The sequence below is a fragment of the Xenorhabdus thailandensis genome, assembly GCF_037996785.1.
Classification (GTDB): Bacteria; Pseudomonadota; Gammaproteobacteria; order Enterobacterales; family Enterobacteriaceae; genus Xenorhabdus; species Xenorhabdus griffiniae.
The window spans coordinates 1-327,500 of sequence record NZ_JBBMXF010000007.1 but is presented as its reverse complement, the minus strand read 5'-3'; the positions used below and the strand labels follow the sequence as shown (position 1 = coordinate 327,500).

The window sequence follows — 327,500 nt, the reverse complement described above, 5'->3', positions numbered from 1 at the left end:
GCGGGTGAAAAACCCGCTCGCCGGAAGACCAAGGGTTCCTGTCCAACGTTAATCGGGGCAGGGTGAGTCGACCCCTAAGGCGAGGCTGAAAAGCGTAGTCGATGGGAAACAGGTTAATATTCCTGTACGGGCCCGAATTGCGATGGGGGGACGGAGAAGGCTAGGCAAGCCGGGCGACGGTCGTCCCGGTTTAAGTGTGTAGGTGGGCTAACTTGGCAAATCCGGTTGGCCATGACACTGAGGCACGATGACGAGGCACCACGGTGCTGAAGTTGCTGATGCCCCGCTTCCAGGAAAAGCCCCTAAGCTCCAGATTCGGGTCCATCGTACCCCAAACCGACACAGGTGGTCAGGTAGAGAATACTCAGGCGCTTGAGAGAACTCGGGTGAAGGAACTAGGCAAAATGGTGCCGTAACTTCGGGAGAAGGCACGCTGGCGTTAGGTGAAGGAACGTGCGTCCGGAGCCGAGGCCAGTCGCAGATACCAGCTGGCTGCAACTGTTTAATAAAAACACAGCACTGTGCAAACACGAAAGTGGACGTATACGGTGTGACGCCTGCCCGGTGCTGGAAGGTTAATTGATGGGGTTATCGCCTCGGCGAGAAGCTCTTGATCGAAGCCCCAGTAAACGGCGGCCGTAACTATAACGGTCCTAAGGTAGCGAAATTCCTTGTCGGGTAAGTTCCGACCTGCACGAATGGCGTAATGATGGCCAGGCTGTCTCCACCCGAGACTCAGTGAAATTGAACTCGCTGTGAAGATGCAGTGTACCCGCGGCAAGACGGAAAGACCCCGTGAACCTTTACTATAGCTTGACACTGAACATGGAGCCTTGATGTGTAGGATAGGTGGGAGGCTTGGAAGTGTGGACGCCAGTCTGCATGGAGCCATCCTTGAAATACCACCCTTGAATGTTTGATGTTCTAACGCCGGCCCGTTATCCGGGTTGCGGACAGTGTCTGGTGGGTAGTTTGACTGGGGCGGTCTCCTCCCAAAGCGTAACGGAGGAGCACGAAGGTTAGCTAATCACGGTCGGACATCGTGAGGTTAGTGCAAAGGCATAAGCTAGCTTGACTGCGAGAGTGACGGCTCGAGCAGGTACGAAAGTAGGTCTTAGTGATCCGGTGGTTCTGCATGGAAGGGCCATCGCTCAACGGATAAAAGGTACTCCGGGGATAACAGGCTGATACCGCCCAAGAGTTCATATCGACGGCGGTGTTTGGCACCTCGATGTCGGCTCATCACATCCTGGGGCTGAAGTAGGTCCCAAGGGTATGGCTGTTCGCCATTTAAAGTGGTACGCGAGCTGGGTTTAGAACGTCGTGAGACAGTTCGGTCCCTATCTGCCGTGGGCGTTGGAAGATTGCAAGGGGCTGCTCCTAGTACGAGAGGACCGGAGTGGACGCACCACTGGTGTTCGGGTTGTCATGCCAATGGCACTGCCCGGTAGCTAAGTGCGGAAGAGATAACCGCTGAAAGCATCTAAGCGGGAAACTTGCCTTAAGATGAGTCTTCCCTTACCCCTAGAGGGTACTGAAGGGACGTTCGAGACGAGGACGTGGATAGGCCGGGTGTGTAAGCGTTGCGAGACGTTGAGCTAACCGGTACTAATGAACCGTGCGGCTTAACCTGACAACACCGAAGGGGTTTTCGGGAGTGGAAAGAGAGACGGGTTTCAGCGTAGAAAAGCAGCTTGTTCGGGATTGAAAACAGGATTTGTCTGGCGGCAATAGCGCGGTGGTCCCACCTGACCCCATGCCGAACTCAGCAGTGAAACGCCGTAGCGCCGATGGTAGTGTGGGGTCTCCCCATGTGAGAGTAGGGCACTGCCAGACATCAATTTATAAGTGTTGCCGATATAGCAACACTTTTATTTTTAGCATTTGCTGATATGGCTCAGTTGGTAGAGCACACCCTTGGTAAGGGTGAGGTCCCCAGTTCGAATCTGGGTATCAGCACCATGAATAATATGTTCGGCGAATAAAACAGAATTTGCTTGGCGGCAATAGCGCGGCGGTCCCACCTGACCCCATGCCGAACTCAGTAGTGAAACGCCGTAGCGCCGATGGTAGTGTGGGGTCTCCCCATGCGAGAGTAGGGAACTGCCAAGCTTTAATATCCAGTCAAAAGGCCACTCATATGAGTGGCCTTTTGCGTTTTTAGCAAAAACTACTTACTTATCTTTCAAATATAGAGTCTGATAGACTACGACTTAAATTACCCTATTGAGTTTGAAATGAATGTCTGTCTGTCAATCTACTCAACTAAAAGCGTTTAACACGTTTAGCATTTCAGCCAGTGCTGATCATATTGGAATAGCGACTTCTATTGAATCGCTTTTGGCATTATGGCAAGAAGCAATGGAAAAGAATCATCCTATTTTATTATTGGGGGGAGGGAGTAACATCCTTTTCACCGAAAATTTTAAAGGTACTGTGATCTTAAATCGTATTCTTGGTATCAATATACAAGAGTCAGATACTGCATGGCATATTCATGTTGGTGCAGGTGAAAATTGGCATGAACTGATTACTTATTTATTTAAACAACGGATTTATGGCTTGGAGAATTTAGCCTTAATACCTGGAAATGTTGGTTCTGCTCCAATCCAGAATATTGGAGCATATGGCGTTGAATTTAAACATGTCTGTGAATATGTGGATTTTGTTGAGCTGAAAACCGGTAATTCAATTCGTCTAACGGCGAATGGGTGTCAATTTGCGTATAGAGACAGCATCTTTAAGCATCAATATAAAGATGGTTATGCTATCACAGCGGTTGGTTTATGTTTGAATAAGAAGTGGGAACCCATTTTAACGTACGGTGCCTTAGCGCAGTTCTCACGAGAAAAAGTGACACCAGAGCAAATATTCGACGCTGTGTGTGAAATGCGCCAGAGTAAGTTGCCAGATCCTGCGTTGATGGGGAATGCAGGCAGTTTCTTCAAAAACCCTATTGTACCAATCGAGTTAGCAGACAGGATTAAGTCTGAATATCCCAATTGTCCTCAATACCCTCATGATGAGCATAGCGTAAAGATTGCTGCGGGTTGGCTTATAGAACAATGTCAATTGAAGGGTTATGCTATTGGTGGCGCTGCCGTACACCTGAAACAGTCATTGGTATTAATTAATACAGGTAATGCAACGGGACAAGATGTCATTACCTTAGCTTCTTATGTACGTAATAAGGTTGCAGAAAAATTTAATATCTTCTTAGAGCCTGAGGTACGCTTCATTGGTAGTGCAGGTGAAATAGACGCAGTGGAATGTATTTCATGAAAGATCTTAGTATCCCATTAAAATTAATTAAAGTGTTATCTGATGGCGAAATTCATTCAGGCCAACAACTTGGTCAGGAATTGGGAATGAGCCGAGCAGGAATCAATAAACATATTCAAACTATTCGTGAATGGGGAGTAGAAGTTCTCACTCTTCCAGGTAAAGGTTACCGCTTTCCTGCCCCAATGAATCTTCTGGATAAAAAAGTTATTGAAAATTATCTTCCTAATGATCGTATTGAAGTGATACCTGTCATTGATTCTACGAACCAATATGTTCTGGAAAAATTAGCAGAACTCGATTCAGGAGATGCCTGTGTTGCAGAATATCAATATGCCGGTAGAGGGCGCCGTGGTAGAAAGTGGGTTTCTGCTTTTGGCCGTAACTTATATCTATCTATGTATTGGCGTTTGGAACAAGGACCAGCAGCAGCGATAGGTTTAAGTTTGGTCGTTGGTATTATCATTGCTGAAGTTCTTAATCGCCAGGGAGCAGAAAGCGTAAAAGTAAAATGGCCAAATGACTTATACTTAGATGATAAAAAACTTGCTGGAATATTGGTTGAGTTGACGGGAAAAACGGGAGATGCAGCCCATGTTGTTATCGGAATAGGCATGAATATTTCGATGAGTAGCGATCAACAGAGATCAATTAATCAAAATTGGACTAATTTACAGCAATCAGGAACGATTATTGAACGGAATAAGTTGGTTGCTGAAATCATAGTGGAACTTAAAAAAGCGTTAATCCAGTTTGAAAATGAAGGGCTAAATTCTTTCATTCCTCGGTGGTTTGAATTAGATAATTTTATTAATCGTTCAGTGAAATTAATTATTGGTGATCAGGAAGTTCATGGGATAGCTCGTGGAATAGATCAACAAGGGGCTTTATTACTTGATATTGACGGAGTTGTTACACCTTATATCGGTGGTGAAATTTCCTTGAGAGGTTGTTGAATATAAAGCCGGAAATATTTCCGGCTTTTTGTTTTATTTTCTTAATCTGACGCTTTCAATCGTGTGATTAATGCCTTTCGTCATAATTAAGCTAGCTCGTTCTCTCGTTGGTAAGATGTTTTGCTGTAAGTTTAATCCATTAATTTCCCGCCAAATATTCGATGCTACTTTTATCGCTTCTTCTGTCGTTAGTTTGGAATAATTGTGAAAATAAGAATCAGGATCGGAAAACGCGCCTTGTCGAAACTTAAGAAAACGATTGACGTACCATTGTTGGAGTAATTCTTCCGGCGCATCTACATAAATAGAAAAATCAACAAAATCAGAGACAAATACATGGTGTGGCTCATGTGGATAATCCATGCCACTTTGTAATACGTTTAAACCTTCAAGGATAAGAATATCGGGCTTTTCGATAATAAGTTGTTCATGAGGAACGATGTCATAGCTTAAGTGAGAATATACCGGTGCGATGACTTTGTCTGCACCTGATTTTATATCGGAGACAAATTTGACCAAGCTACGCATATCATAGGATTCAGGGAATCCCTTTTTTTTCATTAACCCACGTTCATTTAATATATTGTTGGAGTGTAAAAAACCATCTGTTGTCACTAACTTGACACGACGATGTTCTGGCCAACGACTTAGCAGCGCCTGTAATAAGCGTGCGGTTGTACTTTTTCCGACAGCAACGCTGCCTGCTATACCAATAACATAAGGTATTTTTTGTTCATCCGTCCCCAAAAACTGTTCAAGAACAGCTTGCCGTCGTAAATTGGAGCTAATGTAAAAATTGAGTAGACGTGACAATGGAAGATAGATTTCAATCACTTCATCTATTGAAATTTCTTCGTTGATCCCTTTTAAAGCAGCGACTTCTTCTTTTGTTAATGTTAACGGCACCGAGTCACGCAATGTGGCCCAATGTTTGCGATCAAATTGTAAATATGGAGTCGTCAAAAAAGATTCTTTCTTATTCATAAGCCAACATCTGCCTGTCTATGCAGGTTGGACAGGTTGTTGAGAACACCCGTATCCGACAAAAAAATAAATCTCATCATATCGGTTGCGCTATCGTAGGCGTAGAATTTTTTATGATTTTAGTCATTTTTTTGATGGCAAATGCAAAAATGTATTATTTTTTAGCCTATTATGACCGTCAGTGTCTTTCTTTCATAAAGAGAAAGACAACTGTGATTCAACTAACTTTCAAAAAAATAATTGTCAGATGCATTTACGGGTTCTTCCTGCACAAGAGTTGTTTGTTGGATATTTAAACTGAAACTATTGAAAAAAACACCAGAAGCACCAAAAATGGCTGTTTTGTGAGCGAAAGAACAAAAAAAGCAATTTTTTTGTTGCATCGAGGGCCAACTCTTCCTAGAATGCGCAGCACTTGATGCCGGCATAGCTCAGTTGGTAGAGCAACTGACTTGTAATCAGTAGGTCCCGAGTTCGACTCTTGGTGCCGGCACCATTAAAAAATTGGAAAGGTGGGGTTCCCGAGCGGCCAAAGGGAGCAGACTGTAAATCTGCCGTCACAGACTTCGAAGGTTCGAATCCTTCCCCCACCACCATTAACCAGTTTCGATCTTGAGTGTTCTGCTCGAGTTATACTCTAGAAAAAACACTTAAGATATAGTATACAGCTGATTAAAGTCAGGTAGCCGAGTTCACGCGGGCATCGTATAATGGCTATTACCTCAGCCTTCCAAGCTGATGATGCGGGTTCGATTCCCGCTGCCCGCTCCAAGATGTGCTGATATAGCTCAGTTGGTAGAGCACACCCTTGGTAAGGGTGAGGTCGGCAGTTCGAATCTGCCTATCAGCACCACTTCTCCTGTTCTTACCTCCTGATTTTCTTCCTGTAAATATCTCGCAAGCAATTGCTTGGTTGATGTGGTGAAACCACCGATTCCGTGTCTTAGAGGGACAACCTAATGTCTAAAGAAAAGTTTGAACGTTCAAAACCGCACGTTAACGTTGGTACTATCGGCCACGTTGACCACGGTAAAACTACCCTGACTGCTGCAATCACTACCGTTTTGGCAAAAACTTACGGCGGTAACGCGCGTGCATTCGACCAGATCGATAACGCACCAGAAGAAAAAGCGCGTGGTATCACCATCTCTACTTCTCACGTAGAGTACGATACCCCAACTCGCCACTACGCACACGTTGACTGCCCAGGCCACGCCGACTACGTGAAAAACATGATCACCGGTGCTGCTCAGATGGACGGCGCGATCCTGGTAGTTGCTGCAACTGATGGCCCAATGCCACAGACTCGTGAGCACATCCTGCTGGGTCGTCAGGTTGGCGTTCCTTACATCATTGTGTTCCTGAACAAATGTGACATGGTTGATGATGAAGAGCTGCTGGAACTGGTGGAAATGGAAGTCCGTGAGCTGCTGTCTCAGTACGATTTCCCAGGCGACGACACCCCAATCATCCGTGGTTCTGCGCTGAAAGCGCTGGAAGGCGATGCTGAGTGGGAAGCGAAAGTTATCGAACTGGCTGAAGCACTGGATTCTTACATCCCAGAACCAGAGCGTGACATTGACAAGCCATTCCTGCTGCCAATCGAAGACGTATTCTCTATCTCTGGCCGTGGTACTGTAGTTACCGGTCGTGTAGAGCGTGGTATCGTTAAAGTTGGTGACGAAGTTGAAATCGTAGGTATCAAAGAGACGACTAAAACCACTTGTACCGGCGTTGAAATGTTCCGCAAACTGCTGGACGAAGGCCGTGCGGGTGAGAACGTGGGTGTTCTGCTGCGTGGTACTAAGCGTGATGACGTTGAGCGTGGTCAGGTTCTGGCGAAGCCAGGCTCTATCCACCCACACACTCAGTTCGAATCTGAAGTGTATATCCTGAGCAAAGATGAAGGTGGTCGTCATACGCCATTCTTCAAAGGTTACCGTCCACAGTTCTACTTCCGTACAACTGACGTAACCGGTACTATCGAACTGCCAGAAGGCGTAGAGATGGTAATGCCAGGCGACAACATCAACATGAAAGTGACTCTGATTGCGCCAATCGCAATGGACGAAGGTCTGCGTTTTGCAATCCGTGAAGGTGGCCGTACTGTAGGCGCCGGTGTTGTTGCTAAAGTTATTGCTTAATCTGTAATTATCAAAAGATTATGAGAAAGAGGAGCCTTGGCTCCTCTTTTTTTATTTTGAGCCACCGAAATTGGTGGTTTTTTGTTATTCAACAAAATAAAAACAATAATTGAAATGATATTTATTTCTATTTACAATTCCGGGGTGTCGCTTATTTTATAAGCGTAGACCATTTTGGGTAGGGGGTTACTCGACCTAAATAGTCATCAAGAGTGTGTAAATAGTTAGAAGAGTGCTTCCATGTATGTTTGTCTCTGCAATGCAATAAGCGATAAAACCATACGCAATGCTGTTCATCAGCAACATATTCGTTCTATCAGAGAGTTGAGGAGTTTTGTTCCTGTAGGAAGCGACTGCGGAAAATGTATACGTCAAGCACGTGAAATAATGAATGAGGAGATTGCCCTGTTACCTCCAATAAATAATGTTGCCTAAAATAAGCACAATTTTCTTGCAATTACTCTGCCAAATTAGTACTACACTTTATGTGACTGGAAGCGGAGGAACTTGCTATGAAAGGTGATAAAAAAATAATTGCACATTTGAATAAACTTCTCGGCAATGAACTTGTCGCCATCAATCAATATTTCTTGCATGCCCGAATGTTTAAGAACTGGGGATTGATACGTTTGAATGACGTCGAGTATCACGAGTCCATTGATGAGATGAAGCACGCAGATAAATTTATCGAACGTATTCTTTTTCTGGAGGGGGTGCCAAATCTACAAGATCTGGGCAAACTCAATATCGGAGAAGATGTAGAAGAAATGCTGAAATCTGATCTGGAATTAGAATTACGTGGTGCAAAGGATCTCAGAGAAGCAATCGCATATGCCGATTCAGTTCATGATTATGTTAGTCGAGACTTGATGATAGAGGTGCTTGCCGATGAAGAAAATCATATTGATTGGTTGGAAACTCAACTTGAACTGATAGCTAGAATTGGAATACAAAATTACATTCAATCTCAGCTTAGTGAAGAAGAATAACTATAGTTTGTCGCCCTATAATTTGATGTATATAGGGCGTTTTCCTTCCATTTCCTTTCTTGCTTTCCCCTTTCTTGTCTGTACTTTTGCATAGATTTCACTCTTAATATTGCTTTGTGGGTAAATTCACGTATAATGCGCGGGCTTACCTACACAGAGTAGGACTGATTTATTAATCAGTAATGAGCGGTGAGTAACCGCCATTTAAAATACCTCCGATATGGGGGTTATGCACAGAACGATTACACTCCCCCATCAACCGAAATGGGTGCGAGGAGTAATTATTTACGTTTATAAAATAGTTGGAGCTCTGGTCTCATGCAGAACCAAAGAATCCGTATCCGCCTGAAAGCATTTGATCATCGTTTGATCGATCAATCAACTGCGGAAATCGTAGAGACTGCGAAGCGCACTGGTGCGCAAGTTCGTGGCCCGATCCCTCTGCCAACTCGTAAAGAGCGTTTTACCGTTCTGATTTCTCCACACGTTAATAAAGATGCGCGTGATCAGTACGAAATTCGCACTCACAAACGTCTGGTTGACATCGTTGAGCCAACCGAGAAAACCGTTGATGCTCTGATGCGTCTGGATCTGGCTGCCGGTGTAGATGTGCAGATCAGCCTGGGTTAATCAGGTCATTGAACGATTGAGAGGTTGAAACAATGATTGGTTTAGTCGGTAAAAAAGTGGGCATGACTCGTATCTTCACTGAAGATGGCGTTTCAATCCCTGTAACTGTTATCGAAATCGAAAATAACCGTGTAACTCAAGTTAAAAACAAAGAGACTGACGGTTATCGTGCAATTCAGGTAACGACTGGTAGCAAAAAAGCTAGTCGTGTTAAGAAAGCTGAAGCGGGTCATTTCGCTAAAGCTGGCGTTGAAGCTGGCCGCATTCTGCGTGAATTCCGCCTGTCAGAAGACGACGCTGAATTCACTGTAGGTCAAAGCATTAGCGTTGAAATTTTCGCTGACGTTAAAAAAGTTGACGTTACTGGTACATCTAAAGGTAAAGGTTTCGCGGGTACTGTTAAACGCTGGAACTTCCGTACTCAGGATGCTACCCATGGTAACTCCTTGTCTCACCGCGTTCCGGGTTCTATCGGTCAGAACCAGACTCCGGGCAAAGTGTTCAAAGGCAAGAAAATGGCAGGCCAACTGGGTAATGAGCGCGTAACCGTTCAGAGCTTAGATGTAGTACGTGTTGACGCTGAGCGTAACCTGCTGCTGGTCAAAGGTGCTGTTCCAGGTGCAACGAACAGTAACCTGATCGTAAAACCGGCTGTCAAGGCGTAACGTCGAGGAGATAGGAATGGAATTGGTAATCAAAGACGCGCAAAGCGCGCTGACTGTTTCCGAAACTACCTTCGGGCGTGATTTCAATGAAGCGCTTGTGCATCAAGTAGTTGTTGCATATGCAGCTGGTGCTCGTCAAGGTACTCGTGCTCAGAAAACTCGTGCCGAAGTTTCTGGTTCAGGTAAAAAACCATGGCGTCAGAAAGGCACTGGCCGTGCGCGTTCTGGTTCTATTAAGAGTCCAATTTGGCGCTCTGGTGGTGTAACTTTCGCAGCGAAACCACAGGACCACAGTCAAAAAGTTAATAAAAAGATGTACCGCGGTGCCCTGAAAAGCATCCTGTCTGAACTGGTACGTCAAGATCGTCTAATCGTTGTCGAGAAGTTCTCTGTTGAAGCACCTAAAACTAAGTTGCTGGTACAGAAACTGAAAGAAATGGCTCTGGAAGACGTGCTGATTGTCACTAGCGAAGTTGATGAGAATCTGTTCTTAGCAGCTCGTAACCTGTACAAGGTTGACGTTCGTGACACAGCAGGTATCGATCCTGTAAGCTTGATTGCCTTCGACAAAGTGGTTATGACTGCTGAAGCTGTGAAGCAAGTTGAGGAGATGCTGGCATGATCCGTGAAGAACGTCTGCTGAAAGTACTGCGCGCGCCGCACGTATCTGAAAAAGCTTCTACAGCGATGGAAAAAAGCAACACCATCGTTCTCAAAGTTGCGAAAGACGCGACTAAAGCAGAGATCAAAGCTGCCGTACAGAAACTGTTTGAAGTTGAAGTTGAAGGTGTAAACACTTTGCTGGTTAAAGGCAAAGTTAAGCGCCACGGACAGCGTATTGGTCGTCGTAGCGACTGGAAAAAGGCTTACGTCACCTTGAAAGAAGGCCAGAACCTGGACTTCGTTGGCGGCGCTGAGTAAGTCGGAGGAGTAAAGAACAATGGCAATTGTTAAATGTAAACCTACGTCTCCGGGCCGTCGCCACGTTGTTAAAGTGGTTAACCCTGAGCTGCATAAGGGTAAACCTTATGCTCCGTTGTTGGAAAAAAACAACAAAACCGGTGGTCGTAACAACAATGGTCGTATTACCACTCGTCACATTGGTGGTGGCCATAAACAGCATTATCGTCTGATTGACTTTAAACGTAACAAAGACGGTATCCCTGCTGTTGTTGAGCGTCTGGAATATGATCCAAACCGTTCAGCAAACATCGCACTGGTTCTGTACAAAGACGGTGAGCGTCGTTACATCCTTGCGCCTAAGGGCCTGAAAGCGGGTGATCAAATCCAGTCTGGTGCTGATTCAGCAATCAAAACTGGTAACGCTCTGCCAATGCGCAACATTCCGGTTGGTTCTACTGTTCACAACATAGAAATGAAACCAGGTAAAGGTGGCCAGTTGGCTCGTTCAGCAGGTGCTTATGCTCAGATCGTTGCTCGTGATGGTTCTTATGTAACCCTGCGTCTGCGTTCTGGTGAAATGCGTAAAGTTCTGTCTGATTGCCGCGCTACTTTAGGTGAAGTTGGTAACGCAGAACATATGCTGCGCGTTCTGGGTAAAGCTGGTGCAAGCCGCTGGCGTGGTATTCGTCCTACCGTTCGTGGTACGGCGATGAACCCAGTAGACCATCCACATGGTGGTGGTGAAGGTCGTAACTTTGGTAAACACCCTGTAACTCCATGGGGCATCCAGACCAAAGGTAAGAAGACCCGTAGCAACAAACGTACTGATAAATATATCGTACGTCGCCGTTCTAAAAAATAATTAGAGGATAAACCATGCCACGTTCTCTCAAGAAAGGTCCATTTATTGACCTGCACTTGCTGAAGAAGGTAGAGAAAGCGGTGGAAAGCGGAGACAAAAAGCCTATTAAGACTTGGTCCCGTCGTTCAACGATCTTTCCTAACATGATCGGTTTGACCATCGCTGTCCATAATGGTCGTCAGCATGTACCAGTTTTTGTTTCCGACGAAATGGTTGGTCACAAACTGGGTGAATTCGCGCCGACCCGTACTTATCGCGGCCATGCGGCCGATAAAAAGGCTAAAAAGCGCTAAGGTAGGAGGAAGAGATGGAAACTATCGCTAAACATCGCCACGCTCGTTCTTCTGCTCAGAAGGTTCGCCTTGTGGCTGACCTGATCCGCGGTAAGAAAGTGTCGCAAGCTCTGGAAACTCTGACCTATACCAACAAAAAAGCTGCTGGTTTAGTGAAGAAAGTACTTGAGTCTGCTATTGCTAACGCAGAACACAACGATGGCGCTGACATCGATGATCTGAAAGTCACGAAAATTTTCGTAGACGAAGGCCCAACTATGAAGCGTATTATGCCTCGTGCCAAAGGCCGTGCAGATCGTATCCTGAAGCGCACCAGCCACATCACTGTGGTTGTGTCCGATCGCTGAGACTCTGGAGACTAGCAATGGGTCAGAAAGTACATCCTAATGGTATTCGTCTGGGTATTGTCAAACCTTGGAACTCTACCTGGTATGCGAATACCAAAGAATTCGCTGACAACCTGGACAGCGACTTTAAAGTTCGCCAGTACTTGAACAAAGAACTGGTTAAAGCATCTATTTCACGTATCGTTATCGAACGTCCTGCGAAAAGCATCCGTGTGACTATTCACACTGCTCGTCCAGGCATTGTAATCGGTAAAAAAGGTGAAGACGTTGAAAAACTGCGTAAGGCTGTAGCGGATATCGCTGGCGTTCCTGCGCAGATCAATATTGCCGAAGTACGTAAACCTGAACTGGACGCAAAACTGGTTGCTGACAGCATCAGTTCACAGCTGGAACGTCGTGTCATGTTCCGCCGTGCTATGAAACGTGCTGTACAGAACGCTATGCGTTTGGGCGCTAAAGGTATCAAAGTGGAAGTCAGCGGCCGTCTGGGCGGTGCTGAAATTGCACGTACTGAGTGGTATCGCGAAGGTCGTGTACCTCTGCATACTCTGCGTGCAGACATCGACTACAATACTTCTGAAGCGCACACCACTTATGGTGTAATCGGCGTTAAGGTATGGATCTTCAAAGGTGAGATCCTGGGTGGTATGGCTGCAGTTGAACAGGCGGAAAAACCGGCTGCTCAACCTAAAAAGCAGCAGCGTAAAGGCCGCAAGTAAGGAGAGTCGCTGATGTTACAACCAAAGCGTACGAAATTCCGTAAAGTGCACAAAGGCCGCAACCGTGGTCTGGCTGCAGGTGCGGATGTTAGCTTCGGCACTTTCGGTCTGAAAGCTGTAGGCCGTGGTCGTCTGACTGCTCGTCAGATCGAAGCGGCACGTCGTGCTATGACCCGTGCAATTAAACGTCAAGGTAAAATCTGGATCCGTGTGTTCCCAGACAAACCTATCACCGAAAAGCCACTCGAAGTGCGTATGGGTAAAGGTAAAGGTAACGTAGAATACTGGGTTGCCTTGATCCAGCCCGGTAAAGTCCTGTATGAAATGGACGGTGTGCCTGAAGAGCTGGCTCGTGAAGCATTCAAGCTGGCAGCAGCGAAACTGCCTATCAAAACCACCTTTGTAACTAAGACGGTGATGTAATGAAAGCACAAGAGCTGCGCGAAAAAAGCGTTGAAGAGCTGAACACTGAGCTGCTGAACCTGTTACGTGAACAATTCAATCTGCGTATGCAGGCGGCAAGTGGCCAGCTGCAACAGTCTCACCTGTTGAAACAAGTGCGTCGTAATATTGCACGCGTTAAGACTTTACTGACTGAGAAGGCGGGTGCGTAATGACCGATAAAATCCGTACTCTGCAAGGTCGTGTTATTAGCGACAAAATGGAAAAATCCATTGTTGTTGCTATTGAGCGTAAGGTGAAACACCCATTGTATGGTAAGTTCATCAAACGTACGACTAAACTGCACGTACATGACGAGAACAATGAATGTGGAATTGGTGATGTAGTGGAAATCCGCGAAACCCGTCCACTGTCTAAGACTAAATCTTGGACTTTAGTTCGCGTTGTAGAGAAAGCGGTTCTATAATAGATCGCTGTATCGTACGAAATAAACGGCCCAAAAAATAACGGGGCCGTTTATTTTTCTGTCCATCGCGAAGATGTGGTGTTATAATGCCGCGCCCTCGTAGTATGGGATATTGAAACGGCCTCTTTAAAAATAAAGTGGCTCAGTAGTAGTTGACATTTAGCGGAGCACTAAAATGATCCAAGAACAGACTATGCTGAACGTGGCCGACAACTCCGGTGCACGTCGCGTAATGTGTATCAAGGTTCTAGGTGGCTCGCACCGTCGCTACGCAGATGTCGGTGACATCATCAAGATCACTATCAAGGAAGCAATTCCTCGCGGTAAAGTGAAAAAAGGTGATGTCCTGAAAGCGGTAGTGGTGCGCACCAAGAAGGGTGTTCGTCGCCCGGACGGTTCTGTCATTCGCTTCGATAGCAATGCTTGTGTATTGTTGAACAACAATAGTGAGCAAGTTATCGGTACGCGTATTTTTGGGCCGGTGACTCGTGAACTTCGTAATGAAAAGTTCATGAAAATTATCTCTCTGGCACCTGAAGTACTCTAAGGAGCAGGCAATGGCAGCGAAAATCCGTCGTGATGACGAAATTATCGTGCTGACTGGTAAAGACAAAGGTAAGCGCGGTAAAGTAAAACAGGTTCTTTCTTCTGGTAAAGTTATTGTTGAAGGCATCAACCTGGTTAAAAAACATCAGAAACCAGTTCCGGCTCTGAACCAACCAGGTGGCATCGTTGAAAAAGAAGCAGCTATCAATGTTTCTAACGTTGCGATCTTCAACACAGCAACCGGCAAGGCTGACCGTGTAGGTTTTAGATTCGAAGACGGCAAAAAAGTCCGTTTCTTCAAATCTAATAACGAAACTATCAAGTAATTTGGAGTATACGATGGCGAAACTGCATGATTACTACAAAGACGAGGTAGTCAAAAAACTGATGACTCAGTTTGGTTACCATTCTGTCATGCAAGTCCCTCGGGTCGAGAAGATCACCCTGAACATGGGTGTTGGTGAAGCAATCGCTGACAAAAAACTGCTGGATAACGCAGCAGCTGACTTGGCAGCAATCTCTGGTCAGAAGCCATTGATCACCAAAGCACGCAAATCAGTTGCAGGCTTCAAAATCCGTCAGGGCTATCCAATCGGCTGTAAAGTAACCCTGCGTGGAAAACGCATGTGGGAGTTCTTTGAGCGCCTGATTTCTATTGCTGTACCACGTATCCGTGACTTCCGTGGTTTGTCCGCTAAATCATTCGATGGTCGTGGTAACTACAGCATGGGTGTTCGTGAGCAAATCATCTTCCCTGAAATCGATTACGATAAAGTGGATCGCGTACGTGGTTTGGATATTACTATCACCACTACTGCGAAATCTGATGATGAAGGCCGCGCACTGTTGGCTGCGTTTAACTTCCCGTTCCGCAAGTAAGGCAGGGTACTCATGGCTAAGCAATCAATGAAAGCACGTGATGTAAAACGTGCGAAATTAGCTGAGAAATTCTTCGCAAAACGCGTTGAACTGAAAGCGATCATCTCTGATGTAAACGCATCTGATGAAGACCGTTGGAATGCTGTTCTGAAACTGCAAACACTGCCACGTGATTCCAGCCCTTGCCGTCAGCGTAACCGCTGCCGTCAGACTGGGCGTCCGCATGCATTTTTGCGGAAGTTTGGGTTGAGCCGTATTAAAGTCCGTGAAGCCGCTATGCGCGGTGAAATCCCGGGCCTTAAAAAGGCTAGCTGGTAATTGTCACCAATTGAATCACGGGAGTAAAGACAGATGAGCATGCAAGATCCGATCGCGGATATGCTGACCCGTATCCGTAACGGTCAGGCCGCGAATAAAGTTGCGGTCACCATGCCTTCCTCCAAGCTGAAAGTGGCAATTGCCAAGGTGCTGAAGGAAGAAGGTTACATTGAAGATTTTAAAATCGAAGGCGACACTAAGCCAGAACTGGAAATCACTCTGAAGTATTTCCAAGGTAAGGCTGTTGTAGAAAGCATTCAGCGTGTAAGCCGCCCAAGTCTGCGCATCTATAAGAAAAAAGATGAGCTGCCACAAGTTATGGCTGGTTTGGGAATCGCTGTTGTTTCTACCTCTAAAGGTGTAATGACTGATCGTGCAGCTCGCCAGGCTGGTCTGGGTGGCGAGATTCTCTGCTACGTAGCTTAATTCGGGAGGAAAGAATGTCTCGTGTTGCAAAAGCACCCGTCGTCATTCCTGCCGGCGTAGAGGTTAAACTCGACGGTCAGGTTATTTCGATTAAGGGTAAAAACGGCGAGCTAAGTCGTAAAATCCACAACGCAGTTGAAGTTAATCATGCGGACAGCCAACTGACTTTCGCTCCGCGCGAAGGTTTTGCTGACGCTTGGGCGCAGGCAGGCACAACTCGTTCTCTGCTGAACGCTATGGTTATTGGTGTTAACGAAGGTTTCACTAAGAAACTTCAGCTGGTTGGTGTTGGTTATCGTGCAGCAGTTAAAGGCAACGTAGTTAGCTTGTCTTTAGGCTTCTCGCATCCGGTTGAGCATCAGCTGCCAGCAGGCATAACTGCGGAATGCCCATCACAAACTGAAATCGTACTGAAAGGTGCTGATAAGCAAGTGATTGGTCAGGTTGCGGCAGATTTGCGTGCCTATCGTCGTCCTGAGCCATATAAAGGCAAGGGTGTTCGTTACGCCGATGAAGTCGTGCGTACCAAAGAGGCTAAGAAGAAGTAAGGTAACACTATGGATAAGAAAGCAGCTCGTATCCGTCGTGCGACCCGCGCACGCCGCAAGCTCAAAGAACTGGGTGCGACTCGCCTGGTGGTACATCGTACCCCTCGCCATATTTATGCGCAGGTTATCGCACCAAATGGTTCTGAAACTCTGGTGGCCGCTTCTACAACAGAAAAAGCTATCAGTGAACAACTGAAATTTACTGGAAACAAAGAAGCCGCAGCATTAGTTGGCAAGATTGTTGCTGAACGTGCTCTGGAAAAAGGTATCAAAGATGTATCCTTTGACCGTTCTGGTTTCCAATATCATGGTAGAGTCCAGGCACTGGCAGATGCTGCCCGTGAAGCTGGCCTTCAGTTCTAAGGTAGAGGTGTAAGATGGCTCACATCGAAAAACAAGCTGGCGAACTGCAGGAAAAGCTGATCGCGGTAAACCGCGTATCTAAAACCGTTAAAGGTGGCCGTATTTTCAGCTTTACAGCACTGACTGTAGTTGGTGATGGTAACGGTCGCGTTGGTTTTGGCTACGGCAAAGCACGCGAAGTTCCGGCAGCAATCCAGAAAGCGATGGAAAAAGCACGTCGCAATATGAAAACCGTCGCACTTAACAGCGGCACTTTGTACCACCCAGTGAAAGGCTCACACACCGGTTCTCGCGTGTTCATGCAGCCTGCTCACGAAGGTACTGGTATCATCGCCGGTGGTGCGATGCGTGCTGTTTTGGAAGTGGCTGGAGTTCGTAACGTACTGGCTAAAACCTACGGTTCCACGAACCCAATCAACGTGGTTCGTGCAACTCTGGACGCTTTAGACAGCATGAAGTCTCCAGAAATGGTCGCAGCTAAGCGTGGCAAATCCGTCGAAGAAATTCTGGGGTAATGACCATGGCTAAGACTATTAAAATTACTCAGGTTCGCAGTTCAATTGGTCGTTTGCCTAAACATAAGGCAACTTTGACTGGTTTAGGTCTGCGTCGCATTGGTCATACTGTTGAGCGTGAAGATACACCAGCTATTCGCGGTATGGTCAACTTGGTTTCCTATATGGTTAAAGTTGAGGAGTAACAGATGCGCTTAAATACTCTGTCTCCGGCTGAAGGTGCCAAGCACGCACCTAAACGTGTAGGTCGTGGTATTGGTTCTGGTCTGGGTAAAACCGGCGGTCGTGGTCACAAAGGTCAGAAGTCTCGTTCTGGCGGTGGCGTTCGTCGCGGTTTTGAAGGTGGCCAGATGCCTTTATACCGTCGTCTGCCAAAATTTGGTTTCACTTCACGTAAGGCAATGATCACCGCAGAAATTCGTCTGTCTGATTTTGCCCGTGTTGAAGGCGATGTTATCGATCTGAATGCACTGAAAGCTGCTAACATTATTGGCCCTCAAATTGAATTCGCAAAAGTAATGCTTTCTGGCGAAGTCAATCGCGCAGTAACTGTGCGTGGCTTGCGTGTTACTAAAGGCGCCCGTGCTGCAATTGAAGCTGCTGGCGGTAAAATTGAGGAATAAGTAACAGATGGCTAAACAACCAGGATTAGATTTTCAAAGTGCCAAAGGCGGATTAGGCGAGTTAAAACGCAGACTTTTGTTTGTCATTGGAGCTCTAATTGTTTTCCGTATTGGCTCTTTTATTCCAATCCCTGGTATTGATGCCGCTGTGCTTGCCAAATTGCTCGAGCAGCAAAGAGGCACCATCATTGAAATGTTTAACATGTTCTCTGGTGGTGCTTTAAGCCGTGCTTCTATCTTTGCACTGGGTATAATGCCGTATATTTCTGCATCTATTATTATCCAGTTGCTAACTGTGGTTAACCCCCGTTTAGCAGAGATTAAGAAGGAAGGGGAAGCTGGTCGTCGTAAGATCAGTCAGTACACCCGTTATGGCACATTAGTGCTGGCAATATTCCAGTCAATCGGTATTGCTACTGGGTTGCCGAATATGCCTGGAATGCAAGGATTAGTTATTAATCCTGGCCTTGCATTCTATTTCACGGCTGTTGTAAGTCTGGTCACGGGAACCATGTTCTTGATGTGGTTGGGTGAGCAGATTACTGAGCGAGGTATCGGTAACGGTATTTCAATCATAATCTTTGCTGGTATCGTTGCGGGTCTACCGCCTGCAATTGGTCACACCATCGAGCAAGCTCGGCAAGGCGACCTGCACTTCCTCCTGTTGCTGTTGGTTGCAGTATTAGTGTTTGCCGTAACTTTCTTCGTTGTTTTCATTGAGCGTGGTCAACGTCGTATTGTTGTTAACTATGCAAAACGTCAGCAAGGTCGTAAAGTTTTTGCGGCACAAAGTACACATTTGCCGTTGAAAGTGAATATGGCTGGGGTTATCCCTGCAATTTTTGCTTCCAGTATTATTTTGTTCCCTGGTACCATAGCTTCTTGGTTCGGAGGGGGAACAGGCTGGAATTGGTTGACAACTATTTCTATGTATTTGCAACCAGGTCAACCGCTTTATGTGTTATTATACGCATCTGCAATCATCTTCTTCTGTTTCTTCTACACGGCTTTGGTTTTCAATCCAAGAGAGACAGCAGATAACCTGAAGAAGTCTGGTGCATTCGTACCAGGAATTCGTCCGGGAGAGCAAACGGCTAAGTACATTGATAAAGTAATGACTCGTCTGACCTTAATTGGTGCGTTATATATTACTTTTATCTGCTTAATCCCGGAGTTCATGCGTGATGCAATGAAAGTTCCATTCTATTTTGGTGGTACTTCCCTACTGATTGTAGTCGTCGTCATCATGGACTTTATGGCTCAAGTGCAAACTCTGATGATGTCGAGTCAATATGAGTCTGCATTGAAGAAGGCAAACCTGAAAGGATATAACCGCTAATCGGTTTGCTTGAGAAGTTACGGAGAGTAAAAATGAAAGTTCGTGCTTCCGTCAAGAAATTATGCCGCAATTGCAAAATTGTTAAACGTAACGGTATCGTTCGTGTAATTTGCAATGCAGAGCCTAAGCACAAACAGCGCCAAGGCTAATTAATCGCATATTTTTCTTGCAAAGTTGGGTTGAGCTGGCTAAATTAGCCAGCCAATCTTTTTTATCTGACAGCAACATTGTTTGAGTATCCTGAAAACGGGCTTTTCAGAATGATGTTGCAGTGAATAAATATTGTAGGAGTGCATAGTGGCCCGTATAGCAGGCATTAACATTCCTGATCAGAAACATACTGTAATCGCATTAACTTCGATCTACGGTATCGGTAAAACCCGCTCACAAGCAATTTGTGCAGCAGCGGGCATTGCTGAAAATGTTAAGATCAGTGAGCTGTCTGAAGAGCAAATTGACAAGCTGCGTGACGAAGTTGCCAAATACGTTGTAGAAGGTGATCTGCGTCGTGAAGTAACCCTGAGTATCAAACGTCTGATGGATCTTGGTTGCTATCGTGGTTTGCGTCATCGTCGTGGTCTGCCAGTTCGCGGTCAGCGTACTAAGACCAATGCACGTACCCGTAAGGGTCCGCGTAAACCGATCAAGAAATAATCGGGGTATTGAATAATGGCAAAAGCACCTATTCGTGCACGTAAGCGTGTAAGAAAACAAGTCTCTGACGGTGTGGCTCATATCCATGCTTCTTTCAACAATACCATCGTTACTATTACTGATCGTCAGGGTAACGCTTTGGGTTGGGCAACTGCCGGTGGTTCCGGTTTCCGTGGTTCTCGTAAATCTACTCCGTTTGCAGCTCAGGTTGCGGCAGAGCGCTGCGCTGAAGCAGTAAAAGAGTATGGAATTAAGAACCTGGAAGTTATGGTTAAAGGACCTGGTCCTGGCCGTGAGTCAACTATCCGCGCATTAAACGCGGCTGGTTTCCGCATCACTAATATTACTGATGTGACTCCGATCCCTCATAACGGTTGTCGTCCACCGAAAAAACGTCGCGTTTAGTACGTCTTCGTTTTTTAGGATTGTTGGAGAAAGAAAATGGCAAGATATTTGGGTCCTAAGCTCAAGCTGAGCCGTCGCGAGGGTACAGACCTTTTCCTGAAGTCTGGCGTTCGCGCGATTGACACCAAGTGTAAATTAGAACAGGCACCAGGCCAGCACGGCGCACGTAAACCGCGTCTGTCTGACTATGGTGTACAGTTACGTGAAAAACAAAAAGTTCGTCGTATTTACGGTGTTCTGGAGCGTCAATTCCGTAACTACTATAAAGAAGCGACTCGTCTGAAAGGCAACACAGGTGAAAACCTGCTGAACTTGCTGGAAAGTCGCCTGGATAACGTCGTTTATCGTATGGGTTTTGGCGCGACTCGTGCCGAATCACGCCAGATGGTAAGCCACAAGGCTATCATGGTAAATGGTCGCGTTGTTAACATCGCTTCTTATCAGGTATCCCCGAATGACGTAGTCAGCGTTCGTGAAAAAGCGAAGAAGCAGGCTCGCATTAAAGCAGCTTTAGAGCTGGCTGAGCAGCGTGAGAAACCAACTTGGTTGGAAGTTGATGCTGCGAAGATGGAAGGTGTGTTCAAGCGTATTCCTGAACGTACTGATCTATCCGCTGACATTAACGAACACCTGATCGTCGAGCTTTACTCTAAGTAAAGCTTAGCACCAAAGAGAGGACACAATGCAGGGTTCTGTGACAGAGTTTCTAAAACCGCGCCTGGTAGATATCGAGCAAGTCAGTTCGACGCACGCCAAGGTGACCCTTGAGCCATTAGAGCGTGGCTTTGGCCATACTCTTGGCAACGCACTGCGCCGTATTCTGCTTTCGTCTATGCCGGGTTGTGCGGTGACTGAGGTTGAGATTGATGGTGTACTGCATGAGTACAGCACCAAAGAAGGTGTACAGGAAGATATCCTGGAGATTCTCCTCAATCTGAAAGGGCTGGCGGTGAAAGTTCAGGGTAAAGATGAAGTTATCCTTACTTTGAATAAATCTGGCATTGGCCCTGTGACTGCAGCCGATATCATCCATGACGGTGATGTCGAAATCGTCAAGCCGCAGCACGTAATCTGCCATCTGACTGACGAAAGCGCTTCCATTAGCATGCGTATTAAAGTTCAGCGTGGTCGTGGATATGTGCCGGCTTCTGCCCGAATTCATTCGGAAGAAGATGAGCGCCCTATCGGTCGTTTGTTAGTAGATGCTTGCTATAGCCCAGTAGAGCGTATCGCCTACAATGTTGAAGCAGCTCGCGTAGAACAGCGTACTGACCTGGACAAGCTGGTTATCGAGATGGAAACTAACGGTACAATCGATCCTGAAGAGGCGATCCGCCGTGCAGCTACCATTCTGGCTGAACAACTAGAAGCTTTCGTTGATTTACGTGATGTACGTCAACCAGAAGTAAAAGAAGAGAAGCCAGAGTTTGATCCGATCCTGCTGCGCCCTGTTGACGATCTGGAATTGACTGTCCGCTCTGCTAACTGCCTTAAAGCAGAAGCTATCCACTACATCGGTGATCTGGTACAGCGTACTGAAGTTGAGTTACTTAAAACACCTAACTTGGGTAAAAAATCTCTTACTGAGATTAAAGACGTACTGGCTTCACGTGGACTTTCTCTGGGCATGCGTCTGGAAAACTGGCCACCAGCAAGTATTGCTGATGAGTAACTAGATCACAGGTTAAGGTTTTACTGAGAAGGATAAGGTCATGCGCCATCGTAAGAGTGGTCGTCAATTGAACCGCAACAGCAGCCATCGCCAAGCTATGTTCCGCAACATGGCAGGTTCTTTAGTTCGTCATGAAATCATCAAGACGACTCTGCCTAAAGCGAAAGAACTGCGTCGCGTCGTTGAGCCGCTGATTACTCTTGCCAAGACCGACAGCGTAGCTAATCGTCGTCTGGCATTCGCCCGTACTCGTGATAACGAGATCGTGGCAAAACTGTTTAATGAACTGGGCCCGCGTTTTGCGAGCCGTGCAGGTGGTTACACTCGTATTCTGAAGTGTGGCTTCCGTGCTGGTGACAATGCACCGATGGCATACATCGAGCTTGTTGACCGTGCAGCAGAGTCTCAGACAGAAGTAGCATCTGCAGAGTAATCTGTAGGAGCGTAAAAAGCCGGGTATTATCCCGGTTTTTTATTGCTTTTTAATTTTGATCCTCTCACTCTTCGTTTTATAATTCACCAGCTAATCTGTAAATTTTTCCTGTTCAGATGATCTCTTAGCCTATTCTGGTAGTATTGTGATTACTTTCTACTTGATAGGAAAATCTTATGTATCGTATCGGTCAGTTGGCAAAATTAGCAGGTGTAACACCTGATACTATCCGCTTTTATGAAAAACAGGGGCTGATGCTTCATGGAGAGAGAACAGAAGGTGGTTATAGACTATATACTGAACAAGATCTACAGCGATTACGTTTTATCCGTTATGCAAAACAATTAGGTTTTACACTCGAAGCAATTGTAGAACTACTATCTATTCGGGTTGATCCTGAGCACCATACATGTAAGGAATCAAAATATATTGTTGATTCTAGATTGCGAGAAGTGGAAGAAAAATTATTAGAAATGCAAAAAATGCGCGATTCTTTGAAAATGTTGAGTGATGCTTGTTGTGGTAGCACTCACGTCAGTACATATTGTTCTATATTGGAAATTTTAGAAGAAGGTGCGACAAACAGATAATTTTTCTTTCTTGTTCTGAGTGCTAAGAGTACAATCGCACTGTTTTTAATCGTAAAACGATTTTATTAATTAATTTAGAGGTTATTATGACAACATATCGCCATAAAAAAGGTGTTATCAAAGATAATGCTATAGAAGCCTTACTACATGATCCTTTGTTTCGACAGAGAGTAGAGAAAAATAAAAAAGGTAAGGGAAGTTATAATCGTAAAGAAAAACATGGTAAAAACCATGGCTGGGAGGCCAATGATAATAATTTTTTCAAGTTGTTATCATTGGCCTTCTAGTTTTTTAAGTAGATTCTATTAATCGAATAAGTTCGAATTGATGTTTCTACAGGAAGAAAGGGCTTGGCTGGAAAAGTTTTTCTACTTCAGGCACGAATTTTTTATCAGTAATAAACATGATTACATGATCACCTTGTTGGATGATACTGTAATCATTAGCAATGATGACTTCTTCATCGCGGACAATGGCACCTATTGTTGTTCCTGGTGGTAATTTGATATCACCTATCTTACGCCCAACAACTTTTGAAGTATGTTCATCGCCATGTGCTATGGCCTCAATAGCTTCAGCAACTCCTCTTCTTAATGAGAATACACTGACAATATCTGCTTTACGGACATGGCCAAGTAGCGCCGATACTGTTGCTTGTTGAGGCGAAATTGCAATATCAATGACTCCACCTTGTACTAAATCAACATATGCACTGCGTTGAATAAGAACCATCGCTTTTTTAGCCCCCATTCGTTTTGCAAGCATGGCTGACATAATATTGGCTTCATCATCATTTGTTAGTGCTATAAAAACGTCAACTTGTTCAATATGTTCTTCAGCTAGCAATTCTTGGTCTGACGCATCACCATAAAACACGATGGTATCGTGCAATAGTTCAGCTAATTCAATGGCTCTTTTTTGGTTATGCTCAATTAGCTTGACGCTGTAATCTTTTTCAAGTCGCAAGGCTAAGCCCGCACCAACATTACCGCCACCAACAATCATGATGCGTTTATACGGTTTTTCAAGGCGTTGTAATTCACTCATTACTGCCCTGATATGTTGTGATGCTGCAACGAAAAAGACTTCATCTCCAGCTTCAATAATCGTTGAACCTTGTGGTCTAATGGGACGATCTTGACGAAATATTGCAGCAACTTTGCTATCAATATGTGGCATATGTTCTCGGAGTGAGGATAAGGCGTTACCTACCAGCGAACCACCATAATAGGCTTTAACCGCGACAATACTGACACGCCCTTCAGCAAAATTAACAACTTGTAATGCTCCTGGGTATTGGATTAATTTATAGATGTAATCAATAACCAGTTGTTCAGGTGATATTAGATAATCAATAGGAATATCATCAGGTTGAAATAACTTTTCTGACTCTCGGATATATTCTGATGAGCGTATCCTGGCGACTTTATTAGGTGTGTTAAATAGAGAGTAAGCAATTTGGCATGCAACCATATTGGTTTCATCTGAATTTGTGACAGCTATTAACATATCAGCATCTTCAGCACCAGCTTCCTTCAATACTCTGGGATGGGAACCATGGCCATTGACAACTCGGAGATCGAATTTATCCTGTAACTGGCGTAGACGATCTGTATCGGTATCAACGACAGTAATATCATTGTTTTCATCAACTAAATTTTCAGCTAATGTTCCACCAACCTGGCCAGCACCCAGAATGATTATCTTCATAGCATTCTCTTCTCAATTGGAAGCCATCTTCTATCTTGATATTTTAGCAAAACCATAAAATTCTCTCGTTCAATTGAAACGAGAGAGCATTATTATTGCTTAGTTAGTCGGGCATAAAAGAAACCGTCACCACCCGTAGCTTCTGGAATAATTTGTGTTCCAGGAGTATCCAAATTACCTGGTTTTGATAATACAGCATCGGGATGACGGGCCAAAAATGCCTTTATTTGCTCACTATTTTCCTGAGGTAAAATTGAACAGGTGGCATAAACCAGTGTGCCATTACGCTTCAAATATGGCCAAATAGCTTCAAGGATTTCAGATTGCAATGTAACTAATTGATTTATATCTTCGTTCCTGCGTAGCCATTTTATGTCAGGATGACGGCGAATAACCCCTGTGGCAGAGCACGGAGCGTCAAGAAGAATACGATCAAATCGTTCATCAGCAGCCCACTCGTGTGGAAGGCGACCATCACCTGTTTTAACGACAGCATGTAAGTTAAGCCGTTGTAAATTCTCTTTTACTCGCTTAATCCGTTGCTCATCAATATCGATAGCGAGAACCTTAGATTTTGGTGCTATTTCGAGGATATGAGTGGTTTTTCCGCCAGGTGCAGCACAAAGATCCAGTATGGATTCACCGTCACGTGGTTCTAAAAGTTCTGCACATCCCTGTGCGGAGCGATCCTGAATGGTTACCCAGCCTTGGCTAAATCCGGGTAGTGTACTGACAGGACAGGGATTCAGAAGACGAATAGCACTAAGATGGTTGGTATCTAATTCTGCTTCTATATTAGCTTCTTCTAATAGTGCAAGATATTCTTTCGTCGTGTGATGGGATTGGTTAACTCGTAGCCACATAGGGGGCTTTTGGTTGTTGGCATCCACTATAGTTTGCCAATTTTGTGGATATGCTTTTTGAATGCGTTCTAGCAGCCATTTGGGGTGTAGGTGTTTATTATTTGCCCGTTCGATTAATTCTTGTTGTTGGCGCTGAAACTGGCGAAGGACACCATTAATGACACCTTTCAGCTGTGGTCGTTTTAAATTAGTTGCGCCATTGACGGTTTCGGCAAGTACAGCGTGTGCAGGTATACGTGTATATATCAGCTGATATATACCCACCATGATTAGGTAGTGGAAAATACGTTGTTTTCCTTTCAATGGCTTTGCCATGAGTTGACTGATAAACCACTCAAGCTGAGGTAATACCCTCATCACACCAAAACAGATCTCTTGTAACAATGCTTTATCTTTATCAGAAACTTTTTGTTGGAGTTCGGGTATAACGGTGCTGAGGGATTGCCCTTGCTCAAGCACTTGAGTGATTGCTTTTGCAGCGATGCTTCTCAGGTTATATGTATTTTTCATGCTATGGTCAAAAAGCTGACTTTCGTCAGCATGGTAAAATAGGAAGAAGCCTGAATGCTAAAATATTCAGGCAAAGTCAGGTTAGTATCAGTTGATTTTGCTACCAGGTGTAAACCACTCACGTTTGGAGTTTAAGAGATCAGCAGCCGACATTGCTTTCTTGCCCGGAGGTTGTAATTGAACAATATTTAATATCCCATCCGCAGTTGCAATTTGAATACCTCTTTTATCTGCGTTGATAATTGTTCCAGGAGATTGGGTGGTTTGCTCTGCAATGACTTCTGCCTGCCAGATTTTAATTGGTTGATCATCAACTGAGAAGAAGCTCATAGGCCAAGGGTTGAAGGCACGAATACAACGCTCAATTTGGCTTGCCGATAAATTCCAATCTATTTTTGCTTCATCTTTACTCAGTTTTTCGGCATAGGTTGCAAGTGTGTCATCCTGAATTTCAGGCTGGTGTGTTTCCGATGTGATTAAATCTAGGGTATTGAGTAAGGCTTTTGGCCCAATATCGGCAAGTTTTTCGTATAAGCTAGCACTGGTATCTTCGTTTGTAATTGGGCAAATGGCTTTCAATAGCATATCACCAGTATCAAGTCCTGCATTCATCTGCATGATAGTTATGCCAGTTTCTTGGTCGCCGGCCCAAATGGAGCGCTGAATGGGAGCTGCACCACGCCAGCGAGGTAGCAAAGAACCGTGGACATTTAAGCATCCTAAACGTGGTATATCTAAAATGGCTTGGGGAAGGATTAAGCCATAGGCAACAACGATCATAATATCAGCTTGCTGCGCCATGACCCATTGTTGGCTTTCTTCTGTACGTAAGGTTTTTGGCTGGAAAACAGGAATATCATGTTCTTCAGCCAATACCTTTACAGGACTTGGTGTCAGTTTCTTACCTCTTCCTGCCGGCTTGTCTGGTGGAGCGAGCACTCCGACAACTTGGTGTTGAGAGTTTAATAAAGCAGCCAAATGGCGAGCCGCGAAATCAGGCGTTCCGGCAAAAATAATACGTAAAGAATCAGACACTGTTATTTCCTGCGATAATAAAAGTTATTTGTTTTTGGCTCTCAGTCGGTCAATTTTTTCAACTTTCTGACGGATGCGTTGACGTTTCAATGGTGATAAATAATCAACAAAGAGTTTACCGACTAAATGATCCATTTCATGTTGAATACAGATTGCCAGTAATCCATCAGCTTCTAATTCAAATGGTTGGCCGTTATAGTCTAAGGCCTTAATTTTTACTTGCTCAGAGCGAGGCACAAATCCACGCTGTTCAGGAACAGATAAACAACCTTCTTCTATTCCTGTTTCACCGGCTTTATTAATCAATTCCGGGTTAATCAGAACAAGACGTTGATCACGATCCTCAGAGACGTCAATGACAATAATTCTCTGATGTATATCGACTTGTGTTGCCGCTAAACCAATACCTTCCTCTGCATACATCGTTTCAAACATATCATCAACGATACGCTGAATTTCTGCATCGACTTTTTCTACTGGCTTGGCAACTGTGCGAAGTCGCTCGTCTGGATAATGTAATACTTGTAAAACTGACATATATGTTTAGAACTGCATCCAAAAAGTGAGTGATAATTGATGCCTATTCTAGACATTTCCCATTTAGATTGACAGTATTGAGCATAAATTAATCATGAGAGGGTGCTCTCAACCTCAGGTCAGGATGACGATATGGAAGCGATGGAAGCGATGGAAATGTGGTTAAGAATGAAAATGGTCTCTCATCTTTCAGCAGCGAAGGCCATGCTTATTATGGATCGTCTGTTACAAACGAAAAATTGCAGTATATCCTCCCTTAAAGCATGTGGTCTGTCATCTGCACAATGCTTGCAATTTATGAAAGCTAACACTTCCGCGCTAATTTCGGCTCTCAATTGGTTAGAACAGCCAGATCATCATTTGTTGACTTTCTCTCATCCCGCATATCCGCCTTTATTAAAACAAATACACTCTCCACCTCTTGTTCTTTTTGTTGTTGGTGATGTATCGGTTTTATCTCAAAAGCAAATTTCAATAGTGGGTAGCAGGGCTGCAACTTTTTATGGCGAAAAATGGGGAAAGATATTTGCTAGTGGTTTGGCTAAAAATAATCTGGTAATAACGAGTGGATTGGCGATTGGTATTGACGGTATCTGCCATCAGGCAGCATTGGATTCGGGAGGCAGAACAATCGCCGTACTTGGTAGTGGGCTTAAAAATATTTACCCCAGTAGACATAAGTCCTTAGCCGATCATATTAAAGAAAATGGCGCATTAGTTTCCGAATTTTTTCCTGATGTGCCACCTAAGGCCAAGCATTTTCCAAGACGAAATCGGATTATTAGTGGGTTAAGTTTGGCTCTTCTTATTGTGGAAGCTCATAAGAATAGTGGTTCATTAATTACAGCGCGTTGTGCTCTTGAACAAGGGCGAGACATCTTTGCATTACCTGGTCCATTAGGCACTCCTACGAATGAAGGCAATCATTGGTTGATTAAACAAGGGGCTTATTTGGCAACAAATGTAATGGATATCATGGAACATATTAGTTCGTCTTTTCAATGGGTTAATATAGAAGAAAAAGGTCAGGAGGAAGAAAATAAACAATTTGAACAAACAGAGTTGCCATTTGTGGATGTGCTGGTTAACGTAAGTAGTGAAGTTACACCTATTGATGTGATTGCCCAGCGTTCTTCCCTGCCTGTTACCGAAGTTATGACCAAATTACTGGAGTTGGAACTCATGGGAAAAGTTGCTGTTGTTGCTGGTGGGTATGTCCGAACTAATTAAGCGATTTAATTTGTGCTTTTTCTAATGTTATGGCGGCTGCCGATATTCAGCGAGTGAGATATGTTTAAGAAAGTGCCTTTTACTATAAAAGAAAGAGAGCATTGCCCTGAGTGTAATGCTGAGTTAGTGATCCGCAATGGCGCTCATGGCCCATTTTATGCGTGTTCCAGTTATCCATCTTGCCATTATCTCCGTCCTTTGAAAGCACAAGTAGATGGACATATTGTTAAAGAATTGGATGGTCAACGCTGTCCCAAATGCGGTTTCACTTTAGCCTTGCGTCAAGGGCGTTATGGTATGTTCATTGGCTGTAGCCATTATCCTGAATGTGGATATACAGAATTAATTGATAAACCAGATGAAACGTCAATTAATTGTCCTCAATGTCAGCAAGGAAAATTACTCCAGCGTAAGTCTCGCTTTGGTAAGACATTTTATTCCTGTAGTCGCTATCCAGAGTGTCAGTTTGCACTTAATAATAAGCCAACTTCAGGTGAATGTATGTTTTGTCACTATCCATTGTTAATAGAAAAGCGCACTTCCCAAGGCGTAAAATTATTCTGTGCCAGTAAATTGTGTAGTAAGCAGCAAGTTAACGAAATTGAGAAATGAAATGAGTTACGTAATCTCACCAGTATTTGATGAAGTTATCACGGCCTTAAAAGAAGAAAAAGTTATTGCCTATCCAACTGAAGCCGTTTTTGGATTAGGGTGTGATCCTGATAGTGAAAATGCAGTGCAAGAGCTATTAGCGTTGAAAAATAGGCCATGGGAGAAAGGACTAATTCTTATTGCTGATAAGTATGAAAGATTATGTCCTTATATTGATGATGAACAGCTAAATGATGCACAGAAAGAAACCATATTCTCATCTTGGCCTGGCCCTGTTACATGGGTAATCCCTGCGAAAGCAGCCACACCAAAATGGTTGACTGGCAAATTTTCAACGTTGGCCGTTCGAATTACGGATCACCCTTTGGTTCAGCAGCTGTGCGCTATATATGAAAAACCACTTGTTTCGACCAGTGCGAATCTAAGTGGGTTAGAACCATGTCGTAGTGTAGAAGAAGTAAGACAGCAATTTGGCAATCGTGTCCCAATATTAGAAGGAGAAGTTGGTGGGCGTAGGAATCCATCAGAAATCAGGGATGCGTTAACGGGTAAATTATATCGGCAAGGATAGATAATTATGGATAAATTTGCTGTTTTTGGGAATCCAATCGCACATAGTAAATCTCCTTATATTCATCGATTGTTTGCTGAACAAACAGGTATCGAACATCAGTATGGGAGAATACTTGCTCCAGTAGAAAATTTTGAACAAACCCTAACTCATTTTTTCGAGCAGGGGGGATTAGGAGCGAATATCACCGTTCCTTTTAAAGAGAGAGCCTATAAATGCTCTGATGAATTAACTGAACGGGCGAGTCTCTGCGGTGCAGTTAATACATTAAAACGAATTGAGGGAAACCGATTGCTTGGTGACAATACTGACGGGATGGGATTATTAGTAGACTTGCAGCGACTCAAATTCCTCTCTCAAGGACAGAAGATTCTGATTATAGGTGCTGGTGGGGCAGCGAAAGGTGTATTGTCTCCTTTGTTGTCACTGGGCTGTTCAGTCACTATTACTAACCGAACATTTGAACGTGCTCAAATAATCGCAAATACATTTTCTCTATTAGGTGATATCCAGGCCATTGAAATGAGTGCTCTTGGCCTTATTACTCCAGATTTTGATATTATCATTAATGCAACAGCTTCTGGCCTTGATGGGCAAATTCCTGCCATCTCTCCGTTGATTTTTCAAAATAATAGTGTGTGTTACGACATGTATTACCAGCATGGATTAACGCCTTTCCTTACGTTTGCTCATCAAAATGGTGTTTCACGTTTGGCTGATGGCCTAGGAATGCTGGTTGGGCAGGCTGCGTATTCTTTTGAATTGTGGCATGGAGTATTGCCCGAAATAGAACCTGCTTTAACGGCCTTAAGACAGGAGTTACATGTATGAACCAATCAATTCAATTTCCTGATCGTGAAGAGTGGGATGAGGCAGAAAATAAGGTGATATTTCCAGCAATGGTGGATGGTTTGCTGGTGGAATGTATGATGAGTTCTGATGAAATAAGCGAGCGTTATGGCAAGGATCATCACCCACTCGATTTGTTTCGCCAACATCGCTGGGATTTGGAAGAAGAGTTTGAAACAGCCATCTTGAGTGGGCATGATGATCAATTTGGACGCTACTCTTTGCTTTCTGCTTGTGTTGATAGGTAGTCATTTTTCCAGCTAACGTAATTATTAGCGGAATAAAGCAGCCCTTCCAATTCTTCAGGTTTGAGTTTTCGTACTTGTTTGGCAGGGCTACCGACATACAGATAACCGCTTTCTAATTTTTTACCTGGAGGAACTAGACTACCAGCTCCAATCACAACATCGTCTTCAATAGTTACCCCATCAAGTAAAATGGAACCCATGCCAACTAAGACTCGATTTCCAATTTTACATCCATGCAGCATTGATTTATGACCTACGGTGACATCTTCGCCAATGATTAGTGGGAAGCCATTTGGATTATCAGGAGATTTATGCGTCACATGCAAAACAGAGCCATCTTGAATATTTGTACGTGAACCAATTGAGACATAATTTACATCTCCCCTGATAACTACAAGGGGCCAAATGCTGACATTGTCTGCTAATCTGACATCTCCAATTACAACAGAAGAAGGATCTAAAAGAACTTTTTGACCGATTTGAGGATAGAAATTTAGATATTGACGTAAAACAGTAGGCATAAAAACCTCAATAGTTAGAGTGGATCGCAAACATATAGGCAATTATATAGGAATGTTATTGAGGAAAAAAACGCCATGCAATGGAGTGGGATGTATTAATATTAGCCTATTTGAGTGATTTTTATATTTAAAAGGGCAAAAAATACTCATTTGAAAATAAAATTGCAAAAAACTATTGCCAGTATCAAAAAACTCCCTATAATGCGCCACCACTGACCGACGCTAAGCTGAAACACGCGGCGACGGCGGTAAGAGAAAAGTGAAAATAATCGCTTGACTCTCAAGGCGAAAAGCGTAAGATACGCAGCCTCGCAACCCGGAAGACGCTTCCGGTTGCCAACGCTCTTTAACAAGTTAATCAGACAATCTGTGTGGGCACTCGCAAGAGACTATCGAATTGCCGCAAGGCAAAAAAGATTCAAGTCTTAAAGAGTGACTAAGCAGTTAATTCATTATGAACTAACAGTGAAATTCTTTGAGCATCAAACTTTTAATTGAAGAGTTTGATCATGGCTCAGATTGAACGCTGGCGGCAGGCCTAACACATGCAAGTCGAGCGGCAGCGGGGGAAAGCGTGCTTTTCTGCCGGCGAGCGGCGGACGGGTGAGTAATGTCTGGGGATCTGCCCGAGGGCGGGGGATAACCACTGGAAACGGTGGCTAATACCGCATAATCTCTAAGGAGCAAAGTGGGGGACCTTCGGGCCTCACGCCTTCGGATGAACCCAGATGGGATTAGCTAGTAGGTGGGGTAATGGCTCACCTAGGCGACGATCCCTAGCTGGTCTGAGAGGATGACCAGCCACACTGGGACTGAGACACGGCCCAGACTCCTACGGGAGGCAGCAGTGGGGAATATTGCACAATGGGCGCAAGCCTGATGCAGCCATGCCGCGTGTATGAAGAAGGCCTTCGGGTTGTAAAGTACTTTCAGTGGGGAGGAAGGCACAAGGTCGAATACACCTTGTGATTGACGTTACCCACAGAAGAAGCACCGGCTAACTCCGTGCCAGCAGCCGCGGTAATACGGAGGGTGCAAGCGTTAATCGGAATTACTGGGCGTAAAGCGCACGCAGGCGGCCAATTAAGTTAGATGTGAAATCCCCGGGCTTAACCTGGGAATGGCATCTAAGACTGGTTGGCTAGAGTCTCGTAGAGGGGGGTAGAATTCCACGTGTAGCGGTGAAATGCGTAGAGATGTGGAGGAATACCGGTGGCGAAGGCGGCCCCCTGGACGAAGACTGACGCTCAGGTGCGAAAGCGTGGGGAGCAAACAGGATTAGATACCCTGGTAGTCCACGCTGTAAACGATGTCGATTTGGAGGTTGTGGCCTTGAGCTGTGGCTTCCGGAGCTAACGCGTTAAATCGACCGCCTGGGGAGTACGGTCGCAAGATTAAAACTCAAATGAATTGACGGGGGCCCGCACAAGCGGTGGAGCATGTGGTTTAATTCGATGCAACGCGAAGAACCTTACCTACTCTTGACATCCACGGAATTCTGCAGAGATGCGGGAGTGCCTTCGGGCACCGTGAGACAGGTGCTGCATGGCTGTCGTCAGCTCGTGTTGTGAAATGTTGGGTTAAGTCCCGCAACGAGCGCAACCCTTATCCTTTGTTGCCAGCACTTCGGGTGGGAACTCAAGGGAGACTGCCGGTGATAAACCGGAGGAAGGTGGGGATGACGTCAAGTCATCATGGCCCTTACGAGTAGGGCTACACACGTGCTACAATGGCAGATACAAAGAGAAGCGACCTCGCGAGAGCAAGCGGACCTCATAAAGTCTGTCGTAGTCCGGATTGGAGTCTGCAACTCGACTCCATGAAGTCGGAATCGCTAGTAATCGCAGATCAGCATGCTGCGGTGAATACGTTCCCGGGCCTTGTACACACCGCCCGTCACACCATGGGAGTGGGTTGCAAAAGAAGCAGGTAGCTTAACCTTTTGGAGGGCGCTTGCCACTTTGTGATTCATGACTGGGGTGAAGTCGTAACAAGGTAACCGTAGGGGAACCTGCGGTTGGATCACCTCCTTACCAAACGATAGTGATTGTGCAGTGCCCACACAGATTGTCTGATGAAAAAACAGAGCAAGCGTCTGCGAAGAAGACTTTACGTCCCCTTCGTCTAGAGGCCTAGGACACCGCCCTTTCACGGCGGTAACAGGGGTTCGAATCCCCTAGGGGACGCCATCTTGCTCAGGCAGCGGGTGAAAGACGGTGCCACCGAAATATTGCTAAGCGGGCGTGCGCGTCGGTTTAGCAATATTCGCTCTTTAACAATCTGGAACAAGCTGAAAATTTGAAACCGTCAATGTTATGGAATGATAACATTGGTGAAACTCTCAACACTCCGACCGGAAGACTTCTTCGGGTTGTGAGGTTAAGCGACTAAGCGTACACGGTGGATGCCTAGGCAGTCAGAGGCGATGAAGGACGTGCTAATCTGCGAAAAGCGCCGGTGAGCTGATATGAAGCGCTATCAGCCGGCGATGTCCGAATGGGGAAACCCGGTGCAATCCGTTGCACCATCATTAACTGAATCCATAGGTTAATGAGGCGAACCGGGGGAACTGAAACATCTCAGTACCCCGAGGAAAAGAAATCAACCGAGATTCCCCCAGTAGCGGCGAGCGAACGGGGAGGAGCCCAGAACCAGCATCAGTGTGTGTGTCAGTGGAAGCGCCTGGAAAGGCGCACAGTAAAGGGTGATAGTCCCGTACACGAAGAGCACAGGCTGTGGGTTCGATGAGTAAGGCGGGACACGTGTTATCCTGTCTGAAGAGGGGGGGACCATCCTCCAAGGCTAAATACTCCTGACTGACCGATAGTGAACCAGTACCGTGAGGGAAAGGCGAAAAGAACCCCGGCGAGGGGAGTGAAAAAGAACCTGAAACCGTGTACGTACAAGCAGTGGGAGCCTTGATTTATCAGGGTGACTGCGTACCTTTTGTATAATGGGTCAGCGACTTATATTCTGTAGCAAGGTTAACCGTATAGGGGAGCCGCAGGGAAACCGAGTCTTAACTGGGCGAATAAGTTGCAGGGTATAGACCCGAAACCCGGTGATCTAGCCATGGGCAGGTTGAAGGTTGGGTAACACTAACTGGAGGACCGAACCGACTAATGTTGAAAAATTAGCGGATGACTTGTGGCTGGGGGTGAAAGGCCAATCAAACCGGGAGATAGCTGGTTCTCCCCGAAAGCTATTTAGGTAGCGCCTCGTGAACTCATCTTCGGGGGTAGAGCACTGTTTCGGCTAGGGGGTCATCCCGACTTACCAACCCGATGCAAACTGCGAATACCGAAGAATGTTATCACGGGAGACACACGGCGGGTGCTAACGTCCGTCGTGAAGAGGGAAACAACCCAGACCGCCAGCTAAGGTCCCCAAGTCATGGTTAAGTGGGAAACGAAGTGGGAAGGCTCAGACAGCCAGGATGTTGGCTTAGAAGCAGCCATCATTTAAAGAAAGCGTAATAGCTCACTGGTCGAGTCGGCCTGCGCGGAAGATGTAACGGGGCTAAACCATGCACCGAAGCTGCGGCAGCGACACTAAGTGTTGCTGGGTAGGGGAGCGTTCTGTAAGCCGTTGAAGGTCCACTGTGAGGTGGGCTGGAGGTATCAGAAGTGCGAATGCTGACATAAGTAACGATAAAGCGGGTGAAAAACCCGCTCGCCGGAAGACCAAGGGTTCCTGTCCAACGTTAATCGGGGCAGGGTGAGTCGACCCCTAAGGCGAGGCTGAAAAGCGTAGTCGATGGGAAACAGGTTAATATTCCTGTACTGGTGACTGCGAAGGGGGGACGGAGAAGGCTAGGCCATCCGGGCGACGGTCGTCCCGGTTTAAGCGTGTAGGTGGGCTAACTTGGCAAATCCGGTTGGCTGTACACTGAGGCGTGATGACGAGGCACCACGGTGCTGAAGTGGCTGATGCCCCGCTTCCAGGAAAAGCCTCTAAGCTCCAGGTGACATTGAATCGTACCCCAAACCGACACAGGTGGTCAGGTAGAGAATACTCAGGCGCTTGAGAGAACTCGGGTGAAGGAACTAGGCAAAATGGTGCCGTAACTTCGGGAGAAGGCACGCTGGCGTTAGGTGAAGGAACGTGCGTCCGGAGCCGAGGCCAGTCGCAGATACCAGCTGGCTGCAACTGTTTAATAAAAACACAGCACTGTGCAAACACGAAAGTGGACGTATACGGTGTGACGCCTGCCCGGTGCTGGAAGGTTAATTGATGGGGTTATCGCCTCGGCGAGAAGCTCTTGATCGAAGCCCCAGTAAACGGCGGCCGTAACTATAACGGTCCTAAGGTAGCGAAATTCCTTGTCGGGTAAGTTCCGACCTGCACGAATGGCGTAATGATGGCCAGGCTGTCTCCACCCGAGACTCAGTGAAATTGAACTCGCTGTGAAGATGCAGTGTACCCGCGGCAAGACGGAAAGACCCCGTGAACCTTTACTATAGCTTGACACTGAACATGGAGCCTTGATGTGTAGGATAGGTGGGAGGCTTGGAAGTGTGGACGCCAGTCTGCATGGAGCCATCCTTGAAATACCACCCTTGAATGTTTGATGTTCTAACGCCGGCCCGTTATCCGGGTTGCGGACAGTGTCTGGTGGGTAGTTTGACTGGGGCGGTCTCCTCCCAAAGCGTAACGGAGGAGCACGAAGGTTAGCTAATCACGGTCGGACATCGTGAGGTTAGTGCAAAGGCATAAGCTAGCTTGACTGCGAGAGTGACGGCTCGAGCAGGTACGAAAGTAGGTCTTAGTGATCCGGTGGTTCTGCATGGAAGGGCCATCGCTCAACGGATAAAAGGTACTCCGGGGATAACAGGCTGATACCGCCCAAGAGTTCATATCGACGGCGGTGTTTGGCACCTCGATGTCGGCTCATCACATCCTGGGGCTGAAGTAGGTCCCAAGGGTATGGCTGTTCGCCATTTAAAGTGGTACGCGAGCTGGGTTTAGAACGTCGTGAGACAGTTCGGTCCCTATCTGCCGTGGGCGTTGGAAGATTGCAAGGGGCTGCTCCTAGTACGAGAGGACCGGAGTGGACGCACCACTGGTGTTCGGGTTGTCATGCCAATGGCACTGCCCGGTAGCTAAGTGCGGAAGAGATAACCGCTGAAAGCATCTAAGCGGGAAACTTGCCTTGAGATGAGTCTTCCCTTACCCCTTGAGGGTACTGAAGGAACGTTCGAGACGAGGACGTGGATAGGCCGGGTGTGTAAGCGTTGCGAGACGTTGAGCTAACCGGTACTAATGAACCGTGCGGCTTAACCTGACAACACCGAAGGGGTTTTCGGGAGTGGAAAAGAGAGACGGGTTTCAGTGTAGAAAAGCAGCTTGTTCGGGATTGAAAACAGGATTTGTCTGGCGGCAATAGCGCGGTGGTCCCACCTGACCCCATGCCGAACTCAGCAGTGAAACGCCGTAGCGCCGATGGTAGTGTGGGGTCTCCCCATGTGAGAGTAGGGCACTGCCAGACATCAATTTATAAGTGTTGCCGGCACAAAAGGCAGCAAAGAAAAAAGAAATTCGGTGGTGCGGTAGTTCAGTTGGTTAGAATACCGGCCTGTCACGCCGGGGGTCGCGGGTTCGAGTCCCGTCCGCACCGCCACCGTATTTAGGGGCGTAGTTCAATTGGTAGAGCACCGGTCTCCAAAACCGGGTGTTGGGAGTTCGAGCCTCTCCGCCCCTGCCAGTTAACAAATAAGTAATAATTGATATAGCTATTCAAATTAATAGCCCAGCTAATTTTAGCTGGGTTTTTTCTTATTTATCATTTTCTTGCTCAGTTCTAACGTATTATCGTTCTGACATAGGGTTTTAACTTCTAGTCTCGTGTCATTCTAATTTCTTTGTGGGCGCTACCTTATAGTGCTCTATAACCGTACATCAATCCTTATTTTTTTCTATAAAAGTTGTTTTTGGGTAGTTAGAGGTGCTTTCTCAACAGGAATTTTTAATAATTGTTGGATAAGCGCTTGTTGGTCACTATTTTGTAGCCATACAGCGTACAATGGTCGCTCTATTAACTGATTATTAGGTAAGGCAATGAGTTTTGGATATTGTTCTTGCCAATGTACAGGAAGGAAGGTAGCAGCATTAACACTATCCAATAACTCTTTGGCAATATGTGCTGATGTGGTTGTAATGATAGGGGGATGATCGTTCTTTAAGATTTGTTGTTCTTGTTGGTGAAAATCAGCTCCCCACTCTAATTTAATATAATTTTCTACGCCCTTATCAAGATTATGCTGGGTTGTTAATAAAATAAGCTGGATATTACCTATCAACTGACTTTGAAACTCATCCATTTTGGGGGGTTCAGTAGTAATTAAGAGATCCAATTCACGAGAATGTAATTGTTTGACTAGCGACTGGCGTGTCGAAACGAGAGACTCGATTCTTGTTTCCCGATGGAGTTGATAAAATGTATTTATCCAGGATGTTAGATAGCTGTCCCATAGGGATGCTGTAGCGCCGATAGAGAGTTTTGAATGCTGGGCGACATAATTGATTTCTTTCTTCGCTAATTGCCAGGTATTCATTAGTGATTCTGCATAAGGTACCAGACGTTCTCCGGCTGCAGTTAGGCGGATATTATTACGATGTCGTGTGAATAGATTGGTACCCAATTGATTTTCTAGTTGGCGGATACGAAAACTAACAGCGGATTGTGTTAAATAGAGCGATTCAGCTGCCCGACCAAAGTGACGAGTCTTACTGACTTCCAAAAAGGTTTTCAGTAATTCAGTGTCCACATGTATCTCCAATAGTTTTTGTCGTTAAGATTTAAATATTTTGTTTTACAGAATGTCAAGCCTCCCTAATACTCCGCGCCATAAATTAGTATGACTTAGAGTTAGGAGTGTGTCAGATGGCTGAAAGCTTCATCACGACTAATCGTTTTTTTGATAATAAAAATTATCCACGTGGATTTTCCCGTCATGGTGATTTCACCATCAAAGAGGCTCAATTGCTAGAACGTTATGGTCATGCGTTCAATGAATTGGACCTTGGTAAACGTGAACCTCAAACAGAAGAAGAAAAACTGTTTGTTGCAGTTTGCCGTGGTGAACGTGCACCTGCAACAACAGAGGAAAAGGTATGGACTAAGTATTTGGAAAAAATTAGCCGTCCAAAACGTTTTCATACTCTTTCCGGCGGAAAACCGCAGATTGATTCTTCAGAGGACTATACCGATACTGATGATTAATACCATCATTGTTATTAATCACCTACGCAAGAGGGGCGATTGCCTCTCTTTTAGCCAATAACTTATCCAGCCTGCTTCTGTAATTGAATAAGTAACCTATCCATACTTCGATAGCTGAGTGCTTCCATAATATCTGGTTTTTCTATTCTTGCTTGTTCTTTTAAGTCTGCAATTGTGCGAGAAACCCTAAGTATTCTGTGCCAAGCACGTATAGATAGTCCTAATTTCAATAAAGTATTTTCCAGAAAAACGGCATTTTCCATACTAATTTTGCAAATAACTTCGGTTTGTTTGCTACTGAGATGGGCATTGATGTGCCCACAGCGCTCTACTTGTATTTTTCTTGCCCTTGCTACGCGTTTTTTGATTTCTTGACTACTTTCTCCATATTTTGTTGATGATTGACTTAAAGTTCCTGGAGGGAGCAGAGGAACTTCAATAGAGAGATCAAAACGATCTAAAAAAGGGCCTGATAGTTTAGAGAGGTAACGTAATACTTGGTGTGGGCTACTTCGGTTATGCATTCCTTGATGATAACCGGTTGGGCTAGGATTCATAGCTGCAATCAATTGAACTTGGGCAGGAAAACGGACTTTTGCTCTGGCACGGGATATTACTATTTCGCCGGATTCTAGCGGTTCCCGCAGGGCATCAAGGACACTGCGATTAAATTCAGGTAATTCATCTAGAAATAACACCCCATTATGGGCGAGAGAAATTTCTCCCGGCTTAGGTATTGAACCTCCTCCAACAAGAGCTGCCATTGAAGAACTATGATGAGGGGCTCTAAATGGGCGTATATGCCATTTTTGAGGATTAACTGGACATCCAGCTAAGCTATTGATTGCAGCGACGTCTAGCGCTTCCTGATGCGTTAATGGTGGTAATAAGCCACATAATCGGCTGGCAAGCATAGTTTTGCCAGTGCCTGGAGGGCCGAGTAGCAGAAGATTATGACCGCCAGCCGCGGTGATCTCCAATGCGCGTTTAGCTTGTTCCTGCCCAATAATATCCTGTATATCCAGAATAAATGCTTCAGTCTGTAGTTCGCCAAGAGGAGGAGAGGATAAAGCCGCTGTTTCTCCCTGTAAGAAGTGGCAAACTTGTAGCAAATGATTTGCCATTAATGTTTCGTTCTGAGACAAAATTGCCAGTTCAGCTTGATTTTCTGAGGAGAGGATTAGCTGTCTTCCTGCTCTTTTTGCACTCAATGCGGCGGGAATTGCTCCCGTAATTTTCCGTATTTCACCAGAGAGTGCTAACTCACCTAAAAACTCGTAATTATGTAGCTTATCTGTCGTGATTTGCTCTGATGCGGCTAAAATTGCAATCGCGATGGGTAAATCGTATCTTCCCCCTTCTTTGGGGAGATCTGCTGGTGCTAAATTGACAGTGATCCTTTTGGGAGGATAAGTAAAACCACTATTGATCAGAGCGCTTCGGACACGATCTCTGGCTTCTTTTACGGTAGTTTCAGGTAAACCAACAAGGGTGAGACCGGGTAAACCATTACTGATATGTGCTTCTATCGTGACGATAGGGGAATCAATACCAATTGTTGCCCGTGTATGAATAACGGCCAGTGCCATGATGCTCTCCTTAGCAAGAAAGCTGTTATCATGGATTGATAAAAAATAATGAAAAGTTGCCTTTCATTGTTTTGTGAAAAGGTTCGTAAATATATTTCTCATTATGAGAATACTGACACTATTCAGTCGGTTGAGTTTTAATAATAACATAGTGTTATATATGAAAATTCTAAAAATATTGAGTTCTTATGATAAAAAAATATAACGATAATAAGAGGTATTCGTTGATGATTATAATCATATAAAATACATAATATTAATTTAATAATTTTTAGTTCTATATACTGTTTATCGTGGTAATCATTAACCATAAGAATTAATTTCGATCACATTTTTGTCATGTTATCGAGACTTAGACGATTAACACATTTTTTTATTATTTTATTGTTTAATAATTTTATTAAACAAATAGATAGTAATTTTTTCTGAGCTAAAAATGAATGAATTCCAGTGGATTTAACTGTTTCTTAGTTATCTAAATGAAAAATATAAATAAAATAATTTAATTATAAAAAAACAAAAATAATCGTTGTCAACAATCATAGAAAGTGATAACTCTTAAATATACGTCAAGCATACGAATTAAAAACGAATAAAGTAAATTATGAACGCATTTGTCCTAGTGATTAGCCTAATTATTGTGAGCGTGGTGGTGATTATCCCACCGTGCGGGGCGGCACTTGGACGAAGAACGGCTTAGACAGAAGAATAGCCAGATTCCAAAAACCCCCGCACCGAAAGGCGCGGGGGTTTTTTTTAGGTCTGATACTGGGTTCGATAAGCAGAAGTCATAAAACATCACAACAGCCAATGACAAGGTAAACATAACAGGGGAGACGGCAATGAACGGGGCACAATCGGTTGTAGAGGCATTACGAAAACAGGGAATTGAAAAAGTTTTTGGTTATCCAGGTGGAGCCATCATGCCAGTTTATGATGCGCTGTATGATGGCGGTGTTGAGCATATTTTGTGCCGCCATGAACAAGGCGCTGTTATGGCAGCAATTGGCTATGCAAGGGCAAGTGGCAAGCCGGGTGTTTGCATCGCGACATCAGGGCCTGGAGCGACAAACCTAATCACGGGGTTGGCTGATGCATTATTGGATTCTGTGCCTGTTGTTGCGATTACCGGACAGGTGAGCTCTGAATTTATCGGGACGGATGCTTTTCAGGAAATTGATATACTGGGAATGTCTCTTTCTTGTACAAAACACAGCTTTCTTGTTGATTCACTGGAAAAATTACCTCAAATCATGGCCGATGCCTTCTCCATTGCCATGAGTGGTCGCCCAGGCCCTGTTCTGATTGATTTACCAAAAGATATTCAGTTAGCTCAAGGTGATTTTGCTCCCTATTTAATACCGACATCTCCCCTGTTTTCTCTTCCAAAACAAGAGATTGAATTAGCCCGTCAATTGTTAGCTTCATCTCGAAAACCTATTTTGTATGTGGGTGGTGGGATTGGCATGTCTGGCGCTGTTCCTGAATTACGTCATTTTGTCTCTGAGACGGGTATTCCCGTTGTTTCCACATTGAAAGGGTTGGGAGCAGCAGATTTTGAACATGAATGTTATTTGGGCATGTTAGGGATGCATGGTACTAAAGCAGCTAATCTTGCTGTTCAATCCTGTGATTTGTTAATTGCTGCTGGCGCGCGTTTTGATGACCGTGTTACAGGAAAGCTGAATACCTTTGCACCTCATGCCAACGTTATTCATTTGGACATTGATCCTGTTGAATTCAATAAATTACGCCAAACCCATGTGTCATTATTGGGTGATTTAAAAACGCTATTGCCTCATTTACAACAACCTTTATCTATCCAAGCCTGGCAGCAAGAAATCAAACAATTAAAAAACGAACATGCATGGCGTTATGACTATCAGGGTGAAAGTATTTATGCTCCGTTACTGTTAAAGCAGGTTTCTGAACGTGCTTCGTCCAGTACGGTTATCACAACCGATGTTGGTCAGCATCAGATGTGGGCGGCTCAGCACATGACTTTTAGTCAGCCAGAAAACTTCATCACATCAAGTGGATTAGGCACGATGGGATTTGGCATTCCGGCGGCGATTGGCGCCCAGATGGCTCGTCCTGAAGATATGGTTATCTGCATATCTGGTGACGGCTCCTTCATGATGAATGTTCAGGAATTGGGCACGATTAAACGCAAGCAATTGCCGGTCAAATTGATCTTATTGGATAACCAAAGATTGGGTATGGTTCGCCAGTGGCAAGAGCTGTTTTTTGACAAACGTTATAGCGAAACGATCTTAACTGATAATCCTGATTTTCTTACGTTGGCGCAGGCGTTTGGTATTCCGGGACAGAGAGTAACTCACAAAGCACAAGTGGATGAAGCATTGGATGCTTTGTTCAACAGCGAGGGCGCGTATTTATTACATGTGTCTATTGATGAATTAGAGAATGTCTGGCCATTGGTTCCACCGGGTGCAAGCAACGAAACCATGTTGGAGAAATCATTATGATACAGCATCAACTTGCTATTAAGGCGCGGTTCTGTCCTGAGATTTTGGAACGAATTTTGAGAGTTACCCGCCACCGCGGATTTCAGATATGCGCATTGAATATGGATCATATAACAGATAGTGATAATGTAAATATTGAACTCACCGTGTCTAGCCAACGTCCAGTTAATTTACTTTTTTCCCAACTGCTGAAATTGGTGGACGTTGCGGGTGTTGAGATCAAACATAAAGAATCACGATTAATAAGCGCATAATGCGCCCTTGAAGGAAAACTGAGAATGACAAAGCAAGCTGATTATATTTGGTTCAATGGGGAAATGGTGCCGTGGGCAGAGGCTAAAGTTCATGTTATGTCCCATGCATTACATTATGGTACTTCGGTATTTGAAGGGATTCGTTGCTATGACTCTCACAAAGGGCCTGTTGTTTTTCGTCATCGTGAACATATGCAGCGCTTGCGTGACTCAGCCAAGATTTACCGTTTTCCCGTCAGTCAAAGTGTGGACGAATTGATGGACGCTTGCCGTGAAACGCTGCGTAAAAATAAATTGGTCAGTGCTTATATTCGCCCATTGGTATTTGTGGGGAATGTTGGCATGGGAGTAAACCCACCTGCTGGTTATCAAACAGACGTTATTATTGCCGCTTTCCCGTGGGGCGCTTATCTCGGTGAGGAAGCCCTAGAGCAGGGTATTGATGCGATGGTTTCTTCATGGAATCGCATGGCAGCAAATACGATCCCTACAAGCGCAAAAGCGGGAGGTAATTATCTCTCTTCTTTACTGGTGGGAAGTGAAGCACGACGCCATGGTTATCAGGAAGGTATTGCACTGGATGTGCATGGTTATATTTCAGAAGGTGCGGGTGAAAACCTATTTGAAGTGAAGGATGGAATTCTATTTACACCGCCATTTACTTCATCTGCCCTGCCAGGGATCACCCGTGATGCCATCATCAAGTTAGCCCGGGATCTTGGTCTGGAAGTTCGTGAACAGGCACTTTCTCGCGAATCGCTTTATTTAGCGGATGAAGTTTTTATGACAGGAACGGCTGCGGAGATCACTCCGGTTCGTAGTGTAGATGGTATTCAGGTGGGTATTGGTAAATGCGGCCCAATTACTAAAAAAATCCAAAGTGCGTTCTTTGGCTTATTTGATGGTACGACAGAAGATAAATGGGGTTGGTTGGATCCGATTAATCCGTAATAAAAAATATAAAACCCAACGGGCGGTCGTTCCCCGCCTGTTTTAGTTAATTGATAAGACTTGGGAGTGAAGACAATGCCTAAATACCGTTCTGCCACGACGACTCATGGCCGCAATATGGCGGGAGCCCGCGCCTTATGGCGAGCCACAGGTATGACAGATGCAGATTTTGGAAAACCTATCATTGCGGTTGTTAACTCATTCACCCAGTTTGTACCAGGACATGTACATCTGCGTGATCTCGGTAAGCTGGTGGCAGAACAGATTCAGGCATCAGGAGGGGTTGCGAAAGAGTTCAATACCATTGCTGTTGATGATGGTATCGCAATGGGGCATGGTGGAATGCTCTATTCGTTACCTTCGCGGGAGTTGATTGCTGACTCAGTGGAATACATGGTCAATGCCCACTGTGCTGATGCTATGGTATGTATTTCCAACTGTGACAAAATCACGCCAGGCATGTTGATGGCATCTTTACGCTTAAATATTCCGGTTATTTTCGTTTCTGGTGGCCCAATGGAGGCGGGTAAGACGCGATTATCCGATCAGCTGATCAAACTGGATTTGGTTGATGCCATGATTCAGGGTGCCAATCCCAATGTCAGTGACGAACAGAGTGAACAAATCGAACGTTCTGCCTGTCCGACGTGTGGCTCTTGCTCAGGGATGTTTACGGCGAATTCGATGAATTGTTTGACCGAAGCACTTGGACTTTCACAGCCAGGTAATGGGTCACTGCTCGCTACTCATGCTGATCGTAAGACCCTGTTTATCAATGCTGGTAAACGCATTGTTGAACTGACTAAACGCTATTATGAACAAGATGATGCCAGCGCTCTCCCGCGTAGTATCGCGACCAAAGCGGCATTTGAAAATGCCATGATATTGGATATTGCGATGGGGGGATCAACTAACACCGTTTTGCATTTGTTGGCCGCAGCACAGGAAGCTGAAGTTGACTTCACGATGGCGGATATTGATCGTCTGTCTCGTCAGGTGCCGCATTTATGTAAAGTTGCTCCGAGCACCCAGAAATACCACATGGAAGATGTCCATCGTGCTGGCGGAGTGATTGGGATACTTGGTGAGCTTGATCGGGCGGGGCTTTTGCGCCGTGATGTGAAAAATGTTTTGGGTTTGGATTTGCCACAAACGTTGGCCCAATACGACATCATGCTGACAAAAGATGAAAGCGTTAAAAGGATGTATGCCGCGGGGCCAGCAGGCATTCGTACCACACAAGCTTTCTCACAAGATTGTCGTTGGCCGTCGTTGGATGCCGATCGTGAGACAGGATGTATTCGTGAACGTAACCATGCTTACAGTCAGGATGGTGGATTGGCTGTTTTGTTCGGCAACATTGCAAAAGATGGCTGCATTGTAAAAACAGCAGGCGTTGATAAAGAAATCCTGACTTTCCGTGGCCCAGCCAAAGTTTACGAGAGCCAGGAGGAGGCAGTAGAAGCCATTCTCGGTGGAAAAGTCGTGGCGGGCGACGTAGTTGTTATTCGTTATGAAGGGCCGAAAGGTGGTCCAGGTATGCAAGAAATGCTCTATCCCACCACTTATCTGAAATCGATGGGATTGGGGAAAAGTTGTGCATTGATTACGGATGGACGTTTCTCAGGCGGAACATCGGGTTTATCTATTGGTCACGTCTCTCCAGAAGCGGCAAATGGTGGCTTGATTGGTCTGATTTATGACGGTGATATCATCAATATTGATATTCCAAACCGTAAAATTCAGTTGGATGTGACGGAAACAGAACTGGCAGAGCGTACACAGGCTGAATTATCTCGCGGAGATAAAGCATGGACACCTAAGTCCCGTGAACGTCAGGTTTCTTTGGCATTACGTGCTTATGCTTCATTGGCGACCAGTGCTGACAAAGGCGCTGTGCGCGATAAAACCAAACTGGGGAGTTGATTGTGGCGGTTTATCCTCTTAATACTGAACCCAAGGGAGCGGAATATCTCAAGGCGGCACTGAGTGCGCCAGTTTATGATATTGCTCAAGTCACTCCCTTACAGGAAATGAAAAAAATCTCTGCGCGTTTAGGCAATACGATTTTGGTTAAACGGGAAGATCGCCAGCTGGTACATAGTTTCAAATTGCGCGGTGCGTACGCGATGATCGCAGGTTTGACGGAAGAACAAAAAAGTAAAGGTGTCATCACGGCTTCCGCGGGCAACCATGCGCAAGGCGTTGCATTATCGGCCAGTAAGGTTGGCATAAAAGCCACTATTGTCATGCCGATAGCGACAGCGGATATTAAAGTCGATGCAGTCCGTAGTTTTGGTGGCGAGGTGCTGTTGCATGGTACGAACTTTGATGAAGCGAAAGCAAAAGCCATTGAGATGGCAAAAGAGCACGGTTACACCTTTGTTCCACCCTTTGACCATCCTGTCGTGATTGCAGGCCAGGCGACACTGGCAATGGAGTTGCTACAGCAGGATGTTCATCTTGATCGTATCTTTGTTCCGGTTGGTGGTGGCGGATTGATTGCAGGGGTTGCTGTTCTCATTAAACAGCTTGTACCTGAAATGAAGATCATTGGTGTGGAAGCCGAGGATTCTGCCTGTTTGAAAGCCGCACTGGAAGCTGGGCATCCGGTCGATTTGCCGAGAGTTGGATTATTCGCGGAAGGTGTGGCGGTTAAACGCATTGGCGACGAAACGTTTCGCTTATGCCAGCAATATGTCGATGAGGTCATTACAGTAGACAGTGATGCTATCTGTGCTGCCATGAAAGATATCTTTGAAGATGTTAGGGCTGTGGCCGAACCTTCTGGTGCTCTGGCGCTGGCAGGCTTGAAGAAATATGTCCAGCAACACCAGATTCAGGGAGAACGGCTGGCACATATTCTTTCTGGGGCTAATGTGAATTTTCATGGATTGCGTTACGTTTCAGAACGCTGCGAACTTGGAGAGCAACGCGAAGCTTTGTTGGCGGTGACTATCCCTGAACAAAAGGGGAGTTTCTTACAGTTTTGCCAGATATTGGGTACTCGTGTCGTCACTGAATTTAGCTATCGTTATTCGGATGCAACAGATCCAAACCAAGCCTGTATCTTTGTTGGTATCAGATTGAGTCGGGGAAATACTGAACGTCATGAAATCATTGAAGAATTAAAAACATCGGGGTATCAAGTTGCTGATTTTACGGATGATGAAATGGCGAAGCTGCATGTTCGTTATATGATCGGTGGCAGGCCATCTAAGCCGTTGCAGGAGCGATTGTTTAGTTTTGCCTTTCCTGAATCTCCGGGCGCTTTGCTGAAATTTTTGCAAACATTAGGGACGCATTGGAATATCACACTGTTTCATTACCGCAGTCATGGCACGGATTATGGGCGCGTATTAGCTGCCTTTGAACTTTCAGGACCAGAAGTCTGTTTTGATCGCCATTTGGATGTGCTGGGCTATGAATATCATGATGAAACCGATAATCCTTCATTTAAATTATTTCTGACTTAATCATCAATCAGTTAAAGAAATAAACAGCAAAATATCTTCTAAAAATACCAATTGCCTTTCAAGATGCGTCTAATATCTCCCCGCGTAGAGGGGGAGATATTAGCAATTGCAAGCTAGCCAAATAATAACGATAGTCAGACTACAATAGTTCCCAAAATGCCTTAATCAACGGTTCGTTTAAGCGTTTACTCAACGCACAGACACCCAATTCAAACGGTTCGACCAGTGCAATATTTTCCAGCAGTGAAATTCGGTTACGTACAGGTTCAGGGCTATTTTCGACCACAACCGTAGGGATCAGTGCAATCCCGCAACCTAGTGCTACCATAGAAACAATCGCTTCATGGCCGGAAACTGTTGCGTAAATGACGGGGTGCAGGATCTTATGCCGCCGAAACCACAGTTCAATGCGCCTGCGGGAAGGCCCATGCTCAGGCAGGATAAAAGGGATGTTATTCCAGTCGGGATGTTCTTGTATAGCGAGATTTCTCACGATACAAGGCAGAGCAGGGGCAATCAATACCAATGGTACTTCGCCTATTTTGGTAAAGCTGACATTATCAGCCAGTTTCTCTGGCTTGCCCGCAATCCCCAAATCTACAGCATCGGATTGAACTTTATCAACAGCATCAGCAGCATCTCCTGTTGTCAGTTTAATTTCCACCAACGGATGTTCTGCCCGAAATTTATCCAATACTTGTGGAAGATGGCTATACGCAGCCGTGACTGAACAGAATAGACGTAACTCTCCTGTCAGTGATGGGCTTTGGTGGTTTAATGAATGCTGTAACTGTTTATATTGCAGGAGAGTTTGCTGGGCAAATTGTTTGAATTGTTCACCGGCGGCGGTCAATTTTACTGTTCGGTTATCCCGCAGAAAAAGCGGATGCCCCAATAACTCCTCAAGGCGCTGGATCTGGCGTGAAAGTGTGGATGGGCTGACGTGCATGGCTTTGGCTGAGCGGCCAAAATGACAACTTTCTGCAAGGTGTAAAAACAGTTTTAAATCACGTAGATCCATCGTTTTTAGGCCCTTTATTGAGAGGTTGTTTGTCGTGAAAAAGTTTGTTGCATAAACTGCAATGTAGTCTTGTTAATATATCAATTTCAGCAATGGCTCGCATGTCATATATTGTTTCTATGCAAACGACCTCACACCTAATTATTATATCGGAGTCACCATGGCTAATTATTTTGATACGTTGAACTTACGCCAACAATTGGCGCAGTTAGGCAAATGTCGGTTTATGGCGCGGGAAGAATTTGCTGACGAAGCAGGGTATTTGAAAGGCAAGAAAGTGGTGATCATCGGTTGTGGTGCGCAAGGGCTAAACCAGGGACTGAATATGCGTGATTCTGGTTTAGATATTGCTTATGCCTTGCGTAAAGAAGCGATTGATGAAAAGCGACCATCATGGCGTAAAGCAACCGAAAATGGCTTCAAAGTTGGCACTTATGAAGAGTTAGTTCCACAGGCTGATTTGGTTATCAACCTGACGCCAGACAAACAGCATTCCGCGGTGGTTCAAGCAGTGCAACCCTTGATGAAAGAAGGGGCAGCGCTGGGCTATTCTCACGGCTTCAACATCGTCGAAGTGGGTGAGCAAATACGCAAAGATATTACCGTTGTGATGGTTGCACCTAAATGTCCGGGTACGGAAGTGCGTGAAGAGTATAAGCGTGGATTCGGTGTACCCACTCTGATTGCTGTACATCCAGAAAATGATGCAAAAGGCGAAGGGATGGCGATTGCGAAAGCATGGGCAGCCGCAACAGGAGGACACCGCGCTGGCGTACTGGAATCTTCCTTCGTAGCGGAAGTTAAATCAGATTTGATGGGAGAACAAACCATCTTGTGTGGCATGTTACAGGCAGGTTCTTTGTTGTGCTATGACCAACTGGTTGCTGATGGTGTTGATTCCGGTTATGCCGGAAAATTAATCCAGTTTGGTTGGGAAACTATCACTGAAGCGCTGAAACAAGGCGGCATTACATTAATGATGGATCGTCTTTCCAACCCAGCGAAATTGCGTGCTTATGCTTTGTCTGAACAACTGAAAAACATTTTAACTCCGCTGTTCCAGAAACATATGGATGACATCATTTCTGGCGAATTCTCTTCCACAATGATGGCAGATTGGGCAAATGGGGATAAAAACTTGCTGGCTTGGCGTGAAGAAACGGGTAAAACGTCATTCGAAAATTATCCGAACTATACAGGGCAGATCAGTGAGCAAGAATACTTTGATCATGGTGTCCTGATGATTGCCATGGTCAAAGCAGGGGTAGAACTGGCATTTGAAACGATGGTAGATACTGGCATCGTTGAAGAGTCTGCTTATTATGAATCTTTGCATGAACTGCCATTGATTGCGAATACCATTGCTCGCAAGCGTCTGTATGAAATGAACGTGGTAATTTCTGATACTGCGGAATATGGTAACTATCTGTTCTCATACGTCGCTGTTCCGTTGCTGAAAGAGAAATTCATGGCAACCCTGCAAGCCGGAGATTTAGGAAAAGCAGTTGCAGATCGTAGCATTGATAATGCGCAGTTGCGTGATGTGAATGAGGCGATCCGTAACCACCCGATTGAAGTTATCGGCCGTACTTTGCGTGGTTATATGACGGATATGAAACGCATTGCAGTTGGTGGTTAATACAATGTTATCCTGCCCGAAGTGACTTTATCGGGCAGGTAGCTCTTTCATTCTTACAAATTGAATTTCAGTTTTAATTCATCGATGGCTTGTCGCTGACATGCTTCAAATCGTTCTTTCGGTTGTTGTGCTTGGATCATGTTCAGGGCCGGATCGTTAACTTTAGTGCGCACACCGCTTAATTCCTCCATGACAGCTAATCCACAGAAAGGTACATAGGCTTCGGAATACCCCCCTTCGTGAACGATAACTAATTTGCCATGGCATAGTTTATCGGCTGCTTGCTGTACCCTGCGGGTCATTTCACGGAAGCTGTCACTATGCAATTGCATTCGTGCCAGAGGATCAAAGGCATTGGCATCATAACCGCAGGCAATGATGATCAATTCTGGTTGGTAACGTCGCAATGCCGGGAGCACAATCTGATCCATAGCATAAAGATAACTATTGTGCCCAGCTCCCGCCATCAATGGGATATTGAGATTGAAACCTTCTCCTTTGCCGGCGCCAATATCTTCCTCGCCACTGTAGCCTTCGGGATAGCAGCCATCTTGATGCAGAGAAATAGTCAAAACATCATCACGTTCCCAGAAGATATGTTGGGTTCCATTGCCGTGGTGGACATCCCAGTCAATGACTGCGACTCGGCCAACTCCAAGCTGCTCTTTTGCGTGCTCAATGGCGAGGGCAATATTGGCAAGGAAACAAAATCCCATTGCTTGATCTGGCAGGCAGTGGTGTCCGGGGGGACGGGAAAGGCTGTAGGCATTATCCAACTCGCCTTGTAACACCGTTTTTACTGCGGCATAAGTGAGTCCGGCGGATAGTTTAGCGATTTCATAGCTGCCTTGTCCTATTGGTGCTTCTGAACCTAATATTCCTCCGCCATTATCACTCACGGACTTAAAGCGCTGTAAATACTCTTCGGTATGCACCAGTCTCAGCGTTGCATCATCAAGAGGTTCAGCACCACGCAGTTGCAACGAATGACTTAATCCCGAAATATCCATTAAGTTTTTCATTCTGCGTTTTGTTTCCGGTGATTCTGCATGTCCTGCACCATTGGGAGGTTGTACCCATCCTCCAACAGGAAATGTCATAACGTGTGATAATCCAGAATTGTGCCAGAAACAGAGTTCATCAAAGAAAAAGCCCGTTTTACGTAACATATTACATCCTCTTTGATTTTCTTTATCTTTCAAACTATAGCTTGAAATCTATTGGGTATATTGATTGTATGTCAGCAAGCGTAATTAGCTGTTATAACATTAATGTAGTTAAATAGATCCTATGTATTTCAATGACAGTAGCATCAAAATTGATATAGTTTTCGAAACAATATGCGATTAAATCCAAACCAACAACAAGCGGTTGAATTTGTAACAGGGCCTTGCCTGGTTCTGGCAGGTGCAGGCTCTGGCAAGACACGAGTGATCACCAATAAAATTGCCCACCTGATCCGCACCTGTGGTTATCAGGCTCGCCATATTGCGGCAGTCACTTTTACTAATAAAGCGGCACGTGAAATGAAAGAACGTGTTGCCCAAACCTTGGGTCGTAAGGAGACACGGGGGCTGATGATCTCGACTTTCCATACTTTGGGGTTGGAGATTGTTAAGCGTGAACACAAAGCGTTGGGAATGAAAAGTAACTTCTCATTATTTGATGATCAAGATCAGATGGCTTTGCTAAAAGATCTTACTGCGGATTTGCTGCAAGAAGACAAAGATCTGCTACAAAAACTGACTTCGAACATTTCTAACTGGAAGAGTGACTTAATGTCGCCGGAACAAGTGATGAGAATGGCACGCTCAGCGCAAGAACACCAGTTTGCAGAATGTTACCGTCGCTATGACTTACACTTAACTAGTTGTAATGTCCTCGATTTTGATGATCTGATTACCAAACCAACTTTGCTGTTAATGCATGATGAAGAAGTTAGGGAGCGTTGGCAGAATAAAATTCGCTACTTGCTGGTGGATGAATATCAGGATACGAATACCAGTCAATATCAACTGGTGAAATTATTAGTGGGTAATCGCGCACGTTTTACTGTGGTCGGGGATGATGATCAATCCATTTATTCATGGCGTGGTGCTCGTCCACAGAATTTGATTTTATTGAAGGACGATTTCCCGCAGTTGAATGTGATTAAGCTGGAACAAAATTACCGTTCATCAGGGCGGATATTGAAAGCAGCGAATATTCTGATAGCTAACAATCCCCATGTTTTTGAAAAAAAACTCTTTTCGGAATTGGGATATGGTGATCCACTCAGGGTGATCGAAGCGAACAATGAAGATCATGAAGCTGAGCGTGTAGTGGGGGAGTTGATCGCTCATCACTTCATCAATAAAACGGACTATAAAGATTACGCTATTTTATATCGCGGTAATCATCAATCCCGTATCTTCGAAAAAATGTTGATGCAAAACCGCATTCCTTACCGAATTTCAGGGGGAACATCGTTCTTTTCTCGGCCTGAAATTAAAGACTTGCTCTCTTATTTGCGTGTTTTGACCAACCCTGAGGATGACAGTGCGTTTCTACGTATCGTCAATACACCACGGCGAGAAATCGGTGCAGTGACGATCCAGAAATTGGGCGAATGGGCGAATAGTCGCAGTAAGAGCTTATATCAAGCCAGTTTTGATCTTGGGCTGGAACAGTATTTAACCGGACGTGGTTTGGCGGCATTACAGCGTTTTACCCACTGGATGGCCGAAATAGCTCGTCAGGCGGAGCGGGAGCCACTGCTGGCTGTGAGAGACTTACTGCGTGGCATGGATTACGAAAGCTGGTTATATGAAACCTCCCCCAGCCCAAAAGCGGCTGAAATGAGAATGAAAAACGTCAACCAACTTTTCACTTGGATGAGTGAAATGCTTGAAGGAGATGACTTGAATGAGCCAATGTCTCTTTCCCAAGTTGTGGCGCGTTTTACGTTGCGGGATATGCTGGAGAAAGGCGAGGAAGATACAGAGTTGGATCAAGTTCAGTTAATGACGTTACATGCTTCCAAAGGACTGGAGTTTCCCTATGTTTTTTTGGTTGGTATGGAAGAAGGTTTATTACCACACCAAAGCAGCATTGATGAGGACAACATTGAGGAAGAGCGTCGTTTGGCTTATGTCGGCATCACACGGGCACGGAGAGAACTTTTTTTCAGCCTCAGCAAAGAGCGCCGCCAGTTTGGTGAACTTATCCGTCCAGAACCGAGCCGATTCTTGCTTGAATTGCCCCAGGATGACTTGGCTTGGCCACAAGGTAAGCGAGTGATGAGCGCAGAAGAAAGAATGAAACAGGGGCAATCGCGCCTTGCCGACATTAAATCCCGTCTGGGGCTCGGACTGAGAAACGGCAAATAGATAGCTCGATAATAATCCCCTGCATTTACGGATAACTACAGGGGAATAAAGTAAAAATTTCAGCCTAAACGAGAGTTATTTTGTTCCTCTAGCAACAACAACCATTGGACATAACTCTGCCATTTCATTTCTTGCTGTAATGCTTCAGTTCTGAGTGGATGTTTTATCTGCCATTGATAAGGCAAAGTGATAATGAGCGTTTCATTTTCCGCCTGTAATCGTAATGCAGGCAAAGTGTCATCCCGCCGACGGTTAGCGAAAATAATTGCCAGACGCAATAAGCGACATAACCGTTGTGCCTGTATCAATGGCACAGCATTTTGCTGACTGAGCGATGCTAAATCCACCGGGCCGCTTTGATTTCTCAATAGCGTAGCCAACAGTCGTTTTTGGGCAGGAGTATAGCCGGGCAGATCCAGGTGGCTTATCAAATAAGCGGAATGTGCAGGCCCCTGACGGAAATCAATAAACAGGCCTATTTCATGGAGCAAACAGGCACCACCTAATAATTCGCGACAACGTTTGTCCAATTTCCATGACTTGGCAACTTGTTGGAAAAAATTTTCGGCTAACTGTTTGACACGTTGTGCCTGCTCAATATCCAATTGAAAGCGATGCTGAATATTGCACAGGGTTCTTGCGCGAATATCCTGTTCAATCGGCGCATCCAGCATCCCGTAAACCAGGCCTTCACGTAGCGCGCCGCCTGCCAGTATCATATTTTCGATATTCAATGCCTGAAAAATAGCGATCAAGATGGCCAATCCACTTGGAAAAACCAACGTCCGTTCCAGTGTCAGCCCATCAATTTCCAACTCTTCCAGCTTGCCGCATTCAATTGCCTGATGTTTAAGTTGCTGGAGTTTGGGTAGGGTGATCAATTCATCCATACCTTGGGCAATCATGATTTCCTGCAAGGCTTGTACTGTGCCGGAAGCTCCTACGCAAATGTTCCAGCCTTGCTTAAGCAGCTTAGCAGTAACTGGGCTGAGAATATCGTGCGCAGCAGCTTCTGCGCTGGCAAAGTTTTCTGCTGTCAGGCGGCGATCATTGAAATAACGTTCCAGCCAGGTAACACAGCCCATTTCAAGGCTGAAAAGCTGATTGGTTTTGGCTCCAACACCAGTGACCAACTCGGTACTGGCACCACCAATATCTACGACAAGCCGATTTTCAGACCCACCAGTTGTGTGAGCAACACCTTGATAAATTAGCTGAGCTTCTTCTTCGCCGCTGATCACATGAACGGGCTTGCCTAATATTTCTGAGGCCTTTTTGACAAACTCATCTGAATTTTCAGCCAGCCTCAAGGTTGCGGTAGCAACAACACGGATTTGTGAGGCAGGAATATTTTGCAAATATTCGGAAAAGAGGTGCAAGCACTGCCATCCCCGTTCCATTGCCTGTTGTGATAAATGATTATTTTTATCTAATCCGGCAGCTAGCCTGACTTTGCGTTTTATGCGAGTAACGACTTGAATGCTGCCGGATACTTCACGGATGACCAGCATATGAAAACTGTTTGAGCCTAAATCAATAGCCGCATAAAGAGAAGAAGTACTCAGCATAGTATTTATTCCGGCCTGTGTTGTTTCAGCATCGTGTTATTTCAATTTTTAGCTTGGGCGTTTACTGTTACGTGTTGTATTGCCACGGCGTGGTATGCCGGTACGCCGAGGATGTCCCCCTGAGCGTGTGCGATTACGGCGCTTAGGTACTGGCAGATCTTTTAGTAATGCATCACTGTTATATTTGCTAACAGGTATCTGGTGCTGAATATATTCTTCAATGGCCGTTAAGTTCAGCGCGTATTCTTCACACGCCAGGCTGATGGAATGGCCGCTTTCTCCAGCACGGCCTGTCCGGCCAATCCGGTGAACATAATCTTCACAATCATCCGGTAGATCATAATTAAATACATGTGTCACCGATGGGATATGCAGACCACGGGCGGCAACATCTGTGGCAACCAGAATGTCCAGATTACCCAGGCTGAATTCTTCAAGAATACGCAGACGTTTTTTTTGTGCAACATCACCAGTCAGTAAACCAACTCGATGACCATCAGCAGCCAGATGGGCCCAGATATCTTCGCAACGGTGTTTGGTATTGGCAAAAATGATGCAGCGATCAGGCCATTCTTCTTCCAGCAGAGTCTGTAGCAGGCGCATTTTTTCTTCGTTGGAAGGATAAAATAGCTCTTCCTGAATGCGGTGTCCTGTCTTTTGCAGCGGTTCCACTTCCACATACTCAGGATTATTCATCTGCTCAAAAGCCAGTTCACGCACTCGATAAGAGAGAGTTGCGGAAAACAGCAAATTCATTCTTTCTGAGGCCGCAGGGAGTCGGCGGAACAACCAACGAATATCTTTGATAAAGCCTAGATCATACATGCGATCTGCTTCATCAAGTACCACAACTTGAATGGCACCAAGATGGATATGGCCCTGTTTTGCGTAATCGATCAAACGCCCTGTTGTGCCAATGACGATATCGACGCCAGCTTCCAAAACCTTAAGCTGTTTATCATAGCCATCGCCGCCGTAGGCAAGACCCATTCTCAACCCAGTGGCTTGTGCCAATTCTTCTGCGTCAGAGTAGATTTGCACCGCCAATTCACGGGTAGGTGCCATAATCAACGCTCTTGGCTGATTAGTTTTACGCTCTTTCTTTGCAGGATGAGTCAACAAGTAATTAAAAGTAGACGCCAAAAATGCCAGCGTCTTGCCCGTTCCGGTTTGTGCTTGCCCCGCAACATCTCGGCCTTCGACAGTTAAAGGCAATGTTAGCGCCTGTATCGGCGTGCAGTTGGAAAACCCCTTTTTCTCAAGGGCTTCTAAGACCTTGGGGTGCAATGCGAAGTCGGAAAACTTCTTTTCTGTCAAATGTGTTTTGCTCATAGTAAGGTAGAATATCAGTTAACTATTGCTTTAAGAAAGTGTATCCGTTGAAATAAAGACACCCTTATGTTGGTTAATGTACACTGACACTGTAAAAGATATTACTTTTGGAGCAAAAAATGAGTGCGAATATTATTTCTCTGACTGATGCTGGCTTTGGAAACGATGTTTTGAAAGCACAAGGTCCTGTTCTCGTTGAATTTTGGGCTGAATGGTGCGGTCCTTGTAAAATGATAGCCCCTATTCTGGATGAAATTGCTACAGAATACGAAGGAAAGCTGACAGTTGGCAAGCTGAACATTGATGATAATCCAGCAACAGCACCAGAATACGGTATTCGTGGTATTCCAACACTGATTCTGTTTAAAGGTGGTGAAAAGGTTGCAGTAAAAGTAGGTGCTTTGTCAAAAACTCAATTGAAAGAGTTTTTGGAACCACACCTCTAATTTAGAATCAGGTCACAGTAATTACGGACGTTTGGCGTATGAGATGATTTATCTCATTGACCGCTAGACGTCCGCTACGAAGCATGGTAAGTTAGCGGCCATATGCTTGTATGATGCTTAGTTTGAATAAATTCTTTATTCGGTATAAAGGCTTATTGATATAAAGAGTTGACATTAAGCATGTTACATACTAAATAATTTGTAGTGTCTGATAAATCTGTTATCTCTGGGTCACCTGAAGTATCTGATGACATATCGCATTTGGTAAAATTTCTGAGTCTATATACGATTAACCCAGTATATAGCTTAGTACACTCATAGCGTCCTAATGCTAACTATCTTTAAGCAGGGTGTTTTTATCCTAGGCATTTTTATGTCGAACCTTCTCCTTCTTGTGCTAGGTGTTAGGTCTAGAATTTGCTAACAGTGCTTATGTTAAAAAGACGTTTATGCTGAAAGATGTGTATGCTGAAATAGTGTCCACTGTTAAACTTTAATAGTGTTTGCACTGTAAAATTGTATCTATATTATAGATAGTTATAACATATGGTACATAGATAATTAGAAGATAGTTTTGACAGTTTGTCAGCCTTATTTTGAAATCAATCTGAGTACTTCAAACTTATTGCCTTGTAATGTAATTTAATATGTTAGCAGGTGTTATTCGTTTCTGGTACAAATAAACAGGCATCGATAATGCTGCCATACCATTCACGTTCATAGTTCGAGATATACCCCGAGTTAAAGAACCCACCATTATGAATCTTACCGAATTAAAGAATACGCCGGTATCTGAGTTGATTACTCTCGGCGAAAATATGGGGCTGGAAAACCTGGCTCGTATGCGTAAGCAGGACATCATTTTCTCTATTCTCAAACAGCATGCGAAAAGCGGAGAGGATATTTTCGGAGATGGTGTGCTGGAGATATTGCAGGATGGATTTGGTTTCCTCCGCTCCGCAGACAGCTCTTACCTTGCAGGTCCTGATGATATCTACGTTTCTCCTAGTCAAATCCGCCGCTTTAACCTCCGTACCGGTGACACCATTTCAGGGAAAATCCGCCCACCAAAAGAGGGTGAACGCTATTTTGCTCTGTTGAAAGTTAATGAAGTCAACTTTGACAAACCTGAAAATGCCCGCAGTAAGATCCTGTTTGAAAACCTGACTCCACTTCATGCTAACAACCGTTTGCGAATGGAGCGTGGTAATGGTTCAACTGAAGATTTGACAGCCCGTGTTCTGGATCTGGCCGCACCGATTGGCCGTGGTCAGCGTGGCCTGATTGTTGCCCCACCAAAAGCGGGTAAGACCATGCTACTGCAAAATATTGCGGCTAACATCGCTTATAATTATCCAGATTGTGTTTTGATGGTATTGCTGATTGATGAGCGTCCAGAAGAAGTCACCGAAATGCAGCGTCTGGTAAAAGGTGAAGTTATTGCTTCTACCTTTGATGAACCCGCTTCTCGCCATGTTCAAGTGGCTGAAATGGTGATCGAAAAAGCAAAACGTCTGGTTGAACACAAGAAAGACGTTATTATCCTGTTGGATTCTATCACCCGTCTGGCTCGTGCATATAACACTGTTGTTCCTGCTTCCGGTAAGGTCTTGACGGGTGGTGTGGACGCGAATGCTCTGCATCGTCCAAAACGTTTCTTTGGTGCCGCACGTAATGTTGAAGAAGGCGGTAGCCTGACCATCATTGCGACTGCGCTGGTTGATACTGGCTCCAAGATGGATGAAGTTATTTACGAAGAATTTAAAGGTACAGGTAACATGGAATTGCACCTGTCCCGTAAGATTGCTGAAAAACGCGTCTTTCCAGCCATTGATTACAACCGTTCTGGGACACGTAAAGAAGAGCTGCTCACTGCGCAGGATGAGCTACAGAAAATGTGGATCTTGCGTAAGATTATTCATCCGATGGGTGAAATTGATGCGATGGAATTTCTTATCAACAAACTGGCTATGACAAAAACAAATGAAGAGTTCTTCGACTTTATGAAACGCTCATAGTGTTTGTAAAATAGATAATTCCGTAGTGATCCGTAAATAAATAATATTTACTACCTAAGACGCCACAAAAAAGTGGCGTTTTTTTTTATCGATTACTTATTCTACTCTGTTTCCCCAAAATGGTCTATTTTTTGCATGGTTTTGGGGTGGTTAGATGCGTTTTTCTTAACTAACCATTTTATAATTATGAGTCATGCATGACAGGTCGTATGGTCCATTTTGAGTAATTTTATAAGTCAGGATGTCTTGTTTTGTTAACAGGAAACTTATGGATTTGGTGTCAAGTGGGACATCCATAAGTATATGAATAATAGATGCCCCATCATTAATTTTGATAGAGAGTTGTTATTGTGAATATTCCCAGTATGAGTATCGAAATTTTCTACGTATTTATATTCTCATTTGTATTTTTATTTGTAGCTCGTAAAGCAGCAAAAGAAATCGGTTTGGTTGATAAACCTAATTATCGTAAACGTCATCATGGTTTAGTTCCTTTGGTAGGGGGGATATCTGTTTTTTTTGGTGTTTGTTTCGCATTTGTTATTACAAAAGAGTTTATACCTCATAAGTGGTTGTATTTGGCTTGTGCGGGAATATTAGTGTTTATCGGTGCCTTAGATGACCGTTTTGATATTAGCGTGAAGATTCGGGCTACTATCCAGGCTTTGGTTGGTATCAGTATGATGTATTTTGCTGGCCTGAAGCTTAATAGCTTGGGACATACATTCGGACCATGGGAAATGACACTCGGGCCATTCAGCTACGTTGTGACACTATTTGCTGTTTGGGCCGCTATCAATGCTTTCAATATGGTGGATGGTATTGATGGGTTGCTGGGTGGTTTATCTTGTGTCTCTTTCGGTGCATTGGGTATTTTGTTGTACGAAAGTGGCAATACGGCATTAGCGTTTTGGTGTTTTGCATTTATAGCAGGGATATTGCCTTATATCCTCCTTAATCTTGGCATATTAGGAAAACGTTTCAGGGTATTTATGGGGGATGCAGGAAGTACTTTGATCGGTTTTACCATTATTTGGCTATTGACTGAAGCGACGCAAGGTGCAAATGCTTCTATTAGTCCTGTGACAGCATTATGGGTCATAGCGATCCCACTGATGGATATGGTTGCTATTATGTACCGTCGGTTGCGTAAGGGAATGAGCCCATTTTCTCCAGATCGTCAGCACATTCATCATTTAATTATGCGTTCTGGATTTACTTCCCGTCAGTCATTTATTTTGATTACTTTGTCTGCGGCTCTATTAGCATCAATTGGAATCATTGGAGAGAAGCTCAGTTTTGTTCCTGAGTGGATAATGTTGGCATTATTTTTGCTTGCATTTATTTTGTATGGCTATTGCATCAAAAGAGCGTGGAAAGTAGCTCGCTTTATTAAGCGGTGTAAACGCCGTATGAATCGGGCAGCAAGCCATCATTAAAAAATCGACAATCAAAGGGGTTTTGTGCAGTGATAATCTCAGAAACGAAATCTAAACAGGATCAACCTGCTATAGAGCATGAACTGGATATTCAGGCTTTGTGTTATGCTTTGTGGCATGGAAAGATATGGATTATCGCACTGGCAATCATTTTCGCTGCCGTCGCTCTGGGGGCATCTTATTTGATGCAACAAAAATGGAGCGCAACCGCTATTGTGGATTTACCAACAACAAATAATTTGGGTAGCTATTATTCGCAACAACAATTTTTGCGTAATTTAGATACCCATATCAATGCTTCGCCAGAAGCGCAATTACCGACCATTCCAGACGGTGCATACAAAGAATTCATGACGCAGGTTTCTGCGTATGATACCCGTCGTGAATTTTGGCTTCATTCTGAGTATTACAAACAACGTAAGGAAGGGCATGCCAAAGCGGATGCTGTATTGTTGGATGAATTAATCAACGATATTAAAATCATGCGCAGTGATGATAGAACATCATCAAATGACAGTATCAAATTGACAGCAGAAACTGCCATTGATGCCAATCAACTTCTGCGTCAGTATATTGCGTTTGCCAACCAACGGGCGAGCACTCACTTGAACAACGAAATCAAAGGGGCGTGGGCGACGCGGACTCAGTCAATGAAAGCGTTAGTGAAACGTCAGGAGATGGTGGCAAAGGCGATATATAATCGTGAATTGAATGTCTTGCAGCAGTCACTGAAAGTAGCTGATAAGCAAGGTATTCACCGTAATCAGACAAACATTCCTATCGAAGAACTGCCTGAATCCAAAATGTTTATGTTGGGTACATCATTATTGCAAGCCCAAATTGAAACTTTGGAAGCCACGGGTCCTGATTACAGCATCGATTATGATCAAAATATCGCGATGCTGGCTACATTAAATGTTGGTCCGACTTTGCAGGACGCTTTCCTAACTTACCGCTATCTTAGAACACCGGAAGAACCGGTTAACCGAGACAGTCCTCGCCGTGTTTTCATGATGATTTTATGGGGAGCTGTAGGCATGTTGATTGGCGCAGGTGTCGCGTTGGTAAGACGTCCTCGTCCCGATAGTTCATATAAGTAACTATAAACGATAGGTTTTTGATTCCCATTCTTGGAAGTATCTGCAATGATTGACAAAATAAGAGAGTCACTGTGAAAGTGTTGACTGTGTTTGGTACTCGGCCGGAGGCCATTAAAATGGCTCCGTTGGTACATGCGTTGGCTATGGATGCTGCCTTTGAAGCAAAAGTGTGTGTCACAGCTCAGCATCGGGAAATGCTGGATCAGGTATTGCATCTGTTTGGGATAACGCCGGATTTTGATCTGAATATCATGCAAAAAGGGCAGGATCTGACGGATATCACATGTCGTATCTTGCAAGGTATAAAGCCTGTATTAGAAGAATTCAAACCCGATGTGGTATTGGTGCATGGTGACACAACAACCACCATGGCAACGAGTCTGGCCGCTTTCTATCAGCATATTCCAGTAGGTCATGTTGAAGCTGGCTTAAGAACAGGGGATCTTTATTCTCCATGGCCGGAAGAAGCCAACCGTAAGATTGCTGGGCACTTGGCCATGTACCATTTTGCACCGACGGAAAACTCCCGGAATAATCTCTTAAAAGAATCCATTGCGGAAAACCGTATTTTTGTTACAGGCAATACGGTAATTGATACCCTGTTATCAGTGCGTGATCGCATCATGAATGATGAAGCCATGTATGGGCAGTTTAGCGAGCTTTATCCTTTCCTTAACCTAAATAGAAAAATGATCTTGGTAACAGGTCATCGTCGGGAAAATTTTGGTAAAGGGTTTGAGCGTATTTGTGAAGCATTGGCACAGATTGCCAGAACGCATCCTGATGTCCAGATAGTTTATCCGGTTCATTTGAATCCGAATGTCAGTGAACCTGTTAAGCGCATTTTGCATGACATTGATAACGTTGTCCTTATCAAACCACAGGATTATCTGCCCTTCGTCTATTTGATGAATCATGCCTATTTAATCTTGACCGACTCAGGGGGGATTCAGGAAGAAGCGCCTTCTCTGGGAAAACCGGTTTTAGTGATGCGTGATACCACTGAGCGACCTGAAGCGGTTGATGCGGGGACAGTACGACTGGTGGGAACAGGAACACAAACCATTGTTGCGGAAGTTACGCGTCTATTGACGGATGTTAACGCCTACCAAAAAATGAGCCATGCCCATAATCCTTATGGTGATGGCCGGGCTTGCCAGCGAATTCTTGATGCATTAAGAAAAAATCAGGTGACATTATGAGTTTTGAAGCAATTTCTGTTATCGGTCTGGGTTATATCGGTTTACCTACCGCAGCGGCATTCGCCTCCCGACAAAAGAGGGTGATTGGCGTGGATGTTAATCAACATGCGGTAGAGACGATTAACCGTGGTTCGATTCATATCGTTGAACCTGATTTAGATAAGATAGTAAAAATTGCGGTAGAAGAAGGCTTTTTGAAAGCCGTGACGGTTCCACAAGCTGCGGATGCTTTTTTGATTGCTGTTCCGACGCCCTTCAAAGGGGAGCATGAACCCGATATGGCCTATGTGCGTTCTGCGGCGGAATCAATAGCACCCGTCTTGAAAAAAGGCGATTTGGTTATTTTGGAATCCACTTCTCCTGTTGGTGCGACAGAGCAGATGGCTGAATGGTTAGCCGCGGTACGTCCAGATCTTTCATTCCCTCAACAAGCGGGTGAACACTCAGATATCGATATCGCCTATTGCCCTGAGCGTGTTTTGCCGGGGCAAGTGATGGTGGAGTTGATCAAAAATGATCGTGTCGTAGGGGGCATGACAGCCAAGTCTTCCCGCAGGGCGAGTGAGTTGTACAATATTTTCCTTGAAGGTGAATGTGTTATCACCAATGCCAGAACAGCGGAAATGTGCAAGCTGACAGAGAACAGTTTCCGAGATGTTAATATCGCTTTTGCCAACGAACTTTCCTTGATCTGTGCCGAACAGGGAATCAATGTGTGGGAGTTGATTAGTCTGGCAAACCGCCATCCACGTGTAAATATTTTGCAACCTGGCCCTGGTGTAGGGGGACATTGCATTGCTGTCGATCCGTGGTTCATCGTATCCCAGAACCCTGAGCAGTCCCGTTTAATTCATACTGCGCGTTTGGTGAATGATGGCAAGCCGCTGTGGGTTGTGGATCAAGTGAAAGCCGCAGTTGCTGACTGTTTAGCTGAAAGTGGCAAACGGGCAAATGAAATTAAAATTGCCTGTTTTGGCTTGGCCTTCAAGCCAAACATTGATGATTTGCGGGAAAGCCCAGCCGTTTATATTACAAAAATGGTTTCGCAGTGGCATGTAGGGCAAACTATCGCGGTTGAACCCAATGTGCATGAGCTGCCTAATTTACTGAAAGATAAGGTGGAATTGATGGATGTCAATCAGGCATTAGAAGAAGCGGATGTTGTCTTGATGCTGGTGGATCATAGCCAGTTTAAAGCCATTCATGGTTCTGCCATAAAACAAAAATGGGTTGTTGATACAAAAGGAGTTTGGCGTTGAAACGTATTCTTATTACAGGTGGTGCAGGTTTTATCGGTTCTGCGGTTGTGCGCCACATTATTAATCAAACTGAAGATAGTGTCGTTGTCGTTGATAGCCTGACTTATGCTGGTAATCTTGAATCACTGGCTCCCGTTGCCAAGCATCCCCGCTATGCGTTTGAGCAGGTTGATATCCGCCAGCGTGATGCTTTAGATCGTGTATTCCAGCAATATCAACCGGATGCTGTCATGCATTTGGCCGCAGAAAGCCATGTCGACCGTTCCATTGATGGGCCGGCCGCTTTTATCGAAACCAATATCATCGGCACTTATACTTTGTTGGAAGCGGCTCGTGCATTTTGGCAACAGTTGGATCAGGAAAAACAAGCCCAATTCCGCTTCCACCATATTTCAACAGACGAAGTATATGGCGATTTGCACGGTGAAGATGGTTTCTTTACGGAAACCACACCTTACGCGCCAAGCAGCCCTTATTCTGCATCAAAAGCGTCCAGCGATCATCTGGTTAGGGCATGGCGCCGTACTTATGGCTTACCGACCGTGATCACCAATTGTTCAAATAACTATGGTCCTTATCATTTCCCTGAGAAATTGATCCCATTGGTAATTCTGAATGGGCTGGCAGGCAAGCCTTTGCCGGTTTATGGCAAGGGAGAGCAAATCCGTGATTGGCTCTATGTGGAGGATCATGCGCGGGCGTTGCACTTGGTGGTCACCAAGGCGGAGCCTGGCAAAACCTACAACATCGGTGGACATAATGAACGCCGAAATATCGAAGTTGTGGAAACAATTTGTGAATTACTGGAGGAGCTGCGCCCCGAAAAACCTGCTGGGGTAGAACATTATCGCGATCTTATTACTCACGTAACGGATCGCCCAGGGCATGATATGCGTTATGCAATTGATGCAGCGAAAATTGAGCGTGAATTAGGGTGGACTCCTGAAGAAACGTTCGAATCCGGCATTCGCAAGACTGTGCAATGGTATCTGGAAAATGAGAAGTGGTGGAAAAGAGTTCAGGATGGCTCTTATACAGGGGAACGACTTGGGTTAGGAAATAAATAAGCCTATCGGGGGAACAGATGAAAGGAATTATACTGGCTGGGGGTTCTGGCACCCGTTTGTATCCAATAACACGTGGCGTATCAAAGCAGCTATTACCGATTTATGACAAGCCGATGATTTATTATCCGCTGTCAGTGTTAATGCTGTCGGGCATACGCGATATCCTGATCATCTCGACACCGGAAGATTTACCCGCTTTTAAACGATTATTAGGCAGTGGTGAACAATTTGGTATCCACCTTAGTTATGCCGAACAGCCTTCACCTGATGGCCTGGCGCAGGCATTTCTGATTGGCGAAGAATTTATCGGCAATGATGCTTGCTGTCTGGTATTGGGTGACAATATCTTTTTTGGTCAAGCATTTAGCCCGAAACTGCAACATGTCGCCGGCCGAAAAACAGGGGCGACAGTATTCGGTTACCAAGTGATGGATCCTGAACGATTTGGTGTCGTGGAATTTGACGAGCAGTATCGGGTACTTTCCATAGAAGAAAAACCTGTACGGCCTAAATCCAATTGGGCGGTGACTGGTCTCTATTTTTACGACAACAAAGTCGTGGATTTCGCCAGACAAGTAAAACCGTCTCCGCGTGGGGAACTGGAAATCACCAGTATCAACCAGATGTATCTGGAATGCGGTGAATTGAATGTTGAATTATTGGGGCGTGGTTTTGCCTGGTTGGATACAGGGACGCATGACAGCCTGATTGAAGCCAGCACTTTTGTTCAGACCGTCGAAAAACGGCAAGGCTTTAAGATTGCTTGTCTGGAAGAGATCGCATGGCGTAATGGTTGGCTCAGTGAGGAGCAATTGAAAATAGCGGCCACGGATTTGGCGAAAACAGGTTACGGCAACTATCTGATGGATTTGCTCAATGTCTATTCACGCCAACCTTGAACCTTTGGTCTGGGAAAGCCAGTTTTTTGATTTATCTACGGCTCGCCTGAATTTTTCGGCGGAAGCGGCAGTGTTGACGGTTGCTGATTTGGACCAATATGCATTGGTACAAGCCAAAGTGTCGGCCCAGCAAACGGACATTATCGATGGGCTTTCTGCCTTCGGATTTTCACTGGTTGAAGGTGAGGTTGATTTACGGTTATCGGTTGAGGCGGGAGATATTCCTGGCATTCATACGGGAAGAACAGCTATTTCGGCAAAACAAGAAAATATCCCTGTATTGAAGGCTGTTGCAGTGCGTGCATTTACCGCCAGTCGCTTCCGTGCACCCTGGTATCAACAGGATGACAGTGGCAGGTTCTATGCTGCTTGGGTTGAAAAAGCTGTTTTAGGTACATTTGATCATGAATGCCTGCTTATCCATGATGAACGAGGTCAAATAGCGGGCTTTGTCACCTTAAGGGACATAGGTAACAGCGAAGCACGCATTGGCTTACTGGCTGCTGTACCGGGCAATTATCATCAAGGGATTGGCAAAACATTAATGTCGGCGGCGCAACAGTGGTGTCATAACCATCAGATACAATGGCTGAGAGTGGCTACGCAAATAAGTAATATCGCTGCGTTGTGTCTTTATACACGTCGTGGTGCCATCATTGAAAGCACCGCATATTGGTTATACAGAGGACGAAATGATTCCATTTAATAAACCACCGGTGGTCGGCACTGAACTTGAATACATGCAACAGGCGATGGCTAGCGGTAAGTTGTGTGGTGATGGAGAATTTACCAAACGTTGTGAAGCGTGGATGGAACAGCGTTTTAATTGCCCGAAGGTATTACTGACACCCTCTTGTACAGCTTCACTGGAAATGGCGGCAATATTGTTGGATATCCAGCCAGGTGATGAAGTCATCATGCCGAGCTACACCTTTGTTTCGACTTCCAATGCTTTTGTTCTGCGTGGTGCAACTATTGTGTTCGTGGATATTCGTCCTGATACCATGAACATTGATGAGAACAAAATTGAAGCAGCCATTACAGAAAAGACCCGTGTTATCGTACCCGTGCATTATGCGGGTGTAGCCTGTGAAATGGATACCATCATGGCACTGGCAAAAAAATATAACCTGTATGTAGTAGAAGATGCCGCACAGGGCGTCATGTCTACCTATAAAGGCCGTGCATTAGGCACAATTGGACATATTGGCTGTTTTAGCTTTCATGAAACCAAAAATTATTCAGCCGGTGGTGAAGGTGGGGCAACATTAATCAATGATAGTTCCATGATTGCCCGCGCCGAAATCATTCGGGAGAAAGGCACTAACCGCAGTCAATTCTTCCGCGGACAGGTCGACAAATACACATGGCGTGATATCGGTTCCAGCTATCTGTTGTCTGATTTGCAAGCGGCTTACCTGTGGGCACAACTGGAACTTGCTGAAAAAATTAACCAGCGTCGTCTGACCTTGTGGGATAACTACTATCAATCCCTGAAACCATTAGCAGACGCGGGGCATTTAGCTTTGCCAATTGTCCCGGAAGGCTTGGAACACAATGCCCATATGTTCTATATCAAGCTCAAAGATGTAGAAGAGCGTGGTGCATTCAATAGTTACATGAAAGAGAATGGTATCCTGAGCGTATTCCACTACGTGGCATTGCATACCAGCCCAGCGGGGGAGAAATGTGGCCGTTTCCACGGCGAAGATCGCTTTACCACCCGCGAAAGTGACCGCTTAGTTCGCTTACCGATGTTCTACAACATCACTGATACAGAACAGCAAATCGTTATCGATCGTATCAAGGAATTTTTCGCCTGATATGTCACTTGCTAAAGCTTCTATTTGGACAGCGGGCTCCACATTGATCAAGATCGGTGTGGGGTTGCTGGTCATTAAACTTCTGGCGGTATCTTTTGGTCCAACAGGTGTTGGGCAAGCAGGTAATTTTCGCCAGCTCATTACTGTATTAGGTGTGCTCTCTGGGGCAGGGATTTTTAATGGTGTTACTAAATATGTGGCGGAACATCATCAGCAACCGGAAAGGCTCAGGGCAGTATTAGGCACATCGTCCTTGATAATTTTGGGTTTTTCGACCTCACTGGCAGTGATCTTCCTTTTGTTCAGTGAAATTATCAGTATTGGCCTATTTGGTCACACCCATTACAAAACTGTTGTGCAGGCGCTCGCATTTATTCAAATGGGTATCGCTTACGCCAACTATTTTCTGGCAATCCTGAAAGGGTTCAGAGATGCTAAAGGAAATGCGTCAGCCATTATTTTAGGCAGTCTGACAGGCGTGTTGGCTTATAGCCTCTGTTATTGGCTGGGAGGCTACGAAGGGGCATTGGCAGGCTTGGCATTGGTGCCTGCATTGGTGGTTTTACCTGCCGGCATGATGATACTGCATCGCAAGGTGATTACATTTTCTGCCTTGAAACCTATGTGGGATCGTGCGATTGCCAGCCATCTGGGGAAATTTACCCTTATGGCGTTGCTAACTTCCATTACATTGCCCGTTGCATATGTCATGATGCGAAATTTGCTGGCAGCGCGTTATAGCTGGGAAGAGGTCGGGATTTGGCAGGGGGTAAGCAGTATTTCGGATGCTTATTTACAATTTATTACCGCCTCCTTCACTGTCTATCTATTGCCGACCCTTTCGCGTCTGGAGAGTAAGCAAGCAATTACCAGTGAGATTGTGAAAGCGCTGAAATTTGTCTTGCCTGCTGTGGTTGCTGCCAGTTTCTCTGTTTGGTTGTTGCGTGATTTTGTGATTTGGCTGTTATTTTCAGACAAATTCATCGCCATGCGGGAACTGTTTGCGTGGCAATTAGTGGGCGATGTGTTGAAAGTTGGCGCTTATGTTTTTGGATATCTGGTGATAGCGAAAGCTGCACTGCGTTTTTATATATTGACTGAAGTGAGCCAGTTCCTTTTACTGACAGGTTTTTCTCATTGGCTGATACCGGTAAATGGGGCATTGGGTGCTGCCCAGTCATATATGGTAACTTACATTGTTTATTTCATTCTTTGTTGTAGCGTATTTATTATTTATCGCAGGCGAGCATGACAACCCTAATTCACGTTTTGGGATCGGATATCCCACATCACAATCAAACGTTACTACGTTTCTTTAATGACGTCTTGGCACAGGAAATACATTTTTCCGCCAAACCGTGTTTTATGGTGGTGTCTAAAGACCACACATGGCTATCGAACTACCCTAATTTGGCTATTTCTCTTTATAACAGCAAATCCACTTTGTCGCAGGCGGTGATAGAGAAAGCGCAAGCAAATAGAACCGTCCGCTTCTTTTTCCACGGGCAGTTTAATGCTGCTTTGTGGTTGGCATTATTAATTGGCAAAATTCAGCGACACCAATTCTTCTGGCATGTTTGGGGCGCTGATCTCTATGAAGAATCCCGCCAACTGAAATTCCGTTTGTTCTATCTGATTCGTCGTTTGGCACAAAAGCGGGTGGGGCATATTTTCGCTACGCGCGGTGATCTGCGGCACTTTTTTCAGGATAATTCGTGTTCAAGTCGGGTCAAACCTGATGTGCCATCATCATTGCTCTATTTCCCAACTCGGATGGAGCCTGCATTGACAGTGACAGAGAAAGCGTGCTCACCGCAAGGAATTACCATCTTATTGGGCAATTCAGGGGATCAGTCCAACCGTCATATTGAAGCCTTACAGAAGATCCACCACCAATTTGGTAATGAGGCTAGGGTGCTAATCCCAATGGGCTATCCTGATAATAACCAAGCCTATATCCAGAGCGTGGAGCAAACTGCGTTGTCGTTATTTCCAGCGCAAAATATCCGTATCTTAAAAGATCAAATAGCCTTTGATGAATATTTGTCATTGTTACGCCAATGCGACTTAGGTTATTTCATTTTCAAACGTCAGCAAGGAATTGGAACACTCTGTTTGCTGATTCAATTTGGTATTCCGTTTGTTTTGAGCCGTCAAAATCCATTCTGGCATGATTTAACGGAACAGCAGATCCCTGTTCTGTTTGACGGTGATGAACTCAATAAACACTGGGTGCAGGAAGCACAGCGCCAGATGCTATCCCTCGATAAAAAGGCGATTGCTTTTTTTGATCCCCATTTCATTGAGGGGTGGAAAACCGCCCTGTCGGCAGCATCTGGAGAGTAGCAATGACTTTGACACAATTCGGTGGGCTTTTTGTTGTTTACGTGATTTCGGTGGCCTTTATCCTGACCTTGACGTATCAGGAGTTTCAGCGTGTCCGTTTTAACTTTAATGTTTTTTTCTCATTGTTATATCTGCTGACATTCTATTTTGGCTTTCCACTGACTAGCTTGTTGGTATTTCAGTTTAATGTGGAAGTAGTGCCGGTAGATTCATTATTACATGCGATGTTGGCGTCTGGTTGTTTTTATGCCATTTACTATGTTGCTTATAAAACACGCCTCACTTATAAGATACGGCCAAACGATAATATCAGACCTGAAAACTTAGCGGTGACTGTACCGCGTAATCCCCTATTTACGATGAATCGGGTAGAAACTAATTTGACGTGGTTACTACTTGCTGGCGTTGCTATCGTTACGGTAGGTTCGTTCTTTATGCAAAATGGTTTTTTGTTGTTTAAGTTACAGTCCTATAGCCAGATATTTTCCAGCCAGGTTTCCGGCGTGGCGCTCAAGCGATTCTTTTATTTCTTTATTCCTGCCATGCTAGTGGTCTTTTTTCTGAAACCGACCAAAGTACGATGGCTGTGTTTTTTAGTAGGAACGGTGGGATTTGGCATCCTGACATATGTGATCGTTGGTGGAACGCGGGCTAACATCATTATCGCATTTGCATTGTTCCTGTTTATCGGGATTGTTCGCGGTTGGATCACGCTGTGGATGTTGTTTACTGCGGGTGCGATGGGAATTGTCGGTATGTTCTGGCTGGCGTTGAAGCGCTACAGCTTGGATGTAAGCGGGGCAGAGGCATTTTATACTTTCCTGTATCTCACGCGAGATACTTTCTCGCCGTGGGAAAATTTGGCCTTGTTATTGGATAATTACAGCAAAATCGATTTTCAAGGATTGGCACCGATTATCCGTGATTTTTATGTCTTTATTCCTAGCTGGGTATGGCCGGACAGACCCAATTTGGTCTGGAACACCGCTAACTATTTTACGTGGGATGTATTAGATAACCACTCTGGTCTTGCGATATCCCCAACACTGATTGGTTCTCTTGTGGTGATGGGGGGGGTATTCTTTATCCCTCTGGGAGCGATCGCAGTCGGTTTTATTATTAAATGGTTTGACTGGATTTATGAAGCAGGAAAACAGGAAAGTAATCGCTATAAGGCAGCAATTTTGCAGGCTTTCTGCTTTGGTGCCATCTTTAACATGATTGTGTTGGCCCGTGAAGGTGTAGATTCTTTTGTTTCTCGGGTGGTGTTCTTTTGTGTTGTTTTTGGCCTATGTCTGGTTGCGGCGAAGTTGCTGTATTGGCTGTTTGAAAGTGCTGGGCTGATTCGAAAATTTATGGTTAATAATTTGGCAGCCTCGCGAAAAGCATCTGTTGTTTTGGATGTAAGGAAAAAAAATGGCGTTGAATAATATTCCCAAATACCGCATTCGTGGTCTCAGCATCTGGGGATTCCGCGGTATGTCGCATTTCCTCGACTACCTTTTTCTGGCTGAGCAGGTGAAAACAGGTACATTGATTGCGATTAACGCAGAAAAAGTGCTCACGGCGGAGAAAGACAATGCGCTGAATGCATTACTGGATGAAGCCGAATATTTATACGCAGATGGTATTAGCATCGTACGCGCCATTCGTCGTAAATACCCTGATGCGAATGTATCGCGTATTGCGGGTGCTGATTTATGGGAAGCCCTGATGGAACGGGCAGGACGTGAAGGTACACCGGTCTTTCTGGTTGGTGGAAAACCCGATATCCTGGCACAGACCGAGAACAAACTGCGTACCCAATGGAATGTCAATATTGTGGGCAGCCAGGATGGATATTTTACACCCGATATGCGTGATGAAGTATTTGAGCGGATTTGTGCCAGTGGTGCTGCGATCATTACTGTTGCGATGGGATCACCCAAACAGGAAATCTTTATGCGTGACTGCCGCAAGGTACATCCAGATGCACTGTATATGGGGATTGGAGGAACCTATGATGCCTTTACTGGTCACGTTAAACGTGCACCGAAAGTCTGGCAGGATCTGGGCTTGGAATGGTTGTATCGCTTACTCTCTCAGCCAAGCAGAATTCGTAGACAGATAAAGCTATTGAGATTCCTTGGTTATTATTACGGTGGCAAGCTCTAATCCCGAAATTTCTCTGTTTTGCCTGCTGTATTGCGCATATGCAGCAGGTTTTGCCTTATTGTATTACTGTCTTTGGGTTGAACAATGGCTTGTTGTTTGACTGCTTGTTTTTAAATCCCCATGTTCGCAATCTTCAATTTTATCATTTTTTTATTTCACTGATTGGCAAAACGTGTTTTGATCCCAGCCTTTTTTACAACGATTGATTATCAATTCCTGTATTTTTCTGTTTGCAAGTATAGACATCATAAAAGTGGATAGGGAGTTTTATGAGTGATTCAAAACAGAGCCTGCAAAGGGGACTTGAGGCACGTCATATTGAGCTGATTGCGCTAGGTGGCACAATCGGTGTAGGGCTGTTCATGGGATCAGCCAGTACCTTGAAATGGGCCGGCCCTTCTGTTTTGCTGGCTTACATTATTGCTGGGCTTTTTGTCTTTTTCATTATGCGTTCCATGGGAGAAATGTTGTTTCTTGAACCTGTAACGGGTTCATTTGCTGCTTTTGGGCATAAGTATTTAAGTCCTTATTGGGGCTGCTTGACCGCATGGGGTTACTGGTTCATGTGGGTTTCTGTCGGGATTTCAGAGATTACTGCGGTTGGCGTCTATGCTGAATTTTGGTTTCCGGAGTTGCCTCAATGGATTTCGGCACTGGTAGCGGTTGGATTGGTTGCTTTGGCAAACTTGGCGGCAGTCAGGCTGTATGGCGAGCTGGAGTTTTGGTTTGCCATGATCAAAGTCACAACGATTATTGTGATGATCCTGATTGGCATTGGTTTGATTTTCTTCGGGTTGGGTAATGACTGGCAACCCATTGGTTTGGATAACTTGACCACACATGGTGGTTTCTTCTCCGGTGGGTGGAAAGGCTTTTTATTTGCCCTTTGTATTGTGGTTGCTTCCTATCAAGGGGTAGAGCTGGTTGGTATTACTGCCGGTGAAGCGAAAAAACCACAAGTGACGCTTAGAAAAGCGATCAACAATATCTTGTGGCGTATCCTGATTTTTTATGTTGGTGCCATTTTTATTGTTGTTACATTGTTCCCGTGGACAGAAGTAGGTGCTCATGGCAGCCCGTTTGTGATGACTTTTTCTAAAGTCGGTATCACTTCTGCGGCTGCGGTAATTAACTTTGTTGTGTTGACTGCTGCATTGTCAGGTTGTAACAGCGGGATGTACAGCGGTGGCAGAATGTTGTATGCCTTGGCGCAGAACCGTCAATTGCCTGCTTCATTGCTGAAATTGTCGAAAAATGGTGTGCCGGTAAGATGTATTGCAATTACCATTGCTTGCTTGATTGCAGGTTCTAGCCTGAATTACCTAATACCAAATCCGCAGTCAGTATTTGTTTATGTTTATAGCGCCAGTGTATTGCCTGGTATGGTGCCATGGTTTGTGATTCTGGTCAGTCAATTGCGTTTCCGCCAGCATCATGAGGAAGCCATAAAACAGCATCAGTTTAAATCAATTCTGTTCCCTTATGTCAATTATCTGACACTGATTTTCCTGAGCTGTGTATTAGTGGGGATGGCAATTAACACGGATACCCGTTTTTCCTTGATAGTCGGGGGCGTATTTTTGCTGATCGTGTCACTAATTTATTGGTTAATGAAATGGTATTTACCTAAAAAATCGACATAGCTTTATTGGTTGATTTTTGAACGTAAAACTGTTTTTGCTAATACTCCGGTGGAAAAAGTGCTGCCTTTATCATCCAAATGAGCAAAGCATAATCAAACGCATCATTTCTTTTAAAAAAGCACTGGACAGTACGACATTAAATCCGTACTATCCTCCACCGCAACGGCGTTAAGCGCCCGTAGCTCAGCTGGATAGAGCGCTGCCCTCCGGAGGCAGAGGTCTCAGGTTCGAATCCTGTCGGGCGCGCCATTTAAAGCGTGCAAGAGCAGTGGTAATGAGTTATCGTGGTCGAGCATCGTTGTATGTAAAAAGATAGCTGTTATGGTGGCTATAGCTCAGTTGGTAGAGCCCTGGATTGTGATTCCAGTTGTCGCGAGTTCGAGTCTCGTTAGCCACCCCATCTTTTTTATGAAACGCGAGGGTGGCGGAATTGGTAGACGCGCTAGCTTCAGGTGTTAGTGTCCTTACGGACGTGGGGGTTCAAGTCCCCCCCTTCGCACCATAAGAAAGATAAAAAAATATATTTCGGCGAGTAGCGCAGCTTGGTAGCGCAACTGGTTTGGGACCAGTGGGTCGGAGGTTCGAATCCTCTCTCGCCGACCAGATTCTGAGAAAACCCTCGCAATAGCGAGGGTTTTCTCTTTCTAACAACTGCTTAGTGATTTCTTTTTTCTCCTCTTGTTTTTTTCTGTTAATAAAAAGTTTTCCCCTTTTTATTTTCCCATAATTTCTGTTTTATTTTTACTCAATAGATTGAGTGTTATTGTTTTTTTAATGCATTAACATTATGTTTTTAAATATATTTTTTTATTGATGTTGTATTTCAACGACAAACCACACTACTTGATGTCTCAAATAGGAGACGTTCAACTATATGATTTATATATACTATATATAAATTACTTAAATGGCGTCTCAAATGAGAGACGGTATTTTTAACGATATTTGATGAAAGTCAGGTTATCTATTATGGAAAGCTATCCAAACCGTGGGTAAGGAAAGTTTATCCTGATTAAAAAAGTTGGCACGTAAAATGCTAGATTAAAATCGTAGATACTCATCTCACTCCTTATGACAGCATATGGCTTCATAAACCTAGGGATGATGTAGAGCTGATTGTCGGTGCCTATGGTCCATGTTATAGATGAGTAAGCATTTTTTCATCGCAAACCGGACACAACGTTGAGTGAGGCACTATCCGTCTGTAGACCTGATTGTATTTATACACCTGTCTTTTTTGATAGGTGTTTTTTTTGTCTGTAGAAAAATGAGGATAGGCTTCAGGCGGTTTGCCATGAGCTGTAATGATGAATGCACCTCAGTTAACGATTCAATGACATTCCATATATTGCATCGTTAACTGAGGTGTGTCTCTGTGCTGTTATACTTCGACGTCGCTATCACGCTTCAAGGTCAGCATAAAGCCTTTATTGCGGGTTTGGGTAGCTTCTTCATGCTTTTGCAATCTGTCCAGTGCATCGGCAAGCCATGCGTAATCATGAGCATCTGGTCGCTGAGCAAGGGCGGCTTTAAATGCCGATTCAGCATTCGCCCATTGCCCATGGTGCAAGGCAACTTGTCCCAGCGTACTATTGAGCAGTGGGGTTGCGCCATGTTGCTTTAACAGGTGAGAGAGAGCCTTTTGTATGGCGTCAGAATGACTTGCCTTAAGATGCGGAATTAATAGTAGCAAACGTTCGTCATACTGTTGTTTTAATCCGTCTAAAATGATTTGTTGGGCAGTTTCGTGATCATTGCATTCAATCAAATGCTCGGCCATGGCAACCTGCAGCACAATGTCATGGCGAATTTTGCGGCTTTGATCTTTCCACCATATTTTTAGCCCCGTACTGCCTTTCTCTGCCATAACCTGATTCATCAATCCACTATAGGCTTGCTGACGCAATTTAAAGAGTTCTTCTTCACTGTGCAGGTTAGCTTTCAGCATAGAAGGCAAGATATCAATCAAGGATTGGTAAGCACCTGAAAGAGTGTAAGCCTGTTCCGCCAATCGCAACGCTTCAGGATGACGAGGGGCATGATCCAACAGTTTGTCCACACCAACGCGCGCGGCATGAGTTTCACCTTGTGCTAATTGAACACGGATGCGGGTAATATCAACAGGGAGTTGGTCTTTATCAGCAACTTCTGCTGCTTGTTCAATATATTGGTTGGTGCGGAAATAATCGCCGCGTCGTTGGGCTGCCTCTGCCGCCAGAAGATAATTCACGACAGGAAGTTCCGCATGGTCAGCATTACGCGCCATCAGGCGTTCAACTTGCTTGAAGTCCCCTTCGACGAATTTCAGCAGTGCCTGTTTGGTTTGTGAACGAGCACGATTACGTTTATATCCACCAAAGATCCAGCTATGGGTAAACGTGCTGGTACGTTTTAAGCGCCGATAACACCAGCCGATGAAAATCAGCAGGAATTGTAGCAGAAGGAAGATAATCACTAGCCCGGTGATACTGGTAGTAATATTGGACTTGTCCGTCTGGATCAAAACATATCCTTGATGACCTGACATCAAGGGGCCTACTACGATCCCCACGATAAGGATAATGAACAGTAAGAATATTTTTAACATGCTCAGCTCTCCCCAACAGATATTTTTGCCTGATCGGTGGTTCCTGTTGATGACTGTGATTGTGCCTCAGGCTGAATTTCAGGTTGGGAACCTATTTGGGATTGCTTGGAATTCGGTAAATTATAAATACGCTTACGGACCAGCTCTGCCAATATTGGCTGGCTGTTCAATTGTTCAGGGACATCGATGGATAACGGTCTCTTTTGTAGTGAAACAACATTATTTAAAAAGTTTTCTGCCTCTGGGTAAGAGGTATCAAAATAGGCTTTCACCCAAGATTGAACGTCTTCCAATGCGCCCTGATAAATTTTAACTTGATGGCGAGGAATTGCCTGCGCAGCAATCAGAAGTTTGGAACGAATGTTCTCGCGCAGGTAAACGCCTTGATTAGGTGCCAGCAACGGCTCTTTGCTGTTATCACGTGGAGTAATGGTAATGAAATTATCCATAAAGCTGTGCCAGCTATTGCTCAGGTTCTGGCGCCAATCAGAGAGGGAAGCCGTGATCCCATGATCATTTGCCTTCTCCGAAGCGGCTTGTTCTATTTTATTGGCAAGGTGTAGGTTATCGACTTGGTTTGATAGCTGATTTAGCATCAGGATAATACCATCTAAATCAATTTGTTTGATTTTAGACAGGGAATCGATATCTGCCATGATAGCTTTACGGGCATAGAGCAGGCTGGGATCATCCATTTCAGCCAGGTTCTGGTCGGCATCTTTCAGCAAAGCGATGGCAGTGGTAATATCCTGTTCGCTCCATACTTTTCGGCCCGCCATCTTAACGAGGGAGCTTGCCTGCGCCAGGCGCCAGTTTTCGATATCCGTATTTGAAAATGCCGAAACACGGTCTTGAAGCTCTGCAATACTGCTATCTAGCCGTTGGCTTTGTGAGTTGGTTTGTTGTAAAGCAGTTTCCAGCTCTTGGAATTTGGCGTCAAAGTTTTGCTTATCGGCAGAGTGCCGTTGTGTCAGAGACGCTATCTCTTGTTGAAGAGCAACATTTTCGGTTTTTAATGCAGCATTCTGTTGTTGACCATGATAATAAATATAAAGACCACCAACACCTATCGCCAAAGAAATGGCAATTGAGAGCGTATTACCTAACCATCCATAACTTTTAACCGCATCGGTAGGTTGCTTTTGTTCCGTCTTTTTTTGTTCCGTCATAATAGACATCCCATATTAATTTATTCCAGTGCCTGGATTAAGGCGTCATTATCTGCACTCTTGGCGACTTGTATTGTTTGCCAGCCCAAAGTTTGGGCGATATGAGCAAGACGTTCGCTGACCACAATCAGCTTGCAATTCAATAACCATGCTTTTCCGTCGCTATCAGTGACTAAGTTATATAACAGTTGTAGCATTTCGCCACTTGTGACAACGATGGTTTTTATACCACATTGCTGCCAGTGACGACTGAAATCGGCTGTATCGTATTTAACTGGCTGGCGTGAATAACATTCACAGTAATCGACGACACCTCCACGGAGCCTTAATGTAGAGGCGATCACTTCACGGCCGCCATTACCTCGGAGCAATAAAATCTTTTTATTGTCCACTGATTGTAAAGTGGGGAGTTGCAGTAGATCTTCACTGGTTTCACCTTGCTTAGAATAGAAGATTTCCAATCCAGTTAATTGATGAAACATCAGGGAAGTTGATTTGCCGATCCCATAATAGGATAGCTGTTCAGGCCATGACTGGCCTGCTTGAATAAGCTGTTCATTGGCATAATGAACAGCATTTTTTGATAATAGAAAAACCCGATCTCCCGCAGATAGCCATTGCAGTTTTTGTGGCAGTAATGGCAAATCTGCCCCCGGCTGAATTTCGATGAGGGGGGCGCTGAAGGCTGATTTTCCAATAGACCGCAGTCGCGTGACCAATTCCTCTCCTGCGGGGACAGGGCGGGTGATCAAAATGCTCATTTCGGTAGGTTCCTCTGGTATACGCTAGCCAGGATCTGGCGTGCGCCCTTCTCCAATAACTCTTCCGCCAATGCGATACCCGCTTGACGAGCTTCTTTGGGTGAAACCACTCTTTCACCGCGTACGATCACCGTGCCATCCGGGGAACCCACGAGCGCGCGTAGCCAAATCTTCTCTCCCTGCCAGATAGCATAACTGCCAATCGGTACCTGACAGCCCCCTTCAAGGTGGGTGTTCATCGCTCTTTCAGCGAGAACGCAAACTTCTGTTCTTGCATGGTTCAAGGGCGACAGCAGTTCACGGGTTTGCTGATCATCGAGCCGACACTCAATACCTACCGCCCCTTGGCCGACGGCTGGCAGCAATAATTCAGGCTCTAATGGCATACGAATGCGTTCTTCCAGCCCCAGCCGTTTCAGGCCCGCTGTTGCAAGAATAATGGCATCATAATCACCGTTATCGAGCTTGTTCAGACGGGTCCCGACATTACCGCGTAAGTCACGAACGACAAGATCAGGACGTCGCTGACGGATTTGGCACTGGCGTCGTAAACTGGACGTACCCACAACACTGCCAGTTGGTAAGTCATCGAGCGAGGCGTATTCTACTGAAACAAAAGCATCCCGTGGATCATCCCGTTCGCAGATTGTGACCAATCCCAAACCATCAGGAAATTCGACAGGGACATCTTTCATGGAATGGACGGCAATATCAGCTCGCTTTTCGAGCAGAGCTAATTCCAATTCCTTCACAAACAGCCCCTTGCCTCCCACCTTTGCCAATGGGGTATCGAGGATAATATCGCCGCGTGTCACCATTGGAACCAGCTCTACTTGCAGTTCTGGATGAAAGTGTTTCAGTTGTTTTTGAACATATTGCGCTTGCCACATAGCTAATGGGCTTTGGCGGGTAGCGATGCGAATGGTTTTCATTGTCATGGATAAATCTATTAGGTAATAAGTATGTTGGGTAACTGTATTAACTAATGGTTTCTATATTCTTCATCTTGCAATTTTTTGTCGCTTTATTGACCGCTGTATTAACGATTACGCAACTTGACTTGATGGAAAATAAGGGTTTTTAGCCACCGGTTAGTCACCAATTAGTGAGAAAATAGTGCCAGTTTTAACATCTCAATGATTTTTTTTCCAGTTACGAAAAAGCCAGAAAAAATCAAAATAGTATATAGATATACAGTTTATGAAATAAAAATAATTTTAAATATTAAAATAATATTTTATTTAAATAGATAAAATAAACAAAGAGATTGATTTAAAAGCAAATTGAAATTTGTGATTATCTTAATGATAAAAAGCGGTGAGAATATTTAACAATAAGAAAAATATTATTCAGTTAAATATTGATGAAAGAGTGATGTATTTACAATGCTTTACAACTGCGATATGAAAAATAATCAACGATAATCGTTATGCTAAAAAAGTATATTATTGTGTCTGTTTCGTGATTAACTTAATATTTTACAAGGAGTTAATTGTGTTTCGGCTATTGCAGGTGAAGAGAAAAGATGGTATTGCGTACTTTACGCTTTGATTGCAAGGTGTTAAATTGATCACGTTTCCGACAATAATTTTGTAAAAATAATTTTAAATAATCTTGTAATACCATGTGTTATCGGAAACAGGGGACTACTTTAGGCACTGGAACTGATATCAGGCGAAACTCTTGTATCTCTATATTGAAACGCTGAAGCAGCGACTGGATGCAATTAACCAACTTAGATTAGAGCGCGCTACGAGCTTAATGAGTGACGCTTTCAAGCAAGTTTATAGTTTAATTCCAGTATTATTACATTATCATCATCCAATGATGCCAGGTTATATCAAAGGCGATGTTCCTCATGGCGTTTGCTTTTTTATACCTGATGAAGCACAGCAGTTTTGGATTAATGATCTGGATAGCCAGCTTACTGGTGTCCTGCCAGATGTATCGTCACCTACGTCTAATGGTGAATTGCCGATTACGGGAATTTATTCCATGGGCAGTACTTCTTCTATTGGGCAAAGTTGTTCTTCTGACTTAGATATTTGGGTTTGTCATCAATCTTGGTTAGATAGTGACGAGAAAACTTTGCTGGAACAAAAATGTACCTTGATAGAACAGTGGGCGGCGTCACTGGGGACTGAAGTTACTTTTTTTCTGATTGATGAAAACCGTTTTCGGCATAATGCCTGTGGTAGTTTGAACGGTGAAGATTGCGGTTCTACCCAACATATCCTTCTGCTTGATGAATTTTATCGCACAGCGGTTTGTCTGGCTGGCAAGCGCTTGTTATGGGCAATGGTTCCCGTGGAAGAGGAGACTCATTATGATGAGTACGTCCTTTCTCTCTATGCACAGGGTGTGTTGACGCCAAATGAATGGTTGGATCTGGGTGGCTTGGGGGAATTGTCCGCAGAAGAATATTTTGGGGCGAGCCTCTGGCAACTTTACAAGAGTGTGGACTCTCCTTATAAGGCTGTCTTGAAAAGCCTGCTGTTGGAAGCTTATTCATGGGAATATCCCAATGGAAAGCTTCTGGCGATGGAAATGAAGCAATATTTTCATGACGGCGCGATTGTTTCTTTTGGCCTCGATGCTTATAGCATGATGCTGGAACGTGTAACCCGCTACCTGACTGCCACGAACGACCTTGCGCGCCTTGATTTGGCGCGTCGTTGTTTTTATCTGAAGGTATGCGAGAAATTATTGGCAGGCCAGAATGATAAAGGTTGTACAGGATGGCGTCGTCAGGTTATGTCCCAGTTGGTGCGCGAATGGGGTTGGGATGAGAATAAACTGGCTATGCTGGATAACCGTAATGCATGGAAAATTGAGCAGGTGCGTGATGCCCATAATGAATTGCTTGATACCATGATGCAGAGTTATCGCAACTTAATCCGCTTTGCCCGCCGTAATAATTTAAGTGTGAGTGCCAGCCCACAAGATATTGGTGTATTGACCCGTAAATTGTATGCGGCTTTTGAAGCATTGCCCGGTAAAGTGACTTTGGTGAATCCTCAGATATCACCGGATCTGTCGGAAAAGGATCTGACTTTCATCTATGTCCCTCCGGGGCGAGTAAACCGCAGTGGTTGGTATCTTTACAATCATGCCCCCACGATTGAATCGATCACTGGTCATCAACCATTGGAATACAATCGCTATCTGAATAAATTAGTTTCCTGGACCTATTTCAATGGCCTGTTGTCTAAAGAAACTCGGCTCCATATTCATCACGGCAGATCTCAGTGTGACAGGCAGAAATTATATGATTTGGTGGATGACATTGCCGCTCATTTCCCAATCCGTTTACCAGCCCCTACACCAAAAGCACTATACAGCCCGTGTGAAATTCGCCACTTGGCGATCATTGTCAATTTAGAACAAGATCCAACAGCTGCATTTTCTGATCAAATCGTTCGTTTTGACTTAAGGAACTTGAATGTTTTCAGTTTTGGTGAGTTGCAGCAATGTTTGGTAGGTAGCATTGATTTGCTTTACCGTAATTCATGGAATGAAGTGAGAACCTTGCATTTCAATGGCGAACAATCGGTATTGGAAGCATTGAAAACCATATTGGGAAAAATGCATCAAGATGCAGCGCCACCATCTGATGTTGAAGTTTTCTGTTATAGCAAACACTTACGTGGATTGATCCGCACGCGTATCCAGCAATTAGTTTCGGAGTGTATAGAGTTACGCCTGTCTAGCAACCGACAAGATCCAAACCGTTTCAAGGCATTACGCATCTCAGGGCAAACATGGGGATTATTCTTCGAACGGTTAAACGTTTCGGTACAAAAATTGGAAAATGCAGTGGAATTTTATGGTGCCATTTCCAACACCAAATTGCATGGACTGCCAGTCAAAATTGACACCAAAGAAAAACACTTACCGCCTGTAATAGATGGTTTCGCCTGCGAAGGCATCATCCAGTTCTTTTTCGAAGATATTGAAAACAAACAAGGGTTCAATATTTATATTCTTGATGAATCAAATCGAGTGGAAATTTATTCCCATTGTGAAGGCAGTAAAGAAGAGTTGGTGCGAGATATCAGCCGATTTTATTCATCATCACATGATCGTTTTACTTATGGCTCTAGTTTTGTCAATTTCAACTTGCCGCAGTTTTATCAAATCGTTAAGAAAGGTGAGCGTACCCATGTCACTCCATTTATAGAGGGAGTGTACCCAGTGGATGATGTAGAAGCGAATGATACCAGGCTTCATATTGACGAGCGCCTTGATAAAACCTGTGGGGCACATGCACACGATCCTTATCGTTCATTGTACCACTATTAATATAGTCAATTAGTTAAGCGCCTGTTTTATCAGGCGCTTTTATTAGATCTCTTTCGTTGACTCATTGTGTTTATTTGGTTTTGATGAAATTGGATTTTAATGAAACATGGTCACGAAAATTGGAATGGCTCACCACTTTGCTCAGTAATGGCTTGTGCCAGCATGGAAATAAAATCATGACCACTGCGGTCACAAATCCACTGGTTATCCTGATAATTAAAATGGTAACCACCATTTTTGGTTGCCAGCCATATCTGATGAAAAGGTTCTTGACGGTTAATAATGATTTTGCTGTCGTTTTCAAAACTCAGCGTCATCACACCGCCGTTTGTTTCATAGTCGATATCCGTATCACCATCGTAATTATCCAGTTGCTCTTCGAGATGAAACATCAATTGATCGGCCAATTGATGAAATTCGCTATCGTTCATGTTTATTTCCTATTTGCTTTTCAGGGCCTAGCTGCGATTATAGAGAGTATTGGCGCATGAATCACAGGCATTAATATAATGAAAAAACAACTTCGTTGGTCACTGGCTATCATAACATTACTTTCTCTGGCTGGTTGTGGCTTGAAAGGGCCTCTCTATTTTCCTCCTGCGGAAACATCTGCAACACAGCTACCTATGCACAAAACAGATAAGGTACAGTCGGAAAAATTGTTAGAAAACAATTTATTAAAAGACAATATATCGATGAATGCATGATAGTGATTGGGTAATGTGATTTCTCCTGGAGTCGTATATGCAGTTCTCCAAAATGCATGGTCTTGGTAATGATTTTATGGTCGTTGATGCAGTGACCCAAAATGTTTATTTTTCTCCAGAGTTAATTTGCCGTTTGGCTAATCGGAATACTGGGGTGGGTTTTGATCAACTTTTGATTGTTGAAGCACCCTATGATCCTGACTTAGACTTTCATTACCGCATTTTTAATGCTGACGGCAGTGAAGTTTCCCAGTGTGGTAACGGGGCACGTTGCTTTGCTCGTTTTGTCCGTCTCAAAGGGTTGACTAATAAGCGTGATATCAAGGTCAGTACACAGGCCGGCCGAATGATATTAAGCATCACAAATGATGAGCAAGTTTGTGTCAACATGGGCGAGCCGGACTTTGAGCCGCAGCGTATTCCATTTCGTGCCAATAAGGCTGAAAAAACCTATATTATCCGTGCTATTGAACGGACAGTGCTTTGTGGCGTTGTGTCGATGGGTAACCCTCATTGCGTCATACAGGTTGAGGATGTGGACACTGCCGAAGTGGAAATATTGGGACCGGTGTTGGAAAGCCATGAACGTTTTCCTGAACGCGCCAATATTGGTTTCATGCAGGTAATCAATCGAGGTCATATTCGATTGCGTGTCTTTGAGCGAGGAGCCGGTGAGACACGGGCATGTGGCAGTGGCGCGTGTGCAGCAGTAGCAATCGGTATTCAGCAAGACCTGTTGGATAACCAGGTTCGGGTTGATCTTCCAGGAGGGACACTGCAAATTTGCTGGGATGGGTCGGGAAAACCCCTTTTTATGACTGGGCCTGCAACTCATGTTTATGATGGTACGATTCATTTGTGATTGATTCTGTATTTGTTGAGTCTCTCTTGAAATATGGGGCATTGGAAAATGGGTGAAAAAAACGATCCATTGCACATTGAAAACAGACTGGATGATCAGACTGTCGTGGATTATTTGTTGAATAATCCGGATTTTTTTATCCGTAATGCCAATATGGTCGATCAGATAAGAGTTCCCCATCCGGTACGAGAGTGTGTCTCTTTGATGGAATGGCATATGAACCGTCAGAGAAAACGTATCTGTTATTTGGAAGACGATCTGAACTATTTGGTAGCGCAGGCGAAACAGAATGAAGTGCTGTTCAGTAGCCTATTGCAATTACTTTCGGATCTCTCTGGTGCCAAGAGTTTGCAGGACTTTCTTTCCTGCTTAAGTTCATGGTCAAAAACACTGGGGTTAAGTAACAGTTATATTCGATTGTTCAGTGATAAATGGCGTCTGGGAGCACCATTGAATGTGCCGGAGCTGGCTATTTCTCGTCAGGCTTTTGAATCCGTCCGCATTAAGAGATTTTGGGAAAAAAATCACTACCTTGGCCGACTGCACGGCCCAGAGATTTTATTGTTAATGCCACAGGCACGCCATGTGGGTTCAGTGGCGATTTCCCTTTTAGGAACACGAGGGGATTTGGGCATGGTAATCTTCAATAGCCATGATAAACAGCACTATCACGAAGGCATGGGAACGGATATTCTCGACCATTTGGCGAAGCTGTTGCCGGGTTTGTTGTCCCGTTGGATTGAACGCGCATGACTCAGCCGATTGATTTACTGTTAGCTCCCGTAGAAGATTTCTTGCACTATTTGCGTGTTGAACGACGTTTAAGCCCTGTGACGATCACTCACTATCGACGTCATTTGGTAATTTTGGCGGAAATGTCACTGGAGATGGGGATACGTGAGTGGCAAGAGTTAGATCCGGCTAAAGTCAAAATGTTTGCCTCTCGTAGTCGGCGGGCAGGCTTGCAGTCTGCCAGCCTTGCTTTGCGCTTGTCTTCTTTGCGTAGTTTTCTTGACTGGATGGTAATGAAAAATAAGTTGGTAGCTAACCCTGCTAAAACAGTCAGTACTCCGCGTAAAAAACGTCACTTACCTAAAAACATGGATGTGGATGAAGTTAACCAACTGCTCAATATTAATTTGAACGATCCGTTGTCAGTGCGTGACAGAACCATGCTGGAAGTGATGTATGGCGCGGGATTGCGTTTGTCTGAGCTGGTAGGTCTGGATTGCCACCATTTGGATCTGGAAGGCGCGGACGTTTGGGTACATGGCAAGGGCAGCAAAGAGCGTAAAGTGCCGTTCGGCCGTATGGCGCAGGAATGGCTCCAGCGTTGGCTAGAAATGCGGGAATTACTTGAGCCAGAAGATGATGCGGTTTTTATTTCCACCAAAAGCGGAAAACGTCTCTCTGCCCGTAATGTACAGAAACGATTTGAACAGTGGGGGATTCGGCAAGGTGTGAGTAGCCATGTTAACCCTCATAAATTGCGACACTCTTTTGCCACACATATGCTGGAGTCCAGTGGAGATCTGCGTGCAGTTCAGGAATTACTGGGGCACGCTAACCTGTCGACCACCCAGATTTATACCCATTTGGACTTTCAGCACTTGACCAAAGTCTATGATGTGGCTCACCCTAGAGCCAAACGAGGGAAATCATAATGCGTTTTTATCGGCCTATCGCGCCGTTTGCGGCGATGACATTCGATCTGGATGATACGCTTTACGATAATCATCCTGTAATCGATAAAACCGAAAAAGAAGTGTTGTGTTTTATCAGGCAGTACGATGCCAAATTCGGTCACTTTGAGCATGAAGATCTGCATTTATACCGCCAGGCGGTTCTTGAACGGGAACCTGATATTTATCATGATGTGACTTCATGGCGTCGGCAATCCGCAGAACTTATGTTTACCCACCAGGGTTTCAATGATGAAGAAACCGTACGTGGGACGAATGAAATTATGTCTTGCTTTACGTACTGGCGTAACCAAATCACTGTTCCAGAATCCACCCATAAGGTTTTGTCCCTATTAGCGGAAAAAATGCCGTTAGTGGCGATTACCAATGGAAACGCTGAACCTGCCGCCTGTGGGCTTGCCCGTTACTTTGAATTTGTTTTGAAAGCGGGCATAGATGGACGTTCTAAACCTTACCCTGACATGTACCAGACCGCGGCAGATCGGCTCAACCTACCTATAAATCAAATCTTGCATGTGGGGGATAATTTGAATACAGATGTTGAAGGGGCACTTTGCAGTGGTATGCAAGCCTGTTGGATCAACATTGAGAATAAAAACTTGATGCAGGAACCAGAGGGGCGTCTGGTGCCACATATTGAGATTTCTGATTTGGCTTCTTTGGTAGCACTGATATAATTTCAAATCGAAATCTATATAAAAATATTAACAACTGACGGTAATTATGGACGTTTCTTATCTGCTCGAAAGCCTCAATGATAAACAACGTGAAGCGGTCGCAGCTCCCCGTAGTAATATGTTGGTACTGGCTGGTGCTGGCAGTGGTAAAACGCGCGTGCTGGTTCATCGGATTGCCTGGTTACTGTCAGTTGAAAATGCCTCGCCGTTTTCCATCATGGCGGTCACGTTTACTAATAAAGCGGCTGCTGAGATGCGGCACCGAATTGAAAACCTGATTGGCACCAGTCAGGGGGGCATGTGGATCGGTACATTCCATAGCCTTGCTCATCGCTTGTTGCGCGCCCATCACCTTGATGCAAATTTGCCGCAAGATTTCCAGATCCTCGATAGTGAAGATCAGCACCGCCTCATCAAACGCCTCATTAAAGCGATGAATCTGGATGACAAACAGTGGCCAGCCCGTCAGGGAATGTGGTACATCAATGGCAAAAAAGATGAAGGACTGCGTCCACAACACATTGAAATTTACGGTAATCCGGTAGAGGCAACCTGGCTGAAAATTTACCAGGCTTATCAGGAAGCGTGTGACCGCGCAGGGCTGGTGGATTTTGCCGAATTGTTACTACGCGCCCATGAACTTTGGCTGAACAAGCCACAAATTCTGCAACATTATCGTGAACGCTTCACGAATATTCTGGTGGATGAATTTCAGGATACTAACAGTATTCAATATGCCTGGATTCGTCTTCTGGCTGGTGATAGCGGTAAGGTCATGATTGTCGGGGATGATGACCAGTCCATTTATGGCTGGCGTGGTGCGCAGGTAGAAAATATCCAGCGTTTCCTCAAGGATTTTCAGGGAGCGGAAACGCTCCGTCTGGAACAAAATTACCGTTCGACCAGCAATATCCTTAAAGCGGCCAATGCCCTGATTGCTCATAACAGTGATCGTTTGGGTAAGAATTTGTGGACAGAAGGCAGCGAGGGAGAGCAAATTTCACTTTATTGTGCCTTCAATGAATTGGATGAGTCCCGTTATGTTGTCGGCCGTATCAAGCATTGGTTGGATAATGGCGGTGCACTGAAAGAGTGTGCGATCCTGTATCGAAGCAATGCTCAATCCCGCGTTCTGGAAGAAGCCTTGTTGCAGGCTTCCATGCCTTATCGTATTTATGGCGGACAGCGTTTCTTCGAACGCCAGGAAATCAAAGATGCCTTATCCTACTTGCGTCTGGTCGCAAACCGTCACGATGATGCAGCTTTTGAGCGCGTGGTGAATACACCCACACGTGGCATTGGCGACAGAACACTTGATGTTGTGCGCCAGGTTGCGCGAGATCAGCAAAAAACTTTGTGGGAAAGTAGTCTGGTATTGATACAGGAAAAAGTGCTGGCTGGACGTGCGGCATCTGCACTGCAACGCTTCATCGAATTGATCGATGCGCTGGAAACGGAAACACAGGAGGTGTCGTTGCATGTGCAGACCGATCGCATTATCCGTGATTCTGGCCTATGGGCGATGTATCAACAGGAAAAAGGCGAAAAAGCACAAGCACGTATCGAAAACCTCGAAGAATTGGTCACGGCAACCCGTCAATTTAGTTATCAGGACGAGGACGAAAACCTGCTGCCATTGCAGGCTTTCCTCTCCCATGCTGCGCTTGAATCGGGGGAAGGTCAGGCGGATGCCTATCAGGATGCGGTGCAACTGATGACCTTGCATTCAGCGAAGGGCTTGGAATTCCCGCAAGTTTTTATTGTCGGTATGGAAGAGGGCATGTTTCCGAGTCAGATGTCCATCGAAGAAGGCGGTCGGCTGGAAGAAGAGCGTCGCCTGGCCTATGTAGGCGTTACTCGGGCGATGGAAAAATTGACGCTGACTTATGCGGAAAGCCGTCGTTTGTATGGCAAGGAAGTCCATCACCGTCCGTCTCGTTTTATTGGAGAATTACCGACAGAATGCGTGGCAGAAGTTCGTTTGCGAGCAACGGTATCCCGCCCGGTCAGCCACAAACGGCTGGGCACACCTATCAGTGCCAATGACAGTGGTTATGCTCTTGGACAGCGTGTACGTCATCCCAAATTTGGTGAAGGGACGATTATCAATATAGAAGGTAGTGGGGAACATTGCCGCTTGCAAATCGCGTTTCAGGGTGAAGGTATTAAGTGGCTGGTGGCCGCTTATGCCAGACTCGAAACAGGCCAATAATCCGGTCGAATGTTGACAGGCTTTTTCTTCTAAGCGTAACATTCGCGCCTTACGATAAGCGTAGGGAGTATAAGGAGACTTATGGTACATGCTGAACGCATTTAAATTAGAGAACAATCGCCTGCTCCGTCTTGAATTTGAAGAAGGTGATAAGTTATCTGACTCCATGTGGGTAGATTTAGTGGGGCTGGGGGATAATGATCGCCTCCGTGTCCAGAATGAGCTGGGACAAGTCCTGGCGACCCGCACCGAGTTGGATGACATTGAGGCATCAGCCCGTTTTTTTGAAGATGAAGATGGTATGCACGTCCATTCATTCTTCTACTTTGAAGATGCCGAAGACCATGCTGGCAACTCGACAGTCGCATTTACTATCCGTGACGGTCGTCTCTACACATTGCGAGAGCGTGAACTCCCTGCATTTCGATTATACCGAATGCGTGCCCGTAACCAGACGATGGTTGATGGAAATGCTTATGAGCTGTTGATGGATTTGTTCGAAACTAAAATCGAACAATTGGCTGATGTTATTGAAAACATCTATAGCGTGCTGGAATCCCTGAGCAGGGTCATTATGAATGGTAAACAGGGCGATGAGTTTGATTCTGCGTTATCTAACCTTGCTGAACAGGAAGATATTGGCTGGAAAGTCCGCTTGTGTTTGATGGATAGCCAGCGCGCCCTGAACTTCCTTGTGCGCCGTGCCCGCTTGCCGGCCAATCAGTTGGAACAAGCTCGTGAAATCCTGCGAGATATTGAATCCTTGCTGCCGCACAATGAATCCCTGTTCCAGAAAGTGAACTTCTTGATGCAGGCGGCGATGGGCTTTATTAACATCGAACAGAGCCGCATTATCAAGATCTTCTCCGTTGTCTCTGTGGTATTCCTACCACCCACGCTGGTCGCATCCAGCTATGGAATGAACTTCGAATTTATGCCGGAGTTGCATTGGACATTCGGCTATCCTGCGGCGATTGGATTGATGATAGCAGCGGGTTTGGCTCCTTACCTTTACTTCAAACGCAAAAACTGGCTATAGCCATCTCACCCGCTATCTATTTTCTAATGAATTGCTTTGTCGGCTGTTTCCACTACCCCAAAAGCTAAACTTCAAGAACACTATATGAAACTTGATATCTCCCCGCGAAGCGGGGGAGATATCACACGCATCTTGACGTTAGATTGGTATAGATATTTTAGATAACACCTTGGGCAGTTTAGGAATGTTGTTGAAAAAATTGAGCTATTTCCGTAAACGGCGTTGCGTATAGAGCGCATCCAGAGTAAACAGAATCAAGGCAGCCCAAATAAAGCCAAAAGTGATTAAACGATCTGGTCCTATTTCCTCACCATAAACTAACGTTGCCAGCAAGAACATCAATGTTGGGCCAAGATACTGGAAGAAGCCCAGCGTGGACAAACGCAGATGCGCAGCGGCCGCGGTGAAGAGCAGCAGAGGCACCGTTGTAATAATACCGGCAGCAATCAACATAAGGTTCAAAGAGTACGTATTATCCAGCATATTACTTGTTGGACTATGGGTGAAAAACAGCAGGTAAATCAAGGCGACAGGGAATACCCAGGTTGTTTCAACCAACATACCTGTCTGTGCATCAACGCCCAATTTTTTGCGGATCAGACCATAGACCGCAAACGTCGTCGCTAAATATAAACCAATCACGGGGATAGAACCAAACTGCCATAGCTGGATCAAGACACCGGTAAAGGCCAATCCTACAGCAACCCACTGCATACGGCGGAAACGTTCACCAAGAAATATCATACCAAACAGGACATTAACCAACGGGTTAATAAAATACCCCAGACTTGCTTCCAGTAAATGCCCATTATTGACTGCCCAAATATAGGTGAGCCAGTTACTGGTAATAGTGAAGGCTGTGATGCCTAGCAGCAGCAGTATCTTCGGCTGGCGAACAACAACCCAAACCTGGCGCCAGTGACGAGTCAGTGTCAACATCAGTACCATAAAAAAAACTGACCATATAACACGATGAGACACGATTTCATCGGGAGGTACATATTGTATGGTCTTGAAATATATAGGGGCCAATCCCCAGATAAGATAAGCCCCCAAGGCATACAAGATACCTTTGGCAGTCTGTTGGTTACTCATAATATCCTTGAATGTTTAGAGAATGTTCAGAAAATTAAGAAGAGCTTGCTAAGGTGATAGCTCATGGACCTATACAATGTGTCATTTGAATAAATGATTTACAAGTAGTTAATAACATGAATAATAAATTAAACGTTTCTACTTATCAGCCAATTAGCACTATATGCTAAATTTTTATGTTTAACTAATTGAGATGTCTATATTTATACAATTTAATAATGATTACGAAGGTGTGAGAGGAGAAAAGCGAAATTATATATTTCCCATCAGCACCTTCAATTTGTAAGATCAAAAATATAAAACCAAAAGTATAAGTCCCAAAATTCTAGCCAACCAAATAAGTTCCCACCGCACTGGCGATATGCATTTGTTTTTCATTATGCAATTCAATTCTGGCGACAGAAACTTTATTGCCTGCACGGATAAGATTGCAACTGGCAGTAAATATTTCACCACGTCCGGGGCGTAGGTAATCCACTCGCAAATCAATAGTCCCTAATGTCGTTAGGCGTTTTTGGATCTCCGCGATGGTAATTGTTTCAATTGATGTCAATGTATTGCCTGCACAAACCAGCCCTCCAGCAACATCTAATATGGAAGCGATTGCACCACCGTGTAAAATTTTATGGATCATATTGCCGATTAATTTCTCTTGGTAACAAAATTGTAGTTCTGCGTAGTCTTGTTCGAAGCGGAGCAGTTCGAGACCCAATAGGCGATTGAATGGCATATGATAAACAAAGATTTCACCTATAAATTTACGGGCTTCTTCTGAGGTTAAGATGGTGTCTACTGGTTGAATATTTTCCATGTGATTTTCCTGATAACCTGATAATGAAAAGTAAAATCAACAGGCATTAAATGGGCTAATATAGTTAATGGATTGTTAAGTTTATGCTTTCATGATCGACTTTGCCAGCCTGTGAAGCGCTTCGAGAAACAATTCATGGGAAAAAAAACGGGCTACAAAAAATAATCATATAGCGTGTAGAATAAGCGGTAATTTTTTATATACAGGTGATTGGATCGCAACTGTATTTTTATAGCCTATTTTTAGGCTTTTTCAGGGATTAGCTTCTAACGATCGAGGAAAGTCGTGTCTACCGCAGAACTTATCAGCACGGCATCGCTGGCTGAACAAGCATTACGAAAAACATTCGGATACCAGCAATTTCGTCCGGGACAGCAGCAAGTTATTGACGCCGTTCTTGACGGACGAGATTGTCTGGTGGTTATGCCAACAGGAGGCGGTAAGTCACTGTGCTACCAGATCCCTGCATTGGTTAAAAATGGGCTGACTCTGGTTGTATCTCCACTCATTTCATTGATGAAAGACCAGGTTGATCAGCTACGTGCGAATGGCGTTGAAGCGGAATGTCTGAACTCAACTCAAAGTCGTGAACAGCAATTTGATATCATTCAACGTTGCCGTAATGGGAGTGTTAAACTGCTTTATATCGCCCCTGAACGGTTAGTAACGGATAATTTTCTTGACCAACTTCGCGACTGGCAGCCTGTTTTATTGGCTGTCGATGAAGCTCATTGTATTTCTCAATGGGGGCATGATTTTCGCCCAGAATATCGAGCATTAGGGCAACTTCGTCGTCGCTTCCCCGATCTTCCGGTGATCGCATTAACAGCCACAGCAGATAAAGCGACCCGCCAGGATATCGTGCGTTTATTGGAGTTGCATGATCCGATTATCCATATCAGCAGCTTTGATCGTCCGAATATTCGCTATACCTTAGTTGAAAAATACAAACCGCTTGATCAGCTCTGGTCATTTGTCCGTGGCCAGCAGGGAAAAAGTGGCATTATCTATTGCAATAGTCGTAATAAAGTAGAAGAAACTGCGGAGCGTCTGCAAAAGCGGGGGGTAAGTGTTGCGCCTTACCATGCAGGGTTAGAAAACAGCCAACGGGCATGGGTACAAGATGCTTTCCAGCGAGATGATTTGCAGGTCGTTGTAGCAACGGTTGCATTTGGTATGGGAATTAATAAACCTAATGTGCGTTTTGTCGTGCATTTTGATATTCCCCGTAATATCGAATCTTATTATCAGGAAACTGGCCGGGCTGGGCGAGATGGTTTACCGGCGGAAGCGGTGCTGTTTTACGATCCTGCGGATATGGTATGGCTGCGTCGCTGTTTAGAAGAAAAGCCCGCCGGTGAACAACAGGATATTGAGCGGCATAAACTCAATGCTATGGGTGCATTTGCACAGGCACAAACCTGTCGGCGTTTGGTATTGTTGAATTATTTCGGAGAAAGTCGCCAAACAGCGTGTGGCAACTGTGATATTTGCCTTGATCCTCCCAAACGTTACGACGGTCTGGTAGAAGCACAGAAAGCGCTGTCTTGTATCTATCGCGTTGGACAACGTTTTGGTATTGGCTATATTGTAGAAGTGCTACGTGGTTCAAATAATCAACGCATTAGAGATTTTGGACACGACAAATTGCCTGTTTATGGCATTGGTAAAGAACAGAGTCAGGAACATTGGATGAGCGTCTTGCGTCAGCTTATTCACTTGGGGCTTATCAGCCAAAACATTGCCAACTATTCTGCTCTGCAATTGACCGAAGCTGCTCGGCCGATATTACGTGGCGAAGTGTCTCTACAACTTGCCGTACCACGTATCCAAAACTTAAAAAGCCGTAATCAGCAAAACAAATCGTACAGCGGCAACTACGATCGCAAATTATTTGCTAAGTTGCGAAAATTGCGTAAGTCCATTGCTGATGAAAACAATATTCCACCTTTTGTTGTTTTCAATGATGTCACGTTAATTGAGATGGCAGAACAGTGCCCAATAACACCGGATGAACTTTTGCTGATTAATGGCGTTGGTCAGCGGAAATTGGAGCGTTTTGGTGATGCCTTTATGACCTTAATCCGAGAGCATTTTGAAGAATTTGAGTAACTGAAAGATTTGAAAAACTATCCAATCGCCTTTCAATATGCGTCTTATATCTCCCCGCTTTGCGGGGAGATATAAACAATCACATTGATTTGCAAGCTGCAACTTGAAGTTGGATTGGCATAAAGGACAATGAACTAAGGGTAAAGAATGGTATCTGAGATCTTGAAAGCTAGCTGGTTAAACCGTGAACCTCAGTTCTCAGCCTTTACGAATGGACTATTATTGGATTTTTGGCAAACAAGAGAAGAACGGCAATTTGTAGGAATTGATGATATTCCCATCCATTATGTCTCCTTTTGTTCCCCCCATCATGACAAAACACTCGTCATTTTGCCTGGCCGTAGTGAAAGTTACGTGAAATACCCTGAAGTGGCCTATGATTTTTATCATCTGGGTTACGATGTTTTCATTATAGATCATCGTGGGCAAGGCCGTTCAGGGCGTATGTTGGATGATCGGCAAAAAGGCCATGTTGAAGCGTTCGATCATTATGTGGATGACTTAGTGAAATTTATTGAACTTGAAGTAGTGCCTCGTCAGTCTCATCGTTGTTATGCTCTGGCCCATTCGATGGGTGGCGCGATTTTGAGTCGTTTTCTGATACGTTACCAGGAGCCGATTTTTCGTGCTGTGGCGTTATGTGCGCCGATGTTTGGTATTAATTTACCAATGCCTCGCTGGTTGGCAAATTTTCTGGTTAACCAGGCAGAACCCAATGTCAAAAGACGTAACGCTTATGCCCTATCAACGGGGCAATGGCGGCCATTACCCTATTTTATCAATCTATTAACGCACAGTTATGCGCGTTATCAGCGTTATTTGCGCTACTATGCTGATTATCCTGAATTGCGCCTTGGAGGGCCAACTTACCATTGGATGCGTGAAAGTATGCTGATGGGCGATAGTCTGATTGAAAATGCGGGCAAAATTCAAACTCCACTCATCGTATTACAAGCAAGTGAAGATAAGATAGTAAGTAATCGGGAGTTATTGGCTTTTTGTGCATCTCACCAAAATCCTCTGATTATCCAGGGGGCTCATCACGAAATTTTGTTCGAAAAAGATGCATTGCGAGCGCAGGCTCTTAATGCAATTTGTGATTTTTTTGACCAGAATTGATTTAGTTTAGGAACTATAACCATGTATCATGTTGTTGCTTCAGATTTAGATGGCACTTTGTTATCTCCCGACCATAAATTAACCCCATACACCAAGGAAACGTTGAACTTATTAACGGAACAAGGGATTCATTTTGTTTTTGCAACAGGGCGGCATCATATTGATGTGGGACAGATCCGTGATGGATTGGGTATTGATGCTTATATGATCACTTCCAACGGTGCAAGGGTTCACAATACCCAGGATGAATTGATATTTAGCCATAACTTAGATCCTGATATTGCCCATGATTTGTGTTTATTGGAGTTTGATAATCCTGATATCCTGACTAATTATTTTAATAACGATGATTGGCTAATAAATCGAGAATCCCCTGAACAGACAGAATTTTTCCAAGAGTCTGTTTTCCATTACCAACTTTTTCAGCGCGATAATTTTCCCACAGATGGCGTATGCAAGGTTTACTACACCAGTGAAGACCATGATTATTTGATGGATTTGGAAGAGAGGATTAAAGCCCGTTGGGGGGAAAGGGTTAATGTCAGTTTTTCACTGAGAAATTGTTTGGAAGTAATGGCTGGTGGTGTTTCTAAAGGCCATGCATTAGAGCAAGTTTGCCAATTGATTGGATATCAATTGAATGACTGTATTGCATTTGGCGATGGTATGAACGATCAGGAAATGTTAAGTGTGGCCGGTAAAGGCTGCATTATGCAGGGAGCGCACCAGCGTTTAAAAAATATTTTACCTGAGATGGAAGTCATTGGTTCCAATGCGGATGATGCTGTTTCTGGTTATTTACGGAAAATGTATCAGGTTTAAAGACGCTAATTGTTTGAAAACAGCATCCGTGTGATGCTGTTTTCTTATTGATAAGTGATTTTTCCAGTCAAATAATCAACCATGCTGGTGGGAACTTGTATTTAAACTCCAATTTATTTGAGTGTGGTTCTCTTTTTTATTAAATATTGGGCATGAGATGGTTGTTTAAAGGAATACTCACGCGTTTACTTCGTTCATAACGGTATTGCATTTATTATGTTAATGCAAGTTATTTTTTTAAAGTGATATTATTAATGGGGAGAAATCATATGCATCTTGAAGTTATATTGGTATATTTTGAATTATCTGATCGTGTCCTTCGTAAATAATGTTGAAAGTTATATTTATTTAACATTGTTGTATTTCTGGCCATTATAGTATTGGGTTCAGAAATTAATGATACTACTGGTTTTGCATTGTTGCTAATGCATATCATTGTTACCTTTATTCCAAGTCTTGCCGTAACAATACGTCGACTTATTTTATTCGTATTTACTCTTTTGGGAGATACTCAGGATGATAATGAGTACGGCACTGATCCAAGAAGAAAGTATTAATATCGGATATATCGCTAAGAATTTTTAATTTATTGTATAAATCAGTAAGTTAAAATTAGAGTGTGAAAAAATTAATTGTTTAGTTTGCCACGTAATATAAAATTCCACTTATTCCTTTTGTGGCATTTTTGTTAATTATCTAATTAAATGATTATCGTAGTAAATTATATAAATTTTAATCAATTCTCCTTTTATGCTTTTTTAACTTAGATAAAGTAGTTATTATAAAAAATAATGCTTTCCTTTACTTAAAGTAATCATTTTTAATATAGTTCCTTTAGATATTAATATAATGAGTATTATTGATGAGTAAATTACGCCTTGCTTACTACAACTTATCTCCAGAGTTACTTCAAGGTTTTCGTTCTGTAAAAGAAGGTCTGGAAAATAGTCAGTTAGGTTTGCAATTGGTTGAATTGATCTATTTGCGAGTATCTCAAATCAATGGTTGTTCTTTCTGCTTAAATAAACATTCTCAAGTTTTGCGCGAAAATCAAGAGGCAGAACGTCGGTTAGCTGAATTAGCCGGATGGCGAGTGAGTAGTCAGTTTACTCCCCGTGAAAAAGCGGCGTTGGAGTGGGCCGAAGCGCTTACTCACGTTATAACGACACATGCAGATGATAATGCTTATTTACCCTTGAAAGATCACTTCACGGATCAGGAAATTTCTGATTTGACCTTTGCGATTGCGCTTATGAATGGGATGAATCGATTAGCAATCGGTATGCGTCATTAATGTTATTTGATTTCATCGTAGTTATTTTGAGCGAGTTAAAAGGAAATTTTTCTTCTGGAAGTTGGGAGTACGCTCCCTCCTTTTAAAAGGAAATATTATCCAAATCAAAAATCATAGATATTAGGCATAACGAACTGACATATCCTCGGCTTTATTTAATTCTCTTGCACATTACCCAATAAATTATTAATCCCCCTGATACCACAAAAGCCATTAGTAATGGCGTTTGCTTGGCAAGGCTGGATTCCAGTATCGTACCAAAACAGAGATACCCAACAGGCACAGCAAGAAATCGTGTGGAGGAGAATAGCGTCATTATTCTGCCAAATAGATTTTCGGGTACTTGACGTTGAATCAGAGTCATTTCAACGGGAGCAGAAAATCCGATGCAAATACCAATAGCGAAAAGCTGAATGAAAAAAGCATATTGTCCGTTAAATAGCGCCAAAGATATTAGGCATAGGACAAATAGACTGTAGCTGATAATGATAATACGGTTGCTGGGAAAATATTTGCCATAAACACCATAGAGTAGTGAAGAGAGCGTTGTTCCTATGCCAAAGCTGGTCATTGAGATACCGAGGCTTAATACAGAATTAAATTCTTGTTTATTCACATAGGGTAAATAGATGATCAGAAATGGTGTAATCACAAAATTTACTATTGCACTAATGAGTAGTATGGCGAGAAGTTCTTTCTCAGATGTCATGTATCTGAATGCTTCAAGGAAATAATGGTGTGGTTGTGAGGGAATTTCAGTCACTTCATTGATATTGGCGACAAAATGTTTTTTCAGAATAATCAGTCCTAATGTAGTTATCAAAAAACTTACCGCATCGAAATACAGGGCATTGAGTGTACCGAGCGTGGCAATAATCAATGAACCAACGATGGGACCGATCAGATCACAAATATTCTCAACCGTACTGTTGATACCATTGATCAATTCATGTTCGCTTTTATTCTGTTTGATTTCTTTTGCCAGCATGACGTCTTTCGCTAAACGTCCAGGGGAATCCAAAATGGTGGAGAATATCAGTAAGACCGCCAACAGGTAAAAATTCAGGACGTCCATGGTGTAAAACAGAGGAATTAACAACACACTGAAAAAATTGACTAAATCAGATAATAAGGAAATGCGATATGCTCCATATTTATCCACTAATTGAGCACTAAAGAAAATGGAAAAGAGCAGGGGAAGGATTTTTGCAGACATTATGGCAGCAACTAATAGTGGGCTGCCCGATATTTCCAAAATCAACCATGGGATAGCAATTTCAGTAATGGCATTTCCTAGAATAGAAACGCCATTGAATGCCAGTAATCCACTAAGTTGAAAAGGTATACGTTTGGTCATGTGGTTATATAGGCTTACAGTTCTCCCGGCCTGCGTGGGGGATTACGGCCCGTGAAGTTAGTTGTAGCACTGCGGATCTCTTGTCCAAAAATATCAACCCGTGCCTGAAATGGTGGGAATGGCAAGGTGATATCATGTTTGTGGAATTCCTGCAAAATATGTTGATGTACTTCATGACGGGCAGGCATACGATGCCCCATCTCGGCAGCATAGGCACGTAGTTCATAAATCTGAATACCTTGTTGCAAATCCACTAAATACACTTCCGGCATTGGGTTATCGAGAATAAAGGGTGAGCTTTTGGCGGCAGACATCAATATGTCGGTGGCGTTTGCAGAGTCCACATCAGCCGGCACAGGGATTGTCAGGACGATACGCGTGATCGTGTCAGACAATGACCAGTTGATAAATTGCTCTGTAATAAAGGCCTTGTTGGGAACAATAATCTCTTTTTTGTCCCAGTCAGACAGGGTTGTTGCCCGTGTATTGATCTTCGTGATGCTGCCTGTCAGGCCACGGATAGTCACGGTATCACCAATGCGGATCGGTTTTTCAAATAAGATGATCAGACCAGAAATAATATTGGTGAAAATTTCCTGTAAGCCAAAACCAAGCCCAACCCCCATTGCAGCAATTAGCCATTGTATTTTTGACCATTCAATACCCACCAGAGAAAAACCTACCAAACCACCAATGAGGGTAATGCTATATTTGGTGAGTGTCGTAATGGCATAACCTGTTCCCGGTGTCAGCACTAAATGCTGTAACAGGGCGAGTTCCAGCAGAGCGGGTAAGTTACGGACGAGTTGCGTAGTAATAACAATAACTAAGATTGCAATTAATACGGAACCCAGAGTAATTGGTTGAATGCTATCAACACCATTGATGGTTGTACTCACGTCCCAAAGCCGGATATTTTCAAGGAAAGAAAAGGCTGAATGCAGTTCAGACCACAATAGAATAAGTGAAACCAGTGCTGTCATTGTCAGAATTGAGCGTACCAACCCTAACGACTGGGCACTGATGGCATCCAAATCGATGACTGGCTCTTCAATCTCGATTGATCCCTCTACGCTGCTATTGATATTGCCAGAATCTTCTTCACTTTTGGCGCGTTGGGCCAATATTTCTGCGCGGCGTTGTTTTGCCCGTTCAAAAGCGATCTTACGGCGCTGGATTAGCATCCATCGACGTATAATGTGGTAAATGACCAGCAGGAAGAACCAGATAGCGACAGAGGTTTCCAGACGACCTAATAGTGCCTGTGAGGTTTGCAGATAACCCAGGATTGAAGCAAGTGCCGCTAAGATTGGGGCAGAGAGCAGTATCCACCATAGAACAGAGCTAACAATATTTTCGCCTGAACCATGTTTGTCCATATAGAGTGGAATGCCGGCGCGTTTTAAGCTACTGGTGACCAAACTCAGCGAGATACAGAGCATGATGAAACATAGCCTGCCGAGGGTTGCGATAAAGTCCTGGTCTTTGTAATGATTAAAAGTGATCAATGCCATCATCAGAGGCACGATCAGGAAAATGGAAAGGCGATAGAAACGCATCGCTCGTTTGATGCGTTCTTCCGGCCAGCGAAAATGGGCGATAAATAGACCATTGGGATGGGCAAAGGCCGCACTGAGCATAAAGATCCACAGAACGGGGGTGGTTTCACGGACACCGTTACCTATTGCGGTAGCCATCGGATACTGCCATGCATTTTGTAACCCATAACCAATGGCTGACCAAAGCATTGGCAACGGTAATGCCGCGACAACAGACCAAAAAACGGTGCGCATAGTCAAAGAGAAATGATCTTGTGTCACTTTCCCGATGCGATTACTCGAACGCTCAAGAAAAGCATGATACTGGCGGTGTGAACTAACACTAAAAATAACCAGTAATAAAGTACCCAGCAAATAGAGCAGAGTATCTTGTTTGGTTAACATGCTGTGGATAGAGGCGCCCAACTGAGAGAATGTGTCCAGAGATAACAGACGCGTCAGATTTTGCACCACCTTCAATGGATAATTGAGCGATATAGGATTGACATCGGCTACCCAGAACAGATAGCGGTGGGTAGCATCCTGAACTTCTTTCAGGGCATCATTTAATTTGTTGGTGATAACCTTGAATTGTGTCTGTTCCAGGATCTCATTGTCATATCCTGATAGCAGGGAATTTAATAGTTCTTTCCTGGTGCGGATAAGTGACTCATAGACCTTTTTTTGCTCTGGCGTCAGAGTGTGATATGAGGGCAATGTTTGCTCAAGAGGCCGTTGCAACTGGTCCAGCATTTCCTCATATTTCAGTCTTTCGACCCGCAATTCGACAATATCTCTGTCAATTTGCTGGGATTTTGACATATCGGGAATATGGGTGACTCTCGCCCTCAAGGTTTCACCAAGGGCAGTGGAATCGTTTAGCCATTGTGCTTGTTCACGGATAGTATTGAGTGTTTGGAGGACAAAAAGAATTTCGCTGTTGGCCTTGCGCTGTTTTGAACCAATGGCTTCCATTCTCTGGGTTTGCTGGTTGAGCATTTGTGACAATTGGCGGTTTTGCTGGAGTTCTTCCTGCAAAAACTTTGGCAGTTTTTCACCACTCTGCTCCGCCAGCATTTCTGTATATTCCAGCGCAGATTCCGTTTTCTGCTGGCGTTGGGTATTTAACTGGCTGCGTAATCGCTGGAGTTTAACATCCAGTCGTTGATAACGTTTTTTGTATAATTCTGCGCGTATGCGCGCAATTTCCTGACGATTATTGACAGAAAGTTGAGCCATCTCCAGTTCATCAACCATCGCCTTACGGGCATTGACTTCTGCTTGCGCCAGCGCCAATTGCGCTTTGGCCAGTGGCGTGGAAGGTGAATCCAGAGACTGGAACCGAGAAGTTGCCTCAGTTAGCAAACGCTTCGCTTCAGCCTGCTGTTGAGGTAATTGACTCATGGAATCACTGATTTCTCGGAGCTTATCCTGTTCGTGCTGTAATTGGTGTCCTTGTTCCTGTAATTTGTTATTTGTCTGGATAATTTGCTGTTCTAAATTGCTGATAGGTTGGTTAGCCGGAATGGGGGTAGCGGCATTGTCTTCAGCAAGGATTTTTTGGCGTAGTTCTTTGATGATTTTAGGAAATTCATCAATTGCTTGTCGATATTTCTGGGAACGCTCATTGGCGGATTTTGTATCATTAACCCAATTTATTGCCCCTTGAAGTGCATGTGCGATTTCAGAATCTTGTGAGCGTTTACTGCCTCCAACCTGCTTCAGTTCTTGTTTTAGTTGGGTTTCATCCAACTGAGGCACAGAAGCAAAAGCCGGACTCGTAATTAAGAGGCTGAGAAGTAAACTGATAATCAGGCGCACAATAAGGGGCTCCTTGGTTATAAATTAGCTGATGATATCTTTAATTCATTGATTCATCGTTATTTACTGTGGGTTCTTCTGATGTAACAGTTTGCGCCATCACGTCTCCCATACGGGTTTGGGAACCACTGTATAAGTTGTTAGCAAAATTAATCTGATTAGCCGCAAACAAGTTGATCACAGTTGAACCCAGCTTGAAGCGACCCATTTCCTCGCCTTTTTTGAGGGAAATGATGCTTTCTTGACCTTCTGTAGGGTAGGTCCAGCGCTTGATGATGCCTTCACGCGGAGGTGTGACACAACCACTCCAGACAGTTTCAATACTGCCAACAATGGTCGCACCAACCAGAATTTGCACCATGGGGCCGAATTTCGTCTCAAATAAACAGATGATGCGTTCATTACGCGCAAATAAATTTGGCACATTGGCTGCCGTCAAGGGATTTACTGAGAACAGATCGCCAGGGACATAGATCATCTCCTTGAGCACGCCATCGCATGGCATGTGGACACGGTGATAATCCCTTGGCGATAAGTAAGTCGTGATAAATTGACCATTACGGAACTGTTCGGCCAGTTGATACTGTCCTGCCAGCAGTGCTTCTATAGTGTAATAGTGGCCTTTGGCCTGAATAATCTGATCTTCGCGGATCGCCCCAAGCTGGCTGACGGTGCCGTCTGCTGGCAGGGCCAATTGGTGGGCTTCATTGGCGATAGGGCGAATGCCTTCCTTAAGGGGGCGGACAAAAAATTCATTGAATGTTGAATAAGCAGTGAATGCAGGATCTTGCGCCTCATTCATATCCACTTTATAGGCCTTCGCGAAAGCCTTGATGGCAAGCTGCGTCAGCCAGCCTGCTTTTTTATTGGCAAACCAACCTGCCAGTTTTGTAATACATTGTTTTGGCAGTAAATATTGTAAGTTAATTTTAAAATTATCCAGCACGTCAACCTCTTGGTTCTTTTCTTGGCAAATTGGACATCTTGGCAAATTGGACAAAAGTCGACTATTGTACCTGCCATTATTTTTAATGTCAGGGTATCGTTAATTATTGTCTTATTTTTGAGCGCTTGTGAAATTTCGGCGTGGTTTAACCTGTGCCATGCTTTCCAGAATCCGGTGGTAATTTTCGAAACGTTCCTGAGCAATGGTGCCTTGTTCCAATGCTTCTTTTAGGGCACATCCAGGATCGTCTAGATGTTTGCAATCACGGAACTTGCACCCTCCCAGATATTCGCGGAATTCGACAAAACCTTGTGTAACCTGTTCTGGCGTTAGATGCCACAAGCCAAACTCACGGACACCTGGAGAGTCGATCACATCTCCCCCCAGTGGAAAATGGTAAAGGCGTGCTGTGGTCGTGGTATGCTGACCGAGGCCTGAGTTATCTGAGACATTATTGACCAGAATATCTTCGTTCATGTCGGGCAACAGGGTATTGAGCAAGCTGGATTTCCCGACACCAGATTGGCCAGCAAAGATACTGATTTTGTTAGCCAGCAGTGCGGTCAGTTCAGGGATACCCTCGCCGGTGTAGCTGGAAACCTCCAGTACGCGATAGCCGATATGGCGATAGATCTCCATGACTTCGTTAACCCATTCACGGCTTTCGGCATCTAACAGGTCAATTTTATTGAGTACAATCAGCGGCTCGATATTGAGTGTTTCACATGCGACTAAATAGCGATCGATAATATTCAGCGAAAGCTCAGGTAAGATAGCGGAAACTATCACAATTTGGTTAATATTTGATGCGATGGGTTTGATGCCATCATAGTAGTCAGGACGAGTAAGAACGGAAGTGCGCTCATGAACCGCTTCTACGATACCATTTACTTTGACATCAGACTGGAGTTGTAGCGCGGGGCGCCATACAACGCGATCACCTGTGACCAATGAGTGGATTGTTCTGCGGATATTGCAACGCTGTATAGAAGAATCGGCTGCTTCAATATCAGCATGTTGCCCGAATCGGCTGATCACCAACCCTTCTTGTGGCTCACCAAACTGGCTGTCATCCATTTCTGACTTTTGGGCATTGGCCTTATTCAGCTTGCGCTGATGATTCGCTTGCACACGGCGCTGTTGCCCTTTAGAGAGTTTACTTTTAGCCACCGAACCTCACTTATTTTTTGTTTATCTTTCATCTATCTTGCTGATCATCGCTGTGAGTGATCAAAAACGTTATGATACCTCACAGATACAGACTACCTCTTTTGAAGGAAACTAGGATATATCATGTCAAAAAGTGAGAACAATCTTATCTGGATAGATTTAGAGATGACGGGCCTAGATCCCGAGCGCGATCGCATAATTGAAATTGCGACTATTGTCACCGATTCGGAATTGAATATCCTTGCAGAAGGGCCTGTAATTGCGGTTCATCAGCCGGATGCGCAATTGGCATTAATGGATGAATGGAATGTGCGGACGCATACTGCGAGTGGATTAGTCGAACGTGTAAAGCAGAGCCAGTTTGGTGATGCGCAAGCTGAAAAAGCAACCATTGCTTTTCTGGAACAATGGGTGCCGGCAGGAAAATCACCTATTTGTGGCAATAGCGTGGGGCAAGATCGTCGTTTCCTGTTTCGCTATATGCCAGAGTTAGAAAAGTATTTTCACTACCGTTACTTGGATGTCAGTACCCTGAAAGAATTGGCCCGTCGTTGGAAACCTGAAATGTTGTCGGGATTTAGTAAGAAAAATACCCACCAGGCCTTGGATGATATTCGGGAATCCATTGCTGAATTGGTGTATTACCGCGAACATTTTATCCAGAAATAAAATGTGGTCCAAAAGTAAAGAACGGCATTTGATATAAGATTCGTACGTAAATCAATCTCTGCATTGGTGGTTAAGCGGATTGTTTGCTGGTTTAATCATCAATCAGAGGAAAAATACAATTTTTTGTGTTGTGGGACTTGCCAGAGGAATAATTTCTCGTATAATGCGCTCCCCGTACCGGTGAAGAATTTCAACCGTACGATATACCAGAATATATGCGGGAATAGCTCAGTTGGTAGAGCACAACCTTGCCAAGGTTGGGGTCGCGAGTTCGAGTCTCGTTTCCCGCTCCAAATTAAGATTTATTCGGGTATGCCAAGTCAGGCTTAATGCAAGCCACACAAAATGCGGGAATAGCTCAGTTGGTAGAGCACAACCTTGCCAAGGTTGGGGTCGCGAGTTCGAGTCTCGTTTCCCGCTCCAAATTCAGGACTGTAGATGTGATAAAAGTCTGCAAGTCATAGAAAAAAGGGCCTGATGGCCCTTTTTTCGTTATAAGAGAATAAATTACCAACTTATTTTATAACGTTTTCAACAACGCTTCTTTACTTTCCAACATGCGTTTCATCGCTTTTTGTTTCACATGACCAAAACCACGTACTTGATCAGGCAGTTCGGCGAGTTGCAGGCAAGTTGCCAGATTATTGCGTTCCATTTTTTCGATTAAAAAATCAATTAATCGCTCATACTCAAGCAGCAAATTTCTTTCCTGTTTACGCTCTTCCTGATAGCCAAAAATATCGAAAACAGTACTACGTAGTGATTTACATGCGGCAAGAAAGCGCAATACAGGAACGATCCACGCACCATATTCTTTTTTTCCACGTTGGCCTGTACGGGGATCTTTGCGATTAAAGAGAGGAAGGCTAAGGTGAAAACGGATGGTATCTGTATTATCAAATTGCGAGCGGAGCTTATCGAAAAAACCGGTTTTAACGTAGAGTCGGGCGACTTCATATTCATCTTTATATGCCATTAACTTGAATAAGTTTTTCGCAACGGATTGAGTAATTTCTTCTGCGTCGATCTGCTGAGCCACCATTTGAACCTGGGCAATACGGCTGAGATAACGCATCGCATATCTTTCATTTTGATAATCAACCAGCAATTGATACCGATGCATGATGAGATCGTCCAGACTTTTTATATTTTCTTGCGGCATAATATTAAGGTGTTTTTGCAGTATTTCGGGTTGTGCTGCCGCGATGCGGCCTATACAGAAAGCTCGTCGGGCATTATCCGCTGAAGCTCCTAGTTCTTGCATGGCATTGTCGATGGCTGATAGTGTGATTGGCAGTTTGCCGAGCTGCCAGGCATAACCCATTAATATGATATTGGTTTGGTCTTTGTCACCGACTAAATGAGTCGCCATTATTTCTGCATCAATGGGGAGTAATGTCTGTGTATGCTGATTCAGGATATCTAACATTTTAGGGTGATCCAGATCCAGCATAGGAGAGCGAAGCATCGTACCGATTTGGGTTTCATGAGTGTTCAGTATGCATTTTGTTGATCCCCTCGACATCACTTCCAGTGCGTTTTGCCCGGTGGCAGCCACTAAATCAGCGGCGATAACCAGATTAGCACGTCCGCGATCAATCCTGACTTGATGCAGTGTATCCTTGTTATGGCATAGCCGAACATGGGTTATAGCTTCCCCGCCTTTTTGCGCAAATCCGGTAAAATTGAGCAGACTCACAAAGCAATTATCTAATTGTGCAGCATTTGCCAGTAGGTGCCCTGCGGTGACGATACCTGTACCACCGATACCGACTAATAGGATTTCATAAGGTGTTTTAGCAGAAGCCAGTGTTGGCTGAGGTAGTTTGTGGATAATTTTATCTAACTCAGCTTGTGTGATGATCTTACTGAGATCTGCACGTGGGTTGGCATTTTCGACAGTGATAAAGCTGGGGCAGAATCCTTTCAGACAGGACAGATCTGTGTTGCAAACGTGTTGGTCTATCTTGCGTTTAGTGCCTAAAGGCGTTTTGACTGGAATGACGGCGAGGCAATTTGATTGTATTTGACAGTCGCCACATCCCTCACAGACCAATTCATTGATGACGGCGCGCCGCGTCACTTTTGGCGCTAACCCCCGTTTCCTTTTACGACGGAGTTCTGTGGCACAGGCTTGATCGTAGATGAGTACCGTTACGCCAACGATATCTCGAAGACGTTTCTGTACATCTTCCAGATAATCTCGTTCATAGATCTTTACCTTGGCAGGGAGGTGGTTTTTATATTTATCCATGTCATCCGTCACGACAACCACTTCTTTCACACCTTCAGCAATCATTAAAGAAACAATTTGCGATAGGGTGATATTCCCATCCAGCGGTTGCCCACCTGTCATTGCCACAGCATCATTGAACAGCAATTTGTAAGTAATGTGGCTTCCTGCGGCGACTGATTGGCGAATGGCTAAGTGACCAGAATGGAAATAGGTGCCATCGCCCAGATTTTGAAAGACATGGGAACGATTGACAAATGGAGAGTGTCCTATCCAGTCGACGCCTTCTCCCCCCATTGGCAAGAGGCCGTTTCCGGTATTGCGATCCATCCACGTAGCCATAACATGGCATCCAATACCAGGCTGAGCTTGGCTACCGTCTGGCAAGCGAGTTGACGTGCTATGAGGGCATCCGGCGCAAAAATACGGTGTGCGTTTAGGTAAGCTTGTATCGTGCTGAATGGTAGTCGTTGACCATTCGGGTGGCACGGAGAGAAATAAATTGAATTGGTGTAACCATCCAGAAAGTGGGGTGGCAACCCGTGAAGGGCGTAGTTCAACATCAGTAGGTAATAACCTCTGACCAAGCTGGTTATGCTTACCTATCAGATTGGTCATTTTCTGTAACTTAACTAATTGATGAGCCAGCAGCATCTCAACGATGGCGGCTTTTTCTTCAATAATAAAAATATGACTGACTTGGGTAGCAAGTTCGCTGAGAAGTGGTGATAAAGGATAAACTAAACGGACATGGAGAAAAGCGACGCCTTGTTGGGCCAGATCAGAAGGCGTAAGGCCTCCGATACGCAGGGCTTCCATAACATCCTTATGGGCCTTGCCAACCGTTACCAATAAAGCCTGTGGCTGTTCGCAGGGAGCGAGCAGGTAATCAATGGGGTTTAGTTTAGCGAACTCTTCGACGGCTTTTAGTTTATAGGCCAGGCGCTTTTCAATTTGTGGACCTGGGAGATCTGGCCAGCGCCAATGCAACCCATCGGGGCCAGGATCAACGTGGGGAATTTTATAATCAGGGAATGGCTTGCTTTCTCTGACAGCACCGCTTTCCACAACTTCACTGATTGCTTTAAAACCAAACCATGCACCGCTGACACGTGATGCCGCCCAGCCCCATAAACCGACACTCATATAATCGGCAACCGATGCTGGGTGCAAAATAGGCATACTCCATGCCATCATCGCGAGATCGGATTGGTGGGACATGGAAGAAGAAACACAACCGTGATCGTCGCCGACGATAACCAGTACACCACCGGTTGGTGAGGAGCCGTAGGCATTGCCATGTTTAAGTGCATCACCGGAACGATCGACACCTGGCCCTTTGCCGTACCACATACCAAAAACACCGTTAACCTGTCGGTCTGGATCTGTTTCGACTTTTTGTGTACCTATCAGTGCATCGGCTGCGAGATCTTCATTAATGGCTGGTTGAAAACGAATGTTAGCTTGGATAAGTGCTTTGCTGTGTTGCCATAATGTTTGATCTAAGCGGGCTAAAGGAGAGCCACGATAACCTGAAACGAACCCCGCTGTGTTGAGATTGTGGATTTCATCCAACTCAGCTTGAGCGAGTAGAAGGTCAACCAGCGCCTCATTACCCGTGACAAATTTAGATTGATAATATCGAGCCATGTTCCTGACCCTCTCTTAAGAGAATAATTATCTAATTAACAACGAAAATTGTTGTTAATCTATTTCCACAAAATCGTTAGGACAAGCATAAATCTTATTAGATGTTGGTTAATTGTTTATTTAATGTTAACTCTGTGCTGTTTGGTATTCCAGATAACTGTTGGGGTTACGGTAGGGATTTTTTGTGTCAAACTGGGGCGAATATCTTTTGAGCGTTTAACTCGGGAGTAAAGCAAAGGACTTGCCATCTTATCTGAAGGCGTTCATAATGGCGCCCATTCCTGATATGTAGGATTTAGAAATTTCCTGTAACTCATAAGGTTACCGGGCTTCAAAATCAGTATTCAGGCATCTCAAGCTAATCATATTAGCTGTCAGCGACGCGGGAATAGCTCAGTTGGTAGAGCACAACCTTGCCAAGGTTGGGGTCGCGAGTTCGAGTCTCGTTTCCCGCTCCAATTTTTGATCTTCAGACGCCTATTTCTATCTGTAATTCATTGAAAAACTTCCTTTATTCCTTAAAACTCCTTGACGCAACGGTGCCTGATGAGAAGTCGTGGCGTAAGTTTTATACCAATAAAACGTAGGCTATTCTCTTGCCGGACAGGATGTAGGAACATGCTTCACGTTTTTGAGGCAGACCATCTGTCTTTCCTGATTCTGGGATTGGTCGAATGGTGAGAGGGATTCTGGGTTGCACGTATGTTTGTCGGGGCTGATATGCTCGACGCAGGGTGTCTATGTACAACGGCTAACTTCGTACGCACTGGCGCCGTAGCGTTGTAAGGCCTTGTGAATTCTGCGTGCTTACCAGCACTTTGTTAAGTGACTTAAAAATTAACTTCACTGTAGAGGGACATGCAACTGTCGAATTACGACAGGCATGCCTAAAAGTATTTCATATTAATAAATACAAAATAAATTAGTGAAATTAATCATTTGTCCATTCATTTGCTAATTTTTTTGCGCTACATTTGGCTTCGGTTTTTGTTTTTGTATAGTCAGCATTCATGACAGTAGGTGCTACATGGAGATGTTCCACTGTTTCCACACCGATAAATTTGAGCCAGTCCTCTAGATATGCAGTGGCAAAATCTGAACCAAACGCTTCGGGAATGCCATCGTAGTACACACCGCTGGCATGGACGACGATAGCTTTTTTCCCTGTCAGTAGACCGGAATAACCTTTCGCAGGATCAAAGCCAAAAGCCCAGCCTGGCTGTGTTACTACGTCAATGAACTGTTTGAGTTTATAGGGAATGCTGTTATTCCAGAGGGGTACGTTAAAGATATAAGCATCCGCTGAGGCGAAGCGATCGAAGACTTTCTTGATGTTTTCCCATGCCTGCTTTTGGTCTGCGCTGAAATCACTAGCCGAGAATAATGCCATCTTTGCGCCAACGGCAAGGCCATCGAATTCAGGCAGCTCATCCTCAAAAAGATTAAATGTATCAATTTGAAGATTGCTGCTGTTTTTGCCCAACTCGTTGATAAAGGTATTCGCAACGTCGAGTGATTGGCTGTCGGAAGCACGTGTTGATGCATTGATGTGTAATAACTTCATGAACTCTTTCCTTAAATTGATCAGCAGAAAGCCTTATGGCTGTCTTGCCATAAGTGGAATAACGAGATTTCGTTATTAAATGAATTTCTGAGAATAACCTATCTGTAACCGGGCATATTTTTTTATATCATTTTTAATTTGCCAACTAAAACGTTGGCGTTTTTATTAAGTTTATTGATTGGTTTTGGCTAAGTCAAGAATATTAATTGGGTTAGGATCTAAAATTATTTCAAGTTTGTAAGGAGCATTCAGTCCACATTCATGAAGCATTCTATCTGTATGAAATAATAGGTCATTCGTTAGGCCGTGGTGTCGGGTCCGTATCGTGAAAACTCGACCACGGGCGTCTCAAGAATTCTGCGTTTTGTTCCTAAGCTATTAGCACCTTTCCCGTTCAAAGTGAGTTGTCGCGATACCAAAATGAGACTAATATAAACTCCAACGTTGTAGTTGGATTGGGGAATTTGAACAGGAGAGTGAACTATGAAACATACCATCGTTATCTGCGGGTACGGGCCTGCCATCGCTGATGCCGTTGCTCGGCGATTCGGCGCCGAAGGTCATCCAGTGGCTCTGATAGCCCGAAATGCACAGCGACTATCTGACGCTGTAGCATCGCTTCAGGCCGACGGCATCAGGGTGCAGTCCTATGTCGCCGACCTTGGTGATACGGCAGCAGTATCACGTGTCATGGAGGATATTCGTGCCGATATGGGGCCTGTGGGTATCCTACACTGGAATGCTTTCAGTGATATTGATGGAGATTTACTCTCCACGGCACCGGAAGCTCTCTCCCAGAGTCTTGCGGTACGTGTCGTCGGGTATATTGCCGCTGTGCAGGCGGTTCAGCCCGATCTTGAAGTTACCCGGGGCGCTGTTCTGGCCACCAGTGGGGTGATGGCCTTCTACGGTTCGGATATCGACAGCTTTGCCAAGGATTTCGGTGCATTGGCTGTTTCTGTGGCTGCACAACATAAAGCAACCGGTGTGCTGACACAAACTCTTGCGCAGCACGGTGTCTATGTAGGTGAAGTTGTGGTTAACGGTTTTGTGAAGAAATCGGCAGGTTCTGTACAGCACGAAGCCTCGGTGGATCCAGAAGACGTTGCTGAACAGTTCTGGCAGATGAATGCTGCCCGTACCACACATTCCATGATCTTTGGTGGAAAGCTTTCATTCGGAGCAGCTTCATGACAGGACTTCGGGCGTGACACGGGTATTGACGGGAGACAAAATTTGATGTTGGGAAAAGTCAGGATCAAGTGGGTCCTTCGTTTTACGTTGATTGGTGCACTGATATTTGCTGGCGCCAGCTGGGGGTGGGACTGGTTTAATGCCGGTCGTTACGAATTAAGGATCGACAATGCTTATGTCAGGGGTGACATTACCGCAATCGCCCCGAGAGTTTCGGGTCATGTGGTTGAATTGCAAGTGACGGATAACCAGCCTGTGCGTCAAGGAGATGTATTATTCCGGATAGATGATCACAATTATCGGGCGATGGTGGCCTCCGCGGAAGCCGCTGTTGCTCAGGCTGAAGCGGCAATAGGGACTTTGGCAGCCCAGAGAAAGGTTCAGGAATCTATCATTGATCAATCGGAGGCAACTATTGCTGAGGTTCAGGCAAACTTGGATCTGGCTAGAAGAACGTTCAATCGGACCAATACTTTAGTGGATTCCCGGGCAGTTTCGGTTGCAAGCGTGGACTTGGCTCGGGCTGATCTGGGGCAGGCAGAAGCAAGGCTGCGCGCCGCGCAGGCATCACGGCTGGCAGCGCAGAGACAACTGGAATATCTCGACAGTCAGCGTGCAGCAGTTGCCGCAACCCTCGCGTTGGCTAAAGCGTCGCTCGATGCGTCGAGAGTTGATTTGGACTCCACCGTGGTGCGTGCACCGGTTGACGGTGTGGTTGGTAGCCGTGATATTCAGGTTGGCCGCTACGTTTCGGCTGGGACGCGGATGCTAGATTTGGTTCCCATACATCGTCTCTGGGTAGAGGCAAATCCGCGTGAAACTTATGTCGGGCAGGTGCTTCCCGGCCAGCCGGTGCGCATTTCGGTTGACGGATTTCCTGATGCGCGGATAGCCGGGGTGGTCGAAAGTATCGCCCCGGGTTCTGGAGCCGCTTTTAGCCTGATCCCACCGGACAATGCCACCGGCAACTTTGTAAGGATTGTCCAGCGCGTACCAGTAAAAATCCGGCTAACTGATGTACCGAAGGAGGTGCGGCTGGTTCCCGGACTTAGTGCACGTGTCGCTATTCGCACTAATGGGCTCGTTCAGATCGTTGATGAAAGCAGTGAGACAATGAAGCTCAGCATGACCCGTCAAACCCGCGATCAGGAGATGGCACGATGATGATCGCGGTCCACAGATTGGTAGGGCAGAAGGGACTGACTTCGCCTAGAATGCAACGCCGTGGTAAGGTGCTATTGAGCATCGGTGTGTTGATTGCCCTGCTTACGGATGGCGTGGGTTCGACTATCCTGAGCCTGGCACGCAATGAAATCAATGGCGATCTTTCTACAACTCCGGATGAATTTGCCTGGCTTACCATTGTCTATCTGGCCGCAAAGATTTTGGGATTTCTGGTTGCCCCCTGGTTTTGTGGATGGATAGGTACACGGGAAGCGATGACAGCAAGTGTGTCGCTGATGGTGACGTTTTTCTGCCTGTCGACTCTGACCGGATACTGGCCTCTACACCTGGCTATTTTCACCGGTCTCGGCCTAGCGGGTGGTGTGATGCTTGTCTCCGCCCAGGCTCTTCTTTTCCAGACGTTTGTCCGTCCCTCGCAACCAGGATTTCAGCTTCTCTATGCGCTGGGTTCCTCTGCCGGTGCTGCTGCACTGGCGCCAGGTATGCAAGGCTGGATACTTGACAGTTTTGATTGGCGCTGGATTGCGGCAGGGGCAACCAGTGCCGGAGTGCTGGCACTGGTGCTGCTACGGATGACACGTATCGGTATCCGTTCTACATCGGTCAAGGTTCCGTTTGATGGTTTGCTTGTACTGATGATCGCAGTTGCATCTATGTGTTTAACCTATGTGTCAACCCAGGGAGAACGTTGGAACTGGTTCAGTGAACCCCGGATCGTTATTGCTGCGGTAGTCGGAGGGATCCTGGTCTTGTTGGCGGGTTTACGGGTGATACGGCAGATGCCGCAATCCCGGATGCTTGATTTATCGATTTATGGGCATTTGAATTTCTCGTTTGCTTTTCTCGCCAGTTTTGTGGCCGGCTTTGCATTGTTCGGTACAGCATACCTGATCCCGGCCTATGCAATCGGTGGGCTGGGGATGAATTCGCGCCAGGTCGGTGAGCTGCTTTTACCTGGAGCGGCTAGCTTTGCCTTGGCAATGTGTCTTTCTGCTTATGTGTTGCCTAAGCTCAGGATCCCGGCAGTCCTTACCGTTCCGGCCGGAATTGTTCTTCTGATGATTGCAACCTGGCTTCTCGGTCATCAGGCTCGTGGGGCGGGAGTGGATGCACTTTTTCTGCCGGTTTTGCTGAGAGGTAGCGGACTGGGTTTTCTATTCCTCGCGATCACGCTATTGGCACTGATGTGGATGCCGGGGCCACAGATCCCGCATGGCGCAGCGCTGATGTCGGCAGCCCGTCAGTTGGGTGGGCTGGCCGGGATCGGATATCTGGGGGCCGTGGTGACGCGCCAGACTGAACTGAACAACCAAATGCTCAGCGCGTACCTGACTTCCGGTGAAGTCCTGCTGAATGGACGGCTTGACAGCCTAACCGCGCAGTTTGTTCGAGGCGGGTTGTCATCAGTTGATGCCGCCGCAGCTGCCATGGGACAGATAGGACAGCAACTGACCTCACAGGCGGCTGCGGTGGCATGGAATCGCGCGTTCCTAACTGTAACTCTCTTTTTCTGTTTCGCTGCGCCGACACTCATCATCTCCCGTTTCTTCTTGTTGAAGGTGTTGGAGCCACCACCGAAATCGCCGGCAAAGCGATGATATTGAAAACGGCCTGAAAAGGGAACGGACAGTATGTATATAGTCCCTGACCTACAGGCCATTACCACTAACTTGGAAAGTCAAAGGAGTTTTTTATGAAAGCTGTAGGTGTAGTAAAGGCACTACCCGCTGAAGATCCCGAGTCTCTTGTGGATCGGGACATCCCTGATCCCGTGCCTGGACCCGGTGATTTGCTAGTTCGTGTCCAGGCTATTTCTGTTAACCCGGCCGATTACCGTCAGCGTCGTCGCAAACCAGATGACGGACGTTTCGAGGTGATCGGTTGGGATGTTGCGGGCGAAGTCGTTGCAACTGGCGAGAAAGTAACGGAATTCTCTATTGGTGACGAGGTGTATTACGCTGGTGACTTGACCCGGCCTGGAGCAAACAGTGAGCTGCATGTTATCGACGCGGCCATTGTGGGCCATCGTCCCCGCTCCATCGATGCTCCCAGTGCTGCCGCACTTCCGCTAACAGCACTTACCGCATGGGAGGCTTTGATCGACTGCATGGGATTGTCCCTCAAACATGACGCTGGAGAAAAAACACTGCTTATTGTTGGTGGTGCCGGTGGTGTTGGCTCGATAGCAATACAGCTTGCACGCTTGATCCCTGGCTTAAAGATTATTGCCACAGCGTCCAGGCCCGAATCACGTGCCTGGTGTAAAAAACTCGGTGCTCATGCAGTTATCGATCATTTCGGCGACATGAAGGCACAAATTCAGAACCAGAATCTACCCGCACCAGACTTGATCCTGCTGCTGAACGATCCGGATCATCACTATCCAGCACTGGCTGACCTTATCGCCCCACAGGGTAAGCTGTGCTGTATCGTGCCATTTGACCAAAATCCAGATCTCAACCTGCTGATGCGCAAAAGCGCGAGCTTCCTTTGGGAATTTATGTTCACCCGTTCCATGTTCTCGACTCGAGATAAAGCACGGCAGGGCGCAATCCTCAATGCTGTCGCTACCATGATTGACAACGGGCAGCTAACCTCAACTGCAACTCAGATCATCGGCAAAATCAATGCCGAAAATCTTCGCGCCGCGCATCGACAGCTTGAGGGGGGGCGTACCGTCGGAAAATTAGTACTGGCTGGATTCTGATCCCCAACTTTCAATCTCAATTTCTTAAGGTATTTTATGACAACTCTCAGTACTGTTCAGGCGTTTCTCGACCACATTTTTTCAGGACGAATGGAAGATGCCCTGGCGCTTGTGGCTCCGGACGCCCGCTTTGTTTCCATGTGGCCGGAAGCCAACCCTCATAATTCCCTGCATGATACTTTTATTGGTCCGGAGGGCGCCAGGCGTTTCTTTGGTGGTTTCATTGATCTACTTGAGCCTGGTGAATTCAACGTTGAAGCAAAATTTACTGAAGGCGAGCATGTGGCCATGTATGGAACACTACATCATAAAAGCCGGCAGACCGGCAGGGATTTTCGTAGTGACTGGGCGCTTATTTGCAGGATCCGTGGCGGACGGCTCACGTACTATCACATCTATGAGGATACTGAAGCATTGAGGGATGCCTTGCTTCCCGCTTAGCCAGGTGTGTTTCTGTTGTATTGACAGTATTTGAAAAGAATAACTCCGGCCACTCCTCTGTTGTCAGGCCGTTGTGGGAATCGAAGATAAGCAGCTTCACCCTGAAAGATTTGTACTTTAGCAGGGAGCTTAACCCGAACGCTTTCATTTCTTCGATCCCCATCCCAATACTTTCCCGGTGTCCATCTAGGTAACTATGCAGGTGATTATCACGGCTATTAATTAAGAAGATAAGAATGCGTTAATTTGGAATATGGAGAGCGAGTTGATAAGGAAAAATGCCAGCGCGGAATGTTGGGACTTATTGTAAACCTTATCAAAATAAATTGTCGATAAAGCGCTTGCTATCCTGCTCCAACAGGTCCATAATGCCGCCTCATTTTTGAGTGGGCAGAGGAAAATTTCTCCACTAGCGTCTAGAATGGATGAGTGGGCTGTTATTTTGCTGCTGATTTCTGGTATTTGTGACTAGAACTCAATTCTTGTTTTTTATCCACAGTTTTTAACATTATCACCCGATTTAGTCACCTGATGATACTCTACTTGTTACACAGAGTTATCCACAGGAGGCATCTTTGTGTCTGCTTTTTTTGACTTACCATTTACAACAACAGTTCAAACTTAACTTATTGATTAGTTAAATTAATTAACCTAATTTAAAAATAACATGATCAACATTTATTCTCTGTTTGTTAGTTGATCAGCAAAGCATTTTCATTTTATTCACAAGAAAATGAACGGCTTTTTTTGCCATAAATTTGCTTGGTTAATTATTAGGCGTCTCTAGGTAAGCCTTTGGTTATTGCTCGTATCAATCGTTTTTGTTGTGAGGTTTGAACCTCAATAGCGTTAGCATTCCGACGGATCATTTGTTGGGTTATCGCCCAGTGGATATGTTCATCCAAAACTTCGCTTAAGCCGAACCTTTTTTCCAATGCTAGCACGATGTCGTCTTGATACGGGGCATTCCCCAGGGCGACGGAAATGTTGCGTAACCAGCGCAAATATCCAATACGGCGAATTGCCGAGCCTTCCGTGATACGCAGAAACTTTTCCTCGCTCCAATTGAATAGTTCTAGCAGGTCAGGGGAGTGCAGTGCGGCACGTGGGCTAAAGCCAGCTTCATCTGTTAATTGAGAAAAACGGTTCCAGGGGCAAATAAGTTGGCAATCATCGCAACCATAAATCCGGTTACCCATCAGTGGGCGAAGTTCTTCTGGAATGGCACCTTCTAATTCAATGGTCAGATAAGAGATGCAGCGTCGGGCATCAATGGTGTAAGGCTCAACAATGGCACCAGTTGGACAAGTTGTCATGCAGGCTACGCAGCGTCCGCATTGTTCCTCTTGTGGAATATCAATGGGCAGGGGAAGATTAATCAGTAATTCACCAAGGAAAAACCAGGAGCCAGATTCACGATTTAATATAAGTGAGTGTTTACCAACCCAGCCAAGCCCCGCTTTTTCTGCCAGAGGACGCTCCATAATCGGAGCGGAATCGACAAAAGGTCGAAAATTCAAAGTTCCCTGGTATTCATGAGTGCTGCAATATTCTTGGATCTTGTCACCCAGTTTTTTAAGACGCTGACGCAGCAGTTTATGATAGTCTCGGCCCAACGAATAGCGGCTAATATAACCCATTTGTGGATTGTTAAGCGTACTGGCAAATGCTGCCTTAGCAGGCAGATAATTCATGCGTACACTGATAACCCGCAAAGTTCCCGGTAGAAGCTCGTGAGGACGGGCGCGCATCATGCCGTGACGAGCCATCCAGTCCATTTCGCCATGATATTGCTTATCAAGCCATTCCTGTAGCTTTGGTTCTTCTGCCGATAAATCGGTGTCACAAATGCCGACTTGCTGGAAGCCAAGGGAAAGGCCCCATTGTTTGATGTTGGTTGCCAAAAGATTCAGATCGAGGAGGGTTGCCATGAAATATCAAATTACTGCTGAAAGAGGAGGTTTAGCTTAACACAGAGGGAATTGAATACAAAAAATGCGGTATATAGTTGTTACGGTAGCACAGAAGAGACTCAATGATGATGTCTGAATTATGTTATGGTTACGGGTTAAGCTATTTAACTGATATGTCTACCTGATTAGTTTCTCATTCAATCAATCAAAACAGATATTTTTCAATGAAAGAACTCGTTTTATCACTTCCAAATGAAAATGCCACAGTTGCATTGGGTAATGCAGTGGCGGCAGTTGGCGATCGCGGCTATGTTATTTATCTATATGGCGATCTTGGTGCGGGAAAAACCACATTCAGCCGTGGTTTTCTGCAAGCTCTCGGCCATCAGGGGCATGTGAAGAGTCCGACTTATACGCTAGTCGAGCCTTATGCCTTACAACCACGGCCTGTCTACCATTTTGATCTTTACCGTCTGGCTGATCCTGAAGAGCTGGAATTTATGGGAATTCGGGATTATTTCCATCAGGACTCTATTTGTCTGGTGGAGTGGCCTCAACAGGGGGCTGGCGTTTTGCCTGATGCAGATATTGAGTTGCACCTGAGTTATGACAGTGAAGGGCGCCAGGCACGTTTTGTTGCGTTATCTGAATATGGTGAAAGTCTGTTGGATAATTTGAAGTCCTTATGAAGGAATACCCGACCATGATGAATGCCTTTTTCGTGGATGTGATAAAAAAATGGCGTGCCTATTGGGTAATGGCCTGTGTTTTGTTTTTCATGTTAAGCCAGTTGGTTATGACGGCAGCGTCGGCGGCTACGTTGTCGAATATTCATGTGAAGAATGCTCCCGCTGAGGCTGTAGTAACGCTGGAATTCGCTGGTGGGCATCCTGATTATCGGTTCTTTTCTTTGCATTCTCCTGAACGGTTGGTGGTAGACATTCGCCAACCCGGCAAAGTTATTGGATTACCGATGCTTTTATCCGGCCAGAATCTGGTAAAACGGGTTCGCTCCAGCCAGCCCGCTGATGCACATCATCAGCGGGTGGTGTTGGAATTGGTACATAAGGCCACAGTGACCTCTACGGTGAAAAATGTCGGCAATAAATCGCAAGTGGTGATGACACTGAAAGCCCATGGAGTAGCGAAAAATTCACCTGTATCGAATCATCATGCCCTACAAAATGAAAGTAAGCGGTTACTTACAAAAAATGCTCAACTGACGGGAAAAGAGACTCAGCCAGTATCGAACCACCGTGAGCAAAGTGTGAAAAAGCAGGCTAACCAATCTGTGCAAGGAAGCGTATCTCGTCCGATTGTTGTTGCTATTGATGCGGGGCATGGAGGGCAAGATCCTGGGGCGATTGGGCAACGGGGGTTGAAAGAAAAAAATGTCACGATTAATGTTGCTCGTAAATTGGAAGTCCTTTTGCGTAACGATCCCATGTTCACGCCTGTGTTGACGCGAAATGGCGATTATTTTATCTCTGTGGCAGGACGTTCTGAAGTCGCCCGTAAACATAAAGCCAATATACTGGTATCAATTCATGCCGATGCCGCTCCCAACCGTAGTGCCAGAGGTGCTTCTGTCTGGGTGCTCTCCAACCGTCGTGCAAACAGTGAATTGGGGAATTGGTTGGAGCAGCATGAAAAACAATCGGAATTATTGGGCGGTGCCGGCGATGCTCTCGCCAATGGCACAGATCCGTATCTGAGTAAGGCCGTGCTGGATTTGCAGTTTGGGCATTCACAGCGGGTTGGCTATGACGTTGCCATGCAGGTATTGAATCAGTTATCCAGAATTGGTTCCCTGCATAAACGTACACCAGAACATGCAAGCCTTGGTGTTTTGCGCTCGCCGGATATTCCGTCCATTTTAGTGGAAACCGGTTTTATCAGTAACGTATCTGAAGAAACGTTATTAGGTTCCAGTCAGTATCAGGAAAAACTGGCACAGGCTATTCATGCGGGATTACGTCACTATTTTCTGGCTAATCCATTGCAGTCTGCACCAAAGTAACCAAATATAGCCTATCAAGGCTCTGAATTGTAAGTAAGGTCACATTATGGCTATCAAGATATTACCCCCACAATTGGCAAACCAGATCGCTGCCGGTGAAGTGGTTGAACGCCCTTCTTCTGTAGTGAAAGAGTTAGTGGAAAATAGCCTTGATGCCGGTGCAACCCGTATTGATATTGATATTGAACGGGGTGGCGCAAAGCTTATCCGAATTCGCGATAATGGCTGTGGGATAGCCAAACAGGATTTGATGCTGGCATTGGCGCGCCATGCAACCAGTAAAATTGCTTCATTGGACGATTTGGAAGCAATTGTCAGCATGGGTTTCCGTGGGGAAGCCTTAGCGAGTATCAGCTCTGTTTCAAGGCTGACATTAACTTCCCGCCCTGAAAACCAGGCAGAAGCATGGCAATCTTATGCCGAAGGCCGTGATATGGATGTCACGGTAAAACCCGCTGCTCACCCTGTGGGAACAACGGTTGAAGTGTTGGATCTGTTTTATAACACCCCTGCTCGCCGCAAATTTCTGAGAACAGAAAAAACAGAATTTGGCCATATTGATGAAGTCGTACGTCGGATAGCTTTGGCGCGGTTGGATGTCGCCATTAACCTCAATCACAATGGGAAATTAGTGCGCCAGTATCGTCCCGCTAAAGATGAATCTCAGCATGAACGGCGTCTGGCCGCCATTTGTGGCACTGCTTTTGTGCAACAGGCGCTGGCGTTGTCATGGCAGCATGATGCTTTGTCTATTAAGGGTTGGGTTGTAGATCCCGTGAATACGGCAGTAAGCGAGATCCAATATTGCTATGTGAATGGGCGTATGATGCGGGATCGCCTGATTAATCATGCAATTCGTCAAGCTTATCAGGATTTGATTAAGGGGGAGCAACAACCCGCTTATGTTTTGTATCTCGAAATCGATCCGCGTCAGGTGGATGTCAATGTACATCCAGCCAAACATGAAGTGCGTTTCCATCAGGCTCGCCTGGTACATGATTTTATTTATCAGGGAGTGGCTACAGTATTGAAACAACGCGGTACGGGCGATGAATTGGCGCTCGGCTGTCAGGAGAGTGCGACAAGGTGGGTGCCGGAAAATCGCCCTTCGGCGGGAGAAAACCATTTTATCCGTAAGCGTGTTGAGCAAGTGGATGAATCCTCTTCACGACGTCATGAGCATCATGATCGTGGTACGCAACAAGTACAGCATGGGGAAAGCTACCAGAAAAAACAGGGGGAGTTGTACCAAAAAATGATGCAATTCTCTCCGGAAGAAAAACGCCCGTTATTTCCAGAGCGGGGTACGCGGGAAAGTGTATCGGTTTCTGCTACGCCTGTGCCAACGGGGCAGGGGAAACATAGCTTTGGAAAAGTATTGTGTATCTATGCAGGTTGTTATGCTTTGATTGAATCCCCATTGGGAATCGGGCTGCTTTCCCTGCCCGTTGCTGAACGCTGGCTGAAACAGGCGCAACTCACCCCCGGAGAACAGGGGCTTAAATCCCAGCCGTTATTGATCCCGCTGAAACTGGCTCTCAATCAGTCAGAAATGAATGTCTTAAAGCAGAATAGCGACTTATTAAAGACTTTTGGCATTGAATCGACAGTCGCACATGGAAAAGTAACCATTCATGCGGTATCGTTGCCTCTGCGTCAACAGAACCTGCCGAAACTCTTGCCGGAACTGTTGGGCTATCTTGGGGAACAGTCAGCCGCTTCTGTTGAGCAGGTTGCCAGTTGGCTTTCCCGTCACGTGGATAGCGAGCATGAAACGTGGAACATCGCGCAAGCTGTCCAGCTTTTGGCTGATGTCGAACGTCTTTGCCCTCAGCTGGTGAGATCGCCGCCAGATGGGTTATTACAGTTAATTGATTTACAAGCAGTGGTGGCATTCCTTAATCATGAGTGATTTAAAAACTCAACATCTGCCGACAGCTATTTTTATCATGGGGCCGACGGCTTCAGGGAAAACAGCGTTATCGATCGCTTTGCGTCAGCATCTTCCGGTTGAATTAATCAGTGTCGATTCTGCCTTGATTTATCGTGGAATGGATATTGGGACAGCAAAACCCTCAGCAGAAGAGCAGGCACAGGCACCGCATCGTTTGATCGATATTCTTGATCCTTCGGCAGTCTATTCTGCTGCCGATTTTCGTCGTGATGCATTGCAAGAAATGGCAGAAATCACCGCGGCTGGGAGAATACCACTCCTGGTTGGTGGAACCATGCTATATTTCAAAGCATTGTTGGAAGGATTATCGCCTTTGCCTTCTGCAAATCCGGTGGTGAGGGAGCAGATTGAGCAGCAGGCAGCAGAGCTGGGATGGGACGCGTTACATCGACAATTACAGGAAATTGATCCCGTTTCTGCGGCAAGGATTCATCCTAATGATCCACAACGTCTTACTCGTGCACTGGAAGTTTTTCGAATTTCGGGTAAAACTCTAACTGAGTTGACTGAAACGTCTGGAGAAATATTGCCTTATCGAGTTCATCAATTTGCGATTGCGCCGGCAAGTCGTGAAATGTTGCATCAGCGTATCGCAGCCCGTTTTGAACAAATGATCAAATCAGGGTTTGAAGATGAGGTAAAAGCACTTTATGCTCGTAGTGATTTGCATACAGATTTACCCTCCATTCGTTGTGTTGGTTATCGTCAGATGTGGTCCTACCTCGCGGGCGAAATCTCCCATGATGAGATGGTTTATCGTGGTATCTGTGCGACACGCCAATTGGCGAAGCGTCAGATTACCTGGCTCAGAAGTTGGGACAATGTGACCTGGTTGGATAGCGATCAACCTAAACAAAACCTAAACACAGTCATGCAGGTTGTTAGTACATAAATTCATTGATTGTGTACAATTGATCAGTACCCGTTATCAGTACAAAGTATCATTTTTGAGTAGTTACTTTTCGAACCAATCGGTTCTTAGTTAAAAACAACAAATAAGGAAAATATAGAATGGCTAAGGGGCAATCTTTGCAAGATCCATTCCTGAACGCTTTACGACGTGAAAGGGTCCCGGTTTCTATTTATTTGGTAAACGGCATCAAGTTGCAGGGTCAGATTGAATCTTTTGACCAATTTGTCATTTTACTGAAGAACACGGTTAGCCAGATGGTTTATAAACATGCCATCTCTACTGTTGTGCCTTCCCGTCCTGTGTCTCATCATGGTAACAACCAGAATGTACCAACTAGTGTTGGAAATTATCATGCTGGCACTAACCCGGTAGTACAACAGGAAGGCGATGGCGCTGAATAAATCAGCAGCCGTGCCTGAGAATAAAAACATAGGTAGGGAGACTTTACCTATGTTTTTTCTTATTGGATTTTTACTCAGCCTGAGGGGTTGCACCGTTGTTTGATCGTTATGAAGGCGGAGAGTTAGCCGTTCTGGTGCATGTTTTCTTCTCACAGGAAAAAGATACGGAAAATCTCAGTGAATTCGAATCATTGGTAACTTCCGCGGGTGTTTCTCCTGTGCAGATTGTAACGGGAAGCCGGAAGGCACCTCATCCGAAATATTTTGTCGGAGAGGGCAAGGCAGAGGAAATTGCTGAAGCTGTCAAAAACAGCGGTGCAGATGTGGTGTTGTTTGACCATGCCCTCAGTCCTGCTCAGGAACGTAATCTTGAACGCTTGTGCCAATGCCGTGTCGTTGACCGCACGGGGGTGATTCTGGATATTTTTGCCCAACGAGCAAGAACGCACGAAGGCAAGTTGCAAGTCGAATTGGCACAATTGCGTCATCTGTCCACCCGTCTGGTTCGAGGCTGGACTCACCTTGAACGCCAAAAAGGGGGGATCGGGCTGCGTGGGCCTGGGGAAACCCAGTTGGAAAGTGACCGCCGTATGCTGCGTGACAAAATCAAACAGATTTTGGGACGCCTCAACAAAGTTGAGAAGCAGCGTGAACAGGGGCGCCAGGCACGTAATAAAGCCGATATCCCAACCGTCTCCCTTGTCGGTTACACCAATGCGGGGAAATCCAGTTTATTCAATAAAATTACTTCTGCCGACGTTTATGCGGCTGACCAGCTTTTTGCCACCTTGGATCCGACACTGCGTCGAATAGAAGTGGATGATGTTGGTACGGTTGTTTTGGCTGATACAGTCGGTTTTATTCGCCATTTACCCCATGATTTGGTGGCAGCGTTCAAGGCGACTTTGCAAGAAACTCGGCAGGCGAGATTATTGCTGCACGTGGTTGATGCGGCTGATCCTCGCTTCGATGAAAACATTATTGCTGTTGACAGTGTTCTTGAAGAGATTGAATCCAATGAGATCCCTTCGCTGATGGTGATGAATAAAATCGATATGTTAGAAGATTTTATTCCCCGTATTGATCGTGATGAAGAAAATCGGCCGGTCAGAGTCTGGTTATCTGCACAAACTGGCGCAGGTATTCCTCTGTTACTGCAAGTATTGACTGAGCGTCTTTCAGGTGAAATTGCGCACTATAAATTGCACCTTCCACCTGAAGCAGGACGTCTGCGTAGCCGTTTTTATCAGCTTCAGGCCATTGAGCGTGAGTGGTTGGAAGAAAATGGCCAGGTTGGTGTTGAAGTCAGGATGCCAATGGTTGATTGGTGTCGTCTGTGTAAACAAGAACCAAAATTACCCGACTATGTTGTCTGATTGATTGGCGCAAGACAACAAACAAGGTATCATTTTATCCGTCATTTCAAGGTGCTTATAGTTATGGAGTGGCAGAGATGAAATGGCGGTGATGAAATGATTGTGCCAGAATTGCAGTGACAGGTCAGCACTGTCAAAAATTATCACCCAATAATATTGGTTGCTTACAAAAACGATGAAGTTTGTCGTTTCTGCCCACGGAGGCCGCTGCCAAACCTGTCAGGGACAGGCAATGGCCTGTGAAGTGGGAAGCCTCACCCATCTGGGTGGAGAGCAGTCACCTCTGAAAAACCAGTAAAAACTAGAAAGTGGAGCTAAAACATGGCGTGGAATCAGCCCGGTAATAACGGACAGGACCGCGACCCGTGGGGAAGCAGCGATAATAATGGCGGCAACTCCGGCGGCAACAATAAAGGTGGTCGTAACCGTGGGGCAACTGATCTCGACGATCTGTTCCGTAAGCTGAGTGAAAAACTCGGTGGTTTCGGTGGAAACAAAGGTGGAAATGGTTCTGGACAGAACCCTAAATTTGGCGGGCGTCTTATTGGTCTTGCCGTTGCTGCTGCAATTGCTGTTTGGGTTGTAAGTGGTTTCTATACGATTAAAGAAACAGAACGTGGCGTAGTAACTCGGTTTGGTAAATTTAATCATGTTGTACAGCCTGGTTTGAATTGGAAAATGACGTTCATTGATCATGTCAGGGCGGTTAACGTTGAATCTGTTCGCGATTTGGCAACAACGGGTGCCATGCTGACTTCAGATGAAAACGTGGTATTGGCAGAAATGAACGTTCAATATCGTGTTACCGATCCAGCGGCTTATCTTTTCAGTGTGACTAATCCTGATGATAGCTTGCACCAAGCTACAGACAGTGCTGTGCGTGGTGTTGTTGGCAAATATTCGATGGAAACCAATCTGACGGAAGGGCGTACTATTGTCCGTAACGATACTCAGAAGGTACTGGAAGAGACTATCCGTCCATACAACATGGGTATTACTGTGGTCGATGTAAACTTCCAGGCTGCTCGTCCACCAGAAGAAGTGAAGGCTGCATTCGATGATGTGATCGCAGCGCGTGAACAGAAGCAGCAAACCATTCGTGAAGCTAAAGCTTACGAGAACGAAGTATTACCTAAAGCGAAAGGTGAAGCTCAGCGTATTATTGAGGATGCCAAAGCCTATAAAGTTAGCGCGGTATTGAATGCTAAGGGTGAAGTGGCCAGTTTTGCCAAAATCTTACCTGAATATAAGGCGGCTCCAGAAATTACGCGTGAACGTTTGTATATCGAGACGATGGAACGTGTGTTGAGCAATACACGTAAAGTCATTGCAAACGAGAAGAGTAACAACATGCTGTTATTGCCATTGGATCAAGCTGTGAAAGATCAGGCACATGTTCAGCAAAATACGTCGAGTAACACAGCAGTACAGAAAGTGATTCGTCAGAATCAACCTGCGCCACAACGGGAATCTAGCACTTATGGTGGTAGCGATAACCTGCGCGGTGATACGGTCAGAATAGGGAGACCATAATCATGCGTAATTCATTTATTGTTGCGATTATTGCGGTATTGGTTGTTCTCTATTCATCAATCTTTACTGTCAAAGAAGGTGAACGTGGCATTGTGTTGCGTTTTAGTAAGGTCGTACGTGATGCAGAGAATAAACCGATCATTTATGAGCCGGGTCTGCATTTCAAAATACCGTTTGTGGAAACGGTTAAGACACTTGATGCCCGTATCCAAACTATGGATATCAAGGCGGATCGTTTCTTAACACGTGAAAATAAAGACCTGATCGTTGATTCTTACTTAAAGTGGCGCATTAATGATTTCAGCCGTTACTATCTGGCAACAGGTAACGGTGATATTAACCGAGCTGAAGTGATGCTGAGACGTAAGTTCAGTGACCGTTTGCGTTCTGAAATTGGTCGTCTTGATGTGCGTGGTATTGTGACTGATTCCCGTGGTCGTTTAACTACCGATGTGCGTGATGCCCTGAATCGGGGAACCCACGAAGAAAATGATGCAACAGATGTCGATAATGCCATTGCCTCTGCTGCGGCCTTGGTAGAAAAAGAGACAAAAGGCAAGCAACCAGCCGTTAATCCAAACAGCATGGCTGCGTTAGGTATTGAAGTTGTTGACGTTCGTATCAAACAGATCAACTTACCACAGGAAATTTCAGAAGCTATTTACCAGCGTATGCGTGCTGACCGTGAAGCTGAAGCGCGTCTCTTGCGTTCAGAAGGTTCGGAAGAAGCAGAAAAGATCCGGGCTGCTGCTGATAAAACAGCAACTGAAATCAGGGCTGGAGCACAGAGCGAAGCATTGGTATTACGCGGTGAAGGTGATGCGGAAGCCACTAAACTATTCGCGGATGCATTCAATCAAGATCCTGAATTCTATGCGTTTATCCGTAGCTTGCGTGCTTACGAAAAGAGCTTCAAGAATAACGGTAATGATGTAATGGTTCTTAGTCCAGATACTGATTTCTTCCGTTATATGAAAGCACCTACGAAGTAATATCCTCTTAACTTACTGTAAGCCACTGTAAAAAAACGACAGTGGCTTTTTTATAGCCCACTATAATTACCAATTGTTTGCTTTCTGTCACATTTATATAACGAAAAGAAATAACAAGAAGTAATAAAAAATACTGAAAGGTGCTAAATGAGATGGTAGAATCCATTTTTAAGCAACCGAGTGAACTTTTGAAATGGGTAAGAACGTTGTCGTATTGGGCACCCAATGGGGTGACGAGGGCAAGGGTAAAATCGTCGACTTGCTGACTGAACGAGCTAAATACGTAGTTCGTTATCAAGGGGGCCACAACGCGGGCCATACACTAGTCATCAACGGTGAAAAAACCGTTCTCCACTTAATCCCATCCGGGATCTTACGTGAAAATGTCATTAGCATTATCGCAAATGGGGTCGTTTTAGCACCAGATGCTTTGATGAAAGAGATGAAAGCGCTTGAATCACGTGGGGTTCCTGTACGTGAGCGCCTGCTTATTTCTGAAGCTTGTCCGCTGATCCTGCCTTACCATGTTGCATTGGATAACGCCCGCGAAAAAGCGCGTGGAGCCAAGGCGATTGGTACAACAGGTCGTGGTATTGGTCCTGCGTACGAAGACAAAGTTGCACGTCGTGGCTTGCGTGTGGGTGATCTGTTTGATAAAGAAGCTTTCGCTGTCAAACTGAAAGAAATCATCGACTACCACAACTTCCAGTTAGTTAACTATTACAACGAACCTGCCGTCGATTACCAGAAAACCTTAGATGACATTTTGGCGGTTGCCGATATCCTGACGGGCATGGTAGTTGACGTTTCTGACTTGCTGTACAAAGCAACCCAGAAAGGTGAATTGGTCATGTTTGAAGGTGCGCAGGGGACTTTGCTGGATATCGACCACGGTACTTATCCTTATGTGACTTCTTCTAACACCACGGCAGGTGGCGTTGCAACAGGTTCTGGCCTGGGTCCACGTTATGTTGATTATGTACTGGGTATTATCAAGGCTTACTCTACCCGTGTAGGAGCCGGCCCATTCCCAACTGAGCTGTTTGATGAAACAGGTGAATACCTGCGTCAGAAAGGTCAGGAGTTTGGTGCGACTACAGGTCGTAGCCGTCGTACTGGCTGGTTGGATATCGTTGCTATTCGTCGCGCGATCCAAATCAACTCTCTGTCTGGCTTCTGCATGACTAAACTGGATGTGCTGGATGGCTTGAAAGAAGTGAAAATCTGCGTTGGTTATCGCCTGCCTGATGGCACTGTCATTGACACAACGCCACTGGCTGCCGAAAACTGGGAAGGGCTTGAAGCCGTCTATGAAACCCTGCCTGGCTGGGATGAAAGCACTTTTGGCGTGAAAGATCACAGCCAATTGCCACAAGCAGCATTGAACTACATCAAACGTGTAGAAGAGCTGACAGGCGTTCCTGTTGATATTATTTCTACAGGCCCAGATCGTGCGGAAACGATGATCCTGCGTGATCCCTTTGATGCTTAATCGATAAATTCATCTTTTATGCACACATGGCCGGGCTTATTGCCCGGTTTTTGTTTTTTCCCGTTTTGCTTAATTTTTAAAATACCCACATAATGATGATTAACTAACGAAAACCAACAAACATACATTTTTTGGTGCCAAATAAGCTCCGTTATATTCAGTCTCCCAGAGGTGAGTGTGCAGTTAACCAGTTTTACCGATTATGGATTACGTGCCTTGATTTATATGGCCTCGTTACCAGAGGGCCAAATGACGAGTATTACAGAAGTCACTGAAGTTTATGGTGTTTCGCGTAACCATATGGTAAAAATCATCAATCAACTGAGTCACTTAGGATTAGTGAATGCTGTCAGGGGAAAAAATGGCGGCATTAGTTTAGGGAAACCTGCCAACGAGATCAAAATTGGTGATGTGGTTCGTTCATTAGAACCTTTGTCATTGGTTAACTGTAGTGCCTGTCAAATCACGCCTGCATGTCGCTTAAAGTCGGTCTTGAATCAAGCGGTAGAAAATTTTTTGGAAGAGTTGGATAAACATACTGTGGCCGACATGGTCAATGACAATCGTCCCCTTTATCAATTACTTTTGGTTAAGTGAAGCAAGGGGATAAACAGCTTGCTGATGACAATAGAGGAATGATGATGTCAAAAGATCCTTTTCAGGAACGAGAGGCTGCAAAATACGAATCTCCTATCCCAAGCCGTGAATACATCTTGGATATCATTTCTAAACACGCCACGCCGGTAAGCCGTCAGGAATTAGCACAGGAACTTCAGTTAACCACTCCAGATGCACAGGAAGCACTGCGCCGCCGTTTGCGGGCAATGGAGCGTGACGGACAGTTGGTTTTTACCCGCCGGCAATGTTATGCATTACCAGAGCGGCTGGATTTATTGAAAGGTACAGTGATTGGACACCGCGATGGTTATGGTTTTCTGCGTGCGGAAGGGCACAAAGAAGACTATTACCTGCCAGCCGATCAGATGAAAATGGCGATCCACGGTGATGTGGTACTGGCACAGCCCTTGCGACCAGACAGAAAAGGCCGCGTTGAAGTGCGTATCGTGCGGGTTTTGGAACCCAAGAGTAGCCAGATTGTTGGCCGGTATTTTATGGATGCTGGCATGGGATTTGTCGTCCCAGATGATAGCCGTCTCTGTTTCGATATCTTGATCCCGAAAGAAGTCACTTGCGGGGCAAGAATGGGTAATGTTGTGGTGGTTGAATTGACAAATCGCCCGACTCGCCGGACTAAAGCCATTGGCAAAATTGTTGAAGTGTTGGGTGAGACGATGGGAACGAACATGGCGGTTGAGATCGCACTGCGTACCCATGAAATTCCCCATAGCTGGCCGCCGATGGTAGAAAAACAGATTGCGGGTTTGGCTGAGCATGTACCGGAATCGGCCAAGCAAGACCGGGTAGATTTACGGGCCTTGCCGCTAGTGACAATCGACGGTGAAGATGCACGAGACTTCGATGATGCGGTGTATTGCGAAAGAAAACGGGGTGGTGGTTGGCGGTTGTGGGTAGCGATTGCTGATGTCAGCTACTATGTTCGTCCGCAAACTGCTTTGGATATGGAAGCACGCAGCCGCGGTAACTCGGTTTACTTCCCATCCCAGGTTGTCCCTATGCTGCCGGAAGTGCTATCTAATGGCTTGTGCTCCCTCAATCCAGAAGTTGATCGCCTATGTATGGTGTGTGAAATGACCGTTTCCGCCCAAGGCAAGCTCTCTTCCTACAAGTTTTATGAAGCGGTGATGAATTCACACGCCCGTTTGACCTATACCAAAGTTTGGAAGATTTTGCAGGGTGATCAAGAACTACGTGAGCACTACAAGCCGCTGGTGCAACATATTGAGCATCTGCATGAGCTTTATCAGGCACTGGAACATGCGCGTGAACAGCGTGGCGCTATTTCGTTTGAATCGGAAGAAGCCAAGTTTATCTTTAATGCAGAACGTCGCATTGAACGTATAGAACCCGTTGTACGTAACGATGCACATAAACTTATTGAAGAGTGTATGATCTTGGCGAACATTGCCGCAGCTCGCTTTGTGGAAAAACACCATGAGCCTGCGTTATACCGCATCCATGATCGACCAAAAGAAGAGAGTATCCTGAACCTGCGTTCAGTCTTCAATGAATTGGGATTGAGCTTGTTGGGGGGCCTGACGCCAGAACCAAAAGATTATGCGCAATTGATGAAACAAGTTGCGGATCGGCCCGATCACGAGTTACTACAAACGATGCTGTTGCGTTCTATGAAGCAAGCGATCTATGAGCCGGAGAATCGCGGGCATTTTGGTCTGGCATTACGCTCTTATTCTCACTTCACTTCGCCAATCCGCCGCTACCCTGACCTGGCTCTGCATCGTGCGATTAAGTACTTATTGGCACAAGAAAAGGGTGCTATTGAGCAGAACGGGACGCCAACAGGGGGTTGGCACAATGACATGGAGCAGATGCTGCAATTGGGTGACCACTGTTCCATGACCGAGCGCCGTGCTGACGAAGCGACAAGGGATGTGGCTGACTGGTTAAAATGTGATTTCATGCAAGATCAAGTGGGTAATGTTTTCACTGGATTGATTACCAGCGTGACAGGTTTCGGTTTCTTTGTCCGCTTAAATGATCTGTTTATTGACGGCTTGGTACATGTTTCAACGTTGGATAATGATTATTATCGATATGATAACGTCGGCCAGCGTTTGATTGGTGAGTCTTCTGGAACAACTTATCGCCTCGGTGATGAAGTCGAGATTCGGGTGGAAGCGGTTCATATGGATGAACGTAATATTGATTTCACCCTACTTTCAACAACCCGTAAAGCGCGTAATCAAGGGAAGACAGCCCGCAATAAAGCGAAAAAAGGTACGCCAGAGCGTAAAAATAGTAAAAAAGGTCGTGATCATAAAAAATCAGCCAATTTTGAGCCAGATAACGCCTTTCGTAAAAAGAAAAGTGCGGAAAAGTTTACAGAGCCTAAGTCAGGCAAAAAGAAAAAACCGTCAAGCAAGACTAAAAAAATTGCGGCAAAACTGAAAGCGAAGCGTGCGAAAAAAAGCGTAAGCTAATCGCGAGTAAAGTGAATCCATACAATCATCAAACAGGGCGGGTTTTGCCGCCCACTATTTTCGGTATCTTAACGATATCAGTGAGTCAGGTATCAGTCAGTCATGAGTGAAATTATCTACGGTATCCATGCCGTTAAAGCCTTGCTGGAGCGCGATCCACAACGTTTCATGGAAGTTTATGTGTTGAAAGGGCGTGAAGATCGCCGTTTAACCCCATTATTGCAAGAGTTGGAAAGTATCGGTATCGCGGTACAAATTGCCAACCGTCAATGGTTGGACTCCCAAACAGAAGGTGCCGTCCATCAGGGGATCATTGCACGAGTCAAGCCAGGACGTCAGTATCAGGAAAATGATCTGCCGGAATTGTTAGCTCGGCTAGAGCGTCCATTTCTGCTGGTATTGGATGGTGTCACCGATCCGCATAATCTGGGAGCTTGCTTACGTACCGCGGATGCTGCGGGAGTTGATGCCGTTATTGTTCCTCGTGATCGTTCTGCACAATTGAATGCCACCGCCAAAAAAGTGGCCTGTGGCGCGGCAGAAAGTGTACCGCTGATCCGAGTGACTAACCTTGCGCGGACATTGCGCTTACTGCAAGAACACAATATCTGGATTGTCGGCACTGCCGGTGAAGCCACGCATGATTTATACGCAAGCAAGTTGACGGGACCGATGGCGCTGGTGATGGGCGCGGAAGGTGAAGGTATGCGTCGATTGACTCGCGAACATTGTGATGAATTAATCAGTATTCCCATGGCGGGTTCCGTCTCTTCTTTAAACGTATCGGTTGCGACAGGGGTATGCTTGTTTGAAATCGTGCGCCAGAGAAGTGCCCGATAATTCTTTATTGAGTTTTTTGTATTGTACGGGTATAGTGACGCGTCGATTTTTCAGCCGTACTAAACACGTTCCTTGCCTCCATGGGCCACGGCTGACCCTGACAGGAGGCTGAATAATCCGTAAGGAGCAATGCTAATGCGTCATTACGAAATCGTTTTTATGGTCCATCCTGACCAAAGCGAACAGGTTCCGGGCATGATCGAGCGTTACAGTGCGACTATCACTAACGCGCAAGGTCAGATTCACCGTCTGGAAGACTGGGGTCGTCGTCAACTGGCTTACCCAATCAACAAACTGCACAAGGCTCACTACGTTCTGATGAACGTTGAAGCGCCACAAGAAGCGATTGATGAGCTGGAAACTAACTTCCGCTTCAACGACGCCGTTATCCGTAGCATGGTTATGCGCGTTAAGCACGCAATAACTGAAGCATCACCAATGGTTAAGGCTAAAGACGAACGTCGCAGCCGTGATCTGGTCTTGGAAGAAGACCTGGTTGATGATGCTGATGAAGCTGGGGATTCTGAAGAGTAATTACCGTGACAACCAATCGTTTGGTGCTCACAGGCACAGTGTGCAAAGCACCGATACGAAGAGTCAGTCCATCTGGTATTCCGCATTGTCAGTTTGTGCTTGAACATCGTTCACAGCAACAGGAAGCCGGATTCAGCAGGCAATCATGGTGCAGAATGCCCGTTATTGCCAGCGGACAGTTGTTACAGGAATATACTCACAGTATAACGGTCGGCAGTCGAATAATGGTTTCAGGATTCATTAATTCCCATTATGGGCGCAATGGTCTTAGCAAACTGGTTCTACATGCCGAGCAGATTGAATTGATAGATTCTGGAGACTAGCCAAATGGCACGTTATTTCCGTCGTCGCAAGTTCTGCCGCTTCACCGCGGAAGGCGTACAAGAGATCGATTATAAAGATATTGCTACGCTGAAAAACTACATTACCGAAAGCGGTAAAATTGTACCAAGCCGTATTACCGGCACTCGTGCAAAATACCAGCGCCAGCTCGCTCGTGCTATCAAGCGTGCGCGCTACCTGTCTCTGTTGCCTTACACTGATCGTCATCAGTAATAGGCTCAGTCCATTAACGACTTTGAGAGGATAAGGTAATGCAAATTATTCTGCTTGATAAAGTAGCGAACCTGGGTAGCCTGGGTGACCAAGTTAACGTTAAAGCGGGTTATGCCCGTAACTTCTTAGTACCACAGGGCAAAGCTGTTCCTGCAACTAAGAAAAACATCGAATTCTTCGAAGCTCGTCGTGCTGAACTGGAAGCTAAACTGGCTGACGTTCTGGCAGCAGCACAAGCTCGTGCAGAGAAAATCAGTGCGCTGGGTTCTGTCACTATCGCTTCTAAAGCGGGTGACGAAGGTAAACTGTTCGGTTCTATCGGTACTCGTGATATCGCTGATGCAGTGACTGCAGCTGGCGTTGAAGTATCTAAGAGCGAAGTTCGCCTGTCTAACGGCGTTCTGCGTACTGTTGGTGAACACGAAGTTCACTTCCAGGTACACAGCGATGTATTTGCACAGTTGAACGTTAACATCGTTCCAGAAGCTTAATCGTTGATTAGCTGAAGAACATGTGACAAAAAACGCTGGCATTGCCGGCGTTTTTTGTTTTTACCCACTTTCCCGCGTTTACCCATCCATATAGTGCTGTTATGCTTGAGCTTTCACTCATTTAATAACAGGTACTTTCATGACAAAACCTTCTTTTGAGTCTATTGAAGCGCGCGCAAGTTACGGTATTGGTTTGCAGGTTGGACAACAATTACAGGAATCCGGTTTACAAGGGTTGGAACCAGAAGCCCTGTTGGCAGGGTTGTGTGATGCGTTGGAAAGCCGTTCTCCTGCTATTCCGGTAGAAGAACTACATCGTGCGCTACGTGAGATACATGAACGTGCTGATAGCGTTCGCCGTGAACGTCAGCAGGCGATGGCAGAAGAAGGCAAAAAATTCCTGGCAGAAAATATTCAGCGTGAAGGTGTCAGTAGCACAGAGTCTGGTCTGCAATTTTCTGTCCTGACACAAGGTAATGGCGCTATCCCTGCCCGTACTGACCGTGTTCGTGTCCACTATACAGGCCGCCTGATCGATGGCACGGTATTTGATAGTTCAGTGCAGCGCGGTACGCCAGCAGAATTCCCTGTTAGCGGCGTGATCCCGGGTTGGATTGAGGCGTTGACCTTGATGCCAGTTGGTTCCAAATGGGAACTCTATATTCCGCATAATCTGGCTTATGGTGAGCGTGGCGCTGGAGCATCCATCCCGCCTTATAGCACGTTGATCTTTGAAGTGGAATTATTGGAAATTCTGTAACTTATTGAATAGCCGGTTAACCGGCTATTTTTTAGCTGAATTTGGAATGGTGGATGAATAAAATATTCGCCATTCCGGTAAAAAATGCGTTAAAAATGGTACTTCAAGTGGTATAGCCAAACAACAAACGCAGAGGTGTATGATGCTACAACAGATCTGCCAATTGGCACGGGAAGCAGGCGCGGCGATCATGGAGGTCTATCAGGCTGAACAGCCGCTGCAAGTTAAGCATAAAATGGATGATTCACCTGTTACTGCTGCGGATATTGCAGCTCATCAGATCATTAAAGCGGGATTGTTACGCATTGCACCTGATATTCCGTTGTTATCAGAAGAAGATCCACCAGCATGGGAAGAGCGGAAAAATTGGCAGCGTTATTGGCTGGTTGATCCATTGGATGGTACGAAAGAGTTTATTCGCCGTAATGGGGAATTTACCGTTAATATCGCATTGGTAGAAAATGGTGTGCCTGTGATGGGAGTTGTCTATGTCCCGGTACAGAATGTCTTATATTCAGGGCAAGGGCGGCAGGCATGGAAAGAAACCAATGGTCAGACGCTTCCCATTAAAGTTATGCCGGCAAAGCCGCCAGTGGTGGTAGTCAGCCGTTCTCACAAGGACGATGAGGAGTTGCAAGACTATCTTTCCCAGCTAGGGGTGCACGATACACTTGAAGTAGGTTCTTCACTTAAGTTCTGTATGGTTGCAGAGGGAAAAGCTCAACTTTACCCACGCTTTGGGCCAACCAACATCTGGGATACGGGAGCTGGCCATGCCATTGCTATTGCTGCGGGGGCATATGTGACGGATTGGGAAGGGAAAACACTCGATTACACGCCGCGTGAATCTTTTCTTAATCCAGGATTCAGGGTCAGAGTTTTTTAATACGAAAGCGATAATGTGAAGGTGATAATGGCTCACAATATGGGAGAACCATTATCACTGTACGGTATTGAATCGGCTATTTTTGCAATTCTTCTTTAATTAGGCTGATAACGTGTGTAATGTCTTCGTGACTTAATTTGCCATCTTTGACGAATTTCACCTTACCATTTTTATCCAGTACAATGATTGCCGAACTTTTGGGTTCCAGTCCCCAAGCCTTTTTAACCAGCCCGTGACTATCGACAATAAATTGTGACCACGGGAACTGTTTTTTACTGTCTTCGATACTATTGCGAACAAAAACACCAGTGCCAAAAATAGCCTCATCGGTATTCACGATGCTGGTGGTTTGGTATTTATCCTTGGGTAAATCCGCATCCTTCAATGCCTGGATCAAGGGATCATTCATCTCTTTTGCGGAACTACGACCGGCAATATGCTGGATCGTTCTGACTTTTCCCGTAAGTTCAGTACTGCTCCAATTTTGGTAGTTGAACTTACCATCGTTTAGCAACAGCTCACCTTTATCTGTCACACTGACAGCGGGAACAGGTTGTTCTAAGGTGATGTTATGGGCGAACGCAAATATTGACGTGATACTCAATATTGCAGATAACACGATTTTAATTAAAATATTGTTTTTTAACATGTTTATTCCTTATTTGTCATGGTGTGGCATGTTATCAGGGAATGACATATTCAGCATAGCGCTTGTTAACTGGTCTGTCCTCAATAAAATAAACAATTTGATAACATTTAGAGTGATGTATAAGTAAACAAGAGGATGATGTAATATAATGCTCATTAATATCATTATGTTATATCAAAATAGTGATTGAATCTGAATGTTGGGGGAACAAATTTCCATATACGTAGTCTATACAGTTGGCATAACAGTGACGCATTGACTCGTTATGTAATGAATAAATGTTATGCAGTAGTCATAAAATCATATCGTAAGAAGCATGGGAGGAAAAAACAGAGATGAAAATCTTTCGCCATTATAACCCACTGAAAATTGCTCTCTACGTGAAAACCCTATTCCGTGGGCGGTTATATATTAAGGACATGGGCGCTTTTGAATTTAATTATGGAAAGATTTTACCCCCGAAAATCAAAGATAAACGCCATTTCCATGTAATGAGTGAAGTTAATCAGCAAGTATTGCGCTTACAGACCGAAATAGGGTGATTGTTTGTAACTGCTCATCGACTAATGACAATGTAATAAGATCAATATGATACATCGCATTAGTATAATCAACGGCCTTGTGGCCGTTTTTTGATCGTGAGTTATTTATACTGTTGCGGTCATTACAGAAATTCCCACATTGCGGTTTAGTTGGTGTAATGCCAATTCGACGGTTTCAATTTTTGATGAATGCTCAACATCAAGTAATCGATCGATTTGTGCGGGTTTTTGTCCCATTTTTCTGGCTAATTCAGCTTTGCGTGTGCCAGTTTCTATCATGGCATTATGCAAAGCGGCTTTCATTGCTACCAGCACAGGTACATTAACAACGTATTCACCATCAAGTGGAGCACTACCCAGAGGAATAGGGCGGCGTTCCTCAATTTCTATTGCTATAGCTGTTACCACACCTTCAACAGCCTCCAAAAGAGCCTCATCAATAGAGTCACCCACTGAGTTCATCAGGGGTAAGTCACGGCATGATACGACGTAAGCTCCTGTCGATTTATCATGCTCTAATTTAACTGGGTAATGGAATATGGACATTTGACTACCTTTGTTTGATTTTTCGGCTAAAATTACCAAAATATATTGATATTAATTTTTTATTTTGAAGCTCATAGTCCCAGATCCTTTAATATCTTCTTGCGGAGCGGCTCTGGCATTTCTTTGGAACCGAGATCAGGAAAAACTGAACGCCGGCCATTCAAACTAACTTTTTGGTGACTGCCACCGCCAGACGCTTTTTTGAATGCAGCTCCCTGTTGTAGTAACCATCGCTTAAACTCACTGTACTTCATTTGTTCTCCTGAACCAACGTTATAATTATAACGTATACGTTAAATAAATTAACAATAAAGTGAAAAAGAAAAACAAAAATGTTTATTTTAAGGATGGGATGCCGATTTTTCCAGAATTACGGTCAGTGTCATAAAAACTAATTTGGCTGAGTAGTAAATTCGAATCTACGACGGGTTCTTTGGCAGTTAACCCAATAGTCATACCATTGGGCTAACTCAATCAGCTAATTCCTAAGTGTTGGCGGGAAGCAGATACCAGTACCTCCCAGGCCACAATACCCTTCGGGGTTTTTGTGGAGGTATTGCTGGTGATAATCCTCGGCAAAGTAGAATGGCCCCGCTTCACGAATTTCCGTTGTGATGGTACGTTGGTCGTTATTTTGCGTCAGCGCTTGTTGGTATTGGTCACGGCTGGCAATGGCCTGTTCATACTGTTGTGGTGAAACCGTGTACAGGGCGGAACGGTACTGAGTACCAATATCGCCATGTTGACGCATACCTTGGGCGGGATCGTGATTTTCCCAGAACAGGGTGAGTAATTGCGAATAGGTAATTTTGGTTGGATCAAATACGATCCTGACCACTTCTGCATGACCCGTTAAGCCAGTGCATACTTCTTCATAAGTTGGGTTTGGCGTAGTGCCGCCACTGTAACCGGCGGAAGTGGTGTAAATGCCTTCCTGTTGCCAAAAAAGGCGTTCCACGCCCCAGAAACATCCCATTCCTACATAGGCAATTTCCATATTTTCAGGAATGTTCTCTATCGCATGCTGTGTGATGACATGGTAGGGTGATACGGTTAATGGAGTGGTTCTACCCGGTATGTCATCTGGTGAAGAAACAGCTTGTCTTTCATTAGTTGAATTTGGCAAGATTCTCTCCTGTATATTCAAAGTCTTATGATCATATGTTGCTTGTATATTGTTAAAACTTTACCAGAATTAATTCATTACGGCATTTTTATGTTGTTGAATTTTATTCAACAGGTAGATAAATATTAGGAGTTCGAGTGTCACGATATCCCCTCATCTGTGCGCTTTTTGTCTCTATCATCACTCCATCGGCTTATAGTGCAAACTTACGATTAAAGTTGGAAGGACTTTCTGGCGAATTAGAAAAAAATGCCAGAGTACAACTTTCTAATATCAGTACCGATGAAGTTTCTCCTGATGGCCGTTTTCGTGCCCGGGTGGAGAAAGCGATACGGCAAGGGCTTCGTCCATTGGGATATTATGCTCCCACCGTTGAATTCACTTATCAAGAGAACATGCCTCCTGCCCGTCCTGTTTTAACTGCAAAGGTTACGCTTGGTGAACCTGTGCGTGTCGCTGAAGTGAATGTTGATTTGGAAGGTGGCGCGAAAACAGATAAAGATTATGCTGCCCTGATTAAGAAAAATATGCCAAAAGACGGGACAATACTCAACCACGGTGAATATGAAGATTTTAAAAATTCATTGACAAATTTGGCGGTTAAGAAAGGCTATTTTGATGCCGTCATGAAAAAAAGTGAGTTAGGGGTAGCAAAGGATCTGCATGAATCTATATGGGACTTTGATTTTGATAGCGGACAACGTTATCGTTTCGGCCCTGTGACATTCTCTGGATCGCAAATTCGTGAAACCTATCTGGATAACCTTATTCCTTTCAAACCAGGTGAATACTATACCTCGGAACAATTAGCCGAGTTTAACCGTCGTTTGGTTGATACCGGATGGTTCAATTCTGCGGTTGTTGTGCCCGATTTTAAAACAGGACGTGAGAGTAAAGATAAGGTATTGCCATTAAATGCGTCTTTAGTGCCTCGCTCTGCTAACTATGTTGAATTGGGGGGCGGTTATGGAACGGATGTCGGGCCTCGTGTTCAGGCTAAATGGAAAAAACCGTGGCTGAATTCTCGTGGACACAGTTTAAGTAGTAGCCTTAACCTTTCTGCACGCGATCAAGTCATTGACGCAGCCTACAAAATGCCGCTTAAAGCCAACCCACTGGAAGAATATTACCAACTACAAACAGGTTATCGACGCAAAGATATTAACGATACCATTTCGGATACAGCAACCTTGAACCTTTCCCGTAATTGGGATCGTTTTACGGGTTGGCAGTACGGCGTTAATTTGCGCTGGAGCCTGAGCCACTTTACCCAGGCTAAAGTCACCAATACCACCATGTTACTTTATCCGGGACTGAGTCTCAGCCGCATTCGCCAGCGTGGCGGCACGATGCCTTATTGGGGGGATAGCCAGCGTTACTCAATTGATATTTCTGATAAAACCTGGCAATCCAATGTCGATTTTTTGGTGTTACAGGCCCACCACGTCTGGATAAGAACGTATCGGGAGAATCATCGTTTTGTGGTACGGGCAGATTTGGGCTGGATAGAGACTAATGAATTCGACAAAGTACCACCGGATCTGCGCTTCTTTGCCGGGGGTGATCGCAGTATTCGTGGCTATAAGTACCAGAAAATCTCACCAAAAAACAGTGAAGGTAAATTAGTCGGGGCATCAAAATTGGCGGTTGGCTCGCTGGAATATCAATACAATATTTATGGCAATTGGTGGAGTGCATTGTTTGTTGATTCCGGTGAAGCGGTGGATGACATCAGAAAAAGTAATTTTAAAACCGGTGCGGGCATTGGCGTGCGCTGGGCTTCACCGGTTGGGCCGATAAAATTTGATTTGGCAACGCCAATCGGAGATCCAGATAGTCATAATATTGAATTTTATATTGGTTTAGGGGCTGAACTATGAAGTGGGCAAAAAGGGTGAGTATTGCTTTCCTGCTGATTGTCGGCCTGTTATTGGTGGCAGTTACTGGACTGGTTGGCACGCAAACGGGCTTGCATTTTGTGATCAACAGTGCGGCACGTTGGGTTCCAGGATTGGATATTGCGAGTGTCAGCGGAGGTTGGCGCAATTTAACGTTAAAAGGCGTTAAATATCAGATGCCAGGTGTTAACGTTAATGCGGATAATTTACACCTTTCTATCCAGCTTTCCTGCCTGAAACACAGTCAGGTATGTGTCAATGCTTTGACCACTGAAGGTGTTACTGTTTCGGTGAATACCGCTGAATTGCCGCCACCGGCACCTGCGACTGAATCGGAACCATTGACTGAATTGCAAACACCGTATCCTATTTCACTGGATTTGCTTTCCTTGAAAAACATTCATGTGCAGGTAGATGGTATTGCTATTGCGTTGGATGAGTTTAAAACGGCAGCTCAGTGGCAGGAAAAACAACTGATATTAAAACCGACGGAAATTAATAACCTGTTAGTGGCATTGCCAAAAAGTGCACCTGAAAAAATCGGTACAGCACAAAAAGTTAGCCAGCAGGCTAAATCGGAAAAGTCTCTGGGTGAAACGTTGAAAGCGCTGTTTGCCCAACCGCTGTTAACAGAGTTACCCAATATTCCCATTCCGCTTGATATCACGCTGGAAAGCATCCACGGCAGTCAGCTTCATTTAACCGGTGATACCGATATCAAGATTAACGATTTGCGGCTACAGGCCAGTAATCAGGGGCAGGCAGTCGAGATAAAAACATTAAGTTTGCAGGCACCGGAAGGTTCACTGGCGATACAGGGGACGGCAAAACTTGCTGAACAATGGCCAGTAAACCTGGAGGTTAAGGGTAAGGTCGATAATTTAAAACATATCAATCTGGATGACTTAACCGGCCAACAGATCGATTTGACGCTAAAAGGTGCGTTATTACAGCAGCTTAATCTCGCGTTGAATCTTTCCGGCCCTGTTGCCGCCAGTTTGGATGCTCAGACTGAATTGGCAAAAGCCGACTTGCCTGTACGTCTGACATTGAAAAGCCAGCAACTGCAATGGCCGCTGCAAGGCAAGCCAGACTATCAGCTTGATGGCGTCAAGTTGCGCTTGAATGGTCAAGCAAGCCACTATGATCTTTCTCTCCGTTCAGATATTAAAGGTAATAATCTTCCGCCGGCATCGTTAATGTTGGATGCAAAAGGCAATGAAGAATTACTGAAGTTAACGCGCTTGCGTTTGGCGGCCTTGCAGGGGAAAGCCGATATTGTCGGTGTGGTTGATTGGCGTCAGGCCATTAGCTGGAATGCCAAATTAATGTTGGATGGTATCAATACAGCCAAACAGTGGCCGGAATGGCCCGCTGAAATCACCGGGCAAATAGCTGTGCGTGGTAGCCTATATGGAGGAAGCTGGCAGCTCCAGATCCCTGAGATTGCCCTTGATGGTCATGTGAAGCAGAATGTCATCAAAGCGCGTGGCAAGGCATCGGGTAATGCAGCAGGTCAGTGGGATATTCCTCAGCTTGATCTTGCCGTTGGGCGTAATACGCTCAATGTACAGGGGCAGCTTACGGATCAGGTGTGGAAACTGGATGGGGAAATTCATGCACCACAATTAACGGGCTTACTGCCGGGTTTGGCTGGCTTCATTACAGGCGAAGTCAAACTGCGTGGCAATATGCAATCCCCCCAAATCATGGCAGATTTGAATGCACGTGGGCTGCGCTGGCAGGATGAGTTAAGCGTGGATAGCGCCACGATCAAAGGTGATGTACGTTCGGCTGAGCAGATCCAGGGGCAATTGTCGATTATTGTGCGGCAATTGCAGCAGGCGGATTTAACTATCAGGAACCTGACACTCAACGCGAAAGGCACAGAAAAGAAACATGATTTACAACTGAAAATTGAAGGCACGCCGGTATCAGGCCAATTGGCACTTCATGGCAGCTTTGATCGTCAAAAGGAGCATTGGCAAGGCAGTATTAACGATACTGACTTTAATACACCGGTTGGTGAGTGGCGTTTAAGCAAAGCGATAGCCATTGATTATTTCAACTTGCAGCAAAAGGCCATCGTGGGGCCTCATTGCTGGCTTAATCCCAATGCTCAGCTTTGTATCTCAAAACCCATTGAGGCGGGGAGTAGCGGTCATGCCCAAGTGGCACTTGAACGCTTTGATCTGGCTATGATCCGACCATTCCTTGATAAAAGTACCCAACTTAAGGGCGTATTCAATGGTAATGCTGAGATCAGATGGACAGCAGGGCAGGGGTTGCCCCAGGCAAAAGTGGCTCTCCAAGGGTATGGGGTACAAGTTCGTCAGGTTGTGGAAGGTAATACATTACCGATTAATTTTGACACACTCACCTTGAATGCAGGTTTGGCAGATGGCAAAGCGAATTTGGCATGGTTATTCAAGTTAGCGGGCAATGGAATATTGAAAGGCGATGTGCAGGTCGCTGATTTAGAAGGCAGCCGAAAATTAGCGGGCAATGTCGATATTCAGGCACTTTCTTTAGGCTTGGTTAAACCCATTTTAGGTAAAGGCGAAAAAGCGGAAGGGGGATTAAGTGCCAATTTACGTATTGGTGGTAATGCCAGAGATCCGCTGCTATTTGGTCAACTTAACGCTGATACCCTGCAACTGAGCAGTCATTGGCTGCCATTCGATATCACCCAAGGCCAGTTAGCCGTTCACTTTGCCGGTGCCAGCTCTGATATGCATGGCATGATTAGAACCCCCAAAGGGCAACTCAATCTAAATGGTTATGCTGACTGGCGCAACCTGAATGCCTGGTACGCCAGAGTGACAGCCGATGGTGACCAGTTACGTGTCACAGTTCCACCGATGGTGAAGGTGGATGTCAGTCCAAATTTGGTGTTGGAGGCAAAACCAAACCTGTTAAAACTTGACGGTAATGTAGATATCCCGTGGGCACGTATTACTGTTCAGGAGTTACCGGAATCAGCGGTAGGTGTTTCTGCGGATGAAGTGATGCTGGATAATAATCTCCAGCCAATCGAGAAGAAAAAATCACCTATTTTGATTCAAAGTAACTTAAATGTTCATATTGGCAATGATGTGCACCTGAGTGCATTTGGTTTGAAGGCGCAGCTTAAAGGAAATTTGAAAGTCCTTCAGGATAATCAGGGACTGGGGTTGAATGGTCAGATTGATATCCCGGAAGGGAATTTCCATGCTTATGGGCAAGATTTGCAAGTGCGTAAGGGAACCATTATGTTCTCTGGCTCGCCAGATCAGCCATTGTTGAATATTGAAGCTATCCGTAATCCAGAATCGACAGCGAACAAAGTTATCGCGGGTGTACGTGTTACCGGATTGGCAGATAAACCGAAAGTGGAAGTTTTTTCTGATCCGGTAAAATCCCAACAGGAAGCCTTGTCTTACTTGTTACGTGGCGAAGGGTTAGAAAAAGGGGATTCTGACAACTCGCAGATGGCGGCTATGTTGATTGGATTAGGGATTGCTCAGAGTAGTCAATTAGTCGGTAAGATTGGGGAAACTTTTGGTGTCTCTGATTTGGCTTTGGATACCCAAGGAGTCGGTGATAAATCTCAGGTGGTTGTCAGTGGCAGAATTACCAATGACTTACAGGTGAAGTATGGTGTGGGTATTTTTGACTCTTTGGCGACATTGACGTTGCGTTATCGTGTAATGCCAAGATTGTATCTGGAAGCGGTATCTGGTATTGATCAGGCTTTAGATCTGCTCTATGAGTTTGAGTTTTAAAGATGCGAGTTATTGTTTATGGTAGCCTGAGGCGAAAACAAGGCAATCATCACTGGATGACGGATGCCCAATTGTTGGGAGAACACAGATTAGAAGGTTATGAAATTTATGATCTGGGGCACTATCCGGCGGTTATCCGTGGTGAAGGAACAATCGAATGTGAAGTTTATCGTATTACGCCATCCATCCTGACAGAGTTGGATGAGTTGAAAAAAAACGTTCAGGAGTACGAAAGGGAACTGATTGAAACACCGTATGGCAAGGCCTGGATCTACCTCTACAAATTACCTGTTGAGGGGTTGCACCGGATAACCTGTGGTGACTGGCTGAAACGCCATGAAGAAGAGTAAAAATTAGACAGTCGAAAGACAAACAAAAACCTCTGTTCCTGATTGGGACAGAGGTTTTTTGGGATTAAAACCCGCAATTACCTGTCAGGGATTACTTTTTAGCAGCGCGCTCGAAAGAAGACAGGATCTCAGCTTTAGCGGCTTCAGCATTATCCCAGCCTTCAACTTTAACCCACTTGCCTTTTTCCAGATCTTTGTAGTGCTCGAAGAAGTGAGTGATTTGGGAACGCAGCAATTCTGGCAGATCGTTCACATCTTTGATGTGATCATATTCTTTGCTCAGTTTGGTATGAGGAACGGCGACCAGTTTTGCATCTTCACCGGATTCGTCAGTCATTTTCAGGACACCAACTGGACGGCAGCGGATCACAGAACCTGGCTGCAATGGGTAGGGTGTTGGCACCAATACATCAACTGGGTCACCATCGAGAGACAGGGTATTGTTGATGTAGCCGTAGTTACATGGGTAGAACATGGCGGTTGACATGAAACGGTCTACAAACAGGGCACCAGACTCTTTGTCTACTTCATATTTGATGGGATCGGCATTTGCTGGGATCTCAATGATGACATAAATATCTTCAGGCAGCTCTTTGCCAGCCGGTACATTATTCAGGCTCATAAAACGGTTTCCTTCAATGTTAAACCAAAATGGAGTGCGGGGTATTATAGCCAAAACAGGCCAAAATTCCTCGGATTTTTCGGTGGTTGGCGGTGGCTTAAAAGCATAATAAAAAAGCACAGACCCAAGTTTAATTGAGTCTGTGCTGATTTATATTAAACGTAGTTTAATATGGTGAAACTTGTCCATAACCATCAACGCGTATTACACAAAGGAGCATTGACGAAGGAGCAGATAGACTTGCCTTTTTAGCTTCCCTTGTATCGTAGTTATATCCATAATAAAGTCCTCCCTCTGATGGAGTATGTATTTTCAATATATTAGTCCCCGCCGTGTGATTCCGCAGATATTCCAATCCAAAGTAAGGGAACTGCGCTTTGTCATATTCATAACTAATTGAAGTTAGAGTCGTCGTTTGCGGAGTTGCGCCTATATCAGTCAAGTTCGGTGTGACAGCGTTCTGGCCATAGAGATTGATATTATCTTTGCCAGTCCAATCCAAATCTTGACAGTCTGGAGAGCCATTCAAGGGAACAGTTTTCGAATTCGAACCACTCGTATCAGGATGGTCAGGGATAAGTAGGTATCTCCGTGGGTTGAAGGTATAGTAATAACTGGATTTTACTCCCGTATCCATAACTGTTTTGGTGAGTGTCACTGTTACCGGCCATTGCTCAATGGAGAAACTATTTATAGGGAATGTTATTTCCCCTGTTTGTGTATCTACTTTCACTAAGTTAGGGTTGGAAGATTTGATACTTGATGGACTGTTCGAAGTCTGCGTACCATCTGAGTGGTTAGTTGCCGTGTAATCATACAACTGCGTTCCATCCTGCGCCAGTTGAATAATCAGATCTCCATGTACGTTATAGGGCCTTCCCTGCTCAGCGATATATTTCGTAACATTTGAACCTTTCGCACCCATCAGAATTCCCACTGGTACTGGAACAGAATCGAAGCTTACCGGTACGGATTGTATGCTATTTGCATCATTTTCACTGGCTGCATCTGGCATTAGTTTGAAATAAAGTCCATCTATACCGACAAGACTTGACATAGAAAGAGTCACATAACCCTCGTTATCGGTAGTTGGATTTGTAGGAATCTCAAGTTTAATTTCTTCTACAGGCGGAGTGATATTAGAAGCAGCATTCATTATTTCCGCTTTAAGTTTAACAAGAGACTGATTTTTAAGAGGCAGTCTGCTTTCTGCGTCGATGACTGGCACCTTATAGGTATAGCGTTCTTTTCCGCCAGCGGTTATTGGTCCCACAGGTGATTGCGATATTGCACCGAATGCAAACTTCAGGCTTTCTGGTGTGACAAAATCGAGTGGCTCAGAGAAGCTTTGATGTTTGTCATTAATCAATACCTCAACTTTAGCACCTTTCACTACCTGGGTACTGGTTACAATCGCCTTGATTTTACCTTCCTGATCAGAGGAGTTCTCATAGCCAGGCGCGGGCTTAACCGATAATCCCGGTAGATCAGCGGGTTCGATGCTCCATTGTAAGTTCATATCCATTTTTTTATTGATAGGATAACCATTGAGATCGAATACAGTCGCAGTCACAATGATTGGTTTGCGTTCTGTTGCCTCATAAGGCCCTTTTTGGTCGAATACAAAATCTTTGGCCTGAATAGCATCACTAAGATTAGTGAAATAAAATGGCTTATCACCTTTTATCTCCAATTTAGGTTGCTCATCCATTGACAGATAAATCTTTGTTTTCGGATCAATCGGTTGAGTACTGCTCAACATGGCAGTTAACTGGCCTGCATCATTAGTCATGCCTGCTGAGTCCCAGGTTAATGTTGCATGTTTATCTGGTGGATCGATGCTCCATTTTACGTTCGATATTGCCTTGTTTTTAATTGGCGGGTTGTTTTTATTGCCATAGGTGATTGTGGCTGCCAGGTCATAAGCCGGTTTGCCATTGGAAATTATAGGGCCTGTGCCATTTGGCTTGATGCTTTGGTCTTTAATGGCAAAAGGTTCAACAACCACATTCATGTATGATGTCATGGGCTTATTGTTGCCCGTGACTTCAGAAATAGCAGACAGGGTATAGCTGTTTATCCCCTTGGCAGAATATTTCGGCAAGTCCAGTTCAACAGATCTGCCATGAGGTGTGATAGCTCCCCCGTTTTTATGGAACTCTTCATTAGCCTGCCATGATAACTTCTTCAGTTTTTGCTCAGCGGTAATATTAGGGGTGATTTGAACATGTTGGGCACTATATCCACTTAATGTATTTGGCAAAGCAAGGTTGAACACGGGTTTTTTCTTGTAGTCCAGCACGATATGGTTGTTTCTTTGCACGATATCATAACGGCTTCCCATCAGTGTGCGCATAGCAGCAACGCTATTCGGTGAAATTTGATCCGCAAAAGGTATACCAAAACGATAATTCAGATTGGCCTGGAAGAGAGCCTCACTGTGTCCACTGCTTCCGAGTTTATAATCCACACCCATTGTCATCAGTGGAATCGGGGTATAATTTAGGCCAAGTCGGGCAAGGTTAGGGTTTTTTTGCTTGGTTTTCCGATTGAACAGGGCAACGTTATCGCCGAAGTACTGTTCATAACTCAACTTACCCCCAATGTTTGGATAAGCGGGTAAGAAAAATTCACCATTGATATCGTAGCCGTTGGCTGGCCGTTCTTCATATTCCAGTTCTTTGGGGGATTGGCGCCATTTGCTCAAGCGCCAGTATGTGTTGGCAGACAATTTAATATAATCAGTCCAGATTTCTCCGCCAACACCCAACCGTTGATGTTGTCCTGTGAAATCATTGTCAAGGAAGGTATTTAAACCATACATCCAATCGGGTGTGAAATAACGTCCACCAAGACCGAGGTTTAGGGTATTGCGGCTATCGTGTCTGCGATAACCTAACTGAGAGAAAAATAGCCAATCCGCTTTATTATCATAAAGGGGTAACAGCAGATCCAGAGAGCTGCTATCCAGTTTTCCTTTTTTATCGACGGAAAGATTAATATTGGCTGTACCAAATCTGGATAACCATTTTTGCGTTTCCGTGGATATTGCACCATTAATTTTCCCCAAAGCGTAGGATTTTGCCTGTTCGGTTAATTGGGATGGGGAAGAGGATAAAATATTACTCACCCTATGGATATTTTGTGCGATGACTCCTGCTTCTTTATCGAGAGCAGCTTGCTTATCTTGCGCCTGATTGGTGTTCTTTTCATTTTCTGATCCCTGTAAGGACATTCTATTCTCTTGAATCTTTTCACCCGCTGAAAGCGCACTCGTCGGAGTAAAGGGTAAAAAAAGCGAATACATGAGAATAGAAAGCCGAAAAACTTTATGATTTATATACGAGTCCATATATGAATTCCTCATAAAATATGGGCTGTCGCCAGCGCTTTAGCGTTACATCTTTGATGTTCCAACTTTCAGTTTTATTGGGTATAGCTATCTCATTAATATAAAAAAGATAATATTTCCCATACCTACATACATTAGGAAAACTTTTATTGTTGTGCGTAATGAAAAATGATTATCAATTGATAGCAAAAAGTTATCAGTTTATTTCCGCTGAAATTAGGTTTCATTTTTTAAAAGGTTTTTCATGCAAGAGAGGTATTTTTTCAGGAATGACTATGGTGTATCAGTGGGAATATATAATTAAATGGTTGCAGGCTTAACAAGACTGTGGTTTGAAAAATAAATGGAATAAGAGGTGGAAACCCACCTCTTTAAATTAGAGCATTAATAGTGCTGCTTATTGCTCAGGAAACTCCGCCATAAAACTTTCGGCTTTTTCTACCATAGATTTGGTGCCGACAAAAAAAGGTACTCGTTGGTGCAGCTTATTTGGCACGATATCCAGAATACGGTTTGCACCATCGCTGGCTTTACCACCGGCTTGTTCAGCCAGGAGTGCAATTGGGTTGCACTCATAAAGTAAGCGGAGTTTGCCCGTTGGATGGCTTGCCGTACTTGGGTAGATATAGATCCCACCTTTTAACAAATTGCGGTGGAAATCCGCAACCAGAGAACCGATATAACGGGTTGTATAAGGGCGCTGGGTTGCTTCGTCTTGTTCCTGGCAATATTTGATGTATTTTTTCACGCCCATCGGGAACTTAATGTAGTTCCCTTCATTGATAGAGTACATATTGCCCTTTTCTGGGAATTGGACTTTCTCATGGGTCAGACAGAATACACCGAGGGAAGGATCATAAGTAAAAGTATGGACACCACAGCCTGTTGTATAAACCAACATTGTGGATGAACCATAAACCACATAACCCGCTGCAACCTGACGATTGCCCGGTTGCAGGAAATCTTCTTCAGTTACAGGTTGCCCGATCGGAGTTACTCGATGGTAAATTGAGAAAATAGTCCCGACGGAAACGTTTACATCAATATTCGAAGAACCATCCAGTGGATCCATCAAAACAACATACTTCGCATTTTCTGCTCGGTCGCCATCAAAAATAACGATGTCGTCTTCCTCTTCGGAAGCAATGCCTGCAACTTCGCCGCGTGCTTTCAGTGCTGCCTTGAGTTTTTCATTGGCATACAAATCCAGTTTCATCTGGACTTCACCCTGAACATTAGAGACGCCACTTGTGCCTAAAATATCCACCAGACCGGCTTTATTGATATCTCTATGGATGATTTTGGCACCTAACTTTATGGCAGACAGTAGTGCAGTCAGTTCACCTGTAGCATGCGGAAAATCTTGCTGCTTTTCGACGATGAATTCGCCCAATGTTTTCATGACAAAGGCCTTGAATTGGTTGTGGTTTTAGGAAGCGTGCTTCACTGATGTGTTGCACTTATGTGCCGCACTTAGGCGCGGGCAGTTTAGCTAAAGAATCCGATGATTCATAGGTTATTGCATTTTTAATCTCTGATTTGAGGGGTAGAATAGTGATACAGTTCATGAATCAGGTAGAAATAAATGCGTATTCATATTCTTGGCATTTGCGGTACTTTCATGGGTGGGCTAGCGATCCTCGCTCGTGCACAGGGGCATGAAGTGACTGGCTCTGATGCCAATGTCTATCCCCCAATGAGCACTTTGCTGGAAAAACAGGGCATTGAGCTGATCCAGGGGTACGATCCGGCACAGCTTGATCCTGCTCCAGATAGGGTGATCATTGGTAATGCCATGACACGTGGCAATCCCTGCGTAGAAGCCGTGCTAGATCGTGGCATTCCTTATACTTCTGGCCCGCAATGGCTGCATGATCATATATTGCCGGAGCGTTGGGTATTGGCAGTCGCGGGAACCCACGGCAAAACAACGACAGCAGGTATGGTAGCCTGGATATTGGAAGAGTGTGGCTATAAACCCGGGTTTCTGATCGGTGGCGTGCCAGGGAATTTTGACGTTTCAGCACACATCGGTGAAAGCCCATTTTTTGTGATTGAAGCGGATGAATACGACAGCGCTTTCTTTGATAAGCGTTCAAAATTTGTCCATTACAGCCCCCGTACATTGGTCATGAACAATCTTGAGTTTGATCATGCCGACATTTTCGAAAATTTGGGCGCGATTCAAAAACAGTTCCACCATCTCGTCAGGGTTGTGCCGAGTACCGGCAAGATCATTGTTCCTGATAATGATATTAATTTGAAGCAAGTGCTTTCAATGGGATGTTGGAGTGAATTGGAACAGATCGGAGAAAGTGGTCACTGGCAAGCGAAGAAAGCCAGTCAGGATAGCAGTCACTATCAGGTATTCCGTCAGGGTGAGCAGGTTGGGGAGGTGAAGTGGTCATTAGTCGGTGAACACAATATGCATAATGGTTTGATCGCAATTGCGGCAGCCCATCATGTAGGCGTTCAACCTGCGGATGCCTGTCAGGCACTTGGCAAATTTATTAATGCCCGTCGTCGCCTTGAATTGCGCGGCGAAGTTAATGGTATCTCAGTGTATGATGATTTTGCCCATCATCCAACGGCTATCTTAGCCACACTGGAAGCATTGAGAAGTAAAGTGGGTGGCGTGGCTCGCATTCTTGCCGTGCTGGAACCGCGTTCGAATACCATGAAAATGGGCATGAGCAAAAATGACATTGCTCCTTCTTTGGGACGCGCCGATGAAGTTTTTCTCTATCAACCCACCAATATTCCGTGGCAGGTTGTTGAAATTGCTGAACAGTGCGTCCAGCCTGCCCGTTGGAGTGCGGATATTGATACTTTGGTGAAAATGATTGTAGAAACGGCACAGCCCGGTGATCATATCCTGCTGATGAGTAATGGTGGATTTGGTGGTATTCACGAAAAACTACTGGCTGCATTAGCGCAAAAAGTAAGTGTAGCGTAGCATCCATATGAAAAGGCCGCATTAAGCGGCCCGTTGATTTTAATCTAAAGTTAATTGTGTAGGTCTACATTCATAGAGCGTCGCCAATTTTTCCAACGTTGCCTGGCGTGGTCGTTCTGATTTTTCAAATTGAGAGACTGCCGCTTGCTTTATTCCCAGCTTTTCAGCCACGTCTGTCTGTGATAAACCTCGATATATACGCCATGCTGCATGAAGTGTGATTTCTTCATCAACCATGATGCTAATGATTTCATGTGGAATGGTTTCATCGTCATTAACGTCTTTGGTGTAAGGGATGCTGACATAATCTTCATCACGATCCACCGCTGCAAGTAAACGTTCATATTCTTCAATAGGAAGCACTACAGCCTGCTTGTTGCCGTTCTCATCTGTAATAAACTGAATACCAGCCATATTATCTCCGATATTGTATTGACCCTTACGTGAATAGTGGAAAAAGCTGGTGGTATACCCGCTATGCTGGTCAATATGTATTTGTTTGTCTTCGCTTAATTTCCTGCACTTCTAAAATCTTCGGTTCTTGGTCAGAAAGCTCAAACAAAATTCGGTAGTCACCTACTCTTAATCTGTATTTAGCTTCTGTTCCCGTTAATTTTTTAATATCCAAATCGACGAATGGGTAACCAGTAAGTAAACTAATTTTGTTTTTTATCACCTTCTGGTATTTCGTGTCGATCCTGATTAGCTGCTTGGTTGCTGCTTTAGACCAAATCACTTTGACCATTATTTCCCCTATTTAAAGCACATCGCCATTTTCAGGATATTTAAAATATAAGAATTAAGGCTTATATTGTCAATGTGTTACTATGAATATAAGTCTTGATATAAGATTTTTGTGGCTAATCTTAAAATGTCATTCTTACCGTAACATTTTAGCGGTGGGGCATGTCGTATTTGCCCTTTAAGGCGAGGAAAGGTGTTAAGATTCGGTCTGCTAATTGTATATCTTAATTGGCATGGCAGACCGACCCACAAGATTAAAGTTCCTGTTCAAACAGGTTGAGAATGGCTTCGTAAAGTTGTTTTGTCGTAAAGTCTTGCGCTGGGGTGGAAAAAATAGTGTCATCCCCTGCAATGCTGCCAAGTATCCCTTCTGCTTTTCCCAATGAATCTAATAGTCGGGCAATGAGTTGTGCTGCGCCAGGGCTGGTTCGTATGACGACAATGCTGTGATTATAATCGACATCTAATACCAGATTTTTTAATGGGCTGGTGGCAGTAGGAACACCCAATTCTGCGGGTAAGCAGTAAACCATTTCCATTTTTGCATTACGGGTTCGGACAGCACCAAATTTCGTCAGCATTCTGGAAACTTTAGATTGGTTGATATTTTCAAACCCCTGCTCTTGAAGTGCCGAAACAATTTCGCCTTGAGAGCTGAATTTTTCTTCTTTCAATAATGCCTTGAAAGCTTTTACCAAATCTTCATGTTTCGAAGGAATACGCATATTTCACCATCGTTGAATCCGTTATCAGGCGGATATTATGCGAAAGAGTGCATTTTTATTCAAGAAAGAGGAAGAAGAAACCAACATACAGAGCATAGGGAATTAAACAGAGTAAATGTATTGTTAATTAAATGGTGGTATTTGGGGATTGTTTGGTCTGAAAGGGAAGAGTAAGGTAATCCGTTAATTGATGAGGAATACAGCTGAAATAATTCTTGAAAAAGTGTCCATTATCTCATTAACAGATAAGCATTTTGTTTAGAATAAAACGACTTTGGTGTTCCATCGTCAGGCTATTAAGTGGATAATCTGACTGTTAACAGATTGTTTTTAATGCATGGTGTTTTTAATACATAGTGTATATAAATAGATCGTATTTACAGTACTTAATTTAAGGAGTATCAGGATGAAAGTTGCAGTTCTCGGTGCAGCCGGTGGTATTGGTCAGGCACTTGCCCTTCTACTCAAGACCCAGCTTCCTTCAGGTTCAGAACTTTCCTTGTATGACATTGCTCCGGTGACTCCAGGCGTGGCAACCGATCTGAGCCATATCCCAACGGAAGTCAAAGTCGCTGGTTTTGCTGGTGAAGATGCAACTCCTGCACTGGTAGGTGCAGATGTCGTATTAATTTCTGCAGGTGTGGCGCGTAAACCTGGTATGGATCGTTCCGATTTATTCAATATCAATGCGGGTATCATTCGTAATCTGGTTCAGCAGGTTGCTAAAACTTGTCCAAAAGCATTAATTGGAATTATTACCAACCCAGTTAATACCACGGTAGCAATCGCCGCTGAGGTACTGAAAAAAGAAGGGGTATACGATAAGAACCGCCTGTTTGGTGTCACAACCCTGGATATCATTCGCTCCAACACCTTTGTGGCTGAACTCAAGGGCAAGAAAGTAGAAGAAATAGAAGTTCCTGTTATTGGTGGGCACTCTGGTGTGACTATTCTGCCTCTGTTGTCGCAAATCCCAGGTGTTAGCTTCACTGATGAAGAAGTTGAAGCATTGACCAAGCGTATCCAGAATGCGGGTACTGAGGTTGTTGAAGCGAAAGCGGGTGGCGGTTCTGCAACACTCTCTATGGGACAAGCAGCGGCTCGTTTGGGACTGTCACTGATCCGTGGCTTGCAAGGTGAAAGCCATGTTGTTGAGTGCAGCTATGTTGAAGGTGATGGCAAATATGCCCGTTTCTTCGCACAGCCTGTTCGCTTAGGTAAAAATGGTATCGAAGAACGTTTAGATATTGGCAAGTTGAGTGACTTCGAACAGAAAGCATTGGATAACATGCTGGATGTTTTGAAGAAAGATATCGAATTAGGCGAAAAGTTTATTAATGGCTAATTCATTTATTAATGATTTATTAATATACGAATTAAGTTAAATATATTAGATAACTAAAACCGCTAGTTAGAAATAACTAGCGGTTTTTCTTTCAATAGTTATATTGATAGCTAATTATTCTTTTTCTCTCTCTCTAACTTTTCTTTCCAATAGTTCTCCTGTATGGGGATCGAAATAGCGGCTTGGCCATATTTCAGACGGATGTAGTTCTAAGTAATTCGCTATTATCCATTCTCCCTTGGGCCACGGGCGAGAAAGTGTATTCGCCAAAGTTGATGAACTCAGTCCTGCCGCACGAGAAACGGCAGCTAATGTCGTTCCTCGTTTACGTAAAGCGGCAATAATATCAGCAGGATGCCAATCCGATTTCATAGAAATCATTTTTTTAATCCTTTTCTATTAAATTTGAAGCCACATTAGTGGTATAACTAAAGCGTTAATGTGAAATTAATAACGAACATGAACCTGTTATTAAGAAAGTAAAATAACATTATTTTTTCTAAAAATGTTTCTAATTTTTTCTTAATAACTTCTTTTTTGAACTTGGTTACAAAAATAGAGAAACATTATGAAAAAAGAGTGGTATACGGCAATGGAGCTGACCGGTGTAGGTGAGTTACCTAGATCACCACAAGGAGTTAATGCCAGGGCAAAACGTGAAGAGTGGTTAAGGCAAAAACGGTCAGGTATCCAGGGAAGAGCGATTGAATACCATTACTCTTGTTTTCCTAAATCAACGTTAGAAGCTTTAGAGCTTCATGAAACACCAGCGGAATATCAGGTTCAGAAACAAGATCCTTTATCCGTTTGGGTAAGTGCATTTAATTTACTCACCGAGGAAGAGAAGGAGGCCATTACCGAAGTGATATTACGAGACGGCATAAGAAGCTTTTTGGAAAAAATCATAGCTACTCGAGACAGCTTTTGAAAGGCCAAGTGCTTAAAATTTGGTTTTATCGTCACTGCTCCAGTATCAAGCGAGGAGAAAGAGATGAAAAAAGAGTGGTATTCTGCAAAAGAACTCATCGGCCTCGCAGGGCTGCCATCATCTCCCCAAGGAGTCAATCTGATGGCAAGACGCGAGGGCTGGGAACAACGCCGTAAGCGTGGCGTACAAGGTAAAGCGCTTGAATATAATGTCAACAGCTTGCCCGAAGAAGTCGTGAATGTACTGACAGTCAGTGAAAGTTCGGTCGAATATTACCGTAATAAGCGACAAGACCCATTTATGATCTGGGTAGAGGCTTATTACCAGTTGAGTAAATCCGAAAGAGAACGAATGGTTAAATTTATTTTGAGAAAAGGGCTTGCCAGCCTTGTCCAATATGTCGGCATTCATGATTTTGATAATAAAGACAGCGCCCTAGATTGAATGATCTGGGGCACTGATTCAGTTTTAGGAAAGTCGCTGTACAGCGACATGAGCCAATCCCTCAAGAGCCGCCTTGTATGGAGAATCTTCCAGTGACTGCAATGCTGAAATGGCCTTATCAGCTTCTTCTTCTGCCCTCTGGCGGGTGTATTTAAGTGAACCACACTGTTTCATCGTTGCCAGAACAGTATCCAGCAAATGGCGGCCATTACCTTGTTCAATAGCACTTCGGATCAACGCGGATTGTTCCGGTGTTCCGTGATTCATGGCGTGCAAAAGAGGCAATGTGGGTTTGCCTTCGTTTAAGTCATCTCCGGTATTCTTACCAAGCGTACTGTTATCTGAATCATAATCCAGCAGATCATCAATTAATTGAAATGCGGTGCCAAGATAACGGCCATAATCACGTAGTGCTATTTCTTGTTCAGGAGTGGCATTGGCGAGAATGGCGGCTGAATGCGCAGCGACTTCAAACAGGCGGGCGGTTTTACTGTAAATGACCCTCATATAGTCATCTTCTGAAATATTAGGATCATTGCAGTTCATCAACTGCATGACTTCGCCTTCAGCGATGACATTGGTAGCATCAGACATCAATTTTAATACGCGCATGGAGTCGAGATCGGTCATCATTTGAAATGAACGCGTATAGATAAAATCGCCCACCAAGACACTGGCTGCATTGCCATAAATGGAATTGGCTGTTGCCTTACCACGGCGCATGTCAGATTCATCAACGACATCATCATGTAGTAGTGTTGCCGTGTGGATGAATTCAATCAAAGCAGCAACTTTGATGTATTTTTCGTCTTGGCAATGAAGAGCCTGACCTGCCAGTACGGCAATCATTGGCCGAATGCGTTTGCCACCGCCGCTGATGATGTAATATCCAAGTTGGTTGATCAGCGCAACATCAGAATTTAATTGGTTAAGAATGGTTTCATTAACCGCTGCCATATCATCAGCGGTGAGTTTAATTATCGATTCTAAATTCATGTTTTGGCTTTGGACTCTGATTCAGAGCTGTGCTCATTAATTAGCATATCAATAGATATCAAGATATATTGATTGTACTTGAAAAACCGTTCAAATAAATGACAATTGAAAAACTCTGTTTTTTTCTCATCTGTTCTAATTCTGCACTTGTCTTCCAAGTGGTTTTTGCGTAGAATTCGCGCCCTATTGTGAATATTTTATAGCGCGCTCTGGAAAGCATTTTTAGGGGGTGCGCGGAAAGCGGAGTTTATATGTACGCAGTTTTCCAAAGTGGTGGTAAACAACACCGAGTAAGCGAAGGCCAAACAATTCGCTTGGAAAAGCTGGACATCGCAACAGGTGAAACTGTTGAGTTTGACCAGGTGCTGATGGTCGCTAACGGCGAAGACATCAAAATCGGCGCTCCAGTAGTTGAAGGCGTTAAAGTTAAAGCTGAAGTTGTAGCTCACGGTCGTGGCGAGAAAGTTAAAATTGTTAAGTTTCGTCGTCGTAAACACAGCCGTAAGCAGCAGGGCCACCGTCAGTGGTTCACCGATGTTAAAATCACTGGCATCGCTTAAGATTTTAGGAGAGCAGATTAATGGCACACAAAAAGGCTGGCGGCTCGACTCGTAACGGTCGCGATTCTGAAAGTAAACGTCTGGGTGTAAAACGCTTTGGTGGTGAGTCTGTTTTGGCAGGTAGCATCATCGTTCGTCAACGTGGTACTAAATTCCACGCAGGCAACAACGTAGGTTGTGGCCGTGACCACACCCTGTTCGCATTAGCTGACGGGAAAGTTAAGTTCGAAGTTAAAGGTTCAAAAAACCGTAAATTTATCAGCATCGAAGCTGAATAAGTTTTTTGCATCTTGATCGAATCAGAAGCCCTGCAATGTGTGTTGCGGGGCTTTTTATTATTTTGGATTACGCCATCTCTGGGTACTAGCTGCCATCCAGCTTTACAGTGGCTATCCTACGGAGAAAAATGATGAAATTTGTAGATGAAGCCAGGATTCTGGTTGTAGCGGGAGATGGTGGCAATGGTTGCGTCAGCTTCCGTCGTGAGAAATATATTCCAAAAGGTGGACCGGACGGCGGCGACGGTGGTGATGGCGGTGATGTCTACCTGCTGGCAGACGAAAACCTTAATACGCTGATTGATTACCGTTTTGAAAAATCCTTCCGCGCTGAACGTGGTCAGAATGGACAAAGCCGCGATTGTACGGGTAAACGTGGTCAGGACATTACGATTAAGGTTCCGGTCGGCACTCGTGTACGTGATGTTGCTACGGGCGAAGTGCTTGGGGATATGCTGCGCCATGAACAGCGTTTTATGGTAGCCAAAGGGGGTTTCCACGGCCTTGGCAATACCCGTTTTAAATCTTCGGTAAATCGTGCCCCACGTCAAAGAACGATGGGAACGCCCGGAGAAAGTCGTGAGCTGATGTTGGAACTGATGCTGTTGGCTGATGTGGGAATGCTGGGGATGCCAAATGCAGGCAAATCTACCTTTATTCGTGCTGTATCGGCCGCAAAACCGAAAGTCGCTGATTATCCATTTACAACCTTGGTGCCAAGCCTTGGCGTTGTGCGTATGGATAACGAGCAAAGTTTTGTCGTCGCCGATATCCCTGGGCTGATTGAAGGTGCATCAGAAGGCGCTGGATTGGGTATTCGTTTCTTGAAGCATTTGGAACGTTGCCGCGTATTGCTACATTTGATTGATCTCTTCCCGATCGATGAATCCGATCCGGTTGAAAACGCCCGTATCATCATCAAAGAGCTGCATAATTACAGTGAAAAACTGGCAGGAAAACCACGCTGGTTGGTTTTTAACAAAGTCGATCTTGCTGATCCAGAAGAAGCCAAGCAGCGGGCAAAAGCTATCGCTGATGAGCTGGGTTGGGAAGGTGATTATTATATGATTTCAGCCGTGAATCGTCAGGGAGTGAAAGAGCTTTGCTGGGACATTATGGAGTTCATGAAGGCGCAGCCTCGCAGTATGGAAGCGTCGGAAGAGTCCCAACCTGAAAAAGTTGAATTTATGTGGGATGACTACCATAAAGAGCAGTTACAGCAAGCATCTGACGACGAAGATTGGGATGATGACTGGGACGAAGAAGATGACGAAGGCGTTGAGTTTATTTATAAACGCTAATCTTCCGTAACTATTTGAATATAAAAAAAGGGCGCTGTATTTGGCGCCCTTTTTTGATCAAGTTTTTCTTACCAAAACTGAGCCAACTCAGTGACTTTGATATAACGATTTATATAAATTGTGTTCAAAACGCGATAATGGAACACGGCGGGTTCGTTGATCTTCTGGAGGAACAGAGTATGCAGAGACAAACTGGACAAAAGCAATTTGTTGTCCACTGGCGGCAGTCATAAACCCTGCAAGATTATAAACCCCTTGTAATGATCCCGTTTTGGCAAAGACTTTACCATCAAGCCCCGATTCATGCAGGCCAGGACGGTAGGCCAACGTGCCATCATATCCCGCTTTGGGCAACATGGAGATGAAGTCCAATTCATCATTGTGTTGAGCAATAAATTGCAATATTTCCATCATGGTTGTGGCAGCGATTAAATTGTGGCGTGAAAGGCCAGAACCATCCACCATGATAGTATTGCCTAAGTCAATACCCGCTTTCTGTTTCAGGATCTGGCGGACTGCGTCGGAACCTGCTCGCCATGTCCCTGGAATGTTGAAATAGCGGTGGCCGAGGGTACGAAAGAGGGTATCCGCAATCATGTTATCTGATTTTTTCAACATGATTTCGAGCATCTTATGTAGTGGTGCAGATTGATTTACAGCGAGGATCTTTTCTGGTTGCTTAGGCGTTGACTGGAGCCGGATATGGCCTTTTAACTCAATACCGGCAATTTTCAGTTCATTCTTGAGTATCTTACCGGCATAGCTGGACCCATTCTGGATAGCAAATGCCAATGGCAGTGGTTCGTCACGTTGTGTCAGGCAACCTGTAAGGGTATATCGATTCAAATCACCCGATGTAACATCAAATTCACAATACTTCGCTTCTGGAGAACCCTTAGCCAAAGTTTTGACTTCACTCAGTACATTAACGGGATAAAAAGAGGGGACACGGACAGATGCCAGTTCGCCAGGTTGTTCTGAGCTGTAGAGTGAAACAGAAAAGCAGTTTTTATCCACGATGGCTGCTGATGGAGGGGCGCTGAAACATTGGGTCATATCGTTCCATATCCAGCCTGGGGCTTTATCATGGCTGGAGAAAATCGAAATATCTATAACGAGGTCTCCATCAATCTGTTTTATGCCAGATTGTTTTAAGGACTCCACCATGTTGCGCAGTTGTGAACGTGTTAGCATGGGATCACCAACAAAGCGAGCCGTTAGATTACCTTCTAATACGCCATCTGAAACATTAGCATCACTTTCCAGTGTTGTGATAAAACGGTAATCCTTACCAAGCTGTAGTAGTGCTGCTAATGCTGTCACAATTTTTTGTGTACTGGCAGGTAAAGCCATTTGTTGCCCGTGATAATCAATTAAGGGATTTTTTGCGCCAACGGTTTGGGCAATAAATGAAAAATTAGTCCCTGTAGGCAAATATTGGGCGCTTTTCTCAATAGGAGAGATATCAGAAGAGGCGTTTGCGCTGAAAATGCTTAGGCTCAAACTGAGCATACAAGCTATTCTGCTGGTCATTTTTAAAAGAGCCATAGATCCCGCATATGAAGGTGATGTATTCCAGAAATATTTGTATTAATCATACTAAGGTACAATTGAAAGGAAAAGTAAACGATGATCCATCATCAACTCTACGTTAGAATGATAGATCGACAGGTAAGTATGCCTGTGGACTTCAGATTGTGCTGAATTACACTTCTTTTTTTAAGTATCTATAAGCCTGCCTGATAAGGTGTGCTCATTGTGCTGTTATTAAAAAATGCGCTGTTATTACAAAAAATCAGGAAGATGTTGTTTGGGCTTAGGATTAATTTAGAGGTTGAATAAATGAAACAAATTCCGATGACGGTACGTGGCGCGGATAAATTGCGCGAAGAATTAGAGCATTTGAAAAATGTACGTCGGCCTCAAATTATTGCCGCAATTGCTGAGGCTCGTGAGCACGGTGATTTGAAAGAAAATGCGGAATATCATGCTGCTCGTGAGCAGCAAGGTTTCTGTGAAGGCCGTATTCAGGAAATTGAGGCTAAACTTTCCAATGCACAGGTGATTGATGTTACAAAGATGACTAACAATGGCCGAGTGATTTTTGGAGCAACGGTAACGGTATTGAACTTGGATTCCGATGAAGAGCAGACCTACCGTATCGTCGGTGATGATGAAGCCAATATTAAAGAAAATCTTCTTTCAGTGAATTCGCCGATTGCCCGTGGTTTGATTGGTAAAGAAGTGGATGATGTTGCTGTAATTTCTACTCCTGGCGGCCAAGTGGAATTCGAAGTTTTGAACGTAGATTATATCTAATACACCATGAGCAAATAAAAAAGGCCAGATTTTGGCCTTTTTTATCAAGGTAAATATACCCATCGTCTTTCAAGATGCATTTTATATCTCCCCGCTACGCGAGGAGATATAAACAATTACATTGATTTGCAAGCCGCAACTTGAAATTCATTGGGTATAAATTAATATGGCACTTTTGTATAAATATGCCGTGATTATTTAGGTAGACTAATCTTGCGTTCTTCTGATGGACGGTAGAGAACTAACATTTTGCCAATGATCTGCACGTTATGTGCACCAGTTTCACGAACAATCGCTTCAGCGATCAAAGTTTTTATTTCGCGGTCTTCGCCTGCGACTTTGACTTTGATAAGCTCGTGATGCGAAAGAGTTTGTTCAATTTCAGCCAATACGCCTTCGGTCAGCCCATTGTTGCCGATCATAACGACAGGCTTTAATGAATGAGCGAGACTTTTCAGGTATTGGATTTGTTTCTTGTTAAGAGTCATCGTTTTTTTGCTTAGTTGGGATTGAAAACGATATATTCTACCGCCATCTCATATCTATCACCATAAAAGTATGGTGTGGTTTGATAAGAGAGCGCAAAAAATAAGGCGCCTATTAGTAGAGTTGGAAAAAACAATGGCCAATAAAAAACGCTCAGCAAGCTCAAGTCGCTGGTTACAGGAACATTTTAGTGATAAATATGTTCTCCAGGCACAGAAAAAGGGGCTTCGCTCTCGCGCTTGGTTTAAACTTGATGAGATACAGCAAAGCGACAAAATCTTTAAACCGGGCATGACCGTTGTTGATTTAGGCGCTGCTCCAGGTGGTTGGTCTCAGTACGTAGTGAGTCAAATTGGTAATAGTGGGCGAGTCATTGCTTGCGATCTTTTGCCGATGGATCCGATAGTTGGAGTCGATTTCCTGCAAGGAGATTTTCGTGATGAACTTGTATTGAAAACATTACTTGAGAGAGTTGGTGATAATAAAGTCCAGGTCGTCATGTCGGATATGGCTCCTAATATGAGTGGAACCCCCGCGGTCGATATTCCCCGATCCATGTATCTGGTTGAGTTAGCGTTGGATATGTGTCGTGATGTGCTGGCCCCTGGGGGTAGTTTTATTGTCAAAGTATTTCAGGGAGAGGGCTTTGATGAATACCTGAGGGAAATACGCTCCCTTTTTGCGAAGGTAAAAGTTCGTAAACCAGAATCTTCGCGGGCACGATCACGTGAAGTATACATTGTAGCGACAGGGCGGAAAGTGTAGTACCCTGACTACTATTTGTTAACACAGTTGTAATATGAGGTTAATCCCTTGAGTGACATGGCGAAAAACCTGATTCTCTGGTTAGTCATCGCAGTTGTCTTGATGTTATTGTTCCAGAGTTTTGGTCCCGGCGATTCCAGTGGTCGTAGGGTTGATTACTCTAATTTCATCAATGAGATATCGCAGAATCAAGTAAGCGAAGTACGTATTTCGGGTCGTGACATTGATTTCACTAAGAAAGACAACAGTGGAAAATACAGCACTTATATGCCAATTCAGGATGAAAAGTTGCTGGATACCCTACTCAATAAGCAGGTAAAAGTTGTTGGTGAACCACCAGAACAGCAAGGCCTGTTGGCGACCCTCTTTATTTCATGGTTCCCAATGTTACTGCTCATTGGCGTCTGGATCTTCTTTATGCGCCAAATGCAAGGTGGTGGCGGTAAAGGGGCGATGTCTTTTGGTAAAAGCAAAGCCCGTATGTTGACGGAAGATCAGATCAAAACCACGTTTGCCGACGTTGCGGGTTGTGATGAAGCAAAAGAAGAAGTAGGCGAATTGGTTGAATACCTGCGTGAACCAGGCCGTTTCCAAAAACTGGGTGGTAAGATCCCGAAAGGCATCCTGATGGTTGGTCCTCCAGGTACGGGTAAGACATTGTTAGCGAAAGCGATTGCTGGCGAAGCGAAAGTCCCTTTCTTCACTATCTCTGGTTCTGATTTTGTTGAAATGTTCGTTGGTGTTGGTGCTTCCCGTGTTCGTGATATGTTTGAACAGGCGAAAAAAGCTGCGCCATGTATTATCTTTATTGACGAAATCGATGCAGTAGGTCGTCAGCGTGGTGCTGGTCTGGGTGGTGGACATGATGAACGTGAACAGACACTGAACCAAATGTTGGTTGAGATGGATGGTTTTGAAGGTAACGAAGGCATTATTGTTATCGCAGCGACTAACCGTCCTGATGTTCTTGATCCAGCTTTGTTACGTCCTGGCCGTTTTGACCGTCAAGTCGTTGTTGGTCTGCCGGATGTTCGTGGCCGTGAGCAAATCCTGAAAGTTCATATGCGCCGCATTCCGCTGGATACTGATATTGATGCATCAGTCATTGCGCGGGGTACACCCGGTTTCTCTGGCGCAGATTTGGCAAACCTTGTGAATGAAGCTGCCTTGTTTGCCGCTCGTGGTAACAAGCGTGTTGTTTCTATGGTTGAGTTCGAAAAAGCCAAAGATAAGATCATGATGGGCGCAGAGCGTCGTTCAATGGTTATGACGGAGGAACAGAAAGAAGCCACGGCATACCATGAAGCAGGGCATGCTATTATTGGTCGCTTAGTTCCAGAACACGATCCTGTGCATAAAGTGACGATTATTCCGCGTGGCCGTGCGTTGGGTGTGACGTTCTTCTTACCTGAAGGCGATCAAATCAGTGCAAGCCGCCAGAAGTTGGAAAGCCAAATTTCAACCCTATACGGTGGCCGATTAGCGGAAGAAATTATCTATGGTGTAGATAATGTTTCTACTGGTGCGTCCAACGATATTAAAGTGGCGACCTCTATTGCGCGTAACATGGTGACACAGTGGGGCTTTTCAGAAAAACTGGGGCCATTACTGTATGCGGAAGAAGAGGGTGAAGTTTTCCTCGGCCGCTCGGTTGCTAAGGCAAAACATATGTCTGAAGACACCGCACGTTTAATCGATCAGGAAGTGAAGGCTATCATCGATCGTAACTATTTACGTGCTCGTCAGATTCTGACGGATAATCTGGACATTCTTCATTCAATGAAAGATGCACTGATGAAGTATGAAACTATTGATGCTCCACAGATTGATGATCTGATGAATCGTACAACAGTACGTCCACCAGCAGGCTGGGAAGGTGATAAAAATGGCGGTAATAGCAATCGTCATGATACGCCATCTCCGCAGCAAACTTCAAAGCCTGCGGATGGTAATCCAACCGCATAACGTGGCTAACAATCTTGTATTAAACCCCAGGCTTGTCCTGGGGTTTTGACATTAAGGCACTTAGCGATGAAACTCACAGCCAGAGGCAGCGTCCTCGATCTTTCCTGCCCACAAGTAATGGGAATTTTAAACGTTACCCCTGATTCCTTCTCTGACGGTGGAACCCATAACACTTTTAATGCAGCATTAGAGCATGCCGCCAGGATGATCAAAGAAGGGGCAACTATTATTGATGTGGGAGGAGAATCGACTCGTCCCGGAGCAAATGAGGTAAGTGAGCAGGAAGAATTGGATCGTGTTATTCCAGTGATTGAGACGCTGGTGCAACGATTTGATACCTGGATTTCTGTTGACACTTCAAAAGCTGTTGTTATGCGAGAATCAGCCAAGGCGGGAGCGCATATTATCAATGACGTCCGTGCATTGCAGGAACTTGGAGCACTTGATGCGGCAGCCCAAAGTGGCTTGCCGATTTGTCTGATGCATATGCAGGGGCAACCTCGCACAATGCAAACAGAACCTCACTATGAAGATGTTGTTTCGGAAGTAAAAACCTTCCTGATACAGCAAATTGAACGCTGTGTTGCGGCGGGTATCGCAAAAAACAACCTGATCCTTGATCCTGGCTTCGGTTTCGGTAAGAACTTATCGCATAATTACCAGTTATTGGCTCACTTGCAAGAATTCCATCATTTGGGATTGCCTATTCTGGCAGGGATGTCACGTAAATCCATGATTGGCCAACTACTTGATGTACCACCACAGGAGCGTGTGACAGGAAGTGTTGCCTGTGCTGTGATTGCAGCCATGAAAGGTGCCCAGATTATCCGTGTGCACGATGTAAAAGAAACCGTTCAGGCAATGCAAGTCGTTCACGCAACACTGTCTGCTAATAATACCTGTACGACATACGGTATCTGAAAAGAATACATGTTCATAGAATACAGAGTTTGTAGAATACAGAGTTTGTAAAGAACATGGTGTCAGCAAAAAACGCTGAGAGCAAAAGATTCGTTCAGCAAAGGAAAAAGAAATTTATGAGTAACCGTAAATATTTTGGTACTGACGGTATCCGTGGCAGAGTGGGAAATACTCCAATTACTCCTGATTTTGTATTAAAACTTGGTTGGGCCGCGGGAAAAGTGCTGGCGCGTCATGGTTCTCGAAAAATCATCATTGGTAAAGATACCCGAATCTCAGGTTATATGTTGGAATCTGCCCTCGAAGCTGGATTGGCGGCTGCGGGATTATCGGCATCTTTTACCGGTCCAATGCCCACTCCTGCGGTGGCATATCTGACACGTACTTTTCGTGCAGAAGCTGGCATTGTTATTTCTGCTTCCCACAACCCTTACTATGATAACGGCATTAAATTTTTCTCCATTGACGGGACTAAATTACCGGATGATGTTGAAGAAGCGATTGAAGGAGAAATGGAAAAACCTCTAACTTGTGTGGAATCTGCTGAGTTAGGGCGAGCGAGTCGGATCGTTGATGCTGCGGGTCGTTACATTGAGTTTTGTAAAGGGACATTCCCCAGTGAACAAAGTTTAAGTGGGTTGAAAGTTGTTTTGGATTGCGCCAATGGTGCGACCTACCATATTGCCCCGAATGTGCTCAGAGAGCTGGGAGCGGAGGTGATTACCATTGGTTGTGAACCTAATGGCATCAACATCAATGAAGAATGTGGTGCAACAGATGTTCGTTTATTGCAACAGCGCGTATTGGAAGAACAGGCGCACGTTGGGCTGGCATTTGATGGCGATGGTGACCGTATCATCATGGTTGATCATCTGGGGCAAAAAGTTGATGGCGATCAGATCCTTTATATCATTGCACGTGAAGCATTGAGACAAGGACAGCTACGTGGTGGTGCAGTGGGTACGTTGATGAGCAATATGGGGCTAGAGTTGGCATTGAAACAGCTTGGCATTCCATTTGAACGTGCGAAAGTTGGCGACCGCTATGTGCTGGAGAAATTGCAGGAAAAAGGCTGGCGTCTGGGGGCAGAAAATTCAGGCCATGTGATTTTGCTAGACAAAACCACAACAGGAGATGGCATTGTGGCTGGGTTGCAAGTCTTGAGTGCAATGGTACGCAATAATATGAACCTGCATGATCTGTGCAGTGGCATGAAACTTCTGCCACAAATTTTGGTTAACGTTCGCTTTGCAGGTAATGCCGATCCTCTGCAATCAGAATCAGTTCTTGAAACCGTAAAATCAGTTGAGACTGAATTAAATGGCCGTGGTCGTGTTCTGCTGCGTAAATCAGGTACAGAACCATTGATTCGTGTCATGGTGGAAGGTGAAGATGAAGAGCAAGTCACGGCATTGGCGCATCGTATTGCTGATGCTGTGAAAAAAATCGGTTGATTTGTTGATTTTTTACTCGAACAGCGCCAGGATTTAAAATTAATCTTGCGTGTCTGATACGCTTTGGTTAGTATTCACACCCGCTCAATAAGTTAATTTTTCTAATTTTGTGAGCGGGTGATGCAACATAAGGTCGCTATGAAATTGTGGTAAACACCACGAGGAAACGGGTACAACATATGTATGAAGCTCTTTTAGGTATATTCTTGCTGGTTGGCATCGGGCTAATAGCTCTGGTTCTGCTACAGCAGGGTAAAGGTGCTGATATGGGTGCTTCTTTCGGCGCGGGTGCATCTAACACGCTATTTGGTTCATCGGGTTCCGGTAATTTTATGACCCGCATGACAGCGGTTTTTGCCACGTTGTTCATTGTTATCAGTTTGATTCTTGGTAACATGACCAGCAACAAAACGGGTTCTGGCAGCAAATGGGATAACCTTGCCGATCCTGTGAAAGTTGAAAAACAGGCAGAAGTTCCGGTAACGCCAGCAAAACCAAATAGTGATATCCCACAGTAACAGAATTGAAATAGGATTGTTGGTTTTAACGATGTGTTTAGATAACCATTAAAATAACAAACCTATAAAATCAGTGCCGAGGTGGTGAAATTGGTATACACGCTACCTTGAGGTGGTAGTGCCTAAACAACGGGCGTACGGGTTCAAGTCCCGTCCTCGGCACCATTAATCTAGAAACTTGCGTTTTTAGTATTATCAGCGTAAGATTTGCCACGTTTTCGAACGCGGGATGGAGCAGCATGGTAGCTCGTCGGGCTCATAACCCGAAGGTCGTCGGTTCAAATCCGGCTCCCGCAACCACTTCTTAACAACCTGTATCTTTTCAACAGAAATAATTCAGCAGCCATTGAAATATCGATCCCTGATTTGACAGGTTGCTTTGGAAGGTATAGAAAAGAAGTAGGTTGAGACCGCTGGCAGTAAATAGGGTCCAGTTGCATAAAGCCCCGGGTGTCGGGGTTTTTTGTTATTTGACAGCAGAATTACTGGGCTAATATAGCCCTTTTTTTATGTCTTGGGGGTGGGCTTGTCCACATTAGAGCAAAAATTAACAGAGATAATTTCAGCACCAGTTGAAGCTTTGGGTTTTGAATTAGTTGGCCTGGAGTTTATTCGCGCTCGTGTATCAACGCTGCGGGTCTATATCGATAGTGAGGAGGGTATCACTGTTGATAATTGTGCTGATGTTAGCCACCAGGTCAGTGCAGTGCTTGATGTTGAAGATCCGATTCCAGGGCTTTATAACCTGGAAATATCTTCACCAGGGCTTGAACGTCCACTGTTTAAGGCTGAACATTACCAGCGCTTTATTGGTGAAGATGTCAGTTTGGTTTTACGCATGGCAATGCAGAACCGTCGCAAATGGCAAGGTATCATCAAGTCAGTTGATGGTGAAATGATTACGGTTACGGTGGATGGAAAAGACGAAGTGTTCGCACTGAGCAACATCCAGAAAGCGAACCTGGTACCCCACTTTTAAAGTTCGGATGAGGCAACTAGGATGAATAAAGAAATTCTGGCTGTTGTGGAAGCGGTTTCTAATGAAAAATCACTCCCTCGCGAAAAAATCTTCGAAGCATTAGAGATTGCACTGGCGACAGCCACCAAGAAAAAGTATGAGCAGGAAATCGACGTCCGCGTTTGTATCGATCGTAAATCAGGTGATTTTGATACCTTCCGTCGCTGGTTAGTTGTTGACGAAGTGACTCAGCCAACGCGCGAAATTACGCTGGAAGCGGCAAAATTTGATAACCCAGAGATTGAACTGGGTGGTTATATTGAAGATCAAATTGAATCAGTGACCTTTGACCGCATTACGACTCAAACGGCAAAACAGGTTATTGTACAGAAAGTACGTGAAGCTGAGCGTGCGATGGTTGTTGATCAATTCCGTGAGCAGCAAGGCGAAATCGTGACCGGTCAGGTCAAAAAAGTGAACCGCGAAAATATTACCTTGGATTTAGGTAATAATGCTGAAGCGGTCATTTTACGTGAAGATATGTTGCCACGGGAAAACTTCCGCCCAGGTGACCGCGTGCGTGGTGTTCTGTATGATGTTCGTCCTGAAGCGCGTGGGGCACAGCTTTTCATTACTCGTTCTCGTCCTGAGATGTTGGTTGAGTTGTTCCGCATCGAAGTGCCTGAGATCGGTGAAGAGATCATTGAGATCAAAGCGGCTGCTCGTGATCCGGGTTCCCGTGCAAAGATCGCAGTGAAAACCAACGACAAGCGTATTGATCCTGTTGGCGCCTGTGTTGGTATGCGTGGTGCGAGGGTACAAGCCGTTTCCAGTGAACTGGGCGGTGAAAGAATTGACATTGTGTTGTGGGACGATAACCCTGCGCAGTTTGTCATTAATGCAATGGCTCCGGCAGATGTTGCATCTATTGTGGTTGACGAAGACAGCTGTACTATGGATGTTGCCGTAGAAAACAGTAATCTTGCTCAGGCGATTGGACGTAATGGTCAGAACGTTCGTCTGGCGGCGCAACTGTTGAAAAAACATCGTGGTGATGACAAATGGGAACTCAATGTCATGACTGCGGAAGAGCTACAAGCAAAACATCAGGCAGAAGCACATGCTTCTATTGATACATTTACTAAGCATCTCGACATTGATGAAGATTTCGCCACTGTATTGGTCGAGGAAGGTTTCTCTACACTAGAAGAACTGGTTTATGTGCCAATCAATGAACTTCTGGCAGTAGAGGGCCTTGATGAAGAAACCGTTGAAGTTCTTCGTGAACGTGCTAAAGCGGCCTTGACGACGCTGGAACTGGCTCAGAAAGAGAGTCTTGGTGATCAGCAACCTGCCGAAGATTTATTGAATCTGCCTGGCATGGAGCGTACTTTGGCGTTTAACCTGGCTGCCCGTGGCATCTGCACTCTGGAAGATCTTGCCGAGCAGGGTATCGACGACTTATCTGATATCGAAGGACTGAATGATGAGAAAGCAGGAGAACTCATTATGGCGGCCCGAAATATCTGTTGGTTTGGCGATGATGCATAAATAAACTGTAGCAGGAAGGAACAGAATGACAGAGGTAACCGTAAAAATACTGGCAGAAGAGATCCAGACATCGGTGGAACGTCTAATCCAGCAATTTGCTGATGCTGGCATTCAGAAAACCGCAACTGACTCTGTTTCCCAGAAAGAAAAAGAAGCTTTGCTGGCTCACCTGAACCGCGAACAAGGCGGTTCTGGCGGTCAGCCAGGTAAATTGACACTACAGCGTAAAACGCGCAGTACACTGAACGTTCCTGGCACCGGTGGCAAAAGTAAATCGGTAGCGATTGAAGTCCGCAAAAAACGCACATATGTAAACCGCGATGCCATTGAACAGGCTAAAGCGGAAGAGCAGGCAAAGCGTGAGGCGGAAGAGCAGGCTCGGCGCGAGGCAGAAGAGAAGGCGCGGCTTGAAGCTGAAGCGAAAAAACTCGCGGAAGAGCAAGCTAAACGTGAAGCTGAAGAAAAGGCAAAACGTGAAGCGGAAGAGAGCGCTCGACGTGAAGCAGAAGAAAAAGCCAAACGTGAAGAGGCTAAACTGTCTCAGCGTGAGGCGGCGGAAAAAGAAAAAGTGACTAAGCAACATACCGAAAACAATCAAAAATCAGTTCAGAATCATTCTGCCGCGCTAAATGAAAAAGCGCGTCGTGAGGCTGAAGCTGCAACTTTAAAACGTAAAGCTGAAGAAGAAATGCGCCGTAAGGTGGAAGAGGAAGCGAAACGTGTTGCAGAAGAAGCGCGTCGAATGGCAGAGGAGAACCAAGACAAATGGTCTTATGACTCTGATAACAGTGACAATAGTGACTACCACATAACCACTTCCCGCTATGCCCGTGATGCGGAAGATGAAAATGACGCCAAAGTAGAAGGCGATCGTCGTTCCCGCTCCCGCGGCGGTAAATCCCGCCAGAAGAAGAATAATAAACATTCTGAATCGAAAGCTGATCGCGAAGAAGCTCGTGCTGTGGGTCGTACCAAAGGTAAGCAACGTAAGCCTAGTGCTTTACAACAGAGCTTCACGAAACCTGTTGCTGCGGTTAACCGCGACGTTGTGATTGGTGAGACAATTACTGTTGCCGAACTGGCTAACAAAATGGCCGTTAAAGGTGCTCAGGTCATTAAGACCATGATGAACATGGGCGCAATGGTCACCATCAACCAAGTGATCGACCAAGAAACCGCGCAACTGGTTGCCGAAGAAATGGGGCACAAAGTTATCCTGCGTCGTGAAAACGAACTGGAAGAAGCGCTGATGAGCGATCGTGATACGGGTGAAACACAGGCGGAACCTCGTGCGCCAGTTGTGACCATCATGGGGCACGTTGACCACGGTAAAACTTCTCTGCTGGACTATATTCGTTCCACTAAAGTGGCGTCTGGCGAGGCAGGTGGTATTACCCAGCACATTGGTGCGTATCATGTGAAAACTGAAAAAGGCATGATCACTTTCCTGGATACCCCAGGCCATGCTGCGTTTACCTCCATGCGTGCACGTGGTGCAAAAGCAACAGATATCGTTGTTCTGGTTGTCGCAGCGGATGATGGTGTGATGCCACAGACCGTAGAAGCTATCCAGCATGCTAAAGCGGCCAACGTACCTGTTGTTGTTGCTGTGAACAAGATCGATAAACCAGAAGCTGATCCGGATCGCGTGAAGAATGAATTATCGCAATACGGCATCATTTCAGAAGAGTGGGGCGGTGAAAACCAGTTCATCAATGTATCTGCTAAAGCTGGTATTGGTATCGATGAGTTGTTGGAAGCCATTTTGCTTCAATCTGAAGTGCTTGAACTGAAAGCGGTACGCACTGGTATGGCGAATGGTGTGGTCATTGAATCCTTCCTGGATAAAGGCCGCGGCCCAGTTGCAACCATTCTGGTTCAATCCGGTACGCTGAACAAAGGCGATATCGTTCTGTGTGGCTTCGAATATGGCCGTATCCGTGCGATGCGTAACGAACTTGGCCGTGAAGTGACCTCGGCTGGCCCATCTATCCCAGTGGAAATTTTGGGGCTGTCCAATGTGCCATCTGCGGGTGATGAAGCAACTGTTGTTCGTGATGAGAAAAAAGCGCGTGAAGTGGCCTTGTATCGTCAGGGTAAATTCCGCGAAGTGAAATTGGCTCGTCAGCATAAAGCTAAGTTGGAAAATATCTTCGCTAACTTAGAAGAAGGCAAGGTATCTGAACTGAACATTGTTCTGAAAACGGATGTTCAAGGTACATGTGAAGCAATCAGTGATTCACTGCTGAAATTGTCTACTGATGAAGTTAAAGTGAAAATCATCGGTTCTGGTGTGGGTGGTATCACTGAAACTGATGCGACACTGGCAGCGGCATCTGAAGCAATTATTCTGGGCTTTAACGTTCGTGCTGATGCTTCTGCACGCCGTATCATTGAAAACGAAAACCTGGATCTACGTTACTATTCCGTTATCTATAACCTGATTGATGAGATCAAACAGGCGATGAGCGGTATGCTGGCACCAGAATACAAACAGCAGATCATGGGTCTTGCCGAAGTTCGTGATGTATTTAAGTCACCGAAATTTGGTGCGATTGCGGGTTGTATGGTGACAGAAGGTTCCATCAAGCGTAATAATCCGATCCGCGTACTGCGTGATAACGTTGTTATTTACGAAGGTGAGTTGGAATCCTTGCGTCGCTTTAAGGATGACGTTAACGAAGTCCGTAATGGTATGGAATGTGGTATCGGTGTGAAGAACTACAATGATGTTCGCGTTGGTGACATGATTGAAGTCTTTGAAGTGATTGAAGTTAAACGCTCCATCGATTAATACCGTTATTTATCAATAGATTCATTCCATTCTTGGGGGGCTTCATGCCCCCCAAAATGTCAGGAGATATAACAATGGCAAGAGAATTTAGTCGTACTCAGCGCGTTGCACAGGAAATGCAAAAAGAAATTGCCATCATTTTACAGCGTGAAATCAAAGATCCCCGTATTGGAATGGCGACAGTCTCTGGTGTTGAGGTTTCTCGCGATCTGGCTTATGCCAAAGTATTTGTTACCTTTCTGAATGTGCTGGTGGATGGGCATGATTCAGAGATGGTTAAAGAGGGTATCAAGGCATTGAACGAAGCCTCTGGTTTTATTCGTTCCCTGCTGGGTAAAGCGATGCGCCTGCGTATCATTCCTGAACTGACATTCTCTTATGACAGTTCTTTGGTGGAAGGGATGCGGATGTCGAATTTGGTTAGTAACGTCGTTAAAAACGATGAGAAGCGTCGCGCATTTGCGGATCACAATGAGGAAAAATGATGGGGCGCCGTCGTAGAGGCCGTGCTATACACGGTGTACTGTTGCTGGATAAGCCGCAGGATATTTCCTCCAATGATGCGTTACAGAAAGTCAGACGTATTTTCAATGCCAGTAAGGCGGGCCATACTGGTGCGTTGGATCCATTAGCGACAGGCATGTTGCCGATTTGTCTGGGGGAAGCGACTAAGTTTTCCCAATTCTTGCTGGATTCTGACAAACGCTATCGTGTGATTGCCCGTTTAGGGCAGCGCACGGATACGTCGGATTCACATGGAACAATCATCAGTGAGCGTGACGTAAAAATCACCGAATCTCAGCTTAATGCTGCATTGGAGCAATTCCGTGGTGATACCATGCAGGTTCCTTCCATGTACTCTGCATTGAAACATCAAGGAAAACCGCTATACGAATATGCCCGTCAGGGAATTGAAGTGGAGCGGGAAGCGCGTCCTATCACTGTTTATGAATTGCAATTCATTCGCTGGGAAGGGAATGAATTGGAATTGGAAATACACTGTTCCAAGGGAACTTACATCCGTACCATCATTGATGATTTAGGGGAGCTTTTGGGCTGTGGCGCGCATGTCATTTATCTGCGTCGTTTGCAGGTTGCCAACTATCCCAATCAAAGAATGGTAACGTTGGAACAGTTATATGAGTTAAAACAACAGGCTGAAGATCAAGAAATTGAGGCGTGGGAATTGCTTGATCCATTATTGTTACCCATGGATACCGCCGTGGTTCATTTTCCTGTCATTCACTTAACATCTGTCGTTGCGTCGTATTTCAAACAAGGCCAGCCGGTTCGCAGCAAACATAATTTGGCTTCAGATGAATGGGTGAGGGTGACCGAAGGAGATGAAAATAAATTCATCGGCATTGCCATGATCGATGATGATGGACTCGTGGCTCCACGTCGTCTGGTTGTTGAAACGGAATAATGATAGCAATAGACAAGGAATTACAGCAGGTAAATTGAATTGGGGCGCAGAATGACGGTGATTGTGCTGTCTTGCGCTTCATCTATTTGCAGCGTAGAATACCGCGTCTGTACATGAGTGGCTGAATTAGAGATCGGCACTCGTCATTTTAAATTACTTATTTGGAGTTATACTATGTCTCTAAGTACTGCTGCAAAAGCGCAAATTATTGCTGAATTTGGCCGTGGCGCTAACGACAGTGGTTCCAGCGAAGTTCAGATCGCATTGCTGACTGCTGACATCAACCACCTGCAAGGCCACTTTGCAGAGCACAAAAAAGATCACCACAGCCGTCGTGGTCTGCTGAGAAAGGTTGCACAGCGTCGTAAGCAGCTGGACTACCTGAAGCGTAAAGATGTTGCACGCTATACTGCTCTGATTGAGCGTCTGGGACTGCGTCGCTAATTGATGAGTTTCAGTGGAAAGGGGCCTAATCGGGCCCCTTTTCTTCTAGAAAACGGAATTGATAGGTAACAGAAAATTTAATCCACTGTTTTTATACCGTTTCTAAAATTTGAACCTCTTCCGCTACAGTGACTCGCGCGGCTAATGAGAGTCCTCAAAGCAGTGAGCACTGTCATTAGTCGTGAGGGTGTAGCAAGAAGAAAAAATCCATTGTTGCCAGTTTCTTAAATTGGCAACACTAACAAAGGAAAATTATTTTGCTTAATCCGATTGTTCGTAAATTCCAGTATGGTCAGCACACTGTGACCATCGAAACTGGCATGATGGCTCGTCAGGCGACAGCTGCTGTTATGGTAAATATGGATGACACAGCGGTATTTGTCACCGTTGTCGGTCAAAAGAAAGTCAAAGCAGGTCAGGATTTCTTCCCTCTGACCGTTAACTATCAGGAGCGTACTTACGCTGCTGGCCGTATTCCGGGAAGTTTTTTCCGTCGCGAAGGCCGTCCGGGGGAAGGTGAAACATTAGTTGCCCGTCTTATCGACCGTCCTCTACGCCCTCTGTTTCCAGAAGGTTTCCTGAATGAAGTTCAAATCATCGCGACCGTCGTTTCTGTTAACCCACAAGTTAACCCTGATATCGTTGCCATGATCGGTTCTTCTGCTGCACTGGCATTGTCTGGTATCCCATTCAATGGCCCAATTGGTGCTGCACGCGTGGGTTATATTAACGATCAGTACGTACTGAACCCAACCAGTGATGAACTGAAACACAGCCGTTTGGATCTGGTCGTTGCAGGTACAAACAACGCGGTGCTGATGGTTGAGTCCGAAGCGGAACTGCTGACTGAAGAGCAAATGTTGGGTGCGGTTGTGTTTGGTCACGAGCAGCAACAGATTGTGATTGATAACATCAATGCACTGGCTGCTGAAGCAGGTAAAGAGAAATGGGACTGGGCGCCAGAGCCTGTTAATCAACCTCTGCACGATCGTATTGCAGAATTGGCTGAAAGTCGTCTGGGTGATGCTTATCGCATTACTGAGAAGCAGGAACGTTACGCTCAGGTTGATAATATCAAAGAAGAAGTCACTGCGGTTATCCTGGCAGAATTTGCAGAAAAAGGCGTTGAACTGGAAGAAACTGAGGTGCTTGAAGTTCTCGCTACTCTGGAGAAAAATGTTGTTCGTAGCCGTGTTCTGCGTGGTGAACCGCGTATTGATGGCCGTGAAAAAGACATGGTTCGTGCTCTTGACGTTCGCACAGGTGTGCTGCCACGTACTCATGGTTCATCCCTGTTTACCCGTGGTGAAACTCAGGCACTGGTAACAGCAACATTAGGCACAGAGCGTGATGCTCAAGTTATCGATGAGCTGATGGGTGAGCGTACCGATCGCTTCCTGTTCCACTATAACTTCCCTCCGTACTCTGTCGGTGAAACGGGTATGGTCGGTTCACCAAAACGTCGTGAAATTGGTCACGGTCGTCTGGCGAAACGTGGTGTATTGGCTGTGATGCCAGGCATCAACGAATTCCCATATACCGTTCGTGTGGTATCTGAAATTACTGAATCCAACGGTTCTTCCTCTATGGCTTCTGTCTGTGGTGCATCACTGGCGTTGATGGATGCCGGTGTACCGATTAAGGCAGCCGTTGCGGGTATCGCGATGGGGCTGGTGAAAGAAGGCGAAAACTTTGTTGTTCTGTCTGACATTTTGGGTGACGAAGATCACCTGGGTGACATGGACTTTAAAGTTGCGGGTAGCCGTGATGGTATCAGCGCATTGCAAATGGACATCAAAATCGAAGGTATCACCCGTGAAATCATGCAGATTGCGCTGAATCAGGCTAAAGGTGCTCGCTTGCATATTCTGAGTGTGATGGAGCAGGCAATTCATAGCCCACGCAATGATATTTCTGAATTTGCACCACGTATCCACACTATCAAGATCAATCCAGACAAGATCAAAGATGTGATTGGTAAAGGCGGTTCTGTGATCCGCGCATTGACGGAAGAAACCGGGACAACCATTGAAATTGAAGACGATGGTACAGTGAAGATTGCAGCGACTGACGGTGACAAAGCACGTCATGCTATCAGACGTATCGAAGAAATCACTGCGGAAGTTGAAGTGGGTCGTATTTATGCTGGTAAAGTAACTCGCATTGTTGATTTTGGTGCATTTGTTGCTATCGGTGGTGGTAAAGAAGGACTGGTACACATTTCTCAGATCGCTGAAAAACGTGTCGAGAAAGTCACTGATTATCTGCAAATTGGGCAAGAAGTTCCGGTGAAAGTGCTGGAAATTGATCGTCAGGGACGTATCCGCCTGAGCATGAAAGAAGCTGTGATTACCACTGATGTGGAACTGCAATCACCGGAATCATCAGTAGAATAAATTTGACGTAAAGAGCGGCGTCCTGTAAAAAGGGCGCCGTTTATCTCAGTAAATTTTGAATTATTGTTCTTAGTAATAGTTCGAAAGATGAGAGGGAGTTAATTTTGGGTAGGAAGCCTGAAATATACAATGTGGGTGGAGTAATAGGGCATTTTGATTGATGTCTGGCTTCGGGAGTGGGAAATGAATTCTTTTCTGCGCTGGTGTTATGTTGCGGCTATTTTTCTCCTTGTGGGATGTAGCGGCACTGGGTGGCGTAAAAATGAAGTTATTGCTATTCCATTACAACCGACATTGCAACAAGAGGTTATTCTGGCTCGTATGGAGCAAATACTTGCGAGTCGGTCACTGACGGAAGATGAATATGCACAGCTTTTATATGAACGAGGTGTGCTGTATGATAGCCTCGGGCTGAGGGCATTGGCACAGAATGATTTTTCAGTGGCTTTGTCTATCCGCCCTGATATTCCTGAAATTTTTAATTATTTAGGAATTTATTTTACGCAGGCAGGCAATTTTGATTCTGCCTATGAAGCGTTTGATTCTGTTTTAGAGCTTGATCCAACTTACAACTACGCGCGAATGAATCGCGGCATCTCACTGTATTACGGTGGCCGCTATCGATTGGCGCAGGATGATCTGCAGGCGTTTTATCAAGACGATCCAAATGATCCCTTCCGTTCGTTGTGGTTGTACCTTGTGGAAGACAAACTTGATCCTAAGGCTGCAATGACTAATTTGTCGCACCATTTTGACAAAGCGAATCGAGGGAGATGGGGCTGGAATATTGTTGAATTCTATTTAGGCAAAATCAGTGAAAAGACATTGATGGAACGCTTAAAGCAGGGTTCAACAGATAACACTTCGCTCGCTGAGCATCTCAGTGAAACTGACTTCTATTTAGGTAAACATTACCTAAGTCTGGGGGATGAGGATAGCGCTACTGCGTTATTCAAGCTGACGGTGGCTAACAATGTGCATAACTTTGTTGAGCACCGCTATGCATTGTTGGAATTGGCATTATTGGGCCAAAAACAAGATGACTTATCGGAATCGAACCAACAATAGCTGACGAACATTTTCACGACAGATTTTAAAGTCCACATCTCTGGAGATGAGGGCTTGTTTGTTCGTTTAATAACATAATTTGAGCCAGTTCACATTTTAAATGAAAATGACAGAAATTCTTTTCACTGTGTTATGTAGACTGGCCGCCATGATCAATGAGGCACCATTACATGACCACTGAGACTGAAATCTCTTTTGCTGATTTAGGTTTATCGGCACCTATCCTTTCTGCGTTGGGAGACTTGGGCTATGAGAAGCCTTCTCCTATTCAACAACAATGTATTCCTCACCTGCTGAGTGGCCGTGATGTGCTGGGTATGGCACAGACGGGCAGTGGTAAGACAGCTGCTTTCAGCTTGCCTTTATTGAATAACATTGACGCTGAACTTAAAGCGCCACAAATTCTTGTGTTAGCGCCAACCCGTGAACTGGCGGTGCAGGTTGCTGAAGCGTGTTCAGATTTTTCCAAACATATGCGCAATGTGAATGTTGTTGCACTTTACGGTGGACAGCGTTATGACGTTCAGTTACGTGCTTTGCGTCAGGGGCCACAAGTTGTGGTGGGTACACCAGGACGTTTGCTTGACCATCTGAAACGTGGCACATTGGATCTGTCCAACCTGAAAGGTTTGGTATTAGATGAAGCTGACGAAATGTTGCGTATGGGCTTTATCGAAGATGTTGAAAACATCATGAGCCAGATCCCTGCTGAACATCAAACCGCGCTGTTCTCTGCGACAATGCCAGAAGCGATCCGTCGTATCACCCGTCGTTTCATGAATGATCCACAGGAAGTTCGCATTCAGAGCAGTGTGACAAACCGTCCTGACATTAGCCAGAGCTACTGGTCTGTTTACGGAATGCGCAAAAATGAAGCGTTGGTGCGTTTCCTGGAAGCAGAAGATTTTGATGCTGCGATTATTTTCGTGCGTACCAAGAATGCAACGTTGGAAGTTGCAGAAACGCTGGAGCGTAACGGCTACAACTCCGCGGCACTGAATGGTGACATGAACCAGGCTCTGCGTGAACAGACACTTGAGCGCCTGAAAGATGGCCGTTTGGACATTCTGATTGCGACTGATGTTGCTGCTCGTGGTTTGGATGTTGATCGTATTAGCCTGGTGGTTAACTACGACATTCCAATGGATGCTGAATCTTATGTACACCGTATCGGTCGTACTGGTCGTGCGGGTCGTGCGGGTCGTGCGCTGTTGTTTGTTGAAAACCGCGAACGTCGTTTGCTGCGTAACGTTGAACGTACCATGAAACTGACCATCCCAGAGGTTGAACTGCCAAACGCAGAGCTTCTGAGCCAGCGTCGTCTGGAGAAATTTGCGGCTAATGTTCAGAATCAACTGGAAAGCAGCGATCTGGATCAATACCGCGCCTTGCTGTCTAAGCTGGGTACTGGCGATGAGCTGGATATGGAAACACTGGCAGCAGCCCTGCTGAAAATGGCACAAGGTGAGCGCCCACTTATTCTGCCACCTGATCCAGTGCGTCGTCCTCGCCGTGAATTCAACGAGCGTGATGATCGTCGTCGCAATGGCAATAGCAATGGCTTTGGTGAGCGTGACAGAGGTGATCGTCCTCGTCGTGAGCGTCGTGACGTGGGTGATATGGAACTGTATCGCATTGAAGTTGGCCGTGATGATGGTGTTGAAGTTCGCCATATTGTGGGCGCAATTGCAAATGAAGGTGATATCAGCAGCCGTTATATCGGTAATATCAAACTGTTTGCTACCCACTCTACGATTGAGTTGCCAAAAGGTATGCCAGGGGAGTTGCTGTCTCACTTCACCCGTACTCGTATTCTGAACAAGCCAATGAATATGCAGTTGATGGGAGACGCGCAACCCTTTGAGCGCCGTGAGCGTCGCGGTGGCCGCAATGGTAATGGCGGTAATGGTGGCAATGGTCCACGTCGTGACCGTGATGGTTTCGGTAATAACGGTGGTCGTCGTTTTAACAACGAACGTCGTGGTGGTGGTGAGCGTGGTTCTTTCCGTGGTCGCGGCAACGATGAAGCACCACGTCGCCGTCAAAGCAGTGGTAATGTATAAGCACTAATCATTCATTGAATGGCTTGATTCATCGTTGCGCTAAAAATATCGCAATGGTCAATTAAATAAAGCCCTTTCTCTTAACAGAGAAAGGGCTTTTTCTATTTATTTTTTTGATTTTATTAAATATTATTTCTTGGTAATACGTTTGCTTAATTCAGCGTTAGCCTCTGCATCTGAAAGTAAGCGTTCACCTTGATGAATAACGCTTTTTCTTAACTTACCTTTGAAACCAACGTGTGCCACTTCCTGCAAAATTCGCTCTTCCACAGGACACAATCCTCCTTCACTTTGATCTAGTGGATGAATCAGTACGCGGTGTTTACACTCAAAAAGCTGCTTAATTCCTCGCAGGAAGCCATGTTGATTGAGCAGAGTATTTAATTGAAACATCGCGTTATAAAAGTCACCGATCAGCAAACGTGGGGTACTGAAATGTCCCACAATCTCCAGTTCTAGCTGATTTTTGAGGTTCTTCAGGATCATTCGGTTGGTTTTAATTTTGAGATAAAAATCTGCCAAGCGCATTTCCTTATGTTTATTTTTTGTAGGGTTAAGAAATTATTATGCCTTAAGGGTGAGCAATTTAACCCCAATTCTTCTTTAAGAGATTTCAAATAGCGGCGATTCACTGGATACACTCATTATCAGGCGCGGTTTTCCGACTAACCTGGTGTTTTCTGCTGCTCAATGTATTGCCGGATGATCGAGATCGGCGCACCTCCGCAACTGCTTGCAAAATAGCTCGGTGTCCACAGAACGCCTTTGTAGTAATAGCGTAGAGCAATATCTGGACGGTCACGCCGAAGCAGCCTGCTGGAAACGCCTTTAAGACTGTTGACCAGATTCGATACTGCGAGCTTTGGCGGGTAGTTGATCAGCAAATGCACGTGGTCGTATTCGCCGTCCATTTCAACCAGTTCAACCCCAAAATCAGCACATACGCTGCTAAAGTAGCTGCGTAGCTTTTCGATGGCATCAAGATCGAATATCTTTCGTCGATACTTGGCGACGAATACCAAGTGGACGTGCATCAGGAAAACACCGTGTCTTCCGCGTCGACTATCAGTTTCTTTTGTCATAGACCAAAGTATAATGATAGTCATGAAACGACTTCAAGCCTTCAAATTCCAGTTAAGACCAAATGGTCAGCAGGAGCGCGATATGCGACGCTTCGCAGGGGCTTGTCGCTTCGTTTTTAACCGTGCACTGGCACTCCAGAATGAGAACCCTGAAGCAGGGAATAAATATCTCCCCTACACCAAAATGGCTTCATGGTTGATTGAGTGGAAATCCGTACCTGAAACACAATGGCTGAAAGAATCTCCCTCGCAACCGTTGCAGCAGTCACTGAAAGATCTGGAGCGCGGCTACAAAAATTTCTTCCAGAAGCGTGCTGCATTCCCCCGCTTCAAAAAACGTGGTCAACATGACTCATTCCGCTACCCGCAGGGCGTGAAGCTCGATCAGCCCAACAGTCGAATCTCGTTGCCAAAGTTAGGGTGGATAGGCTATCGCAACAGCCGTGAAGTCATTGGCGAAGTGAAAAACGTCACGGTCAGCCAGTCATGCGGCAAATGGTACGTCAGTATCCAGACTGAATACGAAGTGACTGACCCTGCTCACAATGCAGAATCAATGGTCGGACTGGATGCCGGAGTAACAAAACTTGCCACGCTTTCAGATGGCACGGTATATCAGCCAGTAAGCAGCTTCAAAGCAAACCAACGTAAGCTGGCAACACTCCAGCGGCAGTTGAGTCGCAAAGTAAAATTCAGCGCAAACTGGCAGAAACAAAAACGGAAAATCCAGTGTTTGCACTCACACATTGCCAATATCCGGCGCGACTACCTTCACAAAGTCACCAGTGAAATCAGCAAAAACCACGCGATGATCGTCATTGAAGACTTGAAGGTCAGTAACATGTCGAAATCGGCAAAAGGCACGGCAGAGAAGCACGGAAGAAACGTCAGAGGCAAATCAGGCTTGAACCGCTCGATACGGGATCAAGGCTGGCATGAAATGCGCCGTCAGCTTGAGTACAAGCAGCTCTGGCGCGGTGGTCAGGTAGTGGCGATACCTCCGGCATACACCAGCCAGCGGTGTGCCTGCTGTGGTCATACGGCGAAAGAAAACCGTCAGACGCAAAGTCAATTCGTGTGTCAGGTATGCGGCTACACCGCGAACGCGGATGTAAACGCCGCACGTAATATTTTAGCGGCAGGACATGCCATGCTTGCCTGTGGAGGGATGGTGCAGCCAGACCGCCCGTTGAAGCAGGAACCCACCGAGGTGAGTCAGGCTTCGGTCTGAACGCTGTAGGAATCCCCGCCCTTTAGGGCGGGGAGGATGTCAACAAAGGTGGAATTTAACACCGTAAAGAGGCGTTAACAGGGTAATGTATTGATAGGAATGGGAAAGAATTATCCGCCCCTTTGGGGCGGATGCTTTAACCAAGCAATGCAACTAACTGACAAGTAACGTTATTCTTCACAGATGACGTAATCATAGATTTTATCATTGATAACATGTTCAAATCCTTCGTCTATATTCACGGCGTAATGTTCATTTCTTCCTTTTTCGTCTTTTCCTACTGTGATAGAACGGTAGGATCGATGTTCGGGCCAACCCAGTAGATCGTGCATTGCATTGTTTGGATGGGCACGGTACAGAGCCATCAAATCTTCTTTTGTTGGCAATGTGCTATGTGTTTTCTTACAGTACCATGCGGCTCCTATTGCGTGACGGCGCGGCCATATTTCGCCACCTTCGGTATAAGTGTTCTCTGCGGATAAATGATCAGCCATTAGCTCTGCTTGCAATCGAGGGCGCTTAAAGACAACACCATTTTCAGCCACTACGGTATCAGGCATATGCCCCCAAAAATTAGCCACGGGAACGTCTGGGCTGGTAACCACAGTAAAAATGGCATCTTTAGTTTGTGAGGCAGCAGTGCCATCCGCCGAGATAGATAATGTCGTTTTCACGCCAATCCCGTTCGGATCGGTCACAGCAATAGACAAAACCCCTTGATCATCCGTGAAACCTTGGTATGTACCTGATTTGCCTCTCAATAAGGCCGTGATTTTCTCAGTAACATTCTGACGATTCAGTGCCTTGATAGCGTTAACTCTGACTGCGACATTTTGGACTGGCTGTTCATGATTTAGCGTTTTGATTGTCAGTATGATCGGTTCATGGTTTTTAACCTTATCAGCGCTTACTGTGATCGTCATGTCATCGGCTAGCCCTCTGACAGTACCTCCTTTTCCACCATCATGGGTGTGGTTTCCTTGATCGGCATTCATGCTGGTATCAACGCTCAGTGTATTGCCGATACGATCCATCGCATTTTTTGCCTGGACGGCAATCTCTTTCACCCTGCCGGCATCTGACAGTGTCAATGTATAGTCAGGGATTTTGCCCGATTCTGTTACTGTATGGCCTTTGGTCAGATCAATATTGCCCTTATTGCCCCATACATAGATCGATTTATCCGTTGGGTCGCCGTGATTAGGATTAAAGGTATAGGTTGCACTTAATTTCTGGCCCATCTCTAATTTGCCAGTTATGGCTAAATTTCTGACAATTGGCGCCTCAGGATGTACGAACATGATCTCAACGGGCTTAATGATAATACCCTCTACTTCTGGAGTGATTTTCAGTACCCCGATCTTTTTGCCAGCAGTGAGCTGGGATTCATAGATACCCGGTTGAACTTCTTTCATTTTATCGATCTTCGGATCGCTGCCACTTCCACTTAACCCACTTGAAGTTAATTTGATGTCTGAGGCAATTCCGCGGATAGGTTTGTCATCTTTATCTTTCAGGGTTAATGTCAGGAGGGTGGTGGCATGATCATCAGCCAATAGCTCTTTGTCTTTTGCTGAGAAGGTGGATTTACTCGCATTAACTACAGCGGGAAGCACTTGTACTTTCACTTCAGTCCGTTTGGATGTATTACCGTGCTCATCGTAAGCAATGGCTCCCACCGTGTAGGTGTTGTTGCCCTGAGATTGATATTTGGGCAAGGTCAACAGATAATGTGTGCCACCTTGGTGTTGGATATTACCGCCATTGGCAAAAAAGTCTGCTGCATCCCACTCAATATCTTTAAACCCATATTTGCTATTGACACTGATATGGAGAGGTTTGGTATCTCTTGCATAACCTATAATCAGGTTATCGATTGCCAGAGAAATCACTTCACGTTTGCGGTATTCCAAAACGATCTGGTTGTTGCGGTCGACTAAATCATAGCGGCTACCTTGCAGAGAACGCCTAAACGTTACGGCATCGGGATCAATCTGTTTGGCCCACGGTGTACCAATTTCATAACTCAGTTCGATATTGAACTGGGTTTCCCCATCACCAGACATATCTTGTTTGCGGTCAATACCGAAAGTCAACAATGGGATAGGTGTATAATTAACCCCGAAAGTGAAGGCAGCAGGATCTTTCTTGCGGTGATCTTTACTGATAAGACCGACCTCATCCCCGAAGTATTGCTCATACATCAACTTGCCACCGAATTGTGGTAACGAAGGCAAATAACCTTGCACTCTCAGGTCGAAGCCATTGGCAGGGCGTTCATCATAATCAGTTAAAAGGCGGGATTCTTTCCAATTACTTAAGCGAATATAGCCGTTAGCCGCCAATTTCAGGTAATTGCGGGCGTATTCTGCGCCAAGGCCGAGTCGGCTATTATCGCCGGTGATATCGTGGTCAAAGAAAGCATTGTAGCCCAGCATCCAGTCATCGAAAAAATGGCGTTGTCCAAAGCCAATATTGGCGGTATTGCGTTTATCAATATGACGTAGGCCGAACTGGGTAAAAAACATCTGACGATAGGTATCATACAACGGCAATAACATATCAAATTGGCTGTCACTCAAATGGCCATGATTATCCATATTGAGTTGTACACGCGTTGTGCCATAGAGTCCCAGCCAATTTTGAATTTTCTGATTGGCTTCTCCCACTGCCAGACTGCTTAATTGACTTGCGGCATTATTTTTAATGTCACCACTGGCCAGCAACTGGCCAATGCGAGAGGAAATCTCAGCCAGGTGGTTAGAATCTTTGGCTGTGTTGTCTGTAATAGACGTCTTATCTTCTGTAGCGGTTTTGTCTAATGAAGAGGGCTTTAATGAAGATTGTTTTAATAAAGGCTGTTTTGATGAAGATATTTTTAATGAGGAATAATTAAAAGGCAGAAATTTATTGTTACGAGGTTTTGGAACATCAATCTCACTACCCACTCCGAGTGCGGTAAAAGGCTTCTCAAAGGTACGCAATTGATTGATTTTTTTTAAATCGGAGACAGTTAAACCATAACGTTTGGCGATGCTCTTGACTGTTTCCCCTGATTTCAGGACATAACTCTCTGTTGGTAAAACCCATTTTTCATTTTGAAAAGTTGAGGGCGTTTTGGCCGCAACGATCACGGGGGTGAATGCGCCAGCAATTGGGAATGCGAGTTGAGCCATAATGTTCACCCAAGCTACACGTTGCACCACACTTTGCTGTTTATGTAACAACTGCGGCTGATCAGATTTTTTGTTCATATCTATAGACCTGTAACAATAAAAAATACCATGCGATAGCCAACAGTAAACCTATCCATTTCAGGATATTATTTTCTGTTTACTGCCTGCCATAAATCGTTTAATCAGGATAAAAAATGCCATATCAGTGCACAATAAAGGGATGACAACATGGCATTACCTGATTTTGGATATTACAAAATAGTTAAAAAAATTTACTTATTAGTTAACAATAAGATTATTGATCTGCTATTTTGTCTTTGTGTGGTTTTTTATTCCAGCATAAAATCATTTTTTGATCAATATAACTTTCGTTATCGATACATTCTGAATTAGGTTGATATTAAAACCCTGTTTTATTTAAATAATTAAGTAAAAATAAATAGTTATCATTTTGTTTTGCATTATATTGATGCTTTTTCAGATTTAGAATAAAGGAAGAATTAAGCATAAGGGAACATGATGGATCGCTATTTATTTTTTCATAGGATCAACTTAATAGTTCATTATTAAAATGAATCTTTTTTGAGAGTGTTTGAAACGGCAAAATAACAGTTATTTTTTACTTTATTAATATATGAGAATTTATAGCAATAATTATAATATGCAATTTTATTGCATAATTAATTCCTATTTTTCACAGTTCTTTTATTCCATTTTTTTATTATCAATAGTTATCCTGGATGAAAAAGGATTATAGAGACTAATTCATTCTGGTTATCAAATTAATTAATATTAAATTTATTTAACTAATTATTTTTATGATTACTATTCAGTTTTATATGATTATACCAATCTAACTTTAAGATGCGTGTGATTTCTCCCCGAGAAGCGGGGAGAAATCAGGTTTCATATCGTGTTGTAAACTGCAACTTGAAGTTTAATGCGTATATGTGCTAAATGTTTTGTGTTTGTTAAAAAATATCATACTATTATTATAAAGGTTTATAGCGATATGACCTTTTTTTATTAAAATTAATTGGCTTATGGAAAGATTTATAACTGACAAGGGCATTTTTCCCAGAGATGCTAAGATTTAGGCAGTGGAGAGTGTTTAGGCTGGATTAAAACCTCTACTCAACTTTTACTGATACGGTAACTGGTATTGAATTAGGATCTTGATGGTATTAAGAATTTGACCTGACAGTACGCTTAGGGCTTGCAGAACATAATGAAGAAAAGAACACTTTTCACAATTTTACTGATTATTTTTCTAATCGCAATGGCAGTGCTTTTCCGTTCCCACAGCCAGGAACTCTTGTTGCAAGGAGAGGTTGATGCGCCGGAAGTGATTATTGCGTCCAAAGCCATGGGGCGAGTCATTAAAGTTCATGTTGAACGAGGAGAAAGTGTCAAAGTCGGGCAACTGATGGTGAGTCTTGATAGCCCTGAACTGGCGGCTAAAGTTGCCGCAGCGCAAGCTGTACGTGATCAAGCTAAAGCAAAACTTGAATTATCCCTGCATGGGACTCGTGAGGAGAACATTCGAAATTTAGAAGCTATTCTTGCCCAGGCTCAATCAGGATACATCAATGCACAGCGTGAATTTAATCGTCTCAAAAATATGTCAACCAACGGCTATATATCTGCCAGTGATCTAGATAATGCGCGCAACGCACGGGATATTGCCTATCAAAAAATGCTGGGTGCTAAAGCTGATCTGGATGCAGGAAAAAATGGTGACCGCATAGAGTTGAGACAGCAGTTCCAGGCAGCATTGGATGAAGCGGAAGAAAAACTGCGTGAACTGAAAATACAGCATGATGATCTGCAAGTCAAAGCGCCTGTTGAGGGTGAAATTGGGCCATTGCCAGCAGAAGTTGGGCAACTTTTTAATGCTAATAGTCCGTTGGCGACATTGGTACGTATTTCACAGGCTTATTTTGTCTATAACCTGCGTGAAGATATTTTGGCGCACGTTCGCAAGGGAGACAAAATTAAATTACGTGTACCTGCACTGGGTAATAAAGAGATAGAAGCTGAAATTCGTTATATCGCCCCGATGGGGGATTATGCGACGAAACGTGCAACTCGAGCGACGGGAGATTTTGACCTGAGAACGTTTGAGGTTCGGCTATATCCATTGCAACCCGTTGATGGCTTACGTCCGGGCATGAGTGCCTTATGGCTTTGGAATAAGTAAGGTATATACCAATCTAACTTCAATATGCGTGTGATTTCTTCCCGCTTCGCGGGGAGAAATCAGGTTTCATATCCTGTTGTAAATTGCAACTTGAAGTTTAATGCGTATAAATAAGGGCGCCAGATGAAGAGAAAAGCTGCGTGGAGCAGTTTTGAACAGGAATTTACGCGAGAATTTAGTATTGCGTTGCACAGCCCGGTTTTTCACTGGTTAGGATGGCTGTTCCCTTTGCTACTGTTTATCTTAATTAGTGCTAATTTTTCAGAAGGAACACTGTTTAATTTGCCTGTCTCGGTCGTGGATAATGACCACAGTGTGCTGTCACGCACCTTTATCCGTAACCTGAATGCCGCCCCTCATGCAAATATCAAGTCTTATGACAATAGCTTGCCAGAATCTATAGAACGTTTGCGCAGAGCGCAGGATTACTCTCTACTTTATATTCCAGAAGATTTTGAAAAAGATGCGTTAAGTGGAAAACGGCCGATGGTGAGTATGTATTACAATGCTTTGTTTTATGGTGCAGGTCGCTACTCGACTCAGGATTTCAGCGGATTGGTGGCGGAAACGAATGCAAAATATCGCGCAATTATTGCCTCCGAAATCGGCCGGCAGTTACCGCCATTAGCGAAAGCGACTATGTCCTATGACAGCTTGTTTAACGCCAGTGGCAGTTATATTTATTACCAGCAATTTGCGGCAACCATTCATTTATTACAACTTTTTGTCGTCACATGCACCATTTACATCATGGCCAGGGGAAGCCAGCTCTTGGAAGCCAAAGATTTCGTTGGGGCATTGTTGGGAAAACTGGCGCCTTATACCTTGATGTTTACACTGCTATTGATGGTAGAAATTACAATACTGGTTATTTCTTCGGGAGCAAAAGTCGCGGGTAATCCAGTGTACATGCCTATCGTAGGATTTTTTTATGTGATTGCCGCGCAAAGCATTGGCCTATTGCTGTTTTCCTTCACCAACAGTGTCATAACGGCCTACACCTTGATTGGGATGTTGGTCAGTATTGCGATGACATTTTCTGGTATGCTCGTCCCCGTACTTTCTATGGTATGGCCCGCAAGAGTTATCTCTGCTCTTGAGCCATTAACCTATGCTTTGCAGGCTATGTTTGACATCTTCCTGCGGGAAGTATCACTACAAGTTATTGTGTCTGTTTGCCTGATATTGATGATCTATCCTGTGGTTTGTGGCCTTTTGATTCGCAATCGCTTGTGGAAGCGACTTAATCAATCAGAGGAAACCGTTAATGGCAAATAATGGGCAAACAAATTGGACGTTGTATTGGCAAACACTGCGCGATGTATTTTTGGGGATGCTGGAAAAACCCATGTGGTTGCTATTGATGGTTTCATTATGTGTCATGAGCCTGGTTTACATTCGTCCTTCTGTGTGGGACTTACCAATCGCAGTGATCGATAATGATCACAGCTATGCGAGCCGCATGCTAATCCGTAATATTAACGCCATGCCAAAAGTAGCCCCTAAGATCTATAATAATCTTGATAATGCCCGTCGTGACATGTTACAGCGAACCATCTTTGCCATTATCATTGTGCCGGTGGACTTTGAAAAACGTTTACTGAGTGGACAGAATGTTACTGTGCCGGTTTATGGTGATGCGACAAATCGTCTTGCCAATGGGCAGATTCAACACGATTTAGCGTTGGCTTATCAACAACTTTTGGCAGAATACAATGGTAAATTACTTTTACAATCGGGTTTCAGCATTGAGCAGGTGAAAACCTTGCTACAACCGATTCGGAGTGAAACTATTGGGTTATTTAATCCCGGAGTCAGCTATGCTGCAATCATATTTCCTGGTTTATTGGTCATGCTGTTGCAACACTCCTTGTTAGTTGCTTGTGTTCGCGTCAGTATTACCCTACGGGAAACCCCTAAAGGTAACCCACCGCTGCCCGTCTATTTAGGAACATTGTCTGCTTTGATCCCGATCTGGCTATTTCTGTCAGTGATCTTTTTTATTCTGTGGCCGTGGATATTGGGGTATCGGCAAGATGCACCGATTTATCTCGTGCTCTTACTGACATTCCCATTCCTGTTGGCGGTATTGGGATTGGGAAAATTGGTGACAGAATGCTTGCGTAGCGTGGAAATGATTTATTTAACGTTGGCTTTTATTACCACGCCAATCTTCTATATTTCTGGCACAATTTGGCCGCTTCAGGCGATGCCTGATTGGGTCAGAGTCATTTCATCGGCCCTGCCATCGACATGGGCAACAAAAGCGATAGCAGGGGTTAACCAGATGGAATTACCATTGCACAATGTGTACAAAGATATCGGTATGATGCTGTTGCTTGGCGTGATGTACATGGTGTTGGGTATTTTAGTTGGTATGCTGCGTAATAAAGAATTTAGCTGTATCATCCAGCGCATTAAGCAATTTTTTTCATCATAATACTCATAAAATCACAGCCATAAAGAAACAAACAGGGATATTTGATCATTCAAATATTACATGTTGGCAGGGCTGTTGCGATCCGTTCTGTAGACGTTTTTTAATAAGGAATTTATCATCGAATTTCCCATTGTAAGCAACGCTTTTTCTCTTTAATCTCCTGATACATTGTTTTTCTGCATCGTTTGTGGGTTGAAGGGAATACCAAATTGGGACTACATGTGAAAAATCAGATGGATTCCATGAGAGCGGGATCTATGCCATCCATCCTTCGCTTTGGTCTATTGCGTTTGGCTGGATTGATCAAAGCGGGACAGAAAGAGGGCGCTGATCAGAACGATCGCGTGTTATCGTCATGTTAATCAGGGTCGAAATTCCTGTCGATGCTATGGGGATTGATCGTTTGCTGCGTCAATCTTTTGAAACATCGGCAGAAGCTGAGTTAATTCATCAACTAAGAGAAGATGGTTTATTGACATTAGGTATTGTTGCGACCGACGATGAAGGCCATGTGATTGGTTATGCCGGTTTCGCGCCTGTTGATATCAATGGTGAAGATCATCAATGGGTAGGTTTGGCACCATTGGCGGTGGCGGAACAATATCGTAGTCATGGTCTTGGTGAACAATTGGTTTATGAAGGACTGGATAGTCTGAACGAGTTTGGCTATGGAGCGGTTGTTGTGCTGGGGGAGCCTGAGTACTACTCCCGTTTTGGATTTAAACTTGCCCATCAATATCAAGTTCATTGCCAATGGCCTGATTGCGAGAGTTACTTTTTGATCTATCCCCTGGCTGATATTGTTCAGGAAGACTGTCACGGACTGGTTACTTACCCTGCCCACTTTAATCATCTGTGGGCATAACCTGAGTGAAAAATTTCTCAGATAAACCGATTTTGGTTAAATAAGTTATTATGCAGATAGGCTGGTCAATAACTAGCCTTTCTTTTTGCTGCTTACTCAGTTTTTTCACGTGATATTCCACTTTCAATGCCACCCCTTTATCCCCTATCTGACTTTGATAGACCAACATTAAGGGATCCCGCCCTCTTAGGTACTTTGCACCTTTTCCGGCTGCATGTTGCCTAAATCGACGAGATATATTGGTCGTTATTCCGGTATACAGACTGCCATCCCGTGTTCTGATCAGATAGATAGACCAATTAGATACGTTAATATTCATTATTTATTTTTAATTATTTTAATAAGTTAATTTATGTGTGGAATTAATTCACATTTCAGTGATAAGTGTAATTATAAGCCAGATTTTTGATGATTTATAAATATAACAAAATGAATTTATTAAAATATATTCTATTTGTTAACCAATGTTAGTATTTTTTGTTCAAAAAAATTGAAAAAATATAGCAACAATTGCTAATTATAATATTTTGAACAAGCGTATAACATGCTCACATTTACAAGGAACTAATCCTTACGTTAAAAATGAGTAGAGGAACAAAACATGAAAAATGTAAAAAATATTGTCGCTATTTTTGCATTAAGTGCGGTTTCTTTCGGTTCTTTTGCTGCCACTGAAGTTCAAGTTGCTAAAGGTGAAAAAATTGGGGTTGTTTCAGTGAGTGGTGCAGCGACACTAGATAGTTTGACTGAAGAGTTGTCCAAAAAAGCTGATGAAGCTGGTGCAAGTTATTTCCGTGTTGTGTCTGCAAATGGTCAGAATCAACTGACCGGAGTTGCCGAAATTTATAAATAATTTATCGTGATCTTATATAAATCTTAGGGTTTATTAAGTCAAATTCAGAACACGTAACTGGATAAGGCGCCTGTCGTGTTCTGTTATGACTTGAATAAAATAACGGTATGAAAATATATGGATTTAAATAAAGAAAATTTAATAATTAGTCAGTATCTTGCCAGACAACATGTATTCACTCTTTGCACTTCTTCAGCTCAGGATTTATGGTGTGCCAGCTGCTTTTATGTCTTTGATGCTGCTAGCATGGCATTTTGGTTTATGACGGGATCCGATACTCGCCACGGTCAGATGATGCAAAATAATCCTATCGTTGCAGGCACTGTTGCCGGCCAAACCCGCAATATCGCCCAAATCAAAGGTGTTCAATTTCGGGGTGAAGTGATTTCATTGGCTGGTGAAGCAGAAACCATCGCCAGAGCGCGTTATTGCCGCCGTTTTCCTATCGCGTTGACGGCCAAATCCCCAATCTGGCAGCTCAATATCAATGAAATCAAAATGGTGAATAACACCCTCGGGTTTGGCAAAAAATTGCATTGGCAGCGTTAAAAATAGTGGATGACCTGATTATGGCTGCCTCGCCAAATTAATGTAGGATCATACAGCGCTTGTTCAAACTTCCCATCCACAACCGCATGAACGTAACTGATCACGTCTTGCTGAATTTCGCTTAATTCATTGAGGACATAACCTGTCCATAGCCAGATATCCTTATCTGGGCATTCTTCCCGTACACGTTTAACCAGTTGCAGTATGCGGCGAACATGGTGAGGATGCAGCGGATCACCGCCAGATAGTGACAGGCCTTGTCGTTTAATCCGGTTATCTTTTAGGTCGGCGATGATCTGATCTTCGGTTGCTTGCGTAAAAGGCTGACCTGAATCGACTCGCCATGTACTTTGATTGTAGCAGCCACGGCATTGATGCAAACAACCTGACACGAACAGCGTACAGCGGGTTCCAGGACCATTCACCACATCAACCGGATAATATTGATGATAATTCATGCTATTAACCTATCTGTCCATTGGTGAAATGTTTCACACGGCGTTTCACTTCTTCCTGTTTACCTGCATTGAATGGGCGGGCATCCGGGCTGCCAAGGTAACCACAAACACGGCGAATAACTGAAACCTGGGCTGGATCATGGTTTCCACATTGGGGGCAGGTGAATCCTTTACTGGTACAGGAAAATTCTCCGGTAAAGCCGCATTGGTAACATTCATCAATGGGTGTATTGGTGCCATAGTAAGGCACACGTGAATAACTGTAATCCCAGACATCTTCTAATGCTTTCAAATTATGTTGCAGGTTAGGATACTCGCCATAGCAAATAAAACCACCGTTTGCCAATGGCGGATAGGGTGCTTCAAAGTCCAGTTTATCGTAGGGATTAACCTTCTTTTCTACATCCAAATGGAAGCTGTTGGTGTAATAGCCCTTATCGGTGACACCTTGGATTACGCCAAACTCAGTGGTATCCAAACGGCAAAAGCGGTCACATAAATTCTCGCTGGGTGTACTGTACAAACTAAACCCATAACCCGTCTGCTGCTTCCACAGATCGACGGCCTTACGTAAGTGTTTAACAATCGCAATGGCTTTCTGCTGGCGCTGTTCATCATCAAACAGATGAATGTGATTGCCACATAACGCATTTATCGTTTCATGAATACCGATATAGCCCAACGAGATAGAAGCACGACCTTGCTTGAAAATATCGGCAATATTGTCATCCGCTTTCAGGCGTACACCACAAGCCCCTTCCATATAGAGGATCGGGGCAACGCGAGCCTTGGTTTTTTCGAGGCGAGCAATTCGGGTCATCAGTGCTTTTTTCGCGAGTAACAAGCGTTGATCTAAAATTTGCCAAAAATCAGCTTCATTACCCTTGGCTTCGAGCGCAATGCGAGGAAGATTCAGGCTGATGACGCCCAAATTATTACGCCCTTCATGAAGTTGCTGACCGTTTTCCTCATAAACGCTGAGAAAACTGCGGCAACCCATTGGGGTTTTAAATGATCCCGTTACCTTAATCACTTGATCATAATTGAGAATATCGGGATACATGCGTTTACTGGCACATTCCAGGGCTAGCAATTTAATGTCATAGTGGGGATCACCAAACCGGTGATTCAATCCATCACGAATGGCAAAAACCAGCTTGGGGAAAACGGCGGTCTTGCGGTTTTTTCCCAAACCTGCAATGCGGTTGCGCAAAATAGAGATTTGGATCAAACGGGCTTCTTTGGTTGTTCCCAAGCCGAAGCCGAAAGTAACAAATGGCGTTTGTCCATTGGCGGTATGCAGCGTATTGACTTCATATTCCAGGGACTGGAAAGCGTCATGACATTCTTTTTCTGTGCGTGCTTCTGCATAGGCAACTTGATCGGCAATATTCCACTCTTTGGCAATCGCCAGATGCTTGTCATAACTGGCTTTCACAAAAGGAGCGAGGATTTCATCAATGCGATTAATGGTTGTACCGCCATAAATGTGGCTGGCAACTTGCGCGATAATTTGGGCAGTGACCGCAGTGGCGGTAGAAATGGATTTGGGCGGTTCAATTTCCGCATTGCCCATTTTAAAACCGTTAGTCAACATGCCCTGTAAATCGATCAGCATACAATTGAACATAGGAAAAAATGGGGCGTAATCCAGATCATGATAGTGAATTTCTCCTCTATCATGTGCTTGCACCACATCATGTGGCAGCATATGCTGCTTCGCATATTGTCGGGCGACAATTCCTGCCAATAAGTCACGCTGGGTTGGAATGACCTTACTATCTTTATTGGCATTTTCATTGAGAAGAGAGAAATTGCTTTGCTCGATCAGGCCCCGAATTTCTTGATCCAACCGATCATGCCATGTATGGGATGCCTGTTCACAGGCATTGCCCTTACTCATGTCACCCTGTTGCGTCACAACCATTTTCACAATATGGCACCTCAATATGTTATCCACAGCAAAAATGAGAGGACGTCTCGCTTTCTGTTTTTATGTGGATAATTTTGTGTATAAATACTATATATAGTGTGTTTGTTATATTAAAGCACAATATGTAGATTTTATGCGTCAATATACAACTAAAGAAGTTGATCTAAGACAAAGAAAAAGAGGAAAACCAGATGGGAATATCAACCCTGATACCGAAGTGATCAGGGCTGGAAAAACGGCAAATTAGCGACGAACAGCGATAGCTTCGATTTCGATTTTCACGTCTTTTGGCAGACGGGCAACTTCAACACATGAACGGGCAGGGAATGGCGCATTGTGTTCAGCGAAGAACGCTTCGTAAGTTGCGTTCACGGCAGCAAAGTCATTCAGATCTTTAACAAACACCGTGGTTTTTACGATATCAGCCACTTTTAAGCCAGATTGTTCAATAATCGCTTTAACGTTTTCCAAAGATTGGCGGGCTTGAGCAGTGACTTCTTCAGGGATAGCACCGGTTTTTGGATCAACAGGGATCTGGCCGGAAGTGATAACCATGCTGCCCAGATCAACGCCCTGAACATAAGGGCCGATGGCTGCTGGAGCATTTTCGGTATGGATAGAACGTGACATTAGAAACTCCTGTTTGACGTCTAAATGGAAAAATTTTCTGGATCGCCATTATAGTGATCCTCTGTCCCACATCAATTGATACAGGACATTCTTACAGATTGCTTGAACTGCTAGCGGGTTCGGCGGTTAATCGTTATTGATAACAGCCTGGCGATCAAACTCTTTCTCACAGTACTTACAGCGCAACACCACATCGTCTTTTTCTGACATCACATAGAAGCTGCTGTTGACCGGTTCATTATGGCTGATGCAATTGCTGTTTGGGCAGACAAGGATACTGTCGATTCGGTCTGGCAAGTTGATTTGCATCTTTTTGACCACAACGTAATTTTCAATATTATTGATTGTGGCATTGGGGGCATACATGGCGAGCTGGTTTGCCTGTTGCGCTGTCAGAAAGGTGTTTTCAATCTTGATCAGATCCTTTTTACCTAAATGGTTGGAAGGCAGATTTAAGCCAATGGTAATGCGCTGGTCTGTTTCGGTGAGTTTGAACAATGACAATAACTTAAAGCCGACATGGGCGGGGATATGATCGATAACCGTGCCACATTTAATGGCTTCTACTTGCAGTTGATGGTCTTGGGTCATGTTGTGTCATGAATACCGTTTCGGTATTCCTCCTCCAGATATTAGGAACGGCTTATTTTGTCATAGAAAATTTGGCATTTCATCTGATTACCTTTTGGAGATATAAACAATCACATTGATTTGCAAGCGACAACTTGAAGTTGGATGGGTATAAAAGACGATTTAATTCAACATATAGAAAATAAATAAAATTTGATGGATAGCAATTGTGTTGCTAATCTGTAAATACATTGTTATTTGAATGCGATCCATACCAATACTACAGTATAAGGCCGAATATGTTACTATCTGCTTCTTCTGGAAATATAAACTTAGGAAAGAATGCTGCGGAAAAAATCTCGGCAAAAAGGGGATTTGATTGGAAAATAATTAATGAAATTCCTATTGATGAGTGCCATGAATCGTTAGAAATTATTACCAACTCAAATAAGTTAAAACAAAAATCTGTTTATTATTTGGCGGGAATACAAGGTTCCATTGAATATTGTATGGTAAGAAAAAGCGTGGCCGAAAAATTAAGGATCGCATCACAATTACTTCCTGCTCATTTAGGGATTTTGGTATTGGATGGCTGGCGTTCACGGAAAACTCAGCAAGCCTTGCAAGAGATAACACAAGCAAAGATCGCAGAGCAATATACAGAATTATCGGCTGAAGAACAGCAGAGATTATTGCAGCAATTTGTAGCTCCAGTACCCGTAGGAAAAAACCAAATCAGCCCACATCTGACAGGGGGTGCAGTGGATGTCACACTCTTTGATATGGAATCTGGTCATGCACTTTTTTTGGGAACGGAGTTTGATGAAGTGAATGAGCTTTCCTACACCGCCGCGTTAGAAAAAGCACCTGAAAAAAACATGCCTGCCACTTTATATCGTCGATTACTCTATCGTGTTATGAAGCAAGTCGGGTTCACTAATTTACCGACTGAATGGTGGCATTATGATTACGGTAACTCCATGTGGGCCTTTTATAATCATCGGACAGCTATTTATGGAGCAATAGATGAGACTTCATATTATTTGAAGAAATAAATTGATAAGTCAGTGTGTAAATATCTTCTTTTTTATTTAAAAAAATATCGGAAAAAATAATGAAAAATACACTCATTACAGCTGACAATTCATTAATGCTATGGGCTTTTATTATGATTACTGTTGCTGCCGCCATAGTAGCAGAACAGCGTTTTAAATGGGCATCTAAAATACCGGGAGCAGTCATTGCATTGATTATTGCTGTCTCTGCCTCCAATTTAAATATTATTCCTACCGAAGCACCCGTTTACGATGCTGTTTGGGGATATATCCTGCCACTGGCAATTCCTTTATTATTATTTAAAACCAACCTGCATAGCATCCTTAAAGAAAGTGGTCGATTACTGATACTTTTCCTGATTTCTTCCGTTGCTACCATGGTTGGTACAATCGTCTCCTTCTGGCTTTTCAGGGATTACATACCAGAGTTAGATAAAATCAGTGGCATGATATCTGCCTCTTATACGGGAGGTGGGGTGAACTTTGCGGCAATGGCTGCCAAGCTAGAAACTTCCCAAGACATGGTGGCTTCTACCATCGTTGCTGATCATTTTATGATGGCTGCCTATTTTATTATCCTGATGCTCTTATCTGGTTGGACGGTGGCGAGAACATTTTGGGGCAGCCCATATACCGACCTGGTTGAAAATACAACCAATTTAGATAAATCCCAACCTTTGGCAGCGACTTATTGGAAACCAAAAAATATCGCTCTAAAAGATATTGCCTTATCTCTAGCATGGTCAGTTTTTATTGTCGCACTATCATTTCAGCTTTCATCATGGCTAAAAACTTTGCTTGGTCAGCCAAATAACGTTTACCAAGAGCTGGTTTTCAGCCTAATTTCCGATAAATACCTGCTTCTGACTACTGTCACTTTTATTATCGTCACAATATTCAAAGAAACATTCAGTAAATTGAATGGTACTCAGGAATTAGGTACTTATGCCATTTATATGTTTTTTGTCGTGATTGGCATACCTGCATCCATCCAATTTATTATTAACCATGCGCCTCTGCTATTTGCTTTCGTCTTGGTGATTACTATGCTCAACCTGGTACTGACTTTTGCCGTAGGAAAAATATTTAATTTCAGCCTGGAGGAGAATATTTTAGCGTGTAATGCCAATATCGGCGGACCCACTACCGCAGCCGCAATGGCAATTAGCCGTGGTTGGATTAATCTGGTTGGCCCGATTATGGTAATTGGTACTGTCGGCTATGTCATTGGTAATTATATAGGAACATTTGTTTATTTTGTGGTGGGTAATTTATGATATGGAATAATGCTGTCCTTTGGGATATGTATGGATTTAAACGCTTCGATTGTCTTGGTTTTATAGCTGTTTTTTACTGACAAAAATGGCGATGCATATTTTTCCAATCACTATCATAAGCGATAGTCCCCAAGCGGGTGAGACTCAAGTCAACGTCAAACACGTTCAGCGATATCGTGACGACGCTGGCCGGAGTGCTTATAGTTAAGTTATCCATCCATGGAATAAAGCGTCATTAGGGGCGGCTGATTTTGCCATATTGGAAAATAAAGGAAATAAAAATTAATAAATACATGAAGTTATAGATAAATCAGATGAAAAATCAATGATATTGAAACCAAAGCCCCTTGATATCTTGACAGTATCTATGCCTGGTAGCCATTGGGATACAACCGCAGGAGCAACACATGTCGTCATTCTATTGTAATGCCAAATACGTGGAGTATGTGCATGTCCACTGCCGATAAATTTAATCTTATAGTTTTCGCAAAGATCCAGTAATTCTTTGCTATTATTCAATATATAGCTATCTACAATTGGAGTACCAACTGGGATAGCATGGTGATGCATGAATATGGCAGTATTACACTCGCTGCTTTTAATCATTTTTCTTTCTAATTCTGCCAGATTATCTTTGGATATAAAGCCAAAAACCTCGCCTTCAACAACAGTATCGATGGAAATAATATTCCAGGATTTATTTTTATATTCGCGGGAATGGATAATGAATGAGTTTTTTTCTTCTTTGACAGCGATATTAAAGTTACTCTTGAGATCATGATTGCCAAGTATAGCTATATAGGGAGTCATTAATGCTTCCATCTTTTTCAAAAAATATCGGTATGCATCGACATCACCATTATGTGTAATATCACCGGATATGACAATTAACTCTATTTCAGTAATATTTTTTATTCTGCATATTTCTTCACACACAAAATCAAAATTTTCATAAGGATCTACATCAAATATTTTTTGCTCTCTGTTTTGGGTCAAATGTATGTCTGTTAAGTGAATAACTTTCATTTTTTATTACCTCTGAAAATAAATGGATTATATGATATGTTCCAATCGTATATATCAGTTGACTCTAATTTTTTGATTTTATCAGCTAAGATTATTCCTATCGGAAGAAGAATTATAGACATGATCACTTTATAAGACCATGTTGTCAAAATTATTGTGATTAATTCATTGAAACTATATTTTGACGAGAGGCTTATAGGATATGCTGATAGTAGAAGGGAGGCTTGGGTAACCATTGAAGCAATGATATATCTTATAAAAAAGAAGCGGCCAAGAAAAACTTTTTTTAAATTAGATATGACGAACCCGTTTATAAAATAAGAAATGGGTACAGAGATCCATGTACCGATCATAACACGCCAAAACTCTCCAAATAATGACTGAAAGTTCATTGATATTGGATTGTTTTGTGGTTGTGTATGTGATGCGACAAAGATAATCATTACAAAGATTGATTGACATAGGACGATTATCCAGACAGTTTTTACCCCTTGTCTGTATCCATAAACTTCCGTTTGAATGGTGGATATCAGAAAATAAAAAGAGAATAATATTCCGCTAAATGTTATTTTAAAACCATTAAAATCCAGAGTTTTATAGACAAGTACATCACAAGTTACCATTATTGTGACGGATAAGGCAATGAATAGGGAGTCATATTTGAATTTTGAGTGGGTAGGATAAGAGTTAGTCACTTTATTACCTTTAATTTTGTGAACTTGGCGGCCTTTATTTTTTCTGTTTTTGATATTTCATCAGAAATTTTTCTTCCATCTTTTAATCCTGACATATAAGCGATTCTAACGAGGATTGTTGGATCTAACTTTTCAATAATGTTCTGGTCTGCAAGCAATTCTTTGCCATTTATTTTTCTAATAGAATAGGCATTTTGTATTGTGAATGACAAATCTCTTCTTTCTTCAACTACTTCAAACTTTTGTTTTTCTCTCATATCATACTCTTCAAATTTTGTTATAAATATTATATCAGCAGGATTTATATTATATAATAAATCACTTTCAAAAATATCTTCTGCTGTTGCTTTTATACATGTATGTGTACCTGACTCTTTCAATATGTAAAATCCATTTTCTTTTACCGGTTCAAATTTCTGCAAGCTGTATATATAACGGGGCTTAAATGTTCTTTTGAAAAAATCAATTATTTTCACCATTATTTATTTCCTATTTTAATTTTTTAATTGATTTAATCACTACTCCAATTATTGTATAGTTCTTAGTTAAAACTGTTTTGCGTTCATTTTCAATCCCTAATATTGAAAAGTAAATACCGCTTTCACCGACAAAAACTTGTCTAAAACAAACTGGAGCATCTTGGATTTTTACGAGTACTACGTCACTGTCACAAAAGCTTTCAGTTTTAGAAACTATTGCAATAGTTTTACTATCAAAATATGGGGACAGGAGGTTATTTGAAAATTCTACTGCGAAGAGGGTTCCTTTATGCTCATCTTGAATACTCAATTTATATAAATTTGTGTTGACTATTTTACCCAATACATAGCCATCTAATTCATCATAACGAACCAGGGGTATTGATGAAATAATTTCTTCATTTTCTGTTGGTTCAGATAATTTGTTGTCTGTAATTTCACCAATGTTTACACCAAATACATCCGCAATGGATGAAATAGTTGCAATAGTCGGGTTACCAACACCTCGTCTAAGGCTGTTGACTGTCGCAATCCCTAAACCTGTCAAGTGGCTTAGGGTTTGGGAGTCTACATTGTTTTTTTTCATCAAAAAATCAATGTTTTGTGCGATGTTGGATAGCAAGGCATCGGCTTCAGTTGTTTTTATCTTGTTTGAATCTTGCATTATATCATCTCTTTGATAATATATTGTCTAACGTTCATATTGATAATAATATTTTATCTATTAAGTATTATTAATTCAATGGGCTAGCATCAGGGAAATTTCTATAGTCTGTGTAGGTTACAGGGAAAGGATATAAAAGAAAGGGGCCATATCTGCATCGTGAAGTTTGTGTTCCTGCTCGTTGTGTTTGTCGTTTTGTAAGACATAACGAGCAGCTTATGCCAAAACGCTTTTTAGGGAGGATTTTTATCTGGATAATTAAATAACATATTGATAAATATTAAATAAATTTTCATGACAGCGATACACTCATGGTTTTCATTTTTAGTTGTTACTATAATTAAAATTATTCCATAAGCACCCCAACATATTTAAGCCATTGCCACATATACTGATAACGATGATTCTGTGTCACCGTGTCGTAACTTATCAAACCCATCTGACCCGCCAGACAATAATCGACATCCTGCTAGGTTTAGGCGCTAAGCCGAAAGCCTTCAAAAATAACCCGCAGCGTTTTATCGAATTAGCGGGTGAAGTTATCTGTAAACAGATGCGTATTGTCATAATAGTTCGGTTTTTTCGTGATATAACCACGGAAATAATTATCACACTGGGCAGATAGGAGTATGATCACATTGGTGGTAAGCCACCAATGAATGAAATCGACGTTATTGGTTCACCTGTAAATATGTGACCTGATCGTGTTGGTCACGACATAAAAAATAGAGATTTTTATGAAATTCAAGTCAAAAATAAAACCTTACCATGCGGCAGCTGGTGGTTGGGGTTCACTGGAGGCAACAACCCGTTTTGTCTTTGATAGTAAACAAGCACTGAAAAATATGGTTAACCTGATGCGCATGAATAAACCCAAGGGCTTTGATTGCCCCGGATGCGCATGGGGAGATGACAACAAAAGCCTGTTTAGTTTTTGCGAAAACGGTGCCAAAGCAGTCACTTGGGAAGCAACTCGTCGGTATGTTGATCGAAAATTCTTCGCAACCCATAGTGTTAGTCAACTTTATCAACAAAGTGATTATTTTCTTGAATACCAGGGAAGGGTGATTGAACCGATGAGCTATAACCCGCAGACGGATCATTATGAGCCGATCAGTTGGGATGATGCTTTTGCCCTGATTGCCAACCACATTAAAGCGATGGATCACCCCAATCAGCTCGAACTATACACTTCGGGGCGAGCCAGTAATGAGGCTTCATGGTTGTACCAGTTGTTTGGCCGTGTAGTGGGAACCAACAACTTCCCTGATTGCTCTAATTTGTGCCATGAAGCCAGCGGTTCCGGTATGTTGGCGAGCTTAGGTGTTGGGAAAGGCACCATCCGGCTGCAAGATTTTGATCATGCCGATGCCATCTTTATATTTGGTCAAAACCCCGGAACAAATCATCCACGAATGCTGCATAGCTTGCGACATGCTGCTGAGCGTGGAGCACGCATCGTCACTTTTAATACCTTGCGTGAGCGCGGATTGGAACGTTTCGCTGATCCACAAAAACCGCTCGAAGTGATGACTCCATTGGCTGGGGAAATTAGCCACCGTTACTATCAGCCCAAATTGGGTGGCGATATGGCTGCCGTGCGAGGGATAGTCAAAGCACTGTTAGAAACCCATAACGCCCTGCTGACTGAAGGCAAATCAGGTATTTTTGATCTGGCATTCATCGCAACTTACACCAGCGGAGTGGATGCTTATTTGCAACACGTTGCGGCAACCGAATGGTCATTGATTGAAGCTCAATCGGGATTGACCGAAGCACAATTGCGTGAAGCGGCTGCCATTTATCAGAATGCAGAGCGCGTTATTTGTACCTGGGCAATGGGGATAACTCAACACAAACACTCTTTGGCTACGGTGCGCGAAATCGTCAACCTCCAATTACTTTTTGGTCAATTGGGTAAATCGGGTGCAGGGCTTTGTCCAGTACGTGGGCACAGTAATGTACAAGGTAACCGGACGATGGGAATTAATGAGAAACCGGCCAAACTTTTTTTGGATAACATGGCTGCTCGTTTTGGTTTCGAGCCACCTCGTGCCCATGGTCACCATGTTGTGGAAGCGTTGAGCGCCATGTTGCGTGATGAAGTCAAGGTTTTGATCGCGCTGGGTGGGAACCTTGCGGCAGCGGCTCCAGATAGTCTGCGAACAGAAGAAGCGCTTAGGCATTGTGATTTGACGGTACACATCAGCACAAAATTAAACCGGAGCCATCTTATTACCGGTAAAAAAGGCGCACTGATTCTGCCGACATTAGGACGTACCGAGCGAGATATTCAGGCTACAGGTGCACAGTTTGTGACGGTAGAAGACTCTTTCAGCATGGTTCATGCCTCAGAGGGTGTAAATAAGCCATTATTTGATAGTCAGCGTTCTGAAACAGCGATTATTGCCGGTATTGCTAATGAGACAGTCGGCAATACTGAAACCATTAACTGGCTGGAATTAGCGGGAGACTACAATAAAATCCGCGATCATATTGCAGCGACCATTCCAGGGTTTGATGATTTTAATAAAAAATGTGAACACACTGGTGGTTTCTATCTTGGCAATGCGGCGGCCGAGTTACGTTTTGCAACACCGAGCAAAAAAGCCGAATTCAGTCATGCACCACTGCCGAAAACGCTGTTCCCACAAATTGAAGGCACTGATGTTCCTTTCACTTTGCAAACTTTGCGTTCACACGATCAATATAACACTACGATTTATGGGTTGGATGATCGTTACCGTGGAGTTTATGGTCAGCGGGAAGTGTTGTTTATGAACCCAGAAGATATTGCACAATCGGGATATCAGGCTGGTGATTTGGTCGATATCGAAACAGTATGGAATGACGGTATTGAGCGTAAAGTTTCCGGCTTTAAGTTAGTGCCTTATGACATTCCGCGCGGGAACCTTGCTGCTTACTACCCTGAAACTAACCCATTAGTTCCAATGGAAAGTATTGGTGATGGTACAGGCACACCAGCTTCAAAATCTGTACCGGTGACATTATCTCTTACTGAACAGAATGGATTTGAGCCTCAACGTCTTTTATAAAGTATTATTGTTCTTCGGACTTAATAGTTATACCAAGCCAAATTCAATTTGTAGCTTGCAAATCAATGTGATTGTTTATATCTCCCCGCGTAACAGGGAGTAAGACGCTCTTGAAAGGTGATTGATATAGCAGTGTGTGAATTAGGCTCGGTTTTTGAAGATAACAATGTATTCTTCATTAAAAACCGAGCTGGATAAAATGTATGGAAGAGATAGAAATAAAAATTTAATGGCTATTTATTTTCTATAACAACTTCTTCGTTCAATACCAGCGATAATAATGCCTGACGGGCAAAAATACCATTTCCTGCTTGTTGGAAGTAGTAAGCATATGGCGTTTTATCGACATCGACTGTAATTTCATCAATACGTGGCAGCGGGTGTAGTACTTTCAGGTTTTCTTTAACATTCATCAGATCTGCCGCGCGCAGGACAAACTGAGCCTTGATGTTGGCATATTCTGAAGGGTCAAGACGTTCTTTCTGGACACGGGTCATATACAGAATATCCAGTTCGGGCAGCACATCTTCAAAGTTATTGTGGAGGCTGTAACTTACCTGTTTTTCTTCCAGCATATGCAGAATATAGCTTGGCATTGCAAGTGCGTCTGGCGCGATAAAACAGAAATGGTTGCCGTTAAATTTCGCCAGTGCTTGTGTCAGTGAATGAACAGTACGGCCATATTTCAAATCACCGACCATCGCAATTTTCAGGTTTTCCAGCCTGCCCTGAGTTTCTTGGATGGTGAACAGGTCGAGTAACGTCTGGGTCGGATGCTGGTTTGCGCCATCGCCGGCGTTGATAACAGGGATATGGCCGGAAAACTCAGAAGCCAGTCGTGCAGCACCTTCCTGTGGGTGACGCATAACGATTGCATCGGCGTATTGGCTGATAATGGAAATGGTATCGGCCAGCGTTTCTCCCTTTTTACCCAATGAAGTATTACTACTGTCAGCGAAGCCCACGACAGAAGCGCCAAGTCGTTGAATGGCGGTCTCAAAAGAGAGACGGGTACGTGTGGAGGCTTCAAAGAAGCAACTCGCTATCACTTTGTATTTCAGTAACTCAGTCTGTGGATTGGCTTTTAATGCAGCGGCCGTCTGCAATACCAGTTCCAGATCTGCGCGGCTCAGATCATTAATTGAAATGATATGCTTGCGATATAACGGATTAGCCATGTTTACGTTCCTCTTTTATGACTTCTAGCCTTGGACTGATCAGGCAAAAAAAAGCCCCTCAATTGAGGGGCTTTTTAAATGTTCGGTTAAGCAATGGGAAAAACAATGCGTTTACGCTGCCAGCAGACAGTGTTTCGTTAGCATGGTATTGTGTAATAGCTTTGACAGCGCAATCTTTCATGTTTTCTCCCAGCAAATCGTCGCGCATTATACTCACGATAGCATTCATCGCAAGGATTGCCGGAAGAAATTTTTGTTTCAATTCATGCTCAGGCTAAATAGCCTGCATAATGATATAATTATTCGTTTCGATCACCTAAACTGATCGCCATTCTATTAAGGGCATTTATTAAGGAGATCGCTGCTGTCAGGTCAACAATCTCTTTTTCTGTAAAAACAGCATCCAGGCGCTCTTTAATCTTATCCAACGTACTTTGCTTGGGATTTATCGTCAAGGCTTCGCACCATTCCAATGCCAGTTTTTCTTTTGGGCTGTAGATATTGGAATTGAACCATGCAGGTAACTTATCCAATTTTACTTGTGCTATACCATGATCTTTGCGGATTGCTTCGGCATGAAGATGGCAACAATAGGCACAACCATTAATTTGAGATACCCGTGTTTCTACCAATAGAACGAGCTTTTGATCCAGTTCAGAGGCATGGATTTCTTCATAGCTTTTATATAACGGGTTAATAATCTTGGGTGAGACTTTTGCGTAATTCATTTTTATCTCTCAAATATTTTGTTTTTTATTGAAGGGAACTAACCAGACATAGGTAATATAAATCTATTTTCTACCAGAATTTATTTTGATGTATATATACCAATCTAACTTCAAGATGCCTGTGATTTCTCCTCGTGAAGCGCAGGGCGCAAGCACACTATTTTTACTGCTTTTTAAAGATTAATAATTTTCAATATTTGATTATCACAGTTTTATATCGGGTAATAATTAAGCTAAATTTCAGTTCTTTAGACATTTATAGTTAACAAAAGAGTTAAAGAACAATGCTGACATTTTAAGTGCAAATATTAATCAAAGTATGTTCTCGCCCTGCCGTGAAGCGGGGAAAAATCAGGCTTCATACCGTGTCGTAAATTGCAACTTGAAGTTTAATGCGTATAGGTATCATATTTTCCTTACAACATTTTTATTTAACAATAAATGTGGCGAAATCTGTGGCCAAATCAGTATTTGGAAATATTTCCCGACATTCCGCCAATAATCGCGGGCAATCCTCAATTCTATAGCGTCTGCTAATATGCGTAGCGATAAAGTGTTTGACCTGAGCATCACGCGCCAATGTTGCGGCTTGTTTAGTTCTATATTGTTGTTCTCCTGTCTATTGCTTTTCTGTTAAAGTCGAATACTTTCCCAATCAAGACTGAAGCAGGCAAGGTACTTGTCGGCATCATTAGACTGTTTTTTCTGTTGGTGGGAAACGGCAAATAGTTTGCTAATTGCTTCCAATAAGTTGCAGGATCCACGGCAGACTTTAATCACCGTTTCAATTTATTGGCGTAAGAGAATAGGTACGCTAGTAAGAATGTGGACAAACTGAGTACCCGTTGATCCCAAAAGCAACATCACTGGTAACCATCGTCAATTGAGATTTTGTATCACAGAACGGTAAGATGGTTATCCTGAAAATTGCAGTTTATTTGATGTATGAACAAGGCTTTGAATTTTACCAGGCAGATAATGGTGTTTGGTTGACAAAAATGGTGCCTGTTAAATATATATAAGTATCATTTAACATTATTACCCCTGTTTTTTTATTCGGAGATAAATATGACAGTTATGGACTCTCTGCTCGCCTTTACAGTAGCGGCGACCTTGCTCACATTGACCCCTGGCCTGGACACCGCGTTAGTTCTGCGAACTGCAACGGTGGAAGGGAGTAAAAAAGCTTTTCAGGCCGCTCTTGGTATTAATACGGGATGTTTTATTTGGGGTGCAATGGTGGCATTTGGCCTTGGCACATTGATTGCTGTATCAGAACTGGCATTCAACATATTAAAATGGTGTGGCGCATTGTATTTATGCTGGTTGGGAGTTCAAATGATTTGGCATCCCAAAACAGATCTTGGAGGGGAGATATCTTCTTCCGTTAAGGAGCAGAATTGGTTTATCAAAGGAATGTTAGGAAATGTACTGAACCCCAAAATGGGTGTGTTTTATGTTTCATTCCTGCCACAGTTTATTCCTCAAGGGCATTCACCCACTTTATGGACATTTAGTTTAGTGGCGATCCATGTATTACTCGGCACCTTGTGGTCATTGTCGCTGATTTATGCCACCCGCCCGTTTTCCTATCTATTACGTCGTGAAAATGTCATCAAGTGGATGAACCGCGCGACAGGCGGATTATTTTTGTTGTTTGCGTTTAAGTTAGTAATGAGTAGTCGGCGATGATTTTGCCAAGTGTGAGCCAAAAAACTTCATAAAATTGGAAAAAACAGCCAAAAAGATAGCTGTTTTTTCTGTAAAGTTAGATTGCGTTTATAGAAGAATAAGAAAACAATGCAGGAGCCCCACCTGTATGAACAAAAAGCAATGGCTTCTGACTTTCGATGGTGTTATTCAGTACGTTATCAATTAATCCCGCCATCGCTTTTCCGGTATAGACGGGATCTAATAAAATACCCTCTTTTTGTGCTAATAGCGTAATGGCTTCTGATCCTGGCTTATTTGGCATGCCATACATGGGAGCGAAATAATTATCCCACAAAAGAACATCTGGGCAGGTTGTTTGGCCTAAGAGCGAGCTGATTTCTTGCTGCAATTGACTGACTTTCGGTGCTTGCTCGCTTGTAACACGTGAGACGGTAACGCCAATAACAGGTGTTTGTGGTAGTACGGAGTGTAACCCGATAGCTAACCCTGCATGTGTACCTGCGCTTCCAGAGGCGACAATCACGGCAGCAAACTCCACGTCTTTTGGACGCTGCTCAGCTATTTCTAATGCACAACGCACGTAACCCAATGAACCAAGGGCATTGGAACCACCGACAGGCACAATATACGCATCTTCGAGATTGAGTTGATCAACCAATTCTTCCATTTGCTTATTTGGATCGGTTAACTCATCACACATGACGCATTGGGTACTGAATAATTCCGTCAGTAATTTATTACCATTATTGAGAAAATTATTGTCCTGGCTTTGAATTGGATTTTCTAATAAAGCGACGCATTTTAGTCCATATTTCGCCGCCATAGCGGCTGTTTGTCGTACATGATTTGATTGAATTGCGCCAGCGGTAACAATAACTTTAGCCTTTTTTTGTAATGCGTCGGCAATAAGATATTCCAGTTTGCGTAATTTATTCCCACCCATTGCCAGGGGAGTCAAATCATCTCTCTTAATATAAATATCGCGCCCTAAATAGTGGGATAAATTTTCCAATTTATCCATTATCGTTGCAATTTTTAGTAAATCAATGCGGGTAAAATTTGCTAAATTTTCTTTTAAAGACATATTATCCTCAGCGGCTTGCCAGTTAATAAGTAAAGCCTAAATAGAAATAGATAACGAGAGCGAAACTTGCAGTAACCAATGCATATGGCATTTGAGTCCGAATATGTTCAATATGGTCACAATCTGTTGCCATTGATGCAACGATAGCATCGCTGGAAATTGGCGACGTCATATCACCAAAAATGGAACCCGCAATTGCGGCACCGATCATATATTCAGGAGGCATACCCACTGAAATACCTAGCTGTACCCCAATGGGGATCATAATTGCAAATGTCCCCCATGAGGTACCTGTTGCTAATGACATGATGGAACTAATCAGGAAAATAAAACCGATGGAAAAACCAGCCGGAATAATACCAGAAGTCATTTGTGCAATATAAGCACCGGTATTTAAATCAGCAGAAACGTTACCCATTAAGAAGGCTAATACCATGACAGAGCTTATTTTTATCATGCTGGCATAACCAATATAAAGCTCTTTAAAAAAACTTTCCATGGTTAAAACACGACGTAATAAAAACCAGAAAAAAGAGATCGTGGTTCCAAATATAACACTCCAATAGATAGAGGTTGAACCGCTTCCCTTACTCAAATCACCATCACCTGTAATGTAGAGAGCAAGAGGGAGCATTAATACTGTCGATAAAATAGGTATAAAAAAGTTTAATGAAGTATGGCAGTTGGGGTGTTCAATAATATCATCATTATCTTCGCTGTGCTTATTTTCAATATCACTATTCAAATGTTCATGTAAGGCTCGAGTTTCTGCGGCTTTCATTGGCCCCCAAGAAAAATTAGAAAAAATATAAAATAAGACAGAAGCCAGTGATAACCAAGCCATAATATTATAAACCATAGATCCAGCCAGGATATCGAATGGCTCACCGTTGATTAATCCCCTGGAAATCTGTACACCGATGATCCCCATCATTGCAGCACCCCAACCATTAATCATGGCAGAAGAACAAACAGAAACACAGGACGTCTGGATAATGTAAGACATTTTTTCTGGTGGAATAGCGTAATTTTTGGCTAATTTCTTGGTTGATGCTCCAGCAATTAATTGGTTAATTGAGCTTTCAATAAAAATTAATGATGTAATGATCATTGCCAAAAATTGAACAGATTTTTTATTTTCAATCAGTTGTGTCTTGTTAGTGAGTAAACGCACTAAAGATCGCACGCCCCCTGTAACAACCACAAGCCGCATTATGCCACCAATCATCAACATAAAAATGATGGTTTTTGTATTACCTGAAGAGGAAAAAGTATCAATAATACCTTCAATAGTTCCTTGTATACCTAAAATAACATTATGGTTATTAATGACAGTAAAACCAACTAATATACCGAGTAGCAGCGATAAAATAACCTGGCGGGTAAATATAGCTAAAATAATTGTGACAACAGGGGTGATAATGGTCCAAATACCGTAATCATTCATTTTTTTACTCACCTTATTTTATTGTTATTTTTTATATTAAGTAAATTTATTCTAATGCTTGTTCAAGGTCAGCTAATAAATCGCGAATATCTTCGATTCCTACTGATAAGCGTAATACGGTATCATAAATACCAATTTCCTCACGTTCTTTTTTTGTCATTGAGCCATGTGACATAGTGGCAGAATGGTTAACCATGCTCTCCACACCACCGAGAGATTCTGCTAAAACAAAATAGCGTAGCTTGTTTACAAACCTCTTTGTATCCTCTAGTTCACCTTTTAATTTGATCGTAACGACAGCACCACCTGCGCGCATTTGCTGCTGGCAAATGGAATAGTGCGGGTGAGTGGGTAAACCGGGATAATAGACTTGTTCAATTTTGGGATGGAATTGCAGAAAATTGGCAATTTCAAGTGCATTAGCACATTGCGCTGACATTCGTAACGCTAATGTCTTTAATCCACGTAATGCTAAATAGGCATCAAAGGGAGATGCAATGGCACCAGTGGTTGTTTTTAGGAAATCCAGCTTATTGGCTAAATCATTTCGATTTGTAATAACCGCTCCTCCAATCAAATCCGAATGGCCACCGATATATTTACTTGTGGATAACATGACAAGATCTGCCCCCAATTCGAGTGGTTTTTGATTCCATGCGGTTGCAAATGTATTATCAACACAAGTTAAGATATTGTATTTTTTTGTGAATGTACAAATACGTTTAATATCAACTAATTCTAATAATGGATTAGTTGGGCTTTCTATCCAAATTAATCGAGTATTATCTTTTATTTTATCCTCAACTTCATTGAGATTATTTAAATCGACATAGTCAAATTGGTGACCATTATTTTCAATGGCTACCCGTTCAAATAAACGAAACGTGCCGCCATAAACTCCTTTCATCGCAATAATGTGGGATTCTTTAGGTAACAAGTTTAAGACTAAAGCCGCGGCAGCTACACCAGAGGCGGTTGCAGTTGCATAAATACCATTTTCTATTTCGGCTAATAATGTTTCATAGGCATAACGTGTTGGGTTACTGCAACGGGAATAACAATATTCACCCTGTTCAGAGAGATCTTGTTGTACAAACGTACTAGCTGTTGTAATGGGAGGGAAAATAGCATGGTTTTCTTTGTCCTGCTGTTTTCCACCATGGATTAATGCTGTAGCTATGTTTTTTGTCATTCTTATAATCCTATAAATTGATTATCAATATTTTTAGGGGGAGTATCACATTACTGAAAAAGAATATGGCATAGAGGGATAAAAAAATTTTTCCAAAAAGTAACTAAATTTGTTTAATTTAGAGAAATTTTTTTCCAAATTTGATAATTTTCAATATAAATCAAATTGTTAAATTAATATTGTTTAATGTGATGACTATCAATATATTGGAAATTTGTACATAGTGATAGAGTTATTTTCTGATTTTTAACTGAAAGTGAGTGAAGAATACCCAACTTACTTGAAGATACAAGATCCAAGTAAGCTGGGTATATTGGCATTTTGATTTTTGCCAATATGCGCGGACGCGAAATATAAATCAACGATTACAACACGAGGTTTTCTACTAGTGTTGCTACCATTATGGCCTTAATGGTATGCATTCGGTTTTCAGCCTGATCAAACACAATGCTGTGTTTTGATTCAAATACTTCATTCGTGACCTCCAGACCACCATATAAATTGAATTCCTCTGCCAGCTGCTTACCAAGTGTTGTTTCTTCATCATGGAAAGCAGGCAGGCAATGCAGGAACTTCACTTCTGGGTTGCCTGTGAGTTTCACAACATCCATATTGACTTGATAAGGCTTCAGTAATGCAATGCGTTCTTGCCAGGTCGATTTGGGTTCTCCCATTGATACCCAAACATCGGTATACAGAAAATCGACCCCTTTTGCTCCTTGCGCAATATCTTCTGTCAGGGTGATCTGGCCGCCTGTTTTCTCTGCCTGTTTTTGGCATTCCGCAACTAAATTTTTTTCCGGCCAACATGTTCTTGGAGCAACCAAACGGAGATCTATCCCTGTCAATGCAGCCGCTTCCAGCAGAGTATTACCCATGTTATTACGGGCATCACCCAAATAGGCAAATTTGATCTCAGAGAGTGGCTTTTGGCTGTGTTCCTGTATTGTCATTAAATCAGCCAATAGTTGGGTTGGGTGGAATTCATCCGTCAGGCCATTCCAAACCGGAACACCTGAGTATTGCGCAAGTGTTTCGACAATTTTCTGGTTATAGCCACGGTATTGGATGCCATCATATAAACGCCCAAGTACCCGTGCGGTATCTTTGATGGATTCTTTGTGCCCGATCTGGCTGCCGCTTGAGCCTAAATAGGTAACGTTGGCACCTTGGTCATGGGCTGCGACTTCAAATGCGCAGCGTGTACGAGTAGAGTCTTTTTCGAAAATCAAGGCAATATTTTTCCCGGTGAGTAAGAGAGATTCAGAACCTGATTTTTTATTCGCTTTTAATGCATGAGAAAAAGTTAAAAGGATACCAATTTCTGCGGGAGTAATGTCAAGTAATCTTAGGAAAGAACGCTTAAAAAATGGGTTCATCATGCATTGTCTCCATTAGGCAATATTGAATTTATATTCATTATATATCGATAAAAAAATGCAATTACAAGCCCTGTGTGCAGAGTTTATAGGCGTGAATGTATCAAGACAGGTTATAGATCAGCCGCTTAGTTATGTATTTCTTTTTGAACAAATTGGATAGATATATCCTTTGTACATAAAAGATGGGAGAATGCAAAATAAGACAGCCAACTGACAGAGGGGATTGGCATGGCAGACCCACATGCTTTAGAAGAACAGTGTGAAGAAACTCGCTTGATCATCGAAGAATTATTGGAAGATGGCAGTGATCCGGATGCACTCTATATTATTGAGCACCATTTTTCGGCAGAAGACTTCGACCAACTGGAAAAGGCAGCCCTTGAAGCTTTCAGGTTAGGCTATGAAGTGACGGATGCAGAAGAGCTGGAAACAGAAGACGGTGTTGTTTTGATGTGTTGTGATGTGATCAGCGAAAGTCGTCTGGAAGCTGAATTGATCGACGCACAGGTTGAGCAGCTCATGGATCTGGCTGGAAAGATAGGTGTAAATTACGACGGTTGGGGAACGTACTTTGAAGACCCTAATGCGCCTGATGATGAAGATGACGGTGATCTCTTTCCCCCTGAGGACGATGAACCCAAACTCCATTAAGATTTTGAGGATTGCGTCAAACCAACAAATTGCCCCACTTAAACCGTGGGGCTGACTATCTTTAATTGAAAGCTATATAGCATCATAATGCTTTGAGCATCCTGACTTCACAGTCGCTGTGGCCTGTATTACCAAGAGGCTTATCAAGATAGCTGAAGCCCAGCTTTTCATACAAGGCAATGGCGGCTTTCAGATTCTCTGTCGTTTCCAGATAGCAGCGTTTAAAGCCTTGCTCTGTGCCAAATTCGAGAGATTGCTTCACGATTTGCTTGGCAATACCTTTTCCACGTAATACCGATGAAAGGTACATTTTCTGTAATTCGCAAGTATCACCATCACCACCAGCCAACGGAGCAATACCGCCACCGCCAACGACTTCGCCATCCATTTCAACCACCCAATAAGCGCTGCGTGGCTGGTTGTAAACTTCGTACAGGGTATCCAGTATTGGATCAGCGACGGCAAAACCTTTGTCTGCGGTTAAGCCATGCTCAGCAGAAACCTCACGGATCACAGCGGCAATGCTTGCATTGTCTTGTTGAGTGATGAGGCGAATAATGTAATTGTGTGTTGTTTTTGTTGTCATTATTTTCTCTTTATATTTTTATTACTTCATCTACCCGCAAAAAATGCGGGTAAGAGAATGCGAAAAGGGAATAATGAGGGATTATTGCAGGGAGGGCAGTTCTTCATGGCTTAGGCCAGTACTTTCCATAATCAGTTTGATACTAGCGCCATTTTTTAACAAGTTACGTGCTATTTCGAGTCTCGCCTCACGTTGACCTTTTTCTTCCCCTTGTTGAAGACCCTGCTGCACGCCTTGTTGAAGACCTTCTTTCCGGCCTTTTTCGTGTAATCGTTGAGCAATAGTCATAATCACCTCCTGACGACTATCTGTCTGTTTAATCAGCTGCTGGAGTACTTATACAAAATGCGGTGCATCTATTAAATCCTCTTACCCGCTTCCAAAACGTGGGTAAGAAAACACGAAAAAAGGATAAAGATGAGAGGTTATTGCAGGGAAAGCAGTGCTTCACGGCTCAGGCCGGTACTTTCCATAATTAGTTCGATACTAGCACCATTTTTTAACAGGTTACGTGCTATTTCGAGTCGTGCATCACGTTGACCCTTTTCTTCCCCTTGTTGCACGCCGCGTTGAAGACCTTGTTGCATACCTCGTTGAAGACCTTGTTGAAGGCCTTCTTTCCGGCCTTTTTCGTGTAATCGTTGAGCAATAGTCATAATCACCTCCTGACGACTATCTGTCTGTTCAATCAGTTGCTGGATAATCTGTTCAAAATGCGGTGAATCCATCGTGTTAAACAGGTAATGAAGAATAGTGACCACATCATTGTCACTATTATAATTGTGCTTAAGGGCCTGTGCCAATAACGCGGTCACGGCCTTAAACCCTTCCCGCAAATTTTTATGCTTCATCGCCAGTTCCATCACGGCGATTTTGCGATGATTCACCAGTTCATTATCATCAATCACAGTGACATCGACTAACGGAAATGGATTAAAGTATATCTCTTTCGCCAATTCGGGCAACGGAAAGCATTGCGTCCAGGTTTGCTGGAAAGGATAAGGGCTGCGCTCACCGTGGTAAAACAAGACGGGTACAACCAGCGGCAGTGTCTTGTTTCCCTGTTGCAGATGCTGATTCATCGCCATAAAAGAATAATGCATCATTCGCCATGCCATTATTTTATCTGGGGTAGACTGGTGTTCAACCAGGACATAGATATAACCCTCCCCTTGTTGCGTTTGCACCGAATAGAGGACATCCGACATTCTCGAACGTAACTGTTGATCGATGAATGACGAGTTGGTTAATGTTAATGTGCTAAGATCACATAGTTGCTTGATTTTTTCCGGTAGGTGGATGTCAAAAAAATCTTTAGCGTTTTCAATCTGAGTCATAAACCCTTTGAAAGCCGCATCATGGGGTGTGGATGTGGTCTTTTTATTCATTATATTCACCCGTCAACTTTTGAGTTCTATTGATTATAACTACTTTATTTTGATGAAAAATATAATAACCACCTATATATATCTTACACTATATAAATAAACCTCATTTAACCTGATATTAATAAAAAATCAATCAAAATAATCAACGCATTAATCGTATTATTAAAAATAGTCGTAAAAAATTGGGGGCTGGTGGATGCTATTTTTATCAGGGCAGGATATATGGCCTGAATGCTTTTTATGACTATGACTTTATGGAGTAAATTATTATCCTTATTCTTTTGTCCCATCCTCGATTCTTGAGTCATTCACGCTATTAAATTCCCTGGCATTATTAGTGACAACAATCTGTTACTAATAAATAGAATCCTTGTTTCTGTTTTGTTTATCATTAATGCAATATATTTTCTCTGTTTCATGAGGTTATTAAATAATAGCAAAACTAACTTAGTCATAGTAATAATATGAAAAAATTATCTTTTCCTATTCGTATTCCTCTCTATTATGTGAGAGGCGGAACTTCAACCGGTATCGTTTTATTACAAAAACATCTACCAGAAAAAAAAGAACTCAAAGAAGAAATTATTAGACATATCATGGGTGTGCCTCTTGAAGGAAAAAATGAAAATAATAAACAACTACAGGGGTTGGGTAGGGAAACGACAACCAGTAATAAAGCTTTTATTATTGATATCGATTATCAAGCTAAAAAGGTGATTAGCACTTTTGCTCAACTTGAAAAAGAGAGTAGTACCGTATCGTGGGAAGTTAACTGTGGAAATATGACCTCATCAATACCCTTGGTAATAAGAGATCTCCCAGAAGAAAAGTTGTTAATGCCCGATGGAAAGTTAAGTATTTATAATACAAATACCAATAAAAATATTGTGTGTACGATGCCGAATGTGTCACCTAAATACCAACTGGCACATATACCTGGTGTAGTGGGTGATTTTCCTGAGATTAATGTATCATTTGCAGATCCTGCATGTTCAAAAACAAAAGCCCTTTTTCCGACAGGAAATTTGATTGATAAAGTGAATGGTATTCCGGTCACGTGTATTGATGTCGCTGTACCTATGATTATTATCAATGCAGAAAGTTTGGGAATTTCGGGTTACGAAAATCCCAATGAAATTAAAAATAATCAAGTATTACAAGAAAAAATCATGCAAATCAGGTTAGAGATGGGGATTAAGATGGGCATTCGTCAGAAAAATGGAACAGTGATGAATGAAAAGGATTTAGCAGAATCTATCACCCAGGGTGAGAGCGTGAATTTTTTGTTAACAAAATTTAGGGTTGACGGATAAGAAAAAACATCATCTCATCCTTCTTTTTTTAGGAAGTATTCTCATGAGCATCGATGCCTTTTCTCAATATTTCAGTACGTTAACAGACCCTCGCCAGTCGTCTAAGATCAGTTATCCTTTGTTTGATATCCTTTTTCTGGCAATTACATCCATCATCGCCGGCGCGGAAGGATGGGAAGATATTGAAGATTTCGGCGAAACGTATCTGGACTGGTATCAAAAAAAATCACTTTTCCCGAATGGAATACCGGGACATGATTCTATCGCTCGACTTATTTCTCGTCTCAATCCTGTTGAGTTTCAGCACTGTTTTATCCAGTGGGTTCAAGGGATTAATGAACGTTCTGAAGGGGAAATTATCGCCATTGACGGGAAAACATTGCGGGGAACTTATCACGGCAAGGATCGGCAGTCGATGTAAGTGCGTTTGCCACCCAGAATGGCGTTGTGATGGGGCAATTGAAGACAGACAAAAAGTCCAATGAAATCACTGCGATCCCTAAATTACTCCGTTTGCTGGATATCAAAGGCTGCCTGATAACGATTGATGCGATGGGATGTCAAACGAAGATTGCGGAACAAATTGTGCAGCAAGAAGGTGACTATCTTCTGGCGGTGAAAGGCAATCAGGAAACGCTGTATCACGCCGTCAAGAAGGCGTTGTCTGCGCAAGTCTCAGCAGTGAGTCATGCCGAAAATATCACGATAGAACAAGGGCATGGTCGTATAGAAGCGCGTGAATATCATGTATTGTCTGCACAAGCGTTATCCCAACCATTTCCTGAATGGAAAAACTTAAAAAGCATCGGCGTAGCAATCGGGTATCGAATTAATAATAAAGGAAAAGAGTCGCTCGATTATCGTTATTACATCAGTTCAGCGGAGCTAAACACGGATAAATTTGCGACCGCTGTCAGGAGCCACTGGGGGATCGAAACACGATTACACTGGGTTCTTGATGTCACTATGGGAGAAGATGCTTGCCTTATCCATCGGGGAGAATCGGCTGAAATATTGGGATGTATGCGTCATATCAGTGTCAATATGTTGCGGGTAGAAACAACCAAAAAAGTGAGTATTCGCCGAAAACAACGGTTTGCGAGCATGGATATTAACTATCTGGACAAGGTATTAGTCGCAGGATTTAAGGTATTGGGCAAGAAGTGAGCATTCACGCTCTTGCCCTGATCTATCACCCAACCCAAAGTCGCCATTGTTGCACCTCCTTTATCCAAAGGAGATATTACTATCAGGTATCTCACGCCCAAAAACGTTCATTTATCTGTCGCGGTATCCGGTGGTTGCTGCTTAGCTGCTGCTTGCTGTTTTCCCGGAACGGTTGCCAGTCATCTTTATTATGCTAATAGGGTTAACGGTCACTCTACTGTGCGGATTGAGCATTTGTCTGGGATATCCAAGTTTAGTATCACGCATGATGGTGACTATATAAAGTATGCAAGTGCGCAGAGAAATGCCCAAATTCTGATGAAAGGTGAATTTTTTATTTATAATCCTAGTGATGAGTTAGAGGAAATAATGCGAGTAGTTTCTATCACTTCTTCAAGGATGATGTAAGTGACGCACTGCCTGCAACGATAGTGGTATCGTTGAGGCGAAAATGATGGGATGAGTTTGACGTGTTGTATATGTTTTACTTCTTCGATATTACTTAAGTTGGCTGGCAAAGCCCGAGCTTGAATACCCGCGATCGCCATTGCTTCTCCGCAAAGTCCAAATGTTGTGCGTTGCGAGCAATAATAACAACAGGATGTCCAGCCTTACCAAAACGACGGGTAACAGTACGCGAGATTCCTAGACTATAACCACAAATTAGTATAGTGTGCTTCACAATTTAATATCCAACCATAAAGTTGGAATTGGTGTAGTATGGTTCTAGCAACGATAACCACTGATAGAGGAGAAAATACAGACGATGGCTTGGGATATCGAAGGAACAAAATGCAAGATTTTGACAGCAGCAGTAATAGAATTCGCTCGCTTTGGTCCTGATGGCACCACGGTAGAAAAGATTGCTAGATCGGCTGGTGTAAATAAAGAGCGCATTTACAATTATTTTGGCGATAAGCGCGCCCTATTTTCGGCCGTACTACGCAGCGAACTAGCCAAGGTTGCACAGGAAGTCCCTATTACGTCTTTCGCCGTTGAGGATATTGGGGAGTATGCGGGTCGAGCTTACGACTATCATAGCAGACACCCGGAACTGAGCCGCCTTATGCGCTGGGAAGGCCTGATTTTCGACGGTGAGGTTCCGGATGAGGAGCAGCGACGTGAATACTATGGCTACAAGGTCCAGGCTGTCGCCGATGGGCAGCAGCAAGGTATGCTTACACAAGCCTTGGAGCCTGACCATTTGGCGTTTCTGGTATTGGCACTGGCTGGGTGGTGGTCGGCTGTACCCCAAGTGGCGCGTATGTTAACTGGTTCCGAAAGCCAGAAAGAACACGACAGGCGTCGAGCTTCTGTCGTCGAGGCTGCTCGGCGTTTGGCATCCACTCCCTAATTTCTCTGGTGCGTTGTAACCCCACCCTCCAGAGGTTGTCGCAAAAGTCACCTTAGCCTTTTGCGACACCATTTCTTATCCAACATTCAGATTATTGAGACTTTATTTCAATAACGTATTAGGGCGTGTTGACGTTTTGAAAGGGGAATTTGAACAGCATGATGATCTGGTATCATTGTCTTCGCGAAAAAACCATTACTCCAGCTCATCATGCCAAGAACAATGTTATCAAAATCTTTATGGAATACGCTAGCTGTATTGATGCAACAACATGGATGCATTTACTACAAAGAAGAACATTACCTAACTTTCGAAGGGATACTTTATCGAATGAGAACGGGATGTCCGTGGCGGGATTTACCCGAGGAATTCGGAAAATGGAATACCCTTTTTAAGCGTTTCAATGCCTGGTCAAAAAAAGGGGTTTTTGCGCTATTATTCAAATTATTATCTGAGAATACGGATACCGAGTGGTTATTCATTGATGGCAGTATTGTGCGTGCTCATCAACACAGTTCAGGAGCCGTATCACCGGAAGATGAAGCCATTGGCAAGAGTCGGGGTGGGCGTTCTACAAAAATTCATTTGGCTGTAGACAGTTACGGGCTGCCCGTGCATTTTGAGCTGTCAGGGGGCCAAACACATGACATTGTCCATGCGGAAAGTTTAGTTGCACATTCACCCACATCCGATTTTGTGATTGCGGATAAAGGTTACGAGAGTAACGTGTTCAGAAGATTCGTTGAAAAACGAGGTTCGAAAACAGTGATTCCTTATCGAAAAAACAGCCGAAAATCAGATAAGAATATTGATGATGTTTTATACCGTTATCGGCATTTGGTCGAAAATGCGTTTGCCAGAATAAAACATTTTCGAGCTATTGCGACAAGATACGATAAATTAGCCCGAAATTATGCCAGCATGTTGGCGCTGGCATTTGTCATGATATGGCTACCCATGTGGGTTGAGTAAATGATAAACGGTAAACGTCAACACGCCCTAGCTTCTTCCCGTTAGGGAAAAATTCAGGTTATAGGTATTTGTGATAGAGGATCCAGCCTGTTTTTCTATAGATTCAAATTCTGATTGATACCGTTCTTGAACTGATAAAAAGATATCCATATGTAAATTAAACGAATATGCCTTTGCATCATTTTTATCTTTAAGCATATCGATAATATATAAAACGGAATGTTCATTCATTGCCTTATGGCAATTATTGAAAATATCAATGTTCATTTGTAGGTTATTTGGGTTTCAGTGAAATAAATTTAATCATAAGTTTTTATGGCGTTTTATTAAATGGTTTAGTATATTTAAATACATTAATTAATGATGGTGATTTGTGAAGGGGTATTGTTCTTAAATATAAATAAAGCGGCCTAATATAATAAAAGTGCCGCCATATTCTCAAGCAAAGAAAATTTTATTTGGAAATATCTACGCCAAAATATTTCTCAGAGATACGGGCATACGTACCGTCATCTTTTATCTCTTGCAATGCTTTATTCACTGCTTCCAGTAACTCTTCGTCCCCTTTACGCAGTAATACGGCTGATTTACTTGCATCGGTTTGTTGGGCGACAATTTTTACCGGTGCATTAGGGCGCTGTTTTTTGAAGTCAAGGAATGACAGACGATCATTGAGTGTGGCATCAGCGCGTCCGGTCACGACCAGATCAATGGCCTGGTTAAAGCCATCTGTACTGACCAAACTTGCGCCGTAAGACGTTGCCAGTTGCCCGTAATTGCTGGTCAATGATTGGGCTGAGCGTTTACCTTTAATATCTGCGAAGGCTTTAATATCACTGCTATCGTTACGGGTTATCAACACAACCTGAGAAGTCGTATAAGGAATGGAAAAACTGTATTTCGCTGCCCGTTCGGGGGTGACGCCGACTTGGTTGATAACCGCATCAAAACGTTTAGCATCTAATCCGGCAATCAAGCCATCCCATTTAACTTCCATAAATTCAGGTTTGACGTTCAAACGTCGGGCAATTTCCCGGGCGATATCCACGTCAAAGCCGATTAATTTATTGCTGGCATCGTGGTAAGTAAAAGGAGGATAAGTGCCTTCCGTGCCAATCTTAAAGATGCCAGAGGCTTTGATGGCATCAAAATCTTCGCCGGCATAGCCAGGGGCAGAAATAGCAAGGGCAGTCGCACTCGCCAGTAATAAATTCAAAATTTTTTTCATCGTGTTTCTCCGAATAAATAATGTACGTGACTGCTCGCTATATTTCCCAATCCGGTAAGGTTTCTGTCAGGGTTGAGATAAACTCGACAGTTCGCACCTTACTGGGGCGGGTAAAGAGGGTTTTTGCCGTACCCGATTCAATAATTTCACCAGATTCCAGAAATACGACATCATGAGCAAGATTAGCAGCCAGGCGCAGATCATGCGTTGCCATTAACATGGTCGTACCTTCTCCTGCTAATTGTTTCAAAACCGAGACGACTTCTTTCGATAATTCGGGATCAAGCGCCGAAGTCGGTTCATCGCACAGCAGCACTTTGGGGGAAGGTGCCATCGCTCTGGCGATGGCCACACGCTGCTGCTGACCACCTGACAGTGTGGCTGGCCAAACATCCGCTTTGTGGGATAAGCCGACTTTTTCCAGCAACGCCAACGCCCGTTCTCTGGCGCGTTCGCGGGACCATTTCTGTACCCAAATCAGCCCTTCCATAATGTTTTCAATCACAGTCAGATGCGGGAAAAGCTGAAAGTTCTGGAATACCATGCCGGTTTGCAGGCTAAAACGCTGAATTTCTCGATGCGGCAATCGCTCCTTACCCGTAAAAGTGATCTGCTCTTTGCCAATTTCCAGCTTGCCCGCCTGTGGGATCTCCAACAAGTTAATGCAACGCAGCAAGGTACTTTTACCGCTACCGGAAGGGCCAATCAGTGCCGTTAGGCTGCCTTCTTTAATCGTCAGGTTAATATTTTTCAGCACCTTCTGTCCGTCGAAACTTTTTTCAATGTTGGTAAGCTGAATCATTTTTGGCTTCCTTATGGTTGCTGCTGTTTTGCTGAGCGAATTTCTTTTCCAACCGCACTTGCAGTGCCGATAATACTGAACTCAAAAGAAGATAAAGAATGGCGGCCTCGGTATACAGGATTAACGGTTGATAAGTGACGGCAGCGATGCGCTGTGCCGCTAGAAACATTTCTGGCACGGTAATAACAGAAGCCAGAGAGGTGTCTTTTACCAGCGAAATAAAGGTATTGGACAAGGGAGGAATCGAAACCCGCGCCGCCTGTGGCAGAATAATCCGACGCAGTGATTGCCACCAGCTCATGCCGATAGAGTGAGACGCTTCCCATTGCCCTTTGGGAACCGAGATTAGTGCGGCACGGATCACTTCTGAGGTATAGGCACCGACATTTAGGGTAAAGCCGATGATGGCAGAGGTGAACGCATCCAAAGTAATGCCCGCGCTAGGCAGGGCGTAGAAGATCAAGAATAATTGAACCAGCAGAGGCGTACCGCGAATCAACCAGACGTAAAACCGAGCGATAGCAACCAGTGGTTTAGGGCCATATAGCCTAATTAAAGCAACGATAAACCCCAATGAGATCCCAAGTACGAATGTAATCAGCGTGAGGGGAATAGTGAATGTCAGGCCGGCGTAAATCATCGGCCATAGAGAATCCAACGCTAAATTGAGCCATGATGGGGTCATAGAACCTTCCTGATAGATATTAAAAATATGTTTATTTTTTATAGGGTTGTTTTAATGATGATATGGCAAGAAAAGGTGAACTCTATATACAATAAAGTTATAGCTTAGAACCTAAGATTTATTTTAAAAGCCTATTCCATTAGGCTCTTATTTTCATTATTGATTAGGGCGTGTTGACGTTTCGTGGAGGGAAGTTTGAACAGCATGATGATCTGGTATCATTGTCTTCGCGAAAAAACCATTACCCCAGCTCATCATGCCAAGAACAATGTTATCAAAATCTTTATGGAATACGCTAGCTGTATTAATGCAACAACATGGATGTATTTACCACAAAGACGCGCATTACCTGACTTTCGAAGGGATCCTTTATCGAATGAGAACGGGATGTCCGTGGCGGGATTTACCCGATGAATTTGGCAAATGGAATACGCTTTTTAAGCGCTTTAACGCCTGGTCAAAGAAAGGTGTTTTTGAATTATTATTCAAATTGTTATCTGAAAATACAGACACCGAATGGTTATTCATTGATGGGAGTATTATCCGCGCTCATCAACATAGCTCAGGGGCAGCTTCAACAGAAGATGAAGCCATCGGTAAAAGTCGAGGTGGACGTTCGACTAAAATTCATTTGGCCGTAGACAGTTATGGTTTGCCTGTCCATTTTGAGCTGTCAGGGGGTCAAACGCACGACATTGTACATGCAGAAAGTTTGGTCACCCATTCACCCGCATCCGATTTTGTGATCGCGGATAAAGGTTACGATAGCGGTACTTTCAGAGATTTCGTTGAAAAACAAGGTTCAAAAACGGTCATTCCCTATCGAAAAAATAGCCGAAAACCCGATAAAAGTATTGATGAAGTTTTATACTGTTATCGGCATTTGGTCGAAAATGCGTTTGCCAGAATAAAACATTTTCGAGTTATTGCGACAAGATACGATAAATTGGCGCGAAATTACGCCAGTATGTTGGCACTGGCGTTTGTCATTATATGGTTACCGATGTGGGTTGAGTAAATGGTGAACTCAAAACGTCAACAGCCCCTAGTCGCTTTCGGCGAAATATTTATCCCAGATACGTTGATAAGTCCCATCCGCTTTTATCTCAGTAATCGCTTTATCTACTGCGGTTTTTAATTCAATGTCATTTTTACGTAATAACACAGCAGATTGTGCTGCCTGGGTATCTGCGGCAACAATTTTTACTGGAGCATCCGGGCGATGTTTTTTGTAATCGAGGTAAGAAAGTTTATCGTTGATTGTTGCATCTGCACGGCCTGTGCTCACCAAATCGACTTCCTGATTAAAACCATTCGTGCCGATAATGTCGGCGCCATAATGTCTGGCGATCTGGGCAAAGTTATTGGTCAAGGTATGTGCCGATTTTTTCCCTTTTAAGTCGCTAAATGTCTTAATATCGTTGTTATCTTTTCGGGTAATCAGTACAGCTTCTGAAATCACGTAAGGCAGGGAAAAACTGTATTTTTTCTCGCGTTCCGGTGTAATAGCGATTTGGTTCATCACCGCATCGAAACGTCCGGCATCAAGCCCACCAATCAAGCCATCCCATTTACCTTCAATAAATTCAGGCTGTACTTTCATGCGAAGTGCGATTTCACGGCCGATTTCCACATCAAATCCGGTCAGTTTTCCAGAGGTGTCATGATAACTGAATGGGGCATAGGCGCCTTCAGTCCCAATCCTGAATATGCCTGTGGAATGAATGTTATCAAGGGTAGATTGTGCATAAGAGAAGTGGGTGAAACCCAATTGAATAATGCCCGCTAATAATATATTTAGTACGGCTTTCATGTTATCTATTTCTCCAAGAAGGAATTATTGTTTTTAAAATTATTTTCACTATAGCGGTAATATCATAAGCCTTATATATAAAATAAAGTTATATCATATCCTGATGTTACTGCTGATAAATTAGGGTCATATTGATTATCGTTTAATTATATTTATCATAAGCTATACCAATCTAACTTCAAGATGCATGTGATTTCTCCCCGCGAAGCGGGGAGCAATCAGGTTCCATATCGTGTTATGAATTGCAACTTGAAGTTTAATGCGTATATATCAGCTTCTCAGTTACCCTAAATATAACGCTAATATAGGTGCCAAGTGTTGAATTCACTCCTTCGGAAAGGCATGGTTGATTCTTTACCTGTTTGTATCTCTTTTTTCTTTATTTTTACTTCAATTGGTGCGCTTTATCAAAGTCACGGTATCCCATTAATGGAAACGTTGGTCGGATCATTGTTGATATATGCTGCACCGTTACAAGTGGCTGCGGTTGGTTATCTGGCTGACGGGGCGATACTTTCTGTTATCGTTTTAGCATTTCTGATTAACTTCCGCTTTTTCTTGATGGCGATGGTGATGTCGCAATATTTTCGTGGCATCCCTAAGCGAAATATTTTGCTGTCGATGTTAGGATTTAGCGCCAGCACTTATACGGTGACGCACGCACATCTCTCTGCGGAAAATATCACGGATGGGAAATCCCAATTTCATTTTTATTTGGGTGTTGCTGTACCCTGTTTTGTGATCACCTTCTGTGCCACGTTGTTGGGGTATATTTCAGCCGAATATCTGGATTATGATTCCTTTTCGCTGTTCCTCGTGATGTTGGTTCCTGTCCATTTCTCCTCCTTGACTGCCAGGCGTTCAGGCAAGGATATGTCTGTTCTGGCAACGGTCATGGGTGGGTTATGTGCACCGTTATTGAATGAAGTGGATATGAAATTAATCGATCTGATAGTCCCAATTTTATGTGGGATAGGGATTGCGTTCATTGAACAGAGAATCAGACAGGATAGAAGATTATGATGCTGTTGATCGTATTGATGGGATTAATCAGTTTTATATTAAGGGCTGCCCCTTTTTTGATGAATGATAATCACTTATTAAAGGGAAAGCGTTTTCTCATTACCGCGCTAGATTATGCCATCTGTTTTATTCTGGGGACGATTATCGTTAATATTTCATTGAATAATCTGACTCTAAGTGAATTAATTGCACAATTTAATATTAAATATCTATTTGCCTTGATTACGGTAGTATTGGCTTATTTTATCAGTAAATATACGCATTCAATCTTAAAGAGTTTGGGGTTTTCTCTGCTGTTTTTTATGTTGATGCAGTGGTTGTTTAATTCCTGAGAGGGTATCTGAGTTCTGGTTAAACTGTCACCAAGGTATTCATTTCTCAGTGAGTAATATTTAGTGACAGTTTATTCTTTTTAAGGCAATAAAAAATGACAAGATTGCGCATCACCGTGAAACTTAATACTGTTATGTAATAATTCTTATTGTGACTAAATGGTATGCCAATCATTGTTTTTTTGTTTAATTTTTGTATATGTTGTTGGCTCTATACTCCAGGAGTCATCGCGAGTTCCGGCATGGCATCTAATTTAAAAAATAAAATGAGGAGATATCATGAGAAAATTACAACGTGAAATAGCAGAAAACAAAGCCCAACTAACTAATTCAGATAAGAATAAAACACAGCGCAAAGAACTCAGAGATAGCCTGCTTATCCGAAAATAAAAAATTGAGTTACAACAATGATAAAATTTAATTATTGGTTAGCAATACTTTCATTTTTTGCTTTTGCCACATTTTCAGAAAGTTCTTTTGCTAATATAAAAAAATCAGTAACACTAAAACTGAATTTTGATGAATACTCTGTCCCTTATTCAACATTTATAATTGATGGTCAATCAGTATATGCAATGGTTGATACCAGCTCTATGGGTTTTCATCTTTATAAATCTCAGATAAATAAAATAAAAGGACTTAAAAAAGAAAATACTTATTACAGTACAGATTTAGCCGGAAAAACTCAGGGAAACATAAAGTATCTGGCTCACTCTCTGGACGTAAATAATATGATCTTTAAGGATGTGATCGTAACTCCATTTAAGCAATGGGGACTATTGGTTTATAACAAAGGAAAATTACCAAATACACCTGTTGTAGGCCTCGGCGCTTTTAAAGATAGACAGATAACACTGGATTATATATCTAATACATTAACTATAGCGGATAGTATTACTGGTAAAAAGAAGAAGGTTCCAAAAGGTTTTACAGAATTTCCTTTCCAAATATCCTCTGAAGGAATGATGTTTTATGTCGAGCAATCCAGCCATAAATACCGTGTGATTCTGGATACGGGGGCTACAGTCTCTATAATATGGCGTGAGAGACTTAAGTCCTACACACCTATAAGCTGTCTCTCGGTTAATCCGCAAATGGATAACAAAGGATGTGAAGCTACAATACTCACAATGAAATCGACAATTGGAAAACCGGAGCAGTTTAGTGCAGTCATTGTTGATGGGCATTTTCAACATATGGGAAAAATTGACGGCATTATAGGAAACAGCTTCCTTAGAAACCGAAAAATAATTATAGATTTTAAAAATAAGAAGGTTTTTATTTCTGATGAGCATCGGAAAGAATAAAAATTTAATTTATTGTGTCGAAACTCTGCAACACAAAAGATAAGGATGGCTTGGTGAAATTACAAAAAAGCCACTGCAAACTTAATCACAGTGGCTTATATGAACAAATCTCAACTAAGAAAAATTACAGTGCAGCGATAGTCTCTTTCTGCGTCAGTAGTTTCTCTTTTGCGGCATTGTTGGTCGCCAGGCGTTCGCGCTCTTTGGCAACAACGGCTTCGGGTGCACGGCTGACAAAACCTTCGTTAGCCAGTTTGGCTTCAATACCGCTGATCTCTTTATCCAGCTTCTCGATTTCTTTATCCAGACGCGCCAGTTCTGCATCTTTATTAATCAAACCAGCCATTGGGATCAGCACTTCAGCCCCATTGATCAGTTTGGTGACAGAAACAGGTGCTTCTTCTCCTGCTGCCAACACAGTAACAGAAGAGAGACGCCCCATTGCCTGAATGAAATTGAGGTTTTCAGCGACACGGCGTTGTGCATCATGATTTGCATCACGTAGCAGAACTTCCAGCGGCTTGCTTGGTGCGATGTTCATTTCGGCACGAATGTTACGCACGGCAATGATCGCTTCCTTGATCCACTCCAGATCGTTCAGTGCCAATTCATCTGCTTTCGCCTGATCGAATTCAGGGAACGGTTGCAGCATGATAGTATCCGCATCAATACCTTTGACCACTTTCACACGCTGCCAGATGGTTTCAGTGATAAATGGAATGATTGGGTGTGCCAAACGCAGCAAACCTTCCAAAACTTCAATCAGGGTATGGCGAGCTGCACGGACTTCGGCTTCTGTCCCTTTGTTGATTGCCGGTTTGGACAGCTCCAGATACCAGTCACAGAATTGGTTCCAGGTGAATTCATAAAGAATGTTAGCGGCGATGTCGAAACGGTGAGTATCCAGCGCTTCACGATAGGCTTTAACGGTCTGGTTGAACTCTGCCAGGATCCAGCGATCTGCCAGTGACAGTGACATTTCACCACCGTTCTGCCCGCAATCCTGGCCTTCTGTGTTCATCAGCACGAAACGGCTGGCGTTCCACAGTTTGTTACAGAAGTTGCGATAACCTTGCAGGCGTTTCATGTCCCAGTTGATATCACGACCGGTAGAAGCCAGTGCAGCCAGAGTGAAACGCAAGGCGTCAGTACCGTGGGCTTCAATGCCTTCCGGGAACTGTTTTTCGGTACGCTTGCGGATTTTCTCTGCCAGTTGTGGCTGCATCATATTGCCGGTACGTTTTTCCAGCAGCTCTTCCAGCGAGATACCATCGATCATATCCAGAGGGTCGATAACGTTCCCTTTGGATTTTGACATTTTTTGGCCTTCTTCATCGCGGATCAGGCCAGTCATGTAGACTGTTTTGAATGGCACTTGTGGTTTGCCGTTTTCATCTTTGATGAAGTGCATGGTCAGCATGATCATGCGGGCAATCCAGAAAAAGATAATGTCGAAGCCACTGACCAGCACATCCGTTGGATGGAAGGTTTTCAGCGCGTCAGTCTGCTCAGGCCAGCCAAGGGTAGAGAATGTCCACAGGCCAGAGGAGAACCAGGTATCCAGTACGTCTTCGTCTTGAGTCAGGGTGATATCTGCACCCAGATTGTGCTCGCGGCGAACTTCTTCTTCATCGCGACCAACATAAACGTTGCCTTGTGCGTCATACCACGCCGGAATACGGTGGCCCCACCACAATTGACGGGAAATACACCAATCCTGAATATCACGCATCCAGGAGTAGTACATGTTTTCGTACTGTTTTGGCACGAACTGGATATCACCGTTTTCAACTGCTTCAAGCGCCACTTTGGCCAGTGGTGCAGTGCGAACATACCATTGGTCGGTCAGCATGGGTTCGATAACCACGCCACCACGGTCGCCGTAAGGGACCGTCAGGTCATGAGGTTTGATCTCAACCAGCAGGCCCTGTTTTTCAAATTCCGCCACAATCGCTTTACGGGCAGCGAAACGCTCCATGCCACGGTATTCGGCAGGAATATCCGTCGAGTAGATAGCGGAAACTTCGCCGTTGCTGTCGAAGACTTCTGCCGCTTCACGAATATCGCCGTCGAAGGTTAGGATATTGATCATTGGCAGGCTGTGGCGCTTACCGACTTCATAGTCATTGAAATCGTGGGCTGGGGTGATTTTCACGCAGCCAGTGCCTTTTTCCATGTCAGCATGTTCATCGCCAACGATAGGAATACGCCGGTTCACCAGTGGCAGGAGGATCTCTTTGCCAATCAGATCCTTATAACGTGGATCTTCCGGGTTCACGGCAACACCGGTATCCCCCAGCATGGTTTCGGGACGGGTTGTGGCAACAATCAGGTAGTCTTTGCCTTCTGCAGTCTTAACGCCGTCAGCCAGCGGATAGCGCAGGTGCCACATGGAACCTTTTACTTCACGGTTTTCAACTTCCAGATCAGAAATCGCCGTGCGCAATTTCGGGTCCCAGTTAACCAGGCGTTTGCCACGGTAAATCAGATCATCCTGATACAGGCGAACAAAGGCTTCTTTAACCGCTTTGGACAAACCTTCATCCATAGTGAAGCGCTCACGCTCCCAATCTACGGAGTTACCCAGACGGCGCATCTGGTTGGAGATATTGCCACCCGATTCTGCTTTCCACTGCCAAATCTTGTCAATAAAAGCTTCACGACCATAATCATGGCGGGTTTTGCCTTCTTCTGCCGCGATCTTACGCTCAACAACCATTTGGGTTGCGATACCCGCATGGTCAGTCCCTGCTTGCCACAGAGTATTTTTACCCTGCATACGTTGGTAACGCACCATGGTATCCATGATAGTCTGCTGGAATGCGTGTCCCATATGCAGGCTGCCGGTGACGTTTGGGGGTGGAATGACGATGCAGAAACTTTCGCGGCTGGTATCGCCATTCGGCTTGAAGTAACCACTCTGTTCCCAGTGGTTGTAAAGGGGTTGCTCTATCTCTGCCGGATTGTACGTTTTATCGAGAGATGGCTCAGATTGCGTTTGAGTAGCGGGTGTCTTTTCCATTGTGTCTTGATATTTAATAGGTTGGCGGGGTTGCCATGGTCAAATTAAAGCCGACGCTACGATAGGATTTATATCGTTCGCGCGCTAACTGTTTCAGATTTTCATCAATAGGAACGAAGTCTATCACTTCATGGAAAGCTGTGGCAAAGTCTGCAAAATGAGGAAGCAGTGTCACTAACACATCGCGGGGGACATTGCCTCTTTTTTGTGGCCAGCATAACTCCACGGGAGCACCGTATCGAGGGCCTTCGCCGGCAAGATTGTGCGGTACAAATTGGCTCGGCTCTCTCTGCCATAATGCTTCGTCTAATTTTTCGGCTTGTTGCTGGCTTTCACAAGCAATCAGAACCCGTTTCCCTGCACGCCATTGATCAGCAGCAAGCTGACATGCCAGCCATTCATGTGGTTGTAGATCATCTGACGATGATTGTTCCGATAACAGCTTTTCCGGTGACAGCTTTTCTAATAAATAGAAGGTGGCGTTTTTCATAGTTTCTTGGTTGCAAGGTTACTGGAAACAGTAAGGGTATTGCAGTTGCAATACCCTTAATGCCATTAAGCAGCAGGCGCATTAATCATCAGAATTCAAACCTGAACGATTTAACAGGAATTGTGACAGGAGCGCAACCGGACGACCTGTTGCTCCTTTCGCTTTACCTGAACGCCATGCTGTACCTGCGATATCCAGATGTGCCCAGTGGTATTTGCTGACAAAGCGAGACAGGAAAGCACCTGCGGTAATGGCACCACCAGAGCGTCCGCACGAGTTTACCATATCCGCAAAATTGGATTCTAACTGTTCGGTATACTCATCAGCCAACGGCAGACGCCATGCACGATCGCCCGCTTGCTCTGAAGCATTCAGCAGTTCATGCGCCAGGGGATTATGGTTAGACATCAGGCCAGTATAGTGACCGCCCAGTGCGATAACACAAGCGCCAGTCAAGGTGGCGACATCGATGACTGATTCCGGTTCAAAACGCTCAACATAAGTCAGCGCATCGCACAGTACCAGACGACCTTCCGCATCGGTGTTTGTCACTTCAACAGTCTGGCCGGACATGGTAGTCAAAATGTCTCCAGGACGATAGGCGCGTCCGCCAGGCATATTTTCACAACCCGCCAGGACACCGATGACATTGATTGGCAATTGCAGTTCGGCAACAACGCGCATGGCGCCATAGACGGAAGCTGCACCGCACATATCATATTTCATCTCATCCATGCCTTCAGCTGGTTTGATCGAGATGCCGCCGGAATCAAATGTCAGCCCTTTACCCACCAATACGATCGGTTTCGCATTGGCGTCTGCGCTGCCTTTATATTCCATAATGGCCATCAAAGATTCATTCTGCGAACCCTGACCAACCGCCAGATAAGAATTCATACCCAGCTCTTTCATCTGCTCTTCACCAATAACTTTGGTGGTCAGGTTAGCCACGTTGTCAGCCAGCTGGCGCGCCTGTGATGCCAAATACGCAGCATTACAGATATTGGGTGGCATATTGGCGAGATCTTTCGCCGCCTTGATACCCGATGCAATGGCAAGACCATGCTGAATAGCGCGTTCGCCGCTGGTCAATTCGCGGCGGGTCGGCACATTGAACACCATTTTACGCAGCGGGCGACGTAGCTCATTTTTGCTGCTTTTGAGCTGATCAAAAACATACAGTGACTCTTTGGCTGTTTCGACCGCCTGACGTACTTTCCAGTAATTATTGCGCGCCTTCACATGCAGCTCTGTCAAGAAACAAACTGCTTCCATTGAGCCGGTTTCGTTGAGGGTATTGATCGTTTTCTGGATAATTTGCTTATACTGGCGCTCATCCAGTTCACGTTCTTTTCCACAGCCTACCAGCAAAATACGCTCAGACAGTACATTTGGAACATGATGTAGCAACAAGGTTTGACCTACCTTGCCTTCAAGTTCACCACGGCGCAATAAGGCACTGATATAGCCATTACTTATTTTATCAAGTTGCTCTGCGATAGGGGAAAGACGGCGGGGTTCAAACACACCGACAATAATACAGGCACTGCGCTGTTTCTCCGGGCTACCGCTCTTTACACTAAACTCCATGAGTTCTCCTGAATCTTAAAGACAAAGACGGATACAATCGCTAAAATACCGCGTTCCGCATTCATTCATCCCAAAGAAAATTAACGGTTATGTTAACTAAGCATATTATTTTTTGATACTTAGATAACGATAACTGTGTTCTAATTGGGAACCAATATATGGAATGCTTTGGTATCATTTTAGCGATGGGGAAGCCAAACTGATTCATATAAATGGTAGATATACGACGAAGTTAGCGACTTTCCTGCAAAAAGACAAGTTTTCACAGGCGTAATAAGCGTGATCATCATTAGATATCTAGTACGGGAAACCCTGAAAAGCCAAATCGCAATACTGTTCATCTTATCGCTGATCTTTTTCAGCCAAAAATTAGTGGACGTATTGGGTGCGGCGATGGAAGGGAATATTCCCGCAAATTTGGTTTTATCGTTGTTAGGTTTAGGTGTGCCGGAGATGGCGCAGCTTATTTTACCCCTGAGTTTATTTCTTGGGGTGTTAATGACGTTCAGCAAACTCTATACCGAAAGTGAAATCACCGTCATGCATGCCTGCGGGTTGGGCAAAAGTGTCATGGTGAAATCAGCCCTTATTCTGGCGCTATTCACATCAGCATTGGCGGCAGCCAACGTTATCTGGATCACACCGTGGTCTGCTAAATATAAAGCGCAAGTATTAGCAGATGCAAAAGCAAATCCAAGTCTTGCGGCTATCATGGAAGGGCGGTTTAAGTCTTCCCGTGATGGCAGCATGGTGCTGTATATCGGTAATGTGAAGGGCAACTCTTTTGAGAATGTTTTCTTGGCTCAGCTCCGTCCTACGAATGATCAGCGCCCTTCTGTGGTCATTGCAGATGGTGGGCATATGGAAGAGCGTCCGAATGGTAATCAGGTGGCAGTCCTCCATCAAGGAACGCGCTATGAAGGTACAGCTTTATTGCGTGACTTCCGCATTACTGAGTTCATCAACTATCAGTCGACGATTGGACATCAAAAAGCCGATATCGATAACAAAGTTGAACAAAAATCGATTGAACAGCTTTGGCATGATACAGACAACGACTCCCGCGCAGAATTTCACTGGCGTTTGACGTTGATTGTTTCGGTGCTAATTATGGCGTTGATGGTGGTGCCGTTAAGTGTTGTGAACCCACGCCAGGGGCGGATACTCAGTATGTTGCCATCCATGTTGCTCTACCTGATTTTCTTCCTGTTGCAAAGTTCCCTGCATTCTAATGGCAGTAAAGGTAAACTTGATCCCCTGTTTTGGATGTGGTTGGTCAACGGGGGATATTTTGCGTTGGCTATGATGCTTAATCTGTGGGATACCGTACCCATGCGCAAACTGCGTTCACGCTTTAAGACTCAAGGAGCGTTATAATGTTTGGGGTATTGGATAGATATATCGGCCGAACCATCTTACAAACCATCCTGATGACTTTGTTTATGCTGGTATCGCTTTCCGGCATTATTAAATTTGTCGATCAGCTCCGCAAAGTTGGGCAGGGGGAATATACTGCACTTTCTGCTGGCGTTTATACCTTGTTGAGTGTACCCAAAGATATTCAGATTTTCTTCCCAATGGCTGCTTTGCTTGGTGCGTTATTGGGCTTGGGAGCACTGGCAACACGTAGTGAGCTGGTGGTTATGCAGGCCTCTGGCTTTACTCGTCTACAAGTGGCTGGCTCAGTCATGAAAACAGCAATCCCGCTGGTTTTACTGACGATGGTGATTGGTGAATGGGTTGCCCCGCAAGGAGAGCAGTTTGCCCGTAATTATCGCTCGCAAAAAATGTATGGTGGTTCACTGATGTCTACCACTAAAGGGCTTTGGGCGAAAGATGGCTACGATTTTGTCTATATCAAGAGTGTCGGGAAGGATAATGCCTTGAACGGCATCAACATTTATCATGTTGATGACAACCAAAAGCTGTTATCCATAAAGTATGCGGCTTCTGCAGTGTATGACCAAAATAACCATCAATGGAAGTTATCTCAGGTTGAAGAATCCGATTTAACCCAAGATGGGCGGATCACTGGGACACAACGTATTTCTGCGGATTGGAAAAGTCGGCTGACACCAGAAAAATTGGGCGTCGTTTCTCTCGATCCTGAAGCGCTTTCTATACGCGGCTTGCATCAATATATTACCTACCTGCAACAGGGCCAACAGGATGCTGGACGCTACCAGCTTAATATGTGGAAGAAAATCTTCGCACCTTTGTCAGTTGCAGTAATGATGCTGATGGCACTTTCCTTTATCTTCGGGCCACTGCGTAGCGTACCGATGGGATTCAGGGTTGTTGTAGGTATCAGTATGGGCTTTGTGTTCTATGTCTTGAATGAGATATTCGGTCCGCTCAGTCTAGTTTATAGTATGCCACCGATATTAGGGGCATTGCTGCCAAGTCTGTTGTTTTTCATAGTGAGTGTTTACTTACTTTTATATAGAAAATAATAACCTGATATCTCAGCAAACTTATCCGTCGCCTCCACCTTCAAGAGTGGAGGCGATTTCTTGTAAAACTAAATTTGCTTATGATTGCTCGCTAATGCTGCAACTAATTCATTAACTCCACTCGTCACACGACTAAATTTGCTTTGCTCTTTGCGGGTCATTACCACAAATACGCCAATATTGCTTTCAGGGATCATTGCCATATAGGTATTAAACCCACCGCCACCACCGGTTTTCTGGTAAATACCGGGAATATTGCCTTTAGCATCCATATATACCCAGCCAAGTCCAATACCATCTGCCAGACCTGCAACATCCATCCCTTTAATTGATTTCAGATCGGCACGTTTAAAGTAGATACCTTGTTCACGACTGGCAGTCTGCTTCCTTAACTGATTATGGGAAGATAAAAACTGTTGCATCCAACGCTGCATATCTGCGGGAGTAGAATAAATTCCACCACTGCCTGCGGCGGCAATGGTGTTTACGCAAGGGCTAGATTTAACCCCGACCATCAAACGGGTGCATTGGGATGGTGTGGGGGTTAGCGTCGTATCTTTCATGCGATAAGGATGAGTAATTTCTTCTTGCAGCAGGCGGTCATAGGGTTTTCCCGTTGCTCTAGCAAGGGCATCAGCTAATAAATCATAGGCCAGATTGGAATACGAAGCTGTCGTGCCAGGCGCGGCATCTATTCCTGCGGTTTTCAGCCAAGCCCAGCGATTTGATTGGGTTGGCCAAATAAATACAGGGCGTCCCCATTTTCCACCAGGCTGTTCCCGTGGCAACCCGCTGGTATGGCTCGCCAGATGATACAGTCGGATTGGTTGGTTAACGTCATAATCCGGCACATGGACACCGTAATAAGTGTATTTCTGTAACGGATCGGTGATCTTAAGGTGTTTCTTCTGTGCCAACTTAACCATGACCTCGCTGGTCATCAATTTGGTAATAGAAGCAATACGAATTAAAGAATCTTGGCGTGGCCTAATACCGCTGCCTGGATAAGTTTCCCCAAAACTGCGATGCATAATCTGATTGTTATCGATCACCACCATTGCCATTCCCAAAGGCTTGCCTTCTTCAAAGATGGATTGGGAATATTGATCGACCAATGCAGTAGCTATTTTCTTAAGCTTGTCATTACCCTCAAATACTTCCCATTTTGCCGGTTGCGCATTAGATTGCTGAAATTTTTTCTGGTGTGAATAACCAGAATCTGCACAAGCTGAAATCGCCCATGTCATGACGGAAACTGCACACAGTTTATATAGCCGTTTTTTCATTTTTGGATTAACCAATCAGAGGGCATTCAAGTGAAGGAATAAAGCTATTATTTGTTTTTCTTAAATATCGCCATAATGGCACCAATAACGATACCTAACAGGATACCTGTAAAAATCCAACTGATAATGGTCATGATAATTTACCTCATAGCAGTGTATTGTTTTGAATTATATAAGGAGTTTAGAGGTTGTCTATTGGCTGGAAGGAATTGTGTGAGGAGGAATTGGCGGGATGTGGTGAAAAATTCGGTTTGCTTTTAAGTGTTGCTGGTAAAATCTGGTGAAAAAATAGAATAATCGATCCTTTTTTCGTCACTTGAACAAAATCGAAAGGATAAGTGTTGCGAATGCGCTTCTGACAGGTATAATGACCCCCGTTCTCCGAACCATTTCAGTGCCGAAGTGGCGAAATCGGTAGACGCAGTTGATTCAAAATCAACCGCCTTCGGGTGTGCCGGTTCGAGTCCGGCCTTCGGCACCATATAAATTAAGACGCTAAATAAAAAGAAGCGTCTTTTTTTATGTCTGAATTTCAGTATTACAAAGCTTTTCTCAGCACTCTGCTCATCTATACCATTATGGGTTTACTCATACCATAGCTTCATTAATGTAAGTGAGCTTGTTCCCTGATCTCGATAACAAAAGTTGGCACTATTACCACTGGAGGATGTAATGAAACTTTCAGATTTAGGAAATAGAATTTGCATTATGGGACCTTCAAATAGCGGTAAATCTACACTTGCTAATGCTATTTCGAGGAAGAGAAACTTGAAGGTAATTCACCTCGATCAGCTTTTTCATTTACCAAACACAAACTGGCAGGAGCGTCCTGTCGATGAATTCATCTCATTGCATGATATGGCAATAAAGGAAGATAGCTGGGTTATAGATGGGAACTATAGAAAATGCCTATCACAACGCCTATCCAGGGCAACTGGATTGATTTTATTAGATGTTTTAACGCCATCAAGCTTGCTACGTTATGTAAATAGGACACTATTACAATGCAATCGCTATGGTGGTCTGGAAGGTAATAGAGATAGTATCAAATGGAAAATGATCCATCATATCACTGTTGTCACACCAAAAAGCAGAAAACGCTATGCAGAGCTGTTTGAGCAATTGACCATACCTAAGATCAAGTTGACATCTATTAAAGAAATTAAGGATCAATTTGATAAATGGGAACTTACTCGATAGCTACTTATATAAAATCATTTCTATTATACTCAGCAAGGTATGGACATCCTTGCTCATAATGATGCCGGATAGATTGAAGCAAGCTCATCATAAATTAAAATCAGTCTTGCAAAACTTCTCCCAGCTTTTCATCTGCAACGTCAAGATATTGGCAACCTGACCAAATGTTTTTATTGCCTACGATGTAGACTCGGTTTTGCACGTGAGTAATCGCGACATTTAGCAGATTCGGTTTCTCAGAGGCCTATTTTGGCACCTTGGGTTTCCTCCGAGAGGTCAAGAACAAAAATGACGTTTTTCTCTTCTTTACCTTGAAAAGTATGCACTGTGCCGATACGCTTGTTGAGCCACTGATTTATACTTCTACGCCATGAAGCTCTTTTTGCAGGCAAGCCTTCAGTTGGTTTTTGACCTGTTTACACGCCCTAATATTTATCTGTTGTTAGGTAGTTTGTTTAATAAACTATCCCAACTCTCTAATCTTATTGGAGGAGATGATGTCATTTCTACATTGTGACGTTGTTTACTTTCTTCAATATCATTTTTAGAACGGCCAGCGATGACAACTGTTCTAATATTTATGTCTTTATCGGGGGAGACGCTTAATTTACCTTTTGGTCCACATAAGGCGTTATGAATATTCGAACCAGTCTCAACTGCCTCTCTTACCTTGTGGAAATACTCACGATGTCTTGGGTAATCTCTATAAATGGTACCTATTCTTTCTCTTACTTGTTGTATTGCTTCATTTGTTTTTTGAGAAAAATTGTTATACCCAGATGAATTCATTAGATTGAAGTTGGCTCCTTTTATTTCAATTAACGTTACATCCATTCGGGAACGTCCTGATAAAACAACAAAATCAACAAAACCATTGCCAACCATTAGTTCTGGTAAAACGATATATTCCTCAGATGGATGAGCATATAAATCAGCAAATAAAGATAAATCATTTCTCAAAAAATTAGAAATATCTCTTTCAATAGGATTATTTTTAATAAAATCAATTAATTCACTCTTTGATATAGTACTGTTCCTAATTTTTAATCTCTTAGAAATGACATCCGGTTCTTCTACATAGGTTTTCTTAGTGAAAGGATAGAGGGATTGATGGAGATTCTCTATCTGCTCGAAAAGTCTTTTATTTTTTAAAGAATTATCTAATAATTCTTTATGAGGGCAATTGAGCATTTTCTGTGTTTTTTCAAGAGTTGTTTTTTCCCAGCTGGGTGCATTGGAATTGCTGAAAGTGACAATATCGAATGTACCATATCCAGAATATTTATCTTCGTAATGCTCAATAATAATAGTGTCGTGGTAAATAAAGCCTTTGGTAACTAGCTGTTGTCTAATATATTCAACGGAGTTAGTTACACTGGTAGGCCCACTTTTTTCACCTAAATCTGTGAGTAGTGCAAATTGAATTTGCTCATTAACAAATACTCGGACCCTGCAAAGAGCATCTTCATGAGAATAATTGTTTGGTTGAAATTGGAAAATGAAATCACTTACTTTCATAGTACATTCTTGCCTCATACAATATCGTTTAAATTACCTTGTTTTGTCCATTGATTGGACCCGTCACTGAATGTTTCCTACTTGAAAGATGATTTCTCAGTGACGGTTTAAACAGAAATCGGGTTAGTTAGATCTCTTAGCAAAAGTAGTACTCCTGTTCGATGAAATCCATAGTCACTTATATAGCCTGATTCATTCTATTCATCTTAAAATTTTCTGCTTGTGACAGAACGCCGTAATATACTTCATCATTAACTATGGGAGGGAAACCATGTTTATGCAGTAATAAAATCAAATCAACCTTGAGTTTTGCTTTAATGTCGTCACGCTTACTCCAGTCTGGATATTGTGCGGTGTTATCAACAATTAGTTTCATTTCTTTAGCCAAAACGAGCATTTTGCTATCATCATAGGTGAACTGATATTTTTCACGCATATGAGCCAAAATGTCATAGAAAGCCTTTTCTTCAATATCAATCCCCATTTCGGCATAGGTGCCCATTTCAGTTTTAATATCGTAGATGATATTGGTCATTTCTTGACTGAAAATATCAAATTCTTCCCCACTTAAGATGTCATCTTCCCTGCGTTCGTTATAGCGCTCAACCAGTGCTTGAAAACGGCGGGAAAAATTGACGCCTTGTAGTTGGTTGATCTTTTTAAAATCGCTAATGGCTTTTTCCAATAGCTTTTGTAGTAACTGGATTTTGGTATTGGGTAGTTTGATCTTGTTAACCCGGGCTATATAGTCATCGTCAAAAATATCGATAGATTCTGCTTGGCCTTCACTCAATGTATACAGTTCCTCAACGCCATTAGATTTTAGCGCATCAGCAATCATCTCTCGTACTTTAGCGTTCATTTGGGTGACATCCGGTGCATCGCCTTTAGTGAGTTTAAAAACGATAGAACGGATAGCTAAGAAAAAGTGGATATGATCGCGCTCATCTTGAGTTAATAATTCGTTACCACAGCAGATGTCATAAGCTGCTTTTAGTCGCTTGACTAGCGCCATAAAACGGTGCTCCCGCTTTTTGTTTTGTAGTACAAACTCAGCGGCACAGTTTAGGCATACGAGTTGTGCTAGAGCCTCACCACTAAAATAATCTTGGCTATCGAAATGGTGGAAAATATTCTCCAGTAAATCAAGGTGATCTTTCACTGCGGTAATGGAGAGACAGATATCTTCAAAGTTAACAGAGTCGATTTTGGAATACATAGCCAATGCTTGATTCATTTGTCGTTTGATACCAATATAATCGACGACTAAGCCTTTGTTTTTTCCTTGAAGGTTACGATTTACCCGTGAGATAGTCTGAATAAGATTGTGTTTTTGTAAGGGCTTGTCAATATAGATAGTATCTAATTCGGGCACATCAAATCCTGTTACCCACATATCTACAACAATGGCAATTTTGAAGTTTGATTTTGGATTTTTGAACTGCTTATCTAGTTCCTTGCGTTGTTCCTTGTTGCCAAGTAAATCATAGAGCGTTTTTTCGTCATTTTTATCACGTGTCATCACCATCTTCACCATTTCAGATGGCGGCAATTTTTCTTTTTCACCCTCTGTCAGTTCGATATTATCTGGAATTTTTTTGACTTCAAACCAAGCGGGGCGTATTACTTTAAGTTGTTTATAAAATTCCCAGGCAATCTCACGGCTGGCACAGACAAATATGGCTTTGCCTTTTATCGTCGAACCTTCTGCCACGCGTTTTTCGTAATGCTTTGTAAAATCATCGGCTAATGCTCGCAGACGATCCGGATCGCCCAAAATAGCATTCATATTGGCGGATGCTTTTTTACTTTCATCTATTTGATATTCGTTGGTGCCAGCGGCGGCACATTCTTCGTAGTATTTTTCGATCTCTTCAAGTTTGCTGTTATCAAGAATGATTTTTGCAGCACGTCCCTCGTAAACGATAGGAACGGTGATGCCATCTTTCACTGATTCAGCCATGGTGTAACTATCGACGATTGCACCGAACACATCTAACGTGGCATCAATAGGCGTTCCAGTAAAGCCAACATAGGTGGCTGATGGTAGTGAGTCGCGAAGATATTTGGCAAAACTATAGACTTTGCGAATGCGCCCTGTATTGTTATCGATAAGTACCTTCTGATCGAGATTGGTTTGGCTTCGATGTGCTTCGTCAGAGATACAGATGATATTGTTACGTTCTGAAAGTAATTCTGTTCCTTCATTGAATTTATGGATTGTTGTCAGGAAGACACCACCGCTGTTGCAACCCGCGAGTTTTTCACGTAACTCTTCGCGATTTTTAACCGATATAATTGTGTCATCTCCGATATATTTTGTTACGTTACGAAATTGACGGGATAACTGTTCGTCCAGATCGGTACGGTCAGTAATCAATACAATTGTGGGGCTGGCAAAATCTATACTCTTCATCAACAGGCGGGTTAAAAATTGCATAGTGTAACTTTTACCACATCCAGTAGCGCCAAAGTAAGTTCCGCCTTTTCCATTACCTTGTGGTTTACGTGCATGTTTAATGCTGTAATAGAGCTTGCGTGCAGCATAATATTGCGGGTAACGGCAGCAGATTTTAATTTCACTATTCGTATTATCAGGAAAACAGATAAAGTTTTTGATAACATCCAGTAAACGTATTGGATGAAATAATCCTTCAATCATGGTGTATAGTGAATTAATACCGTTTTGCTCACAATTTTCATCCCCAGTAATTTTGCGCCAGGAATAAAAATATTCGTAGGAAGAAAACAGGTTACCCATCCGGGTATTAGCGCCATCGCTGATAATGCACATTGTGTTGTAAACAAACAGTTGTGGAATATCACGACGGTAGCGGACACAGAGTTGTGTCCAGGCATCGCTTAAGCTAGCTTTTTGCTCGCGAATAGCACTTTTAAATTCGAATACCACTAATGGCAGGCCATTGATATAGAGAATAGCATCGGGAATACGGGGCTGTTCATCTTTGCCGATAATTTCGAGCTGGCTCACTATCTTAAATCTATTACTCGAGCTAGTAGGATAATAGAAAGCCGAAGGTTCCGCGGCTTCTTGTTGCTGCAATACTTCATCGGTATTAAACAATTGGTTTAGTGCAGCGGGTAGGTGACGGGTATCGATAAGTTCGATATAGAGATCTTTCTCTGTCCGATCATCTCGTTTAAACAGAAAGCCGTTAGACAGCCAGGAGCAAAATGTTTTATTGCTGTCGTAAAGATCATTAGCGGAAAGGGTCGTGAGCTGGCGAATAATACGTTCAATTTCACTGTTTGTTAGCCCATCAGATTGATAGCGGGTTGTGAGGTAATCGCGGAGTTCATTGACAATTATCACTTGTTCCTTATCGGTTCTGCTGAGGTTTTCACCGAGTGTATGGGGATAACCTTGTTCTCCTAACAATTCGATAATGGCACGCTCTAACTTGGCTTCGCTAAATTTCAGACCCATTGTTTATTCCCGCTCCTAATTATTGAAACGGCTAATCATACAATAGCTTTTCTTATTTTTACTTTGACTTATTACTCAATATCCTAAAAACAAGATAAAAAACCCCTTGTGAAAGGGGTTGAAAATTATGCACATTTTTTTTCTGTGACGGTTTCCGGTAGGTCATCAAGGGATAACTCGCCGGAGATCAGTTTTGGGAGTAGAGTGTCTCGGAGTTGGGTTAATGATTGTATTTGTATACTGTTAAAAGCTATTTTCTCCGAAATATCTAAGATATATTTCTCCACATATTTAGAGAGAGATGTATTTGGAAGCAAAATTTTTTGATCGAACAATACCTTTCTATTTAATTCAGTTTGTCCTGTACTACCTTCCCCTAATTTTTCTATTACGTTTTCTTGAAGCATTAGTAATTGCCCAAAAGTATATTTTGGACAAAGTTTCTCGTTAGCTCTTACAACGGTTACATGGGAATCGACAACAGAATTTTCTGGTAAAAACCGAACTTGTGCCATTCTTCCCAAGGTTCCAACTCCTGTAGAGTTAATTAAAATATCACCTAATTCTAGTTCATAGCCTGAAACTTTTTTTAATTCAGTATTGTTTCTTCGGCATAATGAGAAATTTATTTCATGGTTTCGGATACATTTTTGATTAATGACCTGAACACCACCATCTTCAATATATTTAGGTGAGATTCCTCTTTTTAAGAATGAACTAGCTTCAAATAATGTATATATATTCCATCCTTTCGGCACCCATCCTAATTCCGTTTCCTCAAATTCTGTTGGAAATAGTGCACGAATTTCCTCCGATAATGGTTTAAAGTCTGGGCTGTTACGTACTTTCTGGCGCAGCTTTGCCCGTTTCTGAAGGCTATCAGGGATTGGGTTTCCCGCCTCTAGTGCGTTATCAATCACTGGATCGAAATCGACAAACCAGGATTTAAATAGGGTTTGTGATATTTGTTCTAGGGTTTGATTGATATTATTATTTAATATAATTTTATTATCCAATCCACTGATTATTTTTTCTATATCATTCTGAACATTAATTGGAGGTAATTGTAATGTTATGTATTTTAATGATGATAAAGGTTGCCCAATACCAGGTGTTCCAACTTGGGATGAGTTTTTGAGTAATTCATTTTTCCCTTTTGATGTTTTGAAATAATAATAAAGGAATTTTGGGTTAACCTTTTTCTTATTACAAGTCAATTTCATTAAACTGGACGATAATACATACCGTTTATTTTCTGTGACAATACCGACTTCACCTATAGAACCACGATGTGGGAAAACAAGATCATTTTAATATACATTACTTGAACCTAGCGTATCAGCTTTATTTTCTGAAATAAAGACAAATTCACCTTCAAAATTGGGACCATTAGAAATATTAGTGCCCCGTATTACAGGAATACCTTGCTCAATATAACAGTCGCTCTTTATTCGGGAACCGAAAGGCCCAATTGCAATGGCTCCTTTCTCTGAGGCTTGTAATTCTTCAATTCTCACTAATGGCCAATTATTCGCCATAACCCAACTCCTCTAAATTCTGGCGAATTACTTTGTCCAGTTCTTCGGCTTGTTTCATTTGTTGGAACAATGTTTTTGACAGATCACGCATTTTAGTCTCAAAAGCAATACCATCATCTTCCTGTTCTGCTGCACCAACATAGCGTCCCGGAGTCAGCACATAATCGTTAGCTTTAATTTCCTCAATGGTTGCTACTTTGCAGAAACCAGCAATATCTTCGTATTTTTCCAGTTTTCCATCGCCACGTTTAATACGCTCCGCCAACTCTTTCGGTGTACTACGCCAAGCGTGGTAAGTATCGGCAATGGTTGCGATATCGTCTGCTGTCAGTTCTTTATTAGTGCGGCTAACCATTGAACCAATATTACGAGCATCAATAAATAACGTTTCACCCTGGCGATTACGATAGCCTTTGGCAACATCCACATCTTTATTTTTGGTGAGAAACCACAAACAAGCTGGGATCTGAGTGGTATAAAAAAGCTGGCTGGGAAGGGCGATCATGCACTCTACCAGATCATTTTCGATCATTTGTGCGCGAATTTCCCCTTCACCACTGGTATTGGAACTCATGGAACCATTTGCCAACACAAAACCCGCAGTACCAGTTGAGCTCAGTTTGGAGAGTATATGTAAGATCCAACCGTAGTTGGCACTTCCTGTCGGGGGAGTACGATAGCCAGCAAAGCGTCGATCATCAGTTAATTCTTTTTCGTTACGCCATCCTTTCAGATTAAAGGGTGGATTAGAGAGAATATAGTCAGCTTTGAGATCAGGATGTTGATCGTTAAAGAAAGTATCTGCGGGTTTCTCACCTAAGTTGCCGGATAATCCACGAATGGCAAGGTTCATTTTTGCCAGTTTATAGGTCGTTGCAGTAAGCTCTTGTCCATAAATGGCAATATCGCGGCTTTTACCCTGATGGCTTTCTACAAATTTCACAGATTGGACAAACATACCACCGGAACCACAGCATGGGTCATAGATCTTACCCTGAAAAGGCTCCAACATTTCGGTCAGCAAAGTTACCACACATTTTGGAGTATAGAATTCGCCACCGCCTTTACCTTCGGTCGCGGCAAATTTTCCAAGGAAATATTCATAGACTCTGCCGATCAAATCTTCTTTGGAAAGCTCTTTAACACCGGTTTCACGAGCAGTGGTTTCGATGTTATTGATGGAGTCGATCAACGATGCTAGTTTTTTAGGTTCCAGATTTTGGCGGCTGAAGTAATTATCTGGTAATGCGCCCTTTAAAGCAGGATTACGTTTTTCTATTGTGGAGAGCGCTGTATCAATAAGTACTGCAATATCATCCTGTTTGGTACGTTCTTGGATAAATGTCCAGCGCGCCTCTTCGGGCAGATAAAAGATATTATCTTGCTGGTAGAAGATTTCCATATCGATAAAGGCTTGTTGGCCTTCGTCTTTCATTTTTTTACGACGTTGCTCAAACTTATCACTGATAAACTTTAAAAAAACGAGACTCAGTACGACATGCTTGTATTCGGAGGATTCGACACTGCCTCTGAGTTGGTTAGCGGTATCCCATAACGTTTCTTCAAATCCTTTTTTTGCTTTGGTTTTCTTAGTTGCTGCTTTAGCCATGTTGATCTCAAATTCGTATTACTATGACGGCAAGTATACTAACAAAATATGTTAAACGCCGTCTTCAATACTTCTTGGGGCTCTTAGAGGGATTACAGTTCAAAATAATCAGTATTACATCCATCCAATGTGATCACTTCAAAGCGCCCAATTGAATGAAACTTGTGATAAGTTCTCCAGAAGCTCTGAGACGACGGTATTACAGATTTCTTTTTTTAAGCGATGGTTATACCCCAATCTCCTTTCTCTTTACCACTCCATAAACGCCACCTGCTAGTATTGCACCAACCAAAATAGCGCCCAAATAAGTCAATACAGGCGTAATCGCCCCTGGAATTAATAATACAAACAACCCACCATGTGGTGCCATGAGTTGCACACCAAAGTACATCGAAAGTGCTCCCGTCACTGCACCACCTAGAATACAACTTGGCAGTACCCTAACTGGATCTTTCGCCGCAAATGGAATCGCCCCTTCGGTAATAAAACACAGCCCCAATACCAGTGCCGCTTTTCCACTTTCGCGCTCACTTTGCTCAAACTTATTCCGTGCAATCGTGGTTGCCAGCCACATTGCTAATGGTGGAACCATCCCAGCGGCCATAATTGCCGCCATTGGTCCATAGGTTTGTGCACTTAACAACCCGACACCAAACGCATAGGCCGTTTTGTTAACTGGACCGCCCATATCTGTACACATCATGCCGCCAAGAGTCATGCCAAGGATCACCGCGTTGGTGGTTCCCATTGATTTCAGCCAGTGGGTCAACCACTCCATAATTGTTGCTACGGGTTTACCCACGACATAAATCATGATTAATCCGGTCACTAACGTTGCGACCAATGGGATGATTAAAATCGGTTTTAACGCCTCCATGTTTTGCGGTAGAGGCAGTTTGGTTGTCAGAAGTTTGACAACGTAGCCCGCAAGGAAGCCTGCGATAATACCACCGAGAAATCCAGCTCCAGTGCTAACAGCAAGCATACCACCAATAAGTCCGGGCGCTAATCCGGTGCGTCCGGTGATGGAATAGGCGATATAACCTGCAAGTACGGGCACCATTAAAGCAAGTGCGGAACCGCCACCGATTTGCATGAGTGCTGATGCCAATGTGTCGGGCTCTTTGAAGGCTTCGATACCGAATACAAATGACAATGCGATGCACAATCCGCCTGCGACAACCATCGGCAGCATGTAGGATACGCCAGTCATCAAGTGTTGATAAATGCTGGTGCTTTCCTGTTTTTTATTGGTGGATGGATTGAACGCGTTAGAGGCGGTAATACTGCCTGTGGCTGTGTAAATTCCTGCTTCGGTCAATGCGTTATCGAGTTCTTGAGCGGTTCTTTTCAAGGCCGCGCCTGTGGAAGTACGATAGAGGCGTTTACCGGAGAATGACGAGAGATCTACATCAATATCTGCCGCTACAATCACCAAATCTGCTGCTGCAATTTCTACGTCGGTAATGGCGTTATTGGTTCCCACGGAGCCACGGGTTTCTACTTTGATCTGCCAGCCGCGTTTTTGGGCTTCGGTCTCCAGTGCTTTGGCCGCCATAAATGTATGGGCAACACCTGTCGGGCAGGCGGTGATAGCGACAATATTGACGGGGTTTTGTTGATCCGTGCTAACGATATTTTGCGGTTGGTAAATATTGGCTTTTGTTTTGGCATGGTGGAGGAATGTTTCCGGTTCACGGATCGCTTGTTCGGTAGAGCCTGTGAAGGTTTTTTTGCCATGTAGGTTAAGTGAGGCTGGTGAAGATTCACCGATAATGATCACCAGTTCAGCATTGTCCACGTTGGCAACAAGAGAAAGGCCATGCCTGACGGCTGTATTTGCCAATATATGTTTAGCGAGGTAAGCGCGAGCCTGTCCCTGTTTATTGTTGCTGATAATCAGTGTCTTCATGATGTTCTCTTCTTATTGTTGTTTTGGATAAGGGGTTAACGCAGTCAGTTCGATTTTTGCCATTAGTCGGGCGAGTTGTTGGCGGTCTATGTTGCCAATGTTGCTTTGGCCGACAGTCATAGCGGAGATGGCGGTAGCAAGGCGTAGTGTGTGCTCACTGTTTTGTCCCATCATCAGACCGTAAATCAGTCCGCCGACCATTGCATCACCTGCGCCAACGGTGCTGACGATTTCGCAATGCGGTGGTTTAGCGAGCCATGTTCCCGTTGAATTGACCAGAACCGCGCCTTCTTCACCCAGTGAAACGACAACGTGCGAGATCTCCGTGGCATGCAGTTGATGGGCGGCAGTGATGATATCTTCGAATGTTGGTAAAGGTCGCCCCGCCCAGATCTCTAGCTCGCGGCGGTTGGGTTTGACCATCCACGGTAAAGCCTTGAGTCCGGCAGTCAGAGCTTCTCGACTGCTATCAAATACCACGCACATACAGGTTTCGCGTAGGCGTTGCATCCATTCAGTGAAGTCATCCAGCTCTACACCTGTTGGCAGGCTGCCGCTTACGCACACCATATTAAATTCACTCAGCCACTCGATGGAATCTTCGGCGAAGCGTTGCCACTCTTCTTTGCTGACACTGAATCCTGAAAAGTTGAAATCAGTAACCAAGCCATTCTGCTCAGTCAGTTTGACATTGGTGCGTGTTCGTCCCTCTACAATCTGAAATCGATTGACGATGCCTAGTTCTGCAAAGTTTTTTTGAAAGGTACTTTGGTTTTCTCTACCCAAAAAACCACCTACAGTGACGTTGATACCGAGTGTTTTGAGGATCTTGCCAACGTTGATGCCTTTGCCTGCCGGATATAGTCCCAGGGTTTGGATGAGATTGACTTCACCGGCTTTGAAGTTTTCAACCCGTCCAATCAGGTCATAAGCAGGATTCAGAGTGATCGTCGCGACTTTTTTGTTCATACCATTTCCTCGCCCATGTTTTTGTTAATAAGGGATTCAATAGCGAGCAAGGCGTCTTTGGCATCGGAGCCGGTCGCGGTAAAGCGAATTCGTTCGCCTTGTTTAACGCCCAAACCTGCAACTTGCATCAGCTTACTCCCATCGACAGGAATGCTATTTCCATCAAGATAGGTGATGGAAATTTGGCTTTGGAATTGTTTGATGGTGTTAACCAGAAGTGCACTGGGGCGGGTATGAAGGCCATGTTTATTGGGTAGGACAAAATCCGCAATCAGTGCGTTTTTTTGAGACAATATCGTTTCTTGTGCTACATCCATTGTCAGTAGGTCTACGATGGCTGTGCTGTTTTTGGCGCGTAACAGGTATTCACCTTTATCTTGTTGCAGCAGAGTGCTGAGATTATCTAGAAAACCGTGCAGTTGATCGTCTGCGCAAGCGATGGTTAATAACAACCCAACGGGTTGTTTATCAACAGTAAAAGGTGTTTTGGGGCGGGAGATGGCAATTGCATTGTGCAAATTGCCCTGCGAACTGTCACTGAGCCAGATACCTTGGCCAAGATGTATTGGTGGCTTGGTAAAGACATCGGCAATAAATTTTGCATTCACTGCGTTGGCTTGTTGTAGCCGAGAAATGTTTATTGCCTGCAAGGTTGTCAGATCGTGTACGTCAATATCCAATGTGAGCGTAGAGTTATCCAGCAGATAGGCGGATTTGGTGTTCATTAATAAATGATAGAGTTCATTTACATCGGTGGTTTTTGCCATCCGGCTGGCGCGGCTTTCATCACGAATGATCGGGATCAACTGATGCAGCAGATTAAGGTGTTCGTCGGATTTTGCCGCAATGCCGATAACAAGATGGACGGTTTGGTTATCGCCCCAGTCGATTCCGCTCGGAAATTGCATCACTTGTACGCCGGTTTTCAGTACGTTAGTGCGGGTTGTATGGGTGCCATGTGGGATGGCAATACCATTACCCAGATAGGTTGAAGAGAGTGTTTCACGTTCCAGCATTCCTTCGACGTACTCTTTACTGGCATATCCTGCCGCAGTGAGAGCTGTGGCGACTTGGCGAATAGCCCTTTCTTTATTGGTAGCATATGCTGCCAGATGGATATCTTGTAACAGTAGATGAAACATTGATGTTTGCCTCTCTATAATTTATTGAAACGATTCAGCTTTTTAAGTAAAAAATAAATCTAAATGAATTCATGTTATTTTTATTATTTAATGAACCAAGTAATTTGTTTTTTTAAATAGAATTTAACCGAAATAATTTAATCTTAATAATAAAGCGAATTAATATGATTTTTATTTCTAGCTTGTTTTATAGCTACTAATTATTTTTTTGTGATGTGGATAGATAATGTCAATTATCTATTCGCATTAAACTTCAAGTTACAATTTACAAAATTCTATGAAACCTGATTTCTCCCCGCGAGGCGGGGAGAAATCACATGCATCTTGAAGTTGGATTGGTATATATTATTGGGAATGTATCGTCAAAGAGTTAGAATGTAAAGGGAAGTTTTAGGTCATTTTATGAAATGGTGATGGTGATCTTGATTAATTTAAATGAATCGTTATTAATGATAAAAATAATATTAGTGAGATGGGATTTTAATGAAAGATAATGGATAAGTTTTTTCCTTCCTTATATACCAATCCAACCTCAAATTGCAGCTTGTAAATCAATGTGATTATTTATATCTTCCCGCTATGCGGGAAGATATAAGACGCATATTGAAAGGCGATTGGTATAATACTGAAAGTCATTAGCCAGTGTTTTTATTTATTCTTGGTTTTTGTTTATGTCATGAAAGGCGAGATCGGCCTGATGAGTGAGTTTTTGGGAGCTGCAAATAGTCGCAACTCCCCAATCCCCAAAACTCACTTCCCAATCCCAACCGGATACGACTCAAACAAATACCCATCAAAATTAGGGTCATCTACATCGGATAATTCCAATAAACTCTGTTTCACATTTTCTAAATGTTGCCACATTGTTTGCTTCGCTGCTGCGGGATCTTTTTTTATCATCGCTGCCAAAATTGCCTGATGATCATTCAGCCACTCTTTACGGTAATCAGTATTAGTAATTCGGCTATGCAGTTTCATCCACATGGGATTATTTTCACGCCACGTCCAGGACTGTTTAAGCAATTCAACTAACATACTGTTATGCGTGGCCTGTGCGATGGCTAAATGAAATTCCCTGTCACCGGATTCACTTTCCCCCGAAATCAGATCCTTTTTCTCTTTTTCCAATGCTTTGCGCATATTAGCAATATCGGCTGGAGTCACCTGGAGCGCTGCAAACTCAGCGATATTACTTTCCAATAATTGGCGTGCCTGTAACAGTTCAAAAGGCCCTGCGGCATTAATGGTCGTATCACTTGAATAGGAGCGTGGCAATTGGATGAGGTAAATGCCTGAGCTTTTGCGTACTTCAATGAGGTTTTCCAATTCCAGTACAATCAACGCTTCACGAACAAGCGTGCGCGAAACGCTGAATTTTTCTGCAATTTCACGTTCTGTCGGTAGACGATCACCGGGAGAATAATCCATCTCTATAATCATCTGACGTAATGATTGGGCTACTTCGTGATAGGGACGCCTGGAGTCTGCAAAATTCATCATTTAATGCCGCCGTAAGGTCATATACTTAAATGGATCGACTAAAAATGATGTTATTCTAAGGCATCAATGCCAGAAATATAACCACCTATTCTTGTTACAATAGGTGGTGTTGAGAGGAAATTATTCTATTTTACGTACTCGATTTACCATTTCGAATAATTCCGGTTGGGTCTTAGCAATATTGTCATACATGGGGCTGACCGCGCCTTGAAAGAGAGTTTTATCCACGACAATAAATTCAACCCCGTGTTTTTCTGCTTTAGCACGCTCTTCCTTTTCTGATTGTTCCCACAGTTGAATCATGTAATTTGAAGAATTCAGCGCCGCTTTTTTCACAATTTCTTGCTGTTCAGTGGTTAATTTATTCAACGACTTGTTCGATATTAACAGGACATCAGGGATCATCGTGTGCTCATCCAGGGAAAAGAATTTTGTCACTTCATTGTGGCGGCTTAGCGTAAAAGAGGTGATGTTGTTTTCAGCCGCATCCACAACCCCTTGTTGCAAGGCGGTATAAAGTTCACCATAAGCGAGTGGTGTTGGATTTCCTTTCAACCCTTTCACCAAGGCAATAGCGGTTGGGCTGGGTTGTACGCGAATTTTCAAGCCTTTTAGATCTTCAGGCGTTCTAATCGGTTTTTTCGCATAAAAACTGCGTGCCCCCGCATCATAGTAAGTGAGACCAATAAATCCCATGTTTTGACTTGAAGCGAGGATTTCTTTGCCGATATCGCTATCGATGACTTGTTGGTAGTGCTCTTTATCGCGGAACAAATAGGGCAGGTTAAAAATGGAATACGCGGGAGAAAAGGCTTCTAATTCTGCTGCATTGGATTTAGCAATATCCAAGGCGCCATTTTGCATCAATTCGATGGATTCACGTTGGTTGCCCAATTGAGAATCAGAATAGATGCGGATACGAATTTCCCCATTGGTTTTTTCTTTCACTTCGTTAGCAAACTGGGTCATGGCCTGATGGACTGCATGAGCCCGGTTCTGGTTATGGCTAAGTTTCAGCGTTGTCACGGCGAAAGCCTGAGATGCCCCTATCATCAATATGATGCCAGCCGCTATGCCTGAAACCTGTCGTTTATTGTTCTGCATGTTTGGTTCTCCAGAGGTGAGGGTCGGTTTTTGTTATTTTCTTGTGGGCAAACCATAATCAGATTTTATTGACTGGGCAAAGGGCAAAATTCAATTGGTCGATCTTACTCGCAAAAAACGTCGATATTGGTTGACCTTTTGGGTTTGTGATCTGCCTCACTCTCTTTCGGAAGTTATTTCAGGGTTTTTAGTACGATCAGTATAGATTCTCATTTTTGGACGGGCTTTAATTGGTAAACCAAAATGATGGGGATCGGATAAATGAAAAACCTTCTGGCGATGACCAATAAAAGTTTGGCATTTTTTACCATCTGCCTGCTGGCCTTTCTGGTTTTATGCGTGTCATGGCAAGTCATTTCACGTTATGTCTTAGGTACACCAAGCACAGAAACAGATGAATTAGCACGTTATCTGTTTATGTGGGTCGCCTTGATTGGTGCTGCCTACACAACCGGACAGCATCGGCATCTTGCTATCGATCTGCTGATGATGAAATTAACCGGAGTCAAGAAAAGCGTTATCAACCTGATTATTCAGGCAGCCATTATTTTATTTTCTGCCATTGTGCTGCTTTATGGTGGCGGCCTGCTGGTTTCATCGACCTTGGAAAATGGTCAAATCACCCCCGTATTAGGCTGGAAAATGGGGTACATCTATTTGTGTCTGCCGATTAGCGGAATATTGATGATTTTCTATGCGTCCGTTGATGTTATCTCGATTATTCAACATTTTTCTGGTCAACCATCCGTTGTGTCTGAGGATCATTAACTTGTGGAGATAAGGGGTTAGAGTATGGATTGGTATATCATTGCCGCACTCTTTGGCACATTTGCAATATTGCTGGCATTGAGTGTTCCCGTTTCTTTTGCAATCGGCTTATCTTCGTTAGTTGCTATTACGATGACATTGCCGCTGGAATCCGCGATCACGGTTGTTGCACAACGTATGGCTGCGGGAGTCGATAACTTCTCTCTATTGGCGATCCCGTTCTTTATTCTGGCCGGAAATATTATGAACCAAGGTGGGATAGCTGCCCGTTTGATCAATCTGGCCAAAATGATTGGCGGCCGTTTGCCGGGATCATTAATGCACGTCAATATCATGGCGAACATGCTGTTTGGGGCAATTTCAGGTTCGGCAGTGGCATCCGCTGCTGCGGTTGGGGGAACAATGGCACCGATGCAGCGAAAAGAAGGATATGATCCTAACTTATCTGCTGCTGTGAACATCGCTTCTTGTCCTTCTGGTTTGCTGATCCCACCCAGTAATACCTTGATTGTGTATTCGTTGGTTTCAGGGGGAACATCTATTGCTGCCTTGTTCTTAGCGGGTTATATCCCAGGCATTATTATGGGTATTTCACTCATGTTTGTGTCTGCCATTATTGCCAAGAGGAAGCGCTATCCTGTTGCACCTCGGCCAACGTGGCGCGCATTTTTTGTTACAGCGTGGCAAGCGATACCGTCATTAATGCTCATTGTGGTCATTATGGGCGGTATTATTGCGGGGATCTTCACGGCGACAGAAGCCTCAGCCATTGCTGTTCTCTACAGTTTTATTCTCGCAGTGGTGATTTATCGTGAAGTGAGTCTCAAACAACTACCCAAAATTATTCTTGATTCAGCTATTACCACATCTATTGTTTTGCTACTGATTGGCGTATCAATGGGTATGTCCTGGGCGATGGCCAATGCTGATCTACCCTATCTAATTGCCGATGCGTTGATGGCGGTTTCTGATAATCCACTGACCATCTTGCTAGTCATCAATATCATCCTGCTGATAGTGGGGATCTTTATGGATATGACACCTGCCGTTTTGATCTTCACGCCGATTTTCTTACCCGTTGCGACGAGCATGGGTATCGATCCTGTGCATTTTGGCATCATCATGACATTTAATCTGGCGATTGGGATTTGTACTCCTCCCGTAGGCAGCGCGTTATTTGTGGGGTGTTCTGTGGGGGAGGTGAGTATCGATAAGGTACTGAAACCGCTGTTGCCGATGTACATTGCGCTGATTTCGGCGTTAGCGCTGGTGACATACCTGCCGCAACTAAGTTTGTGGTTACCTGAATTAGTCTTGAATAAGTTATAGGGGGAGTTATGAAACAAACCTGGCGTTGGTATGGGCCGGAAGATCCTGTTTCATTAGCGGATATCCGTCAGGCGGGAGCAACTGGGATTGTGACGGCGTTGCACCACATTCCCAACGGCGAAATCTGGCCTGTCGAAGAGATAGCGCAACGTAAGGCACTGATTGAAGCTAATCAACTTGAGTGGACAGTGGTAGAAAGTGTTCCCATTCATGAAGATATCAAAACGCATACTGGGGAATACGATCGGTGGATCGAAAACTATCAACAAACCTTGCGTAACCTCGCTGTCTGCGGGATTAAAACAGTATGCTACAACTTTATGCCGGTTCTGGATTGGACACGGACAGATCTCGCGTATGAATTGCCTGATGGATCAAAAGCGCTACGCTTTGATCAAATCGAATTTGCTGTTTTTGATATCCACATCTTGCAACGTTGTGGTGCAGAAAAAGATTATTCCGCAGATGAAATTGTGCAAGCACAATCACGCTTCGCTGCAATGACAGAAGAAGAAAAACAACAACTGACAGATACGATTATTGCTGGCCTTCCTGGCGCTGAGGAAGGTTATAGCTTGGAACAATTTCGCCAACACCTGAAACGTTATACAGGAATTGATAAGGAAAAATTACGTGAGCACTTTGCTTATTTCCTGCAAAAGATCATTCCGGTAGCGGAAGAGCACGGTATCAACATGGCGGTTCATCCTGATGATCCACCGCGTGAGATCTTAGGCCTACCACGCATTGTTTCTACACTAGAAGATATGCGTTGGATAGCTGAAACGGTAGACAGCAATGCCAATGGCTATACGATGTGCACCGGATCTTATGGCGTGCGGGCGGATAATGATTTGGTAAAGATGATCAAATTATTTGGTTCCCGTATCTATTTTCTCCACTTGCGCTCAACCGTGCGTGAAGAAAACCCATCCACGTTCCATGAAGCGGCACATCTTGCGGGTGATGTGGATATGTATGAAGTGATCAAAGCGGTTGCGGAAGAAGAACACCGTCGGTTGGCGGCGGGTGAAAATCACCTGATTCCCATGCGGCCTGATCATGGTCATCAAATACTTGATGATTTGAAAAAGAAAACGAACCCTGGCTATTCGGCAATCGGCCGCCTGAAAGGGCTGGCTGAAATTCGTGGCCTTGAGTTGGGTATTCATCGCGCATTTTACCAAAAATAATTTCTGAGCTAACCCTACATGGTGGTGGATGAATATCACCCACTACCGCTTATTGGTGAGTCCATTATGGAAAAAAATCTTGTCAATGCGATAACTTCTGTCCCATACCCTGGTTGGACAACTGAACGTCTGACTTCCCGTATGGTGCATTTAGGCTGCGGTGCATTTCATCGGGCGCATCAGGCGCTTTATACACATTATGTATTAGAACAGACAGACAGTGATTGGGGATTTTGTGAAGTTAATTTGATGCTAAATGATGCTTCACTGATTGAAAATCTGAAAAAACAATCTATGCGCTATACCGTTGCAGAAAAAGGGCAGGAAGAAATCAGATTAAAAATTATTGGTTCGATGAAAGAAGGTATGCACCCATTAATTGATGGCGTTCAGGCGATTATCGAAAAAATGGCTGATCCTGATGTTGCCATCATCTCTTTGACAATCACGGAAAAAGGTTATTGTACCGATGCCGTGACAGGGCGGTTAGATCCAAATAATGAGTTGATTATTAAAGATATTGCTAATCCCGCGGTGCCAAGATCAGCTATCGGCTATATCACGGCGGCGCTAAGATTGCGTTTTGAACGACACCTACCCGCTGTGACGATTTTGTCGTGTGATAACGTGCGGGAAAATGGACATGTTGCCCGTGATGCCGTATTAGGTCTGGCGCGTTTGCAGGACAGAAAATTGGCACAATGGATAGAAAGTCAGGTGACATTTCCCTGCACGATGGTGGATCGCATTGTGCCGGCAGCGACGCCAGAAACGTTAACTGAAATTGCCCAACAGCTGGGCGTTGCCGATCCTTGTGCCATTGCCTGTGAACCTTTCCGTCAATGGGTGATTGAAGATAACTTTGTCAATGGGCGCCCAAATTGGGATCTGGCCGGTGCGCAATTTGTGGACGATGTGGTGCCATTTGAAATGATGAAATTGCGAATGTTAAATGGCGCTCATTCATTTCTGGCCTATCTGGGGTATTTAGGGGGATATGCGCATATCTCCGATACCATGACAAATGCCGATTATCGTCGGGCGGTGTATGCACTGATGCTAAATGAACAAGCTCCAACGCTATCAATGCCAGAAGAGATCGACCTGATGGCCTATGCGGATAAATTGCTCGAACGATTCACTAACCCAGCGTTAAAACACCAGACCTGGCAAATTGCGATGGATGGCAGCCAGAAATTGCCGCAGCGCATGATTGATTCCATTGAATGGCATCTTTTGCGGGGAAGTGATTATCGCCATTTAGCGCTTGGTGTAGCGGGTTGGATGCGTTATATCAGCGGCGTGGATGAACAAGGCCAACCCATTGATGTGCGTGATCCATTAAAAGAAACCTTTGTGGCGATTTTTGCCAAATATGGTCAGTCGGTCGAGGTGGTGAAAGAATTACTGGCAATTGAATCGATCTTCGGCAAGAAACTCGCAAAAAACCGTGAATTTGTCGATAACGTCACCAAAGCCTACCAAAACTTACTCAATGTTGGCGCCCGCCAAGCGGTTGCGGCTCTTTGACCATAGAGGAAAATCCCATGAAAACCTTTATGTGTGAAGATTTCCTGTTAAATAATAACGTTGCCCGCCGTCTTTATCATGATTACGCGGCATTGATGCCTATTTATGACTATCACTGTCATCTCAATCCCAAAGAAATTGCGCAAAACCGGCGTTTCCACAATCTTGGTCAAATCTGGCTGGAGGGCGATCATTATAAATGGCGCGCGATGCGTGCGGCAGGGGTTGAAGAGGCACGAATTACCGGTGCTGAAAGCAGTGATTATGAAAAATACCTCGCATGGGCGGAAACGGTTCCTCTGACGATTGGCAATCCACTTTATCACTGGACTCATCTGGAATTGCGGCGTCCCTTTGGCATTAGCGGAAAACTATTTGCGCCTGATACTGCAAAGGCTATTTGGCATGAAGCGAACGAGAAACTCTCACAAGATGAATTTTCTGCCCGTGGCATTATGCAGCAAATGCAGGTACGCATGGCAGGAACAACGGATGATCCCATCGATTCTCTCGAATATCATCAACAGATTGCCAAAGATAAAGATTTTACCATCGAAGTATTACCAAGCTGGCGCCCAGACAAAGTCTGCAAAATTGAGCTATCGGGTTTTTGTGACTATCTCGAACGATTAGGAGAAGTCGCAGATGTCGCGATCGGGTGTTTTGCTGATTTATTGCAGGCATTAGAGCGCCGACTTGAACACTTTCAAGAGCACGGTTGTGTGGCATCGGATCATGGTATTGAACAGTTGCGTTATGCGCCGATACCTGACGAAAAAGTGTTAGACATCATTTTGCAAAAGCGCAGACAAGGGCAATTACTCAGTGAATTAGAAATAGCACAATTTACGACAGCGCTACTGGTTTGGTTAGGTAAACAGTACGCAAAACGTGGCTGGGTCATGCAACTGCATATTGGCGCCTTACGCAATACCAACACGCGTATGTTTAAGCGGTTAGGGCCAGACAGCGGCTTTGATTCCATTGGGGATAATCCTATCGCTTACCCATTATCTCGCTTGTTGGATGAAATGGATAAAACCGATGAATTACCGAAGACCATTCTCTATTGTTTAAATCCCCGTGATAACGAAGTGATCGCAACTATGACTGGCAATTTTCAGGGCGGGGATCAGGGTGATAAAAGTATTCGGGGGAAAATCCAGTTTGGATCGGGCTGGTGGTTCAACGATCAAAAAGACGGTATGCAGCGTCAATTGGAGCAACTTTCCCAATTAGGTTTATTGAGTCAGTTTGTCGGTATGCTGACAGATTCACGTAGCTTTTTATCTTATACCCGTCATGAATATTTTCGGCGAATTCTCTGCAATATGCTGGGAAATTGGGTCGAAAATGGTGAAATCCCCCATGATGAGAAGATGCTGGGGCAGATAGTCCAGGACATCTGCTTTAATAATGCTGAACGTTATTTTCAGGCTATAAAGGATTAAAGAATGCAGATGCGGAAAATTGCCCTGATTGGCGAATGCATGGTTGAGCTAAATGGCATTCCATTTGGTGCTATGACACAAAGTTATGGCGGTGATGTGCTAAATAGTGCAGTTTATCTGGCTCGCGCTGGCGGCGATATACTTGATGTCCATTTTGTCACAGCGATGGGTACGGATCCTTTGAGCGAAGGCATGATCTCACGCTGGCAGCAAGAGGGCATTAATACTTCGCTCGTGTTAAGTGATAACACCCATCAGCCTGGTTTATACCTAATCCAACTTGATGAAAAAGGTGAGCGTACGTTTCTTTACTGGCGCAATAACTCGGCGGCGCGTTATCTCTTGCGCCATCCTGATTATCCTTTCTTGCGCCAGCAATTGCAGAATATGGATGTGATTTATCTCAGTGGGATCAGCCTGGCGATTTTGCCTGAGCATGATCGCCAATTGCTGCTCATTGATTTGAACCAGTTGGCTGCTGAAGGGAAATTGATTTTCTTTGACAGTAATTATCGTCCCGCTTTATGGGAAAACGAAAAACAAGCCCGTGAGTGTTATCAGCAAATGTATGCCATCACGGATATCGCGTTAGTCACTGACGATGATGAAGCGGATCTCTGGGGAGATACGTCAACGGAGGCAAGTTTTAATCGCCTGCAAAGCATGGGGGTCAAACAAGCCATCATCAAAGCGGGTAAGCGGGGCTGTTTTTATCGTGACTTAAGCGGCTGCGATGCCACACAACATATTGAAACTCAACCTGTTAAGTCTATCGTTGATACCACTTCAGCAGGTGATGCGTTTAATGCGGGTTTTATCGCGGGGCTGTTAAATGGGAAATCCATTTATGATTCAGCATTAATGGGGCATCAGCTCGCCGGGGTTGTGATCCAGCATAAAGGTGCGATTATTCCGCAGACAGTGACACAAGGGATTACTGCCCGTTTTTTTTAATTCGAACAAAATCGGAGAGAATGGTAATGCAAGAGATGATGGCGCGTTTGCGTCAGATTAAAATTGTGCCTGTAATAGCTATTGAAGAGGCCAGAGATATCATTCCCCTTGGTCATGCATTAGCAGACAACGGCCTGCCTGTGGCTGAAATTACGTTCCGTACCGAGAGTGCTGCCGAAGCGATCAGTCTATTGAAGGCTGAGCGGCCAGATATGTTGATCGGTGCAGGAACCGTGCTTCATCGTGAACATGTTCGTCAGGCAAAAGCCGCGGGGGCAGAGTTTGTCGTCTCACCAGGGCTTAATCCAAACACTGTACAAGCATGCCAGCAAATTGGTATTCCTATCATTCCTGGCGTGAATAACCCCAGTACTATTGAACAAGCGCTGGAATTAGGCATCGATTTTGTCAAATTCTTCCCGGCTGAGCCTTCAGGTGGCATTGCGATGATTAAAGCACTACTTGCACCGTACCCACAGTTGCAAGTCATGCCAACCGGTGGGATCAACGTGAAGAACATTCGCGATTATCTTGCTATCCCACAAATTGTGGCATGTGGTGGATCATGGATGGTCAGCCCACAGTTGATTCGGGATAAGGACTGGAAGGAGGTTGGTAGATTGGTGAGGGAAGCGGTGGGGTTGGTTAATGCTGGATGAGGGAATATCTATTTCACAATAGATAACTTTCTATGACTTAATATGTTAGTCATCGAAATGAACCACATCATTATCTGCTTTGTGATTAATATCACGATTTCTTGGATTTTTATGACAATGGACAACTTTTAACATAATAATATTCAATTATTTTTTAATTTTATTAGCGCATTAAAGATAATCATTTAATCTTTAAATGGTGGTTTAATAACATTTAAATAAATATGAATATTACGATAATACTTCGATATTGGGGAAAAGCACGGAAGCTAAAAGATACAGAAGGTGTTGAATATCATCTGTTACCTTTCCACAGTCTGGATGTGGTCAGTGTAGCTGCGTACTGGTGGGATCATAGCCCAGGGTTAAGGCGCCTGTTTTGTATCCATCAAGACAGAAGTGAGCGAGAAATAAGAGCGTGGGTGCTCTTTTTTGTTGCACTGCATGATCTGGGTAAATTTGAAATCCGCTTTCAATGTAAGTCATCACAAGTTTGGCTGTTTTTAAACCCAGAAGATAAGCAATCCCGCCTGCCTTCAATCAATGATTGTAAAAGTTACGATCATGGTGCTTCTGGGCTTTACTGGTTTATTAAGGATCATCAGCCAGAATCATCTGAAGATGACGATGGGTTTTCTGAGCCTGCAACAGAAACACAGCTTTACCAAGATTGGCTCCCCTGGGTAGAAGCCGTGTTTGGTCATCATGGTACTATCAAACAGAAAAAGAGTGTGACCCAACGTGATGATGTCTACTCATTATTATTTTCATTACGTCACCATGCAGATCGTGATAAACAAGCTCGGCTCGCTTGGTTGGATATTGCAGCGGAATTGTTTTTAGCGCCCGTTGGACTTTCATTACAAGATACGCCACCTGACTGTTCCGTTTTGATGGCTGGATTTTGTTCTATAGCGGACTGGCTAGGCTCTTGGTCAACCGAAGATACTTTTAACTACCGTGCGGCGGCTGTTTCTGACGTGGCAGAGTTACGGGCTTACTTCGAGCAACGTTACCAAGAAGATGCCATGCGTGTAGTGACACATAGTGGCTTAATAGGTCAGGTAAAACAGGAGGCTTCAGTACAGGCATTGCTTGATTCTGGTTATCAGCCTCGGCAAGTACAGACTCTGGTTGATAATCTTCCTGTTGCTCCTGGGCTAACATTGATCGAAGCATCCACAGGCTCCGGTAAGACAGAAGCTGCCCTCGCTTATGCCTGGCGATTGCTGGAGCATAATCTGGCCGATAGCATTATCTTTGCATTACCGACCCAGGCTACGGCTAACGCGATGTTGGATCGTATGGACAAGTTGGCGGAAAAACTCTTCACGGCTCCGAACTTGATTCTTGCTCATGGTAATGCGCATCTTAATACGACTTTTCAAGCGATCAAACAGCGAGGGATTAATCTTCAAGAAGAAGATGCCTGGAGCCAGTGCTGTGAATGGTTATCGCAGGGACGAAAACGGGTTTTTTTAGGGCAAATAGGGGTTTGTACTATCGATCAGGTGCTAGTTTCTGTATTGCCGATCCGTCATCGTTTTATCCGTGGCTTTGGTGTTGGCCGTAGTGTGCTAATTGTTGATGAGATACATGCTTATGATCAATACATGTATGGCTTGCTGGATGCGGTTTTGCACAATCAGTTGAGCGCCGGAAGCTCGGCAATATTACTGTCGGCTACGTTACCGCAATGGCAGAAACAGCAACTACTAAGCAGTTATGCTCCCCAGCCAAATGATGATAGCAATAAACAAACAGTGGCAGCAGAAGATGTTCCTTATCCTCTGATTAGCTGGGTTGGTAATGAAGGAATGCAGTTTTTTAACTTGCAAAATCAACCCGAACAATACCCTGCTTCATTCTCTCTCCAGCTTGAACCTTATTACACTGAAGATGCTGTACCAGATGATGCTTTACTGGAACGTATGGTTGATGCTGCCCGTAAGGGGGCTCAGGTCTGTCTGATCTGTAATTTGGTTGATGTAGCTCAACAGACCTGGCGGCGACTTAAAAAGCTGGCAGCAGGCAGTGTTGACGTTATGTTGTTTCATGCGCGTTTTAGTCTGGTGGACCGGCAAGAAAAAGAGAACGCTGTACTGAGTTACTTTGGTAAAGGAGGAGACCGTTGTGATGGACGTATTCTGGTGGCTACTCAGGTCATAGAACAATCGTTGGATGTCGATTTTGATTGGTTGATTACTCAACACTGTCCGGTGGATCTTTTATTCCAGCGTCTGGGCAGATTGCATCGTCATTGCTGGCTAGTGCGTCCTTATGGTTTTGAGGATCCCATAGCGACGGTGCTCTTCCCTGCTTCTGGCAGTTATGGGCTACATGGCAAAATTTATAGTCATACCCGTGTGATGTGGCGTACCCAAAAGTGGATCGAAGCTCTGCAAGGTAAACCACTTACCTTTCCTGATGCCTACCGTAAATGGATTGAACCTATCTATCGGGAAGAGATTTCTGAACCTGAGCCGCAATGGGTGACAGAAGGTATGAAACTCTTTGAAGAAAATAATTTTACTCAGCGTATGAAAGCACAGCGAATAATGGATTGGGCTGAAGTCGTTGGGTTGGGGGACGTTGAAGGTAATGAAAGAGCGGTCACCCGTGATGGTGCTATGAGTATTCCTTTGGTGCCTTTTATTTCAACCGAAGCTGGTCGACAGTTGTTAGATGGCAGTATTTATGAACAACTGGGGGAATTTCATCAGCAGGAGGCATTAACCCGTAATCAGGTGAATATTCCTGTGGGCTGGAAACAAAAATTGGGTTTAGTTCAGGATAAATGGAACCGAGTTTGGCTGGAAGGGAACAACAATATTACCGATTGGGATTGGCGTAGTCAGGATGGCAGATTGTGTTACAGCCATGAACAGGGGATGGTATTGGTAGTAAACCATCCCCTCTGATAAATCCCAAAAGGGTTTGGGAACTTGAAATGTTATTTATATACAAAATAACGGTTTATCCCTGGCAACTGTAGGGAACGCTAAGGCAGTATACCTTACGGATTGTAACAAACAATAAATTTGAGCGTTCAAAAAATAAACGCATACATATATATACATAATAACTTGTATTTTTTTGCGATTCATATTATTTACCTGTATCTTTAATACTTTAACTTTTGTGAGGGATATAGGAATGAGAGAATTTGTCAAAAATATTAGGTTATTAATCAACGCCATTAATTCCGTTACTCCGATGGGAATTGTGATTGCATCCCTTTCGGTGGTGGCATTGGCGTTGTTGTTGAAATAGCGAAAATTTTTGGTTAAGGGAGGAAAGTTGATGGATTTACTGGTTCATAATTGGATCCCTGTCCGTCCGATGGCAGGGGGAACACCCACCACAATTTCTCTGCAAACATTATTGTGTTCGGACGAACAATGGATGTTATGTTTACCCAGAGACGATATGGAGCTGGCTGCGCTCCAGTTGCTGATTTGCCTTACTCAGGTAATTTGGACACCGCAAGATGAGCAGACTTTGCGCCTGCGTCTTAAGCAGCCGCTAACACCAGATGATTTCGTTCAGGGAGTTTCTGCTTGGGGTGATACTTTTCAGCTTGATCATCCTGAAAAGCCATTTATGCAGTTTAAAGGTGTGTCAGCCAAGGAGGCAACCGGTATGGATACGCTGTTGGCCGGATTGACAGGCGCCACCAACTGTACCTTTATTAATGAACCGGGACAAGGGAATGCATTATGCGGTGGCTGTACCGCTGTTGCCTTGTTTAACAAGGCAAATAATGCCCCCAGTTTTGGTGGCGGGTTTAAAAGTGGTTTACGTGGAGGTGCTCCTGTTACCACGCTGATACAGGCAGTAGATAACCGCAGGGCGGATCTACGTACAACTGTCTGGTTGAATGTATTGATTAAACCTTCTCTGCAAAAATGGTTTAGCGAGGATGTGCAAACTAACCCATTGCCAGTATGGCAGGAGCCGATTCAGGCAGGGGAAACCATTCCTGCTGCTCGTATTGGTTTACTCAGAGGGCTGTTCTGGCAACCCAATCATATTGAATTATGTCCGCCAATAGGGGCTGGTCAATGCAGTGGTTGCGGACAACACGTTGCACAACGCTATACCGGCTTCCTGAAAGAAAAGTTTTTTTTCACGGTAGAGGGCGTGTGGCCGCATCCTCACTCTCCCAGTGTATTACAGGTAAAACAAGGGGCAGCGGAAGAGAAATTCCTGGCTTTTACAACCTCTGCTCCATCGTGGACCCATCTTAGCCGTTTGCTGGTCAAGGTTCAGCTGGAGGAGGAGGAAGATGAAAAAAGGAAAAAAAATGCGGGAGGACATCTTCCTGCCACTGTGGTGGATCAAAGCAGCGTCTTATTTCCCGATGCGCAATTGCAATTGATTGTCGGTGGTTATCGTAATAATCAGGCGTCCATTTTGGAGCGCCGGCATGATGTGATGGTTGTTAATCAAGGCTGGCAAAACCATCCTGAAGTCATCAATGAAATTGTCAAAATAGGTCTTGAGCACAAGACAGCTTTGCGTAAAGCGCTTTACATCTTTGCTGAAGGTATCAAAGAGCATGATATCAAAGGATCTGGAATAGCCGTGCATGAAAAGGGAGAGAGAGAATATTACCGGCAGAGTGATTTGCTGATCCCTAATTTGCTAGTATCTATCGATTTTACACAGGCAGATGAGCGTTTAGAGCAATTGAAGAAAAGTCTAAATAATTTGTGTATTAATCTTTTTAAACAAATAACCGCCCCTTATTGCCATCACCCCAAGCTGGTCAAGGCATTAGCTGTTGCCCGCCGTAGCCTATACAAACAACTCGCTGCTTTGAGTTAGCCTCAAGGAGAATAAAAATATGTCGTTTGATGCTGATTTTGATCCACTTGTGCTCTATAAAGCTTGGAATGAACTGGATAATGGTGCTTGTGCCCAACTTAGGCGTGTGACGGAACCTGGAGAATTGAAAGATATTCCCGCTTTTTACTATCTGGTGAGAGATCTTGGCTGGCATGCTCCCAAGAATCAATTGCCGTTGCTCCGTATGGTGTTTTGTCTGAGCGCAGGGAAAGAGGTTATTGAACATACTGAACCGGATGAAAAAAATCCCAAAGGTATTAGTCTGGGTAAGGCGCTGGCAGATAGTGAGCGTATCAGTGAACGCCGGCTGTACCAAATGTTGCGTGCGGATTGGCCTAACGATATGGTGCAGTTGCGTCGTTTACTCATCCATGCTGAACCTAAGCTTTACTGACCAACGCTGGCCAAGCAATTAATACGGTGGAATCAACATGCACGCCGTCAGATATTAGAAGATTTCATACTTGCCCTCCCTCAAAAGAAAAAAGCATAAGGATGTAACATAATGAACAATTTTATTAACTTCCACGTATTAATCTCCCATAGTCCGGCCTGCCTGAACCGTGATGATATGAATATGCAAAAAGATGCCATCTTTGGTGGCAGGCGTCGAGTTCGTATTTCCAGCCAAAGCCTTAAACGTACGATGCGTAAGAGTGACTACTATATGCGGCATCTGGGTGAGTCGAGTATTCGAACTATCCAACTGGCTGAACTAAGGAATGTTTTACATGAACGTTTAGGAACACGCTTTGAAACAGCATTGATTGATCGTTCACTGACACTACTGACTGAAGAACCAATTGATGATTCGGAGAAAATTCTTGGGGGTGCCATATCTCCTTGGGTTGTAGGCGAAGTCGCCTGGTTCTGTGAACAGGTTGCTCAGGCAGATGCTGAAGGGGTCGATGACAAGAAACTGACAAAACAACTGAAATCAAACATTGCGGCTATGCGCGCTAATTTACAAAATGGCGTTGATCTGGCGTTAAGTGGCCGTATGGCGACTAGCGGTATGATGAAGGAATTGGGTAAAGTGGATGGGGCGATGTCTATTGCACACGCCATCACTACCCATACTGTGGCATCGGATATTGACTGGTTTGCTGCCGTTGATGACTTAAAAGATTTAGGATCTGCTCATTTGGGGACGCAGGAGTTCTCTGCTGGTGTGTTCTACCGTTATGCCAGCCTGAATTTTGCACAATTACAGGAAAATCTCGGCGGTATTGAACGCAGCAAGGCGTTAGATATTGCTGCACATCTGGCGCATATGCTGGCGACGGAAACCCCGAATGCTAAACAGCGTACATTTGCAGCGTTTAACCCAGCGGATCTGGTGATAGTCAACTTTTCCGATGTGCCAATATCTATGGCTAATGCTTTTGAATCACCTGTCAGAGCAGAGCAAGAGGGTTATCTCAAACCTTCGATTAAAGCGTTTACCGATTACTGGAACCGTGTTGCTAAAGTCTATGGACTAACTGGACCAGCCGCACAATTCTCTTTGCTGGATACGGAACTTGCAAACGGTGTTGTATCCAAATCAGGGTTAGAAGAGCTGAAAACTTGGATCCGTAATAACGGTGAGGGTTAAATATGGTTTCTTATCTCATATTACGCCTTTCTGGACCTATGCAGTTTTGGGGGCAACCCACATTTGAAGGTATGCGTCCTACTGCTAATTTCCCCACTCGTAGTGGTTTACTAGGGTTGCTTGGAGCATGTCTGGGGATACGCCGAAATGATAAAACTGCGCTTCAGGCTTTATCTGACAGTGTTCGTTTCGCAGTGCGCTGTGATGAACATAAATTGGATGATGATTCTGTGAAGAATAAGTCTGTGAAGGTTAGCAAAATTACGGATTATCACACCATCAAAGATGCCAGAGTGGATTACGTTAGTCTGAAAAGCCATGACATCATTCAAACCTGGCGTGAATATCTCTGTGATGCGCACTTTACTGTCGCTGTTTGGTGTTTACCTGATAGTCATTACAAATTAGCAAGTTTAGTTACTGCTGTCCAAAAGCCTTGGTTTACTCCTTATTTGGGGAGACGTAGTTGTCCATTGAGTCATCCACTCTATTTGGGGCAGTGTGAGGCAGACAATTCTCGATTAGCGTTAAATCAATTTGGTGATGGAGGAACTATTTATAGTGAAGAGGCTATCGATTCAAAAGGATATCCTTTACGCGTACGGGATGAGCCTATCGTTGCCTTGCCTCGTCAATTTTCAGCGCATGATTGGTTTGTGGTTCAGGGAGACTCATCATGTTCTTAAGCAAAGTTTGGATCGACTGGCGATGGGCGAAAGATCCCTATCAATTGCATCGGGCTTTGTGGCAGCTTTTCCCCAATCGTCCTAATGATACACGTGATTTTCTCTTTCGGATTGAGGCACAGCACTTTGGTCGTGGTGCGGAAGCTTTATTACAATCAGCACAGGCACCTTCGTCGGTACAAGCGGCTCAGGTTATCGTGAATAAACCTATTCAGTGGAGTATTCCCAATGGTGCCAAGTTACGCTTTAAGCTACGGGCTAATCCGATTAAGACTATCAAAGACGGGGAACAGCGCCGTGATCGTAATGGAAGGGTCAAATGTTGCCGAGTGCCGCTTATCCATGAGGAGGAGCAGTTGCAGTGGTTATCACGCAAATTGGCAGGAGCTGCGCTGTTATCGACGGTATGGGTGACACCGGAGTCCCCAATCTATTTTTGCAAAGATGATATTAAGGGGAAAATTCAGCCAATAAGTTTTGAAGGACAACTCATTGTACAGGAAGGTGATGTTTTTGCCTCTCTTTTGCGTCAAGGAATTGGGCCGGCTAAAGCCATGGGATGTGGTTTACTCTCTTTGGCGCTTGGTTAGAATTTTATTGTTGATGACTAGCCTTTTGGGATTGGGAAATTCTTTTAGTAACATAGCTGCTGAGCGTTGGAGATAAAAATATTTCGTATTGGAAATTTTGGTAGATTGGCATGGGTTTTAGTGTTGTTTTTTTAACATTATGAAAAATCAGTGTTTTTATATTTGATAAAATGAAGTTTTTAGGTAAAAAACGTGGTGGAATTTTTTCTGTTAAAAAAGTTCTTTAAAAACATAATAATAGAGTTGGTCTGTTCCCCATGTGTATGGGGATAAACCGTCACTATTCCGCCGGGTGTTTGTATCTTTTTAACTGTTCCCCATGTGTATGGGGATAAACCGCAATCTTCCCAAACATTCATCACCTCAGACTCCTGTTCCCCATGTGTATGGGGATAAACCGCGATTAAAGCTCTGGATGATCTGGATAAGAAACTGTTCCCCATGTGTATGGGGATAAACCGAATATGTCTTTTGCGTCGGCTTCTTCGGCTTACTGTTCCCCATGTGTATGGGGATAAACCGTCTATACCTCGGCGGAAATTAACCTAGATTTTCTGTTCCCCATGTGTATGGGGATAAACCGTATGTCGTTGGCGGGCGTTATTCGGCAGTGAACTGTTCCCCATGTGTATGGGGATAAACCGGGGAATACTTACATTTTGAATACAATGATATTCCCTGTTCCCCATGTGTATGGGGATAAACCGGCGGTACGCTGCATGTTACGTGCACTAACAAACCTGTTCCCCATGTGTATGGGGATAAACCGTCCGAAATCTTCCGAATTAACCGTGTTGCCGGCTGTTCCCCATGTGTATGGGGATAAACCGCTCGCGAAAGACAAATCCACCGGGCGTATGGACTGTTCCCCATGTGTATGGGGATAAACCGCCCTTCTGTGGCTTGTCCGTGGGTCTCACCAACTGTTCCCCATGTGTACTGGCAGAAACCGCCGGGGCAGGGCATCTTACTATGCCACCGCGTCTGTTCCCCATGTGTATGGGGATAAACCGGCCACTATCTTGAAGTACTTCTGCTTTCTGGTCTGTTCCCCATGTGTATGGGGATAAACCGGCCACTATCTTGAAGTACTTCTGCTTTCTGGTCTGTTCCCCATGTGTATGGGGATAAACCGGTCGCCGACTCATTGAGCAATGCAGACGGCAACTGTTCCCCATGTGTATGGGGATAAACCGATATAGCAAACCTATATAATAACCTCATGATACTGTTCCCCATGTGTATGGGGATAAACCGCAAATTCACCATGAAGATCTACGGCTGCCATGCTGTTCCCCATGTGTATGGGGATAAACCGACGTGGAAAGGCTTACGCACTGATGAGCGTGTCTGTTCCCCATGTGTATGGGGATAAACCGCTTTCACCTTCGGCGATCCGGTGCCGGTGCTGCTGTTCCCCATGTGTATGGGGATAAACCGTGGATTCAGGACGTTAAATCGTGGTGGGACAGCTGTTCCCCATGTGTATGGGGATAAACCGTCCGTCGCCGCACCCGATATTCCGGTGCGTATCTGTTCCCCATGTGTATGGGGATAAACCGGTAGCAACCGATAAATGGGGTGCTAAAGCGGACTGTTCCCCATGTGTATGGGGATAAACCGGTAGCAACCGATAAATGGGGTGCTAAAGCGGACTGTTCCCCATGTGTATGGGGATAAACCGTAAAGGCACAAGCTTTACAGAATCCAGAGGTACTGTTCCCCATATATATGGAGCTAAAATTGGAAACAGGAGTGAACGGACTCGCATTGAAATAAATTGACTCGATTCTGTCTTCTGTTGGCAGTAATTTTAACTTTCTATATATGAATATCCTGTGGTTATTGAGCCAACCCATGCATATAGGGATAATCCAGTAATAGCGTTCATCAATGAGTTTGTTGCGGTTAAATGATGTTCTTATATAGCTGAATCAAAATAATTAGACATATCTCACATACGTCATAAACAGCTCGTCAATTGAACACCTTTCTCGCGTCTTCTTATCGCTTTGATTTCAGCCCATTTCGGTTCGATGGGATTCAAATCCGGGCTGTAAGGGGGTAACCATTCCAACAGGCAACCGTGGTCTGCTACCGCTTTTATCGTGTCATGCCGTTTATGGAATGAGGCATTATCCATGACAATCACGGCCCCGCTGGGGAGCTTGGGCAGCAAATCTTGTGTCATCCAGGCATGAAAGACATCCGCATTAATGCTTCCCGAAAATAAGCTTAAGGTCACGAAGGTTTTTTTGAGGAGCGCGCCAATGACATTTATGCGGCCTTTGGCCTGCCAATCGTGTGTCCCGAAGCAGCGCCGCCCTTTCGCCGAATAGCCGTGTGTACGGGGCATAGACTGGGCAAAACCGCTTTCATCCAGATAAACAATCGGTTTCCCCGCTTGCTCATAGTGGCCGATGCGTTCGATAAAAGCCTGACGAGCCTGAGCGTCAGCGTTGGGGTGCCTTAGCGTTTTTTTTGACCGTTATTTTCAGCCGTTTCAAGGCGTAGTGGATAGCAGACTGCGTGCCCCCCAGGCGTTTTGCTCTTTCCCATTGATAGTCATCGGGATAATTTTGGATATCGGTGAGAAGCGCTTCATCACTGATTTTCGTGGGCGGCTTATTCCGTGTCACACAGGGCTCTATTTTGTGATGCCACCGAAATAAGGTCCGCATAGAAAGATCAAAATGGTGACTCGTTTGTTCGAATGTCAACGAATACTTTTCTTTGTATGCCAATACTCGCTTTCGAAAATCCAGACTGTAGCCCATCGCACTTTATCCTTTGTTATGTGAATCTAGATATTATGTCATATTAATATGATTCTGCTATAGCTGTAGAATCATCAGGTCATGAGTATTGCTTCTCAATGTGATAAGTAGCTTGTGGAGATATATCAAATAGCTGCTTTTCTTATGTAGTTGTATGACATTACTAATTTTTTAGTGAAAAACACTCAGTGGTGATAGGCACTCGTAGGCGGTCAGAAACAACCTTTCAGTCGAGTTAAATTCCATTAAAAATCAGATAGATTAAAAATGTTTGAATGCATCCGATATGAAACTATTTCTATCCGGTAAAATTCAGCGCAAAATAGGGTGCGTTGTTACTATTCATAAAATAGTAATAAAAAATGACATATTGTCATTGTTTCGGCTTTCAATTTGGGCGTACTGCGTTTATGATGCGCGCTTCGTAATTTCAACCGGCGCCACTGGCTTTGAGCTTTAGCGGAGAAATGATGTCTCCTGCTAGCTAACACAGTCTTTTCCCGTGGCGGTTCTATCTGCATTATTCCAAGGGATAGATGATAGCATAAATGACTGAGAACACCTCTCTGACACCACTCGTTGAATTGAAAGCCTTGAGTAAGGGCTTCGACGGTAAACAAGTTATTTCACAGCTCGATCTGACAATCAATGATGGCGAGTTTCTGACCATTCTTGGGCCATCCGGTTGTGGCAAAACTACAGTACTTCGCCTGATTGCCGGGCTAGAAGATGCAGACCGCGGCAAAATTTTGCTGGAAGGGCAGGATATTACGGATATTCCTGCCGAGCACCGTTGCGTTAATACGGTTTTCCAAAGTTATGCCCTGTTCCCCCACATGACCGTATTTGAAAATGTCGCTTTTGGACTTCGGATGCAGAAAACACCGGAAAAAGAGATTGCTCCGCGTGTTGAGGAAGCATTACGCATGGTTCAGCTTGAAGAGTTTGCCCTGCGTAAACCTGCCCAGCTTTCCGGCGGCCAACAGCAACGTGTGGCGATTGCCCGTGCGGTTGTCAATAAACCGAAAGTTTTGCTGTTGGATGAATCGCTGTCCGCGCTCGATTACAAGTTGCGCAAGCAGATGCAAAATGAGCTAAAGGCGCTCCAGCGTAAGCTTGGCATTACTTTTATCTTTGTGACCCACGATCAGGAAGAGGCTCTGGTTATGTCAGACCGTATCGTGGTTATGCGTAACGGGCGTATTGAACAGGATGGCTCTCCGCGTGAGATTTACGAAGAGCCGAAAAACCTGTTTGTTGCCCGTTTTATCGGCGAAATCAATATCTTTGATGCTAAAGTGCTGCATCGTATTGATGATCAACGGATACGCGCCAATGTCGAAGGCCATGAGTGTGATATTTTCACCTCGCTGCCAGTGACCGTTGGGCAAACGTTGAAAGTCTTGCTACGCCCGGAAGACCTGCGCGTGGAAGAGATCAATAACGGTGAGCAGGTATCGGGACTGATTGGTTACGTCCGTGAGCGTAACTACAAGGGCATGACGCTGGACTCCGTGGTCGAAATGGAAAATGGCAAGATGGTCATGGTGAGCGAATTCTTCAACGAAGACGATCCTGATGTTGACCATTCTCTGAACCAGAAGATTGCGGTCACTTGGGTAGAAAGCTGGGAGGTTGTGCTGGTCGATGAAGAAGACGCGTAAACTATTCCAGAATATCGTCATTACGGGCATCGTATCCTGGCTGATGCTGTTCGTCTTTTTGCCGAACCTGATGATCATCGGAACCAGCTTCCTGACCCGTGATGACGCCAATTTAGTGCAGATGATATTCTCGCTGGATAACTATAGCCGATTGTTTGATCCGCTGTATGCCGAGGTGCTGCTGCATTCGCTGAATATGGCGATTATAGCGACGCTATGCTGTCTGGTGATTGGCTATCCGTTCGCTTTTTTCCTGGCTCGTATGCCAAAGAAACTGCGTTCCCTGATGCTATTCCTGTTGATCGTGCCGTTCTGGACGAACTCGTTAATCCGTATTTATGGCTTGAAGATGTTCCTCAGTACCCGCGGGTACTTGAATGATTTTCTGATGTGGGTGGGAATTATCGATAAGCCTTTTCGCATCATGTATACCCCCGAAGCGGTTGTGTTGGGGTTGGTTTACATCCTGCTGCCGTTTATGGTGATGCCGCTTTATTCCAGCATTGAGAAGCTGGATAAATCCTGTCTGGAAGCGGCACGCGATTTGGGGGCGGGGAAATTGCAGACTTTTATCCGCATCATTGTGCCATTGACCATGCCGGGCATTATCGCGGGTTGTTTGCTGGTATTGCTACCGGCGATGGGGCTGTTCTATGTGGCTGACTTGATGGGTGGGGCGAAGAACCTGCTGATCGGGAACGTGATTAAGAGCCAATTTCTCAATATCCGTGACTGGCCATTTGGGGCGGCGACCAGCATCTGTTTGACGTTGGTAATGGGATTGATGTTATTGGTTTATTATCGTGCGGCTAAGCTGCTGAACAAGAAGGTGGAACTGGAATGATCGGACGCCTGTTGCGCGGTGGCTTCATGACCATCGTTTATGCTTACCTGTATATCCCGATTATTATCCTGTTGGTAAGCTCGTTTAACCAATCACGCTTTGGCATTCATTGGCAGGGTTTTACCACTGAATGGTATAGCCTGCTATTCGCGAATGACAGTTTGCTTCAAGCGGCAGGCCATTCCCTGACGATGGCGGTCACATCCGCCACGTTTGCTACCTTGATTGGTTCCCTGACTGCGGTTGCCTTGTATCGTTATTCCTTCCGGGGCAAAAAGTTTGTTGGCGGTATGCTGTTTGTCGTGATGATGTCGCCGGATATCGTGATGGCGATTTCACTGCTGGTGCTGTTTATGCTACTCGGCGTTTCACTGGGATTCTGGTCACTGCTGTTTTCACATATCACTTTCTGCTTGCCGTTTGTGGTGATAACGGTGTACTCCCGCCTGAAAGATTTCGATGTCAAAATGCTGGAAGCGGCGCGTGATTTGGGCGCGGGTGAATTGACTATCCTGCGAAAAATCATCCTGCCGCTGGCGATGCCGGCGGTTATGGCGGGTTGGCTACTGAGCTTTACCCTATCGATGGATGATGTGGTTGTTTCTTCATTTGTGACGGGGCCAAGCTACGAGATTTTGCCACTTAAGATCTATTCAATGGTAAAAGTGGGAATTTCGCCAGAAGTGAACGCATTGGCAACGATTTTATTACTTATGTCGTTGGTTTTGGTGCTGATTAGCCAATTTGTGATGCGTGATCGCACAGAAAAGTCTTAACCTTCTTTTAAGCGTGGTTGCGGGTTGACCACGCTTTTATTAGCAAGAATTAAGTCACTTTACCGCATTAAATGTCACTTTTATAATAGCCCCTTTTTCGGGGATAGGTTCACGCCGAACCTATATATGATACTAACGCACCAACTGCGAGGGGAAACACGACATGAAAAACAACATGAGAAAGTGGTTCTGTCTGTTAGCCGCTGGGATGATGGCATTAAGCATTGGTTCGGTGAATGCCGCTGCCGCTGATGATGGCAAGACGCTGTATTTCTACAACTGGACTGAATATGTTCCGCCTGGTTTGCTCAACCAGTTCACCAAAGAGACTGGGATTAAGGTGATTTATTCCACCTATGAATCCAATGAGAGCATGTACACCAAGCTGAAAACTTATAAAGACGGCGCTTATGATTTAGTGGTTCCATCCACTTACTTTATCTCAAAGATGAGTAAAGAAGGGATGTTGCAAAAAATCGATACCAGTAAATTGAGCAACTTCCATAACCTTGATCCCAACCTGCTCCATAAGTCTTTTGACCCGAATAACGAGTACTCTATCCCTTATATTTGGGGTGCAACGGCAATTGGCGTCAATGGCGATAATATTGATCCTAAATCCTTCTCTTCCTGGGCTGATCTTTGGAAACCAGAGTACAAAAACAGTTTAGTACTGACTGACGATGCGCGTGAAGTTTTCCAGATGGCATTGCTGAAATTGGGATATTCCGGCAATACCTCTGATCCGAAAGAGATTGAAGCTGCTTATCAGGAACTGAGAAAACTGATGCCAAATGTACTGGCATTTAATTCTGACAACCCTGCCAACCCATTTATGGAAGGCGAGGCGGATATCGGTATGATGTGGAACGGCTCTGCCTATGTTGCGCGTCAGGCTGGTACACCGGTTGAAATTATTTGGCCGAAAGAGGGCGGGATTTTCTGGATGGACAGCTTGGCTATTCCAGCGAATGCCAAGAATGTTGATGGCGCGATGAAATTGATTGATTTCTTGTTACGCCCGGAAATTGCGGCACAGGTTGCTAAGAAAATTGGCTACCCGACTCCAAATCTGGAAGCGAAAAAATTACTGCCGAAATCCATGACAGAAGATAAGACGTTGTATCCAGACGCTGAGGTGATAAAAAAAGGCGAATGGCAGAGTGATGTTGGCAATGCCAGTATCCTGTACGAAGAGTACTTCCAAAAATTGAAAGCAGGTCAATGACCGAATTATTGGGGAGCTTTGGCTCCCCTTTTTAACAATTTCCCCGTATATCCTCGCCCAATGCGGGCGGGGATATACGGGGGAGCTAGTCCGGGGTTTGTTGCGCTCTGACGTAGTTTTTCAATGTCTCTATCGTGACACCCCCCCGTACTACATGCAAAATAAGAGCGCGACCATAACGCACCAGACTTGGACTGACGTGGTAATTGAGCATTCAATCGACGAACATAACGACTACTGATCGATTTCAAATTATTCACTAGCACACTGACGGCAAGTTTTGGCGGGTAAGCGACGAGTACGTGAACGTGATCTGCCTCGCCATCCATTTCTAAGATATCAATTTCAAGCCGTTCAGCAGCCGATAAAAACGCATCCTGTATCTGACTAACCATCGTGCTATTCAGTAATTTTCAGAAACGCGCCCGTTATCCTCGATTCAAAAGTAAACATGGCAAACAGTCCAGCTACCATTGCAGCAGTCTGAAAGTGACCGCGGAGAGTATAAAAATTCCGAAAATTTCTGCGATAAAAGCCAAAATCCATCGGGAAATATCAGGCGCGATAAAAAATATTACGATCATCCGCTCGGCTACGGGCAAATATTATGCGTCAATCCTGAGTGAAAAGCCGGAGACTGCGCCGGAAAAGCCGACAAAGATAGCGACTGTCACGGGACTGGATATGGGGTTATCCCACTTTGCTATTCAATCAGATGGTCACAAAGTCGCGAACCCGCGTCCCCTGCTCCGGAACAGCCGCAATCTGCGGCGAAAACAAAAAGCCCTTTCACGGAAACAGAAAGGGAGCGCGAACCGGGCAAAAGCCCGCTTGCAGATAGCGAAGTGCCATGAGCATGTGGCTAATACCCGCGCCGATTTTCAGCATAAACTCTCCCGTACACTGGTTGACGAAAACCAAGCAATCATTGTCGAGACACTGAAAATCAAAAATATGATGAAGAATCACCCACTCGCCCGTGCTATAGGCGATGCAAGCTGGCACAGTTTTATCAACAAGCTGGCTTACAAAGCTGAGCAGAAGGGGGTTCATCTGGTCAGACTGAGGCAGGGGTTCGCCAGCAGTAAACTCTGCCATTGTTGTGGCTACAAGATGCCGGACATGCCGCTGCGCCAGCGTTTATGGTCATGCCCGGAATGTGGTACGGCGCATGACAGGGATATCAATGCAGCCCTCAATATCCGACATAAAGGGATACTGGCATTACAGGTGGCGGGACACGTCGTTTCTGCCCACGGAGGCTTGCGTAAATCCGTTGCACCAACGGTTGTAGCCTGAGAAGTGGGAAGCCTTGCCGTTTACGGCGGGGAGCAGTCACTTATATGACCCATATCGAATGCAGAATGAGTAACGGTATTGCGATCATGCTCGCAAAAGTGACGAGAGGCAAGATCTTGGTTTGGAAGAAATTTATGGTAGCTATATAAAGACTCGTTGAAAATGGTGTATAGACAGTAAAAACATATTGATATACACCTTTAGTTAGTTATTTCAATTAGCAGTATTATTCATTCTGAATGAATGCTTCTTATCCAGAATAATAAACTCGTTATTTTTACTTTTAATATATATATTGGTTATTTGATATTTTACTTTAATTTAAAAAGCAATAAAAATATTGGACTAATGCTTGTTAAAATTTTATGTTGACGCTATTTAATTTTAATTAACCAATGAAACAAAAACTATAAATGACTATTCATTATTAATGAAATCAAGTCAGTTTATTTGTCAATTAACATTGACCTTTATTTTACATATAGACAACAAACGCCATGATTAAATCTCATAATGTGTTTTTTGTATTAAAAAAATTTTATGATACTGAAATTATAAACTGAGAAATTTTTTTTGTTTTTCAAGTAACTGCATTGAATATTTCAATTTAGTAATATGATGTGTCATAAATATAGACTTCCTGTTTAATCGGCTATCTGATAAATATTCATTTATTCTCACCCTACTCAGAATTCACTTCATATTCTGGCAAATAACTTAAACAAAAAATTAACACTTGGAAGTTATAAAAAATGAAAAATATAAATGAATTGATCCCATTGAAGATCATTGCGTCTGGTATTGCCTTACCAGAAAACAAAGTGTATTCATCCGATTTAGATTTAAGGCTTAATAAGCCGAAGGGTTTTGTCGAAAAACATTCTGGAATAGAGTATCGCTATCATTCGAATTATGAAGCATCTCCAGCTAAATTAGCCGCAGATGCACTGCATAATACGTTAGATACACATCAAATCTCGCCAGATTCAATTGATTTACTGATTTCAGCTTCGGCTATCCCGATTCAAGCCTTACCTTATTCTGCGGCACATATTTTAAACGAGAGTCGGTTAAAGGCAGGAACCGCCTGTTTTGATATTAATGCAAGCTGCGTGAGTTTTATCTCTGCACTGGATATTGCGAGTGGATTGCTGGCAACCCGGCAGTATCGGCGGATTGCTATTGTTTCTTCGGAGATGGCTTCCCGTGGAATTGACTGGTCGCATCAAGAATCCTCACTGATTTTTGGTGATGGGGCGGCTTGTGTGATCGTTGAAAAAGGGGATGGGAAAAGTGGGATTGTGACCTACAAACATGAAACCTACCCAGAAGGCCTTGAATTATGTGAGATCCGGGCTGGCGGAACCCGCAAGAATCTGCGTGCAGGTATGGAAGATAGCGATTTCCTGTTCCAGATGCAGGGTAAGCCGCTGTTTAAACTAACCGCCTCATTGATTGAAGAATTTACAGCGCGTGTATTGGGGAGTGCCAATCTTGCCATGTCCGATATCGATACTGTGATACCTCATCAGGCAAGCCATTTGGGATTGAAACATATTCTCAAGCGCTTGAATATCAAAGATGAGAGATTTGTGAATATCTATCGTTATCGTGGTAATCAGGTTGCGGCATCTATTCCAAGCGCACTGCATGAAGCCATCATGACAGATCGCTATTATGGCCGTGATTATGTGATGTTGCTTGGTACAGCGGCTGGGCTTTCGTTAAGTGAGATGATTTTAATACCATGAAAATTCTTGTAACCGGAGCCACGAGTGGTTTAGGTCGTAATGCCGTTGATTACCTGTTATCCCGTGGCGAGGCGGTGGTGGCAACCGGACGTGATCCGCAGGCGGGAAGGGAATTGTCTCGATTGGGGGCGGAATTTCGCCGTGCTGAGCTGGCGACGTTAACGAAGGAGCAAGCCATCGGGCTGATGTCAGAGTGTGACGCAGTCTGGCATTGCGCCGCCAAATCTTCTCCCTGGGGCGATCCTGATGAGTTTGAACGTATCAATGTGGCTGCGACACAGATTTTGGCACAGGCGGCTGGCATATGTGGTATCCAGCGATTTGTCCATATTTCTACTCCAGCTGTGTATTTTAATTTTTCCCACCAACAGCATGTTACCGAACATCAGCGCAGCCAGCGTTTCGCCAATGATTATGCCCGAACCAAGTTTCTGGCGGAAGAGAGCATACGTCAATTGATCCCCCGCTATCCTGACACGACTTACATTATCCTGCGCCCCCGTGGGTTATTTGGCCCGCATGACAGAGTATTGTTGCCGCGTTTGTTGTCTCAGGTTAAAGCCAGCAAAGGCGTTGTTGCTTTGCCAGCAGGGGGAAGGAATGCTCTGGATCTCACTTACGTCATGAATGTTGTTCATGCCATGTTATTGGCAACTCACCGTGAAGGCATACAAAGTGGGGCGATATATAACATTACTAATCAACAACCACAGCCATTGGCGAAGATCTTAGGGCAGTTATTTGATGATATTGTTAGCTGCCTGGTCACCAACGAATTACCGTGAACTGCGCGGGCCTGCAAAGTTGGCGAATCTTATTATGGATGACAGCCGTGCCTATTACGAAACACTGAATAAGCTGCATCACATTGACCAAAAACAGATCCCTATCCAGCTCTGCCATGAGGGAGATTTGGAATGATATTTAAAACATTTTGGTACTATTGGCGAGCCAAAAAACGGTGGAAATTCACCAACCGACAGCAGCTTGAGCAACACCAATTGAGAGAATTGGCGCGATTCAGGCATAGGGTTCTGGCGAAAAGCGGGGACATCAGGACAACGAGGTCTTTTCGTTGCCAGCCCGAAAGAGCGGAGCATTTGGGCGGGAACCCTGCTTGCCAAAATGCTACCAAACGGCTTATTTCACGGTGAGCGAGTTGCGCTGTTTTTACGGGCGGGGAATAATCTCTACGAGAGTGTCCAGAACCGTTGGATATCCTTCCGTTTTTTTGACTTGTTTGCTGACTTTAATCAGCAGGTACAAGCATTAGTCGCGTATCAACCCACTATTATTGTCGCGCCCGCCCAGGTGTTGCGGGCATTGGCATTGAAGATCCAGCAAGGTGAAACATCATTACCGCCGGTTAAAGTGATCTCGGTGGCAGAAGTGCTGGAACCGCAAGATCGCCAACTGTTGCAGGCCGTATTCAGGAACGTAGGAGAAATTTATCAGGCAACGGAAGGTTTTCTGGCGTGTACTTGCTCGCATGGGACGCTGCACCTTAATGAAGAGTTTTTGCATATTGAGCCGAAATGGATAGATGAATCGCGTTTTAACCCGATTATTACTGATTTTACCCGTGAAACGCAGCCTATTGTACGTTATCAGCTTGATGATATTTTGGTGGTGAGAAAAAAAGCTTGTGCGTGCGGTAACCCTGCATTGGCGATAGAGCGCATCGAAGGGCGTAATGATGATCAGTTAATTTTACCTGCACTTACAGGAGGAACAGTCAGTATTTTCGCTGATCCTTGTTCGCGGATCATTGCCAATACTCTGCCGTTAACGAGCGATTATCGGTTAACCCAGGCGGGATTGTCGCTGAAACTGGAAGGGGATTGTAGCATCGAAGTCCTCCAGCACTGCCAGTCAGCGCTGTCAGACTATTTTGCCAAACAAGGGGTGGATATCGATAAAATTGAATGGCAGTGCGTATCGCAGGTGATACTGCCGGATCTGTTTAATAAGCGTCGCCGGATTATCAGGTGCGCCGTAAAACCCCGTCCTTCAGAGGGTGTCAATAAGAGGAAGGAATAATCGGGGGCGAGCTGCGGGCGATTAATAATTGCTCGCAGTTTGGGTTAAATTAAGACAAATTAAGTAAGGTATATCCCGTTGATATATCCCTGAAAAGGGCTATGCTTTTCAATGAACTTAATTGGAAGATTTTATTTCGGAGGTCAGTATGGAAAAAACAACTGTCTTTAAAAGTAACCGTAGTCAGGCTGTACGCTTGCCCAAAGCTGTTGCTTTACCGGAAGATGTAAAACATGTTGATATTATTGCTATCGGTCGAACTCGTATCATAACTCCAGCAGGAGAGGGATGGGATAGTTGGTTTGATGGCGAAAATGTTACCCCTGATTTTATGACTGACAGGCAGCAGCCAAGTGAACAGCTCAGGGAAGAATTTTGATGATTAAATATATGCTTGATACCAATATTTGTATTTATACTATCAAGAATAAACCACAGAAAGTCAGAGACGCTTTTTATCAACATTATGGCCAGCTTTGCATCAGCTTTGTAACATTGATGGAGTTAATTTATGGTTCTGAAAGATCAGAAAATCCTAAAAAAAATCTGGATATTATTGAGGGATTCGCTGCACGTTTGGAAATCATGAACTATGGTTTTGATGCTGCTGCTCATACAGGACAAATACGTGCTGAATTAGCAAAAAAGGGAAAACCTATTGGCCCCTATGACAGTATGATTGCAGGCCATGCCCGCTCACTGGGTATGGTTCTTGTGACAAATAATACCCGTGAATTTGAACGGGTTTTGGGGTTAAGAATTGAAGATTGGGTGATAGCGTCCTTCTCGTAACAATAAGTCCTTTCCAACGGTTTTACCACCTTCCACTTCTGTGATTGCCTGGTTTAAGCGGGCTGCATTTTTGGTACTTGCCATCAAATAGGCAGTTTTTTCATAACCATTTTCAAGTTACCGCCAATAACACGGTAACTTGAAATTTATCGCCAAATAAATTTTTCTCTGAAAAATAAATATTAAGAACACATCATTAAAATCCCCTATTTGATTGAATATCAAGCCTGATTTTTTATGCTAATTCGCATTTCATGTAATAACCGGCCATTCAAAATAGCAAGCGATAACTTCTTATTATCAACTAATAAAAACTTTTCATTAAGCAGATTAGTAATAAGTCACCTAATGTATCTTAAGTGCACAAAAAGGTTAATTTTTTATTCTTATTCAATGTTGGGACATCAAATATTCTATGAGGTACTATATATGAGCTCATATATTAGTAAGAAGTTCATTAGATCTTCGCTATATATAGGTTCTTTGTTTTTGCCATTTATCGCAACGAATACATTGGCTATAGGTGAGAAAAACACTGAACATCAAACACAGAAAGTGGCAGATGAAAATCAGTTAGAGAATAGGGAAGATACTACAGCCGGTTTAATTGCGCAAAATATTCAGACGGTAAGTCGGGTTCTGTCGTCTTCACCTTCCCAACTTACCGAACAAGCTAAATCCTACGCGTTAGGAAAAGTCAATGGGATAATATCCAGTGAAACCCAGAAATGGTTATCCCAGTTTGGGACAGCCAGAATTAATTTTGCCCTTGATAGAAAAGGCAAACTGGATAATGGCTCCCTGGATCTGTTGCTGCCGCTCTACGACAATAAAGCCGATTGGTTGGTTTTCTCCCAATTTGGTTATCGCAATAAAGACAGCCGCCATACCGTGAATGTCGGTGTGGGTGGCCGTTATTTTACGCCTACTTGGATGTACGGGTTGAATACTTTCTATGACCATGATGTCACCGGTAAAAATCAGCGCATCGGTGTAGGTGCAGAAGCCTGGACAGATTATATCAAATTTTCGGTCAACTCATACTTGCGTCTGACTGACTGGCGTCAGTCATTGGAAAAACAGGATTGGGAAGAGCGTGCGGCCAACGGCTTTGATCTTCAAGGCGAATTCTATTTACCTGCTTACCCGAACCTGGGTGGTAAGTTAGGCTTTGAACAATACTTTGGTGATAACGTTGAGTTGTTCAATCGTGGTAGTAAACAGAAAAACCCCAGCCTGGGTAGAGTTGGCCTGAACTATACGCCGATTCCGTTGGTGACAATGGGGGTAGACTACAAATATGGTGGCAGCGGGCACAGTGAAACTTTGTTCCAGGCCAACCTGAATTATCGCTTTGGAGTACCTTGGGGAGTACAGTTCTCGCCTGATAGTGTTGCTTCCATGCGTACATTGGCAGGTAGCCGCTATGACCTAGTGGAAAGAAACAACCATATTGTGCTTGATCACAGGAAGAAGCCAGATGAACTGCAATTAGCGTTGTCGCAAAACAACATCGTTGGTTATAGCCAGCAAGCATGGCCAGCGCCAATACAGATAGCGGCTAACATAAAATCAAACGTCAAGAATATAATATTTCAGGCAGATAACGCATTTACCAAAAATGGAGGCGGTATTTCCAAAGTGGGTGGCGGTAATGAGTTAATTGCGCTTGTATTGCCTAAATATATTCCTAATGGACAGAATACGCATACGATCAATATCTTTGCGGAAGGAAATAACGGTGAGGTCAGCAAGCCAGCTATTTTGAATGTGACAGTCCAGCCTTTTGTTGTCAGACAATTTAAGACTGAACAATTAACAAATTCTGCTGCGGGTGATAAGGGCGGTTATAAATTACTGGCAACAATCGCTCATGGTACAACCGATAAAGATATTATCCGCAATGGCGTGATTGATAATGTCACCTGGTCGATTGAGCCACAAAGTAAGGATGTCAGTCTGGATTGGGAAAACCCCAGCAAAACCAATTCTCAGGGACAATTGCAGGCAACGGTAACGACCTCCCAGCCGCTGAAAGATGTGAAAGTCTTCCTGGAAATACCTGGAATGCCAAAAACCCATGTTGGTGATATTGGCTTTAGTGGCCTGATTTCTGACTTTAAGGTTCAATCCGTTACTCCGTTCGTATCAGGGCCACTGCTCGTTGGAGATAATGGCTATACCTTTACAGCCGTTGTAAAAGATAAGAATGGTACTGCCCTGAAAAATCAGAAGGTGGATGTTAAGTGGTATCCTGAGACATTACCGGATGGTATGAAGTGGTCGTCAGTACAAAACACTACAAATACCGAAGGGAAATTGTTTGCTACCTTAACCAGTACCAAACCTGTAAAAGATATTAAAGTCGGTGCATCAATTGATGACGGTAAAACGACGACATTCGCTGAAAAACCCGTGGCTTTCGTCGGTGATATTAAGATTGGTGACTTCGTAGTGACACCGGATAAGGATCTCGATGGTGACGGACAAAAGGCTTATTTGTATAAAGCAAAAATTAAGGATGCTACCACTGATTTAGCTATACCAAATCTGACCTTTGATCACGATAAGGTGATTTGGAGCGTGGTTAATGACAAGTTTGACCACAATAAACTAGTAGAGGAAGGTAAGCTGGTGTTCGGCAATAAACAGCTCACCACGGATGATCAAGGATACCTGACGACAACGTTGACCAGTTCTGTCGGTGTTGACAATGTCAATGTCAAGCTGGAGCTTATGAATAAAGAAGGAAAACATGAATCGATTGCTAACACTACCGTGAAATTTAAATCGGTAGATCAGCCTGTTGGGTTGTATATTTACAGTGCAAATAACAATCCATCTGCCAATCACTTCTACAAGAGTGGTGAGAATAGACCTTATAACGTCTTCAACGGGTTAATAGCAGAGCTACGACTTGATCAAGATACGCCTGTTTTTACGCCTGGTGGCGATGAAGAAGGCTATTTTGAAATAGTTACAGGGAGCGCATTGCTTTCAGATGGAGCTTCTAAATTATCCGGTAAATTCCATTTTGCCGGCGACGATGCTTGGAGTTCTCTGACAGCGACAACGATCAAGTTGACTACTACTAACAAACGGACAGGAGCAATACAAACCTATACTTATACAGTAAAACCACGGCGTTATTTTGTCGGTTACTATTCGTATCCCCCTCTGTATACTGATTGCATCGCTGCAGCGAATGGAATTACTGGTAAGAATCAGGTCATGCGAGCGAAGTTGTCGGATGTGTATCCAGCATCCACGAAAGGTGATCCTAAGTATAGGGACGTCACTATATTAAGAGATGGCACGACGCTACTTGAAGAGTTTCCTAATATAATGGATTGGGGGCTTCTTAGAAGTACTGTCCCTAATATAATTGTGTATAACGACGTGTTTGACCTCATAGCAAACAATTCTGGAACCGGAGGTCAGGGACCTGTTGGGATTAATGTTAATAATCCAGAACAACTTGACTTTTCACCAAAAGGACCTGGGTTGCTTTGTATGTCAACCATGGTAGACCAGTAAGATAAGTGATAAAAAACACAGGCTCAAAATTAGAGTCTGTGTTTATTTAGATCGCTGACAAACCCATTTAAAATAGAGAGGTTTGTTTTTTTATTCCAGTGCGCCGTAAAACTTCGGCTTTCAGAGTATGTCAAAATCAATGTAATTGAGGATCTAAAATATCTATGACTTTGGATAATATTTCATCAACAACGCTGGGTTCAGCTTGTGCTGAATAGGTCGCTTTTCTTTCATTCAAATCAAGTGAACGAATTTGGTAACAAAGCACAACACCGGTAATTTTTCCGGTATCGGTACTTGAGCCATCGAGATATACCGTGACCGCTTCAGAGCGTGCTAACCCTCCTCCGCTGGTAATTGGAACGCAAAGTGCAGTACCTAGCTTTTGATTCAGTGCAAATTCAGAGATAACCAGATAGTAATGCGCTCCTTTAAACTCTCTTCCGCTAACAGGATCACCGTTAGTGTGCCAGATTTCACCCTTGCCTGGGACATTCCTTTTACGCACCATTAAATCACCTCATGACCAACAGGGTGAGAATTCAGTTCGTCGGCGGTGGCTTCGTTGAAAGTTTGCACCTCTGTTTCATCAATTCCTTGCAGCAACTCAGAAAGAGACTTTCGGCCTCTGGCAATTCTACCCGCTGGTTTGATGCTTATTGTGTCTCCTGATGGTGTTATATCCAATGTCATGCCGACAGACCATCCCATTACTGTTGCAACTTCACTAGGGATGGTGACAACGACAGCTCCACCCTGTTGACGTAAACGCGTTATTGCCATGATGACCCTCCAATAAATATGTAACTTTATCTCACACATTGATTGTATCATAAGTTTCACAAAGTCACACTCCTGAAACAAGATAAAGATCTTGATTATAGGTTTTAATCTATATAGTATTACGTCTATATTGTGTAAGGAGCAATCATGTGGACCATCGAGACAACGGACACCTTTGATGAGTGGTTCTATACTCTAGATGACACCGACCGTGCCAACGTTCTGGCTTCAATGATGGTGCTTCGAAAACGAGGTCCGATGTTACCCAGGCCATACGCAGACACCGTTAAGGGTTCATTCTACAGCAACATGAAAGAGCTGCGGGTTCAAAGTAAAGGAGAACCAATCCGAGCATTCTTTGCGTTCGATCCTAAACGCAAAGGAATTCTTCTTTGTGCCGGTAACAAGAACGGAAATGAGAAAAGGTTTTACGAAATTATGATCCCGATTGCTGACCGCGAATTCACGGCGCATCTGGAGAAATTGAAGAAGGAGTAAACAATTATGGCAAGAACTCTTGACCAAATACTGGCGAGTGAAAAGCCCGAAGTTGTTGCCAACGCACAAAAAGCAGCGACTGAGATGTTGCTTAACATCCATCTGGCAGAACTTCGCGAACGCATGAATCTGACTCAAGGCGACATCGCTGTGGCTCTCGGCATTAAGCAACCGACTGTCTCCGATATGGAGAAACCTGGCCGCGATTTGAAGCTATCTTCTCTCAAACGTTACGTGGAAGCATCCGGTGGCAAGTTACGTATCGACGTAGAGTTACCCGACGGTACACACTACGGCTTTGTAGTTTAATCTAAAACACAGGCTCAAAATTAGAGCCTGTGTTTATTTTTATTACATTTGCAATATTTTGATATTATCGCTCTTAACAACGATTTTACTGCGTCTTTGCTGCCTCCAGCGCTTGCGCGAGGTCGGCAATAATATCATCGCTATGTTCGATACCTATGGATAAGCGAATTAAATCACGTGAAACGCCCGCTTTTACCATTTCTTCATCATTTAGCTGACGATGGGTTGTTGAGGCTGGATGACAAGCCAGAGATTTAGCATCACCAATATTAACCAAACGAACAATCAATTGCAGGGCATCGATAAAGCGTACACCTGCTTCTTCTCCGCCTTTAATGCCGAAAGACAGAATAGACGCTGGCTTGCCCCCCATATAACGGATAGCCAAATCATGTTCAGGATGTGCAGGCAATCCCGCATAGTTCACCCAGGATACCTGAGGATGTTTTTCCAGATATTGTGCGATTTTCAGGGCGTTTTCAGTATGGCGCTCCATCCGTAACGCCAATGTTTCCAGCCCCTGTAACATCAAAAAGGCATTGAATGGCGACAAGGCCGCGCCTGTGCTACGCAGTGGCCCAACACGACAGCGAGCGATAAAGGCAGCGGCACCAAAATGTTCGGTATAGGTTATGCCGTGATACGAAGGATCTGGTGTGCCTAAAATGGCAAAACGATCCTGATGCGCCATCCAGGGGAATTTGCCTGAATCGACGATCATCCCACCAATTGAGGTGCCATGTCCGCCAATATATTTGGTCAGGGAATGGATGATAATATCGGCGCCATGTTCAAATGGGCGGCATAAATAGGGCGTTGCGACGGTATTATCGACAATAAGAGGAATGCCGTGTCGATGGGCAATATCTGCCAGAGCCTGGATATCAATGATATTCCCACTTGGGTTAGTGATGGATTCGCAATAGACGGCTTTGGTTCTTTTATCGATCAGGGTGTCAATGACAGCGAGATTGTCATGATCAACAAAACGGGTTTCAATCCCCATAGTTGGGAAACTGTGTGCCATCAGGTTATAAGTTCCGCCATATAATTTTGCGACAGAGACAATATTATCCCCCACCGTGGCGATGGTTTGTATAGCGTAGGTGATTGCCGCCATGCCCGAAGCGACCGCAAGTGCACCGATACCACCTTCCAAAGCGGCGACACGTTTTTCCAATACATCATTGGTTGGATTCATGATGCGGGAGTAAATATTACCTTCCACTTTTAAATCAAACAGATCAGCACCATGTTGGGAATCATCAAAAGCGTAGGAAGTAGTCTGGTAAATTGGGACAGCAACGGCTTTGGTTGTTGGATCGGGTGAATAACCTGCGTGGATGGATAAAGTTTCTAATTTCATTGCCATTTCCTTTAGTTAAGTGAAGTGGTACTGACGTTTGAGACTAACAATTAAAAATAGTAACGCGTTTGTTTTGACTTTGTTGATATCAAAAAATGATTCTGAATCAATAATTCAATATTACTCTCATTTTTTGCATTTTATCCGATTGCCTTACAAGAACTATCTATACCTTAAATAGTTAAAACATTTAATAAATATAAAAGGTGATTATTGATGATTGGCTCAGCATACAGCATTGATGGATTTAATATCGGTGTCGGTTAGCGTTTTTAATATATCTGCTGCCGCAATAGGGGGTAATTTCGGCGGCGAATATAAAAGGCTACAGGAGCGTAGCCTTGAATTTAGGATGGAGATTTGGAAAATTTATTTATCGTACCAACTAAGGTAGAAATGCTTAGCTTTACTATGTTCTTGATTCATTATGGAGCATATATTTATAACATCAAAATTCTGATCAGCATAACAATTATAAAAAACAATGACTTTATTTCCGATTACCATAGGATTAGATGTAATTTTGTCCGAAGGATCAATGGGTATATAACCATCGGAAAAGTGAAAAAGCTTATAGGTTCTATCATCGATTGTTATATAAAGATCTTTGCTAAGTAACTCTACCGTTTCTTGACAATTATCTTCATTACAAGATACGATAAATGTTAAATTCCACAACTTACTTAAACCACCTATCCTTAGTCCGCAAGCAAATCCTACAATTTCCTTAATTGTTGTCTTATTCTGGAAGTTAGATAGAGTACCGATATTATGAAATTCGTGTATTCCTCTACTATAGTCAAAATGGCGGACTACGTCCCATGTTTCTTCGGTAGTATATCCGCTATAATGATAATCAGGCGCACGCGGTAATCCTATTTTAAGATCAAAAGACATCCAATATGGTGCTGGTAATAGCAGTATTTTCCAATCACAAGCCATTAAATCTTCTTGGGTGGGTTTCCAGGGAAGCCAATAGCCATCTTTATTACTCTTCTCGATATAAGCAGTCCCATCACCTTCGCTATTCGCTACCGATTGATGGGCAAGGCGTATATGTTCTTTAGGAACATGCCAGCCAGTACGATATAATAGCTGTTTTCCTATATATACCTGACTTAGTGCCCATGCGAAAGAACCGATTGGCACAGTTATTTCGCCACAAAAACCTTCAAACTTATATTGATGAGGATTGAAAGGACATTTAAGGCTGGCATCCATATTTTCTGGTTTGTTGAGTTTAGACATAAATCCCTCACTTACTTATTCGTTAAAGTTCAAGGTAATTTCATCCTACTGTTAAACCGCTAGCTAATATTACTTAGGTTAAGTTTTTATTTCAATAATGTTAGATATAAAAGCAATATATATGGAATAAAATAGGGATTTGTATTATAAAATCTGATTATCTGCTGTGATGAATATCTGTTAGGTGGTAAATTTGAAGTTTGCTGCTAAAAAATTCCTCACTGAAATATAGCTTCTTGTTCAGCCTTTATATTGATTATAAAGGTGCATCCACGAAATAGTGACAAAAGTCATGGTATCAATAGATTTAATATCGATGTGGTTTATTGTTTCTGTTATAAAGATATCATGGCAATAAGGAATATTGAGGTATTGGGAGTTATTATAGCGGCAAAATATAAAGACCATGCAGGATGGCGCATAGCCTTAAATTTAGGATAGGGATTTGGGGAATTTATTTATATTACCAGCTAAAATGGAAATTTTGAGTCTTACCTATTTCCGCTATTTTATTGAATTCAGAAGTATTACCACTATATGTGGCAATTATAATAGCTTCGTGCACTGATACATTATTGAAGGCATAATTATAAGTCTTACCATTGAGCGTTATAGAAAGACTATTTTTTAGTAATTCTGCCGCCTTCTGATATCCATCTTCATAGCAGGATACGCCTACAATAACTTCATCAGAATCCCAGATAAAACCTGCAACTTCCCTAATCGTAGTTATATTATTCTGGAAATTAGATAAAGTACCACTACTCCTATTTCTTATTTTCGTCCCCCGAGGACGCATATCGTCGCTGATATATCCATTATAGATAGCGTCATCAAATAGACCCATTCCTACTTCAAGATCAAAAGACATCCAATTTGATTCTGGTAATTGCAGCAATTTCCAATCACAAGCCATCAAATCTTCTTGAGTTGGTTTCCAGGGAAGCCAATAACCATCTTGATCACTCTTCTCTATATAAGCAGGCCCATCACCATTGCCTTCACTATTATTCGCCACAGATTCATAAGCAAGGCGCATATGTTCTTTAGGGGCATTCCAACCATTACGATATAGCTGTTTTCCTAAATACACTTTGCTCAGTGCCCATGCGAAAGAACCGGCTGGTACAATGATATCTGCACCGTAATCCCTGTATTGGTCAGGATTGAATGGGCATTTAAGGCTGGCATTCATATTTTCTGGTTTACTGAGTTCAGACATAAATCCCTCACTTAATTATTCGTTAAAATTCAAGGTAATTTCATCCTACTGCTAAACCGCTAGTTTATCTTACTTAAGTGGCGTTTTTATTTCAATAATATGAAATATGGAAACAATAAATACGGAAGTAAAATCTGGCGTTATGTTATAAAGTCTATTTATCTGCTGTGGTAGATATCAGTTAAGTTGTAAATTTAAATTTTACTACTGAAAATTAATTTAAAGTCTTGGAGGATGTTTCTTTATAAAATGTACTCGCGAAATAATGACGAAAAGTTGCAATTTATAACACTAAATGAAATCACACGCATCTTGAAGTTGGATGGATATAAATATTATTACTGTAATAAAGAGTGTTTATTAAAGTTTTCTCTATTTGTTTTTAATGCGATGAAAAAGTAAGTCATCAACGGATTGAATACGTAATATTATTATGATACTGATTGTATATTTTATAAAAATAATTATCATTTAATGATTATTTTTAATAATACCATTAATTAATAGACTGATTATTTTTCACGGAATTTTTTAATTGACGGTAGATATAATGAATAAAAATAATAAGACTACACCCACACCCCATGATGCGGCTTTCAAAGGGTTTATGACTCAGATTGAAAACGCTAAAGATTTTTTTGACATCCACCTACCGGAAAAAATCAAGCAACTATGTGATCTTAGCACATTAACATTAACCAACTCGTCATTCATCGACCAACAGTTACGTTCGAGAATGTCGGATGTCCTCTATTCGGTGCAAACGCAACAGGGGGAGGGTTATATCTATGTCCTGGTTGAACACCAGTCTACCCCAGATAAAATAATGGCATGGCGAATGATGCATTATTCTTTTATGGCGATGAATCAGCATCTGCAACAGGGAAACAAGACACTGCCGCTGGTTGTACCCGTCTTGTTTTACCACGGTGAGCGCAGCCCTTATCCTTTCCAGCAAACCTGGACGCAATGCTTTCCGTTGCCCGAATTGGCGAAAGAGATATACTTTAATCCATTTCCGTTAGTCGATGTCACTGTGATTGATGATAATGAACTGGTGAATCATCGCAAAATCGCCGTGATGGAACTGGCGATGAAGCATAAAAATTTGCGGGAGGGGTTTAAGGCCGTGACCGCGTTATTGGCACAGGCCCTTAAGCACAATTATAATAGTGACAATGATGTGGTCACTATCCTTCATTACCTGTTTAACACGATGGATTCACCGCATTTTGAACAGATTATCCAGCAGCTGATTGAACAGACAGATAGTCGTCAGGAGGTGATTATGACTATTGCTCAACGATTACACGAAAAAGGCCGGAAAGAAGGCCTTCAACAAGGCCTTCAACAAGGTCTTCAACGAGGTATGCAACAAGGCCTTCAACAAGGTATGCAACAAGGTCTTCAACAAGGTATGCAACAAGGCGTACAACAAGGAGAAGAAAAGGGTCAGCGTAAGGCGCGACTGGAAATGGCACGTAACCTGTTAAAAAACGGTGTCAGTATTGAACTGGTGATGGAAAGCTCCGGTTTGAGCCGTGAAGAACTGCTTTCCTTGCAATAATCTCCTCATTTTTGTTCCCCTTTTCGCATCTCTTGCCTGCGCTTTTGGGCAGGTAAGATGTCAAATCTGCACTGAATGGATCTTTTCTGCATATAGCGGCTACTTGCATCTCCCTATTTCACGTAATGATACCCCTTCATAATTAATCACTCTGGTGGGCATATGACAAAAGGGGAACCCTTATGCAGGGCTTAAACAATAAAGTCGCTATTGTCACTGGTGGGGCTACCAAAATTGGGGCAACCGTTGCCAGGGTATTGAGTGAATATGGGGTGAAGGTTGCAATTTTTGATATTGATCAGGCAGGCGGGGAGAAAGCGGCCAGTCTGCAACCGGAATCCATCCGTTTCTGGCATGTTGATATTACTGACGACAATCAACTTTCTCAGGGAATACATGAGGTTGTTGCTTGTTATCACCGTCTGGACTACCTCATCAACCTTGCAGCGACTTATCTGGATGAGGGAGCCGCTTCCAGCCGTGAAACATGGTTGGCCGCCTTGAATATCAATGTGATCAGTGCCATCAGAACAGCCCAATTTGTCCGGCCTTACCTCACTGCGGCGGGAGGCGGCGCCATTGTTAACTTCACCAGCATTTCTTCCTCAATTGCCCAGACAGGCCGCTGGTTATACCCCGCTTCAAAAGCCGCGTTACTGCAAATCACCCGTAGCATGGCAATGGATTATGCCGCTGACCACATCCGCGTTAATTCTGTTTCACCAGGGTGGACTTGGTCACGGGTTATGGATGAGTTAACCCAGGGGAAGCGACAGAAAGCCGATAACGTTGCCGCAGATTATCATCTGCTTGGTCGTGTCGGCGATCCCGAAGAAATTGCGCAGGTCGTGGCATTTCTCCTATCAGATTTAGCGAGTTTTGTAACCGGTGCGGATTATGCCGTTGATGGTGGTTATTCAGTAATGGGACCAGAACAGGCAAAACCTGCTATTCCACGGTTGGCGGAATAGGTTCAGTTCCGGCATCCAAAACAAAAGAGGAAAATACTATGCGTCGTATCGCTATCGTCGGAGGTGGACAGGCCGGGCTGCCTCTGGCTCTTGGTCTGCTTGACAAGGGCTATCAAGTCACTGTCGTCACCAACCGCACGCCTGATGATGTTCGTCATGGTCGGGTTCTGTCGAGTCAATGCATGTTTGATGCTTCTTTGCAGTTTGAACGTGATTTGGGATTGAATCAGTGGGAAACGCAATGCCCGCCCGTTGAAGGGATTGGTTTCACCGTGCCACATCCCGAAATTCCCCATGACAAGGCCATTGAATGGAGTGCACGGCTCGACAAATATGCGCAGGCTGTCGATCAACGCATCAAGATGCCATTTTGGCTGGAACTATTTGCTTCTCGTGGCGGTAATCTGGAAATTCGCGATGTGGGTGTTGCCGAACTGGAACGCCTGACGGCCAGCCATGAACTGGTCATTTTGGCGGGAGGCAAAGGAGAGATTGTAAAATTGTTAGAACGCGATGCTTCACGTTCACCATATGATACACCGCGGCGTGCACTGGCATTGACCTATGTGAAGGGTATGCTGCCAACACCTCAATATTCCCGTGTCTCTTTTAACCTGATCCCGGGTGTAGGGGAATATTTCGTTTTTCCTGCCCTGACACTCAGTGGTCCCTGCGACATCATGGTGTTCGAGGGTATTCCGGGTGGCGCAATGGATGGCTGGCAAGGGGCAAGAACACCGCAAGAACATCTGGCCTATAGCAAGCAGATCCTCAAAACTTTCCTGCCGTGGGAATCTGAACGTTGTGAGCATATCGAGCTGACCGATGAAAATGGCATTCTGGCGGGACGCTTTGCACCAGTAGTGCGTAAGCCCGTGCTGACTTTGCCTTCTGGTCGTCAGGTTTTTGGACTGGGGGATGCTGTGGTTACCAATGATCCGCTGACCGGGCAGGGTTCGAATAACGCAACAAAAGCCTGCAAAGTCTATTACGAAGCCATTCTTGCCCATGGCGACAAACCTTTTACGGCTGAATGGATGAACAACACGTTTGAACAATTCTGGCAATATGGTCATTACGTTGTGGAATGGACAAACAGCCTTCTTATCCCACCAAAGCCACACGTTCTGGAATTATTAGGGGCAGCCCAACGTTTACCGGCACTTGCCAGCACAATTGCCAATGCGTTCAACCATCCTCCGGTACTGTTCCCATGGTGGGAAGATGCCAATGCTTGTGAAGAATATATCCATTCACAACTGATTGAAGAAATTCGGGCATAAACGGGGGAAATAAATATGAGCACAACTACCCTGAATAACCAAATGCCGCTGTTTGATAGTGAATGGGGGGCAACGGAATTTGAAACGGGAGATTTGCGCACGCTTTTTGGGAAGTATCCGACAGGGGTTGCCATTGTTGCGACTCGCACTGCTGAGGGACGTAATGTGGGATTGACCATCAATTCATTTGCTTCACTTTCTCTGAAGCCGCCTTTGGTGCTCTGGAGTTTGGTTAATCATTCACCTAATCTGTCCGTGTTCCGTGATTGCGAATATTTCACCATCAGTATCCTGAGTTGTGATCATCAGGAATTGGCCCTGCGTTTTGCCAGTTCGCGGGTAGAAAATAAATTTCAGGGGATTTCGGTGCAGGAAACACCCGAAGGTATCCCTTCGATTGGAGGAGCGATAGTGACACTGGTGTGTGCCAATCACCAGCAAACGCATCTTGGTGATCATTTGCTGGTCATCGGTGAGGTCAAACGCATTGCCAGTATCGAAGGTAAGCCATTGGTTTTTCACGGCGGCATGTTTACCGGTCTGCATGATATTCACGGAATATAAAAAATGATTCTGTTGGAAAACATTCAGGAGAGCATGATTAATGAATAGTCCGTTAAATGCGTTTGTCACGGCGTTAAATCAAGGCAGTGTGAAAATCATCGACCTTACACAAACATTGACGCCGGATTTTCCGGCCTTGCAGTTGCCTGAACAATTTGGACAAGTTTGGGCCTTCAATGTGGAACGCATTTCTCACTATGACGAGAATGGCCCAGGTTGGTATTGGAACAATTTTAGTTGTGGTGAGCATACCGGCACGCATTTTGATGCGCCAATACATTGGATCAGCGGTAAAGATCAGCCGGATAACAGTGTCGATACCATTCCCTTGCATAATTTTGTTGCGCCTGCTGTGGTGGTGGATGCCAGCCAGCAGGTGGCACAAGATCCAGACTGGATATTGACGGTTGCGTTTTTACAGTCCTGGGAAGAGCAGCATGGTCATATTCCCGCCGGAGCATGGTTGCTGTTCAGGACCGATTGGTCGAAATGGGCAGACGATCCGGTACGTTTTCTCAACCTGCATGATGATGGTGCCCATACACCAGGACCCAGCCAGGAAGCGGTGGAATGGTTGATCCACGAGCGGGATATTCGAGGGTTCGGGTAGAAACCATTAATACGGATGCGGGGCAATCGTATGCCTGGCCAGTGGCATATCCCTGCCACACGTTAATGCACGGGGCGAATAAATATGGCTTGCAGTGCCTGAAAAATCTCGATTTGTTGCCTCCCACAGGGGCGGTCATTATTGCTGCGCCCCTCAAAATTGGCGGTGGTTCGGGAAGCCCGTTGCGTGTTCTGGCATTGGTTGAATCTTTCTCTGGAGCGATACCATGACAGATTCCAGGCCACAAGTGATCGTTGTCGGCAGTGGCATCAACTCGTTGGTATGTGCCGCTTTGTTGGCAAAATGGGGTAAATCAGTCTTGGTACTGGAACGTAACGCAGTACTTGGCGGTTGTATTCGCACGGAAGAACTTTTTTCCGGTTATACCCATGACGTGCTCTCTTGCTGGTATCCATTGTTTTTAGGCAGCCCAGCCTATCAGGAACTCAAGCCTGAATTGGAGAAGGCAGGTTTGGAATTTCTGCAAAGCGATTATTCAACGGGGTGGGTACAACCTAATGGCAAGGGAATTGCCTTAAAGCACGATATTCTGGCTTCAGCTTTGCGGCTTGATGAAATCGCGGCAGGTGATGGAGAGACATTGCGTCGCATGGCACAACAAATCTTCCATGATGATACGGCGCTGATCTTTGGTTTATTAGGGCAAAATCCCTATGGTTGCGGGATACTCAAATTATTGTTCTCTGAATGGCGCAAACGCGGCCTGGATGGATTGGCTAGGTTTGCCGGCAGTTCGCTGGAAACTTTCCGGCGTTGGGCTGAACGTGAGTTACAGTCTGATTTCAGCCGTGCTTTGCTGGCGCCGTGGGTATTGCATACGGGGTTAGGGCCGGATGATGCCAGCTCCGCTCTGATCGGTAAGCTCACCTTTACTGCTGTAGTTGCCGGTGGGATGCCGGTGGTAAAAGGTGGCAGTATGCGCATAGTAGAAGCGTTAACAGGGATCATTGAACAACACGGCGGCCAGCTTATTACCCATGCTCAAGTTGACCGTATCATCACCCAAGGGCAGGGCAAAAAGCGTCGTGCTTCTGGTGTGATGGTTGCGGGGCAGGTTTATCACGCCAGCGAGGCGATAGTCTGCAATGTAACCCCCCAACAGCTTTATGGTCACTTGCTGGATAGGGTTCCCGATACTCTCTTGCAACAAGCACGCAACTATCGTTATGGGCGCGGGGGAATGCAGGTTCATTTTGCCTTGAACGCCCCACCGCCGTGGTGTGAGCCTGAATTGTGCCATGTGCCACTGGTTCATTTAACGGAGAGTATGGAACAAGTCTGTTTATCCGTGACACAGGCTAATAATGGTTATCTGCCCAGCCATCCGACACTGGCGATAGGTCAGCCAACAGCCCTTGATCCTTCCCGTGCGCCAAAAGGCGGTTGGATTTTGTGGATTCAAATGCAGGAATTGCCCACGCAGCTAAAAGGTGATGCTTTGGGAGAAATTCCCATTTCTGCCGATGGCAGCTGGAATGAGGCTATTCGCGAAGCGGTTGCGGATCGGGTGCAGGCTCGTTTGGAAACCGTGATGCCGGGTTTTTCATCTTCGATTGTTGGCCGCAAAACCTATTCTCCAGCAGACTTACAAGCATTGAACTGTAACTTGTCAGGGGGAGATCCCTATTCAGGCATTTGCTCACCTGATCAATTTTTCTGGTTACGCCCATTTGCCCCTGCTCAAGGTGCCAAGGTGCATCAAACTCCAGTCCGTAACGTGTTTCACATTGGGGCTTCAACCCACCCAGGTCCCGGATTAAGTGGGACTTCCGGCTATCTTGTCGCCCGCCGACTTGCGCGACGCTGATCAAAGTAGCCAGTCATTTTCATTTTTTATCAATTCATCTCTTACAGAGAGGAGGGTTATATGACGTCCAAATTCAGACGGCTCTTTTATGCAGCGGTTTTATCACTGCCAGGTTTCTTGGCTATGGTAAGTCATTCCGCGATGGCAACAGAAGGTGGTGTCGGTGCCTATCCTGATGGCCTGGATAATTACTTATCTGGTACTTTACCGCCTGCGGGTCTTCATGCCCTGTTTTATGGTGGCAATATTCACTATACCAAGCTTAAGGGCAATCACGGCAATGTGATCCCTGTTCCTGGTTTTAAAGTCAACGTGAATGTCCTTGCCCCGCGATTGGTTTGGGTGACCGAGAAGCAAGTTTTTGGTGGCCAGCTGGCTTATCATGCTATCGTGCCACTATTGGATGTCACCGCTGACGCCGCTGGCAAACATGACAACAGCAAAGGGATAGGGGATATCACCTTTGGTCCTGCCTTGGGTTACCATCCCGCGCCTGATTTGGCTTATGTTATTGGCCTGAATGTCAATGCACCGACCGGCCGCTATGATCGCAACGATCTCTCCAGCCTGGGAAAAAACTATTGGACAGCGCAACCCGTCTGGGCGATCAGTTATTTCCCTGTTGACGGTATCAATGCGGATTTAAAAGTGATGTATGATGTCAACTTCCGCAACAAGGACACTAAAACAACTTCCGGCCAGGCACTACATGCAGATTATGCGTTGGGTTGGGGATTTGGCAACGGTCTGGTCGCAGGCGTTGGCGGTTATGTTTTTCAGCAGATCACGAATGATAGTGGCTCAAACTCTGCACAAGGTAAAGCGAGGGCGGTGGGTTTCGGCCCGTCCATTCGCTATGCCAATGATAAAGGCTGGCTGCTGACTTTGAAGTGGCAAAAAGATTTTGTCGTCAGTAATCGCCCATCAGGTTCCCAAATTTTCTTAAAAGCCGCTATTCCATTTTGAGGATGATATATACCAATCGTCTTTCAAGATGCGTTTTGTCTCTCTCCGCTACGTGAGGAGATATAAACAATCACATTGATTTGCCAGCTGCATTATAAAAAATAAACGCTGCTTATTAATATGAGTGGCGTTTATTTTTATAAGTTAATTAAAAAATCACGGTAAGTTACACAAGATTTCGTGGTTATTCCTTCATTTATTAGGATAAAAACTTGACCTGATTTTTCTTTGAATATATAAGTTTTGGCTGAAAATAATCAATATCTTAAAATTAATAAAAGGTCTTACGATGGGGACATAAAGATGTCAACGCTGATTCATTGTAATAAAGTTAATTTTAGCATTAATTCAAATCCACTATTTAGTAATCTCTCCATCACTATTAAAGAAAACGATAAAATTGCTTTAGTTGGTTATAACGGCACGGGAAAAACCCATTTACTTAAGCTATTAGCGGGTATGGAAAAGCCGGATGATGGGGTAATTGAATATGCTAATGGTTTAAGATTGGAGATGGTCTCTCAGTTTATTGATGACGCATTGCTTGAGATGACTTTATTTGAATCTATTTCCCAGAAAGTAAAACAAATAGATGAATATGGTGATTACAAAGCGGTATCCATGCTTTATGATTTTGGCTTTCAGGATGCTGATTTTACGACAAAAGTTGCTGATCTCAGTGGTGGGCAAAAAACAAAATTGATGTTTGCCATGAGTGCGATTGTCGAACCCGATATTATTTTATTTGACGAACCCAGTAACCATTTGGATGCCAATACCCTGAAATTTTTCGAGTATTTTTTTAATAACAGCCTAAAGAGCGCGTTTATTATCGTTTCCCACGACCGAAACTTTCTGGATAACGTCACCAACCAGACGATTTTCTTGCGAGACCGACAATTGACCGCATTTTCTTTACCATTTAGCCAGGCATTTACTGCCTTACAAGAAAAAGATAAAGCGGATGCATTGCGTTTGAAAGCAGAAGAAAAGAACATTCAGCGTATACAGGAAAGTGCCAAGCGTTTGGCATTGTGGGGAAAAATCTACGATAACGAAAAGTTTTCCAGAAAAGCCAAGTCGATGGAAAAACGGGCAGAAAAACTTGACAAGAGTAAAACCAAAATCACCGAAGGGGAAACTTACCGATTATCATTGGATGCTGATTCAATAAAATCGAAAAATATGCTGCAACTTGGGGAAACATGGATTGGTTATCATCAGGATGGGCAGTTTAATGCTTTATTTTCAATTAATGGCTTGTATATCCGGCCGGGCGATAGAATCGCCTTGTTAGGTGATAATGGTGTGGGGAAATCCACCTTTATTCATACGCTTGTTGAGGCTTATGACCAGACCAGAAATATTTTTTCCCCGCAGTGTAATATGGGCTATCTCGATCAGGAGTTGGAAAAAATTTCGTTGAACGAATCGATCTTCGATGCAGTCAGAAATAACACGCCCAATATTGATGATATCACCTGTAAACAGCAACTGATTGCAACAGGTTTTAAATATGCCGATTTTAACCAACGGGTGGGGCGATTAAGTGGCGGCGAACGTTCCAGATTAATGTTTTTGATCTTGAAATTAAATAAACACAATTTCCTCATCCTTGATGAGCCAACAAACCATCTGGATATTTTTGGCAAAATGGAATTGGAAAATGAATTGATTAATAACGAGATGACAATATTAATTACTTCGCATGATAGGGCGTTTATCGATAACGTCGCTAATCGTTTTTGGCTGATTAAAAATGGCAAACTGGAAGAGGTCACATCCAGTGAGGGGTATTATCAGTTCCTGAATGAAAAAGTGACCCCTTATCAAAAAGCTGTGGTTAAGGAGCAGGAAAACGCCCTTGATGGGGTGGAAACATTAGCAGGCGAGGAAGAGATCCTGCAACGTATTGTGGTGTTGGAACAAAATCTGGCGCAGGATTTGGCAAGGAAACCGAAACACCAGAAGCCCAAAAATCAAGAGAGCTGGAGAAAAGAAATTAAGAGGCTGTATGAAATGCTGGGATAAATGACGAAATAATAAAATAAGATGCTTTGCAGGCTATCCACGTTTCAGGCTTTCCCTTGGTGTTTCACCATAACGGGCTTTATATTCCGCACTAAAGCGTCCCATATGGGCGAACCCCCAACGCAGGGCGACGCCTGTGACGCTGGTGGCTTCTCCAGCCAGGAGTTCCGTGCGTACATGTTCCATACGCAAGTCACGTAAATACTGCATCGGGCTGATATTCAGAAACTCCTTGAAGCCGGAATAGAGACTACGCAGGCTGACTCCTGCCACCTGAGCGAGCTGCTCTACGGTTATGGATTCGTGGGCGTGAGCCTGCAAATATTCTTGTACCCGCCGTACATGCCGCGGGCGAATAGAACGTCGGCGGTCAGTGGGCGTTTCACTGTAGTTATGTTGATGGGTGGACAGCAGGGTAACGGAAACCAATTGCTCTATTTGATTGGTAATCAGTTTGTGTTGCAAGATATCAGGGACTTGGGTAGTACATTCCAGAATATAAGGCATCAAACAGCGCCATGCCTGACAGCGTTGCCATTCAAACCCCAGTTCAAATACCAGTGGTTGATCCAGTGGGTGCCCTAATTGGCCGACAAGCGTTCTCTCCAGCAAGGAGCGGGAGATCCTGACCATAAACTGGTCGTTATCGGCATTCCAGCGCATGGTGGTGTGCTGATTTGGGCTAAGAATGGACGCCAGATTGGGCGTGGAATCAAGATATTGGCTGCCGCTTTCAATACCCGCACAGCCCGCCAGCGGCATTTGGATGAGAAAGAACGTATCCAATTCTCCAGGCGTGATTTCAACGCTAGTACCGTAACGCAATCGGCTCATGGAAATATCCCCCAGTGGAATATAGTGCATTTTGGCGTCCAGCTTTTGATTGTTACCCAGTATAGTGAGTTGATGAGGCTGCATGACCCGTCCGACCATAGATTTAACTTCATCAAAATCGTTGGATGAAAAAAGTAAATGTTTTGGCGAATTGAGATGCTCCCCAATTTTTGTCACCGCATATTTAGGATCTGAACAGTTTGTAGTGGAATATCTTGATTCTGCTCTTCGAGAACCAGTGTGCTTTGATTCAGTATTTTTAGATCCAAAATAATCGTAAGACCACGAATTGCTCATAATTTCAGATACCTCTAGCCAGTCATACCATTGTTATGATGTATGAGATATCCCGCTGATAACGTGTTTATACTAATCTCACTTCAAGATGCGTGTGATTCATAGCGTGTTGTAAATGACAACTTGAAGTTTAATGCGTATGTTCCCTGTTTTGTTTATTCGGGATAGAAAAAATAACAGAATTAACCTTATTCGATTATCTGATAACAGTATCCACATATTATTTAAATGAAATATATATGATGATAAATATATTGATGATGGGTACTTTATATCCGCCTGCTGCTCACTTTATCCAACCACTGCATAAATCATCATTACATGACAAATCATGCATTGACCATTAACGCATAGCCGAATTACATAAAAGGTAACGAAAAGGCGTAAAGCGGACACGGTGAGGTAAGCATGGCTGAACGATCATTTGTCGAAGAAGTGAAAAAATTACGTCTGGGACAGGGCGAAGTTTTCAGTGGCGAAGGCATACTTGCCGTGACAAAAGCACTGTTGGAATCGGGGGTGGCATATGTGGCCGGCTATCAGGGAGCGCCAATTTCCCATCTGATGGATGTGTTGTTGGATGCACAGGATATTTTATCTGAATATGGCATTCGTTTTGAAAACAGTGCCAGTGAAGCCACCGCTGCTGCGACGCTTGCCGCTTCCGTGAATTACCCACTGCGCGGAGCCATCACGTTTAAATCGACGGCGGGCACAAATGTTGCCTCGGATGCATTGGCAAATCTGGCATCGGGCGGCGTGGTCGGCGGTGCGCTGATTATTGTCGGTGAAGATTATGGTGAGGGATCTTCCATCATGCAGGAGCGCAGCCATGCTTTCGCGATGAAATCTCAGATCTGGTTGCTCGATCCTCGCCCTAATCTGCCTTCGATTGTCCAGGCGGTGAAGATGGGGTTTGCGCTATCAGAAGCCAGTCATACACCCGTGATGTTACAGATGCGCATTCGTGCTTGCCATGTGCATGGTCGGTTTGTCTGTGAGAAAAATCGTTCGTCAACGTTTATGATTCAGGATGCACTGGAAAATCCGACGCGCGATCTTAACCGTATTGTTTTGCCTCCCGCCAGTTTTCTGCATGAGAAAGAGAAAGTGCAAGATCGCTGGCCTGCGGCGGTGCGTTTTATCCAACGCCACGCACTGAATGAGTTTTTCGCTGAACAGGCGGAGGATGTTGGCCTTGCCCTGCAAGGGGGATGCTATAACACCGTGATCCGCGCCCTGAATTTACTTGGGTTGGCAGATGTTTTTGGCAATAGCCAAATTCCGCTGTATGTCATGAATGTCGCCTACCCATTGATCGATGAAGAGTTTGAACGTTTTTGTCATGGTAAGCGGGCGATTTTAGTGCTGGAAGAAGGCCAGCCCAATTTTGTCGAGCAGAATGTCGCTAATATCTTGCGCCAACGTGAGATAGTGACCCGGTTACATGGCAAGGATTTACTGCCAATGGCGGGTGAATACAACACGGCTACCGTGTTGTCAGGACTCCGTGCTTTCCTTGAACGTTACGGCAAAATTGCAGCGGAAAGTGGGGTGTCTGCCTGCCAGGTACGCATCCCAGCCGTCACTTTACCGACAAAAGATCCACTAAAAGAGGCGGTTCATACCCGTCCACCCGGATTTTGCACCGGTTGCCCAGAGCGCCCAATCTTTACGGCGATGAAATTGCTTGAACGGGAGTTGGGGCAACATCACATCAGTGCAGATATCGGTTGTCATTTGTTTGCTATTTTGCCGCCATTTAATTTGGGCAATACCACGATGGGGTATGGATTGGGGGCAGCGAGTGCGGCAGCACTGAATACACCAATTACGAACAGGCGGGCAATCTCAGTTATGGGGGATGGTGGATTTTGGCACAACGGCTTAACCAGTGGCATAGCCAATAGTGTTTTTAACCGCAGCGACAACCTGACCATTATTGTGGACAACAGTTACACCTCCGCGACCGGAGGGCAAGATATTCCCTCTTCAACAGCGTTAAATCCCCACCGCAGTACCGGGCATGATATCGAAAAAGCAGTCAAAGGTGTGGGGGTGAAATGGGTACGCACGATCAAACGTACCTACGATCTCAAAGCCATGATGAATACCTTACGCGAGGCACTGACAACAGGTGAATACGGGCCAAAAGTCCTGGTCGCACAGAGTGAGTGCATGTTGAATAAACAACGGCGCGAGAAGGTAAAGATCAAGGGAGCGATTGCGGAAGGAAAGCGGATCGTCCGAGAGCAATTTGGGGTCGATCCTGATACATGCACAGGCGATCACTCCTGTATCCGTTTGTCCGGTTGTCCTTCTCTATCAATTAAACCGAATCCTGATCCATTGCGCACCGATCCAGTGACAACCGTATTAAATAGTTGTGTGGGCTGTGGGTTGTGCGGGGAATTATCTCACGCGGCAGTGTTGTGCCCCTCTTTTTTTAAGGCACGGATCATTATCAATCCTAATCGTTGGGATCGGCTGATTCATCGTATTCGCAAAGGGCTTATCGGCTATTTGCAACGTCGTGATGTTAAACGTCGTAATCAATATGATTTTTAAGAAGGGGGTCATACCTATGTCAGCATCCACCCATTCCTCGCTAACGAACTTACCTAAACAGCCGATCAAAATTGCTATCTTGGCAATGGGAGGTGAAGGCGGCGGTGTACTGGCTGATTGGATCGTGACTTTGGGGGAAGTGAATGGCTATTTCGCTCAAACGACTTCCGTACCTGGCGTAGCCCAGCGGACTGGGGCAACTATTTATTATGTCGAGTTGTTCCCTGGTGCTGATGATCCTGAAGTACCGACACCTGTGTTGGCACTGATGCCGGCTGCCGGTGATGTGGATATTGTGCTGGCTTCGGAATTGATGGAAGCCGGACGTGCTGTCCAACGTGGTTTGGTGACACCGGATCGCACTACGCTGATCGCATCAAGCCATCGGGTATTTTCGATGGAGGAGCGTTCGGCGATGGGCGATGGGCGTGTGAATAACGAGGTATTGATCCGGCAATCCCGACAAGCTGCTTTGCGTTTTATCCATTTTGATATGGCGAAGATAGCAGAGAAGAGTGGCAGTGTGATTAGTGCAGTATTGCTTGGAGCGCTCTGTGGTACGGAGATTTTGCCATTTAAACGTAATCAGTTTGAAGCGGCGATCATCAAGAAAAACGTGGGAATAAAGCCCAGTCTGCAAGCCTTCAGTTTGGGATTGAGTCGAGCGCAATCGGCGGCAGAATCAAAGACGGCCGAAAAAACGGCGCCAGAACCCCCTATATTGAACAATAAAGTCAATGCTCTGCTGTTACATATCCAGCAAAAATTCCCTGCCTGTATCCATAACATTGCCATTGAAGGTATCAGACGCCTGATTGATTATCAGGATCTAGCCTACGCTCGTTTGTATCTTGACCGATTACAAAGTCTCATTGAGCAAGCGGTGAAACCTGATGAGCGATTACTGAGTGAGCAACTATTACGTGAAACAGCTCGTCATTTAGCACTGTGGATGGCTTACGAAGACACCATGCGGGTGGCAGATCTCAAAATTCGCGCCGGTCGATTCCAACGTGTCAGTCAAGAAATGCGGGTGAGTAACGGTCAACTGGTCGAAATAAATGACTTTCTGCATCCCAGAATGGAAGAAATCTGTGACACCTTGCCGGCAAGTATTGGGCGTTGGTTGTCTCGTCCTCATTTCGTTAATCGTATGTTGGCGAAATTACTCAGCCGTGGGCGTGTGATTACCACCAGTTCCATTCGAGGATATCTGTTGCTTTATATACTGGCTAGTTGGCGTCGTATGCGCCGCTATACGCGGCGCTTTCAGCATGAAACCGGACGTATTGAAGAATGGCTACGGCGAATTGAAGTAGCAGCACAGCGCGATCTCGAACTGGCCGCGGAAATTGCCCAATGTCAGCGCTTAATCAAGGGATATGGTGATACTTACTCCCGCGGATCAAGTCATTTTCAAACTCTGATGGAAATTGTTGATCACCATTTGCATGACTTATCTCCCTTCAGTCTGCGGCAACTACGTGAAGCTGCATTAGCGGATGAGCAGGGTGACCGATTACGCGAGTGCCAACAGCGTCTCTCTTTATATTAAAGAACCCAGGAGCTTGCAATGAGCCTGCTTAGTTTTATACAACCCCATAAGATCCGCTTTTCTGAATGCGATCCGGCGGGGATCGTCTTTTACCCCCAGTATTTTGTGATGTTCAACAACTTGCTGGAAGATTGGTTCGATGAATTAACGCCAATGGGATATGCCAACTACATCGCCAAACACCGTTTTGGGTTGCCGACAGTTCACCTGGAGGCGGAGTTTAAGGCCATTAGCAGAATGGGGATCAGGTTTGGCTGGAATTAATCGTTGAGAAAATTGGCAGAAAATCACTGACGCTGATCCAACGCTGCGTCAGCAAAGCAGGTGAGTTGAGGATGAACGTAACACAGACTTATGTCACCACTTCACTGGATACCCATCAAGCTATTCCCATACCTGATGAGATTTACTATGCGTTAACTGAACAGAGGCCTTAGCGGAACCGGCGCATTACGCATGGGGTAGATATCGTGCGGCAGGAGAAGAAATTATGAATGTAAGAGGTAAGAATGCAGTCGTCAGTCAAAATGCAGTGACCGTAACGGGTAAGAATATCGTATGTATTGGCGGTGGACCGGCGGGATTGTACTTCGGTTTGCTGATGAAGTTGCAAAATCCTGATAATCGTGTCGTGGTCATCGAGCGCAATCGTCCGTATGACACTTTTGGCTGGGGCGTGGTGTTTTCGGATGCAACATTGGAAAACCTGTATCTGGCTGATCCGGTGTCGGCTGAAATTATCAGGGAGGAATTTAGCCGTTGGGATGATATTGATATCCACTTTAAGGGAACAGTAAATCGTAGTGGCGGTCATGGGTTTATCGGCATTGGCCGTAAAAAGTTACTGAATATCCTGCAAGATCGTTGCGACGAAGTCGGGGTTGAGTTGCTGTTTGAAACGCAGGTTGAGGATGAGCAGGAGATTGCCCGCCAATATCATGCTGATTTACTGATTGCATCTGATGGGATTAATAGCCAGATCCGTACCCGTTACGCTGAATTTTTCCAGCCTGATATCGATCAACGCCATTGTCGTTTTGTCTGGCTGGGGACGCGCAAAATTTTTGATGCGTTTACGTTTCTGTTTGTGGAAACCGAATATGGCTGGTTTCAGGTTCACGCTTACCAATTTCAGGAAGGCTTATCGACTTTTATTGTCGAGACAACAGAAGAAACCTGGCTGGCTGCGGGGATCGACAGAATGTCACAGGAAGAGGGCATTGCGTATTGCGAAAAAATATTCGCACCGTGGCTGGATGGGCATCCCTTAATCTCCAATGCTACCCATTTGCGGGGGGCTGCTATTTGGATACGTTTTCCCCGTGTAATTTGTGCGAACTGGGTGCACTGGATCAAAGAGAGAGAGAACGGCAAAAATATCCCGATTGTGTTAATGGGAGATGCCGCCCATACCGCCCATTTCTCCATTGGCTCCGGCACTAAATTGGCATTAGAAGATGCGATTGAACTGGCAAACAGCCTGAAAGCCCATCAGGGAAATTGGCAGGCGGGGTTGTCCGATTACCAACAATCGCGCAGTGTGGAGGTGCTGAAAATTCAGAATGCCGCCCGTAATTCAACGGAGTGGTTCGAAAATGTCGCACGCTATGAACGTTTTGCGCCTGAACAATTCGCTTACTCATTGTTGACACGCTCACAGCGCATTTCCCATGAAAATTTGCGCTTGAGGGATCGGGCATGGTTGGAAAATTACGAAAGCTGGTTTGCCCAAAAGTTTCACCTATCTTCACCATTAACCCCGCCGTTGCTGACACCTTATCAAGTACGGGGGGTTAACCTGAAAAATCGGGTTGTTGTCTCTCCTACACTATTGTATAGCGCCGTGGACGGGGTTCCGGGTTCATTCCATCTGGTTCATCTGGGTAGCAGAGCATTGGGAGGCGCGGGTTTGGTGATTGCTGAAATGACGGCCATTTCTCCGCAAGCACGTGTCACTCCTGCGTGTACAGGATTGTGGAACGATCAGCAGGTGCAGGCGTGGAAGACAATCACCGATTTTGTCCATCAGCATTCTGGCTCGCGGATAGGCATTCAACTGGGACATGCGGGAAGACGAGGATCAACCCAATTGGGATGGGAACAGTCTGATCATCCTTTGCCAGAGGGGAATTGGCCTTTGGTTTCGGCATCGGCCTTACCTTACTTAGCCGGAATCTCACAAGTGCCGGCAGCGTTGACCAAGACACAACTACAAGAAATTACTGAGCAGTTTGTTGCAGCAACCCAGCGTGCCATCAAAGCCGGTTTTGACTGGCTGGAGATCCAGGCCGCTCACGGTTATCTGCTCTCCAGTTTTATCTCCCCGCTGACTAATCAGCGCGATGACGAATATGGCGGTTTGCTGGAAAACCGGCTTCGTTTCCCATTGGCCGTTTTCAAGGCGGTACGTGAGGTTTGGCCGGCTGATTTACCGATATCGGTGCGTATTTCTGCTACGGATTGGGTGGAAGGGGGAACGACGATTGATGAAGCTGTAGAGATTGCCCGTCGTTTCCGTGAAGCCGGAGTGGATATGGTGGATTGTTCTACAGGGGAAGTTTCTGCTGATCAGAAGCCGATTTACGGGCGCATGTACCAGACTCCGATGGCTGATCGCATTCGCAATGAAGGCAATGTGCCGGTGATTGCGGTCGGTGCGATTACCGATGCTGATCAAATCAACGGCATTATCGCTTCGGGGCGCGCTGACCTTTGTGCCTTATCCCGCCCATTCTTATCTAATGCGGCCTGGCTACTGCATGAATGCGCCAGATATGGCTGGACGGGTATCGATTGGCCGAAACCTTATCTTTACGGCAAAGCGCAATTCATTAGAAAACCACTCTAGGAGATATCCATGTCTCAACAAGAAAATATCCAGTCTCATGATCAATACCGGGAAGATATTGTCGGCCGTGCTAATGTGGCCGATAGCCCTGAATTACTGGCGTATTACAGGGAGTTGGTCAAGTACAAGACAGGGGCACTTTGGACAATCGCCAATAAAATAGAACCCTGGCAACCTAAATCAGCCTCAGTGCCGGTACTTTGGCGTTACCGTGATCTGCGTGAGCACGTTCTAAAGTCTGCCGATTTAGTGACACCGGAAAAAGCGGGTCGCCGTGTAGTCTATCTGAACAATTCGGGAGAGCCAGGCGCCTCTACCGCTGTTGGCTTGCTCTATTCCGGTCTCCAGACTATGCGGCCGGGTGAAGCGGCATCGGCACATGCCCACTCCTCTTCTGCCCTGCGTTTCATCATGGAAGGGCGTGGTGCTTACACCATTGTTGATGGCCAGAAACTGTTATTGGGAGCGAATGATTTTGTCTTAACCCCGAATGGAACCTGGCATGAGCATGGTGTTGAGCCTGATGGTTCACAATGTATCTGGCAGGATGGCCTGGATATACCGCTGGTTAACATATTGGAAGCGGGTTTTTATAAGGTACATCCTGACTTGCGTCAGGCAGTGACTGAACCTGTGAATGCTTCTATTGCACTTTGGGGTGCCCCCGCTTTGCGTCCACAGAATGTTGGCTGGGATAAACCTTATTCCCCGTTGTTCAGATACCAATGGGAGCCAACTTATGAATCTTTGCAGCGTTATGCCTGTGTTTCGGATGGATCGCCTTTTGATGACATTTTGATGCATTACGCCAATCCGCTAACAGGCGGTCATGTGATGCCAACTCTCGGTGCCAGTATGCAGTTATTGCGCCCTGGTTTTGTGGGTAAGGCACATCGTCATACCGGCAGTTTTATCTATCAAGTGGCGAAAGGGAAAGGCTATTCCGTGATTGATGGTCAACGATTTGACTGGCAGGAGCGGGATATTTTCTGCGTTCCTTCATGGGCATTTCATGAGCATGTGAATGTTTCGCAAACGGATGATGCTTGCCTGTTCTGTTTCAACGACTTACCCGTTATGCAGGCATTGCAATTGTATTACGAAGAAGCCCTGACTGATAACGATGGGCACCAACGAGTGAGAGGATAAGAGATGCGTTTAATCACTTACCGTTCAGAAGTCACGGCTGCTGCGCGATTAGGCGCCATTGTCAATGATCACGTTGTAGACCTGGCAAAGCTGGCTTCCCATACGGGGAATAGATTGCCGGATAATATGCTGGAGTTTATTGATTTGGGGCCATTGGCGGTGAGCAGCACAACCGCGCTGCTAGACTCATTTAAGGGATTTTGGCCGGTGGGAGTTTCACTGCCATTGCAGAATGTGAAAATTCTTGCTCCTATTCCCCGCCCACGGAAAAACATCTTTGGTATTGGTCTGAACTATGTTGAACATGTGGCTGAATCCAGCCGTGCTTTGGATACGGCAAAAGATCTGCCAAAAGAACCGGTCATTTTCTCTAAGCCGCCAACAACAGTGATTGGCCCTGGTGACGCCATTGAGCATAACAGTGCGATCACAGCGCAATTGGATTGGGAAGTGGAACTGGCGGTGATTATTGGAACCCGCGCTAAAGGTGTATCGGAAGATAAGGCTTTGAAATATGTTTTTGGCTATAGCCTGATGATCGACATGAGCGCCCGTGATTGCCGTCGGGCTGGGCAGTGGATCTACTCTAAGGGACAGGATACCTACGCACCTTTTGGTCCTTGCATCGTCACGGCTGATGAAATTCCCAATCCACAAGATTTGGCATTGAGCCTAAAAGTCAATGGCGTGACTAAACAGGACTCCAATACGCGCCATATGTTGTTCAAGGTCAATACCTTGATTGCGGATATTAGCAAAGGCATCACGCTGGAGCCGGGCGATATCATTGCCACAGGAACACCAGAAGGTGTTGGGGCGGGGCGTGATCCACAAGAATGGCTATGGCCAGGGGATGTGATTGAAGCCTACCTTGAAAAGATTGGCCATTTGCGTCACCCCGTTATTGCGGTGTAAATAAAACAGGAGCCTGATATGCTGAAACTTCCTAAGTTCAAAGCGGCTGCGGTACAGGCTGCTCCTGTCTTTCTGGATACAGAGGCGACGGTTGATCTCGTTTGTCGGCTGATTCAGGAAGCGGCAGACAAGGGCGCCAGTTTGGTGGCTTTTCCTGAAGTGTTTGTTTCTGGTTACCCCTATTGGAATTGGGTGATGAACCCGATACAAGGTAGTCCGTGGTTTGAGAAACTGTGCAAATCGGCTATTGAAGTGCCGGGGCCGGAGATCAACAAAATTGCCCTGGCTGCGGCTCGTCATCACATCAACGTTGTGATTGGAGTTAATGAGCGCAGTCCTGACGGCATAGCAACACTCTATAACACGCTGGTGACTATTTCTGATGAAGGAAACATTCTGGGGCGTCACCGCAAACTGGTGCCGACATGGGCGGAAAAACTGACATGGGCGAATGGTGATGCGGCTTCGTTAAAAGTGCATGATACCCGTATTGGGCCATTGGGCGTGCTGGCCTGTGGCGAAAATACTAATCCGTTAGCACGTTTTTCCTTATTATCTCAGGGGGAATTGGTCCATGTTGCCAGTTACATTTCCCTGCCGGTTGCACCAGCGGATTATGATATGGCTGAGGCGATCCGTTTGCGAGCGGCAGCCCATTGTTTTGAAGGCAAGGTGTTTACCATTGTCTCCTGCTCCACGATTTCGCCGGAAATTGTCACAGCGATGTCGGCCAGCCATCCTGAAGCCGAAGCGTTGCTGGCACGTTCTAACAGTGCATTCACCGGCATTATTGGACCAGATGGGCGCGTGATTGGTGATCCCCTGATTGATAAGGAAGGGATCGTCTATGCGCATATTGACCTGAACCGCTGTATTCAGCCTCGTCAAATGCACGATATCACGGGGCATTACAACCGATTTGATATCTTCGATCTCAAAGTGAACCGTCAGCCAATGCGTGCGATTCGATTTACTGATCTGCCAGCCGATCAGGAGGATCGTCCATGAATAACACACCGCATTTTCGCGTGGGGTTGATTGTTCCCTCATCGAATACGACAATGGAAACAGAAATTCCCGCTATCCTGCACGCCCGTGAAGTCGTAAACCCTGAACGTTTTACCTTTCATTCCAGTCGAATGAGAATGAAAACAGTCACAAAAGTGGAACTGGCGACCATGGATGCAGACAGTGATCGCTGTGCGCTTGAGTTGTCGGATGCCGCGGTTGATGTGTTGGGATATGCCTGTTTAGTGGCGATTATGAGCATGGGACAGGGATATCACCGGATCTCTGAAAAGCGTCTCCATCTGCGGACAGCTGAAAATGGACATCCGGCACCTGTTGTGACCAGCGCGGGGGCGTTGGTGGATGGGTTACATGCTTTGGGGGCGAAACGGATCTCTATACTGACGCCCTACATGAAGCCATTGACTCAGTTAGTCATTGATTACATTGAAAATGAAGGGATTGAAGTTATCGACAGCATTTCGCTGGAAATCCCCGATAACCTTGCTGTTGGACGACAAGATCCTCTCGCGCCGGTAGAGATTACCAAACGGCTAAATAGCAATGTCGATGTGATGGTGGCTTCCGCTTGTGTACAAATGCCTTCTTTGCCGTCAGTAGCACTGATCGAAGATCGGGTGGGGATACCTGTGATTTCTTCATCTGTGGCAACAACCTACATGATATTGAAACAGCTTGGGCTGAATACATACGTTCCGCGATTTGGCTCACTGTTATCAGGAAAATATTGATCGAGATACAAAAGGTTATTCAACTTATGCCAGATTCAAAAGTGTTTGTTGATAATTACTTGCCTGCCTTGCTTGGGCGGGCATGGATGTTAGTAAGTAATTCGTATGGAACATTGTGAGGAATATACCGGTAAATTAGGTATATTCCTCATCTATATTGATGGATGGATCTTATTTAATTAGCAACTGTTTTTCATCTTCCCGTCGGGCATTTTCCGCCAGCATTTTAAAATCTTTTATTGTCCAATATTGCTTTGGAACAGGTAGGTTTTTCATCTCATTGGTTGGCCAGAGCTGAAATTCAGCCAGTTTATCCAACGAAAAATGTTGATAATGTTCAGGCAGAGACAAGCGCAGGGCAAAGTGTTCTTTACCGAAAGGCATTAATGGTAACCGGTTGTCTTGGATATCATAATTCCGGTGCAGAACTAAAAATTTCTCAGGAATGCGTTGATAACTGTTCCACCACAAACCATCTACGCTATCAAACATCTCTTTTGTGCCTGATTTGGGATAATCTCCAAGTTCATGCAAAGCGATCGGCAAGATCTTCGTCATTGCGTCCGAGAACTGTGCTATAGAAGAAGCGTGGCCTTCCAGAATCAATGTCAGCGCCAACCGTGCACCCAACAGGTTTGAATAGAGATCTTCCGGGGAAAAAGCCGAAATGCCCTCTGAAAATCCAGGGACTGATTGATAGCCATACCATTGCGCTATTTCATGCCAAGCGGCAAGTTGAAAAGCGAGTTTAGCCGCTAAATAGGCACTTAGCGTATAGCGTTCAGCCGGATCTTGCGGTGGCGTAAAAGCAAAAAAATGCATTTTACGCGCAGCAAGTTCATTATTCAGGGTTAACTCCCTCTCTTGACCAAGATGAGCGTAAATCTGGCTAAACAGATAAAGCGTATAGTCTGCGGTATCCCTGACATGGGAGATATCAATAAACCCTCCCTTATGGGTATAGAGCAGACCCACTTTTTCATTGCTTACCCCCAACAAGGCGGCACTGGCACCGACAACACTGTCATTATAGTGATGTTCACCCAATTTCTTGGCTTCTACAATATTATCGATGTCATAGAAGGGAATGGGAATATTCCATAGTTGGGCTTTTAGGTTATAGCCGAAAGCACAGCAAGCCCTTAAACCTTCTGGTGGGGCAATGGGAGGTAACGCATTCCAATTTTGCTGTGACTGCTCATGGGTATCACTGACAAGGATCGGTTTGACCGGATCAACCGATTGTGGCTGGTTTTGGCATGCCATCAGTAAAAAACAGAGGCAAAGTGTAACGAATAATCTCAAAACGCTTCCCCAACCTGAAAATAGAATCCAGTACTGTCTTTACCAACACCAAAATCTAATCTGACATTCATACGTGGTTTAAACTCAAAACGATAGCCAATACCAACAGAAGGAAGCCAATGCCTGCTTCCCAACTGTGAAGGGGAATCTCCCAACGTGCCGGTGCCTATCCAACCGACCACACCGTGGCGCCAGTCAAGTTTATGTCGTAACTCTAACTGTGTTGTGAAGATATTGTTGTCACGATAACGCCCTTCATAATACCCGCGCATCCGCTGGCCGTTACCAAGCAGTGATAGCTGGTTCCACGGGACATCACCTGCGCTGAAACGGGCATAGTTATCGAAGGCCAGGACGGTCTTGTCAGATAACGGGTAATAGGCTGAGAACTGAAGCTGTGTGGTATGGAAACGATGATCGCTACCTAATTCTGGGGAAAAATAGGTATAAACGATCTCAAATGCCTGTCCGTGTCGTGCATTGGGTAAAAAGTCCCGTGTATCATAACTGAAGTGGGCACTTATACCGGAACTCATCACGGAACGGCCACCGACAGACTGGGAAAAATACCGTTTTGCTCCGCTATCCGGATCACTGGCATTGACGGATGAGAAATTCCAACCTAATCCCATATAGGTGGTATTAGCGACACGGTAGAGAAGTCGCGGATGAATAGCAAATTCCTGTGAACGGTATTCCTCTTTGTTACTGTCATTTTTACCGGCACGATAACCTTTACCCCAATAGTAAGTTGGGGTGTTATTCAGTGTACCGGAAACGAATAACCGCCATTGGTCACTGGCAAGAAAATTGTAATTGGTAAAGTTCAGGCCAAACGCGCCAGTAGATGAAGCAAATCCACTGAGTCCTAATGAAGAAGTCTGGCTTATGTGATCTAAATGGTCAGGACGGTACAGGCCAACGACGGCAACACCAATCCCTATCCCCATTTCAGGGGTGTAGAAAGGACCAGGCAATACGCCCCAATCAATTTTTTTGCGGTCATCAAAATGATTACTGCCGCCTAATTCGTTTAACCAACCATCAATTTTTTGCCGGTTAGGCAGGATATCAGCGTGGGCTGATGAAATGGTGAAGATAAGCAGGCTGGCAATGACCAGCCTTTTGAGTGTTGCAAAGCCAAACATTAAAAACGGAACTCACCGGAAATAAAGAAACTGTTTCTGTTGCCAAAACCGACTTCTGACAGGATATTGAAATTACGGGTTATTTCGAAGCGTGCACCAACGGTATTGTTCCACTTATGGGCAAGGTGTTGTTTGACGTCAAATTTGATGTCTGTTTGGTCTTTAATCATATTAAATAGTGCGAGTTCAGGTGGTAAATTTAGTTTGCTGACATCCCCCTTGAAGCGTTGAGTAATGTCTTGATACATAGCACCGAACCAGACTTGAACTTTGGTATTTCCTTGTCCAGTAATCAAAGGGGTAAAAACGAATTCATAACCGAGCCGCGGTGTGATAACTAGTGCACTAATATCTCCGTCCAAAATATCCAGATTGGTACGGGTATAGTTTGCATCTAATGTGGCAAAAAATTGGTTATAACCACCAGCAAGGGTTGCACCACCACCAAAGGTTTTCCCTTTGAAATTTAGCTCAAAAGGTAAGTTTTCCCACGAGGGTTCGTCAGGTGAAGACCCTGGTATATAAATGCTATCCAGATTGGTTTTTGAAGTCCCTTTAGTTTTTCCATATACACCATAAACATTTAAGAAAGGCAAGATCCAGGAATCCAATTTAAGCATATGTGTTTCGCTTTTCTCTCGGGTATTACCAGCATTAACAATAGTCTGGCTTTCCCAAGGTTTGAACAGCGGATTGGTGAATCTGAATTTAATGCTATCTACGATAACGTTCTGGCGCAAATTCATATAACTATAACTAGCACCAAACGGTTCAGGCAGGTCGTAGCCTTTTGCGCGTGCGGCATCACCCCAAATTGGCAGAATACGAGATCCCGATTTAGTCGATTGGGATAAGCTACCGTCATTATTTGTTTGCTGAACGCCAGATTCAGATACGGTTAATGAAAAAAGTGGGCGCTCACTATCTGCATAGCTGTATGAGGCAGCAAGACATAAAGTAGCAGCTAACAATTTGTTGGTATTAGTTAAGTTCATAAGTGAATTCGCTTCCTAATTTTTGATATTTGACTGTCTGCAAAATGAACATTGAAGACAGAAAAGCGCGTAGACTATCACAGCTCTTTTTGGCAATCATTACCGAATTATGCTCTGTCGATGGAATATCGTACGATTGGGTGTTTTTGTTTGTTTTATCATCAAATCGAATGGATTTTACCTCCTGAATGCATTAATAAAATAAATTAAATAACATTGATATTATTTCTTATGTTAATTTTTATTTCGCTTAATTTAAAACAAAAAGATAGCTTGTAAAGATGATTATTTATATTACGAAACAACAATGAGTCACTATTAAAACAATATTTAATAATATCTCCCTGGTGAACTATTTCCTCATTCAGTCAGGAGTTATATTTATATTTTTTATACATTGTATATTAAAATCATTCATTGAGTTTACGGATAATATTAAATATAACCCTTTGCAATAATAACTTTTATCAACCGAAAAAATTCTACCATTTTAATTGCCTTTAACTCCTCAACACTAATCCTCAGAAGGGGGTTTAAATTTCACTAAACGCAGTCCATCAAAATCTATCGGTTCCCTTCGGCTTTCACCAAAGGTCTGAAAATCAAATCCAGATTCGGTGTTGGTCTGCCATGCCATAACTGCATTTCCATCTTCGGTTAGCTCCGTGATTTGCTGCCAAATCATTTCCCTGATTTTATGGGATATATTCCCCACATAAACCCCTGCCCGTATTTCCAGTAACCAAATAGCCAAACGCCCCCGTAATCGAGGAGGAACAGCTTCTGTTACGACCACCGTCATACTCATCTCTACTGGCTCCTGTGCCCAATGTCACCGATAGAAATGGGTTCGGGAATAGCGGGAGGTTGTGCATCTGTAGGGGGGAGCGGCGGGGAAATTTCGCCCGCCGCAAGTACTTCTTCAATTAAGGGAATAAGGCGTTTCAGAATTTTGTCTGTCCTGAATTTTTCACGACAAGCAATTCTGACTTGTCTGTCAGGAGCAATGCTATTGGTGGCAGCAACTTTAAATGCAATAGGCACGACGGTATCAAACTTTAAGATATCTGCAATATCATAAACAAATGACAAAGGCTTGCCAGTATGCAGAAAACCAATAGCAGGTGCATAACCTGCCGCCAGAATGGCGGCTTCGGTCACTCCATATAGGCATGAGGTTGCTGCACTAATGCAGCGGTTGATGAGATCACCCTTATCCCAATCGGTATGATCGTAATTGCGCCCGTGCCATTTTACGCCATATTGTTTCGCCAATATTTGATAGGTTTTCCTGACGCGGGCACCTTCAATGCCCCGAAGCTGTTCGACATTGCGTTTTTGGGGAGCCGGTTCACCAAAACGTAATTCAAACATTTTGCGGACAACCTTGAGCCTTAAATCTTCATCCAGTGCCAACTTAGCCTGATAAAGCAGCCGGTCTGAACGCGCACCGCCTGGCTGTCCTACGGAATAGAGTCTGATACCGGCTTCTCCCACCCAAATAAGCAATGTTCCGGTGGTAGATGCCAATTTTACCGCAGCATGGCTAATGCGGGTGCCTGGCTCCAGCATAATGCAAGCAAGGGAACCGACGGGAATATGCATACGTTCGCCGTTGACTTCATCAATCACAACAAACGCATTATCCTTGACATCAATACGTCCCATACCAATAAAGATCATTGAATTCCTGTCCTTGATGGGAATGGGTTTTAATGGAATAAATGCCATTACAGTGCCCTTATCAGCATTAACCCACAACCAAAGGATTTTGCCCTGCCAAATCCTTTCTGGTATTGCTCAAGGAAAAGTTCGCTATCTGACAAAGTGAGCACACCCTGAAAATCTACGCTGGAAAATGCCACCTTCTGGCCAGAGGCTTTAAAGCTGCGATGTTGGGTATAGCGTTCAATATCCGGGGCAAAATCAAAGCGAATTCCCCAATTAGCCAGCCGTTTTTCATCTTGTATCCAGGTTTGGGCGGCCTGCATCATGACTGATTCAATGTCTCCTGAACTACCAGAATGTCTTGCCTGACGCTTGGCATGCATCAATACATCATGGCGAAGCTGTTTGCCTGAATTTTTATTTGTGAGGCAGACGGTGGGATTAGCGCGGAGTTTGAACGCCAGTTTTTGTCCATTATGTAATTGAGGGGCAAAAGACTTGGTCTGAATCTGGAACCGCGAGGAATGGGCTATCGGTGCGGTTGTGGACAACACAAGAAATTCAGGTCTGCCACTTAAGCTCATCTCTTGCCTGAAAAGGAAATTGCGTTCTTCCTGCTCCGTAAACAATTGCCACAAGAGTTGGTGGGAAGCATAGACATCATTTTTCGTCTGTTTACGTGACGGTGTTTGCATAGAGTAAGCAGAAGGGTGCAAGGTGACTTTAGACAGATACATGTGTTCCCTCCACGACTGATAACTGGAACGATAATTGGTGCATCGTGCGTTGCGTAAACTGCCAGCGGCTACGTGATAGTGGTTCATCCCACAGTTGATGCGTCAGTATTGTCGTATCAGGGATCGTGATCTCGTCTTTATCTCCTTCCCAGAAATAATTCACGACATCATGATTACGCTGCCAATAATAATGATTGGCCTTTTCTGATTGATAAGGCAAGAGAGGAAAAGGCGTATCAAGGGCGGCTTTTAATGACGAAGATTCTGTCAGTTGCGGCATCATCGGAAGTGCAAGAGGGCAGGATTTTCGCCCAAGACTCAGCGTAAAAACGGGTTTTAGCAGCGCATCACGCAAGGCAGAAAGGGTGAAGCTGGCCTGTTCGGTCAAGGAAATCGCGATAATCCACACGCCATCAGCAAGATAATCGCGTGAAGACAGTACGGTGTTTAATTTGGATTTATCACGTAACTCACTTTTACGGGTTGGGTGAGACAATTTTTTCTCTTGCGAAGGAACCTGGGAGGTATGGTAATCCCGCATCAATAAACCGGAAACGATCTGTTTGATGGCGATTTTGACACTCTGCTGCAATGCCATAAGTTGTGTTTCATCATCGCGCCGGATGCCCAGTGCTGCACCTAATAACCCCAAAATAGCCGAACGGGTTGGATAAATGCCGGTTGGCCGGTTTTCACCGACCGCTTCTACTCCCCAACTGGCTAGTGCCCCATATAAACGAAAGACCAGGTAAGTCTTCATATTGGCCTCTTTTATTCAGTAACGAATTGAAGTAGCTCAGCAAAACAGCCTTTACCCGCGACGGCATTGATGCTATAGCGCGTGTCAGCACAAGCACCATAAACGTTATCGAAGTTTTCTCTCTGATTTTCTAACGCTTTGATGGCATCGGTTGCTTGATCTTCGCTATCAATGGGTTTTAAGAATGCAACAGACAGGGAGCGAGGCTGATATTCTCCCTTTTCCGCCAACACATAGCTGGCATAGGCGCGGGAGCCGAAACTGTTTTGTTTACCAGATGGGGCGATTTTAATAGCGGCTTCTGTCAGGGCTGCGATAGCTTGATTCGCCAGGGTTTCATTACCTGACAGATTTTCGATTAATAAAGATTTGTTGATGCAGATATAGCTGTAGAACAGAGCAGCCGCAAAGCCAGTTTCGCCAATATGAGCCGAACCGGAATCGCTTTTGCCCGCATTGAGATCGTCAACAGCGGTAAAATAGTCATCTTCCACCGCAACACTGTGAACACTGATAGCGTGGGCAACCTGGCAGGCTGCTTCCACATTATAGGCTGGGCTGGATGCCAGCATACGGCCAAACAATGCAATATCTACGGCTGTTTTTTCTCTGCTCAGCAGATTCAGCTCTTCCTTGGTTGGTGCGCGATTTTCGGTGATAAGTTTATCGGCCAATGTAAAGGTAGCCTCTTTTTCTGCTGGGCTGATATGTGCCAGTTGTTCAATTTCCAGGGGGTCATCTTTTTTATTTTTGCCAAACACTTCCGCAATGGCAGAAGCCCATTCAGTTGCTTGCTTCTCTTTGATGCCTCCAGTAAGCAAGCGTTGATAAACCTGAAATCCAAAGCGTTTGGTACGAAAACCAAGGTGCTCTGCGAGGGCATCCTGAAACAGGTCAGAGATCCGCCAGTGACGTTTCAAACTTTGAGAACTAATTCTTAATCTCTCTGCTCCGCCCATTCTGGCGGTTTTAGGGCGTCCGAGATCGTCGCGGTTCAGGTTGGCAGGAGGGTAGGAAGTTAACAGATGTAGCTGAATAAATTGGCTCATTTAAAATTCCTTATTAGATTAAAAGTGGTTAATTATTGGCGTTATTTAGCGGCCTTGTAGTAATCCATCGCCCATTGCACACAGAGGCGTTTATTGGCTCGATATGCTCTTGGCTGGTGATACTCTCTCAACCATTGTTCAATATCTTTGGCGAGGGATAACACGGAAACTTGGCCTTTCAGTTGTTGTAGGATGCGCCGCAAACGCATAATAAATTCATCGGGTGTCTTGGCTGCCTGCAATTGGGCAAAGCGATGTGTACTGACAATCGGCTTGTCGTTTTCGGTTTTGGTGCCTGCGGCAGTTGCCAGATTAGTGGTGGTGTTGGTTTTGACATACACCAGCGTGACGGCAATCATCGCCCATCGCATAACAGTCTGTTGCTGAGCTTCTTTGATAATATCTTCAGGCAAGCTGAACCATAATGCGCGAAAACCTTCGGTTAGCGTTGCTGCCTCAATATCTTGGCAACGCTTTAATTCAGCTTTAAAGAGCGTTGGTGCAGGAGGGATCTCTTTTTTCTTCAATTCTTCGGAGGATAAAAACATGCTTTCCCACCAGCGCAGTAAACGACCTTCACTTAGGTTATTCATTGATAACTTCCTCCTTCTTTTTGTTCTTGGATGATTGGATTTCTATATTGTGCTCTGCCATAAATGACTTGATATCTTTCGAACCCATCAGCCACTTGGTAAGAATTTGTCGCGCCGCGATCTTTTCGATAAGTTTTTCGGGATCGGTATCTTCTGACAGCACGAACTCATCAAAAAGATCAAAGCAGGTATTTCTAAGTTGGTAGAGCCAGGTTTTGGCGTCTTCGGTGGAGAGCGAAGATGCTTTATGCTGGCTGCTGACAATCTGTTGAACAGCCTTAAAAAAGGCAGTCTGGGTGCGTTGATAGAAAGTCGCATCAATAAATGACATATCGCCTTTTATTTCATTCGGGCGACGGAACCACGCGTTTTTGATCTGGGTACGACACTGTGTCAATGCATTGGCAGAGAGGTTTTGTAGTGTTTTGACGCGCCGGAAAACGGCATCTTTCTTTTCAATCGGCATGGAAAACAGAGGCAAGGTGGTGGAATACCAACCGCGGGCTTTCATGTTGTCCATATCATAGCCAAAAACCCATAACCGAGGGGTGGAACTTTGTTCATCGGCAAAATAATCATTGATTTGGTTAAAATGGTCGACAACCTGGGCTGCCTGTTGACCCTGTTTATCATCGGAAAAAGTCAGGCTATCCCAGATCTTATAGGTCACACCCCCGGGTTGCCCTTTGATAGAAAGGTGCTCTTCATCCGGTTTTTTCGGATTCCACCGATAGGGGGTTAGAGGGTGTTGCCAAGTACCAGAATAATTGTTGCCATAGTTTTGGGTACGATAACCCGAAACGGATGGGTGAGTTGCTTGCCCTGTTAATTGGCAGATGGCGGGCTTATCCTCTATCTCCAGCCGGATCCGCCGTGGCATGCCCCAATACATATGCAGTTCATGGACATTATGTGCGTAAATTTCTGTCCCTGCTTTTTGGCTGTTATGAGTTTTACCCAACCAAGGAAAAACGTCTGGGCTATTGAGATCAGGATCGGGGTAAGGCCAATGTTCCCGATTAATGACATTCAGCCAAAGTTTTTGCCATAGCGAAGCATCCGGTTCTTGTGGCTGAATCAAGGTCGTGAGTGGACCCCCTCCCCGTAACCCGACACGATATCCGACACCGCCGGCAGGCGCGTTAATCTGTAATGTAAATAGGGCAATGGCGGCCATTTCGGGGGAAATGACTTCACATTGGCTGCGTTTAATAAAATGATCAGTATTATCCTTCAATGTTTTTTCACCCGGCGATTCAATTAACAATCCTGAAATGCTGGTGGGTTTCCTTTCTGCTAACGCATCAAGATCCTGCATAAACAGAGGGCCATGCCCTGTCAGATTAAAAGCATGTTCTACTCGATTAAATGCAGTTTGTAGGTTCGCTTGGGTAGGGGCTTGTTGATAAAACTCATACCATTCGTCTTCATCTTCAGGAGCAAAAGCGGTTTGCAGCAAACCAATCGCCAGTTGGTAAGCGGCGCCCTGAAAATCAGCCCGTGGCAGTACAAAATCGACAACGGTAGGATCGCAGATTGCCGTCAGAGGTCGCTTTTTCTCACTGCCATCTTTCATTCTAAAAGTCAGCCATGCGTCTTTAACGAGGTTCATTACGCCTCCTGCTTAGGATAAAAACCAATGTTGGGATCATAAGTAAAATGCGGGTCACTCTCTGGCAGCCAGATTTGCAGGTATTTGACGGACTTGAATTTATCCTGTAACCGCTCCACGGTTTGAGAAAGGGACTCTGGTATGGGTTGCAGCTTATCGGCAAATTTGTTTTTTGATATTTTGACAATACTTAATTGGACAGGAAATTTTTCATCCTCTACCCACGGTATTAATTCCCCATTTTCAGTCAGTTTGACAAGCAGCACGCTCACCGTTTCGATATCGCTAAATCGGGTGCTGATATCGCTGTCATCGTCATACCAACCACGGGCACTGCGTTTGCTATATTCATAGCGCTGCCATTGCAGGGCTTGTGATCGTGCTGCGGCATCTTTGCTCAGCCCTTCCGCTATGGCTTCGTTATCTTTGTATTTGAGTGCATCAGGGATTTGGTTATCGGCATCTTCACCGTAAACGGCTTCGATCAAGGTTCGCGCCTCAGCAGGCATACGAATCGCTCCCAAGCGCAGAAGTTCGCGTAAGCCAAGCCATAAACGTCCGGCTGAACGATAAACATATTGGGTATTGCGAAAGTCTTTGCTCAGCCAATCCGCTTTGGGTTGATCATCCCATTCTGGGGCGTGGAGATATAATTCAGGCGCAGAGCGGCTATCGGTAATACCTTGCTTGTATTCGCCATTTGCGTTACGAGTATGGCGGTGCAAACGACCAACCCGCTGAATCAAGTCATCAATCGGGCAGATATCAGAGATCATGACATCCGTATCTGCATCAAGGCTTTCCTGAAAGACTTGCGTAGTAATCAGGATCTTGCCTTGCCTATCTTCCCGATTGCTTTCTTTACCAAAGATTGCCAGCACACGATTTTCGATCTTTTTTCGGTCATGCAAAATAAAGCGACTGTGGAACAACAGGCAATTTTCCGGTTGAGCCATTTGTGCCTGAATAAGCCGGAAAGCATGGAGTGCATCATCTACTGAATTGCGAACCCAAACCACACATTGCCCATTTTGAGCGGCGTTGAGGGCGATTTGTACACATTCATCCAGATGATTCACCGTTTTTACGGTGACAGTACGGCTGACATCTGGACGACTGTGCAGGGGCGTTTCAACCAATGGAGCTTCTGGATTTAACGTGACATGGGTTGCCAGTGGAAAGGCCGTTTTTTGCAATTTCTGTGGCGGTATGCCGCTGGCAGATAACCAGATATCCACCAGTCGTTGGCGCTGTTTCAAGGAAAGTGTAGCAGTCAGTAATACCACGGAACCACCCTGGTGCAGGTGCAGACTTAATACACTTTCCAGCAATGCAAACATGTATTCATCGGCGGCGTGTACTTCATCAAAGATCAATACTTTGCGATTTAATCCAATCAATCGAAGTGACTGGTATTTTCTCGGTAAAACGGCAAGTAATGCCTGATCGATAGTACCTACCCCCACCGATGCCAATAGGGCTTTTTTATTAGAATCAGCTAACCATCGGTGGCACTGTGCTGTCGCAGTGCTATCGTCTCTGGTGTAATCACTGTCGTTATGTTCAGACGTCAGGATGATGTCACGGAAATTATCATTCATTTCACGTGCACCGTGCGCGAGAACGAGACTAGGTAGTTTGCCGTTTTCTGTATCAAACATATGGTGGTAGTGTTTGGCGATTCGGCCAAACATGGCGTTGGAGGTCGCCATTGTTGGCAGACCAAAATAGAAACCGTCCGCAGCACCGGTTTGCATTAAGCGGTGAGTCAGAGCGAGGGCGGCTTCTGTTTTGCCTGCGCCCGTAACGTCTTCCAGAATAAAAAGCTGTGGGGAGTCATCAATCGGGACTTCTTCCGCCCATTTTTGTAATGGAGTTGGTGAAAATTGGTAGTACTCCTGGATAGAAGTATAAGGCGATATCACGGGAGTGTTATGGATATCAATACCATCTAAGGCGATTTGGGCTTGTTTTTGCGTAAGCTGCCAATATTCCTCCAGCAGAAGGGCTTTGGTTTGATAACGAAAATGATAACAGTCAGAGCCTACCCAGTCCGCCAGCACGACAATACCGGCAAGTTGCCAACTCACTTGTTGTAGTTTGCGCCGCCACTCTTTTGAAAGTAGTTTTGCCAATGGTAGATGAGGTTGAAAAAGTGTCAGAAGATCATGAGTGAATGCCGTTGCATCAATAACATTTTGGGACTCGGTAAAATCGGTAATTGCGTTCCAACTATCGTCATCGATGGGTTTACCATGATGACCAAGCATACACTGCATCAAAACCATTAACGTTTTCAGGGCTTGTTTCTTTTGTTTATCTTCACTGAATTGCAGGCTGTCATCTCCCACTAAAGCCAGCAGTACGTCATCCTGAATTTTTTTCCAAAAAAATAGCCCTAACCGATCATGCCTGAAATGTCTGGAGTCATAGGGGGAGTATTGTTTTGGTTTAATTAGCTCAGTATCTTCTTGGGAATATAATTGCTGAAATGCAGAAGCAAATTTGCCGATATCGTGCAGTACCAGAAAAAAAGAAAATAGATTTTGTAATGATTCTGGTGATAATCCCAAAAAATTTGCGAGATCTTGCGCTAATTTCTTATGTGGCGCCAATAATAATTGACCTACTGCGGCGACATCTAAGCAGTGATAGGCCAGAAGATGATAATTTTCGTTAGAATAGGGATTCGTTTTAGCTTTTCCCCAATATCGTGTGAGGTAATTAAAGTTATTTGTTAAATTATTCATATGCTCTCATGAGTAAATAAAATTATAACTTTCCTATATTAATGGTGTGTCATTAATCTTCTGCATTTTCTATATATTGGCTAAATCGAAGTAAATAACCATCTGGATCTTGAACGAGAAATTCCCTCTGACAGATTGTGGTATCACCTATGCAATAATAATTATCTTCCAGTGGTCGATAAAGTTCGATTTCGTTAATTTTCAGGTTTTCCAGGATTGACATAATGTCATCGACTTCAATTTGAAAATTAATGCCGCGCCCTAATGGTCTATTAAGTTCTCCGGTATTCCAACCATCGTCATTAAATACTTCCAGCATTAATTGTGCTTCACCTAATCCTAAATAAACAAAATCAGGATTTTCTCGACGAATTAATATTTCGAACCCTAATATTTTTTGATAGAACTCAAGTGAAGCCGCAAAGTTGGTCACGGTAAGTTCTGGTACCATACGATTCCAGTAAGTTATTTCTGTTGCATTATTAGCGTTCAAAGTATTTTCCTGGGTGATTATATTATTTTAAAATAGCGAACTACTTAAAAAATTAGTTAAATCAACTGCATTAACAACGGATTTGGAGAATTTAACCTATTTTATATTATTTTATCACTAACATTTTATCTTATATGGAATATTGATCACATTCAGGATTATGTGAACAGTTAGTGATGGAAATTCTATAGCATCATAATGAGCTAAATTTTGATGGTTCTCTTTATAGTTATCCTGTAATAGTTTCTGAATGGACTTATCTGATAATGTCTTATATTGATAGGTTTCTTTTCGTGACTTTTTTCGCCAATCATACAATGTACTTTTAGGGATTCCATTTTTTTAGCGAGGAAAGAAACACTGACGTTATGAGGTGGTAACATTTTTTCTTGGATAGCACGTTTCTGTTCAGGCGAATAATGTTTCATTATTGATGGCCTCTCATGGGGAATTTTATATTCGATTATCGTAAAGAGTAGATCGTATTCATTGCACGTCAAGTTTTAACAACAATTAATCAAAAAAGGAAAGATAATAACTTATAAAAATAAGGATGATGATCATCAATTTTTCAAATCTTTAAAGTGTATGATTTTGTTATCCAAGTAAGTGTCTATCCCCGTATCTACGGGGAACATAAATTGGAAAATCATAAAAATAAAGATAATAAAGGTTTATCTCCGTACTCACGGGGAAAAGTATTCACATCGCGAAACCGTGATCATTTCTATTTTTCACTTTTCTTCAGACAAATACATTCTTGATTGTTATCTTCACTATGTTTGCCAGAAGCAGTGATTTGAAGTGTAGCAAGTCATCATAATTACGTCTCTATTGTGTTTATGATTTAGTCTCATAATGTAAAAGTTAGCCGGAAGCCCTAAAGAATGTTTCACGTTAACAGATGAGGATAGAGAATGGATCAATGCTAATCCTGTTAGTAAGGAAGTGATTTGATGTACATACCCGACAAAGGAGACATTGTTTCATTGAATTTTGATCCGAACACAGGGAAGGAAATTATGAAATGCTGCCCTGCATTTGTGATCTCTCGAAAGATGTTTAACGAGCATACCGGATTTGCTGTTGTGGCTCCCATTACCAGTACCGCAAGGGGAATGATGTTAGAAGTCGTCTTACCCAAAGAATTATAGACCTAAGGTGCAATTCTTATCCATAAGGTCAAATCTTCAAGTTAAATTTATTGAGAAAGTGCCTCAAGATATTATCGATAAAGTAACCGAGCCAACTAAGGTTATTATTTCATAATAAGAATTCCCTGACTTACGGGGAGCAAAAACTGACCCCCTGCGAGCGACGCGGATATCCCGGTTTATCCCCGTACTCACGGGGAACACCGGGATTGCACGCAGTTACACATCCACAGCGGCGGTTTATCCCCGTACTCACGGGGAACACTGCTCAAATACAGTACGCATCCGAATCTGCCCCGGTTTATCCCCGTACTCACGGGGAACACCACATCAAATTTCACCCCACGGAAGGCCGCATCGGTTTATCCCCGTACTCACGGGGAACACGGTGCCGGGATGATTGCCTCCGGCGCAGGGATCGGTTTATCCCCGTACTCACGGGGAACACGTATCGAGTTCTTTCGCCAGTATCTTGAGTCCCGGTTTATCCCCGTACTCACGGGGAACACTTTAACAGGAGCATACACTGCATCTGGATTTTCGGTTTATCCCCGTACTCACGGGGAACACAGCAGCAAAAGATTGGGAAATATCTGTATCAACGGTTTATCCCCGTACTCACGGGGAACACGCCTGATGCATGACCAAACCTTCGCTATGGTTCGGTTTATCCCCGTACTCACGGGGAACACATCATAGTCAAATGATGGATCGAAAGGACTCACGGTTTATCCCCGTACTCACGGGGAACACCTGCCTCGCTTGCCTTTTTCAATGGTGTTATCGGTTTATCCCCGTACTCACGGGGAACACGTGATGGCTTGGGGTTGGGTGATAACTAAAACCGGTTTATCCCCGTACTCACGGGGAACACAATTGGTGATGTTACTCTAAATTTAACAGAGTCGGTTTATCCCCGTACTCACGGGGAACACATAATTGGTTATCTTATTTACCCACCATATCTCGGTTTATCCCCGTACTCACGGGGAACACGCCTAAAGCAAGCAGACTTCTTTTGCAGCTTGCGGTTTATCCCCGTACTCACGGGGAACACGTGATTTCTGACCGTGCAATAAAAAAGGTGAGCGGTTTATCCCCGTACTCACGGGGAACACTGAACCATTTGATAACCGTCTTTAGGGTTACGCGGTTTATCCCCGTACTCACGGGGAACACAGTTTTGTACTGTCTGTTTCTAGCCGCATTTCCGGTTTATCCCCGTACTCACGGGGAACACCAGGACACCATAGAACCGCCGCCGCACGCAGGCGGTTTATCCCCGTACTCACGGGGAACACGCTATTAAGGTCGATAGCCATCTGGCCTGCTTCGGTTTATCCCCGTACTCACGGGGAACACTATTTTCTAAACAAAGTCTAACTGTAATTTCACGGTTTATCCCCGTACTCACGGGGAACACCGCTTTATCAATCTCCGGTTTAAAACCGCTCACGGTTTATCCCCGTACTCACGGGGAACACGCCGATGATGGAGAGCCATTTGATTCGATACTCGGTTTATCCCCGTACTCACGGGAACACAACACGTCCCATTGCTGATAAGCGTTCTAAGGCGGTTTATCCCCGTACTCACGGGGAACACGGATTCTGGCAAGTGACGAGTAATCAACAGGGGCGGTTTATCCCCGTACTCACGGGGAACACCGCCAATGCCGAAGACACCGGGGACTATTGTTGCGGTTTATCCCCGTACTCACGGGGAACACCTCCTGTT

292 protein-coding genes, 18 tRNA genes, 6 rRNA genes, 8 pseudogenes and 2 CRISPR repeat arrays (1 of these 326 running past the window's edge) are annotated in these 327,500 nt (G+C 44.3%); of the genes and pseudogenes, 222 read left to right on the top strand and 102 right to left on the bottom strand.

Annotated features, from left to right (window positions below; genetic code table 11):
* From AAC853_RS04100 to birA, 6 genes are all read left to right on the top strand, one after another.
* Window positions 1–1,633, top strand: a 23S ribosomal RNA gene (locus AAC853_RS04100); it begins 1,278 nt to the left of the window's first position.
* A gap of 87 nt (window positions 1,634–1,720) precedes the next feature.
* Window positions 1,721–1,836 (top strand): 5S ribosomal RNA (gene rrf, locus AAC853_RS04095).
* A 50-nt stretch (window positions 1,837–1,886) separates the two neighbouring features.
* Window positions 1,887–1,962 (top strand) — tRNA-Thr (locus AAC853_RS04090).
* 34 nt (window positions 1,963–1,996) lie between these two features.
* Window positions 1,997–2,112: ribosomal RNA gene (gene rrf, locus AAC853_RS04085) — 5S ribosomal RNA — on the top strand.
* A gap of 129 nt (window positions 2,113–2,241) precedes the next feature.
* Window positions 2,242–3,282 carry a UDP-N-acetylmuramate dehydrogenase gene (gene murB, locus AAC853_RS04080; protein WP_340613744.1) on the top strand — a complete coding sequence of 347 codons (1,041 nt, stop codon included), beginning with the start codon at window positions 2,242–2,244 and terminating at the stop codon, window positions 3,280–3,282.
* Window positions 3,279–4,238, top strand: a complete 960-nt coding sequence (gene birA / locus AAC853_RS04075) for a bifunctional biotin--[acetyl-CoA-carboxylase] ligase/biotin operon repressor BirA (protein ID WP_273572237.1) — start codon at window positions 3,279–3,281, stop codon at window positions 4,236–4,238. Before murB ends, birA begins: the two co-directional genes overlap by 4 nt.
* 33 nt (window positions 4,239–4,271) lie before the next feature.
* On the opposite strand, the gene coaA is transcribed toward birA, so the two are convergent.
* Window positions 4,272–5,222 (bottom strand): type I pantothenate kinase, encoded by a 951-nt coding sequence (gene coaA / locus AAC853_RS04070; protein ID WP_338883731.1) that lies wholly within the window; start codon window positions 5,220–5,222, stop codon window positions 4,272–4,274.
* A gap of 420 nt (window positions 5,223–5,642) precedes the next feature.
* On the opposite strand from coaA, the gene AAC853_RS04065 reads away from it, so the two are divergent.
* The 37 genes from AAC853_RS04065 (at window position 5,643) to AAC853_RS03885 (ending at window position 23,240) form a co-directional block, all read left to right on the top strand.
* Window positions 5,643–5,718: transfer RNA gene (locus tag AAC853_RS04065), tRNA-Thr, on the top strand.
* Between the two features lie 15 nt (window positions 5,719–5,733).
* A tRNA-Tyr gene (locus AAC853_RS04060) sits at window positions 5,734–5,818 on the top strand.
* Between the two features lie 100 nt (window positions 5,819–5,918).
* Window positions 5,919–5,993 (top strand) — tRNA-Gly (locus tag AAC853_RS04055).
* 6 nt (window positions 5,994–5,999) lie between these two features.
* A tRNA-Thr gene (locus tag AAC853_RS04050) sits at window positions 6,000–6,075 on the top strand.
* Between the two features lie 106 nt (window positions 6,076–6,181).
* Window positions 6,182–7,366, top strand: a complete 1,185-nt coding sequence (gene tuf / locus AAC853_RS04045; protein ID WP_338804007.1) for an elongation factor Tu — start codon at window positions 6,182–6,184, stop codon at window positions 7,364–7,366.
* A 240-nt stretch (window positions 7,367–7,606) separates the two neighbouring features.
* Window positions 7,607–7,801 (top strand): bacterioferritin-associated ferredoxin, encoded by a 195-nt coding sequence (gene bfd, locus AAC853_RS04040; RefSeq protein WP_338883730.1) that lies wholly within the window; start codon window positions 7,607–7,609, stop codon window positions 7,799–7,801.
* Between the two features lie 77 nt (window positions 7,802–7,878).
* On the top strand, window positions 7,879–8,355 hold the full coding sequence (gene bfr / locus AAC853_RS04035; protein ID WP_273571441.1) for a bacterioferritin: 477 nt from the start codon (window positions 7,879–7,881) through the stop codon (window positions 8,353–8,355).
* Between the two features lie 318 nt (window positions 8,356–8,673).
* A complete protein-coding gene (gene rpsJ / locus AAC853_RS04030) occupies window positions 8,674–8,985 on the top strand; it encodes a 30S ribosomal protein S10 (protein WP_001181005.1) in 312 nt (103 codons plus the stop codon).
* 32 nt (window positions 8,986–9,017) lie between these two features.
* Window positions 9,018–9,650 (top strand): 50S ribosomal protein L3, encoded by a 633-nt coding sequence (rplC, locus tag AAC853_RS04025; RefSeq protein ID WP_189760120.1) that lies wholly within the window; start codon window positions 9,018–9,020, stop codon window positions 9,648–9,650.
* A 16-nt stretch (window positions 9,651–9,666) separates the two neighbouring features.
* Window positions 9,667–10,272 carry a 50S ribosomal protein L4 gene (gene rplD / locus AAC853_RS04020; protein WP_189760121.1) on the top strand — a complete coding sequence of 202 codons (606 nt, stop codon included), beginning with the start codon at window positions 9,667–9,669 and terminating at the stop codon, window positions 10,270–10,272.
* On the top strand, window positions 10,269–10,571 hold the full coding sequence (rplW, locus tag AAC853_RS04015) for a 50S ribosomal protein L23 (protein ID WP_038269605.1): 303 nt from the start codon (window positions 10,269–10,271) through the stop codon (window positions 10,569–10,571). The genes rplD and rplW overlap by 4 nt, the downstream gene beginning before the upstream one ends.
* Before the next feature lie 19 nt (window positions 10,572–10,590).
* Window positions 10,591–11,415, top strand: coding sequence for a 50S ribosomal protein L2 (rplB, locus tag AAC853_RS04010; protein ID WP_189760122.1), 825 nt, complete (start codon window positions 10,591–10,593; stop codon window positions 11,413–11,415).
* A gap of 14 nt (window positions 11,416–11,429) precedes the next feature.
* Window positions 11,430–11,708 (top strand): 30S ribosomal protein S19, encoded by a 279-nt coding sequence (gene rpsS / locus AAC853_RS04005; protein WP_011148791.1) that lies wholly within the window; start codon window positions 11,430–11,432, stop codon window positions 11,706–11,708.
* Window positions 11,709–11,722: 14 nt separating this feature from the next.
* Window positions 11,723–12,055 (top strand): 50S ribosomal protein L22, encoded by a 333-nt coding sequence (rplV, locus tag AAC853_RS04000; RefSeq protein WP_010847481.1) that lies wholly within the window; start codon window positions 11,723–11,725, stop codon window positions 12,053–12,055.
* A gap of 17 nt (window positions 12,056–12,072) precedes the next feature.
* Window positions 12,073–12,774, top strand: a complete 702-nt coding sequence (rpsC, locus tag AAC853_RS03995; RefSeq protein WP_010847482.1) for a 30S ribosomal protein S3 — start codon at window positions 12,073–12,075, stop codon at window positions 12,772–12,774.
* Window positions 12,775–12,786: 12 nt separating this feature from the next.
* The gene (gene rplP / locus AAC853_RS03990) at window positions 12,787–13,197 is read left to right on the top strand and encodes a 50S ribosomal protein L16 (RefSeq protein WP_012990491.1); all 411 of its coding nucleotides are present in this window, start codon (window positions 12,787–12,789) and stop codon (window positions 13,195–13,197) included.
* Entirely contained in the window at window positions 13,197–13,388 is a 192-nt protein-coding gene (rpmC, locus tag AAC853_RS03985; protein ID WP_010847484.1) for a 50S ribosomal protein L29, read from the top strand. Before rplP ends, rpmC begins: the two co-directional genes overlap by 1 nt.
* Complete coding sequence (gene rpsQ, locus AAC853_RS03980; RefSeq protein ID WP_038240484.1) at window positions 13,388–13,642, top strand: 30S ribosomal protein S17; 255 nt, start codon at window positions 13,388–13,390, stop codon at window positions 13,640–13,642. The genes rpmC and rpsQ overlap by 1 nt, the downstream gene beginning before the upstream one ends.
* Window positions 13,643–13,817: 175 nt before the next feature.
* Window positions 13,818–14,189 carry a 50S ribosomal protein L14 gene (rplN, locus tag AAC853_RS03975; protein ID WP_004246955.1) on the top strand — a complete coding sequence of 124 codons (372 nt, stop codon included), beginning with the start codon at window positions 13,818–13,820 and terminating at the stop codon, window positions 14,187–14,189.
* 10 nt (window positions 14,190–14,199) lie between these two features.
* A complete protein-coding gene (gene rplX, locus AAC853_RS03970) occupies window positions 14,200–14,514 on the top strand; it encodes a 50S ribosomal protein L24 (RefSeq protein ID WP_038269614.1) in 315 nt (104 codons plus the stop codon).
* Window positions 14,515–14,527: 13 nt separating this feature from the next.
* Window positions 14,528–15,067, top strand: a complete 540-nt coding sequence (gene rplE / locus AAC853_RS03965) for a 50S ribosomal protein L5 (RefSeq protein WP_074021486.1) — start codon at window positions 14,528–14,530, stop codon at window positions 15,065–15,067.
* Window positions 15,068–15,079: 12 nt separating this feature from the next.
* Window positions 15,080–15,385, top strand: a complete 306-nt coding sequence (gene rpsN / locus AAC853_RS03960; RefSeq protein WP_010847489.1) for a 30S ribosomal protein S14 — start codon at window positions 15,080–15,082, stop codon at window positions 15,383–15,385.
* Between the two features lie 33 nt (window positions 15,386–15,418).
* The gene (gene rpsH, locus AAC853_RS03955) at window positions 15,419–15,811 is read left to right on the top strand and encodes a 30S ribosomal protein S8 (RefSeq protein ID WP_038240479.1); all 393 of its coding nucleotides are present in this window, start codon (window positions 15,419–15,421) and stop codon (window positions 15,809–15,811) included.
* Window positions 15,812–15,825: 14 nt separating this feature from the next.
* Window positions 15,826–16,359 carry a 50S ribosomal protein L6 gene (gene rplF / locus AAC853_RS03950; RefSeq protein WP_074021488.1) on the top strand — a complete coding sequence of 178 codons (534 nt, stop codon included), beginning with the start codon at window positions 15,826–15,828 and terminating at the stop codon, window positions 16,357–16,359.
* 9 nt (window positions 16,360–16,368) lie between these two features.
* Window positions 16,369–16,722, top strand: coding sequence for a 50S ribosomal protein L18 (gene rplR, locus AAC853_RS03945; RefSeq protein ID WP_047771700.1), 354 nt, complete (start codon window positions 16,369–16,371; stop codon window positions 16,720–16,722).
* A gap of 14 nt (window positions 16,723–16,736) precedes the next feature.
* On the top strand, window positions 16,737–17,237 hold the full coding sequence (rpsE, locus tag AAC853_RS03940; protein WP_045968057.1) for a 30S ribosomal protein S5: 501 nt from the start codon (window positions 16,737–16,739) through the stop codon (window positions 17,235–17,237).
* Between the two features lie 5 nt (window positions 17,238–17,242).
* Window positions 17,243–17,422: a 50S ribosomal protein L30 gene (rpmD, locus tag AAC853_RS03935; RefSeq protein ID WP_045968059.1), complete on the top strand. Its 180-nt coding sequence runs from the start codon at window positions 17,243–17,245 to the stop codon at window positions 17,420–17,422.
* A 3-nt stretch (window positions 17,423–17,425) separates the two neighbouring features.
* The gene (gene rplO, locus AAC853_RS03930) at window positions 17,426–17,860 is read left to right on the top strand and encodes a 50S ribosomal protein L15 (RefSeq protein ID WP_069317325.1); all 435 of its coding nucleotides are present in this window, start codon (window positions 17,426–17,428) and stop codon (window positions 17,858–17,860) included.
* Window positions 17,861–17,867: 7 nt separating this feature from the next.
* A complete protein-coding gene (gene secY / locus AAC853_RS03925; protein ID WP_193852285.1) occupies window positions 17,868–19,199 on the top strand; it encodes a preprotein translocase subunit SecY in 1,332 nt (443 codons plus the stop codon).
* Window positions 19,200–19,231: 32 nt separating this feature from the next.
* A complete protein-coding gene (rpmJ, locus tag AAC853_RS03920; protein WP_045968063.1) occupies window positions 19,232–19,348 on the top strand; it encodes a 50S ribosomal protein L36 in 117 nt (38 codons plus the stop codon).
* 148 nt (window positions 19,349–19,496) lie between these two features.
* Window positions 19,497–19,853: a 30S ribosomal protein S13 gene (gene rpsM / locus AAC853_RS03915; RefSeq protein ID WP_038240472.1), complete on the top strand. Its 357-nt coding sequence runs from the start codon at window positions 19,497–19,499 to the stop codon at window positions 19,851–19,853.
* A gap of 15 nt (window positions 19,854–19,868) precedes the next feature.
* Window positions 19,869–20,258: a 30S ribosomal protein S11 gene (gene rpsK / locus AAC853_RS03910; RefSeq protein WP_002919257.1), complete on the top strand. Its 390-nt coding sequence runs from the start codon at window positions 19,869–19,871 to the stop codon at window positions 20,256–20,258.
* Between the two features lie 36 nt (window positions 20,259–20,294).
* Window positions 20,295–20,915, top strand: a complete 621-nt coding sequence (gene rpsD / locus AAC853_RS03905) for a 30S ribosomal protein S4 (RefSeq protein WP_045960135.1) — start codon at window positions 20,295–20,297, stop codon at window positions 20,913–20,915.
* A gap of 25 nt (window positions 20,916–20,940) precedes the next feature.
* Window positions 20,941–21,930: a DNA-directed RNA polymerase subunit alpha gene (locus tag AAC853_RS03900; RefSeq protein ID WP_038269634.1), complete on the top strand. Its 990-nt coding sequence runs from the start codon at window positions 20,941–20,943 to the stop codon at window positions 21,928–21,930.
* A 40-nt stretch (window positions 21,931–21,970) separates the two neighbouring features.
* On the top strand, window positions 21,971–22,363 hold the full coding sequence (gene rplQ / locus AAC853_RS03895; RefSeq protein ID WP_074021494.1) for a 50S ribosomal protein L17: 393 nt from the start codon (window positions 21,971–21,973) through the stop codon (window positions 22,361–22,363).
* A gap of 176 nt (window positions 22,364–22,539) precedes the next feature.
* Complete coding sequence (gene zntR, locus AAC853_RS03890) at window positions 22,540–22,953, top strand: Zn(2+)-responsive transcriptional regulator (RefSeq protein WP_189760125.1); 414 nt, start codon at window positions 22,540–22,542, stop codon at window positions 22,951–22,953.
* An 86-nt stretch (window positions 22,954–23,039) separates the two neighbouring features.
* Window positions 23,040–23,240: an alternative ribosome-rescue factor A gene (locus tag AAC853_RS03885; protein ID WP_189760126.1), complete on the top strand. Its 201-nt coding sequence runs from the start codon at window positions 23,040–23,042 to the stop codon at window positions 23,238–23,240.
* 46 nt (window positions 23,241–23,286) lie between these two features.
* Here AAC853_RS03885 and trkA read toward each other — a convergent pair whose 3' ends face one another.
* The 4 genes from trkA to def all read right to left on the bottom strand — a co-directional run bounded on the left by trkA (window position 23,287) and on the right by def (window position 27,608).
* Window positions 23,287–24,663, bottom strand: a complete 1,377-nt coding sequence (gene trkA, locus AAC853_RS03880) for a Trk system potassium transporter TrkA (protein WP_189760127.1) — start codon at window positions 24,661–24,663, stop codon at window positions 23,287–23,289.
* A 92-nt stretch (window positions 24,664–24,755) separates the two neighbouring features.
* A complete protein-coding gene (gene rsmB, locus AAC853_RS03875; protein WP_340613743.1) occupies window positions 24,756–26,036 on the bottom strand; it encodes a 16S rRNA (cytosine(967)-C(5))-methyltransferase RsmB in 1,281 nt (426 codons plus the stop codon).
* A gap of 87 nt (window positions 26,037–26,123) precedes the next feature.
* Window positions 26,124–27,071, bottom strand: coding sequence for a methionyl-tRNA formyltransferase (fmt, locus tag AAC853_RS03870; protein WP_273571499.1), 948 nt, complete (start codon window positions 27,069–27,071; stop codon window positions 26,124–26,126).
* A 24-nt stretch (window positions 27,072–27,095) separates the two neighbouring features.
* On the bottom strand, window positions 27,096–27,608 hold the full coding sequence (def, locus tag AAC853_RS03865) for a peptide deformylase (protein WP_273571501.1): 513 nt from the start codon (window positions 27,606–27,608) through the stop codon (window positions 27,096–27,098).
* Window positions 27,609–27,749: 141 nt separating this feature from the next.
* On the opposite strand from def, the gene dprA reads away from it, so the two are divergent.
* Genes dprA through AAC853_RS03840 form a run of 5 tightly spaced genes read left to right on the top strand, consistent with a single transcriptional unit; the run spans window position 27,750 to window position 31,118 of the window.
* Complete coding sequence (dprA, locus tag AAC853_RS03860) at window positions 27,750–28,838, top strand: DNA-protecting protein DprA (protein WP_189760131.1); 1,089 nt, start codon at window positions 27,750–27,752, stop codon at window positions 28,836–28,838.
* A 60-nt stretch (window positions 28,839–28,898) separates the two neighbouring features.
* Entirely contained in the window at window positions 28,899–29,450 is a 552-nt protein-coding gene (locus AAC853_RS03855) for a topoisomerase DNA-binding C4 zinc finger domain-containing protein (protein ID WP_340613742.1), read from the top strand.
* A 1-nt stretch (window position 29,451) separates the two neighbouring features.
* Complete coding sequence (gene tsaC / locus AAC853_RS03850; protein WP_340613741.1) at window positions 29,452–30,021, top strand: L-threonylcarbamoyladenylate synthase type 1 TsaC; 570 nt, start codon at window positions 29,452–29,454, stop codon at window positions 30,019–30,021.
* A 6-nt stretch (window positions 30,022–30,027) separates the two neighbouring features.
* Window positions 30,028–30,852, top strand: a complete 825-nt coding sequence (aroE, locus tag AAC853_RS03845) for a shikimate dehydrogenase (RefSeq protein ID WP_340613740.1) — start codon at window positions 30,028–30,030, stop codon at window positions 30,850–30,852.
* On the top strand, window positions 30,849–31,118 hold the full coding sequence (locus AAC853_RS03840; protein WP_273571509.1) for a DUF1488 family protein: 270 nt from the start codon (window positions 30,849–30,851) through the stop codon (window positions 31,116–31,118). The genes aroE and AAC853_RS03840 overlap by 4 nt, the downstream gene beginning before the upstream one ends.
* Here AAC853_RS03840 and AAC853_RS03835 read toward each other — a convergent pair.
* Window positions 31,085–31,639 carry a gamma carbonic anhydrase family protein gene (locus AAC853_RS03835; RefSeq protein ID WP_338804000.1) on the bottom strand — a complete coding sequence of 185 codons (555 nt, stop codon included), beginning with the start codon at window positions 31,637–31,639 and terminating at the stop codon, window positions 31,085–31,087. The genes AAC853_RS03840 and AAC853_RS03835 overlap by 34 nt on opposite strands.
* 491 nt (window positions 31,640–32,130) lie before the next feature.
* On the opposite strand from AAC853_RS03835, the gene AAC853_RS03830 reads away from it, so the two are divergent.
* The 6 genes from AAC853_RS03830 to AAC853_RS03805 all read left to right on the top strand — a co-directional run bounded on the left by AAC853_RS03830 (window position 32,131) and on the right by AAC853_RS03805 (window position 37,343).
* A 16S ribosomal RNA gene (locus AAC853_RS03830) occupies window positions 32,131–33,672 on the top strand.
* Window positions 33,673–33,752: 80 nt separating this feature from the next.
* A tRNA-Glu gene (locus tag AAC853_RS03825) sits at window positions 33,753–33,828 on the top strand.
* Window positions 33,829–34,016: 188 nt separating this feature from the next.
* Window positions 34,017–36,923 (top strand): 23S ribosomal RNA (locus AAC853_RS03820).
* An 88-nt stretch (window positions 36,924–37,011) separates the two neighbouring features.
* A 5S ribosomal RNA gene (gene rrf / locus AAC853_RS03815) occupies window positions 37,012–37,127 on the top strand.
* Together the 16S, 23S and 5S rRNA genes with 3 tRNA genes alongside form the textbook arrangement of a ribosomal RNA operon.
* 55 nt (window positions 37,128–37,182) lie before the next feature.
* A tRNA-Asp gene (locus AAC853_RS03810) sits at window positions 37,183–37,259 on the top strand.
* Window positions 37,260–37,267: 8 nt separating this feature from the next.
* A tRNA-Trp gene (locus tag AAC853_RS03805) sits at window positions 37,268–37,343 on the top strand.
* Between the two features lie 211 nt (window positions 37,344–37,554).
* On the opposite strand, the gene hdfR is transcribed toward AAC853_RS03805, so the two are convergent.
* Window positions 37,555–38,406 carry an HTH-type transcriptional regulator HdfR gene (gene hdfR, locus AAC853_RS03800; RefSeq protein ID WP_340613739.1) on the bottom strand — a complete coding sequence of 284 codons (852 nt, stop codon included), beginning with the start codon at window positions 38,404–38,406 and terminating at the stop codon, window positions 37,555–37,557.
* Window positions 38,407–38,522: 116 nt separating this feature from the next.
* On the opposite strand from hdfR, the gene AAC853_RS03795 reads away from it, so the two are divergent.
* A complete protein-coding gene (locus AAC853_RS03795; protein WP_189760754.1) occupies window positions 38,523–38,861 on the top strand; it encodes a MaoP family protein in 339 nt (112 codons plus the stop codon).
* 62 nt (window positions 38,862–38,923) lie between these two features.
* On the opposite strand, the gene AAC853_RS03790 is transcribed toward AAC853_RS03795, so the two are convergent.
* Entirely contained in the window at window positions 38,924–40,450 is a 1,527-nt protein-coding gene (locus tag AAC853_RS03790; protein ID WP_340613738.1) for a YifB family Mg chelatase-like AAA ATPase, read from the bottom strand.
* 604 nt (window positions 40,451–41,054) lie between these two features.
* Here AAC853_RS03790 and ilvL point away from each other — a divergent pair.
* The 6 genes from ilvL to ilvA all read left to right on the top strand — a co-directional run bounded on the left by ilvL (window position 41,055) and on the right by ilvA (window position 47,620).
* A complete protein-coding gene (gene ilvL / locus AAC853_RS03785) occupies window positions 41,055–41,150 on the top strand; it encodes an ilv operon leader peptide (protein ID WP_152669737.1) in 96 nt (31 codons plus the stop codon).
* Window positions 41,151–41,292: 142 nt separating this feature from the next.
* Window positions 41,293–42,939, top strand: coding sequence for an acetolactate synthase 2 catalytic subunit (ilvG, locus tag AAC853_RS03780; RefSeq protein WP_340613737.1), 1,647 nt, complete (start codon window positions 41,293–41,295; stop codon window positions 42,937–42,939).
* Complete coding sequence (ilvM, locus tag AAC853_RS03775) at window positions 42,936–43,193, top strand: acetolactate synthase 2 small subunit (RefSeq protein ID WP_193851637.1); 258 nt, start codon at window positions 42,936–42,938, stop codon at window positions 43,191–43,193. The genes ilvG and ilvM overlap by 4 nt, the downstream gene beginning before the upstream one ends.
* Window positions 43,194–43,217: 24 nt before the next feature.
* A complete protein-coding gene (locus tag AAC853_RS03770) occupies window positions 43,218–44,144 on the top strand; it encodes a branched-chain amino acid transaminase (protein ID WP_340613736.1) in 927 nt (308 codons plus the stop codon).
* 75 nt (window positions 44,145–44,219) lie between these two features.
* Complete coding sequence (gene ilvD, locus AAC853_RS03765; RefSeq protein ID WP_189760759.1) at window positions 44,220–46,070, top strand: dihydroxy-acid dehydratase; 1,851 nt, start codon at window positions 44,220–44,222, stop codon at window positions 46,068–46,070.
* A gap of 2 nt (window positions 46,071–46,072) precedes the next feature.
* The gene (ilvA, locus tag AAC853_RS03760; RefSeq protein WP_422824174.1) at window positions 46,073–47,620 is read left to right on the top strand and encodes a threonine ammonia-lyase, biosynthetic; all 1,548 of its coding nucleotides are present in this window, start codon (window positions 46,073–46,075) and stop codon (window positions 47,618–47,620) included.
* Between the two features lie 139 nt (window positions 47,621–47,759).
* Here the strand turns inward: ilvA and ilvY are convergent, their stop codons facing one another.
* Entirely contained in the window at window positions 47,760–48,641 is an 882-nt protein-coding gene (gene ilvY / locus AAC853_RS03755) for an HTH-type transcriptional activator IlvY (RefSeq protein ID WP_340613735.1), read from the bottom strand.
* A gap of 160 nt (window positions 48,642–48,801) precedes the next feature.
* On the opposite strand from ilvY, the gene ilvC reads away from it, so the two are divergent.
* Window positions 48,802–50,280 carry a ketol-acid reductoisomerase gene (gene ilvC / locus AAC853_RS03750; RefSeq protein WP_340613734.1) on the top strand — a complete coding sequence of 493 codons (1,479 nt, stop codon included), beginning with the start codon at window positions 48,802–48,804 and terminating at the stop codon, window positions 50,278–50,280.
* A gap of 53 nt (window positions 50,281–50,333) precedes the next feature.
* On the opposite strand, the gene AAC853_RS03745 is transcribed toward ilvC, so the two are convergent.
* Window positions 50,334–51,449 carry a class II histone deacetylase gene (locus tag AAC853_RS03745; protein ID WP_340613733.1) on the bottom strand — a complete coding sequence of 372 codons (1,116 nt, stop codon included), beginning with the start codon at window positions 51,447–51,449 and terminating at the stop codon, window positions 50,334–50,336.
* A 171-nt stretch (window positions 51,450–51,620) separates the two neighbouring features.
* On the opposite strand from AAC853_RS03745, the gene rep reads away from it, so the two are divergent.
* A complete protein-coding gene (gene rep, locus AAC853_RS03740) occupies window positions 51,621–53,648 on the top strand; it encodes a DNA helicase Rep (RefSeq protein ID WP_340613732.1) in 2,028 nt (675 codons plus the stop codon).
* Between the two features lie 59 nt (window positions 53,649–53,707).
* On the opposite strand, the gene gppA is transcribed toward rep, so the two are convergent.
* The gene (gppA, locus tag AAC853_RS03735; RefSeq protein WP_340613731.1) at window positions 53,708–55,216 is read right to left on the bottom strand and encodes a guanosine-5'-triphosphate,3'-diphosphate diphosphatase; all 1,509 of its coding nucleotides are present in this window, start codon (window positions 55,214–55,216) and stop codon (window positions 53,708–53,710) included.
* Between the two features lie 48 nt (window positions 55,217–55,264).
* Window positions 55,265–56,548, bottom strand: coding sequence for an ATP-dependent RNA helicase RhlB (gene rhlB, locus AAC853_RS03730; protein ID WP_340613730.1), 1,284 nt, complete (start codon window positions 56,546–56,548; stop codon window positions 55,265–55,267).
* 119 nt (window positions 56,549–56,667) lie between these two features.
* Between rhlB and trxA the strand changes: the two genes are divergently transcribed.
* The 19 genes from trxA to AAC853_RS03635 all read left to right on the top strand — a co-directional run bounded on the left by trxA (window position 56,668) and on the right by AAC853_RS03635 (window position 74,547).
* Window positions 56,668–56,994 carry a thioredoxin TrxA gene (gene trxA, locus AAC853_RS03725; protein ID WP_099133093.1) on the top strand — a complete coding sequence of 109 codons (327 nt, stop codon included), beginning with the start codon at window positions 56,668–56,670 and terminating at the stop codon, window positions 56,992–56,994.
* Window positions 56,995–57,752: 758 nt separating this feature from the next.
* On the top strand, window positions 57,753–59,012 hold the full coding sequence (gene rho / locus AAC853_RS03720; protein WP_338883703.1) for a transcription termination factor Rho: 1,260 nt from the start codon (window positions 57,753–57,755) through the stop codon (window positions 59,010–59,012).
* Window positions 59,013–59,362: 350 nt separating this feature from the next.
* Window positions 59,363–60,451 (top strand): UDP-N-acetylglucosamine--undecaprenyl-phosphate N-acetylglucosaminephosphotransferase, encoded by a 1,089-nt coding sequence (wecA, locus tag AAC853_RS03715; RefSeq protein ID WP_338883701.1) that lies wholly within the window; start codon window positions 59,363–59,365, stop codon window positions 60,449–60,451.
* Window positions 60,452–60,480: 29 nt separating this feature from the next.
* Entirely contained in the window at window positions 60,481–61,551 is a 1,071-nt protein-coding gene (wzzE, locus tag AAC853_RS03710; protein WP_340613729.1) for an ECA polysaccharide chain length modulation protein, read from the top strand.
* Window positions 61,552–61,622: 71 nt separating this feature from the next.
* Window positions 61,623–62,753: a non-hydrolyzing UDP-N-acetylglucosamine 2-epimerase gene (wecB, locus tag AAC853_RS03705; RefSeq protein ID WP_340613728.1), complete on the top strand. Its 1,131-nt coding sequence runs from the start codon at window positions 61,623–61,625 to the stop codon at window positions 62,751–62,753.
* Window positions 62,750–64,012 carry a UDP-N-acetyl-D-mannosamine dehydrogenase gene (wecC, locus tag AAC853_RS03700; protein WP_340613727.1) on the top strand — a complete coding sequence of 421 codons (1,263 nt, stop codon included), beginning with the start codon at window positions 62,750–62,752 and terminating at the stop codon, window positions 64,010–64,012. The genes wecB and wecC overlap by 4 nt, the downstream gene beginning before the upstream one ends.
* Window positions 64,009–65,079, top strand: a complete 1,071-nt coding sequence (rffG, locus tag AAC853_RS03695; RefSeq protein ID WP_340613726.1) for a dTDP-glucose 4,6-dehydratase — start codon at window positions 64,009–64,011, stop codon at window positions 65,077–65,079. Before wecC ends, rffG begins: the two co-directional genes overlap by 4 nt.
* 17 nt (window positions 65,080–65,096) lie before the next feature.
* Complete coding sequence (rfbA, locus tag AAC853_RS03690; protein ID WP_189759390.1) at window positions 65,097–65,978, top strand: glucose-1-phosphate thymidylyltransferase RfbA; 882 nt, start codon at window positions 65,097–65,099, stop codon at window positions 65,976–65,978.
* Complete coding sequence (rffC, locus tag AAC853_RS03685; protein ID WP_340613725.1) at window positions 65,956–66,684, top strand: dTDP-4-amino-4,6-dideoxy-D-galactose acyltransferase; 729 nt, start codon at window positions 65,956–65,958, stop codon at window positions 66,682–66,684. Before rfbA ends, rffC begins: the two co-directional genes overlap by 23 nt.
* Window positions 66,671–67,801, top strand: a complete 1,131-nt coding sequence (gene rffA, locus AAC853_RS03680; protein ID WP_340613724.1) for a dTDP-4-amino-4,6-dideoxygalactose transaminase — start codon at window positions 66,671–66,673, stop codon at window positions 67,799–67,801. The genes rffC and rffA overlap by 14 nt, the downstream gene beginning before the upstream one ends.
* Window position 67,802: 1 nt before the next feature.
* A complete protein-coding gene (gene wzxE, locus AAC853_RS03675; protein WP_340613723.1) occupies window positions 67,803–69,053 on the top strand; it encodes a lipid III flippase WzxE in 1,251 nt (416 codons plus the stop codon).
* Window positions 69,050–70,147, top strand: coding sequence for a TDP-N-acetylfucosamine:lipid II N-acetylfucosaminyltransferase (locus AAC853_RS03670; RefSeq protein WP_340613722.1), 1,098 nt, complete (start codon window positions 69,050–69,052; stop codon window positions 70,145–70,147). Before wzxE ends, AAC853_RS03670 begins: the two co-directional genes overlap by 4 nt.
* A 2-nt stretch (window positions 70,148–70,149) precedes the next feature.
* Window positions 70,150–71,577, top strand: coding sequence for an ECA oligosaccharide polymerase (gene wzyE, locus AAC853_RS03665; RefSeq protein WP_338883688.1), 1,428 nt, complete (start codon window positions 70,150–70,152; stop codon window positions 71,575–71,577).
* On the top strand, window positions 71,564–72,301 hold the full coding sequence (wecG, locus tag AAC853_RS03660; RefSeq protein WP_340613721.1) for a lipopolysaccharide N-acetylmannosaminouronosyltransferase: 738 nt from the start codon (window positions 71,564–71,566) through the stop codon (window positions 72,299–72,301). Before wzyE ends, wecG begins: the two co-directional genes overlap by 14 nt.
* Window positions 72,302–72,570: 269 nt before the next feature.
* A complete protein-coding gene (thrP, locus tag AAC853_RS03655) occupies window positions 72,571–73,944 on the top strand; it encodes a bifunctional threonine/serine APC transporter ThrP (protein ID WP_340613720.1) in 1,374 nt (457 codons plus the stop codon).
* Window positions 73,945–74,116: 172 nt separating this feature from the next.
* Window positions 74,117–74,193, top strand: a tRNA-Arg gene (locus tag AAC853_RS03650).
* Between the two features lie 75 nt (window positions 74,194–74,268).
* Window positions 74,269–74,344, top strand: a tRNA-His gene (locus tag AAC853_RS03645).
* A gap of 15 nt (window positions 74,345–74,359) precedes the next feature.
* Window positions 74,360–74,446: transfer RNA gene (locus AAC853_RS03640), tRNA-Leu, on the top strand.
* Between the two features lie 24 nt (window positions 74,447–74,470).
* Window positions 74,471–74,547 (top strand) — tRNA-Pro (locus tag AAC853_RS03635).
* Between the two features lie 778 nt (window positions 74,548–75,325).
* Here the strand turns inward: AAC853_RS03635 and hemY are convergent.
* From hemY to hemC, 4 genes are read right to left on the bottom strand one after another with little or no spacing between them, the layout of a single operon-like run.
* Window positions 75,326–76,531 carry a protoheme IX biogenesis protein HemY gene (hemY, locus tag AAC853_RS03630; protein ID WP_340613719.1) on the bottom strand — a complete coding sequence of 402 codons (1,206 nt, stop codon included), beginning with the start codon at window positions 76,529–76,531 and terminating at the stop codon, window positions 75,326–75,328.
* A 2-nt stretch (window positions 76,532–76,533) separates the two neighbouring features.
* Complete coding sequence (gene hemX / locus AAC853_RS03625; RefSeq protein ID WP_422824173.1) at window positions 76,534–77,709, bottom strand: uroporphyrinogen-III C-methyltransferase; 1,176 nt, start codon at window positions 77,707–77,709, stop codon at window positions 76,534–76,536.
* An 11-nt stretch (window positions 77,710–77,720) separates the two neighbouring features.
* Window positions 77,721–78,461, bottom strand: coding sequence for a uroporphyrinogen-III synthase (gene hemD, locus AAC853_RS03620; protein ID WP_340613717.1), 741 nt, complete (start codon window positions 78,459–78,461; stop codon window positions 77,721–77,723).
* A complete protein-coding gene (gene hemC / locus AAC853_RS03615; protein ID WP_338883680.1) occupies window positions 78,458–79,399 on the bottom strand; it encodes a hydroxymethylbilane synthase in 942 nt (313 codons plus the stop codon). The genes hemD and hemC overlap by 4 nt, the downstream gene beginning before the upstream one ends.
* A gap of 745 nt (window positions 79,400–80,144) precedes the next feature.
* On the opposite strand from hemC, the gene AAC853_RS03610 reads away from it, so the two are divergent.
* Window positions 80,145–82,763 carry a class I adenylate cyclase gene (locus AAC853_RS03610; RefSeq protein WP_340613716.1) on the top strand — a complete coding sequence of 873 codons (2,619 nt, stop codon included), beginning with the start codon at window positions 80,145–80,147 and terminating at the stop codon, window positions 82,761–82,763.
* Window positions 82,764–82,873: 110 nt separating this feature from the next.
* Here the strand turns inward: AAC853_RS03610 and cyaY are convergent, their stop codons facing one another.
* Window positions 82,874–83,194, bottom strand: coding sequence for an iron donor protein CyaY (cyaY, locus tag AAC853_RS03605; protein ID WP_338883678.1), 321 nt, complete (start codon window positions 83,192–83,194; stop codon window positions 82,874–82,876).
* A 78-nt stretch (window positions 83,195–83,272) separates the two neighbouring features.
* On the opposite strand from cyaY, the gene lptM reads away from it, so the two are divergent.
* From lptM to corA, 7 genes are all read left to right on the top strand, one after another.
* Window positions 83,273–83,470 carry an LPS translocon maturation chaperone LptM gene (lptM, locus tag AAC853_RS03600; RefSeq protein WP_338883676.1) on the top strand — a complete coding sequence of 66 codons (198 nt, stop codon included), beginning with the start codon at window positions 83,273–83,275 and terminating at the stop codon, window positions 83,468–83,470.
* Window positions 83,471–83,507: 37 nt separating this feature from the next.
* Window positions 83,508–84,332 (top strand): diaminopimelate epimerase, encoded by an 825-nt coding sequence (gene dapF, locus AAC853_RS03595; RefSeq protein WP_340613715.1) that lies wholly within the window; start codon window positions 83,508–83,510, stop codon window positions 84,330–84,332.
* Between the two features lie 48 nt (window positions 84,333–84,380).
* Window positions 84,381–85,085 (top strand): DUF484 domain-containing protein, encoded by a 705-nt coding sequence (locus AAC853_RS03590; RefSeq protein WP_340613714.1) that lies wholly within the window; start codon window positions 84,381–84,383, stop codon window positions 85,083–85,085.
* Window positions 85,082–85,996 carry a tyrosine recombinase XerC gene (gene xerC / locus AAC853_RS03585; protein WP_340613713.1) on the top strand — a complete coding sequence of 305 codons (915 nt, stop codon included), beginning with the start codon at window positions 85,082–85,084 and terminating at the stop codon, window positions 85,994–85,996. Before AAC853_RS03590 ends, xerC begins: the two co-directional genes overlap by 4 nt.
* Window positions 85,996–86,712: a 5-amino-6-(5-phospho-D-ribitylamino)uracil phosphatase YigB gene (gene yigB, locus AAC853_RS03580; RefSeq protein ID WP_338883670.1), complete on the top strand. Its 717-nt coding sequence runs from the start codon at window positions 85,996–85,998 to the stop codon at window positions 86,710–86,712. The genes xerC and yigB overlap by 1 nt, the downstream gene beginning before the upstream one ends.
* 46 nt (window positions 86,713–86,758) lie before the next feature.
* Window positions 86,759–88,924, top strand: a complete 2,166-nt coding sequence (uvrD, locus tag AAC853_RS03575) for a DNA helicase II (protein ID WP_340613712.1) — start codon at window positions 86,759–86,761, stop codon at window positions 88,922–88,924.
* An 88-nt stretch (window positions 88,925–89,012) separates the two neighbouring features.
* The gene (gene corA / locus AAC853_RS03570; protein WP_338883666.1) at window positions 89,013–89,963 is read left to right on the top strand and encodes a magnesium/cobalt transporter CorA; all 951 of its coding nucleotides are present in this window, start codon (window positions 89,013–89,015) and stop codon (window positions 89,961–89,963) included.
* A gap of 204 nt (window positions 89,964–90,167) precedes the next feature.
* On the opposite strand, the gene rarD is transcribed toward corA, so the two are convergent.
* Together rarD and AAC853_RS03560 are read right to left on the bottom strand one after the other, a co-directional pair.
* On the bottom strand, window positions 90,168–91,058 hold the full coding sequence (gene rarD / locus AAC853_RS03565; RefSeq protein ID WP_338883664.1) for an EamA family transporter RarD: 891 nt from the start codon (window positions 91,056–91,058) through the stop codon (window positions 90,168–90,170).
* 325 nt (window positions 91,059–91,383) lie between these two features.
* A complete protein-coding gene (locus AAC853_RS03560; protein ID WP_338883663.1) occupies window positions 91,384–91,869 on the bottom strand; it encodes a thioesterase family protein in 486 nt (161 codons plus the stop codon).
* 285 nt (window positions 91,870–92,154) lie between these two features.
* On the opposite strand from AAC853_RS03560, the gene recQ reads away from it, so the two are divergent.
* From recQ to AAC853_RS03540, 4 genes are all read left to right on the top strand, one after another.
* Window positions 92,155–93,981, top strand: a complete 1,827-nt coding sequence (recQ, locus tag AAC853_RS03555; protein ID WP_340613711.1) for an ATP-dependent DNA helicase RecQ — start codon at window positions 92,155–92,157, stop codon at window positions 93,979–93,981.
* A gap of 147 nt (window positions 93,982–94,128) precedes the next feature.
* Window positions 94,129–95,100, top strand: coding sequence for a lysophospholipase L2 (gene pldB, locus AAC853_RS03550; RefSeq protein ID WP_340613710.1), 972 nt, complete (start codon window positions 94,129–94,131; stop codon window positions 95,098–95,100).
* A gap of 21 nt (window positions 95,101–95,121) precedes the next feature.
* Window positions 95,122–95,922 carry a sugar/pyridoxal phosphate phosphatase YigL gene (gene yigL / locus AAC853_RS03545; RefSeq protein WP_340613709.1) on the top strand — a complete coding sequence of 267 codons (801 nt, stop codon included), beginning with the start codon at window positions 95,122–95,124 and terminating at the stop codon, window positions 95,920–95,922.
* 862 nt (window positions 95,923–96,784) lie between these two features.
* The gene (locus AAC853_RS03540; RefSeq protein ID WP_340613708.1) at window positions 96,785–97,216 is read left to right on the top strand and encodes a carboxymuconolactone decarboxylase family protein; all 432 of its coding nucleotides are present in this window, start codon (window positions 96,785–96,787) and stop codon (window positions 97,214–97,216) included.
* 151 nt (window positions 97,217–97,367) lie between these two features.
* Here the strand turns inward: AAC853_RS03540 and AAC853_RS03535 are convergent, their stop codons facing one another.
* From AAC853_RS03535 to rsgA, 4 genes are all read right to left on the bottom strand, one after another.
* Entirely contained in the window at window positions 97,368–98,573 is a 1,206-nt protein-coding gene (locus tag AAC853_RS03535) for an MFS transporter (protein ID WP_340613707.1), read from the bottom strand.
* Between the two features lie 14 nt (window positions 98,574–98,587).
* The gene (gene mscM / locus AAC853_RS03530; protein ID WP_340613706.1) at window positions 98,588–101,932 is read right to left on the bottom strand and encodes a miniconductance mechanosensitive channel MscM; all 3,345 of its coding nucleotides are present in this window, start codon (window positions 101,930–101,932) and stop codon (window positions 98,588–98,590) included.
* Window positions 101,933–101,972: 40 nt separating this feature from the next.
* Entirely contained in the window at window positions 101,973–102,878 is a 906-nt protein-coding gene (asd, locus tag AAC853_RS03525; RefSeq protein WP_340613705.1) for an archaetidylserine decarboxylase, read from the bottom strand.
* A gap of 111 nt (window positions 102,879–102,989) precedes the next feature.
* A complete protein-coding gene (rsgA, locus tag AAC853_RS03520; RefSeq protein ID WP_338883653.1) occupies window positions 102,990–104,048 on the bottom strand; it encodes a small ribosomal subunit biogenesis GTPase RsgA in 1,059 nt (352 codons plus the stop codon).
* A gap of 123 nt (window positions 104,049–104,171) precedes the next feature.
* Between rsgA and orn the strand changes: the two genes are divergently transcribed.
* The 3 genes from orn to AAC853_RS03505 all read left to right on the top strand — a co-directional run bounded on the left by orn (window position 104,172) and on the right by AAC853_RS03505 (window position 105,140).
* On the top strand, window positions 104,172–104,717 hold the full coding sequence (gene orn / locus AAC853_RS03515) for an oligoribonuclease (protein ID WP_338803962.1): 546 nt from the start codon (window positions 104,172–104,174) through the stop codon (window positions 104,715–104,717).
* A 217-nt stretch (window positions 104,718–104,934) separates the two neighbouring features.
* A tRNA-Gly gene (locus AAC853_RS03510) sits at window positions 104,935–105,010 on the top strand.
* Between the two features lie 54 nt (window positions 105,011–105,064).
* A tRNA-Gly gene (locus tag AAC853_RS03505) sits at window positions 105,065–105,140 on the top strand.
* Between the two features lie 97 nt (window positions 105,141–105,237).
* Here the strand turns inward: AAC853_RS03505 and AAC853_RS03500 are convergent.
* On the bottom strand, window positions 105,238–108,600 hold the full coding sequence (locus AAC853_RS03500) for an indolepyruvate ferredoxin oxidoreductase family protein (RefSeq protein WP_340613704.1): 3,363 nt from the start codon (window positions 108,598–108,600) through the stop codon (window positions 105,238–105,240).
* Window positions 108,601–108,982: 382 nt separating this feature from the next.
* Between AAC853_RS03500 and AAC853_RS03495 the strand changes: the two genes are divergently transcribed.
* Window positions 108,983–109,058, top strand: a tRNA-Gly gene (locus AAC853_RS03495).
* Between the two features lie 473 nt (window positions 109,059–109,531).
* Here the strand turns inward: AAC853_RS03495 and AAC853_RS03490 are convergent.
* On the bottom strand, window positions 109,532–110,164 hold the full coding sequence (locus AAC853_RS03490; protein WP_340613703.1) for an FMN-dependent NADH-azoreductase: 633 nt from the start codon (window positions 110,162–110,164) through the stop codon (window positions 109,532–109,534).
* Window positions 110,165–110,647: 483 nt separating this feature from the next.
* Between AAC853_RS03490 and AAC853_RS03485 the strand changes: the two genes are divergently transcribed.
* The 5 genes from AAC853_RS03485 (at window position 110,648) to AAC853_RS03465 (ending at window position 115,691) form a co-directional block, all read left to right on the top strand.
* Window positions 110,648–111,358, top strand: a complete 711-nt coding sequence (locus tag AAC853_RS03485) for an SDR family NAD(P)-dependent oxidoreductase (RefSeq protein ID WP_340613702.1) — start codon at window positions 110,648–110,650, stop codon at window positions 111,356–111,358.
* A 45-nt stretch (window positions 111,359–111,403) separates the two neighbouring features.
* Window positions 111,404–112,522: an HlyD family secretion protein gene (locus AAC853_RS03480; protein WP_340613701.1), complete on the top strand. Its 1,119-nt coding sequence runs from the start codon at window positions 111,404–111,406 to the stop codon at window positions 112,520–112,522.
* Window positions 112,519–114,141: an MFS transporter gene (locus tag AAC853_RS03475; RefSeq protein ID WP_340613700.1), complete on the top strand. Its 1,623-nt coding sequence runs from the start codon at window positions 112,519–112,521 to the stop codon at window positions 114,139–114,141. The genes AAC853_RS03480 and AAC853_RS03475 overlap by 4 nt, the downstream gene beginning before the upstream one ends.
* A gap of 95 nt (window positions 114,142–114,236) precedes the next feature.
* A complete protein-coding gene (locus AAC853_RS03470) occupies window positions 114,237–115,250 on the top strand; it encodes a zinc-binding alcohol dehydrogenase family protein (protein WP_340613699.1) in 1,014 nt (337 codons plus the stop codon).
* A 36-nt stretch (window positions 115,251–115,286) separates the two neighbouring features.
* Window positions 115,287–115,691 (top strand): nuclear transport factor 2 family protein, encoded by a 405-nt coding sequence (locus AAC853_RS03465; RefSeq protein ID WP_340613698.1) that lies wholly within the window; start codon window positions 115,287–115,289, stop codon window positions 115,689–115,691.
* A 773-nt stretch (window positions 115,692–116,464) separates the two neighbouring features.
* Here AAC853_RS03465 and queG read toward each other — a convergent pair.
* Window positions 116,465–117,622, bottom strand: a complete 1,158-nt coding sequence (gene queG / locus AAC853_RS03460; protein ID WP_340613697.1) for a tRNA epoxyqueuosine(34) reductase QueG — start codon at window positions 117,620–117,622, stop codon at window positions 116,465–116,467.
* Between the two features lie 206 nt (window positions 117,623–117,828).
* On the opposite strand from queG, the gene tsaE reads away from it, so the two are divergent.
* The 19 genes from tsaE to cysQ all read left to right on the top strand — a co-directional run bounded on the left by tsaE (window position 117,829) and on the right by cysQ (window position 135,431).
* Window positions 117,829–118,293, top strand: a complete 465-nt coding sequence (gene tsaE / locus AAC853_RS03455; RefSeq protein WP_189758639.1) for a tRNA (adenosine(37)-N6)-threonylcarbamoyltransferase complex ATPase subunit type 1 TsaE — start codon at window positions 117,829–117,831, stop codon at window positions 118,291–118,293.
* The gene (gene amiB, locus AAC853_RS03450) at window positions 118,290–119,624 is read left to right on the top strand and encodes an N-acetylmuramoyl-L-alanine amidase AmiB (protein WP_340613696.1); all 1,335 of its coding nucleotides are present in this window, start codon (window positions 118,290–118,292) and stop codon (window positions 119,622–119,624) included. The genes tsaE and amiB overlap by 4 nt, the downstream gene beginning before the upstream one ends.
* A gap of 46 nt (window positions 119,625–119,670) precedes the next feature.
* Entirely contained in the window at window positions 119,671–121,536 is a 1,866-nt protein-coding gene (gene mutL, locus AAC853_RS03445) for a DNA mismatch repair endonuclease MutL (RefSeq protein ID WP_340613695.1), read from the top strand.
* Window positions 121,529–122,470 carry a tRNA (adenosine(37)-N6)-dimethylallyltransferase MiaA gene (gene miaA, locus AAC853_RS03440; RefSeq protein ID WP_338883638.1) on the top strand — a complete coding sequence of 314 codons (942 nt, stop codon included), beginning with the start codon at window positions 121,529–121,531 and terminating at the stop codon, window positions 122,468–122,470. The genes mutL and miaA overlap by 8 nt, the downstream gene beginning before the upstream one ends.
* 119 nt (window positions 122,471–122,589) lie before the next feature.
* Window positions 122,590–122,892, top strand: a complete 303-nt coding sequence (gene hfq, locus AAC853_RS03435) for an RNA chaperone Hfq (protein WP_193850755.1) — start codon at window positions 122,590–122,592, stop codon at window positions 122,890–122,892.
* Between the two features lie 95 nt (window positions 122,893–122,987).
* Window positions 122,988–124,268: a ribosome rescue GTPase HflX gene (gene hflX / locus AAC853_RS03430; protein ID WP_340613694.1), complete on the top strand. Its 1,281-nt coding sequence runs from the start codon at window positions 122,988–122,990 to the stop codon at window positions 124,266–124,268.
* 175 nt (window positions 124,269–124,443) lie between these two features.
* Complete coding sequence (locus tag AAC853_RS03425) at window positions 124,444–124,566, top strand: hypothetical protein (RefSeq protein ID WP_340613693.1); 123 nt, start codon at window positions 124,444–124,446, stop codon at window positions 124,564–124,566.
* A 23-nt stretch (window positions 124,567–124,589) separates the two neighbouring features.
* A complete protein-coding gene (gene hflK / locus AAC853_RS03420; protein WP_340613692.1) occupies window positions 124,590–125,801 on the top strand; it encodes an FtsH protease activity modulator HflK in 1,212 nt (403 codons plus the stop codon).
* Between the two features lie 2 nt (window positions 125,802–125,803).
* Entirely contained in the window at window positions 125,804–126,793 is a 990-nt protein-coding gene (hflC, locus tag AAC853_RS03415) for a protease modulator HflC (RefSeq protein ID WP_340613691.1), read from the top strand.
* Between the two features lie 193 nt (window positions 126,794–126,986).
* Window positions 126,987–128,285: an adenylosuccinate synthase gene (locus AAC853_RS03410; RefSeq protein ID WP_273559271.1), complete on the top strand. Its 1,299-nt coding sequence runs from the start codon at window positions 126,987–126,989 to the stop codon at window positions 128,283–128,285.
* Between the two features lie 177 nt (window positions 128,286–128,462).
* Window positions 128,463–128,882: a nitric oxide-sensing transcriptional repressor NsrR gene (nsrR, locus tag AAC853_RS03405; RefSeq protein ID WP_273559269.1), complete on the top strand. Its 420-nt coding sequence runs from the start codon at window positions 128,463–128,465 to the stop codon at window positions 128,880–128,882.
* Window positions 128,883–128,926: 44 nt separating this feature from the next.
* A complete protein-coding gene (rnr, locus tag AAC853_RS03400) occupies window positions 128,927–131,365 on the top strand; it encodes a ribonuclease R (protein ID WP_340613690.1) in 2,439 nt (812 codons plus the stop codon).
* A 102-nt stretch (window positions 131,366–131,467) separates the two neighbouring features.
* A complete protein-coding gene (gene rlmB / locus AAC853_RS03395) occupies window positions 131,468–132,205 on the top strand; it encodes a 23S rRNA (guanosine(2251)-2'-O)-methyltransferase RlmB (protein ID WP_338803955.1) in 738 nt (245 codons plus the stop codon).
* A 135-nt stretch (window positions 132,206–132,340) separates the two neighbouring features.
* Window positions 132,341–132,739, top strand: a complete 399-nt coding sequence (rpsF, locus tag AAC853_RS03390; RefSeq protein WP_189758651.1) for a 30S ribosomal protein S6 — start codon at window positions 132,341–132,343, stop codon at window positions 132,737–132,739.
* Between the two features lie 5 nt (window positions 132,740–132,744).
* Window positions 132,745–133,062, top strand: a complete 318-nt coding sequence (priB, locus tag AAC853_RS03385) for a primosomal replication protein N (protein WP_189758652.1) — start codon at window positions 132,745–132,747, stop codon at window positions 133,060–133,062.
* Window positions 133,063–133,066: 4 nt separating this feature from the next.
* Entirely contained in the window at window positions 133,067–133,294 is a 228-nt protein-coding gene (gene rpsR, locus AAC853_RS03380; protein WP_000135199.1) for a 30S ribosomal protein S18, read from the top strand.
* A gap of 38 nt (window positions 133,295–133,332) precedes the next feature.
* Window positions 133,333–133,785, top strand: coding sequence for a 50S ribosomal protein L9 (rplI, locus tag AAC853_RS03375; RefSeq protein ID WP_189758653.1), 453 nt, complete (start codon window positions 133,333–133,335; stop codon window positions 133,783–133,785).
* A 139-nt stretch (window positions 133,786–133,924) separates the two neighbouring features.
* A complete protein-coding gene (locus AAC853_RS03370; RefSeq protein WP_338883629.1) occupies window positions 133,925–134,545 on the top strand; it encodes a BamJ family beta-barrel-assembly machinery protein in 621 nt (206 codons plus the stop codon).
* Window positions 134,546–134,687: 142 nt separating this feature from the next.
* A complete protein-coding gene (gene cysQ / locus AAC853_RS03365; protein WP_189758691.1) occupies window positions 134,688–135,431 on the top strand; it encodes a 3'(2'),5'-bisphosphate nucleotidase CysQ in 744 nt (247 codons plus the stop codon).
* A 76-nt stretch (window positions 135,432–135,507) separates the two neighbouring features.
* On the opposite strand, the gene AAC853_RS03360 is transcribed toward cysQ, so the two are convergent.
* Window positions 135,508–136,080 (bottom strand): YtfJ family protein, encoded by a 573-nt coding sequence (locus AAC853_RS03360; protein WP_338883628.1) that lies wholly within the window; start codon window positions 136,078–136,080, stop codon window positions 135,508–135,510.
* Between the two features lie 335 nt (window positions 136,081–136,415).
* Between AAC853_RS03360 and AAC853_RS03355 the strand changes: the two genes are divergently transcribed.
* A complete protein-coding gene (locus AAC853_RS03355; protein WP_273559261.1) occupies window positions 136,416–136,622 on the top strand; it encodes a DUF1107 domain-containing protein in 207 nt (68 codons plus the stop codon).
* A gap of 105 nt (window positions 136,623–136,727) precedes the next feature.
* Here AAC853_RS03355 and AAC853_RS03350 read toward each other — a convergent pair whose 3' ends face one another.
* The 3 genes from AAC853_RS03350 to msrA form a co-directional block, all read right to left on the bottom strand.
* A complete protein-coding gene (locus AAC853_RS03350; protein ID WP_273559258.1) occupies window positions 136,728–137,168 on the bottom strand; it encodes a type II toxin-antitoxin system HicB family antitoxin in 441 nt (146 codons plus the stop codon).
* A 71-nt stretch (window positions 137,169–137,239) separates the two neighbouring features.
* On the bottom strand, window positions 137,240–137,422 hold the full coding sequence (locus tag AAC853_RS03345) for a type II toxin-antitoxin system HicA family toxin (RefSeq protein ID WP_340613689.1): 183 nt from the start codon (window positions 137,420–137,422) through the stop codon (window positions 137,240–137,242).
* A gap of 224 nt (window positions 137,423–137,646) precedes the next feature.
* Window positions 137,647–138,294 (bottom strand): peptide-methionine (S)-S-oxide reductase MsrA, encoded by a 648-nt coding sequence (gene msrA / locus AAC853_RS03340; RefSeq protein WP_340613688.1) that lies wholly within the window; start codon window positions 138,292–138,294, stop codon window positions 137,647–137,649.
* 137 nt (window positions 138,295–138,431) lie between these two features.
* Here msrA and tamA point away from each other — a divergent pair, with 137 nt between their 5' ends.
* Genes tamA through AAC853_RS03325 form a run of 3 tightly spaced genes read left to right on the top strand, consistent with a single transcriptional unit; the run spans window position 138,432 to window position 144,306 of the window.
* A complete protein-coding gene (tamA, locus tag AAC853_RS03335; protein WP_340613687.1) occupies window positions 138,432–140,174 on the top strand; it encodes an autotransporter assembly complex protein TamA in 1,743 nt (580 codons plus the stop codon).
* Window positions 140,171–143,956 (top strand): autotransporter assembly complex protein TamB, encoded by a 3,786-nt coding sequence (gene tamB / locus AAC853_RS03330; protein ID WP_340613686.1) that lies wholly within the window; start codon window positions 140,171–140,173, stop codon window positions 143,954–143,956. Before tamA ends, tamB begins: the two co-directional genes overlap by 4 nt.
* A gap of 2 nt (window positions 143,957–143,958) precedes the next feature.
* Window positions 143,959–144,306, top strand: a complete 348-nt coding sequence (locus AAC853_RS03325; RefSeq protein ID WP_340613685.1) for a gamma-glutamylcyclotransferase family protein — start codon at window positions 143,959–143,961, stop codon at window positions 144,304–144,306.
* A 91-nt stretch (window positions 144,307–144,397) separates the two neighbouring features.
* On the opposite strand, the gene ppa is transcribed toward AAC853_RS03325, so the two are convergent.
* From ppa to fbp, 3 genes are all read right to left on the bottom strand, one after another.
* On the bottom strand, window positions 144,398–144,928 hold the full coding sequence (ppa, locus tag AAC853_RS03320; RefSeq protein ID WP_340613684.1) for an inorganic diphosphatase: 531 nt from the start codon (window positions 144,926–144,928) through the stop codon (window positions 144,398–144,400).
* 166 nt (window positions 144,929–145,094) lie between these two features.
* The gene (locus tag AAC853_RS03315) at window positions 145,095–148,163 is read right to left on the bottom strand and encodes an inverse autotransporter beta domain-containing protein (protein ID WP_340613683.1); all 3,069 of its coding nucleotides are present in this window, start codon (window positions 148,161–148,163) and stop codon (window positions 145,095–145,097) included.
* A gap of 514 nt (window positions 148,164–148,677) precedes the next feature.
* Window positions 148,678–149,682 carry a class 1 fructose-bisphosphatase gene (fbp, locus tag AAC853_RS03310; protein ID WP_340613682.1) on the bottom strand — a complete coding sequence of 335 codons (1,005 nt, stop codon included), beginning with the start codon at window positions 149,680–149,682 and terminating at the stop codon, window positions 148,678–148,680.
* 183 nt (window positions 149,683–149,865) lie between these two features.
* Between fbp and mpl the strand changes: the two genes are divergently transcribed.
* Window positions 149,866–151,236, top strand: a complete 1,371-nt coding sequence (gene mpl / locus AAC853_RS03305; RefSeq protein ID WP_340613681.1) for a UDP-N-acetylmuramate:L-alanyl-gamma-D-glutamyl-meso-diaminopimelate ligase — start codon at window positions 149,866–149,868, stop codon at window positions 151,234–151,236.
* A 39-nt stretch (window positions 151,237–151,275) separates the two neighbouring features.
* Here the strand turns inward: mpl and AAC853_RS03300 are convergent, their stop codons facing one another.
* The 3 genes from AAC853_RS03300 to argR form a co-directional block, all read right to left on the bottom strand.
* Complete coding sequence (locus tag AAC853_RS03300) at window positions 151,276–151,650, bottom strand: helix-turn-helix domain-containing protein (RefSeq protein WP_338803947.1); 375 nt, start codon at window positions 151,648–151,650, stop codon at window positions 151,276–151,278.
* Between the two features lie 70 nt (window positions 151,651–151,720).
* Window positions 151,721–151,981 carry a type II toxin-antitoxin system RelE family toxin gene (locus tag AAC853_RS03295; protein WP_338883614.1) on the bottom strand — a complete coding sequence of 87 codons (261 nt, stop codon included), beginning with the start codon at window positions 151,979–151,981 and terminating at the stop codon, window positions 151,721–151,723.
* A gap of 253 nt (window positions 151,982–152,234) precedes the next feature.
* Complete coding sequence (argR, locus tag AAC853_RS03290; RefSeq protein WP_338883613.1) at window positions 152,235–152,705, bottom strand: transcriptional regulator ArgR; 471 nt, start codon at window positions 152,703–152,705, stop codon at window positions 152,235–152,237.
* A 406-nt stretch (window positions 152,706–153,111) separates the two neighbouring features.
* Here argR and mdh point away from each other — a divergent pair, with 406 nt between their 5' ends.
* A complete protein-coding gene (mdh, locus tag AAC853_RS03285; RefSeq protein ID WP_338883612.1) occupies window positions 153,112–154,050 on the top strand; it encodes a malate dehydrogenase in 939 nt (312 codons plus the stop codon).
* A gap of 114 nt (window positions 154,051–154,164) precedes the next feature.
* On the opposite strand, the gene AAC853_RS03280 is transcribed toward mdh, so the two are convergent.
* Complete coding sequence (locus tag AAC853_RS03280; RefSeq protein ID WP_340613680.1) at window positions 154,165–154,431, bottom strand: helix-turn-helix domain-containing protein; 267 nt, start codon at window positions 154,429–154,431, stop codon at window positions 154,165–154,167.
* Window positions 154,432–154,618: 187 nt separating this feature from the next.
* On the opposite strand from AAC853_RS03280, the gene AAC853_RS03275 reads away from it, so the two are divergent.
* Both AAC853_RS03275 and AAC853_RS03270 read left to right on the top strand, forming a co-directional pair.
* On the top strand, window positions 154,619–154,978 hold the full coding sequence (locus AAC853_RS03275; protein WP_340613679.1) for a DNA-binding protein: 360 nt from the start codon (window positions 154,619–154,621) through the stop codon (window positions 154,976–154,978).
* Window positions 154,979–155,041: 63 nt separating this feature from the next.
* Window positions 155,042–155,422, top strand: coding sequence for a DNA-binding protein (locus tag AAC853_RS03270; RefSeq protein WP_338883610.1), 381 nt, complete (start codon window positions 155,042–155,044; stop codon window positions 155,420–155,422).
* Between the two features lie 24 nt (window positions 155,423–155,446).
* On the opposite strand, the gene ispB is transcribed toward AAC853_RS03270, so the two are convergent.
* Window positions 155,447–156,418 carry an octaprenyl diphosphate synthase gene (gene ispB / locus AAC853_RS03265; RefSeq protein WP_340613678.1) on the bottom strand — a complete coding sequence of 324 codons (972 nt, stop codon included), beginning with the start codon at window positions 156,416–156,418 and terminating at the stop codon, window positions 155,447–155,449.
* Between the two features lie 251 nt (window positions 156,419–156,669).
* Between ispB and rplU the strand changes: the two genes are divergently transcribed.
* From rplU to cgtA, 3 genes are all read left to right on the top strand, one after another.
* Complete coding sequence (gene rplU / locus AAC853_RS03260; protein ID WP_045968299.1) at window positions 156,670–156,978, top strand: 50S ribosomal protein L21; 309 nt, start codon at window positions 156,670–156,672, stop codon at window positions 156,976–156,978.
* 20 nt (window positions 156,979–156,998) lie between these two features.
* Complete coding sequence (gene rpmA / locus AAC853_RS03255; RefSeq protein WP_038237679.1) at window positions 156,999–157,256, top strand: 50S ribosomal protein L27; 258 nt, start codon at window positions 156,999–157,001, stop codon at window positions 157,254–157,256.
* A gap of 131 nt (window positions 157,257–157,387) precedes the next feature.
* Window positions 157,388–158,557 carry an Obg family GTPase CgtA gene (cgtA, locus tag AAC853_RS03250; protein ID WP_189758670.1) on the top strand — a complete coding sequence of 390 codons (1,170 nt, stop codon included), beginning with the start codon at window positions 157,388–157,390 and terminating at the stop codon, window positions 158,555–158,557.
* An 87-nt stretch (window positions 158,558–158,644) separates the two neighbouring features.
* On the opposite strand, the gene dacB is transcribed toward cgtA, so the two are convergent.
* The gene (dacB, locus tag AAC853_RS03245; protein WP_338883608.1) at window positions 158,645–160,105 is read right to left on the bottom strand and encodes a serine-type D-Ala-D-Ala carboxypeptidase; all 1,461 of its coding nucleotides are present in this window, start codon (window positions 160,103–160,105) and stop codon (window positions 158,645–158,647) included.
* A 294-nt stretch (window positions 160,106–160,399) separates the two neighbouring features.
* Here dacB and greA point away from each other — a divergent pair, with 294 nt between their 5' ends.
* The gene (greA, locus tag AAC853_RS03240; RefSeq protein WP_340613677.1) at window positions 160,400–160,876 is read left to right on the top strand and encodes a transcription elongation factor GreA; all 477 of its coding nucleotides are present in this window, start codon (window positions 160,400–160,402) and stop codon (window positions 160,874–160,876) included.
* Window positions 160,877–161,070: 194 nt separating this feature from the next.
* On the opposite strand, the gene yhbY is transcribed toward greA, so the two are convergent.
* The gene (gene yhbY / locus AAC853_RS03235; RefSeq protein ID WP_047766250.1) at window positions 161,071–161,364 is read right to left on the bottom strand and encodes a ribosome assembly RNA-binding protein YhbY; all 294 of its coding nucleotides are present in this window, start codon (window positions 161,362–161,364) and stop codon (window positions 161,071–161,073) included.
* 133 nt (window positions 161,365–161,497) lie between these two features.
* Between yhbY and rlmE the strand changes: the two genes are divergently transcribed.
* The 17 genes from rlmE to AAC853_RS03155 all read left to right on the top strand — a co-directional run bounded on the left by rlmE (window position 161,498) and on the right by AAC853_RS03155 (window position 179,685).
* Window positions 161,498–162,127, top strand: coding sequence for a 23S rRNA (uridine(2552)-2'-O)-methyltransferase RlmE (gene rlmE / locus AAC853_RS03230; protein WP_074019936.1), 630 nt, complete (start codon window positions 161,498–161,500; stop codon window positions 162,125–162,127).
* 48 nt (window positions 162,128–162,175) lie between these two features.
* Window positions 162,176–164,092 carry an ATP-dependent zinc metalloprotease FtsH gene (ftsH, locus tag AAC853_RS03225; RefSeq protein ID WP_340613676.1) on the top strand — a complete coding sequence of 639 codons (1,917 nt, stop codon included), beginning with the start codon at window positions 162,176–162,178 and terminating at the stop codon, window positions 164,090–164,092.
* A gap of 66 nt (window positions 164,093–164,158) precedes the next feature.
* The gene (gene folP / locus AAC853_RS03220) at window positions 164,159–165,013 is read left to right on the top strand and encodes a dihydropteroate synthase (protein WP_340613675.1); all 855 of its coding nucleotides are present in this window, start codon (window positions 164,159–164,161) and stop codon (window positions 165,011–165,013) included.
* 116 nt (window positions 165,014–165,129) lie between these two features.
* Window positions 165,130–166,467, top strand: a complete 1,338-nt coding sequence (gene glmM / locus AAC853_RS03215) for a phosphoglucosamine mutase (RefSeq protein WP_340613674.1) — start codon at window positions 165,130–165,132, stop codon at window positions 166,465–166,467.
* 179 nt (window positions 166,468–166,646) lie between these two features.
* Window positions 166,647–166,985: a preprotein translocase subunit SecG gene (gene secG / locus AAC853_RS03210; RefSeq protein WP_273559214.1), complete on the top strand. Its 339-nt coding sequence runs from the start codon at window positions 166,647–166,649 to the stop codon at window positions 166,983–166,985.
* A gap of 75 nt (window positions 166,986–167,060) precedes the next feature.
* Window positions 167,061–167,150: transfer RNA gene (locus AAC853_RS03205), tRNA-Leu, on the top strand.
* 58 nt (window positions 167,151–167,208) lie between these two features.
* Window positions 167,209–167,285, top strand: a tRNA-Met gene (locus AAC853_RS03200).
* Window positions 167,286–167,511: 226 nt separating this feature from the next.
* Entirely contained in the window at window positions 167,512–167,964 is a 453-nt protein-coding gene (gene rimP, locus AAC853_RS03195; RefSeq protein ID WP_189758678.1) for a ribosome maturation factor RimP, read from the top strand.
* A 21-nt stretch (window positions 167,965–167,985) separates the two neighbouring features.
* On the top strand, window positions 167,986–169,494 hold the full coding sequence (gene nusA, locus AAC853_RS03190) for a transcription termination factor NusA (RefSeq protein WP_338883603.1): 1,509 nt from the start codon (window positions 167,986–167,988) through the stop codon (window positions 169,492–169,494).
* A 25-nt stretch (window positions 169,495–169,519) separates the two neighbouring features.
* Window positions 169,520–172,288 carry a translation initiation factor IF-2 gene (infB, locus tag AAC853_RS03185; protein WP_273559211.1) on the top strand — a complete coding sequence of 923 codons (2,769 nt, stop codon included), beginning with the start codon at window positions 169,520–169,522 and terminating at the stop codon, window positions 172,286–172,288.
* A 74-nt stretch (window positions 172,289–172,362) separates the two neighbouring features.
* Complete coding sequence (gene rbfA / locus AAC853_RS03180) at window positions 172,363–172,773, top strand: 30S ribosome-binding factor RbfA (RefSeq protein WP_338883602.1); 411 nt, start codon at window positions 172,363–172,365, stop codon at window positions 172,771–172,773.
* Window positions 172,773–173,714 carry a tRNA pseudouridine(55) synthase TruB gene (truB, locus tag AAC853_RS03175; RefSeq protein ID WP_189758692.1) on the top strand — a complete coding sequence of 314 codons (942 nt, stop codon included), beginning with the start codon at window positions 172,773–172,775 and terminating at the stop codon, window positions 173,712–173,714. Before rbfA ends, truB begins: the two co-directional genes overlap by 1 nt.
* Window positions 173,715–173,888: 174 nt before the next feature.
* Window positions 173,889–174,158: a 30S ribosomal protein S15 gene (rpsO, locus tag AAC853_RS03170; protein WP_189758682.1), complete on the top strand. Its 270-nt coding sequence runs from the start codon at window positions 173,889–173,891 to the stop codon at window positions 174,156–174,158.
* Between the two features lie 257 nt (window positions 174,159–174,415).
* A complete protein-coding gene (gene pnp / locus AAC853_RS03165; protein ID WP_338883601.1) occupies window positions 174,416–176,554 on the top strand; it encodes a polyribonucleotide nucleotidyltransferase in 2,139 nt (712 codons plus the stop codon).
* 183 nt (window positions 176,555–176,737) lie between these two features.
* Window positions 176,738–177,622, top strand: coding sequence for a lipoprotein NlpI (nlpI, locus tag AAC853_RS03160; RefSeq protein WP_338883600.1), 885 nt, complete (start codon window positions 176,738–176,740; stop codon window positions 177,620–177,622).
* Between the two features lie 100 nt (window positions 177,623–177,722).
* The gene (yrbN, locus tag AAC853_RS17765; protein WP_120211369.1) at window positions 177,723–177,803 is read left to right on the top strand and encodes a protein YrbN; all 81 of its coding nucleotides are present in this window, start codon (window positions 177,723–177,725) and stop codon (window positions 177,801–177,803) included.
* Window positions 177,793–179,685, top strand: coding sequence for a DEAD/DEAH family ATP-dependent RNA helicase (locus tag AAC853_RS03155; protein WP_338883599.1), 1,893 nt, complete (start codon window positions 177,793–177,795; stop codon window positions 179,683–179,685). Before yrbN ends, AAC853_RS03155 begins: the two co-directional genes overlap by 11 nt.
* A gap of 129 nt (window positions 179,686–179,814) precedes the next feature.
* Here the strand turns inward: AAC853_RS03155 and AAC853_RS03150 are convergent, their stop codons facing one another.
* Window positions 179,815–180,207, bottom strand: a complete 393-nt coding sequence (locus AAC853_RS03150; protein ID WP_340613673.1) for a hypothetical protein — start codon at window positions 180,205–180,207, stop codon at window positions 179,815–179,817.
* Between the two features lie 143 nt (window positions 180,208–180,350).
* Window positions 180,351–180,767, bottom strand: coding sequence for an IS200/IS605 family transposase (tnpA, locus tag AAC853_RS03145; protein WP_338805343.1), 417 nt, complete (start codon window positions 180,765–180,767; stop codon window positions 180,351–180,353).
* A 22-nt stretch (window positions 180,768–180,789) separates the two neighbouring features.
* Between tnpA (AAC853_RS03145) and AAC853_RS03140 the strand changes: the two genes are divergently transcribed.
* Window positions 180,790–181,998, top strand: a complete 1,209-nt coding sequence (locus tag AAC853_RS03140) for an RNA-guided endonuclease InsQ/TnpB family protein (RefSeq protein WP_340613672.1) — start codon at window positions 180,790–180,792, stop codon at window positions 181,996–181,998.
* A gap of 170 nt (window positions 181,999–182,168) precedes the next feature.
* On the opposite strand, the gene AAC853_RS03135 is transcribed toward AAC853_RS03140, so the two are convergent.
* The gene (locus AAC853_RS03135; RefSeq protein WP_340613671.1) at window positions 182,169–185,252 is read right to left on the bottom strand and encodes an inverse autotransporter beta domain-containing protein; all 3,084 of its coding nucleotides are present in this window, start codon (window positions 185,250–185,252) and stop codon (window positions 182,169–182,171) included.
* Between the two features lie 1,150 nt (window positions 185,253–186,402).
* On the opposite strand from AAC853_RS03135, the gene AAC853_RS03130 reads away from it, so the two are divergent.
* The 4 genes from AAC853_RS03130 (at window position 186,403) to AAC853_RS03115 (ending at window position 190,679) form a co-directional block, all read left to right on the top strand.
* On the top strand, window positions 186,403–187,374 hold the full coding sequence (locus tag AAC853_RS03130) for an HlyD family secretion protein (RefSeq protein WP_340613670.1): 972 nt from the start codon (window positions 186,403–186,405) through the stop codon (window positions 187,372–187,374).
* 123 nt (window positions 187,375–187,497) lie between these two features.
* On the top strand, window positions 187,498–188,652 hold the full coding sequence (locus AAC853_RS03125) for an ABC transporter permease (RefSeq protein WP_338883595.1): 1,155 nt from the start codon (window positions 187,498–187,500) through the stop codon (window positions 188,650–188,652).
* A complete protein-coding gene (locus AAC853_RS03120) occupies window positions 188,642–189,814 on the top strand; it encodes an ABC transporter permease (RefSeq protein WP_340613669.1) in 1,173 nt (390 codons plus the stop codon). The genes AAC853_RS03125 and AAC853_RS03120 overlap by 11 nt, the downstream gene beginning before the upstream one ends.
* A 355-nt stretch (window positions 189,815–190,169) precedes the next feature.
* Window positions 190,170–190,679: a GNAT family N-acetyltransferase gene (locus tag AAC853_RS03115; protein ID WP_340613668.1), complete on the top strand. Its 510-nt coding sequence runs from the start codon at window positions 190,170–190,172 to the stop codon at window positions 190,677–190,679.
* Here AAC853_RS03115 and AAC853_RS03110 read toward each other — a convergent pair.
* The gene (locus AAC853_RS03110) at window positions 190,660–190,998 is read right to left on the bottom strand and encodes a GIY-YIG nuclease family protein (protein ID WP_422824172.1); all 339 of its coding nucleotides are present in this window, start codon (window positions 190,996–190,998) and stop codon (window positions 190,660–190,662) included. The two genes, AAC853_RS03115 and AAC853_RS03110, sit on opposite strands and share 20 nt — an antisense overlap.
* Window positions 190,999–191,280: 282 nt before the next feature.
* Between AAC853_RS03110 and bhsA the strand changes: the two genes are divergently transcribed.
* A complete protein-coding gene (gene bhsA, locus AAC853_RS03105; RefSeq protein WP_338883592.1) occupies window positions 191,281–191,532 on the top strand; it encodes a multiple stress resistance protein BhsA in 252 nt (83 codons plus the stop codon).
* Window positions 191,533–191,649: 117 nt separating this feature from the next.
* Window positions 191,650–192,081: a YhbP family protein gene (locus tag AAC853_RS03100; RefSeq protein ID WP_338883591.1), complete on the top strand. Its 432-nt coding sequence runs from the start codon at window positions 191,650–191,652 to the stop codon at window positions 192,079–192,081.
* Here AAC853_RS03100 and nrdG read toward each other — a convergent pair.
* The 4 genes from nrdG to pyrI all read right to left on the bottom strand — a co-directional run bounded on the left by nrdG (window position 192,078) and on the right by pyrI (window position 195,693).
* Window positions 192,078–192,539, bottom strand: coding sequence for an anaerobic ribonucleoside-triphosphate reductase-activating protein (gene nrdG / locus AAC853_RS03095; protein ID WP_340613667.1), 462 nt, complete (start codon window positions 192,537–192,539; stop codon window positions 192,078–192,080). The two genes, AAC853_RS03100 and nrdG, sit on opposite strands and share 4 nt — an antisense overlap.
* A 4-nt stretch (window positions 192,540–192,543) precedes the next feature.
* Window positions 192,544–194,442 (bottom strand): anaerobic ribonucleoside-triphosphate reductase, encoded by a 1,899-nt coding sequence (gene nrdD / locus AAC853_RS03090; RefSeq protein WP_340614154.1) that lies wholly within the window; start codon window positions 194,440–194,442, stop codon window positions 192,544–192,546.
* A 273-nt stretch (window positions 194,443–194,715) separates the two neighbouring features.
* A complete protein-coding gene (gene ridA / locus AAC853_RS03085; protein ID WP_189760521.1) occupies window positions 194,716–195,102 on the bottom strand; it encodes a 2-iminobutanoate/2-iminopropanoate deaminase in 387 nt (128 codons plus the stop codon).
* A 126-nt stretch (window positions 195,103–195,228) separates the two neighbouring features.
* Window positions 195,229–195,693, bottom strand: a complete 465-nt coding sequence (gene pyrI / locus AAC853_RS03080) for an aspartate carbamoyltransferase regulatory subunit (RefSeq protein ID WP_189760522.1) — start codon at window positions 195,691–195,693, stop codon at window positions 195,229–195,231.
* Between the two features lie 278 nt (window positions 195,694–195,971).
* Between pyrI and AAC853_RS03075 the strand changes: the two genes are divergently transcribed.
* A complete protein-coding gene (locus AAC853_RS03075) occupies window positions 195,972–196,727 on the top strand; it encodes a M15 family metallopeptidase (protein WP_340613666.1) in 756 nt (251 codons plus the stop codon).
* Between the two features lie 59 nt (window positions 196,728–196,786).
* Window positions 196,787–198,004 (top strand): DUF819 family protein, encoded by a 1,218-nt coding sequence (locus tag AAC853_RS03070; RefSeq protein WP_338883588.1) that lies wholly within the window; start codon window positions 196,787–196,789, stop codon window positions 198,002–198,004.
* Window positions 198,005–198,286: 282 nt separating this feature from the next.
* Here AAC853_RS03070 and AAC853_RS03065 read toward each other — a convergent pair whose 3' ends face one another.
* From AAC853_RS03065 to AAC853_RS03050, 4 genes are all read right to left on the bottom strand, one after another.
* A complete protein-coding gene (locus tag AAC853_RS03065; protein WP_340613665.1) occupies window positions 198,287–199,030 on the bottom strand; it encodes a metallophosphoesterase family protein in 744 nt (247 codons plus the stop codon).
* Entirely contained in the window at window positions 199,027–199,653 is a 627-nt protein-coding gene (locus AAC853_RS03060; RefSeq protein ID WP_228005950.1) for a VUT family protein, read from the bottom strand. Before AAC853_RS03060 ends, AAC853_RS03065 begins: the two co-directional genes overlap by 4 nt.
* Window positions 199,654–199,721: 68 nt before the next feature.
* Window positions 199,722–200,204 (bottom strand): hypothetical protein, encoded by a 483-nt coding sequence (locus AAC853_RS03055; RefSeq protein ID WP_338883586.1) that lies wholly within the window; start codon window positions 200,202–200,204, stop codon window positions 199,722–199,724.
* 10 nt (window positions 200,205–200,214) lie between these two features.
* Window positions 200,215–200,868, bottom strand: coding sequence for a helix-turn-helix domain-containing protein (locus AAC853_RS03050; RefSeq protein WP_338883585.1), 654 nt, complete (start codon window positions 200,866–200,868; stop codon window positions 200,215–200,217).
* 737 nt (window positions 200,869–201,605) lie between these two features.
* On the opposite strand from AAC853_RS03050, the gene AAC853_RS03045 reads away from it, so the two are divergent.
* The gene (locus tag AAC853_RS03045; protein WP_340613664.1) at window positions 201,606–203,924 is read left to right on the top strand and encodes an FdhF/YdeP family oxidoreductase; all 2,319 of its coding nucleotides are present in this window, start codon (window positions 201,606–201,608) and stop codon (window positions 203,922–203,924) included.
* A 233-nt stretch (window positions 203,925–204,157) separates the two neighbouring features.
* Here AAC853_RS03045 and pyrB read toward each other — a convergent pair whose 3' ends face one another.
* Genes pyrB through AAC853_RS03030 form a run of 3 tightly spaced genes read right to left on the bottom strand, consistent with a single transcriptional unit; the run spans window position 204,158 to window position 205,830 of the window.
* On the bottom strand, window positions 204,158–205,102 hold the full coding sequence (gene pyrB, locus AAC853_RS03040) for an aspartate carbamoyltransferase (protein ID WP_338883582.1): 945 nt from the start codon (window positions 205,100–205,102) through the stop codon (window positions 204,158–204,160).
* Between the two features lie 58 nt (window positions 205,103–205,160).
* Window positions 205,161–205,364: a hypothetical protein gene (locus AAC853_RS03035; protein WP_340613663.1), complete on the bottom strand. Its 204-nt coding sequence runs from the start codon at window positions 205,362–205,364 to the stop codon at window positions 205,161–205,163.
* A 37-nt stretch (window positions 205,365–205,401) separates the two neighbouring features.
* Window positions 205,402–205,830 (bottom strand): carboxymuconolactone decarboxylase family protein, encoded by a 429-nt coding sequence (locus AAC853_RS03030; protein ID WP_340613662.1) that lies wholly within the window; start codon window positions 205,828–205,830, stop codon window positions 205,402–205,404.
* Window positions 205,831–206,729: 899 nt separating this feature from the next.
* Here AAC853_RS03030 and AAC853_RS03020 point away from each other — a divergent pair.
* Window positions 206,730–206,852, top strand: a pseudogene (locus AAC853_RS03020) (RNA 2'-phosphotransferase); the annotation flags it as partial.
* Window positions 206,853–206,898: 46 nt separating this feature from the next.
* Entirely contained in the window at window positions 206,899–207,522 is a 624-nt protein-coding gene (locus AAC853_RS03015) for a LysE family translocator (RefSeq protein WP_338883578.1), read from the top strand.
* A gap of 76 nt (window positions 207,523–207,598) precedes the next feature.
* Here the strand turns inward: AAC853_RS03015 and AAC853_RS03010 are convergent, their stop codons facing one another.
* The 4 genes from AAC853_RS03010 to argF all read right to left on the bottom strand — a co-directional run bounded on the left by AAC853_RS03010 (window position 207,599) and on the right by argF (window position 212,606).
* A complete protein-coding gene (locus tag AAC853_RS03010; protein ID WP_340613661.1) occupies window positions 207,599–208,588 on the bottom strand; it encodes a D-cysteine desulfhydrase in 990 nt (329 codons plus the stop codon).
* A 22-nt stretch (window positions 208,589–208,610) separates the two neighbouring features.
* Window positions 208,611–210,035 carry a Na+/H+ antiporter NhaC family protein gene (locus AAC853_RS03005; RefSeq protein ID WP_338883574.1) on the bottom strand — a complete coding sequence of 475 codons (1,425 nt, stop codon included), beginning with the start codon at window positions 210,033–210,035 and terminating at the stop codon, window positions 208,611–208,613.
* A gap of 46 nt (window positions 210,036–210,081) precedes the next feature.
* Window positions 210,082–211,227: a trans-sulfuration enzyme family protein gene (locus AAC853_RS03000; protein ID WP_338883572.1), complete on the bottom strand. Its 1,146-nt coding sequence runs from the start codon at window positions 211,225–211,227 to the stop codon at window positions 210,082–210,084.
* Window positions 211,228–211,592: 365 nt separating this feature from the next.
* On the bottom strand, window positions 211,593–212,606 hold the full coding sequence (gene argF, locus AAC853_RS02995) for an ornithine carbamoyltransferase (RefSeq protein ID WP_340614153.1): 1,014 nt from the start codon (window positions 212,604–212,606) through the stop codon (window positions 211,593–211,595).
* A gap of 231 nt (window positions 212,607–212,837) precedes the next feature.
* Between argF and rraB the strand changes: the two genes are divergently transcribed.
* Window positions 212,838–213,260, top strand: a complete 423-nt coding sequence (gene rraB, locus AAC853_RS02990) for a ribonuclease E inhibitor RraB (RefSeq protein ID WP_338883570.1) — start codon at window positions 212,838–212,840, stop codon at window positions 213,258–213,260.
* An 82-nt stretch (window positions 213,261–213,342) separates the two neighbouring features.
* On the opposite strand, the gene AAC853_RS02985 is transcribed toward rraB, so the two are convergent.
* From AAC853_RS02985 to AAC853_RS02975, 3 genes are all read right to left on the bottom strand, one after another.
* The gene (locus tag AAC853_RS02985) at window positions 213,343–213,846 is read right to left on the bottom strand and encodes a GNAT family N-acetyltransferase (protein ID WP_340613660.1); all 504 of its coding nucleotides are present in this window, start codon (window positions 213,844–213,846) and stop codon (window positions 213,343–213,345) included.
* Window positions 213,847–213,927: 81 nt separating this feature from the next.
* On the bottom strand, window positions 213,928–214,134 hold the full coding sequence (locus AAC853_RS02980) for an RpnC/YadD family protein (RefSeq protein WP_340613659.1): 207 nt from the start codon (window positions 214,132–214,134) through the stop codon (window positions 213,928–213,930).
* Window positions 214,135–214,271: 137 nt separating this feature from the next.
* The gene (locus AAC853_RS02975) at window positions 214,272–215,234 is read right to left on the bottom strand and encodes an Rpn family recombination-promoting nuclease/putative transposase (protein WP_340613658.1); all 963 of its coding nucleotides are present in this window, start codon (window positions 215,232–215,234) and stop codon (window positions 214,272–214,274) included.
* Between the two features lie 464 nt (window positions 215,235–215,698).
* Between AAC853_RS02975 and AAC853_RS02970 the strand changes: the two genes are divergently transcribed.
* The 3 genes and pseudogenes from AAC853_RS02970 (at window position 215,699) to AAC853_RS17760 (ending at window position 218,122) form a co-directional block, all read left to right on the top strand.
* Window positions 215,699–216,547 (top strand): PrpF domain-containing protein, encoded by an 849-nt coding sequence (locus tag AAC853_RS02970; protein ID WP_340613657.1) that lies wholly within the window; start codon window positions 215,699–215,701, stop codon window positions 216,545–216,547.
* Between the two features lie 43 nt (window positions 216,548–216,590).
* Window positions 216,591–217,714: pseudogene (locus AAC853_RS02965) on the top strand (ISAs1 family transposase).
* A gap of 24 nt (window positions 217,715–217,738) precedes the next feature.
* The gene (locus tag AAC853_RS17760) at window positions 217,739–218,122 is read left to right on the top strand and encodes a PrpF domain-containing protein (RefSeq protein WP_422824189.1); all 384 of its coding nucleotides are present in this window, start codon (window positions 217,739–217,741) and stop codon (window positions 218,120–218,122) included.
* A gap of 94 nt (window positions 218,123–218,216) precedes the next feature.
* Here AAC853_RS17760 and AAC853_RS02960 read toward each other — a convergent pair whose 3' ends face one another.
* A complete protein-coding gene (locus AAC853_RS02960; protein WP_338883563.1) occupies window positions 218,217–218,396 on the bottom strand; it encodes a hypothetical protein in 180 nt (59 codons plus the stop codon).
* Between the two features lie 84 nt (window positions 218,397–218,480).
* Between AAC853_RS02960 and AAC853_RS02955 the strand changes: the two genes are divergently transcribed.
* Both AAC853_RS02955 and AAC853_RS02950 read left to right on the top strand, forming a co-directional pair.
* Complete coding sequence (locus tag AAC853_RS02955) at window positions 218,481–219,068, top strand: TetR/AcrR family transcriptional regulator (protein ID WP_340613656.1); 588 nt, start codon at window positions 218,481–218,483, stop codon at window positions 219,066–219,068.
* Between the two features lie 210 nt (window positions 219,069–219,278).
* The gene (locus AAC853_RS02950) at window positions 219,279–220,040 is read left to right on the top strand and encodes an IS5 family transposase (RefSeq protein ID WP_340613462.1); all 762 of its coding nucleotides are present in this window, start codon (window positions 219,279–219,281) and stop codon (window positions 220,038–220,040) included.
* Between the two features lie 454 nt (window positions 220,041–220,494).
* Here AAC853_RS02950 and AAC853_RS02945 read toward each other — a convergent pair whose 3' ends face one another.
* From AAC853_RS02945 to AAC853_RS02935, 3 genes are read right to left on the bottom strand one after another with little or no spacing between them, the layout of a single operon-like run.
* Window positions 220,495–221,268, bottom strand: coding sequence for an amino acid ABC transporter substrate-binding protein (locus AAC853_RS02945; RefSeq protein ID WP_340613655.1), 774 nt, complete (start codon window positions 221,266–221,268; stop codon window positions 220,495–220,497).
* Window positions 221,269–221,305: 37 nt separating this feature from the next.
* Window positions 221,306–222,070 carry an amino acid ABC transporter ATP-binding protein gene (locus AAC853_RS02940; protein ID WP_338883558.1) on the bottom strand — a complete coding sequence of 255 codons (765 nt, stop codon included), beginning with the start codon at window positions 222,068–222,070 and terminating at the stop codon, window positions 221,306–221,308.
* Window positions 222,048–222,755, bottom strand: a complete 708-nt coding sequence (locus AAC853_RS02935) for an amino acid ABC transporter permease (RefSeq protein WP_338803893.1) — start codon at window positions 222,753–222,755, stop codon at window positions 222,048–222,050. Before AAC853_RS02935 ends, AAC853_RS02940 begins: the two co-directional genes overlap by 23 nt.
* A 256-nt stretch (window positions 222,756–223,011) precedes the next feature.
* Here AAC853_RS02935 and AAC853_RS02930 point away from each other — a divergent pair, with 256 nt between their 5' ends.
* Entirely contained in the window at window positions 223,012–223,773 is a 762-nt protein-coding gene (locus tag AAC853_RS02930; protein ID WP_340613458.1) for an IS5 family transposase, read from the top strand.
* 27 nt (window positions 223,774–223,800) lie between these two features.
* On the opposite strand, the gene AAC853_RS02925 is transcribed toward AAC853_RS02930, so the two are convergent.
* Complete coding sequence (locus AAC853_RS02925; protein ID WP_340613654.1) at window positions 223,801–224,568, bottom strand: amino acid ABC transporter substrate-binding protein; 768 nt, start codon at window positions 224,566–224,568, stop codon at window positions 223,801–223,803.
* Between the two features lie 342 nt (window positions 224,569–224,910).
* Between AAC853_RS02925 and AAC853_RS02920 the strand changes: the two genes are divergently transcribed.
* The 4 genes from AAC853_RS02920 to AAC853_RS02905 all read left to right on the top strand — a co-directional run bounded on the left by AAC853_RS02920 (window position 224,911) and on the right by AAC853_RS02905 (window position 227,230).
* The gene (locus tag AAC853_RS02920) at window positions 224,911–225,591 is read left to right on the top strand and encodes an AzlC family ABC transporter permease (protein ID WP_340613653.1); all 681 of its coding nucleotides are present in this window, start codon (window positions 224,911–224,913) and stop codon (window positions 225,589–225,591) included.
* Complete coding sequence (locus AAC853_RS02915) at window positions 225,588–225,923, top strand: AzlD domain-containing protein (RefSeq protein WP_340613652.1); 336 nt, start codon at window positions 225,588–225,590, stop codon at window positions 225,921–225,923. The genes AAC853_RS02920 and AAC853_RS02915 overlap by 4 nt, the downstream gene beginning before the upstream one ends.
* 279 nt (window positions 225,924–226,202) lie before the next feature.
* The gene (gene xyeA, locus AAC853_RS02910) at window positions 226,203–226,313 is read left to right on the top strand and encodes a XyeA family cyclophane-containing RiPP triceptide (RefSeq protein ID WP_338803890.1); all 111 of its coding nucleotides are present in this window, start codon (window positions 226,203–226,205) and stop codon (window positions 226,311–226,313) included.
* Window positions 226,314–226,330: 17 nt separating this feature from the next.
* A complete protein-coding gene (locus AAC853_RS02905; RefSeq protein WP_340613651.1) occupies window positions 226,331–227,230 on the top strand; it encodes a pepsin/retropepsin-like aspartic protease family protein in 900 nt (299 codons plus the stop codon).
* Between the two features lie 124 nt (window positions 227,231–227,354).
* Here the strand turns inward: AAC853_RS02905 and AAC853_RS02900 are convergent, their stop codons facing one another.
* The 3 genes from AAC853_RS02900 to pepA form a co-directional block, all read right to left on the bottom strand.
* Complete coding sequence (locus AAC853_RS02900) at window positions 227,355–230,252, bottom strand: valine--tRNA ligase (protein WP_340613650.1); 2,898 nt, start codon at window positions 230,250–230,252, stop codon at window positions 227,355–227,357.
* Window positions 230,253–230,265: 13 nt separating this feature from the next.
* Window positions 230,266–230,742 (bottom strand): DNA polymerase III subunit chi, encoded by a 477-nt coding sequence (locus AAC853_RS02895; protein WP_338883553.1) that lies wholly within the window; start codon window positions 230,740–230,742, stop codon window positions 230,266–230,268.
* 81 nt (window positions 230,743–230,823) lie between these two features.
* Window positions 230,824–232,332: a leucyl aminopeptidase gene (gene pepA, locus AAC853_RS02890; protein ID WP_273570991.1), complete on the bottom strand. Its 1,509-nt coding sequence runs from the start codon at window positions 232,330–232,332 to the stop codon at window positions 230,824–230,826.
* A 279-nt stretch (window positions 232,333–232,611) separates the two neighbouring features.
* Between pepA and lptF the strand changes: the two genes are divergently transcribed.
* Together lptF and lptG are read left to right on the top strand one after the other, a co-directional pair.
* On the top strand, window positions 232,612–233,709 hold the full coding sequence (gene lptF / locus AAC853_RS02885; protein ID WP_338883551.1) for an LPS export ABC transporter permease LptF: 1,098 nt from the start codon (window positions 232,612–232,614) through the stop codon (window positions 233,707–233,709).
* A complete protein-coding gene (gene lptG, locus AAC853_RS02880) occupies window positions 233,709–234,785 on the top strand; it encodes an LPS export ABC transporter permease LptG (RefSeq protein ID WP_338883549.1) in 1,077 nt (358 codons plus the stop codon). The genes lptF and lptG overlap by 1 nt, the downstream gene beginning before the upstream one ends.
* A 68-nt stretch (window positions 234,786–234,853) precedes the next feature.
* On the opposite strand, the gene ampH is transcribed toward lptG, so the two are convergent.
* Window positions 234,854–236,071, bottom strand: a complete 1,218-nt coding sequence (gene ampH / locus AAC853_RS02875; protein ID WP_338883548.1) for a D-alanyl-D-alanine-carboxypeptidase/endopeptidase AmpH — start codon at window positions 236,069–236,071, stop codon at window positions 234,854–234,856.
* A 396-nt stretch (window positions 236,072–236,467) separates the two neighbouring features.
* Between ampH and AAC853_RS02870 the strand changes: the two genes are divergently transcribed.
* Both AAC853_RS02870 and AAC853_RS02865 read left to right on the top strand, forming a co-directional pair.
* Window positions 236,468–236,552: transfer RNA gene (locus AAC853_RS02870), tRNA-Leu, on the top strand.
* 191 nt (window positions 236,553–236,743) lie between these two features.
* Window positions 236,744–237,271 (top strand): GTPase, encoded by a 528-nt coding sequence (locus AAC853_RS02865; RefSeq protein WP_340613649.1) that lies wholly within the window; start codon window positions 236,744–236,746, stop codon window positions 237,269–237,271.
* A gap of 432 nt (window positions 237,272–237,703) precedes the next feature.
* On the opposite strand, the gene AAC853_RS02860 is transcribed toward AAC853_RS02865, so the two are convergent.
* The 10 genes from AAC853_RS02860 to AAC853_RS02810 form a co-directional block, all read right to left on the bottom strand.
* The gene (locus AAC853_RS02860) at window positions 237,704–238,789 is read right to left on the bottom strand and encodes a Shedu anti-phage system protein SduA domain-containing protein (protein ID WP_340613648.1); all 1,086 of its coding nucleotides are present in this window, start codon (window positions 238,787–238,789) and stop codon (window positions 237,704–237,706) included.
* Window positions 238,790–238,967: 178 nt separating this feature from the next.
* A complete protein-coding gene (locus tag AAC853_RS02855) occupies window positions 238,968–242,237 on the bottom strand; it encodes a type I restriction endonuclease subunit R (RefSeq protein WP_340613647.1) in 3,270 nt (1,089 codons plus the stop codon).
* A 125-nt stretch (window positions 242,238–242,362) separates the two neighbouring features.
* Entirely contained in the window at window positions 242,363–243,502 is a 1,140-nt protein-coding gene (locus tag AAC853_RS02850; protein WP_422824188.1) for a restriction endonuclease subunit S, read from the bottom strand.
* A 45-nt stretch (window positions 243,503–243,547) separates the two neighbouring features.
* A complete protein-coding gene (locus AAC853_RS02840; protein WP_340613646.1) occupies window positions 243,548–243,775 on the bottom strand; it encodes a restriction endonuclease subunit S domain-containing protein in 228 nt (75 codons plus the stop codon).
* Window positions 243,765–245,384, bottom strand: a complete 1,620-nt coding sequence (locus AAC853_RS02835) for a class I SAM-dependent DNA methyltransferase (protein ID WP_340613645.1) — start codon at window positions 245,382–245,384, stop codon at window positions 243,765–243,767. Before AAC853_RS02835 ends, AAC853_RS02840 begins: the two co-directional genes overlap by 11 nt.
* Before the next feature lie 226 nt (window positions 245,385–245,610).
* The gene (fruA, locus tag AAC853_RS02830; RefSeq protein ID WP_338883531.1) at window positions 245,611–247,296 is read right to left on the bottom strand and encodes a PTS fructose transporter subunit IIBC; all 1,686 of its coding nucleotides are present in this window, start codon (window positions 247,294–247,296) and stop codon (window positions 245,611–245,613) included.
* Window positions 247,297–247,308: 12 nt separating this feature from the next.
* Window positions 247,309–248,265 carry a 1-phosphofructokinase gene (fruK, locus tag AAC853_RS02825; protein WP_338883530.1) on the bottom strand — a complete coding sequence of 319 codons (957 nt, stop codon included), beginning with the start codon at window positions 248,263–248,265 and terminating at the stop codon, window positions 247,309–247,311.
* On the bottom strand, window positions 248,262–249,407 hold the full coding sequence (fruB, locus tag AAC853_RS02820) for a fused PTS fructose transporter subunit IIA/HPr protein (protein ID WP_338883529.1): 1,146 nt from the start codon (window positions 249,405–249,407) through the stop codon (window positions 248,262–248,264). Before fruB ends, fruK begins: the two co-directional genes overlap by 4 nt.
* Before the next feature lie 750 nt (window positions 249,408–250,157).
* Window positions 250,158–250,907, bottom strand: a complete 750-nt coding sequence (locus AAC853_RS02815; RefSeq protein ID WP_340613644.1) for an FCD domain-containing protein — start codon at window positions 250,905–250,907, stop codon at window positions 250,158–250,160.
* A gap of 120 nt (window positions 250,908–251,027) precedes the next feature.
* The gene (locus tag AAC853_RS02810) at window positions 251,028–252,011 is read right to left on the bottom strand and encodes a TRAP transporter substrate-binding protein (protein ID WP_340613643.1); all 984 of its coding nucleotides are present in this window, start codon (window positions 252,009–252,011) and stop codon (window positions 251,028–251,030) included.
* A 261-nt stretch (window positions 252,012–252,272) separates the two neighbouring features.
* On the opposite strand from AAC853_RS02810, the gene AAC853_RS02805 reads away from it, so the two are divergent.
* The 13 genes and pseudogenes from AAC853_RS02805 (at window position 252,273) to cas6e (AAC853_RS02745) (ending at window position 267,619) form a co-directional block, all read left to right on the top strand.
* The gene (locus AAC853_RS02805) at window positions 252,273–252,779 is read left to right on the top strand and encodes a TRAP transporter small permease (RefSeq protein ID WP_340613642.1); all 507 of its coding nucleotides are present in this window, start codon (window positions 252,273–252,275) and stop codon (window positions 252,777–252,779) included.
* A gap of 24 nt (window positions 252,780–252,803) precedes the next feature.
* Window positions 252,804–254,108, top strand: a complete 1,305-nt coding sequence (locus tag AAC853_RS02800; RefSeq protein ID WP_340613641.1) for a TRAP transporter large permease — start codon at window positions 252,804–252,806, stop codon at window positions 254,106–254,108.
* Window positions 254,109–254,116: 8 nt separating this feature from the next.
* Window positions 254,117–255,301: a mannonate dehydratase gene (uxuA, locus tag AAC853_RS02795; RefSeq protein WP_340613640.1), complete on the top strand. Its 1,185-nt coding sequence runs from the start codon at window positions 254,117–254,119 to the stop codon at window positions 255,299–255,301.
* A 66-nt stretch (window positions 255,302–255,367) separates the two neighbouring features.
* Complete coding sequence (locus AAC853_RS02790; RefSeq protein ID WP_340613639.1) at window positions 255,368–256,831, top strand: fructuronate reductase; 1,464 nt, start codon at window positions 255,368–255,370, stop codon at window positions 256,829–256,831.
* Between the two features lie 17 nt (window positions 256,832–256,848).
* Complete coding sequence (gene uxaC / locus AAC853_RS02785; protein ID WP_340613638.1) at window positions 256,849–258,282, top strand: glucuronate isomerase; 1,434 nt, start codon at window positions 256,849–256,851, stop codon at window positions 258,280–258,282.
* A 3-nt stretch (window positions 258,283–258,285) separates the two neighbouring features.
* Window positions 258,286–259,236, top strand: a complete 951-nt coding sequence (locus tag AAC853_RS02780) for a sugar kinase (protein WP_340613637.1) — start codon at window positions 258,286–258,288, stop codon at window positions 259,234–259,236.
* Window positions 259,237–259,262: 26 nt separating this feature from the next.
* Complete coding sequence (locus AAC853_RS02775; RefSeq protein WP_340613636.1) at window positions 259,263–259,895, top strand: bifunctional 4-hydroxy-2-oxoglutarate aldolase/2-dehydro-3-deoxy-phosphogluconate aldolase; 633 nt, start codon at window positions 259,263–259,265, stop codon at window positions 259,893–259,895.
* A 224-nt stretch (window positions 259,896–260,119) separates the two neighbouring features.
* Complete coding sequence (gene cas3 / locus AAC853_RS02770) at window positions 260,120–262,816, top strand: CRISPR-associated helicase/endonuclease Cas3 (RefSeq protein WP_340613635.1); 2,697 nt, start codon at window positions 260,120–260,122, stop codon at window positions 262,814–262,816.
* Between the two features lie 382 nt (window positions 262,817–263,198).
* The gene (casA, locus tag AAC853_RS02765; RefSeq protein WP_340613634.1) at window positions 263,199–264,725 is read left to right on the top strand and encodes a type I-E CRISPR-associated protein Cse1/CasA; all 1,527 of its coding nucleotides are present in this window, start codon (window positions 263,199–263,201) and stop codon (window positions 264,723–264,725) included.
* 19 nt (window positions 264,726–264,744) lie between these two features.
* Window positions 264,745–265,239 (top strand): annotated as a pseudogene (gene casB / locus AAC853_RS02760) (type I-E CRISPR-associated protein Cse2/CasB).
* 12 nt (window positions 265,240–265,251) lie between these two features.
* On the top strand, window positions 265,252–266,343 hold the full coding sequence (gene cas7e / locus AAC853_RS02755) for a type I-E CRISPR-associated protein Cas7/Cse4/CasC (RefSeq protein ID WP_340613633.1): 1,092 nt from the start codon (window positions 265,252–265,254) through the stop codon (window positions 266,341–266,343).
* Between the two features lie 2 nt (window positions 266,344–266,345).
* A complete protein-coding gene (cas5e, locus tag AAC853_RS02750) occupies window positions 266,346–267,029 on the top strand; it encodes a type I-E CRISPR-associated protein Cas5/CasD (protein WP_340613632.1) in 684 nt (227 codons plus the stop codon).
* Window positions 267,020–267,619 carry a type I-E CRISPR-associated protein Cas6/Cse3/CasE gene (cas6e, locus tag AAC853_RS02745; protein WP_340613631.1) on the top strand — a complete coding sequence of 200 codons (600 nt, stop codon included), beginning with the start codon at window positions 267,020–267,022 and terminating at the stop codon, window positions 267,617–267,619. The genes cas5e (AAC853_RS02750) and cas6e (AAC853_RS02745) overlap by 10 nt, the downstream gene beginning before the upstream one ends.
* A 248-nt stretch (window positions 267,620–267,867) precedes the next feature.
* Window positions 267,868–269,303: direct repeats of the CRISPR family, unit length 29 nt; unit sequence CTGTTCCCCATGTGTATGGGGATAAACCG.
* Between the two features lie 279 nt (window positions 269,304–269,582).
* Here the strand turns inward: cas6e (AAC853_RS02745) and AAC853_RS02740 are convergent.
* Both AAC853_RS02740 and AAC853_RS02735 read right to left on the bottom strand, forming a co-directional pair.
* Window positions 269,583–270,041: an IS630 family transposase gene (locus AAC853_RS02740; RefSeq protein ID WP_340614150.1), complete on the bottom strand. Its 459-nt coding sequence runs from the start codon at window positions 270,039–270,041 to the stop codon at window positions 269,583–269,585.
* A 31-nt stretch (window positions 270,042–270,072) separates the two neighbouring features.
* Window positions 270,073–270,396 carry an IS630 transposase-related protein gene (locus tag AAC853_RS02735; protein ID WP_340613630.1) on the bottom strand — a complete coding sequence of 108 codons (324 nt, stop codon included), beginning with the start codon at window positions 270,394–270,396 and terminating at the stop codon, window positions 270,073–270,075.
* Window positions 270,397–270,944: 548 nt separating this feature from the next.
* Between AAC853_RS02735 and potA the strand changes: the two genes are divergently transcribed.
* The 4 genes from potA to potD all read left to right on the top strand — a co-directional run bounded on the left by potA (window position 270,945) and on the right by potD (window position 274,908).
* Window positions 270,945–272,060, top strand: coding sequence for a spermidine/putrescine ABC transporter ATP-binding protein PotA (gene potA / locus AAC853_RS02730; RefSeq protein ID WP_340613629.1), 1,116 nt, complete (start codon window positions 270,945–270,947; stop codon window positions 272,058–272,060).
* On the top strand, window positions 272,044–272,904 hold the full coding sequence (gene potB, locus AAC853_RS02725) for a spermidine/putrescine ABC transporter permease PotB (RefSeq protein ID WP_189760033.1): 861 nt from the start codon (window positions 272,044–272,046) through the stop codon (window positions 272,902–272,904). Before potA ends, potB begins: the two co-directional genes overlap by 17 nt.
* Complete coding sequence (potC, locus tag AAC853_RS02720) at window positions 272,901–273,680, top strand: spermidine/putrescine ABC transporter permease PotC (protein WP_273570926.1); 780 nt, start codon at window positions 272,901–272,903, stop codon at window positions 273,678–273,680. The genes potB and potC overlap by 4 nt, the downstream gene beginning before the upstream one ends.
* 175 nt (window positions 273,681–273,855) lie before the next feature.
* Window positions 273,856–274,908 carry a spermidine/putrescine ABC transporter substrate-binding protein PotD gene (gene potD / locus AAC853_RS02715; protein ID WP_340614149.1) on the top strand — a complete coding sequence of 351 codons (1,053 nt, stop codon included), beginning with the start codon at window positions 273,856–273,858 and terminating at the stop codon, window positions 274,906–274,908.
* 85 nt (window positions 274,909–274,993) lie between these two features.
* Here potD and tnpA (AAC853_RS02710) read toward each other — a convergent pair.
* Window positions 274,994–275,321: pseudogene (tnpA, locus tag AAC853_RS02710) on the bottom strand (IS200/IS605 family transposase); the annotation flags it as partial.
* Between tnpA (AAC853_RS02710) and AAC853_RS02705 the strand changes: the two are divergent.
* The 8 genes and pseudogenes from AAC853_RS02705 to AAC853_RS02670 all read left to right on the top strand — a co-directional run.
* A pseudogene (locus AAC853_RS02705) lies at window positions 275,305–276,207 on the top strand (RNA-guided endonuclease TnpB family protein); the annotation flags it as partial. The pseudogenes tnpA (AAC853_RS02710) and AAC853_RS02705 sit on opposite strands and share 17 nt — an antisense overlap.
* Window positions 276,208–276,959: 752 nt before the next feature.
* Window positions 276,960–277,958: a 3-oxoacyl-[acyl-carrier-protein] synthase III C-terminal domain-containing protein gene (locus tag AAC853_RS02700; RefSeq protein WP_340613628.1), complete on the top strand. Its 999-nt coding sequence runs from the start codon at window positions 276,960–276,962 to the stop codon at window positions 277,956–277,958.
* A pseudogene (locus tag AAC853_RS02695) lies at window positions 277,955–278,701 on the top strand (NAD-dependent epimerase/dehydratase family protein); the annotation flags it as partial. The gene AAC853_RS02700 and the pseudogene AAC853_RS02695, both read left to right, overlap by 4 nt.
* Before the next feature lies 1 nt (window position 278,702).
* Window positions 278,703–278,879, top strand: a complete 177-nt coding sequence (locus AAC853_RS02690; protein ID WP_422824171.1) for a hypothetical protein — start codon at window positions 278,703–278,705, stop codon at window positions 278,877–278,879.
* Window positions 278,876–279,998: pseudogene (locus tag AAC853_RS02685) on the top strand (F390 synthetase-related protein). Before AAC853_RS02690 ends, AAC853_RS02685 begins: the two are co-directional and overlap by 4 nt.
* A gap of 148 nt (window positions 279,999–280,146) precedes the next feature.
* The gene (gene vapB / locus AAC853_RS02680; RefSeq protein WP_193850094.1) at window positions 280,147–280,377 is read left to right on the top strand and encodes a type II toxin-antitoxin system VapB family antitoxin; all 231 of its coding nucleotides are present in this window, start codon (window positions 280,147–280,149) and stop codon (window positions 280,375–280,377) included.
* Window positions 280,377–280,790, top strand: coding sequence for a type II toxin-antitoxin system tRNA(fMet)-specific endonuclease VapC (gene vapC, locus AAC853_RS02675; RefSeq protein WP_340613627.1), 414 nt, complete (start codon window positions 280,377–280,379; stop codon window positions 280,788–280,790). Before vapB ends, vapC begins: the two co-directional genes overlap by 1 nt.
* Before the next feature lie 429 nt (window positions 280,791–281,219).
* Window positions 281,220–284,327, top strand: a complete 3,108-nt coding sequence (locus AAC853_RS02670) for an inverse autotransporter beta domain-containing protein (protein WP_340613626.1) — start codon at window positions 281,220–281,222, stop codon at window positions 284,325–284,327.
* Between the two features lie 136 nt (window positions 284,328–284,463).
* Here AAC853_RS02670 and AAC853_RS02665 read toward each other — a convergent pair whose 3' ends face one another.
* Window positions 284,464–284,838 carry a type II toxin-antitoxin system PemK/MazF family toxin gene (locus AAC853_RS02665; RefSeq protein WP_338883500.1) on the bottom strand — a complete coding sequence of 125 codons (375 nt, stop codon included), beginning with the start codon at window positions 284,836–284,838 and terminating at the stop codon, window positions 284,464–284,466.
* The gene (locus AAC853_RS02660; RefSeq protein ID WP_338883498.1) at window positions 284,838–285,110 is read right to left on the bottom strand and encodes an AbrB/MazE/SpoVT family DNA-binding domain-containing protein; all 273 of its coding nucleotides are present in this window, start codon (window positions 285,108–285,110) and stop codon (window positions 284,838–284,840) included. The genes AAC853_RS02665 and AAC853_RS02660 overlap by 1 nt, the downstream gene beginning before the upstream one ends.
* Window positions 285,111–285,257: 147 nt before the next feature.
* Here AAC853_RS02660 and AAC853_RS02655 point away from each other — a divergent pair, with 147 nt between their 5' ends.
* Both AAC853_RS02655 and AAC853_RS02650 read left to right on the top strand, forming a co-directional pair.
* Window positions 285,258–285,608, top strand: coding sequence for a type II toxin-antitoxin system RelE/ParE family toxin (locus AAC853_RS02655; RefSeq protein WP_340613625.1), 351 nt, complete (start codon window positions 285,258–285,260; stop codon window positions 285,606–285,608).
* A gap of 6 nt (window positions 285,609–285,614) precedes the next feature.
* Entirely contained in the window at window positions 285,615–285,917 is a 303-nt protein-coding gene (locus tag AAC853_RS02650) for an XRE family transcriptional regulator (protein WP_074021154.1), read from the top strand.
* An 85-nt stretch (window positions 285,918–286,002) separates the two neighbouring features.
* Here the strand turns inward: AAC853_RS02650 and AAC853_RS02645 are convergent, their stop codons facing one another.
* The 3 genes from AAC853_RS02645 to AAC853_RS02635 all read right to left on the bottom strand — a co-directional run bounded on the left by AAC853_RS02645 (window position 286,003) and on the right by AAC853_RS02635 (window position 289,753).
* Window positions 286,003–287,283, bottom strand: a complete 1,281-nt coding sequence (locus AAC853_RS02645) for a bifunctional O-acetylhomoserine aminocarboxypropyltransferase/cysteine synthase (RefSeq protein ID WP_340613624.1) — start codon at window positions 287,281–287,283, stop codon at window positions 286,003–286,005.
* 369 nt (window positions 287,284–287,652) lie between these two features.
* Entirely contained in the window at window positions 287,653–288,531 is an 879-nt protein-coding gene (locus AAC853_RS02640; protein WP_340613623.1) for a Thoeris anti-defense Tad2 family protein, read from the bottom strand.
* Between the two features lie 463 nt (window positions 288,532–288,994).
* A complete protein-coding gene (locus tag AAC853_RS02635) occupies window positions 288,995–289,753 on the bottom strand; it encodes a Thoeris anti-defense Tad2 family protein (protein ID WP_340613622.1) in 759 nt (252 codons plus the stop codon).
* Between the two features lie 550 nt (window positions 289,754–290,303).
* Between AAC853_RS02635 and AAC853_RS02630 the strand changes: the two genes are divergently transcribed.
* From AAC853_RS02630 to AAC853_RS02590, 8 genes and pseudogenes are all read left to right on the top strand, one after another.
* Window positions 290,304–291,320 (top strand): Rpn family recombination-promoting nuclease/putative transposase, encoded by a 1,017-nt coding sequence (locus AAC853_RS02630; protein WP_340613621.1) that lies wholly within the window; start codon window positions 290,304–290,306, stop codon window positions 291,318–291,320.
* Between the two features lie 182 nt (window positions 291,321–291,502).
* A complete protein-coding gene (locus AAC853_RS02625) occupies window positions 291,503–292,291 on the top strand; it encodes an SDR family oxidoreductase (protein ID WP_340613620.1) in 789 nt (262 codons plus the stop codon).
* A 38-nt stretch (window positions 292,292–292,329) separates the two neighbouring features.
* Complete coding sequence (locus AAC853_RS02620; protein WP_340613619.1) at window positions 292,330–293,574, top strand: styrene monooxygenase/indole monooxygenase family protein; 1,245 nt, start codon at window positions 292,330–292,332, stop codon at window positions 293,572–293,574.
* A gap of 15 nt (window positions 293,575–293,589) precedes the next feature.
* Complete coding sequence (locus tag AAC853_RS02615) at window positions 293,590–294,138, top strand: flavin reductase family protein (protein WP_340613618.1); 549 nt, start codon at window positions 293,590–293,592, stop codon at window positions 294,136–294,138.
* A 40-nt stretch (window positions 294,139–294,178) separates the two neighbouring features.
* Window positions 294,179–294,978: pseudogene (locus tag AAC853_RS02610) on the top strand (cyclase family protein).
* Entirely contained in the window at window positions 294,975–296,576 is a 1,602-nt protein-coding gene (locus tag AAC853_RS02600) for a phytoene desaturase family protein (protein WP_340613615.1), read from the top strand. The pseudogene AAC853_RS02610 and the gene AAC853_RS02600 overlap by 4 nt, the downstream one beginning before the upstream one ends.
* 60 nt (window positions 296,577–296,636) lie before the next feature.
* Entirely contained in the window at window positions 296,637–297,542 is a 906-nt protein-coding gene (locus AAC853_RS02595; RefSeq protein ID WP_340613614.1) for a SphA family protein, read from the top strand.
* A gap of 303 nt (window positions 297,543–297,845) precedes the next feature.
* A complete protein-coding gene (locus AAC853_RS02590) occupies window positions 297,846–299,573 on the top strand; it encodes an ABC-F family ATP-binding cassette domain-containing protein (RefSeq protein WP_340613613.1) in 1,728 nt (575 codons plus the stop codon).
* A 33-nt stretch (window positions 299,574–299,606) separates the two neighbouring features.
* Here AAC853_RS02590 and AAC853_RS02585 read toward each other — a convergent pair whose 3' ends face one another.
* The gene (locus tag AAC853_RS02585; protein WP_340613612.1) at window positions 299,607–300,506 is read right to left on the bottom strand and encodes an AraC family transcriptional regulator; all 900 of its coding nucleotides are present in this window, start codon (window positions 300,504–300,506) and stop codon (window positions 299,607–299,609) included.
* A 606-nt stretch (window positions 300,507–301,112) separates the two neighbouring features.
* Here AAC853_RS02585 and AAC853_RS02580 point away from each other — a divergent pair.
* From AAC853_RS02580 to AAC853_RS02545, 8 genes are all read left to right on the top strand, one after another.
* Window positions 301,113–303,272: a thiamine pyrophosphate-dependent enzyme gene (locus AAC853_RS02580; RefSeq protein ID WP_340613611.1), complete on the top strand. Its 2,160-nt coding sequence runs from the start codon at window positions 301,113–301,115 to the stop codon at window positions 303,270–303,272.
* Between the two features lie 16 nt (window positions 303,273–303,288).
* On the top strand, window positions 303,289–304,827 hold the full coding sequence (locus AAC853_RS02575; protein ID WP_340613610.1) for an indolepyruvate oxidoreductase subunit beta family protein: 1,539 nt from the start codon (window positions 303,289–303,291) through the stop codon (window positions 304,825–304,827).
* An 18-nt stretch (window positions 304,828–304,845) separates the two neighbouring features.
* A complete protein-coding gene (locus tag AAC853_RS02570) occupies window positions 304,846–305,091 on the top strand; it encodes an acyl-CoA thioesterase (RefSeq protein ID WP_340613609.1) in 246 nt (81 codons plus the stop codon).
* A gap of 226 nt (window positions 305,092–305,317) precedes the next feature.
* Window positions 305,318–307,675 carry a bifunctional salicylyl-CoA 5-hydroxylase/oxidoreductase gene (locus AAC853_RS02565; RefSeq protein ID WP_340613608.1) on the top strand — a complete coding sequence of 786 codons (2,358 nt, stop codon included), beginning with the start codon at window positions 305,318–305,320 and terminating at the stop codon, window positions 307,673–307,675.
* 9 nt (window positions 307,676–307,684) lie between these two features.
* Window positions 307,685–308,824, top strand: a complete 1,140-nt coding sequence (locus tag AAC853_RS02560; protein WP_338804474.1) for a cupin domain-containing protein — start codon at window positions 307,685–307,687, stop codon at window positions 308,822–308,824.
* A gap of 3 nt (window positions 308,825–308,827) precedes the next feature.
* On the top strand, window positions 308,828–309,739 hold the full coding sequence (locus AAC853_RS02555) for a fumarylacetoacetate hydrolase family protein (protein WP_338883477.1): 912 nt from the start codon (window positions 308,828–308,830) through the stop codon (window positions 309,737–309,739).
* Window positions 309,740–309,757: 18 nt separating this feature from the next.
* Complete coding sequence (locus tag AAC853_RS02550) at window positions 309,758–310,747, top strand: carbon-nitrogen hydrolase family protein (protein WP_189758799.1); 990 nt, start codon at window positions 309,758–309,760, stop codon at window positions 310,745–310,747.
* A complete protein-coding gene (locus tag AAC853_RS02545) occupies window positions 310,744–311,499 on the top strand; it encodes a maleate cis-trans isomerase family protein (RefSeq protein ID WP_340613607.1) in 756 nt (251 codons plus the stop codon). The genes AAC853_RS02550 and AAC853_RS02545 overlap by 4 nt, the downstream gene beginning before the upstream one ends.
* Before the next feature lie 171 nt (window positions 311,500–311,670).
* On the opposite strand, the gene AAC853_RS02540 is transcribed toward AAC853_RS02545, so the two are convergent.
* The 12 genes from AAC853_RS02540 to AAC853_RS02485 all read right to left on the bottom strand — a co-directional run bounded on the left by AAC853_RS02540 (window position 311,671) and on the right by AAC853_RS02485 (window position 324,567).
* A complete protein-coding gene (locus tag AAC853_RS02540) occupies window positions 311,671–312,765 on the bottom strand; it encodes a DUF4056 domain-containing protein (protein ID WP_340614148.1) in 1,095 nt (364 codons plus the stop codon).
* 35 nt (window positions 312,766–312,800) lie between these two features.
* On the bottom strand, window positions 312,801–313,952 hold the full coding sequence (locus AAC853_RS02535) for a BamA/TamA family outer membrane protein (protein ID WP_340613606.1): 1,152 nt from the start codon (window positions 313,950–313,952) through the stop codon (window positions 312,801–312,803).
* Complete coding sequence (locus AAC853_RS02530) at window positions 313,952–314,947, bottom strand: hypothetical protein (RefSeq protein WP_340613605.1); 996 nt, start codon at window positions 314,945–314,947, stop codon at window positions 313,952–313,954. The genes AAC853_RS02535 and AAC853_RS02530 overlap by 1 nt, the downstream gene beginning before the upstream one ends.
* Window positions 314,948–315,461: 514 nt before the next feature.
* Complete coding sequence (gene cas2e / locus AAC853_RS02525) at window positions 315,462–315,755, bottom strand: type I-E CRISPR-associated endoribonuclease Cas2e (RefSeq protein ID WP_340613604.1); 294 nt, start codon at window positions 315,753–315,755, stop codon at window positions 315,462–315,464.
* A gap of 2 nt (window positions 315,756–315,757) precedes the next feature.
* Entirely contained in the window at window positions 315,758–316,678 is a 921-nt protein-coding gene (gene cas1e / locus AAC853_RS02520; RefSeq protein ID WP_340613603.1) for a type I-E CRISPR-associated endonuclease Cas1e, read from the bottom strand.
* The gene (gene cas6e, locus AAC853_RS02515; protein ID WP_338883467.1) at window positions 316,678–317,352 is read right to left on the bottom strand and encodes a type I-E CRISPR-associated protein Cas6/Cse3/CasE; all 675 of its coding nucleotides are present in this window, start codon (window positions 317,350–317,352) and stop codon (window positions 316,678–316,680) included. Before cas6e (AAC853_RS02515) ends, cas1e begins: the two co-directional genes overlap by 1 nt.
* Window positions 317,339–318,112, bottom strand: coding sequence for a type I-E CRISPR-associated protein Cas5/CasD (gene cas5e / locus AAC853_RS02510; protein WP_340613602.1), 774 nt, complete (start codon window positions 318,110–318,112; stop codon window positions 317,339–317,341). Before cas5e (AAC853_RS02510) ends, cas6e (AAC853_RS02515) begins: the two co-directional genes overlap by 14 nt.
* An 11-nt stretch (window positions 318,113–318,123) precedes the next feature.
* Window positions 318,124–319,161: a type I-E CRISPR-associated protein Cas7/Cse4/CasC gene (cas7e, locus tag AAC853_RS02505; protein ID WP_340613601.1), complete on the bottom strand. Its 1,038-nt coding sequence runs from the start codon at window positions 319,159–319,161 to the stop codon at window positions 318,124–318,126.
* Between the two features lie 41 nt (window positions 319,162–319,202).
* Window positions 319,203–319,754, bottom strand: coding sequence for a type I-E CRISPR-associated protein Cse2/CasB (gene casB, locus AAC853_RS02500; RefSeq protein ID WP_338883461.1), 552 nt, complete (start codon window positions 319,752–319,754; stop codon window positions 319,203–319,205).
* Entirely contained in the window at window positions 319,747–321,366 is a 1,620-nt protein-coding gene (gene casA / locus AAC853_RS02495) for a type I-E CRISPR-associated protein Cse1/CasA (RefSeq protein ID WP_340613600.1), read from the bottom strand. The genes casB (AAC853_RS02500) and casA (AAC853_RS02495) overlap by 8 nt, the downstream gene beginning before the upstream one ends.
* Window positions 321,366–324,116: a CRISPR-associated helicase Cas3' gene (gene cas3 / locus AAC853_RS02490; RefSeq protein WP_340613599.1), complete on the bottom strand. Its 2,751-nt coding sequence runs from the start codon at window positions 324,114–324,116 to the stop codon at window positions 321,366–321,368. Before cas3 (AAC853_RS02490) ends, casA (AAC853_RS02495) begins: the two co-directional genes overlap by 1 nt.
* A gap of 52 nt (window positions 324,117–324,168) precedes the next feature.
* Window positions 324,169–324,567: a bleomycin resistance protein gene (locus AAC853_RS02485; protein ID WP_338885621.1), complete on the bottom strand. Its 399-nt coding sequence runs from the start codon at window positions 324,565–324,567 to the stop codon at window positions 324,169–324,171.
* A 998-nt stretch (window positions 324,568–325,565) separates the two neighbouring features.
* Between AAC853_RS02485 and AAC853_RS02480 the strand changes: the two genes are divergently transcribed.
* Entirely contained in the window at window positions 325,566–325,763 is a 198-nt protein-coding gene (locus tag AAC853_RS02480; RefSeq protein ID WP_340613598.1) for a type II toxin-antitoxin system PemK/MazF family toxin, read from the top strand.
* Between the two features lie 175 nt (window positions 325,764–325,938).
* Window positions 325,939–327,492: a CRISPR direct-repeat array (repeat unit 29 nt; unit sequence CGGTTTATCCCCGTACTCACGGGGAACAC).
* Window positions 327,493–327,500 lie beyond the last annotated feature (8 nt).

Bases quoted from the DNA above. Each gene is read 5' to 3' on its own strand.
- murB (WP_340613744.1), top strand. From the start codon at position 2,242: ATGTCTGTCTGTCAATCTACTCAACTAAAAGCGTTTAACACGTTTAGC.
- birA (WP_273572237.1), top strand. From the start codon at position 3,279: ATGAAAGATCTTAGTATCCCATTAAAATTAATTAAAGTGTTATCTGAT.
- coaA (WP_338883731.1), bottom strand. From the start codon at position 5,222: ATGAATAAGAAAGAATCTTTTTTGACGACTCCATATTTACAATTTGAT.
- tuf (WP_338804007.1), top strand. From the start codon at position 6,182: ATGTCTAAAGAAAAGTTTGAACGTTCAAAACCGCACGTTAACGTTGGT.
- bfd (WP_338883730.1), top strand. From the start codon at position 7,607: ATGTATGTTTGTCTCTGCAATGCAATAAGCGATAAAACCATACGCAAT.
- bfr (WP_273571441.1), top strand. From the start codon at position 7,879: ATGAAAGGTGATAAAAAAATAATTGCACATTTGAATAAACTTCTCGGC.
- rpsJ (WP_001181005.1), top strand. From the start codon at position 8,674: ATGCAGAACCAAAGAATCCGTATCCGCCTGAAAGCATTTGATCATCGT.
- rplC (WP_189760120.1), top strand. From the start codon at position 9,018: ATGATTGGTTTAGTCGGTAAAAAAGTGGGCATGACTCGTATCTTCACT.
- rplD (WP_189760121.1), top strand. From the start codon at position 9,667: ATGGAATTGGTAATCAAAGACGCGCAAAGCGCGCTGACTGTTTCCGAA.
- rplW (WP_038269605.1), top strand. From the start codon at position 10,269: ATGATCCGTGAAGAACGTCTGCTGAAAGTACTGCGCGCGCCGCACGTA.
- rplB (WP_189760122.1), top strand. From the start codon at position 10,591: ATGGCAATTGTTAAATGTAAACCTACGTCTCCGGGCCGTCGCCACGTT.
- rpsS (WP_011148791.1), top strand. From the start codon at position 11,430: ATGCCACGTTCTCTCAAGAAAGGTCCATTTATTGACCTGCACTTGCTG.
- rplV (WP_010847481.1), top strand. From the start codon at position 11,723: ATGGAAACTATCGCTAAACATCGCCACGCTCGTTCTTCTGCTCAGAAG.
- rpsC (WP_010847482.1), top strand. From the start codon at position 12,073: ATGGGTCAGAAAGTACATCCTAATGGTATTCGTCTGGGTATTGTCAAA.
- rplP (WP_012990491.1), top strand. From the start codon at position 12,787: ATGTTACAACCAAAGCGTACGAAATTCCGTAAAGTGCACAAAGGCCGC.
- rpmC (WP_010847484.1), top strand. From the start codon at position 13,197: ATGAAAGCACAAGAGCTGCGCGAAAAAAGCGTTGAAGAGCTGAACACT.
- rpsQ (WP_038240484.1), top strand. From the start codon at position 13,388: ATGACCGATAAAATCCGTACTCTGCAAGGTCGTGTTATTAGCGACAAA.
- rplN (WP_004246955.1), top strand. From the start codon at position 13,818: ATGATCCAAGAACAGACTATGCTGAACGTGGCCGACAACTCCGGTGCA.
- rplX (WP_038269614.1), top strand. From the start codon at position 14,200: ATGGCAGCGAAAATCCGTCGTGATGACGAAATTATCGTGCTGACTGGT.
- rplE (WP_074021486.1), top strand. From the start codon at position 14,528: ATGGCGAAACTGCATGATTACTACAAAGACGAGGTAGTCAAAAAACTG.
- rpsN (WP_010847489.1), top strand. From the start codon at position 15,080: ATGGCTAAGCAATCAATGAAAGCACGTGATGTAAAACGTGCGAAATTA.
- rpsH (WP_038240479.1), top strand. From the start codon at position 15,419: ATGAGCATGCAAGATCCGATCGCGGATATGCTGACCCGTATCCGTAAC.
- rplF (WP_074021488.1), top strand. From the start codon at position 15,826: ATGTCTCGTGTTGCAAAAGCACCCGTCGTCATTCCTGCCGGCGTAGAG.
- rplR (WP_047771700.1), top strand. From the start codon at position 16,369: ATGGATAAGAAAGCAGCTCGTATCCGTCGTGCGACCCGCGCACGCCGC.
- rpsE (WP_045968057.1), top strand. From the start codon at position 16,737: ATGGCTCACATCGAAAAACAAGCTGGCGAACTGCAGGAAAAGCTGATC.
- rpmD (WP_045968059.1), top strand. From the start codon at position 17,243: ATGGCTAAGACTATTAAAATTACTCAGGTTCGCAGTTCAATTGGTCGT.
- rplO (WP_069317325.1), top strand. From the start codon at position 17,426: ATGCGCTTAAATACTCTGTCTCCGGCTGAAGGTGCCAAGCACGCACCT.
- secY (WP_193852285.1), top strand. From the start codon at position 17,868: ATGGCTAAACAACCAGGATTAGATTTTCAAAGTGCCAAAGGCGGATTA.
- rpmJ (WP_045968063.1), top strand. From the start codon at position 19,232: ATGAAAGTTCGTGCTTCCGTCAAGAAATTATGCCGCAATTGCAAAATT.
- rpsK (WP_002919257.1), top strand. From the start codon at position 19,869: ATGGCAAAAGCACCTATTCGTGCACGTAAGCGTGTAAGAAAACAAGTC.
- rpsD (WP_045960135.1), top strand. From the start codon at position 20,295: ATGGCAAGATATTTGGGTCCTAAGCTCAAGCTGAGCCGTCGCGAGGGT.
- AAC853_RS03900 (WP_038269634.1), top strand. From the start codon at position 20,941: ATGCAGGGTTCTGTGACAGAGTTTCTAAAACCGCGCCTGGTAGATATC.
- rplQ (WP_074021494.1), top strand. From the start codon at position 21,971: ATGCGCCATCGTAAGAGTGGTCGTCAATTGAACCGCAACAGCAGCCAT.
- zntR (WP_189760125.1), top strand. From the start codon at position 22,540: ATGTATCGTATCGGTCAGTTGGCAAAATTAGCAGGTGTAACACCTGAT.
- AAC853_RS03885 (WP_189760126.1), top strand. From the start codon at position 23,040: ATGACAACATATCGCCATAAAAAAGGTGTTATCAAAGATAATGCTATA.
- trkA (WP_189760127.1), bottom strand. From the start codon at position 24,663: ATGAAGATAATCATTCTGGGTGCTGGCCAGGTTGGTGGAACATTAGCT.
- rsmB (WP_340613743.1), bottom strand. From the start codon at position 26,036: ATGAAAAATACATATAACCTGAGAAGCATCGCTGCAAAAGCAATCACT.
- def (WP_273571501.1), bottom strand. From the start codon at position 27,608: ATGTCAGTTTTACAAGTATTACATTATCCAGACGAGCGACTTCGCACA.
- dprA (WP_189760131.1), top strand. From the start codon at position 27,750: ATGGAAGCGATGGAAATGTGGTTAAGAATGAAAATGGTCTCTCATCTT.
- AAC853_RS03855 (WP_340613742.1), top strand. From the start codon at position 28,899: ATGTTTAAGAAAGTGCCTTTTACTATAAAAGAAAGAGAGCATTGCCCT.
- tsaC (WP_340613741.1), top strand. From the start codon at position 29,452: ATGAGTTACGTAATCTCACCAGTATTTGATGAAGTTATCACGGCCTTA.
- aroE (WP_340613740.1), top strand. From the start codon at position 30,028: ATGGATAAATTTGCTGTTTTTGGGAATCCAATCGCACATAGTAAATCT.
- AAC853_RS03840 (WP_273571509.1), top strand. From the start codon at position 30,849: ATGAACCAATCAATTCAATTTCCTGATCGTGAAGAGTGGGATGAGGCA.
- AAC853_RS03835 (WP_338804000.1), bottom strand. From the start codon at position 31,639: ATGCCTACTGTTTTACGTCAATATCTAAATTTCTATCCTCAAATCGGT.
- AAC853_RS03795 (WP_189760754.1), top strand. From the start codon at position 38,523: ATGGCTGAAAGCTTCATCACGACTAATCGTTTTTTTGATAATAAAAAT.
- AAC853_RS03790 (WP_340613738.1), bottom strand. From the start codon at position 40,450: ATGGCACTGGCCGTTATTCATACACGGGCAACAATTGGTATTGATTCC.
- ilvL (WP_152669737.1), top strand. From the start codon at position 41,055: ATGAACGCATTTGTCCTAGTGATTAGCCTAATTATTGTGAGCGTGGTG.
- ilvG (WP_340613737.1), top strand. From the start codon at position 41,293: ATGAACGGGGCACAATCGGTTGTAGAGGCATTACGAAAACAGGGAATT.
- ilvM (WP_193851637.1), top strand. From the start codon at position 42,936: ATGATACAGCATCAACTTGCTATTAAGGCGCGGTTCTGTCCTGAGATT.
- AAC853_RS03770 (WP_340613736.1), top strand. From the start codon at position 43,218: ATGACAAAGCAAGCTGATTATATTTGGTTCAATGGGGAAATGGTGCCG.
- ilvD (WP_189760759.1), top strand. From the start codon at position 44,220: ATGCCTAAATACCGTTCTGCCACGACGACTCATGGCCGCAATATGGCG.
- ilvY (WP_340613735.1), bottom strand. From the start codon at position 48,641: ATGGATCTACGTGATTTAAAACTGTTTTTACACCTTGCAGAAAGTTGT.
- ilvC (WP_340613734.1), top strand. From the start codon at position 48,802: ATGGCTAATTATTTTGATACGTTGAACTTACGCCAACAATTGGCGCAG.
- AAC853_RS03745 (WP_340613733.1), bottom strand. From the start codon at position 51,449: ATGTTACGTAAAACGGGCTTTTTCTTTGATGAACTCTGTTTCTGGCAC.
- rep (WP_340613732.1), top strand. From the start codon at position 51,621: ATGCGATTAAATCCAAACCAACAACAAGCGGTTGAATTTGTAACAGGG.
- gppA (WP_340613731.1), bottom strand. From the start codon at position 55,216: ATGCTGAGTACTTCTTCTCTTTATGCGGCTATTGATTTAGGCTCAAAC.
- rhlB (WP_340613730.1), bottom strand. From the start codon at position 56,548: ATGAGCAAAACACATTTGACAGAAAAGAAGTTTTCCGACTTCGCATTG.
- trxA (WP_099133093.1), top strand. From the start codon at position 56,668: ATGAGTGCGAATATTATTTCTCTGACTGATGCTGGCTTTGGAAACGAT.
- rho (WP_338883703.1), top strand. From the start codon at position 57,753: ATGAATCTTACCGAATTAAAGAATACGCCGGTATCTGAGTTGATTACT.
- wecC (WP_340613727.1), top strand. From the start codon at position 62,750: ATGAGTTTTGAAGCAATTTCTGTTATCGGTCTGGGTTATATCGGTTTA.
- rfbA (WP_189759390.1), top strand. From the start codon at position 65,097: ATGAAAGGAATTATACTGGCTGGGGGTTCTGGCACCCGTTTGTATCCA.
- rffC (WP_340613725.1), top strand. From the start codon at position 65,956: ATGTCTATTCACGCCAACCTTGAACCTTTGGTCTGGGAAAGCCAGTTT.
- rffA (WP_340613724.1), top strand. From the start codon at position 66,671: ATGATTCCATTTAATAAACCACCGGTGGTCGGCACTGAACTTGAATAC.
- wzxE (WP_340613723.1), top strand. From the start codon at position 67,803: ATGTCACTTGCTAAAGCTTCTATTTGGACAGCGGGCTCCACATTGATC.
- AAC853_RS03670 (WP_340613722.1), top strand. From the start codon at position 69,050: ATGACAACCCTAATTCACGTTTTGGGATCGGATATCCCACATCACAAT.
- wzyE (WP_338883688.1), top strand. From the start codon at position 70,150: ATGACTTTGACACAATTCGGTGGGCTTTTTGTTGTTTACGTGATTTCG.
- wecG (WP_340613721.1), top strand. From the start codon at position 71,564: ATGGCGTTGAATAATATTCCCAAATACCGCATTCGTGGTCTCAGCATC.
- thrP (WP_340613720.1), top strand. From the start codon at position 72,571: ATGAGTGATTCAAAACAGAGCCTGCAAAGGGGACTTGAGGCACGTCAT.
- hemY (WP_340613719.1), bottom strand. From the start codon at position 76,531: ATGTTAAAAATATTCTTACTGTTCATTATCCTTATCGTGGGGATCGTA.
- hemX (WP_422824173.1), bottom strand. From the start codon at position 77,709: ATGTCTATTATGACGGAACAAAAAAAGACGGAACAAAAGCAACCTACC.
- hemD (WP_340613717.1), bottom strand. From the start codon at position 78,461: ATGAGCATTTTGATCACCCGCCCTGTCCCCGCAGGAGAGGAATTGGTC.
- hemC (WP_338883680.1), bottom strand. From the start codon at position 79,399: ATGACAATGAAAACCATTCGCATCGCTACCCGCCAAAGCCCATTAGCT.
- cyaY (WP_338883678.1), bottom strand. From the start codon at position 83,194: ATGAACGATAGCGAATTTCATCAATTGGCCGATCAATTGATGTTTCAT.
- lptM (WP_338883676.1), top strand. From the start codon at position 83,273: ATGAAAAAACAACTTCGTTGGTCACTGGCTATCATAACATTACTTTCT.
- dapF (WP_340613715.1), top strand. From the start codon at position 83,508: ATGCAGTTCTCCAAAATGCATGGTCTTGGTAATGATTTTATGGTCGTT.
- AAC853_RS03590 (WP_340613714.1), top strand. From the start codon at position 84,381: ATGGGTGAAAAAAACGATCCATTGCACATTGAAAACAGACTGGATGAT.
- xerC (WP_340613713.1), top strand. From the start codon at position 85,082: ATGACTCAGCCGATTGATTTACTGTTAGCTCCCGTAGAAGATTTCTTG.
- yigB (WP_338883670.1), top strand. From the start codon at position 85,996: ATGCGTTTTTATCGGCCTATCGCGCCGTTTGCGGCGATGACATTCGAT.
- uvrD (WP_340613712.1), top strand. From the start codon at position 86,759: ATGGACGTTTCTTATCTGCTCGAAAGCCTCAATGATAAACAACGTGAA.
- corA (WP_338883666.1), top strand. From the start codon at position 89,013: ATGCTGAACGCATTTAAATTAGAGAACAATCGCCTGCTCCGTCTTGAA.
- rarD (WP_338883664.1), bottom strand. From the start codon at position 91,058: ATGAGTAACCAACAGACTGCCAAAGGTATCTTGTATGCCTTGGGGGCT.
- AAC853_RS03560 (WP_338883663.1), bottom strand. From the start codon at position 91,869: ATGGAAAATATTCAACCAGTAGACACCATCTTAACCTCAGAAGAAGCC.
- pldB (WP_340613710.1), top strand. From the start codon at position 94,129: ATGGTATCTGAGATCTTGAAAGCTAGCTGGTTAAACCGTGAACCTCAG.
- yigL (WP_340613709.1), top strand. From the start codon at position 95,122: ATGTATCATGTTGTTGCTTCAGATTTAGATGGCACTTTGTTATCTCCC.
- AAC853_RS03540 (WP_340613708.1), top strand. From the start codon at position 96,785: ATGAGTAAATTACGCCTTGCTTACTACAACTTATCTCCAGAGTTACTT.
- AAC853_RS03535 (WP_340613707.1), bottom strand. From the start codon at position 98,573: ATGACCAAACGTATACCTTTTCAACTTAGTGGATTACTGGCATTCAAT.
- orn (WP_338803962.1), top strand. From the start codon at position 104,172: ATGTCAAAAAGTGAGAACAATCTTATCTGGATAGATTTAGAGATGACG.
- AAC853_RS03500 (WP_340613704.1), bottom strand. From the start codon at position 108,600: ATGGCTCGATATTATCAATCTAAATTTGTCACGGGTAATGAGGCGCTG.
- AAC853_RS03490 (WP_340613703.1), bottom strand. From the start codon at position 110,164: ATGAAGTTATTACACATCAATGCATCAACACGTGCTTCCGACAGCCAA.
- AAC853_RS03485 (WP_340613702.1), top strand. From the start codon at position 110,648: ATGAAACATACCATCGTTATCTGCGGGTACGGGCCTGCCATCGCTGAT.
- AAC853_RS03480 (WP_340613701.1), top strand. From the start codon at position 111,404: ATGTTGGGAAAAGTCAGGATCAAGTGGGTCCTTCGTTTTACGTTGATT.
- AAC853_RS03475 (WP_340613700.1), top strand. From the start codon at position 112,519: ATGATGATCGCGGTCCACAGATTGGTAGGGCAGAAGGGACTGACTTCG.
- AAC853_RS03470 (WP_340613699.1), top strand. From the start codon at position 114,237: ATGAAAGCTGTAGGTGTAGTAAAGGCACTACCCGCTGAAGATCCCGAG.
- AAC853_RS03465 (WP_340613698.1), top strand. From the start codon at position 115,287: ATGACAACTCTCAGTACTGTTCAGGCGTTTCTCGACCACATTTTTTCA.
- queG (WP_340613697.1), bottom strand. From the start codon at position 117,622: ATGGCAACCCTCCTCGATCTGAATCTTTTGGCAACCAACATCAAACAA.
- tsaE (WP_189758639.1), top strand. From the start codon at position 117,829: ATGAAAGAACTCGTTTTATCACTTCCAAATGAAAATGCCACAGTTGCA.
- amiB (WP_340613696.1), top strand. From the start codon at position 118,290: ATGAAGGAATACCCGACCATGATGAATGCCTTTTTCGTGGATGTGATA.
- mutL (WP_340613695.1), top strand. From the start codon at position 119,671: ATGGCTATCAAGATATTACCCCCACAATTGGCAAACCAGATCGCTGCC.
- miaA (WP_338883638.1), top strand. From the start codon at position 121,529: ATGAGTGATTTAAAAACTCAACATCTGCCGACAGCTATTTTTATCATG.
- hfq (WP_193850755.1), top strand. From the start codon at position 122,590: ATGGCTAAGGGGCAATCTTTGCAAGATCCATTCCTGAACGCTTTACGA.
- AAC853_RS03425 (WP_340613693.1), top strand. From the start codon at position 124,444: ATGAAGTTTGTCGTTTCTGCCCACGGAGGCCGCTGCCAAACCTGTCAG.
- hflK (WP_340613692.1), top strand. From the start codon at position 124,590: ATGGCGTGGAATCAGCCCGGTAATAACGGACAGGACCGCGACCCGTGG.
- hflC (WP_340613691.1), top strand. From the start codon at position 125,804: ATGCGTAATTCATTTATTGTTGCGATTATTGCGGTATTGGTTGTTCTC.
- AAC853_RS03410 (WP_273559271.1), top strand. From the start codon at position 126,987: ATGGGTAAGAACGTTGTCGTATTGGGCACCCAATGGGGTGACGAGGGC.
- rnr (WP_340613690.1), top strand. From the start codon at position 128,927: ATGTCAAAAGATCCTTTTCAGGAACGAGAGGCTGCAAAATACGAATCT.
- rlmB (WP_338803955.1), top strand. From the start codon at position 131,468: ATGAGTGAAATTATCTACGGTATCCATGCCGTTAAAGCCTTGCTGGAG.
- rpsF (WP_189758651.1), top strand. From the start codon at position 132,341: ATGCGTCATTACGAAATCGTTTTTATGGTCCATCCTGACCAAAGCGAA.
- rpsR (WP_000135199.1), top strand. From the start codon at position 133,067: ATGGCACGTTATTTCCGTCGTCGCAAGTTCTGCCGCTTCACCGCGGAA.
- rplI (WP_189758653.1), top strand. From the start codon at position 133,333: ATGCAAATTATTCTGCTTGATAAAGTAGCGAACCTGGGTAGCCTGGGT.
- AAC853_RS03370 (WP_338883629.1), top strand. From the start codon at position 133,925: ATGACAAAACCTTCTTTTGAGTCTATTGAAGCGCGCGCAAGTTACGGT.
- cysQ (WP_189758691.1), top strand. From the start codon at position 134,688: ATGCTACAACAGATCTGCCAATTGGCACGGGAAGCAGGCGCGGCGATC.
- AAC853_RS03360 (WP_338883628.1), bottom strand. From the start codon at position 136,080: ATGTTAAAAAACAATATTTTAATTAAAATCGTGTTATCTGCAATATTG.
- AAC853_RS03355 (WP_273559261.1), top strand. From the start codon at position 136,416: ATGAAAATCTTTCGCCATTATAACCCACTGAAAATTGCTCTCTACGTG.
- AAC853_RS03350 (WP_273559258.1), bottom strand. From the start codon at position 137,168: ATGTCCATATTCCATTACCCAGTTAAATTAGAGCATGATAAATCGACA.
- AAC853_RS03345 (WP_340613689.1), bottom strand. From the start codon at position 137,422: ATGAAGTACAGTGAGTTTAAGCGATGGTTACTACAACAGGGAGCTGCA.
- tamB (WP_340613686.1), top strand. From the start codon at position 140,171: ATGAAGTGGGCAAAAAGGGTGAGTATTGCTTTCCTGCTGATTGTCGGC.
- AAC853_RS03325 (WP_340613685.1), top strand. From the start codon at position 143,959: ATGCGAGTTATTGTTTATGGTAGCCTGAGGCGAAAACAAGGCAATCAT.
- ppa (WP_340613684.1), bottom strand. From the start codon at position 144,928: ATGAGCCTGAATAATGTACCGGCTGGCAAAGAGCTGCCTGAAGATATT.
- AAC853_RS03315 (WP_340613683.1), bottom strand. From the start codon at position 148,163: ATGTCCTTACAGGGATCAGAAAATGAAAAGAACACCAATCAGGCGCAA.
- fbp (WP_340613682.1), bottom strand. From the start codon at position 149,682: ATGAAAACATTGGGCGAATTCATCGTCGAAAAGCAGCAAGATTTTCCG.
- mpl (WP_340613681.1), top strand. From the start codon at position 149,866: ATGCGTATTCATATTCTTGGCATTTGCGGTACTTTCATGGGTGGGCTA.
- AAC853_RS03300 (WP_338803947.1), bottom strand. From the start codon at position 151,650: ATGGCTGGTATTCAGTTTATTACAGATGAGAACGGCAACAAGCAGGCT.
- AAC853_RS03295 (WP_338883614.1), bottom strand. From the start codon at position 151,981: ATGGTCAAAGTGATTTGGTCTAAAGCAGCAACCAAGCAGCTAATCAGG.
- argR (WP_338883613.1), bottom strand. From the start codon at position 152,705: ATGCGTATTCCTTCGAAACATGAAGATTTGGTAAAAGCTTTCAAGGCA.
- mdh (WP_338883612.1), top strand. From the start codon at position 153,112: ATGAAAGTTGCAGTTCTCGGTGCAGCCGGTGGTATTGGTCAGGCACTT.
- AAC853_RS03280 (WP_340613680.1), bottom strand. From the start codon at position 154,431: ATGATTTCTATGAAATCGGATTGGCATCCTGCTGATATTATTGCCGCT.
- AAC853_RS03275 (WP_340613679.1), top strand. From the start codon at position 154,619: ATGAAAAAAGAGTGGTATACGGCAATGGAGCTGACCGGTGTAGGTGAG.
- AAC853_RS03270 (WP_338883610.1), top strand. From the start codon at position 155,042: ATGAAAAAAGAGTGGTATTCTGCAAAAGAACTCATCGGCCTCGCAGGG.
- ispB (WP_340613678.1), bottom strand. From the start codon at position 156,418: ATGAATTTAGAATCGATAATTAAACTCACCGCTGATGATATGGCAGCG.
- rplU (WP_045968299.1), top strand. From the start codon at position 156,670: ATGTACGCAGTTTTCCAAAGTGGTGGTAAACAACACCGAGTAAGCGAA.
- rpmA (WP_038237679.1), top strand. From the start codon at position 156,999: ATGGCACACAAAAAGGCTGGCGGCTCGACTCGTAACGGTCGCGATTCT.
- cgtA (WP_189758670.1), top strand. From the start codon at position 157,388: ATGAAATTTGTAGATGAAGCCAGGATTCTGGTTGTAGCGGGAGATGGT.
- dacB (WP_338883608.1), bottom strand. From the start codon at position 160,105: ATGGCTCTTTTAAAAATGACCAGCAGAATAGCTTGTATGCTCAGTTTG.
- greA (WP_340613677.1), top strand. From the start codon at position 160,400: ATGAAACAAATTCCGATGACGGTACGTGGCGCGGATAAATTGCGCGAA.
- yhbY (WP_047766250.1), bottom strand. From the start codon at position 161,364: ATGACTCTTAACAAGAAACAAATCCAATACCTGAAAAGTCTCGCTCAT.
- rlmE (WP_074019936.1), top strand. From the start codon at position 161,498: ATGGCCAATAAAAAACGCTCAGCAAGCTCAAGTCGCTGGTTACAGGAA.
- folP (WP_340613675.1), top strand. From the start codon at position 164,159: ATGAAACTCACAGCCAGAGGCAGCGTCCTCGATCTTTCCTGCCCACAA.
- glmM (WP_340613674.1), top strand. From the start codon at position 165,130: ATGAGTAACCGTAAATATTTTGGTACTGACGGTATCCGTGGCAGAGTG.
- secG (WP_273559214.1), top strand. From the start codon at position 166,647: ATGTATGAAGCTCTTTTAGGTATATTCTTGCTGGTTGGCATCGGGCTA.
- nusA (WP_338883603.1), top strand. From the start codon at position 167,986: ATGAATAAAGAAATTCTGGCTGTTGTGGAAGCGGTTTCTAATGAAAAA.
- infB (WP_273559211.1), top strand. From the start codon at position 169,520: ATGACAGAGGTAACCGTAAAAATACTGGCAGAAGAGATCCAGACATCG.
- rbfA (WP_338883602.1), top strand. From the start codon at position 172,363: ATGGCAAGAGAATTTAGTCGTACTCAGCGCGTTGCACAGGAAATGCAA.
- truB (WP_189758692.1), top strand. From the start codon at position 172,773: ATGGGGCGCCGTCGTAGAGGCCGTGCTATACACGGTGTACTGTTGCTG.
- rpsO (WP_189758682.1), top strand. From the start codon at position 173,889: ATGTCTCTAAGTACTGCTGCAAAAGCGCAAATTATTGCTGAATTTGGC.
- nlpI (WP_338883600.1), top strand. From the start codon at position 176,738: ATGAATTCTTTTCTGCGCTGGTGTTATGTTGCGGCTATTTTTCTCCTT.
- yrbN (WP_120211369.1), top strand. From the start codon at position 177,723: ATGAAAATGACAGAAATTCTTTTCACTGTGTTATGTAGACTGGCCGCC.
- AAC853_RS03155 (WP_338883599.1), top strand. From the start codon at position 177,793: ATGACCACTGAGACTGAAATCTCTTTTGCTGATTTAGGTTTATCGGCA.
- tnpA (WP_338805343.1), bottom strand. From the start codon at position 180,767: ATGACAAAAGAAACTGATAGTCGACGCGGAAGACACGGTGTTTTCCTG.
- AAC853_RS03140 (WP_340613672.1), top strand. From the start codon at position 180,790: ATGAAACGACTTCAAGCCTTCAAATTCCAGTTAAGACCAAATGGTCAG.
- AAC853_RS03135 (WP_340613671.1), bottom strand. From the start codon at position 185,252: ATGAACAAAAAATCTGATCAGCCGCAGTTGTTACATAAACAGCAAAGT.
- AAC853_RS03130 (WP_340613670.1), top strand. From the start codon at position 186,403: ATGAAGAAAAGAACACTTTTCACAATTTTACTGATTATTTTTCTAATC.
- AAC853_RS03125 (WP_338883595.1), top strand. From the start codon at position 187,498: ATGAAGAGAAAAGCTGCGTGGAGCAGTTTTGAACAGGAATTTACGCGA.
- AAC853_RS03120 (WP_340613669.1), top strand. From the start codon at position 188,642: ATGGCAAATAATGGGCAAACAAATTGGACGTTGTATTGGCAAACACTG.
- AAC853_RS03115 (WP_340613668.1), top strand. From the start codon at position 190,170: ATGTTAATCAGGGTCGAAATTCCTGTCGATGCTATGGGGATTGATCGT.
- AAC853_RS03110 (WP_422824172.1), bottom strand. From the start codon at position 190,998: ATGAATATTAACGTATCTAATTGGTCTATCTATCTGATCAGAACACGG.
- bhsA (WP_338883592.1), top strand. From the start codon at position 191,281: ATGAAAAATGTAAAAAATATTGTCGCTATTTTTGCATTAAGTGCGGTT.
- AAC853_RS03100 (WP_338883591.1), top strand. From the start codon at position 191,650: ATGGATTTAAATAAAGAAAATTTAATAATTAGTCAGTATCTTGCCAGA.
- nrdG (WP_340613667.1), bottom strand. From the start codon at position 192,539: ATGAATTATCATCAATATTATCCGGTTGATGTGGTGAATGGTCCTGGA.
- nrdD (WP_340614154.1), bottom strand. From the start codon at position 194,442: ATGAGTAAGGGCAATGCCTGTGAACAGGCATCCCATACATGGCATGAT.
- ridA (WP_189760521.1), bottom strand. From the start codon at position 195,102: ATGTCACGTTCTATCCATACCGAAAATGCTCCAGCAGCCATCGGCCCT.
- pyrI (WP_189760522.1), bottom strand. From the start codon at position 195,693: ATGACCCAAGACCATCAACTGCAAGTAGAAGCCATTAAATGTGGCACG.
- AAC853_RS03075 (WP_340613666.1), top strand. From the start codon at position 195,972: ATGTTACTATCTGCTTCTTCTGGAAATATAAACTTAGGAAAGAATGCT.
- AAC853_RS03070 (WP_338883588.1), top strand. From the start codon at position 196,787: ATGAAAAATACACTCATTACAGCTGACAATTCATTAATGCTATGGGCT.
- AAC853_RS03065 (WP_340613665.1), bottom strand. From the start codon at position 199,030: ATGAAAGTTATTCACTTAACAGACATACATTTGACCCAAAACAGAGAG.
- AAC853_RS03060 (WP_228005950.1), bottom strand. From the start codon at position 199,653: ATGGTAACTTGTGATGTACTTGTCTATAAAACTCTGGATTTTAATGGT.
- AAC853_RS03055 (WP_338883586.1), bottom strand. From the start codon at position 200,204: ATGGTGAAAATAATTGATTTTTTCAAAAGAACATTTAAGCCCCGTTAT.
- AAC853_RS03050 (WP_338883585.1), bottom strand. From the start codon at position 200,868: ATGCAAGATTCAAACAAGATAAAAACAACTGAAGCCGATGCCTTGCTA.
- AAC853_RS03045 (WP_340613664.1), top strand. From the start codon at position 201,606: ATGAAATTCAAGTCAAAAATAAAACCTTACCATGCGGCAGCTGGTGGT.
- pyrB (WP_338883582.1), bottom strand. From the start codon at position 205,102: ATGGCTAATCCGTTATATCGCAAGCATATCATTTCAATTAATGATCTG.
- AAC853_RS03030 (WP_340613662.1), bottom strand. From the start codon at position 205,830: ATGAATTACGCAAAAGTCTCACCCAAGATTATTAACCCGTTATATAAA.
- AAC853_RS03015 (WP_338883578.1), top strand. From the start codon at position 206,899: ATGACAGTTATGGACTCTCTGCTCGCCTTTACAGTAGCGGCGACCTTG.
- AAC853_RS03010 (WP_340613661.1), bottom strand. From the start codon at position 208,588: ATGTCTTTAAAAGAAAATTTAGCAAATTTTACCCGCATTGATTTACTA.
- AAC853_RS03005 (WP_338883574.1), bottom strand. From the start codon at position 210,035: ATGAATGATTACGGTATTTGGACCATTATCACCCCTGTTGTCACAATT.
- AAC853_RS03000 (WP_338883572.1), bottom strand. From the start codon at position 211,227: ATGACAAAAAACATAGCTACAGCATTAATCCATGGTGGAAAACAGCAG.
- argF (WP_340614153.1), bottom strand. From the start codon at position 212,606: ATGAACCCATTTTTTAAGCGTTCTTTCCTAAGATTACTTGACATTACT.
- rraB (WP_338883570.1), top strand. From the start codon at position 212,838: ATGGCAGACCCACATGCTTTAGAAGAACAGTGTGAAGAAACTCGCTTG.
- AAC853_RS02985 (WP_340613660.1), bottom strand. From the start codon at position 213,846: ATGACAACAAAAACAACACACAATTACATTATTCGCCTCATCACTCAA.
- AAC853_RS02980 (WP_340613659.1), bottom strand. From the start codon at position 214,134: ATGACTATTGCTCAACGATTACACGAAAAAGGCCGGAAAGAAGGTCTT.
- AAC853_RS02975 (WP_340613658.1), bottom strand. From the start codon at position 215,234: ATGAATAAAAAGACCACATCCACACCCCATGATGCGGCTTTCAAAGGG.
- AAC853_RS02970 (WP_340613657.1), top strand. From the start codon at position 215,699: ATGAAAAAATTATCTTTTCCTATTCGTATTCCTCTCTATTATGTGAGA.
- AAC853_RS02955 (WP_340613656.1), top strand. From the start codon at position 218,481: ATGGCTTGGGATATCGAAGGAACAAAATGCAAGATTTTGACAGCAGCA.
- AAC853_RS02950 (WP_340613462.1), top strand. From the start codon at position 219,279: ATGCCAAGAACAATGTTATCAAAATCTTTATGGAATACGCTAGCTGTA.
- AAC853_RS02945 (WP_340613655.1), bottom strand. From the start codon at position 221,268: ATGAAAAAAATTTTGAATTTATTACTGGCGAGTGCGACTGCCCTTGCT.
- AAC853_RS02940 (WP_338883558.1), bottom strand. From the start codon at position 222,070: ATGATTCAGCTTACCAACATTGAAAAAAGTTTCGACGGACAGAAGGTG.
- AAC853_RS02935 (WP_338803893.1), bottom strand. From the start codon at position 222,755: ATGACCCCATCATGGCTCAATTTAGCGTTGGATTCTCTATGGCCGATG.
- AAC853_RS02930 (WP_340613458.1), top strand. From the start codon at position 223,012: ATGCCAAGAACAATGTTATCAAAATCTTTATGGAATACGCTAGCTGTA.
- AAC853_RS02925 (WP_340613654.1), bottom strand. From the start codon at position 224,568: ATGAAAGCCGTACTAAATATATTATTAGCGGGCATTATTCAATTGGGT.
- AAC853_RS02920 (WP_340613653.1), top strand. From the start codon at position 224,911: ATGGTTGATTCTTTACCTGTTTGTATCTCTTTTTTCTTTATTTTTACT.
- AAC853_RS02915 (WP_340613652.1), top strand. From the start codon at position 225,588: ATGATGCTGTTGATCGTATTGATGGGATTAATCAGTTTTATATTAAGG.
- xyeA (WP_338803890.1), top strand. From the start codon at position 226,203: ATGAGAAAATTACAACGTGAAATAGCAGAAAACAAAGCCCAACTAACT.
- AAC853_RS02905 (WP_340613651.1), top strand. From the start codon at position 226,331: ATGATAAAATTTAATTATTGGTTAGCAATACTTTCATTTTTTGCTTTT.
- AAC853_RS02900 (WP_340613650.1), bottom strand. From the start codon at position 230,252: ATGGAAAAGACACCCGCTACTCAAACGCAATCTGAGCCATCTCTCGAT.
- AAC853_RS02895 (WP_338883553.1), bottom strand. From the start codon at position 230,742: ATGAAAAACGCCACCTTCTATTTATTAGAAAAGCTGTCACCGGAAAAG.
- pepA (WP_273570991.1), bottom strand. From the start codon at position 232,332: ATGGAGTTTAGTGTAAAGAGCGGTAGCCCGGAGAAACAGCGCAGTGCC.
- lptG (WP_338883549.1), top strand. From the start codon at position 233,709: ATGTTTGGGGTATTGGATAGATATATCGGCCGAACCATCTTACAAACC.
- ampH (WP_338883548.1), bottom strand. From the start codon at position 236,071: ATGAAAAAACGGCTATATAAACTGTGTGCAGTTTCCGTCATGACATGG.
- AAC853_RS02865 (WP_340613649.1), top strand. From the start codon at position 236,744: ATGAAACTTTCAGATTTAGGAAATAGAATTTGCATTATGGGACCTTCA.
- AAC853_RS02860 (WP_340613648.1), bottom strand. From the start codon at position 238,789: ATGAAAGTAAGTGATTTCATTTTCCAATTTCAACCAAACAATTATTCT.
- AAC853_RS02855 (WP_340613647.1), bottom strand. From the start codon at position 242,237: ATGGGTCTGAAATTTAGCGAAGCCAAGTTAGAGCGTGCCATTATCGAA.
- AAC853_RS02840 (WP_340613646.1), bottom strand. From the start codon at position 243,775: ATGGCGAATAATTGGCCATTAGTGAGAATTGAAGAATTACAAGCCTCA.
- AAC853_RS02835 (WP_340613645.1), bottom strand. From the start codon at position 245,384: ATGGCTAAAGCAGCAACTAAGAAAACCAAAGCAAAAAAAGGATTTGAA.
- fruA (WP_338883531.1), bottom strand. From the start codon at position 247,296: ATGAAGACACTGATTATCAGCAACAATAAACAGGGACAGGCTCGCGCT.
- fruK (WP_338883530.1), bottom strand. From the start codon at position 248,265: ATGAACAAAAAAGTCGCGACGATCACTCTGAATCCTGCTTATGACCTG.
- fruB (WP_338883529.1), bottom strand. From the start codon at position 249,407: ATGTTTCATCTACTGTTACAAGATATCCATCTGGCAGCATATGCTACC.
- AAC853_RS02815 (WP_340613644.1), bottom strand. From the start codon at position 250,907: ATGATGAATTTTGCAGACTCCAGGCGTCCCTATCACGAAGTAGCCCAA.
- AAC853_RS02810 (WP_340613643.1), bottom strand. From the start codon at position 252,011: ATGCAGAACAATAAACGACAGGTTTCAGGCATAGCGGCTGGCATCATA.
- AAC853_RS02805 (WP_340613642.1), top strand. From the start codon at position 252,273: ATGAAAAACCTTCTGGCGATGACCAATAAAAGTTTGGCATTTTTTACC.
- AAC853_RS02800 (WP_340613641.1), top strand. From the start codon at position 252,804: ATGGATTGGTATATCATTGCCGCACTCTTTGGCACATTTGCAATATTG.
- uxuA (WP_340613640.1), top strand. From the start codon at position 254,117: ATGAAACAAACCTGGCGTTGGTATGGGCCGGAAGATCCTGTTTCATTA.
- AAC853_RS02790 (WP_340613639.1), top strand. From the start codon at position 255,368: ATGGAAAAAAATCTTGTCAATGCGATAACTTCTGTCCCATACCCTGGT.
- uxaC (WP_340613638.1), top strand. From the start codon at position 256,849: ATGAAAACCTTTATGTGTGAAGATTTCCTGTTAAATAATAACGTTGCC.
- AAC853_RS02780 (WP_340613637.1), top strand. From the start codon at position 258,286: ATGCAGATGCGGAAAATTGCCCTGATTGGCGAATGCATGGTTGAGCTA.
- AAC853_RS02775 (WP_340613636.1), top strand. From the start codon at position 259,263: ATGCAAGAGATGATGGCGCGTTTGCGTCAGATTAAAATTGTGCCTGTA.
- cas3 (WP_340613635.1), top strand. From the start codon at position 260,120: ATGAATATTACGATAATACTTCGATATTGGGGAAAAGCACGGAAGCTA.
- casA (WP_340613634.1), top strand. From the start codon at position 263,199: ATGGATTTACTGGTTCATAATTGGATCCCTGTCCGTCCGATGGCAGGG.
- cas7e (WP_340613633.1), top strand. From the start codon at position 265,252: ATGAACAATTTTATTAACTTCCACGTATTAATCTCCCATAGTCCGGCC.
- cas5e (WP_340613632.1), top strand. From the start codon at position 266,346: ATGGTTTCTTATCTCATATTACGCCTTTCTGGACCTATGCAGTTTTGG.
- cas6e (WP_340613631.1), top strand. From the start codon at position 267,020: ATGTTCTTAAGCAAAGTTTGGATCGACTGGCGATGGGCGAAAGATCCC.
- AAC853_RS02735 (WP_340613630.1), bottom strand. From the start codon at position 270,396: ATGGGCTACAGTCTGGATTTTCGAAAGCGAGTATTGGCATACAAAGAA.
- potA (WP_340613629.1), top strand. From the start codon at position 270,945: ATGACTGAGAACACCTCTCTGACACCACTCGTTGAATTGAAAGCCTTG.
- potB (WP_189760033.1), top strand. From the start codon at position 272,044: ATGAAGAAGACGCGTAAACTATTCCAGAATATCGTCATTACGGGCATC.
- potC (WP_273570926.1), top strand. From the start codon at position 272,901: ATGATCGGACGCCTGTTGCGCGGTGGCTTCATGACCATCGTTTATGCT.
- potD (WP_340614149.1), top strand. From the start codon at position 273,856: ATGAGAAAGTGGTTCTGTCTGTTAGCCGCTGGGATGATGGCATTAAGC.
- AAC853_RS02700 (WP_340613628.1), top strand. From the start codon at position 276,960: ATGAAAAATATAAATGAATTGATCCCATTGAAGATCATTGCGTCTGGT.
- AAC853_RS02690 (WP_422824171.1), top strand. From the start codon at position 278,703: ATGATATTGTTAGCTGCCTGGTCACCAACGAATTACCGTGAACTGCGC.
- vapB (WP_193850094.1), top strand. From the start codon at position 280,147: ATGGAAAAAACAACTGTCTTTAAAAGTAACCGTAGTCAGGCTGTACGC.
- vapC (WP_340613627.1), top strand. From the start codon at position 280,377: ATGATTAAATATATGCTTGATACCAATATTTGTATTTATACTATCAAG.
- AAC853_RS02670 (WP_340613626.1), top strand. From the start codon at position 281,220: ATGAGCTCATATATTAGTAAGAAGTTCATTAGATCTTCGCTATATATA.
- AAC853_RS02665 (WP_338883500.1), bottom strand. From the start codon at position 284,838: ATGGTGCGTAAAAGGAATGTCCCAGGCAAGGGTGAAATCTGGCACACT.
- AAC853_RS02660 (WP_338883498.1), bottom strand. From the start codon at position 285,110: ATGGCAATAACGCGTTTACGTCAACAGGGTGGAGCTGTCGTTGTCACC.
- AAC853_RS02655 (WP_340613625.1), top strand. From the start codon at position 285,258: ATGTGGACCATCGAGACAACGGACACCTTTGATGAGTGGTTCTATACT.
- AAC853_RS02650 (WP_074021154.1), top strand. From the start codon at position 285,615: ATGGCAAGAACTCTTGACCAAATACTGGCGAGTGAAAAGCCCGAAGTT.
- AAC853_RS02645 (WP_340613624.1), bottom strand. From the start codon at position 287,283: ATGAAATTAGAAACTTTATCCATCCACGCAGGTTATTCACCCGATCCA.
- AAC853_RS02640 (WP_340613623.1), bottom strand. From the start codon at position 288,531: ATGTCTAAACTCAACAAACCAGAAAATATGGATGCCAGCCTTAAATGT.
- AAC853_RS02635 (WP_340613622.1), bottom strand. From the start codon at position 289,753: ATGTCTGAACTCAGTAAACCAGAAAATATGAATGCCAGCCTTAAATGC.
- AAC853_RS02630 (WP_340613621.1), top strand. From the start codon at position 290,304: ATGAATAAAAATAATAAGACTACACCCACACCCCATGATGCGGCTTTC.
- AAC853_RS02625 (WP_340613620.1), top strand. From the start codon at position 291,503: ATGCAGGGCTTAAACAATAAAGTCGCTATTGTCACTGGTGGGGCTACC.
- AAC853_RS02620 (WP_340613619.1), top strand. From the start codon at position 292,330: ATGCGTCGTATCGCTATCGTCGGAGGTGGACAGGCCGGGCTGCCTCTG.
- AAC853_RS02615 (WP_340613618.1), top strand. From the start codon at position 293,590: ATGAGCACAACTACCCTGAATAACCAAATGCCGCTGTTTGATAGTGAA.
- AAC853_RS02600 (WP_340613615.1), top strand. From the start codon at position 294,975: ATGACAGATTCCAGGCCACAAGTGATCGTTGTCGGCAGTGGCATCAAC.
- AAC853_RS02595 (WP_340613614.1), top strand. From the start codon at position 296,637: ATGACGTCCAAATTCAGACGGCTCTTTTATGCAGCGGTTTTATCACTG.
- AAC853_RS02590 (WP_340613613.1), top strand. From the start codon at position 297,846: ATGTCAACGCTGATTCATTGTAATAAAGTTAATTTTAGCATTAATTCA.
- AAC853_RS02585 (WP_340613612.1), bottom strand. From the start codon at position 300,506: ATGGTCGGACGGGTCATGCAGCCTCATCAACTCACTATACTGGGTAAC.
- AAC853_RS02580 (WP_340613611.1), top strand. From the start codon at position 301,113: ATGGCTGAACGATCATTTGTCGAAGAAGTGAAAAAATTACGTCTGGGA.
- AAC853_RS02575 (WP_340613610.1), top strand. From the start codon at position 303,289: ATGTCAGCATCCACCCATTCCTCGCTAACGAACTTACCTAAACAGCCG.
- AAC853_RS02570 (WP_340613609.1), top strand. From the start codon at position 304,846: ATGAGCCTGCTTAGTTTTATACAACCCCATAAGATCCGCTTTTCTGAA.
- AAC853_RS02565 (WP_340613608.1), top strand. From the start codon at position 305,318: ATGAATGTAAGAGGTAAGAATGCAGTCGTCAGTCAAAATGCAGTGACC.
- AAC853_RS02560 (WP_338804474.1), top strand. From the start codon at position 307,685: ATGTCTCAACAAGAAAATATCCAGTCTCATGATCAATACCGGGAAGAT.
- AAC853_RS02555 (WP_338883477.1), top strand. From the start codon at position 308,828: ATGCGTTTAATCACTTACCGTTCAGAAGTCACGGCTGCTGCGCGATTA.
- AAC853_RS02550 (WP_189758799.1), top strand. From the start codon at position 309,758: ATGCTGAAACTTCCTAAGTTCAAAGCGGCTGCGGTACAGGCTGCTCCT.
- AAC853_RS02545 (WP_340613607.1), top strand. From the start codon at position 310,744: ATGAATAACACACCGCATTTTCGCGTGGGGTTGATTGTTCCCTCATCG.
- AAC853_RS02540 (WP_340614148.1), bottom strand. From the start codon at position 312,765: ATGGCATGCCAAAACCAGCCACAATCGGTTGATCCGGTCAAACCGATC.
- AAC853_RS02535 (WP_340613606.1), bottom strand. From the start codon at position 313,952: ATGTTTGGCTTTGCAACACTCAAAAGGCTGGTCATTGCCAGCCTGCTT.
- AAC853_RS02530 (WP_340613605.1), bottom strand. From the start codon at position 314,947: ATGAACTTAACTAATACCAACAAATTGTTAGCTGCTACTTTATGTCTT.
- cas2e (WP_340613604.1), bottom strand. From the start codon at position 315,755: ATGAGTATGACGGTGGTCGTAACAGAAGCTGTTCCTCCTCGATTACGG.
- cas1e (WP_340613603.1), bottom strand. From the start codon at position 316,678: ATGGCATTTATTCCATTAAAACCCATTCCCATCAAGGACAGGAATTCA.
- cas6e (WP_338883467.1), bottom strand. From the start codon at position 317,352: ATGTATCTGTCTAAAGTCACCTTGCACCCTTCTGCTTACTCTATGCAA.
- cas5e (WP_340613602.1), bottom strand. From the start codon at position 318,112: ATGAAGACTTACCTGGTCTTTCGTTTATATGGGGCACTAGCCAGTTGG.
- cas7e (WP_340613601.1), bottom strand. From the start codon at position 319,161: ATGAGCCAATTTATTCAGCTACATCTGTTAACTTCCTACCCTCCTGCC.
- casB (WP_338883461.1), bottom strand. From the start codon at position 319,754: ATGAATAACCTAAGTGAAGGTCGTTTACTGCGCTGGTGGGAAAGCATG.
- casA (WP_340613600.1), bottom strand. From the start codon at position 321,366: ATGAACCTCGTTAAAGACGCATGGCTGACTTTTAGAATGAAAGATGGC.
- cas3 (WP_340613599.1), bottom strand. From the start codon at position 324,116: ATGAATAATTTAACAAATAACTTTAATTACCTCACACGATATTGGGGA.
- AAC853_RS02485 (WP_338885621.1), bottom strand. From the start codon at position 324,567: ATGGTACCAGAACTTACCGTGACCAACTTTGCGGCTTCACTTGAGTTC.
- AAC853_RS02480 (WP_340613598.1), top strand. From the start codon at position 325,566: ATGTACATACCCGACAAAGGAGACATTGTTTCATTGAATTTTGATCCG.